Below are 452,388 nucleotides of genomic sequence, written 5' to 3' on the forward strand. Positions count from 1 at the left end.
CTCAAGCGGCTCGTGGCCGACCGGAGCACGCTGGTGCCCAAGGAGATCCGGCGCTACTTCCGCGACGTGGACGACCACCAGACGGCGGTGGCCGAGCGCGTCGCCGCCTACGACGAGGTGCTCAACACCCTGGTCGACGCCGCCCTGGCGAAGGTGACCGTGCAGCAGAACGGGGACATGCGCAAGATCGCTGCGTACGCCGCCATCATCACCGTGCCGACGATGATCGCCGGGATCTACGGGATGAACTTCGAGCACATGCCTGAGCTCGGCACCCAGTACGGGTACCCCGTGGTTCTCGTGGTCATGGTCGCGATCTGCGGGCTGCTCTGGCGGGGGTTCCGCCGCAACGGCTGGCTGTAGCGCTCAGGCCCAGGTGAACGGGGTTCCGTGCCCGCTGCCGTGGCCGAGCACGGCCACCTCGGGCGCGGCGGGCCACACCTGAAGCCGCAGCTCGAAGCGGAACCCGCCGCCGGTGCGCACGGGCTCCAGCACCAGCAGGGCCAGCGGCGCCTCGGCGGTGGCGGCCGCCGCTGCGCGGGCCAGCACGTCCCGACCGCGCCTGCGATCGGCGGGGGACACGTACTGCCACACCACGGAGTGCCACACCACGGTCAGCTCGCCGGGGTGCGGACGGGCGAGCTCACGGAGCAGGAAGTCCGGCCCCGAGAGCGGCTGCACCGCCACGGGCTCGGCGGCGGCAAGAGTCAGGGCCGCGCGCAGCCGCTCCCAGCGCGCGGTGTCGTCCGGCCACACGAACGAGCCCAGGTGCAGCCGGCCGTCGGCGGTGGACACGTCCACCGGGTGCACGTCGCAGCCGGCCCGGTGCACCACCCGCAGCGGGACGTCCAGGTCGGCCGGCGGGCGCCCGGTCCAGCCCGTGTCCAGCCGCAGCGCCGATCCGGGGTCACCCAGCACCTCGCCGTCCACGAGGTAGCCGATCCGGTCCGGTCGCAGGTTCAACCCCCCGCTGGCGCCCACCTCGAGCAGCCGCACGCCCGGCACGCCGGCGCGCTGCCCGGCCACCTGGAGCCCACCCCACAGCGGGGCGCTGCGGCCGACCTCGTTGGTCTGCACCGCCGTGGCCGCCAGCCGGGTCCGCACCTGCTCGGCGTGCTCGACGAGCACCTGCGCGGCGTCCGCCCACAGGCGCTCGGGCCGGGCCGATCCCCCGACGCTCGGGTAGTGCAGCGCGAGCCGGGGCGCCGCCCGTTCCAGCACCAGCCGGTGCAGCGCAGCGGCCAGGCGCAGGCCCGGCACCGACCCCGCGGTGGCGCCGAGCTCGTCGGCGAGCAGCCCTGCGCACACCCCGCCCGAGTCGAGGTCGGCCGCGGCCCCGGTCAGCAGGGCGTGGGTGAGCGGGCTCACCGGCAGGCAGCCGCTCGCCTGCTCGCGCAGCAGCCCGGCTAGGTGCGCCGTGCTCACACCCCCACCCCCTGTGAACGAAACCTCGCGCCCTGGATCCAGAAATCACACACGGGAGGCGGCTGGACGGCCGGGGTCCCGGGTGTCGATGCCGGCCTCGGTCCACGCCGTCCGCAGCGCGTCGGCCCCCCGCAGCCGCACCCAGGCGGCCTCGGTGCCGGTCAGCGGCACCACGTCGAGGAACTGCACGTCCTCGTAGGGATCGCCGAGCTCCAGCGGCGGCACCTCCTCGCTCGCCGCGAGCAGGACCGCGGTGAACGCGGAGCCCTCCCACAGGGGCGCGCCCAGGTCGACCAGCGCGTCCGCCTGCAGCACCAGACCTTCGACCGCGGGCGTGGCGGCCAGCACCGCGAGCGAGCGGAGCACCCCGTCGACACCGCCGCGCAGGGCGACCAGGAGCTCGGCACGCGGGCCGCGCACGGGATCGGCCACCAGCTCGTCCGGCTCTCCCATCGGGTGCCGCGCGCACCCGACGGTGCCGTAGCGGACCAGGCGCTCGGCGTCGGGACCGAAGCGCAGCACGTCCAGCGGCTGCACCCCGAGGAAGGTCACCGAGGCCGACACCGGCTCCGAGGGACCGAGCTCGAGGCGCAGGTGCGCCCGCACCGCTGCGACGACGTCCACGGCGTGCACGCCCCCCGGCTCAGTGCCGCTGCTCGCCGCCGACGGACAGGCGGGAGAGCAGGTCGCGGGCCTGCTCGGCGCTGCGCGGCTCGCACAGCACGTCGTAGCGGCCGGCCACCAGCTGCATGGTCGAGGAGAAGTCACGCTGGCCGCGGGTGGCGCCGTAGGTGAGCGCACCGGAGATGACGCCGAACACGATGCCGATCAGCAGCCCGGTCAGGATCGACGCGGCGAAGCTGTTGCCGCTGACGATGTTGAGCACGAGCCCCACGAACAGGCCCAGCCACGCCCCCGAGGCGGCACCGGCGGTGAGCACGCGGCTCCAGGTGAGACGGCCCGTCACGCGCTCGACCTGCATCAGGTCCACGCCGACGATGGTGACGTCCTGCACGGAGAACTCGCTGTCGGAGAGGTGGTCCACCGCCCGCTGGGCCTCGGCGTAGGTGGGGTAGGCGCCGATCGGCCACCCGGTCGGCGGCGTGGGCGTCGGGAGCCCCTTGCGCTGCCCTCCCATCCCGCTGGCCATGGGCGACGACATCGGGCTGCTCATCTCGGGTTCTCCTGTCCGTGGGGTGACCGTGCTATGCGGGTGTGGAGCTCACCAGGACAACGCCCCGGGCACGGAGATCGTGCCCGGGGCCGTGAGGTCGACGTGTGACGCGTGTCCGGTTCGCTCCGCTCAGCGGCGCGAGGCGTACTCCTTGAGCAGCCCGCGGCTGATGATCGTCTTCTGGATCTCGGACGTGCCCTCACCGATGAGCAGGAACGGGGCCTCGCGCATGAGGCGCTCGATCTCGTACTCCTTCGAGTAGCCGTAGCCGCCGTGGATGCGGAAGGCCTGCGTGGTCACCTCGGCGCAGTACTCGCTGGCGAGCAGCTTGGCCATGCCGGCCTCGACGTCGTTGCGCTTCCCGGAGTCCTTCAGCTTCGCTGCGTTGACCATCATCATGTGGCTGGCCTCGACCTTGGTGGCCATCTCGGCGAGCTGGAACGCGATGGCCTGGTGCTGGGCGATGGGCTTGCCGAAGGTGGTGCGCTGCTGGGCGTACTCGACGGCCAGCTCGAAGGCCCGGATGGAGATGCCGCACGCCCGGGCCGCGACGTTCACGCGGCCGACCTCGACCCCGTCCATCATCTGCGCGAAGCCCTTGCCGGGCTCCCCGCCGAGGATGTCCTCGGCCTCGGCGCGGTAGCCGTCGAACACCATCTCGGTGGTGTCCACGCCCTTGTAGCCCATCTTCTCGATCTTGCCGGGAATGGTGAGCCCGGGCTTGACCTCGCCGAAGCCCGAGGGCTTCTCGACGAGGAACGCCGTGAGGTTCTGGTGGGCCTTCTCGTGGCCGAGGTCGGTCTTGACCAGCGTCGCGACCAGGGTGGAGCTGCCACCGTTGGTCAGCCACATCTTCGCCCCGTCGATGGTGTAGCTGCCGTCGGCGTCCAGGGTCGCCTTCGTGCGGATGGCCGCGACGTCGGAGCCCAGGCCCGGCTCGGACATGGAGAACGCACCGCGCACCTCACCGGTGGCCATCCGGGGCAGGAAGCGCTCCTTCTGCTCCTGCGTCCCGTGCTGGATGAGCATGTACGCGACGATGAAGTGCGTGTTGATCACGCCGGAGACGCTCATCCAGCCGCGCGCGATCTCCTCGACCACCAGCACGTAGGTCAGCAGGCTCTCGCCGAGACCGCCGAACTCCTCGGGGATCATGAGCCCGAACAGGCCCATCTCCTTCATCCCGTCGACGATCTCCTGCGGGTAGGTGTCCGAGTGCTCCAGCTCCTGCGCACGCGGGATGATCTCCTTGTCCACGAAGGCGCGGACGGTGGACAGGATCTCGCGCTGGACCTCGGTCAGGTCAGCGGTCTGGGCGAGCCGGGCCATGGGGGCACTCCTTCGACGCGGGGACGCACGCCGGGGCAGGGAGCACCCGGCACTGGGTTACCGAGCAGTATGGGCGTTCCGGGCGGCGGCGGCGCTGTGAGATGGCGCTCGCCGCACCCACCGACGAGGACAGCGGGCCGCCGGCACCGATAGGTGCGGGCAGCCCGCTGTCGGGGGGTGCGGAGGGTCTAGCTGGTGGCCCTGGCCGCCGCCTTCTTCTCGCTCTTCGCGTCCCCGGTGCTCAGCGCGCCACCGGAGTTCTCCAGGTGGGCCCGGACGAACCAGTGGAACAGCTCCAGCTCGGCGGACTGCCCGATGAGCATGTCCTCGGTGATCGGGTCCAGCTCACCCGTCTTCGCGATGACGTCGCGCACGCTCGAGATGACGCCCTGGTAGACGACGTCCAGCGCGGCGAGGTGGGCGATCACGGTGTCGCGACCGATGGAGTAGTCCTCCCACTGGCGCTCGGCGACGATGGAGCCCGGGGTGCCCTTCGGGGAGCCGCCCAGCGTCGCGATGCGCTCGGCGACGGCATCGGCGAAGCCGCGCACGGCCTCCACCTGGGGGTCGATCATCTCGTGCACCGAGATGAAGTTGGGGCCCACCACGTTCCAGTGCGCGTGCTTGAGCGTGAGGTGCAGGTCGTTGTAGGCGTGCAGCCGGTCCTGCAGGAGCGCGGCGACCTCGCCGCCCTGCTCCGGGGTCATGCCGGGCACGGTGTACTTCGGGTTGGTAGCCATGGGCACGACGGTAGGACCATCTCCGCGGTGGTGCCGGACGAACGGTCGTCGACGCTGGACCCCGCGGCCCCACCCTGGTGGACTGCCCGCATGAGCAGCCCGTGCGGACAGCCCCCCTGGCCGCCGCAGCGCGGCGTCGTGCTGGCGAGTTCCGCAGGTCGCTCGTGACCGCGCCCGGGTCCCTGCGGTCCCAGCTCGACGCCGCCCTGCGCAAGTCGGCGGCGGTGTGGGTCCAGCCGGAGCACCACCCCAGCCGCCTGGTCTGGGCGCTGTGGCCCTCCCGCGGACCCCTGGCCGGCTCTCTCCTGGTCGCCACCGGAGGCACCGAGCAGGAGGTGCCGGGCCTGGTCGACGGCGCCACCGTCACCGTCGTGGTGGCGCGGCCGGGCACGCGCTCGCGGCTCGCCACGGTGACCACCACCGCGGTGGCCACCACCCCCGACGAGGCCACCCGGACCGCGCTGGCCGCCGCCCGCCGCAACGGGGCTCCGGGGTGGACCGCCGTGCTCGCCCTGGCCCTGGTCGACGGCTGAGACCGCCCTCCCACCACCTCCCGCTACCCTCGCCCGCGTGGCGGCAGCGAGCAGGGTCTACGTGTCCCGGCTGGCCGGGCTGCAGGTGCTGGGACCTGACGGCGAGTCCGTGGGCCGGGTGCGCGACGTGGTGCTCACCGTGCGCCTGCTCCGGCAGCAGCCGCGGGTGCTGGGCCTGGTGGTCGAGCTGGCCACCCGTCGCAGGATCTTCGTGCCCATGCTCCGGGTCACCGCCATCGAGCCCGGGGCGGTCACCCTCACCACCGGCAACGTCAGCCTCCGCCGGTTCACCCAGCGGGCCACGGAGGTCCTCGTGATGGCCCAGGTGCTCGACGCCCGGGTCACCGTCACCGACGCGGAGCACCCCGGGCCGGCCGCCGTCACCGACGTCGCGATCGAGGTGACCCGCAGCCGGGACTGGGTGCTGAGCCGGGTGGCCGTGCGCGCGCACCGGGCCCGGCTCAGCCGTCGCGGCGCGGTGGCCGTGGTGGGGTGGGACGCCGTGCAGGGCCTCACGCCCACCGACATGGCCCTGCCCGGGCAGGGCACCGCGCACCTCATCAGCCAGTTCGAGGGGATGCGCGCGGCCGACGTGGCGCAGGCCCTGCACGACCTGCCGCTCAAGCGCCGCCACGAGGTGGCCGAGGCGCTGGACGACGAGCGCCTGGCCGACGTGGTGCAGGAGCTCCCCCAGGACGACCAGACCGACCTGCTCATGCACCTGGAGCTCGAGCGCGCCGCGGACGTGCTCGAGGCCATGGACCCCGACGACGCGGCCGACCTGCTGGGCGAGCTCCCCGACACCGAGGCCGAGGCCCTGCTGGAGCTGATGGACCCCGAGGACTCCGCCCCGGTGCGCCGGCTGCTGGAGCACTCCCCCGACACCGCGGGCGGCATGATGACGCCCCAGCCGGTGGTGCTGACCCCCGCTGCCACGGTGGCCGAGGCGCTGGCCCGGGCGCGCAACGCGGACCTCACCCCCGCCCTGTCGAGCCTCGTGTTCGTGGTGCGCCCACCCACGGCCACCCCCAGCGGCCGTTACCTCGGCTGCGTGCACCTGCAGCGGCTGCTGCGCGAGCCCCCCTCCGAGCTGGTGGGCGGGGTGCTGGACGCCGGGCTGCCCAAGCTGGGTCCGGACGCCCCGCTGAGCGAGGTCACCCGCTACTTCGCCACCTACAACCTGGTGTGCGGACCCGTGGTCGACGAGCAGGGACACCTGCTCGGCGCCGTCACCGTGGACGACGTGCTCGACCACCTGCTGCCGGAGAACTGGCGCGCACCCGAGTCGCAGGAGGGCACCACCCGTGGCTGAGGGCGGCCGTCAGCGCCTGGACACCCCGCGCTCGACCCGGCGGCTGGTGCCGCAGCTGAACATGGACGTGGTCGGGCAGTACAGCGAGCGGGTCGCCCGGTTCCTGGGCACCGGCAGCTACCTCGCCATCCAGACCCTCATCGTCATCATCTGGATCCTGCTCAACGTGTTCGCGGTGGCGCTGCGCTGGGACCCCTACCCGTTCATCCTGCTCAACCTGGCCTTCTCCACCCAGGCCGCCTACGCCGCACCGCTGATCCTGCTGGCCCAGAACCGGCAGGAGAACCGGGACCGCGTGTCCCTGGAGGAGGACCGCTCGCGCGCGGAGCGGACCAAGGCCGACACAGAGTTCCTGGCCCGGGAGATCGCCGCCCTCCGGATCGCCATCGGCGAGGTCGCCACCCGCGACTACCTGCGTCGCGAGCTCGACGAGCTGCGCGGCCTGGTCGTCGAGCAGCGGATGGAGGCGGCCGACCGCGAGCACGACCGCGGCTGAGGCGCTACGGGCGCAGCAGCCGGTCCAGCGCGGCGTCGAGCTCCCCGAGGCCCTGCTGGCCGAGCGGCTCGACGAAGTGCTCGGTGACGCCGGCCAGGTGCGTGCGCGCCGCCACCCGGAGCCGCTCCTGCCCGTCGGGGGTGATGACGGCCTGCACCCCGCGCCCGTCCTCCGCGGCGGGCCGCCGCTGCACCAGCCCGCCCTGCTCCAGCCGCTCCACCAGACGGGTGACCCCCGAGCGCGAGAGCAGCACCGCCTCGGCCAGCTCGGTCATCCGCAGCGTGCCTCCCGGCGCCTCGGACAGCTGGACCAGCACGTCGTAGGAGGCCAGGGAGAGGTTCTCGGTGGCGAGCAGCTCCGCCTCGAGGGCACGGGTGATGCGGGCGTGGGCGACCAGGTACCGCCGCCACGTCCGCAGCTCGTCCTGCCCGGGGGTGGGGCGGGGGCGCTCGGTCGCAGGACGTGCGGGCATCTGAGGATCCTAGGGGCCGGGCCCGGCGGGCCGCGTTCGCCACCACGCCTACGATCGGGCCCGTGAGCACCCCGACGACGCTGCCCAGTCCTGACGCCATCCACGCCGCCCTGTCCCGGGTGGACGACCCGGAGATCCGCAAGCCGATCACCGAGCTGAAGATGGTCAAGAGCGTGGACGTGCAGCCCGACGGCAGCGTTGACGTCGCCATCTGGCTCACGGTGGCCGGGTGCCCGATGCGCACCGAGATCACCCAGCGGGTCAGCACCGCGGTGGCCGACGTGCCCGGGGTGGGGGCCGTGCGGGTGGTGCTGGACGTGATGGACGACGTCCAGCGCACCGAGCTCCGCAAGAGCCTGCGCGGGGACGCCGCCGAACCGGTCATCCCCTTCGCCCAGCCCGGCTCGCTGACCCGTGTCTACGCGGTGGCCTCCGGCAAGGGCGGGGTGGGCAAGTCCAGCGTCACGGTGAACCTGGCTGCCGCGATGGCCGCCAAGGGCCTCTCGGTGGGGGTGCTCGACGCGGACATCTACGGCCACTCCGTGCCCCGGATGATGGGCACCGACGCCCGGCCCACCCAGGTGGACAACATGATCATGCCGCCGCAGGCGCACGGGGTGAAGCTCATCTCCATCGCCCAGTTCACCCCGGGCAACGCCCCGGTGGTGTGGCGCGGACCGATGCTGCACCGTGCCCTGCAGCAGTTCCTGGCCGACGTGTTCTGGGGCGACCTCGACGTGCTCCTGCTCGACCTGCCGCCGGGCACCGGTGACGTCGCCATCTCCGTCGCGCAGCTCGTGCCGGGCGCGGAGATCCTGGTCGTCACCACCCCGCAGCAGGCCGCGGCCGAGGTCGCCGAGCGCGCCGGGGCCATCGCCCTGCAGACCCGCCAGCGCATCGTCGGCGTGGTGGAGAACATGAGCTGGATGGAGCTCCCCGACGGCACCCGGATGGAGATCTTCGGCTTCGGCGGCGGCCAGGTGGTGGCCGACAGCCTGACCAAGGCGGTGGGTGCGGACGTTCCCCTGCTGGGCCAGGTGCCGCTGGAGACGGCGGTCCGCGAGGGCGGGGACTCGGGTGTGCCGATCGTGCTCGCCGACCCCGGCTCCCCCGCCGCGGTGGCCCTGCGTGCGGTGGCCGACCGGCTCACCACCCGGGCCCGGGGCCTCGCCGGGATGTCGCTCAGCGTGAGCTCGGTGCGCAGCTCCTGACCCGTGCCGGGCCTGGCCCGGATCCGCTCAGGTCGCGTCGGGGTCGAACGGGGGGCGCTCGCCCTGGGCCAGGGGCTTCGGCGCCGTCCGCGGGTCCAGCGTGACGGGCTTGGTGAGAACGGGCCTGGCCGCTGCGGTCCCCGCCGTGGAGACGGACCCGGCCGTGGACGGTGCGTCGCCGAAGAAGGAGCTCTCGTCGCCGTCGAACAGGTGCTTGGTCAGCGCCGCCCTGGGGTTCAGCCCGCGCAGCTGCTGCAGGTCGGCCAGGGGCTTGCGGAGGTCGTCGAACTCGGGACCGAGCTCGTCCTTGAGCTGCTGGCGGGCGCCCGTGGCGTACTCGCGGACCTGCTTGACGGTCTTTCCGAGCCACGCGGCCGCACCGGGCAGCCGCTCGGGGCCGAGGATGAACAGCCCGGCGAAGAGCAGCACCACGATCTCGGCCCAGCCGATGTTCCCGAACACGTCCCGAGCGTACGTGCCGACCGTCGTACCGTCACCGGTGCGCGGTGGGCCCGGGTCAGTCCGACTGCAGCGTCACCTCGACGGCGACCGCGCGCCCGGCCCGCACCACCTGCAGGGTCACCGTCTGCCCGATCCGCTCGGCCATGACGGCCACCTGCAGCTCGTCGGCCGTCTTGACCGTGCGGTCGCCCACCCTGGTGATGACGTCACCCTCGACGAGGCCGGCCCTCGCGGCGGCGCTGCCGTCCTGCACGTTGGCCACCTCCGCCCCCACCACCGTGCCGTCGCTGACCGAGCGGGCGTTGACCCCCAGGTCGGGGTGCTTGACCTGGCCCGTGCGGATGAGCTCCTGCGCCACCAGGGCCACCTCGTCGACGGGGATGGCGAACCCCAGGCCGATGGAGCCGCCGGAGGCCGCGCCCGAGGTCCGGATGGCGGTGTTGATGGCCACCACCCGGCCCTGCAGGTCCACCAGCGGGCCACCGGAGTTGCCCGGGTTGATGGCGGCGTCGGTCTGCACGGCGTCGATCACGGCGTTGGTGTCCGTGCCGTCGCCGGAGAGCCGCACCGGGCGCTGCACGGCGCTGATGATGCCGGTGGTGACCGTGCCCGCCAGCCCCAGCGGGGAACCCACCGCGATCACCTGGTCGCCCACGGCGAGGTCGGCCGAGGTGCCCAGCTGCGCGACGGTGGGGTTGGTGACCGCGGCGCGGAGCACCGCCAGGTCGGTCTTGGTGTCGCGGCCGACGATCTGCGCGGCGGCTCGGGTGCCGTCGGAGAAGACCACCGACAAGGTCGTGCCCTGCGGGTCGTTGGCCGCCTGGGAGATGACGTGGTTGTTGGTGACGATGTAGCCGCTGCCGTCGATGACGACCCCGGAACCGGTTCCGCCGGAGGTGCCGCTGCGCGACTCCACGGAGACCACCGCGGGCAGCACGGCCGCCGCCACCGAGGCCACCCCGGCGGCGGTCGGCGCCGTCGCCCCCGCCGGCACCTGGGCCAGCGTGACCGAGGGATCGGTCAGCGCCCGGCTCGCCCGGTCGGCCTCGCGGACCACCACGCCGCCGAGCAGACCGACCACCAGCGCGAGCACCCCGAGGACGACCAGCGCGCGCGGACGGACGCGGCCGCCGAGCAGGACCTCCCGCACGCCCAGGCGCTCGGTGGGTGCCGGCGGAGCGCCGGTGACGTCCTCGGCGAGGGCGGGTGCCCCGAGCACGGCGGCCGCGGAGGGGTCGCGCCACGGGTCGCCGGCCGTGCGCAGCGGTGGTGCGGGTGTGGTGGACCGGGGATCGCGCTGCAGCGGCTCGGTGGCACCGGCCGGACGGCCGAACGCCTCGACGAGGACCGCGTCCGGAGGCGGCGCACGGTGCACCCGGGGGTCCGGGGCCTGGCGCGGCCCGAACGGTCCCGTGGTCCCGCCGGGGCGTCCGAAGACGGCGGCGTGCGCGGGGTCCACGGGAGGGCGGTGCACGGGCCGGGGCGTCAGCCGGGGCGCGGCGTCCGAGGAACGGTCGCTCATCGTGTGCGGTCCGGGCCCCTCGTCGGTGTCGCTGGCGCCGCAGCGGCGTCCGCGGTCAGACCTGCGCGCGTGCGCCGGCGGGAACAGCCTGCCCTGCGGCCGGTGAAGTCGCCGTCTGCGGGGGGCTCGAGACACCCACGACGACCGTGGCGGTGGTCGGCGGGGTGAGCCCCGGCAGCCTCGCGGTGTGCACGGGGGCGGCGCCGGTGCCGGCCACGGGCGCCTCGGTGGCCGACGGTGCGGCCACCAGCACGCCCACGGCGAGCGCGGAGACGGTGAGCACCACCAGGGGGAAGCCCCCGCGACGCTGGGCGGGACTCCCGGGCGCCGCCGGCGCGGTGGCCCCGAAGCGCTCGGGCCGCAGCACCGACACCCAGGCCCCGTCGGCGTCCAGCACCACGGCGCCGCGCACGGTGGCGCCGGGGTGGCGCACGGGGGGCGGCTGCACGTCGGGGATCTGCCGCAGCGCCCCGAGGAGTCCGGCGGGGGTGCACGGCGTCACGGCCGCACGGACCGCGGACCTGGCCTGCAGCTGGGCCTGCACGTCCCCGGTGCACTCGGTGCACAGCGCGAGGTGCGCGGCGGCGCGCTGGTGCGCCCCCATGCCGAGCTCACCGTCGACGTAGGCGACGAGCGCCTCCGTCCCGAGGTGGGCCGAGCCCAGGTGCGAGGAGCCCCGCTGCTCCGCGCTGCTCAGGGCGTGGCCCGCCGTACCCAGGGCCCGCCCGCCCGCACCGAGGGCGCGCGAGGTCCAGGACGACGGCCGCGGCTCGCGGTCTCCGTGCTGTCCGTCGGGGTGCACCCCGTGCCTCCTGTCGGTCCTGGTCGGTCGTCCTCGTCGGTGCCCCGACCGGCTCAGCCGGCGGCCACGGCGCTGGAGTCCATCTTGCCCTTGCTCTCCAGGGAGGCCCGGAGCGCCTGGCGGCCGCGGTGGATGCGGCTGCGCACGGTGCCGAGCTTCACCCCCAGGGTCGCCCCGATCTCCTCGTAGGACAAGCCCTCCACGTCGCAGAGCACCACGGCCGCGCGGAACTCCGGCGCCAGGGAGTCGAGCGCCTCCTGCAGGTCCGGGTCGAGGTTGGTCGCGGTGAAGGCCTGCTCGGGGCTCGGCTCGTCGCCGGGCACCCTGTCGTAGTCCTCGGGCAGCGGGTCCATCCTGACCCGGTTGCGCCGGCGCACCATGTCGAGGAACAGGTTGGTCGTGATGCGGTGCATCCAGCCCTCGAACGTGCCCGGCTGGTAGCTCGAGAGCGACCGGAAGACGCGGATGAAGGTCTCCTGCGTGAGGTCCTCGGCGTCCTGGGCGTTGCCCGAGAGCCGGTAGGCCAGGCGGTAGGTGCGATCGGCGTGCTGGCGCACGACCTCGTCCCAGGTGGGCATGGCCCAGTCCGCCCCGGTCGCGTCGAACACCGCGGTCCCGCTGAGCTCCTGCACCTCGTCCGGCACCGGCGTCCGGGACCCGGCGGGCGGCGGGACGGCCGCGTGCTCGGACGGAGCGACGGGGTGGCGTTCGACGGCGGTGCTCATCGGGCTGGTGCGGACCTCCTGGGTGGTGACCTCGGACCGTGCGGACCTCGGTGCTGGTTGCAACGACCGCTCGGGACCGGGTGTTCCGCGTGCGACCCCCGGGGTCCCTGGCGTCGTTGGTGCAGATCGTGACCGACCAGGGTGTGCGCGGGGTGAGAACGACCTGAGGATCGCCTGAGAACCGCCCAGCCGGGCACGAGACGTGCACCACCGCGCGCCTGGCCGGGGCGCACCGCAGCCCGGGCTAACCTCCGCGCGTGAGCCCCTCCCCGAGCACGCCGTCCTCCACCGCCGAGACCGTCCTCGAGCACGTGGAGAGCTCGGCCGCGGAGGACGACGTGCTGCGGGCCGCGCGCGAGCGCTCCGTCGACCTGGGGGTGGTCGCGGTCAGCCCCGCCGTGGGCGCTGCGCTCACCTTCCTGACCCGGGTCCTGGGCGCGCGCACGGTGGTGGAGATCGGCACCGGGGCCGGGGTCAGCGGGGTGTGGCTGCTCAGGGGGATGCGGGCCGACGGAGTGCTGACCACCATCGACACCGAGCCCGAGCACCAGCGCAGCGCCCGGCAGGCCTTCCTCGAGGCCGGGGTGGGGCCGGGGCGCTTCCGGCTCATCAACGGCCGCGCCCTCGAGGTGCTGCCCCGGCTGACCGACTCCGGCTACGACCTCGTGGTGGTCGACGCCGGGGCCACCGACCACCCGCGGTACCTGGCCGAGGCCGTGCGCCTGCTGCGCCCCGGGGGCGTCGTGGTGCTGCACGGGGCGCTGGCCGGCGGTCGGGTGGCGGACCCGGCCCAGCGCGACGCAGCGACCGTGGCGCTGCGGGAGGCCGCCCGGGTGGTCGCCGAGGACGAGCAGTGGGTGCCCGCGCTGCTGCCGCTGGGCGAGGGCCTGCTGGTGGCCACCCGCCTGGCCGACGCCTGACTCAGCCGACGCGCACACCCTTGCCGACGGCGACCACCCCTCCGGGGCTCAGGGTGTAGCGCTGCCGGTCGCGCTCGTGGTCCACACCGATGATCTCGCCGGGTCCGATGACGACGTTCTTGTCCAGGATCGCCCGGCGGACCACCGCACCCTTGCCCACGCGCACGCCGGGCATGAGCACGCTGCCCTCCACCGTCGCCCCGTCCTCGACGACGACGTCCGAGCTCAGCACGGAGTGCCGCACGGTGGCCGCGGAGATGATGCAGCCCTCCCCGACCATCGAGTCCTGCGCGAGCCCCCCCTGCACGAACTTGGCCGGCGGCAGCATCTCGAAGCTGCTTCGGATGGGCCAGAGCTGGTTGTAGAGGTTGAACACCGGGTGCACCGACACGAGGTCCATGTGGGCGTCGTAGAAGGCGTCGAGGGTCCCAACGTCGCGCCAGTACCCGCTGTCGCGCGCCGTCGCGCCGGGGACCACGTTGTCGGCGAAGTCGTAGACGTGGGCCTGCCCCGCGGCCACGAGCGCCGGGATGATGTCGCCGCCCATGTCGTGCGCGGAGTCGCCCACCTCCGAGTCGGCCCGGATCGCCTCGAGCAGGGCGTCGGTGGAGAACACGTAGTTGCCCATCGAGGCGAACGTGACGTCCGGGTCGTCCGCGGTGTGGGGCGGGTCCTTCGGCTTCTCGAGGAAGCGGGTGATCTTGCCGTCCGCGTCGGCGTCGATGCAGCCGAAGGCGTGGGCCTCGCTGCGGGGGACGCGGATGCCGGCGACGGTGACCCCCGCCCCGGAGGCGACGTGCTCGGCCACCATCTGCCGCGGGTCCATCCGGTAGACGTGGTCGGCCCCGAAGACGACGACGACGTCAGGACGCTCGTCGTGGATCAGGTTGAGCGACTGGAAGATCGCGTCGGCGGAGCCGGTGTACCAGCGCGGGCCGAGACGCTGCTGCGCCGGGACCGGGGTGATGTACTCCCCGGTCAGCCCCGACATCCGCCACGTCTGGGAGATGTGCCGGTCCAGCGAGTGCGACTTGTACTGGGTCAGCACGCAGATCCGCATGTAGCCGGCGTTGACGAGGTTGCTCAGGACGAAGTCGATGAGGCGGTAGGCCCCGCCGAAGGGAACGGCGGGCTTGGCCCGGTCCGCCGTCAGCGGGTACAGGCGCTTGCCCTCCCCGCCGGCGAGCACGATCCCGAGCACGTGCGGCTGGTTCCTCACCCTGCGAACCTATCGGCATCCGCGTGTCCTGGGCCACAGGAGGATCACGCGCTAGGTTCCGAGCCGTGCGAGTTGCGATGGTGACGCGGGAGTGGCCCCCGGAGGTCTACGGCGGAGCGGGTGTGCACGTGGCCGAGCTGGTGCCCCGGCTGCGGGCCCTGTGCGAGGTGGACGTGCACTGCACGGGCGGTCCGCGCACCGACGCGACCGTGCACGGGGTGGACCCCGCGCTGGCCGGGGCGAACCCCGCGCTGACCACGCTCTCGTCGGACCTCTCCATGGTCCAGGGGGTCGCCGGGGTCGACCTGGTGCACAGCCACACCTGGTACACCGGGATGGCCGGGCACCTCGCGGGCCTGCTGCACGGGGTCCCGCACGTGCTGACCGCGCACTCGCTGGAGCCGCGGCGGCCGTGGAAGGCCGAGCAGCTCGGCGGCGGGTACCGGGTCAGCTCGTGGGTGGAGAAGACCGCCGTGGAGGGTGCCAGCGCCGTCATCGCCGTCAGCGAGGGCATGGCCACCGACGTGCTCGCCTGCTACCCCGACCTGGACCCGGCGCGGCTGCACGTGGTGCGCAACGGCATCGACACCGCGCTCTACCACCCGACCACCTCCACCGACGTGCTCCGCCGGATCGGCGTGGACCCCGAGCGGCCGGTGGTGGTGTTCGTCGGGCGGATCACCCGGCAGAAGGGCGTGGGCCACCTCGTGGCCGCGGCGCACGGGTTCCACCCCGACGCCCAGCTCGTGCTCTGCGCGGGAGCACCGGACACCCCGGAGCTGGAGCAGGAGACCGCCCGGGCGGTGGCCGACCTGCAGGCCGCGCGCGAGGGCGTGTTCTGGGTCCGGGAGATGCTGCCGGTGGCCGACGTCCGCGAGCTGCTCGGTGCCGCCACGGTGTTCGTGTGCCCGTCGGTCTACGAGCCGCTGGGGATCGTGAACCTGGAGGCGATGGCCTGCGGCACGGCCGTGGTGGCCTCCGACGTGGGCGGCATCCCCGAGGTGGTGGACCACGGCCGCACGGGCCTGCTCGTGCACTACTCCCCCGAGGACGCCGGGGCCTTCGAGTCCGGGATCGCGGCCGCGGTCAACGAGGTGCTGGCCGACCCGGCGCGGGCGGCGGCCATGGGCGCGGCCGGGCGCGAGCGGGCCGTGGTCGAGTTCAGCTGGGAGCAGGTCGCGGGTCGGACGATGGACGTGTACCGGGCCGCGCTCGGCTGAGCCCTGGGAGGGGCCGGAGCGCGTCTCGCGCACTTTCCGCGGGGTGCGGCGCCGGCTTTGGCGGGTGCTTTGGCGCCAGCTTTGGCGAGTGCTTTGGCGCCAGCTTTGGCGCGTGCTTTGGCGCGTGCTTTGGCGTCAGCTTTGGCGCGTTGTGCGCGCACAACGCGCCAAGAACCGCCGCGGAACGACGTCGTGCGCGCACAACGCGCCGAGGGCCGGGCGCGGCGCCGGGTGGTCAGGGCGCCGGGTGGTACACCGACACCTGGACCGAGATCGTCACCGCCACCACCTCCGGCAGGGCCGCCACCTGGTCCGCACGCGCGGCCGTGCTGAGGTGCCACGCCGAGGGCCCCATGCCCACGAGCGCGGCGACGTCCGCGTGACGCAGCTGCATGGTCTGCTCCACAACGCCGTGCCGACCGCGCACGAAGGTCCCGGCCATGGCGTCGGCGAGGCGCTCGGGCTTGCGCTCGTCCACCCGCAGCAGGCCCAAGGTGTCCACGAGCTCACCCAGGTGCCGCGGCGTGGGCGTGAGCACCACGAGCGCGCCGTGCGGGGTCAGCACCCGGCGCAGCTCGGACGGCCCGCGCGGGGCGAAGACGGTCAGCGCCACGTCCACGCTCCCCTCGCGCACCGGCAGCTGCTGCCAGACGTCCGCCAGCACCGAGCCGATCCGGGGGTGTGCACCCGCGGCGCGGCGGGCCGCCGGCTTCGAGGCGTCGACGGCGATGCCGACCGCCCCGGGGGCCGCGTCGAGCCCGGCGGCCAGGTAGTGCCCCGTGCCGGCCCCCACGTCCAGCACGCACTCCACCGGACCCCGCTCACGCGTGCGGACCACCTCGGCCGCCACCGCCCCCACCAGGGCGTCGTAGTGCCCGGCGTCGAGGAAGAGCTGCCGGGCGGCCACCATCTCGGCGGAGTCGCCCGAGGCGGCCTGCCCTGAGCCGGGGAGCAGGCTGACGTAACCCTGGCGCGCGACGTCGAAGCCGTGCCCGCGCTCGCAGCCGAGCTCGCTGCCCTCGAGCTCCAGCGCGGAGCCGCAGTGCGGGCACGCCAGCCGGTCGACGACATCACTCAGCACGGGCGGTCACTCAGCACGGCTCCATTCTGCCGTCACACCCGGGCGGCCCACGTCGTGGCCAGCAGGGCCAGCGCGAGGAAGGCGCCCACCAGGACCGTCAGCCCGGTCCAGCCCGCTGCGGTGAACGCCGGGCCCGCGAGCCAGCCACCGGTGCTGGACCCGCCGTAGTAGGCCAGCAGGTAGAGCCCCGAGGCCTGCGCCCGGGCCCGCCCGCCCGCCCGGGCCGCCACCCAGCCGCTGGCCGTGGAGTGCGCCGCGAAGAAGCCCCCGGTGAGCAGCACCAGCCCTGGCAGCACGAGCCACAGGGTGCTGGTCGCCACGAGCGCGAGGCCGAGCGCCACCACTGCGATCGACGCCCCCAGGACGGCCGGTCGACCCCACCGACCGGTGAGCCGACCGGCCGCCGGGGAGCTGAACGAGCCGACCGCGTAGGCCACGAAGACCAGGGCCACCAGCGCGGGTGCCACCGAGAACGGGGCGGCGATGAGCCGGAAGCCCAGGAAGTTGTAGACGCCGACGAAGCAGCCCATTAACAGCGCCGCCACGGCGTACATCGCCCGCAGCGCCGGATCGGCCAGCGCGGCACGCACCCCGCCCAGCAGGGGTGCCAGCGCGAGCGGCTGGGCCACGAAGCGTCGCGACACCGGCAGCAGCCACGCGATGAGCGCGGTGCAGACCACCGCCAGCGACGCGTCGGCCAGCATCCCGAACCGCCAGCCCGCGAGGTCGGCCACCAGCCCGCTGAGCAGCCGACCGGTCATCCCACCCAGGCTGTTGCCCGCGATGTAGAGGCCCATCGCCCCGCCCAGGGCCCGGGCCGACATCTCCTCGCCGAGGTAGGCCATGGCCGTGGCGGGCAGCCCGGCCAGCGCGGCGCCCTGGACGGCGCGCAGCACCAGCAGCACCGTGAAGCTCGGCGACAGCGGGAGCAGCAGCCCGACGGCGGAGGCGACGACGAGCGAGGTGACCATGGTCCGCCGGCGCCCGAAGGATTCCGAGAGCGACGCCAGCGGCAGGACGGCCAGGGCCAGGGCGCCTGTACCCACGCTGACGGTGAGGCTGGCCTGCGACGGCGTGATCGTGAAGGCCTCGACGAGCTGCGGCAGCAGCGCCTGCGTGGCGTAGAGCAGGCTGAACGTGGCCATCCCCGCCGCGAAGAGGGCCGTGCTGACGCGGCGGAAGTCCCGGCCCCCCACCTCGACAGCCGGGGGCAGGCTGGTCACGGTCTGCGCGCCGGCGGCTGTGCTCACGAGACCCAACTCTCGCACCGCCCTGTTCATGCGTCCAATGTCGAACAGTGGCAGTCTTCATGCTTGTGGAGCATGAGCGCACGTCGCCCGTCATGCGCGCACCGGACGCCGGTGACGAGGCCGACAGCGCCGTCGCGCAGCTGGTGCCCGCACTGGCCCAGCTCGTGGCGCTGGTGGGCGCGGAGCACGTCACCCGGGCGGCCGCCTCGCTCGGTCTCGCCCAGCCCACCCTGAGCCGCTCGCTCGCCCGCTGGGAGGCCGGGCTCGGGTTCCCGCTCGTGGTGCGCACCGGGCACGGGGTGCACCCGACCCCCGCGGGCGCGCACGTCGCAGAGGCCGCGGCGGAGGCGCTCGCGGTGCTCACCCGCGCGGTCCGCGCCGGCCGGGAGCAGGCCGGTCTGCAGCACGGGCGGCTGCGGTTCGCCTTCCTGCACACCATGGGCCCGGACGTGGTGCCGAGGCTGCTCGAGGACTTCCTGCGGCACCACCCCGGGGTGCGGGTCGAGCTCCACCAGGACGCGCACGCCACGATGCTCGCCGCCCTGCGCCGCGGCGAGGTGGACCTGGTGCTCACCTCACCGGCCCCCGCCGACCGGACAGGACTGGCCGTGGACGTCCTGGACACCCAGCCGCTGGTGCTGACGCTGCCGCACGGGCACCGGCTCGCGGGCGCGGCACGGCTGCGGCTGTCCGAGGTGGGCGACGAGCCGTGGGTGGTGCTCCAGGCGCGCTACGGCATGCGGACCATCACCGACGGTCTGTGGGCGCAGGCGGGCATCACCCCCGAGGTGGCCTTCGAGGGGCAGGACGCCAGCACGCTGCGGGGGCTTGCCTCGGTGGGCCTCGGGGTGGCCGTCCTGCCGGCGGAACCGGGGGCGGTCGGGGTGGTCCAGGTGCCGCTGGACCCGCCCGCGCACCGGGAGATCGCGCTGGTCACGTCCACCGGCCGGGCGTCCAGCGCAGTGGTCTCGGCCTTCCGCGCGGTGGCCGTGGCCTTCTCCGGCCGGCTGCTCCCCCCGCAGGACGCGGGGTCAGGGCACGACGCAGGGTCAGGGCACGACACTGGGTCAGGGCGCGACACTGGGTCAGGGCGCGACACTGGGTCAGGGCGCGACACTGGGTCAGGGCGCGACGCAGGGCCCCGGCGGGGGAACTGACCGCCGGGGCCCTGCGTGGATCCTGCTGGAGCTAGCTGGTCACGCCCTTGAGCTCGTCGCCGAGGGCGGACGCCTCGTCCGGGGTGAGCTCGACGACCAGACGGCCGCCACCCTCGAGCGGGACGCGCATGACGATGCCGCGGCCCTCCTTGGTCGCCTCGAGGGGACCGTCTCCGGTCCGGGGCTTCATGGCCGCCATCGTGTGCTCTCCCTCCACAAGTGTGCTGGCCGGGTCCTGATCGGCCACCTCTGTCGACAGCGACGCCCCGACACCGCTGGGAGCGTCGGACCGTCACCGTTGGGGACCATTGTTCCCCATGGGAGGGCCCCCGCGGAACCGAGGTGCCCCCGGTGGGTTCAGCGGCCTGCGCGCCAGCACCCCGCGAGGTGGTCGTCGACCATGCCCGTGGCCTGCATGAGGGCGTGCGCGGTGGTCGGTCCCACGAACCGGAACCCTCGCCGCTTGAGGTCCGTGGCCATGGCCGTCGACTCGACCGTGATCGCCGGGACGTCGTCGGTGGTGGCGGGGCGGCGCCGTGGGCCCGTCGGGGCGAACGACCAGAGCAGGGCGTCGAGGTCCTCGAGGTCGGCCACCACCCGGGCGTTGCCGATCGCGGCGTCGATCTTGGCGGCGTTGCGGACGATGCCGGCGTCGGCCATCAGCCGCTGCACGTCGGCGGGTCCGAACGCCGCCACCGCCTCCACCTCGAACCCGGCGAAGGCGGCCCGGAAACCCTCCCGCTTGCGCAGCACCGTGATCCACGACAGCCCGGCCTGGAAGGCCTCGAGGCAGAGCCGCTCGAACAGGGCGTCCCGGCCGTGCAGCACCACGCCCCACTCGGTGTCGTGGTACGCGCGGTAGATCGGTGGACCGTCGCCCCAGGGGCACCGGGACCGCCCGTCGTCGCCGGTGAGGGCACCGCTCACGCCGCGCGCGCCTCGCAGTACCGGGCGAGCTTGCGCAGCGAGTAGCGGACCCCCAGGGCGAAGGGTGGCTTGGCCAGCGGCCACCCGAGCCGGCCCAGCGCCCCCAGCGGCAGCTCGAGCTCCTCGCGCCAGACGAAGGTGGCCGCGCGCGGTCCGTCGGGCAGCACCTCGAAGATGCCGTCACCCCGGACGACGCGCCCGGTGTGGCGGACCACGCAGCGTCGCGGCGGGTCCCACTCGGTGATGGTCATCGTGTCGAGGAAGCCCAGCGGGCGGACCCCGCTGTAGGCGGCGAGCTCGGAGCCGACGGACTCGCCGTCGCCGCGCGACACCCGCACGTGGGTGCCGAGCATCCACTCGCCCTGCGCGGGCCAGTCGACGACGGCGTCCCACAGCACCTGGGCGGGGGCGGCAACGGCCTGGCGGAGCTCGAGTGTCGGCATCAGGGGTTCTCGTCCTCGTGGTCGGGGTGCGGGGTGGCGGGCACGGGTGCGGGTTCGGGTTCGGGTTCGGGTTCGAGGCGGCTGCGGAGCTCGTCGATCTCGCCGGCGAGGCGGTCCAGGGCCCAGTCGACCTCGCTGGCCTTGTACCCGCGGACCACCTGCTGGAACTTGAGCTCGCGGACGTCGACGCCGCGCACGTCGCGCTCGGGCAGCACGGTGGCCGTCGTGCCGGCGGGCAGCGGCGCCATCTCCTCGCCGCGGCCGAACACCAGCGAGACGAGCATGAACAGCAGGCCACCCACGACGACCAGGACGACGACGTAGACGAGGAGCGTGGTCACGGGGCCGATGCTCCCACGAGCGCCCCACCACCACCGGCACCACTCACCGGCCCACGGTGCGCATAGCCGGACGGTCGTCCAGCGCCACCTCGTGCACCACCGGCGCCCACGCCGAGCCGGACGGGTGGAACTGGGTCAGCGGGCCGCCGTCGTCGGGCACTCCGCAGCGGCGCAGGGCGGTACCGAGGATCTGCCGGCTCATCACCCCCAGCTGCAGCAGCGAGCGGTTGCGGTGCTTGCGCACACCGAGGTTCACCTGGGCGATCGCCTGGAGCCCCAGGCGGGCGTGCGTGTCCAGCAGCAGCCCGATCTCCACGCCGTAGCCGGGGGCGAAGGGCACCGACTCGAGCAGCGCCCGCGTGGCGGCGTACTCCCCGCCCAGCGGCTGCACCACCCCGGCGAGCTCCGGGCGCAGGGCGGCCAGCAGCGGACGGGCCACCAGCTCGGTGACGCGTCCGCCCCCGGTCTCGCTCTGCTCGCCCTCGACCCGCAGCGGGCGCCGGTAGAAGCCCTTGACCAGGGCGGTACCCGGCACCGTGAGCAGCGGCCCGAGCAGAGCGGTGACGAACGCCGCCTCCACCTCCACCAGGTCGGAGTCGAGGAACACGAGCACGTCACCGGTGGTGGCGGCCAGCGAGCGCCACAGCACCTCACCCTTGCCGGGCACGGGGGCGAGCCCGGGCAGGGCCTGCTCGCGGGTGAGGACCCGGGCCCCCGCCTCCGCCGCGCGCTCCCGGGTGGCGTCGGTGGAGCCGGAGTCCAGCACCACCAGCTCGTCCACGACGGTGCCGAGCAGGGGCAGCACGGCGCTCACCACCCCGGCCACGGTCTCCTGCTCGTCGAGGGCGGGCAGCACCACGCTCACGGTGCGCCCGGCCTTGGCCGCGACGAGCTCCGCCACGGTCCAGGCCGGCTCCTGCCAGGTGTGGGTGTCGAACCAGGCCTGGTCCACCGGCTCAGGCCCGGGGTGCACAGGCGTCCAGCGCGGACCCCACGTCCCGGGTGAGCACGAGGTGGTCGAGCCCGCGGTCGGAGGCGAACCCGGTGCCGCGCAGACCCTCCAGCCACGCCAGCAGCCCGTCGTAGTGCCCGTCGGGGTCCAGCAGCACCACCGGCTTGGCGTGGATCCCGAGGTAGCCGGCGGTCCACGTCTCGAACAGCTCCTCGAGGGTGCCGAGACCGCCCGGCAGGGTCAGGAAGGCGTCGGAGCGCTGGTCCATCACGGCCTTGCGCTCGCGCATGGTGGCGGTGACCACCAGCTCGTCGGCCGCGGTGTCGGCCACCTCCCGGTCCACCAGCGCCTGGGGGATCACACCGGTGGTGTGCCCGCCACCGGCCCGGGTGGCCTCGGCCACGGCGCCCATCATGGACACGTGCCCGCCGCCGGAGACCAGGCCCCAGCCCCGGGCGGCGATTCCGGCGCCGACCTCGCCGGCGAGCGCGAGATGCTGTCCCGCAACCGGTCCCGACGCGCAGTAGACGCACACGCGGTGGCTCACGGCACGTCCAGCTGCGAGCGCTGGACGAGGTCGACGGCCTCGTCCACGTCGTCGGTGCAGTGCAGCAGGGCCAGGTCCGCCTCGCCCAGCTTGCCCTGCGCCAGCATCGTCGAGCGGAGCCAGTCGAGCAGGCCCTGCCAGTAGGCGGTGCCGAACAGCACGATGGGGAAGCTGGTGACCTTGCGGGTCTGCACCAGGGTCAGCGCCTCGAACAGCTCGTCCAGGGTGCCGAAGCCCCCGGGCAGGCAGACGAACGCGCGGCTGTACTTCACGAACATCGTCTTGCGGGCGAAGAAGTAGCGGAAGTTGATGCCCAGGTCGACGTAGGGGTTGAGGCCCTGCTCGAAGGGCAGCTCGATGCCGAGCCCGACCGACAGCCCACCGGCCTCCTTGGCCCCCCGGTTGGCCGCCTCCATCGCGCCCGGTCCCCCGCCGGTGATGACGGCGAACCCGGCCCGGACCAGGGCAGCGCCGATCTCCCGGCCCGCGGCGTAGTCCGGGTGCTCGACGGCCGTGCGGGCGGAGCCGAAGACGGTGACGGCGGGGGGCAGCTCGGCCAGCGCACCGAAGCCCTCGACGAACTCGCTCTGGATGCGCAGCACGCGCCAGGGGTCGGTGTGCACCCAGTCGGTGGGGCCGCGGCTGTCGAGCAGGCGCTGGTCGGTGGTGGTGTCCTCGTGCATGCGGGCGCCGCGCAGCACCACCGGTCCCCGGTGGCGGGCGGTCTCCTGGGGCTGGTCGTCCATGGCGCGCAGGGTATCCGGGCCGGTCGGGGTCAGGCTGGCCGGCCGCGCCGCGAGCTGACCCCCCTCCACCACCGCCAAGTGCGGGCTTGTGGTCGTCATCCACCCCGGAATGACAGCCAAGAGCCCGCACTTGGCGCTAAGGGGTCGTGAGGTAGCGGCGCAGCACGGCCTCGCACTCGACGATCTTCGCGACGACGACGTGCTCGTCGCGCGTGTGCGCCAGGTTCGGGTCCCCGGGGCCGTAGTTCAGCGCGGGGATGCCCAGCGCCGAGAACCGGGACACGTCGGTCCACCCGTACTTGGCCCGCACCGTCCCGCCGGCTGCCGTCACGAAGCCCTGCGCCGCAGCCGATCCCAGGCCCGGCAGCGCCCCCGGTGACATGTCGGTGAGCACCACGTCCGCGTCGAGGCCCGCGAGCACCTCCCGCACGTGCGCCTCCGCCTGGGCCGCGCTGCGGTCCGGGGCGAAGCGGAAGTTCACGTCCACCTCGCACACGTCCGGGACCACGTTGCCGGCCACCCCGCCGACGATCTTCACGGCGTTGAGGCCCTCCCGGTAGGTGCACCCGTCGATGACCACGTCCCGCGGGAGGTAGTCCTCGAGCACCCGCAGCACCGCGCCCGCACCGTGGATCGCGTTGCGCCCCAACCAGCTGCGCGCCGAGTGCGCCCGCACGCCGGAGGTGGTGACCCGCACCCGCATCGTGCCCTGGCAACCCGCCTCGACCAGGCCGTCGGTGGGTTCGCCGAGCACCGCGAGATCCGCCGCCAGCCAGTCGGGGAGCTCGCGCTCGATGCGGCCCAGCCCGTTGCGGGTGGCCTCGACCTCCTCGCAGTCGTAGAACACCAGCGTCACGTCGTGCACGGGATCGGCGACGCTCGCGGCCAGGTGCAGGAACACCGCGTCGGTGGACTTCATGTCCACGGTGCCGCAGCCGTGCAGCAGCGGGCCCTCGCGGCGGCTGGGCACGTTGTCCGCGATGGGCACCGTGTCCAGGTGCCCGGCCAGCAGCACCCGGGTGGGCCGGCCCAGGTTCGTCCGCGCCAGCACCGCGTTCCCGCTGCGCACCACCTCGAGGGCCGGGGCCTGGGCGCGCAGCGCTGCCTCCACGGCGTCGGCGAGCACCTCCTCGTCGCCGGAGACGCTCGGTGCGTCCACGAGGGCGGCGGTCAGGCTGACCACGTCGGCGGTGAGGTCGAGGGGCTTCATGGTCGTCGAGGCTAGCGCCGGTAGGTTCGACGACCATGAGCACAGGAGCGAGCGCCACCGGGATCGCCACCGTCACCGCCGACGGGACCGTCCTGGACGTGTGGTTCCCATCCCCCGCCCTCACCGACGAGGCCTCCACCGGTACCACCGAGCTCGGCCAGCCGCCGGCCGAGCTGGCCGCCCTGGTCGGGTCCGACGACGCCCGCGGGGTGCGGCGGGTGGCCGTGCGCACCGAGATCACCGACCTGGCCGACGCCCCGGTGGACGTGCACGACGTGTGGCTGCGCCTGCACCTGCTCTCCCACCGGCTGGTGGTCCCGCACGGGCTGAGCATGGACGGGGTGTTCGGGCTGCTCACCAACGTGGTGTGGACCAGTGCCGGACCCTGCGCGGTGGAGGGCTTCGAGCTCACCCGCGCAAGGCTGCTCGCCCGGGGCCCGCTCACCGTGCACGGGGTGGACAAGTTCCCCCGCATGGTCGACTACGTGGTGCCGGCCGGTGTGCGCATCGCCGATGCCTCCCGGGTGCGGATGGGCGCGCACCTGGCCGCCGGGACCACGGTCATGCACGAGGGCTTCGTCAACTTCAACGCCGGCACCCTCGGCACGTCGATGGTGGAGGGGCGCATCTCCGCGGGCGTCGTGGTCGACGACGGCTCCGACGTGGGCGGCGGCGCGTCCATCATGGGCACGCTCTCCGGTGGCGGCACCCAGACGATCAGCATCGGGAAGCGCTGCCTGCTGGGCGCGAACTCCGGCACCGGCATCTCCCTGGGCGACGACTGCGTGGTCGAGGCCGGGCTCTACGTCACCGCGGGCACCAAGGTGACCGGCCCGGACGGCTCCGTGGTGAAGGCGCGCGAGCTGTCCGGCCAGAACGGCCTGCTGCTGCGCCGCAGCTCCACCACCGGCGCGGTCGAGGTGCTGGCGCGCACCGGCAGCGGCGTCGCCCTCAACGAGGCCCTGCACGCGAACGACTGACCGGCTAGCGCACCCCGCGCAGCCGGTGCTGGACGCTGATCCGAGGCCCCACCGGACGGGCGGTCTTGGGGACGGCGTGCTCCCAGGTGCGCTGGCAGCTGCCGCCCATCACGACCAGGTCCCCGTGGCCGAGCTCGTGGCGCAGCACCGCCCCCCCGCCGCGCGGCCTCAGCAGCAGGGCCCGCGGAGCCCCCAGCGACAGGATGGCCACCGCCGTGTCGTGCGTGCTGCCGCGGCCGACGGTGTCCCCGTGCCAGGCCACGCTGTCGCGCCCGTCGCGGTAGAGGCACATCCCGACCGTCCGGAAGGGCTCGCCGAGCTCGGGCTCGTAGTGCTCGTCCAGGGCTCGGTGCACGTCGGCGAGCACCGGGTCCGGCGACGGGTCCCCCTCGTCGTAGAAGGACAGCAGCCGCGGGACGTCGACGACCCGGTCGTACATCTCGCGGCGCTCGGCCCGCCACGGCACCACCTCGCGCAGCCGCTCGAACAGGGCGTCCGCCCCGGAGACCCAGCCGCGCCGCAGATCCAGCCACGCCCCGTGGGCGAGCTCGGTCCGCACCACGCTCGAGCCCAGCGCGCCCGGACCCTCGCCCTCGAGCCCGTCCAGCAGCGATCCCTGGAACCCCGTCGTCATGTCCTCAGGGTATCGAACACGCGTTCGACCCACCCGGGCGCACGGCTCAGCCCTGGGCCCAGCCGTAGACGTGCTCGACCGGGAAGCTGACGACGAGGCGGCGCTCGGCCACCATCGCGGTGCGGAACTCGTCCCAGCTCGGGTGCTCGCCCTGCACGGACCGGTACAGCGCGACGAGCGACTCCACCGCGTGGTCGTGCGGGTCGGCGGCCACCGCGGTCAGCCGCGCGACACCCTCGGCCACGGCGTAGGAGGAGCCGTCCGGGGTGGAGACGTGGAGGCTCACCCGGGGGTCACGGCGCAGGTTGCGGGTCTTCGCCCGGCTGTCGGTGACCGAGATCGAGACGGTCGCGGTGTCGGCGTCCCAGCCGTGCACGATGTTCGACAGCTGCGCGCGCCCGTCGCGCTTGAGGGTGACGAGCACCCCGAGGGAGCGAGCACCGACGAGCTTCAGCAGGACGGGGTCCAGGGCCATGGCTGCGACGGTAGCGACCCCGCGGGGGCACCCCGGCGCGACACGGCGAAAGATGGACCGGTGGCCGACGCCGGGACCGACGGCGTCCTCGACCCCCGGCGCTGGCGGGCCCTGGGGGTCGCCATCACCGCGCTGTTCATGACGCTGCTCGACCTCAGCATCGTCAACGTCGCGCTGCCGTCGATCCGGGACGGCCTCGGCGCCGGCGTCTCCGAGGTCCAGTGGGTGGTCAGCGGCTACGCCCTGGCCTTCGGGATGGTGCCGATCATCGCCGGCCGCCTGGGCGACGACCGCGGGCGCCGGTTCATGCTCCTGCTGGGCATCGCGGGCTTCGTGCTGACGAGCCTCGTGGTGGGGCTGGCACCGACACCGGGGGTGCTCATCGCCGGACGGGTGCTGCAGGGCATCTCCGGCGGGCTGATAAACCCCCAGGTGTCCGGGCTCATCCAGCAGCTGTTCCCGCGCCAGGAGCGCGGCCGCGCCTTCGGGGTGCTCGGCGGCGCGGTCGGGGTCGCGACCGCGACCGGCCCGGTGCTGGGCGGGGCGATCATCGGCCTGGGCGGCGCGGACCTGGGGTGGCGGCTGACCTTCCTGGTCAACGTGCCGGTGGGGGTCGCCTCGTTCGTGCTGTGCCGGGCCTGGCTGCCGGGCGACCCGGTGCGCACCACCACGATCCGGCGACCGCTGGACCTCACCGGCGCCGGGCTGCTGGCGCTCGGCGTGCTCGCCCTGCTGTTCCCCGCGGTGCAGTACGACTCCAGCCGCGATCCGCGCCTGGCGTTCCTGCTGCTGCCCGCCGCCGCGGTGCTGGCCGCCTTCGTGCTCTGGGAGCGGGGCCCGGCCGCCCGCAGCGGCTACCCCCTCATCGACCTCGGGCTGTTCCGCATCCGCTCCTACGCCGACGGCCTCGGCGTGGCGCTGCTGTACTTCGCGGCCTTCACCGGCACGCCCCTGGTGCTCTCGCTGTTCCTGCAGGAGGGCCTCGGGTTCTCCGCGCTGCGCTCCGGGCTCACCGCCTCGAGCTTCGCCGTGGGCTCGGCCGTCTCGGCCCTGGTGGGCGGGCGGCTGGTCAACCGGTTCGGCGGGCGGCTGCTCGTGGGGGCGCTCGGGCTGTTCGTGGTGGGCGTGGCCGGGGCCGTCGCGGTGGTGCTCGTCCTGGCCGGGGAGGTGCCCGACGACCGGCTCGCGCTCCTGCTGACCGGTCCGCTGCTGGTGGCCGGGCTCGGTGGGGGCAGCGTCATCACCCCGAACCAGACGCTCTCGCTGTCGGAGGTGGACTCCGTCGGCGGGTCCACCGCGGGCGGAACGCTGCAGACGGCGCAGCGGGTGGGCTCCTCCCTCGGCACGGCCGTCATCAGCGCGGTGTTCTACGCGGGGGCGGCCGGCGTGGTGGCGACGGGCGGTGGGCAGGGGGACGCCGGGTACGGCCGGGCGTACGCGTCGAGCCTGCTGGTGGCCGTCGGGTTCTCCCTGGCTGCGCTGGGGCTGGCGCTGCGCTCGGTCCGCCGCAGGCCCACGGGCTGAGCCGGCTCAGGGCTGGACGAGGGAGAACCGCCGGGCCGTGAGCCCCATGACGACGGCGGCGACCAGGAGCACGAGCAGCGGAGCGGTGAAGCTGCCCGTCAGGTCGTGCAGCACCCCCATGAGCAGCGGTGCGACCGCGGCCCCCAGGTAACCCACCCCGAGCCCCACCGCCGTCACCCCGGACGCCTCGGCGGGGCTGCGGCTCTTCCAGGACACCAGGGTCAGCGCCATGGGGAAGCCCGCGCCCACCCCCATCGCGACCAGCACCACCCACGGCCACGGTCCGAGCACCCCGTCCGGCAGCACCAGGATGCCGACGGCCCCCACCAGCGACATGCCCACGGCCACCAGCGCCCAGGCCAGCCAGCGGTGGTGCCGCTCGGCCAGGGCCGGGAACACGAGGGCCGCCGGGATCTGGGCGAGGCTCAGCAGGCTCAGCAGGAGCGCGGCCCGGGACGTGCTGAGCCCGCGGTCCTGGTAGTACGGCGCGAGCCAGGTCAGCCAGCCGTAGAACTGCATGGAGCTCAGCACCATGTAGGCGGCGAAGACCCGGGCCAGCGGCGAGCGCCACGGCAGGGCGGTCGCGGTGCGCTCCGGCGGCGGCATCGTCCGGGCGGCCACGAGCAGCCACCCCGCCAGCGCCACCGCGGCGGGCACCGCGAGGGTGGCCAGGGCGTGCGAGGGCCCGCCGAGCGCGCCCGAGAGCGGCACCACGGCCGAGCTGGCGATCGTCGACCCGAGGAGCATGCTCACCACGTAGAGCCCGGTGACGAGCCCGGCCCGCTGCGCCAGGTGCTCCTTGACCAGCCCCGACAGGAACACCCCGGCCAGGCCGATCCCGGTGCCCACCCCGAGGCTGCCGACCACCAGCGCCGTCAGCGAGGGGACGTAGCGCAGAAGGCTGCCGGCCAGCAGGACCGCGACGGCGCCGGTCATCGCCCGCTCGCGGCCGTACCGCGCCGACAGCCGGACGGCGACGAACGAGCCGATGCCCATGGCCACCAGCGCGGTGGACTGCACGAGCCCGGCGACACCCGAGGAGATGCCGAGCTCGGTGCGCACCTGCTCGAGCACCGCCGGGTACGCGGCGAGCCCGGCGCGCAGGTTGAGCGAGATGAGCAGGACCCCGGCGAGCACCACCGCGGGCCGCACGTCGGGCCGGGCCGCCACCTGCGTCACGGGGTGAGCCGGTCGACCGCTGCGGAGATCCGCTCGTCGGTGGCCGTCAGCGCGATGCGGACGTGCCGTGCCCCGCCGGGACCGTAGAACTCACCCGGGGCCACCAGGATGCCGCGCTGGGAGAACCAGTCGACCGTGTCCCGGCCGGGCTCCCCGCGGGTGGCCCACAGGTAGAGACCTGCCTCGGAGTGGTCCACGCGGAACCCCGCGGCCCGTACCGCGGGCAGCAGGGCCGCCCGGCGGGCGGCGTAGCGTCCGCGCTGCGCGGCGGCGTGCTCGTCGTCGGTCAGGGCCGCGGTCATGGCCGACTGCACCGGCCGGGGCACGATCATCCCGGCGTGCTTGCGCACCTCGAGCAGCTCGGCGACGAGCGCGGGGTCCCCGGTCACGAACCCGGCGCGGTAGCCCGCCAGGCTGGACGTCTTGGACAGCGAGTGCACCGCCAGCAGGCCGGTGAGGTCGCCACCGTGCACGCGGGGGTCGAGCACCGACACCGGCTCGGCGTCCCAGGCCAGCCCGAGGTAGCACTCGTCGGAGACCACCACGGCGTCCCGCAGCCGCGCCCAGTCGACCACCTTGCGCAGGTGCTCGACGCCCAGCACCTGACCCGTCGGGTTGGACGGCGAGTTGACGTAGACCATCGCCGCGCGAGCCGGCCCGAGGGCGGTGAGCCCGTCTGCCCGGACCACCCGGCAGCCGGCGATCCGGGCGCCCACCTCGTAGGTGGGGTAGGCCAGCGCGGGCACCACGACGGTGTCCGCGGGGCCGAGCCCCAGCAGGGTGGGCAGCCAGGCGACCAGCTCCTTGGAGCCGATGGTCGGCAGCACCGCGTCCGGGTCCAGCGCACCCACGCCGTGGCGGCGGTCCAGCGCGGCGACGGCGGCCTCGCGCAGCGCCGCGGTGCCCCACGTGGTGGGGTAGCCGGGCCCGGCGGCGGTCGAGGCCAGCGCCTCCTGCAGCACCGGGGCCACGTCGTCGACCGGCGTGCCGACCGACAGGTCGACCAGCCCACCGGGGTGCGCGCGGGCGGCGGCGGCGGCACCGGCCAGGGAGTCCCACGGGAAGTCCGGGAGCTGGAGCCGGGTGCGGCCCGGCACTACTCGCCTTCGCCCTGCGGGGGCAGGCTCTTGATCGGCTCGGGGTCGAAGTCCGTCTTGCCGACCTTGGCCGCCCCGCCCGGGGAGCCGAGCTCGACGAAGAAGTCGGCGTTGGCCTTGGTGTAGCCGCTCCACTGCTCCGGCACGTCGTCCTCGTAGTAGATGGCCTCGACGGGACAGACCGGCTCGCAGGCGCCGCAGTCGACGCACTCGTCGGGGTGGATGTAGAGCATCCGCCCACCCTCGTAGATGCAGTCCACCGGGCACTCCTCGATGCACGCCTTGTCGAGGAGGTCCACGCACGGCTCGGCGATCGTGTAGGTCACGGGGGCTCCTGGTTCTGTTGCGTTCTGTTGCGGTTCTGCTGAGGGGGCGGGGCGGACCCATCCTGCCCGTCCCGGCCCCGTTCCACACCCGCGGGTGGTGTGGGCCTGCGCTCAGTGCAGGGTCTTGGGGGCATCCGGGGCGTGGGCGTGCGTGCGCATCCACTCCTCGCCCTGCCGGACGGCCTTCTTCAGGGCGGAGCGCTCGCTGAGGTAGTCCCCGGCGATGCCCACCACGGGCAGCTTGCCGACCATGCCGCTGACGAACCCGCCCTGCGGTCGCTTGTCCAGCTCGCCGAGGATGGAGCGCAGCACCCGGCCGTAGCGCCACAGCGCCCGGCCCGCGGTGACCACCGAGGAACGCCCCCGGCCCGGCTCGGCCCGCACGCCCTCGGCGTCGAGGGTCTGCTCGCTGCGCTCGGCCGTGCTCGCCACCAGCTCGCGGCTGACGGTCCGGCGGCTGAGCACCTGCGCGAGCATCCGCACCTGGTCGCCCTCGTCGGTGACGCCGTGCTCGCGCGCCACCGCGCACAGCACCATGGCCTGGCTGGCGGCGCCCAGGGTGTCCTGCACGGGGAAGCGGTCGGCCACGATCCCGCCGAGCCCGGGGATGGACACCAGCAGCGTGGTGAAGCGGCCGATGCGGTTGACCCACCAGTCGCTGCGGGCCCGCACGTCCATCCGCTCCCAGGCCGCCGTGCCCGGGTACTCGGTGTTGTGGAAGCCCTCGACGGCGGCGTGCACCGCCTTGTCCTTGAGCCGGACCACCACGTTGGCGGCCTCGTGCGGGACCTCGACGACGCGGGGCTCCCGGGTGCGCTGCTTCCAGCCGAACGGGTCGGTGCGGGTGAGCGCGTCGAGCACGGGCCCGCTGCCGCGGACGACCACCTTCAGGACGCTGACGACGTGGGCATCGGTGATGGCCTGGGCCACGGGGGTCCTCCTCTGGACGGTTGCGAGCGCGTCGTCCGCGGACGGCGAGTGCTCAGGTGGCGGGTGCTCAGGTGGCGGGTGCTCAGGCTGCGGGTGACGCGTGCACCGCAGGGATCCCGTAGGTCGTCGTCCTCTCACGCAGCGGTCGACCGATGCCGGCCGCGATCTCGGTGAGCTCGGCCACCGTCTTGGCCGAGCCGTGCTGGGAGCCCGCCATCCGGCTGATGGTCTCCTCCATGAGGGTGCCACCCAGGTCGTCGGCGCCGCCGGTGAGCATGGCCCGGGTCCCCTCGGTGCCCAGCTTCACCCACGAGGTCTGCACGTGGTCGATGCTGCCGTGCAGCAGCACCCGCGCCAGGGCGTGCACCGCGCGGTTGTCCCGCTGGCTGGGGCCCGGGCGGGCGGCACCCGCCAGGTACAGCGGCGAGGAGGTGTGCACGAAGGGCAGCGGCACGAACTCGGTGAACCCGCCGGTGCGGGACTGGATCTCGCGCAGCACCCTGAGGTGGGCGACCCAGTGCCGCGGGTGGTCCACGTGGCCGTACATCATCGTGGAGGAGGAGCGCAGCCCCACCTCGTGCGCGGTGGTGACCACCTCGATCCACGACGCGGTGGGCAGCTTGCCCTTGGTGAGCACCCAGCGGACCTCGTCGTCGAGGATCTCCGCGGCCGTGCCGGGGATGGTGTCCAGCCCTGCCGCGCGCAGCTCGGTGAGCCACTCGCGGATGCTGACCCCGCCGTGCGCGGCCCCGCTGACCACCTCCATGGGCGAGAAGGCGTGCACGTGCATGTCCGGCACCCGGGCCTTGACCGCCCGCACCAGGTCGGCGTACCCGGTGGCCGGGATGTCCGGGTCGATGCCGCCCTGCATGCAGACCTCGGTGGCGCCCAGCGCCCACGCCTGCTCCGCCCGGTCGGCCACCTCCGTCAGGCTCAGGGTGAAGGCGTCGGCATCCCCCTTGCGCTGGGCGAAGGCGCAGAAGCGGCAGCCGGTGTAGCAGATGTTGGTGAAGTTGATGTTCCGGTTGACGACGTAGGTGACCTCGTCGCCGTTGACGTCGCGACGCAGGTCGTCGGCCAGCGCGCACAGCGCCTCGAGCGCGGGACCCTCCGCCTCGGCCAGCGCGAGGTACTGCCGGTCGGACAGCCCCGCCGGGTCCACCGCCGCCGCCCGCAGCGCCTGCGCCACGTCCCCGCCGAGCACCGCGGGCGCCGACAGCGAGCGCACCTGCTCCCGGACGGACTCCCAGTCCCCGAACGCGCTGCCCAGGTCCGACCGGGTCTCGGTGTTCCGACCGTCGGTGTCGATCGCCGTGGCGAGGTCGGTGCGCCCCGAGGACACCCACTCGGCGTCCGGCTCCTGCCACGGCAGACCGACGGGCACCGCACCGGGCTCGGCCAGGCCGTCCTCCCGGGCCAGGGCCGCCACGTGTGCGGCGATCCGGGGGTCGATCCACGGCGATCCGGCGCGCACGTACTCCGGCTGCGCGGCGGTGCGCTCGGTGAGGGTGAACCCCGCCGCCGCGGTGACGGCCGCCAGGGCCTCGAGCTGCGGCCAGGGACGCTCGGGGTTGACGTGGTCCGGGGTCAGCGGGCTCACGCCGCCGAAGTCGTCCACGCCCGCGCCGAGCAGCAGCGCGCACTCCTGGAGGTCCACCAGGTTCGGCGGGGCCTGCACGCGCACCTGCGGGCCCAGCAGCAGCCGGGTCACGGCGATGGTGGCGCGGTAGTCGTCGAGGTCCGCGTCCGGGGCGGCGCGCATGGCGGTGCCGTCCTTGGCCCGGAAGTTCTGCACGATCACCTCCTGCACGTGCCCGAAGGCCTTGTGCACCCGGCGGATCGCGAGCACCGAGTCGACCCGCTCGGCCAGGGTCTCCCCGATGCCCACCAGGATCCCGGTGGTGAACGGGACGCTGAGGCGCCCGGCGTCGGTGAGGGTGCGCAGGCGCACGTCGGGGTGCTTGTCGGGGCTGCCGAAGTGGCACGCGCCGGGGGTCTCGTGCAGACGCAGGCTGGTGGTCTCCAGCATCATCCCCATGGACGGGGCCACCGGCTTGAGGCGGGTGATCTCCTCCCAGCTCATGACTCCCGGGTTGAGGTGCGGCAGCAGGCCGGTCTCCTCCAGCACCCGGATGCTCATCGCCCGCACGTAGGCCAGCGTGGAGTCGTACCCGCGGCTCTCCAGCCACTCCCGGGCCTGCGGCCAGCGCTCCTCGGGGCGGTCGCCCAGGGTGAACAGCGCCTCCTTGCAGCCCAGGGCGGCGCCGGCGCGGGCGATCTCCACGACCTCGTCCGGGTCGAGGAACATGCCGTGCCCGGCGGCGGCCAGCGGGCCGGGGGCGGTGACGAACGTGCAGTAGTGACAGCGGTCGCGGCACAGCCGGGTCAGCGGGATGAACACCTTGCGGGAGTAGGTGACCGTCCCGGGGCGACCGGCGGCGGCCAGCCCGGAGTCGCGCACCCGGGCGGCGGCCGCGCACAGGGCGTCGAGCTGCTCGCCGCGGGCGTGCAGCAGGGTCTCCGCCTCGGTCGCGTCGAGGGTCACCCCGTCGGCCGCGCGGCGCAGGGCCCGACGCAGCGCCGACTCCGACGGACGCAGCGCGACCGGGGTGGGCAGGACGGGATCGGGGAGATCGGTCACCGCGTCGATTGTGCCCGCTGCACGGCCGCGCGCCCCACGTGGCGCCCCAGCAGGAGCGCGGCGGGCACCACGCCGAGGACCAGCAGCACCAGCGCACGCCAGTCGTTGAGCAGCAGGACGTCACCCCCGGGGCCGGGGAACGTGAGCAGGAGCACGGTCAGCACCCAGGCCCCCAGCGGTGCGGCCGCCACCGTCGTCCGGGTGGTGCGCTCGCCCGCGGCCGCGACGAGCACGGGGTTGGTCACCGCAGCCGCGATCGCCCCCACCGGCACGGACAGGGTGCCCAGGTGCACGGGCAGGAACAGCACCTCCAGCACCGCCACGAGCACGGCCAGCGCCACGAGCGCCACCACCTCGACCACGGCCGGCAGCTGGACCTCCCGCCGGGCGTGGCTGGTGTGCTCGGGACCGGTCACAGGTCCACCCCGGCGAACAGGTCGTGCTCGCGGCCGTCGGGCCCGAGCTCGCCCGCGCGACCGTGGGCCAGCACGTAGTGCTCCTCGGCGAGCACCGGCTGCGCCACGTCGTTGGACAGGGCGAAGGCGTGCCCACCCGGGGCCACGGTCACCTGGGTGGCGTGCGCGGCGAGCGCGGCGAGCTTGGCGGCGAGCACCGGACGGACGTCGACGACGGCGTCCACCCGCTCGTCGGGCTCGCTGGGGAGCTCGCCGTCCGCCGGCAGCCGCCAGCCCGGCGGCAGCTCTCCCAGTGCGGCGAGGCCCTCGACCAGGGCAGTGCGCTCGACCACGGTCCAGTAGACCTTCGCGACCGACCACGGCTCGCCCGTGCCCGGGAAGGCCGCCGGATCGCCGGCGCGGGCCACGGCCGCGGTGGTCACCCGGTGCACGCGCACGTGGTCGGGGTGGCCGTAGCTGCCGGCGGGGTCGTAGGCGACCACGACGTGCGGGCGCAGCTCCCGCAGCACGGACACCATCGCCTGCTCGACCGCGTCGTCGCGGGCCTGGACGAAGCTGCGCGGGTGCAGGGCGGCCGGGGTGCCGGCCATGCCCGAGTCGCGCCAGCGCCCCGCTCCGCCGAGGAAGCGGGGCCCCCCGGTCACGCCCAGGTGCGCCAGGGCGGTGGCGAGCTCCGAGATGCGGTAGCCGCCGAGGGAGTTGCCCGCCCCGGCCACCAGCCCCGCCCAGCGCGACCCGATGACCTCGCCCTCCTCGCCCAGGGTGCACGTGAGCACCGTGACCTCGGCCCCGGCCGCGACGTGGACGGCGATGGTGCCGCCGGTGGTGATGGTCTCGTCGTCGGGGTGGGCGTGCACGAGCAGCAGGCGGGGACGCTCACTCACGAGCCGGCCTTCGTCCACGCGGCCGCGCCCGCGAGCGGACCGCCCAGCAGCGGCCCGGGCGGGTTGACCCCCACCACGTCGGAGCGCACCGCGAACAGCACCGAGTCCTGGTACAGCGGCAGGACGGCGCCCTGGTTCCACAGCAGCGGCTCGAGCCCGGCAGCCACGTCGGTGGCGCTGGCGGCCCCGGTCAGGGCCTGCCGCACCTGGGAGTCGATCTGCGGGTCGCAGAGCCCGGACACGTTGCCCGCGCGGACCGCCGGGGCGGGCGTGTCGGTGGACGCCGAGGTGGTGGGCTGCGAGGCACCGGTGGTGGGCTGCGGGGCGCCGGTGGTGGGCTGCGAGGCACCGGTGGTGGGCTGCGAGGCACCGGTGGTGGGCTGCGAGGCACCGGTGGTGGGGCAGGCGAACCGGGAGACCAGGGTCGTGGCGAGGTCGCCGCCGACCGCGGCCCGGCCGACCACCAGGTCCACCGTCCCCGACGGGAGCGCGGTGCCGTAGAGCGCGGCCGAGGGCAGCGGCGAGACGGTGGCGTCCACCCCGGCCACCGTGAGCTGGTCGGCGGCGGCCTGCGCCACGGCTGTGGCGACAGGGTCGGCCTTGTCCGCCCCGAGGACCAGCGAGAGGTCCGTCGCGCCCTGGCGGTAGTGGCCGCCGGAGAAGGTGTAGCCACCGGCGGCCAGCAGGCCGCGGGCCTGCGTCACGGTGAGGGGGGTGGGCTCGGTGGCCCGGTAGCCCGGCTGGGAGGGGGCCAGCACCTGGGCGCGAGCCCGGCCGACGGTGGGGTCGGTGGTGGCGTCGAGCCCGGTCCCGATGGTGGTGAGCACGTCCTGGTTCAGCAGGCCGAGCAGACCACGCCGAACCCCGGCGTCGGCCAGCCTCGGGTCCTGGGTGTCCACTGCTACCTGCATCACCGTCGGCTGGGCCACGTCGGTCGTGGAGAGCCCGGGGACCCCGCGCACCTGGCTGCGGGTGGCCACGTTCGCGCGGATCATGGCCACCTGCGCGTCGCCGGTGCGCAGCGACTCGCCCAGCTGCCCGGCCGTGCCGTCGCGCCGGAGCAGGATCTGGTCGAGCGCGGCGGGTGCGTCCCAGAACCGGTCGTTGCGCTGCAGCAGGACCTCACCGCGGTCGCGGTCGACCGAGGCCACCGAGAAGCGGGAGGCCGACAGGGTGAGTCTGTCGTCCAGCGCACCGCTGAACCCGCCCGGGGAGTCCTTGAGCAGGTGCGAGGGCAGCAGCCCGGTGAACAGCTGGCGCCACGCCGGGTACATCGAGGAGAAGGTCACGGTGACGGTCTTGCCGCCGCCGGAGGACTGCACGTCGTCCACGAGCCCGTAGCCGGCGGGGTCGACCACGCCGGGCTGGGTGGACATCTGCTGCCACAGGTAGCGGAAGTCCTCGGCCGCCACCGGGGCGCCGTCGGACCACTGCGCCTCGTCGCGCAGCACGTAGGTGACGGTGAACGGCGCGGTCGAGGTGACCTTCGCGGACGTGACCAGCGAGGTGTCCACGGTCCAGCCGGAGCTCGCCGACGACGGCCGGAACGCGCTGGGCAGGACCAGGTTCGCGACGGCGGTGCCCACCGGCGACTGGTCGGCCAGCAGGTGCGGGTTGAACCCGGTGCCGAGGTCGTCCACCGCCACCACGACCGAGGTGGTCGCGGGCGTGGTGGGCGCCGGGGTGGCGGTGGCCGTCTGCGTGGTGCTCACCACCGGAGCCGGGTTCGCGGTGCAGCCCGCGAGGACGGCCACGACCCCGAGGGCGACGAGAGCACCGGACCCGCGCACCCGCACCCCGATCCTCCGCCCTCGTCGCCAGGGCCCGTCCGGCCGCGTCCGGCGCCGGTTCACCCGGCACGTTATCCATCGTGCCACGGACGTCCCGGGCCCCGGACGCCCGACGACCCCGGTCGGTGACCGGGGTCGTCGGGTGGTGCTCAGGCCGCGATCAGCCGACGGCCTTGTCGCGGGCCTTGGCGCGGGACTTCTCCCGGCCGCGCTCGGTGGGGTCGAGCACGAGCTTGCGGACGCGGACGACGTCGGGGCCGACCTCGACGCACTCGTCGACGTTGCAGAACTCGAGCGCACCCTCCAGGCCCAGCACCTTCGGTCGCGCCAGGGTCTCCATCACGTCGGCCGAGGACTGCCGCATGTTGGTGAGCTTCTTCTCCCGGCACACGTTGATGTCGAGGTCCTCCGAGCGCGGGCTCTCGCCGACGACGTGCCCGGCGTAGGTGGCCGCACCCGGCTCGACGAAGAACGTGCCGCGGTCGGCCAGCTGGATCATGGCGAACGGGGTGATGGAGCCGACCCGGTCGGAGACCAGCGACCCGGAGTGCCGGCTGCGGATCTCGCCGGCCCAGGCGTCGTAGCCCGCCGAGTACGTGTTGGCGATGCCGGTGCCGCGGGTGTCGGTGAGGAACGTGGTGCGGAAGCCGATGAGCCCGCGCGCGGGGACGATGAACTCCATCCGCACCCAGCCGGTGCCGTGGTTGACCATCTCCTCCATGCGGCCCTTGCGGGCGGCCAGGAGCTGGGTCACCGCACCCAGGTGCTCCTCCGGGACGTCGATGGTGAGGTGCTCGTAGGGCTCGTGCACCTTCCCGTCGACCAGGCGGGTGACCACCTGGGGCTTGCCGACGGTGAGCTCGAAGCCCTCGCGGCGCATCTGCTCGACCAGGATGGCCAGGGCCAGCTCGCCGCGGCCCTGCACCTCCCAGGTGTCGGGGCGCTCGGTGGGCAGCACCCGGAGCGAGACGTTGCCGACGAGCTCGGCGTCCAGGCGGCTCTTGAGCAGCCGGGCGGTGAGCTTGGTGCCGCCGTTGCGGCCGGCCATCGGGGAGGTGTTGATGCCGACGGTGACCGAGATGGCGGGCTCGTCGACGGTGATCCGGGGCAGCGCGACGGGGGAGTCGACGTCGGCCAGGGTGTCGCCGATCATGATCTCCGGGATGCCGGCGATGGCCAGGATGTCGCCCGCCTCGCCGTACTCGGCAGGCACGCGCGCAACGCCCTCGGTGCGCAGCAGCTCGGTGATCTTGACCTTGGTGGTGGTGATCTCACCGGTGCCGTCGTCGTGCATCCAGGCGACCTGCTGGCCCTTGCGGAGCTCGCCGGCGTGGATGCGGACCAGCGCGAGGCGGCCCAGGAAGCTGGAGGCGTCGAGGTTGGTGACGTGGGCCTGCAGCGGGGAGTCGTGGTCGCCCTTGGGGGCCGGCACGTACTCCATGAGCAGGTCGAACAGCTCCTGGAGGTCCTCGGCGTCGGGCACCTCGCCGTCGGCGGGCTGCACGCGGCTGGCCTTGCCCGCGCGGGCGGAGGCGTAGATGACGGGCAGGTCCAGGGCGAGCTCGGCGGCGTGGGCGGCCTCGTTCTCCAGGTCGCTGGCCAGGTCGAGCAGCAGGTCGTGGACCTCCTCGACGACCTCGGTGATGCGCGCGTCCGGCCGGTCGGTCTTGTTCACGACCAGGATGACCGGCAGCGAGGACGCCAGGGCCTTGCGGAGCACGAAGCGGGTCTGCGGGAGCGGGCCCTCGGAGGCGTCGACGAGCAGGACGACGGCGTCGACCATGCTCAGCCCGCGCTCGACCTCACCACCGAAGTCGGCGTGGCCCGGGGTGTCGATGACGTTGATGACCACGTCGCCGTCGGGGGTGCTGCGCCGCACCGCCGTGTTCTTGGCGAGGATGGTGATGCCCTTCTCGCGCTCCAGGTCGCCGGAGTCCATCACCCGGTCGACGAGCTCGGCCCGCTCGGCGAAGGCGCCGGACTGGCGGAGCATGGCGTCGACCAGGGTGGTCTTGCCGTGGTCGACGTGCGCGACGATGGCGACGTTGCGGAACACGGTGCGGGCGGTCGTGGTGGGGGCACTCACTGGGACGGGTCTCCTGAGCTTCGCTGGTACCCGCGCGGGAGCGCTCCTCGTGGGAGAGTCCCGGGGTGCGGGGTCGGGTGACCGTTCCTGGGCGCGCCCCCGCGGACGCGCGGAAGCGTGCCGCACAGGTGCAGCGGCCACGAGAAGACTACCCGGCGCCGCCGCACGTCCGTGGTCGCGCGGGTGTCGACCTGCCCACACCCGGATACCTAGGTTAGGCTCACCTGCATGGGAAAGGCCAAGAAGAAGTGCTGCCGGGACACGCCACGGTGCTCGTCGTGCCCCGTGGTCCTGCTGCGGGTGGCCAAGCTCAAGGACGCCGGCGTCTCGGGCAAGAAGCTGAAGAAGGCCACGAAGCTGGCCCGCGCGGCCTGAGCCGTCAGGCCAGCCGCGCGGCCAGCTCGGCCGTCCAGGCCCGGTCGGCCGGGACGAGGTCCGCCGACACCAGCCCGTGGGCGTCCACCCAGCGCACCGCGGAGTGCTCCCGCAGCTGGGGCTCGCCCTCGACCAGCTCGGCCCAGCGCGCCCGCAGCACCCGCCCGCCCGGCAGCCCCACGTCGGCCCCGAGCTGCTCGTCCACCCGCACGGTGAGGCCGAGCTCCTCCTCCAGCTCGCGGGCCAGCGCGGCCACCGGGGTCTCCCCCTCGTCGACGCCACCGCCCGGCAGCTCCCACCGCCCCGCCAGCGCCACGGGCCAGGTGCGCCGGGCGAGCAGCAGGTGCCCCTGCCGCACCACGGCCCCGGCCACCACCTCGCGGGCGTCGCGCAGCCGCACGGCCTCGGCGGCCACCGCCTGCGTCCAGCGCTCCAGGGCGCCGACCACCCCGCGGCGGCCCAGCGGTGCCGCCCAGCGCAGCTCGGTGGTGAGCAGCACCCCCGCCCCGGTGGCCACGAGGGTGCTCGTGCAGCCCGTCAGCGGCCGCACCCCGCTCTGCCGCTGCGCGGCCATCCCGTCGAGCCCGGCGCGGGTGACGCGCAGGGCGAGCCCGCGCAGCCGCACCACGTCCTGGGCCTGCAGCAGACCCTCCGGGCGCGCCGGGACGTCGACGCCGTGGACCCGGCGCAGCACGTCCACCGAGCGCAGCGCCCCGGCCACGGAGGCCACGGGTGCGTCGACGAGAGCGGTGGCACGGTAGGCGGGCACGGGGACCAGTGTCCTCGCGCGCTCACCCGGCCAGCACGGCCACCCGCCGTGGCACCAGCCCCACCCGGACCTGCGCACCGGGCGCCGGCGGCTCGTCGGCCACCGCGTCGAGCTCGAGCGCACCCAGGCGCAGCCGCAGCCGGGACGAGCCGTCGGGCTGCGGGGTGGCGGCGAGGACGTCGGCAGCCACCCCGGCCGGCCGCAGCACCACCGACTCCGCCCGCAGGCCGAGCCGCGCGGGGCCGTCCGGGGCGTCCACCGCCACCGCGCCGAGCGCGCAGGTGGCCACCCCGGCCCGGACGTGGGCGTCGACCACGAGCCCGAAGCCGAGGAACGCCGCCACCCGCGCGTCGGCGGGGCGGCGCCACAGCTCGCGGGGCGGAGCAACCTGGCGCAGCACCCCGTCGTCCATCACGGCCACCCGCTGGGCCAGCGCGGCGGCCTCGGCGTGGTCGTGGGTGACCACGAGCGCGGGGGTGCCGGTGGCGCGGAGCACGGCGGCGAGGTCGACGGTGAGCCGGTCGCGCAGCTCGCGGTCCAAGGCCGAGAGCGGCTCGTCGAGCAGCAGCAGCCGGGGCCGCGGGGCCAGGGCCCGGGCCAGGGCCACCCGCTGGGCCTGCCCACCGGAGAGCTCGCCCGGGCGACGGGCCCCGAGCCCGGCCAGGCCGACCAGCTCCAGGAGCTCGGCCACCCGGTCCTGCCGTGCCCTGCGGTCCCAGCGCGCCATCCGGAGGCCGAAGGCCACGTTCGCGGCCACGTCGCGGTGCGGGAACAGCTGGCCGTCCTGGAAGACGAGCCCGAAGCCGCGGCGGTGGGTGGGCGTGCGCGCGAGGTCCGCCCCGTCGAGCAGCACGCGGCCCGACGTCAGCGGCTCGAGCCCGGCCACGGCTCGGAGCAGCGTCGACTTCCCGCAGCCGGACGGGCCGAGCAGGGCCACCACCTGCGCGTCCCCGCCGACCTCCAGGGACACCTCGTCCACCGCCGTGGTGGACCCGTACCGGACGGTGACCTGCTCCAGGCCCAGCACTAGAACTCCCCCAGCTCGCCGACGCGGACGCTCTCCACGACCGCGACGACGGCGGCGGTGGCCACCACCAGCACGGTGGCGGCGGCCAGCGCGGTGGCCGTGTTCTCCGCACCGGGCCGGGAGATGAGGGTGCCCACGAGCACCGGCAGCGTCGGCCGGTCCGGGCGGGCGAGGAACGTGGTCGCACCGAACTCCCCCAGGCTCACCACGTAGGCGAACCCGGTGGCCGCGGCGACGGCCCGCGCCACCAGCGGCAGGTCCACCTCGCGCCACACCCGCAGCGGCGAGGCCCCGAGCACGGCCGCCGCCTGGCGCAGCCGCTCGTCCACCGAGCGCAGCGCCGGCAGCAGGGTTCGGACCACGAGCGGGGTGGCCACCAGGGCCTGCGCGATCGGCACGAGCAGCGGGGAGGTGCGCAGGTCGCCGGGCAGCGAGCCCAGGGTGATGAGGAAGCCGAAGCCGACGGTCACCGCGCTCACCCCCAGCGGCAGCATGAGGGCTCCGTCGGCCAGCGAGCCCAGCCGGCCGTGGGCCCGGGCCAGCGCCACCGCGGCGAGCAGGCCCATCACCACCGAGATCACGGTGGCGTCGGTGGCCGTGCGCAGGGAGGTGCTCAGCGCGTCGAGCCCGGTGGCGCCGTTGCGGGAGACCCCGAGCCCGCGGTAGGCGTCCAGGCTCCAGCCGACCACGGAGAACGAGCGCAGCACGAGCACCAGCGGCGGCACCCCGAGCAGCCCGACGACGACCACCAGCGCCCCGACCACCCCGAACCAGGTGCGCCCGCGCGGGCGGCGGGCGGTGGAGGCCGTGGGCCGCAGCGAGAGCGCCGTCTCCCGGCGGCGCCGGGCCCGGGCGCCCACCGCCAGGGCGGCCAGCACCACCACGAGCTGCAGCAGGCTCAGCGCGGCGGCCGTGCGCAGGTCCAGGTAGTCCACGGTGCGGGTGTAGACCTCGGTCTCCAGGGTGCGGTAGCGGCTGCCACCGAGCACCAGCACCACACCGAAGCTGGTGGCGCAGAACAGGAACACCACCGACGCAGCCGAGGCCACGGCAGGGGCGAGCGCGGGCAGGGTCACCGAGGTGAAGGCGCGGAGCGGGGAGGCGCCCAGGCTGCGGGCGGCCTGCTCGGCGCGCGGGTCGAGGTGGCTCCACAGCCCGCCGACGGTCCGGGCGACCACGGCGGTGTTGAAGAAGGCGTGCGCGAGCAGGATCGCCCACACCGTCCCGTCCAGGTGCAACCACCCCAGCGGGCCGCCGTCCACGAGCAGCACCCGGAACGCGACCCCCACCACCACCGTCGGCAGCACGAACGGCACCGTCACCAGCACGCGCAGCAGGGTGCGCCCGGGCAGGTCCACCCGCGCCAGCAGCCAGGCCACGGGCATGCCGACGGCCAGGGTCAGCACCGTCGAGGCCGCGGCCTGGCCGAGGGTGAACGCGGCCAGGTGCAGCACGTCGGCCCGCCCCAGCACCCGCAGGGCCCCGACCGGGTCCCACCCGCCGGCGTCGTCGAGCAGCCCGCGACGCAGGATCGCCGCCACCGGCCAGGCGAAGAACACGGCGAGGAACACCATCGGCACCGCCCCCAGCAGGAGCGGCAGCCGGCGGCTCAGCACGGGCTGCTCACCCCTGGACGATCGTGCGCCACGTCTGCGTCCAGGCGTCCCGGTTGTCGGCGATCTGCTGCGGGTCCACCGAGAGCGGCGCGGTGGGCACGGGGGCGTAGGAGGCCCAGTCGGCGGGCAGCGGCGTCCCGGTCTGCACCGGGTAGACGTACATCTGGCCGGGCACGTCGGCCTGGACCTCGGCGCTGAGCAGGAAGTCCACCAGCGCCTTCGCCCCGGTGGGGTTCTTCGCCCCCGTCAGCACGCCGGCGTACTCGACCTGCCGGAAGCAGGTGTCCAGCAGGGCCTTGGTGGGCGGGGCGGCGCCGTCGACGCTCTCCGCGGGCGGCGAGGAGGCGTAGGAGACGACGATCGGCCTGGGACCGCCGCCGGAGGAGCCGGAGAAGTCCACGGTGTAGGCCTGGGTCCAGCCGTCGGCCACCGCGACACCGTTGCCCCGCAGCTTCGTCCAGTAGTCCTGCCACCCGTCGGGGCCGTACTCCGCCACGGTCGCGAGCAGGAAGGCCAGCCCGGGCGAGGAGGTGGCGGGGTTCTCCACCTCGGTGAGACCCGCGTACTCGGGCTTGGCCAGGTCGTCGAGGGTCACCGGCTCGGGCAGGCCCCGCGCCGCGAAGTAGCGGGTGTCGATGTTGACGCACACGTCGCTGACGTCGACGGCGGTCAGCGCGTCGCTGCCCGGCACGGCGTGCTGGTCGGCGCCACCCGAGGCCGCCGGCGAGGTGTACGGCGCGAACACCCCCGCCTCCAGCGCGCGGGAGGCGAAGCTGTTGTCCACCCCGTAGGCCACGTCGGCCACCGGCGCGTCCTTGGTCAGCACCAGCTGGTTGGTCAGCGCCCCGGCGTCGCCCCCGGTGCGCAGGTCCACGGCGATCCCGGTCTGCCGGGTGAAGTCCGCGAGCACCCCGTCGGACAGCGCGAAGGAGTCGTGGGTCAGCAGGGTCACGCGGCCGGGGCCCGACGACGCCTGCTGCCCACCCCCACCACCCAGCGAGCAGGCGCTGAGGCTGAGGGCCAGCAGCGCGGCCGTGGCGAGGATGGGTGTACGCACAGTGCTCTCCCGTTGGTCACGGGCAGGCGCGCAGGCACCAGACGTTCCTCCACCAGCATGACCCGGATCAGGTTCGACGGTCGGGGGCTGCGCGCCCACCCTCTCAGCCCCGCGCCGCCGGAGGGGCGGAGAAGGGCTCCCGTGTCTGTATCGGTGCGAACACTAGCCTGGTGCGATGACCACGCTGCTGACGACGACCGAGACCGCTGACGCCCTGGCCGGGCTCCCGGGCTGGGAGCTCGACGGCCCGAGCCTGGTGCGCACGGCCCAGGCGCCGAGCTTTCCCGCCGCGATCGCCCTGGTCACCCGGGTGGGCGAGGTGGCCGAGGGGATGGACCACCACCCCGACATCGACATCCGCTGGTGCACGCTGACCTTCCGCTGCGCCACCCACAGCGAGGGCGGCATCACCGCGCTGGACGTGCGCCTGGCCGCGGAGATCAGCGCGCTGCTGGCTGCGGGCTGAGCTCCCGGACCCGAGCGGCCGGCGGCGGAGCCGTCCGCCGCTCGGTGTCCCCGCGCACCATCAGCAGCAGGACGGCCCCCGCGAGCGCCGGGTAGACGGTCCCGGTCACCGCCAGCGCGAACGGGCGCGAGAAGTCCCAGATGCTGGGCTGCAGGGCGAGCATCAGGCTGATGACGTCCGCCGCGAGCACCACCAGCAGCACGGTGGCCAGCACGCGCGAGGCCAGCGTCCGGCCCAGCGGACCGTGCACCAGCCACAGCGCCACCGGGACGAACCACACCCAGTGGTGGCTCCAGGAGATGGGCGAGGCGAGCAGGCCGAGCAGCTGGACCACGAGGAGCTGGCCGAGCCGGTCGCTGCGGTCCAGGCGCCACCACGCCAGGGCGGCGATCGCGCCGGCGACCGCAACCGCGACGAGCCACGCGGGCCCCGTCCCCACGTCGTGACCGAGCAGGCGGCTCAGCGCCCCGCGCAGCGACTGGTTGATGGCCGAGCCCACCGGACCCACACGGCTCGCGTCGGTGCCCACGTCGAAGAAGTAGGTGCGGGCCTCGGACGGCACGAGGACGAAGCTGAGCACCACGGTGCCCGCGAAGGCCGCGGCGGAGAACACGGCGGCGCGGACGTTGCGCCGTCCCAGCAGGTACAGACCGGTGATGGCGGGGGTGAGCTTGACCCCGGCGAGCAGCCCCACGAGCCCGCCGGTGACCCACCACCGCTGGTTGGTCACCGCCAGCAGAACGCCGAGCACCAGGAACACGTTCACCTGGCCGAAGGTGAGGGTGGTCCGCACGGGCTCCAGCCACACGCCCACGGCCGTCCACACCAGGGCGAGGCGCTGCCAGCCCGGCGTGGAGCACTGCTCGCCCACCAGCATCCGCAGGCTCAGCCGGACCACTCCGTAGAGGGCCGCCATGGTGGCGAGCTGCCAGAGCACGGCGAGCACGGTGAACGACGGCACCCAGTGCAGCGGCACCATGAGCATCGCGGCGAACGGGGGGTAGGTGAACGGCAGCGGGAAGTCCGGCGTCAGGTCGGAGTAGGTGAACGTGTAGAGCCCGCCGCTGCCCAGGCTGGCCGCACCGTAGGAGTAGACCCGCAGGTCGACCAGGTCCAACCCGCTGGAGATGCCGAAGGTGGCGGCCATCCGGCCCAGCACCGAGACCAGCAGCAGCAGCGGGGCGCCGAGACGGACCGCACGCTCGGCGACCCCGAGCGGCACCGGCGCCACGACGGGACCGGTCATCAGTCCTGCATCCGGTTGAACTGGGCGAGCAGCTCGCCGAACCGGCGGGTGTCGGCGTCGTCCCAGCCGTCGAGCAGGCTCCCGAACCGTGCCCTGCGGGCGACGCGGGCCCGGGCGAGGCGGGCGGTGCCGTCCGCGGTCATCGAGATCTTGGCGGAGCGGCGGTCGGCGCTGTCCTCCACCCGCCCCACCAGGCCCAGACCCGTGAGCAGCGCGATCTGGCGGCTCGCGGTGGGCTTGCCGATGCCGTAGTAGCTGGCCAGGTCGGTCAACCGGACCTCGCCGACCTCGTCCACGCGGAGCAGCAGCGCGTACGCCGCGGGCTCCAGGCCCGGGTGGACCTCCTTGGCCATCTCCCCGGAGAACGAGCGTGCCCGGCGGAACAGCACAGCCATCTCGTGCTCCACGAGGTCGTGGGGCCGGTTCCCGGTCATCGTGCAAGCCTAGGTGCAGTGCTGGGGACGGGCTCCCGACAGCCCGCCCACCGTGGTCTCGAACACCCGGGGCACCGGGTCGGGCCGCCGGGCGCACACTGGTGCCGTGCTGCTCGCCGCCTCGTACACCGGCCCCCCTGAGCTGACGCCCGCCCGGGTGTTCACCGAGTGGACGGTGGACGTGCCGACCGTGCTGCTGGTGCTCCTGCTCGGGGGTGCGTACGCGCTGGGCGTGCGGCGGGTCCGGGAGTCCGGCGGGACGTGGCCGGTGAACCGGGTGGTGGCCTTCACGGCCGGGGTGGTGCTGCTGGGCCTGCTGGGGTGCTCGTTCCTGGGCGTCTACTCCGACGTCCTGTTCTGGGTGCGGGCGACGCAGAACATGGTCGCGCTGATGGTGGTGCCGCTGCTGCTGGCGCTGGGGGCGCCGCTGACGCTCGCGCTCGCCGCGGTCCCCGGGCCCTTGGCCGTGCGGCTGCGGGCCTGGGGCCGGGGGCGCGTGCTGCGGTTCCTGACGTTCCCGCTGGTCATGACCCTCGTGCTGGTGGGGCCGTTGATCGTGCTGTACCTGTCGCCGCTGTACGAGCAGTCGCTGCGGCACGCGGCGGTGGGGTTCGGGGCGCGGCTGGTGCTCGTCGGCGGAGGGTTCCTGTACTTCTGGACGCGGGTGCAGCTGGACCCGACCCCGCGCGGCGGCTCGCACGTGGTGTCGTTCGCGATCAGCCTCACCGAGGCCGTGGCCGACGGCGCGCTGGGCGTGACGCTGTGGCTGGGTCCTGCGGTCGCGCCGGCCTACTACCTGGCGCTGGCCCGACCGTGGGGGCCGAGTGCGTACATCGACCAGGCCGTCGGGGCCGGGGTGCTGTGGCTCGGCGGGGACGTCGCGGGGCTGCCGTTCCTGTTCGTGCTGTTCCTGCGGTGGATGCGCGACGACGAGCGCCAGGCCCGGGTGGTCGACGACGAGCTGGACCGCGAGGAGCTGGTGGCGGTGCTCCGCGCGCCGGTCGACGGCTCCGAGCCGGCCTCGACGCCGGGGCTGTGGTGGGAGACCGACGAGAACCTCGCGGAGCGCTTCCGGAAGCGGTGAGCCCGGCCGGGTCGTCACCGCCGTACCGGCAGGGCCAGCTCCCCGGCGGCCGTCGCGGACCGCCGCGCTCGTCAGTCCAGGGCGCGGCGGCGGAAGCCCCGTACTCCGGTGACGGTGAGCAGCACGCCGAAGGCGAGCAGGGCCAGCAGGCACACCCAGGCCGGGATGTGGGCGACGCCGGGCACCATCGTCCCGCGCACGCCCTCGCTGACGTAGGTGAGCGGGTTCATCGCGCACACCACCTGGAACCACCGCAGCTCGGTCAGCCCGCGCCAGGGGAACTGGGTGGAACCGGTGAACAGCAGCGGCGTCAGGACCAGCGCGAAGACGATGTTGATCTTCGACGCCGTGACGCTGGTGCCCAGGGTGAGCCCGCCCGCAGCACCCACCAGCGAGCCCAGCACGAGGAACAGCGCGACGGCGGGCACCCCCGCCCAGGTGATGGACACCGAGCCGAGCACCAGCAGGCCCAGCGGGAACATGATCACCGCCGCGATGAGCGCCCGCACCGTGGAGAACACCATCTTCTCGAGGGCCACCAGGGTGGTGGGCAGCGGGGCGAGCAGCCGGTCCTCGATCTCCTTGGTGAAGGAGAAGTCGATGACCAGCGGCAGCGCCGTGGTCTGCAGCGCCGTGAGGAACGCGGTGAACGCGATGATGCCGGGCAGCAGGACCTGGGCGTAGCCGCCCTGGGTGTAGCCGAGCTGGCCGAGCACCTTGCCGAAGACGAACAGCAGGAACAGCGGCTGCAGCACCACCTGGGCTAGGAAGCTGGGCAGCTCGCGACCGGTGACGAACACGTCGCGCCAGAGCAGCGCGAGGAAGGCACGACGGACGGGCGGGCGCGTGGCGGTGGTGGCGGTGGTCATCGGAGGTCCCGTCCGGTGAGGTGGATGAACACGTCCTGCAGGCTCGGCTCGCCCAGGTCCACGGCCCCGAGCCGCCCCCCGCGCGCGGCGAGCAGGGTGCTCACCGGGGCCACGGCCGCCGCGGGCTCCCCGTCCAGGGCCAGGCGCACCCGCACCTGCCCCGGTCCGGGGGCGTCCTGGTCCCCGGAGGCGCCCACGGGCTCCGCGCGCTGCACCCCCTCGAGCCCGGCCAGGGCGGCCACAACCCCCGCGCCGGTGTCGCGCTCGGTGTAGCTGGCGGTGAGGTCGAGGGTGCCGCGGCCCTGCAGGGTGCGGGTGAGCTCGGCGGGGGTGCCCAGCGCCAGCAGCTTCCCGTGGTCCACGATGCCCACCCGGTCGGAGAGCTGGGCGGCCTCCTCCATGTCGTGCGTGGTGAGCACCACCGTCACCCCGCTCTCGCGCAGCGAGCGGACCTGGTCCCAGACGAACAGCCGGGCCTGCGGGTCGAGCCCGGTGCTGGGCTCGTCGAGGAAGAGGACCTGGGGGGAGTGCATCAGCGCCCGGGCGATGAGCAGCCGCTGGGCGAGCCCACCGGAGTAGCTGTCCACCTTGTCCCCACCGCGGTCCCCGAGGCCCAGCTGCTCGAGCAGGGCGTCGGCCCGTGCAGCCCGCTCCTCCCGCGGCACCCCGTGGTACGCGGCGTGGAAGACGAGGTTCTGCCGGGCGGTCAGCGACCGGTCGAGGTTCGAGCGCTGCGGGACGACGCCGAGGCGCATGCGGGCCCCGGCCGGGTCGGCCGCCACGTCGACGCCCCCGGTGCGGGCGACCCCGGAGGTGGGCACCACACGGGTGGTGAGCACCCCGATGGTGGTGGTCTTGCCCGCGCCGTTGGGGCCGAGCAGGCCGAAGACCTCCCCCGGCGCCACGGCGAACGAGAGCCCGTCCACGGCGTTGACGGGCCGCTTGGGGTAGCGCTTGACCAGGTCCCGGACCTCGACGGCGGCGGTGCTCACGGTGGCTCTCCTCTTGTCGGTGCGACCGTAGCGCCGGGGTCCGACCGTCGTCGGCCAGACTGCACCGGTGACCACCCTGCGCCGCGCCCGCGTCGACGACGTCGCCGTGCTCGTCGCCCTGGTCGAGTCCGCCTACCGCGGTGACAGCAGCCGCGCCGGCTGGACCACCGAGGCGGACCTGCTGCACGGCCAGCGCACCGACGCCGACGAGGTGGGCCGGGTGGTCGCCGACCCCCGCGGACGGGTGCTCGTGCTGGAGGACGTCGACGGTGGTCTGCTCGCGTGCTGCCACCTGGAGCCGCGGGCGGGCGGCACCGCGTACTTCGGCATGTTCGCGGTGCGACCCGGGCGGCAGGGCGGCGGCGTCGGCTCCACGGTGCTGGCGGAGGCCGAGCGGGTGGCCGCCGAGGAGCTGGGGGCCACCACGCTGGAGATGACCGTCATCCGCCAGCGCACGGAGCTGGTGGCCTACTACGAGCGGCGCGGCTGGACGTGGACCGGGGACACCCGCCCGTTCCCCGCCGACGACGTCCGCTTCGGGGTGCCGCAGCGCGCGGACCTGGAGTTCGCGGTGCTGTCCAAGCCCCTGGTCTGACGCCTGACCTCGGGACGCCACCGGGGTGGGCGGTCGGACCGGCGCGGCGCCGGCCCGCTGACGGTGGCCCACCCGGGGGCGGTGCCTGCCGCTGCGGCCCGGTCAGGCGGTCTCGACGGGCAGCAGGCTGCGGAAGGCGCTGCCGTGGAACACGAGCGGGGCCACGTCGGGCGTGGTCTGCAGGCCGTGCACGCGCAGCAGCACCACGGCGTGGTCACCGGCGGGCACCTCCTGCTGCACCGAGCACTCCAGCCAGGCCGAGGCGCCGTCGAGGAGCACGGCCCCCTCGGCGGTGGTGTGCAGGGTGAGCCCCGCGAACCGGTCGCCGGTCTTGGAGGCCAGGCTGCGGGCGGCCGCCTCGTGGGACTCCCCCAGCACGCTGACCCCGATGCGCGGCCGGCCGGTGAGCCGGGGCCACGTGGCCGAGGTGTTCTGCACGCAGAACGCCACCAGCGGCGGGTCGAGGGAGACGGGGACGAACGTGCTGGCCGTGAGCCCCACCGGGCTGCCGTCGACCTCCGCGCACAGCGACACCACGCCCGTGGGGAACTGCGCGAAGGCGCTGCGCAGGGTCAACGGGTCCAGGGGCTCGGCCTCGGTGCTCACCGGCTCATCCTCCCCCACGGGCGGGGTCCGGCCCGCTCAGCGGCGACCGAACAGCCGTGCCTCGAAGCCCGGGACTCGACGGACGGGGACTCGACGGACGGGGACTCGGTGACCTCCGCCGTCGCGACCGGCACGGCCGTGAGGCTCTGCTCCGCACGCACGCGCCCCAGCGGTGCACCGATCGTGCGATCGCGCGACGATGGATGGATGACCGCACCCCACGTCTCCGCCGGCGGCACCGCCGCGCTCGGCACCACGGAGGTCCACCGCATGGGCTACGGCGCCATGCAGCTCGCCGGCCCGCACGTCTTCGGCCCGCCTGCGGACCGCGACGCCGCGGTGGCCGTGCTCCGACGGGCCGTGGAGCTCGGCGTGGACCACGTCGACACCAGCGACTTCTACGGCCCGCACGTCACCAACGAGGTGCTCCGTGAGGCCCTGCACCCCTTCGACGGGCTCACCCTGGTCACCAAGGTCGGGGCGCGGCGCGACGCCGACGGCGGCTGGCCGTCCGCCATGACCCGCGAGGAGCTCGTCACCGGCGTGCACGACAACCTGCACCACCTCGGCGTGGAGCAGCTCGGCGCGGTGAACCTGCGTCTGCCCGACAGCTGGACCGGCTCGCTGGAGGAGCCGTTCACGGTGCTGCGCGAGCTCCAGGAGCAGGGTCTCGTCGCCCAGCTCGGCGTGAGCAACGTCTCGGCCGCGCAGCTCGACGAGGCGCTGGCGCTGGGCCCGGTGGCGTGCGTGCAGAACTCGTACAACCTGGTGCTGCGCGAGCACGACGCCCTGGTCGACCACTGCGCCGAGCTCGGGGTCGCGTTCGTGCCGTTCTTCCCGCTGGGCGGTTTCAGCCCCCTGCAGCACGACGGGCTCACCGCCGTGGCCACCCGGCTGGACGCCACCCCGATGCAGGTGGCGCTGGCCTGGCTGCTGCAGCGGTCCCCGGCGATCCTGCTCATCCCGGGCACGTCGTCGGTGGCGCACCTGGAGGAGAACATCGCCGCGACGAGCCTCGTGCTGGGCCCGCAGGACGTGACCGAGCTCGACGACGTGACCGAGCTCGACGCCCTGGCCTGAGCAGCAGCGTGCCGGCGGCCGCGTGCGCGGCCGGCGGAGCCGAACACCATCACGGCGTGCTCGTCAGCCACGCCAACGACCGGTCCTTCGCGCCGCACACACTTCCCGGGAGCGGCTACCGTCGAGGTGTGACGACCTCCGAGACCCCGGCCGACATCCACTTCTACTTCGACCCGGTGTGCCCGTTCGCCTGGATGACGAGCAAGTGGGTGCGCCAGGTGCAGGCCCAGCGGGACTACACCGTGGACTGGCGGTTCATCTCGCTGCGGCTGCTCAACGCCCACCTCGACTACGACGCGCACTTCCCCGTCGGCTACGAGGACGGGCACACCGCGGGGCTGCGGCTGCTGCGGGTTGCCTCCGCGGTCCGCGAGCAGCACGGGCGCGAGGCCGTGGGCCGGTTCTACCAGGCGGTCAGCGGGAAGATCTTCGACCTGCCGCCGGAGCAGACCGAGGACGGCGCCGGTCGGGGCCGGCCGGAGTTCGTCCGGCCCGTCCTCGAGGCGCTGGGCCTGCCCGCCACGCTCGCGGACGCTCTCGAGGACACCGGTCGCGACGTGGAGATCCAGGCCGAGACCGACGAGGCGCTGAGCCTGACCGGCAAGGACGTGGGCACCCCCATCCTGCACTTCCAGCCGCCGACGGGTGTCGCGTTCTTCGGCCCCGTGATCAGCCGGCTGCCCAGCGACGCCGAGGCCGCGCAGCTGTGGGACCACGTCGTGGGGCTGGCGTCGTTCCCCGGGTTCGCCGAGCTCAAGCGCAGCCTGCGCGAGCTGCCGCAGCTGCGGGCGCTCGGGGTCTCCGAGGAGGAGGCGGGGACCACCGAGGACTGGCACGGGGGCAGCCGCCGGCAGGCCGCCGACCGCGGGTGACCCGGTCCGCTTGACCGGTGCTGTGACTGGGACCACCCTGCAGCCATGGACGTGCAGGTCACCGGAGGTCGTGTCCGCGGTACCGAGGACGGCGGGGTCGCCCGCTACCTGGGCCTGCCCTACGCGGCGGCGCCGTTCGGCGAGCAGCGGATGGCGCCGCCGGCACCGGTGACGCCGTGGGAGGGCGTGCGGGACGCGTCGGCCTTCGGCGCCACCGTGCCCAAGGGTGACTACCCGCCGCAGTACCAGCGGCTGCTCACCGAGCAGGTGATCGCGGGGCCCGAGTGCCTGAACCTCAACGTGTGGACGCCGAGCGGTGCCGCGGGTGACCTGCCCGTGCTGGTGTGGATCCACGGCGGCTCATTCATGAACGGCTCCGGCTCGGTGCTGGAGTACGACGGCTCCGCCTTCGCGCGCGACGGCGTGGTGTGCGTGACCATCAACTACCGGCTCGCGGCCGAGGGCTTCCTGTTCACGGAGCAGGACGCCGCGGCCGGAACCGCGAACCTGGGGCTGCAGGACCAGGTGGCCGCGCTGCGCTGGGTGCGGGACAACATCGCCGCCTTCGGGGGTGACCCGGCGCGGGTGACCGTGGCCGGGGAGTCGGCCGGCGCGATGAGCGTGACGACGCTGCTGGCGATGCCCTCGGCCCGGGGGCTGTTCACCCAGGCCGTCACGCAGTCCGGAGCGGCCGCCCACACCCTCACCCCCGAGCAGGGGCTCACGGTCACCCGGACGCTGGCCGCAGCCCTGGGGGTGGAGCCCACCCGGGAGGCTCTCGCGGCCGTGGAGATCCCCGCCCTGGTCGCGGCCGCCGCGGGCCTCGTCGTGGAGGTGCAGACCGCGCCCGACCCGCAGAAGTGGGGCTCGCTCGCCCTGAGCCTGCTGCCCTTCGCGCCGGTGGTCGACGGCACCGTGCTGCCGCAGCACCCGCTGGACGCCTTCGCCGCCGGGGCCGCCGCGGACGTCCGCGTCCTGGCCGGCTCCAACCGGGAGGAGGCCCGGCTGTTCCTGGTTGCGCCCGGGACGATCGGGTACGTCGACGAGCCGACCCTGGCCGGTGGTGCCGCGGCCTACGGGTTGCCGCCCGAGGGCCTCGAGGTCTACCGCCGCAACCGGCCGGACGCCTCACCGGGGGACGTGCTGGCCTCGGTGGTCACGGACTGGTTCTTCGCGGTGCCGGCCGTCCGGCACGCCGAGGCCCGGGAGACCGGGGGCGGCACGACGTGGGCCTACCGCTTCGACCGGCCGTCCCCGGCCGACAACCACGGCTTCGGCGCCTGCCACGCGGCGGAGATCGCCTTCGTGTTCGGCACCACCGGGCTAGAGCAGGCGCACGCGCTCGTCGGTGACGCGCCGTCGCAGGAGGTCGCCGACACCGTCCACGGGACCTGGGTCGCGTTCATCAGCACCGGCGACCCGGGCTGGGCGCCGTACACCGCGCTCACCCGGACCACCGGCGTCCTCACCGAGCGGGTCACCGTCGTCGACGACCCGGACGGTGACGAGCGGCGGACCTGGGACGGGATCCGGTAGGCCCCTCAAAACGTGACCCGAGGAACACACGGGACGCCCCGACCGTTGGACCCAGGGACAGCACCATGATCAACGAGAGGGGCACATCGCAGTGACCAGCACGTACCAGGTCGTCAACCCCGCCACCGGCGAGGCCGGCCAGTCCTACCCCGAGGCCACCGACGCCCAGATCCAGGACGTCCTCGCGCGCTCCGACGCTGCGTACACGTCCTGGCGCACGACGACCAAGCCCGAGCGCGCCGCGATCCTGAACAAGGTCGCCGACCTGTACTCCGAGCGCATGGACACCCTCGCGGAGATCATCGGGCGCGAGATGGGCAAGCGCACCGCCGAGGCCAAGGGCGAGATCCACCTGGTCATCAGCATCTACAAGTACTACGCGGACAACGCCGAGAAGCTGCTCGCCGACGAGGCGATCAACCCGGCCATGGGCGGCAACGCCATCGTCCGCAAGGAGGCCGTCGGGTCGCTGCTCGGCATCATGCCGTGGAACTTCCCGTACTACCAGGTCGCCCGGTTCGCGGCCCCGAACCTCATGATCGGCAACACGATCATCCTCAAGCACGCCCCGCAGTGCCCCGAGTCGGCCACCGCGATGGAGCAGCTGTTCCAGGACGCCGGCCTCCCCGCCGACGCCTACATCAACGTCTTCGCCACCAACGACCAGGCGGCCACGATGATCGCCGACCCGCGCCTGGTGGGCGTCTCGGTCACCGGCAGCGAGCGGGCCGGTGCGGCCGTCGCCGCCGAGGCCGGCAAGAACCTGAAGAAGGTCGTCCTCGAGCTGGGCGGTTCCGACGCGTTCATCGTGCTCGACGGCAACGACCTGGAGAACACGATCAAGGCCGCCGTCACCGGTCGCATGGGCAACGCGGGACAGGCCTGCAACGCCGCCAAGCGCTTCATCGTCCTCGAGGACGTCTACGACCAGTTCGTCGAGGGCTTCACCCAGGTCATGTCCTCGCTGAAGACGGGCGACCCGTTCGCCAAGGACACCGACTTCGGCCCGCTCTCCTCCGAGGCGGCGGCCAAGGGTCTGGCCGCGCAGGTCGACGACGCCGTCAGCAAGGGCGCCACCGTGCGCACCGGCGGCAAGCGCGTCGAGGGCAAGGGCGCGTTCTTCGAGGCGACCGTCCTCACCGACGTCACCCCGGACATGCGCGCGTACACCGAGGAGCTGTTCGGCCCGGCCGCGGTGATCTACAAGGTCGCCGACGCCGACGCCGCGGTCGAGATGGCCAACGCCTCCGCGTACGGCCTCGGTGGCGTGGTCTTCGGCTCCGACGCCGAGCAGACCGCCGACGTCGCCAACCGCCTCGACACCGGCATGGTGTGGATCAACAGCGCGCAGGGCAGCGCTGCGGACCTGCCGTTCGGTGGCACCAAGCGCTCCGGCGTCGGCCGCGAGCTCGGCACCCTCGGCATCGACGAGTTCGTGAACAAGAAGCTCATGTACACCCCCAAGGGCTGATCTCCCTCGGACGCACGACTGCCCCCGCAGCCCCTGCTGCGGGGGCAGTCGTGCGTCCGGTCGAGCACACGGGAGGCGGATCCGCCCGGTGAGCGGGGCCCACCGCCGTCCCCCACACTCGTGATCATGACCAGCACCGAGAACACCACGTCCTTCTCCGACCTGGGCCGCGACATGTGGTCCTACCTCACCGGCAAGGAGGCGGTCATCGACTACACGTTCGTCGACATGACCGTCGAGGTGCCCCGCTCCACCGGCGCCAGCACCGAGAGCGCCACCTGGAAGCTCAACGGCACCCTGCGCATCACCACCTCCGACAAGGACAACCGCGGCGCCACGAGTGCCTGATCCCCGCCTGGTGGTGGTCGCCGACCTGCACGTCGAGGTCAGCGACCACCGCGCCAGCACCACCGCCCACCTGTTCTCCGAGCAGGGCGACCTCGTGCTGGACGTCGGCGACCCGGCCGTCCTGCTGCGCGCCGTCCCCGGCCGCGGACGCAGCCGCGACCTGCCCGTGCAGGTCCCGCGCGAGCTGCTCACCGACCTGCCGGTCCACCTGCGCAGCCACGGCCGGGACCTGGGCCGGGTCTCCCTCGCCGCCTCGGGCCGCCTGCGGCTGCGCCCCACCCCGACCGGCGTGCTCGTCGCCGCGCGGACCGGGCTGACCTACGGCCGCACCCCGTACGCGCTGGGCGTCGTGCTGGTGCTCGCCCTGGCCGGCTGGCTGCGCCGCCAGCGCTAGCGTCCCGAGCCGGACCCCTCTACGGTCCCGCTCAGCCCAGCCACTCGCGCAGCAGCGCCGTCACCGCTCCGGGCTGCTCCAGCGAGCTCATGTGCCCGCAGTGCTCCAGCACCTCCAGCCGGGCACCGGGGATCTCGGCGGCCATGAGCTCGGAGCCCTCCAGCGGCGTGATCTGGTCCTCACGGCCGCACACCACCAGCGTGGGGCAGGCGATCGCGGACAGCGACGGGACGCTGTCGGGTCGGGCGATGATCGCGGCCTGCTGGCGCAGGAACACCGCCGGACCCACCCGCTGCGCCATGGCGGTGAACTCCTGCTCCAGCGCCGCGACGTGGTCGGGGTGCATGGTGAGCGGCACCAGCGCCGCCACCACGCCGTCGAACCCTCCCTCGCGCACCTGGTCGACGAAGCCACGCCGCCGTTGGGTCTGCTCCTCGGAGTCGGGGCGGGGCTGGGTGTCCACCAGCGCCAGCCGGGCCACCCGCTCCGGTGCCTGCCGCACGATCTCCAGCGCTACGTAGCCGCCCATGGAGAGCCCGGCGAGCGCGAACGGTCCCTCCACGGTGGACAGTGCGGCGGCCGCCAGGGCCTCGACGCTGTCGTGGGAACCCACGTCCGCCACCACGCAGGCGACCTCCGAGGACAGCGCGGCGACCTGGTGCCGCCAGAGCTCGGAGTCGCACAGCAGCCCGGGCACCAGCAGCAGGGTGGGTCGAGTTCGCGTCATGCGATCGAGCCTAGGGCTCGGGCCGGCGGGGCTACGGTCGCACTCGTGGCCGACCTGCTCCCCCCGCAGAGCACCCCGGGCGCCGACCTGCCCGTGCGAGAGGCGCTGCCTGGGCTGGTGGCCGCGCTGCGGGCCCGCGGCCGCGCCGTGCTCGTGGCCCCGCCCGGCTCGGGCAAGACCACGCTGGCCCCCCTGGCGCTGGCCGACGTCGCGGCGGGGACCGTGCTCGTGGCCGAGCCCCGCCGCCTCGCCACCCGGGCCGCGGCCGTCCGGCTCGCGCACCTCCTCGGCGAGCGCCCCGGGGGCCGGGTCGGCTACGCCATGCGCGGCGAGCGGCGCCCGGGCTCGCGCATCGAGGTGGTGACCACGGGGCTGCTGCTGGCCCGGCTGCAGCGCGACCCCGAGCTGCCCGGGGTGGGCGCGGTGGTGCTGGACGAGGTGCACGAGCGCCACCTCGACGCCGACCTCGCGCTCGCGTTCGCCGTGGACGTGCAGGCGACGCTGCGGCCGGACCTGCTGCTCGTGGCCACCTCCGCCACCCCGGACACCGAGCGCCTGGTGGCCGCACTGGACGACGCCCCCGTGGTGAGGGCCTCGGCGGTCACCTGGCCCCTGGAGGTGGTGTGGGCGCCGCCGGCGAGCCCGCTGCCGCTGCTGGTCGACGCACGGGTGGACCCCCGGCTGCTGCAGCACGTGGTGGAGGTGGTGCGCCGCGCGCTCGGGGAGGTCGAGGGCGACGTGCTGGTGTTCGTGCCCGGTGAGGCCGAGGTGCACGGGGTGGTGCGCCGCCTGTCGGGGTCGGGCGGTCGCGGGCTTGGCGTGGACGTGCTCCCGCTGTACGGGCGGCAGGCCGCGGCCGAGCAGGACCTGGCCCTGCGGATGGGGGCGCGGCGGCGGGTGGTGGTGACGACGTCGGTGGCCGAGAGCTCGCTGACCGTGCCCGGGGTGCGCACCGTGGTGGACGCCGGGCTCGCCCGTGCCCCGCGCACCGACCACCGCCGCGGGCTCGCGGCGCTGGTCACCGGGCGTGTGTCGCAGGCCTCGGCCACCCAGCGGGCCGGGCGGGCGGCGCGGGAGGGCCCGGGCCGGGCGTACCGCTGCTGGTCCGCCGCCGAGCACACCCACCTGGAGCCGTTCACGCCCCCCGAGATCGCGATCACCGACCTCGCCGGCTTCGCGCTGACCGTGGCCGCCTGGGGCGCACCCGGGGGTCGCGGCCTGGCCCTGCTCGACCCGCCCCCGGCGGCGGGGATGGACGCCGCCACCACCCTGCTGACCGGGCTGGGCGCGGTGGACGCCGCGGGGCGGGTGACCGCGCGGGGCACCGCGATGGCCGAGGTGGGGGTGCACCCGCGGCTGGCCCGGGCGGTGCTCGACGGGGCCCCGCGGGTGGGTTCGCAGCGGGCCCGCGAGGTCGTGGCGCTGCTCTCCGACGACGGCCTGGCCGGACGGGAGGACGACCTGGTGGCCCGCTACCGGGCCCTGCGGCGGGGTGAGGACCGGGCCGCGGCCGCCCGCTGGCGCGACGAGGTGGCCCGGCTGCGCCGCGGTGGCGGGGCCGAGCACCCGCGCACCGGGCTGTCCGACGAGGTGGCCGTCGGCCTGGTGGTGGCCCTGGCGCACCCGGACCGGCTGGCTCGTGCGCGCTCCGCCGGCTCGGTGGACCACCTGATGGCCGGCGGCACGGGCGCGGTGCTCGACGTCGGGTCGGCGCTGCGGGGTGCGGCGGGCGGGGACGTGCGGTGGCTCGCGGTGGCCGTCGCGGACCGACCGGTGGGGCGCGCCGACGCCCGGATCCGCTCGGCCGCACCGGTGGACGAGGCCGTGGCGCGGGAGGTCGGGCCGGTGCGGACGGTCGAGGAGGTGCTGTGGTCCGACGGCGCGCTGGTGACCCGCCGTCGCGAGCTGCTCGGGGCGATCGTGCTGCGCGAGACACCGCTGGCGCACCCCGATCCGGTGGCCGTGGTCGAGGCGGTGCGGTCGGGGGTGACCCGGTCGGGGCTGGGCGTGCTGCGCTGGACCCCGGCCGCCGAGCAGCTGCGTGCCCGGATGGCGTTCTGCCACCACCACCTGGGCCCGCCGTGGCCGGGGGTGTCCGACAGCGCGCTGCTCGCCGGGCTCGACGCCTGGCTCGGGCCGGATCTCGTCCGGGTCCGCCGCAGCGCCGACCTGGGTCGGATCGACCTGACGGCGGCCCTGCGCCGGCTGCTGCCCTGGCCCGCCGCCACCCGGTTCGACGCGCTCGCCCCGGAGAGGCTGCCCGTGCCCACGGGGTCCACCGCCGCGCTGACCTACTCCCCCGCCGACGCCCCGGCCGAGCCGCCGGTGCTGGCCCTGAAGGTCCAGGAGGCGTTCGGCTGGACAGGGTCACCGCGGCTGGCCGACGGGCGTGCGCCGGTGGTGCTGCACCTGCTCTCGCCCGCGGGCCGGCCCGTGGCGGTGACCTCGGACCTGGCGTCGTTCTGGGCGCAGGGCTACCCGCAGGTGCGCGCCGACCTGCGCGGGCGCTACCCCCGCCACCCGTGGCCGGAGGACCCCCTGACGGCCACCCCCACCCGTCGCGTCTCCCACCCCCGCCGCTGACGCCGGTCGGGAGGCCGGGTGGTGGCGCCCCGGTCGTGGGACCAGGGGCAGGGTCGACGATCACGCGCGGGCGGGGCGGCCGGGCCGGCTACGTCGTGGTCCGCGCGCCCTCCAGCTCCGCGCGCAGGGCACGGATCTCCGCAGCGAGCTCGGCCACGTCGCGCTGCGTGGCAACCTGGCCCTCCTGCTCCACCTCGCGCACCCGGTCGAGCAGCCAGGAGGCCAGCGCCGCGGTCACGATCCCCAGCAGGGCGATGCCTGCGAGCATCAGGCCGACCGCGACGGCGCGTCCGGTGCCGGTGACCGGGAAGCGGTCGCCGTAGCCGACGGTGGTCACGGTGGTGGCCGCCCACCACAGCGCATCACCGAAGCCGGTGATGTTCGCACCGTCCTGACCGCGCTCGGCCTCGAGGACGGCCAGCGCCGCGACGAACAGCACGAGCCCGGTGGCCGTGCTGACGTAGAGGGCGACACGACCGCGCAGCGAGCCGCCGGCGTAGCGGTTGAGCACCGTCAGCAGGGTGACCAGGCGCAGCAGCCGCAGCGGGCGCAGCAGCGGCAGCACCAGCACGGCCAGGTCCGGCAGGTGGCTCCTCACGAACGCCCGGCGCCGCTCGGCCAGGCCCAGTCGCACCAGGTAGTCCAAGCCGAACGCCACCCAGGTCACCACCGTCACCGCGTCGCACACCGCTCGCCCCGTGCCGCCCGTCCCCGGACGCAGGATCGGCCACGCGTAGGCCGCCAGGAAGGCGACGGCGGCCACGGTCAACGGCCACTCCACGCGGTGGGCCCACCGGTCCTCTCGAGTCCTCGTCACGGTACGAGGGTGCCAGGACGGTCGGCGAGGTCCCTCCGGGCGGGGCCTGCGCGGAGCCCACCGGACGCCGCCGTCTGCGACCATCGTGGGTGACCGCCGCGGACGGCAGCCCCGACTGCGACGGGTCCTGCGGAGCGTCCCTCAGGGCAAAGACTTCCTCAAGACGCTGCTAAGATCGTCCCTGGAGCGCCGGGAAGTCTGGTCGGCACGATCATCAGCCATGCCCACGTCAGCCTGCCGAGAGGCTCCTCTTGTCCACGTCATCCCTGTTCTCCCGCGGCTCCTGGCCGGAGGCCGAGCGCATCAGTCGGCTGCTCCGCCGGGAGACCGTGGGCGGCGCCCTGCTGCTGGCGGCCACCGTGGCCGCCCTGACCTGGGCGAACTCCCCGATCTCCGACTCCTACTTCACGCTGCGGGAGCTGACGTTCGGCCCCTCAGCGCTGCACCTGGACCTGTCCGTGTCGACCTGGGCCGGTGACGGGCTGCTGGCCATCTTCTTCTTCGTCGCCGGCCTCGAGCTCAAGCGGGAGTTCGTCGCCGGGGACCTGCGCGACCCGCGGCGGGCCGCCCTGCCCGTCGTGGCCGCCGCCGGCGGGATGATCGTTCCCGCCCTGGTCTTCACCCTGGTCAACCTCAACACCGGCGACGGCGCCCTGCAGGGCTGGGCCATCCCGACGGCGACGGACATCGCCTTCGCGCTCGCCGTTCTCGCCGTCATCAGCACCAACCTGCCCACGGCGCTGCGGACGTTCCTGCTGACCCTCGCCGTCGTCGACGACCTGTTCGCGATCACGATCATCGCGCTGTTCTTCACCGCCGAGCTCTCGGTGCTGCCCCTGCTGGCGGCCATGGTGCCGCTGGCACTGTTCGGCTTCCTGGTGCAGAAGCGCGTCCGCAGCTGGTGGCTGCTGCTGCCGCTGGCGTTCGCAACCTGGGCGCTGGTGCACGCCTCGGGGGTGCACGCCACCGTCGCGGGGGTGCTGCTCGCCTTCACCGTGCCCGTGATCCGCTCCCAGTCGGCCGGCGGCCCGGACGCCGGCCCCGGGCTCGCCGAGCACCTCGAGCACCGCATCCGACCGATCTCGGCCGGCATCGCGGTCCCCGTGTTCGCCTTCCTCGCCGCCGGGGTCGCCGTCGGCGGGCTCTCCGGGCTGTCCGAGGCCCTGCGCGACCCCGTCGCGCTCGGCATCGTCGGCGGCCTCGTGGTCGGCAAGACCGTCGGTGTCACCGGGGCTACGTGGCTCATGGCGCGGTTCACGCGGGTGAAGCTCGATCCCGACCTGCAGTGGGTCGACGTGTTCGGGCTCGCGATCCTCGCCGGCATCGGGTTCACCGTGTCCCTGCTCATCGGCGAGCTCGCCTACGGCACCGAGAGCCTGCGCGACGACCACGTCAAGGTCGGGGTGCTCGCCGGCTCCCTGCTCGCCGGCCTCCTCGCGACCATCGTGCTGCGGGCGCGCAACCGGCACTACCGCCGCATCTGCGCCGAGGAGCAGCGCGACGACGACCACGACGGCATCCCCGACGTCTACGAGGACCACCACTGACGGCCGACCAGCACCGAACGGCACGAACCGGTCATGATGGCCCGGTGACCCACCGCCACGACGCCCTGTCGACCTCGACCCGGCGGGCACACCCGTGAGCGCAGGGCTGTTCGGGCTGCTCGACGACGTGGCGGCGCTGGCCCGCCTGGCGGCCGCCTCGGTCGACGACGTGGGGGCCGCCGCGGCCAAGGCCTCGCTCAAGGCGGCCGGCGTGGTGGTGGACGACGCGGCGGTGACCCCGCAGTACGTGCGTGGGCTCGCCGCCGAGCGCGAGGTCCCCATCATCAAGAAGATCGCCAAGGGCTCGGTCCGCAACAAGCTGGTGTTCATCCTTCCGGTGGCCCTGCTGCTGAGCCAGTTCCTGCCCGGGGCGCTCACCCCGATCCTCATGCTCGGCGGGGCCTACCTCTGCTACGAGGGCGCCGAGAAGGTGTGGCACGCGCTGGGCCACGGCGAGCACGGCGGCGGCCAGGAGCGCACGAGGTCCGAGGACGAGGTGGTGTCCTCGGCGGTGCGCACCGACCTCATCCTGTCGGCCGAGATCATGGTCATCGCGCTCAACGAGGTCGCCGACCAGGGCTTCCTCGCCCGGCTGGTCATCCTGGTCCTCGTCGGGCTGCTCATCACGGTGCTGGTCTACGGCGCGGTCGCGCTCATCGTGAAGATGGACGACCTCGGTCTGGCCATGGTCGAGCGGTCCGGGGCGCAGAGCCGTTCCGGACGGTTCGGTGCCGGCCTGGTCACGGCCATGCCGAAGGTGCTCAGCGTGCTCTCGGTGGTCGGCACGGCGGCGATGCTGTGGGTCGGCGGGCACATCGAGCTGGTGGGGATGGACGAGCTGGGGCTGCGAGCCCCCTACGACCTGGTGCACCACCTCGAGGAGGCCGTCCGCGACGCGGTGCCCGGCATCGGCGGGGTGCTCGCGTGGCTGACCAACACCGCGTTCTCCGCACTGCTCGGGGCCGTGCTGGGCGCGGTGGTGCTCGCCGTCATGACCGCGGTGAAGAAGGTCCGGGCCCGCTGACCTGGCGACGGTGCCGCGGGACCGCACGCACCCGGGACGGGTCTTGCCCGCGGGGCCGACCGGTCCTACTGTGCGCGAGTCACCGACAGCCTGGGGGATGTTCTCGTGCCCGACTTCAGCAAGCACGACGAACAGCCGCAGCCGCCCTACGGCCAGCCCGCACCTCCTTCCTACGGGGCCCCAACGCCCACGTACGGCCAGCCGGCGCTCTACTACGGTGCGCCCGCCCTTTACCACGGCCCGCCGGCGTCACCACCGGCCGTGCAGCCGGGCTACCGGCAGGCCTACGGGTACCCCGTCCCGAGCGGCAACGGCCCGACCGGAAAGATCCGTGGAACGGGCGTGGCCGTCCTGCTGACGATCGTGACCTTCGGGATCTACCCGCTGTACTGGTACTACGTGGTGCACGACGAGATGAAGCGCCACACCGGCCAGGGCCTCGGCGGCGGGCTCGCGCTGCTCATCGCCTTCTTCATCGGCGTGGTGGTGCCCTTCATCACCGCGAACGAGGTGGGCGAGCTGTACACCCGTCGGGGGTGGAGGGCCCCGGTCAGCGGAGCCACCGGGCTCTGGTACTTCCCCGGCGCCTTCATCCTCGTCGGCCCGCTCGTGTGGTTCGTCAAGACCAACGGTGCGCTCAACGCCTACTGGCGGGCGCTCGGCGCAAGCTGAGCTGGATCGTGACCAGCAAGCCCGACGACGCGGCGCGTCGAGCGCGCCATGGCACTGCTGCGCCGCGGCGACCTCACCGTCACCGAGGTCTGCTTCGCCGTGGGCTGCTCCTCGCTGGGCACGTTCAGCACCCGGTTCACCGAGCTGGTCGGCGTGCCACCCAGCGTGTTCCGCCGCGAGGCCGCGGGCACCGCAGCACTGCCGTCGTGCGTGGTGAAGACCGTGGGGCGACCGGTCAGGAATCGAGAAGCACGCCCCGCACCGCCGCACCTAGCGTGAGCGCCATGGACCTCACCCTGCACTCGACCTTCCTGCCGCACAACGACGCCGAGGCCTCGCTGGCCTTCTACCGCGACACCCTGGGGCTGGAGGTGCGCGCCGACGTGGGCTGGGGTGGCCACCGCTGGATCACCGTCGGTCCCGCCGACCAGCCCAGCAGCGCGATCGTGCTGGAGCCGCCCGCGATGGACCCGGGCCTGACCGACGACGAGCGCCGCACCATCACCGAGCTCATGGCCAAGGGCAGCTACGCGCGGATCATCCTCGTCACCGCCGACCTCGACGCCACGTTCGAGAAGGTCCAGGCCTCCGGGGCCGAGGTGATCCAGGAGCCCACCGACCAGCCCTACGGCGTGCGCGACTGCGCCTTCCGCGACCCGGCCGGCAACCACGTCCGCATCAACCAGGCGGTCTGAGCCGGCTCAGCCGAGCCAGGGCGTGATCATCTCCGTCATGGCGTCGCCGAGCGCAGCCTGCAGCGTCGGCCCGTAGGTGATGCGGCCGACGCCCAGGCGGGCGAAGCGGGCGAGGTCGTGGCGCACCGGGTGCGCGGTGCAGTTCACCGGGACCGAGACCGCCGCTACCACGGCGGTGATGAGCTCGTCGTCGTGCTGGATGCGGACGGGGTACACGCTGCTCGCGCCCGCCTCGACCATCGCCTGCAGCCGCTCGATCGCCTCGTCGGCCACCGCAGCCGCGTTCTCGGCGTGCAGGAACAGGTCGGTGCGGCCGTTGATCCACAGCGGCACACCGTGGGTGTCGGCGGCGGCGCGCAGCCCGGCGACGTACTCGGCGTGCTCGGGCGTGGAGCGCACCCGGCCACCCTCGGAGTGCACCGTGTCCTCCAGGTTCAGCCCCACCCCGCCGACCTCCAACAACCCGGCCACCAAGTCAGCCGGGCTCTGGCCGTAGCCCGCCTCCAGGTCCACCGACACGGGCACGTCCACGGCGGCGATGATCGGGCGCACCGCGTCCAGCACCTCCTGGAACGTCTGCCCCTCGTGGTCCTCGGCGCCGCGGGAGTCGGCCAGCGGGTGACTGCCGATGGTGAGCGCGGTGAAGCCGGCCGCCACTGCCGTGCGCGCCGACCACACGTCCCACACCGTCGGCAGCACCAGCGGGTGACCGTCGGCGTGCAAGGTGGCCAGGGTGGTCGCGCGGGCGACAAGCGTGTCGGTGTTCATGACCTACACGGTAGGGCCGTGGCACCCGAGGGCGTTGACGAGGCGCTGGCCCGGATCGCCGCCGACAAGCCGCAAGACCGACCCCTGGGTGCGCACCCTGCAGAAGGACCTGCGCCGCCGGATGCTCGACGAGCTCGTCGCACGCGGGACCCGAGGCGGCCATCCGCACCCGGCTCGACGCGGCCGTGCTCCACGGGATGCAGCCCGACGAGGCCACTGCCGCGCTGGTGAGTCTCGTCCACGCGGCGCAGCTGCGCGGAGCAGCGTTCCCGGGGGCCGACCGCAAGCCCACTCGAGAAGCGGATGACCGAGATCGCCGAGGGCAGCTGGGGCAGCAGGGCCGTTCGCGACGCCGTCGCCCAGGTGTACGCCGCCACGTCCGTTGCGATGATCGCCACGACGGTGGTCGTCACCTCGAGCTGAGCGGGCAGAGGGTCGCCGGCACCGAGTCCCGGAACGCCGCAATACGGCATCTGTGCTCCTCGGCCGCTACCTGGCGGTCACGCGCACCCCCGAAACCCGCTCCCGCCCTGGTTCCGTCCATGGCCGGTCCCGCGCAGACTGTGACCCGTGACACTTCCCCGCCCCCAGTCACGTGATGAACGGAGGGAGGCGCTGCTGACCGACTGACCGAGCGCCTACCCGTACACCCCGATCACCCCAGGCCCGTTCAACGACGAGAGGGACCACCCATGAGCACTCCCACCACAAGCCGCACCGAGGCGATCGCCGCCGCGGCCGACGCCGTCGTCCAGCGGGTCGGGGCCGAGGTGCCCGGCGTCGTGGCCGGCGTCACCGACCGCGAGCAGAACCTCTACCTCGGTGCCGCGGGCTCCCGCGACCTCGGCACCGGCGAGCCGATGACCACCGATACCGTCATGGCCATCTTCTCCACCACCAAGGCCATCACCGGCACCACCGCGCTGCAGCTCGTGGAGCAGGGTGACCTCGACCTCGATGCCCCCGCCTCGGACTACGTCCCCGCCCTCGGGGACGTCCAGGTGCTCGACGGCTTCGACGACGCCGGCCAGCCCGTCCTGCGGGCCCCGCGCTCGGCCATCACCACCAAGCAGCTCCTGCTGCACACCGCCGGGTTCGGCTACGACTTCTTCAACACCCAGTACAACCGGCTGGCCACCGAGCACGGCCAGCCCTCCATCGTCAGCGCGACGCGGCGGGCGCTGCAGACGCCGCTGCTGTTCGACCCCGGCACCCAGTGGGAGTACGGGTCCAACATGGACTGGGCCGGGCAGGTCGTCGAGGCCATCACCGGCAAGCGCCTGGGCGAGGTGATGCAGGAGCGGGTGTTCGCACCGCTGGGCATGACCGACTCCGCGTTCACCCTCACCGACGCCACCCGCCCACGGCTGGCCACCATGCACCAGCGCGGCGAGGACGGAACCCTGGTGCCCACGGAGTTCCAGCTGCCCGAGCCGGAGATCCACATGGGCGGGCACGGCCTGCACTCCACCGTGGGTGACTACCTGCGCTTCCTGCGCATGTGGCTCAACGACGGGGCGTCGGACTCCGGCGAGGCGGTGCTCAAGCCGGAGACGGTGCGGATGGCCGAGGCCAACCACCTGGGCGACCTCAAGGTCAAGATGCTGCCCGGGGTCATCCCGAGCCTGTCCAACGACGCCGAGTTCTTCCCCGGCATGCCCAAGTCCTGGGCGTACACCTTCATGGTCAACGACGAGGACGCCCCCACCGGACGCCCCGCCGGCAGCCTCGCGTGGGCCGGGCTAGCCAACCTCTACTACTGGATCGACCGCCGCAACGGCATCGCCGGGTTCTGGGGCACCCAGATCCTCCCGTTCGCCGACGCGGCCTCGGTCACCGGCTACCTGGAGATGGAGACCGCCGTCTACGACGCACTGAACGGCTGAAGCACGCGACGGCGGGGACGGGTTCGCGCCTGTTCCTGCCGTCGGGGGGTGCTCAGCCGAGCCAGGGCGCGATCATTGCCACGCTCGCGGTGCGACGTCAGGTGTACGCGGCCGAGGTTCGCGCCAGTCCCGAGCTCGCGCGCCACTCCTCCGCCGCCGCCTCGACGGTGTACTCGAGCAAGTGGTTGTCCGCCATGGACTCGAGCGCTTCGCGAACCTGAGCCGGGGTGGCGTGGAAGAACTCCCGTCGGGCGTTCACGAGATTCACCCGTACCGCGGCGAAGTGGTGGTGCAACCGCAGCTCGAGGCCGACAGCATCCGGGCTGAAGATGAGGGCGTGCGTGTCGAACGTGAACGGCACCGAAGCGTCACCCAGCTCGCGAACCCGATCCATCGGGTCCTGGCGTCGGGTCATGCCGATCTTCACCATCCGCTCCCCGAAGGCCCCGACGTTGGAGATCACGTACACGTAGCCCATCCGCACGTGGGCGGCACGGCTGATCACCTGCTCGATGGCACCGTCGATCTCACCGAGCTTGGACCGCATCTCCTCTGCACCAGCGTGGTTGCCGGACGCTTCCATCCGGGCGAGCACGTTCTCGACGTGGTTTCGCTCCTTCTCCAACCGAGCCTTCTCGCGGTTGAACTCCCGCTGGGCGGCCTGCTCCTCGCGGAGTCGCTCCTTCGCCGCCCGGGTCGTCTCCTTCTCGGCCTCGACCTTGGCCAGGTAGTCGGCCATCACCTCGATCTCGTAGCTGCGCACGTGGTGGTACGCCGGCGAGATCGCGATGTTCATCGTCCCGCCGAGCCGCGCGATGGTGTTCGCCGCCTTCGTCAGCCGTTCCACCGACGCGGACCGGGAGTGCGGCTTCACCGTGCGGACGCAGTTGTCCGCCTCTGCGTTGTAGGCGCGCAGCAGCAGCTTGGAGAAGTCAGTCACCATCTTCCGGCCCTTCACCGCCGACCCATCGACCTGCCAGGTCTTGGGCGCGTCGACGGCCCGGCCCGCGGTGATCAGGTCCTTGCTCTCGCTCCTGATCCGGGCGAGCAGGTCCTTGTAGGCGACGGCGCTCTCCAGCGGGTGCGCGTAGTCGTAGATGCCTGCCTCCTGCAGCAGCGCGATCTCCTGCGTCTCGACGATCTCCCGACGCGCGGCGGCGAGCTCGTGACGGGCCTGGACCACCTGCTGCTGCAGCTCGGCGAGCTGGTGCTGCGCCACCCCGAGCTCATCGCGGACACCCTCCGCCGCGATCGCGAGCTCGACGGTGCCGAGCAGCCCTGCCGTGTCCAGTGCTGCACGGAGCTGGGCGTTCTCCTCCTCCAACGCCTTCTTGCCGGCGCCGAACAGTCCGCCCCCGGAACGCGCCGCCGGAGGGACGAGCACCGGCGCACCCGACGACCCGGGTGCGGCTGGAGCGTCCTCGACCCAGAACACCCATCCCGGTGGTGCCGCAGGCCAGCTCGGGAGCGGCGCCCACCGCTCCGGCGGCACCCAACCGTCAGGCGGTACCGGCCACCCGGGTGGAACCACGAACCGTCGTGCCACAACGCCCCCCTCGGACCACCGGCGTCAATGCCGTGCGGGCAGTGAACCATTCGCCGTCCAGGCCTGCGACGGGCACCAGGATTCGAGGGTGAGGGGGCTGTGGCAGTGGGGAGCGCGGGCGGACCTCACGAGTCCAGCGCGGCGATGAGCAGCTCACCGACCAGCCTCAGGTCGTCGAGCTCGACATCTCGGCCCTCGGGAACGGCCCGCGCGACCCGCAACGAGCGGGCGGCGCCATCGTCAAACCACCTCCGGGCGTGGAGCAGTGCGTCCGCACGCAGCTGATCACCGGCCCGCTCCAGCTGAGCGCGCGCTACCGGCCCGCACTCCCGGTCGAGCGTGAGACGGACGATGTCCAGCAGGTCGCTGCCCTCCTTCGCCCGGCCGCGGTTCATCACCGCCTGCAGCTTCATGGCGACGAGGGCACCGGGCTCGGCGACGGCGACCTGGAGAGGGTCCAGCCCCTCCGTGCTGACGACAACGGGCGAGGCGGAGGTGACCGCCCAGTCGTGGGCGAGGACGTGGAGGCGGTCGGTCGGGTCCTCGGGTAGACGCGCGAGGTCCGCGTCGGTGACCTGGAGGACGTCGACCTGGACCTCACCGAACGGCGTCGTGACCACCGCACCCGACGGACCACTGGGCGCGGCCCCCGCCGAGAGCAGCAGCTCGAGCTGCGCGACCTGCCCCGGGTGGCTCCGGTCCACCGTGTCCAGGTCGGTGGTGACCCGGTACGCGGTCGACAGCCGACACAGGACGGCCATCCCTCCGACCAGCACGACGGGCCGCCCGGTCTGCTCGACGATGACGGGGACTGCACTCACCAGTGCCGTCATCACGCTCCCGGTCAGCCGGACGATCGGGGGCTCACCAGACACGGCGCCACGGCTCCGGCGGTGTCCACCCATCGAGGATCTCGCGGCCCCGTCCCGGGTCCTGCGCAAGGTCCAGCGCTACGAACACCGGGTGCGCCAGCGGCCACGGCTGGCGGTTCACCCGCCGTGCGCACACCGCAGGAACGGGCGCGATCCGCACCCGCGCCGCCCGCGCGGCGGGCGACGCCGCAAGCCCCAGCAGCTGGGCCGCGCGACGCAACGTGCTCGCGTCAGGCACCAGGAAGTCGGCCGGGTGGTTGGCCCGCGCGGCGACCGGTGCCCCGTACGCGGCAGCAGCGACCGTGTCGGACAGGGCCCAGCCCACGGTCGACTCCGCGTCCTCGAGCCCGAGGTGCAGGACGCCGTCGTCCGCGGACGACGGGAGCTTGGCGACGTCGATGGACGGGGTCTGCCAGTGCTCCGCCAGCGCCCAGAACAGGTCTGGCGGCACCGACGCGCGATCGGCCGTCGTGAGTCCCTCCGACCGCAGCGCCGTCATCACTGCGGAGACCGAGCTCGGCGCCCTCGACAACGCCGCCGCCACGGCCCGCACCCCGGTGGGCTGGTCGGGCGAGGTCAGCAGGTGCGCTGCCACCTCGCGACCCACCTGCCCAGCGAAAGCGGACCGGACCGGGCTTGGTGGCGCCATGGGCGAGACATCGGTGTCGATGAACACACCCGGACCGACGATCCTGAGATGTCCGCGGAGGTCAAGCCATCCCCAGCCGGCGCCGCTCAGGAGCCTTCGCGCTTCGGCGGTGACACGGTCTGCGACGACCACACCGATTGCGCCACTGGCGAGAGTGCTCCCCCAGTGAGGCAGGCCTCTGACGACGGCCCTGTCGTCGGCCAGCGCCAACGCCTGCACCTCGACCTGCACCCGGGTGCCGCGGTCCAGCTCGAGCACGATGTCGGGCCTGCGCCCGTTGGCCATGGCCACCTCGGTGGCGGTACCGACGCAGAGACCGGTGAGCGCCTCGCGGAGCTGCTCCACGATGCCTCGATCTGCGGTCCCCTGCACGAGTCCATCATCGTAGCGGTTCGGTGTTCGGTCAATACCGAACACCGAAAGCTTAGCGAGAATCGCCCCGACGGCGGCGGGAGGTCAGCTGATGCGGGTGACGACGTGCGCGCCCTGCTGCAGGTGCTCCGCGGTGAGCGCGAGGCCGAGGCCGCGGGAAGCGCCGATGACGAGGACGGTGGGTGCGGTCACGGGTGGGTCTCCTCGATGGCGACCAGGGTTTCGGCGTTGGCGTGGGCGCCCTTCTCCCGGTCGGCCGGCTCGGGCAGCAGGTCCAGGAAGGCGGCGGTGCTTGCCGGATCGAGCCGGTGGAACGGGTGGTCGCCCGACGGCAGGATCCGGTCGACGGTCGTGAGCTCCAGGGTGTGGCGGCGCAGGCGCGGGGTGAGCATGCCGCTGGTGGTGATGTGCACGTCTTCCCGCAGCACCTGCGCCACACCGCGCTCCAGCCCGCGCGAGAGGCTGTCGGCCCGCTCGACGGCGTGCAGCAGCAGCTCGCCCCAGTGGCCGAGCACCAGCTGCAGGTCCGGGTGGCGGTCGACGGTGCCGCGCAGAATGAGCCGCAGCACCGCGGTGCCGGCCTCCACGTGCCAGCGCCACCCTTAGGTGGAGAGCCCCAGCTCGACGGCCGGCTCCAGCCCGCGGTGCGACGCGTCGCGCACAGCGGGCGGCGGGATCTGCGGATGCGGGAACACCGGGCGCCGCAGCCGGGCCGCCAGGTCGAGCGCGTCGTCGTTGGCGGGGTCGTCGAGCGGGCGGTCACCGCTGCGGCCGTAGGACATGATCCCGACGTAGCCGTCGCGGGTGGCGCTGCGCTCGAGCTCGGCCACCGCGGGTCGCGGGGTCGGACATGGGCAGCGTGGTCAGGGCCCGGAACCGGGTGGGTTGCGCGCGGACGACGGCGGCGGCACGGTCGTTGGCCTGGCGGCTGAGGGCGACGGCCTGTGCAGCGGGCAGGCCGTGGGTGCCGGGCGGGGCGAGAGAGAGCACTTGGACGTGGAGCGCGGCCTCGTCCCTGGCCGCTACCCGTCCGTCGCCGATGTCGAGCAGGCGCTCCGGGATGTCGCCGCGGTCGTTCAGGGAGACGCTCTCGTCGCGGACGCCGGCCGGCTGGGCGCGCAGGACGCGGTGGAACTCCGGGATCGTCCAGTACTCCTCGATGGCAACGGTGCGCGTGCGAGCTCCTTCCGCTGTACTGACTCCCACCGCGCAGCGGATCATCGAGGCCGCCCGGGTGGAGTTCGGCGACCGGGGCCTGGAGGCGACCACCATCCGAGCGATCGCGCAGCGCGCGGGCGTCGACCCCTCCCTGGTCATCCAGCACTACGGCTCCAAGGCCGACCTGTTCACCTCCGCCATCCAGCTCGACGAGGGCGCGGACCGCGACCGGCACCTGGACGACGTGCTCCACAAGTGCCTGGGCGAGCTGCCGCCGGAGACCCGCGCGCTGGTGCGGTCGATGCTCACCTCCCCCGGGGCCGCAGCGTCGATGAAGGCCTACCTCGACGAGCGGGTGGCCAACCTGGCGCGGGCAGACGACGGGCCGGACGCCGAGCTCCGCGCCGCCCTCACCGTGAGCAGCATCCTGGGCCTCACCATCGCCCGGCACTTCCTGGCCCTGGACGCGCTGACCGACATCTCCGAGCAGCAGGTGGAGACCGTCGCGCGTCCGTGGCTCACGCCCGGCGGCGGTACCAACGTTGACCGTCGTCACACAAGGCACTAAAAAGGCGTCACAGTCTTAGACTGAGAAACAAGTACTCGCGATTAACCGCGGAAATTGACCTAATAAGCAACTAGACCTTACGCGTCCGCGGTACGGTCAGAAGTGCCATCCAGCCACAGGCCCCTAAGCGGACTTCCTCACTACGGGCAATTCTAGCCCTTGAAGACCCCACCCAATAAAGAAAATTAGGTACGGGTCAACAACTGTCAATTTCTCTGGATTCGTGGCGAAATCTAGAGCCGAGTCGCCTGCGCCCTTACTTGAATCAGCAATTTTGACCATTCCACGACAAGCGCGCCTGATCTGGTCCAACGGCCGTCGGTTGGTCACAAACTCGTTCATTGAGTCGCTTATTTCCACCGGAGTCATCGAACGCTTCGGAGCAAGCCGACCGACTGCGAGAAGGAGGGCTGAACACATGTCTACGTACGCATCGCTCCCCGTAATTGCGATCTGTGTCCGTCGGCGCCTTTCAGTCGGACCAATCTTAAGACTTTCGATCAGGCTAGGCTTGATTGTCGCCGCGATCTTGCCAAAGAATGAACTCCACTCGGGCCTCCGCAGAATAAGCTCAGGGCCGTCTACCTGCTTCTCGATGCCGTTGTACTCACAAAGTTCACTGCACAACTCCTGCATTATAAGGGGACTGCCGAAGCTCTGCTCCACAAGTTTGGAGGCAAGCGCCCCTTCGGAGTCCTTAAGATTTAGAACCTCGAAGCCTTGGGTCGCGATTCTGAGTAACTCGAGATCGGACCATTCCTCAACCTGCAGACCTCGAACGCGACCCGTCAACTCTCCTTCCACCTGGAGAAGGTCCATAATGCGAGTGGGGATCGCAATCAAGATATAGCGCACACCATAGTAGATCTGATCTTTGATTTCGCGGGCAAGCAGTTGCCGGACGGACTCATCGGCATGATGGAAGTCGTCGATTACAACCGTGTAGCTACCACTGAAAAGTTCATCTCTTACGATTTCGGAAATTGACGAGGCCGAAACCCTTGTAGTCTGCGAAGACTTCGTCCACGACGATGAGCCACCCCCACCGCGCCGCCGATCGGAAAGCCCGCCGATCCAAGTCGGACATTGAAGTCAACTCCGCCTTGCTCTGTGCTAGTAGTCGCTACCTGACTACTGACAATGGCGCTCACTCTGTAGGCCAGCTTCTCCCAGAAAGCTTCCATGGAATCGAGAGACCCCCCAGCGAGGTGGATCCAGCGGTGCCCGTCCTCGTTCAGCACCTTCTCCACGAGAACCGATTTCCCGGACTTACTCGGACCGGAAATTGCAAGCACCTTATTTCCGGAACGCAGGTACCTTCGAACTTCCCGCTCCAAGCTCGCCTCGTCGCGCCGAACATACGTGACCGTGGGCGCACCGCCAGTGACGAAAATCTGCTCAAGCGCATAGTCCATTTATCAAGCATAGTCGGCATCACCTGCCACTTGTCGACTAGCCCGGGCTAACGGTGCTGCCGCTACACGTTGAAGCGGAACTCCACGACGTCGCCGTCGGCCATGACGTAGTCCTTGCCCTCCATGCGGACCTTGCCGGCCTTCTTGGCCTCGGCCATGGAACCGGCGGCGACGAGGTCGTCGAAGCCGACGATCTCGGCCTTGATGAAGCCGCGCTCGAAGTCGGTGTGGATGACGCCCGCGGCCTGGGGGGCGGTCGCGCCCTGGGGGATGGTCCAGGCGCGGGACTCCATCGGCCCCGCGGTGAGGTACGTCTGCAGGCCCAGGGTGTGGAACCCGGTGCGGGCCAGCGCGTTCAGGCCCGGCTCGGTCTGGCCGATGGACTCCAGCAGCTCCAGGGACGACTCCTCGTCGAGCTCCAGCAGCTCCTGCTCCACCTTGGCGTCGAGGAACACGCAGTCCGCGGGCGCCACGGCAGCGGTCAGCTCGGCCTTGCGGGCTTCGTCGGTCAGCACGGCCTCATCGGCGTTGAACACGTAGAGGAACGGCTTGGTGGTGAGCAGCGTCAGCTCGCGCAGCAGGGGCAGGTCCACCTCCTTGGGCGCGGAGATGAGGGTGCGGCTGTCGCTGAGCACGGCCTCGGCGGCCTTGGCGGCCTCCAGCACGGGCTTGCGGTCCTTGGCCGTGCGCGCCTCCTTCTCCAGGCGCGGCAGGGCCTTCTCCAGCGTCTGCAGGTCGGCGATGATGAGCTCGGTCTCGATGACGGAGATGTCGGCCATCGGGTCGACCTTGCCGTCCACGTGGATGACGTCGTCGTCGGCGAACACCCGCACCACCTGGCAGATCGCATCGGCCTCGCGGATGTTGGCCAGAAACTTGTTGCCCAGCCCCGCGCCCTCGCTGGCGCCCTTGACGATGCCGGCGATGTCGACGAAGGACACGGTGGCCGGCACCAGCTTCGCCGAGCCGTGGATCTTGGCCAGCTCCGCCAACCGGTCGTCCGGCAGCGCGACCATGCCGACGTTGGGCTCGATGGTGGCGAAGGGGTAGTTCGCCGCGAGGACGTCGTTGTTGGTCAGCGCGTTGAAAAGGGTGGACTTGCCGACGTTGGGCAGGCCGACGATGCCGAGGGTGAGGCTCACGGTCGGTGGAGTCTACGGACGTGCGCACTCAGTCCACCGCCACGCCGTAGCTGCGGGCCAGCCCGCTGACCTGACGGCGCGACCGCTCAGCCGCGCACCGCGCCGACCACGCTCGCCACCCCCAGGGCCAGCGGCACGAACCCCACCACCCCGGTGAGCACCAGCGCCCCCACCACGCGCACCCAGCCGCGGCCCACCGCGAGCCCACCGCACGCCAGGGCGATCGCCACCCCCCACAGCGCGGTCCCGCCCACGGCGCCGACCAGGAAGTCCCCACCCGGGGACTCCGCGCTGGTGGTCGGCGCCTGGCTGCTCAGCCCCCGGTTCAGCGACTCCACCAGGCTCGCGCCCGCGGTCAACCACGTCCACACGCTCAACCCCAGCGCCACCAGGGCACCCACGCAAAGCGCGACCCCACCGAGCTGACGGCCCGGGGTGGTCGGCGGGGCGGGCACGGGGACGAACACCGGCCACCCCGGACCGGACGGCGGCGGGAACGGGGGGTGCACCCGGTGATGATGACGGGCACAGCGCTGCCGCGGGAGCGGTTCGTCGGGATGCCGTCCCGACCTTCGCCACCGGAACGGAACGATCTCGTCACCCCGGGTGCCCGGATCGACGCACTCCGGCCCGTCCTCGCGTAAACTTCACAGAGGTCGAGAGGCGCTGCAACGGGCGAGAGCCCGCCACGCTCGACCGCGAGCACCACGAAGGGCGCCTCCGTGACACCCCGGAGGCCGCACGATGACCGAAGCCCAGCCCACGCCCGACGTCGCGCTCCGCCCGGACGCCACCGAGGCGCTCACCGCGCTGCTCACCGAGCGCGTGCTGGTCTTCGACGGCGCCATGGGCACCATGATCCAGCGGCACGGCTACAGCGAGGCCGAGTACCGCGGCGAGCGCTTCGCGGAGTGGCCGAGCGACCTGCAGGGCAACAACGACCTGCTCACGCTCACCCAGCCCGGGGCCATCAGCGCCATCCACCGCGCCTACCTCGACGCGGGCGCGGACCTCATCGGCACCAACACCTTCAACGCGCAGGTCATCTCCATGGCCGACTACGGCATGGAGTCCCTCGCCTACGAGCTCAACCACACCTCCGCCCGGCTGGCCCGCGAGCAGGCCGACCTCGTCACGGCGCTGGACCCGACGCGTCCCCGCTACGTCGCCGGCTCGCTCGGGCCCACCAACCGCACCGCGTCCATCTCCCCGGACGTCAACGACCCCGGCGCCCGCAACGTCAGCTACGAGAGCCTGGTCGAGGCCTACCTGCAGCAGGCCAACGGCCTCGTCGACGGCGGGGCGGACCTGCTGCTGGTCGAGACCATCTTCGACACCCTCAACGCCAAGGCCGCGATCTTCGCGCTGGAGACCCTGTTCGAGGAGCGCGGGCGCCGCTGGCCGGTGATGCTCTCGGGCACCATCACCGACGCCTCCGGGCGCACCCTCTCCGGCCAGGTCACCGAGGCGTTCTGGAACTCCGTGCGCCACGCCCGGCCGCTGCTGGTGGGGCTGAACTGCGCCCTGGGCGCGGCCGACATGCGGCCCTACCTCGCCGAGATGGCGCGCATCGCCGACTGCTTCGTCTCCTGCTACCCCAACGCCGGGCTGCCCAACGCCTTCGGCGAGTACGACGAGGCCCCCGAGCAGACCGCGGACATCGTCCGCGAGTTCGCCGAGAGCGGGCTGCTCAACCTGCTGGGCGGCTGCTGCGGCACCACCCCGGACCACATCACCCGGATGGCGGCCGTCGTCGACGGGGTGACCCCGCGCGTGCGCCCCACCCTCGACCCGGCGTGCCGGCTCTCGGGCCTCGAGCCGCTGACCATCGTGCCCGCGAGCCTGTTCGTCAACGTCGGCGAGCGCACCAACATCACCGGCTCGGCCCGCTTCCGCAACCTGATCAAGGACGGCGACTACGGCACCGCCCTGAGCGTGGCCCGCCAGCAGGTGGAGAGCGGCGCGCAGGTCATCGACATCAACATGGACGAGGGGATGATCGACGGCGTCGCGGCCATGGACCGCTTCGTCAAGCTCGTGGCCAGCGAGCCGGACATCAGCCGTGTCCCGCTCATGATCGACTCCTCCAAGTTCGAGGTGATCGAGGCTGGGCTGCGCTGCGTGCAGGGCAAGCCGATCGTCAACTCCATCTCCATGAAGGAGGGCGTCGAGAAGTTCAAGCAGCAGGCGACCCTGTGCCGCAAGTACGGCGCGGCCATCGTCGTCATGGCCTTCGACGAGGACGGCCAGGCCGACAACCTCGAGCGCCGCAAGACCATCTGCCGCCGCGCCTACGACATCCTGGTCGACGAGGTGGGCTTCCCCGCCGAGGACATCATCTTCGACCCCAACGTCTTCGCCGTGGCCACGGGCATCGAGGAGCACGTCAACTACGGCGTCGACTTCATCGAGGCCACCCGCTGGATCACGGCGAACCTGCCCGGCGCCATGGTCTCCGGCGGCGTCAGCAACGTGAGCTTCTCCTTCCGCGGCAACAACGCCGTGCGCGAGGCCATCCACTCGGTGTTCCTGTTCCACGCCATCGAGGCCGGCATGACCATGGGCATCGTCAACGCCGGCGCCCTGGTCGTCTACGACGGCATCGACGCCCGGCTGCGCGACCGCATCGAGGACGTCATCCTCAACCGCCGCACCGACGCGGCCGAGCGGCTGCTGGAGATCGCCACCGAGTTCGCCGGCGACGGCATGAAGCACCAGGCCGCCAACGACGAGTGGCGCGAGCTGCCCGTGGACGAGCGCATCACCCACGCGCTGGTCAAGGGCATCGACTCCTACGCCGAGACCGACACCGAGGAGCTGCGCGCGCTCATCGAGAGCCGTGGCGGCCAGCCCATCGAGGTCATCGAGGGCCCGCTGATGGCCGGCATGAACGTCGTCGGCGACCTGTTCGGCGCGGGGAAGATGTTCCTGCCGCAGGTGGTCAAGTCCGCCCGGGTGATGAAGAAGGCCGTCGCCTACCTCATCCCCTACATCGAGGCGGGCAAGTCGCCCGAGGACGCCGGGCGCTCCAACGGCACCGTCGTCATGGCCACGGTCAAGGGCGACGTGCACGACATCGGCAAGAACATCGTCGGGGTCGTGCTGCAGTGCAACAACTACGACGTGATCGACCTCGGCGTCATGGTCCCGGCGCAGAAGATCATCGACGCGGTCAAGGAGCACAACGCCGACGTGGTGGGGCTCTCCGGGCTCATCACCCCCTCGCTGGACGAGATGGTGAGCTTCGCCGCCGAGATGGAGCGCCAGGGCCTGGAGATCCCGCTGATGATCGGCGGCGCCACCACCTCCCGCGCGCACACCGCGGTCAAGGTGGACAAGAAGTACCACGGGCCGGTCATCTGGGTGAAGGACGCCTCGCGCTCGGTCCCGGTGGTCGCCGCGCTGCTCTCGGACGACCAGCGGCCCAAGCTCATGGCCGACGTCAAGGAGGACTACGACTCCCTGCGCGAGCGCTACGCCGCCCGCAACGAGGCCAAGGCGATCCTGCCGCTGGACAAGGCCCGGGCCAACCGCACCCCCATCAGCTGGACCGGCTACGCCCCGCCCAAGCCGAACGTGCTGGGCCAGCAGGTGTTCGCGGACTACCCGCTGGCCGAGCTGCGCGACTACATCGACTGGCAGCCGTTCTTCAACGCCTGGGAGCTCAAGGGCCGCTTCCCCGACATCCTCAACAACCCGGCCTCCGGGGAGACCGCCCGCGCGCTCTACGACGACGCGCAGCGGATGCTCGACCAGGCCATCGAGCACAAGTGGCTCACCGCCGCGGGCGTGATGGGGCTGTTCCCCGCGGCCGCGGTCGGGGACGACATCGAGGTCTACTCCGACGAGTCCCGCACCCAGGTGCTGCAGGTGCTGCACCAGGTGCGCCAGCAGACCGAGCACCGCGAGGGCGTCCCGCACCGCAGCCTCGCCGACTTCGTGGCGCCCCAGGAGACGGGTCTGCCGGACTACGTGGGCGCGTTCGCCGTCACCGCCGGGCTCGGCAGCACCGCCAAGGTCATGGAGTTCAAGGCGGCCAACGACGACTACAGCGCGATCCTGCTGGAGAGCCTGGCCGACCGGCTCGCCGAGGCCTTCGCCGAGCGGCTGCACGAGCGGGTGCGCACCGAGATCTGGGGCTACTCCCCGGACGAGGACCTGGACAACGAGAGCCTGCTGAAAGAGCAGTACGACGGCATCCGCCCCGCCCCCGGCTACCCCGCGTGCCCGGAGCACACCGAGAAGCAGACCATCTGGGACCTGCTCGACGTGCAGGCCACCACGGGCATCGAGCTCACCGAGAGCATGGCCATGTGGCCCGGTGCGGCGGTCAGCGGGCTGTACTTCTCGCACCCGCAGTCGCAGTACTTCGTGCTCGGGCGCATCGGCCGCGACCAGGTGACGGAGTACGCCGCGCGCAAGGGCTGGACCGTGGCCGAGGCCGAGCGCTGGCTCTCGCCGAACCTGGGGTACCGCACCGACGACGAGTGAGCACGCTCGGGGCTCCCAGGCGCCCGGCCGACGGCCACGTGGAACCTCGTGGTCGCTCTGGGCGCCCGGCCGGGGCCACGTGGAACCTTCTGGCCGCCACGCGCGGGCACGGGCGGCGCGGGGCGGGCTCCGGGCCACGTGGAACCTCGTGGTCGCGGGCTGAGCGCGCTCGGGGCTCCCGGCCGCCCGGCCGACGGCCACGAGGAACCTCGTGGTCGCGGCGCGGGGCCGGCTCGGGGCCACGTGGAACCTCGTGGTCGCGGGGCGGGGCGGGCTCGGGGCCACGTGGAACCTTCTGGCCGCCCCGCGCGTGGCCGCCACGCGCGGGGCGGGCTCGGGGCGGCGGCGGGGCCACGAGCGCCCGTGGCCTGGCGCAGCGATCCGCCCCCTGCGGGCCTACCGTCGCGGGGTGAGCGACGACGACGTGTTCGGCCCCTACCGGGGGGGCACCTACACCCGCGCCTACCTCACCATGTTCTGGCTGCTGGGGGCGGCGGCGATCGCCCTGGAGCTGTGGGCGCACGGGCGCTGGGGTGCGATCGTCGTCCTCGTGGTCGTGGCCGGCATGGGGGCGACGGTGCTGGTGGGCACCGCGCAGAGCGTGCTGAGCCCCGAGGGTCTGCGGCTGGTGCTGCTGCGGCGCTGGGTGCCGTGGACCGAGGTCACGGAGGTGCTCGCCCCCGAGCCCGGGGACGCCGAGCTGCGGCTGCGCCTGACCGACGGCACCGTGCTCACGGCCAAGGGCGTCCCCCCGTCGGTGGGCCCGGCCCTGCGGGCGGTCCTGGACCGCTGGTAGTCCCCGGGGGCCGTATCGTCGCCCGGCGTGCCTCGCCTGAGTCCCGGACCCGCGTTCGCCGGACTGCTGCTGACCTTCACCATCGTCATGATCGGTACGACCGTGCCGACCCCGATGTACGCGCTGTACGCCGCGGAGCTCGGGTTCTCCGGGGTGGTGAGCACCGTGATCTTCGCGGTGTACGCCGTGGGGGTGCTGGCCGCACTGCTGTTGCTGGGCCGCTGGTCGGACACCCTCGGTCGGCGGCCGCTGCTGCTGGCCGGGATCGGCTGCGCGCTGGTGAGCTCGGTGGTGTTCGTCACGGCCGGACCGGTGGCGCAGCTGCTCGTCGGCCGGTTCTTCTCCGGGGTGTCCGCGGGCATCTTCGCCGGCACCGCCACCGCCGCGGTGCTCGAGGCGGCGCCGGAGCGCTGGCGGGCCCGGGCCCCGTTCCTCGCCACGGGCGTCAACACGGGCGGGCTCGGGCTCGGGCCGCTGCTGGCCGGTCTCGCCGTGCAGTACCTGCCCGCACCCCTGCACCTCAGCTTCGCGGTGTACCTGGTGCTGCTCTTCGCGGTGGGCCTGGTGGTGCTCGCCGTGCCGGAGACGGTGGACGTGGCGCCGGGTGCGCGCCCGCCGAAGGTCCAGCGCCTGGGGGTGCCGCTCGAGGTCCGGGCGCTGTTCGTCTCCGCGGCGACGGCGGGCTTCGCGGGTTTCGCCGTGCTGGGGCTGTTCACGGCGGTGGGCCCGCGGATCGTCACCGAGATCCTGGGCGTGGACAACCGCGCGGTGGTCGGGCTGGTGCCGTTCCTGCTGCTGGGCTCCTCGACGGTGGCCCAGGTCGCGCTGCGGTCCCTGCCGCGCACGGTGGCCCTGGACGTCGGGTGCGTGGCGCTGACCCTCGGCATCCTGCTGGTCACCGTCTCGCTGTGGCAGGCCTCGTTCCCCGCGCTGGTGGCCGGCGCGGTGGTCGCCGGGGCCGGCCAGGGGATGAGCTTCTCCAGCGGCCTCGCCGCCATCACCGCGAAGGTCGGCGCCGCGCACCGGGCCGAGGTGACGTCGACGTTCTTCGTGGTGCTCTACGTGGCCATCTCGTTACCCGTGGTGGGTGAGGGGGTGGCCGCCCAGGTGTGGGGGTTGCGGACCGCGGGAATGGTGTTCACCCTGGCCGTCGCTGCGCTGGCGCTGGCCGCGCTGGCCGCCCTGGTGCGCCACCAGCGCGCCCCCCAACCGGCCTGAGCCGTCGGGCGGTGCCTCAGCCGACCGCGAAGCGCCCGGTCGCCAGGAACAGCACCGCGTCGGCGAGCAGCAGCCCACCGGCCACCAGCAGCACCGCCGTCACCACCCTGTGCAGCACCGGGGACACCCGCGCCCAGCCCCGCCGGAACCAGGTCACCGCACCGTCGTGCACCCCGGCCACCACGGCCACCAGCAGCACCACGAGCGGCAGCTGGCTCGTCAGCGACCACATGACGTGCGCGAGCACCACCTCGACCACGGCCTGGCCTCGCCCGGCCAGCACCACCATGGCGGCGAAGGTCGGATCCGCCAGGGAGAGCGAGGCGTAGGCCAGGCCCAGGCCGAGCACGGGCACCAGCCCGGACCGTCCGGCGCGCGCTGGGCCGGCCACCGCCGGTCGCCGTCGCCACCCCGCCCAGCCGAGCAGCGACGCGCCGAGGAGCACCTCCACCAGTGCACCGAGCCCACCGCGCGGCAGCAGCCCGAGCAGGTCCAGCGAGCGCAGGCGCAAGCCCACGGTGAGCGAGAGCGTCGCCCCCATCGCGGCCGAGCCGCCGAGCACCACGAGGCCGTAGACGAGCACCGTCCGCCGACGCGCCCCGGCCGCCAGCGTCGCGGCCCCCACCAGCGCACCGGCCGGATCCATCCCCGCCAGCCCGAGGCCCAGCGCGGCGAGCAGGAGCGCGGTCACGGGACGCGCAGCACCGACACCGCCCAGTCCGCTCCTGCGCGCCACGGCCGCAGGTCCCAGGTGGCGAACCGGCTCTCCGGCTGCAGGCCCACGGCCACGGCGTCGCGGTCCAGCTCGTCCACCGTGTACGCCCGGTCGGTGGCGAAGCCCGTGACGACGAGGCCACCCGGGCGCACGTGGGCGTGCAGCCGCTGCAGGACCGTGCGCTCGGTGCCCGGGGTGACGAAGACGAGCACGTTGCCGGCCACGACCGCGGCGTCGAACCGCTCGGGGCCCAGGTCCAGCTCGACGAGGTCGGCGTGCAGCACGGTGAGCCCCTCGAGCACCGGGGCCGCGGCCACGAGCACCGGATCGGCGTCCACGGCGGTCACGGTGTGCCCGCGGCGCACGAGCTCGGCCCCCACGCGGGCGGTGCCGCACCCCGCGTCGAGCACGTGGGAGGCGGGGGCGAGCAGGGCGTCGACCACCCGGGCCTCCCCGTGCATGTCCGCCCCCTCGGCGGCCAGCTCCGCGAACCGCTGCACGTAGTCGCGGCTGTCATGCTCGGACCGCTCGTCCTGCCACCGGGTGCGCGCCACGGTGGCGACCGTAGCCCTCAGTTGATGCAGTCGGGTTGGGGCGGGGGCGTGGCGTCAGTGGTGGTGGCCGCCGGTGCGCTGGAAGGGGCCGTGGTGGCGGCCCGCGCGGTGGTGGTGGGCGCGGCCCCGGGCACCTCGACCCCGTCGGAGCCGAGCACCAGCGTCACCCCCGTGACCGTGCTCGAGACGGCCACGGCCGCACCGGGGACCGCCGCGGCCAGGGTCTTGGCCTGCGCCTCCATGCCGGCCGGGTACTGGATGGTGGTCACCGGCGCGGCGTCGACCGTCGTGGGCCCGCCGAGGGCGAAGCCGAGAGCGGTGAGGGCCTTGCCGTTGCGGCCGGCGAGCCCGCTGGTGGTGGTGCCGTTGGCCACCGTGACCGTCACCGTCGCGGGGGCGACCGTTCCCGCGGTCTCGTAGGCGGTCGGCTGTCCGATGACCTGGGCGATGAACCCTGGGATGGCCGCGAAGTCGACCTGCACGATGGAGACCCGCTCACCCCGGTAGGAGATCGTCGGCGTGCCCAGGGTGGGGATGGTCACGAAGGTGATGTTGCCGGCGCTGAGGTCCTGCACCTGGGTGGCCAGCCTCAGCAGGTCGAGTCCCGTGTCGACGGTCAGCGAGGAGCTGACCGCGGTGACCAGCCGGCTCAGGGCTGCGGGATTGAGCAGGGTGCCCGCCGAGGCGACCTCGCTGAAGGCGTGCGCGAGGAAGTACTGCTGGCGCACGATCCGGTCGAGATCGCCGCGCGGCAGACCGTGGCGCTGGCGGACGAACGCGAGGGCCTGCTTGCCCTGGATCACCGACTGACCGGCGGGCAGGTCGATGCCCGAGTAGCCGGAGCCGTAGGCGTCGGAGTCGGTGGAGGCGTTCTGGGCGGCGTTGAGGCACACCGGGACCCCGCCGATGGCGTTGCTGATCCGGTAGAAGGCCAGCAGCGACACCGCGACGTAGTGGTCGATGCTCAGACCGGTGAGGCCCTCGATGGTGGAGATGAGCAGCTTGGCGCCCCCGGCGTTGCCGCCCCCGTCGCTGGCGCCGTCGGAGTAGGCGGAGTTCAGCTTGCCCTTGCCGAAGCCCGCGATGTCCACCCAGGAGTCGCGCGGCAGCGAGATGATCGTGGCCTTGGAGCCGTTGGCGGGCACGTGCAGAACCATCATCGTGTCGGTGTTGGTGCTGCCGCCGTCCTGCTGGGTGCTGAGCTCGGCCAGCTCGGCCGGGGTGGCCCCGGAGCGGTCGTCGTTGCCGACGATGAGGATGTTCTGGTCCGCACCGTCGACGTTGACGGCGGTGGACCCCGCGGTGCCACCGAGGCCCAGGGCGTCGAGCCGGGTGACGCCGTTGTCCAGGCTGCGGTTGGTCGCCCACGCGTACCCCGTGCCGACGACCACCAGCACGGACAGCGTCACGGCCAGGAGCCGGGTCACGCTGACCAGTGCCCGGCGGGCGCCGCCGCCGGGCCGGGGAGGGCCGGGAGCCGTCCGCGCGCCGGCGGCTGCGTGACGCGCCCGGCGCGCCACCTGCGGGTTCGGGTGCACGCGGCGCGGGGTGGGGGTGGGCTCGGCTGGTTCGGTCACGGTGCCGCCAGTCTGCCTGCCCGCGCCTGAGGGTGTCCTGAGACCGGCTCAGGAGTAGCTGTTGGCCGCGCTCGCGGCGAGGCTGATGAGAACCACGATCACGACGACGTAGAGCACGACGATCCCGATCAAGATGCCCATCGCGATCTTGCCCATCCGCTTGGCCTGCGCCGAGGCCGCCTGCGCACCCGCCAGGTCGCCCATCGCCCACAGCCGCACCACGTTCGACGACGCGGTGAAGGCGGTGAAGGCCAGCGGCCAGAAGAACAGCGTGGCCGCGACCGCCCACCCGGCGTTCGTCGGGGGGATCGGTGGCGGTCCGTAGCCGCCACCGCCCTGCGGGGCCTGCCCGTAGGACGGAGCCGGCGCCTGACCGTAGGACGGCTGCTCGCCGTACCCGCCCTGCGTGCCCTGCTTGCTCCAGTCGACCGGTCCGCCCACGACGCACTCCCCCTGCTCCGCCCCGGACCGCACGCCGGGGACGGCGGAAGGATAGCCAGCCCGGACCCACCACGGTGGTGTCCGATTCCCGCCAGCCCGGCCCGGGTCCGCCTGGCAGGCTCACCGGTGTGACCACGGCCCTCGACCACGACAGCTGCTACCGCGCCGTCGCCTCCCGCGACGCCCGGTTCGACGGCTGCTTCGTGACCGCCGTGCGCACCACGGGCATCTACTGCCGCCCGAGCTGCCCGGCCATCACCCCCCGGCCCGGCAACGTCAGCTTCCTGCCCACCGCCGCGGCCGCCCAGCACGCCGGCTACCGGGCGTGCCGCCGCTGCCTGCCCGACGCCGCGCCCGGCTCGCCGGAGTGGGACCTGCGCGGCGACCTGGCGGCCCGGGCCGTCCGCCTCATCGCCGACGGCGTGGTGGAGCGCTCCGGGGTGGCTGGGCTCGCGGCCGACCTCGGCTACTCCGAGCGCCAGCTCAACCGGGTGCTCACCGAGCAGCTCGGGGCCGGCCCGCTCGCCCTGGCCCGCGCGCACCGCGCGCACACCGCGCGGCTGCTGCTGCAGACCACCGCGCTGCCCGTGGCCGACGTCGCCTTCGCAGCCGGGTTCGCCAGCGTCCGGCAGTTCAACGACACCGTGCGCGAGGTGTTCGCGGTGACCCCGAGCGTGCTGCGCGCCGAGGTCGCCCGCCCGCGGGGGGACGGCGCGCCACCGGTGGCCGGGGTGATCCGGCTGCGGCTGCCGTTCCGGGTGCCGATGGACGCCGGGTGGACGGAGTGGTTCCTGGCCGGGCACGCCCTGGGCGGTGCGGAGAGCTGGTGCGACGGCGAGTACGCCCGCACCCTGGCCCTGCCGCACGGCTCGGGGGTGGCCCGGGTGCGGCTGGAGCCCACCCACGTGGCCCTGCAGCTGCGCCTGGCCGACCTGCGCGACCTCGGCGCGGCCGTCACCCGCGTGCGGCGGCTGCTCGACCTCGACGCGGACCCGGTGGCCGTCGACGCCGCCCTGACCGCCGACCCGGCGCTGGCCCCGAGCGTCGCCGCCACCCCGGGCATCCGGGTGCTGGGCAGCGTCGACGGCGCGGAGGTGCTGCTGCGCACCGTGCTCGGCCAGCAGGTGTCCCTGGCCGCGGCCCGCACGGCCGGAACACGCCTGGTGGCGGCCCTGGGCCCCCCGCTCGCCGCGCCGGACGGTGCGCTGACGCACCTGTTCCCAGCGGCGGAGGTGGTGGCGCAGCGCGGGCACGAGGTGCTCACCGGGCCCGCCCGGCGGGTGGCCACGGTGATCCGGGTGGCCACGGCCCTGGCCGACGGATCGCTGGCCCTGCACCCCGGGCGCGACGGCACCGAGCTGCGCGCCGAGCTGCTGGCCCTGCCCGGCATCGGTCCCTGGACGGCCGACTACGTGCTGATGCGCGTGCTCGGCGATCCCGACGTGCTGCTGGGCACCGACCTGGTGCTGAGGCAGGGCGTCGCGCGCCTCGGGCTGCCCCGCGGGGCACGCGAGCTGGCCGCGCACGCGACCCGGTGGAGCCCCTGGCGCTCCTACGCGGGGATGCACCTGTGGAAGACGGAGCTCGACGCACGGGCCCGGACGAAGGAGACGACGTGAGCGCGACCTGGTCGACGACCGACACGCAGGCGGGGCCGTTCAGCGCGGTCCTCGACGACGACGGCGCGGTGCTGGCCTCGGGCTGGACGGCTGAGCTGGACGCGCTGCTGCCCCAGGTCCACCCCTCCCTGCGCCCGGCGGAGGTGGCGTGGTCCGGCGACCTCGGGGCCGTCACCACCGCCGTGCGCCGCTACCACCGCGGCGAGCTCGGGGTGATCGACGCCGTGGTGGTGCGGCAGCGCTCCGGGGTGTTCCTCGACCACGCCTGGGAGGTGCTGCGCACCGTGCCCGCGGGCGAGCCGGTGACCTACACCGAGTACGCGGCGCTGGCCGGCCGCCCGGCGGCGGTGCGGGCCGCGGCCAGCGCGTGCGCCCGCAACGCGGCGGCGCTGTTCGTGCCGTGCCACCGGGTGCTGCGGGTGGGCGGGGCGCTGGGCGGGTTCCGCTGGGGCACCGACACCAAGCGCTGGCTGCTCGACCACGAGTCCGCCGAGCTGCTGCTGCCGCAGGCCTGAGCGGCCGACCGCCGGCTCTCACCCCTCACGACATCGCCCCTCACGACATCGCCCCTCACGACATCGCCCCCGCGCGATGCGGTCCAGGGGCGGAGGTCAGGGGCGGGCGGGACCGCAGCGCTGCTGGGGGTCGAGCCGGGTCAGCACCTTGGTCCCGATCGCGGCGAGCTGACGGACCTCGGTCGGGGTGAGCGCGTCGAACACGAGCGTCCGCACGCGGTCGACGTGGCGGGGCGCGGCACCGACGATGGCCGCCATCCCGTCGTCGGTGAGCACGGCGATGGTGGTGCGACCGTCCCGCGGGGACGGCCGACGCTCGATCCAGCCCCGCTTCTCGAGCTTGGCGACGACGTGCGAGAGCCGGGACAGCGACGAGCTCGCCCGCGTCGCCAGCTCGCTCATGGTCAGCGTGCGGTCCCCGGACTCCGAGAGCATGGCCAGGACCAGGTAGTCGAAGTGGGTGACCCCCGTGTCGCGCTGCAGCTGGGCGTCCAGCGCGGTCGGCAGGAGCAGGGTCACGCCGATCAGCGAGAGCCAGGCCGCACGCTCGTCGTCGTCCAGCCACCGGGTGTCGTCCACGAGTCCCAGCGTAGCCGAACAGTTGACATCTCAACTGACGGGCGTATCGTCGATGTTGAAGCATCAACTGAAGGAGCACCCGTGTCCGCACCCACCAGCACCACCACGATGCCGTCGCTGTACATCGGGCACGGGGCACCGCCGCTGCTGGACGACGCGCTGTGGACCTCGCAGCTCTCCGCGTGGGCCCGGGACGTGCCACGCCCGACGGCGGTGCTCATCGTGTCCGCGCACTGGGAGTCGGCGCCGGTGAGCCTGTCCGCCACGGCCGCGGCCACCCCGCTGGTCTACGACTTCGGCGGGTTCGCGCAGCGCTACCACGAGATGACCTACCGCACCCCGGACGCGAGCGCGCTGGCCCGCAGGGTCGCTGCGGCGATGCCGCGCCACGAGCCCGTGCACCAGCACCCCTCGCGCGGGCTCGACCACGGCGCCTGGGTGCCGCTGACGGTGATGTACCCCGAGGCCGACATCCCCGTGCTGCAGCTGTCGTTGCCGACGCACGACCCGGTCCGGCTGATGGAGCTGGGGCGTCGGCTGCGCCCGCTGCGGGAGGAGGGCGTGCTCGTCATCGGCTCGGGGTTCCTCACCCACGGACTGCCCTTCCTGCGGGACTTCCGGGTGGACGCGCCGGCCCCGGGCTGGTCCACCGACTTCGACGCGTGGGCCTCGGAGGCACTGGCCCGCGGCGACGTCGACGAGCTGGCCGGCTACGCCAGCAGGGCCCCCGGCCTGCCCTACGCACACCCCACCGTCGAGCACCTCTCGCCGCTGTTCGTCACCCTCGGCACCGCCGCCGCGCCGGACGCGGCCCCGGACCAGCGCATCGACGGGTTCTGGATGGGCCTGTCCAAGCGGTCGTTCCAGGTCGCCTGAGCCGGGGTCAGCCGCTGGTGCTGGCCTCAAGGCGGCTGCCCGTGCGGGTCGAGCGCACGTGCAGCCGGTTGGGGATGCGCTGGCGCAGCTCGTCGACGTGGCTGACCAGCCCCACCACCCGGCCCCCGGCCCGGAGCTCGTCGAGCACGGCCATCACCTCCTCCAACGTCGACGGGTCGAGGGTGCCGAAGCCCTCGTCGATGAACAGCGTGTCCAGCTGCACGCCGCCGGCCTCGGCCGCCACCACGTCGGCCAGGCCCAGGGCGAGGCTCAGCGAGGCCACGAACGACTCCCCGCCCGACAGCGTCTTGGTCGAGCGCACCACGCCCGTGTGGTCGTCCAGCACGTCCAGGCCCAGCCCTCCCCGCCTGCCGTGCGACCCCGCCGCGTCGGAGTGCACGAACTCGTAACGCCCGCCCGACATGCGGGCCAGCCGTGCGCTCGCGGCCACCGCGACCTCCTCCAGCCGGGCGGCGAGCACGTAGGAGTGCAGCGACACCTTGCGGCTGTTCTGCCCGCGCCCGGCCACCACGTCGGCCAGGGCCGCCACCCGGGCGGCCTCCGCCAGCAGCGGCGCGAGCACCGCCAGCCGCTCACGAAGCCGGCCGGTCACCTCCACCACCTGGCCGTGGCGCTGGCGGGCGGTGGCGGCCGCTCCCTGGGCCGCTCCCCGAGCGAGCTCCGCCTCGGTGGCCACGACCTGCGCCGCCGCCAGCTCGTCGCGCACGGCGGCGGCGTCGAGCTCGCCGAGCGCCCGGACGTCGGGACCCTCCAGGACGGCCCGGGCCCGGACCTCGGCCTCCCGGGCCCGGTCCAGCCCCTGCTGCAGCTCAGCGGCCCGCGCAGGCTCGAGCACCGCGGCCACCGCCTGCGGCACGCCGGAGAACCCTTCCTCCTCCGCCATCCGCAGCGCCCGCACCGCACGCTCCCGGGCGACGCCCCGGCTCTGGTCGGCGGCGGCCCGGGCCGAGACGAGCTTGGCGCCGGTGACGGCGAGCCCGTCGAGGCGGGCCAGGCGCGCACCCACGTCCGGGTCGCTGCCGCGCGCGAGCGCCAGCCGCTCCCGTGCCGCGGCCGCCCGCTCGACCAGCGCCCGGACCTCGGCCGCCACCGCGGCCAGCTCCTTGCCGTCGACCAGCTCCTGCTGGGCCAGTCCGTCCGCGGCGAGCTCGAGGGCACGACTGCGCTCCTGGGCGACCGGCAGGGTGGCGGCGAGCCGGAGCGCGGTGGACCTGGCCCCGTCCGCGGCCGCCAGCACCCGACGGGCCTCCAGCAGGTCCAGCCCGCCGCCCTGCGCCCGCGCGGCGTCGAGCTCCCGCAGCGCCTGGGTTCGGCGCTCCGCGGCCGCGTGCACGGCCTGGGCACCCGCCTGCTCCTGCTCGTGGGCGCGCTGCTCGTCCTCCTGGCGGACGACGTCCACCGCCGGACGGGCGGGGCGTGGGTGGGTGTGGGAGCCGCAGACCACGCACGCCTGGCCGTCGTCGAGGTTGCCCGCCAGCTCGGCGGCCATGCCCAGCAGGCGGCGCTCGCGCAGGTCCAGCCAGTGCTCACGGCTCGCCTGGTGCCCCGCGACCGCGACCGTGTGCGCCCGCTCGGCCTCGGCGTCCGCGCGCTCCAGGGGCAGCACCCGCTCGGCGGCTGCCGCCGCGGCGCGGGCGCGGTCCCACGCCTGCTCCAGCTCACCCAGCGCGTCCTGCGCGCGCTGGGCCCGGCTCAGCGCCGACTCGGCCACCTCACGCTCCACGGGCAGCTCGCGGCGGCGCTCCTCGACCTGCGCGAGCCGCCCGCGCAGCGCGGTCGAGCGGGCCTCGAGCTCGAGCACGTGGGCCTCGTCGGCCGTGGTGGCGCCGGCGAGGTCGACGAGCTCGGCGAGGCGACCGACCTCCGCCCGCCACCCGGCGCAGGCCGCCTCGAGGTCGGGGCCGGGAGGCAGGTCGAACAGGGTGGAGGGCGCACCCTCGCCGCCGACGTCGAACAACCAGGGACTCTCCGGCTCACGACCCCCGGTGCGCTCGAGCACCTCGGCACCGTCCGGGTCGTCGCCGAGTGCGGCGGCCAGCACGGACGCCTCGTGCTCGGCACGGTCGGCCGACACCTGGGCCGTGGCCGCGTCGCGCGCCGCCGCGGCCACCCCGGCGGCACGGCCGGCGGCCCGCAGCGACACCGCCGTCGCCTCCCGCTCGACGCTGTGCTCGGCCAGGTTCGCCAGCTGGCCCAGGGCCTCGTCGCGGCGCAGCACCTGCTGGGCGCGCACCCGGGCGACGTCGAGGGCACCCGTCGCGGTGCCGGCGAGCAGCTGGGCCCGCGCCACCCCGGCCTCGGAGCGGTCCTGCTCCGCCGCGGCCATCCCCAGCAGGGACTCCGCCCACGCCGTCACCTCACCGTCCGCAGCGGCGACCTCCTCGACCCCGGCGGCAGTGCCCAGCCGTCCCAGCAGGACGTCCACCTCGTGGCTGCCCTCCTCCACCGCGGCCGAGCTGCGGCGGCGGCGCTCGGCCAGCCACGCCTCGGCCCCGCCGAAGCGAGCGGTGTCGAACAGCCTGGCCAGCAGGACCGCGCGCTCGTCAGTGCCCGAGCGGAGGAAGCGCGCGAACTCGCCCTGCGGGAGCAGCACCACCTGGAAGAACTGGTCGGCGCTCATCCCCAGCAGCCGCTCGACCTCCCTGGCCACCTCGTCGATGCGGGTGACGCCCTCGCGGCCCGGATCGTCCAGCCACACCAGGGAGGCCCGGGCGTTCTCCGTGGTCGTCCCGCCGCCGCGCTTCTTCGCCCGCAGGTGCTCGGGGCTGCGGTCCAGCCGCAGGCGGCGCCCCCCCACGCTCAGCTCGAGCTCGACGCGGGGAGTCGCGCCGTCGGGTGCGTGGTCGCTGAGCAGCCGCCGCCCGTCCACGTCCTGGCGGGCGCCGGGCAGCTTGCCGAACAGGGCGAAGGCCACGGCGTCGAGCACGGTGGTCTTGCCGGCCCCGGTGGGCCCGTGCAGCAGGAACAGCCCGTCCGCACCGAGCGCGTCGAAGTCGACCTCCTCGGTGCCGGCGAACGGGCCGAACGCGGTGACCCGCAGTGCGTGCAGCCTCATCGACGGTCCGCGGCGTGCTCCGCCGCGCGCAGGCCCTCGGTGACGAGCTCGGACTCCCACGCCTGCGGTGCGCCGCGCACGTCGGTGAGGAACGAGTCCACGACCTGCGCGTCGCTGCGACCGCGCACCTTCTCGGCGTAGCGCAGGGCTCCGGCGGAACCCGGGCGCTGCCACTCCAGGTGCACGGCGTGCGGGAAGCGGACCTGCAACCTGCGCATCGCGTCCAGCGGCCGGACCGGATCCGTCAGCACGGCCGAGACGTAGTGGTCCTCCGCGGCGGTGTGCGCCGGGTCGGCGAGCAGGCCCGGCAGGGGCCCGGTGAGCTGGCTGAGCCCGCGGACCACCGGCAGGTCGACCCGCTGCACCTGCTCGAGACCGTGCGGGCCGAGGTCCACGAGCCACACCGCCTTGCGGTGGCTGCGCTCCCCGAAGGAGTACGGCAGCGGGCTGCCCGAGTAGCGGACGCGCTCGCTGAGCACCTGCGGGGAGTGCAGGTGCCCCAGCGCCACGTAGTCGACGCCGTCGAACACCCCCGCCGGAACGGTCTCGACCCCGCCCACGGAGATGGTCCGCTCGCTGCCGGTGGCCTCACCGCCGACGACGAAGGCGTGCGCGAGCACCACGCTGCGCACCCCGGGCCGAGCGGCGAGGTCGGCCCGCACCCGGTCCATGGCCACCCCGAGCACGTCGGCGTGGCTGCGCGCCCCCGGCTCGCCCAGCGCGTGGCGGGCGGTGTCCGGCTCCAGGAACGGCAGGCCGTACACCGCGACCTCCCCGTGGGTGTCGGAGAGCAGGACGGGCACGTCGAGCTCGGCGGTGCGGGTGCGCAGGTGCAGCCCGCCCGCGGCGGCGAAGGAGGCGGCCGCGCCGAGGCGGGTGGCGGAGTCGTGGTTGCCGGGGGTGGCGACGATGACGGCCCCGGCCGCCCTGATCTGCTCGAGCGCACGGGTGCAGACCTCCACGGAGCCCGCGTTGGGGACCGCGCGGTCGTAGACGTCCCCCGCGACGAGCACCACGTCCACCCCGTGGGCGGCCACCAGCCCGGCCAGCTGCTCCAGGGCGCGCGCCTGGTCGTCGAGCAGGTCCGTCCCGTGGAACGTCCGCCCGACGTGCCAGTCGGAGGTGTGCAGCAGCCGCATGGACCGAACGTAGGCGAGGAGCCCGACAGTTCCCGCGCGGCGCGCACCGCACCCGGAACTGTCGGACCTCCGCGGCACCCTGGGACCCATGGACCCCCTCACCGCGCTCGGCCTGCTCGTGGCGCTGCTCCTCGGCGTCGTCCTGGGCTGGTACGTCCACGCCGCCCGCACCGGCGAGCGCCTGGCCAGGGCCGAGGCCGAGCTGGCGGCGGGCCGGGCCAACGAGGCCACCGTGCGGCGCTCGCTGGAGCTGCTCACCGAGGACTCGGCGCGGCGCTCCTCGGGCGCGGTCGGTGAGCAGGTGGCCGGGGTGGTCGGGCCGCTGCGGGAGGCGGTCGGCCGCCTCGCCGAGCACGTCGAGCGGGTGGAGCGCACCCGGGTGGACGCCTACGCGGGGCTGCGCGAGCAGGTGGCCGGCATGCACCGCACCTCCGAGCACCTCACCGCCCAGACCAGCCAGCTCGTCACCGCGCTGCGGGCGCCCCAGGTCCGCGGCCGCTGGGGCGAGCTGCAGCTCGAGCGGGTCGTCGAGCTCGCCGGCATGGTCGAGCACTGCGACTTCGACACCCAGGTCACCGGGACCGTGGACGGCGCCGACGGGCCGGTGGCGGTCCGGCCGGACATGGTGGTCCGCCTGGCGGGTGGACGGCAGGTGGTGGTGGACGCCAAGGTGCCCTTCGCCGCCTACCTGCAGGCGGTGGAGGCCGGGGACGAGGCCGAGCACCGGGCCCACCTGGTCCGCCACGCCCGGGCCCTGCGCGCGCACGTCGACGCCCTCGCCGCCAAGGCCTACTGGCGGGCGTTCGAGCCCAGCCCCGAGTTCGTGGTGCTGTTCGTCCCCGGCGACCCGTTCCTCGAGGCCGCCCTGGTCGCCGACCCGGAGCTGCTGGAGCACGCCTTCGCCCGCAACGTCGTCATCGCCACCCCCACCACCCTCATCGCGCTGCTGCGCACGGTGGCGCACTCCTGGCGGCAGGAGTCGCTGTCCCGGGAAGCCGCCGCCATCCACGCGCTCGGCCGTGAGCTGCACGCCCGCCTGTCCACCGTCGGCACCCACCTCGACCGGCTCGGCAGCCAGCTCGGGCGCACCGTCGAGTCCTTCAACGCCACCGTCAGCTCGATGGAGAGCCGGGTGCTCGTCACCGCGCGCCGGCTCAGCGAGATGCAGATCGGTGACGGCGAGGCGCCGCAGGTGCAGCAGGTCGACCACACGCCCCGCAGGGTCCAGGCGGCCGACCTGCTGCCCCGCTGAGCGGTGGCCGGTTCGTCCCGGCCGCCCGAACCCGGGGCCAGCAACGCCCGGGCCGCGCCGCGTGGTCGGGGTCGCCCGGCCAGGTCGACGGCTACTCTCGGCTGCGTGACGATCTCCGGCCAGCCCCACGACGGGGTCCCCCTGGACGAGCGCTCGGTGGTCGCCGCCCGGCGGGGCATCCCGTGGTGGGCCGCCGTGCTGCTGGCCTTCGCCGCCACCGGCCTCGGCATCGCCATCGACCTCGGGCGGGGGGACACGCTGACGCGGGTGTTCCTCGCCTTCTACGCGGTGGGGTGCGTGGTCGCCGTGCTGGCCGTCATGCGTCGCGGCATCTTCGCGGCCATGGTGCAGCCACCGCTCATCCTCGCCATCGCGGTCCCCGTGGTGGTCAAGCTCCTCGGCAGCGGGTCCACCGGCGGCCTGCGCAACGAGGTCATCACCCTGGCGCTGCCCCTGGTCAACGGCTTCCCGACCATGGCCGTGACCACCGCGGTCACCGTCGGCCTGGGCATCGTCCGGCTCGTGGTCACCCGGAACCCCGGATCGGCGCGGACGCACCGCCGCCCGTCCGCCGCCGGGGACGCCGACGACCAGGTGACCACCAGGCCCTCCCGGTCCGCGGCCGGGCGCTCGCAGCGCAGCCCCCGCTAGCTAGCCCGTCACCGAGCGGTGCGGGGTGCCCTCAGCTCGTGGGGCAGGGCGAACACCAGGGTCTCGTTGGCGGTGGTGACGGGCTGGACCTCCCCGTAGCCGCGCTCGGCGAGCCACTCGAGCACCCCGCGCACGAGCAGCTCCGGCACCGACGCACCCGAGGTCACCCCCACGGTGCGCACCCCCTGCAGCCACGCCTCGTCGATCTCCCCGGCGTGGTCCACGAGGTGGCTCGCGCGTGCGCCGGCACCGAGGGCCACCTCGACCAGGCGCACCGAGTTCGAGGAGTTGCGCGAGCCCACCACGACGACGAGGTCGCACTCCGGCGCCATGGCCTTCACCGCGACCTGGCGGTTCTGCGTGGCGTAGCAGATGTCGTCGCTGGGCGGGTCCTGCAGGCTGGGGAAGCGCTCCCGCAGCCGCTGCACGGTCTGCATCGTCTCGTCGACGCTGAGAGTGGTCTGCGAGAGCCAGATCACCTTGTTCTCGTCGCGCACGGTCACCCGGTCCACCGACTCCGGCCCGTCGACGAGCTGGACGTGGTCCGGCGCCTCGCCCGCAGTGCCCTCCACCTCCTCGTGACCCTCGTGGCCGATGAGCAGGATGTCGAAGTCGTCCCGGGCGAACCGCTTGGCCTCCTGGTGCACCTTGGTCACCAGCGGGCACGTCGCGTCGATGCTGTGCAGGCCCCGCTCGTCGGCCGAGGCCCGCACCGCCGGCGACACGCCGTGCGCGGAGAACACCACGATCGAGCCCTCGGGCACCTCGTCGGTCTCGTCGACGAAGACCACGCCCGCCTCGCGCAGCGTCTGCACCACGTGCTTGTTGTGGACGATCTCCTTGCGGACGTAGATCGGCGCCCCGTGCTGCGCGAGCGCCTGCTCCACGGTCTCCACCGCACGGTCCACGCCGGCGCAGTAGCCACGGGGCTCGGCCAGCAGGACCCGCTTGGACGTGCCGTCGTCGCGTCGTCCGACCATCCCGAGGCTCACATCGACAGACATGTCCCCAGGGTACGGCGGCAGCGCCCACGGGGCCGTCGCGTCGCTCCTGTCGGGGTTGTGAGGCAGGCTGGGGCCATGCCTCGCCTGCCTCTCGTCGTCCGGGTCGCCGCCGGTCTCGCCGCCACCGCGGTGGACGAGGTGCGCAGCCTGCCCTCCACCGTGGTCTCGCTGCCCGTCACCGCCGTCAGCCAGGTGCTGCAGAGCTACATGCGCACCCAGCAGCAGGTCACGGCGCTGGCCATCCGCGGCGACGAGCTCCTCAGCTTCCTCACCCCGGGCCAGGAGCAGCCGGAGTGGGCGACCTTCGACGAGGACGACCACCCGCCGGTGGCCACCCCGCCCGCGGGCCGCCCGAGCAGCGCGGGTCGCTTCGCGCTGTACTCCCAGGTCCCCGAGGACGTGGAGACCTCCGCCACAGCCAACCGCAGGACCGCGACGAGGGGGGTGGGCCCGGCGGGCAGAGCCACCCCGAACACCGCCCGGCGCAAGGCCGAGAAGGCCGCCGAGGTGCCGCGCGCCCCGCTGCCGGGCTACGACGCGATGACCCTGGCCCAGCTCCGCGCCCGCCTGCGCACGCTCTCGCTCACCGAGCTGGAGGACCTGCTGCTGCACGAGCGGGCCGCCCAGGCCCGGGCCCCGTTCCTCACGATGCTGTCCAACCGGATCGCCACGGTCCGCTCGCAGTGAGCGCACCCACCCGGTGACCACCCCCAGCACCGCGGAGCAGCCGTGGCCCGTGCGCACCGTCTCGCTCAAGGTGCAGCAGTGGATCTCCCGGCTGGGTGACGTCTGGGTGGAGGGTCAGCTCACCCAGGTCAACGCCCGCCCCGGCACGGCCACCGCGTTCCTCGTGCTGCGGGACCCGGCCGCCGACATCTCGCTCACCCTCACCTGCTCCCCGCGCCTGCTGACCGGCAGCCCGGTCCCGCTGACCGAGGGCAGCCGCGTCGTGGTGCACGGCAGCCCCACGTTCTTCGCCGGTCGGGGCACCTTCTCGCTCAAGGTGGACGCGATCCGCCCCGTCGGGATCGGCGAGCTCCTCGCCCGCCTCGAGCGCCTGCGCCAGCTGCTGGACGCCGAGGGCCTGTTCGACCCGCGAATGAAGCGGCCGCTGCCCTTCCTGCCCCGCACCGTGGGGCTCGTCACCGGCCGGGCCTCGGCGGCCGAGCGCGACGTGCTCAGCGTGGCAGCCCAGCGCTGGCCCGCCGTCCGCTTCGCAGTCCGCAACACCGCCGTGCAGGGGCCCACCGCCGTGCCGCAGATCCTCACCGCCCTGGCCGAGCTGGACGCCGACCCGCACGTCGACGTCATCGTCATCGCCCGTGGTGGCGGCAGCGTGGAGGACCTGCTGCCCTTCTCCGACGAGACGCTGTGCCGCGCGGTGGCCCGCTGCACCACCCCGGTGGTCAGCGCCATCGGCCACGAGCCGGACAACCCGCTGCTCGACCACGTCGCCGACGTCCGCGCCGCCACCCCCACCGACGCCGCCAAGCGGGTGGTGCCCGACGCCGTGGCGGAGACGGCCGGCGTCCGCGAGCTCCGGGCCCGCAGCCGGGCGGCCCTGGTGGCCTGGGTGCACCGCGAGGAGCGGGGGCTGGCCCAGCTGCGCAGCCGCCCCGTGCTCGCGGACCCGCTGCGCGCCCTCGACGCCCGTGCCGATGAGGTCCAGCGGCTGCGGACCACCGCGCGGCGCGACGTCCGGCGCCACCTCGACACCGCCGACACCGCGACCGCGCACCTGCGGGCCCGGCTGAGGACGCTCGGACCGGCCGCCACCCTGGCCCGGGGCTACGCGGTGGTGCAGCGGGTGGACGGCACCGGCGCGCACGTGCTGCGCTCCACGGCCGACGCCCCACCCGGCACCACGCTCCGCGTCCGGGTCGCCGACGGCGCGGTCCACGCGACCACCACGCTGACCACCGACCCACCGCCGACCCCCGCGGACGGCGCCCAGCAGCAGGAGGACCGATGACCGAGACCGCGGTGGCCGAGCTGGGCTACGAGCAGTGCCGCGACGAGCTCGTGGAGGTGGTGCGGGCGCTCGAGCAGGGCGGGCTCGACCTCGACGCCTCGCTCGCGCTGTGGGAGCGCGGAGAGGCCCTGGCCGCCCGGTGCGAGCAGCACCTGGCGGGGGCGAGGACACGGGTGGAGACGGCCCTGGCCGAGGCGGACGGCGCCGTCGGCTGAGGGCCTACCCCACCAGCGGCGGCTGGGCGAGCACCGCCGTGGCCAGCTGCGCGAACTCCGCGTCGGACCCGCTGCCGGTGATGAGCAGCCGAACGGGGCCCAGGTCGCTCACCCACGCCGACTCCGAGCCCTTCTTCGCGTAGACGTCCCAGGTGGCGCCCCCCACCACCATGGACCCGGACGCGCTGCTCCCGTCGAGGGTGTCGACCTCCTCCGGAACGAGCTGCTGCACCGTCGCGCTGCTCTGCGCCAGCTTCAGGTAGCTGCCACCCGAGGTGATGTACCCCACGCGCACCACCGTCCCTCCGGCCGTGCCGCCGATCTTCGCGTTCGAGCTGGAGTTGGCCACCCACCCGTCCGGCATCGCGGGCTCCCGGATCGGGTAGGACTCCGCGGCGGCGTCGTCGATGTAGATCTGGGCCGAGTCCACCGTGGGCGGAGGCGCTGCGGTGGGGCCGCCGGGGCTGAACGAGCACCCTCGGGCGAGGCCCGCGAGGGCCAGGCTGATGAGCACCAGCGGCACGATCGAGAGGATCAGGTCGTGCGAGTTCTGCAGGTGGCGGGGCTTGTCGGCGGGCACGACCCCATCCTCCCACCGTCCTGACGTGCCCCGCAGGGCTGCGCCGCCCCGGTCCCCGGGGCCGTCGTCTGCCAGGATCACCCTGGAGCAGCACGTCCACCCGCTCCTCCCCACCACCAGGAGGCCCCGATGTCGGCGACCATCACCCCGAGACGCCGCGAGGCGCCCGACCGCAACCTCGCCATGGAGCTGGTCCGGGTGACCGAGGCCGGGGCCATGGCCGCCGGGCAGTGGGTGGGCCGCGGTGACAAGAACGGTGGTGACGGCGCGGCCGTGGACGCCATGCGCAAGCTGGTCAGCTCGGTCTCGATGCGGGGTGTGGTGGTGATCGGCGAGGGCGAGAAGGACGAGGCGCCCATGCTCTACAACGGCGAGGAGGTCGGTGACGGCACCGGACCGGACTGCGACGTGGCCGTGGACCCCGTCGACGGCACCACGCTGATGGCCAAGGGCATGCCCAACGCGATCGCCGTGCTGGCCGTGGCCGAGCGGGGGGCGATGTTCGACCCGTCGGCGGTGTTCTACATGGAGAAGATCGCGGTCGGGCCGGAGGCGGCGGACGTCATCGACCTCACCGCGCCGGTCGGGGAGAACCTGCGCCGCGTCGCGAAGGCCAAGGGTGGGCACGTCTCCGAGGTCACCGTGTGCGTGCTGGACCGGCCCCGCCACGACGGGCTGATCCGGGAGATCCGCGAGGCCGGCGCCCGCATCCAGACCATCTCCGACGGCGACGTGGCCGGGGCGATCGCGGCCGCGCGCCCCGACTCCGGCGTGGACATCCTGCTCGGCACCGGCGGCACCCCCGAGGGCATCATCGCCGCGGCCGCCATGCGCTGCATGGGCGGTGCCATCCAGGGTCGCCTGGCCCCCAAGGACGACGCCGAGCGGCGCAAGGCCCTGGACGCGGGGCACGACCTGGACCGGGTGCTCACCACGGACGACCTGGTGGGCGGGGACAACGTGTTCTTCTGCGCCACGGGGATCACCGACGGCGACCTGCTGCGCGGGGTCCGCTACCGCGGCGGCGGCTGCACCACGCAGTCCCTGGTGATGCGCAGCAAGTCTGGCACCGTGCGGATGATCGACGCCTCGCACCGGATGGAGAAGCTCCGCGAGTACTCCACGATCGACTTCGAGGGCGGCGACGACTGACGCCGGGGGCCGCCCTGCGCCGCTGCCCGCGCGCCGCCGCGGGGGGGCTCAGCCCGGGTCGGCGGGAACCAGGTCCCCCGCCTGGGCGGCGTGCAGCTGTGCGTACCACCCGCCCACGGCCAGCAGCTCGTCGTGGGTGCCCCGCTCCACCACCCGCCCGGCGTCCACCACCACGATGACGTCGGCCGAGCGGATGGTCGAGAGCCGGTGGGCGATCGCGATCGTCGTGCGCCCGGCCATCAGCGGTTCCAGCGCGGCCTGCACCAGCCGCTCGCTGACGGTGTCCAGCGCGCTGGTCGCCTCGTCCAGCACCAGCACCCGCGGGTCCTTCAGCAGCACCCGGGCGATGGCGATGCGCTGCTTCTCCCCACCGGAGAGCCGGTAGCCGCGCTCCCCCACCACCGTGTCGTAGCCGTGCTCGAGCTCGGTGATCCGCTCGTGCACGTTGGCCGCCCGCGTCGCGGCCTCCAGCTCGGCGTCGGTGGCGCCCGGGCGGGCGTAGAGCAGGTTGTCCCGCACGGAGGCGTGCAGCAGGTACGTCTCCTGGGTGACCATCCCGATCGCGCCCGACAGCGTCGCCAGCGGCACGTCGCGGACGTCGACCCCGTCCAGGCGGACCGTCCCCGAGCCCACGTCGTACAGCCGCGGCACCAGGTAGCTGATGGTGGTCTTGCCCGCGCCGCTCGCGCCCACCACGGCGACGAGCTGTCCGGGTCGCACGTGCAGGTCCAGCCCGCGCAGCGCCCACCGCCGCGGCCGGGTCGCCCCGGGTGCGGGCTCCTCCTCGTAGCTGAACCACACGTCCTGCAGCTCGACCTCGCCCCGGACGTCCGCGACCTCCAGCGCCACCGGCTCCGCGGCCTCCACCACGTCGGCCCGCAGGTCCAGGTAGCCGAACACCCGCGCGAACAGGGCGACGCTGGAGGAGAGGTCCGTCGAGGTCTGCAGCAGCTGGCTGATCGGGCCGAACAGCCGCGCCTGCAACGTGGTGAACGCCACCACGGTGCCGGCGGTGAGCCCGGAGCCGCCGAGGAACGACACCCGCCCGGAGAGCTGCAGGCCGGCCACCAGGTACACCAGCACCGGCGTGACGGCGAAGAACGTGTTCACCACCGCGAAGAACGCCCGACCGACGATCTGCTGGCGCACCTGCAGCCCGGCCAGGCGCTCGTTCTGGGTGTCGTAGCGCTGCGCGTCACGGTCCTCGCGGCCGAAGGTCTTGCTCAGCAGCACCCCGGACACCGAGAGCGACTCCTGGGTGATGGCGCTCATCTCCGCCAGGGCCGCCTGGGTCTGCGCGGTGAGCGCGCGCCGCACGCGGCCCACCCGGCCGGTCAGCCACACGAACAGCGGCAGCAGGGCCAGGCTCAGCACCGTCAGCGGCCAGGAGAGCACGAGCATCGCGACCAGGGTGGACACGAGCACCACCAGGTTGCCCAGCACCGAGCTGGCCGTCGTCGTGATGACCGACTGGAGCCCGCCCACGTCGTTCTGCAGGCGGCTCTGGATCTCCCCGGTGCGGGTGGCGGTGAAGAAGCGCAGCGACAGCGTCTGCAGGTGGCCGAACAGCCGCGCCCGCAGGTCCCGCATCACCTGCTGGCCGACCTTGTTCGTCAGGTAGCTCTGGCCCACCCCCAGCACCGAGCTCACCAGCGGCACCACGACCATCACCCCGCACAGCCACGCCAGCAGGCCCAGCCGCGGCCCGCCGGCCACGAACAGCGCGCGGTCGAAGACGGCCTTCACCAGCAGCGGGTTCACCACGCCGAGGCCCGAGGTCACCGCGATCAGCCCGCCGAGCCCGGCCACGGCGCGGCGGTAGGGGTGGAACAGCACGGCCACCCGGCGCAGCAGCCCGCGGTCAGCCGTTGCCTCGCGGTAGGCCGCTGCCGCCTCGCCGAACGACGCCCCGCGACCGCCCTTGAGCGTGGCCGGCCGGGTGGGGCGTGCAGGGGTGCTCACCGCGCCCGTCCTACTCCGCCGACGAGTGCCCCGGGAACAGGTGTGCGTCCGGGTCGAGCGCCACGGCGATGTTGTTGACCGCGGTGGCGGCCTCACCGAAGCCCGTGGCGATGAGGTTCACCTTGCCCGGGTAGGTGCAGATGTCGCCCGCCGCGTAGACCCGGTCGCGGGCCGTGCGCATCGTGGAGTCGACGGTGATCTGGCGGTGGTCGATGTCCAGGCCCCACTCGGTGATCGGACCGAGGTCCGCGGTGAACCCCAGCGCAGCGACCACGGCCTGCGCCGGCAGCGTCCGCGTGGCCCCGTCCACCAGCACGTCGAGCCCGACGAGGTGGCCGTCGGTGTCGGAGATGAAGTCGGCCACCTGGGCGTCGGTGACGAGCTCCACGCCGAGGGCCTTCACCGCGTCCACCGTGCCCGCGTGCGCACGGAACTTGGCCCGGCGGTGCACGAGGGTGACGCTGCGCGCGACCGGGTGCAGGGCCAGCGCCCAGTCGAAGGCGGAGTCGCCGCCGCCGACCACGACCACGTCCTGGTCGGCGTGGACGTCCATGCTGGGGATGAAGTGCACCAGGCCCCGCCCGGCCCAGCCCGCCCCCGTCGGCAGCGGTCGGGGCGTGAACGTGCCCAGTCCACCGGTGACGAGCACCGCACGCGTCACCACCGTGCCGCCGTCGGCCAGGCCCACCTCGAAGCCGTCGTCGGTGTCCGTGAGGGTCGCGGCCTGCTCGCCGAGCAGGTAGGTGGGCTCGTACCGGGCGGCCTGGGCGACGAGGCCGGTGACGAGCTCGCGCCCCCGGACGGCGGGGAACCCGGCCACGTCGTAGATCAGCTTCTCGGGGTACATGGCGGTCACCTGGCCCCCGGCCTCGGGCAGCGTGTCCACCACGGCCGTCGAGAGCCCGCGGAAGCCCGCGTAGAAGCTCGCGTAGAGGCCGGTGGGGCCCGCGCCCACCACCAGCAGGTCGCACGTCGTCCGGCTCAAACCAGGCTCCTCGCTGCACGACGGTGTGGGGACCACAGTAGGCACCCCGGGGGGCACGTGCAGCAGGTGCACCCTCGGTGGCAAGGTCTGCGGGCATGACGGTGGACCCCAAGGACGTGGCAGCTGACGAGTTCCGGATCGAGCACGACACGATGGGCGAGGTGCGGGTGCCCGCAGCCGCGCTCTGGCGGGCGCAGACCCAGCGCGCGGTGGAGAACTTCCCCATCAGCGGTCGAGGGCTGGACCGGGCGCAGATCCGGGCGCTGGGCCTGCTCAAGGCGGCGTGCGCGCGGGTGAACGCCCAGCTCGGGGTGATCACCGACGAGCAGGCGGCCGCGATCGCCGCGGCGGCGGACTCCATCGCGGCCGGCGAGCACGACGACCAGTTCCCCATCGACGTCTTCCAGACCGGCTCCGGCACCAGCTCGAACATGAACGCCAACGAGGTCATCGCGACGCTGGCCGGTCGCGCCGGGGTGGACGTGCACCCCAACGACCACGTCAACGCCTCGCAGAGCTCCAACGACACCTTCCCCACGGCCACCCACCTCGCCGCCACCGAGGCCGCCGCCACCGAGCTCGTGCCCGCCCTGGAGCACCTGCACGCCTCGCTGGCCGCCAAGGCGCGCGAGTGGGCCACGGTCGTGAAGTCCGGTCGCACCCATCTCATGGACGCGGTGCCGGTGACCCTGGGCCAGGAGTTCGGTGGCTACGCCCGCCAGGTCGAGGCCGGGGTCGAGCGGGTCCAGGCCACGCTGCCGCGCCTGGGCGAGCTCGCCATCGGCGGCACCGCCGTGGGCACGGGCCTCAACGCGCCCGAGGGCTTCGGCAGCGCCGTGGTGCAGGCCCTGCGCGAGGCCACCGGGCTCAGCGTCCTCCGCGAGGCCGTGGACCACATGGAGGCCCAGGCCAGCCGCGACGCCCTGGTCGAGGCGTCCGGCGCCCTGCGCACCATCGCCGTCTCGCTGACCAAGATCTGCAACGACCTGCGGTGGATGGGATCGGGACCGCGCACGGGCCTCGGCGAGCTCCGCCTGCCCGACCTGCAGCCCGGTTCCTCGATCATGCCCGGCAAGGTCAACCCGGTGATCCCGGAGGCCACCCTGCAGGTGTGCTCGCAGGTGATCGGCAACGACGCCGCGATCGCGTGGGCGGGCGCGTCGGGCAGCTTCGAGCTCAACGTGCAGATCCCCGTCATGGCGCGCAACCTGCTGGAGTCGATCCGGCTGCTCGCCAACGCCTCCCGGCTGCTCGCGGACCGCTGCATCGACGGCACCGAGGCCGAGGTGGAGCACTGCCGCGAGCTCGCCGAGTCCTCGCCGTCCATCGTCACCCCGCTGAACTCGGCCATCGGCTACGAGGAGGCCGCCTCGGTGGCCAAGCAGGCCCTCAAGGAGCGCAAGACCATCCGCCAGGTGGTCGTGGAGCGCGGGCTGGTGCCGGACAAGCTCAGCGAGGCCGAGCTCGACCGCCGCCTCGACGTGCTCGCCATGGCGCACGTGCGGGAGTGATCCAGGCGCTGGTGGCCGCGGCCGCCGGCTGGTGGTTGGCGGGGCTCGGGTGGACGGTGCAGGCCACCGCCTACCCGGGCTTCGCCGACGTCCCCGCCGACCGGTGGGCCGCCCACCACGCCGCGCACTCGCGCCGCATCGTGTGGGCGGTCGGGCCGGCGTGGGTGGTCCAGGGCGGAGCGACGGCGTGGTGGCTGCTCACCTCGTTCGGCGTGCTGAGCGTGGTGCACGCGGTGGCCGCGCTCGGCGGCGTGCTGCTGACGGTGGCGTGGGCGGTGCCCGTGCACTCCCGGCTCGGGGACGGGTTCACCGCGGACCTGGGCGCCGCGCTGCTGCGGGCGAACGCGTGGCGGTCGGTCGTGTTCACCGCAGCGGCGGTGCTGGCCTCCGCTGGTGCCGCCTGACCCACCCCGCTCCGCCGACCCCGGGTGCGCTGCGTCACAATCTGGACATGACGTCCCTCGCGCCCGACGCCCGCCTCATCAACGACCGCCTCGCGCACTGGGCTGCGACGACGCCCGACGGTGAGGCGCTGACCTACCTCGACCGCACCTGGACGTGGGCGCAGTGGGACGAGCGGGTGCACCGGGCGGCCGGCGCCCTGCGTGGTGCCGGGATCGGGCGCGGCGACATCGTCGCCTTCCTCGACAAGAACCACCCCGCCTGCCTGGAGCTGACCTACGCCTGCGGGCTCATCGGGGCGGCCCTCGCGATCGTCAACTGGCGCTCGGCCGGCGACGAGGTCCAGTACGCGGTCAACGACTGCGGGGCCCGGATCCTCGTGGTGGGCACCGAGCTCGTGCCCGTCGTGGCGGCGGTCCGCGACCGGTTGGGCACCGTCGAGCGGGTTGTCGAGGTGACCCCGGGGGGCGGCGGGGACGACGAGTACGAGGCCTGGATCGCCGCGGCGCAGCCGGTCGGGCCGGACCCGGAGGTGACGCCCGAGGACGTCGTGCTGGTCATGTACTCCTCCGGCACCACCGGCCGACCCAAGGGCGTGATGCTCAGCCAGGCCAACATGGTCGCCCACACGGTGCACTCGCAGGACGGCTGGGAGATCGAGGCCGGGGACAAGATCATGGTCGCCATGCCGCTGTTCCACGTCGGCGGGTCGTCGTGGTTCCAGGTCGGACCGCACGACGGGGTCCCCTCGGTGCTGACCCGTGACCCGGACGGGGCGTCCCTGGCCGGGGCGATCCTGGCCGGGGCCAACCGCACCTTCCTCGTGCCGGCGGTGCTCGCCCAGGTGCTGCAGTCCGGGGCGGACGCGATCGGCGTGTTCGGGCGGCTGAAGACCTACTGCTACGGCGCCGCGCCCATGCCGGCCCCGCTGCTGCGCGCGGCGATGCAGGCGTGGCCCGACACGGAGTTCCTGCAGGTCTACGGGCTCACCGAGGTCGGCGGGGTCGCGACCCACCTGCTGCCGGCGGACCACCACGACCCCGAGCACCCCGAGCGCGTGCTGTCGGCCGGCCAGCCGCTGCCGCACGTGGAGCTGCGGATCGTGGACCCCGCCACGCTCACCGACGTCAGCGACGACGAGCACGGCGAGATCTGGATGCGCACCCCGCAGCTGATGAAGGGCTACCTGGGCAAGCCCGAGGCGACCGCGCAGGCGATCACCACCGACGGCTGGTTCCGCACCGGCGACGTGGGCCGCCTCGACGCCCACGGCTACCTCTACGTGGAGGACCGGCTCAAGGACATGATCATCTCGGGCGGGGAGAACATCTACTCCCCCGAGGTCGAGCGGGTGCTGGCCGAGCACCCCGCGGTGGCCGAGGTCGCGGTCATCGGCATCCCCGACGACACCTGGGGCGAGTCGGTCAAGGCCGTCGTCTCGCTCCAGCCCGGGAGCACCGCCACCGAGGCCGAGCTCATCGCCTGGTGCCGGGAGAGCCTGGCGAAGTTCAAGTGCCCGCGCACCATCGACATCGTCGAGGCGCTGCCCCGCAACCCGACCGGCAAGATCCTCAAGCGCGACCTGCGGGCTCCGCACTGGGCGGCCCGCGACCGCGCGGTCTGATCCCCTGCCGGCCGGGGCGGGGGCTCAGGGCATCCCGGGGCCGAACTCCTCCAGCATCTCGGTGACCAGGGCCGCGATGGGTGAGCGCTCGCTGCGCGTGAGGGTGATGTGCGCGAACAGCGGGTGGCCCTTGAGCTTCTCGATGACCGCCGCCACCCCGTCGTGCCGGCCCACCCGGAGGTTGTCCCGCTGGGCCACGTCGTGGGTGAGCACCACCCGCGAGCCGGTGCCCAGCCGGGAGAGCACGGTGAGCAGCACGTTGCGCTCCAGGCTCTGCGCCTCGTCGACGATGACGAACGAGTCGTGCAGCGAGCGGCCACGGATGTGGGTCAGGGGCAGCACCTCGAGCATCCCCCGGGCCAGCACCTCCTCGATGGTGCCCGGGTCCGCCATCCCCTCCAGGGTGTCGAACACGGCCTGGCCCCAGGGACCCATCTTCTCGGCCTCGGAGCCGGGCAGGTAGCCCAGGTCCTGGCCACCCACGGCGTAGAGCGGCCGGAACACCACCACCTTGCGGTGCGACCGGCGCTCCAGCACCGACTCCAGGCCCGCACACAGCGCGAGCGCCGACTTCCCCGTGCCCGCCCGGCCGCCGAGGGAGACGATCCCGATGCTCTCGTCGAGCAGCAGGTCCAGCGCGATCCGCTGCTCGGCCGAGCGCCCGTGCAGCCCGAAGGCCTCGCGCTCCCCGCGCACCAGCACCACCTGCTTGTCCGCGCCCACCCGCCCCAGGGCGCTCTGCGTGCCCGCCAGCAGCCGGACCCCGGTGTGGCACGGCAGGTCCCGAGCCTCGTCCAGGTCGATCCGCCCGCTCTCGAACAGCGCGTCCACGTCGGCCTGGCGCACGGCCAGCTCGGCCATCCCGGTCCAGCCGGAGTTCACGACGTCCTGGGCCCGGTACTCGTCGGCCGGCAGGCCCACCGCACCCGCCTTGACCCGCAGCGGGGTGTCCTTGGTGACGAGGACGACATCGCGCCCCTCGGCCGCCAGGTTCAGCGAGCACGCGAGGATCCGGGCGTCGTTGGTGTCGGTCCGGAAGCCCGAGGGCAGCACCGACGGGTCGGTGTGGTTGAGCTCGACGTGCAGGGAGCCCCCGACGTCGGTGACGGTGATGGGCTGGTCGAGACGACCGTGGGTCAGGCGCAGGTCGTCGAGCAGGCGCAGCGACTCCCGGGCGAACCAGCCGAGCTCGGGGTGGTGGCGCTTGCCCTCCAGCTCGGAGATGACCACCAGGGGCAGCACGACGTCGTGCTCGGCGAAGCGGGTGATGGCCCACGGGTCCGAGAGCAGGACGGAGGTGTCCAGGACGTAGGTCTTGACCGGGTGGTGGGGCGGGCGAGGGTGGTTGCCGGACGTGCCGGCGGTGGAGGGGGCGGACGCAGTGCGGACAGCGGTCACGTGTCTCCTACGCACCCGCGGCGCCCGCGGTTGCGGATCAGCTGGGCCGGTCCGTCCCCCGGTCCCCGTCAGCGACGGGAACGGGAGCCGGGCGCCGGCCCCCTCGTGATCTTCACGACTGAGAACCTCCCGGACGGGTGGCTTCCCCACCACCCGACGAGCCGGACGCTACGCCCGGGTTCGGACCGTGCGGCGCGACACGCCCGTGCCCCCGGAGCACGGATCCCGACCGCCACCCGCCGTCCACCCGCGGGTCCCCGGCCGGCCATGTCGACGCCACCGTCGTTCTCGCACACCGATCGCGAGGCAGGGCGCCACAGCGCAGCGAGGGTCGTTCGGTGTGTCAGAACGGCGGGGACGGGCGCGGGGAGGCGAGCGGCGGGCGAACGGCGGCGCGGGCGGCAGCCGTTCAGGCGGCAGGCGCGGCGGGCGGCAGCCGTTCAGGCGGTGAGCTCGGCGCGGATAGAGGACGGCACCAGGGGCTCGTCGAGCAGACGGCGGTAGCGCTCGCCCATCGGCTCGTCGGCCGGGCGCGCCTCGAGCCAGGCGTGCAGCAGCCGGTAGCCCTCGACGTAGGTGGTGGTGTACGCCCGCCACAGGGGGTCGGAGAGGAACCGCAGCATCTGCCGCGCGCGCGGCGCGGGCACCAGCAGCCACCGCTGCAGGAACGCCACCACCGCGTCGGGGTCCGCGCCCTGGTCGTGGAGCATGAGCGCCGCGTCCTGGCGCACCCCCACCAGCGCCGCCGAGGCGACCTCGAGCCGCTCGGCCCGCGCCCCGTCGAAGCGCAGGCCCAGGTCGGCGAAGATCTCCTCCGCCCACACCCCCCAGCCCGGCCCCACCACGGCGGCCAGCCCGAGGTCCGCGAGCCCCTCGGCCATCAGGCACTGCGGGGTGTTGACCAGGAACAGGCTCTGCTCGAGCTGCCCGGCGGCCACGATCCCGGCCTCCTTCCGGCAGTGCTCGGTGTGGTGGCCGGGGTAGGACTCGTGGGCCACCAGGTGCGGCAGCGAGCTCATCCGCTGGGTGAGGTCGGAGTTGATCGCGACCTTGCTGTGGTTGCCGCCCAGGTAGTAGTTGAAGCCCGACCACGGCTTGTCGCCGACCACCTCGTAGGTCACGGTCTCGTCCTCGGGCAGCGCGAACTGGGTGCGCACCCGGTCGCGCAGCGCGCTGGAGAAGGCGTGCACGGCCACCTCGAGGCGCTCCGGCGGCACCTCCTCCAGGGCCCGGACGGCGTTCAGCCGCGCGGCCAGCGGGCCGTCGCCGGGAAGCTCGTCGCCCATGGCGCGGTGCGCGGCCCGGTAGGAGTCCTCGTCGCCGGTGGAGATCCGCACGTCGAAGTACGCGTCCACCTCGTCCACGAAGCTGATCCCCTGCCCGGCCATCTTCTGCCCGCTGCACTCCAGCGCCCGCAGGTGCACCCCGAGGAACCGCTCCCGCTCGGCCGCCAGCCCAGCGCCGGGCAGCTCCGTCCGCAGGGTCGCGGCCCGGGCGGCCAGGGCGGCCGGCTCCGGCACGGGCTCGTTCTCGGTCTGCCGCCGCAGCGCCGGGTCGCCGGTGTAGGCGTCCACGAACCCCGGCTCGAGCCGGTCGAAGCGCAGGCCCAGCAGGAGGTACTCGCGCACCAGCGTCGTCTCGTCCACGAAGGGTCACGGTAGTGGTGGGAGATCGACGCCGTCGCCCGGCCACCTCGACTGGCACCATCGTGGGCGTGACGCCGCCCACGCCGCCCTGGTGGTCCACCGCCGTCGTCTACCAGGTCTATCCGCGCAGCTTCGCCGACTCCGACGGTGACGGGATCGGCGACCTCCGCGGCGTGCTCAGCCACCTGGACCACCTGGCGGCCCTCGGCGTCGACGTGGTGTGGCTGTCGCCGATCTACCGCAGCCCGCAGGACGACAACGGCTACGACATCAGCGACTACCGCGACGTCGACCCCGTCTTCGGCACCCTGGCCGACCTCGACGAGCTCCTCGCCACCCTGCACGCGCGCGGGATGCGGCTCGTGATGGACCTGGTGGTCAACCACACCTCCGACGAGCACCCCTGGTTCGTGGAGTCCCGCTCCTCGACGACCAACCCCAAGCGTGACTGGTACGTCTGGCGGGGCGGTCGCGACGGCGGGGAGCGGCCGCCGAACAACTGGGGCGCCGCGTTCTCCGGGCCGGCCTGGGACCGCGACACGACCACGGGGCAGTGGTACCTGCACCTGTTCTCGCCGAAGCAGCCGGACCTGAACTGGGAGAACCCGGAGGTCCGTGCGGCCGTGCACGAGATGGTCGCCTGGTGGCTGGACCGCGGGGTGGACGGCTTCCGGATGGACGTCGTCAACTTCGTGTCCAAGGTGGACGGGCTGCCCGACGGGGTGGTGGCGCCCGGCGCGCTGTTCGGCGACGGCGCACCGCACTTCCAGAACGGGCCCCGGCTGCACGAGTTCCTGCACGAGCTGCACGAGCGGGTCTTCGCCGGACGCCCGCAGGCCGTGCTCACCGTGGGCGAGATGCCCGGGGTGACCGTCGAGCAGGCCCGGCTGCTCACGGACCCCGCCCGGGCCGAGGTGGACATGGTGTTCCAGTTCGAGCACGTGGGTCTCGACCACGGCCGCGACAAGTGGGACCCGCGGCCGCTGGAGCTGCGCGAGCTCAAGGCCAACCTCGCCCGCTGGCAGACCGGTCTGGCCGACGTGGGCTGGAACTCGCTGTACTGGTCCAACCACGACCAGCCGCGCGCGGTGAGCCGCTTCGGCGACGACTCCCCCGCCCACCGGGTGGCCTCGGCGATGGCCCTGGGCACCGTGCTGCACCTGCACCGCGGCACGCCCTACGTCTACCAGGGCGAGGAGCTGGGCATGACCAACGCGGTCTTCGCCTCCCTGGCCGAGCACCGGGACCTGGAGTCGCTCAACCACCACCGCGAGGCGGTGGGGGCGGGCGCGGACCCCGACGTCGTGCTCGCGGCCCTGGCGCCGGCCAGCCGGGACAACGCCCGCACGCCGGTGCAGTGGACCCCGGGGACGAGCGCCGGGTTCAGCACCGGCGCACCGTGGATCGGGGTGCACCCGAACCACGTGGACGTCAACGCCGAGGCGGCGCGGGCCGATCCCGGGTCGGTGTTCCACCACTACCGGCGCCTGGTCGAGCTGCGGCACACCGATCCGGTGGTCACCGACGGGGTGTTCGCGCTGCTGCTGGCCGAGCACGAGCAGGTGTGGGCCTTCACCCGGACGACACCGACGGCGCAGCTGCTGGTGGTCGCGAACGTCTCCAGCGCACCGGTGACGCTGGACGGGGCGGAGCTCGCCGAGCTGGGGGGCCTCGGCGGCGAGGTGGTGCTCTCCAGCGGCCCCGCCGGGGACCGACCCGCGCAGCTGGGCGCGTGGGAGGCCCGGGTGCTGCGTCGTCGAGCCGCCGCCCGGGACCCGTCGTCGACCCGCGGGCGGTCGACGACCAGACTGGGACGGTGACCACCCCACCCGTGACCACCGCACCCGCCGGACCGCTGGACGGGGTCCGCGTCATCGACCTCTCCTCGGTGGTGATGGGACCTTTCGCGTGCCAGATCCTCGGCGACATGGGCGCGGACGTCATCAAGGTGGAGTCGCCGGCCGGGGACTCCACCCGTCGCACCATCCCGCAGCGCAACCCCGGGATGGGGGTGCTGGGGCTGAACGTCAACCGCAACAAGCGCTCCGTCGTGCTCGATCTCAAGACGCCGCAGGGCCACACCGACCTGATCGCGCTGCTGCGCACCGCGGACGTCATGATCACCAACATGCGTCCCGGTGCCCTCGCCCGGCTCGGGCTGGACCCGGCGTCGGTGGCCGAGATCAACCCGCGCCTGGTGCACTGCACGGCGCAGGGCTTCCGCAGCGACTCCGCGATGGCCGACCGCGCCGCCTACGACGAGATCGTGCAGTCCGCGTCCGGGCTCACCGACCTCATGCGTCGCGCCACCGGGACACCCACCTACGTCCCCACGATCATGGCGGACAAGGTGTGCGCCATGACCATCGCGTACTCCGTGCTGGGTGCGCTGGTGCACCAGCGGGCCACCGGGCAGGGCCAGCACGTGGAGGTGCCGATGACCGACACCCTGCTCGCGTTCACCATGGTCGAGCACCTCGCCGGGGACACGTACTCCCCGCCGCTGGGGTCGGCCGGGTACACCCGCGCGCTGGCCCGCAACCACGCCGCCGTGCGCACGGCGGACGGCTGGGCCTGCCTGCTGCCCTACAACGAGCGCGACATCGCGGTGTTCTTCACCGCCGCGGGGCGCCCCGACCTCGCGGCGGACGAGCGCTTCCTCAGCCCGGCCCAGCGGGCCCTGCACTGGGACGAGCTCTACGCCGCGATCGCCGAGGTCGCACCGACGCGCACCACCGCCGAGTGGGAGGTGCTGTGCACCGAGCACAGCGTCCCCATGTCCCGCGTGCTGGACGTGACGACGGCGGTGGACGACCCTTACGTGCAGGAGGGGCACCTGCTCGACGTGCACACCCACCCCACCGAGGGGGAGTACCGGGTGATCGCGAGCCCGGTGCGGTTCTCCGCCACGCCCACCGCCCTTCGTCGGCACGCCCCGACGCTGGGTCAGGACACCGACGAGGTGCTGGCCGAGCTGCGGTAGCGCTCAGCTGCCGAAGCGGCGGTGGCGCACCGCGTAGTCGCGCAGCGCACGGAGGAAGTCCACCCGCCGGAAGTCCGGCCAGTGCGCCTCGGTGAACCAGAACTCCGAGTGCGCGCTCTGCCAGAGCAGGAAGCCCGACAGGCGCTGCTCGCCCGAGGTGCGGATGAGCAGGTCCGGGTCCGGCTGGCCCGAGGTGTAGAGGTGCTCGGCGATGCTGTCCACGGTCACGGCGTCGGCCAGCTCGTGCGGTCCGACGCCGGCGTTCTCGGCGATGAGCGACCGCACGGCGTCGACGATCTCCTGCCGGCCGCCGTAGCCCACGGCCACGTTCACCTGTGCGCCCGGCCGGCCCCCGGTGCGCGCCGCCGCCTCCTTGAGACGGGTGGCCGTGGCCTGCGGCAGCGCGTCCAGCGAGCCGACGATCCGCAGCTGCCAGTTGGCGCTCGGCCCGCTGAGCTCGTCGACGACGTTGGTGATGATCTCCAGCAGCGGGTCGAGCTCGGCCGCCGCACGCCGGAGGTTGTCGGTCGAGAGCAGGTACAGGGTGACCACCTCCACGCCGGCGTCGTCGCACCAGCGCAGCAGGTCGGCGATCTTCTCCGCGCCCACCCGGTGGCCGTGGTTGACGTCGGCGAACCCGGCCTCGCGGGCCCAGCGACGGTTCCCGTCGACGATGACGCCGACGTGGCGCGGGTGCTGCATGTGCTCCAGCTGCCGGAGCAGGCGGCGCTCGTAGACGCCGTACAGGACCCGGGGCGTGTTCACGACGGGCAACGCTACGCCGCCGTCGCGGCCCGGGGCAGGGGCAACGGGACCGTCCGCGCAGCCGTCGCGGCTGCCACACTGGCCCCTGGCGCGGACCGAACCTCCGTACCGTCGAGGAGGTGACCACCATGACCACCCTGACGCCGGCACCCTCGGCGCTCAAGCCGCGCGCCCGGGGCTGGATCCACTTCTGGTCGTTCCTCGCCTCGACGGTCACCGGAACCGTGCTCGTCGTCCTCGCCGCGTCCACCGTCTCCGGTCGGGCCGCGGTCGGTACCGCCGTCTACGCCGTCACCGTCTCGGCCCTGTTCGGCACCAGCGCCCTGTACCACCGGCGCACCTGGCACAGCCCCCGGGTGCGCACGTGGATGAAGCGCGCCGACCACTCGATGATCTTCGTGTTCATCGCGGGGAGCTACACGCCGTTCGCGCTGCTCGCCATGCCGGAGCACACCGGCGACGTGGTGCTGGCCGTGGTGTGGGTGGGGGCGCTGCTGGGGGTGGCGCTGAAGATGGCCTGGCCGGAGGCGCCGCGCTGGCTGGGGGTGCCGCTGTACCTGGCGCTGGGCTGGGTGGCGGTGTTCGTGCTGCCGGACCTGCTGCACCGGGCCGGTGTCGCCGCGCTCGTGCTGCTGCTGGTGGGCGGGCTGTTCTACTCGCTCGGCGGGCTGGCCTACGGCATCAAGCGACCCAACCCGTGGCCGTCGACCTTCGGCTTCCACGAGGTGTTCCACCTGGCCACCGTGCTGGCCGCCCTGTGCCACTACGTGGCGATCTGGCTGACGATCTACGCCGTCTGACCCCCCGCCCCACCACCGGTGTCCGTCACGACAGGTCGGGCCCCTTGCCCCGGACCTCCTCGACGGTCCTCATCGCCTGGCGCAGCTCGCCCAGCCACTCCTCGGCGTGCTCACCGACCAGCCGCACGGCCCACGCCAGGGCGTCGGAGCGCGAGCGGGCCACCCCGGCGTCGACGAGCGTGTCGAGCACCTGGCGCTCGGGCTGGCGCAGCCGCGTCATCACCGGCACCGAGATCGTGGTGAACAGCTCCTCGCTGCCACCGAGCCGGGCGCCCCAGGCCACCTTGCGGCCGTAGCGGTGCTCCGCCTGCTGCGCGATCTCGATCCGCACCTCGCGGGTCTCCTCGCGGAAGCGGCTGATGCGGCCGGACTCCGCTGCCGAGCGGGCCGCGGGGTCGTCCCCGTCGAGCTCCAGCGGGCCGAGATCACCCACCACGAGGATCTCCTCCCGGTCGGTGCTCACCTCCGGCGCTCCCGTGAACCAGCCGTCGGGCAGCCGCCCGGCGAACCAGGCCGCAGCGTCGTCCGTGCTCGGGAGGTCCGCCTGCGGCGGGCCCCCTCGCCGGCCGGGTCCCCCTCGACCGCCCGGGCCGCGTCCCTCTCCCCGGCCACCGCGGCCGACGCCACCGGGGCCGAAACCTTCGCCTGAACGTCCGCCACCGGGGCGGAACCTGTGTCCGTGGTGCATCGTGGTCTCCTTCGTCGCGTATGCTGTGATTACAGCATTACACGTATTACAACGAAGACCAAGGACTGTTGTTCCCAGTCGACTCAGCACGAGCCCGGGCGTCGGTCCAGCGGCACCTCGTGGCCGCCAGGCTTCAGGGTGTCCGACGCCGCGCGCGGAGCAGCTCGACCGCCACCGGGACGAGCGAGAGGGCCACGATGAGGACCAGGATGACCTCGACGTGGTCCCGGACCAGCGCCACCCCGCCGAGCAGGTTGCCCAGGGTGACCACGCCCGCTCCCCACACGATGCCGCCGACCACGTTGTAGGTGGTGAAGCGCCGGTGGCTCATGGCCGACACCCCGGCCAGCACGGGGACGAAGGTGCGCAGCACCGGGATGAACCTCGCCAGCAGCACCGTCCGTGAGCCGTGCTTCTCGAAGAACTCGTGGGCCTGGGTCACGTAGCGCTGCTTGAACAGCCGGGAGTCCGGGCGGGAGTACAGCGCCGGGCCGGTACGTCGACCGATGAGGTAGCCCACCTGGTCGCCGACGATCGCAGCCACCGGGACCAGCAGGAGCAGGACCCACAGCGGGGCGAACGGGTCGGGCTGGGCGGTGAACAGCCCGGCGGTGAACAGCAGCGAGTCGCCGGGCAGGAAGAACCCGACCAGCAGTCCCGTCTCGGCGAACACCGCCCCGAGGACCCCGGCGAGGCCGAAGCTCGACAGCAGCGTGGCGGGGTCCAGGAAGGACGGCCCGAGTGCGAGGGTGGACGGATCGGACAGCGCTGCAGTCATCGACACGGTGGACACGGTGCCCGGCGAGCGCTGTGGGGTCGCTGAGAGCACGCGGTGTCCCGACCGCCGGCGCCTGCCGCACGAGGCCGCCCCGGCACGCTCACCGGGTGGTCGTGCGGCCCCGGACGCGGCCGTGTGCGCGCACCGCGCCGAGCCGCTCGGCGCGCAGCCGCGTCACCGACTCCACCTCCAGCGGCTCGAGCGCCTCACCCACCGCGGACTCCAGGAGCCAGTCCGCCAGCGCCGGGTTGCGGGCCAGCACGGGCCCGTGCAGGTAGGTGGCCACGATGCTGCCCTGCACGGCACCCTCCACCGGCTCGCCCGCCCCGTTGCCCACGCCGCTGAGCACGGTCGCCAGCGGGCGGGCGGCCGATCCCAGGACGCTGGACCCGCGGTGGTTCTCGAAGCCCGACAGCAGGTCCGCGCTCCAGCCGCCCACCGGCCGGCCGGTGACCTCGCCGATCGCCCGCGCCGCGCGCGGTGCGGTGGTCAGGTCGAGCAGCCCCAGGCCCGCGTGGTCCTGCCCGGTGTGGGTGCGCACCTCGTGGCCGAGGATCTGCAGCCCCGCGCACACCGCCAGCACCGGGCGCCCCGCGGCCACGGCTCGCCGCAGCCCCCGGTCACCGGCGAGCATGTCCGCAGCGGTCCGGCCGGCCCCGTCCTCGGCCCCCCCGAGCACGTAGACGTCGCAGTGCTCCGGCACCGGCTCACCCACCTCCACGGCCACCAGCCGGGCGCGCAGGCCCCGCCACTGCAGGCGGCGCTGCAGCACGAGGGCGTTGCCGGCGTCGCCGTAGGTCCCCAGCAGCGACGGGTAGACCACCGCCACCGTCAGCTCCCGGTCACCGCGCACGGTCGAGGCCCCGCACCAGGTCCCGGAAGGCGGTGTAGTTGGCCAGCACGTCCACCGTGGGCTCGGTCAGACCCGCCAGCGCGGCCCACGGGTCGTGGACCACCCGGTGCGGGACCCCGGCGTGACCCAGGCGCACGGCCACGTCGCTGGCCCGCTCGCCCGCCACGGTGACCCGCCGGCCGGCCAGCTGCTCGAAGGGCACGTCCCAGACCCAGGACAGGTCGCGTCCGTCGGCCTCGCGGCCGTTGACCACGAGGACGAGCTCGGAGGTCCCGCCCGCGAGCACCCCGAGCATCTCCGTCGCCCCCGCCGGGTTCTTGACCAGCAGCAGCCGCACGTCGTGACCCCGGTGCCGCACCTGGCGGTAGCGGCCGGAGACCTGCACCACCGCGGCCACCGCGGTGGTGGACCGGCCCAGGGACACCCCGAACGCGTCCGCGACCGCGAGCGCCACGGTGGCGTTCGCCCGGTTGAACAGCCCCGGCAGTGCCACCACCAGCGGACCGTGAGCACCACCGGGACCGGTGAAGCCGCTCTCGTCGAAGCGCCAGTCCGGCACCGGCCGGCGCAACCCACAGCCGCACCACCAGTCTCCGTCCGACCTGGTGAGCACCTGGGCGCACCGGGGGCAGACCACCGTGTCGTGCTCCCAGGAGCTGCCCGTGGCCACCCACACCACCCGGGCTCCGTCGGGCACGGCGGCCACCACGGCCGGGTCGTCGGGGTTGGCCACCACCAGGCAGCCCGGCCGGCGGACGAGGGCGGTGCGCAGGGTCGTGATCAGGTGCGCCACCTCCCCCACCCGGTCGAGCTGGTCACGGGTGAGGTTGAGCAGGACCAGGACGGCGGGGTCGACGGAGTCCAGCACCTGCGGCACGTGCAGCTCGTCGACCTCCAGGACCGCGTGCGGGGCCTGGCGGTCCCGGGTCAGCGCCGCCACCAGGCCGTCCAGCATGTTCGAGCCACCGGTGTTGGACGCCACCCGGCCCGCCGTACCGAGGGCAGCCGCGATCAGCGCCGCCGTCGTCGTCTTGCCGTTGGTCCCCGTCACGACGACGACCCCGCGGCCCGCGGTCAGCCTCGTCAGCAGGTGCGGGTCCAGCGCGAGCGACACCCTGCCCCCGATGATGGACCCGGCGCCCATGCCACTGGCCCGGGACACCGCCGCGGTCAGGTTCCCGGCCGCCACCGCAGCCCGGGCCCGCAGACCCAGGGGCAGCGGTCGTGCGGGGTCGACCCCGCTGCTTCCGGCGTCCACGAGCGTGTCCACCACCACTTTCCCTCCCCGGTCTGTCGCGTTCTGAGCATACGGTGGCCCCACCCTGCTGTGAGGGCGCTGAGGCGCGCGCGGATGAGACGCGGGGCACACGGACCCGGCGCGGGGAACGGGCACCGGACGGTGACCCGCGGGGCTCCCGCGGAGGACCGCGTCACCCTCGCGCCGGTGGGCGCACGGCAGCGGGCGGTCCGCCGGGGCGGGATGCGCGAGCCGGACGGCGCCCGCTCCCAGGGCAGCGTGGCAGGGCGGGGCGGGGCCCCCGCTGAGGACGGCGCCGGGACCGATCGACGGCGGAGCCCGGGCCACAGCCCTGCCGGCGGGTCTCAGCGACCGCACAGGAGGCGGGCGGCATCGTCGCTCCCACGGCCGCGGATCCCGACCCGCGACCCGCGAGAAGGAGTCCTTCGTGACGATCAGGCTCCACCCGGCGACGTGGGGAGTCCGCGTGCGGTCCACGATGGCCGCGGTCGTCGTGGTCACCGTCGCGTTCGCGGTGGCGTCGCTGGCCCTGCTCTGGGTCCTGCGGGCCTCCTTGGAGTCCTCCACCGACGCCGCCTCGCAGTCCCGTGCCGCCGACATCGTGGCGCAGCTGCGCACCGACGCCCCGGCCGAGCTCGACCGGACGCTGCTCGCCACCACCGGGCGCACCTCGGTCGTCCAGGTCCTCGACGCCGGCGGGGCGGTGCTGGTCGCGTCGGAGGGCGCCCCGTCCGAGGCGCTCGCACCGGCGCTGCCCACCGGTGCCACCACCAGGGTCACGGAGGTCCGGGGCGCCCGCGAGAGCGCGGACTACCGCGTGGTCACCGAGGCCGCGGCCGGCCCCACCGGGACGTTCACGGTGGTGGTCGCCGCCGAGCAGGACCCCGTCTCCGAGACGCTGAGCACCGTGGCGGCGCTGCTCGCGCTCGGCGTGCCGGTCGTCGTCGTGGTCGTCGGTGCGGCGACGTACCTGCTGGTGGGCCGCTCGCTGCGCCCGGTCGAGCGGATGCGGGGCACCGTCAGCGCGATCACCACCGCCGACCTGTCCGACCGGCTCGCGGTGCCCGCCACCCACGACGAGATCGCGCGCCTGGCCGTCACCCTGAACTCGATGCTGGGCCGGATCGAGGACGGGCACACCGCGCAGCGGCGCTTCGTCGGCGACGCCTCCCACGAGCTGCGCAGCCCGCTGTCCACCCTCACCGCGGCGCTCGAGCTCGGTGCCGAGCGGCCGGGCTTCCTCGACGTCGAGCTGGTGCGTGACCGGCTGCTGCCGGAGGCCCAGCGGATGCAGCACCTCGTCGACGACCTGTTGCTGCTGGCCAGGGCCGACGAGCGGGGGCTGGCCCTGCGGGTGGTCGACGTCGACCTGGACGACATCCTCGACGCCGAGGTGATCCGGGTGCGCGCGGGTACGACGATCGGCGCGGTGTCGCGCGTGCACCCCACCCAGGTCCGGGGTGACGCGGTCCAGCTGGTCCGCACGGTGCGCAACCTCGTCGACAACGCGGTGCGGCACGCCGTGCGCACGATCGTCCTGGGATGCACGACCGACGGCGCCCACGCCGTCATCACCGTCTCCGACGACGGCCCCGGGATCCCCGCCGTGGACCGCACGCGGGTCCTGGAACGGTTCGTCCGCCTCGACACCGACCGGGCCCGGTCCGCGGGCGGCTCAGGTCTGGGTCTGGCCATCGTCGCGGAGATCGTCGCCGCGCACGGCGGCACCGTCGTGGTCGGGGAGTCCGACGACGGCGGGGCACGGGTGACCGTGCGACTGCCCCTGGCCGGTCCCGCTCATCCGCCCGTCGCGGAGAAGCGGTAGCCCACCCCGCGCACCGTCTCGATCGAGGTGGTGCCGAACGGTGCGTCGATCTTGCGGCGGAGGTACCCCACGTACACCTCGACCACGTTGTCGTCGCCCTCGTAGTGCTCGTCCCACACGCCGCGCAGGATCTCGGCCTTGGTCACGACCAGCCCCTTCTGGCGCAGCAGGAACTCCAGCACGCCGTACTCGCGCGGGGTCAGCGAGAGCTCCACGTCACCGCGGGTGACGCAGCGGCGCAACGGGTCCATGCTCAGCGATCCGGCGGTGAGGATCACCGGTCGTGCCGGTGCCCCCCGGCGCTGCAGGGCGCGCAGCCGCGCCACCAGGACCGGGAAGCTGACCGGCTTCGTGAGGTAGTCGTCGGCCCCGAGGTCGAAGGCGTCGGTCTGGTCGTAGTCGCCGTCCTTGGCGGTCAGCATCAGCACCGGGGTCCACACCTCGCGCACGCGCAGGTTCTTGAGCACGTCGTAGCCGTTCATCAGCGGCAGCATGATGTCCAGCACGATGACGTCGAAGGCGCGCTCGGTTCCCCGCCACAGGCCCTCGGCGCCGTCGACGGCAACCTCCACCACGAAGCCCTCCGCGACCAGCCCGCGCCGCAGGGTCTCCGCGAGGTGTTGCTCGTCCTCCACCAGCAGCACTCTCATGGCACCTCCTCGTTGGTGGGGACCAGCCTGCTCAGCTCTCGCTGTGAGCCCGCTGAACCCGGACGCTCGCGCGCCCCGGTGAGGAACCCGGGCACCACGGTGGTGGGGCGACCGGCGCCACCCACCGGGTCCTCAGCGGAGGCTCAGCGGGGTCGGCCCACGCTCGTGCGCAGCCCGACCCGTGCTCGACGAGAGGACCCGCCATGTCGTCCACCACCCCCACCGTCACGCCCCCGGTGCTCGACGAGCCCGCGGTGCGGGCCTCCGACGCGGACCGCCACCGGGTCGAGCGGATCCTGCAGGAGGCGCTCGGCGCCGGGATGCTCACCCTCGAGGAGGTCGAGGAGCGCCTCGCCGGGGCACACGCCGCCCGCTTCCGGCACGACCTGCCGCCGCTGGTCCGGGACCTGCCCGTGGACGAGCTCGCGCCCGGCGACCCTTCGGTGGCGGGGTGGCTCCCGCGGCTGCTCGCGCTGGTGGTGCACGTGCTCGGCGCGGTCCGAGCCGCGGTGCTCACCGCCACGGTCCGCCAGCGGGTGCTCGGTGGGCTGGTCGTCCTCGCTGCGGTCGTCGTCGCGGTCGTGGCGCTGTCCGCCGGGCTGGAGATGGCCTTCTCCCCCGAGGACGGCGAGCACCTGACGGGGGGCTGAACCGGCACGGACCCCTGCCGTCGGCGCGGCCGGGGCGGTGCGTGCGGCCCGAGCGCACCGGTGCGCGCCTGCAGGCCGGCCCGGCAGCGCGCACCATGGTCGGGTGATCCCCGCGCTGACCGCCATCCCCGAGCAGGCCCGGTCGGCCTTCCGCGCCCGGGTCTCCGGCGATCCCACCGGTGCGCCGGACTGGGTGCGCGACATCGCCCTGGTCGGCGGGGGCGAGGGGTGGTTCGACCCGGACGGCGTGGTCTGGCGGGTGCACGGGGACCTCTCGACCCTGGTGGGCGGGGTGGCCGCGCTCACCGGCCAGGCCGCGCACCCGCTGGCCGTGCTCGGCGTCCAGCGGCACTCCGCCTACCGCGAGGACCCCTGGGCACGGCTCGCCGGCACCGCACGCTGGCTCGTGGTGAGCACCTTCGGCTCCGCCGAGCTCGCCGAGCGGGAGTCCGCCCGGGTGCGGGGCCTGCACCGCAAGGTCAGGGGCACCCACCCGGACGGGCGCGCCTACGCCGCGGGCGACCCCGAGCTGCTGCGCTGGGTGCACCTGGCCTTCACCGACGCCTTCCTCGCCGCGCAGCTCGCCGTGGGCCGGGACATGGCCCGCTTCGGCCCCCGGTGGCCGGACGCCTACGTGGCGGACTGGGCCCGCAGCGCCCGGGCGCTCGGCGCGACCGACCTGCCCACCAGCCAGGCCGAGCTGGCCGAGGCGATCGCCGCCTGCGCCCCCGTGCTGGAGCCGGTGCCCGACGAGCTGCGCGCGTTCCTGTCCGCGCCACCCGGGCTGAGCCGGCCCGAGGCTCTGTTCTACGACGGGCTCGCCGGCGGGGCAGCGCTGCTGGTCTCCCCGACCATCGCCCCGCTGGCCGACGTCCGCGGCCGCGGCGGTCACGGGGTGCGCGAGCGCGCCCGGCTCGGGCTCACCCGCACCCAGCTCCGGGTGTTCCAGGTGGCCCTCGGTCCCCGCAGCCCGTCCGAGGACGCGGCGCGGTGGCGCCTGGGGCGGGGCCCGGCGCCGAGCTGGGTGGCCTGACAGCAGGCGCACAGGGGGGTCCCAGCCTCGTCCCAGACCGCGGGACCACGGTCGCGTCATGACCTCGCCGGCGACCGCCCACCGGCTCGACCCGAGCCTGTGACCCGCACCCTGCGGCGCACAGCCCGTTCCCAGGAAACCCCCAGCCACGGCACAGAGGTCGGTGGCACCATCGTCGGCGTGACCGCAGCGACCGCTCCCGAGGCCCGCGTGCTCGTGGTGGACGACGAGCCCAACATCGTCGAGCTGCTCTCGACCAGCCTGCGCTTCGTCGGCTTCGACGTGGCCACCGCGGCGGACGGGGTGCAGGCCCTGGACGTGGCGCGCAGCTTCCGCCCCGACCTGCTCGTGCTCGACGTGATGATGCCGGGCATGGACGGGTTCGGGCTGCTGCGGCGGCTGCGCGACGACGGGGTGCGCTCACCGGTGCTGTTCCTCACCGCCCGCGACTCGGTGCAGGACAAGATCACCGGGCTGACCCTCGGCGCCGACGACTACGTGACCAAGCCGTTCAGCCTCGAGGAGGTGGTGGCGCGGATCCGGTCGGTGCTGCGCCGCAGCGGAGCCCTGCACGAGCTGCCCAGCTCCTCCCGGATGACCTTCGCCGACATCGAGCTCGACGACGACACCCACGAGGCGTGGAAGGCCGGCGAGCCGGTCAGCCTCTCGCCCACCGAGTTCACCCTGCTCCGCTACCTCATGGTCAACGCCGGCACGGTGCTCTCCAAGCCGCGCATCCTCGACCACGTGTGGAACTACGACTTCGGTGGCGAGGTCAACGTCGTCGAGAGCTACGTCTCCTACCTGCGCCGCAAGATCGACACGACCGAGCCCCGCCTGCTGCACACCCTGCGCGGCGTGGGGTACGTGCTGCGCCTGCCCCGGACGTGAGCACACCGGTCACCCCCGCAGCCACCCCGTCCGTGGCGCCGGCCCCCACCCCCCCGGGAGGCCGGCGCCGCTCCCTGCCGCTGCGGGTCACGCTGGTCCTCGCCCTGGTGGCGCTGGTGGCCCTGGGCCTGCTCGCCTCCGGGTTCGCCGCTACCACCCAGCTCTCCGGGTTCCTGCGCGACCGCACCGACAGCCAGCTCGTGCAGGCCAGCCGCATCCCGCCCAGCCGCCTGGGCGAGCAGGGCGGTGGTCTCCCGCCCAGCCGCTACTACGTGGGCTACACGCTGGCCGGTGCCACCCAGGTCACCAGCTACTCCGACACCAGCGACTTCGGGCGGGCGCAGCCGGTGCTCCCGGCCCCCGCCGCCGACCGAGCGGGCGCAGACCCGCACCCGTACACCGTGACGGCCGCGGACGGCAGCCCGTGGCGCGCCATCTCCGTCTCGGGCTACGTCACCTCCACCGGCGCGGCGGCCGTGCTCACCACCGCCATCAGCCTGACCGACGACCGCGCCGCCATCGCCCGCCTGACCGAGCTGCTGCTCGTCATCGGGGCCGTGGTGCTGGTGCTGCTCGGGGGGCTGACCTACCTGGTGGTGCGGCGCAGCCTGCGACCGCTGACCGAGGTGGAGGCCACGGCCGCCGCGATCGCCGCCGGCGACCTCGACCGGCGGGTGCCCGAGGGTGGCCCGGGCACCGAGGTCGGCCGCCTCTCGCTCGCCCTGAACGGCATGCTCACCCAGATCCAGACCGCGTTCGACGCCAGCGCCGAGTCCACCCGCCGGGCCACGGCCTCCGAGCACAAGATGCGCCGCTTCGTGGGTGACGCCAGCCACGAGCTGCGCACCCCGCTGACCACCATCCGCGGGTTCGCCGAGCTCTACCGGCAGGGTGCCGCCGCGGACCCGGCCGCCGTCGCGCGGATCATGGGACGCATCGAGGGTGAGAGCCGGCGGATGGGCCTGCTGGTGGAGGACCTGCTGCTGCTGGCCCGCCTGGACGCCCAGCGCCCCCTGGAGCGCGATCCCGTCGACCTGCTCACCCTGGCCAGCGACGCCGTGCACGACGCCCGTGCGGTCGCCCCGGGCCGCACGGTGCGCCTGGAGGTGCTCGACGGGCCCGGGGTCCCGGAGGTGCTCGGCGACGAGGGGAGGCTGCGCCAGGTGCTGGGCAACCTCGTCACGAACGCGCTGAGCCACACCCCCACCGGAGCCGTGGTGACCGTCCGGGTGGGCACCCTCGACTCCCCCGCCGGCCCCGCCGAGGCCGTGCTCGAGGTGGCCGACACCGGTCCGGGCCTCGACCCCGAGGACGCCGAGCGGGTGTTCGAGCGGTTCTACCGCGCGGACACCTCGCGCGCCCGGGCCAGCGGGGGCACGGGTCTGGGGTTGTCCATCGTCGCGGCGCTGGTCGCGGCGCACGGGGGAACGGTGTGCGTGACGAGCGTCCCCGGCGCCGGAGCCACGTTCACCGTGCGGCTGCCGCAGGTGTCCACCGGTGCAGCGGCACGGGGTGAGCCCGCACACAGGTAGGTTCCGGGGCGTGTTCTACAGCCTGCTCAAGCACGTCTTCCCCGGTCCGTTGATGCGGCTGTGGAGCCGACCGGTGGTCACCGGGCTCGAGCACGTGCCCGCGACCGGTGGGGTGGTGCTCGCCGGGAACCACCTCTCGGTGTCCGACTCCTTCGTCGTCCCCCTCGTGATCAAGCGCCCCGTGAACTTCCTGGGCAAGCACGAGTACGTCACCGGCACGGGCTTCCGCGGGCGCACCAAGGCGTGGTTCTTCACCAGCATCGGCATGATCCCGGTGGACCGGGGGGCCGCCTCGGCCGCCTCGGCCTCGGTGGACGTGGTCATCGCCATCGTCCGCAGCGGCATGGCGTTCGGGATCTACCCGGAGGGCACCCGCTCCCCGGACGGACGGCTGTACAAGGGCCGCACGGGGGTGGCCAAGGTGGCGCTGGAGACCGGTGCGCCCGTGGTGCCGGTAGCAGTGATCGGCACCGACAAGCTCAACCCCCCGGGCACCACCTTCTGGCGGCCGCACCGCATCGAGATCCGCTTCGGCGCGCCCATGGAGTTCTCCCGCTACGACGGGATGTCCGGCGACCGGTGGGCCGAGCGGGCGATCGTGGACCAGATCATGACCGCCATCGCCGACCTGTCCGACCAGGAGTACGTGGACGTCTACGCCTCCTCGGTCAAGGACCGCGCCGAGGAGGCGTGAGCCGCTAGCCGTCGGAGCGGGTCCCGTCCTCGCCCGCCCGCCCGAGCGGGCGGGACGTGGCGCTGCCCCGGGGCACGGGCTCGTCGAAGCTCTCCGGCATCTTCCTGACGTGCCGGTTCATCGAGCGGATGAGCAGGACCAGCGCGACGAGGAGCAGGAGGATGACGACGAGCCCGATCGGCGCGGACTTGCCGAACTCCGCGCCCGTCCCGTTCCCGCCCGTGGTCGACTGACCGAGCACCGTGGTCGCGAGGTGCGCCCCGACGAGCATCACTGCTGCACCAGCTCCCGCACACCGGCGAACAAGTCGTCCTCGGGCACGTAGGTGTCCACCAGCGAGCGGGCGAGCTCGTACTCCTCGGTGGGCCACAGCTTCTGCTGCAGCTCCATCGGCACCGCGAAGAAGCGTCCCGTGGGGTCGATCTGGGTGGCGTGCGCCTTGAGGGCCTCGTCCCGCACCGGGAAGAACTCCGCGCAGGGCACCTGGGTGGTGACCCGCTCCATGACGTCGGGCCGCGCGGGATCCCAGCCGGCCAGCCACTCGGCGAACGGCGACTCCAGACCGGCATCGGTCATGGCCTGGTCGAAGCGCTCCAGGCGTGCCTTGCTGAAGCCGTGCGAGTAGTACAGCTTCAGCGGGGTCCAGGGCTCTCCGGCCTCCGGGAAGCGGTCCGGGTCCCCGGCGGCCTCGAACGCCGCGACGGACACCTCGTGGCACCGGATGTGGTCCGGGTGCGGGTAGCCGCCGTTCTCGTCGTAGGTCGTCACCACGTGCGGCCGGAACTCGCGGACCAGGCGCACGAGCTTCTCGGTGGCCTCCTCCAGCGGCGCCAGCGCGAAGCACCCCTCGGGCAGCGGCGGCGTCGGGTCACCCTCGGGCAGGCCGGAGTCCACGTAGCCGAGCCAGCGGTGCTGCACACCCAGGATCGCGGCCGCCCGGGCCATCTCCTCGCGGCGCACCTCGTGGATGCGGGCGTGCACGCCGGGGGTGTCCATGGCCGGGTTCAGGATGTCGCCCCGCTCGCCGCCGGTCAGGCTGACCACCATGACCTCGTTGCCCTCGGCCACGTAGCGCGCGGTGCTCGCCGCGCCCTTGCTCGACTCGTCGTCGGGGTGCGCGTGCACCGCCATCAACCTCAGTCCGCTCACTGCCGTCCTCACCGCTCCGTCGTCCCTGCTCCGTCGTAACCTCGTGCTGCGACGTCCGGTCCCCCGCCAGAACGTCGCGCGCCACCACGATGATCCCACCCTCTGCTGCTCCGCACCGCCGCAGCACCCCAGCCACCACCCAGGAGCCCCGCCGTGACCGCACCGCTGCCCCCCGGCCGCTACTCGCGCAACGCGGGGCGCGAGGCCGCACCCGCCACCGGGCAGAGCACCCGCCGACGCACCGTGGCGATCTCGGTGGCGGGAGGTCTGTTCGGCCTCGGGGTGGCGTGGGTGGGCTACCAGAACCTGTCGGCCGCCCCCGTCAGCGGGGACCAGCTCGCGTTCACCCTCGTCGACGACTCCACCGTCAGCATCCGCTTCGACGTCACCCGGGACGACCCCTCGCAGCCGGCGGTGTGCATCCTCCGCGCGCGGTCCCTCGACGGGAGCGAGACCGGCCGCCGCGAGGTCTACATCCCGCCGAGCACCGAGGGCGTGATGACGGTGACGTCGACCGTGCGCACGTCGAAGCCTCCCGTGGCCAGCGACGTCTACGGCTGCGGACTCACCGTCCCCGCCTACCTCGTTCCCTAGCCTTCACCACCCCTGACCTGCGACGACGCACGTTCAACGGACCCCGCGTGGTACCTTTGGTCTTCTGCGCGGCGCCGGTTCGGGGCCGTGTTTTCGTCGTCTGACGCAGCACCCGCCCCGACCAGCACGCAGGTCGGGGCGACCACGGCGGACGGGCCTCCTGGCCCGCCCAGCGGCGACGACCGACACGAGGAGTGACGATCACCATGACCGACACGCAGGTGACCTGGCTGACCCAGGAGTCGCACGACCGGCTCAAGTCGGAGCTCGACGGTCTCATCACGAACCGCGTGGCCATCGCCGCGGAGATCAACGACCGGCGCGAGGAGGGCGACCTCAAGGAGAACGGCGGCTACCACGCCGCCCGTGAGGAGCAGGGCCAGCAGGAGCGGCGCATCCGCCAGCTGCAGGAGCTCCTGAACAACGCCAAGGTCGGCGAGTCGCCCACCCGCTCCGGCGTGGCGCTGCCCGGCTCCGTCGTCAAGGTCTACTACGACGGTGACGAGAGCGACGGCGAGACGTTCCTCATCGCCACCCGCGAGGAGGGCAGCCACGGCGACCTCGAGGTGTACTCGCCGAGCTCCCCGCTGGGCAAGGCGCTGCTGGACGCCAAGGTCGGCGAGACCCGCGAGTACACGCTGCCCAACGGCGGCAGCATGAAGGTCACGCTCACCAGCGCGGAGCCCTACCGCCCCTGACCACGCTCCCCCGCCGAGCCCGTCCCGTGACCGTGACGGGGCGGGCCCCCGGCGTGCCGAGCCGCGGACTCAGGCGCCGACGGGCTCCTCCGCCACCACGTACCCCGAACGACGCAGGGCACCCACCACGACGCTGCAGTGCTCCGCGCCCCGGGTCTCCACCGTGATCGCGATCTCCACCTCGCCCAGCGCCAGCGTGCCGGTGAGCCTGGAGTGCGCCACGTCGATGACGTTCGCCCCGGTCCCGCTCACGGTCGTCAGCACCCCCACCAGCGAGCCCGGCCGGTCGGGCACCGTGACCCGCAGGGCCAGGAAGCGGCGTGCGGCCGTCAGCCCGTGCTGGACCACGTGCACGAGCAGCAGCGGGTCCACGTTGCCGCCGCTGACCACCGCGCACACCGGGCCCTCCAGGTCCCCGAGCACGCCGTCCAGCAGCGCGGCCACGGCGGCTGCCCCGGCCGGTTCGACCACCATCTTCGCCCGCTCCAGGCACAGCACGAGGGCCCGGGACAGCGCGTCCTCGCTGACGGTGACCACCTCGTCCACCAGCTGGGAGACGTGGGCGTAGGTGACCGGCCCCGGCGCCCCCACGGCGATGCCGTCCGCCATGGTGGACATGCTGGACAGCCGCACCGGGTGACCGGCGGCGAGCGAGCCCGGCCAGGCCGCGGCCTGCTCGGCCTGCACGGCTACCACCCGCACCCCGGGCTTGAGCGCCTTCACCGCGGCGGCCACCCCGGCGACCAGCCCCCCGCCCCCGGTGCACACGAGCACGGTGCCCACGTCCGGGAGCTGCTCGACGATCTCCAGGCCCACCGTGCCCTGCCCGGCCACCACGTCCAGGTGGTCGAAGGGGTGGATGAACACCGCCCCGGTGCGCTCGGCGAACTCCACGGCCTCGGCCAGGGCGTCCTCGAGCACCTCGCCGACCAGGTGCACCTGCGCCCCGTACGCCTTGGTGGCCGCGAGCTTGGGCAGCGGCGCGCCGGTGGGCATGAACACCGTGGACCGGGCCCCCAGGAGGTCCGCGGCCAGTGCCACCCCCTGGGCGTGGTTTCCCGCGCTGGCGGCCACCACACCCCGGGCGCGCTCGGCGTCGGTGAGCCCGTGGATGCGGGTGTAGGCGCCGCGGATCTTGAACGACCCGGTGCGCTGGAGGTTCTCGCACTTCAGGTGCACGGGCACCCCCGTGCGATCGCTGAGCACGCGCGAGGCCACCACGGGGGTCTTCCGGACGACCGGCTCGAGCAGGGTGGCGGCCGCGCGGATCTGGTCGAGGCTCACGAGGTCCATGGCCGCTGATCCTGCCAGCCACCACCGCCCCGTCTGCGCCCTCCGGTCCACGCCGGTACCGTGGTCGTGAGGTCGACGTGAAGCCGAGGAGGTGGTGGTCGTGCGGGACGGACGGGACCGCTCCGCCACCTGGCACTCGCCCGCCGCGCTGCTGGCCGTGGCCGCCGTCGTCGTGGGCATGCTCGCTGCCGCCGTGGCGACCGTGGCCGGGGCGGGGTGCGCCGACCCCGGCCGGCTCGTCACCCGGGCCGACGGCGTCGTGGTGCTCGAGGGCGGCTGCGTCTCGGCCGGAGACCTGGTGGTGCCCGGAGCCCCCCTGGCCACCCTCGACGGCCGTGCACCCGTCGGCGTGCGCCCCTGAGGCTCCGGTCGGCTCAGCGGGCCAGTGCCTGCTCCAGGTCGGACACCAGGTCTGCACCGTCCTCGATGCCGACGGAGAGCCGGACCAGGTCCTGCGGCACCTCCAGCATCGAGCCCACCGTCGAGGCGTGCGTCATGGCGGCAGGGAGCTCGATCAACGACTCCACCCCGCCCAGGCTCTCGGCCAGGGTGAAGATCTCTGTGGCCGCGCACAGCTTCTCGGCCGCCTCGCGACCACCCGCCATGCGCAGCGACACCATGCCGCCGAAGCGCCTCATCTGCCGTGCGGCCACGGCGTGCCCGGGGTGCTCGGCCAGGCCCGGGTAGAGCACGCTCGCCACGGCGGGGTTGCGCAGCAGCGCCTCGACCACGAGCTCGGCGTTGGTGCTGTGCTGCTCCATCCGCAGCGCCAGCGTCTTGGCCCCGCGCAGGGTCAGCCACGCGTCGAACGGGCCGGGCACGCCCCCTGCACCGTTCTGCAGGAAGGCCAGGGCGTCGCGCAGCTCGCCGTCGTCGGTGACGAGCGCGCCGCCGACCACGTCGGAGTGGCCACCGACGTACTTGGTGGTCGAGTGCAGCACCACGTCCGCCCCCAGCGCCAGGGGGTTCTGCAGGTAGGGGGAGGCAAAGGTGTTGTCCACCACGAGCTTCGCGCCACCGGCGTGCGCGACCTCGGCGATGGCCGTGATGTCGGCGATGTTCAGCAGCGGGTTCGTGGGGGTCTCCACCCACACCAGCCTCGTGTTCGGCTGGAGGGCGGCCCGGACGGCGGCCACGTCGGACAGCGGGACCGGGGTGTGGGTGATGCCCCACTGGGAGAACACCTTGTCGATCAGCCGGAACGTGCCGCCGTAGGCGTCGTCGGGGATGACGAGGTGGTCACCGGGGCGCAGGGTGGCGCGGATCAGCGCGTCCGTGGCCGCCATGCCCGAGGAGAACGCCAGGCCGTGCGCCCCGCCCTCCAGCGCGGCCAGGCACTCCTGCAGGGCGGTCCGCGTGGGGTTGCCGGTGCGGGAGTACTCGTAGCCCCCGCGCAGGCCGCCCACACCGTCCTGGGCGTAGGTGGAGGTGGCGTGGATCGGGACGATGACCGAACCGGTGGTGGGGTCGGGCGCCTGCCCGGCGTGGATGGCGCGGGTGGCGAAGCCCGGGGTGCGGGCGGGGTCGCGGGAGTCAGGCATGGGTCGAGCCTAGGCACCCCGGGACGGTGCGCCGAGCCAGGGTCCGGGGGTCAGCGACCGACGACGACCACGAGCAGCAGGAGCAGGAGGACGAGCCCGAGGATCCCGAGGGGCAGGACCACCATCAGCAGCAGCCCCTTGGTGCCCTGCGGCACGTGACCGATGGACCCGGACATGAAGATGATGGCCGGCGTGCGGTAGAAGACCGGCACCTCCTGACCGGGCTGCACCACCACGTCCAACGACGCCTGGGCGATCGGGAACAGGTACCGGGTGAGCACGTCCACCCGGTGCTGCCCGGCGGGGACGTCGATCGCGACGCGGCCCCAGGTGCGGCCACGCTCCTGGCCGTCCACCGTCACCAGGGGGCCGAACAGGTAGAGGACGAAGGCCAGCGGGAAGAAGCTCGTGTCCACCACCAGGCGCCCCCAGCCCGGCTGCACGGGAGCCCACTGCTGGCCCTGGTAGGGCTGCTGGTGGCCCACCGGGGCCTGCGCGGGCCGACCCCAGCCCGGCTGCGGGGGCGGCCCGTAGCCCAGGGGTGCCTGGTTCCACGCCTGCGGCGCCGGCCAGGGACCCTGGGGTGCCTGGCCGTGGCCGGACCGGGTGGGCGGGCCGTGGCCGGGCCGGGGTGCCTGGCCGTGGCCCTGGGGCGCCTGCGGAAGGGCGGGTCGGGCCTTCTCCCACTGCGGGTCCGGAGCGGTCCGACCGGCCGGGGCCGCCCACGCCGGCGGTGGCGCGGGCTGCTGCTGGGGCTGCGCTCCCCACACCGACGGCCCCGGCGGGGTGGTGCCCCGTGGGACGACCTGGGTGCGGTCGGCGGCTCCCGGTTCGGCCGCGGGGCCCGACGTGGTCGACCGGGAGACCACCTGGGTGGCCTCCGAGGACGCAACCTGACGACCGTCGACGTCGCGGTACCCGAAGTTGAGCGCGCCGGACCCGGACCCGGGCTCGGCTGGACGCTGGTCGTCGGGCTGGTCGGTCACGGGCTCACCTCGGTCTGGACGATCCGGGCGGTCCGGGCGGAGGGGGTCCCCCGCGGGGCGACGCTAGCCGAGTCGGCCGCTGCCCGGGGCGAGGAGCGCACCGAGCCCGCGGTGACGGCGGGCCCGGGCAGGAACACCCCCGGGCCCGGAGGCCACCCGCGCGTCAGACGCCGCTGAGGAACCCGAGCAGGTCGTGCCGGGTGAGCACGCCCACGGGCTTTCCGTCGTCGACGACCATGACGGCGTCGATGGTTCCGAGCGCCTCGGTGGCGGCGGAGACGGGCTCACCGGCCCCGAGCAGCGGCAGGGGCGGGCTCATGTGCTGGGCCACCGGGTCGGCCAGGTGGGCGCGGCCGGCGAACACCGCGTCGAGGAGGTCGCGCTCGCTGACGCTGCCGGCCACCTCGCCGGCCATCACCGGCGGCTCGGCACCGACGACGGGCATCTGCGACACCCCGTACTCGCGGAGGATCTCGATGGCGTCGCGCACCGTCTCGCCGGGGTGGGTGTGCACCAGGTCGGGCAGCTCACCGGACTTGCCGCGCAGCACGTCGCCCACGCGGGTCTGCACCTCGTGGCCGTCCAGCGGGGAGCGCAGGAAGCCGTAGGAGCTCATCCAGTCGTCGTTGAAGATCTTGGACAGGTAGCCGCGGCCACCGTCGGGCAGCAGCACCACCACGAGCGCGTCGTCGGGCAGGGTCGCCGCCACGCGCAGCGCGCCCACCGTGGCCATCCCGCAGGAGCCGCCCACGAGAAGGCCCTCCTCCCGGGCCAGGCGGCGGGTCATGTTGAACGCGTCCGCGTCGGAGACGGCCTCGATGCCGTCGGGGATGGACGGGTCGTACGCGGTGGGCCAGAAGTCCTCGCCGACGCCCTCCACGAGGTACGGCCGTCCGGTCCCGCCCGAGTACACCGAACCCTCGGGGTCCACGCCGATGACCTGGACCTTGCCGCCGGAGACCTCCTTGAGGTAGCGGCCGGTCCCGGTGATGGTGCCGCCGGTGCCCACGCCGCAGATGAAGTGGGTGATCTTCCCGTCGGTGTCGGCCCAGATCTCCGGACCGGTGGTCTCGTAGTGGCTGGCGGGCCCGTTGACGTTCGCGTACTGGTTGGGCTTCCACGCACCCTCGGTCTCACGGACGAGACGGTCGGAGGTGGAGTAGTAGCTGTCGGGGTGGTCCGGCGGCACGGACGTGGGACACACGACGACCTCGGCCCCGTAGGCGCGCAACACGTTGCGCTTGTCCTCGCTGACCTTGTCCGGGCACACGAAGATGCAGTGGTAGCCGCGCCGCTGGGCCACCAGGGCCAGCCCGACACCGGTGTTGCCCGAGGTGGGCTCGACGATCGTCCCGCCGGGGCGGAGCTCCCCGCTGGCCTCGGCGGCGTCGACCATCTTCACCGCGATGCGGTCCTTCACGCTGCCACCGGGGTTCAGGTACTCGACCTTGGCGGCGACGGTGGCACCGATCCCGGCGGTGACGGAGTGCAGCCGTACCAGGGGGGTGTTCCCGACGAGGTCGACGATGTGCTCAGCGATGCGCATGACCCCATCGTCTCAGGCCCGCTCGCGGACTGCGGCCGCCGCCCGGGTGAGGACTAGCGTCGCGGGCGCAGGACGGCGGTGGACGAGGTGGAGCGGAGGTCGGCTGCGGTGGTGCGGGCGCGGACCTGGTCGATCGCCGCTGCTGTGGGCGCGGGCTCGGCGGGCACGGCGGTGGGCGCCGGCTACAAGCTGCTCGTCGAGCAGTCCAAGACCGCGCGCGCCGTCATCGGACCGCCGAACCGCCTGCCCCCGAAGGCAGACGGGGTCTACTCCCCCGACGGCGGCGCTCCCCGTCCGCCGCACGACCCGCGCGGGCCCGACGAGCTGTTCCTGGTGCTGCTGGGCGACTCCTCGGCGGCGGGACTGGGCTGCGAGACCGCGGAGGAGGTGCCGGGCGTGCTGCTGGCGCGTGGGCTCGCCGAGGAGACCGAGCGGCCTGTGCGCCTGGTCACCCACGCCGCGGTCGGGGCCAACTCCCGGGTCCTGGACGCCCAGGTGGACCGGTGCCTCGAGGCCTCGGGCGGCACGGCCCCGGACGCGGCCGTGATCATCGTCGGCGCCAACGACGTCACCGCCAAGCTGTCCCCCTCCTCCTCGGCCCTGCGGCTCGGGCTCGTGGTCGAGCGGCTGCGGCTGCTCGGCGCCGCCGTCGTGGTAGGCACCTGCCCCGACCTCGGCGCCATCCGGCCGATCCCGCAGCCGCTGCGCAGCGTCGCCCGGACCTGGAGCCTGCAGCTGGCGCGCGAGCAGCGGGCCGCCGTGCTCGCCGCCGGTGGCCACCCGGTGGCCGTGGCCGACCTGCTCAGCCCGGAGTTCCTCACCCGGCCGGACGCGCTGTTCTCGCCGGACCGCTTCCACCCCTCGGCCGCCGGCTACGAGGCGGCCGCGGCCCTGCTGCTGCCCGCGCTGTGCTCGGAGCTCGGGGTGTGGGGCGGCGGGCCGCTGCCCGAGCCGCCGCGCCGCTCCGCCACCGCGGATGCCCGTCGACCCACCGCCCGGGTGACGGCCGCGCTGAACGAGCACCTGTACCGGCGGGCCCGAGACGGCGGCTCCGCGGCAGCGCGGCGCCTCCGGCTCGGAGGCGGGAGCACCGGCCCGTAACCTCGTGGTTGGCTCGGTGCCGAGCCAACCACCGCAACGAAGGAGTACCGCGATGCCCGAGGCCGTCATCGTCTCGACCGCCCGCTCGCCCATCGGTCGTGCGTTCAAGGGATCGCTCGCGAGCATTCGGCCCGACGACCTCGCGGCGCAGATGATCGCCGCCGCCCTGGCCAAGGTGCCCGAGCTGGACCCGAACACCATCAACGACCTCATGCTGGGCTGCGGGCTGCCCGGTGGGAAGCAGGGCTTCAACATGGCGCGCGTCATCGCCGTGCAGCTCGGCTACGACGCCGTGCCCGGCACCACGGTCACCCGCTACTGCTCCTCGTCGCTGCAGACCACCCGCATGGCCCTGCACGCCATCAAGGCCGGCGAGGGCGACGTGTTCATCTCCGCCGGCGTCGAGAGCGTCTCCAGCTTCGCCAGCGGCAACTCCGACTCCCTGCCGGACACCCGCAACCCGCTCTTCGCCGAGGCCGAGGCGCGCACGGCCACCGCCGCGCAGGGTGGGGTCACCTGGCACGACCCGCGCGCGGACGGCCTCATCCCGGACGCCTACATCTCCATGGGCGAGACCGCGGAGAACGTGGCCCAGGTCACCGGCATCACCCGCGAGGAGATGGACCGCTGGGGCGTTCGCAGCCAGAACCGCGCGGAGGAGGCCATCAAGGCAGGCTTCTTCGAGCGCGAGATCACCCCGGTCACCCTCGCCGACGGCACCGTGGTCAGCACCGACGACGGCCCCCGTGCCGGCACCACCTACGAGGCCGTCAGCAAGCTCAAGCCCGTGTTCCGCCCGGACGGCCTCATCACCGCCGGCAACGCGTGCCCGCTCAACGACGGTGCCGCCGCGCTGGTCATCATGAGCGACACCAAGGCCGCCGAGCTCGGCCTCACCCCGCTGGCCCGCGTCGTCTCCACCGGCGTCTCGGGGCTGTCACCGGAGATCATGGGCCTGGGACCGATCGAGGCCTCGAAGCGCGCTCTCGCCCTGGCCGGCATGAGCATCTCCGACATCGACCTCGTGGAGATCAACGAGGCCTTCGCGGTGCAGGTCATCGGCTCGGCCCGCGAGCTCGGCATCGACGAGGACAAGCTCAACGTCTCCGGCGGCGCGATCGCGGTGGGCCACCCGTTCGGCATGACGGGCGCGCGGATCACCACGACCCTGCTGAACAACCTGTCCACCCACGACGGCACGTTCGGGCTGGAGACGATGTGCGTCGGTGGCGGCCAGGGCATGGCGATGGTGCTCGAGCGCCTGAGCTGATCCCCACCCGCTCCGAGGGCCCGGTCGCCGTGTGCGACCGGGCCCTCGTGCGTGCGGGCGGGGGCGCCCCTCGCTCGAGGGGCGGGGAGACGCGCGACGGCCCCGCAGCGCGTGCTGCGGGGCCGTCGGGGTCGGGCGGAGATTCAGCCGCGGTTGAAGTAGCTCAGCAGCCGCAGGATCTCGACGTACAGCCACACAAGGGTGACGGTCAGGCCGAGTGCGACGCCCCAGGCCGCCTTCTCCGGCGCGCCCGCGCGGATCAGCTTGTCGGCCTGGTCGAAGTCGAGCAGGAGGTTGAACGCGGCCAGCGCGATGATGACGAGGCTGAAGATGATGGCGAGCGGTCCACCGTCACGCAGGCCCAGGCCACCGTCGACGAAGAATCCGGCGATGATGTTGGCGACCACCAGCACGACCACGCCGATGAGGCCGGCCATGACCATCTTGGTCAGCCGCGGGGTGACGCGGACCGCACCCGTCTTGTAGACCACGAGCATGCCGACGAAGACGCCGACGGTGCCGATGACCGCCTGCGGCACGATCGTGCCGACGGTGGTGGCCTCGAGGACGTAGGAGATCGCCCCGACGAACAGGCCCTCGGCCACGCCGTAGGACAGCACGATCGCGGGGTTCATCTTGCGACCCAGGGTGGCCACCAGCACCAGGACGAAGCCGACGATCCCGCCGACGAGCAGGAACGGCAGCGCGAGGGAGTTGTTCTGGCTGATCAGGAAGGCGGAGATCCCGGCAGTGACGACGAGCGCGCCCAGCGTGGAGGCCGTCTTGGTGACCACGTCGTCCACGGTCATCGTGCGGCCCGTGGTGTAGGGCTGCGGCTGCCCGTAGGGCTGCTGACCGTAGCCCTGGGGGGCGCTCTGCTGACCGGTCTGGCCGGGGCCGAAGGAGGCGTAGCCGCCCTGCGCGGGCAGGTTGCGGAACACCGGGTTGCTGCTGGTGCGCACCGTTGTGGTCCCTTCTCGTGCTGAGGGCGGAGGATCTCCGCTACTTCGTACAACGCATCTACGAGGCCCGGGGTTCCCACCCGGACGATCCGGACACTACCGGCACGACGCGGATCTCCACCGTGCCCCCGGTGGGACTCGAACCCACGCTGGGACCCTTTTAAGGGGCCTGCCTCTGCCGGCTGGGCTACGGGGGCCCGCGTCGGCGGACCCTACCGAGCCCGTCCGTCAGCTGGCTGCGGCCCGGTCGAACTCGGCCTTGGGGTCGTTGATCTGCGCCAGGGCCACGACGTCGCGGCGGAACACCAGGGCCATGATCCAGCCGACGAGGATGAGCGCCTTGCGGTTCGTGGTGGGCATCCTCGACAGGTGGTATGCCCGGTGCATCCCCCAGGCGGGGAGACCCTTGAGCTTCACCCCGTACACGTCGGCCACCCCGCGGTAGAGGCCGAGGCTGGCGACCGATCCCGCGTACTTGTGCTTGTAGTCGCTGGCCTCCTTGCCCCGCACCGCCGCCACCACGTTGTCCGCGAGCACCTTGGCCTGGCGCACCGCGTGCTGCGCCGACGGGCTGCAGGTGGCGGCCGGCTCCTCGTCGATCTTGGTGAGGTCGGGCACCGCGGCGCAGTCGCCCCCGCTGAACGCCCCGGAGACGCCGACCACCTGCAGCTGGGCGGTGCAGCGCAGCCGGCCCCGCTCGTCCAGCGGCAGGTCGGTGTTGGCCAGCATGGGGTTCGCCTTGACACCGGCGGTCCACACGATGGTGTCGGTGGAGAACTCCGTGCCGTCGGAGAGCTGGACGTGCCCGCCGACCATGGTGTCCACCCGCGTCTCCAGGTAGACCTGGATCCCCCGCTCGGCGAGCCGCGCGATGGTGTAGACGCCCATCTTCGGGCTCACCTCGGGCATGACCCGGTTGCTGGCCTCCACGAGGACCCAGCGCATGTCCTCGGGCGAGACGCCCTTGTAGTAGCGGGTGGCGAAGCGGGACATGTCCTCGAGCTCGGCGAGCGCCTCGATGCCGGCGTAGCCACCGCCCACCACGAGGAAGGTGAGCATCCGCTTGCGGCGCTCGGCGTCCTGGGTGACCGAGGCCGCGTCCATCCGGCTCAGCACGTGGTTGCGCAGGTAGATGGCCTCGCCGACGGTCTTGAACGCGATGCCCTGCTCGGGCAGGCCCGGGATGGGCAGCGTCCGGGCGATGGACCCCGGCGACATGACGATGATGTCGTAGGACAGTACCTCGGTGGAGCCGTCGGAGTTGGAGACCCACGCCCGCTTGGTCGCGTGCTCCACCTTGTCGACCCGACCGGTCAGCACCGTGCACTTCTTCAGCACCCGCCGCAGCGGCACCACGACGTGGCGCGGCTCGATGGAGCCGGCCGCTGCCTCGGGCAGGAAGGGCTGGTAGGTCATGTGGGGCTGCGGATCGACGACCGTGATCTGCGCCTCCTTGCCCCGCAGCTTCTTCTGCAGGCGCAAGGCGGTGTACATGCCGACGTAGCCACCGCCGACGACCAGGATGCGGGTGGGACCGCTCTGCGTGCTCACGCGGTGATCCTCCCACCAACTGCACCGATCACGAAGGCGGGGTGGCGCCGTCACCCGGTGGGTGCCCCGTGGTGGCGACCAGACGGGCCGCGACCAGCACGTCGGTGACCATGGCCGGGGTGAGGCGGCCGGTGAAGGTGTTCTGCTGGCTGACGTGGTAGCAGCCCAGGACGGTCAGCGGCGGGCCGCCGTCGGTGTGGTGGAGGACCACCCGCGCACCGTGGCCGAAGCGCGGGCGCGGCACCGGCACCACCCATCCGGCCCGGGCGGCCACCGGCAGGAACGCCTGCCAGCCGAAGCCCCCGAGCACCACCACGGCACGGACGGTGGGGCGCAGCAGCTCGAGCTCGCGGAGCAGGAAGGGCGAGCAGGCGTCGCGCTCGGCCGGGGTGGGCCGGTTGGCCGGTGGCGCGCAGTGCACGGGCGCGACCATCCGGGTGCCGATCAGCTCCAGCCCGTCGTCCGCGCGGGTGCTCGTGGGCTGGTTGGCCAGCCCGGCGGCGTGCATCGCGGCCACCAGGACGTCGCCGGAGCGGTCGCCGGTGAACATCCGCCCCGTCCGGTTCGCCCCGTGCGCAGCCGGCGCCAGACCCACCACCAGCACCGACGCGTCGGCCGGCCCGAAGCTGGGAACGGCGCGGCCCCAGTAGGTCTCGTCCCGGAACGCGGCTCGCCGGGTGGCGGCGACCTCCTCGCGCCAGGCCACCAGGCGGGGGCAGCGCCGGCACGCGACGACGTCGTGGTCCACCTGCGCGATCGAGTCCGGCACCTGGCCACGGTATGCCCCGTCCCGTCGGGGGCCGCCGCTAGCCTGCGACCATGGCCGACGACGAGAAGGACACCCCGCCCACCGGCACGAGCCGGGACACCGCCCCGGACCCGACGGACCAGCTGGTCACCACGCAGCACACCGTGCCGGTCGGCGGGCGGGAGCTCGCGTACACGGCGACCACGGGCCGGGTGGTCCTGCGCGAGGAGGTCACCGAGGACGGGCGGGCCAAGGGGCACGAGGCCAAGGCCGAGGTGTTCCTCACCTCCTACGTGCTCGACGACGCGGACCCGGCGACCCGACCGGTGGTGTTCGCGTTCAACGGCGGACCCGGCTCGGCCAGCGTGTGGCTGCACCTGGGGCTGCTGGGCCCGCGGCGCGTCGTCTCCGGGGACGCCGGAGCGCTGCTCGGACCGCCGTACGCGCTGGTCGACAACCCGGAGACGGTGCTGGCGCACGCGGACCTCGTGTTCATCGACCCGGTCTCCACGGGCTACTCCCGCGCGGTCGCCGGGGGCAGGGCGGGCGACTTCCACGGCTTCCGGCGCGACCTGGAGAGCGTCGGCGAGGTGATCCGGCTCTGGACCTCGCGGCACGGGCGCTGGGTGTCGCCGAAGTTCCTCGCCGGGGAGAGCTACGGCACCCTCCGCGCCGCGGGGCTGGCCGAGCACCTGCAGTCGCGGTACGGCATGTACCTCAACGGGATCGTCCTCATCTCGTCGGTGCTGGACATGGCGACCATCCGGTTCACCGAGGGAAACGACCTGCCGCACGCGCTGTTCCTGCCCACCTACGCCGCCATCGCCCACCACCACGGCAAGCACCCGGGGCGGCCGCTGGAGGAGGTCCTCGTGGAGGCCGAGGAGCTCGCCGACCGCGACTACCCGTGGGCACTGGCCCGCGGCTCCCGGCTCACCCCGCAGGAGCGCGCCGACATGGTCACGCGCATCGCCGGCCTGACCGGGCTGAGCGAGGACTACGTCGACCGGGCGGACCTGCGCATCGAGCACATCCGCTTCTTCACCGAGCTGCTGCGCACGCAGCGCCGCACGGTGGGGCGCCTGGACGGCCGCTTCAGCGGGTGGGAGGCCGACGCCGCCGGGGAGCACTTCACGGCCGACCCGTCGATGGACGCGATCATGGGGCCCTACACCGCCGCGCTGAACCACTACGTCCGCACCGAGCTCGGCTACGACAGCGACCTGCCCTACGAGATGCTGTCCGGCACCGTGAACAAGGAGTGGTCCTACTCGGAGTTCGAGGGGCGCGGTGTCAGCGTGGTGCACGCGCTGGCGGCCGCCATGCGGGCCAACCCGCACCTGCGGGTGCACGTGGCCTCCGGCTACCACGACGGCGCCACGCCCTACTCGGCCACGCAGCACACCCTGGCCCACCTGCCGATCCCCGCCGAGCTGCGGTCGAACATCGAGGTCAAGCACTACGAGGCCGGGCACATGATGTACGTGCACGAGCCGTCCCGGGTGCAGCAGTCCGCGGACATCGCGGCCTTCCTCACCCGCTGAGCCGGGCCGGGGGTCACCCCAGCGACAGCGCGATCCCGTCGAGGATGTCGTGCTCGCTGACCACGAGCTCGGTGAGCCCGGCGCGGGCGCGGACCTCGGCGGCCAGCACGTCGCAGACCAGGGCGCCGCCACCGATCACGTCCACCCGCCCGGGGTGCACCGGACCCAGCGCCGCCCGCTGCGCCCGGGTCATCGCCACCAGGTCGGCGCACACCCCGTGCAGCCGGTCCAGTCCCACCCGGGACAGGTGGATCCGCTCGGAGTCGTACGCCTGGAGGCCGGCGGCCACGGCGGCGAGCGTGGTGAAGGTGCCCGCCACCCCGACCCACGTCCGGGCCCGCTCCACCGGCACGGCGGCGAAGGCGGCCGCCAGCACCTCGTTCGCCACGCCCCGGGCCTCGGCCACCTCCTGCGCCGACGGCGGGTCGCCGTGCAGGCAGCGCTCGGTCAGCCGCACGCACCCGACGTCCACCGAGCGCGCCGCGGCCACCCCACCCGCGTCCCCCAGCACGAGCTCGGTGGATCCCCCGCCCAGGTCGACGACCAGGAACGGGCCCTGCTCCGGGTCGAGCTCACCCACCGCGCCGGCGAAGCTCAGCCGCGCCTCCTCGTCACCGGTGACGACCTCGGCGTCCACCCCGAGCACCGAGCGCACCATCCCGAAGAAGTCCTCGCGGTTCTCGGCGTCCCGGGTGGCCGAGGTGGCCACCATCCGCACCCGGTCGGCACCCGCCCGCGCGATCACCGCCGCGTAGTCGACCAGGGCCACCCGGGTCCGCTCGACGGCGTCGGGGGCCAGCCGACCGGTGGCGTCCACGCCCTGCCCCAGCCGCACCACCCGCATCTCGCGGTGCACGTCACGGAGCCGACCGTCCACGTCCACGTCGGCGACGAGCAGGCGGATCGAGTTGGTGCCGCAGTCGACGGCGGCGACGCGTGCCATGGTGCTCCCGGGGTCCGGCCGGGGGTGTCCCGGCGTCGCGACGACCGTAGCGCCGCGCCCGAGGACCGCTCGGTCCTGGATCAGTCCTCGGGCGCGGCGTCCGCGCGCACGCACGGTCCCGACCGCCACCACGACCCGATCCTCGCCAGGGCCTCGTCCCCCAGCGGGTTCACCCCGGGCCCCTTGGCCAGCGAGTGCGCGAGGAGCACGTGCAGGCACTTCACCCGGTCCGGCATGCCGCCCGCCGTGACCCCGGTGCCGAGGGACTCGATGGCGTCGCGCTCGGCCAGGTAGCTCTCGTGCGCCGACCGGTAGCCCTCGGCGAGCTCGGGGTCGGTGCCCAGGCGCTCGGTCATCTCCCGCATCACGCCGTCGGCCTCCTGGGTGCTGGCCGCCGCCGTCAGCCGCGGGCAGGTCAGGTAGTACAGCGTGGGGAAGGGCGTTCCGTCGGGCAGCCGCGGAGCGGTCTCGACGACCGTGGGGTTGCCGCAGGGACACCGGTGCGCCACCGAGCGAACGCCGCGCAGCGGTCGGCCGAGCTGGCGCGCCATGGCGTCGAGGTCGGCCTCGGCCACCGGCTCGGGGTTGTCCCCGCTCACCCGCCGCCTCCCGAGACGCTGGCCCACAGCTCGGAGTACCACGGCGCCGTGGCGGTCGACGCCTGCTGCTGGGCGCCGGTCGACGGGTCGACGCCGTCGGGCAGCTGCACCCGGTACGGGGTCTCCCCCGGCCGCACGTACCCGAGCCGACCCCGCGCCTGGGCCTCCACGTAGGCCGGGTCGCCGAGCTGGTCCTTCTGACCCTGCAGCCGAGCCACCTCGCCGGTGAGCTGGGCCTGGGTGGCCGCCGTGCTGGCGAGCTCCTGGCGCTGGGACACGTACGTGCGCAGGGGCACGGCCAGCGCCAGCGCCAGCGCGCAGACGACGACGGCGAGCACGGCCGCCCGCCGGGTGCCCAGGCTCACCGAGAGCCGCAGCAGCCGCCGTCCCCGCCCGGCGGCCCGGTCCGGGCCACCAGCCGGCGTCCGGGTTCTCGAGGCCCGACCAGGGGGGCGGCTGGTGCCCTTCCCCCCGGCGGACCCCGCACCCCGGGTCGAGGCGCGCCCGGTGGGGCGCTGCGATCCCGCCACGTCAGCCCTCGGCGCGGAAGCGCGGGAAGGCCAGGTCCCCGGCGTAGCGGGCGGCGTCGCCGAGGTTCTCCTCGATGCGTAGGAGCTGGTTGTACTTGGCCACGCGCTCGCTGCGCGCCGGCGCCCCGGTCTTGATCTGGCCGCAGCTGGTGGCCACCGCGAGGTCGGCGATGGTGGTGTCCTCGGTCTCGCCCGAGCGGTGGCTCATCATGCAGGTGTAGCCGCTGGTCTGGGCCAGGCTGACCGCGTCCAGGGTCTCGCTGAGCGTGCCGATCTGGTTGACCTTCACCAGCAGCGAGTTCGCGGCCCGGCGCTGGATGCCCTCCTCGAGACGTTCGGGGTTGGTCACGAAGAGGTCGTCGCCGACCACCTGCACCCGTCCGCCGATCTGCTCGGTCAGGGCGACCCAGCCGTCCCAGTCGTCCTCGCTGAGCGGGTCCTCGATGGACACGAGGGCGTAGGAGTCGAGGAGCTCGGCGTAGAAGGCCGTCATCTGCTCGGCCGTGCGGGTGGAACCCTCGAACGCGTACCCGGTGCCCTCGGTGTGGAACTCGGTGGCCGCCACGTCCAGGGCGAGCGCGACGTCCCGACCCAGGGTCAGCCCCGCCTTCTCCACGGCCACGGCGATGAGGTCGAGCGCCTCCCTGGTGCCGGCCACGGCAGGGGCGAAGCCACCTTCGTCACCCAGCCCGGTGGACAGGCCCTTCTCCTTGAGCACGGCCTTCAGTGCGTGGTAGACCTCCGCACCCCAGCGCAGCCCCTCCTTGAAGGTGGGCGCGCCGAGGGGGGCGACCATGAACTCCTGCACGTCGACGCCGCTGTCGGCGTGCGCTCCACCGTTGAGGATGTTCATCATCGGCACGGGCAGCACGTGCGCGTTGGGCCCACCCACGTAGCGGAACAGCTCCAGGCCGGAGGACTCGGCGGCCGCCCGGGCCACCGCAAGGGACACCCCGAGCAGCGCGTTCGCACCCAGGCGGGACTTGTCCGGGGTGCCGTCAAGGTCCACGAGCTTCTGGTCGACGATGCGCTGCTCGACCGCCTCCAGCCCGACGAGCTCCGGGCCGATCTCGTCCAGCACGGCCTGCACGGCCTTCTCCACGCCCTTGCCGCCGTAGCGGGCACCGCCGTCGCGCAGCTCCACGGCCTCGTGCACCCCGGTCGACGCACCGGAGGGAACCGCGGCGCGGGCCAGGGTGCCGTCGTCGAGGGCGACCTCGACCTCGACCGTCGGATTCCCGCGGGAGTCCAGGATCTCGCGGGCTCCGACCTGTTCGATGACGGCCACGGGTGTGTCTCCTCGCTCTGGCTGCTGCTGGCGCGCCGATGCTATCGGCCCCGGCACGCCCGACGGGCCGGGGCGCGCGGGCGCGCGGGCTCCAGCCGCTCAGCTGACCCCCGCGCTCTGCCGCGCGTAGCGGTCGGCCCCGTCGAACACGTCCTGCAGGTACTGCGCCGAGTTGTTGTAGCTCAGGACCGCCCGTGACCAGCCGTCACCGGTCGCCAGGTCCTTGCCGTCGGCACAGAGGTAGCGGCCCGCGGCGAGCGCGGCGTCGTCGATGTCCTGCGGGTCGGCCGTCCCGTTGCCGTCACCGTCGGAGCCCCACCTCGCCCAGGTCGACGGGATGAACTGGAACGGACCCACCGCACGGTCCCACCTGGTGTCGCCGTCCAGCACGCCCCCGTCGGTGTCCGCGATCGCGCGCACGTTCGGCCCGCCGTCGAGGGGGATCCCGATGATGGGAGGGGTGGACCGGCCGTCGGCGCCGAGCGAGCGACCCTGGTAGGTGCCGTGCCTGCTCTCGATGTTGGCCAGGCCCGCCAGCGTCGCCCAGGAGAGGTGGCACTGGGGCTGCACGGAGGCGACGGTGGCCTGCGCGGAGGCGTACGCCTCGAGCGCACGCTCGGGGATCCCGGTGATCTGGGCGACGCGAGCCGCCCACGCCGCGTAGGGGGAGCCCGGGGTGGCGTCGGCGACCGGCTGCGAGGGGACGGCGGCTCCCACCTGCTGGGGTGGCAGCCCCGAGGCGGCCGGGAGCACCGCGGTGAGCTGGTCGGCGGAGGTCACCGCGTCCAGCGCCACGCTGCCGTCCACCGCCACCGGGGGCAGCGCGGCGGCGACGGAGGTGTCGTCGGTCGTCGTCGTCGCCGCGCGCACCCCGACGACCCCTCCCGCCAGGGCGCCCACGGCGACGAGGGCGACGGCCGCACGCACCAGGTACTCACGGCCTCTCACAGCGTGCTCAACGTCTCACCGGTCGCGGAGGTACGCATCCCGATCACGCCGACCGCCCGGCGGCGTAGGACGCGGAACGCTCGAGGACCTCCCGCACGTAGGAGCTCGACCGGTTGTAGGTCAGCACCGCCCGGTTCCAGCCGCCGGCGGCGGTGAGGTCCCCACCGCTGGCGCAGAGGTAGCGGGCCGCCGCCAGCGCGGCGTCGTCGAGGTCGTCGGGGTCGGCCACCCCGTCGCCGTCCGCGTCGACCCCCCACTGCTCCCAGGTGCCGGGGATGAACTGCATCGGGCCCATCGCCCGGTCGAACGTGGTGTCGCCGTCCAGCGCCCCCCCGTCGGTGTCCCGGATCTCGGCGACCCCGGGACGGCCGTCCAGCGCGGCACCCCGGATGGGCGGCTGCGCCCGGTTGTCCCGGTCGAGCCGGGAACCGCCGAACCTGCCGTGGCCGGTCTCCACGCTGCCGATCCCGGCCAGGGTGGTCCACCCGATCCCGCAGCCGGGGGCGGAGCGGGCCACCGACGCCGCGGCCCAGCCGTAGGCCTCCAGGGCCGAGGCGGGGACGTCGAGCACCGCGGCCCGGTCGCGGGCCCAGGCGGCGAGCTGGTCGGCCCCACGGCCGGGGGCGTCGAGGTCCAGCGCGGGGAGCGCGGCACCGGTGGCCGGGGGCGCGACGGCCGGCGGGACGGCGGGGACGACCGCGGGAAGGGCGCACGCCGACACCAGCGCAGCGAGCGCGGCGAGCACGAGGGGGCGAGCACGGTGCACCACCCCATGGTCCACGAGTCCGCCGCGGCTGGTCGGCGCCCCCGACGCGGTGTGGTTTTTCTAGGCAGGGCTTACCTCGTTCTGGCGAGCCTGCGCGGACAGTCGTGGAGGACCTGTGCTCACCAGCTGGCGCGACGAGCTCGTGGCCCTGCTGCAGGAGTGGACGCTCGCGGCCGAGCGGATGACGGCCGGGCAGGAGGCCGTCGACGGCGGGGCGACCGGCGGAGGCCGGTACTCCCCACCCGAGGACACCGGCGAGGCGCTCGACCCGACTGCGGCCTCGCTGACGCCGACCATCGGCGTCGGCCCGGGCAGTTCACCCCGCCGGGGTGGACCGGTTCAGGATCGCGGACCGGCGGCCCGCCGAGCCGCCGCTGTTCCCGCTCGACGACCTCGACCCCAACCGCAGCGGTGGCCACCTCTGCGTGCAGGCGTGCGCCGACGACCCCCGGGTGGCCGTGCACGCCATCCGCGACCTCGCCCGCATCGGCACCGGGGTGGTCAGCGTGCGGTGGTCCGAGCGCGGGTTCGGCCGCACCTCGTCGACCTCCACCGCGCAGGTGACGCCCCGCGCCATGGTCGGCGTCAAGGACGGGACGGCGAACCTCGAGGCCGAGGACCCCGCCGCACTGGACACCCACCTCTGGGTGCAGCCCGACGACGGCGCGGCCTGGATGGCGAATGGTCAGTACCTGGTTTCTCGGCGCATCCGGATGCACGTCGCGAGCTGGGACCGCACCCCGCTCGGCGAGCAGGAGCAGGTCATCGGCCGCACGAAGCCGGTCGGCGCCCTGCTGGGCCAGGTGGCCGGTGGACCCGGTGGATCTTGGGCTCGTGAGGCTCGTGAGGCTCGTGAGGCTCGTGAGGCTCGTGAGGCTCGTGAGGCTCGTGAGGCTCGTGGGGCTCTGCCTGCCTGCCCGCCCGGCCTGTCCGACGGCGACTGGTGGGGCTCGACCCTGTTCACCTGAGCCCTCCGCTCCTCGTTCGCGCTCCCTCCCCGGCGTTGTGCGCGCACAACGTCGTTCCCGTGCCGTTCTTGGCGCGTTGTGCGCGCACAACGCGCCAGTCGGCGCTTCCACAGCCTGTGGACAACTCCGGTTCGGCCGCCGTCGCCGCGCACGGGACGCCGGAGACTCCCGACCATGCCGCGCCGCGCCCCGTTGCCCGCCCTGCCCGAGCTGTTCGTCGGTTCGGCCGCCACCGCGGTAGGGGACCTCACCCCCGGCCAGCTGCGAGGCCCCCGACTGCGACGAGTGGTGCACGACGTCTACGCGCCGAGCTCGTTGACCATCACGCACGAGGTGCGGTGTCGGGCGGTCGCGATGGTCAGTGACTCCAGCACCGTCATCACCGGACGCTCGGCGGCGACCGTGCACGGCGTCGACCTCGCCCGTGCCGGCGATCCGGTCGAGCTGCTGAGCACCGACAGGTCACGGCGGCTTCGACGCCCCGGGCTGCAGGTCCGCGCGACCATCCACCCCGTCGAGTCCGTGCCGTGGCGGGGTGTGCGCCTGGCGACTCCCCGGCAGGCGGCGCTCGACATCGCGAGGCGCGGCGACGTGCCGTGGTCGGTGGGCGAGGTCGACCGGATGGTGCGGGCCGGACTGCTGTCGCGCACCGTGCTCCAGTCGTACCTGCTCGGCCGCCACGACCACGGGATCGGCGCCGCCCGCGAGGTCGTCGAGCTGCTCGACCCGCGCAGCGAGTCCGTCCCCGAGTCCGTGGTCCGCGTGCTCCTCGCGCAGGAGGGGCTGAACCCGGTCCCCCAGCACGTGGTCCGCGACGTGCGAGGGGTCGTCGGAGCGGTGGACCTGGCGTTCCCCGACCAGAAGGTGGTCGTCGAGTACGACGGGAAGTGGCACGGCTCACCCTTCCGTGTCGGCCGGGACCGCGAACGGCTGCAGCGCCTCGAGGCGGCCGGCTGGGTGGTGGTGTTCGTGACCGCCGAGGACCTCGGGCGCCCCGATCAGATCTGCGGACGGGTCCGTGCCGCGCTCGCCCGCCGCTGAAACCGCGTTGTGCGTGCACAACGTCGCAAGATCGCCCGCCGAACGACGTTGTGCACGCACAACGCTGGGAGGGAAGGGGCTGGGAGGGAAGGGGCTGGGAGGGGCCGGGAGGGGGGACCGACGTGGCGTCAGCCGGGCCAGTGGGTGGACCACTCCACGCCCGTGAGCCGGGACGGGTCCAGCCCGGCGCCCCGGGCCGACTGCTCGGCCACCCGGACGTCGGCCGCGAAGGCCAGGGCCGCCTCGCGCAACGTGTCCTCGGCGTCCCCGTCGAGGCCCCGCAGCGGTCCCGGCACGAGCTCGTCCGGCAGGCCTGCCCTGCCCGCACGGGAGACGAGCTTCGCGGCCAGCGCCAGGGCCGGCTGCGCCAGGGCCACCCCGTCGACCGCCGAGGCCCGCTTCTTCTCCACCGCCTTGAGCTCGTCCCACCGCAGCTCCTGCGCGACCGCGCCCGCCACCACCTCGGACCCGGCGAACACGTGCGGGTGGCGGTGCACCAGCTTCGCCACGAGCCCGGTGGCCACGTCGTCGACCGTGAAGTCCTCGGCGACGCGCGCGTGGAACAGCACCTGGAGCAGCACGTCACCCAGCTCCTCCACGACGTCCTCGCGCACCCCCGAGGCGAGTGCGTCCAGCAGCTCGTAGCACTCCTCCACGAGGTAGCGGCGCAGGCTCTCGTGGGTCTGCTCCGCGTCCCACGGGCAGCCGCCGGGCGAGCGGAGCCGGTCCATCACCGCCACGGCGTCGAGCAGGGCGATCCCGGGGGGCGGGGACGCCGCCACCACGTCCTCACCGGCCGCGGTGCGGCGCAGCACCTCCGGGTGCGCGGCGTCCGAGCTCACCAGCACCCCACCGGTGGCCACCACCTCCAGGCCCAGTCCCTCCACCGCCACGTCCGCCGTGACCTGCACCGGCCCTCTCAGCAGCGCCAGCGCCGCCACCGGCACCACCCCGGGCCAGCGCGGGTCGAGCAGCACAACCGTCACCGGCGGCTCAGCCCGCGGGGGCGACGACCACCGAGGCGGTGACGTCGGTGTCCCCGATGACCCGCCCGGCGGTGGGGTCCCACACGCCGTAGCGCGGGTTGATGGTGATCTGCGGGGCACCGGCCAGCTCGGGCAGCAGGGTGAGCCCCAGGCTGAGCGTCTGACCGATCGAGGCCTGGGCTGCGGACACGGCGCCGGACGTGGTGGGTGCCGCCGCGTCGGTGGACCGGGAGACGATGCGGGCGGCGTACCACTGCGGGGCCTTCGACTGCTGGCTGCTGAGCTCGAAGGCCACCGCGCCGCCCTGCGCGGTCCCGAACACCGGGGTGGCCGCCAGGGTGGCCGCCTCGCCCGGGGTGAGCGCGAGGTCCCGCTGGCCCTGCTGACCGGCGGAGACGGCCTTGGCCACCACACCCGTGGCCGCCTCGTCTCCGGTCGCCATCTGCTCGGCCTTGGCCTGGGCGTCGGCGCGGTCGGTGGCCTGCACCAGGTCGACGGTGACGGCCAGGCTGTCCCACGCCTGCTTGCCCAGCTGCGCGAGCACGAGCTGGTCGTGGACCAGGGAGCCCAGCGTGTCCGGGGTCAGGTAGGCCTGCGCGGGCTGGGTCAGCAGCGTCGGGGCGTCGAGCCCAGCGAGCTGGGAGGACACCGCACCCTCGTCGACCTGGAAGCCGGTGCGGGCCACCGCGGTGTCCACCAGGCGGTGGAGCACGTCCTGGCTGAGCACCTGCTGGGTGATGGCGGGAACCTGGGTGCGGACGTCGGTGGTCGTCGGGGTGGCCGCAGCGGTGCCGGAGGCGGCCGTCGGGGCCGCGCCGTCACCGGAGCGGTAGGCCAGGACGTCGTCGACCTGCCCCTGCAGCTCGTCGACCGTGACGCGCGCGTCACCGACGTACGCGGCCGTGCCGGGCTGGGTGTCACCGCAGGCGGCGGTGAGCAGGGCCACCGCGGCCACCAGGGCGCCGGCACGGACTCGTCGGGCTGCACGGTGTCTCACGTCTCACACCTTCTCATGCACCCGCGCGGTCACGGCGGAGACGTCCACGCTGCCCTTCGGCGTACCGGCGAGCTGGAGCAGCAGGTCGGCGACGAACTGCAGCAGGTCCACGTCACGCAGCCGGCCGGAACCGATGCCTCCGCCGCCCGCCCGCGGCAGCGGCAGCGCCACCACCTTGGACGTCGGTTTCCACTGCGCACCCGGGTGCAGCCGCTTGAGCCGCAGCTGCTGGGAGTCGAGCAGGTCCAGCGGGCCGACCTTGAGCTGCGTGCCCGCGGTGGTGACCTCGGTGACCCCGTGCTCCCGGCACAGCAGCCGCAGCCGGGCCACGGCCATGAGGTTGTCCACCGGCTCGGGCGGCGCTCCGTAGCGGTCGACCAGCTCGGCGAGGACCGCGGAGAGTCCCTCGACGTCCGTCGCGGCCGCGGTCTTGCGGTAGGCCTCCAGCCGCAGCCGGTCGCTGGTGACGTAGTCGGGGGGGATGTGCGCGTCCACCGGCAGGTCCACCCGCACCTCCTTGACCTCCTCCTGCAGCGGCACGCCCCGGCCGTCGGCGATGGCCCGGAACGCCTCCACCGCCTCGCCGACCAGACGGATGTAGAGGTCGAAGCCGACCCCGGCCACGTGACCGGACTGCTCGGCGCCGAGCACGTTGCCCGCGCCCCGGATCTCCAGGTCCTTCATGGCCACGGCCATGCCGGCGCCCAGGTCGGAGTTCGCCGCGATGGTGGAGAGCCGGTCGTAGGCGGTCTCGGTGAGCGGCTTCTCCGGCGGGTAGAGGAAGTAGGCGTAGCCGCGCTCCCGGCTGCGCCCGACGCGCCCGCGCAGCTGGTGGAGCTGGCTCAGGCCCAGGGAGTCCGCCCGCTCGATGAGCAGCGTGTTGGCGTTGGAGATGTCCAGGCCGGTCTCGATGATCGTGGTGCACACGAGCACGTCGAACTCGCGCTCCCAGAAGCCCTGCACCGTCTTCTCCAGCAGCTCCTCGTGCATCTGCCCGTGGGCCACGGCCACCCGCGCCTCGGGCACGAGCTCGCGGATCTTGGCCGCGGCCCGGTCGATGCTGGAGACCCGGTTGTGCACGTAGAACACCTGGCCGTCGCGCAACAGCTCGCGGCGCAGGGCCGCAGCCACCTGCTTGTCGTCGTAGGCGCCGACGTAGGTCAGGATCGGGTGGCGCTCCTCGGGCGGGGTGAGGATCGTCGACATCTCCCGGATGCCCGCCAGGCTCATCTCCAGCGTCCGCGGGATGGGGGTGGCGCTCATGGTGAGCACGTCCACCGCGGTGCGCATCGCCTTGATGTGCTCCTTGTGCTCCACGCCGAAGCGCTGCTCCTCGTCCACCACCACCAGGCCGAGGTCCTTCCAGCGCACGCCGGTCTGCAGCAGGCGGTGGGTGCCGATGACGATGTCGACGGTGCCGTCGGCCAGGCCCTCCATGACGCCGGCGACCTCCGACGGGTCGGTGAAGCGGCTCAGGCCCTTGATGACGACGGGGAAGCCGGACATGCGCTCGGTGAAGGTCTGCAGGTGCTGCTGGCTCAGCAGCGTCGTCGGCGCGAGCACCGCCACCTGCTTGCCGTCCTGCACGGCCTTGAACGCCGCGCGCACCGCGATCTCGGTCTTGCCGTAGCCCACGTCGCCGCAGATCACGCGGTCCATCGGGACGGCCTTCTCCATGTCGGCCTTGACGTCGTTGATGGCGGTGAGCTGGTCGACGGTCTCGGTGAACGGGAACGCGTCCTCGAGCTCGCGCTGCCAGGGGCTGTCCGGGGCGAAGGCGTGCCCGGGGGCGGCCTGGCGCGCCGCGTAGAGCTGCACGAGCTCCCCGGCGATCTCGCGAACGGCCTTGCGCGCCTTGCGCTTGGTGTTCTGCCAGTCCGATCCCCCGAGCTTGCTCAGCGAGGGCATCTCGCCGCCGACGTAGCGGGAGAGCTGGTCCAGGCTCTCCATGGGCACGAACAGCCGGTCACCGGGGTGGCCGCGCTTGCCGGCCGCGTACTCGATGACGAGGTACTCCCGCCGGGCCCCGCCCACGGTGCGCTCGACCATCTCCACGAACTTGCCGATGCCGTGCTGGTCGTGGACCACCATGTCCCCGGCGGTCAGGGCCAGCGGGTCCACCTGGTTGCGGCGCTTGGCGGGCAGCCGGCGACCGTCGGCCGTGGACGCCGCGCGGTTGCCGGTCAGGTCGGTCTCGGTGATGACCACGAGGCGTGCGCCGGGTGCCACGAGCCCGTCGACGAGGCAGCCCTGCAGCACGGTGACGCGGCCGGCGGCCGGACGCGCCCCGGGCTCGCCGTGCACCGCGGGCACCTCGGCCTCGGCCATCCGCTCCAGCACCCGGGTGGCGGTGCCGGCGCCGGCCACGACGACCACGGCGGTGCCTCCGCCCGCGGCATGGGCGCGCAGGGACGCGAAGGTCGCGGCCACCTCGTCCTCGGCGCCCCGGGCGGAGGTGACGGCGGTGAGGTCGAGGCTGAGCACACCCTCCTCGCGCCCGCGGCCGGAGACCAGCGGGCTCAGCGACCACCACGGGACACCCGCGGCCTCGGTGGCGCTGCGCACCTGGCTCAGGCTCCGGTAGGCCGAGGCCCCGAGGTTCAGTCCCTTCGGGTCCAGCGGGGCCGCCCCGCCCACCGACGCGGCCGTCCAGCTCGCCTCCAGGAACTCCTGGCCGGTGCGCACCAGGTCGGTGGCGCGGGTGCGCACCTTCTCCGGGTCGCAGACCAGCACGTGCGCGCCGGCGGGCAGCACCTCGGAGAGCAGCTGCAGCTCCCCGCCCCGCAGCACGGGCAGCAGGGCCTCCATGCCCTCCACGGGGATGCCCGAGGCGAGCTTGTCCAGCATCTCCACCAGTGCGGCGTCCTCGCGGTGCGCCTCGGCCAGGGTGGCGGCCTTCTCCCGCACGTCGGCGGTGAGCAGCAGCTCGCGACAGCCGGGTGCGATGAGCTCGTCGGTGCTGAGCTCGGCGATGGAGCGCTGGTCGCCCACCGAGAACGGTCGCAGCTCGCTGACCTCGTCGCCCCACAGCTCCACCCGCACGGGGTGGTCGGCCGTCGGGGGGAAGACGTCGAGGATGCCGCCGCGGACCGCGAACTCCCCGCGCTTGCCCACCATGTCCACGCGCGCGTAGGCCAGCTCCACGAGCCGCTCGACGAGCTCGTCCAGCGGCTGCTCGGTGCCCACGCGCAGCCGCACGGGCTCGACGTCGCCCAGGCCCGGGGCCATCGGCTGCACCAGGGAGCGGACGGTGGTGACGACGACGCGCAGCTCGCCCTGCAGGTCGGGGTGGGCCAGGCGGCGCAGCACCTCCAGCCGGCGCCCGACCGTGTCCGCCCGGGGGCTGAGCCGCTCGTGGGGCAGCGTCTCCCAGGACGGGAAGACCGCCACCCGGTCCGCGCCGAGCATCTCCGCGGCAGCCGCCCCCAGGTCGTCGGCCTCCCGGCCGGTGGCGGTGACGACCAGGACCGGGGCCGTGGCGGCGAGGGCGGCCACGACGAAGGGACGCGAGGACGTCGGGCCCTCGATCTCCAGGTGGGCGGCACCGGCGGCCTCGACCACGGCCTGCAGGGCGGGATCTGCGACGGCCGCGAGGAGGAGGCCGGCGAGGGCAGGAGCGGGGGTGGTCACGAGGGGCTCCAGACAGGGGTGAGCGGGCACGCAGACAGACCGCTGCCCGGGACAACGGGTGCGGCCGTGGGCGTCATCCTAGGTCGGGCTCCCGACGCTCGCGCGGGCGTGCGGGCCCACCCGAGGAGCGAGGAGGACCCGTGGGCGTCCGGTCCCGCACCGTGCCCCTGGCCGTGGCCGTGGTGGTGCTGCTCACCGGGCTGGGCGTGCACGCCCTCGCCGTGCCCGGCGCCGACAAGCTCGGCGACGGGCTCTACGCCGCGCTCGTGGTGGCGCTGGTGTGGCTGCCGCGGCCCCCTCCGCGCCGGCGTGGGTCTCGCCGGCATGGGCCTCGCTTGGTGCTGGGGCGTGGAGCTGCTGCAGCCGCTGGACCTGCTCGACCCCCACGCCGTGGGGGTCGCGGTCACGGTCACCGCCGTGGTGGCCGCGCGCCGGTGAGCGAGGTCCGGTGGACCCTCCCGAATCGGACGGTGGTCCCACACCGGACGAGGCATGCTCGGTCGATGCGACGAGCACGACGAGCCACTCCCCTGCTGGCCGCGGCCCTGGCCCTGGCCGCGTGCAGCAGCAGCCCGTCCGCCCGGGGTGCCAGCGACGTCCCCACCGTCAGCGCGGCCACCTCGGGCGCCACCTCCGGCACCGCGGCCCCCGCGCTGGACGTGCAGACGGTGGTCGGCGGCCTGCAGAACCCGTGGGACCTCGGCTTCCTCCCCGACGGCGGCGTGCTCGTGACGGAGCGCCCCGGCCGGGTGCAGCTGCTCCGCGACGGAGCGGCCACCCAGGTGTCGATGGACCTCGGCGACGTCTTCGCCCGGGGCGAGAGCGGGCTGATGGGCCTGCTGGTGCACCCCGACTTCGCGACCACCCGCCAGTTCTCCACCTGCCAGTCGCACACCGAGGGTGGGCAGCCGGTGGACGTGCGGGTGGTCACCTGGACCCTCGCGGCCGACGGGACCACGGCCACCGGCCCCACCCCGCTGCTCACCGGGCTGCCGCTGAACCCCTCCGGGCGGCACTCCGGCTGCCGCATCGGCCTGGACCCCGCCGGCAACCTCATGGTGTCCACCGGCGACACCGCGGACCCCTCGGCGCCCCAGGACCTCAGCAGCCTGGGCGGCAAGACGCTGCGCGCGGACCTCGCCACGGGCGCACCCCTGCCCGGCGCCCCGTTCCCGCAGTCGCCGTACGTCTGGAGCTACGGCCACCGCAACCTGCAGGGCATCGCCGTGCGGCCGGGCACCGACCAGGTGTTCACCGCCGAGCACGGCCCCGACGTGGACGACGAGGTGAACCTCGACGTCGCCGGGGGCAACTACGGCTGGGACCCGGGCCAGGGCGGCACCGTCACCAGCTACGACGAGAGCGTTCCGATGACCGACACCACGCGCTTCCCCGACGCCGTGCCCGCGGTGTGGAGCTCGGGCGACCCCACGGTGGCGGTGTCCGGCGCGGGCTTCGTCAGCGGTCCGCAGTGGGGTGCGCTGGACGGGTCCTTCGTGGTGGCCGCGCTCAAGGGCCAGCAGCTCCTCGCGATGCAGCTCGACACGGCCGGGGCGCTGACCGGCGTGGTGGTGCCCCCCGAGCTCGACGGCACCCACGGGCGGCTGCGCTCGGTGCACCAGGGGCCGGACGGCGCGCTGTGGCTCACCACGGACAACGGTGACGACGACGCCGTGCTGCGGGTGGTTCCGCGGACCTGACCCCGGGCACGGCCACTCGTTGGGCGACGACCGCTGCACGCTCGCCCGGATCACCTGGAACCTGGCCGTGGCGACGGGCCCGGAGCGGGTGAGCCCGGACGCGCGTGCGGCCGGGACTCCCGTGGTGGGCGCCCCCGGTCGTCGTCACGGCTCGTCGTCCCGCGGGCGCCGGGCGGGGTGGAGGGCCGCCGGCGCTCAGCGACCGTGGGGTCGCAGCAGGCGCGGGGCGGGGTCGAGGTTCGACAGGCCGTTCCAGCACAGGTTCACCAGGTGTGCGGCCACCTCCTCCTTGGCGGGCTGGCGCTCGTCGAGCCACCACTGCGCGGTCAGGGCGACCATGCCGACCAGGGACTGGGCGTAGAGGTTGGCGAACAGGCTGTCGAACCCGCGCGCGGTGAACTCCTCCGCCATGATGTGCTCGACCTGGTTGGCGGCCTCGTTGAGCAGGCTGGAGAACGTGCCCGAGCTGGTGGCCACCGGGGAGTCCCGCACCAGGATCCTGAACCCGTCGGTGGAGTCCTCGACGTAGGTGAGCAGCGCGACGGCGACCTGCTCGAGCCGGATGCGCGGGTGCCCGGCCGACAGGGCGGAGGTGATGCGGTGCAGCAGCTCGTGCATCTCCCGGTCCACGACGACGGCGTAGAGACCCTCCTTGCCGCCGAAGTGCTCGTAGACCGCCGGCTTGCTCACCGCGGCCCGGACCGCGATCTCCTCGATGGAGGTGGCCTCGAAACCCTTCTCGGCGAACAGCGCCCGGCCGACGTCGATGAGCTGCTCGCGGCGCTGGGTGCCCGTCATCCGGGTTCGGACGGGCAGGCGGGCAGGTCTCTCGGTCATGCAGTCCCCCCTGGAGCCCGGTCGCACCCGAGCCTAGCCACGTCCACGGCGCACCCGCCGGGCACCCGCCGGGCGCGCGTCGTGGCAGGATCGTCGGCGCGCGATCCGCCGTGGTGTAAGGGCAGCACCTCGGTCTTTGGTTCCGATGGTCCAGGTTCGAATCCTGGCGGCGGAGCGCCACGTGGTCACCGCGGCGGAGCGCCACGTGGTCACCGCGGCGGAGCGCCACGTGGTCACCGCGGCGGAGCCCGGCGGCGGAGTGCTGCGGGTCGGTCGGGTGGCGTCCGCGGGCGCCGTAGGATCACGTACTGCCCCACGCCCAGCCCCACGACGCCGCCCGAGGGAGATGCGTGTCCCCGCAGCCACCGCCCGGCTCCGCTCCCACCGCCGTCATCGTCCTCGCGGCCGGCGCCGGCACCCGGATGCGCTCGGCCACCCCCAAGGTCCTGCACGGACTGGGCGGGCGGACGCTGCTGGCCCACGCGCTGCACGCCGCGACCAGCACGGGTGCGCACCACGTCGTCGTCGTCCTCGGTCACGCGCGCACGCTCGTGGCGGCCGAGGTGGAGAGCTCCGCGGCGGCACTGGGCGTCCGGCTCACCGTGGCCGTCCAGGTGGAGCAGCGCGGTACCGGGGACGCGGTGGCCGCCGGGCTCGCGGCGCTGCCCGCGGACGCGGTGGGCACGGTGCTGGTGACCTCGGGCGACGTCCCCCTGCTGGGCGCGGCGACCCTGGCCGGCCTGCACGCCGAGCACGCTGCGCGCGGGTCGGGGGTGACGGTGCTCACCACCGTGCTGACGGACCCCACCGGCTACGGGCGCGTGCTCCGGTCGCCGGACGGCTCGGTGGACGCCATCGTCGAGCACGCCGACGCGGACGCCCAGCAGCGGGCTGTCCCGGAGGTCAACTCCGGGGTGTACGCCTTTGACCTGGACGTGCTCCGCGTCGCGCTCGGCCAGCTGGACACCGACAACGCGCAGGGCGAGCTCTACCTGCCGGACGTGCTCGGGCTCGCCCGCCGTGCGGGACACGGGGTGGGGGCCCTCGCGGTGGCCGACTCCTGGCTGGTGGCCGGGGTCAACGACAGGGTGCAGCTCGCCGAGCTCGGGGCCGAGCTCAACCGTCGGGTGCTCGAGCGCTGGATGCGGGCCGGGGTCACCGTGGTCGACCCGGCCACCACCTGGGTGGACGTGGACGTGGAGCTCGCGCCGGACGTGGAGCTGCTGCCCGGGGTGCAGCTGCACGGGCGCACCACCGTCGCCACCGGTGCCCGCGTGGGCCCGGACACCACGCTCACCGACGTCCGGGTGGGCGCCGGGGCCGTGGTCGTGCGCACCCACGGTGCCCAGGCCGTGGTCGGGCAGGGCGCGGTGGTGGGGCCCTTCGCCTACCTGCGGCCGGGCACCGACCTCGCGGCCGACGTCAAGATCGGCACGTTCGTGGAGACCAAGAACGCGCGCATCGGCGCCGGGTCCAAGGTTCCGCACCTGACCTACGTCGGTGACGCCACCATCGGTGAGCACTCCAACATCGGGGCCTCGAGCGTGTTCGTGAACTACGACGGGGTGCGCAAGAACCGCACCGAGATCGGTTCCCACGTCCGCACCGGCTCGGACACCATGTTCATCGCCCCCGTCCGCATCGGTGACGGCGCCTACACCGGTGCCGGGACCGTCGTCCGTCACGACGTCCCCCCGGGTGCGCTGGCCGTCTCCGGCGGTGCCCAGCGCACCATCGAGGGCTGGGTGGCCGCCAAGCGCCCCGGCACGCCCGCCGCCGAGGCGGCTGCGGCCGCGCAGGAGTCCGCTCGCCCAGACCTCCCCGACCCCGCTGACGACGAGAAGAACGGTGACGCCCTGTGAGCTCCATGTCCGCGACCCCGAAGAAGAAGCTCATGCTCTTCGCCGGTCGGGCGCACCCCGAGCTGGCCACCGAGGTCGCGGAGCAGCTCGGCGTCTCCATCACCCCGCAGTCGGCCCGCGACTTCGCCAACGGTGAGATCTTCGTGCGGTTCGAGGAGTCGGTGCGCGGCTGCGACGCCTTCGTGCTGCAGAGCCACACCGCACCGATCAACACCTGGATCATGGAGCAGCTGATCATGGTGGACGCGCTGAAGCGGGCCTCCGCCAAGCGGATCACGGTGATCATGCCGTTCTACCCCTACGCCCGGCAGGACAAGAAGCACATGGGCCGCGAGCCCATCTCCGCCCGGCTCATCGCGGACATGTTCAAGACCGCGGGTGCGGACCGGATCATGACCGTCGACCTGCACACCGCCCAGATCCAGGGCTTCTTCGACGGTCCGGTGGACCACCTGCTGGCCCACAACCAGCTCTGCGAGCACGTGAGCCGCAAGTACGGGACCGACAACGTCACCGTGGTCTCCCCCGACTCCGGGCGCGTGCGGGTCGCGGAGAAGTGGGCCGACACCCTGGGCGGCGCGCCGATCGCGTTCGTGCACAAGACCCGCGACCCCCGCGTGCCCAACCAGGTGAAGAGCAACCGGGTGGTCGGCGACGTGGCGGGCCGCACCTGCATCCTGATCGACGACATGATCGACACCGGCGGGACCATCGCGGGTGCGGTGCAGGTGCTGCGGGACGCGGGAGCGACGGACGTGGTCATCGCGGCCACCCACGGCGTGCTCTCCGACCCCGCCCCCCAGCGCCTGGCCGAGTCCGGAGCCCGCGAGGTGGTGCTCACCAACACCCTGCCCATCCCGCAGGAGAAGCGCTTCCCGACCCTGACCGTGCTCTCCATCGCCCCGCTCCTGGCCCAGGCCATCCGCGCGGTGTTCGAGGACGACTCGGTGACCAGCCTGTTCAACGGCAGCGCGTAGCGACCGGGTCGTCCTCGACCGGGTGGACCGGTGCTGCAGCACCGCGGTACGATCCACCAGTTGTCTCGGCGAGGGTGATCCGCGGTCTCACGGCCGCGGGTCGTCGTGATCGACGTGGCCGCGGTAGAGCTCGTGCCGCGCCGTGTCCGCTCCGGCGCCCCCGCTCCCGCTCCGGGACCCTGATCGCACCCGCACCTGCGCCACCCACGTCTGAGGAGATCCCCCGTGCCCGGCACCAACACCGCTGTCCGCCTCGCTGCCACGCAGCGCACCGAGTTCGGCAAGGGCGCTGCCCGCCGCACCCGTCGTGACGGCAACGTCCCCGCCGTGCTCTACGGCCACGGCACCGACCCGGTCCACCTGTCCCTGCCGTCGCTGGACTTCGCCCGCGTGCTGCGCGACAACGGCACCAACGCGGTCGTGACGATCGCCGTCGGCAGCGACGAGCACCTGGCGCTGGTCAAGACCGTCGTCGTGCACCCCATCCGCAACTACATCGAGCACTGCGACCTGCTGGTCATCCGTCGCGGCGAGAAGGTCACCGTCGAGATCAACGTGGTGCTCGTCGGCGAGGCCGCCCCGGGCACGCTGGTGACGCAGGAGTCCAACACGCTCGAGGTCGAGGCCGACGTGATGAGCATCCCCGACGAGCTCGAGGTGTCCGTCGAGGGCGCCACCGTGGGCACGCAGATCCTCGCCGGCGAGGTCACCCTGCCCGACGGTGCGACCCTGGGCTCCGACCCGGAGTCCCTGGTGGTCAACGTGGTCGCGGCCCCCACCGCCGAGGACCTCGAGGCCGAGCTCGACACCGAGGGTGCCGGCGTCGTCCAGGAGCCCTCCGACGCGGAGGTCGCCGAGGCGCAGACCGAGGCCATCGCCGACGGCGGGGACACGTCCTCCGACGACTGACCCACCCCTCACGTCCACCGGCGGCGCACCACCCCACGCGGGCGGTGCGCCGCTCGTGCGTGGGGACGACCCGGCCGCGCTCCGCGCTGCCCGCACCAACCCGGCCGCGCTCCGCGCTGCCCGCACCAACCCGGCCGCGCTCCGCGCTGCCCGCACCGACGAGAGCAGGAGCACCCCGTGGACGCGTCAGAGCAACCCGGTTCCGGCACCGGCGTGGTGGTCGGCCTGGGCAACCCGGGGCCGGCCTACGAGCGCACCCGGCACAACGTGGGCTTCGCCGTGGCCGACGAGCTGGCTCGGCGGGTGCAGGCCCGGTTCGGGGTGCACAAGCGCAGCGGGGCCGACGTGGCCGAGGGGCGCCTGGCCGGGCGCAAGGTGGTGCTGGCCAAGCCCCGGTCCTTCATGAACGTCTCCGGAGGACCCGTAGCCGGGGTGGTGCAGTTCTTCTCCGTCACCGTGGACGACCTGCTCGTGGTGCACGACGACCTCGACCTCGACCTGGGCCTGGTGCGGCTCAAGCGGGGCGGGGGCGAGGGCGGGCACAACGGGTTGCGGTCGATCACGAAGTCGCTGGGGAGCAAGGAGTACCTGCGGGTGCGGGTGGGCATCGGGCGCCCGCCGGGACGGATGGACCCGGCCGACTTCGTTCTCAAGCCGTTCACGAGGGCGGAGGCCGTCGAGGTGGACATCGTGGTGCAGGAGGCCGCGGACGCGGTGGAGCTGCTGCTGGCGCGCAGCCTCGTCGACGCCCAGAACCAGGTCCACCCCCGGCCGTAGCGGCGGCCGATCCGCGCGGGGGCGATCCGCGCGGGGGCCGGCGTCCCGCCCCCCGCGGTCAGGCCTCGGTGGGCTCGGCGACCAGGTCGGCGGAGGACGAGCGACGCAGCTTGCCCGACGGGGTCTTGGGCAGGGTCCCCGGCGCGAGCACGCTCACGGTGCGCGGCCGCACGCCCACGGCGCTGACCACGGCGGCCGTCACCTCCTTGCGGATCCGCGCGACCTCGACCGGGTCCCCGGCCCTGGCGCTCTCCAGGGCCACGCCGAAGGTCTCCCGGCGGTCGCCGGCCTCGATGCGCACGGCCACCACGTTGCCCGCCCGCACCCCGTCGACCTCGCCGGCCGCCCGCTCGATGTCGGTGGGGTAGATGTTGCGCCCGCCCATGATGATGACGTCCTTGACCCGCCCGCACACCACCACGTGGCCCGCCTCGGTGAGGTAGCCCTCGTCCCCGGTGTCCAGCCAGCCCTCGGCGTCCTGGGTGGCCAGCGGGCCGTCCACGGTGATGTAGCCGGGGGTGGCCGGGGCTCCGCGCAGCTGGATGACGCCGACGCCGCGGACGTCCAGCACCGTCCCCTCTCCGTCGACCACACGGGCCTCGAGCCCGTGCAGCAGCGGGCCCAGGGTCGGGAAGGCACGGGCGCGGGCGGCGTCGGCGGGGACGACCACGGCGCGGCGGTCCTTCTCGAGGGCGTCAGCGTCGATGTGGTCCACGGTGAGTCCCGCACCCAGCTCGGCGAACGAGACGGCCAGCGTGACCTCGGCCATGCCGTAGGCGCAGACCACGCACCCGGGGTCGAGCCCGAAGCGTGCGCCCGCGTCGGTGAAGGCGGCCACCGCCACGGGGTCGATGGGCTCGGCGCCGTTGAGCGCGAAGCGCAGCGTCGACAGGTCGAGCGAGCCCTCCTCCGCCCGCGCGAGCCGCTTGCCGGCCACGGCGTAGGCGAAGTTCGGTGCCGCGGTCAGGGTGCCGCCGTAACGGCTGACGAGCTCCATCCACAGCAGCGGGCTGGCGAGGAAGTCCAGCGGCGTCACCGTCACCAGCTCGATTCCCAGCGTCATGGGCAGGGTGAGGAAGCCGACCATCCCCATGTCGTGGAACAGCGGCAACCAGCTGACGGCCACGTCGCTCACCGGGTCGAGCGCCCCGGCCAGTCGCATGCCCTCGATGTTCGCGCCCAGGTTGGCGTGGGTGATGCGCACGGCCTTGGGGTGCCCGGTGGATCCGGAGGTGAGCTGCAGCAGAGCCGTCTCCGCCTCGCCCACCTCGAGCGGCTCGGTGTCCGCGCCGTCGTCGAGCTCCGCCATCTCCAGCACCGTGACGCCGTTCTCCACGAGCACCGGCTTCACCGGCTCGAACGGGGAGCCCAGCAGCACCACCTTGGCCTCGACCATCCCGAGCACCGTCATCGTCTCGTGCGCCCACACGCCGAGATCGGTGCGCGGGGTGGGCTGGTGCAGCATGGTGACGCTGGCACCCCGCATCCAGGCGCCCTGGATGGCCGGCGCGATGTCCACGGGGCTGCCCGCGAGCACCGTCACCGCGTCGCCGGGGCCGATCCCGGCCGCGGCGAGCGAGCCGGCGATCCGCCGGGCGTGTGCGTGCACCTCCGCCCAGGTGTGCCGCACCGGGGTGCCGGGCTCACCGGTCACCATCCCCTTGGTGGACGTCGCGGCGGTGCGGTACAGGTTCTGGGTGAATGTGCTCACGAACGAGCACCCTATGCGGTGGGGTGGCCGGACCTGCGGCGGTATCTTGGGCGTTCGCCCCCGCCGGTAGATGGACACAGGAGAGGATCGCGGTGACCCAGCCGTCCGTCACGACCGACCGAGCCACCGCCCCCGTGCGCGCCGAGGTGGCCCGGCGGCGCACGTTCGCCGTGATCAGCCACCCCGACGCGGGCAAGTCGACGCTCACCGAGGCGCTCGCGCTGCACGCGCGCGTCATCAACGAGGCCGGAGCCATCCACGGCAAGGCCGGGCGCAAGTCCACCGTCAGCGACTGGATGGAGATGGAGAAGGCCCGCGGGATCTCCGTCAGCTCCACCGCGCTGCAGTTCGCCTACCACTCGGGTGCGTCCGTGGACGGCCGCCCCGGGATCGACGCCGTGGTCAACCTCGTCGACACCCCGGGTCACTCCGACTTCTCCGAGGACACCTACCGGGTCCTCACCGCGGTGGACGCCGCGGTCATGCTCATCGACGCCGCCAAGGGCCTCGAGCCGCAGACGCTGAAGCTGTTCCAGGTGTGCCGCCACCGCGGCATCCCGGTCATCACCGTCGTCAACAAGTGGGACCGGCCGGGGCAGGCGCCGCTGGAGCTCATGGACGAGATCTCCACCCGCATCGGCCTTGAGCCCACGCCCGTCTACTGGCCGGTGGGCATCGCCGGGGACTTCCGCGGGCTGCTCGACCGCCGCACCGGGGACTACGTGCGCTTCACCCGCACCGCGGGCGGCTCGACCATCGCCCCCCAGGAGCACCTCAGCGCCGCCCGGGCCGCCGAGCGCGAGGGCGACGCCTGGACCACCGCCGTCGAGGAGAGCGAGCTGCTCAGCGCGACCGGCGCCGACCACGACGAGGAGCTGTTCCTGGCCGGGCAGACCTCCCCGGTGCTCTTCGGCTCCGCGGTGCTGAACTTCGGGGTCAGCCAGCTGCTGGACCTGCTGATCGACCTCGCGCCCCCGCCGCGGGCCCGGTTGGACGTCGACGAGCAGCCGCGCGAGGTGACCGACCCGTTCAGCGCCGTGGTGTTCAAGGTGCAGGCCGGGCTCGACTCCGCCCACCGCGACCGTCTCGCCTACATGCGGGTGGTCAGCGGGGTCTTCGAGCGCGGCATGGTCGTGACGAACGCGGCCACCGGCAAGCCGTTCACCACCAAGTACGCGCAGTCGGTGTTCGGCCGCGACCGCTCCACCGTGGACACCGCCTACCCCGGCGACGTGGTGGGTCTGGTCAACGCCCTGTCGCTCACCGTCGGCGACACGCTGTACTCCGACAAGCCCGTGCAGTTCCCGCCCATCCCCCAGTTCGCGCCGGAGCACTTCCGGGTGCTGCGCGGCTCGGTGGGCGGCAAGGCCAAGCAGTTCCGCCGCGCGGTGGAGCAGATGGACTCCGAGGGCGTGGTGCAGGTGCTGCGCAACGAGGTCCGCGGCGAGTCCGCCCCCGTGCTGGCCGCCGTGGGGCCCATGCAGTTCGAGGTGGTGGCCGCCAGGATGAAGAGCGAGTTCGACGTGGACGCGCAGATGGAGCCGCTGCCCTACGCGCTGGCCCGCCGCACCGACGCCGAGTCGGCGGCCGAGCTCGACCGGCAGCGCGGCATCGAGGTGTTCACCCGCGGCGACGGCGTGCTGCTGGCGCTGGTCAGCGACCGCTGGCGGCTGCAGTACATCCAGAAGGAGTTGCCGAGGCTCACCCTCGAGCCCCTGGTCGCCGCCGCCGACTAGGGCGGCCCGGCCCCCCCGACCACGTGGTTCCACGTGGCCACCGGCGCGGCCCGAGAGGGTCCACAAGGTTCCACGTGGCCACCGGCGCGGCCCGGTCCGGCGGCCGGCAGCCGAGGCAGACCGGGCGGGGGTCAAGAGGCGGCTTCGAACAGCTCCAACCACCGGTGCTCGGCTGCCTCCTTGTCCGACTGCACCGCCTTGAGCTCCTGGCCCAGGGTCTGCAGCCTCGACGGGTCGGTCGCGGCCTCGCCCAGCGCGGTGTGCAGCGACTTCTCCCGCTCGTCCAGCTTGGCGATGGCGCGCTCCACCTTGCTCAGCTCCTTGCGGGCCGCGCGCTGCTCCGCCGCACTGGTGGGCGCGGAGGTCAGCGAGCCCGAGCCGGATCCGGCGGGGCTGTCGGCGAGGTCCACGGCCCTGCGCTCCAGGTACTCCTCGATGCCGCGGGGCAGGTTGGTCAGCTTCCCGTCGCCGAACAGCGCCCACACGGAGTCGGTCACCCGCTCGATGAGGTACCGGTCGTGGCTGATGACCACGAGCGTGCCGGGCCAGGAGTCGAGCAGGTCCTCCAGCTGCTGGAGCGTGTCGATGTCCAGGTCGTTGGTCGGCTCGTCGAGCAGCAGCACGTTGGGCTCGGCCATCAGCACGCGCGTCAGCTGCAGCCGGCGCCGCTCGCCGCCGGAGAGGTCGCGCACGGGGGTCCGCTGCCGGGCCGGGGCGAACCCGAGCCGCTCGGCGAGCTGGCCGGCGGAGAGCTCGCGGTCGCCCAGGGTGACCACGCGGGCCACCTCCTCGACGGCCTCCAGCACGGTCATGCCGGGCTTGAGGTCGTCGAGCTCCTGGCGCAGCCAGCCCAGCCGCACCGTGAGGCCCTCGATGCGCGTGCCCCGGCTGGCCTCACGCTCGCCGGCCAGGGTGCGCAGCAGCGTCGTCTTGCCGGAGCCGTTGACCCCGACGAGGCCCACCCGCTCCCCCGGACCGAGGCGCCAGGTCAGGTCGGTGACGAGGTCGCGGCCGTCCGGGGTGGACAGCTCCACGTCCTCCAGCTCGAGGACCACCTTGCCCAGGCGTCGCGCGGCGAACGAGGCCAGGGCGACGGTGTCGCGCGGGGGCGGCACGTCGGCGATCAGGGCCTCGGCGCTCTCGATGCGGTACTTGGGCTTGGACGTGCGCGCCGGCGGTCCGCGCCGCAGCCAGGCGAGCTCCTTGCGGGCGAGGTTGCGCCGGCGCATCTCGGCCGCGTCGGTCTGGCGGCCGCGCTCGGCCCGGGCGAAGACCCAGTCGGCGTAGCCGCCCTCGTAGCTGTCGACCTGGCCGTTGTGGACCTCCCACGTGCGGGTGGCCACCGTGTCGAGGAACCACCGGTCGTGGGTGACGACGACCAGGGCGCTGCGCCGGGCCACGAGGTGCTCCGCGAGCCACTGCACACCCTCGACGTCCAGGTGGTTGGTGGGCTCGTCCAGCACCACGAGATCGAGGTCCTGGACCAGGGCCGCCGCCAGGGCCACCCGTCGGCGCTCGCCCCCGGAGAGGTCGTCCACCCGGGCGTCCAGGCCCAGGGCGTCGACCCCGATGCCGTGCAGCACGCTGCGGATGCGCGGGTCACCGGCCCACTCGTGCTCGGCCACCCCGAGCGGGGCCAGGACGACCTCGCCGACGGTGGATCCCGGCGGCAGCACGCCGCGCTGGGTGACCACGGCCATCCGCAGCCCGCCCGTGCGGCTGACCCGGCCGGCGTCGGCGGGCTCCACGCCCGCGAGCACCTCGAGCAGCGTGGTCTTGCCACCACCGTTGAGGCCGACGACGCCGATGCGCTCGCCGGACTCCACGCCGAGGGACACCCCGTCCAGCAGCGGCTTCACCCCGAAGGACTTGCTGACGTCCTCGAGGTTGATGAGGTTCACGGGCAGGGCCATCAGCTGGTCGTCTCCACTCCGCCGGGGACCACGCGGGCCCCGGGTGTCGGTCCGCTGGCCACCCGGACGGTGCGGCACACCCCGGCGCCCGCGAGCTCGGCGCCCACGCGCACGGCGGCGTCGGCGTCGGCGCACAGGAAGGCGCAGGTGGGTCCCGAGCCGGAGACGATCCCGGCCAGGGCCCCGGCGGTGGTGCCGGCCCGAAGGGTGCGGCGCAGCGCGGGCCGCAGCGAGAGCGCCGCAGCCTGCAGGTCGTTGGCGAGCAGGGGCGCCAGGGCGATGGGATCGCCCGCGGTGAGGGCGTGCATGAGGGGCTGGACGTCGCCCACCCGCGGTGGGTCGCCGCCGGCGCGCAGGCGGTCGAGCTCGCCGTACACCGCGGGGGTGCTCAGCCCCTCCGGGGCGAGGGCGAGGACCCAGTGGAAGGTGTTGCGGGCCAGCACGGGCAGCAGCTGCTCGCCACGGCCGGTGCCCATGGCGGTTCCCCCGTGCAGCGCGAATGGCACGTCGCTGCCGAGCCTCGCCGCCAGCACGCCGAGCTCGTCGCGGCTCAGCTCCAGGCGCCACAGCGCGCAGAGGGCGACGAGGGTGGCCGCGGCGTCGGCCGATCCACCGGCCATCCCCCCGGCCACGGGGATGCCCTTGGCCAGGCTGATGGCTACGGCGGCCTCGCGACCGGTCTCGGCGGCGAGCAGCTCGGCGGCCTGCCAGACGAGGTTGCGGTGGTCGAGCGGCACGCTGGAGGCACCCTCGCCCCGCACCGTGACGGCCAGGGTGTCGGCCGGGGCGACCACCACGTCGTCGGTGAGCGACAGGGCCTGGAAGACGGTGACCAGCTCGTGGAAGCCGTCGGGCCGCACGTCGCCCACGGCCAGGTGCAGGTTCACCTTCGCGGGAGCCCGCACGGTGACGGGAGGCGGGACGACGGCGAGCACGGGATCCAAGACTAGTCGCGCACGGACGACGGCTCGACCGCCGTGCGGTCGACGGCCGCCAGCGCCACGAACGAGCTCACCCCGAGCTGCTCACCCCGGGTGCCCGGGTCGATCCCCGCCGCCCGCAGCCGGCGCTCGGCCTCCACGGGCGAGCCGGCCCACGTGGCGAGCGCGGCGCGCAGGGTCTTGCGGCGCTGGGCGAAGGCGGCGTCGACGACGGCGAAGACCGCACGCCGGGTGGCCTCGTCGGTCGGCCACGGCGCTGCGGCGTGCCGGTCGAGACGGACGAGGCCGGAGTCCACCCCCGGCACCGGCCAGAACACCCCGCGGCCCACCGAGCCCGCCCGGCGGACGGTGCCGTGGAAGGCCGCCTTCACGCTGGGCACCCCGTACGTCCGTGAGCCGGGCGGCGCGGCGAGCCGGTCCGCCACCTCGGCCTGCACCATGACCAGCGCGGTGCGCAGCGAGGGCAGCTCGGCGAACAGGGTCAGCAGGACCGGCACCGCGACGTTGTAGGGCAGGTTCGCCACCAGCGCCGTGGGGGCGGCGGGCAGGTCGGCCGCACGGACCTGCAGGGCGTCGCGCTCGAGCACGGTGAGCTTGTGCGCGAGGTCCGGCGCCCGCTCGGCGACGGTCCGGGGCAGCCGTCCGGCGAGCACCGGATCGATCTCGACCGCCACGACCGACCGGGCCGGTCCGAGCAGCGCCAGGGTCAGCGAACCCAGCCCCGGGCCGACCTCGAGCACCACGTCGTCGGACCCCACCCCGGCGGAGGTCACGATCCGCCGCACGGTGTTGGCGTCGTGCACGAAGTTCTGGCCGAGCGTCTTGGTGGGACGAACCCCCAGCTCGGTGGCCAGGGTGCGCACCTCCACCGGACCGAGCAGGGCGGCCGGGGCGGGCTGCCGGGCCGGCCCGTTGGCCTGGACCGGCTCCGGAACCTCGTTCAGCGCAGACCCACCGTGCGGGAGCAGGAGGGCCACGGGGACCAGCCGCGCGCGGCCTGCACCCGGCTGGCGATGTCGATCTGCTGCTCGCGGGTGGCCTGGTTCGGCAGCGGGGCGTACGCACCGCCGCCGTTGCTGAGCCACGTGCCCTGGTCGAACTGCACGCCCCCGTAGAAGCCGTTGCCGGTGTTGATGGCCCAGTTCCCGCCGGACTCGCACTGGGCCAGCCTGTCGAAGTCGCTGGCGTTGGCCACGGACGGAGCGGCCGCGCCGGTGTTGCTCGTCCCGGCGGCGGCCGGGGCGGCGGCCGGGGCGGCTGCGGGGGCCGGCTTGGTGCCGACCTTGGTGACGGCGGGCTGCGGGGGCGTGGTGACCGTGACGGCGAGCTGCTCACGGCCGCTCTCGACACCGTTGGTGGTGGTCACCCGGTAGGTCACGGTCTGCGCCCCGGCCACGCCCGGGGTCTGCACGGCCGTCTCGCCCCGGGCGAGGGTCGGGTCGTCGACCTTCTGCTCCGGCGGGGCGATGGGCTGCTCCTCGGCGACGTCGGCGGTACGGATGCGGGTGATGCTCAGCCGCATCATCGCCGTGACCGGGGTGGCGGCGTCGGCGCTGGCGGTGTCGGACTGCGCGAGGGCGAGGCCGCGGTCGGCGAGCAGGTCGCCCACGGTCGCGGCCGGGGTCCGCACGCCGGTGATGGTGCCACCGTCGTTGATGCTGACGAAGCGGAGGTTCTGCACCTCCAGGGCCATGCCGTCCAGGGGGAGCCGCTGCGAGCGGGACGCGGAGACGGTGGAGTCGTTGCCGTCCAGGTCGAGCTGGTGCATCGCCTCCTCGACGGTCAGCGCGGTGGTCCACACCTGGCGCTGCTGGCCGTCCACGGTCAGCGTGAGCGGGCGCGCCCGACGCAGGACGATCGTGTCGCCGTCGGAGATCGGCGCGCCGGCCGAGGGGGCCAGGGTGTCGTGCTGGCCCACGCTCAGCCCGGCCGCGCCCAGCGCACCCGTCACGTCCGACGACATGGTGCTCAGCGCCACGGACTCGCCGTCGACCTCCACCGTCACCTGCTTCTCCATCGCGATCGCGGTGCCAGCTCCGGCGACCAGGGTCACCAGGAGAGCGACGATCGTGGCCCTGAGGACCGTTCCCCTCGAGAGGTGGGCGCCGACGGAGGTGGCGCGGGACAGCAGCAGACGAGAACGGGTCACGGGGGTCCTGGCTCTGGCAGTGCCCGGGCAGGGGACGGAGCGTCGCTGTCACCGCGCGGGGGCGCGGGCAGGGTTCAGCGCAGAGGCGCGGAACCACGAGATGACGCACCCGGGACTTCCCCATCCCGGCTGACGGATCACGGCACGGTAACGGCCGGGCGTCCGTGGAGGCAAGCGGCGGCACCCACCGCGAGAGCCTGGTCACCGTCCGCACCCCTCGCCCGACCGGGACGTCAGAGGCCGTAGACCCGCTCCGCGGTGGCCGTCGTTGCGGCCGCGAGCTCGGCCGGGTCCTGCCCGCGGAGCACGGCGAGGGCCCGAGCGGTCAGTGGCAGCAGGTAGGACTCGTTGGGCCGCCCCCGGTGCGGGTGCGGGGTGAGGAACGGCGCGTCGGTCTCCACCAGGAGCTGCTCGAGGGGCACCTGCAGCGCAGCCTCCTGCAGGTCACGGGCGTTGCGGAAGCTCACGGTGCCCGAGAAGCTCAGCACGTAGCCGGCGTCGACGCACTCGCGGGCCATGGCGGCGTCGCCGGAGAAGCAGTGGAACACCACCGTCTCCGGCGGGCCCTCCTCGCGCAGCACCCGGAGCACGTCGGCGTGGGCGTCGCGGTCGTGGATCATCACCGGCTTCCCCACCCGCTTGGCGAGGTCGAGGTGCCACCGGAAGGCCGCCTCCTGCGTGCCGACGTCCGCGCAGCCCTCGAGCCTGCCGGGCCAGTGGTGGTCCAGGCCGGTCTCCCCCACCGCGACCGTGCGCGGGTGGCGGGCCAGGGCCTCGAGCTCGGTGCGGGCCGCCTCGTCCAGGGTGTTCGCCCGGGTGGGGTGCAGCGCGGTGGCGGCCCACACCCTGGGGTCCGCCTCGGCCGCCGTGACCACCCAGCGCGCGCTCGCGAGGTCGTCGGCCACCGTGACCACCCGGCCGACGCCGACGGCCGCGGCCCGGTCCACGATCGCTCTCACCGAGGCGGCGTCCACGGCACCGCACGCGTCGAGGTGGGTGTGCGCGTCGACGAGCGGTCCCAGCGGCTCGGGGGCCGGCGGTGGTGCGCCCCGGTCGCTCACGCGTCGCTCCCGCTCACGCGTCCGCGGCGGTGATCGGCGCCCAGCTCGGGCCGGTCTCGCCCAGGGACGGCTCGAGCTTGGGGAACAGCGGGGTGGGCTTGTGCAGCACCGTCCCGGCCGCGATCGGGGTGCGACCCCAGCGGGCCTGCTCCGCCGCGTAGTCACCGGTGATGATCGGGTAGCTCTTGCCGCGCGCCGGCAGGCCCACCCCGGTCAGCAGGTCGGTGAGCGGGCTCGTGAGGTCGTCGGTGACCTCGCGGACCTCGGGCTGCGCGGCCCAGGTCCCGGTGCCGCCGAGGACGGTGTGCACCTGCTGGGCGGCGTGCGGCAGGAACGGGGTGAGCAGCGCGTTGGCGTCGCTGACCACCTGGAGCGCCGTGTGCAGGACGGTCGCCTGGCGGTCGACGTCGGTCTTGGCGAGCTTCCACGGTTCGGTGTCGGACAGGTAGCGGTTGGCCAGGGTCACCACGCGCATCGCCTCGCCGGCGGCCTGCTTGAAGCGGCTGCGCTGCAGGTGCGCCCCGACGGTGTCGAAGGCGGCCTCCGCGGCGCGCAGCAGCTCGACGTCGACGGCCTCCAGGGTGCCCGGCGTGGGGATCACACCGAAGCCCTTGTGCGCCATGGCTACCGAGCGGTTGACCAGGTTGCCCCACTCGTTGGCCAGCTCGAAGTTCGTGCGCCGGACGAACTCCTCCCAGGTGAAGTCCGTGTCCTGGCTCTCCGGGCCTGCGACCGCGATGAAGTACCGCAGCGCGTCGGCGCCGTACTCGCGGAGGAAGTCCCCGACGTAGATGACGGTGCCCCGGCTGGTGGAGAACTTCGCCCCGCTCATGGTGAGGAACTCGCTGCTGACCACCTCGGTCGGCAGGTTCAGCACACCCAGCAGGCCGGGCGTCCCGCCGTGCACGCCGGACCCGTTGTGCCCCAGGAGCTCGGCCGGCCAGATCTGAGCGTGGAAGGTGATGTTGTCCTTGCCCATGAAGTAGTAGCTCAGCGCCTGCGGGTCGCACCACCACTCGCGCCACGCCTCCGGATCGCCGGAGCGGTGCGCCCACTCGATGCTCGCGGACAGGTACCCGATGACGGCGTCGAACCAGACGTAGAGCTTCTTGTCCGGGCGGTCGGCCCACCCCTCGAGCGGGATGGGCACACCCCAGTCGATGTCCCGGCTCATCGCGCGCGGACGCAGGTCCGCGATGAGGTTGAGGCTGAACTTGAGCACGTTGGGCCGCCAGTCGGTGCGGCCCCTCAGCCAGTCGCCCAGGGCGTCGGCCAGCGCGGGCAGGTCGAGGAAGAAGTGCTCGGTCTCCACGAACACTGGGGTCTCACCGTTGATCTTGCTGCGGGGACGGATGAGGTCGGCCGGGTCGAGCTGGTTGCCGCAGTTGTCGCACTGGTCGCCGCGCGCGGGGTCGTAGCCGCAGATGGGGCAGGTCCCCTCGACGTAGCGGTCGGGCAGGGTGCGGCCGGTCGAGGGGCTGATCGCGCCGGTGGTGGTCCTCGGGACCAGGTAGCCGTTGCGGTGCAGCGCGCGGAACAGCTCCTGCACCACCGCGTAGTGGTTGCGGGTGGTGGTGCGCGTGAACAGGTCGTAGCTGAGCCCGAGTGACGCGAGGTCGTCGACGATGACGCGGTTGTAGCGGTCGGCCAGCTCGGAGACACCCACTCCCTCCTTGTCCGCCTGGACCAGGAGGGGCGTGCCGTGCTCGTCGGTGCCGCTGACCATGAGCACCCGGTTCCCGGCCATCCGCTGGTAGCGGGAGAACACGTCGGAGGGGACACCGAAGCCGGAGACGTGGCCGATGTGACGGGGGCCGTTGGCGTACGGCCAGGCGACGGCGGTGAGCACGGAGGACATGCACTCCAGCCTATGGCCCCACCCTCGTGCGCCTCCCGGCTGCCGTCCGGGCCCGACCGAGGACGGCGACAGCACGGCTCGGCTCCCACGCCGCGACGTGCCAGTCCAGGACGAGCGCGGCCCAGCCCGCGAGCACGAGGTCGGCGCACAGCTGGTCGTCCCGACGGCGCTGCCACGGCAGCCGGTCCCCGACCAGGACGGCGAGCCGCTCAGCCGGGAACACGAGCGGCGCGACCACACCCGGTGCGACCTCGTGGTGCAGGTGCCACCCGCTGACCCCGGCCCGCCGCAGGACCCCGGCCAGCCGCTCGACGGGGAACCAGACCTGGCCCGGGTGCGGGCCGTCAGCGAGCAGCCGGAGCTGCTGGACCCCGGTGCTGCCCCGGCGGTCCCGGCCCGCCTGCGCCAGCTGCAGCGGGGTCAGGATCCCCGCCCGCCAGCACCGGTCCAGCAGAGCGCTCGCCTCGGCCACCGGCACCGTGGCCAGGCAGTCCAGGGCGGTGCGCCGCCGGGTGGTGACCCTCATCCCGTGCACGTCGGTGACGTCGTCGTCCGCCAGGGCGCGCCGCCGGACGAGCGCGCCGGGCACCGCGGGCGTCCGGCTCGCGGTGGTGGTCAGCTCGACGACCGCGGGGACCCGCACCCCCAGGCCCCACACCCCGGCTGCACTCGTGTGGGAGACCACCGATGCCGGGCCGGCCACCAGCAGGGCCGCCCAGAGAAGCCCGGCGTGGCCGAGCACGGTGGTCGAGGCCGCGAGGACACGGCCGTGCACCACCACCCAACTGCCGCGCTGGAGCCGGTGCGCGACCCCGCTGCGGCTGAAGCCTGCTCCGTGGGCCTGGGCCCGGCTGAAGACACCCCCCTGGGCACGGGCGGTCTGGGCCAGCTCATGCTCGGCGTCCACGGTCGTCACTCCGTGAGCCTCCTGGTCGCCGGGCGCCGCGTGCGCTGCTCCTGCTACCCCTGTGGACAGCTTGACGGCCTGTGGACAGCTCCCGCTCTCCCGAGACAGCGGGAGCCCTGTCGTCGGCCGGGGCCTGGGGACAGCCGACCCGGGGCGGCTTCCTCCTGGAGAGGGTGATCTGGACGCCGTTCCGAGATCCGGGCACCTGCCGCGAGCCTGACGTGCAGATCGCGCCCCGATCACGGCAGCACCACCCCGGCTCAGCGTCCGCACCGGCTCAGCACCACCCCGGCTCAGCGTCCGCACCGGGGTGATGACCTCCTGAGCGCTCTGAGATCGGGGCGCCAGACGCCCGCCCCATGTGCACGACGCTCCCCGACCGCCCCCACCTGACCTGCTGTGACGGCGGTCGGGGAAGAAGTCGATGACCGGATCGGGGCGCTCGGCGCACGCCAGGCGGGTGCATCCCGCCCCGATCTCAGAGCACGCTGGACAGCTGGACGCCACGAGCGGCGCGGCGGGACGAGGGCGGGGACGGGTCGGGGCGGGACGGGGCGGGACGGGGACGAGGACGGGGGCGGGGACGGGTCGGGGCAGGCACGGCGGGACGGGGATGGGGACGGGGACGGGTCGGGGCGGGGCGGGCGCGGCGGGACGATGGCGGGGACGGGACGAGGGCGGGCGCGGGAGCGGTGCGGGGTGGGATCCTGGGCTCGTGCGGGTGGAGCGGCTCGGAGCAGGTGGAGCAGCGGCGGACGTCCTGCTCGGGCTGCACGAGCGGGCCCGTCGTCTGCGCCTCCCCCCTCCCGCCGCGCTGACGGGGCGCTGGTTCGGCTCCGCCGCGGTGCTCGCGCCCAGTCTCGACGCACGTGCGGTCGATTCGATCCCCGAGGTCGCGACCTCGCCCGGTCCGGACGGCGCGGTGGGCGGCGGTTGGATCGGCTACCGGGGCTACCCCGACGGAGCGGGTGTGCTGCCCCCGGCGGCCGGCGGCTGGACCTCGAGCGTGCTGCGGCTGGACGTCGACGGGTGCTGGTGGTTCGAGAGCCTGCAGGACGGCGGCTGCCCCGCGGACCTCGCGTCCGCGGTGCGCACCGGCGGGCGCGCCCGGCCGTGGGAGGTGCAGTGGCGCACCCCGGACGAGGCCCAGCACCACGGAGCCGTCGAGCAGTGCCTCGCCGCGATCACCGACGGCGAGGTCTACCAGGCCTGCGTGTGCACCCGCTTCGTCGGCCGGCTCAGCGGCGATCCGGTCCAGCTGTTCACCGACGGCGTCCGCTCGACCGGCCCGGCCCGAGCCGCGTTCGTGGCGGGCTCGTGGGGCGCGGTGGCCTCGCTGTCCCCAGAGCTGTTCCTCGCCCGTCACGGCCGCGCGGTGCGCTCGAGCCCGATCAAGGGAACCCTGCCGATCGGGCAGGACCCGGCCCTGCTGCGGTCCTCGGCCAAGGACGTGGCCGAGAACGTGATGATCGTCGACCTCGTGCGCAACGACCTCGGGCGGGTGTGCGTGCCCGGATCCATCACCGTGCCCGAGCTGCTGGCGGTGCAGCCCGCCCCCGCCGTGTGGCACCTGGTGTCGACGGTGACCGGCCTGCTGCGGGTGGGCACCTCCGACGCCGAGCTGGTGGAGGCGCTGTTCCCGCCGGCATCGGTCACCGGCACCCCGAAGCTGCGGGCCCGGACCCTGCTCGCCGGGTGGGAGGCCCAGCCGCGAGGGGCGTACTGCGGGGCGGTGGGGATGGTCTCGCCGTGGGCCGGCCTCGAGCTCAACGTGGCCATCCGGACCGTCGAGGTCGATCCCGAGGGGCGGGTGGAGCTGGGCGTGGGGGGCGGCATCACCTCCGACTCGGACCCGACCGCCGAGTGGCGGGAGTGCCTGGCCAAGGCTTCGGCGGTGACCGGGCTGCGCAGCTCGGCGGCGGCGGGACCCGCCTACCCGCGGGCGGCGAGCACGGCCTCGTAGAGCTCGTTGCGGGAGCTGCCGGCCGCGGTGGCCACCTGCCCGCAGGCGTCCTTCAGGCGCACACCCGTGGCGACGAGCTCTCGCACCCGGGCGACGAGCACCTCGGCCCCGGGGGGCGCCTGGGGCTCGGCACCGGCCAGCACCACGGTGATCTCGCCGCGGAGACCGTCGGCCGCCCAGGCCGCGAGCTCGGCCAGGGTGCCGCGGCGCACCTCCTCGTAGGTCTTGGTCAGCTCACGGCACACCGCCGCCCGGCGCTCACCGCCCAGGACGGCCACCGCGTCGTCGAGGCAGGCCGCGATGCGGTGCGGGGCCTCGAAGAAGACGCAGGCCCGGCTCTCGTGCCGCAGCTGGGCCAACCAGGTCCGGCGCGCACCCGACTTGCGCGGCGGGAACCCGTCGAAGCAGAAGCGCTCGCAGGGGATGCCGCTCAGCGCCAGCGCCGTGGTCACGGCGGACGGCCCGGGCAGGCACGTCACGGCCAGGCCGGCGTCCACGCACGCGACCACGAGCCGGTACCCGGGGTCGCTCACCGAGGGCATGCCCGCGTCAGTCACCAGCAGCACCGTCGCCCCGGCCGCCACGTCCGCGACCAGGCCGGGGGCCCGCGCCACCTCCACCGCGTCGTAGAAGCTGACGACCCGACCGGTGATGGTCACCCCCAGCGAGCTGGCCAGCTGCTTGGTCCGCCGGGTGTCCTCGGCCGCGACGACATCGGCGGTGGCGAGGGCGGCGCGCAGACGGGCCGAGGCGTCCTCCACCTGGCCGAGCGGGGTGGCCGCCAGGACGAGGCGTCCCGAGCCCTCCGGATCCGACGCGCTGTTCACCCGGGTCAGCCTACGATCGCCGCGTGGCCCTGCTGACCCCCGACGCACCGGTGCGCGTCAGCACTCCCGCCGTCGCGAGTCCCGCTCCCTCCGCGCCGCACTGGGACGGGCCGCCGACCGACCGGCTCCGGGGCTGGGTCGTGACCGGTGTCATCACCCTCCTGGCCGCGATCACCCGCTTCGCCCAGCTCGCCGTGCCGACCGACGGTGGCACCCCGGTCTTCGACGAGAAGCACTACGTCCCGCAGGCCGCGCAGGACCTCGCCAACGGTGGGCTGGAGGACAACCCCGCCTACGAGCTGGTGGTCCACCCGCCCGTCGGCAAGCAGATCATGGCGCTGGGCCAAGCCGTCTTCGGCTACGACGGGTTCGGCTGGCGGTTCCCGTCGGCGGTGCTCGGAGTGCTGATCGTGGCGATGCTGGTCCGCATCGTCCGGCGGATGACGCGCTCGACCCTCGTCGGCGGCATCGCCGGGGTGCTCGCACTGTGCGACGGGGTGCTCTTCGTCCAGTCGCGGCTGGGCATGCTGGACATCTTCCTGGCCTTCTTCGCGGTCGCGGCACTGGGCTGCCTGGTGGTCGACCGCGACCAGGTCCGGGCCCGGATGGCCGTCGTGGTCGCGGAGGGCCGTGTGCACACCACCGCGCTGGGCCCGCGGATGGGCGTGCGGTGGTGGCGGTTCGGGGCCGGGGTCATGCTCGGGCTCGCGTGTGGCACCAAGTGGTCGGGGGTCTACTTCCTGGCCGCGTTCGGGCTGCTCAGCGTCGGTCTCGACCTGGCTGCCCGACGCAGCGCGGGTGTGCGGAGGCCGTGGCTGGGCACCCTGCGCCGCGACGTGGGGCCTGCGCTGTGGGCGCTCGTGGTCATCCCGGTCCTGCTGTACCTCGGCACCTTCTGGGCGTGGTTCGCGAGCGAGACGGGCGTCGACCGCTGGGCCGTCGGGCAGCAGGTCGGGCGCGAGGGGACCTGGTCGTTCATCCCCGGGCCGCTGCGCTCGCTCTGGTACTACAGCGCCCACGTGCTGAGCTTCCACGAGAGCCTGGTGACCCCGGCGACCCCGCACCCCTACGAGTCGAAGCCGTGGACGTGGCCGATGGGGCTGCGGCCGATGCTCTACTACTACGTCGACGCGGACACCGTGAAGGGGTGTGGCCAGGGTCGCTGCGTCAGCGCCGTGATGCTGGTGGGCACCCCCGCCATGTGGTGGCTGGCCTTCCCGGTGCTCGGCTGGGCGATCTGGCGGGCGGTCTTCCACCGCGACTGGCGCTACACCGTCGTGCTGGTGGCCTACGGCGCCGCGTTCCTGCCCTGGTTCACCAACCTCGACCGGCAGATGTACTTCTTCTACGCCACGGTGATGGCCCCGTTCCTCGTCATGGGGATAGCCCTGGTGCTCGGTGACGTGCTCGGACGGGCCAGAGCCGGGGTGGAGCGCCGCACCACCGGTCTGCTCGTCGTCTGCCTGTACCTGGGGCTGGTGGTGGCCAACTTCGCCTGGCTGTGGCCGATCCTCACGGGCGCACCGATCACCGAGGCGCACTGGCAGTCCGAGCTCTGGCTGCCCTCCTGGCGCTGAGCCCCGCTCTCAGCGCAGCTCGGGGAAGTCGTCGTCGCGGTACTCGGTGGCGGGCAGTGCGGCCGGGTCGGCGTGCAGCTCGTCCTCGCGCCCGCGCAGCTCTACCCGCCGGATCTTGCCGCTGATCGTCTTGGGCAGGTCCATGAACTCCAGGCGTCGGATCCGCTTGTAGGGGGCCAGGTTCTCCCGGGCGTGCTGCAGCACGGCCAGCGCGGTCTCCCGGTTCGGCTCGTGCCCGGCGGCCAGCACCACGTAGGCCTTGGGCACCGCCAGGCGCAGCGGGTCCGGCGAGGGCACCACCGCGGCCTCGGCCACCGCGGGGTGCTCGATGAGCACGCTCTCCAGCTCGAACGGCGAGATCCGGTAGTCGCTGGCCTTGAACACGTCGTCCGCGCGGCCCACGTAGGTGATATAGCCGTCGGCATCGCGCGAACCCACGTCCCCGGTGCGGTAGTACCCGTCGCGCATGACGACGGCCGTCTTCTCCGCGTCCCCGTGGTAGCCGACCATCAGCCCGACCGGGCGCGGGTCCAGCGACAGGCTGATCTCGCCCTCCTGCGTCGGTTCCCCGCTGACCGGGTCGAGCAGCACCACGTCGAACCCGGGCAGCGGACGGCCCATGGAACCCTCCTTGAGCGGCTGTCCGGGTGTGTTCGCGATCTGCACCGAGGACTCCGTCTGGCCGAACCCGTCGCGGATGGTGAGCCCCCAGGCCGCACGAACCTGGGCGATGACCTCGGGGTTCAGCGGCTCGCCGGCCCCGACCAGCTCGCGCAGCGGTACCTGCACCCGGCCGAGGTCAGCCTGGATGAGCATCCGCCACACCGTCGGTGGCGCGCAGAACGTCGTCGCTCCGCACCGGACGATCTCGTCGACGAGGCGGTCGGCGTCGAAGCGGGCGTAGTTGACGATGAGCACGCAGGCCTCGGCGATCCACGGCGCGAAGACGTTGCTCCACGCGTGCTTGGCCCAGCCGGGCGAGGCGACGTTGAGGTGCACGTCGCCGGGCTGCAGGCCGATCCAGTACATCGTGGACAGGTGGCCCACCGGGTAGCTGGTGTGGGTGTGCTCCACGAGCTTGGGCTTGGCCGTGGTGCCGGAGGTGAAGTACAGCAGCAGGGTGTCCTCGCCCCGGGTGACGCCGTCCACGGTGAAGTCGGTGGAGGCGGACGCGCTGTCGCCGTGGCGCAGCCACCCCTCGACAGGCTCGCCGACCGCGATCCGGGTGTAGGACCCCGGCACGTCGTCGAACTTGACGGCGTCCTCGCTGCGCACCACCACGTGCCTCGCACCGCCGCGCTCCACCCGGTCGCGGAGGTCGGCCGGGCCCATCATCGTGGTGGTGGGGATGAGCACGGCGCCGAGCTTCATCACCGCGAGGATGGTGTCCCACAGCTCCACCTGGTTGGCGAGCATGAGGATGACCCGGTCGCCGCGGCCGACGCCCTGGCTGCGCAGCCACACCGCCACCCGGTTGCTGCGCTCGCTCATGTCGGCGTAGGTGTACTTGGCCTCGGAGCCGTCCTCCTCGACGATCCACAGGGCCAGTCGAGCGCCGCGCTCGGGGTCCGCCCCCACGGCGTCGATGTGCTCCAGCGCCCAGTTGAACTCCGCCAGCCGGGGCCAGGTGAACCCGGCCTGCGCCGCGTCGAGGTCGGTGCGGTTGGCCTGCAGGGCGTCGCGGGTGGCCAGGTACTCGCGGTAGGCGGGGCTCGGGGCAGCAGCGGTGGTCACGGTGTGGGTCCTCGTCCGTCGGTGGTCAGCGCCCGGAGCCCGGGAGCGGTGCAGGTGCGCAGGAACGCGCTGGTGGACAGGTCCGGCAGGTCGACCCCGACCTCGGGGGCGATGCGGTAGGGCTTCGTGGCGAGCACGCCGCCGAGGGTGCGCCGCAGCCGGGAGACCTCGGCGCGCACGGCCACCAGGTGGGCGCGGTCGCCGTGCAGGGCGGTGCTCAGCGCTGCGGCGTCCAGTCCGTCAGGTCCGGCCAGGCACAGCAGCAGGAGCAGCTCGGCGTGCCGCGTGGTCAGCGGGTGCCGCCAGGTGGTGGCCCCGTGCACCACCGCCTCCGGCCGCACGCCGAGCTCCAGGCGCAGCCGCAGCGGCGCCGGGCTGGCCCCGCCGCGCAGCAACCAGCCCCCGTCCAGCGGCTCGGGGACGCACAGCCCCACCCCGGGCACGGCCAGCGGCCGTCCGGCGGCGGGCACCGCCACGCGCTCCCGGGTGGACAGCCCGCTGACCCCGGCCACCCAGCCGTGCTCGTCGACGACCATGGCGGGTCCAGCCACCGACGCGAGCACCGGGGCCGCGACCGAGCGGAGCCGGTCCAGCCGTGTCTCGTGCTGGCGCCAGAGGGTGGCCTCGGCCAGGCGGACGGCCGTGCACACCAGCGCGATGGTCGTGGGGTGGACGGTCAGCGCGGGGCCGGAGAGGTCGACCACGCCGAGCAGCTCCCCGGTGCGCGGGTCGTGCACCGGGCACGCGGTGCACGTCCAGCCGTGGTGGGTGGGGGCGTAGTGCTCGGCGGAGAACAGCTGCACGGGGGTGCCCTCGACGAGCGCCGTGCCGATGGCGTTGGTGCCGACCGTGCGCTCCGACCAGTCCGCACCCTCGGCGAAGCCCAGCACGTCCGCACCCCGCAGCACCGAGGACGAGCCCTCGCGCCACAGCAGCAGCCCCTCGGCGTCGGTCACGACCATGATCAGCCGGGCCTCCTCGGCGATCGAGGCCAGGCTCGTGCGGAGCTCGTCGACCACCGTGCGCAGGGCGCTGCGGCGGCGGCGGCGCTCCACCTCGGCCGCGGCCACCGGTTCGACCGTGCCGCAGCGCGCGGGGTCAAGGCCGCTCGCCCGCACCCGGTTCCAGGAGCGGGCGACCAGCTCGCGCGGGCGCACCGGCGGGACCGAGCCCGCGAGCACCGCGCCGTGCACGGCCGCGAGCAGGCGTGCGTGCCGGCTCAGGTCCGTGCCCGCGGCGACCGCCGAGTGACCCTGCGCCATTCCACCGCTCCTCGCCGTCGAGATGATCGACTGTAGCGGGCTCGCTGTGACCGCGGACACGGCGTTGCACCCGGGCGACGCCGGCGGGGAACGACCGACGCGGGGACCGGCCGGGGTGCCCAGCACGACGGCCGGGCAGTCCCCGGGTGGCTGCGAAGATGCTCCGGTGACCACGCCGCTGTTCGACGTCGCCGACCCCGCCTTCCTCGCCGACCCGTACCCGGCGTTCGCCGCCGCGAGGGCGACCGGCGAGCTCCAGTGGCACGACGGCTTCCGGCAGAAGGTGGCGCTCAGCCACGCCGCCTGCTCGGCCGTGCTCCGGGACAAGGGCATGGGCCGGCTGTGGAGCGACCGCGAGCCGGCCGAGGAGTTCCCCGCGTTCAACCTGCTGCACCGGAACTCGCTGCTGGAGTCCGAGCCGCCCACCCACACGCGGCTGCGGCGGCTGGTGGCCGGGGCGTTCGGCCGCGGGCACGTGGAGCGGCTGCGACCGGTGGTGCAGGCGCTGGCCCAGCGGCTGGTCGACGAGCTGGCCGAGCCGCTGCGCGACGGTGCGGAGGCCGACCTGCTGGAGACCGTGGCCGCCCCGCTGCCGGTGGAGGTCATCGCGGAGCTGCTCGGGGTTCCGGCGCCGGTGCGGCCGGCGCTGCGCGGGTGGTCCAACGCGATCGTGCGGCTGTACGAGCCCGACCCGCCCCTGGCACAGCAGGTCGCGGCCGAGCGGGCAGCGGCGGACTTCGTCACGGCCATGCGCGAGCTGGTCGCCGCTCGGCGCACCGAGCCCGGGGACGACCTGGTCAGCGACATGATCGCCGCCCAGGCCGACGGCGACGGGCGGCTGTCGGACGACGAGCTCGTGGCCACCTGCGCGCTGCTGCTCATGGCCGGGCACGAGGCCACGGTGAACGGGGTGGGCAACGGGGTGCTGGCCCTGCTGCAGCACCCCGACCAGTGGGCGCGGATCGTGGCCGGGGCGGACCTGGCGCGGGCCGCGGAGGAGCTGCTGCGCTACGACTCCCCGCTGCAGCTGTTCGAGCGCACCGCCACCCGGGACGTGGTGGTCGCGGGGGTGGCGGTGGCGCGGGGCGAGACCGTGGCGGCGCTGCTGGGGGCGGCCGGCCGCGACCCCGCGGTGTTCTCCGACCCGGACGCGCTCGACGTGGGCCGCTCCCCGAACCCGCACCTCGGCTTCGGCGTGGGGCTGCACTACTGCCTGGGTGCCCCGCTGGCCCGGATCGAGCTGCAGGCAGTGCTGGGCGCGCTCGCCGTGCGGCTGCCGGGGATGGAGCTGGCGCAGCTCCCGCAGCGGCGCCCGGAGTTCGTGATCCGGGGGCTGCAGGAGCTGCGCCTGCGCCTGTGAACGATTTCTCGCCTCCTGGGTCGAGAAATCACGCCCGGTGGTGCACCTCCTGCAGGCCGAACACGGGCGTCGGGATGCCCTCGGCCCGGGCCTTGAGCTGCAGGGCCAGGTAGAGCGAGTAGTGCCGCGACTGGTGCAGGTTGCCGCCGTGCATCCAGAGGTGCTCGACCTGGGTGGGCTTCCACATGTTGCGCTGCTCGCCCTCCCACGGCCCGGGGTCCTTGGTCGTCTCCGAGCCCAGACCCCACACCTTGCCGAGCCGGTCGGCCGTCTCCTCGTCGATGAGGTCCGCGGCCCAGCCGTTCATGGAGCCGTAGCCGGTGGCGTAGACGACGAGGTCCGCCGGCAGCTCGGTGCCGTCGGCCAGCACCACCGACGACTCCGTCAGGTGGTCGACCTGGCCGTGCGCCAGGTGCACGCTGCCGTCCGCGACGAGCTCCGCGCTGCCGACGTCGATGTAGTAGCCCGAGCCGCGGCGCAGGTACTTCATGAACAGCCCGCTGCCGTCGTCGCCCCAGTCGTGGTCGAAGCCCGCGGCCTCGAGCCGGTCGTAGAAGTCCTGGTCGCGCTCCCGGATCGCGTCGTACACCGGGATCTGGAACTCGTGCATGATCCGGTACGGGTGCGAGGCGAACGTGAGGTCCGCCTTCTCCGTGGTCATCCCCGCCTCCAGCGCGCGCTCGGAGTACAGGTCGCCCAGGCCGAGGTCCATCAGCGAGGCCGACTTCACGATGTGGGTGCTGGAGCGCTGCACCATGGTGACGTCGACGCCCTTCTCCCACAGCGCCCCGCAGATGTCGAAGGCGCTGTTGTTGGAGCCGATGACCACGGCGCGCTTGCCCGCGTAGCCGTCCGGGCCGGGGTGCGCGCTCGAGTGGTGCTGGTCGCCGGCGAAGACGTCGCGGCCGGGGTAGTCCGGCACGAGCGGCTTGCCCGACATGCCGGTGGCGAGCACCAGGTGGGTCGGGCGCAGCACCACGGCCTTTCCGTCGCGCTCGACCTCGACGACCCAGGTCTGGGTGGCCTCGTCGTAGCGCGCGCTGGTCGCCCGGGTCGAGCTCCAGTAGTTCAACTCCATGATCTTGGTGTAGCTCTCGAGCCAGTCGGCGATCTTGTCCTTGGGCGAGAACACCGGCCAGGTGCGGGGGAAGTCGAGGTAGGGTAGGTGGTCGTACCAGACCGGGTCGTGCAGGCAGAGGCTCTTGTAGCGGCTGCGCCACTGGTCCCCGGGGTTCGGGTGCTTGTCGATGACGATGGTGGGCACGTCGAGGTGGCGCAGCCGGGCCGCGAGGGCGATCCCGCCCTGCCCGCCGCCGACGACCAGCACGTACGGCTGGGTGGTGTACCCGAGCTCGGCCGCCTCCTGCTCGCGCTTCTCCGCCCAGCTCAGCCGGTCGCGGTCGGCCCCGTGCTCGGCCCCCATCGGCCGCTCGGTGCCCTTGCGCTCCTCGTGGCCCTTCAGCTCGTACAGCGTGGTGAGCAGGGTCCACGCACGCTGTTCGCCGTCCTCCTCCTTCAGGCGCAGCAGGCCCTTGCCCCGGCCCACGGCGGTCTCGAAGCCGATCCAGGCGGTGGTGACGCCGCCGTCCTCGGCCGCGGGCTCCAGGGTGCGGAAGCCGGTGGCCGCGGTGTCGGCCGCCCGGGCGGAGACCAGGTCGGCCACCTGCTCGCGGCCCTCGACGGTCTTCAGGTTCCAGGTGAAGGCCACCAGGTCTCGCCAGTAGCAGTCGGTGGTGAACAGCGCGGTGACCTCACCCGCGGCCAGACCGGCCTCGAAGGCGCCGAGCCACTGGTCCACCCGGGCCTGGGCGGGATCGGCGGCCACGTCGGCGGGGCGGTCGAGGGTCTGGCTCATGGTGCCTCCTGGGGGTGCCACTGTGCTCCCGGTCACAGTGCGCCCGCTGGTGGCCCTCGCGCCAGGGTTGCAGCCGGTTGCAGCGCGCCGGGACGTCAGCGCCGCTGGGCCCGGCGCACCGCGCCGCCGACGGTGAGCCCGATGCAGATGAGCAGCACGAGCCCGGAGACCAGCCCCGTGGCCACCCACGTCGCGGCCGAGCGCACGACGGCCCCGACGTGGCCGCCGGGCCGATCCCCACCTGTGTGACGGCGGTGCCCGGCCCCGTGGCGTCCAGGGTGTGGCTGCCCCCGACCGTGACGGTCGACGAGTGCACGGCGACGGCGTCGAGCGTGCTGGTGCCGACGATGGTCGCGGCACCCGGCTCGCGCAGGTCGACGGCACCGGCCGGCCCGATCAGGACCACGTCCGGACCGGTGCACGGCACCGCGCGCAGCCCGCCTGGTGTGTCCGCCCCACCCGTCGTCGAGCGCGCACCGGTCCCGCCGGTGACCAGGCCCTGGCCCAGCGCCAGCACGAGGTGCTCCCCCGGCTCGGGCGAGTCGGTGGTCCGGCCCGGCACGTCGACCTCGGCGACGAGCTGACCGCGGACGTCGAGGGCGTTCGACACCGCGCCGACGGTGCCGCGCACGCCCAGCACGAGGGGGACGGCGAGTCCGACCACCGCCAGCACGGCCAGCACGATCCCGGTGACGAGCATGCGGATCGGCCGTCGGCCCGCGGGCGGTGGGGCGGGTAGCCGTACGTCCTGGGGAGCAGCCTGGAGGATCGGCTGCGCGGGTGTGCAGGAAACCTCGCCGCCTGGCTCCAGAAATCACGCACGGGGCAGAATGCCCACCCATGGTCACCATCGGAACGCCGCTGTCGGAGAACGCCACCCGGGTGATGCTGCTGGGCTCCGGCGAGCTGGCCAAGGAGGTGCTGATCGCGCTGCAGCGCCTGGGCGTCGAGACCATCGCCGTGGACCGCTACGCCGACGCACCCGGGCACCAGGTCGCCCACCACGCCCGCACGATCACCATGAGCGACCCGGCCGCCCTCCGCGCCCTGATCGAGGCCGAGAAGCCCGACGTGGTGGTCCCCGAGATTGAGGCCATCGCCACCCCGACCCTGGTGGAGCTGGAGGCCGAAGGTGTCCGCGTGGTGCCCACCGCCCGGGCGGCCCGGCTCACCATGGACCGCGAGGGGATCCGTCGCCTGGCCGCGGAGACCCTGGGGCTGCCGACGAGTGGCTACGAGTTCTGCGACTCCCTCGACGAGCTGCGCGACGCCGCGGGTCGGATCGGCTTCCCGTGCGTGGTGAAGCCGGTGGTGTCGAGCTCGGGCAAGGGCCAGTCCACGCTGCGCAGCGACGAGGACGTGGAGACCGCGTGGAGCTACGCCATGGCCGGCGGCCGCGTGACCGGCACCCGGGTCATCGTCGAGGGCTTCGTCGACTTCGACTACGAGATCACGCTGCTGACCGTGCGCGCCGCCGACGGCACCCACTTCTGCGAGCCCATCGGGCACCGCCAGGAGCGCGGCGACTACGTGGAGAGCTGGCAGCCCCAGCGGATGAGCGACGCCGCCCTGGAGCGCGCCCAGCACATCGCCCGCACCGTCACCGACGACCTCGGCGGCCGCGGCATCTTCGGGGTGGAGCTGTTCGTGCGGGGCGACGACGTCTGGTTCAGCGAGGTCAGCCCGCGACCGCACGACACCGGCCTGGTCACGATCAGCACCCAGCACCAGAACGAGTTCGAGCTGCACGCCCGCGCGCTGTTGGGCCTGCCGGTGGACACCTCGCTGCACAGTCCCGGGGCGTCCGCGGTCATCTACGGCGGGGTCGAGGCCACCGGGATCGTGTTCGACGGGGTCGACGAGGCCCTGGCGCTGCCCGGGGTGGACCTGCGGCTGTTCGGCAAGCCGGAGAGCTTCACCCGGCGGCGGATGGGCGTGGCCCTGGCCCGCGCTGCCGACACCGACTCCGCCCGCTCCACGGCCACCCGGGCCGCCGCGCTCGTGCGTCCGCGGGCCGTCTGAGTGGACGTCCTGGGCACCCCCTCCGGCGACCTCGAGCTCACCCGCCGGCCCGACGACCCCCGGCTGCGGGCCTTCGACGCCGCCGACGCCCTCCTGCTGGAGCACCTGCGCGAGGTGGACCTGACCGGGACGGTCGTGGTCCTCAACGACCGCTGGGGGGCGCTGACCACCGCGCTCGCGCCGCACGGGGTGGTCTCGGTGTCCGACTCCTGGGTGGCCCGGGAGTCGACGTGGCACAACCTCGCCCGGGCCGGGCGCGAGGCCGAGCTGCGCTCCGTCGTCGAGGAGCTCCCCGAGCGCGTCGACGTGCTGGTCTTCCGCGTCCCGCGCACCCTGGCCCTGCTGGAGCACGAGCTGGACCTGCTGGCCCCGCGGCTGCACGACGGATCGGTGGTGGTGGGCGCCGGGATGACCAAGGAGGTGCACACCTCGACGCTGGCCACCTGCGAGCAGCTCGTCGGGCCCACCCGCACCTCGCTGGCCACCCGCAAGGCGCGGCTGATCCACGTCACCGTCGACGCCGGCCTGCAGCGACCGCCGAACCCGTGGCCGCGCAGCCGGGTGCTGCCCGCGGACGCGCCGGCCGGCCTCGGCGGGGCGACGGTGGTGCACCACGCCGGGGTGTTCTCCGCCGACCACCTGGACATCGGCACCCGCTTCCTGCTCGAGCACCTGCCCCGCAGCGACGGCCGGGTGGTCGACCTCGGCTGCGGGGACGGCGTGCTCGGGGTGGCCGCCGGGCTGGCGTCACCGCAGGCGCAGGTGGTGCTGACCGATGCGTCGTTCCTGGCCGTGGAGTCGGCGCGGACCACCTGGCGCGGGGTGCACGGCGACCGGCCCGTGGAGACGATGGTCGGCGACGGGCTCACCCGGGCGGTCGGACCGGTGGACCTCGTGCTGTGCAACCCGCCGTTCCACGTGGGCCACGCGGTGAGCGACACGACGGCGTGGCGGATGTTCGACCAGGCGCGGCACGCACTGGTGCCCGGGGGCGAGCTGTGGGTGGTGGGCAACCGGCACCTCGGCCACCACGCGCGGCTGGGCCGGCTGTTCGGCGGGTGCGACGTGGTGGCCAGCAACGCAAAGTTCGTGGTGCTGCGGGCCGTGGCGCGCTGAGCCCCTCCCCCGGCGTTGTGCGCGCACACGGTCGTTCCGGGGCCGTTCTTGGGGCGTTGTGCGCGCACAACGCCCCAGGAGGGGGCTGCACGATGCGATCGGGACCTGTCGCGGCGCGGCCGAGCCAGGCGGGTGGTCAGGACGCGCCGGGGTCGCCGACCTTCGCGTTGAGCGCGCTGGCGAACAGGTTCCAGGCCAGGTATGGCACGAGCAGCCCGGCGGCCACGGGGTCGGTCTGCCGCAGCGCGGCGATCTCGGCCGTCACCGCGACGTCCAGCGCGGCGATGATCGCCAGGGACGCCCGCTTGTCCTGCACGCCGAAGAAGGTGATCGGCCACGCCCCGTTGAGCGCCAGCTGCGCCAGGTGCAGCGCCTGCACCCGCGGCGCCGTCCGGCCGGTCAGCCGCCAGCCCGCCACCCCGATCCCCACGTAGAGCATCGACCACACCGGGCCGAACACGCTCGCGGGCGGGGCCCAGCCGGGCTTGCGCAGCCGGGCGTAGGTCTGCGGGGCCCTGCGGGAACCCAGACCCCCGAGCCCGGCGGCCGCGACCACGGGGGCGACAGCGGTGACGAGTCGTCGTGCGTCCATGCCCCGGTTCTACCCGAGGCAGCCGGCGAGGGCGATCAGGGGCCCCGCTCCGCACGAGCAGCTAGGGCGTTGCGGTGACCGCCCGGGCCAGTCGGCGCACGATCTCGGTGAGCCGCTCGGGGCTGGTGGCCAGGTTGAGGCGCAGGTGCCCGCTCAGCCCGGGGTGGTAGTGGTGCCCGGGTGAGAGGCGCACCTTCCCCCGCTCCAGGGCCACCGCGGCGGGGTCGTCGTGGCCGTAGGGGCGCAGGTCCAGCCAGGCCAGGTACGTCGCCTCCAGCGGCCGCATCCGGGCCTCGGGGAGGTGGGTGGCCAGCAGCTCGCCCAGCAGCGCTCGTTGGTCGCCGAGGCGCACCCGGAGCGCGGCGAGCCACGCGTCGCCGTGGTCGTAGGCGGCCACCGAGGCGGCCACCCCCAGGCTCGACCAGGAGTCGTTGCGCGCCATGGGAACCGATCGCAACCGCTCGGCGAGTGACGGGTCGGCGGTGACGAGCTGAGCACACTTGAGCCCGGCGATGTTGAACGCCTTCGACGCCGCCACCACCGCGACGGTGTGACCGGCCGTGCCCTCGACCGCGAGGTAGGGCACGTGCTCGGCCCCGGGCAGGACCAGGGGCGCGTGGATCTCGTCGGAGACCACCAGCGCGCCGTGGCGCAGCACGACGTCGCGCACACCCTCGAGCTCGGCGCGGGTGAAGGCGCGGCCCCAGGGGTTGTGCGGCTGGGTCAGCAGCAGGGACCGGGCACCGTTCGCGAAGTGCCGCTCGAGGAGGTCGAGATCGAGCTCGGCCCGCGCGGCGTCGGGGTCGACGACCAGGTCGAGGCGCTCCCGGCCGGTGATCGCGGCGATGTCGAGCTGCGGGGCGTAGCCGGGCACCGGCATCACCATCGGACCCCGCGCACCCACGGCGTCCAGGGCGAGCCGCACCCCCGCGGTGACGTCGACGACCGGGAGCACCTGCTCGGGGTCCACGACGTGGCCGAACTGGCGCTCGGCGAAACCGGCGTAGGCCCGGCCGAGCGGCCCGCCGACCCCGAGCCGGGGGTAGCCGGTGAGGCCGGCGGCCACCGCCTCGGTCAGCGCCCGCGTGATCGGGGGGGCCAGCGCGTAGTCCATCTCGGCCACCCAGGCGGGCAGCACGTCGGTCGCGACCTCGCCCCACTTGCAGAGCAGCGCGGCGCGCGCCTCGTCGTCGGTCAGGTCCCGGATCACCGTCCCACGGTAGCGGGGGACGATGCCGGTGGGAGTCAGGGTGGCGGCGGGACCCGCTCGACCAGCGAGGTCCGGACGACCACCCGCAGCGCCTCCACGATGGAGTCCAGCGGCAGGCTCACGGGGTCACCTCCGCGCCCGGCCACCTGCTCGGCGGACCAGGGGACGTGCACGAAGCCGCCGCGCACCCCGGGTCGCTCGGTGGCCAGCAGGTGCATCAGCCGGTAGAAGACGTGGTTGCAGACGAAGTGCCCGGCGGTGGAGCTCGCGGCGGCCGTGATCCCCGCAGCGTCCAGCGCGGCCACGATCGCGCCCACCGGCAGGGTCGAGAAGTACCCGACCGGGCCGTCCTCCACGATCGGTGCCTCGGTGGGCCGCTGGCCCGCGTTGTCGTCGGCCCGCGCGTGGTCGAGGTTGACCGCCACCCGCTCCGGGGTGACCCCCGCGCGGCCGCCGGCCTGGCCGACGCAGATCACGAGCTCGGGGTCGTGGGTCCGGACCGCGTCGAGCAGGACCTCCCACGCCCGGCCGTAGACCACCGGGAGAACAGCGGTGGTCACCGTCGCCCCCTCGACCACGCCCAGCCCCGCCACGGCCTGCGCGGACGGGTTCACCGTCTCACCGCCGAACGGCTCGAACGCCGTCACGAGCACACGTGTCACGCCAGGGCCACCCGTCCGGCCACCGCGCGGACGGCCCGCTCGTCGCTCGCCCCGACGCACCCGTGCAGGCGTTGGCGCACCACGTCGAGGTCCATCCCCGACCCGAGACACACGATCGCGCTGCCCCGTGCACCGGCGGGCACACCGGGGGTGATCCCCACCTGCCGGCCCACCACCTGCAGGGTGAACCGCTCCCCGCCACCCAGGTCCACGAACCCCTTGGCCCGGAACAACCCCGGTGGCCGGTCGTCGAACAGCTCCAGCAGGGCGCGACCGTCCAGCGGCTGGTCGGTCACCAGCTCGACGCTCTCGTAGGCGGCGTGCAGGTGCCGGTCGTGGTCGGGCTCGCCGAGCACGAGCTGGCGTCCCGGCCGGTCCCGGGCGGCGGCGAGCACCTCCGGGTCGAGCAGCAGCCGGGGGTCGAGCGCGCCGAGCGGGGCGTGCACCAGCGGTGCGGTGGGGTTCGCAGCACGGCAGAGCTCCTCGGCCGCACGGGCGTCGGCCAGGTCGGTCTTGGTGAGCGCCACGAGGTCGGCCGCGGCGACGTGCTCGAGGACCTCCGGGTGGCGACGGGCGGTGTCGACGAGCTCGGCGGCGTCCACCACCAGGACCAGCCCGCCGAAGGACGCTCCCGGTGCGCTCGCCACCCGGGGGACGAGCGCCGCGGGCTCCGCCACCCCGCTGGCCTCGACGAGGACCACGTCCAGCGCGGCCCCGACGGAGGTGAGCCGACCGAGGACGTCATCGAGCTCGTCGTCACCGAGCACGCAGCACACGCACCCGTTCTGCAGGGCCACGGCGTCGGCGGAGAAGCTGGAGACGAGCAGCGCGTCCACGTTCACGGCGCCGAAGTCGTTGACCACCACGCCGATCCGGACCCCCGTGCTCGTCCGGAGCAGGTGGTTGAGGACGGTGGTCTTGCCGGCCCCGAGGAACCCGGCGAGCACGACGACGGGAACACGACGCTCAGCCACCCCGCCACCGTAGGCGGCGCTCACCCCCGGCCGTGACCGGGCAGGGACCGGGACGCTGCGGGACGAACCCGAACCGCTCGTGGCCCGACCGCTCCGCCACCACCGCGATCCCGGCGACCGACGACCTCGCGAGTGCGGTGAGCGCCGCGAGCGCCGTCGCCGGTCCCTCGGTGTGCGACCCCGATCACGCTGTGGCGCAGGAAGACAGCGAACTGTGCGCGGTACGACGACAGCCCGCCGTCCGGGTGGACAGCGGGCTGGTCTGCGACGACCGGGGTGGAGCTGAGGGGATTCGAACCCCTGGCCTCCTCGATGCGAACGAGGCGCGCTACCAACTGCGCCACAGCCCCCGGTGGGGCGGTACGACGATAGCAGCCCGCAACCCCCGGGCCGTGCACGCCCCTACTGGCCGGAGGCCCTCGGCAGCTCCATCTCGGCCGGGGCCAGCGGCGGCTCGAGCTCGTCGAACGCCGGGTCCTCGTCGTCGATCTCCAGGACCACCGCACCGGGCCGGCGAAGCCGCCGTGGCACACCCCCGAGCTGCTCGGCGTGCTCGGAGTCGACCTCGATGCCCAGGCGCGCCCGGCCCATCCGGTGCAGGCGGCGCTCGCGGACGTCCTCCTCGATCCGGGTCTGCCGACGCAGGAACGCCAGGTAGCCCACCAGTGCGAGATCGGCGAGCAGGTGCGGCCACCACAGCTGGCCCACACCCACGAGCGCGCCCAGCAGGGTCACCACGACGACCGCCAGCAGGGTCAGCGAGACGCGCTGCCGGAACGCGTAGCGCGCCCGGCGGGCGACGGCGTCGGCGCGGGGGTCGAAACCGCCCCGGCCGGTCCGGTGGACGTTCTCCGCCCCGGAGTGGCCCTCGGACTCGTCCAGCGGCGCGTCCTCCGTCCCGAGGTGCTCCGCCACCGCCTCGACGTCGTCCTGGTGCGCGTGCTGCTCGTCCACGATCTCCTCCTCCAGCTCGAGCTCGTCCTGCGCCACCCAGCCCGGGTCGCTGGGGTGGCCGGCCGCCGGGCCGGGGCGGGCCGCGAGAGCCACCCCGCTGTCCCCGCGGTGCAGCACCCGGCTGGCCAGCGCGGCATCGGCGGTGCGCCGCACCTGCTGGCGGTGCCGGGCGAGCATGGGGACCAGCACCACGAGCCAGGCTCCGACGAGCACGACGACGATCACCGAGTCCTGCACGACCACACCACCTCCCCCGGCGCAGCCGCAGCCGCGAGACCGATCACCACCTGCGCCACGCTAGCCACACCAGCACCACGTCCCCGGCAGGCGCGCCGGTCAGGTCCAGGCGGCGCGCCCCGAGGCGACGAGGGCCGCTGAGCAGCTCCCGGGGACCTCCTCGGCCGTCAGGGCCACCAGCAGGTGGTCGCGCCACTGCCCGTCCACGTCGAGGTAGCGCCGCAGCAGCCCTTCCTCCCGGAACCCGGCGCGGGCCAGCACCGCGCGGCTCGGCAGGTTCTCGGGGCGGACGGTGGCCTCCACCCGGTGCAGCCGGCCCGCGCCGAAGCAGTGGTCGACGCCCAGCGCGACGGCGGCCGTGGCCACCCCGCCCCCGGTGGACGGGGTGGCCACCCAGTACCCGATCCAGGCCGACCGGAGCGCACCACGCACCACGTTGCCGATGGTCAGCTGCCCCGCGAAGCGCCCGTCCACCTCGATGACGAACGGCAGCAGCGCACCACGACGGGCCGCCGTGCGCAGCGACGAGCAGACCCCGGGCCACGAGGTGGTGTGGTGGCGGGCCGCCCAGGACCCCGAGCCGGTGGGCTCCCAGGGCCGCAGCTGCTCCTCGTCGCGGGTCCTCGCGGTGCTCCACGCCCCGCCGTCGCGCAGCCGCACCGGCCGCAGGCCCACCACTCCGGCCGGCACCCGCAGCGGACCGGGCCGCGCGGGCCAGCCCGGGTGGCGGGACTCCGGACGGTCGGCCCAGCTGCTCACGGGCGGGCTAGCCGCGCTGCGCGAGGAAGACGACCTGGACCTCGTCGCCCGTGCGCACCTCGGTGACGTCCTCGGCCACGAGCACGAGGCAGTTGGCGTCGGCGAGGGTCGCGAGCAGGTGCGAGGAGGACCCCGGCGCACCACCGAGGGCCTGCACCAGGTACTCGTCGGTCTTCTCGTCGCGCATGAGCTGCCCGCGCAGGTACCCGCGGCGACCGGCGATGGAGGTGACGGGGCCGACGGTGCGGGCGGTGACGACGCGCCGGCGCGGGTTGCGCTTGCCCAGCGCCACGCGCACCAGCGGCCGGACCATCACCTCGAACACCACCAGGGCGCTGACCGGGTTCGCGGGAAGCAGGAAGGTGGGCACCATGTCCGCGCCGAGCCGGCCGAAGCCCTGCACCGACCCGGGGTGCATCGCCACCCGGTCCACGGTGACCTCACCGAGATCGGCGAGCACCTCGCGGACCTGCTCCGACGCCGCACCGCCCACGGCCCCGGAGATGACGACGATCTCGCTGCGCAGCAGCTGACCCTCGACCACCTCGCGCAGCCTGCGGGGGTCCCCGGCCGCGATCCCCACCCGGTTCACGGTGGCCCCGGCGTCCCGGGCGGCCGCCGAGAGCGCGTAGGAGTTCACGTCGTAGACCTGCCCGGACCCGGGGGTGCGGTCGATGTCCACGAGCTCGCCACCGACGGAGATCACCGACATCCGGGGACGGGGGTTGACCAGCACCTTGTCCCGGCCGACGGCTGCCAGCAGGCCCACCTGGGCGGCCCCGATCACGGTGCCGGAGCGCACCGCGACGTCACCGGGCTGGACGTCGTCCCCGGTGTGCCGGACGAAGTCGCCCGAGCGCACGGCCCGGTTCACGGTGATCCGGGCGGCGTGCCCGTCGGTCCAGGACAGCGGCAGCACCGCGTCGGCCAGGGTGGGCAGCGGCGCCCCCGTGTCCACCCGGACGGCCTGTCGGGGCTGCAGCCGCACCGGCTGGCGGGACCCGGCGAGGACCTCGCCGACCACGGGCAGCACGACCGGGCCCGGGGCGGGGTCCCCGGAGGCCGTCGCCAGTGCCCCGGCCGGGGTCCGCGGGACCTGCACGTCCACCGCTCGCACTGCGTAGCCGTCGATCGCGGCCTGGTCGAAGCCCGGCAGGGGGCGCTCGGTGACGACCTCCTCCGCGCACAGCAGGCCCTGGGCCTCGGAGATGGCGACCCGGACGGGCTGCGGCACCACCGCAGCCTCCAGCACGCGGGCCAGCTGCTCGTCGACGGACCTCACGAGCGGTCCAGCCGCTCGCCGAGCCAGCCCTGCAGGGACGGCCCGTAGGCGGCGTCGCGCAGGGCGAAGTCGACGACGGCTCGGACGTAGCCGCCGGGGTTGCCGATGTCGTGGCGCGCGCCGCGGTGCACCACCACGTGCACGGGGTGGCCCTCGTCGATCAGCAGCGCGATGGCATCGGTCAGCTGCAGCTCGCCGCCCGCACCCGGGGTGGTCCGGCGCAGCGCGTCGAACACCGCCCGGTCCAGCAGGTACCGCCCGGCGGCCGCCAGGCTCGAGGGGGCCTCGTCGGGCGTGGGCTTCTCCACCATGCCGACCACCCGGAACACGTCCCGGTCCCCACCGTCCCCCTCGACGGCGAACACCCCGTAGGCGGACACCTCCTCGCGGGGGACCTCGAAGGCGCACAGGACGGTTCCGCCGTGCTCGGACCGGACGGCGGCCATCCGCTCGAGCACGCCGGGCTCGCCGTCCTCGGTCAGGACCAGGTCGTCGGGCAGCAGGACGGCCACGACGGTCTCGTCGTCGTCGAGCGTGCCCTCGGCGCACCCGACCGCGTGCCCGAGGCCCAGCGGCTCGTCCTGCAGCACGGCGCGCACCTCGCCGAGCAGGGCCGGCGCACGGCGCACCTTGGCCAGCAGCTCGTCCTTGCCCCGCCCGGCCAGGGTGGCCTCCAGCTCGGGATCGGGCTGGAAGTGCGCAGCCACGGCCTCCTTGCCCGCGGAGATGACGACGACCATGCGGCTGGCCCCGGCCGCGGCCGCCTCGGTGGCCACCATCTCGATGCCCGGGGTGTCGACCAGCGGCAGCAGCTCCTTGGCCACCGACCGGGTGGCCGGCAGGAAGCGCGTGCCGAGCCCGGCGGCCGGGACGATCGCCGTGCGGAAGCCGGGTCCCGGCTGCGACGTGGGGGCAGGGGACGGCGATGTCATGGGGGCCACACTATCCAGGACGAGACGGGCGGGCGGAGCGGTGAGGGACGTGGGGCGGTCGAAGCAGCAGTGGCGCAGGGAGCTGGTCGCGGCGCGTCGGGCCCTGCCCGCACCCGTGCGCGCGGCGGAGGCGGTGGCGCTGGCCGCGCACGTCCGTGGTCTGGCGGGCCCCGGGGACGTGGTGTGCGCGCACGTGCCGGTGGGCTCCGAGCCGGGCTCGCTCGAGCTGCTGGAGGCGCTGGTGCGGACCGGGGCGCGGGTGCTGCTGCCGCTGGTGCAGACGGCCGCGCCGCTGCGGTGGGCGGAGCACACCCGCACCGAGGACCTGGTGGCGGCGCGCTTCGGGCTGCGCGAGCCGGTCGGACCCGGGCTCGAGCCGGGGACGATCGCTGAGGCCGACGTGGTGCTGGTGCCGGCGCTGGCGGTGGACCGGGCGGGCGCACGGCTGGGCAAGGGCCAGGGCCACTACGACCGCAGCCTCCCCCTGGCGAGGCCCGGCGCCCGGCTCGTCGCGGTGGTCAGGGACCAGGAGGTGGTGGACGAGCTTCCCTCGGAGCCCCACGACGTGGCGCTGGGATGGGCGCTGACCCCGGTGCGCGGGCTGCAGCCGCTGCGGGGCTGAGCCTGCCGGCGGTCTGTTTGCACCGGGCCGGACCCTGGCGCACGATGGACGCTGGCACTCCGCACGAAAGAGTGCCAGCCCACCTTCTGCACCCCTTCCCGCCCCGGCCCCGGCCCCGGCGGACTTTCCGGAGGATCCACGTGCCCACCTACTCCTACGCCTGCACCGAGTGCGGACACCGCTTCGAGGCCGTGCAGGCCTTCAGCGAGAGCTCCCTCACGGTCTGCCCGGTGTGCTCCGGCAAGCTCCGCAAGGTGTTCAGCTCGGTGGGGATCGTGTTCAAGGGCAGCGGCTTCTACCGCACCGACAGTCGCGCCGGGGCCGTGCCCAAGGGTGAGTCGAAGGGTGAGTCGAAGGGTGAGAAGGGCTCGGAGAGCAAGGGTTCCGAAGGCTCGGGGTCAGAGAGCAAGGGCTCGGACAAGGCCGCCCCGGCGAAGGCGGCGTCCTCCGGTGCCAAGGCCGGCGCGACCGTCGGGACCCCCAGCTCGAGCGCACCCAGCAAGGGCGCCTGACCCGCGCCGTCCACAGGCCCCCGAGCTGTCCACAGGCGGTGTCCGGGCCGGGCCCGCCGTGCATCGCGGGCCCTAGCGTCCGACCTCGAGCGCCCCGGAGCCCCCGGGGTCGGGCGAGGGGGACCACCAGTGAGCAGGACACGGACCGGATCACGGCGACGGCGTGCAGGACGCCTGTCCCCGCTGCTGCACGAGCGGCTGACGACGGCGGCACGCCCGGGCTGGACGCGGACGGTGCACGCCCGTCGGGCGGTGGCCGCCGTGCTGGTCCTGCTCGCGGGGGTGCTGGCCCTGCGGGGCGACCCGGCCGCAGCCAGCACCGAGGTCGTGGTGGCCGCGCGGGACCTGGCGCCGGGACAGGTGATCACCGACGACGACCTCCGGACGGTGTCCGTGGGCGCGCGGACCGTACCCGAGGGCGCGGTCACCGCGGTCGACGCCGTGGCCGGGCGCACCTCGGCGGGAGCGGTGCGGGCCGGGGAGACGCTGACCGACGTGCGGGTGGTCGGCCCCTCGCTCGCGGCGCTGGCCACCGGGCGCTCGGGGGCCACGTCGGTGCCCGTGCGGCTGAGCGACCCCGACGTGGCGGACCTGCTGCGGCCGGGCGACGAGGTGGACGTGCTGGTGCTCGGCCGCAGCGCCGGGGACGTGCGCGTGCTGGCCGCGGGTGCGGTGGTGCTGGCCGTCCAGCCCGCCCACGAGCGTCGTTCCGGCGACGGGCGGCTGGTCGTGCTGGGGGTGGGCGCGGACCAGGCCGCGACCGTGGCCACGGCTTCCCTCGAGTCGGCGGTGACCGTTACATTCCGCTGACACCTGACCGGGTGACGGATCCTCCGGCCCGGCGTCCACGTTGGGGAGAGACGATGCTCAAGGGATTCAAGGACTTCCTGCTCCGCGGGAGCGTGGTGGACCTCGCGGTCGCCGTCGTCGTCGGCACCGCGTTCACGGCGATCGTGACCGCCTTCACGGCGTTCATCATCACGCCGCTGATCTCGGTGATCGGCGGGACCAACCCGGCGGGGCTGTCCTTCAAGATCATCAGCGACAACGAGGCCACGCGGATCGACATCGGCGGGCTGATCGGGGCGATCATCAACTTCGCCATCATCGCTGCGGTCGTCTACTTCGTCGTCGTGCTGCCCGTGAACGCGCTCAAGGCCCGTCGCCAGGCCGGCGTCGAGGCGGGCCCGGCCGAGCCGACCGACGTCGAGCTGCTCATCGAGATCCGCGACCTGCTGGCGGGCCGGACCAGGACTGTCTGACCCCTGCTGTCCCGAGTGCCCCCGTCCGGCAGGACGGGGGCACTCGTGCGTCGCGGTCAGCCGTGGTGCGGGGGGACGTCCCGGCGGAGCTCGTCGTCCCGCCCCTGCGCCGATCCGGTGTCCTCGCCCCGCTCGTCGCTGGTGGTCTCCGGGAGCACGTCGCCGAACACCCGGTCGAGCCGCTCACGTCGCTGCGGGGGCGTCTCGGCCGAACCGGGCCCGCTCACGCCTCGTCGAGGCCGGAGAGCTCCTCGATGACGTAGGTGACGAGCGGGGTGAGCGTGGCCATGCCGTCGCGGACCGCCGCGCGGGAGGAGGCCAGGTTCACCACGAGGGTGCTGCCCGAGACCCCGCACAGGCCACGGGACAGGCCCGCGTCCACGGCACCGGCGGCGAGCCCGGAGGACCGCAGCGCCTCGGCCACCCCGGGCACCACACGGTCCAGAACACCGGAGGTCGCGTCCGGGGTGACGTCGCGCGGGGAGACCCCGGTGCCACCGACCGTGACCACCAGGTCGACCCCGCCGATGACCGCGGTGTTCAGCGCGTTGCGGATCTCCACCGGGTCGGCCGCGACGGCCACCGTCGCGTCGACGTGGAACCCCGCCTCCCCGAGCAGCTCCGCGACGAGCGGGCCGTTCGACTCGTGCGTGCTCAGCTGCGCGGAGCGGTCGTCCACGATCACCACGAGGGCGCGACCGAGCTGCGGCGGGGAGAGGTCCATGACGGCCACCCTAAGGGCCGCGGTGTCCGGCTCGACCACGTGCGGGGACGGGTCGGGCCCCACCACGGTCAGGGTCACCGCACCGCGGGTGGGGAACCCCGTGTTCACTTCGACCCCACGGTCTGGCTGCCGAGCGTGGCCTGCACCGTCTTGCCGGAGCCGCCGGAGACCACCGTCAGCGTCACCGTGTCGCCCGGGGCGTGCGACCGGATGGCCGCGACGAGCGCGTCGCTGCTGTCGATCACCCTGTCGTCGACCTTGGTGATCGTGTCGCCGCTGGACAGGCCCGCCTTCGCGGCCGCACCGTTGGCGGAGACGTCTCCGACCACCGCGCCACGGGTACCCGAGGTGGCGTTCTGGGCGGTGACCCCGAGCACGGCCTGGGTGGCGTGGCCGGAGTCGATCAGCTCCTGGGCGATCCGCTTGGCCTGGTCGATGGGAATGGCGAAGCCCAGTCCGATGGACCCGGACTGGCTGCCCTGGGCGGCACCGAGGGAGGCGATGGCGGAGTTGATGCCGACGAGCTCACCGTTCATGTTCACCAGGGCCCCGCCGGAGTTGCCGGGGTTGATCGCCGCGTCGGTCTGGATGGCGTCGATGACGGAGGCCTGGCTGGTGGCGCTGCTCTGGCCAGACGCGCTCACGGGCCGGTTCAGCGCGCTGACGATGCCGGAGGTGACGGTGCCGGCGAGGCCGAGCGGCGAGCCGATGGCCACCACGTCCTGACCGACGGCCAGCGATCCCGAGCTGCCGATCGTGATGGGGGTGAGCCCGGTCTTGTCGACCTTGATGACGGCCAGGTCGGCGGAGGGGTCGCGACCCAGGATCGTCGCGGTGGCGGTGCTGCCGTCCTGGAACGCGACGGTGATGGCGCCCGAGCGCGCACCGGCCGCCGACTCCACCACGTGGTTGTTGGTCAGGATCTGCCCGTCCGAGCTGAGGATGATCCCCGAACCCTCACCACCGGACTGGCCGACGAGCACCTGGATCTGCACGACGCTCGGCAGGACCTTGGCCGCGACCTGCTCGACCGTGCCGCCCGTGCTGGAGGTCGGCTGGGTGTTCACCGGCTGGGAGAGCGCGCTGACCACGCCGGTGGAGCCGTTGCCGTCGAGCAGGGTGGCGACCCCGCCGCCGACGCCGCCCGCGACCAGGGCGAGCACGACCGCACCGACGAGGAGCTTGCCCCGCCGCGCCTTCGGGGCCGGGGTCGACGAGCCGGGGCCCGCGTCGTGGGAGCCCGTCCCGTAGGAGCCGGCGCCGTACGCGCCGGAGCCGTAGGGGCTCTGGCCGTAGGCGCTCTGGCCGTAGGGGCTCTGGCCGTAGGGGCTCGGGGCGCTGGGGCTCGGGGAGTACGGAGCCTGCGCCCCGGATCCGCCGGACCCGGCGCCGTAGGGACTGCTCGACCCCTGCGCGCGGTCCCAGCCGCCGGTGGCGGGGCCCGGTGCGCCCTGCGGGGTGCCGGACGGGCGGGACCAGCCGCCCTGCGCCGGGTCCTGGCCCTGCGCCCCCTGGCCGGAGGACGCCGACCACCACGGGCTCTGCTGCGCGTCGGGGCCCTGGGAGCTGCCCCCCTGCTGCCCGCCGCCAGCGGACCACCCGGACTGCTCGCCCGAGCCGGAGCCCTGCTGCCCGGCGTGCGGTGCACCCGACCAGCCGGACTGTGCGGCGAGGGGGCCCGTGTCGGGATCCTGGCCCGCCGACCCGCCCGATCCGGGGGGGGTGGCGCCACCGTCGTGGCCGGGGTACCGATCGCTGCCATCGCTCATGGGGACCACTCTGTCGCGCCGGGCTGTGATTCGCCTGAGATGAGCCTGTACGTCCCCCGTGAGTGCGGCCCCCCCTCAGGCCGGGGCTCCCGGGAACCGCAGCCGCAGCAGCGCACCCCCGCGGTCGGACTCCTCGGCCCGCACGGCTCCCCCGTGCTTCACCACCACCTGGGCGACGATGGCCAGCCCCAGCCCGGAACCCGGCATCGAGCGCGAGGACGTCGCACGGTAGAAGCGCTCGAAGACCAGCGCCCGGTCCGCGGCCGCGATGCCCGCGCCCGCATCGGCCACCGTGAGCTCGACGTTGGCCCCGTCCACCTGGTGCAGCCGCACCTGCACCTCCTCGCCCGCGGGGCTCCACTTGGCCGCGTTGTCGAGCACGTTCAGCACGGCGCGCTCGAGCCCCGCGGCCTCGCCGACCAGCGTCCACGGCTCCAGCTCGGCGGTGAACTCGACCTCCGTGCGGCGGCGACGGGCCCGCTCCAGCGCCCGCTCCACCACGTCGCGGAGGTCCACCGGCTCCCGGACCTCGGACGCGGCGGGGGCGTCCTCCCTCGCCAGCTCCACGAGGTCGCCCACCAGGGTGGACATCTCCCCGATCTGCGCCTCCACGTCGGCCAGCAGCTCGGCCCGGTCGGTGGCCTCGAGCTCACGGGCCCCGGGGCGCTGGGTCGCGGCCAGCAGCTCCATGTTCGTCCGCAGCGAGGTCAGCGGGGTCCGCAGCTCGTGCCCGGCGTCGGCCACCAGGCGGCGCTGGCGCTCCCGGGACTCGCCCACCGAGCGCAGCATCCGGTTGAAGCTCTGGGTCAGCCGGGCCAGCTCGTCGTCACCGGTCACCGGTATCGGCGTGAGGTCCTCGGTCGCCGCCACCCGCTCGGCCGCCGCGGTCAGCCGCGCGACCGGTCGCAGCCCGGCCCGACCCACGGCCGCCCCCGCCACCACCGCGAGCAGCACCCCGCCGGCACCCACGATGAGCAGCACCACCCCCAGCCGCTTGAGCACCTGGCGGGTGGGCACCAGCGACTGCGCCAGCACGACGGTGGTGCCGTCCCCGGTGCGCTGGGCCAGCACCCGGAAGTCGTCCACGGTGCGCAGCGAGCGGGTGGTGGTGCCGTCGACCACGTGGTTCTCCGGGTCACCGATGGGCGGTGCCTGCCCCGGCACGGCGAACGTGGTGCCGGAGATGACCACCGCGATGCGCAGCTCGTTGGAGAACAGCGAGGACAGCCCGAGCACGACGTCGCGGTCGCTGCCCTGCAGGAGCTGCGAGTTGGCCACGAGCAGGTTCGAGCGTCCCTGCAGCTGGGTGTCGACGTCGTCGTAGAGCGCGTTCTGCACGACCAGGTAGGCGGCGGCGGCGAGGACGGCGACGGCGACCCCCACCACGGCTGCCGCCATGACGGTGACCCGCCCGCGCAGCGAAACGCTGCTGGTGATGGCGGTGGGGGGGCGCATCACGTCCGGCAGGGCCTGCGCCGGGAACGGATCGGTGGGCGGCTCGGTGCCGCGCACCGGCGACGGTGCGGCGGAGTGGGAGCGGAACACTCAGGGCGCCGTCTCGCGCAGCACGTACCCCACCCCGCGGACGGTGTGGATGAGCCGGATCTCGCCCTCGGCCTCGGTCTTGCGGCGCAGGTACCCGATGTACACCTCGAGCGCGTTGCCGGAGGTGGGGAAGTCGTAGCCCCAGACGTCCTCGAGGATGCGGCTGCGGGTCAGCACCCGCCGGGGGTTGGCCAGCAGCATCTCCAGCAGGGAGAACTCCGTGCGGGTCAGGCTGATGGACCGGTCGTCCCGGGAGACCTCGCGGGTCACCGGGTCCATCCGCAGGCCGGCGAACTCCAGCACGGCCGAGTCGGGCGAGTCCGCAGGGGTGGCGCGACGCAGCAGCGCGCGCAGCCGGGCCAGCAGCTCCTCCAGCGCGAAGGGCTTGGGCAGGTAGTCGTCCGCGCCCGCGTCCAGACCCGCCACGCGCTCGGAGACGGTGTCCCGCGCGGTGAGGACCAGGACCGGCAGGTCGTCACCGGCCCCCCGCAGGCGACGGCACACCTCCAGCCCGTCCACCCTCGGCATCATCACGTCGAGCACGAGGGCGTCGGGCCGCTCCTCGGCGACGGCCGCCAGCGCCTCCACCCCGTCCGCGGCGAGGTCGACGGTGTACCCGTGGAAGGACAGCGAGCGGCGCAGGGACTCACGGACCGCCCGGTCGTCGTCCACCACGAGGATGCGCATGCGACCAGTGTGGACGCGTGGTCTGAGAGGTTCCTGAGCAGGTCCCCCCAGCGACGGGCTCAGCGCGCCAGCGGGGCGTTCCAGCCGCGGCGCAGGGCCACCCCCCGCAGCCCTGTCGCCAGCAGCGCGCCGAACACCGACGCCACCCCGGGCCGCAGCCCGGCGGCCGTGCCCGCCACCACCACGACGGACCCGGCCAGCGCGGCGAGGGCGTAGATCTCCATCCGCAGCACCGTGGGGATCTCGCGCAGCAGGACGTCCCGCAGCACCCCGCCCCCGATGGCCGTGGTCATGCCGATGATGCAGGCGGCCAGGGCCGAACCCCCCGCAGCGAGGGCGGTGGTCGCGCCACCGGTGGCGAACAGGCCCATGCCCGCGGCGTCGAGCACCAGCACCGAGCGCCGGAGCCGGGCGACCCCGGGGTTGAAGCGGAACACCAGCAGCGAGGTGACCAGCGCCGCGGCGAGGTAGCGGCCGTCGGTCAGCGCGGTGGGCGGGGTGATGCCGAGCAGGAGGTCGCGCAGCACCCCGCCGCCCAGTGCCGTGGTGGCCCCCAGGACGCAGACACCGAAGATGTCCAGCCGCGCCCGCACCGCGGCCAGCGCGCCCGAGGCGGCGAACGCGGTGACGCCCACGAGCTCGAGAACCAGGAGCAGCACCGGTCAACCCTAGGGCCGGGTGGCCCCGCCGAGGAGCTCCCGGGCGTGGGCGGGAGAGGCCGGTGAGTGTGGGACGATAGAGATCAGTGCCGTTGACAGGAGGATCGACAGATGGCGAAGCGTGAGCAGCGGGACAGCCGCAGCAGCCGGGACAAGGACCGTCCGGAGAAGAAGAAGCGGAACATGCTCAAGACCGCGGGGGTGGAGACCGTGGACTGGAAGGACGTGAACCTGCTCCGCTCGTTCCTGTCCGACCGCGGCAAGATCCGCAGCCGTCGCATCACGGGTCTCACCCCGAAGCAGCAGAGCCAGGTGGCCCAGGCCATCAAGTCCGCTCGCGAGATGGCCCTGCTCCCGTACTCGGGAGCCGGCAAGCGCTGAGACGCACCCCGCAGGAGAACAGCCCCGGTCCGCTGGACCGGGGCTGTTCTGCGCCGTGCGCCGCTCGCGCGGTGGCGGCCGTCAGCTGGTCAGCGCGACGTACTTGACCTCGAGGTACTCGTTGATCCCCTCGTCGCCGCCCTCGCGGCCGAACCCGGAGGCCTTGATCCCTCCGAAGGGGGCCGCCACGTCGCTCACCACCCCCCGGTTGACGCCGACGATCCCCGCCTCGAGCGCCTCGGCCACGCGGAAGGCCCGGTCGAGGTCGCGGGTGTAGAAGTACGCGGCCAGGCCGTACTCGGTGGTGTTCGCCGCGTCGATGCCCTCCTGCTCCGTGCTGAACCCGCAGATGGGCGCCACCGGGCCGAACACCTCCTCGACGAGGATCCGCGCGTCGGCGGGCACGTCACCGAGCACGGTCGGGGTGAAGAACGTGCCGGTGCGCTCGGGCGCCGAGCCGCCGCAGAGCACGGTGGCGCCCTTGGCCACGGCGTCGTCCACCAGCTCCTGGCAGGTGTCCACCTGCGCCTGGTTGATGAGCGGGCCGACGTCGGTGCCGTCCTCGGAGCCCCGGCCCAGCGACAGCGCCGTCATCCGCTCGGTGAGCTTGCGGGTGAACTCCTCGCGCACGCCCTCCTGCACGTGGAAGCGGTTGGCCGCGGTGCACGCCTCGCCGCCGTTGCGCATCTTCGCGAGCATCGCGCCCTCCACGGCCGCGTCGACGTCAGCGTCGTCGAACACCACGAACGGCGCGTTGCCGCCAAGCTCCATCGAGGTGCGCAGCAGGCGCTGCGCGGACTTCGCCACCAGCTTCTGGCCCACCCCGGTCGAGCCGGTGAAGGTGAGCTTGCGCAGCCGGGGGTCGCTGATGACCGGTTCCGTCACGTCGTTGGACGAGGACGTGGTGAGCACGCTGAGCACGCCCGCCGGCAGGCCCGCCTCGGCGAAGATCCCGGCCAGGGCGAGCATCGTCAGCGGGGTCTGGCCGGCCGGCTTGACGATCATCGTGCAGCCGGCGGCGAAGGCCGGGCCGATCTTGCGGGTGCCCATGGCCAGCGGGAAGTTCCACGGGGTGATGGCCAGGCAGGGGCCCACCGGCTGCTTCATGGTGAGGATGCGCCCGGTGCCACCGGGCGAGGGCGTGAACCGTCCGTTGACGCGGACGGCCTCCTCGGCGAACCAGCGCAGGAACTCCGAGCCGTAGGTGATCTCGCCCCTGCTCTCGGCCAGCGCCTTGCCCATCTCCAAGGTCATCAGCAGGGCCAGGTCGTCGGCCCGGTCGACCACGCGCTGCCAGGCCCCGCGGAGGATCTCCCCGCGCTGCCGGGGTGGGGTCGCGGCCCAGCCGGCCTGCGCACCGGCTGCGGCATCCATGGCCTTGCGGGCGTCCTCGGGGGTCGCGTCGGCCACCTCGACGAGGGTCTCCCCGGTGGAGGGATCGGTGACGGCGAACGTGCCGCCGCCCGTGGCGTCGACCTGCTCACCCCCGATCCAGAGCTTGACGGGGACGGACGCGATCACGTCCTGCTCGTGCTGGGTGAGGGTGGACACTGCGGCTCCTTGTCGACGACGGCGGGTGCGCTCCCAGCGTGGACCCCGCGAGGGCACCGACGCCAGACGGGCGGCCGCACCCCACCGTCCCGTCCCGTCCGACGCGTCCGCGGACCAGCCTGGGCAGGGCTCAGAGGACCTGGGTGCCGTACATCTCACCGAGCGGGTCCGCGATGAGCTCGAGGCGGGTGCCGTCGGGGTCACGGAGGTACAGGCTGACCTCGCTGTGCTCGACGAGCTCCACCCCGGCGTCGAGCAGCTTCGTCCGCAGGTGGCCCCACCGCTGCGGCTCCACGCTGATGGCCACGTGGTGCAGCCCGCCCAGGACCTCTGCGTACGGACCCACGTCGAGGCCCGGGAAGTCGAAGAACGCGAGGAGGTTGCCGTTGCCGATGTCGAAGAAGAAGTGGGTCGAACCGGGGTAGTCACGGTTCTCGACCACCTCGGTCAGGGGGAGCTCCAGCAGGCCCTGGTAGAAGCGCACGGTCTGCTCGACGTCGCTGCTGATGAGGGCGGTGTGGTGCAGCCCGCGGGCGGCGGACGCCGGACGGTCGGCTGCGTCGCGGAGGTAGGTGGTGCGGATCCGTTCGCGGGCCTGCTCGTGCACGTCGGTGGTCATGACGGTCTTCCTCTCGCTGGGGTTCGGGGTCTCGGGGTCCAGCCTGGAGTGCATCTCCCGGACCAGCACCTCGGCGGGCTCGGTGGTGGTGCGCACGAGGACCTCCCTCTGGACGCAGCCGGGCACCGTGACCCGTACGCGGACGTCGGTGGCCAGCATCGGGACGATCACCGTCACGGGCGCACCGGGAGGCTCGGTCGTCAACGGCACGACCACCTTCAGCACTCCCGCGATCACGTCCGGCTCAACGGTGACCTACACCGGGCGCGATGTCGTCAGCGACGGGTCAGGACTCGGTGGCGAGGCGTGCGCCGAAGGCGAGCAGGACCACCCCGGTGGTGCGGTCCATCCGTCGCCGGGTGCGCTCGTCCGACAGCCAGGTGCTGATCCGTCCGACGAGCAGCAGCACCACCGCGAAGTACACCGCGGTCTCGACGACGAACACCGCGCCCAGCAGCAGCGACGTGGTGCCCACGGAGTACCCGGCCGGTACGAAACCGGGCAGGAAGGTCACGAAGAAGACGCCCACCTTGGGGTTCAGCACGTCGGTGGTGAACCCGGCCCCGAACCCGGAGCCGGGAAGGCCCCGGCGGGTGGGACGGTCCTCCGGCACCGGTGCACCCCGGGTGCGCAGGCTCTGCACCCCGAGCCAGACCAGGTACACAGCACCGACGATGCGCAGCACGGTGTAGGCCGTCTCGCTGGCCCGCAGCAGCGCGGAGAGACCGAGTGCTGCCGCCGCGACCCAGACCAGCAGCCCGCACAGCACCCCGGCCGCGGTGAGCCCGGCCCGGGCCCGTCCGTGCCGCACCACCGCGCGCAGCACCACGAGGCTGTCCGGCCCGGGCAGCAGCACGATGAGAGCCGCGGCCAGCGAGAAGGCGAGCAGGGAGCTGAGCACGGGCCCATCCTGCTGGACGGGTCAAGGGGCGTGGTGCCGGGCCAGCGCCGCGAAGCCCTCGTCCAGGCTGACCCGCGGCGTCCAGCCCAGCGCGGTGCGCGTGCGCCGCTGGTCGAACCAGTGCGCGGTGGCCAGCTGCTCGGCCAGGAACCGGGTCAGCGGCGGGGTGTCGCGCCGGTCGAGCACCGACCAGACGCCCTCGACCACGGCCCCGGCGACCAGCGCCAGCCGCAGCGGCACGTGCCGGGTGGGAGCGGGCACCCCGGCCGCCTCGCACAGCCGGCGCAGCACCTCCCCCACGGGCCGTGGCTCGCCGTTGCTGACCACGAGCGCCTCACCGTGCACGTCCGCGTCCACGGCGGCCACCAGCGCGTCCACGGCGTTGTCCACGTAGGTGGTGTCGATGAGGGCCGCCCCGGTGGCGATGACGGGCAGCCGCCCGGTCCGCGCGCGCTCGATGATCCGGCCGACGAGCTGGGTGTCGCCGGGACCCCAGACCAGGTGCGGCCGGACGCTGACCACGGCCAGGTCGGGGGAGTCCGCGGCCAGGGCCACCCGCTCGGCCAGCGCCTTGGACCGTGCGTAGGAGCCCCGGGCGCGCTCCGGGTCCGCCGGGCCCGCGCCCTCGCCGACCAACGAGCGCCCGGCGTGCGCCACCGAGGGCGAGCTGACGTTGACCAGGCGCCGCACCGTCGCGCCCCGGGCGGCCTCGACCACCACCCGGGTGCCGTCCACGTTGGCGCGGGCGTACTCCGTCCACGGGCCCACCACGTCGACCTTGGCGGCCAGGTGCACCACGGCCTCGCACCCGGCGACGGCCCGGGCCACCACCGGCGCGTCGGCCACGTCGCCGAGCACCTGGCGGGTGTCCACGGTGGACGGTCGTCGCTGCAGCACGGTCACGTCGTCGCCGCGCTCCAGCAAGGCCTGCGCCACCCCGCGCCCGAGCATCCCGGACGCGCCGGTGACGAGGACCTTCACGCGCGGCCGCCGGCCAGCACTCCCGACGCCCACTGCGCCACGGCCACCCGGTCCACCTTGGAGTTGTGCCGGATGTCCACGGGCAGGTCCTTGCGGACGAGCACCGCGGACACCGGCACGCCGGCCACCCCGCGGACGGCCTCGGTCAGCGCGGCCGAGGCCAGCACCTCCCCGGTGCCGGTCACCACGACCACCACCTGCTGGGTGCCCACCGGACCGACGCCCACCACCGCGGCCGACGAGCCGAGGGTCTCCACCCGCTGCTCGACGCCCACCGGGGTGACCACGCCGTCGACGGTGGTCAGCACGTGCACGGTGCGGCCCTGCACCCACAGCCGGCCGTCCTCGTCGAGGTGCCCGACGTCGCCGGTGCGGTGCCAGCCGGGGTTGCGCGAGGCCGCCCGCTCGGTCATCCACAGCGCGTCGTAGCGGTCCTTGACGTGCTCGGCGCGCACGCAGATCTCGCCGGTCACGCCCGCGTCGGTGGTGAGCTCCCCGTCGGCCAGGCCCAGCGGGGACAGCGGGCTCAGGGCCACCTCGACCCCGGGCAGGGGCCGTCCCACGCACACGCCCTCGCCGGCGCCCGCGGCCTCGATCTCCGCGAGCGTCACGTCGGTGACCGGCAGGACCTCGGTCATCCCGTACGGGGTGTGCATCGAGGCCATCGGCATGGTCGCGGCCAGCTCGCGCAGCAGTGCGGCCGGCACCGGGGCGCCCGCGGACATCAGCAGCCGCACCGTGCCGAGCGCCCCGAGGCCGGCCGCGTCCAGACCGTCCACCGTGGACAGCACGTTGCGCAGCGCGGCGGGTGAGGCGAAGACGACGGTGGCGTCCACGGCGGCCGCGGCATCGGCCAGCGCAGCCGCGGTGAGCGTCCCGGGCCTGGTCACGTCCACGTCCGGCACCGCGGAGGCGATCCCCAGCGCGGGGCCGAAGATGGCGAACGGGGCGAAGGCCGCGACGAAGCGGTCGCCGCTGGTCAGGCCGTAGGTCGAGCGGACCAGCTCCACCTGGGCGCGGGCCTGGCGGTGCCGGTAGAGCACGCCCTTGGCCGGTCCGGTGGCACCGGAGGTGAACAGCACCGCTGCCTCCATGTCGGCGCTCACCTCGGGCAGCGGACCCTTCGGCCCGGCCATCAGCGTGCCGAAGCTGCGCACCGGGAACCGGGTGCCCGGCACGCGCATGGCCTTGGCCGCCACGATCCCCTGGGTCGCCCCGATGACGTGGTCGACCCGCGCCGAGCGCAGCGCCCCGCCCATCCCGCGCAGGCCCAGGCCCTTGTCGGCCACGACGATGACGCCACCGGCCCGCCACACCGCGTACACGGCGACGGTGAGGTCGATCGACGGCGGGACGAGCAGCGCCACCCGGTCACCCGGCTGCACTCCCCCGGCCACGAGCGCGCCGGCGAGGTCGGTGACCTTGCCGTGCAGCTGCGCCCAGCTGATCGACGCTCCCCCCACCTCGACCACCGCGGGGGTGTCGTCGTGGCTGTGGGCGTCGAGCTGGGCCCAGAGCTGGGGACGGTCCTGGGTGGCCGCCACCTCGCGCGCGGGCTCGTCCAGCGAGGCGACGAAGTCCACCACGGCCTCGGCGTACTCGGGGGCGTCCTCGGGCAGCAGGTGCGACGCACGGGGGTAGCGGTGGGTGCGGGCCTGCGGCAGCCGGTCCCGGATGTCGCGCAGGTGCTCCTCGAGGAACACCGGGTCCCGCGGGCCCCACAGCAGCAGGGCGGGCACGTCCAGGGTGCGCATGCCCTCGTTGAGCTCGTCCAGGGCCGGGCGGGAGGGGTGGCCGGCGGCGAAGGGGATGTCGGCGACGAAACCGCCGACGGCTGCACGCCGGGCCGGGGTGCCGTAGGGCTCGGCGAACGCGTCGCGGACCTCCTTGTCCAGCAGCGGCCAGGTCAGGCTGGTGGTGCCGCGGACGAAGGTCGGGGTCCGCACGCAGGCGTTCTCGCCGATGAGCGGCACGTGCGCGGCCCGGATGAGCACCGGGCCCTTGCCGGTGGGCGGCTGGCTCACCGCGGTGTTGGTGAGCACGATGCCGCGGAGCTGGTCGCGGTGCCGGTGCGCCCAGCCCATCGAGAGGATGCCGCCCCAGTCGTGCGCCACGGTGACGACCGGCCCCGTGACGCCCAGGGCGTCGGTGAGCCGTCCGAGGTCATCGACCCGCTGCGCGAGGGTGCGGGCGGAGTCGAGCCGCTCGCTGTGGCCCATGCCGAGGTGGTCCGGCGCCACCACGCGCCAGCCTGCCGGGGCCGCGGCGAGCAACCCGCGCCACAGGTAGCTCCAGGTCGGGTTGCCGTGCACGCACAGCAGCGTCCCGACCGGGTCGGTGACACCGTTGTCGAGGACGTGGAAGGTGCGCTCGACACCGTCGGCGTCGGTGACGGGGACCAGCCGGGACCACGCCGGGTCGAGCCCGGGCAGTCCCGCGGGGGGCAGGTCGGCCGGGGCGGCGGTGTAGGTGATCACCAGACGATCTCCACCAGCGAGGCGTTGAGTCCGGAGCCGATGCCCATGAGCAGCACCCGGTCCCCGTCCTGCAGGGAGTCGATCTCGCGGGCCAGGGTGAAGGGGATCGACGCGGGACCGATGTTGCCGCGCGTCGGGAAGGTCAGGGGCACCAAGGCCTCGTCGATGCCCAGGGCCTTGCAGATCTCCCGGGTGTGCACCACCGACACCTGGTGGATGACGTAGCGGTCCATGCCGCCGGCCCAGTCCCACTCCTGCGCGGACTCGGCCCACAGGTCCGTGCTCAGCGCGATCCCGGCCGTCATCAGGCCCGTGCTGTCCGTGCGCATGTCGTCCATGTCGCCGACGCAGAGCTCGTGGTGCTCGGTGCCCGCACGGGTGACGCCGCCGAGGAAGCGGTGGCCCTCGGGGTGGGCGTCGGCCCGGCCCAGCACCATGGCGGCGGCACCGGAGCCCAGGGTCATCGACGCGAACTGCGCGAAGACGTGCCTGGCGTCGGAGTCGCCGGCGTTGAGGCGGTCGATGGTCGCCTCCTGGATGCCCCGCGCGTCCTCGCCGTTGACGACGAGGGCGTACTCGACCTGTCCGCTCTCGATCATCGCGGCGGCCAGCTGCATGCCGTTGACGAAGCCGAGGCAGGCGTTGGTGACGTCGAAGTTCTGGCAGCTCGAGGGCAGGCCCAGCGCGTGGTGCACACCCACCGCGGTGGACGGCTCCAGGTGCGCGCGGCTGACCGAGGTGTTCACCATGAGCCCGACCCGCTTCGGGTCAACACCGGCCTCCGCCAGGGCCTTGGCCCCGGCCATCGCGGCACCGTCGGCGAACGTGGTGCCCGGGCTCCACCAGCGTCGCTCCTCGATCCCGGCCAGGCGCTGCATCATCCCGGGGCGCAGGCCCACGCGGGCGTAGGTGCCGGCCAGGCGCGTATCGATCTCCGCGGAGGTCACCACCTGGGGCGCGTCGATGCCGCAGACGCTGAGGATCGTGGTGTTGCTGAAACGGTGTGTGGCGTTGCCGGTCATCGGGTCCCTTCGGCCGCTGCGAGGGTGCGGCGCTGCACGGAAGATTCGAGTGTGCACGCGTACTCGCAGCAACAGGAACTCCCAGCGTGAGGGGGGTCACACGCGTGCCGGGCCGGGGTTGGGTCGAGCCGGGTCCTGCGCCCGGCAGCACCGCTCCCGCGCAGCGCGGTCCGGCCGCCCCTCGGGGGCGTCGCGCCCGCGCGGCGCACCCCGGGCGACCCGCACTACCGTCGAGGACGTGGACCCGACGCTGACCGAGGACGACATCGCCTACTCCGGGGTCGCGGGGCGGCGCGAGCTGCTGCGCACCGGCCGCGCCAGCGCCGTGGAGCTGCTGGAGGCGAGCCTGCACCGCATCGCCCGGCTGGACCCCGAGCTGGGCGCCTTCCGTCGGCTGCTGCCCACCGCCCGCGCCGAGGCCGAGGCCGCGGACGCAGCCCTCGCCCGGGGTGACGACCGGCCGCTGCTGGGCGTGCCGGTGGCGGTGAAGGACTCCGTCGCCGTGGCCGGGCACCCCGCGTCGATGGGCACCCGCAGCCCGCAGCCCCCCGCGACGGTGGACTCCGAGGTCGTGCGGCGCCTGCGCGCGGCCGGAGCGGTGGTGGTGGGCACCACCAACCTGCCCGAGCTGGCGCTGTGGCCGTTCACCGAGTCCGCATCGTTCGGCCAGACGCGCAACCCCTGGTCGCACTCGCACACCCCCGGCGGCTCGTCCGGCGGATCGGCCGCGGCGGTGGCCTCGGGCATGGTGGCGGCCGCGCACGCCTCCGACGGCGGTGGCTCGATCCGGGTGCCGGCCGCCTGCTGCGCGCTGGTCGGGCTCAAGCCCGGCGTCGGCCTCGTCAGCCTCGCTCCGGACACCGAGCACTGGCACGGCCTGTCCTCGGCGGGCTGCCTGACCCGCACCGTGGCCGACACCGCGACGGTGCTGTCGGTGCTGGCCGGTGCCGACCTCGCGGTGAGCGACCCCGGCCGGCTGCGCGTGGCCTGGTCGACCGCCGCCGTGGTTCCCCAGTCGGTGCACCCCGACGTGCTCGCCGCCCTGCGGTCCACGGTGGAGGCGCTCGGCGAGCTCGGCCACGACGTGGTCGAGGCCGATCCGTCGTTCGCCGGGGTGCAGGAGTCCTTCCTCGTGCGCTACGCCCGTGGCGTGGCCGACGACCTCGCCCGGTTGGTCGACCCGTCGGTCACCGAGCGGCGCACCCGAGTGGTGGCCGCCGTCGGGCGCCGGGTGCCCCGGCCCCTGCTGGCCCGCGCGCGCCGCCTCGGGCGGGAGGCCGCGCAGCGGCTGGCCGTGCTGCCCGGCGGTGCGGACGTCCTGGCCACCCCGGTGATGGCCGCGCCCCCGGCGGAGGTGGGCTCCCTGACCGGTCTGCGCACCATCGCCCTGGCCGCCCGCCGGGTGCCGTTCACCCCGGTGTGGAACGTGACCGGTCAGCCCGCGCTCAGCGTGCCCGCCGGGTGGACCGCCGGCGGGCTGCCACTGGCCGTGCAGCTCGTCGGGGCCCCCGGGTCGGAGGCGCTGCTGCTCTCGGTGGCCGCACAGCTCGAGAAGTCCTCGGGCTGGCCGGACCGTCGGCCGCCGCTCGGGTGATCGCGGCGAGCCTGCTCGGTGGGGCACCATCACGGGCATGGCCCTCGCACGCTCGATCCTCGTGCTCACCACCGGCGGCACCATCGCCAGCCGGGACGACGGCACCGGGGCGAAGGTGGCCACGACCGAGGGCCGCGAGCTGCTGGAGGGCTCCGAGATCGCACCCGACCTGGACGTGCGCGTGCGGGAGGTGCTCAGCACCGACAGCTCGGCGCTGACCCTGGCCGACCTCGACACCATCCGGGCCGCCGTCCTCGACGCCCTCACCGAGGACGTCGTCGGCGTGGTGCTCACCCACGGCACGGACACGCTGGAGGAGACGGCCCTGCTGCTGGACCTCTGCCACGACGACCCCCGGCCGGTGGTGCTCACCGGGGCGGTGCGCAGCGCGGACGACGTGCAGCCCGACGGTCCGCGCAACCTGCGGGACGCCCTGGCCGTGGCCGCCTCGCCCACCGCGCGCGGGCTGGGGGTGCTCGTGGTCCTGGGGGGTTCCGCCCACGCGGCCCGGGGCACCCGGAAGCTGCACACCACCGCGCTGACGCCGTTCCACGACCCGCGCTGGGGTGCGGTGGGGCTGGTCACCGGCGCGGGCCTCGACGTGGTGCGGACCCCCGAGCGCCCGGCCGCCCTGGCGCCGGCACCGCTGGGCCGCGTGCGCGTCGACGTCGTCGCGCTGTACCCGGGCGTCGACGCCACCGCGCTCGACGCGCACGTGGCCGCCGGGGCGCGCGGACTGGTCCTGGAGACCACCGGTTCGGGCAACACCCACCCCGAGGTGGTGACCGCCGTGGCTCGACACGTGCGCGCCGGGATCACCGTGCTGGTGTCCACCCGGGTGCACGCCGGGGAGGTGGCTGCGGTCTACGGCGGGGGCGGCGGCGGGAGGGACCTCCTCGACGCCGGAGCCGTCCTCGTGCCGTGGCTGCGCCCGGGACAGGCCCGGATCCAGCTGCTCGCCCTGCTCTCCGCCGGGGCGACCGAGGACCAGGTGCGCGGCGCGAGCTGGTGAGGCCCGGCGGGAGGCGCACCCCTGTCACCGCGGCCCCGACCTGCCAGGATCGCCGGGTGCACGACTTCTGCGTGATCGGCGGCGGCATCGTCGGCCTGGCCACGGCCCTGGCCCTGCTCGAGGCGCGGCCGGGGTCCACGGTCGTGGTGTGCGAGAAGGAGGACGGCCTCGCGCGGCACCAGAGCGGGCACAGCTCCGGGGTGGTGCACTCCGGCATCTACTACGAGCCGGGCTCGCTCAAGGCCCGGCTGTGCCGCGAGGGTGCTGCCGCCACCAAGGCCTTCGCCCGGGAGCACGGCGTGCCCGTGCGCGAGCTCGGCAAGCTGCTCGTGGCCACCGGTGCCGCCGACGCCGCCCGGCTGGAGGCCCTGGTGGACCGGGCCGCGCGCAACGACGTCGTGGCGCACCGGGTGAGCCGCACCGAGCTGGCCGAGCTGGAGCCGAACGTCGCCGGGGTGGCCGCCCTGCACGTGCCCGTCACCGCCAGCATCGACTACGTGGCCCTCTGCGCCGCGATGGAGCAGGTGGTGACCGCGGCCGGTGGCGAGGTGCGCACCGGTGTCGCGGTGACCGCGATCGAGGAGAGGGCGGGCGTGGTCCGGGTCAGCACCGCCGGCGAGGACCTGGTGGCTCGGCGCGTGGTGGCCTGCGCCGGGCTGCAGGCCGACCGGGTGGCGCGGATGGCCGGGGTGCAGGACGACGTGCGCATCGTGCCGTTCCGCGGCGAGTACTTCCGGCTGCCCGACCACCGCGCGGGCGTGGTGCGCCACCTCGTCTACCCCGTGCCGGACCCGGAGCTGCCGTTCCTCGGGGTGCACCTGACCCCGATGGTGGACGGTCGCACCACGGTCGGGCCGAACGCCGTGCTGGGGCTCTCCCGGGAGGGCTACCGCAAGGGCTCGGTGCAGCTGCGCGACCTCCGCGAGATCGCCGGCTTCCCGGGGTTCTGGCACCTGGCCCGGGCCAACGTCCGCACCGGGGCGCGGGAGGTGGCGGCCTCGGTGTCGAAGCGGCGCTACCTGGCGCTCGCCCGCCGGTACTGCCCCTCGCTCGAGCTGTCCGACCTGCTGCCCGAGGAGGCCGGCATCCGCGCCCAGGCCGTGAGCCGGCGCGGGGAGCTGCTGCACGACTTCCTGTTCCGCCGCACCGCCCGCACCCTGCACGTGCTCAACGCGCCCTCGCCCGCAGCCACCTCGGCCCTGCCCATCGGCCGCGAGGTGGCGCGGCGGGCGCTGGACTGAGCCGAGCCGTGCGGTGACCTACCCGGTGCCCTCGTCGGAGTAGATGGCCCGCAGCCAGATCGTCACGAGCAGGTCGGTGACGGCCGCGGGGTCCACCGCGGGCTGCTGCCCCGACAGCGAGCGGTGCACCACCTGCTCGTTCATCGAGACCAGCGCGGTCGCGAGGTCGCGCGCCGCCAGGCCGTCCCGCGCAGCACCGCGCGCGCGCTCCGACTCGATGGCCGCCGCCGTCTCCTCCACCCAGACACCCATGACACCGGTCCACAGCGCCCGCACCTCGGCGCTGCCCGCCGCGGCCTCGGCCACGGCCAGGGTGACCGCACGGTGCGCGGTGAACGTGGCCAGGAACGACTCGACCCCCAGGCGCCAGCGCGCGGCCGCGTCGAGCGGCCCCTGGGGCTCGCGTGCGCGGTCGCGCTCCTGGCGGCCCTGGCGCACCACCCGGTCCAGCAGGGAGAGCAGCACCGCCTCCTTGGAGGCGAAGTAGAAGTAGAAGGTGGGCCGGGAGATGCCGGCGCCGCGGGCCAGGTCGTCGACGGAGATCTCGCCCAGCGCACGCTCCTCGAGCAGCGTCTCGAGCGTGGCGAGAATGGCCTGCTCGCGCTCCTCACCGCTGACGCGCCGCGTGCGACGACCGTGCGACGGCGCGGCGGCAGCAGGAGGGGTGGCGGTGCTCACGGGGACGAACCCTACGGTAGTCGACAAGCTCGACAGGGCGTTGACCAAATGGACTGACCGTCGATAACCTGGCGCCCATGACCTCGACCTCCCCCGCCGACGGTGCCGGACCCGACCACGTCGACGTGCTCGTCGTCGGCGCGGGCCTCTCCGGCATCGGCGTCGCCCAGCACCTGCAGCGCCGGCGACCGCACAGCACCTACGCCATCGTGGAGTCCCGTGACCGGCTCGGGGGCACCTGGGACCTGTTCCGCTACCCGGGCGTGCGGTCGGACTCCGACATGCACACCCTGGGCTACCGGCTGCGGCCCTGGAAGGACGCCCGCGCCATCGCCGACGGACCCGCGATCCTGGCCTACGTGCAGGACACCGCCCGCGAGGAGGGCATCGACCGCCACATCCGGTTCGGCGTCCGCGTGGTGCGCGCGGAGTTCTCCACCGCCGACGCCCGCTGGAGCGTCGACCTGCACCACGGGGCCACCGGCGAGACGTCGACCATGACCTGCGGATTCCTGTTCTCCTGCAGCGGGTACTACGACTACGACCAGGGCTTCACGCCGGACTTCGCGGGCGTGGCGGACTTCGGCGGCACCGTGGTCCACCCGCAGCAGTGGCCCGCCGAGCTCGACACCACCGGCAAGAAGGTCGTCGTCATCGGCAGCGGGGCCACCGCCGTCACGCTCGTCCCGGCACTGGCCGAGAGCGCCGAGCACGTCACCATGCTGCAGCGCTCCCCCACCTACGTCGTCTCCCTGCCGCGCACGGACAAGGTGGCCGAGCGCGCACGGAGGTGGCTGCCCGCCCGGGCGGCGCACACCGTGGTGTTCTGGAAGAACGTGGCCAAGACCTCCGCCATCTACGCCCTGAGCCGCACCCGGCCCGACCTCATGCGCAAGGTCTTCCGCAAGGGTGTCCTGAGCGAGCTCCCCGAGGGCTACGACGTGGACACCCACTTCAACCCGCGCTACGACCCCTGGGACCAGCGGCTGTGCGTGGTGCCCAACGGTGACCTGTTCCGGGCCATCAGCGACGGGCGTGCGTCGGTGGTGACCGACCACGTCGACACGTTCACCCCCACCGGGATCCGGCTGCGCTCGGGGACCGAGCTGGTGGCCGACGTCGTCGTCACCGCCACCGGGCTCAACCTGCTGGCCTTCGGCGGCATGAGCTTCGTGGTCGACGGCGAGGAGGTCGACGTGCGCCGATCCATGGCCTACCGCTCCATGATGCTCACCGGCCTGCCGAACTTCGCCTTCGCGCTGGGCTACACCAACGCCTCCTGGACGCTCAAGGTCGACATCACCGCGGACTACATCTGCAGGCTGCTGGACCACATGGACGCCGCCCACACCCCCGTCGCCGTGCCGCAGCGCGACGCGTCGGTGGGCGAGGAGCCGTTCCTCGACTTCGCCGCCGGGTACGTCCAGCGCTCCGTCAGCGCCTTCCCGCACCAGGGCGACACCGCCCCGTGGAAGGTGTCCATGAGCTACCCGCGCGACCTGGTGGCGCTGCGCCGCGCGTCGGTCACGGAGGGCATGAGCTTCCCCGCGACCGCGACGGTGGGTGCACGGTGAGCCTGCCGACGACCATGCGCGCCCAGCGGCTGGACACCGCCACGCACGAGCTCACCGTCACCGACGTTCCGGTTCCCCGTCCGGGCCCGGGCGAGGTGCTCGTGGAGGTCGCCTACTGCGGCATCTGCCACTCGGACCTGAGCCTCATCGACGGCGTCTTCCCCGCGAGCCTGCCCGTCATCACCCAGGGCCACGAGGCGTCGGGCACCATCGCCGCGCTCGGTCCGGGCGTGCACGGCTGGGCGGTGGGCGACCGGGTGGTCCCTGCCGCCGGCCGGCCCGACGGCACCTGCGTCATGTGCCTGTCCGCCCGGTTCGAGGAGTGCCTGGACCTGCAGCTCATGGCCTTCGCCTACGACGGGGCGTGGGCGGAGTACACCGTGGCCCAGGCCATGGGGCTGACCCGCGTGCCGGACAACGTCCCGCTGCAGCAGGCGGCCCTGCTCGCCGACGCGGTGGCCACCCCCTACGGCGCGGTGGTGAACACCGGGGCCGTCCGCATCGGCGAGGCCGTCGGCGTGTGGGGCCTCGGCGGGGTGGGCACCCACGTCGTGCAGCTCGCGGAGCTCGTCGGGGCCGCTCCCATCATCGCGCTCGACGTGATCCCGGAGACCCGGCAGCGCGCGCTCGACCTGGGCGCAGACCTCGCCCTGGACTCCCGCGACCCGGACGTGGTCGCGCAGATCCGTTCCGCCACGGCAGGTCTCGGGCTGGACGCGGCCTTCGACGTGGTGGGCATCCCCGCCACCTTCACCCAGGCCCAGCGCAGCCTGCGCATCGGGGGGCGGGTGGTGCAGGTGGGCATGAGCGGGGCCGACCTCAACCTCGGCAGCTCGATGATGCTGGGGCTGAGCCGCATCCAGGTGCGTGGGCACCTCGGCTACCGCAACGCCGACATCGGCACGCTGGCCAAGCTCGTCTCGCTGGGGCGCCTCGACCTGTCCCGCTCGGTCAGCGAGATCGTCAGCCTGGAGGACGTCGGCGAGGGTATCCGCACGCTGCGCGAGCACGAGGGCAACCCCGTGCGCATCCTCGTGCAGCCCGGCGCCGGCGGGTAGCTGCTCGGCGCTCACCCGAGCAGACCGTCCACCTGGCCGGTCCACCCGTCGAGGACCGCACCGGGATCGGCGCCGAGGACCCGGTCGAGCACCGTGCCCTGGACGTCGGGGAAGTCCGGGTCCACCCTGAGGTCCCCGTTGCCGAGGTCGGTGAGGCTCGGCTGCGCCCCGTGGAAGCCACCCGTGACCCCGCTGCCGCGAAGGAACACCGAGCTGGCGGTGCCGTCGCTGGCGTTGGAGTTGGCAGCCACCCGGCGCCCGAACTCCGAGTACACGAGCACCACCGCCTGCCTGCCCCGTGCACCCAGGATGGCGCCGCCGAGGGCCGCCGGCGCCTTCCCGAGACCGACTCTCACGGTCTCCTCACGGTCGTGCGAACCGGGTGCCGTCTAGACCCCGAGGCGCCCACGCAGCTGGCCGAGCTTGCCCTTCGCCCCGTCCACCAGCGTCCGGCCCGCAGACTGCGGGGTGAACGCGCGGGCCGCCGCGGTGAGCTCGGCCTGCTCGTCGGGGGTGAGGTCGAGGTCCACCGCGGCCACGTTCTGCTCGAGCTGCTCCACGCTGGACGCCCCGGGGATCACGACCACCGGCGGCAGCCCCAGCAGCCACGCGAGAGCGACCTGCGAGGGGGTCGCGTCGTGCGCCCCGGCGACGTCGCGCAGCAGCCGCAGCACCGGCTCGATGCGCCGCAGGTTCTCCTCGCCGAACAGCGGGTTCGCCGCCCGCACCCCGCCCGGGGTGTGCCCCACGCCGTAGCGGCCGCCGAGCAGTCCCTGCGCCAGCGGGCTGTAGGCCATCACCATGCGGTGGGTGTCGCGAGCGAAGGGGACGATGTCGTCCAGGGCGCTCGACTGCGCGAGGTTCAGCTGGACCTGGTTGCTCACCACGGGGCGGCCCAGCTCGGCGTCGGCCCGCTGCCAGCGCTGCAGGCTGTAGTTGGAGACGCCCACGGCACCGATGCGCCCGGAGTCCAGCAGCTCACGCATGCCCGGCATGATCACCGAGTCGCCGACGACAGGGTTGGGCTGGTGCACCTGGTACAGCGGGATGGTGCTCAGCCGCAGGCGGCCGGCCGAGCCCTCCGCGCGCTTGCGGACGATCGCCGGGAACGGCGCCACCGGGAAGATCTTGCTGGCGACGACGACCTCGGAGCGCTGCTCGCCCAGGGCGTCGGCCAGGATCCGCTCGCTCTTGCCGAACCCGTAGACCTCGGCGGTGTCGAACAGCGTGACGCCGAGCTCCAGTGCGCGCCGGACGATCGCGCGCGCGCCGTCGGAGGCGTACGCGTCGCCGTAGCCCCACTCGCGGGAACCGAACTGCCACGTGCCCAGCCCGATGCGGCTGACCGGGCCCAGACCGTCGACCTCGAGGTGCTTCATGGTCCCCAGTGTGCCCGTCCGGGCGGGGGACGGGCTCCGGCTCAGCCGGCGCCGCGCGGGGGAGCCGGTGCAGCACCACGTCGCGCAGCACGCCGGTGTCGATCTCGGCCGTCAGGTACGTGCGGGCTGGCGGCGGCCGTCGGTGGGCGATCCGGGGTTGATCAGGCGCAGGCGGCGGCCGTCGGGGCGCAGGCGGCGGCCGTCGGGGCGGGTCGCAGCCATCCGAGCGTCCCGACCGGCCGCAGGGCCCGTCTCGTGCACCACGGCCAGTCGCACAACCCGTCGAGCTCTGCCCGCGCCACCTCCGGCAACCGGGTGCGGAGCTCGAGCCCGTCGTTGTTGCCGTGCACGCCGAGCAGCCTCGCGGAGCGGACCTCGAGCTCGTCCAGCAGCTCCGGCACGACCCAGTCCCCGGCGTGGACCACGACGTCAGCCCTGCTCGACCTCGGCCGCCGCGGGTGATCGCCGTTCGGGAACCCTCACGTGGACCAGGGCCACCTCAGCGTGCCCGAACAGCGATCACCCGGTTGGTGCGGCGGCCGCGACCCCGCCTCTCGTGCGCGCCGAGCGGCCCGGCGGCCTTGCTCCGACCACCGGGCCCCAGCTGTGCTGGAAACCTCGCCTCCAGGGTCCAGAAATCACGCACGGGTGCGCAGCACCAGCTCACCGTCCTCGACGTCCACGTGCACGGTGTCCCCGGAGTGCACGGCGTCGTCGATCAGCAGGTCGGCCACCTTGTCGTCCAGCTCGCGGGCGACGGTGCGCCGTAGCGGCCGGGCGCCCAGCTCGGGCTGGTGGCCGCGCTCGGCGAGCCAGTCCACGGCCGCCTCGCCCACCTGCAGCCCCACCCCGAGCTCGGCCAGCCGCACCCGGGACGCGTCCAGCACCAGCCCGGTGATCTCGCGGAGCTGCGCGGCCTCCAGCGGCGCGAAGACGACGGTCTCGTCGATCCGGTTGAGGAACTCCGGCCGGAAGTGCTCCTGCAGGCGCCGCAGCACCTTCTCCCGCACCACCGAGCCGTCGGCGCGCTGGCCGTCGGTGGCGAAGCCGATGGTCGAGGCACGGGTGGACAGCAGCTCCGAGCCGAGGTTGCTCGTCATGATGAGGACGGTGTTCGAGAAGTCCACCGTGCGACCGTGGCCGTCGGTGAGCCGTCCGTCGTCCAGCAGCTGGAGCAGGGTGTGGAACACCTCGGGGTGCGCCTTCTCCACCTCGTCCAGCAGCAGCACGGAGTACGGGCGGCGGCGGACGGCCTCGGTGAGCTGGCCGGACTCCTCGTAGCCGACGTACCCGGGGGGAGACCCGACCAGGCGGCTCACGGTGTGCCGCTCGCCGTACTCGCTCATGTCCAGCCGCACCATGGCCTGCTCGTCGCCGAACAGGCTGTGGGCCAGGGCCTTGGCCAGCTCGGTCTTGCCCACGCCCGTCGGGCCCAGGAACAGGAAGCTGCCCACGGGGCGGGAGTGGTCGCCCAGTCCGGAACGGCTGCGGCGCACGGCACGGGCCAGCGCGTGGACGGCGACGTCCTGCCCCACCACCCGCTGGTGCAGCTCGGCCTCCAGGTCGCGCAGCCGCGCCTTGTCGGCAGTGGTCATCTGCCGTGCGGGCACCCCGGTCGACCGGGACACCACGTCGGCGATGTCGTCCACCGTCACCTCGGGCGTCACGTCGTGCGCCACGGCTGCGATCTCGTCGCGCAGCGCGGAGGCCCGCTCGTAGTCCTCCTCGGCGATGGCGGTGTCCTTGAGCCCGGCCAGGCGCACGAGGAGCTCGCCGGTGTCGCGGGCGCCGGCGCCGCGCAGCTGCACGCGGGCACCGGCCTGGTCGAGCAGGTCGATCGCCTTGTCCGGCAGCCGCCGGTCAGTGACGTAGCGGTCGGACAGGGTGACGGCGGCGACCAGCGCGTCGTCGGCGTAGGTGACCCCGTGGTGCTCGGCGTAGCGGGTCTGCAGGCCGCGCAGGATCTCCACGGCGTCGGGCACGGACGGCTCGTCCACCCGCACCGGCTGGAAGCGCCGCTCCAGGGCCGGGTCCTTCTCGATCCGCCGGTACTCGTCCAGGGTGGTCGCACCGATGAGGTGCAGCTCGCCGCGGGCCAGCTTCGGCTTGAGGATGTTGCCGGCGTCCATCGCGCCCTCGCCCGCACCCGCGCCCACCACGGTGTGCACCTCGTCGAGGAACAGCAGCAGCTCGTCGGAGTGCGCCCCGACCTCGTCGAGGACCTTCGTCATCCGCTCCTCGAAGTCCCCGCGGTGCTTGGTGCCGGCGAGCATCGCGGTCAGGTCGAGCTGCACCAGGCGCTTGCCCCGCAGCACGGCAGGGACGTCACCGTCGGCGATGCGCTGGGCCAGGCCCTCGGCGACGGCGGTCTTGCCGACCCCGGCCTCACCCACCAGCACGGGGTTGTTCTTGGTCCGGCGCACCAGGACCTCCACGACCTGCTCGATCTCCGACGCGCGGCCGACGACGGGATCGATCTTCCCCTCGCGGGCCCGGGCGGTGAGGTCGGTGCCGAACCGGTCCAGGGTCGGGGTGCCGCTCGTCCCCGTCCCGGCCTGCGGGTCGGCCGCCGTGCGCTGCAGCGACTCGGCGGTGACCCCGTGGGCCGCGAGCAGCCGACCGGCGGAGGTGATGGGGCTGGCCGTGAGCGCCAGGAGCAGGTGCTCGGGCGCGATGTAGGTGGACCCCAGCGCCCGGGCCACCCGGTAGGCGTCGGCCAGCGCGGACTGCGCGGCGTCGGTCATCGACGAGGCGGCCGCACCCACGGCGGTACCCTCCTGCGCGGTAGGCAGCTGCTGGGCGACGGCCTCGCGCACCGCGTCCGGGTCGGCCCCGGTGCGCTGCAGCAGGATCAGGGTCGGGTCCTCCCCGGCCAGGGCCCACAGCAGGTGCAGGGCGTCGAGCTCGGGGTGGCCCTGGGCCGAGGCGTGAGCGGCGGCGGTGGCCATCACACGCTGGGTCTGCCGCGTGGTCACCGAGGCGAGGTCGATGCGGCGGGCACCGGACGTGGTGCCCTGCTGGGCGTCCTGGGGCGGGTAGATGGGCACGGGGACCTCCTGGTGGCGACGTGCCGGCACACACTTGAGCCGACTCGACTCAGATAACGTGCGTCTACCACGCTATGTTCCCGCGGAACCCTCGGCGCTCCACCTCACCCTGGAACCCCGGGGGCGACCGGTCCCGTCCCGTGTCCGCCCAGGGCGGACACCGTCCGTCATTCGTGCTGCTGCACCCATCACCACGGCCTACCGTCGACCCATGACGACTCCCGCACAGTCCTCCCCGCACGGCCTCGTGGTGGTCGGCGGCGGCCCGGCCGCCCGCGCGGCCGCCCTCGCCTTCCGCGAGGCCGGTGGCTCCGGCAGCGTGGTGGTCCTCTCCGACGACACGGCCGCGCCCTACGACCGTCCGCCCCTGAGCAAGGACTTCCTGCGGGGCGACGCCGACGCGGGCTCGCTCTCCCTGGGCGACGAGTACGCCGAGAAGGACATCACCCTCGTCCTCGGCGCCGAGGTGGCCGAGCTCGACACGGCCGCGCACACAGTCCGCACCTCCGCGGGCGAGACGTACGCCTACTCCGCCTGCGTCCTGGCCACCGGCGCCGCACCGGTCACGCTGCCGGTCCCCGGGGGCGACGACCAGCGGGTGCTGTCGCTGCGCAGCCTCGGTGAGGGCACGGCCCTGCGCGACGCGGCCGCCGCGGCGAGCTCGGTGGTGGTCATCGGCTCGGGCTTCATCGGCTGCGAGGCCGCCGCGTCGCTGGCCGGCATGGGCAAGACCGTCACCCAGGTCTCCGACGAGACCCTCCCCCAGGTCCACCGGCTCGGCGAGGACGTCGGCCGGACGCTGGCCGGCTGGCTCACCGACGCGGGCGTCACCCTCGTCGGCGGTGTCTCGGTCACCGGGGTCGAGGACGGTCGCCGGGTGCTGCTGGAGGGCCACGACGCCGTCGAGGCCGACCTGGTGCTGGCCGCGGTGGGGGCGCACCCGCTGGGCGAGCTGGCCGACACCGCGGGCCTGGACGTGCACGGCGGACGGGTGGTGGCCGACGAGCACCTGGCCACCAGCGCCGCGGGCGTGTGGGTCGCCGGTGACGTCGCCTACGCCCGCAACGCCACCGCGGGGCGCCACCTGGTCGTCGAGCACTGGGACGACGCCGAGGCCATGGGCGCCATCGCCGGCACCAACGCCGCGGGCGGCGACGCCACGTGGGACAAGGTGCCCGGCTTCTGGTCGGAGATCGGGAGCCAGTTCCTGCAGTACTCCGCCTGGGGCGACGGCTGGGACACCGCGCGGTTCGTCGACCACGGCGAAGGTGCGTTCACCGTCTGGTACGGCCAGGACGGCACCACGGTCGGCGTGCTCACCTGCGGAGCCGACGACGACGACGAGAAGGGTCGCGAGCTCATCAGCGCCGGCGCGCCGCTGCCCGCCTGATCGGCCGGGGCGGCGGCGCTCGGCTGCAGCCCCTACTCGCAGCCGATGCCGTCACCGTCCCGGTCGAGCCTGCTCGAGTACCCCGGCTGACCGCGGCGCACGGGTGCAGCGCCCGCGGCCCGGGCCTCCGTGCAGCTCTTGTAGTAGACGCCGCCCGGGGCCGCGGCCGGGGGAGCGACGGGTGCGGCCGCCGGGGTCGTGCGCACCGGAGCGGCCTGGGTGGTCGGGGCGGGCGCCGGCGCGCGGGTCGTCGTGGCCGACCGCTGCGCCGCGACGGCCCGGGCGTCGGCCTCACGCGCGGCCTGCTGGTGCGCCGCGCCCTCACCGAGGGCGACAGCGTCGGTGACCACCGCCTCGTCGGCACAGCCCGACAGGACCCCCGCGACGGCCACCCGCTCGGCGTCGGTGACCCACAGCCCGTACCTCGCCTTCACGCTGACCTGGCGCGCCACGTAGGCGCAGCGGAAGGCCCTGCTCGGCGGGAGCCAGGTGGCCGCGTCGCCGTCACCCTTCGCGGCGTTCGTGGGGCCGTCGGTGGCCAGCAGGTTCAACGGGTCGTTGGCGAACGCGGTGCGGGTGGTGAGGTCCCAGCCCTGCGCGCCCTTCTGCCACGCGTCCGAGAGGGCCACGACGTGGTCGACCTGCACGGCCTCGCTGGTGCCCTCGCCCCGGACGAAGGCGATGGTCGTCGCCGTGTACGGGTCGGCCAGGGTGCCGCTGAGCACCAGGCAACCCTGCGTGCCCGGCTTGACCGTGGCCGCGGTGAGGTCGCGGGCCAGCACGTCGTTGCGGGTGTCGCAGCCGTTGCGGTCCACGTCGGCCCAGGCCTGGCCGAACACGTCACGGTCGTAGCCGGTCCTCGGCGCACGCCCCTTCACCTCCAGGGTGCCCAGCGCGGCCAGGGCGGAGCCGTCCGACGCCCCGGCCACGAGCGCGACCACCGGGTCCACGGGGGTGGTCGGTGCGGCCGTGCTGGTCGGGGTGGCTGACGGCGACGGTGCGGTCAGTGCGGCAGCCGGCACCGGCTCCGGGGTGGGCAGGAGATTCCCACCGACCACCAGCAGCACCAGCCCGGCCGCCAGCACCCCGCCCCCGAGCCTGCGCGAGGCCAGCAGCGCCCACCCCGACCGGCCGACGAGCACCGACCCGAGGCCGAGCACCAACAAGGTCAGCCCCAGCGCGACGAGCGCACCACCGGCGCCCGAGGTGAGCGCGCCGACGAGCGCCAGGAGCGCGCCGAGCCCGCCCACCACGGCGAGCGTGACCATCCCGGTGGTGCTGCGCGGGGCGTGCCCCGGACGGAGCGGGTCCAGCGTCGACGGGTCCAGCGGTCGGTACGGGTCGAACGGCGCGGACATGCGGTGGCCCCCCGGCGGTCGTCATGTTCCGGGGCGGTGGCCGCGCGGAGCTACCCGTGTGTCGCTCAGGGTTCTCACAGCGTTACGGAGGACTCTCGTGGTGCGGGACGTCGAGTTGTGGAGGACGGTGCACGGAGAGACGAAGGAGGGCGGCGGTGCCACGGGAGCTGACGGCGGTGCTGCTCGCGGTCGTCGCGTCGCTGTTCATCGCCACCGGGATCGTCGTGCGGCAGCACTCCACCCGACACGTGCACGAGGACGACGCGGTCGGCACGGGGATGGCCACAGCCCTGGTGTGCCAGCCGCTGTGGTGGGCCGGAACGGCGGCAGCGGTGGGCGGGTTCGTGTTCCAGGCGCTCGCGCTCGGCCGTGGTTCGCTGCTGCTGGTGCAGCCGGTGCTGGTGTCGTCCCTGCTGTTCGCGCTGCCGCTGAGCGCACGGCTGGTGCACCGTCGCGTGACCGGTCGCGAGTGGACGTGGGCGCTGCTGCTCAGCGCGGCCATCGCGGTGTTCGTGCTCGTCGGCAACCCCAAGCCCGGACGGCCCCGCCCACCGGGCCCGTCCTGGACCGTGGCGGCGGTGGCGGTCCTCGTGGTGCTGGTCGCGTGCCTGCTGGGCGTGCGGCGCTCGCAGGGAAGGGTTCGCGCGGTCCGCCTCGCCATCGCGGTGGCCGTGCTGTTCGGCGTGGTCGCGGTGCTCACCACCATCTGCGTGCACCGCCTCGAGCGCGGGGGGCTCGGGGCGCTGCTCACCGTGCCCGCGCCGTACGCGCTGGTGGTGGTCGCGCTGCTGGCCACGGTGCTGCAGCAGTCGGCGTTCCACGCGGGCGCGCTGCAGACGTCGGTACCCACGATGATCGTGCTCGAGCCGATGGTGGCCGTCACCCTGGGCGTCGCGGTGCTGGGCGACCACCTCTCGGTGGGTGGGCCGGGGGTGGCCCTGCTCGTGCTGGCCGTGCTGGTGATGGTCGGCAGCACCGTGGCGCTGGCGGTGGAGGCCGTGAGCCACGAGAAGGTGCCCGAGCTCGCGCGCGTCTGAGCACGCCCGCGCAGCACACCGCCGCTCAGGACACCGCCGCTCAGGACACCGTGTCCACGAACCGGGTGAGCACGTCCAGGAACACCGCCGGCTGCTCGGAGTGCACCCAGTGCCCGGCGCCCTTGATGCGCACGAGCCGGGTCTGCGGGAACAGCGCGTCCATCCGCGGGCGGTCCTCGGCGCGCACGTAGCTCGAGTCGGCGCCGGCGATCCACAGCACCGGCCCGTCGAAGACCGCGCCGGGCGCCGGCTCCGGGAAGTGCACCAGCCCGTCCAACCCGTCGCGCAGCACGTCCAGGTTCAGCCGCCACCGCCAGCGCTCCCCGTCGCGGACCAGGCTCTGCAGGAGGAACCCCCGCACGCCCGCCTCGGGCACGGCCTCGGTGAGCGCGGCGTCGGCCTCCCCCCGGGTGCGCAGCGCGTCGACGTCGATCGCCTGCATCGCCGCGATGTAGCGGGCGAACGGGGAGCCGGGGCGCTCGGCCGGGTAGTCCACGGGGGCGATGTCGACCACGACCAGCGCGCGCAGCAGGTCGGGGCGGCGCAGCGCCACGGTCATGGCCGTCTTGCCGCCCATGGAGTGCCCCACCAGCACCACCTGCTCGGCGAACCCCGCCAGCAGCTCGGCGATCCCGTCGGCCATCGCCCCGTAGTCCTGGGTCGGTGTCCACCCCGAGCGTCCGTGGTTGGGCAGGTCGACGGTGGTCACGCGGTGCCCGGTGGCCGCGAGCCGGCTCGCGATGGTGGCGAAGTTCTTGCCCTGGCCGAAGAGCCCGTGCAGCAGGACGACGTGCGGTCCGACGTCTCCGACCGTGCGCGTGGCGAGGGTGGTCACCCGTCCATCCCACCACTGCCGGTGCGGGAGGATGGACGGCGTGGACGAGCACGAGTTCTGGGAGATCGTGGACGAGACGCGCGCCGAGGCCCGCGGCAACCTCGACGCGCACGTGGAGTCGCTGCACGCGCGCCTGTCCGGGCTGGACGTGGACGAGGTGGTCGAGTTCGACCGGCTGCTCGTCGAGGCCAACCACGCGCTGTACTCGTGGACCCTGTGGGGAGCGGCGGACCTGCTGTTCGGCAGCTGCGGCGACGACGCGTTCACCGACGCGCGCTCCTGGGTGGTGAGCCTGGGCAGCAGCACGTACCGCGAGGCGCTGGCCGACCCCGAGGCGCTGGCCGACATCGACGTCGACGTGGACCCGGACGACCTCACCGTGGCCGAGCGCTGGGCGGGGGTGCCGGCCGAGGTCTACGCCGGGCACACCGGGCGCCACCTCGAGGAGGTCTACCCGGACCGGGTGGCCATCTCCCTGCCCGACGGCGAGCCGGTGGGCACCCAGCTCAGCGACGAGCCCGAGGTGCTGGCGGAGCACTTCCCCCGCCTGGCGGAGCGGTTCGGGTAGGTGAGCGCCCGCGCCGTGGTGCGCCACGGCCAGCCGCTACGCTGCTCCACCGGGCGCTCGCGCCCCGCGCCTCTATAGCTCAGGGGATAGAGCATCGGTTTCCTAAACCGTGTGTCGCAGGTTCGAATCCTGCTAGGGGCACCCTATTTATGCCGCTGACAGGCAAATCTCGGACCGTCGCCGCGGCCCGTCCAGCTCAGGCCGTCGCCACAGTGCGAGCACTTCCGTCCCGGACACTGGCTCAGGTGTCCACGCCACCTCGCGACGCCGCTCGGGTTCCAGGGTCGAACGGGAGGGCTCACGCCGATACCTGGGTCCGTCGCCCGTACGACGCCCATCCATAACGTCCCCGGCCTGTCGTGGCGAGGCGGCCGATCCGGGAAGGCGGTCCTGAGCGATGGGTGACCGTGCCGGTCCCGGACGCCACTCGTCGGTGCTCACTCGAAGGGCCCGGGCGACGCACGCCCGAACCGGGGCATCGAGCTCGTTCCACCAGGGTTCCACCCGCCCCGACCGAGCTGATCACCCCGGTGCGAGCACGGTGCCGTGGTGCCGGTGACGGGCTGTTCCACGTCGACGTCACCCGGCCAGGACGAGCACCTCCATGGCAGCACCGTCGGCAGTCACGTCCTCGTCAACCACAGCCGTGAACAGGTGCACGACACCGGCGGGCTCAGACCAGGAGTGCAAGCAGCTCCGCGACGCGCCGGCCACTCCATCTCGTTCACCGTGCGCACTAGTAATTGTCTCCTGCGCGGTCCTTGCGTCACACCCTTGACGGTTCTACTGTGCGGGTTTCAGCCCACGCGAGACCTCACACGAGATCAGCCCCGAGCTGCCACGGCCGTCTTCTTCACGACAAGCGGCCACGGCGTTCGCAACGGATCAAGTACTGGTGCGCACGACGAGGAGACGACAATGGCGCCACGATACTTCAGTCACGTTGACCTGACGCGGTACCGCCGCTTGGCTATACCCCTTCTCACGGGACTACTCGTGGCCGCTACAGCCCTCAGCGTGCAGGTGGCGTCCTCCGCGACCGCTGAAACCGTCCGCGTTCAGCAAGGCCCCGGTGACAAAATTACCTTGTGCCACGCCACCGCCTCGAAGTCGAACCCCTACAGGACGATAAAGGTAGACGCGGCCGGTGCGTATGACGGCCACTACCGCCAGCACGCCAAAGACATCATCCCAGCATTCACCTACAAGGGCCACGACTACCCCGCAGTAGGAAACCAAGACATCCTCGCGGCCGGCTGCAAGGTCAAGCCGGCCACCACGACCCCGACCACCACCACGACACCGACCACCACCACGACACCGACCACCACCACGACACCGACCACCACCACGACACCGACCACCACCACGACACCGACCACCACCACGACACCGACCACCACGACAAAGGCGGCCACCACCACCACCACCACCACCACCACCACCAAGGCGGCCACACCGACCACCACCACCCGACCCACGGCAGTGCTGGTTCCCCCGGTGCCCGGTGGGCAAGCGGGCGCGATCGTTCCGAACGCGGCCACCCGTGGCAGCGTGACCAACAACCAGGCCAGCTCCGGGCCGATCCCCGGCAGTGTGGACGCCGGCCAGGCAGCAGTCTCGGCGTGGAAGGTGCCGCTCGGGGTGGCGCTGGCAGTGCTCGGTGCCGCTGGGTTGCTGACGATGTCCCTGCGCAGGCGCCACCTGCGGTGACGTAGTGGTCCTCAGGCAGGTGGCCACCGGGCTCAGCGCGCTGCTGATCGCCTCCGGCACGGCACTGATCGCCGACCACGAGCTCGGCACCACCCAGTCCGCCATCGTGCTGGGTGGTGCCGCGCTACCCGCCGAGGTAGCAGCGACGGAGGCCCTACCGGTCTCGGCGGCGCCTGCACCGACGTCGACGTCCGTTCCCGATCGGTCAGGTACACCGGTCGAGCTGGTCATTCCATTCGCCAGCAGCAACCATCCAGACGGCGTCTCTGCTGAGATCACCGCGAATCCGCTCAACCCGAGTGGGTCGCTGTTCGTACCACCTGACCCGCGTGTGCTCAGCTGGGCCAGCGAGGACGCCGCCCCGGGCTCGGGCAGAGGCACCGTCATCATCACCGGGCACATCAACTACGTCATCGATGGAAAGCTCGTACGAGGCGCGCTCAGCGACGTGGCTGAGTACGGCGTGAACAACATTGGCGAGACCTTCACCGTGGTTCTCGCCGATCAACGCCGACTCACTTACCAGATCAGCGCAGCAGCCGAGTACAACAAGGACGAGCTCGCTGCGCGACCGGAGCTGAGAAGGTCTCTCTACGACCAGGACAGCGACTTCGGGCAGCCGGGCGCCGCACGTTCGGATCGATTGCTGCTCGTGTCGTGCGGTGGTGCGTTCGACAACGCCACGGGCAACTACGAGGACAACGTCTTCTTGTACGCGTTGCCCGTCGGATAGCTGTGCTCGCCACGCCGAAGGGTCGAGGCGTGCTGGCGTGACGTGGCCCCGGACGACGACGCGGCCCTGGCCGTCGGGCTCCGGGCGGAGCCACCAGCAGCGCGGTGGCTCCGCCCGGCCGGTTCGCCCGGCCGGTCAGCCCGGGCGCCGCCGTCAGCCGAGCGCGGCCGTGCGTTCCAGGATCGCGTCCAGGTCGAGCCCGGTGGGCAGGGTCCCGTAGGCCCGGCCCCAGTCCCGGTCCAGCCGGGTCGCGCAGAAGGCATCCGCGACCGCGGCGGGCGCGTGCCGCACCAGCAGCGAGCCCTGGAAGACCAGCGCGAGCTGCTCGACCACGCGGCGGGCGCGGTGCTCCAGGTCGTCGACCGAGGTCAGCTCCTTCTTCAGCCGGTCCAGGGCAGCGTCGAACCGGGCGTCGGCCCCCTCGGCCCGCTCCACCTCGCCCAGGTAGGCGTCCAGGGTGTGCGGCTCCCGGGCGACGGCCCGCAGCGCGTCGAGCGCCGCCACGTTGCCCGAGCCCTCCCATATCGAGAGCAGGGGCATCTCGCGGTAGAGGCGTGGCATGTCGGAGTCCTCGATGTAGCCGTTGCCGCCGAGGCACTCGAGCGCCTCGCCGGCGACGGCCGGGGCCTGCTTGCACACGTGGTACTTGGTCACGGCCAGGGCGATGCGCCGCAGCGCCGCCTCGCCCTCGTCGCCGCCGATCGCGCGGTCGTTGGCCCCGGCGAGCCGCATCATCGCCGTGGTGGCGGCCTCGGACTCCACGGCCAGGTCGGCCAGCACGTTGCGCATGAGCGGGGCGTCGACCAGCTTCGCCCCGAAGGCCGACCGGTGCCGCGCGTGGTGGGTGGCCTGCAGGACGGCGGTCCGCATGCCGGACGAGGCGCCGATCACGCAGTCCAGGCGGGTCATGTTCACCATCTCCACGATGGTGCGCACCCCCCGGCCCTCCTCCCCCACGAGCCAGCCGACGGCACCGTCGTACTCGATCTCCGCCGACGCGTTCGAGCGGTTGCCGAGCTTGTCCTTCAGCCGCACCAGCCGCACCGCGTTCCGCGCGCCCCCCGCCAGCACCCGCGGCACCAGGAAGCAGGACAGCCCGCCCGGCGCCTGCGCGAGGGTGAGGAACACGTCCGAGACCGGGGCGCTGGTGAACCACTTGTGCCCGACGAGGCTGTGGCTGCCGTCGGCCTGCGGGGTGGCCGTGGTGGTGTTGGCGCGCACGTCGGAGCCGCCCTGCTTCTCCGTCATCGACATCCCCGCGACCAGGCCGCGCTTGGTGGCCGGGTCCCGCAGGCCGGGGTCGTACTCGCGGTTGGTGAGCAGCGGCTCCAGCTGGGCGGAGAGTGCCGCGTTCGCCCGCAGGGCCGGGACCACGGCGTACGTCATCGAGATGGGGCACGTGTGGCCGGCGTCGACGTTCCACGCCGCGAACTTCGCGGCGCGGGCGACGTGGGCCCCCGGGCGGGGGTCGGCCCACGCCGCCCCGTGCAGCCCGTGGGCGACGGCCGTGGTCATCAGCTGGTGGTAGGCCGCGTCGTACTCGACGTCGTCGGTGCGGTTGCCGTAACGGTCGTGGGTGTGCAGCACGGGCCTCGAGCGCTCGGCGACCCGTCCGAGCTGCTGGGCGTGCTCGGTGCCCGCGAGGCGACCGAGCTCCTCGAGCTCCGGCAGCGCCCACCCCGCACCCTCCCGCACGAGCCCCTCGCGCAGCGCCGCGTGGTCGCTGGTGTCGTGGCCGACGAGCGGCGGGACCTGGTTGAGGACGTCGTGGGTGGCCATGGCCGGACGTTACGACCCGACGCACACGTGCGTCAACAGATGTAATGCCGTCCCGCGGGTCGCCACTGTGGCAGGGTGCCGCCGTGCCCGAGTGGAAGCCCCTATCGGCCCGCTCGACCGTGCTCAGCCTGGTGCTCGGGGCGCACCCGGAGGGACTGAGCGCCCGGCAGCTCACCCGGACCGCGCTCGGTCTCGGCGTGTCTGCCGCCACCACGCGCGTGGCGCTCACCCGGGCGGTCGCGGCGGGTGACCTGCGACGCGCGGACGGCATCTACCAGCTGGGGTCGCGCCTGCTGGAGCGCGGCCGACGTCAGGAGGAGCACACCGCCGAGCTGCCCTGGGACGGGTCCTGGGAGATGGCCGTGGTGGTCGGTGCGGGTGGGTCCGGTGGCGAGCGGCTGGCCCGGCGGGCCGCGCTGGCCGCGCGCCGGCTGGCCGAGCAGAGGGAGGGCGTGTGGCTGCGGCCGGCGAACCTGGGACCTCGGCCACCCGCTCCCGACGACAGGGCCGTCCAGACCTTCCGGGCGGTGCCCGACGGTGATCCCGTGGTGCTGGCCGCCACGCTGTGGGACCTCCCCGGCTGGGCCGCCGTCACGGGCGCAGCGGTCGACGCCCTGGCCGGCACGCCGGAGCCCGCGACCCGGCTGGCCGTCGCCGCCCACCTGGTCCGGCACCTCGCCACCGACCCCCTGCTCCCCGCCGAGCTGTGCCCCCCGGACTGGCCCGCCGACGCGGCCCGCGCCGTGTACCGCGACTACCAGCGGGAGGTGCTGGCGCAGGTGCACGGGGCGGGCTGAGGTCACCGACGTCGCGCACCGGCCCCAAGCACCGGCTACCGTCACCTCGAGTCCCCGGCCCCCGGACGACGTTCGACGGACGTCCTGGTCCGCCACGCGACGAGGTCGGGAGGACACGTGCGACCAGACGAGCTGCTCGTCCGGCGGGTGGCCCGCGCCGCCCTGGACGTCGCCACCGAGCTCCAGGTGGCGGGCAGCGTCGTCCGGCGTCGCGCCGACTGGCCGGGCAGCGTCGAGGACTGGACCACCGCCTCCGCCGCCGCGGAGGACCGGCTGCAGCGCCCGGTCGCCTCGGGACTGAGCCGGGCCACGGACACCGTGTGGGCCACGCTCCTGGACTGGCCGCGCAGCACCGAGGAGCTCGTGGCGGCCGCCCGGCGGAACCAGGAGCTCACGGCCCGGGTGCGGGGCGTGCCGTCGGTCCCCGAACGGGGTTCTGGCACGGTGGCGGGGTGGACGAGGACCTGAGCTCGGTGCTGACGGCCGTGGGTCCACGGCTGCGCGCCGTGCGCCACCAGCGCGGGACCACCCTCGCCGACCTCGCCACGGCCACGGGCATCTCGGTGAGCACCTTGTCCCGGCTGGAGTCCGGGCAGCGGCGCCCCAACCTCGAGCTCCTGCTCCCGCTCGCCCGCGCCCACGGGGTGGCCCTGGACGACCTGGTGGGTGCACCGGCAACGGGGGATCCCCGCGTGCACCTGCGCCCGGTGACCCGGTTCGGCATGACGGTGCTGCCGCTGACCCAGCGCCCGGGCGGCGTGCAGGCCTACAAGATGGTGCTCCCGGTGGACGGCCGGCCCGGCGAGCCGGACCTGCAGTCCCACGAGGGCCACGAGTGGCTCTACGTCCTGGACGGAGCACTGCGCCTGGTCCTGGGTGAGCAGGACCTGCTGCTGACGGCGGGCGAGGCGGCGGAGTTCGACACCCGCACCCCGCACTGGTTCACCGGCTCGGGCGGGCGGCCGACCGAGTTCCTGGCCCTGTTCGGCCGCCAGGGCGAGCGCGCCCACCTGCGGGTCCGACCGAGGGCCGATCCCGACGCAGCCTGGTAGCGGGTCGACGGTGCCCTGCCCCGTGACGAGGGGGCGGGCTACGCCGTGGCGACGGGACGGTCCGGGTCCGAGGACCACTGCGACCACGAGCCGACGTACAGCGCGGCGTCGATCCCGGCGACCGCCAGCGCGGCCACCTCGTGGGCGGCGGTCACCCCCGAGCCGCAGTAGACCCCGACGTCCGCGCGGTCGGCCCCGAGGCCCGCGAACCGGGCCCGCAGCTCGTCGGTGGGGCGGATCTCTCCTGCGACGGTGAGGTTCTCGGCCGTCGGGGCGCTCAGCGCGCCGGGGACGTGGCCGGCCCGGGGGTCGATCGGCTCGGTCTCCCCGCGGTAGCGCTCCCCGGCGCGGGCGTCCAGCAGCACCCCGGTCACGGCCAGCGCCGCGGCGCCGTCGGCGTCCAGCACGGGCAGGTGCCCCGGGCTCAGCTCCACGTCGCCGGGCTCGGGCACCACGTCACCGGCCTCGACCGGCCCGCCGGCCCGCACCCACGCCCCGAGCCCGCCGTCGAGCAGGTGCACGTCGGTCACCCCCGCCCAGCGCAGCAGCCACCACGCCCGCGCGGCGGCCATCGATCCGGAGTCGTCGTAGGCGACCACCCTCGACCCCGCCCGGACGCCCCACCGGCGAGCGGCGGCCTGCAGGTCGGCGATCTCGGGCAGCGGGTGGCGTCCCGCCGCCGGCCCGGGCTCCCCCGCGAGCTCGTGGTGCAGGTCGACGAACACCGCACCCGGCAGGTGCCCGGCCGCGTGGTGCTCGCGACCGTGCGGGTCACCCAGCACCCAGCGCACGTCCAGCAGCACCACGGGCTCCCCCGCCTCGACCCGGGTCCGGAGATCGGTGGCGGTGACGAGGACGTCGGTGCGCGAGGACATGGGAGAACCTTCCCAGCCGGGGCGCCGCGGCGTCGACCAGCGGTGTCCACCACGATGGGTGCGGGGCACCGCCGCCCCCGCGCCGCCGAGGAGGAACCACCGTGGACTTCGCACTGTCAGCCAAGGCCGAGGACGTCTGCGGCCGCACGTGGGACTTCATGCGCGAGTGCGTGTTTCCCGCGGAACCGGTGTGGGACGCCTGGCGCGCGGCGCGCGGGCACGACGACCACGGCACCCCGCCGGTGCTGGAGGAGCTCAAGGTCGAGGCGCGCAGGCGCGGGCTGTGGAACCTGTTCCACCACGAGCTCTCCGGGCTCTCCAACCTGGAGTACGCCGCCGTCGCCGAGATCACCGGCTGGTCGCCCGTCATCGCCCCCGAGGCCCTGAACTGCCAGGCCCCGGACACGGGCAACATGGAGACGCTGATGCTGTTCGGCACCGACGAGCAGAAGGCACGCTGGCTCACCCCGCTGCAGGAGGGCACCCTGCGCTCGGCGTTCGCGATGACCGAGCCCGAGGTGGCCAGCTCGGACGCCCGCAACATCCAGACGTCGATCGTGCGCGACGGCGACGACTACGTCATCAACGGTCGCAAGTGGTGGATCACCGGCACGGCCGACGAGCGGTGCGGGATCTTCATCGTCATGGGCAAGACCGACCCGGACGCCCCCGGGGCCCGCCAGCAGTCGATGGTGCTGGTGCCTCGGGACGCCCCGGGCCTGGAGATCGTGCGCAACCTGCCGATCTTCGGCTACCAGGACCAGCACGGGCACTCCGAGCTGACGTTCACCGACGTGCGCGTGCCGGTGACCAACCTGCTGGCGCAGGAGGGTGACGGGTTCCGGATCGCCCAGGCGCGGCTGGGCCCGGGCCGGGTGCACCACGCCATGCGGGCGATCGGGATGGCCGAGCGGGCGCTGGCGCTGATGGTGGCGCGCTCCAAGGACCGGGTGGCCTTCGGCAAGCCGCTGGCCGAGCAGGGCGTGGTGCAGGCGCTGGTGGCCGACTCCCGCGTGGAGATCGACCAGGTGCGGCTGTACGTGCAGAAGACGGCGTGGCTGATCGACGCCCACGGGGCGAACGGGGCGCGCAGCGAGATCGCGGGCATCAAGGTCGCCGCACCCAAGGTGGCGTGCGCGGTGATCGACCGGGCCATCGAGGTGTTCGGCGGCATGGGCGTCAGCGACGACACGCCCCTGGCCTACTTCTCCGCCTGGGCCCGGGTGCTGCGCATCGTGGACGGTCCGGACGCGGTGCACCGTCGCTCGATCGCCCGCGAGGAGATGGGCCGGGAGCGGCCCTACGTCGGCTGAGCGGCCTCAGGCCGGCGGTGCGAACAGCTCCAGCGCGGTGCCGTCGGGATCGGTGAAGGACACCCCGCTGCCGTAGTGGGCGTCGACGATCCCGCCGTGGGCGACACCGAGCTCGTCGAGCCGGGCGGCCCAGGCCTCGAGCTCCGCCCGGTCGGTGCAGCCGAAGGCCAGGTGGTCCAGTCCGGCTCGGCGGGCGTCGAAACCGCCGGTGACGGCACCGCCCGGGTGGGTGTGCAGGCCGAAGAGCTGGCCCGACGGCAGCGCGAAGACCGTGTGGTGGAAGCCCCCGGTGGTCTCGTCCTCGTCGAGCACGGGCTCTGAGCCGAACAGCGCGGTGTACCAGGCGGTGCTGGCGGCGAGGTCGGTGACGGTCACGGCGGCGTGGGACAGCGGGGGGAACGCGGGCACGGGAGCTCCTTCGTCGGGGGGTCCCCCCTGTCTACCCAGCCCAGCGGTGCGCGTCACCTGGTCGACCGGACAGGTCCGCCCCGCCCCGTCGTCGGGCCGCGGCCCGCCGCCCAGCCCACCGCCGCGTGCAGCGCCGCAGCCGCGCCGTCGGACGCCGCGTCCGCCACCACCAGGTGGGCCAGCGCCAGCAGCGGCGCCGGTGAGCCCGCCATGGCCACGGCGGTACCGGCCGCAGCCAGCATCGTCAGGTCGTTCATGCCGTCCCCGACCGCGAGCACGTCCGCCGCGGCCACCCCCAGCCCGGTCGCGACGGCAGCCACCGCCACCCCCTTGCCCACCCCGGGGGCGGTCACGTTGACGAAGAGCTCACCGGGGAACATCGGCGACGTCGACGCCTCCGCGGCCAGCCCCAGGGCCGCCGCACCGGTCAGCACGTGGTCCAGCTCGTCGTCCTCGTGCACCGTCACCGTCGCCTTGAGCACCTCGTCGACGTCCAGGTCGAGCTCGTCGACGAGCCCGTCGGGCGGGCCGCTGACGATCTCCCAGGCGCGGTGCGCGGCCGGGCGGCGGTCGGTGACGAGGAACCGCGTGCCGGTGTAGAGCTCGCCGTACAGGTCGCGCTGGGCGAGCAGCGCGGCGAGGTCGGAGGCCGCCCCGCTCGGCAGCGGCCAGCTGTGCAGCGCGCGCCCCTCGTGCACCACCTGGGCCCCGTTGTGGACCACCGCGGGCACGGTCAGGCGGAGCTGGGCCTGCAGCGCGCGCAGCCCCTGGGGCAGCCGCCCCGTCGCGATCCCCACGTGCAGCCCGGCCCGTCGGGCCGCCGCCACGGCCGCGGCGACGGGCGGGGATGCGGTGGTGCCGCTGGCCACCAGGGTGCCGTCGACGTCGCAGACCACGTACCGGGGGACCCGGGCGGTCCAGTCGTCGAAGCGTGGTCCACGGGTGACACCGGTCGGCAGGGAGGCAGGCACGGGTGTGATCCCACCACCGGGTTCAACGCGCGGCGAGGGCCGGGGCACGAGACCCTGGGTCCATGAGAGTCCTGGTCGCCGGCGCATCCGGCTTCGTCGGTCGACGGCTGTGTCCCGCCCTGGAGGACGCCGGGCACGAGGTGCGGGCGATGACCCGCAAGCCCGGGACGTACACGGGCACGGGTACGGCGGTGCGCGGTGACGTGCACGAGGAGGACACCCTCGACGCCGCGCTGGAGGGCTGCGAGGCCGCGTACTACCTGGTGCACTCCCTGGACGACCCGAACTTCGAGAAGCGCGACGCCGACGCCGCGCGCACCTTCGCCCGCGCTGCCAAGGACGCCGGCGTGCAGCGGATCGTCTACCTCGGCGGCCTGGGCGACGACGCCGACGACCTGTCGGCCCACCTGCGCAGCCGCCGCGAGGTGGAGGACCTGCTGGGCTCCGCGGGCGTCCCCGTCACCACGCTGCGGGCCGGGATCATCGTCGGCCACGGCGGGATCTCCTGGGAGATGACCCGCCAGCTCGTCGAGCACCTGCCCGCCATGATCACCCCGCGCTGGGTGCGGACCCGGACGCAGCCGATCGCCGTGGCCGACGTCGTGCGCTACCTCGTCGGCGTGCTCGAGGTGCCGGAGGCCGCGGACCGCGCCTTCGACATCGGCGGGCCGGACGTGCTGCAGTACGTGGAGATGATGCGCCGGGTCGCGACCATCGAGGGACGCACGATGCTCGTGGTCCCGGTGCCGCTGCTGACCCCGCAGCTCTCCTCGCGCTGGCTCTCCTTCGTCACCGACGTGGACGTGCAGACCGGGCGCTCGCTCATCGACTCCATGAGCAACGAGGTGGTGGTGCGCGACGACAGCATCCGCGCCCTGGTGCCCTTCGAGCCGATGGACTACGACGACGCCGTGCTCGCCGCCCTCGGCGAGCGGGCGAAGGCGGCCCGGGCGTGAAGCCGTTCGACCGCGGGCGGGCCCGGCTGCTGGCCACGGTCCCGTCGTGGCTGGTGGAGAAGGTGCCGCGCGACCACCGGGAGAGTGACGCGGCCTTTCACCACCGGCGTCGGGTGGTGGCCGGGGTGTCCGTGCTGGGGGCCGGGCTGCTCGGCCGGTCGCTGTCCACCAGGCCCGGGTCGAGGACGTTCTACGCGCTCACCTCCGCGGTGGCCGGGACCTGGGTGGCCGGCGGGCTCGCCTCGGGCCCGCTGCACCTGGGGTGGATGCAGCGGCCGAACCACCAGCTGAGCCGGCCGGTGGCGCTGCCGGTGCTCACCGGTGCGGCCGCGTTCGGCGTGTTCTACGGGTGCGCGCTGGTCGCGCGCGAGGTGCCCGTGCTCAACCGGGCCATCGCCTCGATCCTGCAGTACGCCCGCGCGGGCTCGCCCCGGCTGGTGCTGGCCACGACACTGGCCAACGGGGCGGCCGAGGAGGTGTTCTTCCGGGGGGCGCTCTACGCGGCCGTGGGCGTGGACCGGCCGGTGCTGAAGTCCACCGCGGTCTACGCGCTGGCCACGACCGCGACCCGAAACCCGGCCCTGGTGCTGGCGGCCACCGTGATGGGCGCCCTGTTCGGCGTGCAGCGGCAGGTCACCGGCGGCATCCAGGCGCCCCTGCTGACCCACCTGACGTGGTCCACCCTGATGCTGCGGTACCTGCCGCCGCTGTTCGCCGATCCCACCGACGCAGGCCCCACCGCCGCCGGCTGACCCGCCGCTCAGCGCCAAGTGCGGGCTTCTAGCGGTCATTGAGCGCGGAATGGCAGCCACAAGCCCGCACTTGGCGGGTCTTGGGGGGGCGTCAGCCGTCGGCGGTGCTCCGGCGCAGCACCAGCAGCAGCACCACCAGGGCGAGGGCCTCCCCGCCGAGCATCACCGAGCCCATCGCCAGGCTGTCGTTGCCCAGCAGCCCCACCACGGGCGAGACGAGCGCCCCGAAGCCGAACTGCACCGCCCCGAGCAGCGCGGCAGCGGTTCCGGCCGCCTCCCCGTGCCGGGACAGCGCCAGCGCCGGAGCGTTCGGCAGCACCAGCCCCACCGTGCCCAGCAGCAGCCACAGCGGCACGAGCAGCCCCGGCAGCCCGCCGGACCCGGTGGCCGCGACCACGACGAGCACCACCCCGACCACCACGCCACCGACGAGCGCACCCACCGTGATCTGCTCCGGCGTGCGGCGGTCCAGCAGTCGCACGTTGAGCTGCGAGGCCCCGATCAGCGCCACCGCCCCCGCGGCGAACACGAAGGCGAACTGCTGCTCGTCCAGGGCGTACTCCTCCTGGAAGACGAACGAGCTCCCGGCCACGTAGGCGAACAGCGCGGACATCGCGAGCCCGGCGACCCCGACCAGCGCCACGAACTGGCGGTCCCGCAGCAGCGCCGCGTAGGTGCGCAGGGCCGGAGCGAGACCACCGCTGCGCCGGGCCGCGGGCGGCAGGGTCTCCGGCAGCAGCACAGCCCCCACGACGAGCAGCGCCACGCCGACCACCGCCAGCGCACCGAACACCCCGCGCCAGGACACCGTGGTCAGCAGGATCCCGCCCAGGGTGGGGGCCAGCACCGGAGCCACCCCCATCACGAGCATGAGCCGGGAGAGCACGGTGGCTGCGGCCCGGCCGTGGAACAGGTCGCGCACCACGGCCATGGCCACGACCGCGGCGGCCGCGGCGCCGGCACCCTGCAGCACCCGGAGCCCCCCGAGCACGGCCACGTCCGGCGCGGCGATGCAGGCCAGCGAGGCCAGCACGTGCAGCGCCGTCCCCACGAGCAGCGGACGCTTGCGCCCGAGGACGTCCGACAGCGGACCGATGACGAGCTGGCCGACGGCGAGCCCGAACAGCGTCCCGGTGAGGGTGAGCTGCGCCGTGGCCGAGGACGTGCCGAGATCGGCTGCGATGGTCGGCAGCGCCGGCAGGTACATGTCGATGGTCAGCGGGCCCAGGGCCACCAGCGAGCCGAGCACGAGGACCCAGCGCAGCAGGGCGCGACCCTCCGGCTGGACGGCGACGGCAGCGGTGGGTCGGAGCGGGGTGGTGACGGGGACGATCGTCGACTCGGCGGTCACGGCTCTCCTGGATCGGGAGGGCCCGACGGCGGTGTCGGGGCCTGCGGCGTACCCAGGCGCTAGCGCGCGCCGCGTCCGTCCTGTTCCCGGACGCTCAGCTCGAGTAGTCGCGGAAGGTCATCACGAAGCCGACCAGGGCCGCGGGAACCGACACGACGTAGACCACGACCCGCAGCCACGCCGGGCCGTCGACGGTGGCCACGGTCGAGCCGACCATCGCGGCGACGATGAGCAGCACGCCGTAGAACGGGGTGCGCATCGGGTGATCACCGCGGGCCACGCCCCGAGTGTGCACGTCCGCCCGGACCCGCTGGGCGCGACGAGCACCGCCCTGGTCCACTGGACGGGTGCGCACACTGGTGACGGGCTCGACGGGGTACGTGGGTTCGCGGCTGGTGGCGGCGCTGCTGGGGGCGGGTCACGAGGTGCTGGCCACGGCGAGGCGTCCGGAACGGCTGACCGACTTCGACTTCGCCGGCTCCGCCACCTGCACGGACCTGGACGTGGACGACGCCGCGTCGTGCGCCCGCGCGCTGTCCGAGCACGGTCGGGTGGACGTGGCCTACTACCTGGTGCACGCCATCGGCGAGGACGGCTACGCCCGCACCGACGCCGACCGGGCCCGCAGGTTCGCCGGCGCCGCCCGCGCCGCGGGGGTCGGCCGCGTGGTCTACCTCGGCGGTCTGGTGCCCCCGGGCGAGGAGCTCTCCGAGCACCTGCGCAGCCGGGCCGAGGTGGGGGAGGTTCTCACCGAGCACGGTCCGGACCTGGTGTGGCTGCGCGCCGCGGTGGTGCTGGGGGCGGGCTCGGCGTCCTACGAGATCACCCGGTACATGGGCGACTGGCTGCCGGTGGTGCCGCTGCCCCCGTGGATGGACACCCTGGTCCAGCCCGTGGCCGTCGACGACGTGCTCCGCTACCTCCTGGCCGCCGTGGATCTGCCCCCCGGCTCCTACGACCTCGGCGGACCCGAGCGGCTGCCCTACGCGGAGCTGGTGCGCCGCTACGTCCGCACCGCCGGGCTGCGCCGGGTGATGCTGCCCACCCCGCCGGTGCCCACGCGGCTCGCGTCCTGGGTGGTGGCCCGGCTGACCCCGCTGCCGCCGGACATGGTGGCCGACCTGGTGCTCAGCCTCACCAACACCATGGTCGCCGACACCGGGGCGATCACCACGCTCGTGCCCGGGGAGCTCACCGGGATCGACGACGCCCTGGCCCGGGCCCGGGTGGGCTCGCACGCGCCGCGCAACCGGCTGCCCGGGGTGTGCGCGGCGCCCGACCCGCTGCAGCTGTGCCGCACGGACGCGCCCTGGTCCCACCGCCGCTGACCCGGTCCGCGGCCCGAGGTGCTCCGCGGGCGATGTCGCGCGGGGCTCAGGTGCGCAGCAGGGGGATGTCCAGCTCGGCCGGGGTGAGCGCCCCGTGGTGACCGACCAGCGCCGCCTCCCGCGGGTGCTTGGTCGCCGAGACCACGGCCAGGTCGTCCAGGGCGATCGCCAGCACGTCCCCGATCCGGGAGCGTGCCGCGGCCGTGACGCTCGGGCCGAACAGTCCCGCCCCCACCGCGTCGTCGCCGGTGCCCACCCACGCACGGGCGCCCAGCACACCCCGCCAGGTGTCGACCACGTCCCGGTCCGCCCCGCCCCGCACCCGCAGGTGCCGCACCCTGGGCTCGCCGGCCACGGCCAGCACCCCGTCGAGCAGACCGGGCGTCGTGTCGAGGTCCACCTTCGACTCCTCGGCGACCCGGACCATCCCGTGGTCGGCGGTGACGAGCAGGGTGGCCTCGGGAGGCAGGATCTCCGCCAGCCGCCGGGCCAGTCCGTCGACCAGGCGCAGCTGCTCGCACCAGGCCTCGCTGCCGGGACCGCGCACGTGGCCCACGGTGTCGAGCTCGCTGGTGTAGCAGTAGACGAGGCTGCGGTCGCCCCGGCGCACGGCCTCGCCCGCCTGGGCCAGGACGTCCCCGCCGCCCACCGCACCGGGGAACTCCGCCCCGCGCAGGACGGCCCGGGTGAGCCCGCTGCCGAGGAAGGCCGCGGGGGCGCACTGGGTCACGGCGATGCCGTCGGCCGCCGCCCGCTCGAAGATGGTGGTCGCGGGCTGCACGTCCTCGGGCGGCAGCTCGCGGCGCAGGTCGCGACCCGCCACGGACACGCCGTCCGGATCCCGCCCGCCCACCGTCGACCAGGCCAGCCAGCCCACCACCGCGTCGGCCTCGGGCAGCCAGGAGGTGTAGCCGGGCAGTCCGTGCTGGCCGGGGGTCAGGCCGGTCCCCCAGGAGGAGATGGAGGTGACCGTGGTGGTCGGGAAGCACGCGGTGAGCGGGGCCCCCGCCAGCGACGAGAGGAACGGGGCCAGCTCGGAGTGCTCGCGGAGCTGCTCGGACCCCATGCCGTCCACCAGCAGCACCACGACCCGGCGGAGATCGTGCAGCCCGAGGCCGGCACGCTCCCCCGGCACGCCGAGCCCGGCGAGCACGGCGGGCCCGAGATCGGCCAGGCTGTGCGAGCCGTACGCGGGGCACGGCAGGTCCAGCGGACGGGGAGTCACCGTCGTCACCCTGCCGGGACCTGCGGCCGCGCGCCAGGGGGCCCCGTCACCGCCACGCGAACACCGGCTGCTCGAGGTGTGCCACCCGGGTGGACCGCCCGTGCAGCGCCACCTCGCAGAACTGGTGGACGACGGCCGCGGTGGGGGCGTGCAGCATGCCGCCGAGCAGCGGCAGCTGGATCACCGGCGACTCCGACTCCGGGATGGTGAGCATCCGCGGCGGGACGTCGAGGTCGGCGACGGGCACCACGTGCACCCCGGCCACCTCGGCCTCCTGGGCGGCGAACACCCCGTCGGTCACCCCGCCCCACACCACCACCGGGCTCATCACGTACCCCGAGCGGGTGGGGTAGTCGTCGAGCAGCCCGAGCACCGACTCCGGCCCCAGCCGCACCCCGGTCTCCTCCTCGAGCTCGCGCAGCGCGGCCTGCGGCGCGGTCTCCCCCGGCTCGCGCCGCCCGCCCGGCAGCGCCCACTGTCCGGCGTGCGCCCGCATCCGGGGAGCGCGGCGGGTGATGAGCACGCTGGGTACGTCCGCGGCGATCAGGACGCACACGGCCACGCTGGCGGGACGCCGCCCGTCCAGCTCGACGGGCACGGGGCGGAACGCGGCGAGGTGCTCGGCCATCGTGCTGCGCATCGCTGCGCCGGGAACGGTCACCACCCCATCCTGCGCCTCGGCTCAGCCCCGGGCGGGCTGCTTCACGTTCTGCAGCCGCACCTGCCCGCGGGCCAGGGTGCGGCCCTGGTCGTCGGTCACGGTCACCAGCCACAGCTGCTGCACCCGTCCCTGCTGCAGCGGCTGCGCCACGACCTCGGCCCGCCCGCCCGTGGTGGCCCGCAGGAAGTCGGTGCTGTTGTTCACGCCCACCGCGAACTGGCCGTTCTCCGCCACGGCCAGGCTCGCACCGATGCTGGCCGCCGACTCCACCGCGGTCGTGTAGATCCCGCCGTGGACCACGCCCCACGGGGTGTGGTGCTCCGGGCCCAGGTCGAGGTGCCCGGTCACCCGGGTGCCGCTGACCTCGTCGAGCCGCAGGCCCGCCGCGGCCAGGAACGGGCTGGCGGCGTCGAGGGAGAGATCGGGCAGCGCGGGGTGGGTCACAGGTCCTCCTGGGGTCGGCCGCTGAGCGAGTACGAGTATCGGACCGACCCTAGCCCCTAGGCCGCAGGGCATACCTGCCCCGTCAAGGTGTGGCCCCGGGGCTGATGCCGGGCCGCCGGCGCCCTCCTAGCGTCGTGGGGGCAGGAGTTCCGGGAACGGCACGCGAGGAGCAGCAGATGATCGAGGTTGAGAACCTCAGCAAGCGCTACGGCGACAAGCTGGCGGTGGACGGGCTGGACTTCACCGTCCAGCCGGGCATCGTCACCGGCTTCCTGGGGCCCAACGGCGCCGGCAAGTCGACCACCATGCGGATGATCGCCGGGCTCGACGAGCCCACCAGCGGGCGCGTCCGGCTCAACGGGCAGGACTACCGCGCCAGCGCCGCCCCCATGGCCGAGCTGGGCATCCTGCTCGAGGCCCAGGCCGTGCACACCGGGCGCTCGGCCCGCAACCACCTCCTCGCCCTGGCCCAGACCAACGGCATCGGCGCCCGCCGGGTGGACGAGGTGCTGGACATGGTCGGCCTGCGCGAGGTCGGCGCCAAGCGGGTGGGTGGCTTCTCCCTCGGCATGGGCCAGCGGCTCGGTGTCGCCTCCGCCCTGCTCGGCGACCCGCGGGTCGTGGTGCTCGACGAGCCGGTCAACGGGCTCGACCCGGAGGGCGTGCTGTGGATCCGCACCCTGCTGCGGGCGCTGGCCGACGAGGGCCGCACCGTGTTCGTGTCGTCGCACCTCATGAGCGAGATGGCCCAGACCGCCGCGCGGCTCGTCGTCGTCGGCCGCGGCCGGCTCATCGCCGACACCACGGTGGACGAGTTCGTCGCCCGGGCGTCCGGGGGCGCGGTCACCGTGCGCACCCCCGAGGCCGCGACGCTCCGCGAGCTGTTGCTCGGACCGGACGTCACCGTCACCAGCGAGGTCTCCGACGTCCTGCTGGTGCACGGCCTCACCGCCGAGCAGATCGGCACTGCGGCGTGGCAGGCCCACCTGCCCGTCTTCGAGCTCTCCGCGCAGCAGGCCTCCCTGGAGGAGGCGTTCATGCAGCTCACCCAGGACGCGGTCGAGTACCGCTCCAGCGACGAGAAGAAGGTGGCGGCATGAGCAACGGGACGATCACCAGCCCCCCGACCGGAACCGCCGCGCGCACCGCCGGCTCGCTCAAGGTCACCCAGACCCGGGTGCTGCGCTCGGAGTGGACGAAGTTCCGCTCGCTGCGCTCCACCATCATCACCCTGCTGGTCGCCGTGGTGCTCACCATCGGGCTCGGGGCACTGTTCTCCGCCGTCACCGCCAGCCAGTTCGGCAAGTTCCGCCCCGCGGAGCAGGCGAGCTTCAACGCCGTCGCCACGAGCCTGGGGGGCATCACGTTCTCCCAGCTCGCCGTGGGCGTGCTCGGGGTCCTGCTGGTGACCGGCGAGTACAGCACCGGGATGATCCGGGCCTCGCTGACTGCGGTGCCGCGCCGGCTGCCCGTGCTGTGGGCCAAGCTCGCCGTGTTCGCCGCCGTGGTCCTCGTGGTCTCGCTCGTCGCGAGCTTCGTCTCGTTCTACCTGGGGCAGAGCCTGCTCAGCAGCAAGGGCCTCGACGCCTCGATCTCCGACCCGGGCTCCCTGCGCTCGGTCATCGGGTCCGCCCTGTACGTCACCGTGGCCGGGATGATCGGGGTCGCGCTGGGCACCCTGCTGCGCAACACCGCCGCCGGCATCTCCACCTTCGTCGGGCTGTTCTTCGTGGTGCCGCCGTTGACGATGCTGCTGCCGTCCTCGTGGACCTCGAGCTTCGTGCAGTACCTGCCCTCCAACGCGGGAGGTGCGCTGTTCGGCGACGTGCGGGGCGTCGCGAACCCGCTGTCACCGTGGACCGGTTTCGCCGTGCTCTGCGTGTGGGCCGTGGTGCTCGTCGGGGGCGCGGCGTACCGGATGCGCAAGGCCGACGCCTGACCGGTGAGACTGCACCCGTGAGCCCGGTCGTCGAGCACCCACCTGCGCACCTGCTGCGCCGGTGGGTGCTCGACGTCTCGGTGACCCTGGCGGTGGGGGCGCTCTCGCTGCCGCCGCTGTTCCGCGACGGACGAGCTCCCTCCACGGCCGCCCTGGTGCTGCTGGTGGTGCTCACCGTGCCGGTGGTGCTGCGGCGCCGGTACCCGGTGGCCGTGTTCGGGGTGACGCTGGTCGCCACCGTCGTCGGGACCGTCGCGGTGGACCAGCAGCTCGCGGGCCTGGCCGTCCTCGTCGCGCTGTACACCGTAGCCGCGCAACGGCCCCGGCGCGCCGCGCTGACGTGCGCCGCGCTGCTCGAAGCGGCAGCCGTCGTCGCTGCGCTGACCCCGTCCGAGCTCGACTGGTGGTTCGCGCTGCTGACGCTGTCCGGGCTGGTGGCCGCCGCGCTGGGACTGGGCCTGTTCACGGCCACCCGCCGCGCCTACCTCGCCGAGCTCCGCGACCGCGCCACCCGGCTCGAGCGTGAGCGCGACCAGCAGGGCGAGCTGGCGGCGGCCGCCGAGCGCAGCCGCATCGCCCGGGAGATCCACGACATCGTGGCCCACCACCTCACGGTCATCGTGGCGCTCAGCGACGGGGCCGTGGCCGCCTCGGCCGCCTCGCCCGCCCGGGCCGCCGAGGTCATGCGCACCGTCTCGGCCACCGGGCGCGAGGCGCTGACCGACACCCGGCGCCTGCTCGGAGTGCTCCGGGACGACAGCGCGGCCGCCGAAGACGGGGCCCAGGACACCGGCCACCGCCCGCACCGGCCCGCCCCCGACCTGCACGAGCTCGACGCCCTGGTCCATCGGGTCCGCGAGGCCGGGCTGCCCGTGGTGCACGAGGTGCAGGGCTCCGCCGGCCCCCTTGCCCCCGGCCTGCAGCTCACCGCCTACCGGGTGGTGCAGGAGGCGCTGACCAACTCCCTCAAGCACGCGGGCGCCGGGGCCAGCGCCACCGTGCGGCTGCGGCACACCCCGGACGAGCTGGCCGTGGAGGTCAGCGACGACGGGGCCGGCCGGCGGGGCGCACCGGTCGGGTCGGGCCGCGGGCTGGTGGGCATGCGGGAGCGGGTGGCCGCCTTCGGCGGCGAGGTGGAGGCCGGACCGCGCCCCGGGGGAGGGTGGGTGGTCACGGCACGGCTGCGGCCCGACGGTGCAGCGGTCCACCCGGTGGAGGTCGCGCGGTGATCCGGGTGCTGCTGGTCGACGACCAGTCCCTGCTGCGGCTCGGCTTCCGGCTGATCCTGGAGGCCGAGGGCGACATCGAGGTGGTGGGCGAGGCCGCCGACGGCGCGACCGGCGTGGCCATGACCGCCGCGACGAGCCCGGACGTGGTGCTCATGGACGTCCGGATGCCCGGCATGGACGGGATCGAGGCGACGGGCGCGATCGTGGCCGCGGGCGGGTCCGCCCGGGTGCTCATCCTCACCACGTTCGACGTGGACCAGTACGTGCACGACGGGCTGCGGGCCGGGGCCAGCGGGTTCCTGCTCAAGGACGTGCCCGCGGGCGACCTGGTGGCCGCGATCCGCACCGTGGCGGCCGGGGAGTCGGTGCTGGCGCCCACGGCCACCCGCCGCCTGATCGAGGCGCTGGTGCCGCTGCTGCCCTCCCCCGGGGCGTCCGACCGGGCCACCGCGCTGATGGAGGTGCTCACCGGGCGCGAGCGGGAGGTGTTCGGGCTGCTCGCCGCCGGGCGCTCCAACCGAGAGATCGCCGAGGCCCTGCACCTGTCCGAGGGCACGGTCAAGATCCACGTGGGGCGCGTGCTGGCCAAGCTCGAGCTGCGCGACCGGGTGCAGGCGGTGGTGCTGGGCTACGAGTCCGGCGTCGTCGCCCCCGGTTCCTGAGTGCGCCCTCGGGAACGGCAGGGCGCCGCGGTGTCGGTCCTCCCGGGTGAACCGACGGGGGCCGGCCGGGTTCGGTGCGTTGCGCGGTTCACGATGGATGATGTCCTGATGGACGGCACCCGCATCGACCGAGAGGTGCGGTCGTTGAGCGAGCTGGCCATCGGGGTGTTGAGCCTGGATGGTCGCTGGGTCCGGGTCGACGACCGGTTGTCGAGTGCCCTGGGCCGACCGCGGGAGTGGTTGTTGACCAACCCGGCGACCGCGGTGGTGCAGCCCGGGGACCGGGCCACGGCCGAGGCCGAGCTGGGCATGGTCCTGACGGGGGTGGCGGGGGACCGCAGCTGGGAGGCCAGGTGGGTCACCGCCGAGGGGTCGGTGCGTCGGGGCATGGTGACGGTGGCCCTGGTGCGCGACGGACAGGGTGTGCCGTCGCACGCGGTGGTGGTGCTGGCGGACGTGGATCGACGCGTCCGCGTCGTGACCGAGCTCGTCAACGCCGCCTCCCGGGACGACCTGACCGGCCTGCTCAACCGCGCCGGGGGCTACGCCGGGGTGCGGTCGTGGCTCGAGCAGCACCGGGCGGTGGGAGTGGTGTTCTGCGACCTCGACCGGTTCAAGGTGATCAACGACGCGCTGGGTCACCAGGTGGGCGACGAGGTGTTGGCGGCGGTGGCGGGGCGCCTGGCGGGTGCGGCGCCGCCCGGGGCGCTGGTGGCCCGGGTGGGTGGCGACGAGTTCCTCGTCGCGGTGCGCGACTGTGCCGACGACGGAGTGCTTCTCGCGGCCGCGACGCGGTTGTGCGAGGTGTTCACCGATCCGGTCAGCTGCGCCGGTCACCTGCTCGCGGTGGGGGTCTCGGCCGGCGCAGTGCTGGCGGCTCCCGGTGCGGACGTAGTCATGGCGGTGCGCGACGCCGATGTCGCGATGTACGTCGCCAAGCGCGGGCGGGGTGCTCGTGTCGTCCTCTACACCGACGCCATGGGGGCGGGGGCGCGACGGCGCCTGCAGGTGGAGACCGCGCTCCGGCAAGCGCTGGCGGCCCACCGCATCACGGTCGTCTACCAGCCGATGGTCCACCTGGACACCGGCCGCTGGGACGGTCTGGAGGTCCTCGCACGGTGGACCGACCCCGACCTCGGGGTGGTCAACCCGGGCGAGTTCATCGCGATCGCCAAGGATCTCGGGCTGATCCGCCAGCTCGCCCAGCAGGTCGTCCGCCTGGCCTTCACCGACCTCGCCGCCTGGTACGAGGCGGGCTGGGCCGATGGTCTTCGCTGTGGGTTGAACATCAGCGCGGGTGACCTCGCCGATGCCAGCCTGGTGAGCTGGATCGCGGACGTGGCCGAGCAGCACGGCATCAGCCCGTCCGTGCTCGCCCTAGAGGTCACCGACAACCCTGCTCCGAGCCGGGGAGGACGCGGTCGTCGTCCTGGAAGATCTCGCCGCGCTGGGTTCACGGGTCACCCCGGACGACTTCGGCACCGGGTACTCCCGTCTCGGCCATCTGCGGGAGCTCCCCGTGCGCGGCATCAAGATCGACCAGTCCCTCGTCAGCGGACCCCGCACACCGGGACCACGAGCATCCCTCCCGCCGACGGGGGCCCCGGACTCGCCGACGCCGCCCTGGTCACTGCGGTGGTCTCGCTGGCCAACGACCTCGACCTCCGCCTCCTGATCGAAGGTATCGAGACCCGGGCCCAGCACCACCAGGCCCGGGTCGCGGGCTGCCGGCTCGGGCAGGGCTACCTCTACGCCCGGCCCATGACTGGTCCTGACGTCGCCGAGCACCTGCTCGCCAGCGCCCCCACCTGCCGTGCGCCTCCCCCGGGACCAGCACGGGACCCCTGTGGGGTGACGCCACGGCCCACGACGTGACGGGGGCCGGTGTCCGAGCTCTTCCGCCTGACCCCGTGACGCCCCCGCCACCTCCCGGTGCGCCCTGGCGACGAGGCGGGCCCCGAGTGCGAGGTGCTCGCCGCGTGTGCCGCACGGATCACCTGGGGCCCCGGGGCGGTCAGCAGTCCGACAGCCCCCTGGACCCTGCAACCAGGCCTCTGCCCCAGGCTCCGCCTGGCGACGGCCGTCCCGAGCCTGCTCGATCGATCCTGGTGCCCCTCGGAGCCCGGCTCACGGTGGTGAGGTCTGGTCTGCCCGGGCGGCTGGGCCCCGCAACGTGGCGCTCCGCTGGCTCGTGTTTCGGTGCTGAGTGGTGCCGCCTGCTGTGATGGTCCGATGAGCTCGGACGAGTACCCACTGATCGACGCCAAGGACCATGGGGCGGTGTCGCTGTTCGAGCCGGAGAACCTGCTGCGGGAAGCGCGCCGTCAGCGGGACCTCCCCACCGCAGCAGTGCCCAGAGCATGTCTGCTGGATCCCGATGGTGACATCGTCCGCCATCTCGCAGCGGGGCCAGGTCGTCGCCATGCGGGGTGGGCCTGCTACCACACGGAGATGTGGGTGACCGATCTCGACGGTGTGGAGATCGGGGTGGTGGGCATGGCGGTGGGCGCACCCTTCGCGGTCCTGGTCGCTGAGCAACTGGCCGCGTCCGGCGCCGAGCTGGTCATCAGCATCACGTCCGCCGGTCAGATCGCCTCCCTTCCGACGGTTCCGTGCTTCGTGCTTCTCGAGCGTGCGCTGCGCGACGAGGGCACCAGTGCCCACTACCTCCCGCCGGCCCGGTGGAGCAACCTCGATGCCGGGCTCCTGACGCGGCTGGCCGGGGCCTTCGACCACCTCCCCGGACCCGTGCTGACCGGTGCCTCCTGGACGACCGATGCCCCCTACCGGGAGACCCGGTCCGCGATCGACGCCGCCGAACGCGCCGGAACAGTCTGCGTGGAGATGGAGGCGGCCGGGCTCTACGCCTACGCCGCCGCGCGCCGTCACCCGGTGGTGTGCCTGGCCCACGTCACCAACACCATGGCCACCGACGGCGACGACTTCGAGAAAGGCCTCGACAACGGGGTGCACGACGCCCTCGCCGTGGCCCGAGCCGTCGTCCTTGCCGTCGTGGTCCCGTGACCAGCGTGCCGTCATCGTCGTCACCGTCATGCAGGCACCGACCCCCGCCAGGCGGGCGGTGGTCGCGGTCTGGTCAGCAGGTCAGGCATCGTCCGATGGGGCCCTCGCGAGCCTCCGGGCCAGGTTGTCGACTCCGGCGACGACGACCTCCGGTGCGGCGGGGTTCGGCGGGTGCACATCCAGGGACGCCAACACCTCCAGAACCTGCTCCACGGCGGCGCGGTACCTGCGCCGCGCGTGGTGGACGATGGTGCTGCGAACAACGTCCGTCGCGATGGTCGCCGACGTGGCACGTCCGGTTCAGCCTCTGAGGGCGCGGCGCACTCGGCGCCCGAACACCTCCACGGCCACGCTGATGGCGAGCGAGGCGGCGAGCAGGGTCGTGATGACGGGGAAGCGGAAGGCGGCGAGGTTCTCCTGGAACAACCGGCCCAGCCCGGCGGCGCCGACGACGCCGACGACGGCGGTGTCGCGCACACAGATCTCGAAGCGGTACAGGGTGTACGTGACGAGCTGGTGTGACGACGGCGGCACCGTCGCCACCAGGGAGGACAGCCCACCTGCGATGCCGGAGCGGCGCAGCGCGTCCCGCGGCTGGACGTCGACGCTCTCCCACGCCTCGGCGACGAGGCGGCCGAGGATCCCGCCGGTGTAGAGCCCGAGGGCGAGCGCGCCGGGCAGCACGCCCGGGAACAGGGCCAGCAGTGCCACGACCGCCCAGATGGTCGGGGGTATCGAGCGCAGCACCAGCAGCACCGCGCGGGCGAACCACCAGAGCGCGGCCGGCAGCACGCCTCGGTTCCCGTGCGCTCTGGAGCGCGACGCCCAGGGACCGACCAGCAGGGTGATGCCGACGGCGACGACCATGGCGAGCACCGCCATCGCCAGGGTGTCGGCCACCGCGCCGAGCAGCGCCGACCATCCCCCACGGGGCAGCTTCGGCGGCCACAGGTCGCCGAGCAGGCGGGTGGTCAGCAGGTGTGTCCGGGGGGTGAACAGCCCGGACACCGAGACACCGGAGGCGAACCACGCCAGCACCGTCGCCGGGAGCACGGCGCGCGCCGACCACCGGGCCCACCGGGACCCGCCCGGCGCCCGGACGGCCGTGCCGGCCTGGGTGCCCCCCGACCAGTCCGAGCAGCTGACCAGGGCCAGGTCGGAACGAAGCCGGCTGCTCCACAGGTCCACGACCGCGGAGAGCAGGACCACCGCCCCGACCAGGGTCCACACCTCGCCCCACAGGCGGGCGGACAGGCTCACCACCAGCTCCTGGCCCAGCCCGCCGACCCCCACGATGCCGAGCAGCACCGTGGAGCGGATCGAGCACTCCAGGCGGTAGAACGAGTAGGAGATCAGCAGCGGGCCCGCGCCGGGGATGAGCCCGTAGGCCACGGCCGGCAGTCCCCGCACCCCGGCGCTGCGCAGCGCGCGCATCGGTCCGGGCGGCACCCCGTCGAGGGTCTCGCCGAAGACCTGCGCGGTCTGCGCCCCGAACGGCAGGGCGATCGCGAGGACCGCCACCAGTGGGTCCAGGCCCAGCACGCTGAGCAGCAGCAGGGCCCAGATCAGCTCGTGGACCGAGCGCACGGCGACCAGCAGCCCCCGCAGCACGAGTCGGACCGCGCGCACCGCCGCACCCGGCGCCGGTCCCCACACGGCGTCGCTGAGCACGAGCCCACCGACGCCGCCGACGATCAAGGCACCGGCGGCGCCGAGAACCGCGTAGGCGATGGTGATGCCGGTGGCCCGCAGCACCACCTTCAGGAAGTCGCCGCCCAGCGCCGGGTGCGCCACGGTGGCCAGCAGGTCTCCGAGCGGACCCAGCCCGCCCTGGTTGACCAGCGCCTCCCCCGCCGGGGCGGCCCGCTGCAACGCCCACAGGACAGGGACGACGACCACGAGCAGTGCGACCATCCGACGCAGCACCACCGCACGCCCCGAGGTCACCCGTCGGGTGCGGGGAACGCTGGGCAGTCCGCCCGAGGTCGGTCCGCGACCGCGCTGCGGGGACCGTGGTGCCGGGACCGGTTGCGGTGCTTGCAGCACCGGGCCGTGCGGCTCGCTCATGACAGCGCGTACAGCTTGTCGAGGAGCTCCTGGCCGAGCTCGTGGGCTGCCACGTCGAAGACCAGCTGCCCCTCGCGCAGGCCCAGCGCCCGGGTGCAGTGCGCGCGAGCCAGGGCTGGCTGGTGCAGGGTAACCAGCAGGGTCGCCGCGACGTCGACGTCCCGGATGCGACCCCCGAGCAGCTCGAGGACCTCGGCGGCACGGGTCGGGTCGAGGCTGGCGACGGGCTCGTCGGCGAGGACGAGGTCGGGCTGCTGGGCCAGCATGCGGGCGATGGCCACGCGTTGGCGTTCGCCACCGGAGAGCCGTTCGGTCCGCTCGTGCAACGCCCACCCCAGCCCGACCTGCCCCAGTGCGTCGCGGACGAGGTCGTCGGGGCGGGGCCACACCATCGACACCAGGGCCCGCGGGGTGCTCCAGCTACCGAGGCGCCCAGCGTTCACGTTGTGCAGCACACGGACCTGCTCGACGAGGTCGAGGCGCTGGCTGACAGTGCCCACGCGCCTCTGCACCCGCCGCAGTGCCCGGTCGGACAGCGCCGCCACGTCGTCCCCGAAGATCTCCACTGTGCCCTCGGTCGCGGCCACGGTCCCGTTCAGCATGCCGAGCAGGGTGGACTTGCCCGCCCCGCTGGAACCCAGGATCGCTACCCGCTCCCCCGCGCGCACCGTGAGGTCCAACGGTGCCAGCGCCAGGTGGGTGCCGAACCGCCGACCGGCGCCCCGCAACCGCACGACGGTGTCGGTGCTCACCCCAGCAGACCCTGGGCCTTCGCCACCGCCTCGATCTGGTCGTAGTTCGAGCTCTCGGTCGCGATGAACTTCGTGGCCCCGAACAGGTCCAGGACCTTCTTGTCGTCCGCGTTGGCCGTGTCCAGACCGAACAGCAGGTCGGTGACCTTCTGCTGGGTGCCGGCGCCGAAGGTCGTGTCCAGGTCCGGGCGGGCGAGCCAGTGGTAGTCGTGGTACCCCGGTGTGCGCCACAGGACCTTGACCGAGGACAGGTCGACCTTGCCCGCGGCGAGGGTCTTCTTCCAGACCTGCTCGTTGACCGCACCCACCTCGAAGCTGCCCGTGCGGACCGCCTCGATGGTCGCGTCGTGCGACCCGGAGAAACCCGGGGTGCCCTTCAGGGCGCTCTCGGCCAGCCCTGCCTGCTCCAGGAAGTACTGGGGCATCAGCCGGCCCGACGTCGAGGTCTCGCTGCCGAAGGTCAGGGTGTGCCCGGCGAGGGCGCTGAGCCCGCCCACGTCGGTGAACGGGGCGATCCCCGCCGAGCTGTTGGCGATGAACAGGGAGTGGAAGTCCGCGTCGATGTCGCGCTGGGCGATCGCAGGGGAGCCCGGCACCCGGGACCGGGCCTGCACCCCGGTGAGCCCCCCCATCCAGGCGAGGTGGATGTCGCCGATCTCGAAGGCCCGGACCACGGCGGTGTAGTCGGTGAGGGGCTTGTAGTCCACGGTCAGACCGGTGGCCTGCCCGAACCGGGTGGCGACCATCGGGTACAGCCGGTTGAGCAGCTCGGGGCTCTGGTCGGGGATCGCGGAGATCCCCAGGCTGGGCGGGGCACCACCGGCCCCACCGGACCCCGCGGCAGCGCCCCCGCCGCAGGCGGTCAGGGCCACCGCCCCACCGGCGGCGAGCAGGAACGAACGTCGGGTCACCGAGCTCACAGCAGTCCTCCAGGGGCAGGAACGGGGCACGATTGGCCGGCGCTCAGGCGCATCGGAACACCTCGCGCCCGCTGGCGGCTGCGGCGCCCTGGACCTCGAGGATGTCGCGGGCGACACCGAAGACCTCGCTCAGGGGAAGGGGTGCATCGGCGATGCGCATGTGGGGGTCGGTCACGGCGACGGGGTGCCACCACGCACCGTCGTTGGTGATGGTGGGCTCCGGCTCCAAGTTGTCCAGCGAGACGTGCATGCCCTGGTCGGCGAAGCCCTCCTGCGCCACCGGTCGGATCACCCGGTCCTCGGCCACGATGCCCACGCCGTCGAGCAGCCGGTGCAGAGCGGCCACCGCCGGGGGGTCCTCGTCCATCATGGTCGCGGCGATGCGGACCCGGAAGCCGAGCTCCTTGGCCAACGAGATCCCGGTCATGGCCCGCCCCCAGGACCCCGCCCCTCGCTGGGCGTCGTGGCCTTCCGCGGTCGCGGAGTCGAGGCTGACCTGGAGCACGACGGAGCGGTCCAGTCCCTCGAGGAGCTCGCGGCGGCGGCCCCGGCCGAACACCATCGCGTTGGTGAGGATGGTGCGGGTCAGCCCCTGCCCCGCGCCGACCAGCTCGTCCAGCTGGGGGTGCATGAAGGGTTCCCCGCCGGTGAGGAACAGCTCGCGGCCGCCCTGCTCGGCGAACTCCGCGAACACCGCGCGGGCCAGGCCGGGGTCGAGGCGGCGGGCATCAGCCTTGGGCGAGGACTCCGCGCAGCAGTACAGGCACGCCAGGTTGCAGTCGAAGTTGGTGTAGGCCCACAGCCTCGTGCCCAGCGGTGTCTTGTCGCCCACGCTGAACACGGTGCCCGAGGCCGACGGGTCACCGGTGGCGTCCCCGGCCCCCTTCTTGCGGACGGCGAACCACCACGGCCCCGTGGCGGTCTCCGAGGTCTCCGACGCGACGGTGTGCCCCACGAGGTCCGCCCACGCAGGCAGGTCGGTCACGACGCTGCCCTCCGCGCTGCGCACGGCCAGCAGGTCACCCGCCTCGAGGCGGCGCATGGCCCGGGTGATGAGCAGCAACAAGCCGCTCCCACAGTCCATGTCCCCGCCATCGACCACCGCCGACACCGGGCCCAGGGGAGTGGCAGTCGTGCTCGCAGCAGTTGTCGGTGACGTCACGGTGGTGACGGTAACCCGTCCACACGGCACCGCCGTCCGAACGGTCGCGCCGAGCGGAAACGATCTGGTGACGACCGGCGTCACCACCGCTGCCAGGCCGTAGCGTGGGCACCACCATGAACTCCACCCCGACGCGACCCGTTGACGCAGCGCAGCGCAGCGCCTTCTGGCAGGACGTGCACACCGACCACGACGTCGACGGGGTGTCCTGGTGGCAGTCGGTCCCCGAGCTCTCGCTGTCACTGGTCGACGCGACAGGAGTGGGGGTCGATCGGCCGATCATCGACGTCGGGGCGGGGTGGTCCACGCTGGTCGACCACCTCCTCGAGCTGGGCTACACCGACCTGACCGCCATCGACCTGTCCACCACGGCCCTGCAGGTGGTTCGCGACCGGCTCGGCCCCGCAGGCGAGGCGGTGGTGCTCCAGATGGCCGACGTGCTCGACCTGCACCCCGCCCGCCGCTACGCCCTCTGGCACGACCGGGCCGTCTACCACTTCCTCACCGAGCCCGACGAGCGCGAGGACTACCTGGCCTCCCTCGAGCGATGCCTCGAGCCCGGTGGGCACCTCGTCGTCGCCACCTTCGGCCCTGACGGACCCACGACCTGCAGCGGACTACCCATCGTCCGGTACACCCACGCCGAGCTGGCCGCGCAGTTCCCCACCTACGAGCTGCTCGGCACCGCCGGCGACGAGCACCACACCCCGTGGGGCGCCACCCAGCAGTTCACCGCCGTGCACCTACGCCGACCCACATGAGCCCGGCCAGAGCCACCACCACAGGCAACGTGCCGAACCGCCGCGGCCACCAGGTCCGAACTGGTCCCAACAGCAGGACCCTGACCGCGCCACCCGAGCAACTAACCCGAACGAGGTAGGACCATGGTCGAGACCACCCGCACCACCGAGGACACCGCGGCCGGTGCATCAACCTTTCGGCTCATGGGCCGCGCCTTCGTCGTCCTGCGCATCTTCACCGGCCTGGTGTTCCTCAGCAACGGGCTGGCCAAGGTCACCGGGGTCCAAGACGTCGACCTGGGCTTCTTCTCCTTCACCCTCATCAACCTCGGCGGGGCCAAGGGCCTGGCCGGCGGCGCCGCGGACAGCACCTACATCGCCCCGCTCAAAGCCTTCTACAACGACGTCGTGCTCCCCAACTGGGGCTTCTTCGGGGTCTTCCTGACCATCGCCGAGCTCGCCGTCGGCCTCGGCCTCATCTTCGGTGTCGCAACCCGCCTGGCCGCGGTCGGCGGCCTCCTGCTCATCGCCCCCATCTGGGTCATGAAGTGGCACACCGGGCTGTACCTGTGGGAGTACCCCGCCGAGGACCTGCTGCCCCTCGCCCTGCTCGCCACCATCCCCGCCGGACGCATCGCCGGCCTCGACGCACGCCTCGCCCCCCGCTTCCACCACCGCTGGCCTTTCTGATAGTCGCCAGCCTCCTGCAGAGCGTGACCGGGGCCGCTTGGACGTCATCCGCGTCGCTCGTGCTGCTGACCTGGGCCCGACGTCGAAGCGGGTCGCGGTGGACCTTGCAATCGGCGACTCGTGCTGACGAGCAGGTTGCTCGCAGCGGACCGGAAGAGGGCGCGAAGGCGGATCCGCCCCGGCGGAGCTGGCGTCATGAGCGCACTGCGGCCGTCAGGGTCGTCAGCTCACCGGAATGAGGTCCGGCCGCTGAGTTCTGGACGGCTGTGCTCGGCCACGCCGATCCCGCCGTTGCTTCGTGGGACGCCTCCTGCCGGTCAACCGCGAGGGCTCGACCGGGGTTGCCACGCCTGGATGGCTCGGGCCCGGTCGCCGACCCCGCCGCAGAAGTGACAGCAGCCCGGTTCGCCCCCGAGCCGGCGGTACGGGCCCTGGCCGAGGCCGCGCGCGGCGGCCTGTTCCTGGAGCTCGGCGCCCTGCGTGCTCAGTGGTTGAGGGCGGTGCCCAGGACGGTCGGGGCGACGGGGGGCACGTTCGGCCAGGCCATCGAGGAGTGGACTGCGCTGACGTCGAACCCGGCCGCTGCGAAGGCGACCCTGGTGTCGCGGCGGATCGAGCATCCCCCGGCGGCGCGTCCCCAGACCGGCTCGAGCAGCTGCTGGAGGCGGCCGACCCAGTGCCCCGGCGGGGCGGCGACGTGCTCCAGCAGGAGCAGCCGACCGCCGGGCACCAGCACACGCCGAAGCTCCGCCAGCGCCCTGGGCGGCTGCGCCACCGAGCAGAGCACGCAGGCGCAGAGAACCGCGTCGACCGAGCCGTCAGCGAGCGGCAGGGCGTGGGCATCGGCCGAGAGCAGCGTCACCGGCACCGGGCAGGCAGCCACCCGCCCGCGGGCGAGGGCGCGCATCGAGGGGTCGGGCTCGACGGCGACCACCGACATCACGGTGGCGGGCAGGTGGGCCAGGTCGTGGCCGGGTCCGAGGCCCAGGATCAGCAGCCGACCGCGCGCGTCGGCCAGGACCGACGCGCGCAGCTCGCCGTACCCGCTGCGTTCCCCGGCTGCGGCGACGAGCCGGTAGACCTGCACGAAGACCGGGTGGGCGTGCTCACGCTCACGGCTCATGAGACCGAGCATCGTCCTCGGCACCGGGATCGGTCTCATCGTCACCGGCCCGGGCCACAGCGAACCCCTGCTCACCCTGCACAAGGCCAGCTTCATCGCCTGGGTCGCGTTGATGACCATCCACGTCCTCGGCCACCTCGGGCACGCTGCCACCGCCTCGTGGCACGACCTTCGACCCGCACCGGGCGACGCCGCCGCGAAGCACCGCGCCATCCGCGCCGGAGTCCTCGTGGTCGCACTGCTCGCGGGGGTCGCCGCCGCCACCGCCCTCATGCCCCCAGCCACCGCGTGGACCACCCCCCGCCCCACCGTCCAGGTCCACCGGTGAGACCCGCAGACGCCCAGCCACCCCGACCACCGTGCGCCGTACCCCCTGGGTTGTGGTGCTCGACCGCCACCAGAACAAGACCTCGACGTCGGGGTCTGCTGCGCGCCGGCGTCGTCGACCTACCGGTGGCGCGCGGGGCGTCGCTCAGCAGCAGCCGCTGTTGCCGGCTGCGGCGCCACAGCAGCCACCACCGGTGGCCGGGTCGGCCTCGGTGCTCGTGGCGGCCTCGGTGCTCGTGGCGGGATCGGTGCTCGTGGTGGGGTCGGTGCCCACGGTGGGGCCGGTGCTCGTGGTGGGGTCGGTGCCCACGGTGGGGCCGTCGGTCAGGACGGTGTCGACCTCGTCCGGTTGCCCGCCGTGACCGGTGGCTGACGCCGTGTCCTGGGTGGCGCAGCAGCAGTTGGTGGTCTCGGAGAGTGCGAGGTTGTTCGGGGTGGACTGCTCGGTCGTCGTCATGACGCTCCTTAGCTAGATGAATGTCGATCGATACCGACTGTGACCCCTTCAGTCGACATATGTCAAGCCCTGAGTCGACATATGTCTACCTACGTGGCAGGGTGTCGAGGTGCCCAAAGCCCTGCCGATGCTGGACACCACGGCAGCGCTGTGCTGCTCGCCAATGGCCGCGGCGCCGCTCGACGAGGCCGACGCGCTCGGCATCGCACTGCGCCTCAAGGCGCTCGCCGACCCGGTGCGGGTGCGGCTGATGTCGCTGATCTACGCCCGCGCCCAGGACGGGATCTGCACCTGCGACCTGGCCCCGGCGGTGGGGGTCAGCGAGGCGACCGTGAGCCACCACCTCAAACAGCTCCGCGAGGCCGGGCTGATCGAGGGCACCCGCAAGGGCACCAACAACTACTACCGCCCGCGCCCTGAGTCCCTGGCCGCGCTGTGCCAGATCCTCAACCCCCGCTGCTCCTGCTGACACCACCTCCACATCACCACCCGGGACACCCCTGACCCGGCCCCGACCGGGATCGCAGCAGATCGGCGGGGTCGCGGGTGGCGTGGTGCAGCTCCACCGTCGGACGTCGCCCCCGCCGCACGGGGCCCCGACGGAGGCTGCGGGCTAGGACTGGCGAGCGGCGCGGGCCCGGGCGGCCTCGTCCTTGGCCCACAGCGCGTCGTCGAGCGCGCGCAGCGCCAGGATGTGCTTCTCGGCCTCGTCCTCGGTGTAGAACCACCGCGACACCTCGGCCTCGTCCGTGCCGACCAGGGTGCTGACCCGGTACACGCCGGACCAGCGGCCGTCGTGCTCCACGATCTCCGTCGTCACCCAGAAGGTCCCGTAGTCGGTGGGCCGGGACTGGGGCACGTAGTCACTCACACCCTCCATCTTGACCCAGGCCGCGCACCCGCCGCGCGCCACCCCGTCAGCCGAACACCGGCGGGCGGCGCTCGAGGAACGCGCGCACCCCCTCACGGCCGTCCGCGCTGGCCGCGCAGGCCGCGATGGAGGCGGCCTCGGCGGGCAGGTGCTCGCCCAGCGTCCGGCCGTCGGAGTCGCGCAGCAGCGCCTTGATCGCGGCGTGCGAGCCCCGCGGCCCGGCGGCCAGCGCGACGGCGACCGCGAGCGCTGTGGACCGCACCTCGTCGTCGGGCACCAGGCGGGTGAGCATCCCCCAGGCGTGCGCCTGCTCCCCCTCGACCACGGTGTCGGTCAGCAGCACGTCGCGCGCCCGCGCCACGCCGATCAGCCGCGGCAGGCTCCACGACATCCCGCCGTCGGGGGAGAACCCGATGCCGGGGTAGGCCGGGCGGAACCGGGTGCCGGGTCCGCCCACGATGACGTCGGCCGCCAGCGCCGTGCTCATCCCGGCGCCGGCCGCCCACCCGGTGACGGCCGCGACCACGGGCACGTCCGTGGCCACCAGCGCGAGCAGGAACCGGTGGAACGAGGTGGCCAGGTCACCGACGAGCTGCTGGGGGTCGGTGGCCGAGCCGAAGGCGCTCACGTCGCCCCCGGTGCAGAAGCTGGCCCCGCCCCCGTGCAGCAGGACCGCGCCGATGCCGGACGTGTCGCCCGCCAGGGTGGCCGCCACCTCGGCGAGGACGGGCCCGTCGAGGGAGCCGGCCCGGCCGGGCACCGAGATGGCGCAGTGCAGCACACCGTCGTCCAGGATCAGGGAACTGTCGCTCATGAGGCTCCTCAGCTTCGTCGCGGCCGCACGTGCGGACCGTGTCGTTCCGGCTTTGCGGCGGTGTGTGACCTGCTGCACAGTGCACTACATGAGCATCCTGGGCACGCGGGTCGTGCGCACCGAGGACCCCAAGTTCCTCACCACGGGCGGTACCTACACCGACGACCTGGTCGAGCCCGCGCTCGTCGGAGCGCTGCACCTCACCCTGGTGCGCTCCCCGGCCGCGCACGGCCGCATCGTCTCCGTCGACGTGTCCGACGCCCTGGCGGCACCCGGGGTGGTCGCGGTGGTCACCGCCGCCGACCTCACCGAGCTGGCGCCCATCCCGTCCGGGCTGCCGATGTTCAACCCGGAGATGCTGCGCCCGTGGCTCGCCTCGGAGGTGGTGCGCTTCGTCGGCGAGCCCATCGCCGCCGTCCTCACCGAGCAGCGCTACCAGGGCGAGGACGCCGCCGAGCTGGTGGCCGTGGACATCGAGAGCCTGCCCGCCGTCATCTCGCTGTCCGACGCCGCCTCCGACACGACGGTGCTGTTCCCCGCAGCCGGCACCAACACCGTGTGCACCTTCGGCGAGCCCACCCCGGCCGACTTCTTCGACGGCTGCGAGGTGGTGGTCACCCAGGACACCGTCAACCAGCGCGTGGCCCCGGTCCCGCTGGAGACCCGCGCCGCCTCGGCCGTGTGGGGCGAGGACGGCCGGGTGACCCTGTGGTGCTCCAACCAGGGCGCCCAGCAGGTCAAGGCGCAGGTCTCGGGCTGGCTCGGGATCGACCCGGAGACGGTGCACGTGAAGACCCCGGACGTCGGTGGCGGCTTCGGCGCGAAGATCGGGGCGGACCCGGAGTTCGCCCTGGTCGCGTGGCTGGCCCGGCACACCGGCCGGGCCGTGCGGTGGGCGGAGAGCCGCTCGGAGAACCTCACCGGACTGGTGCACGGCCGGGGCCAGGACCAGAAGGTCACCATCGGCGGGAGCCGGGACGGGAAGGTCACCGCCTACGCGCTGGAGATCCTGCAGGACGCCGGCGCCTACCCCCGCTCCGGCGCCGTGCTGCCCACCCTGACCATGCTCATGGCGCCGGGGGTGTACGCCATCGACGCCGTGCACGCCAGCGCCCGCAGCGTGGTCACCAACGCCACCTCCACCGCTGCCTACCGTGGCGCCGGCCGACCCGAGGCCACGGCCGCCATCGAGCGGGCCATGGACGTCTTCGCCGCCGAGATCGGCATGGACGCCACCGAGGTCCGCCGGATCAACCTGCTGGCCCCCTTCGACGCCCCGCACGCCAACGGGACCGGAGCCACCTACGACTCCGGCAACTACGTCGGCGCGCTGGACACCCTGCTCGCCGGCGCCGACTACGCCGCCCTGCGCAGCGAGCAGGCCGCCCGTCGCGACCGGGAGGACGTCCGCCAGCTCGGCATCGGGGTGAGCGTGTACGTCGAGATCACCGGCGCAGCCCCCAGCGGCACCGGGGAGGAGGCGCAGGTGGAGGTGCACGCCGACGGCACCGCCACCGTGCTCACGGGCACCTCTCCGCACGGGCAGGGCCACGGGACCGCCTGGGCGATGCTCGCCAGCGACCGGCTCGGCATCCCGATGGACAAGATCACGGTGATCCACGGTGACACCGACCTGGTGCCCTCGGGCGGCGGGACGATGGCCTCCCGCAGCCTGCAGCAGGGCGGCGCGGCGGTGCACCAGGCGGCCGGCGAGCTCGTCGAGCTGGCCCGCAAGCGCGCCGCCGAGGTGCTCGAGGCCAACCCCGACGACATCGTGGTCGACGCGGCGTTCGGTGGCCTCAAGGTCGCCGGGACCGACGTCGGCGTCACCTACGCCGACCTCGCCGCCGAGGACGCCTTGCTGGTGCGGACCACCTTCACGGCCAACGCCCCGACCTTCCCCTTCGGCGCCCACCTGGCCGTGGTGGAGGTCGACACCGGCACCGGCAAGGCCGTCCTGCAGCGCGTGGTCACCGTCGACGACGCCGGCCGGGTGCTCAACCCGCTGCTCGCGGAGGGCCAGCGGCACGGCGGGATCGCCCAGGGTGCCGCGCAGGCGCTGTTCGAGGAGGTCCTCTACGACGCCGACGGCAACCCGCTGACCTCCACCCTGGCCGACTACCCCATCCCGTCGGCGGCCGAGCTGCCCAGCTTCGAGCTGCTGGACATGGCCACCGAGACCCCGATGAACCCGTTGGGGGCCAAGGGGATCGGCGAGTCCGGCACGGTCGGCTCCACCCCCGCCATCCAGAGCGCGGTGATCGACGCCGTGTCCCACCTGGGTGTGCGCCACATCGACATGCCCACCACCCCGGAGAAGGTCTGGCTCGCCCTGCAGGCCGCCGCCGGCACAGCCGCTCGTGAAGGAGCCCACGCCTGATGGACGTCACCATGACCGTGAACGGGGTGGAGTCCACCCGCGACGTGGAGGCCCGCACCCTGCTGGTGCACCACCTCCGCGAGAACCTCGACCTGCGGGCGGCCAACGTCGGCTGCGACACGTCCTCCTGCGGGGCCTGCACCGTGCTGCTCGACGGCGAGGCCGTGAAGAGCTGCACCGTGCTCGCGGCCCAGGCCGCCGGCTCCGAGGTCACCACCGTGGAGGGTCTCGCCGCCGCCGACGGCACGATGCACCCCGTGCAGGCCGCGTTCCGCGCCGAGCACGGCCTGCAGTGCGGGTTCTGCACACCCGGCATGGTGATGGCCACGGTCAGCCTGCTGCGGGACAACCCCTCCCCCACCGAGCGCCAGGTGCGGGAGGGGCTGGAGGGCAACCTCTGCCGCTGCACCGGCTACCACAACATCGTCCGCGCGGCCCTGGCCGCTGCCGAGACCCAGAAGCCGGTGTCCGCGTGATCCCCGCCGGCTTCGACTACGTCCGCGCCGAGAGCGCGGAGCACGCCCTGGCCCTGCTGGCCGAGCACGGCGACGAGGCCAAGCTCCTCGCCGGCGGGCACTCCCTGCTGCCGCTGATGAAGCTGCGCCTGGCCGTGCCCGGGGTGCTGGTGGACATCGCCCACATCGACGAGCTCCGCTACATCCGCGTCGAGGGGGACGAGGTGGCCATCGGGGCGCTCACCCGCGACCGTGAGCTCGAGCGCTCCGAGCTGCTGCAGTCCGAGGTGCCGCTGCTCGCCCACGTCGCCGCGCAGGTGGGCGACCCCCAGGTCCGCGCCCGCGGCACCCTGGGTGGTTCGCTGGTGCACGGCGACTCCGCCTCCGACCTGCCCACGGCCGTCCTCGCCCTCGGCGGGAGCCTCGTGATCCAGGGACCCGCGGGCACCCGGACCGTCGCGGCCGGGGACTTCTTCCAGGGCTTCTTCACCACCGCCGTCGGCGAGGACGAGCTGCTCACCGAGATCCGGCTGCCCCGAACCGGCGGGCTCGGCTGGGCGTACGAGAAGTTCACCCGCCGCGCCAACGACTGGCCGATCGTCTCCGCCGCCGTCGTCGACGGGCGGGTGGCGCTGGCGAACTCCGGGCCCACGGTGCTGCGCGCGGCCGCGACCGAGGCGGCCCTGGCCTCCGGGGCGTCGAACGCCGACGCCGCCGCCGTCGCCGACGAGGGCACCAGCCCGTCGGCCGACATGCACGGCGGCGTCGAGTACCGCCGCCACCTCACCCGCACCCTCGTGGGCCGCGCCCTGGACACCGCGAGCGCGTAGGGCTGCGGCCGCACGGCGCACCCCGCTAGCGTCGGACCCGTGCCCGACCGCCCGCGCGACCCCGCCGGACGGCCGCTCAACGCCCGACCGCGCGACGAGCTCGGTCGGCCGCTGCCGCTCGGGTCGGTCGGCGTGCCCCGCATCGACGAGTCGGTCGTGCTCGCCCCCGGCGACGCGCTCGAGCAGGCTCAGCGGTTGCTCGACAGCGGACGGCCGTTCCACGCGCACGAGGTACTGGAGGGCGCCTGGAAGCAGGCCCCGGACGCCGAGCGCGAGCTCTGGCAGGGCCTCGCCCAGCTCGCCGTCGGCCTCACGCACCTGCTGCGCGGCAACACCTCCGGCGCGCGCACCGTCCTGGTGCGTGGTCGCGACCACGTGCAGCGCCACGCTGCGGACCCGCCGCACGGCATCGACGCCGACGGGCTCGTCCGCTGGGCCGACGAGGTGCTCGCCGGACGACACACCCACCCGCCCCGGCTGCGCTGAACCGCCCGCGCGCCGCCAGGATGGGTCCATGACCACACCTGCCCCGCCGCGCCGGGCCGACCCGCTCCGCTGGGGGATCCTCGGCACCGGCGACATCGCCTCGTCCTTCGTCACCGACCTGGCCCGGCTGGACGACCACGTGGTCGCCTCGGTGGGCTCGCGCAGCGCCACCGCGGCCGACGCCTTCGGGGAGCGGCACGGCCTCCCCCGGCGGCACGGTTCCTACGCCGCGCTGGTCGAGGACGACGGGGTCGACGTGGTCTACGTCGCCACCCCGCACCCGTTCCACCGGGAGAACGCGCTGCTCGCGATCGCTGCCGGCAAGCACGTGCTCGTGGAGAAGCCGTTCGCGCTCAACGCCACCCAGGGGCGGGAGGTGTTCGCCGCGGCGCGGGCCCGGGGGGTGTTCGTCATGGAGGCCATGTGGACCCGCTTCCTGCCGTGGGTGGTCGACCTGCTCGACCTGGTCGTCGCCGGCACCCTGGGCGAGCTCACCGCGGTCAGCGCCGAGTTCGGGGTGCTCTTCGCGCCCGACCCGTCGTCACGGCTGATGGCCCCCGAGCTCGGCGGTGGCTCGCTGCTCGACCTCGGGGTGTACCCCCTGTCCTTCGCGTGCCTGCTGCTCGGGGCCCCCGAGACGCTGACCGCGGTGAGCGTGCCGACGGCCACGGGCGTGGACGCCCACACCTCCGTGCTGATGACGCACGCCGGCGGCACGCAGGCCCTGGTGTCGAGCTCGATGATCGCCGCGCACGCCAACCGGGCCACGGTGGTGGGCACCCAGGGGCGCGTCGAGGTGGACCCGCCGTTCTTCACCGCGGGCGGGTTCGACCTCACCGTGGGCGGGACCACGAGCCGCCGCGAGCACCCCGACGACGGGACGGGCCTGCGCCACCAGGCCGTGGAGGTGGCCCGCTGCGTGCGGACCGGGCTGACCGAGAGCCCCCACCGGACGCACGCCGACACCCTCGTGGTGCTGGACGCCATGGACGACGTCCGCCGGCAGATCGGGCTGCTCTACCCGGGCGAGTGACACCCCGTCCGGGCGACCCGAACGGTCACCCTCCCCCACCGTCAACCGTCCACCTGGGACGGCCGTGACGGGGATGAAACGGACAGTGGTACACCAATTCCCGCGATCAGGTCACGGATGGGTCTCGACTGGCCGAGGGGTCCCCCACGGTGGGGACGGGAGGGGTCGCCCGGGGCTACAACTGACCGTCCGCGTGTACCAGATCACAGAGTGGTGGTCCCATGTCCTCCGCAGTTGCCACGCCGCCGACCCCCCGGCGCGCACCCTCCCCGATGTCCCGCCTGTGGGACCGCGAGCTCGAGCACTACCCCCCCGACCGCGCCCGGTACACCAGCCTGGCCATCGTCGTGCTCACCACCGTCGTCCTCTACTACCAGCTCTACCTGGCCGGCGCCGTGGCGACCCAGATCATCTCCGGCTTCGGGATGTCGTTCGTCTACTACGTGAACATCAGCGTGGTCGGCTACATCTTCGGCGCGGCGGCCTCGGTGGCCGCCGGCCTGGCCGACCGGTACGGACGCGCGAACATCGTCACGGTGGGGCTGCTCATCACGGGCCTGCTCTGCCTGTTCGGCATCCCCGCGGCCAGCACCAAGCTCGAGTTCGCGATCGTCTTCATCGCCATCGGCTTCGTCGAGGGCATCATCCTCGTGGCCACGCCCGCCCTGGTCCGCGACTTCAGCCCGCAGCTCGGGCGCGCCTCGGCCATGGGCTTCTGGACCCTCGGTCCGGTGCTCGGCAGCCTGGTCGTCAGCATCGTGGTGACCAACACCGTCGACCGGCTGGGTTCCTGGCAGGACCAGTACGTCATCTGCGGCATCGTCGGCATCGTCGTGTTCATCATCGCGCTGGTGGGGCTGCGCGAGCTCTCCCCGGGGCTGCGCGACCAGCTCATGGTCAGCGAGCGCGACCGGGTGCTCGTCGAGGCCCGCGCGAAGGGCCTGGACACCGAGGCCATCACCTCGCACGGCTTCCGGCAGGTGCTCAAGCTCGACGTCATCGGCTCCGCCTTCGCCATCAGCGTGTTCCTCATCATCTACTACGTGGCCGTGGGCTTCTTCCCCATCTACTTCGAGACCGTGTTCGGCTTCTCGTCCTCGCAGGCGAACTCCCTGGGCAACTGGCTGTGGAGCTTCGACGCCGGGGCGCTGCTCATCGTCGGCTGGCTCTCCGACAAGCTCCGGGTCCGCAAGCCGTTCATGATCGTCGGCGCGGTGGGCTCGATCATCTTCACCCTGCTCTTCGCGTCCAAGGCCACCCAGCCCGACACCAGCTACACCACGTTCGTCGTGCTGCTGTCGCTGCTCGCGGTGTTCCTGGGTGTCGCGTACGCGCCGTGGATGGCGAGCTTCACCGAGACCGTCGAGCGGCACAACCCCGCGCTCATCGCCTCCGGCCTCGCGGTGTGGGGCCTCGTGATCCGCATCGTCATCGCGGTGTCGGTCTTCTTCGTCCCCCTCGTCGTGCACTCGGTCACCCCGCTCGTGGAGAAGGGGCCGCAGGTCTCCGCGCTCGCCGCGAAGTACGCCCCCGAGCTGGCCACCGCGGCCAAGCTCAGCCCGGCCACCGCAGCCGGTCTCGCGGCGACGCCCACCAACCCGACCGTGCAGGCCACGGCGGTCAGCGAGCTCTCCGGCCAGAGCGTGACCGACGTGGTCAAGGTGATCACCCTCGGTGCGCAGTACTCCGACCAGCTCGCCACGGCCGCGACGCTCGACGTGGCGACCCAGACGGCGCTGCTGACCAACCCCACCGACCAGGCCAGCCAGGCCAAGGCGGTCGGGGAGATCGCCAAGGGCCTCGGGATCGACCCCGGGGCGGCGATCGCCAAGCTGCAGGCGCTCGCGACCGTCCCGCCCGCCGACCTGGTCTTCCTCGCCACCTCGGCCGCACCGGTCCAGGCGGCGGCGGCGGACCTCACCGCGCTCGGGGCCGTCCCCTCGTCCGACCTCGCGTACCTGCAGGCCAACGGGGCCGAGGTGCAGCAGGCCGCCGCCGACTCGCCGACCCAGTGGAAGCACTACTTCTGGATCGGTGCGCTCGGCCAGCTGGTGTTCATCCCGCTGGTGTTCGTCATGGCCGGCTTCTGGGACCCCCGCAAGGCCCGCCGTGAGCAGGAGGCCCACGAGGTCTGGCTGACCGAGGAGCTCGCCAAGCTCGACAGGCTCGAGAAGGTCTGACGTCCGGACCCGCTGCAGCACGACGACGGCCCGGTACCCGCAGGGGTGCCGGGCCGTCGCCGCACCCGGACCGCACGCTCCCGCAGGTCCGGCCCTAGGTTCACGGCGTGCACGAGCTGACCGTCCGACCACGCCGCGCCGCGGACCTCCCCGCCCTGGTCGAGGTCCTCCGTGCGGTGCACACCCAGGACGGCTACCCCACGGTGTGGCCGCTCGACCCGGCCGCCTGGCTCGACCCGCCCGGGCTGCTCCGGGCGTGGGTGGCCGAGGCGTCGGGCGTGGTGGTGGCGCACGGCGCGCTCAAGGACGACGTCGATGGTGTGCGCTGGGTGTCGCGGCTGTTCACCGACCCGGCCGTCCGGGGGTCCGGCGCCGCCGGCGCGCTGCTCGACGTCGCGGTTGCCGCGAACGGTCCCGGGCTGCTGCTCGACGTGGTCGACGACGCGTCCGGCGCGATCGGCTTCTACGAGCGCCGTGGGTGGCGGCTGCTGGAGCGGCGGGCGGCCACGTGGCGCGACGCCCGGGGTGGGAGCCCCCTCGTGCGGGTGTACACCGCCCCCGTCAGTGGGCGGGGTTCAGGGCGGCCATGACGAGGTCGTCGTGCCAGGTGCCGTCCCACCGGAGCGCGTCGCGGCGGCGACCCTCGAGGACGAACCCGGCCTTCTCGTAGGCCCGCTGGGCCCGGGGGTTGAACGCGAAGACCGACAGCTCGACCCGGTGCAGGCCCAGCTCGCCGAAGGCGTGCTCGAGCACGAGCCGGGTGACCTCGGTGCCGTACCCGCGGCCCCAGTGCTCCGGCAGCAGCCACACCCGGTACCCGGCGCTGAAGCTGTCGAGGTCGATCTCGTTCAGCACGGCCTCGCCCACGAACTCCCCGTCCGTCGCGCGGTGCACGGACCAGTCGAGGCGGTCGGGCTGCTCGGCCCGGGTGCGCAGCCAGCGCTCGACCTCGGCGCGGGCGAACGTGACGTGGGTGCCCGTCAGGCGGCCGATCTCGGGGTCCGCCAGGCCGACGAGGTAGGGCTCGAGGACATCGGCGGTGAGCGGCCGCAGCTCCACCTGTGAACGATTTCTCGCCTCCTGGGTCGAGAAATCACGCACGGGCGAGCGCAGCTCGTACGTCGGCCACGAGCAGGTCGGGGACCTCGAGGGCGGCGAAGTGCCCGCCCCGGTCGTGCTCGGTCCAGCCGACGATGTTCTCCGTCTGCTCCGCGAAGCGCCGCACCGGCAGGAACAGGTCGTGCGGGAACACCGAGACCGAGGTGGGGACGGTGCCCACCCCGTGCGGGCCGCCACCGTGGACGGTCTCCCAGTACAGCTGGGCCGACGATCCGGCGGTGCCCGTCAGCCAGTAGAGCATCACGTTGGTGAGCAGGTCGTCGGCCTCGATGGTCGACGCCGGATCGGTCCAGTCGTGGAACTTCTCCGCCACCCACGCCAGCTGCCCGACGGGCGAGTCGTGCAGCGCGTAGGACAGCGTGACCGGTCGGGTGCTCTGCTGGCGGTGGTAGCCGGAGAGCTCGCGCTCGAAGCGCCGGTTGTGGGCGTTGCGGCGTCGCTCCTCCGTGCTGAGGTCGACACCGGCCGGTGGACGGGTGACGAGCATGTTCACGTGCACCCCGAGGACGTGCTCGGGATCGACCCGGCCGACCGCGCGCGAGACGTGGCTGCCCCAGTCGCCACCCTGCGCGCCGTAGCGGTCGTACCCCAGCCGCGCCATCAGCTCGGCGAGCGCGCGGGCCATCCGGTCCACGCCCCAGCCCGGCTCCACCAGGGGTGAGGAGAACCCGTACCCGGGCAGGGAGGGCGCGACGACGTGGAAGGCGTCGGCCGGGTCCCCGCCGTGCTCCCGGGGATCGGTGAGCGGTCCGAGGACACCGAGCAGCTCGACGACCGAGCCCGGCCACCCGTGCGTGAGCAGCAGCGGGGTGGCCCCCGGCTCCGGGGAGCGCACGTGCAGGGCGTGGACGCGCTGCCCGTCGATGGTCGTGGTGACCTGCGGGACCCGGTTCAGCCGCGCCTGCTGCGCCCGCCAGTCGTAGCCGTGACGCCAGTGCTCGACCAGGGTGCGCAGCTCGGTGGCCGGCATCCCGCGCTCCCAGCCGACACCGGGCAGCTCGGCGGGCCATCGGGTCCGGTCGAGCCGCGCGTGCAGGTCGTCGAGCTGCGCCTGCGGGACGTCGACGGTGAACGGGTGGACGGCGCGGTCGTCGGTCACGTCCTCGACGCTAGTGCCCGTCCCCCCGGTCGGGTCAGCCGCGCAGCCCCGCCCGAGCCACGGAGAGACCGGTCCGCACCCCCAGCCGGCCGTCACCGAGGCCCAGCTCCACCACGTCGTCGAACACCCGCTGGCTGCCCCGCGCGGCTGTGATCCCGGCGTCCACCACCCACGGCCACCGGCTCAGCCGGGCGAGGGCGTCGGTGTGGCGCAGGTGCACCCCCAGGGCTCGGCGCAGCGCCCGCCGGTAGGACCGACCCGGGTCGACCCCACCGGCCGCGGCGGCCCCGGCCAGCGCACCGGAGAGCACGGCGTAGAAGATCCCCTCCCCCGTCACCGGGTTGATGAGCCCCGCGGCGTCCCCGACCAGCAGCACCCGGCCGTCGGGGGTGCGCACCCGGCCGGTCGAGAGCGGCAGGCGGTGCGCCCGCAGCTGGGTGGGTTCGGCGTCGGGCAGCAGCTCGTGCAGCCGGGTCAGCAGGTGCTCCCGGGTGGGTGGTGTCCCGGTGAGCACCTCGCCGTAGCCGACGTTCGCACGGCCGTCACCGATCGGGAACGCCCACGCGTACGCCGGCCAGTGCTGCGCGGTGAGGCTCAGCAGCTGCTCACCGTCGGGCCACGGGCCGCTCGGGGCGTAGCCGCGGATCGCCAGCGCCACGGTCCCCGGCCGCGGGGGCGGGGCGACCGCCCGACGGACCACCGACTCCGCTCCGTCCGCGGCGACCAGGACGTCCCCGACGAGGCCGTCCACGTCCACCCCGTCCGCGGTCACCGTGACCTCGCGCGCCCGGTGGTGCACGGGCTGCGCCCCGGCAGCGATCGCCGCGTCCCGCAGCCGGGCGTCGAGCACGGCACGCGGCACCACCCACCCCGGGCGCCCGGTCGCCCGTCGCGCCACGGCCCCACCGGGTGCGGTCAGCCGCAGGGTGCGCACCGGTGCGCTGCCGCCGGTCAGCGCGTCGACGTCCACCCCGAGCACGGACAGCACGTCCAGGGCCTGCGGAGCCACGCCGTCCCCGCACACCTTGTCCCGGGGGAACTCCGCCTTGTCGATCAGCAGCACCTGAGCCCCGGCGCGGCGGGCGGCGAGCGCGGCGGCGGACCCGGCCGGCCCCGCGCCCACCACCAGCACCCTCGTGGCAGCGCTCACCCCGCCAGCCGGTCCACCACGCGGCCGAACACCCACGGAGCCGCGGCGGCCGCGGGGACGACGCCCCGGGCCAGGACCGAGCGCCGGGCGGCCAGCAGCCCCCCGGTGAGCACCCGGTAGGGCCGTGACACCCGGCGCCACTCGCGCTCGTAGCGCTGCGGGTCCCCGGCCACCAGGCACTGCACGAGCACCCGTGACGACCCCACGGCCACCGCGATCCCCTCGCCCGTCAGCGCGTCCACGTAGCCGGCGGCGTCGCCCACCAGCAGCACCCGACCGGCGACCCGGCGGCGGACGTCCTGGCGCAGCGGTCCGGCCCCGCGCACCGCCGACGCGGGCTCCGCGCCGTCGATCCGCTCGCGCAGCGCGGGGAACGCGGCGAGCTGGTCGTCGTAGGAGCCACGGGTCGAGGTCAGCACGGCCACGCCGACCGTGTCCGGGCCGACCGGCGTCACGTACGCCTCGCCCACCCCTCCCCAGGTGACCTCCACGGTGTCGGTCCACGGGGCGAGGGCGTAGTGCCGGCGCAGGCCCCAGCGCGGCTGCGACGACGGTCGGGCCAGCCCCAGCGCAGCGCGGACGGGCGAGTGCAGCCCGTCGGCGGCCACCAGCCAGCGCGCGCGGAGCCCCCCGGCGACGACGTGGTCGGGGTGCTGGACGACCTCCTCCGCCGCGCCCTCGAGCACCTCCACCCCGGCTGCGAGCACCGCCCGGTGCAGGTGCGCGTGCAGCGAGGTGCGGCGGACCCCGCGGCCCGGGCCGGACCGGAAGCGGGTGACCGCCACCGTCTGCCCCTGCCGGTAGGTGATGCCCGCGATGTCGGCGCCCGGCGGGTCCACCCCGAGCTCGCGCAGCCCCCGCAGAGCCGCGGGCATCAGCCCCTCGCCGCAGGCCTTGTCCCCGTCGCCGGCCCGCTTGTCCAGCACGGTGACGCGGAGTCCGGCCCGTGCGGCGTGCAGCGCGGTCACCAGGCCGGCGGGCCCGCCACCGACCACCAGGACGTCACGCACCGGCGCCCACCACGCTGTCCAGCGCCCGCGCCTCGGTCCGGATCCGCACCGTGAGCAGCGCAGCGTTGGCCGCGGTGAACACGACCGCCGTCAGCCACGCCGAGTGCGCCAGCGGCAGCGCGAGACCCTCCACGACCACGGCCACGTAGTTGGGGTGGCGCAGGAAGCGGTACGGCCCCCCACCGACGAGCGGCAGCCCGGGGACGATGACCACCCGGGTGTTCCACTGCGGGCCCAGGGTGCGGATGCACCACCAGCGCAGTCCCTGCGCGGCCAGGACCAGCACCACCATCGGCCAGCCCAGCGCGGGGACGAACGGCCGGTCCAGGGCGAGCACCTCCACGATGCAGCCGACCAGCAGCGCCGTGTGCAGGACCACCATCACCGGGTAGTGGCCGAAGCCGGTCTCCACCCCACCCCGCTCCAGCGCCCAGGCGAGGTTCCGCTTGGCCACCACCAGCTCGAACAGCCGCTCGAGCCCCACCGCGAGCACGAGCACGACGTAGGCGGTCACCACTGGACGAGGACCAGCTCGGAGCAGAAGCCGGGGCCCATGGCCATCACAACGCCCCAGTCGCCGGGGTCCGCCGGGCGTTGATCCAGGGTGTCGCGCAGCACGTGCAGCACCGAGGACGAGGACAGGTTCCCGATGTCGCGCAACGAGTCCCACGTGAGCGCGAGCTCGTACCGGTCCACTCCCAGCACCTCCTGGATGGCCTCGATGACCTTGGGCCCCCCGGGGTGGCTGACCCACCGCGCCACGTCGGAGACGTCGAGGTCGTGGTCCTTCAGCAGCCCGCGCACGTCGTCGCCGAGGTAGGTGCGCACCAGCTCCGGCACCTCCGCCCCCAGCACGATCGTCAGCCCCGAGGTGCCGATGTCCCAGCCCATCGCACGGGAGGTGTCGGGGTAGAGGTGCGAGCGGGTGTCCACCACGCGCGGACCGACCGCCTCGCGGGCGGACCCCGCCGCCACCACCGCCGCCGCCCCGTCGCCGAACAGGCCGGAGGCGATCATGTTCGCCACCGACGGGTCCTGGCGCTGCAGGGTCAGCGAGCACAGCTCCACGCTGACGAGCACGGCCACCTCGTCCGGGGCACCGCGCAGGTAGTCGTGCAGCCGGCTGATCCCCGCAGCCCCCGCCACGCACCCCAGACCGAACAGCGGCACCCGCTTCACGTCGGGCCGCATGCCCAGCCGGGCGGCGATCCTGGCGTCCAGCGAGGGCACCGCCAGCCCGGTCACGGTGGTGGAGACGAGCAGGTCGACGTCGCTGACCCCGAGCCCGGCCTCGGCCAGCGCCCCCGACACCGCCCGGGCCCCGAGGTCCACGGCCACCTCGAGGAACGCGTCGTTGGCGGCGGTGAAGCTGGTGAGCTCCCGGTACTGCTCCAGCGGGATCGCGAGGTGCCGGGTGGCCACCCCCGCGTTCGCGTGCAGGCGCTGGGCCACCCGGCGGGAGCGGTCGTCGGGCAGGCACAGCTCACCGAACAGCGCCGTCAGCTCCGCCTGCGGGTAGTGGTGCTCGGGCAGGACACCGTGCACCGCGGCGAGGGTCGTCACCCGGCTGACGCTACGTGCGCCGCGTTACCTTCACCCGATGGTGCGTGCGCTGGCGGGGTCGTGCCACCCCGGACCGACCGTGGCGGTGACCCTCGTCGGGGTGCTGCTGGGTGCCGGAGCGGGGCTGGGCGCGGTTCCGCTGGCCCTGCTCGGGGCGGCCGTGCTGAGCGGGCAGCTCTCCGTCGGCTGGTCCAACGACGCGGTGGACGCCGAGCGCGACGCGGGGGTGGGACGGACGGACAAGCCGGCGGCGGCCGGGCGGGTGGGGCGGGTGGTGCTGTGGCGCGCAGCGGTGCTCGCGGCCGCGGCCACGGTGGTGCTGTCGGTGGCCCTGGGGGTCTCGGCCGGGGTCGCGCTGCTCCTGCTGCCGGTGGCGGGATGGGCCTACAACCTGGGCCTGAAGGGCACCTGGTTCTCCGGCGCGGCCTACGCGGTGGGCTTCGCCGGGCTCCCCGCCGGGGTCTTCCTGGCGGCGGGACCGGTCGTGCCGGTGTGGGCGCCGGTCGCGGGGGCCCTGCTGGGCCTCGGTGCGCACGTGGCGAACGTGCTGCCCGACCTGGCCGACGACGAGGCCACCGGCGTGCGCGGGCTGCCCCACCGGATCGGGGTCCGAGCCTCGGCCGTGCTGCTGGCGGTGTCCCTCGGCGCGGCGTCGGTGCTCGCCGCGCTGGGTCCACCCGGCGACCCCGGGGTGCCGCGGCTGGTCGGTGCGGCGGTGGCGGTGGTCACAGCCGTGGTGCTCGCGGTCGCGGTGGCGCGCAGGCCGGACAGCCGTGCCGCGTTCCCCGCCGTGCTGGTGCTCGCCGTGCTCACCGTGGTGCTGGTGGTCGTCGGGGCCTGAACCGACCGAGCGCGCGACCAGGGAGCCCGGTCAGGCGCGGTGGTGCGCCGGGGTGCCCGGACCGAGGTGCTCGCTGTGCCGGAGGGCGTCGGCGACGAGCTGGGTGACGTGCTCGTTGGCCACCTGGTAGAGCACCTGGGTGCCGTGGCGCCGGGTGGTGACCAGCCGCGCCATCCGGAGCTTGGCCAGGTGCTGGGAGACCGCGCCGTTGCGCTTGCCCACGGCCTCGGCCAGCTCGTTGACCGAGAGCTCGCCGGCGGCGAGGGCCCGGAGCAGCTGCACGCGGGTCACGTCGGCCAGCAGCCGGAACACCTCGACGGCCAGGGCGACCTGCTCGTCGTCCGGCGACACTTGCATTGAATCCACGTCCATGCGTAGATAGTTGCACACGTGGACGTTTCCACGACAGCACCCCCCAACCGACCACACCCCGAGGAGCACCCGTGACCACCCCCCTGCACACCGAGCACGAGCACACCCACGACGACGGCACCGCCCACGAGCACCCGCACGGCGAGGGTCACCACGAGGCGGGCACGGTGGAGCACCACGCCCACGAGCACGGCCACCCCGAGGACACCGAGCACGCCGACCACCAGCACCCGCACGCCCACGAGCACGGTGCGGAGCACCACGCCCACTGAGCACCGTCAGCACCACGGCGGCCCCGGGACCCTGTTGCGGGGTCCCGGGGCCGTCGGTGTCGACCTCAGGGCAGGAGCACGATCTTGCCGTGGGTGTGGTTCCCCTGGATCGAGCGGTGCGCCGCGGCGGACTCCGCCAGCGGGAAGGTGCCGGCCACGGTCACCTCGAGCTGCCCCTCCTCGACCAGCGCGACGAGCTCGAGGCGCGCCGCGTCCCGGATCGCGGTGCCCGGGTCGGCGCCCGGCCCCCCACCGAGGGCCTTGATCCCGTCCCCCGCCGCGCGGGCGAACGCCGCGATGGTGGCGATGCGGCTGCGGTCGGCCACCAGCTCCAGCGAGGCGTCGACGGCCTCGTCGCTGCCCACGCAGTCCAGCGCGACGGTCACGTCCTCGCTCAGCTCGCGCACCCGCTCCACCAGGCCTTCGCCGTACTCGACCGGGGTGACGCCGTAGCGCTGCAGGGCCGCGTGGTTGCCGACGCCGGCGGTGCCGATGACGTGGGCTCCCCGGGCCTTGGCGATCTGCACGAGCAGCAGCCCGACCCCGCCCGCGGCGCCGTGCACCAGCACGGTGTCGCCGTGGCCCACGCCCGTGGCTTCGAGCATGTGCACGGCGGTGGTGCCGGCCAGCATGATCCCGGCGGCCTCCTCGAAGCTCAGCACCGCGGGCTTGGGCACGATCTCCGTGCCCTCGACCAGCAGCTGGGCGGCGTAGGCCCCCTGCGCGCGGTAGACGATGACCTCGTCGCCCACCTGCACCGGACCCCCGGGGCCCTCGGCGCCCTCGCCCACCGCGCGGACCACCCCGGCGGCCTCGAAGCCCAGCCGCATCGGGAGCTGGGAGGGGTTCTCGCCGTACATGCCGCCGTAGAGCTTGTGGTCCACGGGGTTCACACCCGCGGCGCGCACGTCGACCAGCACCTGGCCCGGACCGGGCTCCCCCAGCTGCTCGTCTCGAACTTCCAGGACCTCGGGGCCGCCGAAGGCGGTCGCCACCACGTAGGACGTCATGCCCGGTCCAACCAGGGCGGACGTGGCGGTGTTCCGCCGTCGCCACGACCACCCCCGCTGCGGTGCGCGGGTCTGCCGCCCCCCGGTCCCCCGGTCTCCAGCCCTGGGGCGCCGGACCACCTCGTGTCCAGCGCTCTGAGATCGGGGCGCGAACCGGAGCCCCAGCGTGCACGGCGCTCCCGGATCCCGGTTCCACGATCGGGATGGACAACGGGATCGGGGAGCCTGACGCACGCCGCAGGCCCACGTGGCGCCCCGGTCCCAGGGTCCGCAGCAGGTCCGCCGCACCCCGCTCGGCCCACACGCGCACCCGCTCGGCCCACACGCGCACCCGCTCGTGCACCCCGCCCGCCCCTTGGGCACCCGTGGTCTCCACGACCACCCCCGCTGCGGGACCGGGCGCAGGGCGGGGACCGGGCGCAGGGCGGGGACCGGGCGCGGACCAGGCGCGGACCGGGCGGGGACCAGGCGCGGACCGGGCGGGGACCGGGTGAGACCTCAGCGCCAGGTGCGGCCGTAGTCGTGGTCCACGGTCGGCCGGGCCCGGCGGTGGCGTCGTCGCACCCGCACGCACGCCGTGGACGTGCCCGTGGCGACCGCGGCGAGCACCACCACGAGCAGCGCGGTCACCGGCGCAGCCGACGCGTCACGCCACGACCTTGCCGGGGTTGAGGATCCCGTGCGGGTCCAGGGCCCTCTTCACCGCGCGGTGCATGGCCACCACCTCCGGCCCCAGCTCCTGGGCCAGACCTGCCATCTTCAGCAGCCCCACCCCGTGCTCCCCGGTGACGGTGCCCCCGAGGTCGAGGGCGTCGGCGATGATCTGGTCGAAGGCCAGCTGGGCCCGCGCGCGCGCCGCGTCGTCGCCCGGGGTGGTGATGATGAGCGGGTGCAGGTTGCCGTCGCCGGCGTGCGCGATGTTCGCGATGCGGGTGTCGTGGACCAGGGACGTGGCCTCGATCCGCCGGAGCATCTCGGGCAGCGCGGCCACGGGCACGCACACGTCCTCGGTGAGCAGCGGGCCCAGCCGCTCCAGGGCCGGGTAGGCCAGCCGCCGGGCCTCGAACAGCGCGTCGGCCTCGGCCTGGTCGGTGGACTGCGCGGCCCAGGTCGCCCCGGCCGCGGTGAAGCAGGCCAGCATCTGCGCGGCCTCGGCGTCCCCGGCCGCCCCCGGTGCGTCGCTGCGTCCCAGCAGCACCACCTCGGCGTCCATGCTCAGGCCCAGGTTCTTCCAGTCGTCCACGGCCTTGAGGCAGTGCTTGTCCAGCAGCTCCAGCGCCGACGGCCGGACCCCCGCGGCGGCGATCGCGGCCACGGCCCGTCCCGCGTCGACCGCCGAGGAGAAGTAGCCGGCGACGGTGGCCTCGGGGGACCGGGCCGGGCGCAGCCGGACGGTGACCTCCGTGACCACGCCCAGCGTGCCCTCGGCCCCGACCACCAGGTGGGTCAGGTCGTAGCCCGCCACGCCCTTGGCCGTCCGGCGCCCGAGCCGCACCACCTCGCCGAGGCCGTTCACGACCTCCAGGGCCAGCACGTAGTCCCCGGTCACGCCGTACTTCACGCAGCACAGGCCGCCGGCGTTGGTGGAGACGTTGCCGCCGATGGTCGACCACGGGGAGCTCGCCGGGTCCGGCGGGTACCAGAGCCCTTCCTGCGCGCACCGGGCGCGCAGCGCGTCGTTGACCACGCCCGGCTGCACGACGGCGAGGTGCTCGGCGGCGTTCACCTCGAGCACGGCGTCCATGGCCTCCAGCGAGAGCACGATGCACCCGTCGAGGGCGTTGGCACCGCCGGAGAGCCCGGTGCCGGCCCCGCGGGGCACCAGCGGCACGGCGTTGGCGAGGCACCAGCGGACCACGGCCTGCACCTCGGCGGTGCTCCGCGCCCGGACCACCGCCAGCGGCGCACCCGCCGGGGCCCACTCCGCCTCGTCGTGCACGTAGCGACCCGTGGTGTCGGCGTCGGTGAGGACACGACCCTCGGGCAGCGCGTCGACGAGGTCGTCGAGCGGGGCACGCACCTCGAGCAAGGACATGCCCCCGACCCTAGGCCGCGGGAAGCGCGGCGTCAGGGTCGAGGGCGGGTGGAGCTGGGGTGTCCGACCTAGCCGGCGGCGGCGGCCTTGAGCTTGCTGCCTGCGGTGACCTTGGCGGTCTTGGCGGCCGGGATGTGCAGGGCCTCACCGGTGGCCGGGTTGCGACCGTCGCGGGCGGCGCGGGCACCCTGCTCGAAGGTGAGGAAGCCGGGCAGGGTGAGCTTCTCGTCGCCCTTGGCCACCACGTCGAACGCGATGTCCTGGAACGCGGCGAGAACCTTGTCGGCGTCGGTCTGCGAGACACCGGCCTTGTCGGCGATGCTGCTGACGAGGTCCTTGCGGTTCATGTGTTCCTCCTGCTCCTGGGCCGCCGGCGGCGGCTGTTCCGGCACCACCGTAGGGGCGGGAGGGCCGTGGACGCGAAGAAGGCGCCCAGGACACGCCCCCGGGGGTTCGGCCGTCGCTAGCGGTTGCGGCGCCGGGAGGAGCCCAGGACGGCGGCCGCGGCCCGGGCGATCTCGGTGCCGAAGGGGTTGTCGTGGACCATGTACGTCCACGTGGCGGTCGGCCGGCTGAGCCCCTCCAGCTCGAGGTCCACCCCCGCGTCGGTGATGGTGGCCGTGGTGAGCGTCTCGGCCGAGAGCACCCCCACCTGCTCGCTGAGCTCGGTGAACGCCGGGATCATCGCCCGGTGGAACTCGTCGAGCGGGTTCTGCCTGCTCAGCGCACGCAGGTGGATGCTCTCGCGCAGGTCCGCGAGGAAGGCCAGGTGCTCGGCCCACTGCCGGTCGAGGTGGTGCAGCGTGATGGTGCGCGCCACCTCCTCGAGCACGGTCCCGTCGAGCTCCTGCGCCAGCTCGGCCCACCGGTCGGGGCAGGCGACCTCGAGGTCGCGGGCGGCCCGGTCGGTGCGCAGCACGTCGTCGCGGCGGGTGTCGAGGATGGCCCGCTGGGTCTCGATGAGCTGGTTGTAGCGCCAGGTGTTGCGGTGCACCTCCTCGAGCGCGGCCTCGGCGACCTTCTGGGCGTGCTCGACGATGCGGGCCGCGCGCGGGGTGGTGAGCTTGCCGTCGGTGGCCTGGCTCGGCACGGGCTCGGCGTCGGGGGTGTTCGTGGTGACGAGGTCGTCGCGGACGCTGGTGAAGAACACCGTGCGCCCGGGGTCGCCCTGCCTGCCGGCCCGCCCGCGCAGCTGGTCGTCGAGCCGGCTGCTGGTGTGCTTGCCGCTGCCGATGACGCACAGCCCGCCCGCCTCGACCACGGCGTCGCGGTCGGTCTCGGCGGAGCCACCCAGCCGGATGTCGGTGCCCCGCCCGGCCATCTGCGTGCTCACCACCACCGCACCCGGGGCCCCGGCCTCGGCGACGATCCCGGCCTCCTCGGCGTCGTTCTTGGCGTTGAGCACGACGCAGTCGACCCCCGCGGCGGTCAGCGCGGCGGCGAGCCGCTCGGACTCGGCCACGTCCAGGGTGCCCACCAGCACGGGCTGCCCGGCCTCGTGCGTGGCCTGCACGTGCGCGACGAGGGCGTCCTCCTTGTTCTCCGGGGTGTCGTAGACGCGGTCGGGCTCGTCGCTGCGCACGGTGGGGGCGTTCGGCGGGACGGTGGCCACCTCGAGACGGAAGTGGGTGCGCAGCTGCTCGGCCGCGGCCGTCGCCGTGCCCGTCATCCCGCACAGGGTGGGGTAGCGACCGAGCAGGCCCTGCACGGTGATGGTGTCGAGCACCTCGCCGGACTCGCTCAGCGCCAGCCCCTCCTTGCTCTCCACCGCCGACTGCAGCCCGTCCGGCCAGCGCTGCAGGTGGGCCACCCGTCCGCGCGAGGCGTTGATCAGCGCCACCTTGCCGTCACGCACCAGGTAGTGGACGTCGCGCTGCAGCAGCACGTGGGCGTGCAGGGCGACGTTGACCTGGGTGAGCAGCCCCAGGTTCTCCGCGGCGTAGAGGTCGATGCCGCCGAGCGCGCTCTCCACGGCCCGCGCGCCGGCGTCGGTGAGGTGCACGTTGCGCTCGTCGGCGTCGCTGCGGTGGTGCGCGTGCGGGCGCAGCGCCCGGACGATCTTGTTGATCAGCGGGGAGGGCCCCGTGCCGGACACCGAGCCCGCGATGACCAGCGGCACCAGCGCCTCGTCGACCATGACGGAGTCGGCCTCGTCGACCAGGGCCACCTGCGGCTCCGGTGACACGAGCTCGTCGACGGAGGTGGCGAGGCGGTCGCGCAGGACGTCGAAGCCGATCTCGCTGACCGAGCCGTAGGTGACGTCCGCGGCGTACGCGGCCCGGCGCTCGTCGGGGCTGGACGTGGCCTCCACGGATCCGACGGTCACGCCGAGCCGGGTGTAGAGCGGGCCCATCCACTCGGCATCACGGTGGGCCAGGTAGTCGTTGACGGAGATGACGTGCACGTGTCGTCCGTCGAGGGCGAAGGCGGCCGCGGCGATCGCACCGGAGAGCGTCTTGCCCTCGCCGGTGGCCATCTCCACGACGTTGCCGGCCATCAGGCGCAGCGCGCCCAGGAGCTGGACGTCGAACGGGCGCAACGAGATCGACCGGTCAGCCGCCTCGCGGGCCAGGGCCAGGAAGTCGGTGAGCACGTCGTCGGAGGGGAAGGGACGGGCCCCGGCGTCCGGTGTCTCGTCGGCGTCCCGGCGCAGGGCGGCGAGCTCGGCGGTGAGCTCGTCCTCGCCGAGCGCAGCCGCCCACTCCGCCCGGGACCCGGCCTTGGTGACGACGGCGTCCGAGCGCGCCACGTCCTTCTCGGGGCCCCCCCGCACCCAGCGGCGCAGGGTCCCGGTGATCCGGCTCACGGCGCTGTCCTCACCCGGGCGACGGTAGTCCAGCGCCGGGGACGTGGTCGCGCGCGGGCTGGGTGACCGGGGTCGGTGGTGGGACAGTGCCCGCATGACCGTGCACGTCGCGTCGCTGCTGGAGCTGGACCTGCCCGACGGCGGGGTGTGCGCGCTCACCGGCGCAGGCATCAGCGTGGCGGCCGGGCTCGGCACCTTCCGGGGGCCGGACGGGTCGTGGACGATCGATCCCGAGCTCGAGAAGGCGATGCACGCCGACCACCTGCCCGGCAACGTCGACCTCATGTGGGCGTTCTGGGGCGGGATGCGCGAGCGGGCCGCCGCCGTGGGGCCCACCCCCGCGCACCACGCGCTCGCCCTCGCCGGCGCACGGGTGCTGACGCAGAACGTGGACGGGCTGCACGTCGACGCCGGGTCGGAGCGGGTGGTCGAGCTGCACGGTTCCGGGGGCCGGGCCCGCTGCCTGGCGTGGTGCGGGTGGGCGGGGGTCGCGGTCGACGCGCGGGCCCTGGCGGACCCCGACGGGCGCCCGCACTGCCCCGGCTGCGCCGGGCTGGCCCGACCGGACGTGGTGCTGTTCGGCGAGCCGGTGGACGCCGGTGACCTCCGGGCCGCCGCCGGGGCCGTGACCGCTGCGGCGCTGTTCCTCTCGGTCGGCACGTCCGGACGGGTGGCACCCGCGTCGTGGCTCGGGCCGATGGCTCGGGCCGCGGGTGCGTTCTGCGTGACCGTCGACCCGAACCCCCTCGACGACCTGGGGCCGTTCCACGCCCAGGTGGTGGGCGACGCGCAGGACGTGCTCGCGGAGTGGGCCGGCGCCCGCGGCTGAGGGCGGGTGGGTGGTTGCGGCCGACCGTCAGTGATCGCCGTTCGGGCACGCTCACGTGTACCTGGACCACGTGAGCGTGCCCGAACGACGATCACCCGCCGTGGTGGTACCGGCGCGCCCGCACACAGCCCGGCCCGCCCGGCCCACCCCGTGCACCGGGCCCGCCCCCACGAGGAGGACGGGCCCGGCTGTGGAGCAGGCACGGACGACGGTGGACCGCAGCCGGGTCGACCGTCGTGGCGGCAGTGGCTAGTCGGCCATCGTCGCGATGTCGATGACGAAGCGGTAGCGCACGTCGGAGGCGACCACGCGGTCCCACGCACCGGTGATGTCCTCGGCGCCGATCGTCTCGACCTGCGCACCGATGCCGTGCTTCGCGCAGAAGTCGAGCATCTCCTGGGTCTCGGGGATGCCGCCGATCATGGAGCCGGCCCAGATCTTGCCCCCGCCGAGCAGCGCGAAGGCCGGGACCTCGAGCGGCTCGGACGGTGCGCCGACGCTGACGAGCGCCCCGCGCACCTTGAGCAGCGACAGGTACTTCTCCATCGGGATCTGCGCGGAGACCGTGTTCACGATGAGGTCGAAGCTGCCCGCGAGCGACTCGAAGGTCGCGTCGTCGCTGGTGGCGTAGTAGTGGTCGGCACCGAACTTCGTGCCGTCCTCCTGCTTGGACAGCGACTGGGAGAGCACGGTGACCTCGGCGCCCATGGCGTGCGCGATCTGCACGCCCATGTGACCCAGGCCGCCCATGCCGACGATGGCGACCTTCTTGCCCGGGCCGGCACCCCAGTGGTTCAGCGGGGAGTACAGGGTGATGCCGGCGCAGAGCAGCGGTGCGGCGGCGTCGAGCTCGATGCCCTCGGGGATGCCCAGGACGTAGTTCTCGTCGACGACGATCTTCTCGGAGTAGCCACCGTCGGTGGGCTTGCCGTCGAGCGTGCCGCCGTACGTGCCGACCATGCCCTCGAGGCAGAACTGCTCCTCGCCGGCCGTGCAGTTCTCGCAGGTGCCGCAGGAGGACACCATGCAGCCCACGCCCACCCGGTCGCCGACCTCGTACTTCGTCACGCCGCTGCCGACCTCGGAGACGATGCCCGCGATCTCGTGACCCGGGACCAGCGGGTAGCTGGCCTGGCCCCACTCGTCACGGCCGGTGTGGATGTCGGAGTGGCAGATGCCGGCGAACTTGATGTCGATGAGCACGTCCTCGGGGTTGAGGTCGCGGCGCTCGATCGTGGTCCTGGCGAACGGCTCCTTGGGCCCGGGGGTGGCGTAGGCGTTCACGGTCGTGGTCACGTGGGGGTGCTCCAATCGGGGTGGGGGGCAGGGCGCCGGCACACGGCTCCGGGTGCGCACACCTGCATGGAACGGGTCCCATGGTGCCCGGACGCCACCCGCAGGCGCACGGTCAGCCGGCCGGGAGTGAGAAGTCCCCGGGGCGGAATAGGCCCGCAGGCTCCGTCGGCGTCGGACGTCGCGCCGAGGTCAGCGTGGCTGCTGCACCCCGTCCGCGGCGAGGGTGCGGGTGCCGCAGGTGACCTCCTGCGCGGTGAGCACGGCCGGGTCGGCCGGCCCACGCCCGCGGACGTCCACGCTGTCGCTGGGGCCGTTGGTCGCGCGGGTGCCGTCCAGCTCCACCGCCGTGCGGTCCACCGAGACGGCCGTGCTCCTGGTGGGGTCGAGGTTGAGCTTCAGCCCCACGAGACCTCGTCCGGACGCGCCCGCCACGGTGGAGCAGCCGACCCCGGTGCCGTAGCTGCCGAAGCCGAGGTCGAACGTGTACTGGCCGCCCTGCGCGTTGGTGGCCGGGGTGAGGTGGCAGCCGTCGACCACGAACAGGTTGGCCTGGCGCCCGTCGCTGGCCAGGGCCACGATCTCGCCGGCCCCGGTGGCGTCGGCGACGAGCACGCTCTTCGCGATCGGGCTGCCCGAGGCGAAGCGGGCGCCGAAGGTCGACCCCGACGCGGTGGTGATCCCCAGCAGCACCCGGCCGTCGGCGTCGGTCTGGATCCACTGGGTGTCGGGCCGGCCGTCCCCGTCCACGTCGATGGTCGGGCTGCTGACCGCACCGGCCGGCACGCCCGTGCCGTCCGGGGTGCAGCCCTGCGACGGCGAGCGCGTGGCGCCGCCACCCGGCGTGCCGGTCTCCTCGCCCGTCGAGCTCGCGGCCGCTGCCGTGCTCGGGGCCGGGGCGGCGACGGTTCTGCTGGCGGGGGTGACGGTCGGGACGACGGGAGCACCGTCGCCGCCACCGCCCGAGCACCCCGCCAGCAGCAGGGTCCCGGCGGCTCCCAGGACCAGCACGCCCGTCCGGGTCTTCCTCGTCGTCTGCACGTCGAACCTCCGCCGCTCGCGGGCCGCGCCGTCCGCGCCCTCACCTCCTGGACGCCCCGGCACCGTTGTGGGTTGGGACGTTCTCGGCGGAGCGGGCTCAGGAGTGGATCGAGCCGCGGCTGCCGCCGCCGACGGCCACCGCGTCCGCCCCGCACAGCTCGGCGACCACCGTGGCCAGGGCCGCTCGGACCGCCCCGTCGCCGGTGGTGGCCAGGCCGATGCCCCGGCTCGCCCCGGTGACGAGCGCACGGCGGCCGTCCGGTGGAGGAGCGGGGCCGGCTCCTGGCGGCCACCGGTGCGCACACCTCTGCGAGGATGTCGTCATGACCCTCTCCCCGCTGCAGGTGCCCGCCCCGGCCAGGACCGCGCTGTGATCATCACCGGACTTATCGTCGTCGGGCTGACGATCCTCGTGGTCGTGGTGATGATCGCGTCGCTGTTCGTGCTGTCGCTGCGCGACTGAGCCCCGCACGAGCACGCGGGTGAGCACGCCACCGGTGCCCGCGTGGCGGCGGGAGACCCCCGGGGAGAACCGGCTCGCCGCGGCGGGCGCAGTGCTGGTGGCCGTCGTGCTGCAGCTGCTCGTGGCGCAGCAGTTCAGCCTCGTCGAGCCACGCTGGCTGCTGCCGGCCCTCGAGCTGGTGCTGCTCGGCGTCCTGCTCGTGCTCAACCCGCGCCGGCTCACCCGGCACGTCGTGCTGGCCCGGCGCCTCAACGTGCTGCTCGTGGCGCTGATCTCGCTGGACAACGGGGCGAGCGCGGTGCTGCTGGACGCCGGGATCGTCAACGGCACCGTCGGTGACTCGGCCGGCGCGCTGCTCGCCTCCGCCCTGGCGATCTACCTCACCAACGTCATCGCCTTCGCGACCTGGTACTGGGAGATCGACCGGGGCGGACCTTTCGCGCGCGCCGCGGGTGAGGACCCCTACCCGGACTTCCTGTTCGCCCAGATGACGCAGCCGCACCTGGCCGCCGCGGACTGGGAGCCGACGTTCGTCGACTACCTGTACCTGAGCCTGACCAACGCGACCGCGTTCTCCCCCACCGACACCCTGCCCCTGACCCGCGGCGTCAAGCTCCTCATGGCCCTGCAGAGCCTGGTCGCGCTGACCACCACGGCGCTCGTGGTGGCCCGGGCGGTCAACGTCCTCTGACCGGCGGCGCGTCGCCCGCAGCCGCGGGCACCCGGTCGACGCGGCTCGTTGGGCAGGGGGCACCGTCCGCTCCTACCGTCGGGTGTGCCCCTCGCTTCAGCAGCGAGGCGGGGGGCCCGCACCCACGCACGTCTCAGCCTGCCGCGGGCGGGCCGATGACGAGCCGGGCGGGTCCCACCCGGAGCACACCGGTGCCGAGCGGCTCGCACCGCAGCCCGCCCCGGCCACGCAGCGCCCGGTGCGCGCCGGGCGCCAGCAGGACGTCCATCCAGGCGCACGGGTTCGCGGCGCGGCGTGCGAGCAGCCGCACGACGCCGTCCCCGCAGTCGATGCTCACCTCGCGACCACGGAGCGAGCCCACGTCCACCCCGCGCAGCACCACGTTGCGCCGGGCCAGCGCCGGGTCGAACCGGGGCACCCCGAGCTCGTCGGCCACGGCCTCCAGGTCCTCGACGCCGATGAGCGTGACCGCGGCGTCCCGGTGGGCGGGACGGCCGGCGTAGCGGTCACCGACGATGCCGCGGCCCGCCTCCACCCGCACCGTCGCGCGCCGCTCGGGCGGGGCGCCGGCGGGCCGGGCCGCGATCCCGTCCCGGGGACGACCCTGGCAGCGGTGCGCGGCCGAGACCACCAGCGCCACGACCTCGACCGGCAGGGAGCTCGGCGCCGGCTGGAGGACTCCCACCCGGCCATCATCCCCGCCCGGGACGCAGCGACGGTCGTCGTCGGTCGGCGCTCCGTTCCGCTGAGCCCCGCGCGGGGTAGGTTGGCGCCACTGCCCGCCGGCCGGTCGGCGGGCGTGGTCGGTGCTCACCACGTGTCGGCCCACGGCCCGAGACGGAGGGCGAGTGCCCGCGCCCGAACCGCTGAGGGAGCTCTTCATGGCCGCACTGACCGGCGAGGAGCCCGCGTCGCCCGCGCAGCTGTGCCGGGCCTCGGTCAGCTCCCTGCCCGTCGAGCGGGCGGCGCTCCTGATGACGTCGGAGCGCGGGGGGCTCGAGCTGGCGGCCGCCACCGACCGCCTGGCCGCCACGATCGCCGACGCCGAGCTGACCACCGGCGAGGGTCCGTCGCCACAGGCCCTGGCCCAGCGCGCGCCGGTGCTCGTGGGCGACCTCGCCGTCGTCCCGCCCACCCGCTGGCCCGCCTTCGCCGGGGCCCTCGGCCCGCTGCTCGTGGGCGGCATCTTCAGCGTCCCCCTCCAGCTCGGCGCCATCCACCTCGGCGTCCTGGAGCTGCACCGGGCCCGGGTCGGAGCCCTGGTCGAGCCCGACCTCGGCGCCGCGCTCACCGTGGCCGAGGCGGTGGCCACCGTGCTGCTGCTGACCGGTGGGGCACAGGACCCGGACACGCTCGGGGAGGTGTGGCCCGAGGACGCGGGCAGCAGCCAGGTGGTGCACCAGGCCACCGGCATGGTCGTCGCCCAGCTCGACGTCTCCGCCGACGAGGCCTACGTGCGGCTGCGCGCCCACGCCTTCGCGCACGACGTCACCCTGGCGGAGGTGGCCCGGGCCGTGGTGGAGCGGACCCTGCGCTTCGACGAGCCCTTCACCACGACGACGAACGGATCCACCCGATGACCGCGAACCGTGAGGGCCGCCTCGTCGACGCCTTCGTCCGTGCCGCCGACACCCTCGTCGCCGACTACGACGTGGTCGGCCTGCTCCAGCAGCTCGTCGACGACTGCGTGGACCTGCTCGAGGTGGGTGCCGCGGGCCTGCTGCTCGGCGACCAGCGCGGGCAGCTGCGGCTCGTCGCCTCAACCTCCGACGACCTGCGCCTGCTCGAGCTGTTCCAGCTCCAGGTGGACCAGGGCCCGTGCGTCGAGGCGTTCACCACCGGTGCCGCCGTGCACGTCCCGGACCTCTCCGCGGCCAGCAGCCCGTGGCCGGAGTTCACCCCACAGGCCCTGGGACGCGGGTTCCGCTCGGTGCACGCGGTGCCGCTCCGGCTGCGCACCCAGGTCATCGGCGCACTCGGCCTGTTCGACCCGCGGATCGACGCCCTGGGCACCGACGACCTCCGGGTGGCCCAGGCCCTGGCCGACGTGGCGACCATCGGGGTCCTGCACCAGCGCGTCATCACCAGCACCGAGGCCCTCAACGAGCAGCTGCAGACGGCGCTGAACACCCGGGTGGTCATCGAGCAGGCCAAGGGCGTGCTGGCCGAGCGCGGGGGCCTGGACATGGGCGAGGCGTTCACCCGGCTGCGGGGCTACGCACGCAGGCACCAGAGCCGGCTCAGCGACGTCGCCCGCGGCGTCATCGACGGCTCGCTCGACAGCCGGGCCGTGCTGGGCGACCGGGACGCCTGAGCGTTCCGTGGACGGCCCCACCGTCCACGTCGTCGTGGCGTCGAGCACGGCGGCCGTCGAGGTCTCGCACCTGCTCGACGAGGTGCTCGGCCGGCGTCGAGATCACCGCCACCTGTCGCACCTGCGGTGGTCCGCACGGGCGCCCGGAGCTCGTGGGAGCACCCGGGCTGGCCCTGAGCCTGAGCCCGTCCGCGCTGGGCGTGCGGGTGCCGCAGCCGACCCGTCGTGCGCCGGCGCCCGGCACACCGCACGCTGGGGCTCCACGAGCGAGGGAGAGACCATGGGTGAGCAGGACTCGGCGCACCAGAGGCTGACCGCCGAACCCGGTGAGCGGTCGGAGCCCGAGCTGGAGGAGGCGTTCGACCGGCTGGTCGGGCAGGGCCACGAGCGGCTGGTGCGGCCCCTGCTGCCCCTGGTGGCCACGGGCCTGGTCGGCGGGATCGACGTGGGCGTCGGCGTGCTCATGTACCTCGTCGTCGAGCACGAGACCGGTAATGCCCTGCTCGGCGCGCTGGCCTTCACGATCGGGTTCGTGGCCCTGCTGATGGCGGGCAGCGAGCTGTTCACCGAGAACTTCCTCGTCCCGGTCGCGGCCGTGGTGGCCCGCGACGGGACGGTGGCGCAGCTGGCCCGGCTGTGGGTGGTGAGCCTGGCCGCGAACCTGGTGGCCGGGCTCGGGATGGCCGCGATGATCATCACGGCGATCCCGTCAGTGCAGGACACGGCGATCGCCTCCGGCGCGTACTACGCCCAGCTCGGCATCAACGTCCGCTCGTTCCTGCTGGCCGTGCTCGCGGGTGCGGTCATCACGCTGCTCACCCGCATGCAGAACGCCACCGACAGCCTGGGCGTGAAGATCGTCCCGGCGATCCTGCTGTCGTTCGTGCTCGTCGGGGCCCAGCTGTTCCACTCCGTGCTCGACTCGATCCTCATGTTCGCGGGACTGCTCACCGGGCGGGCGCCCTACGGCTGGGCCGACTGGGCCGGCGCACTGGGCTGGTCGGCGACCGGCAACGTGGTGGGCGGGCTGGTCCTGGTCACCGGTGTCCGGCTGCTGCGGGTGCAGCACCGCGTGGTCGAGGAGCGCCGGCAGGGCTGATCGGTTCCTGACCCCGGCCGCGGGCGGACCACCCGGGCCGCGCGCCGGGGTCTAGCGTTCCGGTGCGTGGGCGTGCCGCGGGGAGCGTTCGGCCCGGCGGTCCTGGTGGGCCGGCCGTGACGGGCCGCGTCGTCGTGGTGGTGGGCTCGCTGAACGTCGATCTCACGGTGCGGGTGCCCCGCTTCCCCGCGCCGGGCGAGACCCTGGCCGGCTCCGACCTGGTGACCGCCTCGGGCGGCAAGAGCGCCAACCAGGCCGTCGCGGCGTCCGTCCTCGGGGCCGAGGTGGTGCTGGTCGGCGCGGTGGGCGACGACGACCACGGGTCGTTCCTGCTCGATCGGGTCGGCGGCGCCGGCGTCGACGTCGCCGGGGTGGTGGCCGACGGCGAGCACGCCACCGGGACGGCGATGATCGTGGTCGACGCCGGTGGGGAGAACACCATCATCATCTCCGCCGGGGCCAACGGTGCGCTCGCCCCGGGGTGCGTCCCGCGGGCGGGCCTGCGGTCGGCAGACGTGCTGTGCCTGTGCTTGGAGGTGCCCGTCGCCGTCGTGCTGGCCGCGGCCCGGGCTGCGCACGCGGTGGGCGCGCAGGTGCTGCTGAACCTCTCGCCGACCGTCGACGTGCCCGACGAGCTCCTGCGGCTGAGCGACGTCCTGCTGGTCAACGCAGGCGAGGCGGCGCAGCTGGTGGGCCCGGGCAGCTGGACGCAGACGCGGGACCGGCTGGCCGGACGTGGGGTGCACGCGGCCGTGGTGACCCTGGGCGGGGCCGGCTCGGTGGTGCTGGAGGGTGCGGTGACGGAGGTGGCGGCCGAGCCCGTCGAGGTGGTGGACACCACGGGCTGCGGAGACGCGTTCACCGGTGCGGTGGCCTGCCGGCTGGTGGCCGGGGACCTCCTCGTCGACGCCGCACGCTTCGCCTCCCGCGCGAGCGCGCTCGCCGCGACCGCCGCGGGGGCCCAGTCGTCCTACCCGGCGCTGCGCGCGCTGCGCCGGTAGCCGGGGCGTCCCGCGGCCCCGGGACCACGAGGGGCGTGCTACCCGCGGGTCGGCAGGGGCGGCTGCGCGCAGCGGGGGCGACCGCGGCGCGGCGGAGCGGGTCGAGGGTGGCGAGGGGGTGCACGAGCGGGTCCACCGGGGTCTGGTCAGTCGCGGGAGTGCTTCTTGTGCGCGGCCTGCCGGCTGACGCCGAGCTCGGTGGCGATCTCCGCCCAGGACCAGCCCTGCGTGCGGGCGTTGCGGACCTGGGCCAGCTCCAGCTCGCGAGACATCCACCCGAGCGGTGCAGAACGGGACGATTACCGCATCGTCGCAGGTCACGGGGTGGACATGCTCAGCAAGTCCACAGGTTGCACGAGCTCGCGGCGGGCTATCGTCCACTCGTGATCGGTGAGCTGAGCCCCATGCACTGGATGGTCGTGATCGGCGTCTTCATGGTGCTGTTCGGGGCCAAGCGACTACCGGAGGCCGCCCGAGGGCTCGGACGCTCGATGCGGATCCTCAAGGCCGAGCTCGGCGCGGACGACGCCACGCCGACGAGCACCGAGACGGTGGCCGGTGCTCCCGTCCCGCTGACCTACACCGCCCCGACCGTCGTGGGCCCGTCCGCGGTCACCCCCGCGCCGCCGGTCGCCACCGCCGCCGCCGACTGACCCGTCCGGCCACGACGCACCGCACGGCGGTCCTGTAGACCGGTCGCATGGCGACCACGCGCAGCTCCACGTCCCGGCACCTCGAGGTCGAGCGCACCTACGAGGTGCCCACCGGCGCGGTGGTCCCGCCGCTGCTCGACGTCCAGGGCGTCGCGTCGGTGGCCGCACCCGTGGTGCACCACCTCGATGCGGTCTACCACGACACCGCGGGCCTGCGCCTGGCCGCGCGGCGGATCACCCTGCGCCGCAGGACCGGGGGCGACGACGCCGGCTGGACCGTCAAGCTGCCCTCCACCGGCGACGCCCGCACGGAGCTCCAGCAGCCGCTGGGCCGGAACACCCGGACGGTGCCTCCTGCGGTGCTCGAGCTCGTCCGGGTGCACGTGCGCGACGAGCCCCTCGGCCCGGTCGCCAGGGTCCGCAACCACCGCACCGTGCACCGGCTGCTCGACGCCGACGGTCGCGTGCTCGCCGAGGTGTGCGACGACGACGTGACGGCCGAGGCCCTGGGGGAGAGCGGCGGGATGGCGCGCTGGCGCGAGTGGGAGGTGGAGCTGGTCGGGGGCGACACCGAGCTGCTCGACGCCGTGGCGGAGGTCCTCGCCACCGCAGGCGCCACGCTCTCGACCAGCCCCTCGAAGCTGGTGCGGGCCCTGGGGTTCCGCATCCCGAACCCGCAGCCCGCAGCTCGGCCGGTGCACCGCCGATCCTCCGCGGGGGACGCCGTGACGGCCGCGCTCCGTGCCCAGGTGCACGCGCTGTGGTCGTGGGAGCCGGCAGTCCGGGCCGACGACACCGACGCCGTCCACCAGGCGCGGGTCACCGTCCGGACCCTGCGCTCGCTGCTGGTCACCTACCGTCCCGTGCTCGAGCGCTCGACCACCGATCCGGTGCGCGATGAGCTGCGGTGGTTCGGCGGGGTGCTCGGAGCGGCGCGCGACGCCGAGGTGGCCCGAGCGACCTGCGCAGCGCTGCTCGACGACGAGCCGAGCGGTCTGGTGCTGGGTCCCGTCCCCGCGCGGATCGCCGACACCCTGGACGCGGCCCACGCCCGGGCCCACGCCGCGGTGGTGGACGCGCTGGACGGCGCGCGGTGGTTCCGCCTGCTGGACGCCCTGGACGCGCTGCTGGCCGACGCTGGCCCGGCCCGGGCCTCGACGGGCCGGGCCGGGCAGGTGCTGCCGCAGTGCGTGCACCACGACTGGGTCCGCCTGCGGCGCAGCGTCTCCGCGCTGGACGGGGCCGCCAGCCCGGCGGAGCGGGCCGCGCTGCTGCACGAGGTGCGCAAGGCAGCCAAGCGGCTGCGCCACGGGGCGGAGTCGGCGGCCGTGGTCGTCGGGCGGCCGGCCCGGCGCACGGCCCGCCGCGCCCGGGACGTGCAGCGGGTGCTCGGCACCGCCCAGGACGCGATCCTGGCCCGCCAGGTGCTGCGCGACACCGCGGCCGCGGCCGACGCAGCGGGAGAGCCGACGTTCACCTACGGGCGCCTGGACGCCCGGGTCGAGGCCGGCGCCTCCCACGTCGAGGAGGACTTCGCCGTGGCCTGGGCCGCGCTGGACCGGGCGAAGGTCCGTGGCTGGCTGCGGGCCTGAGCTCGACCGGGGGCCGGCGCTCAGATCGCCGCGCTCCACCAGTCCGTGGGCTCGGGCAGCGCCGCCGCGTCCACCCGCTGACCCGGCTGCGGCACCACGACCCGCACCCCGGCGGTGCCGGCGGCGGCCAGCAGTCGCTGCACGGGCTCGGCCCACGCGTGGAAGGCCAGGTTGAACGTCGCCCAGTGGATGGGCAGGAGCAGCCCCCCGCCGAGGTCCTGCGCGTTGAGGTCCTGCTGCGCGCGGACGGCCTCCTCCGGATCCATGTGGACGTCGGGCCACTGCGCGCCGTAGGCCCCCACGGGCAGCAGGCTCAGGTCGAACGGGCCGTGCCGGAGCCCGATGCGCTCGAAGGCCGGCGTGTACCCGGTGTCTCCCCCGAAGAACACCCGGTGCCGCGGACCGGCGACCACCCAGGACGACCACAGGGTGGGGTTGTTGCCGATCCCGCGCCCGGAGAAGTGCCGCGCCTCGGTGCACGTCAGCGTCAGCCCGGCCACCGTGTGCACGCCGTCCCAGTCCAGCTCGACGATCCGGCTCTCGGGCACGCCCCAGCGCCGCAGGTGGGCTCCGATGCCCAGCGGCACCACGAACGGTGCGGTCTGCGTGCGCAGCAGCGTGCGGACCGTGGGCAGGTCGAGGTGGTCGTAGTGGTCGTGGCTGATGAGCACGGCGTCCACCGGCGGCAGCCCCTCCAGCGGGCCGGGCACCGGGTGCAGCCGCTTGGGGCCGACCACGCGGGAGGGCGAGACCCGCTCGCCCCACACCGGGTCCACGAGCACCCGCGCACCGTCCACCTCGAGCAGGGCGCTGGCGTGGCCGAACCAGGTGACCGCCAGCTCGGCCGCTGCCCCGGCCGGCTGCGGGGCGGTGAGCGGGACGGGGTGGGTGGGGCGGCCGTGGCTCCGGTGGGTGAGCGCCTCCCGCAGCAGGCTGCCGCTCTGGCCGGCGGTGACCATGCTCGACGGCACGGTGTTGTGGAAGTCGCCGTCACGGAAGCGGGGCGAGGCGGCCACGTAGGGGCGGATGGTGCGCCGCGAGGCCCCCATCGACGTCGGCACCCCCCAGGCGGCGCGGACGATCCAGGCGAGCGGTGCTGCGGCGGCCAGCAGGGTGGCGGCGCGGGCGAGAGGCTTCACCGCACCCAGGGTAGGACGGGGCGCCGGACCACCGGTGCGGCGCGTGCGGGAGGTCGGGCCGCTCAGGCCACCTCGTCACCGGGGACCACCAGGTCCGCCCTGGTCAGGCCCGGATCGAGCCCTTCCACCGGGGCTCGGCGAGGGCTAGTGTGCGGCTTGTGTCCGACTGCACCGTCGGGCAGGTCCCCAGGAGCTCCTCATGCGCTCGCTCACCCTCGCCGCCCTCCGGCACCGCACTCCCGGCCACCGCACTCCCAGCCACCGCACTCCGGGCCACCGCACCCGCTCCGCCGCCGACCAACGACTGCTGGACGTGGCGCTGGCGATGTCCCGCCAGGGCATCCGCCCGGCGCCGGTCCGCCGGGGCTGAGCCCGGGGCTCACCCCAGCCGCGCCTTCTGCACCTTGCCCATGGCGTTGCGCGGCAGGCTGTCCACCACCCGCACCTCCCTCGGCCGCTTGTGCACCGAGAGCGTCCCGGCCACGAGCTGCGCCAGGGCCTGTGGGTCCAGACCGTTGCCGACGACGTAGGCCACGATGCGCTGGCCGAGGTCGTCGTCGGCCACCCCGATCACGGCCGCCTCGGTGACGTCGGGGTGCGTGAGCAGCGCGGCCTCCACCTCACCGGCCCCCACCCGGTACCCGCCGGTCTTGATGAGGTCGGTCGAGGCACGACCGACGATGCGGTGCGCGCCCTCCCGGTCGATCGTCGCGACGTCGCCGGTGCGGAACCACCCGTCGGCGCTCCAGGCGGCGGCGGTGGCCTCCGGGCGGTGCAGGTAGCCGTCGAACAGCGTGGGCCCGACCACCTGGAGCTCGCCGATGCTCTCCCCGTCGTGCGCCACGGGACCACCGTCCTCGGTCACCAGCCGGGTGCGCACCCCGGCGACGGGCGTGCCGACCAACCCCGCGCGGCGCTCGCCGTCGGCCCGGGTGCTCACGGTGATCAGCGTCTCGCTCATGCCGTACCGCTCGACGGGCGCGTGGCCGGTGAGCTGCGCGAGCACGGCGAACACGGGCGCGGGCAGCGCGGCGGAGCCGGAGACGAGCAGCCGCGCACCGTGCAGCGCCCGGGCCGCCGCGGGGTCGCGGGCCACCCGGCTCCACACGGTCGGCACCCCGAAGTAGAGCGAGCCCCCGGCGGCGGCGTAGGCCTGGGGGGTGGGCCGGACGGTGTGCACCAGGGGTGAGCCGACGCGCAGCGCCCCCAGCACCCCGAGGACCAGCCCGTGCACGTGGAACAGCGGCAACCCGTGCACGAGGACGTCCTCCGGGGTCCAGGCCCAGGCGTCGGCCAGCGCGTCGAGCCCGTGCGCCACCGCCGAGCGGGACAGCAGCACGCCCTTGGGCGGGCCCGTGGTCCCGGACGTGTAGAGGATCAGCGCGGTGGCCGCCGGGTCCGGCTCGTCCGGGGTGGCACCCCGGGCGGCGAGGTCCACGGCGCGGGCGTCGAGCGTCACGTCCTCCGGCCGCGGGCCCCACCACTGCTGCGCGCCGGAGTCGGCCAGGCAGTGGGCCCGCTCGCCCGGACCGGAGTCGGCGGGCACCGGCACCACGGGGACCCCGGCGAGCAGGCAGCCGACCACGGCCACCACGGTCTCCAGGCTCGCGTCGGCGTGCACGGCCACCGCCTGCGCACCCGCCACCTGCTCGGCGACCGCCGACGCCGCGCCCAGGAGCTCGTGGCGGGCGATGGACCGGGGGCCCACCCGCACGGCGTCGGGCTGGTCGGCGTCGGCGTGCAGCGCGGTGAGCAGCATGGGGTCATGGTGGCAGGGCCCGTCCCGGGCGCAACCCCGGCCGGGTCTCAAGCGCCCGAGGGTGCGCCCGGTCCGGCTCCGGCGGCCTCAGCCGTCCAGCGCGGCGTCGAACCCCGCCTGCACCGCCGCCAGCGACACCGGGGACAGCGCCGCCTCGGACGGTGGCAGCACCCACGCCCACGCCCCGTCGAACCCGACGGTCACCGCGGCCGTGCCCTGCACCAGCACCGGCAGCGCCACCACCCAGTGCCGGTGGCGCTCGACCGTGGCCCGACCGTGCCAGAACCGCTCGCCCTTGTACGCGCCGGGCAGCTTCCGGGCCCGCGCGGACTCGACGAAGCCCGGCACGCACCAGTCCACGGCCCCGGCGAGCTCGGCCACGCTCACAGGTCGATCAGCACCTTCCCCGTCACGCCGTCCTGCACCGCGGTGTGCGCGTCCGCCGTGCGCTCGAGCGGGAAGCGGTGCAGCGGCAGGCCGGTCGCCCCGCCCACCTCGAGCACCCCTGCGGCGACCGCGGCCTGGACGTCCTCGACCGCCTCGGCCAGCGCCCGTCCACCCACCGTGTAGAGCAGCACGAACTGGAAGCGGGTGTTGAGCACCATGTGCGGGCGCACGTCGAAGGTCATCTCGTCGCCGCCGTTGTTGGCGTAGATCGCGATCACGGCCCGGTTGGCCGTCACGGCGGCGTTCAGCGCGGCGTTCTGCGCGGGGGCGACCTCGACCACCAGGTGCACCCCGTCCGGCACGACCGCGCGGATCTCGGCCACGGCGTCGGAGTGCTTGTAGTCGACCACGTGGTGGGCGCCCGCCGCGGTGGCCAGCGCCGCCTTCTCGGGACCGCTCACGGTGGTGACCACCGTCGCGCCGGCCCACCGCGCGAGCTGGATGGCGGCGTGGCCCACGGCGCCGGCCCCCCCGGCCACGAGCACCGTCCGGCCCTCCAGCGCGCCGGGTCGCAGCCGGGTGGGTCCGTCCTCGGCCACGGTCAGCGCCCGGTGCGCGGTCATCGCCGGGACCCCCAGCGAGGCCCCCACGTCGAAGCTCGCGGAGTCCGCCAGCGGCACGACCCGCTCGGCGGGCAGCACGGTGAGCTCCTGGGCGGTGCCGGTGGGCCGCTGGTGCTGGGCCAGGTACAGCCACACCCGCTGCCCCACCTCGAGCCCGACCACGCCCTCACCGACCGCGTCCACCACGCCTGCGCCGTCCTGGTTGGGCACCACCTCGGCGAAGGCCATGGGCTGCCCGTTGCCGGAGCGGGTCTTCCAGTCCGTCGGGTTGACCCCGCTGACCACCACCCGCACGCGCACCTCACCGGGCCCGGGGGTGCCGGCCTCGCGGTCGACGAGCTGCAGGACCGACGGGTCCCCGGTTCGGGTGTAGCTGATCGCCTTCATGACCGGCACAACCACCGGACCCCGGCAGCGTGTTCCGCAGACGGTGCCGTGCGGCCCCACTGTCCCCTCAGCAGTGGGGTCGCACAGCGCGACGCGGCACCCGTCGGGACGGAGGCTGCAGCGCCCCGCACCGACAGGAACCGGTCACCTCTTCTTCGCCGCTGGAGCCCGCCGGGTGACAGGAGGTGCCGCACCTGCACACCGCAGTTCCGCACGCGCACAGCCGAGGACCCCGGGGACGCAGGATCAGGCGCGGAAGCTCCGCGGCGTGGTCCCGGTGTGCTGGCGGAACGCGCGGGAGAACTGCGAGTGGTCGAGGAACCCGCAGCGCTGCGCGACGACGGACACCGGCTGCGCCGCCCACAGCGGGTCGGAGAGCAGCTCCACCGCCCGCTCGAGCCGGGCCGTGCGGATCTGGACGGCCACGGTGGGCCCGCCCGCGAACAGCTGGTGCAACCGTCGCACCGACACCCCCACCGCCTCGGCCACCACGGTCGTCGTGAGGTGCGGGTCGTGGAAGCGGGCCCGGACCAGCTCGCGCACCTGCTGGCGCCGGACCTCGACCGTGCCCAGGTGCTCGGTCTGGTGCCCGACCAGGGTCCGCAGCACGAGCTCAGCCACCCCGGAGAGGTAGCTCGTCATGCCCACCGGGTCGAGCCGGCCCGCCGAGTGGCGCGCCGTCTCCGCCGCTCCGAGCACCAGCACACGCAGCATCCCGTCCACCGGGTGCGGGACGAACATCGACGACCTCAGCGCGGCCATCGGGACCGAGAGCCGCGCGGCCTCGACGGAGAGCAGGACCATGGGCACGCGCTCGGTGTGCGTCTGCACCGCGGGCTCGTCGTCGGACTGCACGGTGAGGGTGCGCCCGGTGAGGACCTGGCGCCCCTGGCGCGACTCCAGCAGGATCTTGCCGCCCTCGTGCAACATGATCTGCACGGTGTCGCCGCTGCGCTGGCGGGCCGCGGCGGGGGTGATCTCCGACCGGACCGGGTCCAGCACGCCGCGGGCGATCTTGGCGGGCCCGGCGTCCACGCGCAGGAAGTCCGCGTGGAAGTCCGACCGCTTGCCCCGGTTCACGGGGCCGGCGGGGCTGAGCCGCACGGGGTAGAGCGAGGAGCTCATGGACTCCTGCCAGTACGCGTAGCGGTCGGCGACCGGCACCGTCGACGTGCTGACGCGGCGAACCGCCACCTCGTCGCCCACGTGCACCACCTCGTCCGCTCGGTCGAGGGACATCATCCCCCGCCCGCACCCGCCGCGGCCAGGTTCGTCATCACCGGGCCGGGTTGGGGTCGGTGCTGCTCGACCACGACCTCGGCCCCGGCGGGGCGTGGCAGCACCGGTGGCCGAGCCTCACCCTCGCCACCGCCAACCCCGTGCACGACCTTCCGGGCATGCCGCTGGAGGCCTCCACCGCCCAGGTCCGCGCCTCGGAGGTGGTGCCCGGCTACTTCGGCCGCTACGAGGAGCACTTCGGGCTGGACGTCCAGCGGCCGGTGCACACCTCTGCCGTGCGCGAGGGGCGCGGTGGTCGGCTGGACGTGGAGACGAGCGAGGGCACCTGGCACGCCCGGGCGGTGCTCAGCGCCACCGGCACCTGGGAGCGACCGTTCCGCCCGCACTACCCGGGCCGCTTCGACGGGGAGCAGCTGCACGCCGCGGACTTCCGCAGCGCCGTGCCGTTCCGCGGCCGCCACGTCGTGGTGGTGGGCGGCGGGATCTCCGCGGTGCAGCTGCTCGCCGAGATCAGCCGCGTCGCGGCCACGACGTGGGTCACCCGGCGGGAGCCGGTCTGGGCCGACGGTGCGTTCCGCCCGGAGGACGGGCGTGCGGCGGTCGCCCGGGTCGAGGCCCGGGTCCGGGCGGGTCTGCCCCCGGGGAGCGTGGTGAGCGTGACGGGGCTGCTGCTCACCCCGGAGCTGCGCGCCGCACGGGAGCCGGGGGTGCTGGTGCGGCGGGAGATGTTCACCCGGCTCGTGCCCAAGGGCGTGGAGTGGGCGGACGGCGAGGTGCAGCGGGCGCAGGTGGTCCTGTGGTGCACCGGTTTCCGCTCGTCGCTGGACCACCTGACCCCGCTGCACCTGCGCTCCCCCGGCGGCGGGATCACGATGGACGGCGCGCTGGCGACCCGGGTCGCGGCCGAGCCCCGGCTGCACCTGCTGGGCTACGGCCCCTCGGCCAGCACGATCGGGGCGAACCGGGCCGGACGGGCGGCCGTCCGTGAGGTGCGCGAGCTGCTGGGTTGACCACGACGGCCCCGGCAGCGAGCGCTGCCGGGGCCGTGCGGGTGGTGCTCAGGTCACTCGAAGTTCGCCTCGGCCGGGTCGGGGCCGACACGGCTGCCGTCGTCGAGCGTGGCGATGGAGGCCATCTCGTCCCCGGTCAGCTCGAAGTCGAGCACGTCGATGTTGGCCTTGATCCGCGAGGGCGTCGCCGACTTGGGGATGACGACGTTGCCGAGCTGCAGGTGCCAGCGGATGACCACCTGGGCCGGGGTCTTGCCGTGGGCCGCGCCGATCGCCGCCAGCTCGGGCTTGTCCAGCACCGACCCGCCCTGGCCACCGAGCGGGCTCCACGCCTGGGTGCGGATGTCGTGGTCGGCGTGGAAGGCCCGGAGCTCGGACTGCGAGAACCGGGGGTGCAGCTCGATCTGGTTGAGCACGGGCTTCACCGTCGTCTCCTCGAGCAGGCGCTCGAGGAACGGGACCGTGAAGTTGGAGACGCCGATCGAGGTGACCCGACCGTCGGCCTGCAGCTTCTCGAAGGCCTTCCACGTGTTCACCCACTCGTCCTTGGCCGGGACGGGCCAGTGGATGAGGTACAGGTCGAGCTTCTCCAGCCCCAGCCTGCCCAAGCTGGCGTCGAAGGCCGTCAGCGTCGAGTCGTAGCCCTGGTCGGCGTTCCACAGCTTGGTGGTCACGTACAGCTCGCCGCGGTCGATGCCGGAGTCGGCGATCGCCTTGCCGACGCCCGCCTCGTTGCCGTACGCCTTGGCGGTGTCGATGTGCCGGTAGCCGGCCGCAAGAGCGGCGGAGACAGCCTTGTAGGTCCCGTCCTCCGGCACCTGGAAGACCCCGTAGCCGAGCTGCGGGATGGTGGTGCCGTCGTTCAGGGGCGTGTTGGGAACCGAGGTCATGCCTGCTCCAACCGTTCGCACCGCGAACGTGTTCCCGGTGCGGGTCCCCTCAGCCCGGCGGGTGCACCAGGCGGGCGAGCAGCCGGACGGCGTCCCCGGCGGGATCGGTCGTCAACCCCGTGTGCACCGGCCCGGGCTGCACCACGGTGCTGCGAGGTGCGGTGAGCCAGCGGAACCGGCCGCCGCGCGGCTCCCGGCCCGCGGCGCCGTGGCCCAGGCACACGGCCACGACCGCGGCCAGGGCGTGCTCCACGGCCTCGGCGTCCGCACCGGGGTCCAGCGCGTGCAGGCGGGCCCGGTCGAGGGACACCACGGCCGAGAGGTGCTCCAGGGCGTGGCAGTGCAGCACCACTCCGGCGTTGAGGCACTCGCCGCGCTCGACCCGCGGCACCACCCGCAGCAGCGCGTACTCGTATGCGTGCAGGGCAGGGGCGGGCACGACAGGGGCGGGCACGGCAGGGGCGGGCAGGGCGGTCACTGCGCGGGACCCAGCCAACCCGGGCGGGCGCGGCCGACGACCGGCGCGGTGCGCTCGGCCGGGACGGCAGCCACGGCCTCGGCCACCCCCGGCAGCCAGGTGCCGCGGGCCGCCACCCGCTCGCCGAGCAGCCGGACGTAGGACGCGCGCACCTCGGCCGGTCCGGTGAACCCGGGCTCGTCGGCGAGCCAGCGCTCCGGCACCTGCGCGACGACCTCCGTGAGCAGCTCCGGGGTCACCCGGGGAGCGAGGGCGGCCTCGGCGGCGGCGAGCTCGGGGTCCCGGCCGAGCAGAAGGTGGTCGCGGGCGTCGTAGGGACGGGTCGGGAACCCCTGCGCCCCGGGCCAGTGGTGGTGGAAGGTCAGGGTGGCCCCGTGGTCGATCAGCCACGGCCCCCGGTGCCACAGCAGCATGTTCGGGTTGCGCCACGAGCGGTCGACGTTGCCGACCAGCGCGTCGAGGAACAGCACCCGCCCCGCGGTCCCCGGGTCCACCCAGGCGGCGTCGAGGTCGAGCGAGCCGGGCAGGAAGTCCATGCCGAGGTTGAGCCCGGGGCTCGCGCGCAGCAGGTCCTGCACCTCCTCGTCGGGCTCGCCCGGGGCGAGGGCCGGATCCACGTCCACGGTGACCAGGCGCGGCACGGGCAGTCCGAGCGCCCGGGCGAGCTCGCCGGTGACGACCTCGGCGACGAGGGTCTTGCGCCCCTGACCGGCGCCGTGGAACTTCACCACGTAGGTGCCCAGGTCGTCGGCCTCCACGAGCCCGGGCAGCGAACCGCCCTCCCGGAGCGGGGTGACGTAGCGGGTGGCCCGCACGTGGCTCAGCACGGGGGCGACCCTACGACGGGCATCCCCCTCGCCCGGTGCGGACCTGCGGTCCGAGACGTATGCTTGCCGGCAGGTAACTACTTCGGCGTGGGAGGTGACGTGGACACCGACGAGGTGGCGCGTCTCCGCATCGCCCTGGCCCGGACGGCGCGCTGGCTCGAGCGGCAGTCCACCGCCGGGGAGCTCAGCCGCACCCAGCTCTCGGTCCTGGGCACCGTCGTCCGGCTGGGCCCCCTGGGCCTGGGTCGCCTCGCCGAGATCGAGGGCGTGCACCCCACCATGCTGTCGCGCATCGTCGCCAAGCTCGACGACGCCGGCCTGCTGCACCGCACGCCCGACCCCGCCGACCGCCGGGCCGCGCACGTCGAGGTGACCGACCCCGGGCTCGAGCTCCACCTGCGCATGCGCGCCGAGCGCACCCGCCTGCTGGTCGACCGACTGGCCGATCTCAGCCCCGAGCACCGTGACCGCCTCCTGGCCGCCCTGCCCGCGATCGAAGCGCTGGCCGGGCCAGCCGGAGGGACCTTCCCCACGTGAGCGTCGCAACCCAGGCGAGAGCACTCCGCAGCGAGACGTTCGCGTCGCTGCGCAACCCCAACTACCGGCTCTACGTGTCGGGTCAGGCCGTCTCGCTGGTCGGCACCTGGATGCAGACCGTGGCCCAGTCGTGGCTCGTGCTCACCCTCACCGGCTCGGGCACCGCGCTCGGGCTGGTCGTGGCGCTGCAGACCCTGCCCGTGCTGCTGCTGGGACCCTACGGCGGCGTCGTCGCGGACCGGATCGACAAGCGCAGGCTCATGATCGGCCTGCAGTCGATGATGGGTGTGCTCGCCCTCGTGCTGGGGCTGCTCACCACCACCGGGACCGTGCAGCTCTGGCAGGTCTACGTGCTCGCGTTCCTGCTCGGGCTGAACAACTGCTTCGAGAACCCGGCTCGGCAGTCGTTCGTGCTGGAGATGGTCGGCCCGACCGACCTGCGCAACGCGGTGAGCCTGAACTCCGTGCTGGTCAACGCCGCCCGCGCCGTCGGCCCCGCGATCGCCGGCATCATCATCGCCACCGGCGGGACCGGGGTGTGCTTCCTGCTGAACGCGGTGAGCTTCGCGGCGGTGGTGTTCACGCTCTCCCGCCTCGACGTCTCCGCGCTGAACCCGTCGACGCCTGCGCCGCGAGGTAGGGGCCAGCTCCGTGAAGGCCTCTCCTACGTGCGCCACACCCCCGCGCTGGGGGTGCCGCTGCTCATGATGGCGCTGGTCGGCTGCCTCACCTACGAGTTCCAGGTGGTGCTGCCCGTCATGGCCGACCAGACCTTCCACGGCGGCTCGCAGACCTACGGCTTCATGACCGGGGCGATGGGGGTCGGGGCCGTCGTGGGCGGGCTCTACGTGGCGGCGCGGGGTCGCACCGGCATCCGCACGCTCGTGGTCACCGCGGCGATGTTCGGGTTGGTCGTGCTGCTCGCGGCGGCGGCCCCCGTGCTGTGGGTGGAGCTCGTCGCGCTGGCCCTCGTCGGCGCCGTGAGCGTCGGGTTCCTCTCCACCGGCAACAGCACCCTGCAGCTCACCGCGGCCCCGCACATGCGCGGCCGGGTGATGGCGCTGTGGGCGGTGGCCTTCCTCGGGTCCACCCCCATCGGCGGACCGATCGCCGGGGCCGTGAGCGAGGCCTTCGGTGCTCGGGTGGGCCTGGGGATGGGCGCGGTGGCCTGCCTGGTCGCCGCCGCCATCGGCCTGCTGGTGCTGCGCAACGCCGCGCGCCCGGAGGTCGACCGCCCGCTGGCCGACCCGGCTGCCCAGCCCGCCACCACCTGAGCGGCCCGACGCGCAGCCCGCGGGCGCGATGTCGTCGTTGACCGCGCGGGGCCCCGGGCGGACGATCACCGTCATGACCGTCCGGCACGGCTCGCTCGCCGGGCACTCCTACCGCTACGCCGACCTCGCCACGCTCCTGGCCCGCGCCACGCCGCTGCGCTCCGGCGACGTGCTGGCCGGGATCGCCGCCGGATCAGCCGCCGAACGTGTTGCGGCCCAGCAGGTCCTGGCCGACCTGCCGCTGGCGGTGTTCCTGGAGGAGCTGCTGGTCCCGTACGAGAGCGACGAGGTCACCCGGCTCATCGTCGACGGCCACGACCGCGACGCGTTCACCCCGATCGCCGCCCTGACCGTGGGTGCGCTGCGCGACCACCTGCTGGACCCCACCACCGACACCACCGCTCTCGCCCCCGGCCTCACCCCGGAGATGGTGGCCGCGGTCAGCAAGCTCATGCGCGTCTCGGACCTGGTGGCCGTGGCGCGGCGCACGCCCGTCGTCACCGCCCTGCGCTCGACGATCGGGCTGCCCGGCACCCTGGCAACCCGGCTGCAACCCAACCACCCCACCGACGACCCGCTGGGGGTCACCGCGAGCATCGTCGACGGGCTGCTGCACGGCTGCGGCGACGCGGTCATCGGCATCAACCCGGCGACCGACTCCCCGAACCAGGCGCTCGCGCTGCTGCAGCTCGTGGACGAGGTGCGCGAGCGCTACGACATCCCCACCCAGAGCTGCGTGCTCGCCCACGTCACCACGACGATCGAGCTGCTCGAGCGTGGCGCCCCCGTCGACCTCGTCTTCCAGTCCGTGGCCGGCACCGAGGCGGCGAACGACGGGTTCGGGGTGACCCTGGAGCTGCTGCGCCAGGCGCACGAGGGTGCGCTCGCACTCGGCCGGGGCACCGTGGGCACCAACGTCCTGTACTTCGAGACCGGACAGGGCAGCGCGCTCTCGGCCGACGCGCACCGGGGCACGAACGGCACCCCGGTCGACCAGCAGACCTTGGAGGCGCGGGCCTACGCGGTGTGCCGGGCGTTCGACCCGCTGCTGGTGAACACCGTGGTCGGGTTCATCGGGCCGGAGTACCTCTACGACGGCAAGCAGATCACCCGCGCCGGCCTGGAGGACCACTTCTGCGGCAAGCTCCTGGGCCTGCCGATGGGCGTCGACGTCTGCTACACCAACCACGCCGAGGCCGATTCCGACGACACCGACGTGCTGCTCACGATGCTGGGGGTGGCCGGGTGCGGCTTCGTCATCGCGGTGCCCGGCGGTGACGACGTGATGCTGCACTACCAGTCGCTGAGCTGGCAGGACGCGCTCTACGCCCGGGAGGTGCTGGGGCTGCGGCCCGCGCCGGAGTTCGCCCGCTGGCTCGAGCGGATGGACCTGCTGACGCCGGACGGGCGCGTGCGCGAGCTGGGGTCCTCGGCGACCCTCGCGCTGGTGGCGGGCTCGCTGTGAGACCCGCGTGGGTGGTGCTCGTGACGGGACCACGCCGATGACCGACGCGCTGGACGCCCTGCGCGCCGCCACCCGGGCGCGGGTCGCACTGGGCCGGGCCGGGGACTCGCTGCCCACCGCGCGCCTGCTGGAGCTGCGCGCCGCCCACGCGGCCGCCCGGGACGCGGTGCACCACCCGCTGGACCCCGCGCTGCTGGACCTTCCGCAGGCGCTGCGGGTGCACTCCGCGGCCGCCGACCGGGCCGAGTACCTGCAGCGGCCGGACCTGGGGCGGGTGCTGGCACCGGGCACGGAGCTGCCGCGCGGCGAGCACGACGTCGCCTTCGTCGTCGCCGACGGGCTGTCGCCGCTGGCCGTGCACACCCACGCGGTGCCGGTGCTCCGAGCGGTGCTCGCGCGCCTGGAGGGATGGGACGTGGCGCCCGTGGTGGTCGCGGAGCAGGCGCGGGTGGCCCTGGGCGACGAGGTGGCCGTGGCCCTGGGGGCGCGCATGGTGGTGGTGCTCGTCGGTGAGCGTCCGGGGATGAGCTCGACGGACAGCCTGGGGCTGTACCTGACCTTCGCCCCGCGGACCGGCACCCCGGACTCGGCGCGCAACTGCCTCTCCAACGTCCGGCCGCCGCACGGCACCGGGTACGAGGCCGCCGCGACCACGCTGGTGATGCTGATGACCGAGGCCCGGCGGCGCGGGCTGTCCGGCGTGGCGCTGAAGGCTGACGCAGCCCTGCCCCCCGGCCCCTGACCCCGCCCGCCCGCGCCAAGTGCGGGCTTCTGGCGGTCATCCACCCCCGGATGACGACCAAGAGCCCGCACTTGGCGAGATGCTGGGGAGGGGAGATCAGCGGGTCATGCCGTGCGGGTCGATGACGTACTTCTGCGCCGCACCCTTGTCGAAGTCGGCGTAGCCCTTCGGCGCCTCGTCCAGCGAGATCACGGTGGCGTTGACCGCCTTCGCGATCTGCACCTTGTCGGCCAGGATCGCCTTCATCAGGCCCAGGTTGTACTTCATCACCGGGGTCTGGCCCGTGGTGAAGGACAGCGACTTCGCCCACCCCGTGCCCAGGCTGAGCGAGAGCGCCCCGACCTTGGCCGCCTCGTCGACGCCGCCGGGGTCGCCGGTGACGTAGAGCCCCGGGATGCCGATCGCGCCGCCGGCCGCCGTCACGTCCATGAGCGAGTTGAGCACCGTCGCCGGGGCCTCGGTGGCCGCACCGTCACCGTGACCGCGGGCCTCGAAGCCGACCGCGTCCACCGCCGAGTCCACCTCGGGCATCCCGAGCAGCTGCTCGATCTGGTCCTGCGGCGAGCCCTTGCTGACGTCGACGGTCTCGCACCCGAAGCTGCGGGCCTGGGCGAGACGCTCCTCGTTCAGGTCGGCCACGATCACGACGGACGCGCCGAGCAGCTGGGCGCCCACCGCGGCGGCGAGCCCCACCGGCCCGGCGCCGGCGATGTACACGGTGGAACCGGGCTTGACCCCCGCGGTGACCGCACCGTGGAAGCCGGTCGGGAAGATGTCCGACAGCATGGTGAGGTCGAGGATCTTCTCCATGGCCTGGTCCTTGTCCGGGAACCGCAGCAGGTTCCAGTCGGCGTAGGGCACGGTGACGTACTCCGCCTGCCCGCCGACCCAGCCGCCCATGTCGACGTAGCCGTAGGCCGCGCCGGGTCGCGCCGGGTTGACGTTGAGGCAGATCCCGGTCTTGCCCTCCTTGCAGTTGCGACAGCGCCCGCAGGCGATGTTGAACGGCACCGAGCAGATGTCGCCGACCTTGATGAACTCCACGTCGGAGCCGGCCTCGACGACCTCGCCGAGGATCTCGTGGCCCAGCACCAGGTTCGGCGGCGCGGTGGTGCGACCGCGGACCATGTGCTGGTCGCTGCCGCAGATGTTGGTGGTGACGACCTTGAGGATGACGCCGTGGTTGAGCTTGCGGCCGACGTTGGCCGGGTTGACGCCCGGGCCGTCCTGCAGCTCCAGCTTCGGGTAGTCGATGGTCTGCACCTCGACCTTGCCCGCCTCGATGTAGGCGACGCCTCTGTTGCCTGCCATGTGAAACCTCCTGGTCGTGGTTCGGCGCGGGTGTCCCCGCCCCGACGGGTGCCCGCACACGCACCTGTGCACCCGGGATCCACTGTGCCCGTGATGGTGACTCCCGTCACCCCCCGGTTGTCGCAGCCTCCGACGACCGAGGACCACCGCCGCCAGGCGGTCGACCAGCACCCGGCCGGACCCGGCAGGGCCGCCCAGTCCGGGTGGGGTGCGTAGCCTCGTCGCATGCGGGTCCAGGCTGAGTTCACGACAGAGCCCTTCCACGGCGAGTCGGACCCGCCCCGCCACGCGACGAGCGCGCTGGCCGTGCTCCAGACCGCCGGTCTGGAGACCGACTTCGGCCCGCTGGGCACCGCGGTGGCCGGGGACTCGGAGGTGGTCGTGCCGGCCCTCGCCGACGTGGTCCGGGTGGCGCTGGCCGAGGGTGCGACGCGGATCACGCTGGTCGTCGAGCGGGCGGAGCCCGAGCGTGCCTGAGCCCCACCCCGATCCGCACCCCGTCATCGTCGCGATCACGCCGCTGGTCGAGCGCATCGGCGCCACCCTCGTCCCGGCCGGAGCGCTCGGTCCCGACGACGTCGCGCTGCAGTGGGACGGCGAGGTCGTCGGGGGCGTCCGGCTGTCCGGGGCGGAGCGCGCCGGTGAGCTGGCGGACCTGCTCGAGAACCTGACCGCCGAGATGGGGGCACCGCTGCACACGCTCGACCGCGCCAGGCGGCAGCGAGCGGTCCGGCTGCTCGACGAGCGCGGCGCCTTCCAGTACCGCAAGTCGGTGGAGACAGTCGCCGAAGCCCTCGGGGTCACCCGGTTCACGATCTACAACTACCTCAACCGGGACCGCACAGCCTGAGCGCGCAACGTCCGCGGGGCATTTTTCAACAAAGTGTTGACGTGAGCCCCGCCACAGTTCTACCTTGACCCGACATGCGGAACGCAGTTCCGCAGGGCGGAGGTAGAGATGACGACACCCGGGCTGACCTGGCTCAACTCCGCGGGCGAGGGCGCCGAGACCGCCCTGCTCGCGTGCTGCGACGTCCCCCGGTGGGCCACGGCCGTGCTCGACGGCAGCCCGTACGCCGACGTCGCCGAGCTGCTCGACGCCGGGGACCGCGCCTCCCGCACCCTCACGGCGTCGGAGGTGGACCGCGCGCTGGCCGCCCACCCCCGCATCGGGGACCGCGTCGCCGGATCCGACGCCTCGGCGACCTTCTCCCGACGCGAGCAGGCCGCGGCATCGACCGACGACGCCGGCGACGCGGCCCTGCACGAGGCCAACCGTGCCTACGAGGAGCACTTCGGGAGGGTGTTCCTGATCTGCGCCTCCGGGTTGAGCGCCGCTGACGTGGTCGCCGCCGCCCGGTCGCGGCTGGACAACGACGAGGAGACCGAGCGGGCCGTCGTCGCCGACGAGCTGCGGCGGATCTCACGACTGCGCCTGCAGAGCCTGGCCAACAGCGTGCCCTCCACCACCGTCTCCTCCACCACCGGAGAGGTTCCCTCGTGAGCGGCCCCGGTCTCGTCACCACCCACGTCCTCGACGCGGCCCTGGGTCGACCCGCCGCCGGCGTGCCCGTCCGGCTCGAGTCCACCGACGGCACCGTCGGCACCAGCACCACCGACGTCGACGGCCGTGCCCGCGACCTCGCCCCGGACGTGCTGGCACCGGGCACCTACCGACTGTTCTTCGACACGGCGGCCTACCACGCGGCCAGCGGTCAGCCCAGCTTCTACCCCGAGGTGTGCGTGACCTTCACGATCTCCGACCCGGAGCAGCACCTGCACGTGCCGCTCCTGCTGAGCCCGTTCGCCTACTCCACCTACCGAGGGAGCTGAGAGATGTCCATCGTCCTGGGATCCAACCAGTACGGCAAGTCCGAGAACCGGGTGTTCCGCGTCTACCGCGACACCGCCCGCCACGAGATCCGCGACCTGAACGTCTCCAGCGCCCTGCGGGGCAGGTTCGACGACGCGCACGTGACCGGCGACCAGAGCGCCGTGCTGCCCACCGACACCCAGAAGAACACGATCTTCGCGTTCGCCAAGCAGCACGGGGTCGGCGCGATCGAGGACTTCGCGCTGGCCCTGGCCGACCACTTCATCAACCAGACCCCGGCCGCCGAGGGGGCCCGGGTCGAGGTCGAGGAGTACCACTGGGACCGCATCCAGGTCGACGGCACAGGCCACGACCACTCGTTCGTCCGCGGCGGCAGCGGGACCCGCAACACGGTTGTCAACGTCGATGGCAGCGGGTCGGACCGTCGGGCGCACGTCGTGTCGGGGATCTCCGACCTGACCATCGCCAAGACCACCGGTTCGGAGTTCCAGGGGTTCCTCACCGACGAGTACACGACCCTGCCCGAGACCGACGACCGCATCCTCGCGACCGCGCTCGTCGCCCGCTGGCGCTACGACGGCACCGACATCGCGTGGGACAAGAGCTTCGACGACATCAAGGCCACCCTGCTGCAGCGGTTCGCCGAGATCCACAGCCACGCCCTGCAGGAGTCGCTCTACGGCATGGGCGCAACCGTCCTGGAGCAGCACCCGGAGGTGGCGGAGATCCGGTTCTCCGCCCCCAACAAGCACCACTTCCTGGTCGACCTCTCACCGTTCGGCACCGAGAACCCCGGCGAGGTGTTCATCGCCGCCGACCGCCCCTACGGCCTCATCGAGACCACCGTCACCCGGGACGACGCCACCGACCCCGGCTCGGCCTGGCACGCCGTGCCCGGCTTCTGCTGAGAAAGGACGCGACCACCATGAAGCTCCGACGCAACGCCACCGCCAGGTCCACCGCCGCCGAGGCCGAGGTCCGCACCGGCCGTCCCGAGGACGAGAAGATGCCGTTCCTGCAGCTCGTGCTGTACGGGCTGCAGCACATCCTCACCATGTACGGCGGCGTCATCGCACCACCGCTGATCGTCGGCACCGCCGCCAAGCTCTCCCCCACCGACATCGCCCTGCTCGTCACCGCCGGGCTGTTCGTCAGTGGTCTGGCCACGCTGCTGCAGACCCTGGGCATCGGGCGCTTCGGCGCGCGGCTGCCGATCGTGCAGGGCATCTCCTTCGCCAGCGTCTCCACCATGGTCGCCATCGCCAGCACCGACGGACTACGGCCGGTGTTCGGCGCGATCATCGTGGCCGGGGTGATCGGGCTCGTGCTCTCCTCCTTCTTCGCGCAGCTGGTCCGCCTGTTCCCCGCGGTCGTGACCGGCACGATCATCACCGTCATCGGGCTCTCCCTGATGCCGGTGGCCTTCACCTGGGCGATGGGTGGCGCGGGAAGCAAGAGCCTCGGCTCCATGTCCAACATCGGCCTCGCCGGCCTGACGCTGCTGATCATCCTGGTGATCAGCCGCCTCTTCCAGGGCGCGATCTCCCGGCTGTCGATCCTCATCGGGATCGTGGCCGGCACCGCGGTCGCCGCGCTGCTCGGCAAGGCGAACTTCTCGAACATCGGCAGCGGCAACATCGTCGCCGTGCCCCCGGTGCTGCACTTCGGGTCCCCCACGTTCCAGATCGGCGCGATCGTGTCGATGACCATCGTGATCCTGGTGATCATGACCGAGACCACCGCAGACATCATCGCCATCGGTGAGATCGTGGAGACCAAGGTCGACGCCCGGCGGGTGGCGGACGGTCTGCGGGCAGACATGGCCTCGACGGCGATCTCCCCGCTGCTGGGCTCCTTCCCCTGCAGCGCGTTCGCCCAGAACGTCGGACTGGTCGCTCTGACCAGGATCAAGAGCCGGTACGTGGTCGCCATGGGCGGTGCGATCCTGGTCCTGCTCGGCCTGCTGCCCGTCGTCGGGCGGGTCGTCGCTGCCATCCCGTTCCCCGTCCTCGGTGGCGCCGGCATCGTGCTGTTCGGCACGGTCGCGGCGAGCGGCATCAGGACGCTGTCCAAGGTGGACTTCTCCGACAACCTCAACCTGGTCATCGTGGCGACCGCGATCGGTCTGGGCGTCATCCCGATCGCCGCACCGAAGTTCTGGGACGCCTTCCCCAAGGGCGTGGCCGTGGTCATGGACTCCGGGATCAGCGCCGCCGCAGTCACCGCGGTGCTGCTCAACCTGCTGTTCAACGAGATCCAGGCGGGCAACCGGCCGGGCGCCTCCGTCTTCGCCGCGGTGCCCGACGAGCGGGGCTCGCTGCCCGTCGACCCGCCGGACGAGGGGCGCTCAGCCCAGCCGACGGCTGCGGCGAAGGAGACCACGACATGAGCCACACGCTGCGCTACGAGGTCAACTGCTCGATCCTGTTCACCGAGCTCCCGCTGCTGGAGCGGCCCGCCGCGGCCCGTGGCGCGGGGTTCGACGCCATCGAGCTGTGGTGGCCCTTCGCCACCGCGGTGCCCACCGACGCCGAGGCGGACGCCCTGGTCCGGGCGGTCACCGACGCGGGGGTGGCGCTGGTCGGGCTGAACTTCTTCGCCGGCGACATGCCGGGCGGTGACCGGGGGCTCATGTCGTGGCCCGGACGCGAGCTCGAGGTCCGCGAGAACATCGCGGCCACCCTCGAGCTCGGAGCCCGCCTCGGCTGCCGCACCTACAACGCGCTGTACGGCAACCGGATCGAGGGTGTCGCACCGCAGGAGCAGGACGAGCTCGCCACGGCGAACCTGACGCTCGCGGCGAGCTCGGCCGCGGCGTCCGGCGGGTCCACCGTCCTGGTCGAGCCGGTCAGTGGCGCCCCGCGCTACCCCCTGCTCACCGCCGCCGACGCGCTGCGCGTGATCGACCGGGTCGGCGCGGACAACCTCGCCCTGCTCGCCGACCTCTACCACCTGGCGGTCAACGGCGACGACGTCGACGCCGTCATCGCGGAGCACGTGGACCGCATCGCGCACGTGCAGGTCGCCGACAGCCCCGGTCGGGGCGAGCCCGGCTCGGGCCACCTCGAGCTGGACCGGCAGCTCGGCGACCTGCAGGCCGCGGGCTACGCCGGCTGGGTCGGGCTCGAGTACAAGCCGACCGGGTCCACCGAGGACAGCTTCGCCTTCCTCGACCACGAACGACGCGCCTCGCACGCCACGCAGGCCCGAACCCCGTCCGAGCAGAGCAGGAGCACCGGAGCATGACCACCATCGCCTTCCTCGGGCTCGGCATCATGGGCAGCCCCATGGCCGTCCACCTCGCGGAGGCCGGTCACACCGTGGCCGGGTACAACCGCACCCCCGACAAGACCGCACCGCTGGTCGCGGCGGGGGGGCGCGCCGCGACGTCGGTGGCCGACGCGGTGCACGGTGCCGACGTCGTCGCGATCATGGTTCCGGACTCCCCCGACGTGCGGGCCGTGCTCACCGATCCCGGCGGCGTGCTCGACAGCGCCGCCCCGGGGACACTGGTGACCGACTTCTCGAGCATCCGGCCCGACGTCACCGTGGAGCTCGCCGGCCTCGCCCGCGAGCAGGGTCTGCGCTACCTCGACGCACCCGTCTCCGGCGGGGAGGCCGGGGCGAAGGCGGCGACGCTGTCCATCATGGTCGGCGGTGACGGCGCGGACGTGGCGTCGGCCCGCCCGCTGCTGGAGACCCTCGGGCGCACCGTCGTGCACGTCGGACCCAGCGGTTCCGGCCAGACGGTGAAGGCCGCGAACCAGCTCGTCGTGGCGGGAAACATCGCCCTGCTCGCAGAGGCGCTGCTGTTCCTGGAGGCCCACGGGGTGGACACCACGGCTGCGCTGGAGGTCCTCGGCGGCGGCCTCGCCGGCTCGGCCGTGCTCGTGCAGAAGGGCGAGAAGATGCGCACCCGCTCCTTCGACCCCGGCTTCCGCATCGCGCTGCACCACAAGGACCTCGGGATCGTCGTCGACGCGGCCCGCGCCGCGGGCGTCGTCACGCCCGTCGCGGCCCTCGTCGCCCAGCTCATGGCCTCCGCCGTGGCCGCCGGCGACGGCGGGCTGGACCACTCGGCCCTGCTGCGCACGCTCGAGCGCCTCTCCGGCCGCTGAGCGAACCCCCACCCCCACCTCTCCCGAACCCCAGACAGGACACCACCATGACCCGCATGACTGCGGCCCGCGCGGCCGTCGAGATCCTCCGGCGGGAGGGCGTCACCCACCTGTTCGGCCTGCCCGGGGCCGCGATCAACCCGTTCTACGCCGCGATGCGGGAGTCCGGTGAGCTCACCCACGTCCTCGCCCGTCACGTCGAGGGCGCCTCCCACATGGCCGAGGGCTACACCCGGGCCGTCGCCGGCAACATCGGCGTGTGCATCGGGACCTCCGGGCCGGCCGGCACGGACATGATCACCGGGCTGTACTCCGCCTCGGCCGACTCCATCCCGATCCTGTGCATCACCGGCCAGGCCCCGGTGGCCAAGCTGCACAAGGAGGACTTCCAGGCGGTCGACATCACCGCGATCGCCGGCCCCGTGACCAAGTGGGCGTGCACCGTCATGGAGGCCGGACAGGTCCCCGGCGCGTTCCAGAAGGCGTTCGCCATCATGCGGTCGGGACGGCCCGGCCCGGTGCTGCTCGACCTGCCGATCGACGTCCAGATGACCGAGATCGAGTTCGACCCGGAGACCTACGAGCCTCTTCCCATCGCCGTTCCGCGCGCCACCCGGGCGCAGGCGACGAAGGCCCTGGCCATGATGGCCGCCGCGGAGCGCCCGCTCATCGTGGCCGGCGGAGGCATCGTCAACGCCGACGCCGCCGAGCTGCTCGTCGAGCTCGCCGAGCTCACCGGGGTCCCCGTCATCCCGACCCTCATGGGCTGGGGCACCATCCCCGACGACCACCCGCTCATGGCGGGCATGGTCGGCCTGCAGACCTCGCACCGCTACGGCAACGCGACCATGCTCGAGTCCGACTTCGTCCTCGGGATCGGCAACCGGTGGGCCAACCGCCACACCGGGGGGATCGACACCTACACGGCGGGGAGGACCTTCGTCCACGTCGACATCGAGCCCACCCAGATCGGTCGGGTCTTCGCCCCCGACCTCGGCATCGTCTCCGACGCCGGCGCGGCGCTGGAGATGTTCCTGACCGTCGCCCGGGAGCAGCACGCGGAGGGGACGCTGCCCGACCGGACGGACTGGGCGGGGTCCTGCCGCACGCGCAAGCAGACCCTGCAGCGCCGCACCAGCTTCAACACCGTGCCGATCAAGCCCCAACGGGTCTTCCAGGACATGAACAAGGTCTTCGGCCCCGACACCCGCTACGTCAGCACGATCGGGCTCTCCCAGATCCAGGCCGCCCAGCTGCTGCACGTCTACAAGCCTCGGCACTGGATCAACGCCGGTCAGGCCGGGCCGCTGGGCTGGACCATCCCGGCCACGCTCGGGGTGGCCACCGCAGACCCGGACGCCACCGTGGTGGCGCTCTCGGGCGACTACGACTTCCAGTTCATGATCGAGGAGCTCGCGGTCGGTGCCCAGTTCAAGATCCCCTACGTCCACGTGGTGGTGAACAACGCCTACCTGGGTCTGATCCGCCAGTCCCAGCGCGGCTTCAACATGGACTACTGCGTCCAGCTCGCCTTCGACAACGTCAACTCCCCCGAGCTGGAGGGTTACGGCGTCGACCACGTCAAGGTCGCGGAGGGCCTGGGCTGCAAGGCGCTGCGGGTGTTCGACCCCGGGGAGATCGTCCCCGCGCTGGAGGAGGCGCAGAAGCTGATGGTGGAGCACCGGGTGCCCGTGATCGTCGAGATCATCCTCGAGCGGATCACGAACGTGTCCATGGGCACCCAGATCGACGGCATCGTCGAGTTCGAGGAGCTCGCCCTGGCCGGGGTGGACGCCCCCACGGCCATCTCCATGTTGGACTGAGCACGTGGTCCACGTCCTCGTCGCCTCCGACAAGTTCAAGGGCTCGCTGACCGCGGCCCAGGTCGGCGAGGCCCTCACCGCCGGGATCCGCCGCGTCCGTCCGGACGTGACGGTGACCGTCGCCCCCGTGGCCGACGGCGGGGACGGCACCCTCGCCGCCGCCCTGGCGGCCGGGTACGACGAGGTCGTGGTCACCGCCGCCGGGCCGACCGGGCGGGCGCGGTCCACCCGCTTCGCCCGCTCGGGCGAGCTCGCGGTCGTCGAGCTCGCCGAGGTCTGCGGCCTGGACCTGCTCCGGGGCGCCCCGCTCGCCCCGATGACGGCCACCAGCCGCGGGGTGGGCGAGGTGCTCGCCGAGGCGGTCGCGCAGGGCTGCCGTCGCGTGGTGCTCGGCATCGGGGGCAGTGCGAGCACCGACGGCGGCGCGGGGATGCTCGCGGCCCTCGGGGCCCGGCTGCTCGACGCCCGGGGCACCGCCCTGGCCGACGGCGGTGCCGCCCTGGCGGGGCTGCACACCCTGCAGGTGGACCGGCTGACGGAGGGCCTGGCCGGGATCGAGGTGACGGTCGCCTGCGACGTGACGAACCCGCTGCTCGGACCGTCGGGCGCCGCCGCGACCTACGGGCCCCAGAAGGGTGCGGACGCGGGGCAGGTGCGCACCCTGGACTCCGCGCTGGCCCACTGGGCGGACGTGGTGGCCACCACGACGGGAACCGACGCGCGCACCTCACCCGGTGCGGGTGCGGCGGGCGGCGTGGGGTTCGCAGCCCTCGCGCTGCTCGGGGCGAGCATGCGCCCCGGCATCGAGGTGGTGCTCGAGCTGGTCGGGTTCGACGCGGCGCTGCGCGGGACCGACCTGGTCATCACCGGCGAGGGCTCGCTCGACGAGCAGACGCTGCACGGCAAGGCTCCCATCGGGGTCGCCCGGGTCGCGGGCGCCGCCGGGATCCCCGTCGTCGCGGTCTGCGGTCGCTCCGTGCTCACCGATGCGGCGCTGCGGGCCGCCGGGATCACCCGCACCTACCGCCTCACCGACCTCGAGCCGGACGTCGACCGCTGCATCGCCGGCGCGGGTCCGCTGCTGGAGGTGCTCGGCGAGCGGATCGCCGCCGACGAGCTCCCGTCCTGACACCCCGTCCCGCGCACCCTGAGGAGAACGCCCCGTGAGCCACGCCGACGACCTGGTCATCCGAGCGGCCCGGGTGGTCCTGCCGGAGGGGGAGCGTGCCGCGGCGGTCGTCGTCCGCGACGGTGTCGTCACCGCGGTGCTCGCCGTCGACGCGGAGATCGATGCCGCCGAGGAGGTCGTGCTGGGCCCGGACGAGGTGCTGCTGCCGGGCCTGGTCGACGCCCACGTCCACGTCAACGAGCCGGGCCGGAGCGAGTGGGAGGGCTTCGCGAGCGCGACCCGCGCGGCCGCCGCCGGCGGGGTCACCACCATCGTGGACATGCCGCTGAACAGCATCCCCCCGACGACCGACGTCGCCGCGCTGGAGGTCAAGCGGGCCAGCGCCGCCCCGTCCGCGTTCGTCGACGTGGGCTTCTGGGGCGGGGCCGTCCCGGGCAACGTCGACGCGCTGGCCCCGCTGCACGAGGCGGGCGTGTTCGGGTTCAAGTGCTTCCTGCTCAGCTCCGGGGTGCCGGAGTTCCCGCCGCTGGACGCCGCGCAGCTCGAGCTCGCGCTCACGGAGGTGGCCCGCTTCGACGGGCTGGTCATCGTGCACGCCGAGGACGCCCACGTGATCGGGGCGGCCCCGGACGCCACAGGTACCCACTACACCGACTTCCTGGCCTCGCGGCCGCGGCGTGCGGAGGACCTCGCCATCGGGCAGGTCATCGAGGCGGCCCGCCGCACGGGGTGCCGGGTCCACGTGCTGCACCTCTCCAGCGCCGACGCGCTGCCCCTGATCGCAGCCGCCCGGGCCGACGGGGTGCGCCTGAGCGTCGAGACCTGCCCGCACTACCTGTGCCTGACCGCCGAGGACGTCCCCGACGGCGCCACCCAGTACAAGTGCTGCCCCCCGATCCGGGAGGCCGGCAACCGCGAGGCGCTCTGGGCGGGCCTGGCCGAGGGGCTCATCGACACCATCGTCTCCGACCACTCCCCCTCCACGATCGACCTGAAGTGCCTCGACACCGGTGACTTCGGTGCGGCCTGGGGCGGGATCTCGTCGCTGCAGCTTGGCCTGCCCGTCGTCTGGACCCAGGCCCGGCAGCGCGGGCTCACCCTGTCCGACGTGGTCCGCTGGATGTCGGCGGGACCCGCCGCGCAGACCGGGCTCACCGACCGCGGGGCGATCGCGGTGGGCCGGCGGGCCGACTTCTGCGTCCTCGCCCCCGAGGCGACCTTCGTGGTCGACGCCGCCGCCCTGCAGCACCGCAACGCGGTGACCCCGTACTCGGGTCAGCGGCTGCACGGCGTCGTGCGCAGCACCTGGCTGGCCGGGGCGAGGGTGTCCCTCGACGGGCCACCCCGGGGCCGGTTGGTGACCCGACCCGTCCGCAGCTCCCGGTGACCGGCGAGGGTCCCGGCCGCACCGAGGCACCGGTGGCCGTCGTCACCGGGGCCGGTTCCGGCATCGGCCGGGCGGTCACGCGCAGGCTGCTGACGGCCGGGTTCCGGGTCGCGCTGGTCGGACGCACCCGCAGCGCGCTGGAGGCCACCGCGGCGCCGGCGGTCACCGCACCCGGGGGCACCGCCCTCGTGCTGCCCGCGGACGTGACCGTCGACGCCGAGGTCGCCGCGCTCGTCGCCACGGTGGAGCGCACCTGGGGCCGGCTGGACCTGCTCGTCAACAACGCGGGCACCTTCGGGCCGGTCGGCGCGGTCGACGAGATCGACCCCGCCGAGTTCCGGGCGACGGTGGAGGTGAACCTCACCGGCGCCTTCCTGTGCACCCACCACGCGGTGCGGGTCATGAAGCGGCAGCGCCCCCGGGGTGGACGGATCATCAACAACGGCTCGATCTCGGCGCACGTGCCCCGGCCGCGCAGCGTGGCCTACGCCGCCAGCAAGCACGCGATGACCGGGCTGACCCGGGCGACCGCGCTCGACGGCCGGGCCCACGACATCACGTGCGGCCAGCTCGACATCGGCAACGCCCGCACCGAGATGACGACGGGGTTCACCGCCGAGCCCACCTTCGACGTGGCCCACGTCGCCGACGCGGTGCTCGCGGTGGCGCGGCTGCCGCTGGGCGTCTCCGTCCCGACGATGACCATCGTCGCGACCGGCATGCCCTACGGCGGCCGCGGCTAGACGTCCCGGCTAGGACGCCGTCGGAGCCTCGTCGTGGAGCTGCGCGCGGTGCGCCTCGGGCAGCGCGTCCCACCAGGTCCGCCGGACCGCGCGGCGGGACTCCTCGTCGAGGTCGCCCCACAGCCGCAGCCGCGACAGACCGCCGTCGGGGTAGACGTCCAGGCGCAGGTGGGTCGCCGCCACCGCACCGGGCAGCGCGAGGTGGTGGCGGGTGTCCGGCTGCACCGCGGTGCGGACCAGCAGCTCGCACCAGGACGCGGGGTCGGCCGGATCGGCGGTGCGCGCGTCGACGGTGCTCAGCCGCACCCAGCCGGCTGCGTTGCCGACGTAGTAGCTGGTGTCCACCTCGACACGACGGGGCACACCCGCGACGCCCAGGGCGAACACCGCGTGGTCGTTGCCCTCCCCGCGGCGGCGCGCGTTCTCCCAGCCCTCCCCCATGTTGCGGGCCCGGCCGGGCGCGATGATGTTCGCGGGCGAGGCGTAGAACGCGTCGGAGCACTCCTCGAGCCGTCCACCCCCCTCGGCGGCGAGCAGGTCCACCGTCCCGGTCAGCAGCCGGGGATCGGGGACGACGACACCGTGCACCCGCAGCCGGGCGACACCCCCGTCGGGGTAGATGGCCAGGCGGACGTGGGTGAAGCGGTGCGGGTCCGCGACGGGGTAGACGTTGGCGGTGTCGCCCCGGGCGGGGGACTTGGCGACCACGGTCACCCACGTGGCACGCAGCAGCTCCTCCGGGTCCGGGTACCCCTCGACGGAGGTGGCCTGCACCGCGACGTGGGGCGGGTAGTTCCCGCGGAAGAAGGCGGTGTCGACGACGACGCCGTGGATGATGCCCGGGGCTCCGAGGCGGACCACGGCCCAGTCGTGCGCCTCGGGATCGCGCACGGCGGAGCGCCGGCGACGGGTCTCCCAGCCGTCGTAGACCTTGCCCTTGTGACCGAACTCCGAGGGGTCGAACACCGGCGCCTCGGGGCGGATCAGGTTCTCCCGCTGCGCGAACAGCTCGTCGTTGGCCGCGGTGACGGAGCCACCGAGGGCCCGCGAGGCGAGGTCGGTCAGCGTGGTGACGTCGACCGTGCTCACGAGGCGTCCACGTCGGCGGGAACGTCGAGACCACGGTAGCGGCGCCAGCTGCCGTGCTCGGAGATGTCGGTGAGCTCCTCGCCCATCGAGGTGCGCAACCCGGGTCGCAGCCCGACCGCGAGCACCGAGCGACCGTCGGTCAGCTCGACGACGGTGAGCTCGAGCTCGGCAGGCTCCTCGGGCAGGAAGTCCGTGCGGATCTGGTCCATGGGCACGTCGTAGAGCTCGCCCTCGATGCCCACCCCGCCGCCGTCGACGAGCTCGAGGGCGGGGAACTCGTCACGGACCGAGAAGAAGCGGTAGCTCGGGGCCGTGGTCACCGACCCCAGGAAGGGGTGCGCAGAGACGTTGTGGTGCAGCGCCCCGCCCCGCATCGCACCGCCGTTGCAGAAGAGCTCGGCCACTGTTCCCGCCTTCCCTCGACCCGACGTCGGTCATCAGGTCCTGCGGCCAGGGTCGCCAGTTTTCAACATTTTGTCAACACTTCTTGAGCGGACCGGACTACCGGGACCGTCCCCGGTGTTGTGCCCAGCATGAAGCTCAGCGTCCTGGACGTCTGCCCGATCCCCACCGGCTCCACCCCGGGCGACGCCCTCCGCAACACCCTCGACCTCGCCCGGCACGCCGAGCGGCTCGGCTTCCACCGCTACTGGCTCGCCGAGCACCACTCCATGCCGGGCATCGCGAGCTCCGCGCCGTCGATCATGATCGGGCAGGTCGCGGCGGTCACCGAGCGTCTGCGCGTCGGGTCCGGCGGGGTGATGCTGCCCAACCACGCGCCGCTGGTGGTCGCCGAGCAGTTCGGCACCCTCGACGCGCTCTACCCCGGGCGCATCGACCTGGGCCTGGGTCGGGCGCCGGGCACCGACCAGGTCACCGCGCACGCCCTGCGCCGCTCGGCCACCCAGCTCAGCGAGGACGACTTCCCGCAGCAGCTGGCCCAGCTGCGCGCCTTCTTCGACGACGGCTACCCCGCCGACCACCCGTACGCCGCGATCACCGCGGTGCCCGGGCTCGGCGCGACGGTCGCCGTCTGGCTGCTGGGTTCCTCGACGTACTCCGCCCAGCTCGCCGGCCTGCTCGGGCTGCCCTACGCGCACGCCCACCACTTCGCCTCCGGCTCCACCGACGCGGCGGTCGCCGCCTACCGGGCCTCGTTCCGCCCCGGTGTGCTCGACGAGCCGTACCTGGTGGTGACGGCGTCGGTGGTGGCCGCCGACGACGACGAGCGCGCCCGGTGGATCGCCGCCCCCATGGCCCTGGCCATGGCGCGGCTGCGCGCGGGCAACCCGGGCACCTTCCCCACCCCGGAGGAAGCGGCGGCCAACCCGCTCAGCCCGTCCCAGCGGGCCAGCCTCGGCGGGATGACCGCCAGCGCCGTCGTCGGCGGGCCGGAGACCGTCGGAGCCGGGCTGCGCGCGCTGGGCGAGAGCACCGGCGCCGACGAGCTGATGGTGTCGACCATGGTGCACAGCCACGCCGACCGGCTGCGCAGCTACGAGATCGTGGCCGCCCGGCTCGGCGCTCAGCAGGTGGGTGCAGCCGTCCCCGCCTGACCTCAGACGCCCCAGTCCGCCAGCACGGCGTCGGTGTCCTCGCCGGGCACCCGCGCCCCGGTGGTCAGCGTCGCGGGGGTCCGGGAGAAGCGCGGCGCAGGCACCGGCTGCACCACCCCGTCGGCCTCGACGAAGGTGCCCCGGGCGACGTTGTGCGGGTGCTGCACGGCCTCGGCCATGCTCAGCACCGGCACCACGCACGCGTCGGTGTCGATGAAGACGGCGGCCCACTCGTCCCGGGTGCGGCCGGCGAATATCTCGGTAAAGCGGGCCCGCAGCTCCGGCCAGCCCCGCAGGTCGTGCTGGTGCGGCAGCCCGGCGTCGGCGAGCCCGAGTCCCTCGAGCAGCTGCGCGTAGAACTGCGGCTCCAGCGCGCCCACGGCCACGTGCTCACCGTCGGAGCAGGTGTAGGTGTCGTAGAACGGGGCGGCCCCGTCGAGCAGGTTCGACTGCCGGGTGTCGTTCCACACGCCCGCGCCGCGGTAGGCCCACTGCATCTGGGCGAGCACCGGCGTGCCGTCGACGATCGCGGCGTCCACCACCTGGCCCAGCCCCGAGCCCTGCCGCTCGTGCAGCGCCGCCATGATCCCCAGCACCAGGAACATCGAGCCCCCGCCGAAGTCGCCCACCAGGTTCAGCGGGACCGCAGGCTTCTCGGCCGGTCCGATGGTGTGCAGCATGCCGGTCAGGGCGAGGTAGCCGATGTCATGGCCCGCACGCTGGGCCAGCGGCCCGTCCTGGCCCCAGCCGGTCATCCGCGCGTAGACCAGACCGGGGTTGCGGGCCTGGCAGTCCTGCGGCCCGATGCCCAGGCGCTCGGTGACCCCCGGGCGCAGGCCCTCGATGAGCACGTCCGCCCTCTCGGCCAGGGACAGCACGAGCTCGCGGCCCTCGTCGCTCTTGAGGTCGGCGGTGACGGAGCGGCGGCCGCGCAGCGTCTGGTCCTGGCCGCGGGGGACCAGCTCGAGGCCCCCGCCGCCGGGCCGGTCCACCCGCACCACGTCGGCGCCCAGGTCGGCCAGCAGCATCGCCGCGTGCGGTCCCGGGCCCAGCCCGGCGAGCTCGAGCACCTTCAGTCCAGCGAGCGGTCCGGGCACGGCGGTTTCCTCCTGGGGCTGGACGACGGCGTCGGGTGTTGTCTACCGCACGCCCGAGGTGACCGGTAAAGTGGTCACGTGACCGAGAGGATGAGCGCCAGCACGGCGAAGGCCACGCTGCTGTCCGTGCTCGACCGGGTGGCGGGCGGGGACGAGGTCGAGATCACCAAGCACGGTCGGGTCGTCGCGAGGCTCGTCCCCGCCAACTCACCGCACGCGCTGCGTGGCCTGCTCTCCGGCGTCGCCAGCACCGTCGGTACCGATGACGACGTGTTCTCCACCGGTGGCACCTGGGACACGGGGAACGTCCCGACGTGAGCGCGGTGGTGCTCGACACCCACGTCCTGCACTGGTGGTCCGCCGAGCCCGAGCGGCTCAGCGCGCGGGCCGCACGTGCCGTGGAGGCGGCCGACGAGCTCGTGGTCGCCGGGATCACCTGGTACGAGCTCGCCTGGCTGGCCCGGCACGACCGCATCCGCCTCGCCGTCCCGCTCACCGCCTGGCTCGACCGGCTCGCCACCGAGGTCCGCACCGTCGGGATCACCCCGGCTGTCGCGGTCGCGGCGACCGCGCTGCCGGCGTCGTTCCCCGGGGACCCGGCCGACCGTCTCATCTACGCCACGGCCGTGGAGCACGGCTGGGACCTGGTCACCAAGGATCGACGGTTGCACGAGCACGTCCACCCCCGGCCGGTCACGGTCTGGTAGCGGACGGGAGCCTCACTCCACCAGGGTCGCGCGCAGCTGGGCGAGCTCGTCGTCGGTCAGCCCGTGGGCCTGCAGCCACGCGACCGTCCCGCCCTGGGTGTCCAGGTGCGCGAGCAGACCTTCCATCGTCTCCGGCAGCGCCGTGAGCACCCAGTCCGGCACGGTGCCCAGCTCCCGGGTGGTGGCCGAGGCGGACAGCTGCGCGCGCACCAGGGGCATGTTCGCCTCGGTCGCGGTGTAGTCGGCCACGATCTGCGCGCGCTCGACCCCGAGCGCGTCCAGCAGCACGGCGACGACCACCCCGGTGCGGTCCTTGCCCGCTGCGCAGTGCACCACCGCGGGCACGGCCTCGGTCCGGCCGAGCAGGCGCACCACCTCGACCACGACGTCCGCGCTGGTCTCCAGGTAGGTGACGTAGTGCGCGAGCAGGCTGCCGGTCTCGATGTCCTCGGCCTGGTCCAGGCGCACCGAGCGGGCGCCCACCACCGGCAGGTTCCGGTAGCCGACCGTGGTCCCGGCGAGCGCCCCCCGTCCGTCCCGCTCGGCCTCGGCCTCGCCCCGGAGGTCGACCACCGTCCGCAGGCCCGCACCGAGCAGCGTCCTCGCGTCGCCGTCGGTGAGGTCGGCGAGGCTGGCCGACCGCAGGACCTTCCCCGCGCGCACCCGACGACCCTCCACCGTGGACAGCCCGCCGAGGTCGCGCACGTTCACGGCCCCGTCGAGCCGCACGTCGCGCGAGGTCATCAGCCCATCCTCGGCTGGCCGTTGGACGCACTCAGCCCACCATCGACGGGCAGCACCACCCCGGTGACGAACGCGGCGTCCGGGCCGGCCAGGAACGCGATCACGGCCGCCACCTCCGCCGGCCGGGCGGGCCGTCCCATCGGGATGCGCTCGGCGAGGCGGTGCAGCTTCTCCGCGTCGCCCACCAGGCCCTGCGCCATCGGCGTGTCGGTGAGGCTGGGCGCGACCACCGTGGCCCCCTCCTCGACGAAGCGGTGCACGGTGGCCGCCCCGATCCCGGAGCCTCCCCCGGTGTCGAGGACGACGGTGTCGGCGAAGCGCTGGGTCATGACCCCAGGGTGCCGGGCGCAGCTCCCCCGCGCCGGGCGGGGCCGGGGATCACGGCACGAGGACGGTGATGCCCGGCTCGCGGCCGACGTCGGCCAGGGCCTGCGCGGCGTCGTCGAGACCGGCGCGGCGGGTCACGAGCCGCTCCAGGCCGAGCGACGGCAGCGCCGCCAGCAGCCCGGGGTAGGCGTGGGCCGGGGCCCCGTGGCTGCCCAGCACGTCGAGCTCCCGAGCCACGACGACGTCCACCGGGAGCACCGCCCCGCCCGGCAGCAGCCCCACCTGGACGTGCCGACCGCGCACCCCGAGGCAGCGGATCGACGCCGCCGCGCTCACCGCGAGCCCGGCGCAGTCCAGCGAGACGTGCGCGCCGTGCAGGTCGTCGGCGGTGGGCAGGGCCTGCGCGGCCCCCACCTGCTCTGCGAGCGTGCGTGCACCGGCCGACGGGTCGACGGCGATCACGTGCGCTCCGGCCCCGGCCGCCACCGCCACGGCCGCGAGGCCCAGCCCCCCGCAGCCGTGCACCACCACGGTCTCCCCGGCGCGCACCCGCCCGCGGTGGTGCACCGCGCGCCAGGCCGTGGCCACGCGGCAGCCGAGCAGCGCCCCCACGTCGAAGCCGACCTCCTCGGGCAGCTCCACCAGGTTCACCTCGGCGTGCCGCAGCCCCACGAGCTCGGCGTAGGAGCCGTCGTGGGTGAAGCCCGGCTGCTCCTGGCGCTCGCACACCTGCTGCTCACCCGCGCGGCAGGCGGGGCAGGTCCCGCACGCGCAGACGAACGGGGTGGTCACGCGGCGGCCCACCCAGCGCGGGTCGACCCGGGCACCGACCGCCACCACCGTGCCCGCGAGCTCGTGGCCCGGGACGAGGGGCAGCACCACCCCGGCGTCGTGGCCCCGCCAGGCGTGCCAGTCGCTGCGGCACACCCCGGTCGCGGCCACGGCCACCACCGCACCGTCGGGGGCCGGGGTGGGGTCGGCGACGGTCTCCACCCCGGGCTGCTCCCCGAACGCCCGGACCACGAGTGCCTTCACCGCCTCAGCCTCCCCCAGGACCCGACTGTGAAGGAAACCTCGCGTCCTGGGTGCAGAAATCACGCACAGGTGCGGAGCGCCTCCACCAGGTCGTCGAGGCCGAGCGAGCCCAGCGAGAGGGCCGCCATGTGCCAGCTCTTGAGGTCGAACGCCGCGCCCTGCTCGGCCTGCGCCGCCTCCCGGCCCTGCAGCCACGCCCGCTCGCCGAGCTTGTAGCTGATGGCCTGTCCGGGCATCCCGAGGTAGCGGATGAGCTCGGAGTCCAGGAAGCCGGCGTCGCGTCCGCAGTGCAGCCCGAAGAACTCCCGGGCGAGCTCGGGGGTCCAGGTCTCACCCTCGTGGAACCCGGCGCCGGCGGGGATCTCCAGGGCGCAGTGCATCCCGATGTCGATGATCACCCGCACGGCCCGCATCTGCTGGGCGTCGAGGTAGCCGATCCGCTCGCCCGGGGTGCGCAGGTAGCCCAGCTCGTCCATCAGCCGTTCGGCGTACAGCGCCCAGCCCTCCACGTTCGCGCCCACCGAGCCGATCGAGGTCTGGTACTTGCTCAGCTGCGGGGCCACCAGCGTCCACTGCGCCAGCTGCAGGTGGTGGCCGGGAACACCCTCGTGGTACCAGGTGCTGGTGAGGTCCCAGAGCGGGAACCGGGTGCGGCCCATGGCGGGCAGCCACGTGCGGCCGGGGCGGGAGAAGTCCAGCGACGGTCGCGTGTAGTACGGCGCAGCCGCTCCACCGGCGGGAGCGATCATGGCCTCGACCACCTTCACCTGGTCGGCGAGGTCGAAGTGCGTTCCGTCCAGCTCGGCGATGGCCGTGTCCATCACCTGCTGCAGCCACGCGCGGACGGCCTCCTCGCCGTCGACCGCCTCGCCGTCGGTGCTCAGCCAGGCCATGGCCTCGGCGGGGGTGGCCCCGGGGCGCACCTTGTCGGCCTCGGCGCACAGCTCGGCGTCGAGGCGGTGGAGCTCGGTCCACGCCCAGGAGTAGGCCTCGTCGAGGTCCACCTCCGACCCGGTCCACTGCCGGGCGGCCCGGGCGTAGCGGTCGCGACCACAGGTGTCGGGCTCGGTCACCGCGGCCGGGGCGTAGGTGACCTCCAGGAACTCGCGCAGCTCCCGGCACGCGGCGTCGGCCGCCTGCGCGGCGGCGTCCAGCTCGGCGCGCATCGTGGCCGGCCCGTCCGCGACCACGCTCGCGAAGTAGCCACCGTCGAGCCACTCGGTGAGCTGGACGACGGCGGTGCGCACCTGGCGGGCGCCGGCCAGGATCCCGTCGCCCAGACCCACCCGCAGCGTCTCGGTGTACCCGGCGTAGGCGGTCGGCACTGCGGCCACCCGCGCCGCGACGTCGGCCCACTCCGCGTCGGTGGTGCGCGGCATCATCGCGAACACGGTGCGCACCTCGTGCATGGGGGAGAACAGGTTCCGGATCGCACGCAGGTCCTCGCCGTGCTCGATCTGGGTGAGCTCGGAGCCCAGCCGCTCGCGCAGCAGGGTGGCGCAGCGGGCCTCGGCGGGGTCGGTCAGCACGGCGGTGGGCACGGCGGCGAGCTCGGCCAGGGTGGCGCGCAGCAGGTCCGCCTGCGCGGCGGTGCCGGCCGGGGAGTAGTCGTCGAGCTCGTCCTGCCGGTAGGGCAGCCCCAGCCCCGTCGCCGTGATCGGGCTCAGGTGCGCGAGCGCGTCGAGGTGGGCATCAGCGATCCGGCGGGGGGTGGGGGGCATGCCGCGATCGTTGCACAGGCTAATCACCGGCGCGTGGGTGCTGGAGGCCCCCGGTGCTCCCACGCTGGAGATCACCGAGACCGCGCTGATGGAGGATCACGACGCCGCGCGGGCGACGCCGGCTGCGCTCCGGCGGCTCGGGCTCGCCGCAGCAGGGCTCGCGGCGTGGTCCGTCGGTCGCACCTCCCGATAGCCTGGCCCCACCATGAGCGCCACCCTGCACGCCGTCGACCTCGCCGCCGGGCACGGCGACCGCACCCTGTTCGCCGGGCTCGACGTCATCGTGGCCCCGGGCGACGTCGTGGGCCTGGTGGGCGCCAACGGGGCCGGCAAGTCCACCCTGCTGCGCCTGCTGGCCGGGGTCGACGTCCCGGAGGACGGCCGCGTCGGCCTGAGCCCGCCGGACGCCACGGTCGGGCTGCTGCCACAGGAGCCCGAGCGCCGCGACGGCGAGACCGTGCTCGCCTTCCTCGGTCGGCGCACCGGGGTCGCCGAGGCCGAGGCCACCATGGACGCCGCCGCGGAGGCCCTGGCCGACGCGGCCGAGGACGCCTACACCCCCGCCCTGGAGCGCTGGCTGGCCCTCGGTGGGGCCGATCTCGCCGAGCGGGCCCCCCAGGTGGCCGCGGACGTCGGGCTCGGGGTGGACCTCGACGCGCAGATGACCTCGCTCTCCGGTGGTCAGGCCGCACGCGCGGGCCTCGCCTCGCTGCTGCTGTCCCGCTACGACGTGCTGCTGCTCGACGAGCCCACCAACGACCTCGACCTCGACGGGCTGGCACGGCTGGAGCGGTTCGTGGCCGAGCTGCAGACCCCGGCCGTGGTGGTCAGCCACGACCGGGAGTTCCTGGCGCGCACCGTGACCCGCGTGGTCGAGCTCGACCTCGCCCAGCAGCAGGTGGGGGTCTACGACGGCGGGTACGACGCCTACCTGCGCGAGCGCGAGGTGGCTCGCCAGCACGCGCGCGAGGCCTACGACGACTACGCCGACACCGTGGGCGGGCTCGAGGCCCGGGCCCGGATGCAGCGTGGCTGGATGCGGGCCGGGGTCGGCAAGAGCAAGAAGGCGGCGAACGACCCGGACAAGATGAGCCGGAAGTTCCAGCAGGACGCGAGCGAGAAGCAGGCGGCCAAGGCCCGGCAGACCGAGCGGCGGATCGAGCGGCTGGAGGTGGTGGACGAGCCGCGCAAGGAGTGGCAGCTGCAGATGGAGATCGCGCCCGCCCCGCGCGGCGGCTCCGTGGTGGCCTCGCTGGACGCGGCCGTGCTGGCGCGCGGATCCTTCACCTTCGGTCCCGTCAGCGCGCAGGTGGACGTGGGCGACCGGGTGGTCGTCACCGGGGCCAACGGTTCCGGCAAGTCCACCCTGCTCGGGCTGCTGCTGGGGCGGCTGAGCCCGGACTCCGGCCGCGCCTCGCTGGGCGCCGGGGTGGAGCTGGGCGAGGTCGACCAGGCGCGGGGGCTGTTCCTCGGCGAGCAGAGCCTCGCCCGGGCGTTCGGCGAGGCCGTGCCGGACTGGCCGGACGCCGACGTCCGCACCCTGCTGGCCAAGTACGGCCTGCGCGGCGCACACGTGGGGCGCTCCGCGGCCTCGCTGTCGCCCGGCGAGCGCACCCGGGCCGCGCTGGCCCTGCTGCAGGCCCGCGGGGTGAACCTGCTGGTGCTCGACGAGCCCACCAACCACCTCGACCTGCCCGCCATCGAGCAGCTGGAGCAGGCGCTGGAGAGCTACACCGGAACGCTGCTGCTGGTCACCCACGACCGCCGGATGCTCGACGTGGTGCGCACCACGCGGCGCTGGGTGCTGGACGCGGGACGGCTGCGCGAGGACTGACGCCGCTAGCCCGTCACCGCGGTCGCCGCGATCCTGGCGGCCTGCTGGATGTAGTCGATGCCCGCACCCTCGGTGGCCGCGTGCGAGACGAGCACCGCCAGCAGCACCGGGTGCCCGTGGACGGTGACGACCCCCACGCTGGCCACCACCCAGAGCCCGTCGTCGCTGTCGATGGGCAGCCACCCGTTCTTGACCGCGGGCGCGCTGCCGGGGTCGGCGGCGGCACTGACCCCCCAGTCCTGGTCGGGCACCACCGACCGCATCAGGTCCAGGGCGTACGCCCGGTTCTCGGCCGAGAGCACCGAGGTGGGGTCGGTGAGCAGGTTCAGCAGCGCCACCTGGTCGGCCGCCCCGGTGGTGGTGAACCCGAAGTAGCCGCCCGCGCCGATGGTCGTGGCGGCGAGCCCGAGCCGGTCGTTCACCGCGACCAGGGCACTCGTGCCCCCCAGCTCGTCGAACAGCGCGATGGCGGCGTCGTTGTCGCTCTCGGTGATCATCGCCCTCGCCAACGACCTGTCCTGGGCGGTCAGCTGATCGCCGTCGTCCTGGTTGCGGATCATCGTCGCCACCAGGATCTCCAGCTTGACCACGCTGGCCGTGCTCATCCCGGTCGAGGCGCCGTACTGGAACGAGGCGCCGGTGACGGTGTCCCTCGCGGCCACGGAGACGCCCGCAGCGGGATCGATGCCTGCGGCGGCACCGAGCTGGTCGAGCGCGGTGCGGGCGCCGACGGGGTCGGGCACCGTCGGGGCCGCGGACGGGGTGGGGTCGGTGGTCGTGACGGGCACTCCCGACGAGGCGCCCGCCGTCGGCGCCCCCTGCCGGTCGACGAGGGAGAGGGTCGCACCGCCGACGAAGGTCGCCGCGACGACGACGAGCACCACGGCACCCACGCGGCGGCGCAGCATCCTCGCGCTGGACACGGCCGCCCGATCCGCCGGGCGGCCGGAGACCCCGCGCCTGCGCCCGGGGCGCCGGTGCGCCGGGGCGGTCAGGAACCCGCTCCCGCCGCGCGCGCCCCGAGCCGACGGGGCAGCGCGGCGGTCGCCGGCGGCACGACGTCGGACGTCCGGGGGTGGAGCCGAGTGCGGACGGACACGGCAGGCACCTCCTCGGACCGGGACGGTCGAGGGAACCTCGACCACCCTCGAGTATGACCGAGGACGGGACCGGCGGCGGCGACCAGGACCCCGGGGACCCGGTGGGCAGGTGAACACCAGGTTTCGCCGAGTGGTCGGACGTGACCTATCGTTCGCCCGACGTGCGACCCACGTCGCGTTCCGCCTGGCCGTTCACCCACGACCCGCCCGCCGAGCACACCCTGCCCGATCCGGACGGACCACCGCACGGCCTGTTGTCCCGGACGCCCACGGCCCGACGACGTGCCCGGCGCCCTGCTCACCCTGACCGTCGTTCGCGGCGGCCACTGCTGCGGAAGAAGAACCACCGTGACCACGCTCCCCGCCCCCCAGGGCCTCTACGACCCCGCCCACGAGCACGACTCGTGCGGCGTGGCCTTCGTCGTCGACATGCACGGCCGGGCCAGCCGCGACATCGTCGAGAAGGGCATCACCGCCCTGGTGAACCTGGAGCACCGCGGCGCGTCGGGGGCCGAGGTCAACAGCGGTGACGGAGCGGGCATCCTGCTGCAGGTTCCCGACGAGTTCCTGCGCGCGGTCGTCGACTTCGAGCTGCCCGCAGCCGGGTCCTACGCCACGGGCATCGCGTTCCTGCCCCAGGGCGCGGCGCAGGCCACCGACGCGGTGTCGCGCGTCGAGGAGCTCGTGCGCAGCGAGGGCCTGCGGGTCCTGGGCTGGCGCGAGGTGCCCACCGACGACGCCTCGCTGGGCGCGCTGGCCCGGGACGCCATGCCGACCTTCCGCCAGGTCTTCCTCGCGGGCGACGGTCTGGCGGGGATGGACCTCGAGCGTCGCGCGTTCGCCGTCCGCAAGCGGGTCGAGCGCGAGCTCGGCCACGACGGAGCCGGGCAGGGCGGGCCGTCCCGGCAGGGCAACCCCGCCGAGACGGTGTACTTCCCCAGCCTGTCCACGCGCACCCTGGTCTACAAGGGCATGCTCACCACTCCGCAGCTGCGCGAGTTCTACCCCGACCTGTCGGACTCCCGCCTCGTCAGCGCGCTGGCGCTGGTCCACTCGCGCTTCTCCACCAACACCTTCCCCTCCTGGCCGCTGGCCCACCCCTACCGGCTGGTGGCCCACAACGGCGAGATCAACACCGTCAACGGCAACGAGAACTGGATGCGGGCCCGCGAGGCGCTGCTGGCCACCGACGCGTTCGGCGACCCGGCCCAGCTCGAGCGGTTGTTCCCCGTGTGCACCCCGGGCGGCAGCGACACCGCGCGCTTCGACGAGGTGCTCGAGCTGCTGCACCTGGGCGGGCGCAGCCTGCCGCACGCCGTGCTGATGATGATCCCCGAGGCCTGGGAGCGCCACGAGAGCATGGACCCGGCCCGCCGGGCGTTCTACCAGTACCACGCCTCGCTGATGGAGCCCTGGGACGGCCCGGCCTCGGTGGCCTTCACCGACGGCACCGTCATCGGCGCCGTGCTCGACCGCAACGGCCTGCGCCCCAGCCGCATCTGGGTCACCTCCGACGGCCTGGTCGTGATGGCCTCGGAGGTGGGCGTGCTCGACATCGACCCCACCACCGTGGTGCGCAAGATCCGGCTGCGCCCGGGTCGGATGTTCCTGGTCGACACCGCGCAGGGCCGCATCGTCGGCGACGACGAGCTGAAGGCCGAGCTGGCCGCGGAGCACCCGTACCAGGAGTGGCTCGACGCGGGGCTCATCCACGTGGAGGACCTGCCCGCCCGGCCGCACGTGCGGCACAGCCACACCTCGGTGCTGCGCCGCCAGCTCGTGTTCGGCTACACCTCCGAGGAGCTCGACACCCTGCTCGCCGTGATGGCCCGCAACGGGGCCGAGGCCATCGGCTCCATGGGCACCGACACCCCCATCGCCGTGCTCTCCGCGCGCACGAGGCTGCTGTTCGACTACTTCTCCCAGCTGTTCGCGCAGGTGACCAACCCTCCGCTGGACGCCATCCGCGAGGAGCTCGTCACCAGCCTGGGCAGCACCATCGGCCCCGAGGGCGACCTGCTGGACCCGCGGCCCGCCTCCTGCCGGCACATCGTGCTGCCCGAGCCGATCATCGACAACGACGAGCTGGCCAAGCTCATCCACGCCAACGACGACGGCGACCTGCCCGGCTTCCGCTCGGTGGTCGTCTCCGGGCTGTACCCGGTGGCCGAGGGCGGCGCGGGCCTGCGTACCGCGCTGGCCGACATCCGCACCCGGGTGTCGGCCGCCATCGCCGGCGGCGCGAGCATCGTGGTGCTGTCCGACCGCGACTCCTCCGCGACCATGGCCCCCATCCCCTCCCTGCTGCTCACCGCCTCGGTGCACCACCACCTGGTCCGCGAGCGCACCCGCACCCAGGTCGGGCTCATCGTGGAGTCCGGCGACGCCCGCGAGGTGCACCACATGGCGGTGCTGATCGGCTACGGCGCCGCCGCCATCAACCCCTACATGGCCTTCGAGACCCTCGAGGACATGGCCGACCGCGGTCAGCTGCCCGGCGTCCTGCTGACCGACGCCATCGCCAACTACGTCAAGGCCGCCGGCAAGGGGGTGCTCAAGGTGATGTCGAAGATGGGCATCTCCACCCTCGCCTCCTACACCGGGGCCCAGGTCTTCGAGGCCATCGGGCTGAGCCACGAGCTCGTCGACGAGCACTTCACCGGCACCACGAGCCGCCTCGGCGGCATCGGCATCGACCAGCTGGCCGACGACGTGGCCGCCCGGCACGCCGCGGCGTACCCCGAGCGCCCGGAGCTGCGGGCGCACCGCGAGCTCGAGGTGGGCGGGGAGTACTCCTGGCGCCGCGAGGGCGAGTACCACCTGTTCAACCCCGACACGGTGTTCAAGCTCCAGCACTCCACCCGCACCGGGCAGTACGAGGTGTTCAAGGAGTACACCAAGCTCGTCGACGACTCCTCGGTCCGGCTCGCGTCGCTGCGCGGGCTGTTCGAGCTCACCCACCACCGCCGGGCCGTGCCGCTGGAGGAGGTGGAGAGCGTCGAGGACATCGTGCGCCGGTTCTCCACCGGAGCCATGAGCTACGGGTCCATCTCCGCCGAGGCGCACGAGAACCTCGCCGTGGCCATGAACCGCCTGGGCGCCAAGTCCAACACCGGGGAGGGGGGCGAGGACGCCGAGCGCTGGGTGCCCGACGCCAACGGGGACTCCCGCCGCAGCGCCATCAAGCAGGTGGCCTCGGGCCGCTTCGGCGTCACCAGCGAGTACCTGACCAACGCCGACGACATCCAGATCAAGATGGCCCAGGGCGCGAAGCCCGGCGAGGGCGGCCAGCTGCCCGCGCACAAGGTGTACCCGTGGATCGCGAAGACCCGGTACTCCACCCCCGGGGTGGGTCTGATCTCGCCGCCGCCGCACCACGACATCTACTCCATCGAGGACCTGGCCCAGCTGATCCACGACCTGAAGAACGCGAACCCCTCGGCGCGGGTGCACGTCAAGCTCGTCTCCGAGATCGGCGTGGGCACGGTGGCCACCGGGGTCAGCAAGGCGCACGCGGACGTGGTGCTCATCTCCGGCCACGACGGCGGCACCGGCGCCACGCCGCTGACCTCGCTCAAGCACGCCGGGGCCCCGTGGGAGCTGGGTCTGGCCGAGACGCAGCAGACCCTGCTGCTCAACGGCCTGCGCGACCGGATCGTGGTGCAGGTGGACGGCCAGCTCAAGACCGGCCGCGACGTGGTGGTGGCCGCCCTGCTCGGCGCGGAGGAGTTCGGCTTCGCCACCGCCCCGCTGGTCGTCTCGGGCTGCATCATGATGCGGGTGTGCCACCTGGACACCTGCCCGGTGGGCATCGCCACCCAGAACCCCGTGCTGCGCGCGAAGTTCCCCGGCAAGCCGGAGTTCGTGGAGAACTTCTTCCGGTTCATCGCCCAGGAGGTGCGCGAGCTGCTCGCCGAGCTCGGCTTCCGCAGCATCCTCGAGGCCGTCGGCCACGCCGAGGTGATCGACGCGAGCAAGGCCGTCGAGCACTACCGCAAGGCCTCGACCCTGGACCTGGGCCCGATCCTGCACCAGCCCGAGTCGGCGTTCATGAACCAGGACCTGCACTGCACGTCGGGCCAGGACCACGGCCTGGACAAGGCGCTGGACGTGACCCTCATCGAGCAGTCCCGGGCAGCCATCGCCTACGGCACCCCCGTCGTCATCACCTGCGACATCCAGAACGTGAACCGGACCGTGGGCACGATGCTCGGCCACGAGGTCACCAAGGCCCACGGCGGGGCCGGGCTCCCGGACGACACCATCGACATCACCCTCACCGGCTCGGCCGGCAACAGCCTCGGGGCGTTCCTGCCGAGGGGGATCACCCTGCGGCTGCACGGCGACGCCAACGACTTCGTGGGCAAGGGCCTCTCGGGCGGCCACGTCGTCCTGCGCCCGCCGCTGCAGACCGCCGAGGGATTCGTGGCCGAGGAGAACACCATCGGCGGCAACGTCTTCCTCTACGGCGCCACCTCGGGCGAGCTGTTCGTCCGCGGCCTGGTGGGTGAGCGGTTCGCCGTGCGCAACTCCGGGGCCACCGCGGTCGTGGAGGGTGTGGGCGACCACGGCTGCGAGTACATGACCGGCGGTACCGTGCTGGTGCTCGGGCCCACCGGGCGCAACTTCGGGGCCGGCATGAGCGGGGGCGTCGCCTACGTCTGGGATCCCGAGGGCACCTTCCCGGCCGACCTCAACGGCGAGATGGTGGACCTGGAGACCCTGGACGCCGACGACGAGCGGCTGGTGCACGAGCTGCTCACGCGGCACCGGGACGCGACCGACTCGGCCGTCGCCCACCGGCTGCTGGCCGACTGGCACGCGAGCAGGGACCACGTCGTCAAGGTGATGCCGCGCGACTACAAGCGGGTGCTCCTGGCGATCGACACGGCGGAGAAGGACGGTACGGACGTGGACGAGGCCATCATGGCGGCAGCTCATGGGTGACGCGCGCGCGTTCCTGACCCACGGGCGAGAGCTGCCCGTCCGGCGGGCCGTGGACGAGCGCGTGCAGGACTGGAACGAGGTGTACCAGCCCTTCGACGCCGACGCGCTGCGCACCCAGGCAAGCCGTTGCATGGACTGTGGGATCCCGTTCTGCCACAACGGCTGCCCGCTGGGCAACCTCATCCCCGAGTGGAACGACCTGGTCCACAAGGACGAGTGGGAGCGTGCCGTCGACCGGCTGCACGCCACCAACAACTTCCCGGAGTTCACCGGGCGGCTGTGCCCCGCGCCGTGCGAGGCCGCGTGCGTCCTCGGCATCAACTCCGACGCGGTGACCATCAAGCAGGTGGAGGTCGAGATCATCGACCGGGCGTGGGCCGAGGGGTGGGTCAAGCCCGTGCGCCCGACGCTGACCACGGCGCGCACGGTGGCCGTGGTCGGCTCCGGGCCGGCCGGGCTCGCCGCGGCCCAGCAGCTCACCCGCGCCGGGCACACCGTCACCGTGCTCGAGCGCGCCGACCGCATCGGCGGGCTGCTGCGCTACGGCATCCCCGAGTTCAAGATGGAGAAGCGACACATCACCCGTCGCCTCGAGCAGATGGCCGACGAGGGCACGATCTTCCGCACCGGCGTCGACGTCGGCGGGACGGGCGAGGACGCGATGAGCGTCGACGAGCTGCGCGAGCAGTTCGACGCCGTGGTGCTCGCCGGCGGGGCGACCGCCTGGCGCGACCTCGACGTGCCCGGCCGCGAGCTCGACGGCATCCACCAGGCCATGGAGTTCCTGCCCCCGTCCAACCGGGTGCAGGAGGGCGATCTCGACGAGAGCCCGATCTCGGCGGCCGGCAAGCACGTCATCATCATCGGCGGTGGGGACACCGGGGCCGACTGCCTGGGCACCTCCACCCGCCAGGGCGCGGCGAGCGTGCACCAGTTCGAGATCATGGCCCGCCCACCGGAGGAGCGGGCGAGCTCCACCCCGTGGCCGACCTACCCCCTGCAGTACCGGGTGTCCTCCGCGCACGAGGAGGGTGGTGAGCGGGTGTTCAGCGTGAACACCGCTGCGTTCCTCGGCGAGGGCGGGCAGGTCACGGCACTGCGCGGGCACGAGGTGGAGATGGTCGAGGGCCGCTTCACCGAGGTGGCCGGCACGGAGTTCGAGCTGCCGGCCGACCTGGTCCTGCTGGCCATGGGTTTCGTGGGCCCGGAGCGGGGCACGCTGGTCGAGCAGCTGGGCGTGGAGCTCACCGAGCGCGGCACCGTCGGCCGCGACGCCGGGTGGGCCACCAACGTCGAGGGCGTGTTCGTGGCCGGGGACATGGGCCGCGGCCAGAGCCTCATCGTGTGGGCCATCGCGGAGGGCCGCTCCTGCGCGGCCGCCGTGGACGCGTTCCTGCAGGGCTCCACCTCCCTGCCCTCCCCCGTCACCCCGACCACCGCGCCGCAGCGGTAGGGACCCGCCTCCCCCGGACAGAACCTCGCGCCCGCCTCCCCGCGAGTGAACACCTGTTCGCTAAGGTCTCGGCAACCGACCCGAGGAGACGCTCGTGCGCCACTGCCGTCGCACCACCACCGTGCTCACCGCCCTGGCCGTGGCCGCAGGCACGCTCGGGGCGGGAACCTCCGTCGCGGCCACCGCCCCGGCACCGGCCCCGTCGTTCTACGACACGCCCAGCACCATCACCGGCGCCCCCGGCGACGTGATCCGCGCAGAGCCGTCCTCGTTCTACCTGGACCCGCTGCGGGTGCTGCCCGCCCCGGCCGCCGCCGAGCGGGTCATGTACGTCTCCACCGACCGGACGGGCACGAAGATCGCCGTCACCGGTACCGTCCTCACCCCCCGTGCCCCCTGGACCGGCCCGGGCGAGCGACCTGTCGTCGCCTACGCCGTGGGCACCCAGGGTCTGGGCGACCAGTGCGCGCCCTCGCGGCAGCTCGACGCCGGCACGGAGTACGAGGGCACCTTCATCACCGGGCTGCTCGCCCGCGGCTACGGCATCACCATCACCGACTACCAGGGCCTGGGCACCGCCGGGGTGCACACGTACACCAGCCGCGAGGTCACCGGGCGCGCCGTGCTGGACTCCGTTCGAGCCGCCCAGCGGCTGCCGGCCGCAAACCTGCCCGACCACGGTCCCGTGGCGCTGAGCGGGTACTCCCAGGGGGGAGGCGCGACCGCCGCGGCCGCCGAGATCGCTCCCACGTACTCCCCGGAGCTGGACCTGCGCGGGGTCGTCGCCGGTGCGGTGCCGGCCGACCTCGGGGCCGTCGCGAGGAACCTGGACGGCTCGCTGTACTTCAGCTTCCTCGGATACTCCCTCGCCGGGCTGTCCGCCAGCTACGGCGTCCAGCTGGACGGGTACCTCAACGCGCGGGGCCGCCGGGTGGTCGCTGCGCTGGAGCAGCAGTGCACCACCGACTCGATCGCCGCGTTCCCGTTCGTGCGGTCCTCGAGCCTGACCTCCGACGGCCGCAGTGCCACCCAGCTGCTGGCGACCGCGCCGTTCCGCGGCATCGTCGCCGACCAGCGCATCGGCACCCGGCCGCCGGCGGTGCCCGTGCTGGTGACGCACAGCCTGCTCGACGACGTCATCCCCTACGCCGTGGGGCGCAACCTGGCCACGCAGTGGTGCGGCGAAGGCGCATCGGTGCAGATGGCGACGAACCTGGCCCCGACGCACGTGGGGGGCGCCCTCGGCTCCTACCCCGCGTCGTTCGCCTTCCTCGAGGCGCGATTCGCGGGCGTGCCCGCGGCGCGCGGCTGCACGGGGCTGTAGCAGGGCCGGTGGCGCCGGTCGGGATCGGTGCGGTGGGAGACTGAGCCCATGAGCACACCGACCTCCGACCTGCCCACCACCTCCCGCGAGGTCCACCTCGCCTCGCGCCCCTCGGGGTGGCCCACCCCGGAGAACTTCACCGTCGCCGAGGCGGCCGTGCCCGAGCTGGGGCCCGACCAGGTCCTCGTGCGCAACGTCGTCATGAGCGTCGACCCGTACATGCGCGGCCGGATGGACGACCGACCGTCCTACGTCCCGCCGTTCCAGGTCGGCGCGCCGCTGGACGGCGGCGCCGTCGGCGAGGTCGTCGCCTCCACCAGCGACACCGTCCCGGTGGGCGCGCACGTGCTGCACGGTCTCGGCTGGCGCGAGCTCGCGGTGCTGCCCGCCGCGCGCGTCACCGTCATCGACACCACCCTCGCCCCGGCCGGGGCCTACCTGGGCGTGCTGGGCATGCCCGGGCTCACCGCCTACGCCGGCCTGCTCGAGGTGGCCGGGATGACGGCCGGGGACACGGTGTTCGTCTCGGGTGCGGCCGGTGCCGTGGGCTCGCTGGTGGGGCAGATCGCGAAGCTGAAGGGGGCCGCGCGCGTGGTCGGCTCGGCCGGTTCGGCGGAGAAGGTGCGCCACCTCGTCGACGACCTGGGCTTCGACGCGGCCTTCAACTACAAGGACGGCGACGTCCGCGGCCAGCTGCGCACCGCAGCCCCCGACGGCATCGACGTGTACTTCGACAACGTCGGCGGCGAGCACCTCGAGGCCGCGATCTCGGCGCTGAACAACCGGGGTCGGGTCGCGATCTGCGGGATGATCTCGCAGTACAACGCGGACGCGCCCACCCCCGGCCCGCGCAACATGGCCATGATCATCGGCAAGCGGCTGACCCTGCGCGGCTTCATCGTCAGCGACTTCAACGCGCTGCAGCCGACGTTCGTCCGGGAGATGGGCGGCTGGCTCGCCGACGGCTCCGTGCGCACCCAGGAGACCGTGGTCGACGGCGGGGTCGACGCCGCCGGGCAGGCCTTCGTGGACCTCATGCGCGGCGCGAACACCGGCAAGATGCTCGTGCGGTTCTGAGCCTGGACCTCGAGCCGCTGGTCGAGCTCGTCCGCCGGGTCACCGACCGGCTCCTCGCCGTGACCCCGCTGTCGTGGTGGACGGTCGGGTACGCGGTCCTGGCCGTCCTGGTCGTCGTGGCCGTGCGCGGCCCGCTCGTCCGGCGCACGGGCTGGCGCCCGGCGTGGACGGTGGTGAGCCTGCTCGCGCTCGCCGCCGTCCTCGCCGTGACGCTGGCCCCGAGCAGGGACTTCCCGCGGCCCCTCGGGGTGGGTTCGTGCCTGCGCGGGGCCGCCGGCCAGGTCAGGAACGGCTCGGCGTTCGCGCTGGGCGGTGCCCAGGCGGAGCTGAACCTGGTGCTGCTCGTGCCGCTGGGGACCGCTCTCGTCCTCGCCACGCGGCGGGTGCGGGTGCCGCTGGCGGTGGTCCTGGCGCTGCCGGCGCTCGTCGAGCTCACCCAGACCCAGGTCCCCGGTCGGCTGTGCAGCGGCAACGACTACGTCGTCAACGTCACCGGGGGCCTCGGCGGGGTGGCGCTGGGTGCTGCGCTGGTCGCGCTCACCCGAGCGGTCGGCCGCCTCCGGGCGTGAGCAGCCGGGTGGTCTCCGACCGTGGACGCAGGGATGACGGACGCCGAGATGGCCACGCGACGCCCGCACGACCGAGGACGGGGTGGCCGCGGCTGCTCGACGGCCAGCACCGCCGCCAGCAGCGCTTCGCCGAACGGACGGCCCACCGGCGGCCGGGCTGGCGCACCACCGCCACCGCCCCCCGCGTCGGGGGAGAGCGGGACGGAACGACAGGAGGGGACGCGATGAGCACGCACGGACTGCAGGTCCAGGGGATCTCCAAGCGGTACGGGGACACGGTCGCCCTGGCGGACATGAGCTTCGAGGTGCACCCTGGCGAGCTGTTCGGCTTCGTCGGCAGCAACGGGGCGGGCAAGACCACCACCATGCGCATCGCGCTCGGGGTGCTCGAGGCCGACGAGGGCCAGGTGCTGCTGGGCGGGCGGCCGGTGGACCTCGACGTCCGCCGCCGCATCGGCTACATGCCTGAGGAACGCGGGCTCTACCCCAAGATGAAGGTGGGCGCTCAGCTCGCCTACATCGCCCAGCTGCACGGGCTCTCGCGCGCCGAGGCCGCCGACGCCGTGCACCGCTGGACCACGCGGCTGGACATCGCGCACAGGGTGGACGACACGGTCAGCGCGCTGAGCCTGGGCAACCAGCAACGGGTGCAGCTGGCCGCGGCCCTGGTGCACGACCCCGAGGTGCTGGTGCTCGACGAGCCCTTCTCCGGGCTGGACCCGGTGGCCGTGGACGTGATGAGCCACGTGCTGGTGGAGAAGTGCGAGGCAGGTGTGCCCGTCATCTTCTCCAGCCACCAGCTCGAGCTCGTGGAGCGGCTGTGCCACCGCGTGGGGATCGTGCGCGCGGGCCACATGCAGGCCGTGGGCACCGTGGACGAGCTGCGCGACCGCGGCACAACCCAGCTCGAGGTGCACGCCCCCGGGGCCGCACCGGGCTGGGCCGACGGGCTGCCCGGGGTGCGCACGGTGGGCGTCCGGGACGGACGCACCGTGCTCGAGCTGCTGCCGGGTGCCGACGACCAGGCCGTGCTCGCCGCCGCCCTGCGCACCGGGCCCGTGCACTCCTTCGCGGTGCGCCAGTCGTCCCTGACCGAGCTCTTCCGAGAGGTGGTGGCCGCATGAGCACCCCGAGCACGACCCGTCCCCCGACCGGCGCCCGTCCCCCCGTCAGCGCCGTGCGGGCCGTCCACCTCATCGCCGGCCGCGAGGTCCGCACCCGGTTGCGCACCAAGGCCTTCCTCATCAGCAACGCCGTGATCCTCGTGGTCATCGCCGCGGCGATCATCCTGGTCTCGGTGTTCACCGGCGGCTCCGACGCCCAGAAGGTCGGCCTCGTGGGCGGTGCGAGCTCGCTCTCGTCCTCGGTCACCGCTGCTGCCGGAGCCCTGGGCACCCCCGTGGAGGTCTCCGATGTCGCCGACGAGCAGGCCGCGCGCGCCGCCGTCTCCGCCGGGGGCCTCGACGTGGCGCTGGTCGCCGGGGCGGACGGTGGCGTCACCGCGATCACCGAGGACGACGTCGGCGCCGGGCTGCGCACCGTGCTCGACGCCGCCGTGGCCCAGCGGGCGCGGGACACCGCGCTCACCGCGGCAGGCGTGGACCCAGCGCAGCTGAGGGCGGCCACCGCCGGGGCCGTGGTCACCGTGGACGCGATCTCCCCCAAGCCCCCGGTGGACGGCCAGCGGCTGGCCCTGGCCTACGCCGCGGTGGCCCTGCTCTACGTCCAGCTGCTGGCCAACGGGATCGCGGTGGCCACCGGCGTGGTCGAGGAGAAGACCAGCCGGGTGGTCGAGCTGCTGCTGTCGACGGTCAAGCCGCTGCACCTGCTCGTCGGCAAGGTCCTCGGCATCGGGCTGGTGGGGCTCGTCCAGCTCGCCGCCTACGGCGTGGTGGCGCTCACGGCGGCCCTGGGCACGGGACTGCTCACCGTCACCGGCACGGCCGTGGTGGTGTTCGTCAGCACCCTGGCCTGGTTCGTCCTCGGCTTCGCGTTCTTCGCGGTGCTCTACGCCGCGGCCGGGGCGATGGTGTCGCGCCAGGAGGAGATCGGCTCGACGACCACCCCGCTCACCATCCTCGTGGTGGCCATGTTCTTCGTCGCGCAGTCCACCGTGCAGAACCCCACGGGCACGATCAGCTCGGTCATGTCGTGGATCCCCCCGTTCTCGGCGATCCTCATGCCGCTGCGCATCGCGGCCGGGGTGGCGAGCCCGCTGCAGGTGGTGGGGACGGTGCTGCTGATGGTCGCCGTGACCTCGGCCCTCGCGGTCGGGGCCTCGGCGATCTACCGCCGGTCGATCCTGCTCTCGGGCGCCCGGGTCGGCTGGAGGCAGGCCATCGGCCGCTCCTGAGGCCCGGCTCGGGCGGCGGGACCCAGCCGGCGTGGCCTCGGCCGTTCAGCCGTCCTTGAGCGCGGCGTAGCGGTCCAGTGCGACGAGCCGCTCGTGCTTGTGGTCCACGAGCGGCTCGACGTACCCGGGTGGCACCCCGCCGGGCAGCGTGTGCACGGCCTTGCCCGCCACCCCGCGCAGCTCGGGCACCCAGCGGCGCACGTAGTCGCCCTGCGGGTCGAACTTCTCCCCCTGCGTCGTCGGGTTGAACACCCGGAAGTACGGCGACGCGTCGGTGCCCGAGCCCGCCGTCCACTGCCAGCCGTGCTGGTTGGACGACAGGTCCCCGTCGACGAGGTGGCGCATGAAGTGCCGTGCACCCCACGTCCAGCTCAGGTGCAGGTCCTTGGTCAGGAAGCTGGCCACGATCATCCGCACCCGGTTGTGCACCCAGCCCTGCGCGAGCAGCTGGCGCATCCCGGCGTCGACGATCGGGAAGCCCGTGCGACCGGTCGCCCACGCATCGAACGCCTGTCGGGCGGCCGCCCCGTCGTCGTAGCGGATCTTGTCGAAGCGACGGTCGTAGTGCTCGCGCGCGGTGTCCGGGCGGCGGTGCAGGACGTCGGCGTAGAAGTCGCGCCAGGCCAGCTCGGTGGTGAACGTGGTGGCCCCGGACCCGGTGCGGCCCTTCAGGTCCGCGAGCATCGTGCGCGGGTGGACGCAGCCGTACTTGAGGTAGGGCGACATGCGGCTGGTGGCGTCGTGGTCGGGGCGGTTGCGCTCGTCGTCGTAGGCCGTGACGTCGGACTGCAGGAACTCCGCCCAGCGGGCCGACGCCGCGGCCTCCCCCGCCGCCGGCAGCTCCACCTCGCCCAGCGCCACGTCCTCAGGGATCCTCACCCGTCGCGGTCCACCGTCCTTCTCGCCCGGGTCGATCCAGCGGACCGTGCCCGCGCCCGTGTCCGCCGGGGCACGCCAGCCGTGCTCGGCCCACGCCCGGCGGAAGGGGGTGAACACCCGGTACGGGTCGCCGTCGTCCTTGGTGACGCGACCCGGGGCCACCGCGTACGGGCTGCCGGTGCGCACCAGCTCGACCTCGCCCAGGGCCTGCTCGACGGCGGTGTCGCGGCGGGTGCCGTACGGGGCGAAGTCGGCCGAGACGTGCACGCTGGAGGCCCCCACCGCCGCCGCCACCCGGGGAAGCACGTCCACCGGGTCGCCGCGCACCACCAGCAGCCGTCCGTCCAGGGCCGCGTCGAGCTCGCGCAGGCAGCGGAACAGGAACGTGGTGCGCGGTGCCCCGGCCGGGCCCAGCAGCGCGTCGTCCAGCACGAACAGGGCCAGCGAGCGCTCGGCCCTGACCGCTGCCTCGGTGAGGGTGGGCAGGTCGCCCAGGCGCAGGTCGCGCCGGAACCAGATGACCGCTGCCTCGTCCACTCCTGCTCCTGACACGGACTGTGACGCTAGAGGCGCACGGGACTAGGTGCACGACGGGCCCGGTTGTCCCTGGTGAAACCCGAGGGAAGGACACCACCGTGCCGCTGTTCCGCTTCGACGTCGTCGAGGGTCGCACCGACGACCAGATCACCGCCCTGCTCGACGCCGCCTACGCCGCCCAGGTCGAGGCGCTGGAGACCGTGGACGGCGACCGCTACCAGGTGGTGCACGCCCACCCCGCCGCGCACCTGCGCATCGAGGACACGGGGCTGGGGATCACCCGTACCGACGCCTTCGTGCTCGTCCAGGTCACGACGAGCCCGCGCAGCCAGGAGCAGAAGACGAGGCTCTACGAGCTGCTGGTGGGCAACCTCGAGCGTGACGCCGGCATCGCCCCGACCGACGTCATGGTGTCGATCGTGGAGAACACCAAGGGCGACTGGTCCTTCGGGCACGGCCGCGCGCAGTATCTCACGGGCGAGCTCTAGCCGCAGATCGGTGCTCCTGCCGCGGGCAGCAGGACGTCCGAGAGCCGCTCAGCGCTGGGCGAGGTCGACGTAGGACCGCTCCGTGGCACCGGTGTAGATCTGGCGCGGGCGGCCGATCTTCGTCTGCGGGTCGGAGATCATCTCCCGCCAGTGCGCGATCCACCCGGGCAGGCGGCCCATGGCGAACAGCACCGTGAACATCCGCGTCGGGAAGCCCATCGCCCGGTAGATCAGCCCGGTGTAGAAGTCGACGTTCGGGTAGAGCCTGCGCTCGACGAAGTAGTCGTCGGTCAGCGCGGCCTGCTCGAGGGCGAGGGCGATGTCCAGCAGCTCGTCGTCACCGCCGAGCTTGGCCAGCACGTCGCGGGCCGCCTGCGCCACGATGGCCGCCCGCGGGTCGTAGCTCTTGTAGACCCGGTGGCCGAAGCCCATCAGCTTGACCCCGGGCTCCTTGTTCTTCACCCGCTCCACGAACGCGGCCACGTCCCCGCCGTCGCGCCGGATGCCCTCGAGCATCTCCAGCACGCTCTGGTTCGCCCCGCCGTGCAGCGGCCCGAACAGCGCGTTGATCCCGGCCGACACGCTCGCGAACAGGTTGGCGTTGGAGCTGCCGACCATGCGCACGGTGGACGTGGAGCAGTTCTGCTCGTGGTCGGCGTGCAGGATCAGCAGCATGTCCAGGGTCTTGACCAGCTCGGGGTCCGCCTCGTAGGGCTCGGCCGGGAACCCGAACGTCATGCGCAGGAAGTTCTCCGTCAGCGACAGCGAGTTGTCCGGGTACAGGAACGGCTGCCCGACGGACTTCTTGTACGCGTAGGCGGCGATGGTGGGCAGCTTCGCGAGCAGCCGCACGGTGGACAGCTCGACCTGGTCGTCGTCGAAGGGGTCCAGCGAGTCCTGGTAGAAGGTGCTCAGGGCGCTGACCGCGGAGCTCAGCACGGGCATGGGGTGGGCGTCGCGGGGGAAGCCGTCGAAGAAGCGCTTCAGGTCCTCGTGCAGCAGCGTGTGCCGGCGGATGCGGTCGGTGAACTCGTCGAGCTCGCCGGCCGAGGGCAGCTCGCCGTGGATCAGCAGGTGGCTCACCTCGAGGAAGCTGGACTTCTCGGCGAGCTGCTCGATGGGGTATCCGCGGTAGCGCAGGATGCCGGCGTCACCGTCGATGTAGGTGATGGCCGAGCTGCACGAGGCGGTGTTGACGAAGCCGGAGTCGAGCGTGGTCAGGCCCGTGTCGGCGAGCAGCTTCCCCAGCTGGACGCCGTCGTTGCCCTCGGTCGCCCGGGCGATGCTCATGGTGTGCTCGCCGCCGGGATAGCTCAGGGTGGCGCTGGTCTCGTCGGACCTGGTCTCGTCGGACACTGTGGGTCCCTCTCCGGCTCAGCCGGTCCGGGCCGCGCCGCGGGGGTCCCCCGCCGACCACGAGCCCCGACGGCACGTCAACGACCACACCCACGCTAGCCGTCCGCCCGGCCCGGCGGCGGACAAGACCTCAGGCCAGCTCGGCCGCCCACGGCGGGTCGGCGCCCGGGCGGGAGACCGTGATCCCCGCGGCCGCGGCGGCGAAGGTGAGCGCCCGGGTCCAGGCGGCGCCGTCGAGCGCGCGCACGGCCTCGCGGTCGAGGGCGTCCTCGCGGGCCAGCCACCCCAGCAGCGCGCCGTGCACGGTGTCGCCGGCGCCGATGGTGTCGGCCACGGTGACGCGCGCGCCGGGCACCCGGACCTGTCCGGCCGCGGTGTGCACCACGAGCCCGTCCCCGCCGTGGGTGAGCACCACGGCCGTGCACCCGGCCGCGAGCCACTCCTGCGGCGTGCCCCCCAGCCACGCGGCGTCGTCGTCGCTGAGCTTGAGCACGTCCACCGAGGGCAGCCAGGTGCGCAACCGCGCCCGGTAGGCGTCGGCGTCCTCGACGAGGGCCGCGCGGATGTTCGGGTCGAGCACCGTCAGCCGGCCCGCGGCGTGCTCGCGGTGCAGCACGGCTTCATACACCGACGCCCCGGGCTCGAGCACCAACCCGAGGGTGCCCAGGCTGAGCGCGGCCACGTCGTCGGGCAGCGGTCCGGGGTCGGTGACCAGGCGGTCGGCGGTGCCCTGGACGTAGAAGGTGTAACCCGCCGAGCCGCCGGGCTGCAGCGCCACCACGGCCAGCGTCGTGGGCTCGGCCCCGCGCTGCAGCAGGTCCAGCTCGACCCCGGCCGCCTCCAGGTGCGCCACGGTGGCGTCGCCGAAGCCGTCGGTGGAGACGCGCGAGCAGAACGCGGTGGGGACACCGAGCCGACCGAGGGTGACGGCGACGGTGAGCGGTCCACCGCCCAGGCGCGGGGCCAGCGGGGCCAGCGGCTCGCTGCTCACCGGCACCAGGTCGACCAGGGCCTCGCCGCCCACCACGACCCTCACGACGGGAGCACCCCGCTGATGCCCCACTGCGCGGTCCAGCTCGCGCCCGCCTCGAGCACCACCAGGTCGTCCCCGCTGGCCAGCGCGTCCGGCGGGCAGCTCATCGGCTCCACGGCCAGCGCGCGCCCGCGTCCGGGATAGGCCTTGTCGTTGCGGGGGTCGGCGGTGAACACCTGCACCCACCCGAGCTCGGCCGAGGTCCACAGGCAGGCGCTGGTGCCGTCCGGGGCCCGCAGCCAGCAGCGGGCGCGGCCGTCCCCCTCCCGGGCCAGACCGGTGAACGGGGTGTCGAACCACAGCCCGTCCAGGCCCCGGGGCTCGCGCAGGTCCTCCTCGGGGGTGACGTCGCGGACGGGGCCCTCGGGCAGGTTGCGCTGCCGCTCGACGGGCTGCACCCGGGAGGCCGGGACCTGCAGCGTGCAATCGTCCATCGGGGCGTCCCCGGCCCGCAGGAACGTGTGGATCCCGAGGCCGAACGGCGCGCGGCCGGTGCCGGTGTTGGTCACCCTGTGGGTCGCGGTCAGTCCGTCGGGGCCCACCTCGTGGCGCACGACGTGGCGCAGCGGGAACGGCCAGCCCGGCTCGCCCCCGACCTCGACCGCCTGCTCGACGAAGGCCTCGCCGGCGTCCACGAGCTCCCAGTCCCGCGCGCGGACGAGGCCGTGGCTGGCGTTGTGCAGCTCGGGCTCGCTGAGCTCGAGCTGGTGGGCAGCGCCGTCGAAGGTGAAGCGGCCGTCGCGGGTGCGGTTGGGCCAGGGGAACAGGACCAGTCCCGCCGCGAGCGGGGGCTTCGTGCCCGGCGCCCAGGTCTCGGTCAGGGCGACCCCGCCGCGACGCAGCACCCGGAGCCCGGCCCCCGTGGCGCTGACGACGGCGTGGTACCCGGCGGCCGCGATCTCGTGCTCGCTCATGGAGATCATCATGCGGCACGGGGTGGTGCCGGTTCAGCAGCCCCAGGTCCGGTCGTAGCGGCACGCGGCTCCCCTCCCCGCGGGGGCGGGGGGCGCCGCGGGGGGGCTGAGCACGGGTGGACAGGGGGCGCGCGGGCGGGCTCAGTCCTGCACCCCGGAGGCCTGGCGGGCCCGGTAGGCGGCCACGGCCCCCCGGTTTCCGCAGGCCACGCTGCAGAAGCGCCGCGAGCGGTTGCGCGACAGGTCGAGGACCACGCCCGAGCAGGTCTCGTCGGCGCACACCCCCAGCCGGGACATCTCGTCGGCCCGGACCACGTCGACCATGGCCATCGCGGTCTCCACGACCACGCGGGCGGCCAGCGGCGCGTCGGTCGACACGGCGTGCAGGTGCCAGTCGAAGCGGTCGTGGCGCACCAGCTGCGGCAGGGCCCGGGCCTGCTCGAGGAGCCGGTTGCTGAGCTCGGCAGCGCGGTCGCGGTCGCTGGTCAGCAGCTCGTGCAGCACGGGCCGCAGGGTGCGCACGGACTCCAGCTCGGCGAGGTCACCGTCGTGGCGTCCGGTGAAGCCGTGCTCGTCGAACCACACGTCGAGCTCGGCCACCGTGCTCAGCGTGTCCGGCTCCAGCGCGCTGTTGGCCAGGAACACGGCTGACTGCAGCGACACCTCGGTGTCATGAGTGAAGACCATGTTGACACCTTACATCGGGCCCCGCTACCGTCACGACCCATGACCAGTCTTGCCCATGACACCGTGGCCGCCGCGCCCCGCTCCCGGCTGGCCGGCGGGCTCGGCCTCGCCGTCGTCTCCGCCGCGTCCTTCGGCGCGTCGGGCGCCCTGGCCCGGGGGTTGCTGGACACGGGGTGGAGCGCCGGTGCGGCCGTCGGCGTCCGGGTGGGCATCGCGGCGCTGGTGGTCGCCCCGTTCGGCGCGCTCGCCCTGCACGGCCGGTGGCACCTGCTGCGGCGCAACGCCGGGCTCGTCGTCCTCTACGGCCTCCTCGCCGTGGCCGGGGCCCAGTTCTGCTACTTCTCGGCCGTCTCCACGATGCAGGTGGGCCCGGCGCTGCTCATCGAGTACACGGCGCCGGCCGCGGTGGTGCTGTGGCTCTGGCTGCGCCAGGGGCAGCGCCCCGGGCCGGTGACGCTGGTCGGCGCGGCACTGGCCGCCGCGGGCCTGGTGCTGGTGCTCGACCTGCTCTCGGACACCGAGCTGAGCACCGCGGGCGTGCTGTGGGCCCTGGCCGCGATGGTGGGGGCGTCGGCGTACTTCCTCATCTCCGCCGACGAGAGCAACGGGCTGCCGCCGCTCGCCCTGGCCGGCGGCGGGCTGGTGGTGGGAGCGGTGGTGCTCGGTGGGCTCGGGCTGGTGGGCCTGCTGCCGATGACGGCCTCCACCCGCCCCACCACCTACGGCGGCACGAGCGTGCCGTGGTGGGTGCCGCTGCTCGCGCTCGGCGTGGTCACCGCCGCGCTGGCGTACACCACCGGCATCGCGGCCGGTCGACGCCTCGGCTCCCGGCTCGCGTCGTTCGTCGCGCTGCTCGAGGTGCTCGCGGGGGTGGGCTTCGCCTGGCTGCTGCTCGACGAGCTCCCGCGGCCGGTGCAGCTGGCCGGTGGGGTGCTCATCCTGGCCGGGGTGGTGGCCGTCAAGCTGGGCGAGCGCACCGTGGTGCGGGTGGAGCCGACCCCCGCCTGAAGACCGGGCCCGCCGGGGGTCAACCGCCCGCGCGCGACACCACCCGGTAGCGGACGAACGCGGGCATGGCCAGGGCGGCGACGACGACCCCGACGACCACGAGCACCCCGCCCCCCGCCGCGGCCGCCGTCGTGCCCACCAGCGCGGCGGACGCCCCGTGCGTGACGTCGCCCAGGCGGGGCCCTCCGGCGACCACCACGGTGAACACGCCCTGCAGCCGCCCGCGGACGTCGTCGTTGGCGGCCTGCAGCAGGATCGTCGAGCGGTACACCGCCGACACCGTGTCGGCCGCGCCGCCCACCGCGAGGAACGCCACCGCGAGCCACAGCACCCCGGCCCCGGCGGCCAGGCCGAAGCCGACCATGCACAGCCCCCAGACGGCGATCGCGACGACGACGGCCACCCCCTGGCGCGCCACCCCGGGCAGTCGTCCGGAGAACACGCCGCCGGCCAGCGCGCCGATCCCGATGCCCGCGAACAGCAGCCCGAGCACGGTGCCGCCGTCCTCCGGCGCCCCGAAGCTCTGCACCGCCATCTCCGGGAACAGCGCCCGGGGCATGCCCGCGACCATGGCGATGACGTCGACGACGAACGAGGCGAGCAGCACCGTGTGACCGGCCAGGTAGCGGAACCCGTCCAGCACCTCCCGCAGGCCGGCCTTGCGCCCGAGCACCGTCGGGGGCAGGGCCGGCAGCCGCAGCACCGCGTGCAGCGTGGCCAGCAGGAGCACGGTGTCCACCAGGTAGAGGGTCGACAGGCTGGTGAAGCCGAGCGCGACCCCGGCCAGCACGGGCCCCACGATGGCGCCGAGCTGGAACACGCTCATGTTCAGCGCGTTCGCCGCGGCGACCTGGTCGAAGGGCAGCAGCCGCGGGATGATCGCGCTGCGGGTGGGCTGGTTGATGCCGAAGAAGGCCGTCTGCACCGCCAGCAGCACCAGCACCAGCCACACGTTGTCCACCCCCGCGACGGCCTGCGCCCAGAACGCCAGCGAGGTCACCCCGATGCCGACCGTGCTGACGAGCAGCAGCGTGCGGCGGTCGACCGCGTCGGCCAGCGCACCGCCCCACAGCCCGAACACGATGAGCGGCACCAGGGCGAAGACGCCCGTCAGGCCGACGTAGGCGGAGGAGCGGGTCAGGGAGTACACCTGCAGCGGCACCGCGACCACGGTGAGCTGCGCCCCGATGACGGTGACGATCCCGGCCACCCAGAGCCGGCGGTAGGCCGGCGTCTGCAGGGGGGTGGTGTCGGCCAGCAGGGAGCGCAGGTGCCTCATGGTTGCCGTCGGGCGCGGAGCCCGCTCATGGTTGCCGTCGGGCGCGGAGCCCGCTCATGGTTGCAGGCGTTCGAGCACCCACTCGCGCGTCGCCGGGTTCAGGCGGAAGCGGAGCCGGTCGTGCATCCGGTTGTCCCGGCCCTGCCAGAACTCCACCGACTGCGGACGGATGCGGGTGCCACCCCAGTGCGCCGGCACCGGGATCAGCTCCACGTCGGCGTAGCGGCGGGTGACGAGGTCGAGGGCGTCGTCCAGCGCCTGGCGGGAGGACACGGTGGAGGACTGCGCCGAGGCCCACGCGCCGAGCTGGCTGCCCCGCGGACGGCCGGCCCAGTAGGCGGCGGTCTCCTCCGTCGACGTCCGCTCGGTGGCCCCGCGCACGTGCACCTGCCGCTGCATCGCCACCCACGGGAAGGTGGCGCTGGCGTAGCGGGTGTCGCGCAGGTCGTGCGCCTTGGCCGAGGTGTGGTTGGAGTAGAAGACGATCCCGCGGGCGTCGAGGCCCTTGCAGAGCACCGTCCGGCTGGACGCGCGGCCGGCGGTGTCGGAGGTGGCCAGCACCATCGCGTTCGGCTCGACCGTGCCGGCGGCGGTGGCCTCGGTGAGCCAGCGCGCCAGCTGCTCGTGCCAGGTGGCAGCGACCGTCGACTCGTCCAGGTGGCCCGCCCGGTAGGCCACCCGCATGGACGCGAGGTCCGGGGCTCGCTGGGCGTCCTCGCCTGTCCCCTGCTGCGTTCCGGCCACGCCAGGAGGCTACCCGCGAGCGGCCGTGGTGCTCGCGGGGCGGCCGGCCACGTTGCACAGGCGTGCACGCCCGGTGCAGGCTGACCCCGAACGTGCAGCGCAGCACGGGTGACGACGACCTCCACCCCTCGCGGCTGCGCGCGCACGACCAGCGCGGAGACACCCGTGCTGCGCGCCGACGAGGAGGACCTGAGCACCGTGGCACCAGTAGAGGTACCGGCCGACTTCGTGTCGGGTCTGGAGGGCGTCCTCGCCTTCACCACCGAGATCGCCGAGCCCGACAAGGACGGCGGCGCCCTGCGCTACCGCGGGGTGAACATCGAGGACCTCGTGGGCAACGGGGTGACCTTCGGCAACGTGTGGGCCCTGCTCGTCGACGGGAAGTTCGGCCCCGGCCTGCCGCCGGCGGAGCCGTTCCCCCTGCCCATCCACACCGGTGACGTCCGGGTGGACGTGCAGGCCGGGCTGGCCATGCTCGCCCCGATCTGGGGCTACCAGCCGCTGCTGGACATCGACGACGCCACGGCGCGCGAGCAGCTCGCCCGTGCCTCGGTGATGGCGCTGTCCTACGTCGCGCAGTCGGCCCGTGGCATCCACCAGCCCGCCGTGCCGCAGAGGCGCATCGACGAGTGCACCTCGATCACCGAGCGCTTCATGACGCGCTGGCAGGGCGACCCCGACCCCCGCCACGTCGAGGCGATCGACGCCTACTGGGTCTCCGCCGCCGAGCACGGCATGAACGCCTCCACCTTCACCGCCCGGGTCATCGCCTCCACGGGGGCCGACGTCGCGGCGGCCATGTCCGGTGCGATCGGCGCGATGAGCGGTCCGCTGCACGGCGGGGCCCCGGCCCGGGTGCTGCCGATGATCACCGAGACCGAGTCCTCCGGCGATCCCGCCGGGCTGGTCAAGGGGATCCTCGACCGCAAGGAGAAGCTCATGGGCTTCGGGCACCGGGTGTACCGGGCCGAGGACCCGCGCGCCCGCGTGCTCCGCGCGAAGTGCAAGGAGCTGGACGCACCGCGCTACGAGGCGGCCGCCGCCCTCGAGCAGGCCGCGCTGACCGAGCTCCGCACCCGCCGTCCGGACCACCCCATCGAGACGAACGTGGAGTTCTGGGCCGCCGTGATCCTGGACTTCGCCGAGGTCCCGGCGCACATGATGCCGGCCATGTTCACCTCCGGGCGCACGGCCGGCTGGGCCGCGCACATCATGGAGCAGAAGCGCCTGGGCAAGCTGGTCCGCCCGGCCGCCCTGTACGTGGGCCCGGACCCGCGCAAGGCCGAGGACGTCGAGGGCTGGGCGGACATCACCCACGCCTGAGCGGTCCCCGCGCCGATCCGGCACCGCCCCCGAGTCCCGCCGCTGACCCCTGGTCGGGCGGACCCGGGGGCGGCTCCGTGCGCGGACCAGGCAGGATGGGGGCCGTGACAACTCCCGCGATCACCATCCCGGCCGAGCTCCTGCCCGTCGACGGCCGCTTCGGCTGCGGCCCGTCGAAGGTGCGACCCGAACAGCTGCAGGCCGTGCTCGACGGCGGGCGCACGGTCATGGGCACCAGCCACCGGCAGAAGCCCGTCAAGGACGTGGTGGGCCGGGTGCGCTCCGGGCTGCGCAGCCTGTTCGCGCTGCCGGACGGCTACGAGGTGGTGCTCGGCAACGGTGGCTCGACGGTGTTCTGGGACGCCGCGGCGCTGGGGCTGGTGCGCGAGCGCTCCCTGCACCTCACCAACGGCGAGTTCAGCTCCAAGTTCGCCTCCGTCACGAAGGGCGCGCCGTTCCTGGCCGACCCCGTCGTCGTGAAGGCCGAGCCGGGTTCCGCACCCGCGCCGGTCTCCGACGACTCCGTCGACCTGATCGGGTGGGCGCACAACGAGACCTCCACCGGCGTGATGATCCCGGTGCAGCGGCCCGCGGGCTCGGACGGCAAGCTCATCGCCATCGACGCCACCTCCGGTGCGGGCGGGCTGCCCCTGGACGCGAGCGACGCCGACGTCTACTACTTCGCCCCGCAGAAGTGCTTCGCCTCCGACGGCGGGCTGTGGGTCGCGCTGATGAGCCCGGCCGCGCTGGAGCGGGTGGCCGAGATCGGGGCCACCGACCGCTGGATCCCCGAGTCGCTCTCGCTGACCACCGCGCTGGACAACTCGACCAAGGACCAGACCTACAACACCCCGGCCGTCGCCACGCTCATCATGTTCGCCGAGCAGCTGGAGTGGATGAACGGCCAGGGCGGCCTGGACTGGTGCACGAGCCGGACCGCGGACTCCTCCTCGCGGCTGTACGACTGGGCGCAGAGGTCGGAGTTCGCGACCCCGTTCGTGGTCGAGCCGGCCCAGCGCAGCCTGGTGGTCGGCACCATCGACCTCGACGACGCGGTGGACGCCGCGGCCGTGGCGAAGGTGCTGCGCGCCAACGGGGTCGTGGACACCGAGCCGTACCGCAAGCTCGGCCGCAACCAGCTGCGGGTCGGGATGTTCCCGGCGATCGAGCCGGACGACGTCACCGCGCTCACCGCGTGCATCGACCACGTGGTCGCCGCCCTCTCCTGAGTCCGCCCGTTCCCGAACCGCCAAGTGCGGGCTTCTGGTCATCATTCGGCCCCTGGTAACGCCAGAAGCCCGCACTTGGCGTCTGGGTGCCGCAGCGTGTCCGTCCCCCCACGGCTCACAGGTGAATTACAGTGGTGTCGTTCGGTACGCGAGGGTCACTGGGAGGTCACCGTGCGGGCACTTCGAGTCATCGGTCTCGACGCCGACGGGCGCTCCGTGGTCTGCGAGGACGTCGAGCGCGGCCAGCAGTACCGGCTGCCTGCCGACGAGCAGCTGCGGGCCGCCGCCCGGGGTGACCTGACCCGCCTGGGGCAGATCGAGATCGAGCTGGAGGCGCAGCTGCGCCCCAAGGACATCCAGGCCCGCATCCGGGCCGGCGCCACGGTCGAGCAGGTGGCCGCCGCGGCCGGCATCCCCGCCCAGCGCGTCGAGCGCTACGCCCACCCCGTGCTCCTCGAGCGCTCCCGAGCGGCCGAGATCGCCCAGGGCGGGCACCCGCTGCGCGCGGACGGCCCCGCGCTGGAGACGCTGCTCCAGGTGGTCACCCAGGCGTTCGCCGTGCGGGGGCAGGACCTCGACCACGCCCGCTGGGACGCCTGGCGCGGCGAGGACGGCCGCTGGGTGGTGCAGCTGCTGTGGCGCACCGGGCGCAGCGACAACCGCGCGCACTGGCGCTTCCAGCCCGGTGCCCACGGTGGCACCATCACCGCCCTGGACGACCACGCCACCGAGCTCGTCGACCCCGACCCCACGCGACCGCTGCGCACCGTCGCGCCCGTGACCCAGCTGACGGCCGCACCCGAGCAGGCGGAGCTGGTCGTCGAGGCCGAGCCGGCCCCCGAACCCGTCGCCGAACCCGTCGCCGAGGCCGAGGTCGAGGTCCCCCTCGACGAGCCCGCCGACGCGCAGCCCGCCCACGAGCCCGCCGCCGCGCAGGGCCCGCAGCACCGCACGCCCAAGGGTCGCCCGAGCATGCCGTCCTGGGAGGACGTGCTGCTCGGGGTGCGCAGCCAGCGCGGCTGACCCCACCGCTGCGCCGGGGGCGAAAACCGGCTGCTCTCGTCGGGGCGAGAAGTTAGCCTGAGCAACAGCATGAGCACCGTCGACTCCCCCACCCCGCGCTCCACCCTGGCCTCCCTGCGGCGCCTGGGTCCCTACGTGCGCCAGGTGCGCCGCCCGATGGCCTGGTCCGCCCTGGCTGCGCTGGGTGCCTCCGGCGCCGGACTGGTCATCCCGCTCGTCACCCAGCGCGTGGTCGACTCGATCACCCGGGGCGGCGGGCTGCGCGCGCTCGTGCCGCTGCTGGCCCTGGCCCTGGTCGTCGGGCTCGCCGAGGCCGGGCTGATCCTGGTGCGGCGCCGGGTGATCGCCCGGCCCACGGCGACGCTCGAGAAGACCATGCGCGATGACCTCTACGCGCACCTGCAGCGGCTGCCCGTCGCTTTCCACGACCGCTGGCAGGGCGGGCAGCTGCTCTCCCGCGCGGTCTCCGACCTCACCACGATCAGGCTGTTCCTCGCCTTCGGCGCGATCTTCATGGTCGTCAACGCCCTCACCGTGCTGCTCGGCGCGGTGGTGCTCGTGGTGCTGTGGCCGCCGTTCGGTCTCGTCGCCGTGGGTCTCGTGGTGCCGATGGTGTTCCTGTCCAGCCTGTTCGAGGGCCGCTACAAGACCGTCGCCCGGCTCTCGCAGGACCAGGTGGGTGACCTCGCCACCCGGGTCGAGGAGTCGGTCCTGGGGGTGCGGGTGATCAAGGCGTTCGGCCGGGGCCCCGGCTTCACCGCCCGCTTCGCCGCCGAGTCGGCCGCCCTGCGCCGCACCGAGATCACCAAGGTCAAGATCCTGGCCGTGCTGTGGGCCGCCATCATCGCGCTGCCGGAGATCGCGATCGGCGCCACGCTGCTGATCGGGGGCATCGGGGTCGGCCAGGGCCACCTCAGCCTCGGTGCGCTCGTCGCCGCCGTCACCACGGTCGTCTACCTGCAGTGGCCGATCGACTCGCTCGGGTGGCTGCTCGCGGAGGCCAACAAGACCGCCTCGGCGTCCGACCGCTACTGGGAGGTGCGCGACGCCGCCAGCACCATCACCGAGCCGACCCGGCCGAGGCCGCTGCCCACCCCCGTGCGGGGGGCGCTGAGCCTGCGGGACGTCCACTTCACCTACCCGGACGCCACCGAGCCCGTGCTGCGCGGCATCGACCTCGAGATCGCGCCCGGGGAGACGGTCGCGCTGGTGGGGCTCACCGGCAGCGGCAAGACCACGCTCACCACCCTGGTTCCCCGGCTGTTCGACGTCACCGGCGGAGCCGTCCTGCTCGACGGCGTGGACGTCCGCGAGCTGTCCACCAGCGTCCTGCGCGCCCACGTGGCCACCGCGTTCGAGGATCCGGTGCTGTTCTCGGCCAGCGTGCGCGAGAACGTGGCGCTCGGTCCGGGCGAGGTCACCGACGCCCAGGTCCGCGAGGCCCTCGAGGTCGCGCACTGCTGGGAGTTCGTCCAGGAGCTGCCGTGGGGCGTGGACACCCGCATCGGCGAGCAGGGGCTGAGCCTGTCCGGCGGCCAGCGCCAGCGCCTCGCCCTGGCCCGGGCCGTGCTGGGCCGACCGGACGTGCTGGTGCTCGACGACCCGCTCTCCGCGCTGGACGTGCACACCGAGGCCGAGGTCGAGCGGGCGCTGCAGCAGGTGCTCGCCGGCGTCACCTCCCTCGTCGTCGCCCACCGCCCCTCCACCGTCGCGCTGGCCGACCGGGTGGCGCTGCTCCAGGACGGCCGCATCACCGCCGTGGGCACGCACAGCGAGCTGCTGGCCACCTCCGCCGCCTACCGGCACGTCATCGCCAGCGACACCTCCGAGCTGAGCCGCACGTGAGCACCGCACCCGCACAGTCCTGGCGCGGCGTCGCCACCGAGGACACCGACACCGACGACCTCACCGTCTCGACCTCGCTGGCGCTGGCCGCGCGGTCCCGAGCGCTGCTGGGCTCCCTGGTTCGCCCGCACCGGCACTGGGCCTGGGTCGCTCTCGTGCTGGCCGTCGCCGAGAGCGTGGCCGCGCTCGCCGGACCGCTGCTCATCGCGGCCGCCATCGACACCGGTGTGCCCGCCGCGCTGCAGGGTCGGACCGGTCCCGTGGTGTGGATCGCCATCGCCTACACCGCCGCGGGCGTCGCCTCGGCCGGGCTGCGGGCGGCGTTCCTGCTCATCGCCGGGCGGGTGGGCCAGGACATCCTGCTCGACCTGCGCACCCGTGTGTTCCGGCACGTGCAGCGGCTCTCGGTCAGCTTCCACGAGCGCTACACCTCGGGCCGGGTGATCTCCCGGCTGACCAGCGACCTGGACTCGCTCTCGGAGCTGCTGCAGCAAGGCCTCGACGAGCTGCTGTTCTCCCTGCTGTCCATCGTCACCGTGACCGTGGTGCTGCTCTACCTCGACCTGCCGCTGGCCGTGGTGGTGCTGGTGGGGTTCGGTCCCCTGCTGGCGCTGACCCGCTGGTACCGCCGACGCTCCGCGGCCAGCTACCGGACCAACCGCACCGCCATCGCCGAGGTCGTGGTCGCGTTCGTGGAGAGCATGAACGGCATCCGTGCCGTGCAGGCCTACCGCCGCGAGCGCCGCAACACCGAGATCATGGACGAGGTGGGTGGTCGGTACCGCGACTCCAACGCCCGCGCGGCCGGGCTGCTCGCCACGTACGCCTCCACCCTGCGCGCAGTGGGCAACGTGACCCTGGTGGTGGTGCTCGGCTACGGCGCGCACCGGGTGTCGGGCGGTGCCCTGCAGATCGGGGTGCTCACCGCCTTCGTGCTCTACCTGCGCCGGCTGTACGGGCCGCTCGACCAGCTCGCGATGTTCCTCAACTCCTACCAGTCCGCCTCGGCCGCGCTCGAGAAGCTCTCGGGGCTGCTGCAGGAGCCGCTGGCGGTGGAGGAGCCGGCCGAGCCGGTGGCGCTGTCCGCGCACGCGGCGGGCGCCGTGCACTTCAACGGCGTGGAGTTCGCCTACTCATCGGCTCCGGAGCGGACGGTGCTGCACCACCTCGACCTCGCCGTCCCGGCCGGTCAGGTGGTGGCCGTGGTGGGGGCGACCGGGGCGGGGAAGTCGACGGTGGCCAAGCTGCTGGCCCGCTTCTACGACCCGACCGCCGGCGCCATCACCCTGGACGGGGTGGACCTGCGAGCGCTCTCGGAGGCCGACCTGCGGCGGTCGGTGGTGCTGGTGACCCAGGAGTCGTTCCTGTTCGGCGGGTCCGTGCTCGACAACATCGCGCTCGGTCGGCCCGGCGCCACCCGGGACGAGGTGGAGGCCGCCGCCCGGGCGGTGGGCGCGTGGGCGTTCATCGAGGCGCTGCCCGACGGCATCGACACCGACGTCCGCAAGCGCGGCGGGCGGCTCTCGGCCGGGCAGCGCCAGCTGGTGGCGTTCGCGCGGGCGTTCCTGGCCGATCCGGCGGTGCTGCTGCTCGACGAGGCCACCTCGAGCATGGACGTCCCGAGCGAGCGAACGGTGCAGGCCGCGCTGGAGACGGTGCTGCAGGCCCGGACGGCGGTGATCATCGCCCACCGGCTCTCGACGGTGCTCATCGCGGACCGGGTGCTCGTGGTCGACGGTGGCCGCGTGGTCGAGGACGGCAGCCCGGCCGAGCTCGTGGCGGCCGGCGGTGCGTTCGCCGAGCTGCACGCCCAGTGGGAGCACTCCCTGGCCTGAGCGACCCCCGTCCGCCGCGGGGCCACCGCCGGGTTCCGACGGCCCCGGCCACGTGGAACCTCGTGGTCGCCGCACCCGCGGGTTCCGGGCCACGTGGAACCTCGTGGTCGCCGCACCCGCGGGTTCCGGGCCACGTGGAAACTTGTGGTCGCGGTCAGGCGGCCAGTGCGCCCCGAACACGGGCAACCAGCTCGCGGTGCGGACGGTGCAGGTCGGCCCTCGTCACGAACACCACCACCCATCCCGCCTGCCGCAGCCTCTCCAGGCGCTGCCGGTCGCGCACCAGCCAGCCCTGGTCCCCGTGGTGTGCACCCTCGTACTCCACCGCGACCCTCTCGGCCACGAAGGCCAGGTCGACTCGGGCCACCAGTCCTCGTGCATCCCGGACCTCGTGCTGCGGTGTCGGGTCGAGGCCGGCGAGCACCAGGACGACCCGCGTCCACGACTCGGGCCGTGACTCGGCTCGACCGTCGGCCAGCGCCACCGCCTCACGGGCCAGCACCACGCCCCGGTCCGAACGACCAGCCAGCTCGCGCTCGAGCACCTCGCGGTGGACGAGACCACGGTGGAGCGCGATGTCGAGCTGCGGGACGACGTCGAGGGCCGATCGTCCGAGCACGAGGTCGACCGCCGCCCGCAGCGGGGTGGCGATCGGTCCGCCCGCACGGGCCTCGACCTCGTGGGCGGCCACGAGCCGTCGCCGGACCTCGACGTCGCGCCCGAGCTCGAAGCGTCGATCCAGGGGGACGACGACGTGGACAGGATCCCAGGGTTCGCAGAGCGCGGCTCCGTGCACGGTGAGCGCGGATGCACCGGTGACCACCGCGTCGCTGGGCGCGACGAGAGCCACGGCCCGGCAGCGGAGCTCGTGCGTGACCGCCGTGCCAGCGGCGCAGTAGACCCCTCGGACGAGCCTGCGCACCCGCGGCCCGCGCAGCACTCGTCGGCTGAGCAGGCCGGACTGCACGGCGGACGTACCGAGGAACAGCTCGGGGAGAGATCCGGTGGTGGGGTGCACGACCCCAGCCTGGCGCGGCCTCCGTCCCGCTGACATCGATCCGGGGGCACCTGTGGATGACGCGCACGTTGTCCACAACGTCCACAAGGCTCCACGTGGCCGGATGCGCGGCCTGATCCCGTCCACGAGGTTCCACGTGGCGGGGGCGGCCCGGCGGCGGGGCGGCGGGCGGCCCGGCGGCGGGGCGCGGGGCGGCGGGGGCGGCGGCCGGGGCGGGAGCAGGTGGCTCAGGTGAGGGCGGTGAGCAGGAGCCAGAACCAGGCCGCGACCGTGCCCGCGGCAGCGCCCAGGGCCACCCACCGCCACACCGGCCGGTCACGGGCGAGCCACGCCGACGGCGCCAGGCCGCCCACCACGAGGATGTTCGCCACCAGGGCCAGCACCCCGCTCAGCACGGCCACGCCCCGGGTCAGCACCAGCAGCGCGACCAGCACCACCGCTGCGCTCGCCGCGGCCAGCACCGACCCCGTCCCCCACGGCGTCGGCTCGGGCGGGTGCACCACCCGCACGCTCGACCCGTCCACCACGTGCACGGCCTCGCCCCGCTCGGCCGCCAGCCCGCGCGCCAGCTGCCCGGCCCGGCGGACCACGATCGCCCGCGCCTGGCCCGGCTCACCCCCCACGGCCCTGCTGACGATCTCCCAGTCGTGCAGCTCGGGGCTCACGGCGCCGAGGCCCTCCACCCCGGCGCCGACCCGCAGGACGACCGTCACCGCACGCGCTCGTAGAAGGCCATCGCCGCCGCGGTGGAGACGTTGAGCGAGTCGGTGCCCGGGGCCATCGGGATGCGTGCCCGCACGTCGCAGGCCCGCATGGCGTGCTCGGTCAGCCCCGGCCCCTCCGCCCCGACCAGCAGGGCCACCTTCTCACCGGTCATCGCGCTCGCCAGGGTCACCGCCCCCGGCTCCGGGGTCAGCGCGATGGTCTGGAAGCCGGCGGTGCGGAGCACGTCGAGGCCCCGGGGCCAGTTGGGGACGTCGGCGAACGGCACGCGCAGCACGTGTCCCATGCTCACCCGGACAGCCCGGCGGTACAACGGGTCGGCGCAGCGGGAGCCGAAGAGCACCCCGTCGACGCCCAGCCCGGCGGCGTTGCGGAACATGGACCCGAGGTTCTCCGGGTCGTTCACGCCCTCCAGCACAGCCACCGTGCGCGCACCCTGCAGCACCGCCCCGAGGTCCGTCGCCGGGGCCCGGTCGGCCGAGGCGAGCACCCCGCGGTTGAGGTGGAAGCCCACCACGTCGTGCATCACCTGCTCGCTGAGCAGGTAGAACGGCGCGTCGACGCTCGCGAGGTCCTCGGTGAGGGTCTCCATCCGTCGCTCGGTGCCCAGCAGGGCACGCAGCGGGAAGCGGGAGGCGAGCAGCCGCTGCACCACGAGGATGCCCTCGGCGATGACGAGCCCGCGCCCCTCGGGGAGGTCGGGTCGGCGGTCCGAGGAGTTGAGGTCGCGGAAGTCGTCCACGCGGGGATCGGCCGGGTCGTCGACCTCGATGATGTGCACCACCGGACCATCATCCCAGCGGGTGTGGCACCGTTCTGCCATGGGCGCCGACGTCGACCGCACCGAGTTCTCCCGCGAGGACCGGGCCCGCTTCCGGGCCAAGGTGCAGACCTGCACGGCTGTGCTGGCACGGATGCTGGCCGAGGGCGGCTTCTCCACCTCGGACCCGCAGATCGGCCTGGAGGTGGAGCTCAACCTGGTCGACGCCGACATGCAGCCGGCCCGGGCCAACGCCGAGGTGCTGCTCGCGATCGCGGACCCCGACTTCCAGACCGAGCTGGGCCAGTTCAACATCGAGATCAACGTCGCGCCGCGACCGCTGGCCGGGTCGCAGACCCTGGAGCTCGAGGCGGCCCTGCGCAGCTCGCTGGACGACGCCGACGCCAAGGCGCGCGAGAGCGGGCACCACATCGTCATGATCGGCATGCTGCCCACGCTGACCCGGGAGCACTTCCAGAGCCAGTGGATGTCGGTGAGCCCGCGCTACGACCTGCTCAACCAGCAGATCTTCGCCGCCCGCGGGGAGGACCTGGAGCTCGACATCACCGGGGTGCTCATGCCGGGTGCCGAGCGGCCCGAGCGGCTCGTGGTCACCTCCGACTCGATCCTGCCCGAGGCGGCGTGCACGTCGGTCCAGCTGCACCTGCAGGTGGAGCCGGAGGCGTTCGCGGCGCACTGGAACGCCGCGCAGTGCCTGACCGGCGTGCAGGCGGCGCTGGCCGGCAACTCCCCGTTCCTGGCCGGCAGCGCGCTGTGGCACGAGAGCCGCATCCCGGTGTTCGAGCAGGCCACCGACACCCGCCCGCTGGAGCTGAAGAACCAGGGGGTGCGCCCCCGCGTGTGGTTCGGCGAGCGGTGGATCACCTCCATCTTCGACCTGTTCGAGGAGAACTCGCGGTACTTCCCCGCGCTGCTGCCCGTGTGCTCGGAGGAGGACCCGCTGGAGGCGCTGGAGGCGGGCCGCACCCCGGAGCTCAGCGAGCTCAAGATGCACAACGGCACCGTCTACCGCTGGAACCGACCGATCTACGACACGGTGGACGGCACCCCGCACCTGCGGGTGGAGAACCGCGTGCTGCCGGCCGGGCCCACGGTGCTCGACACCCTGGCGAACGCCGCGTTCTACTACGGGGCGCTGCGTTCGCTGGTCGCCGCCGACCGTCCCGTGTGGACGCAGATGAGCTTCGACGCGGCCGAGGAGAACCTGCACTCCGCGGCGCGGGACGGCTTCGACGCGCAGCTCTACTGGCCCGAGGTGGGGTGGGTGCGCCCCGACGAGCTGGTGCTGCGCCGGCTGCTGCCGATGGCGCACGAGGGCCTGCGCAGCTCCGGGGTGTCCGACGAGGCCCGGGAGCGCTACCTCGGGGTGATCGAGGGCCGCTGCCTGGCCCGGCGCACGGGCTCGGTGTGGCAGCGGGAGACCGTGGCCACGCTGGAGGCCCAGGGCGCCGACCGGCCCGCCGCGCTCACGGAGATGCTGCGGCGCTACACCGAGCTGATGCACGGCAACACCCCGGTGCACACCTGGGCCGTGAACGACCACGGGTGACGACGGCGCCGGTCTGGCACCCTGACCGATCGTGAGCACTCTCGAGGTCCGCACCGGGACAGCCGCCGACCTCCCGGGGATCCACCTCGCCGGTGCGCGCGCGTTCGGTGACGAGGCCGGGCCCGAGCGGATCGCCGAGATCGACAGGCTCATCCCGCCCGCGCGCTACGTGCTGGGCCTCGACGCGGGGACCGTGGTCGGCGTCACGGCGGTGATGCCGCTGCGGATGACCGTCCCCGGGCGGGCCCAGGTGCGCGCGGCCGGCATCGCCGACGTCTCGGTGGCCGCCACCCACCGCCGGCGGGGGATCCTGCGACAGATCCTCTCCGCCCAGCACCACGGCCTCGTCGAGGAGGGGTTCGCGCTGGCTGCGCTCACGGCCAGCGAGGGCACCATCTACGGCCGCTTCGGCTACGGCCCGGCCACGGTGTACCAGCGCGTGGAGATCGACCGGCAGCACGCGGCGTTCCGGCCCGGCGCACCCGATCCGGGCGGGGTGCGGCAGACGACGGCCGAGCAGGCGCGGGGCCTGCTCCCGGCGGTGCACGCACGGTGGCAGAGCCGCACCCCGGGCGCCCTGCACCGCAGCGGGGCCTGGTGGGACTGGCAGCTCTCCGACCGGCCCGCCGAGCGCCGCGGGGCGAGCGCGCTGCAGTTCCTGGTCCATCCCGACGGGTACGCGACCTTCCGCCGCGCCGAAGGCCCACGCGGTCGTCAGGCCCGCGTCGTGGAGCTGGTGGCCGCCACCGAGGACGCCCACGCCGCGCTGTGGCGGGTGCTGCTCGGGCTCGACCTGGTGCCCACCGTGGTGGCCGAGCTCTCCCCCGACGACCCGCTGCCGTTCCTGCTCACCGACACCCGGGCGGCCCGGGTCACCGGCGCCCGGGACGGCGTGTGGGTGCGCCTGCTCGACGTGGGGGCCGCCCTGGCCCAGCGCCGCTACGCCACCGAGCTGGACGTGGTGATCGACGTCGCCGACGGGTTCCTCGGCCGGGGTGGGCGGTTCCGGCTCCGCGGCGGACCCGAGGGCGCGGAGTGCACCCGCACCGACGCCTCGGCCGACGTGCACACCGACGTGTCGACGCTGGGCTCGCTGCACCTGGGTGGGCACCGGGTGCGCACGCTGCACCGGGCCGGCCTGGTCGGCGTGCACGACCCTGCCGTGCTCGACCGGCTGGACCTGGCCCTGGTCACCGACCGGGCGCCCGTGCACGGGACCGACTTCTGAGCGCGGTGCTGGCCGCGGGCTGCGGGCTCGGCGGGGTGCTCGCCGGGCCGCTGCTGGACGCGCTGGCCCGGGCGGTGCCGCTGGAGCAGCCCGTGCTGCCGCTGCGGCGGCCGGGGCGGCTGACCGCGGTGGTCTCGCTGGTGACCGGGGTGCTGGCCGCGCTGGTGGCGCTGGCCTTCGACGGCTCGTGGCTGCTGCCGGCCCAGCTGTGGCTGCTGGGGCTTGCCGTGGTGCTGACGGTGACCGACCTGCAGCACAAGCGCCTGCCCAACGCTCTCCTGCTGCCCGGGGGCGCGGTGCTGGCGGTGCTGCTGGTGGCCGGGGCGCTGCTGGACGGGCGACCCGCTGGCCTGCTCGGGTCCGCCGTCACCGCCGGAGCGCTGTTCGCGCTGTTCCTGCTGGCGGCCGTCGTCTCGCCGTCCGGGATGGGCATGGGCGACGTGAAGCTCGCGGGCGTGCTCGGCCTGGCCCTGGGGCTGGCCGGGACGGCGGCCACCCTGCTGGCCGTCCTGGTGGCGTTCGCGCTGCACGCCGTGGTGTCGGTGGTGCTGCTGGCCACCCGCCGGGCCGGGCGGCGGACGGCCCTGCCCTTCGGGCCGGCCCTGCTCGTCGGTGCCGCGGTGGCCCTGGGGTGGCTCTCCCCGCTCGCCGCCTGACGCCAGCACGGCGCCGGCACCCGGCGCTGGACGGCTCAGCGGACGGGGACCGACTGCTCGACGGCGGCCGCGACCACCGCCGGGGTCACCACCAGCACGGGCAGGCGCACCCCGGGCTCGCGGTCCAGGCGGAGCCGGAGCCCCTCGTGGCGGACCAGGTACAGCGCGCACCCCAGCCCGGTGAGCAGCGCGACCACCCCGCCGACCACCACCGGGGCCCGGCCGCCGTAGGTGTTCGCGAGCCACCCCAGCACGGGTCCCCCCACCGGGGTGCCGCCGAGGAAGCACAGCATGTAGATCCCCATCACCCGCCCCCGCATGTCCGCGGGGACCGCGAGCTGCACCGTCGACATGGCCGAGGTGGTGAACACCAGCGACGCGACCCCCGCCGGGACCAGCACCACGCCGACGAGCATGTAGGTCGGCATGAGCCCGGCCGCGATCTCGAACACCCCGAACGCTGCCGCCCCGCCCAGCAGCCGCCGGGTCCGTGGGCGCCCCGTGCGGCGCGCGGCCAGGGTGGCCCCGGTGAGGGTGCCCACGGCGAGCAGGGTCAGCAGCAGCCCGTAGGAACCCGAGCCGCGGCCGAAGGTGTTGCGGGCCAGGATCGCAAGCGTGATGGGGAAGTTGAGGCTGAACGTGGCCACGAGGAACACCGCGACGAGCAGGATCCGCAGGTCGGGCCGCCCCCGCACGTAGGCCAGGCCCGCCCGCAGCTGGCCCGCCGTCCGCGGCGCGGGCACCGAGCGGACCAGCTCGTCGGGACGCATGGCGAGCAGCCCGGCCAGCACGGCGGCGAACGTGCCGACGTTGACCAGGAACACCCAGCCGGTGCCCACCACGGTGATCATCACCCCGGCGACGGCGGGGCCCACGATCCGCGCGAGGTTGAAGGTCAGCGAGTTCAGGCCGACGGCGTTGGTGAGGTGCGCCGGCCCCACCATCTCCACGACGAACGACTGGCGCACCGGCGCGTCGACCGCGGACACGCAGCCCAGGGCCAGCGCGACGGCGTAGACGTGCCAGAGCTGCACGAGCCCGCCCACGTCCAGCAGGCCGAGCACGAGGGCGCACACGGCCATCAGCGCCTGGGTCAGCAGGATCAGGCGGCGCTTGTCGTAGCGGTCGGCGAGGACTCCGCCCCACATCGAGAACACCAGCGTCGGGCCGAACTGCAGCGCGGAGACCAGGCCGAGGGCCACGGCGTCACCACCGGTGAGGGTGAGCACGAGCCAGTCCTGCGCGACCCGCTGCATCCAAGTGCCCACGAGCGAGACGACCTGGCCGGAGGCCCAGAGCCGGTAGTTGCGGGTGTGCAGCGAGGCGAACATCGACGCGCGGGCGGGCGCGGCGGAGCGGGGTGCGGGCGTCGTCACACCGGGGTGCTGGAGGACGGGGTGCTGGAGGACGGGGTGCTGGAGGACGGGGTGCTGGAGGACGGGGCGCTGGAGGATCCGGTGCCGTTCGTGGTCGGTCGACGCAGGACCGTGTCCCGGCCCACGACCATCCGGTCGATGATGGCGGTGGCCGCCCGCAGCGTCTCCCGCTCGGACGGGTCGAGCTCGGCGAGCTTGCCGTCCATCCACACCTCGCGCGCGTGCACCTCGTCGGTGATGAACTGCGCTCCGGCCGCGGACATGGACACGATCACCTGGCGGCCGTCGGTGGGGTGCGGCACCCGCTCGATGAAGCCCAGCTGCTCGAGCCCGGCGATGATCCGCGTCATCGACGGCGGCTGGACGCGCTCGCGCGCGGCGAGGGTGCCCGGCGTCATCGGCCCGTACATGTCCAGGGTGGACAGGGCCGAGACCTGGGTGAGGCTGACGCGCGTGTCACCGCGCTGCCCCCGCAGGCGCCGGTTCAGACGGACGACGGCCAGCCGCAGGTCGCTCGCGAGGTGGTCGTCGGACATGGTGGTTACTCTATCTCACCACTTTCGGGTGCTGGAAGGTTTGATGACCGCTGTACCCAGGTCGTGACCTGCGTGGGCGAAGGTCAGGACAACGCCTCGGTCACAGGACCCACGGCGAAGTACACGACGAACAGCAGCGCGACCACCCAGAGCAGCGGGTGCGTCCGGCGGGCGTCGCCCCGGGCGGCCCGCAGCACCACCCAGGTGATGAAGCCGACGCCGATGCCGTTGGCGATGGAGTACGTGAAGGGCATGACGACGATGGTGAGGAAGGCGGGCAGCGCCACCGAGAAGTCGCTGAAGTCGATCTCCCGGACCTGGCCGACCATGAGCGCACCGACGACCACCAGCGCCGGGGCGGCGGCCTCGATCGGCACCACCGAGTACAGCGGTGTGAGGAACATGGCCGCCAGGAACAGCACGCCCGTGACGACGTTGGCCAGGCCCGTCCGAGCCCCCTCGGCGATGCCCGAGGCCGACTCGATGAAGACGGTGTTCGAGGACGACGAGGCCGCCCCGCCCATCACCGCGCCCGCCCCCTCGACGACCAGCGCGCGGCCGATCCCGGGCAGGTTGCCGTCCTCGTCGACGAGCCCGGCCTCCTTTCCGAGGCCGGTCATGGTGCCCATGGCGTCGAAGAAGTTGGCCAGCACCAGCGTGAACACCAGCAGCGTCGCCGAGAGCGCACCGATCCGGGCGAACGCACCGAGGCTGAACTCCCCCACCAGGTGCAGGTCCGGCAGGCTCGCGAGGGTGTCGGGGACCGACGGCACCGAGAGGCTCCACCCCTTGGGGTTCGTGCCCGCCGAGGGCCCGACGTGGATGATCGCCTGGACGACGCCCGCGAGCACGGTGGTGACCACGATCCCGATGAGCAGCCCGCCCCGGACCTTGCGCACCACGAGCACCGCCATGAGCAGCAGCCCGAAGCAGAACACCGCGGTGGGCCACGAGGCGATGGAGCCCCCGATGCCCAGGCCCACGGGCACGGTGGTGGCGGCCGCGTCGGGCAGCCGACGGACGAACCCGGCGTCGACCAGGCCGATGAAGGCGATGAAGAGCCCGATGCCCGCGGCGATCGCCGCCTTGAGCTCGGTGGGCACGGCGGTGAACACCGCGGTGCGAAGCCCGGTGGCGGCGAGCACGACGATGACGAGACCCTCCACCACCACCAGGCCCATCGCCTCGGGCCAGGTCACCTGCGGGGCGATCGTCACGGCCACGAGGGTGTTGATGCCCAGGCCGGTGGCGATGGCGAAGGGGTAGTTGGCGATGATCCCGAACAGCACGCTCATCACCCCGGCGACCAGCGCCGTCACCGCAGCGACCTGGGCGACGGGCAGGATCGCGCCGGTGACGTCGGTCTTCGCGGCCGCGTCGTCGGGCGAGCTCGAGCCGAGCACCAGCGGGTTCAGCACCACGATGTAGGACATGGTGACGAAGGTGACGAGCCCGCCGCGCAGCTCTCGCGACATCGTCGACCCGCGCTCGGAGACGTGGAAGTAGCGGTCGAGCAGGGTGCGCGACCCCGTTGCGGTGGCCATGCTGGCTCCTCCCGGGGCTGCGCCCCTCGTGCGTGATTGCTGGACCCGGGCGGCGAGGTTTCCTTCACACAAGGAGGGCACCACGGACGGTGCAGCGTAGCCAGCGGCGGGCGGCGCTACCCTGCGGCGGTGACCGAGCCCACCGTCCCGTCCCCCGACCAGGGGCCGCCCAGGGTGCCGGCGCTGCCGTCCGCGCTGGCCGACCCGCGCCCGGTGATGGCCGTGGGCACGGCGCTGTGGGCGGTGGTGCTCGTGGTGGTGGCCGTGCGGTCGCTGCTGGGCACCGACGGGCTGGGCACCACGGTCGCGACGTGCGCCGTGGGGGTGGCCCTGGGTGCGATCGGCTACGGGATCTTCTTCTGGCAGCGCCGCACGGTGCACGGCGGCAGCGGGCGGGGCCAGCAGGGCATCAGCTGACCGGCGCCCGCACCCGGAGCCGCAGGAGCACCGCTGCGACCAGGCACACCGTCGCCCACGTGCCCCCGACGAGCCAGCCGCCGAGCACGTCGGTCACCCAGTGCACGCCGAGGTAGACCCGCGACACCCCCACGCCGAGCACGAGCAGCGCGGCCACCGAGGCGGCCGGCAGCCGCACCCACCGCCGCGCTGAGCACCGCCACACCAGCGACACCAGGGTGAGCGCGAGGACGATCGTGCCCAGGGCGTGGCCGGAGGGGAACGAGAGCGTCCCCTCGACGGCCAGCCGGGTGGTCTCGGGTGGGCGCTGCCGGCCCACCGCCGCCTTGCCCACCGCCACCAGCGTCCCCGCGCCGACCTGGGCGAGCGCGACCTGCCCCGCGCTGACCCACCGCCGCGCGAGCAGCAGGCCGACCACCACGACGATCGTGGTCGTGGCCACCACCGCCGTGTCGCCGAGGGTGGTGACGGCGGCGAAGAACGTGCTCCACGCCGGCGTCCGGTGCTCGACGACCCAGCCGAGGGTCGGCCGGTCGAGCCCGGCGACCCCACCGCCGTCGAGCACGTCGTCCAGCACGAGCGCGCCGAGCAGGGTCAGCAGCAGCACCAGCAGCCCGCCGACGGCCAGCACCCGCCAGGCGGCTGAACCCCGCAACGCCCACGCCGAGCCCCCGCGCCCCAGGGCCCTGCGCACCAGGGCCCCGCGCCCCAGGGCCCCGCGCCCCAGGGCCCTGCGCACCAGGGCCCTGCGCACCAGGTTCACCGACGGACCCCCACCACGTGCAGCAGCGCGGGCAGCAGACCGGCGGGCCCGGCGTGCACCGCGGAGCCGTCCACCCACCAGTCCACCGTCCGGACACCACCGTCGAGCTCGACCTGCAGCTCGGCGTGGCGCTGCGGTCCGCCCCCGGGCACGGCCACCCCCAGCTGGGCGCAGGCCAGCACCACCGCGGGCTCCGCGGCCCAGGCCACGGTCGTTCCGGTCCCGACCACGCGGGCGTGCGGCTCGTCAGAGGTGAGCCCGAGGTCGAGCAGCTCGGCCAGCGCGTCGGCCCCCGCCCCGAGCGCCCCCAGCACCAGCCGCGCGGGCGGGAGCACCTGGGCCCGCCAGGGCTCGTCGACCACGAGAGCGGTCGCGGCGTCCACGACGCTGCCGTCGACGGCGCGGACCCGCTCGGGAACGTCCAGGTCCTCGACGTCGAGGGCGTCGCGGGTGAGGGCGTCGGCCAGCGCCGCGTGGGTGCCGGCGACGACCGCCGCCACCGGGTGCCGGGTGGGATCGGCGAGCCGCTCGAGCAGCAGCTCCGCCAGCGCGGGGTCGGACACGTCCTCACCCGCCAGCAGGGCCGGGTCCACCGCGGCACCCGGCAGGGGGTCGAGCAGCCCCTCGAAGGTGGTGGCCGTCGGCGCGCGCCAGTGCCCCAGCGGCGACGAGGACACCACGGCGTGCCGGCGCAGCCACCACGCGGTGTGCCCGCCGGGCTCCCGCACCGCGGCCAGGGTCGACGGCTCGGCGTGCAGCAGGGCCAGCGCCTGCGGCCACGCGGCCGGGTCGACGAGCTCGAGGTCGCGGACGGCGTGCACCCGGTGCGGGGCCGGGCTCGTCGCCCGCCACCACGCGTCCTCGTCGTCGAGGTCGTGGTCGGGCCCGCCCGCGTCCTCGTCGACCACGACGGTGAACCCCCAGCCGACGCCGGCCGCCCGGAGCACGTCCGCCCCGTGCCGGGCGACGACGTCGGCGGACACGGTCGCGAAGGGGGCGCCGGCGGCGAGCAGCGCGGCCAGCGGCGCCCCCGGCAGCAGGAGCTCGTCGGCCGCGCGGAGCTCGGGGTCCACCCCGTCGTCGGGCAGCAGCAGGCCCCCGAGCCACGGTTGCTCCCCCGGCCGCTCGCCCGCGGTGGCGACCAGGGCGAGCACCGCATCGGCGAGCTCACCGGCAGCGACCACGTCGGCACCGTCGAGGACGGCCACCGCGTCGGCGAGCAGCGGGTCGGCCAGCAGCTCGGCGGCACCCAGCTCCCGCGCACCCAGCCGGGCCAGCAGCGGGTGCGCGGCCCCGGGGTGCACCACGCGAAGCCCCGGCACCACGGCGTCCGCGGCGTCGACCAGCACCGCCGTCCGGGGACCCAGCACCGTCCGGCCGTCCACCAGCGGCACCGGGAGGCCCGCGAGCTCGGCCAGGGCGGCGCGGTCGTGCACCAGCGGATCGAGGGCGGCGTAGAGGTCGCGCCACCACGCGGGGTCGCGGGCGAGCCCGGCCACGGCGTCGGCCACCGCGGCGAGGCCGACCCCGGCGACCCCGACGGCCGCGAGCGCCGCAGCGTGCTCCGGCTCGGAGAACACGGGCACCAGCAGGCCCGGCAGCACCTCGGCGAGCAGCCACGCGAGCGCGGGGCTCGCCGGGTCCAGCACCACGGCCTCGCGCGGGCGCACGTCCGGCCCCGCCACCCCGGGCAGCCACGGGCGCTCCGCCAGCGCGGCGAGCACCTGGATCCGCAGCGCCTCGTCAACCTCGCTGCGCGGGAACCCCGGCCGTGGCACCAGCCGGGTCCGCTGCTCCGGGCCGAGCGCGGCCACCAGCAGCGGGTAGCCGTCCGCCAGCCCGTCCAGCGATGCCCCGGGCAGCAGCCGGCGGCGGTCCGGGGCGAGATCGACGTCCGCGACGAGCACGGCGGGCAGGGAGAGCTCCTCGTCGGTCCGGGTCGGCGCCCTGAGCACGTCGCCGGCGCTCGGCACCACCTCACCGTGGACGAGCTCGACGAGCCACCGGGCCCGGCCGTCGGTGCGCTGCCACCAGGTGCGGCCGTCCACCTGCAGCTCGACCAGCCCGGGGACCAGCGCGCGCTCGGTCCGCTCGAACCTCCGGTCGCCCACCGTGATCGCGCCCAGCCCCGACAGCTCGAGCAGCAGCTCCGACGCCCGTCCGGCGAGGACGGCGAGCAGGCCCTCGCCGTCCACCCCGACCCGCAGCGGGAGGACCACCTCGGTGTCGGTCCCGGCGGGGGGCAGCTCGTCGTCGTCCCAGACCAGGCGCAGCACGGGCACCGGCCCGTCCACGCCGAGCTCGGCGCGCGTGCGGTCGGCCGAGAAGGCCACCGACCCGGTCCGGGAGAGCACCCGCGGGGCGTCGGTGAGGGAGAGCACGGCGGTGAACCCCACCCCGAAGCGGCCGACCCCGTCGGTCTTGCCCGAGGCCCGCAGCGCCGAGAGGGCGTGCACACCCCGGGTGTCCAGCCCGGCCCCGGTGTTGGCCACGCGCAGCGCACCGTCGACGAGGCGGACGGTCAGCTCCCCGAGCACACCGGCCCGGCTCGCGGCGTCGGCGGCGTTCTGCGCGAGCTCGGTGAGCACCCGGTCCCGGTACCCGCCGTGGACCAGGTCGGTCTCGGTGGCGGTGTCCTCGCGCAGCCGGGTGGGCGAGGATCGCCAGGTCTGCAGCGTGGACGCCCGCAGCGCCGCGGTCCCGAACACGTCGGCGCCCGTGACGTCGGCGCCGGCCCCGTCAGCACCGGAAGGACCCTCGCCGGCCACGCCGGGCGTGCTCACTCCGCGCGGCTGGGCTCGTCCGGCTCGATCGGGGTGGCGGGGTCCAGCGGTGCCCCGGGCTCGGCCGGGGTGGGGGTGCCCTGCGGGCTGATCTCCGCCGGTGCCGGGTCGGGCTGGACCTCGGGCGATCCCGACGGGACCACCTCCGGGGCCTGCGCGGGGATCGGCTCGCCCGGCACGGTCTCGGTCGCCGGCACCTCGGCCCGCACGACCGCGACGATGTCCAGCAGGTCGTCGTCGTGGGAGAGCTCGGAGACGGGCGTGGCGGCCAGCTCGGCGACCACCGTGTCCGAGTGCGCCCCGCAGCCGTGCTCGGCGTGCACCACCCGGCCGTCGGCGGACATCTCGTTGCCGCACACCCCGAAGGCCGCGCGCAGCGAGCCGCCCAGCGGGAGGTAGAAGCCGCACGTGCCGCAGTGCTGCTCGGCCGCCACCGCGACCGGCGCCCCGGGGCCGCCGTCACCGGAGAACCAGCGGTCGGCGGCGTCGAGGCGACCCTCACGGCTCATCACCTGGCGGCGGCCGAGGCCCACCTGCAGGGCGACCTCCTCGACGGCCGGGTCGTCGCTGGCGAGGTAGCCCGGGACCAGGCGCGGGTCGTCGGCCGGCGGGGGGAGCAGGTCGCCGGGACCGAGGTCGCCGGCGCGCACGCGCTCCTCCCAGGGCAGCCAGCCGGGCGAGACCAGCGCGTCGGCCCCCGGCAGCAGCACGACCTCGCTCACCGTGGCCCGCTCGTCCTCCGGGCAGGCGGCCACCACCACCGACCACTCCCACCCGTGGTAGCCGGCGAGCTCGGCGGCGAAGCGGTGGGTGGCCGAGTCCCCGTCCTCGTCGCGCACGCCCAGGTGCGCCCCGACCGCGCCCTCGCCCAGGTCTACGGCCGCGGCACGGGCCAGGTCGACGGCTCCGGCCAGGACGGGACGAACGACGGTCTCAGCGACGGGAAGGGTGCTCACCGCGCTGATTGTGCCGCATCCCAGGACAGCTGCGGCGCGGCGGACGGGCACACTGGGTCCGTGCGGACCGCCCGGGTGCTCGTCACCAGCCTCGTGCTGGTGGGTCTGTCCGCCTGCGGGAGCCAGGACCCGGCCGCCGTGCTCACGGCCTCCTCGTCCGACCCGGGCATCGAGCAGCTCCGGGTGGAGGTCGTCAGCACCTCAGTGCACGACGCCACGGCCTTCACCCAGGGCCTGGAGGTGGACGACGGGCAGCTCTACGAGGGCACCGGCCTGGAGGGGCGCTCCTCGGTCCGGCGCACCGACCTCGCCACCGGGACGGTGCAGGCCCGCCAGGAGCTCGCGCCGGACGTCTTCGGCGAGGGCGTGACCCTGGCCGGCGACCGGCTCTGGCAGCTCACCTGGAAGAACGGGGCGGCCATCGCGCGGGACCCGCAGACCCTGGCCGAGACGGGCCGGGCGGCGTACGACGGCGAGGGCTGGGGCCTGTGCGCGCAGCCCGACCGGCTCGTCATGAGCAACGGCAGCGCCACCCTGACCTTCCGGGACCGCACCACCTTCGCCGTGCTGGGCACCGTGGACGTCACCGCGGCCGGCACCCCGCTGACCGAGATCAACGAGCTGGAGTGCACGCCGGACGGGCAGGTGTGGGCCAACGTGTGGAAGACCGACCAGATCGTGCGCATCGACCCCGGCGCCGGACACGTGACCGCCGTGGTCGACGCCACCGGCCTGCTCACCCCCGAGCAGGCCGGCTCCGCGGACGTCCTCAACGGCATCGCCGCGCTGCCGGGCACCGACGAGTTCCTCGTCACCGGAAAGCTGTGGCCGACGGTGTTCACCGTCCGGTTCGTCCCCGCGTGACGCGTCCGCCCGGCCGTGGTGCGGGCCACCGAGACCCATCTGCGGCAGGATCGTTCCCCGTGGACACCCCCGAGCAGCGGCCAGGCGCACCGCGCCCCGGGCCCGTCCGCACGGGGGCGCAGGGGGCGCAGGCCGGACGGGGCAGTGGCGTGCCGTTTGCGCTGCCGCACGTCCCCGCCGCCGACGCCTCGCCGGAGACGGTCCAGCTGCCCGCCCACGAGCAGCCCACGCGCATCCTGCGCAGCCAGCCGGAGCCCGGTGGCGCCCCCCCGGGCCGCGCGGTGCTGCCGCCTCTCGGCCCGCCCCCGGTGCCGGTGGAGCCGTCCGGCCGCCGCCCCGAGCTGCCGCGCAAGATCACGGTGACCAGGGTCGCCGCCATGCGCAGCCGCCAGATCACCCGCAACGGCATCGAGTCCTTCCACCGGGCGGCCTCCGCCGACGGGGCGGACAAGTCGGGCCTGACCCGTCTGACCTACGCCGTGATGGCCAACTACGCCGCGGACGCAGCCCTGGCCGTGGCGCTGGCGAACACCCTGTTCTTCGCCGCAGCCACCGCGGAGAGCCGGTCCAACGTCGCGCTGTACCTGCTCATCACGGTCGCCCCGTTCGCCGTGATCGCCCCCGTCATCGGGCCGCTGCTGGACCGGGTGCAGCGCGGGCGGCGGTGGGCGCTGGCGGGCTCCTTCGCGGTGCGGGCCGTCCTCGCCGTGGTCATGGCCCTGAACTTCGACACCTGGCTGCTCTACCCGTGCGCGCTGGGGATCCTGGTGCTGAGCAAGTCGTTCGGAGTGCTCAAGGCGGCCGTCACCCCCAGGGTGCTGCCCACCGGGCTGAACCTCGTGCGGACGAACTCGCGCCTGACGGTGTTCGGGCTGGTGGCCAGCGGGGTCGTCGGCACCCTGGCCTCCGGCGTGACCCTGCTGGCGGGCTCGGCCGGGGCGCTGCTGTTCACCGCGCTGGTCATGCTGGCCGGGGGATGGCTGTGCCTGCGCATCCCGTCCTGGGTGGAGGTGACCGAGGGTGAGGTGCCCACCACGCTGCTGTACACGCAGTCCGCGGACCAGCCGGCGACCAGGCGGCGGCAGTCGCTGGGACGCACCGTCCTGACGGGGCTGTGGGGCAACGGCACCATCCGCCTGGTCACCGGCTTCCTCACCCTGTTCGCCGCGTTCGTGGTCAAGGCCCACACCGAGTCGGCGCCGCTGGAGCAGGTGGCCATGCTGGGGCTCGTGGGGGCTGGTGCAGGGCTCGGCAGCTTCGTCGGCAACGCCGCGGGTGCCCGGCTGCAGATGGGCCGTCCGGACGCGGTGGTGCTGCGGTGCGTGGGCGCCGGGCTGGCGGTCTCGGTGGTCGCGGCGCTGCTGCCCGGCATCGCCACCGCGGCGCTCGCCGCCCTGGTCGCGTCCGCGGCCAGCGGGCTCGCCAAGGTCTCTCTCGACGCCACCCTGCAGCGCGACCTCCCGGAGGCCTCCCGCGCCTCGGCGTTCGGCCGGTCCGAGACGGTGCTGCAGGTGTCGTGGGTGTTCGGCGGCGCGCTCGGGGTGCTCCTGCCGCCGATCTACTGGGTCGGGTTCACCGTGGTCTCGGTGCTCGCCGCCGCGGGGCTGGCCCAGTCCATCATCACCAGCCGTGGCGGCTCGCTGCTGCCGGGCCTGGGTGGGGTGCGCCCGCGGCGGCCCGCGCCCAGCCGCCCCCGGGTGCGCTGAGGCGGAGCTGAACCGGGGGCGGCCAGGGGAGCCGAACCGATGGCGACCAGGCGGAGGGCCGGGCGGGTGGAGCCCTACCCTGGTCCGGTGACCCGACCTCGCCTGCGCCGCGCCACCTCGCTCGTCGGAGCGGCCGTGCTCGCCGTGACCCTGTCCGCCTGCGCAACGCAGGGACCACCCGAGGTCACCTTCTACTCCGACCGGACCACCGTGGTCACGGGTCCGCAGGTGCTCTGCTCGCTGGACTTCACCACCTGCACCCAGGGCGAGGCCGCCCAGCTCGACGTGCCGCCGGGTGACGTCCTGCAGGTCTCGCTGCCCTCGGAGATCTTCAACGCGCCGTGGCGGATGCTCACCGCGTACACCGATGCGCAGGGTGGCCAGCAGGTCCGGGACGACTACTACCGTCCCGGCGCGCGCCTCGCCGTGACCGTCGACCTCGGCGACCCTGCGAGCGTGCTCCAGTTCGTGGAGATCCAGCTGCCCTCGGGCGCCACCAACGCCGACGGGACCCCCGTCGCCCGGGGCAGCTGGTCGGTGCAGAACTCCTACGACCCGCACTCCGGCTGAGCCACCTGCCTAGCTGTCGAGCTCGCGGGCCACGGCACGAACCACCTCGGAGATGCGCTGGGACACCTTGCGATCCGGGTACTTCCCGAGCCGGAGGTCCTTCTGCACGGTGGCCTCGAGCAGCGTGATCATGTCCTCGACCATGCCGTGCAGCTCGTCGGGGGTGTGCTTGTGGTGGCCGCCCTGGCCGGTGCGCCCGCGCGGGGCGGAGGCGGCGATCGACGGCGGCGACTCGAGCACCGTCAGGCTCAGCGCCTGCGGTCCGCGCTTGCCCGCGGCCATGCCGAACTCGACCTTCTGGCCCGCCTTGAGCCCCTCGACGCCCGCGGGCAGCGCGGAGGACCGCACGTAGACGTCCTCGCCCTGCTCCTGGGAGAGGAAGCCGAAGCCCTTCTCCACGTCGTACCACTTCACCTTGCCGGTAGGCACGCTGCTCACCCGTCCATCGTCTGTTCGCGTCCATCCCGTGGCGCACCTCGTGCGGCACGACGAACGCGCCCGGCTCGTCGGCCCGGCGCGCACCGACCAGAGTAGCCACCGCCGTGACCACCGGCACGCAGGTCTCGGGCGGGTCCGCCCGTGACCTGCGGACTAGCGTGGTCGCCGTGCCCGACACCCCGCCCCCGGCCCGCCCGACGGCCGCCCCGCGCAGCACCCTCGTCCGTGCCGGTCTCGGGCTGGTCGTCGCCGGGATCGCGGTCGTCGTGGCCGTGTACGTCTACGCCGCGGTCAGCTCGTCGGAGCCGCCCCTGGTGCTGTACCTGATGAGCCTGCTGCTGCCGCTCGGGATGGTCGTGGCCGCCGTCGGGGTCGCGCGGGACTACCGACGCCCCCGCTGATCGGTCAGCCCAGCCCGAGCAGCCCGGTGGACACCTCCCGCATCTCCACCTTGCGGACCTTGCCGGTGACGGTCATCGGGAACTCGTCCACCACGTGCACGTAGCGCGGCACCTTGTAGTGGGCGAGCTTGCCGGCGCAGAACTCCCGCAGCGCCTGCGCGGTCAGCTCGACGGCCCCCTCGCGCAGCTGCACCCACGCCATCAGCTCCTCACCGAACTTCGCGTCCGGCACCCCGATGACCTGGGCGTCGAGGATGTCGGGGTGGGTGTAGAGGAACTCCTCGACCTCGCGGGGGTAGACGTTCTCCCCGCCCCGGATCACCAGGTCCTTGATGCGCCCGGTGATGGAGACGTAGCCGTCGGCGTCCATCGTGGCGAGGTCGCCGGTGTGCATCCACCGCTCGGCGTCCAGGGCCTCGGCCGTCTTCTCCGGCTGGTTCCAGTAGCCCAGCATCACGCTGTAGCCGCGGGTGCAGAGCTCGCCCACCTCGCCCCGGGGCACGGTGTCGCCGGTGACGGGGTCGACCACCTTCACCTCCAGGTGCGGGCCCACCCGCCCGACCGTGGCCACGCGGCGCTGCAGGGAGTCGTCGGAACGGGTCTGCAGGCTGACCGGGGAGGTCTCGGTCATCCCGTAGGCGATGCTCACCTCGTCCATCCCCATCGTGTCCATGACGGTGCGCATGACCTGCTCGGGGCACGGCGACCCGGCCATGATCCCGGTGCGCAGGCTCGAGAGGTCGTAGTCGTCGAAGCCCGGCAGCGCGAGCTCGGCGATGAACATCGTGGGCACGCCGTACAGGCTCGTGCACCGCTGCGACTGCACGGCCTCGAGCGTGGCCGCGGGGTCGAAGCCGGGCGCGGGGATGACCATCGCGGAGCCGTGGGTGGTGCAGGCGAGGTTCCCCATCACCATGCCGAAGCAGTGGTAGAAGGGCACCGGGATGCACACCCTGTCGGCGCAGGTGTAGCCGCAGAGCTCGCCGACGAAGTAGCCGTTGTTGAGGATGTTCGAGTGGCTCAGGGTGGCGCCCTTGGGGAACCCCGTGGTGCCGGAGGTGTACTGCAGGTTCACCGGGTCGTGGGCGTCGAGCCCGCTCGCAACGGCGGCGACGGCCTCGTCGTCGCGCTCACCCTCGGCCAGCGCCGCCCAGCGGTCACCACCGATGATGACGACGTCGGTCAGCGCCTCGCACCGGGGCGCGACCTCGGCGATCATCGCGGCGTAGTCGGAGGTCTTGAACGCCGACGCGGCCACGACCATCCGTATGCCGGCCTGGTTGAGCACGAACTCGAGCTCGTGCACCCGGTAGGCGGGATTCACGGTGACGAGGATGACGCCGATCTCCGCGGTGGCGTACTGGGTCAGCGTCCACTCGGGACAGTTGGGTGCCCAGATGCCGACCCGGTCGCCGGGACGCAGACCCGCCCGCAGCAGCCCCGCCGCGAGCCGACGCACGTCGGCGTGCAGCTCGTCGTAGGTCCACCGTCGGCCCGAGGTGACGTCGACCATGGCGTCCAGCGAGCCGTGCGCCGCGACCGTGGCGGCCAGGTTCGCGCCGATGGTCGTGGTGAGCAGCGCGGGCTCGGACGGCCCCTGGTCGTGGGAGAGCGGCGCGGTCACGGTTCCTCCTGAGGGCACGGGCACCACCTGCGCCCTTGATCACATAGTGCTCACGCCGGCCCGCGCCCGCCACCTCCGGGCGCTGCGGTCGCCGGAGCGGGGTCGAGGTCAGGACCTGAAGCGGGCCTCGGCCGCGCGGATCTCCGGCAGCCCGATCGCGTCCAGGAAGCCGTCGAAGGGCTCCAGGCCGGGTCCGTCGGTGGAGCCCGTGGTGCGCAGCCGTTCCAGCACCCCGCGCATCGCGGCGGTGGCGGCCATCAGGGTGCTCACCGGGAAGATCACCAGGCGGTAGCCGAGCTCCTCCACGCGCTCCAGCGGCACCGGCGCGGTGCGGCCCCCTTCCACCCAGTTGAACAGCAGCGGGGTGCCGTCGAGCTCGGCGGCCACCAGCTCCACGTCGGCGGCGGTGCGCGGGGCCTCGACGAACAGCACGTCCGCCCCGGCGTCGCGGAAGGCCTTGGCCCGCTCGACCGCCGCGGCCGTGCCCTGGGTCTCGGCGACGTCGGTGCGGGCGATGACCACGAGGTCGGGATCCTGGCGGGCGGCCACCGCAGCAGAGATCTTCGCCACCATGTCCGCGGTGGGAACCACCTCCTTGCCGCTCATGTGGCCGCAGCGCTTGGGCGCCACCTGGTCCTCGAGCTGGATCGCCGCCACGCCCGCCTGCTCGTACTCGCGCACGGTGCGGATGACGTTGACGGGGTTGCCGTAGCCGGTGTCGGCGTCGGCGATGAGCGGCACGTCCACCGCCTGCACCATGCGCCGGGCGTTGTCCACCATCTCCGTCTGGGTCAGCAGCCCCACGTCGGGGCGGCCGAGCAGCGTGGCCGAGGTGCCGAACCCGGTCATGTAGACGGCGTCGAAGCCGGCCTGCTCGACGAGCCGGGCGGAGAGGCCGTCGTAGGCCCCGGGGGCCCGCAGCGCCCCCGGTCCGGCGAGCAGCTCGCGCAGGCGGGCACGGGGGTTGGGGCGGGTTCCGAGCAGGTCAGCCACGGGGGTCCTCTCCACGCAGGTGGGTGAGCGCGTCCAGCAGGGACACGACGTCGGCGTACTTGGCGTCCAGGTCGTGCAGGTTGGCCTCGTGCAGGGCGGCCGTGCGGTCGCCGCAGGCCTCGCGCACCACCAGCGGGGCGAACCCGTGCTGCACGGCGTCGGTGGCGCTGGCCCGCACGCACCCGGACGTGGAGAACCCTGCCACCACGACGGTGTCGACCCGCAGCGAGGTGAGGGTGGCGGCCAGGGACGTGCCGAAGAAGGCCGACGCGTGCTGCTTGACCAGGACGGGCTCGTCCGGCCGGGCCTCGAGCTCGGGCGGGACGCCGCCGAGCCCGCCCGGGGCGCCGGCCGCGAACACGGCCAGCGCCGGGACCTTGCGGCCGAAGTGCCCGGCGTCGGCCATCCCCGCGGTGTACCCGACCCGCGTGTGCACCACGGGGATGCACGCACCCCGGGCGGCCTCCAGCAGCTGGGCGCAGGCCGCCACCACGGGCGGCCCGGTGGCCCCCAGGTCCAGCGGGCTCCCCGGGGTGACGTACGCGTTCACCACGTCCACCAGCAGCAGGGCCGGGGCCCGGCCCCAGCCGAGCCGTGCGCCGAAGGGACCGCTCACGTCCGCACCGCTCACGTCCAGACCGGCCGCTTCGGCGCGGGCAGCCCCGTCTCCTCCTCGCAGCGGGCCAGGATCTCCTCGAGCTCGGGCCCGCGGTCGAACACCGGCAGCTCGCCCCGGCCGTCGCGCAGCCGGTCGCGCAGGCTCGCGGTCGCGGCGTCGTCCACCGCGCCGTCGTCGGCCAGCACCACCCCGAACCGCTGCGCCCCGGCCGCGCTGACCAGCCCGCGGCGCACCTCCAGGGCCACCAGCTCCGGCTCCCGCTCGAGCGGGTCGCCCCAGCCCCCGCCGCCCCAGGTGATGAAGTGCAGCAGGTCACCGGCCGCCACGGCGACCCCGTCGCACTTGCTCGGCAGGACCACGGTGGCGCCGTCGGCCCGCTCCAGGACCTTGCGCCCGCGGGCCCCGGGGGTACCGCCGTTGACGCCCCAGGGGTAGGTGAGCCAGCGGTCGTCGTGGATGGTGATGGTGCCCGCCTCCAGGAAGCGGTAGGCCACGTCGACGCCGTTGCCCCCGCGGTGCAGGCCGGCGCCGCCGGTGTCGGGGATGGTCTCCCACGCCTCGATCCGCAGCGGGTAGTAGCTCTCCAGGAACTCGCACGGGATGTTGGTGAAGCTGGGCCACAGCGAGTGCCCGTCCGGTCCGTCACCGAGCGGGCGTCCCGGGATGCCGCCGAAGCCGATGGAGTACAGCTGGAACCACTCGCCCGCCCGGTCACCCCCGCTGTAGCGCCCGGAGTACATGAAGTGCGGCGAGGAGGAGAACCCGGCCGCGTTCAGCAGCGCGGGGTTGGTCTGGCCGAGCAGTCCGCCGAACAGGTCGAAGACCCGGCCGATGCCGTGGTTGCGGGCGTTCAGCGCGGCGGGGTGCTCGGGCTTCCAGAAGGAGCGCTCCGGGATGGTCACCTCGACGAGGGGGTAGAAGCCGTCGTTCCACAGGATCTGCGGGTCGGCCACGGTGATCATGTAGATGCCGAAGAACATCCGGATGAGGTTCTCGTTGATGTAGTAGTTGATCGGCCCCACCGCCTGGGGTGAGGACCCGGTGAAGTCCAGGTGCACCACGTCGCCGGTGCGGGTGAGCGAGAGCACCAGCTCGTAGGGGCCGAAGCCCACGCCGTCGTCGCAGATGTAGTCGGTGAAGCTGAGGGTGCGTCCCTCCTCGAACACCATGTGCAGCAACGCTTTCATGGCGTGGTAGTTGCGGTCGAGGAGGTTGTCCAGCGCGCTGAGGTAGGTCTCGGTGCCGAAGCGGGTGCACATCTCCTGCACCCGGCGCCCCGCGGTGCGGCAGGCGGCGACGAGGCCGTTGAGGTCGGCGCGGTTCCAGTCCGGCACCCGCACCTGGTTGAGGATGATGCGCAGCGCGTCGTCGTTGAGCTGGCCGGCCCGGTAGAGCTTGAAGGGCGGGATGACCACGCCCTCCTCGTAGATCGTGGTCGCGTCGGTGGGCATGGACGACGGGGTCTTGCCACCCACGTCGGACATGTGCCCGAACATCGAGCTCCAGCCCACCAGGTGGCCCTCGTGGAAGATCGGGACGACGACGAGCCAGTCGTTGGCGTGGCTGATCGCCGCCCCGCACGCGTAGGGGTCCGAGGTCAGCAGCACGTCGCCCTCGCCGATCTCCCCGGCGAAGCCCGCCAGGAAGTCGGGGATGGAGAGCCCGAACTGGCCGACGACCATCTTCCCGGCCGGGTCGGCGATGAGCGGGAACTCGTCGTGCTGCTCCCGGATGCCGGGGCTCAGCGCGGTGCGGAAGAGCACCTCGTCCATCTCCTGACGGGCGTTGCGCAGCCCGTTCTCGATGAGGTCCAGGGTCACCGGGTCCACGGGCACCGTGCCCAGGGTGGTGGTGGCGGTCTGCGCGATCGTGGCCATGTCTCAGCCCTCCTGGGCGGTGGCGTCGGTGGGCGTGATCAGCAGGCTGCCCGAGGCGTGGGTGAGCGCCTGGTGGCCGGGCAGGACGAGGGTGGTGGAGTCCATCTCGGTGATGACGGCGGGCCCGGTGACGACGTCGCCGGCCCGCAGCAGCGCGCGGTCGTAGATCCCGGCATCGGCGAAGGCCCCGTCCACGTAGACCGGGCTGGTGGTGGTGCGCGCGGCCGAGGGGTCCCCGTCACCGTCGGGCAGCACGGTCGGCTGCACGTGCGGGCGCGGGCCGGAGACGGTGGCCCGGGCGTTGACCAGCTCGTGGTCGGCGGGCACCAGGAAGCTGAACAGCCGCTGGTGGGCGTCGTCGAAGGCCGCGGCGACCCGCTCCAGGGCGGTGTCGGGGTGCTCCAGCCAGGCCGGGTCCACGGTCACCGGGATGTCGAAGCCCTGGCCGAAGAAGCGGACGTCGACCTCCAGCCGCACCTCCTGCTCGGCCTCACCGATCCCCTGGTCGGCGATGCGCGCGGCCGTCGCCGCCCGCAGCTCGCCGAGGATGCGCACCAGCTCGGCGCCGTCGAGGTCGGCGAAGCGGCGCAGGCAGGTGCGGGCGGACTCGTCGCGGACCGAGGTGGTGGCGTCGCCCAGGGCGCACAGCACGCCGGGTGATGGAGGCACCACCACGGGCCAGGCCCCGGTGAGCCTGCCCAGCGCGTTCGCGTGCAGCGGGCCGGCCCCACCGAAGGCGGTGAGTGCGAAGTCCCGGGGGTCGAAGCCCTGCTGGACGCTGACCAGGCGCAGCCCGCCCAGCATGTTCTCGTTGACGATGTCGATGATCCCGGCCGCGGCGGCCTCGGCCGAGGGCAGCCCGACGGCGTCGGCCACCGCCTGCACCGCGCGCCGGGAGGCCTCGACGTCCAGGGTGATCTCGCCACCGGCCAGCGTTGCGGGCAGGTAGCCCAGCACGATGTTGGCGTCGGTGACCGTCGCCTCGGTGCCGCCCTTGCCGTAGGCAGCCGGTCCAGGGACGGCCCCGGCGGACTGCGGACCCACGCGCAGCGCCTTGGTCAGCTCGGGCACGTGGGCGATGGACCCGCCGCCCGCACCGACGGTGCGCACGTCCACCGAGGACGCCCGGACGGTGAGGTCGCCGACCTTGGTCTCCCGGCCGATGCGCGGCACCAGGTCCTGGACGAGGGCGACGTCGGTGGACGTGCCGCCCATGTCGAAGGTCAGCAGGTCCCGGACCCCGCACTGCTGGGCCACCCACACCGCGCCGGTCACCCCGCCCGCGGGACCCGAGAGCAGCAGGGTCACCGGGTCGGCGACGGCCACCTCGGCGGCGGAGAGCCCACCGTCGCTGCGCAGCACCGCGAGCTCACCGGCCACCCCGCTGGCCTTCAGCTGCTCGCTGAGGGTGCGGACGTAGCGCGCGACCTGCGGCTGGACGTAGCCGTTGGCCACGGTGGTGACGGTGCGCTCGTACTCGCGCATCTCCGGCAGCACCTGGCTGCTCAGCGAGACCGGCACCCCGGGCAGCTCCTCGGCGGCCAGCGCTGCCACCCGGCGCTCGTGGGTGTCGTCGGCGAAGGAGTTGATCAGCGAGACGGCCAGCGCCTCCACCCCTCGATCCCGCAGCGTGCGCAGGGCCGCCCGGACGGCCTCCTCGTCCAGCGGGTGCACCTCGGTGCCGTCGCTGGCCATCCGGCCGGGCACCTCCACGGTGTTCTCCAGCGCGGCCAGCGGCTCCGGCTTGGGCCAGATGATCCAGCCCGCGAGCCCGCCGGGGACGAACGAGCGGGCGATCTGCAGCACCTGCCGGAAGCCCTGGGTGGTGACGAGGCCGACCACCGCACCCTTGCCCTCCAGGATCGCGTTGGTCGCCACCGTGGTGCCGTGCAGCACCGAGCCGATGTCCGCCCGGTCCACGCCGGCCTTCGCGCACACCAGGTCGATGCCGTGCAGCACCCCGGTGGACTGGTCCTCGGGGGTGGAGGCCGTCTTGGCCCGCCAGGTGTCCCCGGAGTCCGAGTCCACCAGGAGCACGTCGGTGAACGTGCCCCCCACGTCGACGCCGAGTCGGTAGGTCACGGGCGGTCCTCCTGTGCTGGGTGGGGGTGGTCGGAGCTCTCGAGGTTCTCGGGGTGGACGAGGAAGGTGCGGGCGGCGAGCACGTGGCTGCGCATGACCGACTCGGCCCACTCGCCGTCACCGTGGGCCAGGGCGTCGCACAGCTCGCGGTGGTGGTGCTGGCTGCGGGCGAGGGCGTGGTCGGAGTACTGGTGGAAGGTCCGCATGACCAGGGGCACGTGCACCACGCCGGCGACCATCGCGGTGAGTCTCGAGCTGGCCGAGACCCGGAGCAGCTCGGCGTGGAAGGCGCTGTTGTGGGTGGTGAGGGCGTCGAGGTCGCGGGGACGGCCAGGGGCGATGGCCCGCTCCATGCGGGTGCACAGCCTCCGCAGCCCGGCCACGTCCTCCGCGGTCGCCCGGGCGGCGGCGCGGCGGGCGCCGAGGCCCTCCAGCAGTGCACGCAGCTCGAAGGTCTCCTGGAGGTCGTCGGTGGTCCAGCCGCTGACCCGGGCCCCACGGTGCGGCAGGTGCTCGACGAGGCCCTCCGTGCCCAGGCGCTGCAGGGCCTCGCGGACCGGGGTGCGGCTGACCCCGAGCTCCTCGGCCAGGGTGTCCTCCGGCAGCCGGGAGCCGGCGGGGCGGACACCGCCGAGGATGCCGGCACGCAGGGCGGCGTAGGCGCGATCTGTGGCGGTCATCACTCTCCCTCCGGTTGGAAGACGATGTTGTATGCAATCCGGGGGCTTGTCCAGGATCTTCTGGAGGATCCGGGTTTTGATCTCGTGAACTGCACACAATCGATCGCGCCGCGAGATCGTCCGACCGATGGCCGGGGCCTCGTCCGCTCCGGGTCACGCTCGCCCACGGGGCCGTCGCAACGAGCGAGGGGGTCCCGCATCCTGCTCGACTAGGCGCCCGCTGGAACCGCCCCACGGTGAGCACCCCGGCCCCGGGAGATGGGCCCACGACGTGACCCGGCGCCCGCAGCCGGCCCGCACGGACCCGGCGGGGCGGCCGGGCTCGCAGCGGTCGGGACCGGGCCCCCGTTCCGTCGGGCGCGTACCCCTGCAATGGTGTGTCGTGCCCAGCCCACGCCAAGACGACCAGCACGCCCGGTGGACCTCGGTGGCGACGGCGGCGCACCCGACGGCCGCGGCCCGGCCGGGCGGGGCAAACCCGTGATGGGCCTGGCCGCGCTGCGCAACCGGATCACCCTCCTGCGGGAGACGGTGGCGACCGAGCTGTGGCCGCTGCCCACGGTGGGGCTCGTCGTGTCCGCGCTGCTCGGGTTCTGGCTGCCGGTCCTCGACGACCGCGTCGACCACAACCTGCCCGCCGGGGTGACCCTGTACCTGTTCGGGGGCGGCCCGGACGCCGCGCGCTCCGTGCTCAGCGCCGTCGCCGGCTCGTTGATCACGGTGACGTCGCTGACGTTCTCGCTGACCGTGGTCACCCTGCAGCTCGCCAGCAGCCAGTTCTCCCCCCGCCTGCTGCGCACCTTCTCCCGCGACCGCTTCGTGCACGTCACCCTGGCCCTGTTCCTGGGGACCTTCACCTACAGCCTGGTGGTGCTGCGCACCGTGCGCACCGCCAACGGCGACCAGCAGATCGCCGTCGTCCCCCAGGTCTCGGTCACCGTGGCCCTCTTCCTCGCCCTGGCCAGCGTGCTCGGCCTGGTCCTGTTCCTCGCGCACCTCGCCCGCCAGATCAGGGTGGAGACCATCCTCGCCAACGTGCACGAGGAAGCCACCGAGACCCTGCACCGGGTCCTGGAGGTCCGCGAGGACGGCCGACCCAGCACGGAGGTGCCCCCCGCCGCGCCCCGGACCGCCGTGCCGATCATCGCCACCCGGTCGGGGTTCCTGGTCAGCGTCGACGAGGACGCGCTGCTCGCCGCCGCCCACGACGTCGGTGCGCTCCTCCGGGTGGACTGCCCGCCCGGGGGGTCCCTGGTCGCCGGCACCCCCCTGGGCACGGCCTGGTCCGCCGACGGTGCACCGCTGTCCGAGGAGGTCCGCGACCGGCTGTTCCCACGGGTCCTCGACGCCATCTACGCGGGCCCGGAGCGCACCGCCGCCCAGGACGTCGGCCTGGGGGTGCGACAGCTGACCGACGTCGCCAACAAGGCCCTGTCCCCCGGCATCAACGACCCCACCACCGCGGTGCACGCCCTGGGTCACCTCTCCGCGCTCATGTGCGAATCCCTCGGCCACCAGCTCGGGCCCAAGCTGCTGCGCGACGAGGCGGGCCTCGTCCGGGTGGTGCTGAACCGCCTCGACTTCGGCGAGCTCCTCGACGGCGCCATCGCCCAGCCCCGTCGCTACGGCGCCGCCGCCCCTGCTGTCCTCGTCCGCATCGCCGCGCTGCTCCGCGAGGTCGCCTGGATGACCCGCGACGACGACGACAAGGACGCGGTCCGCGACCAGGTCCGGCGGATGCGGGACACCATCGACGAGCAGTCCCTCGGCACCACCGAGGTCCGCGCGCTCCACGCTGCGCTGCACCGGGCGGAGACCGCCCTCGAGGGAACGTGGTGACGATCGCCGGCCGCCACCTGGCGCTCCGTCGCGCGGTCGCGGTGCCCAGGCGCCCGGGGTGACCCGGTGAGCACCGCGACGCTCACCCTGCTCGCCGTGGTGGTGGCCGTCGCCGCCTTCGTCCAGGGCACCAGCGGGATGGGCTTCGCCCTCATCGCCGCCCCCGTCATGGGGATCGTGCAGCCCGGCCTGCTGCCCGTCGTGGTCCTCGCCCTCATGGTCCCGCTGAACCTCTACGTCGCCCACCGCGAGCGCGAGGCCATCGACTGGCGCGGGGCCGGCTGGATCAGCACCGGGCGGCTGGTCGGCACCGCGGGTGGGTTCGCCGTCCTGGTCGCGGTCCCCACCAGCCGCCTCGACCTGCTCATCGGCGCGTCCACCGTGCTCGCCGTGCTCGCCAGCCTCGCCGTCCCCTCCTTCGCCCCGGGACACCCGGCCCAGGTGATCGCCGGAGCAGTCACCGGGGTCACCGAGACTGCGACCGGGGTCGGCGGCCCACCCCTGGTCCTGCTCCACCAGCACCGCCCGGCACCGGTCCTGCGCTCGACGGTCGCGCTGTGCTTCCTGGTCGGTGAGGTCATCTCCCTGCTCGTGCTCCTCGCCACCGGCACGATTGACGCGGAGCAGGTCCGGGCCACTGTCGTGCTGCTGCCCGCCCTCGGCCTCGGGGCCCTCGCCAGCCATCTCGTCCACCACCGGGTGGGCGGCCCGCGCCTGCGCACCGGGGTGCTGCTGTTCGCGCTGGTCTCGGGGATCGCCCTGCTCCTCAAGGCCTGAGGCGGCCTCAGCCGCTCGTGGCGTGTACCCGGCCGAGCAGGTCTGCCCGCCGGCGGACCCACCCGTGCCGGGCTCGTCGTCCCCGCTGCACCCCGACCGCGCCCGACACCCTCATCGACAGCCAGCGGCGTGCCGCGGTACCTGGTCGGGCGGCGGTGGGTCGGCGTGGTCGCGTTGCTGGCCGGACAGCGGCGACGGGAGCTCCCCTACGCCGTGCTGTGCGCGCGGATGAAGTCGTAGACCTCCACCATGACGCGCTCGCGGTCCACGTCCAGGGTCACCTCGTGCGAGGAGTCGGGCAGAGCCAGCAGGCGCTTGTCGGTCGACCCGATGTTCTCCAGGACGAACGGGCCGTTGGCCTTGTCGACCACCTGGTCGGCGTCGCCGTAGATGAGCAGTGTGGGGACGCTGACGTCGCTCAGCCCTCGCCGGACCTCGCTCATCAGCCCCATACCGCGCTCGAGTGCGCCCAGCGGCATCTCCAGGTAGGCGATACCGCCCACGCCGACATCCTCGGTGAGCACACCCACCGTCGCCCATGGCGCCGGCACCACGGCGGGACGGTCCGGGTCGTTGACGAGGGGCTCGAGGGCCTCCATCGCCTGAACCGGCGCCGCCATCACCACCACCCCAGCGAGGTCCGGGTGTCGGCGAGCCAGCTCCAGGGTGAGTGTCCCGCCCATGGAGATACCGGCCACGAAAACGGTCGAGCAGCGCCCCCGCAGCTCGTCCAGCGCCCGCTCGGCGGCCCCCAGCCAGTCCTCCGGCCCGGTCCGGTCGAGGTCGGCAACCGTGGTTCCGTGTCCCGGCATCCGCGGCACCGACACACCCAGCCCACGCCGGGCCAGGTAGTCCGCGAGCGGCCGCACGTTCTGCGGGGTGCCTGTGAAGCCGTGCACCAACAGACAACCAACGTCGTTGCCCTCGAACCAGTACGCACCCGCACCCGGCATGACCGTCATCGGCTTCTCCTCGTCAGCCCGTGGAATGTTCGTCAGTGTCACCCGTTGCCGGTCTGCTGCACAGACCCCTGTCGCCCCCACCAACAGTGCGCGCGCCGAGGACCCAGCTCACGTCCCCACGCACCCGACCTGGCGGTCCTTCTCACCCACCGCCGCCCCGTTGCTGCCCTGGCCGGCGCTCACCAGTGGAGTCCTCGTCGGGTGGCCAGCGTCAGGCGCGCACAGAGCAGGAGGGTCAGGGCAGTGAACACGGCGAGGGGGACCTCGATGGTGGTGGCTTCGGCCGTGACCGCGGTGACGTAGGGAGCGGCGAAGCCGAGGTAGGCGCTGCCCAGGAAGACGGCGTTCAGGGCGCCGCGGCGCCCGGGTTGGGCCAGGCGGGCGGTGAGGGTGAGACCGCTGGCGAGGGCGAGCCCGCCGCCGGCGCCCAGCATCAGGGCGGCGACCAGCAGGACCGGTGCTGAGCCGCTGGCGGCGCCGACGGTGGTCAGGGCGTAGCCGGCGGCGCCGAGCCCGGCCGCTACGGGGGCGGTGCGCCGGGCGAGGCGTTGCTGCAGGGGGGCGGCAAGTGCGCCTGCACCGAGGGTGAGCCCGGCCAGCACCCCGAGGAACAGCACGGGCGGGGCGCTGGTCCGGACCAGCAGGGGCACCGCGGCAATGACCACCGCGGGGAACGCGTACACGCAGACTGCCAGCGGCGCGAGGACGGTGAGCACCGTGGTGCGGTCACCGGGTCTCAGCAGCGGTCCGGTGGTGCGGGGGCCCACGGTGGGGGTGACGGTCTCGGGCAGGGTGAGGGCAGCGGCGAGGCCCGCGACGACCAGGGCGATGTGGACCAGGTACGGCAACGTCGTGGGGGCGGCCACGTACTGGGCGAGCAGGCCCGACATCAGCGGGCCGAGGGAGAACCCGGCGGTCATCGCGACCGCGGCGCGGCGGCCTCCGGTGAAGGGGTTGGTGGACAGCTCGGTGACCCAGGCGGTGCCGACCCCGAACACGGCGCCGCTGACCGCGCCCTGCAGGAACCTGCCGGTGAACAGCACGAGGAGCGAGCTGTCGGCTGCGATGAGGAGCAGGGAGGTGAGGCCGCTGAGCACGACCAGCGGCAGGACGATCCTGCGTCGGCCGAACCGGTCGGAGGCCGGGCCGGCCAGGAACAGCGCCGGTACCAGGCCGGCGGCATAGACCCCGAACACGGCGGTCAGCACGTCGGGGGACAAGCCCAGGGTGTCGCGGTAGATCAGCAGCAGCGGGGTCGGGACGTTCGTCCCCGCGGCCACCGCGAACAAGGCGAACGCGGCCCGTCGCCATGTCCGCCCGTCAACAGTCCTTGGCGAACGGTGACGCGCAACGGGACGAGGGTTGGGCACCTCGGGTGGGTCGGTCACCCCACCACCTCTCCTGCCACACCCGGACAACCCCACACCCGGACAACCCCACTGCCTCGACCCCCCCATCCCTCGGTGTGGGGCACGTCAGTCGAAGGTGCGGCTCTCGGCTCTGAGGCGTTCCAGGGTCGGGGCGTCGTGGCCGTAGACCATGGTGGCGTCGTAGCGGTGCTGGAGCTGCTTCATCCAGCGGTGGCTGCGGTACCAGTCGGCGGAGTCCCGCTGCAGCCAGCCCTGGGTCAGCCCGTCCTGCTCGAAGAGGTCGGCAACGTGGTACAGGTCGCTGGTGAGCATGAAGTGCCCCGAGTTCTGGGTCTCCACCTGCATGGTGAGCAGCCCGGGAGTGTGTCCGGGCATGTGCCGCACCGTGATGCCGTCGAACAGCTCGGTCTCGTCACGGTGGATCGGCTGCCAGTTCAGCTGCCAGTTGAGGTCGTTGGGCAGGTAGGCGCCGATGTCCTCCTTGGTGGCCACCGCGTAGTAGTGCTCCTTGATCTCCAGCTCGTGGGCGTAGATCGGCACGTCGGTGCCGGCGAACTTCTCCAGCCCACCGGCGTGGTCGAGGTGCATGTGGCCCATGACGACGGCCTTGATGTCGGCGATGCCGTACCCGGCGGCGGCGAGGGCGTTGTCCAGGTGGTGCTCCTCCTCGTACACGTTCACCGGGAACGCCTCCCACGCCGGGGCCGGCCAGCTCTCCCTGGCGTTCTCCGAGCACCCGGTGTCGAAGAGGATCGGTCCCACGGTGGGGTGCTCGATCACCGTCGCCACGACCGCGATCCGGCGGCGCTCGTAGGACGGGGTGGGGTCGGACTGCACCGCGGCGTTGCAGCCGCGGATGAAGAACCCGTCGTCGGTGTCGATCCGACCCAGATCCAGCAGGGAGACCTTCGACTTCAGCGTCATCGCTCATCCTCTCCAGTCGGCCAGCAAGGCCGCCAGCTCACGGTTCACACCAGTGGTGCGTGCGTCGTGGCGCCGGTGCCAGCCCTGCGGAGGTGCGCACCGTCGACACCATTTCGGTGGAACCGTGATGGTGCACCGGTCTGGTCATCGTGCACAGTGCGGCGAGCATGCCGATGGTCGGCCGTGCGTCACCGGTGACGGGGCCCGGTGTGGTGGCCGGCCCGCACGGGAATCCTCCTCACGCGGCCCCTCCGACCGTCGCCTGCGCACACCACCGGACGCGAGATAAAGGACCGTGGTGCTACCGGTCAGCCGGCGGGATGCTGTCCGACCCGTCCCGGTGACCGGCGACCGTTCCGAGGTCCTCCCGCTCCTCACCCCCGGGCTCGCGGTGGCGGTGGCCGCCCGCGTCGGCGCCGACATCGGTGCGTGCCCCCTCGGGCACGTCTGGGTCGAGGTCGTCAGCAGCGCGGAGCCGGTCACGCTGCTCGTCACGCTTGACCGAGGCACGCTCGCCACGCTCGTCGGCCTGCACCTGCAGCTTGTCCGCCTCCGCGGCCTTGCGGTCAGACTCAGCGCGAGCCTGCCGCGCGGCCGCCTCCTGCTCGGCGGCCTCTGCCTCGTGGGTACGCACCACCCTCTCCTCCTCGGCCGCACGGCTCCTCATGTCCGCAGCCTCGGAACGGTCTTGCTCACGTCTGCGCTCGCCGTTCTTCCGCACCACCAACGCCCCCACGGCCAGCACGACCAAGACCACGACGACGACCACGACAATGACCGCAACACTCATGACGACCTCCTGTTTTCACCACCCAACCACGAGCCAGGGCCCACGCCAATGACCCGGCCCCGGCTGGCGGATCCGTCCGCTTCCGCCGCCGTGGTGGAGTGCACACGGAAGACACTGCAGCCGTGGAGCCTCGTGAGCGGTTGGCGAGCGAGCTGGTGACTTCGGTCCCCGAAGACCCTGCCACCGAGCTCGAGGCCGCGTTCCCCGCGCGCGACTCTCTGGTGGAGGTCACGCCCGGGTTCCGCACGACCGGGAGCGGGATCTGCGGGTCACCTGGACACCGCTAGGTTCTGCAGCCCGCTGTCAGGGCTCCTAGGGTTCGGGTCATGGATGAGTCCCTGCTCCAGCGCACCGTCTCGATGGCCCTGCAGAACGTGGAGGACGGTGGCAAGCCGTTCGCCTGCATCGTCGTCGACGCCCAGTCCGGGGAGGTGCTGGCCGAGGCGACCAACCAGGTGGCGCAGGCCGGTGACCCCACCGCCCACGCGGAGATCGTCGCCATCCGGGAGCTGGCCGCAGCCGGACGCAGCGACCTGAGCGGGTGCACCGTCTACGTCACGGCGTACCCGTGCCCGATGTGCCTGGGAGCCCTGTACTACGCAGCACCCGAGCAGGTGTTCTTCGCCGCCACCCGCGAGCAGGAGAACGAGCACTACGAGGACGGCAACCGCTACATGAGCTTGTCCAGCTTCTACGACGAGTACACGAAGCCGCCGGAGCGGCGCTCGCTGCCCGCCACCCAGGGTCCCACCGACGACCCGACCGCCCCGTTCCGGGCCTGGACCACCGCCCACCCCGCATAGCCGCCCAGCCGGATCAGGACGACCACACCACCCCGGCTGTACGGCCGTCGGTCACCGGGTCGACGGCCCGAGGGTGCTGGGTGGCACAGGGCCGCTCGTCGAACATGTCTTCAGACTTCCGGTGGGGGGGGTTGACCCACCGGAACCGGACCCCCGTCAGGTGTCTGTCCGCCGGTCCGGTGGAGGCGGGTACTCGATCCCGTGTCGCGCAGAGATCTCGATCAGGCGGGGGATGTCGGGCTGGCGGGGTTCTGGCATCTCGAGCGTGGTGGTGGGCGTGCCCACCTCCGCCACGAAGCCGTCGAACCCCGCGGGCGTCGTGATGGTGAGGATCGTGCAGGGCCCGTCAGCGCTGACGACGAAGCCGTGCAGAACGTCGCGGGGCAGCCACAGGAACGCGCCCTGCTCCGCGGCGATCTTCTGCTCGCCGATCTGCGCCTCGATCCGCCCGCTGAGGAGATAAGAACGCCTCGTCCTCGTTGTGGTGGACGTGCGGCGGCGGGGCAAACCCTGCCGGCAACCGCATCTCGACAACACCGAGTGCGTTGCCGGTCGCGGATCCACTCGCCTTGACGATGGACAGCGTGCTCAGAAAGTCGTAAGCCTCACCTTCGTCGACGGCGAGGTGGTAGCCGCTCGCGAGCGATGTCATCAGAGCCCCGTTTCCTGCACGCCGCGCCGGAGGATTGGTGACGACAGACGGAATTCCTGTCCCGGGCGCTTGTCTACAGCCCTGTTCCGCCCGCGGCACCGGGCTCCTAACTGGATGTTGACGTCCTAACGCCTGTAGGTGGACACTCTCGCCATGAGTGCCGAACCCGTACGGGTGGACCGTCGTCACCTCCGCCGGCTGGAGACGATCGAGCAGATCGTCGACGTCGCGGTCGAGGTGATGGCCGAGTTCGGTGTCGGTGGTCTTTCCCTCGCCGAGGTCGCCCGGCGGATGGGGATGCGCTCGCCCTCGCTGTACGGGTACTTCGACTCCAAGCACGCGGTGTACGACGCGGTGTTCGCTCGGGGGTGGCGGTCGATCCTCACCACCATGACCCCGGTCTCGGCGGGGGTGCACGAGGCCGACGACCTGCCCGCCTACCTCCTCGTCTACGGACGGCGCTTCGTGGGGTGGATGCTCGAGCACCCGGTGCAGGCGCAGCTGATGTGCTGGCGCCCGGTCCCCGGGTACGAGCCATCCCCGGCCGCGTACGCGCCGGCGGTGGAGATGCTGGCCCTGGCGCGCACCGTGTTCGCGACCCTGCGTGAGCGGGCCCTGTTCCGAGCTGACACCGACGTCGACCGGCTGCTGCGCACCTGGACTGTGCTGACCTCCGGTGTCATGACCCAGCAGCTGGCCAACGCCCCCGGAGCGACGTTCGACGACGGGGTGTTCACCGCGACCCTGCCTGACCTCGTCTCCATGTTCCTGGCCCAGTTCGGCACCACCCCCACCCACCAGAGGTAGCCATGAATGACACCAAGGTCGACCAGATCGCGGATCGCATCTACCGCATCTCCACCTGCGTCCCGGACATCGCACCGGGAGGCTTCACCTTCAACCAGTTCCTCGTCGACGCGCAGGAGCCGTTGCTCTACCACACCGGCATGCGTCAGATGTTCCCCGTGGTTCGCGCCGCGGTCGAGCAGGTCCTCCCGGTGGAGAGCCTGCGCTGGATCGCCTTCGCCCACGTCGAGGCCGACGAGTGCGGGGCAGTCAACGAGTTCCTCGCCGCGGCACCCCACGCGCAGGTCGCCCACGGGGCGATGGGGGTGATGCTCTCCCTCAACGACATGTTGGACCGCCCACCCAGGGCCCTCGCCGACGGGGATGTCCTCGACCTCGGCGACGCCGGGCTGCGCCGCACCGTGCTGGAGGTCGCCACCCCCCACGTTCCGCACAACTGGGAGTCCCACGTGTTCTTCGAGCAGGTCACCGGCACCCTGTTCTGCGGTGACCTGTGCTCCCAGCTCGGCGACGGCGACCCCGTCACCGACCACGACCTCCTCGAGGCCGCGATCACCGCCGAGGAGACGTTCTGGCAGACCTCGATGGGCCCGGCCGTCCCCGCCGCCTACCGTCGCCTCGCCGACCTCAACCCCACCACCCTCGCCGTGATGCACGGATCCTCCTACAACGGTGACTGCCCCCGACTGCTGCGCGAGCTCGCCGACATCTACGAGACCCGCTTCGGCTGCCGGACTGCCCCGGCCCAGGCGCTTCCCGGCCACGACACACCCATCGGAGCCGGACGATGACCACCACCCTCACCGCACCCCGCGCACCCACCCTCCCACGGCCCATCGCCATGCGACTGGCCGAGACCGAGTACGACCGCACCCTCACCCAGCTCCGCACCCTCCAGCCGGCAGACTGGACCACGGCCACCGACTGCCCAGCATGGGACGTGCACGCCGTCGTCAGCCACGTCGTGGGCATGGCCGAGATGTCGGCGTCGATCCCGGAGCAGGTCAGACAGATGCGGGCCGCCAGCAAGGCCGGCGGTGAGTTCATCGATGCCCTCACCGCCCTGCAGGTCGCCAAGCACGCCCACGACACCCCCGCGCAGCTGGTCGCACGCTTCGCGGTCGTCGGACCCAGAGCGGCCAAGGGACGTCGGCGCACCCCCAGCGTCGTCCGCCACCGCACCATGCCGGTACCGCAGCACGTCGGGACCACCACCGAGCAGTGGACCCTGGGCTACCTCGTCGACATCATCCTCACCCGCGACCTGTGGATGCACCGCGTCGACATCGCCCGGGCCACCGGACGCGACGTCCAGCTCACCGCCGAGCACGACGGTGAGCTCGTTGCCGACATCGTCACCGAGTGGGCCGGCCGCCACGGTCGACCCTGCACCCTCCAGCTGACCGGACCCGCAGGTGGGCAGTGGACCTTCGGCACCGGCGGCACCGACATCACCGAGGACGCCGTCACCTTCTGCCGTGGCCTCTCCGGCCGCGGCGAACCCGCCTACGACACCGCCGTCCCCTTCTGACCCACCCCGATCCTCGCTGTCCGACGGTCGTCGTTGACCGTGGAGATCACGGTGCGGCTCGGACCCGAGACGATCTCACCGATGGAGGTGAGCCTGGTCAGGATCGGTGAGGCTGCTGCCTGGTCGTCACTCCCGCGACGGTTGACGGCCCGCCAGCCCCTCAGTGTGCGTGAACCCCGCGCCGGAAGCGCTTGTCGGTGAACATGGCGCCGTCGGCGGCGGCGAGGGTCTCCTCGAAGCTCGACCCCACCTGGAACACCGCGGTGCCCACGCTGGCCCCGACCTGGTGGCCCCCGCGGTCGCCGGCCACGGGCTCGGCGCAGGCCCGGCGCAGCCGGTCGGCGAGCGCCTCCAGCGCCCCGGGGCCCACTCCCTCGGACAGCGGGACGACCACCGCGAACTCGTCGCCGCCCATCCGGGCCACCAGGTCCTCCGCCCGCGCACAGGCCCGCATCCGCGCCGCCAGCACCCGTAGCACGTCGTCACCGGCCCGGTGACCGGAGGTGTCGTTGACCGCCTTGAACCCGTCGAGGTCCACCACGACCACCCCGACGCCCCCACCACCGGCAACAGCCACCGCACCCCGCTCCATGAGCAGGGCCCGGTTCGCGAGCCCGGTCAGCGGATCGTGCTGGGCGGCGTGGGTCATCTCGTCACGGCTGCGCTCGAGGGCGGCGGTCATCCTGGCGTGCTCGATCGCGATCGCCGCGTGCTCGGCGAACAGCTCGAGCAGCGCGCACTGCTCACGGGACGGGCGCCGACCGTCACGGGGCACGTCGACGCTCAGCGCGCCCAGGAACTCGCCCGTCGGCGCCACCAGCGGCGCGAACAGCGCGTCCATCGGGTGCCACGCGTCGGGCTCCTCCGACACGAGGATGTCCGGCACCCACGACAACAGGGTGTCCTCGTCCGGCGACCACGCCCGGTGGTCGGAGAAGCGGAGTGCACCCCACTTGTCGGACCCTGCCAGGATCTGCAGCCACTTCCCACCGGGCTCGGACGTTCCCAGCAGGGCTGCCCGCGCGTCGTCCGAACCCTCGACGGACACGACCTCGAGATCACCCGACGGGCGACGCAGGTTGATCACCACCAGCGAGAAGACGGTGGCCTCCAGGACGCCCCGGGCCACCGCATCCAGCGTCTCGGTGAGATCCAGGCTGGCGTGCACCCGCTGGGTCACCTGCTGCAGCACCCGCAGCGCGACGACCTCCTCCGGCACCACGTGCTCCCTGGGCGCGCCGACCCGGGGGGCGGAGCCCGCGACGACACCAGCGAAGCTGCTGATCAGCCCGCCGATCCGTGCGCGCAACCCCGACACACGGCGACCCTATGCCGCACACGAGCGCACCGTGCGGACGACCAGCGGCCCTCGGCACCCACCGAGGTGACCGACGACGGGCCGGGCAGGTCCGTCACGGCCACGGCACCGGGCGCGCGACCGGCGACGGGCGCGATCCTGCTGCCGGTGCCCTCCCGCGGCGGGCAGCGTCCTGCTGGGGCCCGGACGGGCTCGGCCGAGCCCTGCCGGGCGAGCGCGATGACGGCCGTCACGATCGCGGAGTCGTGCGGGTCGTGACCCAGCCCGGAGACGAGTTCGCGGTCGATCTCCAGGGTGGTGACCGGGAGCCGCTTCAGGTAGTTCAGGGACGAGTAGCCGGTGCCGAAGTCGTCGATGCTGATCTGGACGCCGGTGGCGCGGAGGGCGCGCATGCCCGCCACGCTGCGCTGCACGTCGTGCATGACCACCGTCTGGTTGATCTCCAGCGCCAGCGAGGCGGCGGGGGAGCCGCTGGTGTGCAGGGCTGCGGCCACCACCTGCGGGAGGTCCTGCTCGTCGAGCTGCCGGGCGGAGACGTTCACCGACAGCCCCGGTGGTGTCCGCGGGCCCGCGGCGGTGACCCATCCGGCGGCCTCCTGCAGCGCCGTCCGCAGGACGTGCTCGCCGAGCGCGACGATGAGGCCGGTCTCCTCGGCGTCGGGGATGAACTCGCCGGGACCGAGCAGGCCCCGTTCCGGGTGCTGCCAGCGCACCAGCGCCTCGAACCCCAGCAGCGCGCCTGGTGCTGCAGGGCCCGCTACATCCCGCTTGCGCTCGCCGATGTCGCGGGCTCCGGGACAGGCGCACGGCCCGCCACCGCCCACCTATCCTGGGCGACGTGCACCACCTGACCGACGACCTCGCCGAGAGCCGGGTGCTCGACGCCGGACGGGTGTGCGACGCCGTGGCCCGCATCAGGGGCGGCGCCGTGGACGTCGCGCGGTGGGCCCAGCGGGCCGCGCTGCTGGGCGACGAGCACCGGCTGAAGCTGTGCCTCGCCCTGCACTGCTCGCGGGAGATCTGCGTGACCGACCTGGCCGCGGCCGCCCAGATGAGCGAGAGCGCCACCAGCCACGCCCTGCGGCTGCTGCGGGCCGAGGGTGCGGTGGCCGTGCGCCGGGACGGCCGGCTGGCCCTGTACCGCCTGGTCGACGACGAGCTCGACGCGCTGCTGCACGCCATGGGCGCGACATCCGAGCACACCCCGCACGCCCCGCACCACTGACGGGTCGAGCTCAGCCGAACGGGGTGGCCGTGCGTCCCACCAGGTCGGCCACCGAGTCCAGCACCAGCGTAGGCCGGTAGGGGAAGCGCTCCACCGACTCGGCCGTGGAGATCCCGGTCAGCACCAGGATCGTCTGCAGGCCGGCCTCGAGCCCGCTGAGCACGTCGGTGTCCATCCGGTCGCCGATCATGAGCGTGGACTCCGAGTGCGCCCCGATCTTGCGCAGCGCCGAGCGCATCATGAGCGCGTTCGGCTTGCCCACGTAGTACGGCTGCTGCCCGGTGGCGGCGGAGATCAGGGCGGCCACGGCCCCGGTGGCGGGCAGCGAGCCGTCCCGCGAGGGGCCCGTCGTGTCAGGGTTGGTGGCGATGAACCGGGCCCCGCGCTCCACCAGCCGGATGGCCGTGGTGATGGCCGTGAACGAGTAGGTGCGCGTCTCGCCGAGCACCACGTAGTCGGGCTCGCGGTCGGTGAGCACGTAGCCCACGTCGTGCAGCGCCGTCGTCAGGCCGGACTCCCCCACCACGTAGGCCGAGCCGCCGGGGCGCTGGGTGTGCAGGAACGCGGCCGTGGCCAGCGCGGAGGTCCAGATGGCCTCCTCCGGCACGTCGAGCCCGGTCGCGGCGAGCCGGGCGCAGAGGTCTCGCGGGGTGCGGATGGAGTTGTTGGTCAGCACCACGAACGGTGTGCCGGTGCTCTGCAGCTCGGCCAGGAAATCGTCCGCCCCGGGGACGAGGTGGTCCTCGTGCACCAGGACGCCGTCCATGTCCATCAGGTAGGTCCAGCGGGCGGGGGTCTGCTCCGGTGCGCTCACGGCACCGATCATCCCCGGGTGGACCGGTGCGCGTCATCCCCGGGACGGGGACGAACCCGACCTCGGGGTGACGTCGCGCGGAGTGACGTCGCGCAGGGTGACGTCGCGCGGGGCTGCGGTGCCGACGGCCGCCCGTGCTGCTGCGCACCGGATCCACACCGGCCGACACGAGTCGCTACGGTCGGGGCGTGCCTGACATCACGACGCTCATCCTGGAGGACCACGCCTGGTTCCGGTGGCAGTTCCACGCCCTGGACGCGCTGCAGGCCGCCGACGCGGTGGACGCGGAGGCGGTGCGGGCCCTGTGGGAGCCGCTCTCCGCGCGGTTGGACCTGCACGCCATCGCGGAGGAGAAGATCTTCTACCCGCAGCTGCTCGCCGTGGGCGAGGACCCCGAGGCGGAGACGCTGGACGCCATCGGCGACCACAACGACATCCGCAACGGCCTGCACGACGCGAACCGCCACCCGGTGGCCTCCGACGACTGGTGGACCGCGGTGATGGCCGCCCGCGAGGCCAACGACGAGCACATGGGCGAGGAGGAGCACGAGGGCCTGCGCGACTTCCGCCTGCGCGCCCCCGACGCCCTGCGCGAGCGGCTCGGTGCGGAGTTCGCGGCCTTCCTCGACACCCACACCACCACCCGCGGCGTGGACACCTCGGACAAGGACCCCGAGGGCTACGTCCGGGACGTCGAGCGGGAGCTCGCTCTGTCCGGCTCGGAGCGGGAGCTCGACCACCCCGCGAGCGGGGCCACCGGCGGCGGTTCGTCGCTGGGCATCGGAAGCCTGAAGGGACGCTGACCCGTGACGAACGCCGACGACCACCTGCTGAGGAAGCACGCGCCCATCCCCACCCGGGCGTGGAAGGAGATCGACGACGAGGCCCGCGACCGGCTCACCCCGCTGCTGGCCGCGCGCACGGTCGTCGACTGGGTCGGTGAGGGCGGCTGGCGCCGTGACTCCGCCGGTCTCGGCCGCACCAGCGCGATCACGGCCCTGCCCGCCGGGATCACCCACGCCGAGGCCACCGCCCCCGGCGTGGAGCTGCGCCAGCGCCGCGTGCAGCCGCTGGTCGAGGTGCGGGTCCCGTTCACGGTGAGCCGCCGCGAGATCGACGACGTCCAGCGCGGCGCTCTCGACGCCGATCTCGACGACGTCGAGCGGGCCGCCTCGGCCATCGCCGAGATCGAGAACCGAGCGGTGTTCCACGGCTGGGAGGCCGCCGGCATCACGGGCATCACCGGGGCCGCCGCCGCACCCGCCACCGAGCTGGGCACGGACTGCGCCGCCTACCCCGCGACCGTGGCCCGCGCGGTGGACAACCTGCGCCGCCGCGGGATCGAGGGTCCCTACGCGCTGGCCATCGGTCCCGAGGGCTACACCCGCATCGTCGAGACCACCGAGCACGGCGGCTTCCCGCTGCTGGAGCACCTCACCCGCATCCTCGGCGGGCCGGTGGTCTGGGCCCCGGGCGTGGACGGTGCGGTGGTGCTGAGCCAGCGCGGCGGGGACTTCCTGCTCGACGTGGGCCAGGACCTCTCCGTCGGCTACTCCCACCACGACGCGGACGTCGTGCACCTGTACCTGGAGGAGAGCTTCACCTTCCGGGTGGTCGGCGACGACGCCGCGGTCGTCCTCGGCTGAGCGCGGCCTCGGCCGGGCTGGACGGGCTGGACGGGCACCGTGGTCCTGGGGCCGCCCGACGACGGTGCCGGCGGTGACCGGCGTCCTCGTACGCCGTTCCCGGTGCGGCACCCACGGCTGCCCTCGACCCTCAGCCCGGGTGCACCACCACTTCGGCCGCCTTCACCGCGAACCACGCTCGCGCCCCGGGGACCAGCTCGAGCTCGGCCGCCGCACCGACGGTGACGTCGGCCATCAGTCCGGCCCCGTCGCCGGACTCCACCGCACGCACCCGCACCTGCTCCCCGCGGGGCTCCACCGAGGCCACCACCACCTCGACGGCGTTGCGGGGGCTGCCGTCGGGCCGCGACGGGTGCACGGCCACCGCGGACGGGCTGAACACGGCCACGGCCCGCTCCCCCGCCACGCACGCGGGGTCGACCGTCCCCGACACGAGCACGCCGTCCGTCGTCCGCAGACCGTGCTCCACCGCCGTCCCGGCCACCAGGTTGAGCCCGGCCACCCGCGCGGCGAACGCGCTGCGGGGGCGGGAGAGGACGTCGCGGGTGGGGCCGGACTCCACCACCCGACCGGACTCCAGCACCACCACCCGGTCGGCCAGCACCAGGGCGTCCAGCACGTCGTGGGTGACGAGCAGCGCAGAGCGCCCCTGCGTGCGCAGCACCGTCCGCAGCAGCTGGCGCAGGGCCGGGGCCGCGGCGACGTCGAGGGCCTCCATCGGCTCGTCGAGCAGCAGCAGCCGCGGCTCGGCGGCCAGCGCGCGGGCCACCGCCACCCGCTGGGCCTGCCCACCCGAGAGCTCGGAGGGCTTCCGGGCCCCGAGCCCGTCGGCGCCCACCGCGTCGAGCCACCGCACCGCCTCGGCCCGGGCCGCACCCCTGCCGCGGCCCCTGGCCCTCGGCCCGAAGGCGACGTTGTCGGCCGCCGACAGGTGCGGGAACAGCAGCGCCTGCTGGGCGAGCAGCACCACGCCCCGGCGGTGCGGCGGCACGTGGGTGCCCGCGTCGGTGTCGAGCAGCACGTCCTCGTCGAGGGTGATGCGACCGGCGTCGGGCTGCAGCAGCCCCGCCACCAGCGACAGCAGCGTCGACTTGCCCGAGCCGTTGGGTCCGAGCAGCGCGACCACCTCGCCCGGCGCCACGTGCAGCTCCACGTCGAGGTCGCGCTGGGCCAGGGCGGCCCGCAGGTGCAGCCCGCTCACCGCGCGGCCTCCCGACCGCGCGCCAGGACCACGACGACCACGGCCACCACCACCAGCACGAGCGAGAGGGCCACGGCCGCGTCGGGATCGGTCTCTCGCTGCAGGTAGATCTCCAGCGGCAAGGTTCGGGTGACCCCCTGGTAGCTGCCCGCGAAGGTCAGGGTCGCGCCGAACTCGCCCAGGGCCCGGGCGAAGGCCAGCACGGCGCCGGAGAACAGGCCCGGCAGCACCATGGGCAGGGTCACCCGCCACAGCACCGTGGACGGCCGGGCCCCGAGGGTGGCGGCCACCGCCTCGTAGCGCTGTCCGGCCGTGCGCACCGCCCCCTCCAGGCTCACCACCAGGAACGGCAGCGAGACGAAGGTCTGCGCCAGCACCACGGCCGTCGTGGAGAACGCGACCTGGATGCCGAGCGCGTCCAGGTGCTGGCCGAGCAGCCCGCGCCGGCCGAAGGTGTAGAGCAGCGCGATGCCGCCCACCACGGGCGGCAGCACCAGCGGCAGCAGCACCAGCGAGCGCAGCAGCCGCTGCCCGCGGAACGTCGTGCGGGCGAGCACGAGCGCCATGGGTACCCCCATGAGCACGCACAGCACCGTGGAGGTCGCCGAGGTGCGCAGGCTCAGCTCGAGCGCCGCGCGCGAGGACTCGGAGGTGACGAGGGAGAGGAAGCTGCCCCACTGGACCCGCCCGACCATCGCGGACAGCGGGAGGAGCACGAGCAGGGCCCCCGCCGCGGCCGGGACGAACAGCCACCGCGGCAGCGCCGAGTACGCAGCCGCTCGGCGGCGCGGGCGGGTGCGACGCAGGATCAGGGCGCTCCGAAGCCTGCGGCGGTCAGGACCTCCTGCCCCTCCGGGCCGGCGACGAAGGCCGCGAAGGCGGCCGCGGTCCCGGGCGACGCGGCGGACTTCAGCGCGACGATCGGGTAGGTGTTGACGGCGTTGGCGGACTCGGGGAACTCGACCCCGGTGACCTTGTCGCCCGCGGTGGTGACGTCGGTGACGTAGACCAGGCCCGCGTCGGCCTCGCCCGAGACGACCTTGCCGAGGACGTCGGTGACCGACTGCTCCTCGCTGACCGGGGTGATGGCGGTGCCGGTCGTGTCCTCGACCTTCTTCGCCGCGGCACCGCAGGGCACCTGGGGTGCGCACACGACGACCTGGACCCCGGGCTTCGCGAGGTCGGCGAAGGAGGTGATGCCGGCCGGGTTGCCCGGGGGGGTCGCGATCTCCAGGACGTTGGTCGCGAACCTGACCGGATCGCCCCGGTTGTCTCCCGCGGTGGTCACCTTGGTCATGTTGGTGGTGTCGGCGGCGGCGAAGACGTCGCCCGGCGCACCCTGCGCGATCTGGGTGACCAGGTCGGAGGACCCGGCGAAGCTGAACGTGACCTTCACCCCGGGGTTCGCGGACTCGAACCGGGCGCCGATCTCGGTGAAGGTGGACGTGAGCGAGGCGGCCGCGAGGACGGTGATGTCCCCGTCGAGGGCTGACGAGCCGGACGACGACGCTCCCGCGGTGGTCGCCGCCGCGGACGAGGAGTCGCCGCTGGAGCCGCAGCCGGCCAGCACGAGCGCGGCGGCGGCGGCCGCGGCGACGAGCGCCAGGGTCCGGGTCCGGGTCGGCGTCACGAGCTTCTTCCAGGGGTCTCGACGACCACGGTGGTCGCCTTGACCACGGCCACGGCGACGACGCCGGGCTCCAGCCCGAGCTCGCGGACGGCCTCGCTGCTCATGAGCGAGACCACCCGGTGCCCACCGCACTGCATCTCCACCTGCGCCATGACCTCGTCGGCGACGACCCGGGTGACGAGGCCGACGAAGCGGTTGCGGGCCGAGCGACCGATACCGGAGGGGTCCTGGGTGGCGGCCGCGTGGCTGCGGGCGAACTCCGCCAGCGACGCACCGTCGACCACCTTGCGCCCGGCGTCGTCGAGCGAGGACGCGATTCCGCCTGCATCGACCCACCGGCGGACCGTGTCGTCGCTGACGCCGAGAAGGTCGGCGGCCTCGCGTATCCGGAATGTCGGCACCTGCGGGACTCTAGGTCCGCAGCTGCCCCGACAACAACCCACTCTTTTCGCACCTGCGGAACTCCCGGTCGTTCTGCCGTTGGCCGGAACCGCACCCAGGTGGTGTGGATCACGGCTCACCTGGCAAGGTCGGAGCATGGACTTCGCCCCCTCGACCCGCGCCGCCGAGCTCACCGCGACGATGCGCACGTTCCTCGACGAGCACGTGCTGCCCGCCGAGGACGAGTACGAGCGCTTCCGGGCCGAGCGGCGGGGCACCGCCGCGGAGCACGACCTGCCGCCCGTGGTGCACCGGCTGAAGGACACCGCCCGCGGCCTCGGCTTGTGGAACCTGTTCCTCCCGTCGGTCTCGGGCCTGACCAACGTCGACTACGCCCAGGTCGCGGAGATCACCGGCTGGTCGCCGAACATGGCCCCCGAGGCGCTGAACTGCGGGGCACCGGACACCGGGAACATGGAGACGCTGCACCTGTTCGGGACCGAGGCCCAGAAGGAGCAGTGGCTCACCCCCCTGCTGGAGGGCGAGATCCGGTCCGCGTTCGCCATGACCGAGCCGCAGGTCGCCTCCTCCGACGCCACGAACATCGAGACGTCGATCGTCCGTGACGGCGACGACTACGTCATCAACGGCCGCAAGTGGTGGATCTCCGGCACGGCGGACCCGCGCTGCGCGATCTTCATCGTGATGGGCAAGACCGACCCGGACGGGCCGCGGCACACCCAGCAGTCCATGGTGCTGGTCCCGCGGGACACCCCGGGCCTCGAGGTGGTGCGGCACCTGCCCGTCTTCGGCTACCAGGACCAGCACGGGCACTCCGAGCTCCGGTTCACCGACGTCCGCGTCCCGGTGACGAACCTGCTCGGCGAGGAGGGTGGCGGCTTCGCCATCGCCCAGGCCCGCCTCGGCCCCGGGCGCATCCACCACTGCATGCGCCTGATCGGGATGGCCGAGCGCGCCATCGACCTCATGGTCCGCCGGGCCACCGAGCGCGTCGCCTTCGGCAAGCCGCTGTCCGAGCAGGGGGTGGTGCGCGAGCAGATCGCCGAGAGCCGCATCGAGGTGGAGCAGGCTCGCCTGCTCGTGCTCAAGACGGCCTGGCTGATCGACCAGCACGGCGCCCGCGGAGCTGCCACCGAGATCGCCGCGATCAAGGTCATCGCGCCCCGGATGGCGTGCCGGATCATCGACCGGGCCATCCAGGTGCACGGTGGCGCCGGGGTCAGCGACGACACTCCGCTCGCGGGCTTCTACGCCTCCGCCCGCACGCTGCGCCTGGCCGACGGCCCCGACGAGGTGCACCTGCGGACCGTCGCTCGCCAGGAGCTCGGTCGCCACGGCGAGGTGGCCGCGCGCACCCGGCCGGCCACCGCCTGACCCCTCCGCCCACCACGCACGACGCCCGTAAGGTTGACGACATGACGACCGTTGCACTAGGGATCCCGTTCCCGAGCACCGCGCCGGGTCGCGACCCCGCACGTCCGCAGACGTCCCGGCTCGTCGACTCCCACGGCCGCACCGCCACGGACCTGAGGATCTCCCTGACGGACAAGTGCAACCTCCGCTGCACCTACTGCATGCCGGCCGAGGGGCTGGACTGGATGGCCGACACCGATCTGCTCACGCGCGAGGAGATCGGTCGCCTCGTGGCCATCGCGGTGACCACCATGGGCGTCGAGGAGGTCCGGTTCACCGGGGGCGAGCCGCTGCTGCGTCGCGACCTCGCCGAGATCCTTGCCGACGCCGCGGCGCTCACCCCGCGCCCGGAGCTCTCGCTGACCACCAACGGCCTGGGGCTCAAGCGCAAGGCGGCTGCGCTCAAGGCCGCCGGACTCGACCGGGTCAACGTCTCCCTGGACACCGTGGACCGCGAGCGCTTCGCGAAGATCACCCGTCGCGACCGGCTGCAGGACGTCCTCGACGGGATGGCGGCCGCGCAGGCCGCGGGCCTCGCCCCGGTCAAGGTGAACGCGGTGCTGCAGCGCGGGCTGAACGACGACGAGGCACCGGGGCTGCTCCAGCTCTGCCTCGACAACGGCTACGAGCTCCGCATCATCGAGCAGATGCCGCTGGACGCACAGCACGGCTGGAGCCGCGACACCATGGTCACCGCGGAGGAGATCCTCGAGTCGCTGTCGACCCGCTTCACCCTCACGCCCGCGACCGAGCCCCGGGGCGCGGCTCCGGCCGAGCGCTGGCTGGTCGACGGCGGTCCCGCCACGGTGGGCGTCATCGCCTCGGTCACGCGTCCGTTCTGCGGGGACTGCGACCGCACCCGCCTCACCGCCGACGGCCAGATCCGCAACTGCCTGTTCGCCAACGGCGAGACCGACCTGCGAGCGCTGCTGCGCGGCGGGGCGGACGACCGCGAGATCGCCGAGCGCTGGCAGGACGCCATGTGGGGCAAGCTGCCCGGGCACGGCATCAACGACCCGAGCTTCCTGCAGCCCACCCGGCCGATGAGCGCGATCGGGGGCTGATCGTGGCCCCGAACCCCGCGGGCAGCACCACCGACCTGCTGACGGTCACGGTGCGGCACTTCGCGGCCGCGCGCTCCGCGGCCGGTGCGGACGTCGAGGAGCGGTCCCTGCCCGTGGGCGCCACCGTGGCCGACCTCGTTCTTGCACTCGGGGAGGGCCGTCCCGAGCTCGCCCGGGTGCTGCTGCGCTGCTCGTTCCTGCACGACGAGGTGGCCGTCCGCGACCGGGAAGACCTCCTGCGCCCGGGTTCCGTGCTCGACGTGCTGCCCCCCTTCGCGGGTGGCTAGGAGCGCCTGGGCACACGTGGCCCACACGCCGTTTTCGTGATCTGGGTCACACCCCACGGCATCCAGCTGCTGTTCACCTCGCGGTCCCGCAGGCCCGTGACCTGCACAGACACCCAGATCGCCAGGGGTCTCCCGCGCGTTACCGAGCCGTGACCTGTTTGCACGACCGACCTGACACGACCGGGGTGGGTACGTACGGTCGGGCCCGGCCGAACCACAGGCCGCACACCGGCCCGCTGCGCCAAACCCTGCCCCGCGGGAACCCACCGGTGCCCCGACGAGAACCACCAGGGGCAGGGACGGGGGACCCACGTCCGGATCGTCGGACGACCGGCCGAGCACGCGCTCGGCCTCGGGGTGAAGCCGCACAACCGTGCGGCCGGGCGACCTCTCAGCCCGAACCCGACAGCTGACCTCGCAGGCGCACGGAGAGGAACCACCCAGCATGAGCACCACTCACGGCCGTCACCGCAAGCCCGGCACGACCCGTCGCCACCTCGGCCGGGCCGCCATCGCGGGCATCGCCCTCGGCGCCCCCCTGATCCTCGCGGCCGCCCCGGCCCAGGCCGCGTCCACCGGCCAATGGGACGCCGTCGCGCAGTGCGAGAGCACCGGCAACTGGTCGATCAACACCGGTAACGGCTACTACGGCGGGCTGCAGTTCTCCCAGTCCACCTGGGCGGCCTTCGGCGGCACCCAGTACGCCTCGCGCGCGGACCTCGCGTCCAAGGCGCAGCAGATCGCCGTGGCCGAGCGCACCCTGGCCAGCCAGGGCAAGGGTGCCTGGCCCGTGTGCGGCAAGGGCCTCGGCGCGGCGAACACGTCCTCCGCCCCCGCGGTGTCGGCGGCTCCCGCCGAGGCAGCCCCGAAGGCCAAGCCGGCCCCCAAGGCCCAGCCGGCGCCGAAGCAGCAGGCGGCCCCGAAGCAGCAGGCCGCTCCGAAGGTCGCCGAGGCGCCCACCACGGCCACCTCCGGCACGGCGAACGTCGTCTCGCCCCCCAAGGCGGGTGCGGACTACACCGTCGTCGCCGGCGACACGCTCTCCAAGATCGCCCAGGTGCACGGCGTGCAGGGCGGCTACCAGGCCCTGTTCCAGAAGAACACGGACGTCGTCGAGAACGTCGACCTGATCTTCCCGGGTGAGACGCTCACCCTCTGATCCGCGGCTCCACCTCGACGGCCCCGGCACCCCCGTGCCGGGGTCGTCGTGCGTCCGGGTCAGGCCGAGCCCACCCACTCCTGGGTGCCGTCCGCGAACTGCTGGCGCTTCCACACCGGGATGCGGGCCTTCACCTCGTCCACGAGCAGCGCGCACGTCTCGAACGCGGCCGCGCGGTGGTCGGCCGACACGGCGCAGGCGAGCGCGACGTCCCCGATGGCGAGCGGCCCCACCCGGTGGCTGACCGCCAGCGCCCGGACCCCCTGCACCCGAGCGGCGACCTCCGCCGCCACCTCGGCCACCAGCGCGGCGGCGCTGGGGTGCGCGGAGTAGTCGAGCGCGTCCACGCCCCTGCCGTCGTCGTGGTCGCGCACCACGCCCGCGAAGCTCACCGTCGCCCCGGCGGCGGGATCGGCCACCAGCGCCTCGTGCTCGGCCACGCTGAGCACGTCCGTGGTCACCGTCGCCCGGGCCACCCGCGGGGTTCCAGGCTCCTGGGGGCTCACCGGTGGTCACCCCCCTGCAGCTGGTCGAGCGCGTGGGCGAGCACCGGGTCCAGCACCGCCAGCCCGTCCTTCACCCCGCCCGTCGATCCCGGCAGGTTCACCACCAGCGTCCGACCCGCCACCCCGGCCACCCCGCGCGACAGGATCGACGTGGGCACCCGGTCCCCGCCCGAGGCCCGCACCGCGTCCGCGATGCCCGGCACCTCGTAGTCCAGCAGCGGCAGCGTCACCTGCGGGGTGGCGTCGGTGGGGCTGATGCCGGTGCCGCCCGTGGTGAGCACGAGATCCACCTCGGCCCGGATCGCCGTCCGCAGTGCCTCCGCGACGGGCTGCCCGTCGCCGACCACGACGGGCTCGTCCACGGCGTGCCCGCGCTCGCGCAGCCACGCCACGATCACCGGGCCGGTCCTGTCCTCGTACACCCCCGCCGAGGCACGGTTCGACGCCACGACCACCACTGCTCTACCCACGCGCCCACTCCCCGCTCTTGCCCCCGGACTTGGTCAGCACCCGGACCCCGTCCATCACGGCCGCCGGGTCCACGGCCTTCACCATGTCGTGCAGGGTGAGCCCCGCGACGGCCACGGCGGTCAGCGCCTCCATCTCGACGCCCGTGCGCCCGGTGGTGCGGACGGTGGCCGTCACGTCCACCGTCGACTCCCCCAGCACCAGGTCCAGCGTCACGCCCGTGACGGCCAGCGGGTGGCACATCGGCACCAGGTCCGGCGTGCGCTTGGCGGCCATGATCCCGGCGATCCGCGCGGTCGACAGCGCATCACCCTTGGGCAGCCCGTCGCTGCTGATGAGCGCGACCACCTCGGCCGTGGTGCGGAAGGTGCCGGTGGCGGTGGCGGTGCGGGAGGTGACGTCCTTGTCGGTGACGTCGACCATCCTCGCGGCGCCGGTGGCGTCGGTGTGACTCAGGCTCTGGCTCACCCACCGACCCTAGCCGCAGCCGTGACAGGGGCGTCGGCGGTCAGGCGTCGGCCGCCTCGTCCGCCTCCGCCGCGGCCTGGGTCACCGAGAGGTGCTGCTCGGCCGCCTGCCGCACGGCCGCGGCCACCGCGGGGGCCACGGCGGTGTCGAAGACGCTGGGGATGATGAAGCTGGCGTTGGGCTCGGCCACGACGTCCGCGATCGCCGCGGAGGCCGCCACCATCATCCCGTCGGTGATGTCCCGGGCGCCGGCGTCGAGCAGGCCCCGGAAGATGCCCGGGAAGGCGAGCACGTTGTTGATCTGGTTCGGGTAGTCGCTGCGCCCGGTGGCGACGATGGCCGCGTGCTTCTGCGCCTCGGCGGGGTCCACCTCCGGATCCGGGTTGGCCAGGGCGAAGACGATGGCGTCCGCAGCCATGGTGGCCACCTCGTCGGCCCCGAACAGACCCGGGGCGCTGACCCCGATGAAGACGTCCGCCCCGACCAGCGCGTCGGCGATGGTGCCCTGCTGGCCGTCGGCGTTGGTGTGCTCGGCGATCCACGCCAGGTTGGTGTCCATCCCCTGCCGCGAGGGGTGCACGATGCCGGCCACGTCCACCGCCGTGACGTGCGCGGGCGCCAGCGGCAGCATCAGCCGGATGATCGCGCTGCCCGCTGCGCCCACCCCGCAGACGACCACCCGGACGTCGTTCATGTCCTTGCCGACCACCCGGAGGGCGTTGCGCAGCGCCGCGAGGACCACGACCGCGGTGCCGTGCTGGTCGTCGTGGAAGACGGGGATGTCGAGCATCTCGCGCAGCCGGGCCTCGATCTCGAAGCAGCGCGGGGCGGCGATGTCCTCGAGGTTGATGCCGCCGTAGACCGGCGCGAGAAGCTGCACGGTGCGGATGATCTCCTCGGTGTCCTGGGTGTCCAGGCACACCGGCCACGCGTCGACGTTGGCGAACTTCTTGAACAGGGCGGCCTTGCCCTCCATGACGGGCAGCGCCGCGGCCGGGCCGATGTTGCCCAGACCCAGCACGGCCGAGCCGTCGGTGACCACGGCGACGGTGTTGCGCTTGATGGTCAGGCGGCGGGCGTCCTCGGGGTTGGCCGCGATGGCCTGGCAGACGCGGGCCACCCCTGGGGTGTAGGCGCGGGAGAGGTCGTCACGGGTGCGCAGCGCGACCTTGGAGGTCACCTCGATCTTGCCGCCGAGGTGGATGAGGAAGGTGCGGTCGGACACCTTGCGGACCTTCACGCCGTCCAGGGTGTCGAGGTGGTCGGTGATCTCCTTGGCGTGAGCCTCGGACGTGGCGTTCGCCGAGATGTCGACGACGATGGTGCTGGCGTGGCTCTCGGTGACGTCGAACGCGGTCACCACCCCGCCGCGGGTGCCGACCGCGCTGACGAGGTCGCCGGCGGCGCTGGCCGTGGCCGGCGCCTCCACCCGGACGGTGATCGAGTAACCGGGACCGGGAACGGGCATGGCGGACCTCTCCATCGGCGACAGTGCTCGTGGACCCTATCGCCGTCGGCCAGGACCGATCAGCGGTTGATGACCGTCACGGGGTGCACGTAAGGCACGGAATCCAGCGGGAACTCCAGGTCACCGAACGGGGACAGTCCCCCGGCGACCGGCGAGGCCAGCTCCGTGACGGGGTGCTCACCGTCGGCCAGCTGCGGCCACGTCGGATCGACCCACTGCTTCTTCTTGCCGCCCTCTGCCTTGGCCATGGGCACAGTGTGCCCGACGGGTGCCCTCCCGCGCACGGGTGTGCCGGTCACTAGGTTGGGGGGCGATGCCCGCACCCGAGAGCCTGGCCGCAGCGCTCGCCCGTCAGCCCGATCCCGTCCTCGTCGAGCTGCTGGCGCTGCGCCCCGACCTGGCCGTCCCGCCCCCGGCCGACTCCGGCGTCCTCGCGACCCGGGCCGGGCTGCGCGCCTCGGTCTCCCGCGCGGCCGACGAGCTGGACGCCTTCGTGCTCACCGTGCTCGAGGCCCTCGTGCTCGCCGGCGCCGACGCCGAGGCCGTGGACCCCGCGGACGTCGCGGAGCTCCTCGGCCACGACGTGGGACCCGCCCGGACCGAGCAGGGTCTCGACGCCCTGCGGCGGCGGGCGCTGCTGTGGGGGCCGGACGAGCACGTGGCCGGGGTCCGCGTGGTGCCCGCGGCCCGCGAGGTGCTGCCCCGGACCCTGGGCCGGGTGGGACGGCCCTCGCCGCAGCTGCTGGGTGCCGACGTCGAGGCGCTCGTGGCGGGGCTCGACGAGACCAGGACGGGGCTGCTGGCGACGCTGGCCCAGGGCTCCCCGCTCGGCCGCACCCGCGACGCCGCCCCCGGCACGCCCGCCGACCGGCCGGTGCAGCAGCTCCTGGCGGCCGGGCTGCTGCTGCCGGTGGACCACCAGACCGTCGAGCTGCCCAGCCAGGTCAGTGCGGTGATCCGGGGCCGCAACCCCCTGGGGAGCGTGGACACCGCCGAGCCCGCCCCCGCCGTGCAGCCGCGCCAGCAGGACGAGGTGGACTCCGCCGCCGCGGGTGAGGCCCTCGAGCTGCTCCGGCACGCCGTCGACCTGCTCACCGCCCTGGGCGAGCACCCCGCTCCGGTGCTGAAGTCCGGCGGCATCGGGGTGCGCGAGGTGCGGCGGCTGGCCAAGGCGGCCCAGCTCGACGAGGCCCGCACCTCCCTGGTGCTCGAGCTGCTGGTCGGCGCCGGGCTCGTCACCTCCGACGAGGCCGTGGATCCCTCGTGGACCCCGACCACCGCGGTGGACGCGTGGCTGCCCGGCGAGCCCGCCCTGCGGTGGTTCGAGCTGGCCCGGGCCTGGCTCGAGCTGCCGCGGCTGCCCGGGCTGGTGGGCCGGCGGGACGAGCGGGACAAGCCGTTGGCCGCGCTGAGCGACGAGCTGCGCCGTCCGTCGGCGCCGCGCGACCGGCGCCGGGTGCTGATGGTGCTCGGCGACCGCCCGCTCCGCGGGGGCAGGGCCGCCGCGCTCGAGCCGGCCGACGTGGAGGCGGTGCTGGCCTGGCGGGTGCCGCGCTGGGGCGGGCGGGGTCGGGCGGACCTCGTCGGGTGGATGCTGGCGGAGGCCACCGCGCTGGGCATCCTCGGCCGCGGGGCGCTGAGCCGCCCGGGGCGGGCGCTGCTCGAGGCGCCCGCCACCGCGACGGGGGCGATGGCGGCGGCCCTGCCCGAGCCGGTGGACCACGTCCTGGTGCAGGCCGACCTGACCGTGGTCGCCCCCGGCCCGCTGCAGCCCGAGCTGGAGCGCGAGATCGCGCTGGTGGCCGACGTCGAGTCCGCGGGAGCAGCCACCGTGTACCGGGTGTCACCGGGAAGCGTGCGCCGGGCCCTGGACGCCGGGCGCAGCGCCGCCGAGCTGCACGCCCTGTTCGCCGGGCGCTCGCGCACCCCGGTGCCGCAGTCGCTGACCTACCTGCTCGACGACGTGGCCCGGCGGCACGGGCGCCTCCGCGCGGGAACGGCTGCGGCCTTCCTCCGCTGCGACGACGAGGCCCTGCTCACGGAGGTGCTGTCCTCGCCCGTGGCCGCGGAGCTGGGACTGCGCCGGCTCGCCCCCACCGTGGCCGTGAGCCCCGCCCCGCTCGCCGAGCTGCTCGTCGCGCTGCGCGGGGCCGGCTTCTCCCCGGCCGGGGAGGACTCCGCGGGCGACGTGGTCGACCTGCGGCCGGGCGGGGCACGGGTGGCCCTGCGGCGCGCGCGACGAACCCCGGCCGGGCCCTCGGCCGCCAGCGCGGAGCAGCGCGAGGCCGTCGTGCGGGGACTGCGCGCCGGTGACCGGGCGGCGAGCACCACCACCGCTGCCCGCCTGGTCTCCGACGGCACCCGGGCCAGCGGGGTCGCCACCATGGGCGTGCTGCAACAGGCGGCGCGCGCCCGGCGCAGCGTGTGGATCGGCTACGTCGACGCCCAGGGCGTGGCCAGCCAGCGGGTGGTGGACCCGGTGTCGGTCGGGGGCGGGGTGCTGGAGGCGTTCGACTCCGCGGCCGGCGAGATGCGCCGCTTCGCGCTGCACCGCATCACGAGCGTCGCCCTCACCGAGGACTGAGGCTCAGCTGGCGGTCACCCTCGTCAGGCACACGACGAAGCTGCGCTCGGCGTAGGGGATGCCGCCCTTGTCGCAGTCCTGCTCGTCCGAGGTGCCTCGCAGGATCGGCCCGACCCTCTCCACGTCCGTCCCGGGGACGGTGCAGTCGGCCCTCGCCGGGTTGCCCGCCCCCAGCTCGAAGCACTGGCCCTCCGTCCAGTCGACGTCCATGCAGAGCGCCCCCAGCTCGTCGGACCCGAACCGGGACGTCTCGTAGTAGACGTAGTCGGAGTCCGCCGTGCACCCGTCGGAGGTGGCCGCCGTGGCGGTCACCTTGTAGCTGGAGCCGCGGCTGCCGCAGTCCACCGTCGTCAGGTCCGGTGAGGACGACGAGCCGGAGACGGCCACGCAGCCACCGACGGCGACGTCCACGCTGAGCTGCCCGCTCCCGCTCCCGGCGGTCGACGGCGGGGCGGTGGTGGTGCGCGCCGGCGCGGACGTCCCGCCCGCCCCGCTCGACGGGGGCACCGCGGTGCTCGTGGGTGCCGCGACGCTCGGGCCGTCCGAACCGCGGGTCGAGGCGAAGACCAGTCCCCCCGCCACCAGCAGCACCGCCACCAGCGCGCCGACGATGACGAGCGGGTTGTTCCTCCGAGGCGGCGGGGGCGGGGCCGCACCCCAGGCGGGCTGCCCGTACGGCGAGCGGTCCTGGGCCGGCGGACCCCACGGCTGCCCCGGGGACGGCTGCTGCCCCCACGGCTGCCCCGGGGACGGCTGCGGGCCGCGGTGGGGCGTGCCCCACGGGTCCTGCCCCGGACCGTAGGGGTTCTGCGGCGGAGTCGTCATGGCGTCCCTCTTCGGTGGATCGGAAGCCGAAGGGTAGGCGTCGGCGCCCCGCTCCGCGGGCGGTTCGGGTGATCGTGACCCCGACCGTCGTCCCACGGCAACGGCGGGTGCCCCCTGGCCTCCTTCGCGCCCGGTGTCGCAGGCCACCCGGGGCAGCCCACCGTCCGCGCTGCGGGAGAGGATGATGGAAGGTCGCCCCCCGCCCGGAGCACCACGGAGGAGACCACGCGTGACCGACGGACCCCTGATCGTCCAGTCCGACAAGACCCTGCTGCTCGAGGTCGACCACGCCCAGGCCGGTGAGGCCCGCCAGGCCGTCGCCCCGTTCGCCGAGCTCGAGCGAGCCCCCGAGCACATCCACACCTACCGGATCACCCCGCTCGCGCTGTGGAACGCCCGCGCCGCAGGTCACGACGCGGAGCAGGTCGTCGACGCGCTGGTCCGGTTCTCCCGCTACGCGGTGCCGCAGCCGCTGCTGGTCGACATCGTCGACACCATGGGCCGCTACGGCCGCCTGCAGCTGGTGAAGAGCCCGGTGCACGGCCTGGTGCTCATCAGCCTCGACCGCGCCGTGCTCGAGGAGATCCTGCGGCACAAGAAGATCGCCCCGATGCTCGGCGCCCGGGTGGACGAGGACACCATCGTCGTGCACCCCTCCGAGCGTGGGCACCTCAAGCAGGTCCTGCTCAAGGTCGGCTGGCCCGCGGAGGACCTCGCGGGCTACGTGGACGGCGAGGCGCACGAGATCTCCCTGGACACCGAGGCGCACGACGGCTCGCCCGCCTGGGAGCTGCGCGACTACCAGCAGATGGCGGCGGACTCGTTCTGGGCGGGCGGGTCCGGCGTGGTGGTGCTGCCCTGCGGCGCGGGCAAGACGATGGTCGGGGCCGCTGCGATGGCCCGGGCCAAGGCGACCACCCTGATCCTGGTGACGACCACCGTCGCCGGGCGGCAGTGGAAGCGCGAGCTCATCGCCCGCACCTCGCTCACCGAGGAGGAGATCGGCGAGTACTCCGGGGAGCGCAAGGAGATCCGTCCGGTCACCATCGCGACGTACCAGGTGATCACCCGCAAGACCAAGGGCGAGTACCGCCACCTCGAGCTGTTCGACTCCCGCGACTGGGGCCTGGTGATCTACGACGAGGTCCACCTGCTGCCGGCCCCGGTGTTCCGGATGACGGCGGACCTGCAGAGCCGGCGGCGCCTGGGGCTCACCGCCACCCTGGTGCGCGAGGACGGCCGCGAGGGCGACGTGTTCAGCCTCATCGGGCCCAAGCGCTACGACGCCCCGTGGAAGGACATCGAGGCCCAGGGCTGGATCGCCCCGGCGGACTGCGTCGAGGTGCGGGTGACCCTCACCGACGCCGAGCGCCTGGCCTACGCCACGGCCGAGCCGGAGGAGCGCTACAAGCTGTGCTCCACCGCGCGCACCAAGATGCCGGTGGTCAAGGCGATCCTGGAGAAGCACAAGGGTGCGCCGACCCTGGTCATCGGGGCCTACCTCGACCAGCTGGGCGAGCTCGGGGAGGCCTTGGACGCCCCGATCATCCAGGGCTCCACGACCAACAAGGAGCGCGAGAAGCTGTTCGACGCGTTCCGCCGGGGGGAGATCAGGGTGCTCGTGGTCTCCAAGGTCGCGAACTTCTCGATCGACCTGCCCGAGGCCTCCGTGGCGGTGCAGGTCAGCGGCACGTTCGGCTCGCGCCAGGAGGAGGCGCAGCGGCTCGGACGGCTGCTGCGGCCCAAGCACGACGGCGGACAGGCGCACTTCTACTCCGTGGTCGCGCGGGACACGCTGGACGCCGACTACGCCGCGCACCGGCAGCGCTTCCTGGCCGAGCAGGGCTACGCCTACCGGATCACCGACGCCGACGACATCCTCGGCCCGCCGATCCCCGGCACCACTCCCTGACCCGTGCGCCGAAACGCCAAGTGCGGGCTTCTGGTCGTCATTCCGGGCGGAATGGGAGCCAAAAGCCCGCACTTGGCGGGGAAGAGCGGAAGAGCTACGAGCGGGTGATCAGCCAGACGACGAGCCCGCCGAGCACGGCTCCGACCGCGACCGGCGCGACCCGCTTGGCCACCGCCGTCCCGGCTCCGGACTCGAGCAGGTCGATTGCGTCCGGCGTGGGCGGGTAGTCCACCTTCGGCCGGGGCCGTGGGGTGGGCGAGGGGCTCGGCTTCGGGGTGACTGCCACCGGGACCTCCGTGGCCTGGGGCGCGGACCCCGTCACCACCCCGTTGGACTCCGGTGCCGAGCTGTCCGGCACCGCGCTGTCCGGCACCGCGCTGTCCGGCACCGACGAGTCCGCCGCAGACACGGCCTCGACGGGTGTGTCCGCGGCGTCCTCGGCCTCGATGGCGTCGGCCTCCGCACCCAGGCGCTGGCCCAGGCAGTCGGCGAACTGGCCGATGATCTTGCCGGCCACCTCGGTGATGATGCCGCGACCGAGCTGCGCCGGCTTGCCCGTGATGGACAGGTCGGTCGCCACCACCACGGTGGTCGACGTGGGCGTGGTCTCGGCCAGCGTCATGGTGACGGTGGCGTTGGCCTGGCCGTTGCCGCGCGAGTCCTTGCCGTTGGCCTTGATCACGGCCTTCCGCGCGGACTCGTCGGTGTCGACGTAGACACCGGTCCCCTTGTAGAGCATGGCGATGGGACCGAGCTTGACCTTGACGGTGCCCATGAACGACGTCGCGTCGGACTCGGTGAGCTTGGCTCCGGGGAAGCAGGGTGCCACCCGGTCGGGTTCGAGGAAGGCGTCCCACACGTCCGCGATGGGGGCTTCGACGACGAAGGTGTTCTCCAGGTCCATCAGGCGACCGTACCGGCGGCCGTCGCCAGGGCCCGACGGGTCAGGACGCCCGCGAGGTGCGTCCGGTACTCGGCGTCCGCGCCGATGTCGCTGCCGGGGCTGGTGCCCTCGGCGGCGTGCTCGGCGGCGGCCCGGAAGGACTCCGGGGTGGCCGGCTGCCCCACGAGGGCGGCCTCCACGCCGTGGGCGCGGACCGGGGTGGACGCCATGTTCGTCAGCGCCACCTTGGCCTCGGTCACGGTCCCACCGTCGATCTTGAGCGCGGCCGCGACGGCCACGATCGACCACGCCTGGGCCACCCGGTTGAACTTCTCGTACTGCGCACCCCACCCGGTGTGCTTGGGGATGCGGATCTGGGTGAGCAGCTCCCCGGGCTCCACCGCGGTGGTGAAGTAGTCCTGGAAGAAGTCCGCCACGGCCACGGTGCGGGTGGCACCGCCCGGCGAGGCGATGACCATGGTGGCGTCCAGCGCGAGCACCGGTGCCCCGAGGTCACCCGCGGGGTCGGCGTGGGACAGCGCCCCGCCGAGGGTCCCGCGGTGACGGATGGAGGGGTCCGCCACGGTGGCGGCCGTCAGCGCCAGGAGCGCGGCGTGCTCGACCACCTCCGGGCTGTTGAGGACGTCGTGGTGGGTGGTCATGGCCCCGATGACGAGCTCGTCGCCCTCGACGGTGATGCCCTTGAGCTCAGCCACCCGGCTGAGGTCCACCACCACGGTCGGCGCCGCGAGGCGCAGCCGCAGCACCGGGAGCAGGCTCTGCCCGCCACCGAGGATCTTGGCGTCCTCACCGCCGTCGGCGAGGGCCTGGAGGGCCTCCGCCACGGTGGTGGGGGCCACGTAGTCGAAGTGTGCGGGGATCATGCCTGGCCTCCTGCGGGAGTGGACTGGTCGACGTTCCCGGAGGAGTCGGTGGAGCCGAGGCCGCCACCGGCCTCGGCGGTGTTCTGACCGGCGGGACCACCGGCGGCGAGCTGCCCGCGGCCCTGCTGGATGGCCCGCCACACGCGCTGCGGGGAGCACGGCATCTCGACGTCGACGACGCCGAACTGGCGGACGGCGTCGATCACCGAGTTCACGACGGCCGGGGTGGAGGCGATGCAGCCGGCCTCGCCCACGCCCTTGACGCCCAGCGGGTTGCTGGTGGCCGGGGTGGTCGTCTGGTCGACGTTGAAGTGCGGCAGGTCCACCGCCGACGGCACGAGGTAGTCCGCGAGGGTGCCGGTGAGCAGCGTGCCGGACTCGTCGTAGACGCCCTCCTCGTACAGGGCCTGCGCGATGCCCTGGGCGAGGCCACCGTGGATCTGGCCCTCCACAATCAGGGGGTTGATCACCACGCCCACGTCGTCGACGCAGGTGTAGTTGATGATCTCGACGAAGCCGGTCTCGGTGTCGACCTCCACGGCGCACAGGTGCGTGCCGTGCGGGTAGTTGAAGTTCTCCGGGTCGAACGTGGCCTGGGAGTCCAGGCTCGGCTCGACGCCGTCGGGCAGGTTGTGCGCGGCGAACACGGCCAGCGAGATGTCGCCGATGGCCACCCCCGCGTCGGTGCCCTTGACGCTGAAGCGGCCGCCGGTGAACTCCAGGTCGTCGACGGAGCACTCGAGCAGGTGCGCCGCGATGGGCTTGGCCTTCTCGATGACCTTGTCGGCGGCCTGGACGATCGCGATGCCGCCGACCACCAGCGAGCGGGAGCCGTAGGTGTCCAGGCCCTTCGGCGACACCTGGGTGTCACCGTGCAGCACCTCGACGTCCTCGAACGCCACGCCGAGCTTGTCGGCGACGATCTGGCTGAACGCCGTCTCGTGGCCCTGCCCGTGCGGGGTGACGCCGGTGACGACCTCGACCTTGCCGGTGGGCAGCATGCGGATCGCCGCGTGCTCCCAGCCGCCGGCGCCGTAGTTCAGCGAGCCCAGCACCCGGGACGGGGCGAGACCGCACATCTCGGTGAACGTCGAGATGCCGATGCCGATCTGCTTGACGTCACCGTTCTCGCGGCGGCGGGCCTGCTCGGCACGGAGACCGTCGTAGTCGAACAGCGCCATGGCCTTCTCGGTGGCCGCCTCGTAGTTGCCCGAGTCGTAGGTCAGGCCGGCGACCGTGGTGAACGGGAACTCCTCGTGGGTGATCCAGTTCTTCTTGCGCAGCTCCATCGGCTCCATGCCGAGCTCCACCGCGAGCTCGTCCATGATCCGCTCGATGCCGAACGTGGCCTCCGGGCGGCCGGCGCCGCGGTAGGCGTCGGTCCAGGTCTTCGTGGTGAAGACGTTCGTGCACGCGAAGTGGTACGCCGGGATCTTGTAGATCGCGTTGAACATGAAGGCCCCAAGCACGGGCACGCCGGGCGTGACCAGGCCGAGGTAGGCGCCCATGTCGGCCATCAGCTCCACCTTGAGGCCGGTGAGCTTGCCGTCGCGGGTGGCGGTGATGGTGATGTCCTGGATCTGGTCGCGGCCGTGGTGGCCGGCGAGCAGGGACTCCGAGCGGGACTCGGTGATCTTGACGGGCTTGCCGAGGCGCTGGGCGAGCACCACCGAGAGGAGCTCCTCGGGGGTGAACTGCAGCTTGCCGCCGAATCCACCGCCCACGTCCGGGGCGATGACGCGGATCTTGTGCTCGGGCATGCCCAGGGTCATGGCGAGCATGGTGCGGACGATGTGCGGCACCTGGGTGGCCGACCACAGGGTGAGCTGCTCGCCGGTGGGGTCGCAGACGACCGAGCGCGGTTCCATGAAGGCGGGGATGAGGCGCTGCTGGCGGAAGCGGCGGGTGACCGTCACCTCCGCGGCGTCGAGCGCGGCCTGGATCGGCTCACCCGTGCCGGCCTCGCCGGAGTCGAAGATCCACAGGGCGTTGCGGTTGGTGCCCAGCTCGGGGTGGACCAGGTCCGCGCCCTCGGCGAGGGCGGCCTCCATGTCGAGCACGGCGGGCAGCTCGTCGTAGTCGATCTCGATGCCGTCGAGGGCGTCGGTGGCCTCAGCAGCGCTGCGGGCGACGACGATCGCGACGATCTCGCCGGAGAAGTGCACGGTGTCGACGGCGATGGACGGGTGCGCGGGGGCCTTCATGTCCGGGGTGATGGCCCAGGCGCAGGGCAGGCTGCCCTGCTCGTCCTTGAGGTCGGCCCCGGTCAGCACGGTGATGACGCCCGGGCGGGTCTTCGCCTCGGTGGTGTCGATCGCCGTGATGGTCGCGTGGGCGAAGGGGCTGCGCAGCATGGCCACGTGGACCATGCCGGGCAGGGTGATGTTGTCGGTCCACCGGGTGCGCCCGGTGATCAGGCGCGCATCCTCCTTGCGGAGCCGGGCCTTGCCGATCTCGCTGGTGGACGTGGTCGTGTCGATCGTTGCGGTCATGGTCACTCACCTGCCACGGGTGCGGGGGTGCTGGCGTGCGCACCCGGGGCCATCGCCTTCGCGGCGGCCTGGACGGACTTGACGATGTTCTGGTACCCGGTGCAGCGGCAGAGGTTGCCCTCGAGGCCGTGCCGCACCTCCGACTCGGTCGGGTCCGGGTTCTCCCCGAGCAGGTCGATCGCGGCCATGATCATCCCGGGTGTGCAGAAGCCGCACTGGAGACCGTGGTTCTCGTGGAACGCCTGCTGGACCGGGTGCAGGACCCCGTCGCGGGCGAGGCCCTCGACCGTGGTGATGTCCGAGCCGTCGGCCTGGACCGCGAGCACGGAGCAGGACTTCACGCTCTGCCCGTCGAGCGCGATCGTGCAGGCACCGCAGTTGCTGGTGTCGCAGCCGACCACGGTGCCGACCTTGCCGAGGCGCTCGCGGAGGTGGTGCACGAGAAGAGTTCGGGGTTCGACCTCGTCGGTGTAGCTCACACCGTCGACGGTCATGCTGACGCGCGTCATCGAGCCTCCTGGAAGAGAAGTCCGGTCCGCAGGGGCTCCCGCGTGACCGACGTCACACACCGAGGCTAGAGCACTCCCCGACCGTGTGACCCAGCACACTAGGAGCGGGGACGTTGCAACCCGGTTGCACGCGTGTGCAGCGGCAGCCCGGGGGCCGGCGGCCGGTCCAGGCCGAGCCGCACCGAGGCGCGGTCGGCCTCCGGCGACCCCGCGGGCAGGGCGGCCAGCAGGGCCTGCCACAGCCCCGCGTCGTCGCGGCCCTGCGGGGTGGCCAGCCAGTCGAGCAGGAGCCCGGTGTCCTGCGGCGGGCGCAGCAGCGCGGAGCGCACGTCCGCGCGGAGCTCCTCGCGCACGGCCACCACCCCGGGGGCGTCCGAGCTCGGGAGCACCGGCCCCCGGCAGGCGCGGACGGCACCGGACCGGTCGCCCCGGGCGAGCAGCCCGCGCACCTCCGCGACCTCCGTGCGCAGCGGCGAGGTGAGCCGGTAGGGCCGTGAGCCCAGCAGGTCGGGGCCGACCACCCGCCGCAGCCGGGAGACCTCGGCGCGCACGGTCACGGTGTCCAGGTCCCGCTCGGCGAGCTGCACCGCGAGCTCCTCGGCGCCCATCCCCTCGGGCCGCTCGGCCAGCAGCAGCAGGATCTCGGCGTGCCGCATCGACAGCGGGGTGGTTCCCGCCGGGCCGTGCAGCCGGGGGCGGTCGCGGCCGAGCAGGGTCAGCCGCAGCGGCGACCCCGCGGCGGGCCCCCGGCCGTCCAGGGCGCGCAGCAGCAGCTCGGACTCCGCGGCCGCCGCCGTCGCCCGCACGAGGGTGAGGATCTCGGGAGCGGCCACCCGGTCACCGCCCGTCACGTCGATGACACCGAGCAGCTCGCCGGTGCGCGGGTCGTGCACCGGGGCCGCGGAGCAGCTCCAGGGCTGCACGGTGCGCGAGTAGTGCTCGGCCCCGAAGATCTGCACGCTGTGGTCGAGGGCGATCGCCGTGCCCGGGGCGTTGGTGCCGGCGACGGCCTCGCTCCAGTCCGCCCCCTCCACGAAGCGCATGGGCGCGGCCCGTCGACGCAGGTCCGGGTCGCCCTCCACCCACAGCATGCGGCCCCGGGCGTCGGTGATGGCCACGAGCAGCCCGGTGTCGACGGCGTCCTCCACGAGCAGCCGCCGGACGACGGGCACGACCGCCGCCAGCGGGTGGTGCTCGCGCAGGGTGCGGAGCTCGTCGTCGTCCATCACGGGGCCCGAACCGGTGGCATCCGGGTCCACCCCGCGGTGTCGGCTGCGCAACCAGGACTCGAGCACCACGGGTCGCACCGCGGTGAGGGTGTCCCCCGGGGTGGACGAGCTGAGGAAGCTCTCGTAGGCCGTGTGCACCCGCCGGGTGAGCAGGGCAACGTCCTCGCCGGGGCGCCAGGCCAGCCAGGGGCTGCTCACGGCACCGGCACGGAGTCAGGGCGCCGGACGACGGGGCGCTGCGGTGTCGGGCGCCGGACGACGGGGCGCTGCGGTGTCGGGCGCTGCGACCGCGTCATCGGGCTCCTCCTGGCTGTTCTGCGACCACTGTATCCCGGGTCACCACGGCCGGCCCGGGCCTCGGCAGGACCCTCAGCCCCGCAGGTGCGGGCGCAGCGCGGCCGTGCTCCGGTGCCGCCACGCGCCGACCCACAGCCCGGTGCCGTAGGCCAGGTCGTCGGCCCGCTTCAGCAGCGTGTGCCGCACCGGGTCGAGCCCCGCCTGCCCCCGGGCGTGCACGAACCAGTCCGCGAGACCCTCGACCACCCCGAGCGCGAGGATCGTCCGTCGGGAACGGGGCGAGAGCACGGCCAGCGCGGCGCTCAGCGGCCACCAGTGCCGCCACGCCGCCGAGGCCAGCTGCCACCCCGCGCCGAGGAGGCCCTGCGGCGCGAGACCGACCGCGGTGCGCACCGGGTGCTCGAGCTGGGGCAGGGCGCGGGAGAGCCGCACGGTGGCGGTGGCGCTCACGACGGCAGCGCCCACGAGTCCCGGGCGGGTGGCGGTGAGGGCGAGCCCGCACGCGAGCGCGGTCCACGGGGCGAGGGCGACGGGCGGGACCAGCCCGGGGTGCCGCCAGGCCAGGGCCGCGGCCCCGGTGCCGTAGAAGGCCTTGCGCCCCAGCCAGCTGCGCACGTCCGTGCGGTGGGCGTGCCCGACGGTGGAGGTGGGCTCGTAGCGCAGCCGCCAGCCCTCGGCGTGCAGCCGCCAGCACAGGTCCACGTCCTCGGCCACGGGCATGCTCTCGTCGAAGCCCGGCCACGAGGGCAGCGCCGCCAGCGCCGCACGTCGCACCAGCAGCGCCGCCGACGGCACGTAGGCCACCCGGCTGCGCGGCACCACGGGGGCCTCGCGCCGCCCGAGGTCCAGCGAGGACCGCACCGCCTCGTACCGGCCCACCGAGCCGCGGCCGACCTCCGCACCGGCGACGATCCGCGGGGCCACGAGGGCGACGGCCGGATCCCCCAGGTGCGCGAGCAGCGGCTGCAGCCAACCGGGCGCGGGAACCACGTCGGAGTCGAGGAAGGCGACGTAGGGGGTGCTGGCCTCGGCGAGCCCGGTGTTGCGAGCGGCGGCCGGACCGCGGCTGCGCGCGTGCCGCAGCACGCGCACGCCGTCCGGTACCCGCACCGGGGTGCGCGAGCCGTCGTCCACCACGACCACGGCCCCCACCCCGTGGACGCCCGCCAGCAGCGCGGCGAGCCCGGTGGGGTTGTCGCGCACGGGGACCACCACGGTGACCTCGGCCGCGGTGGGGCCGGTGGCGGGACGCGGGTGCGCCACACCGGCGTCGAGCAGGGTCCGGGCCAGGCCCGCGGTGCGCCGGTCGGCCACCCGCAACCGGGGTCCGGCGAGCAGCTCGCGGGCCACCGGCGCGAGCCGCAGCAGCCGCGGCGGGGAGCCCCCCAGAAGCACGGCACCCCGGTCGAGCCGTCGGGTGGTGCGGTCGATCTCCACCGCGAAGCCGACGGGCAGTCGCGCGGTCACCGCAGCCGTCCGTCGCCGGCGGGCGCCCAGGTGTCCACGGCGGCACCGAGGCGGGCCCCGAGCACGGCCAGGAGGTCGGCCCCCTCGGCCGCGCTGGCTCCCGCGGGGTCACCCAGCACGCCGTTGCGGCTCACCGCCCGGGTGCCGCCGGCCCGCAGCACGTCCATGAGCTCCCCGACGGGTGCGGTGGCCCCGGCCTCGGCCCGGTCCAGCGCCACGACGGCGGGGTCGAGGTGCAGCAGGAGCGAGGTCTCGGTGCGCCCGGCGTGGGCGTCGCCCGGGTGGGTCGCGGTGGCGGGGAACGCGCACGGCACCCAGGCGGCGTCGCGTCCCTCGTGCCGCAGCAGCGTCACCGCGCGCACCAGGGTCGGGCCGTTCCCGCCGTGGCCGTTGACCAGCAGCAGCCGGCCGGCCCACCGGCACGCCGAGCGACCGAGCTCGACCAGCAGCAGGTGCAGCGCGTCCGAGCCGATGCTGGTGGTGCCGGCGAAGCCCTCGTGCTCGCCGCTGGAGCCGTAGGCCACCGCCGGTCCGAGGAGTGCGCCGGGGGTGCGTCCCACGAGGTGGCGCGCCGCGGCGGTGGCGATCCGGGTGTCGGTGTCCAGCGGCAGGTGCGGGCCGTGCTGCTCGACCGAGCCCACGGGGACGACCAGCAGCGGGTGCGCGGGCACCGTCGGCCACGTCAGATCACCGAGCCCCGTCACCCGTCCTCCCTCCGCCGCAGGGTGGCACCGTATCCCCCGGTGGCCGTGGTGGGATCGGTGCCGTGACCGCCTCCACCCGCTCCAGCCGCGCCCGCGCCGCCCACACCTGGTCCGCGCTGCAGCCCGTGCTGGGGGCCGCTGCGGTGGAGCGCCTCGGGGCCGACGGCGCAGCGGTGTTCCTGGCGCGCGCCCAGCTGCACCTGCTGGACCTGGTGGAGCCCCTGGTGCTCGTGCACGGCGCCGCCGCCGAGGGCCTCGCCGCCCGCGTGCTCGCCCTGGCCCTCGAGGCCACCGCGGCGCGGCCGGCGGACCTGCGCACCCTCGACCACCGCCGGGAGATCGACCCCGGCTGGTTCCAGCGCGCCCGGGTGCAGGGCTACGTCGCCTACACCGACCGGTTCGCCGGCACCCTCGCCGGGCTGCCGGCGCACCTGGACCACCTGGACGAGCTCGGGGTCACCTACCTGCACCTCATGCCGCTGCTGCGCCCGCGGGACGGCGAGAACGACGGCGGGTACGCGGTGGCCGACTTCCGTGACGTGGACCCCCGCGTCGGCACGGTGGCGGACCTGGCCGAGGTGGCGCGGGTGCTGCGCGAGCGCGGGATCAGCCTCTGCATCGACCTGGTGCTCAACCACACCGCGCGGGAGCACGCCTGGGCGCAGGGGTGGCTCGCCGGGGACCCGGCCTACGCCGACTTCTACACCGCGCACCCCGACCGCACCGCCCCCGACGCGTGGGACGCGGTGACCCCCTCGGTGTTCCCCGTCCGGGCCCCTGGCAGCTTCACCTGGGTCCCGGAGGCACTGGGCGGGGCGGGCGGCTGGGTGTGGACGACCTTCTGGCCGTACCAGTGGGACCTGCGGTGGTCGAACCCCGAGGTCCTGCTGGCCGTGCTCGGCGAGGTGCTGTGGTTGGCGAACCTCGGGGTCGAGGTGTTCCGGATGGACGCCGTGCCGTTCCTCTGGAAGCGGCTCGGGAGCGGTCGGGGCGGTCAGAACGAGCCCGAGGCGCACGCCCTGCTGCAGGCCCTGCACGCGGCGGTGAAGGTGGCGGCCCCGGCGGTGGTGTTCAAGGCGGAGGCGATCGTGGCCCCGGACGACCTGGTGGCCTACCTCGGCGCTCACTCCGTCGACGGGCGGGCCGTGTACCGGCCGGAGTGCGAGCTGGCCTACCACAACCAGCTCATGGTGCTGCTGTGGAGCAGCCTGGCCACGGGCGACGCGCTGCTGGCGAGGGCGGCGCTGGCTCGGATGCAGCCGATCCCGCCGCAGGCGTCCTGGGTGACCTACAGCCGCTGCCACGACGACATCGGCTGGGCGGTCAGCGACGTCGACGCCGCCGCCGTGGGCCTCGACGGGCCGAGCCACCGGCGCTTCCTCAACGACTTCTTCGCCGGCCGCTTCCCCGGCTCGTTCGCCCGGGGCGCGCTGTTCCAGGAGGACCGCGCGACCGGCGACGCACGGGTCTCCGGCACCGCGGCCGCCCTGTGCGGGGTGTGGTCGGCGCAGAGCTCCGACGAGCTCGACCGCGCCGTGCGGCGGATGGTGCTGCTCAGCGCCGTCACGCACGGCTGGGGCGGGGTGCCGCTGCTGTACATGGGCGACGAGCTGGCCCTCGACAACGACACGACCTACCTGGACGACCCGGCGCTCGCCGACGACAACCGGTGGATGCACCGGCCCCACATGGACTGGGGTGCCGCCGCCGGCCGTCACGACGAGGCGACCGTGGGCGGGCGGGTGTTCGGGTGGACCCGGCGCATCATCGAGGCCCGGGGCTCGGTGGTGGCGCTGCGTGCCGGCGCCGGCTCGGAGGTGCTCGAGCTCGACGACACCCGGGTGCTGGGGTGGGTGCGCCACCACCCCCGGGGCGGACCGTTCGTGGGCCTGGTCAACTGGGGCTCCACCTCCGCGGGGGTGGAGCTGTCGGCCCTGCACGGGCTGGGGGTGGCCGACGTGGTGCTCGCCAGCGACACCCTCGAGGTGACCGAGGGGCGGCTCCAGCTGCCGGCCCTGGGCTTCGCCTGGCTGGCCCGGGAGTAGGCCACCACGTCCAGGAGCCTGCGCGGCATCCCTCGCACCACGCACGCGGCAGGGCCGCGACCACGGAGGTCACGGCCCTGCGGCGGTCGCTGGAGCAACCAGCGCGAGCGGTCCTAGATGAAGCCGTTGTCGGAGAGCCAGGTCTTGGCCACCTGCTCCGGCCGCATGAGGTCCACCGAGACCTGCTTGTTCATCTCGTTCATCGCGTCCTGGGTCAGCGCCGCGGAGATCGGGTTGAAGATCGTGTCGAGCGCGGGGCCGTACTGGTCGTAGATCGCCTTGGTGAACACCGGGCTCGGGTTGTACAGCGGGAAGAATCCCATGTCGTCCTTGAGCACGGTCAGGTCGAGCCCCACGACGCGGCCGTCGCTGGTGAAGACCTCACCGAAGTTGCACGGGTCCTGCTTGGCCGCCTGGGTGTAGACCAGCGCGGTGTCCAGGACGGTCACCTGGTCCTTGGGGAAGGTGAAGCCGTAGGCGGCCTCCAGGCCCGGCAGACCGTCGTTGCGCGTGGAGAACTCGTTCTCCACGCACAGCGAGGCCTGGCTGGGGTTGTTCTTGATCAGCGCAGACAGGTCGGACAGCGTGGTGGGGTTGCCCAGCTGGCCGGCCGCGGAGGACGGGTAGGCCAGGGCGTAGGTGTTGTTGAACTCGGCCGGCTTCAGCCACACCAGGTTGTTGTCCTTGAGGTCCTTGTCGGCCACCGCCTGGTACTGCTTCTGGCGGTCCGGGATCGGGTCGGTGTTGCCGAAGAAGCTGATCCAGGCGGTGCCGTTGTACTCCCAGTAGGTGTCGATGCTGCCCGAGGTCAGCGCCTTGCGAGCCACGTTGGTGCCACCGAGGTTGATCTGGTCGGTGACGTCGGCGCCGGCGTTCTGCAGCGCCAGCTTGGTGATGTTGCCCAGCACCAGCTGCTCGTCGAAGTCCTTGGACCCGACGGTGATGCTCGCTCCGGCCAGGGTGCCGGCCGTCGCGCCGCCGCCACTGCTGCTGGAGCTCCCACCGCACGCCGTGAGGGTCAGGGCGAGCCCCATGCCGAGGCTCACCGCGGTCAACAACTGCTTCTTCATGATGGTCCTCTCGTTGGAACGTTCGGATCGTCTGGTCTGGTCTGCGCACCACGGACCGCCGCACCCGGGCGGTGTGTCGAGCGCGAAGGGTCCGGGAGGACCCTCGAGGGAGACAGGGCTCAGAGGCCCTTGGGGGCGAGCAGCCGCCCGGCCGCCTTGCCCAGGTAGTCCACGAGCAGCGCCAGCGAGGACACCATGATCACTCCCGCGTAGAGCACCGGGCTGCGGTTGAGCTGGATGCCGTTGAAGATGATGTAGCCCAGTCCGCCGCCGGCGAAGAAGGTGGCCAGGGTGGCGGTGCCCACGTTGAGGATCAGGGCCGTGCGGATCCCCGCGATCATCACCGGGATGGCGAGCGGCAGCTCCACCCTGAACAGCACGTGGACCGCCGACATGCCCATCCCGCGGGAGGCCTTGATCAGGCTCCGGTCCACCTGCTGCAGACCCACCATCGTGTTGCGCACGATGGGCAGCGCCGAGTAGGCGACGAGGCCGATGACCACCGGCCAGAACCCCACCGTCCACAGCACGACCACGATGGCGAGCAGCCCGTAGGACGGCACACCCTGGCCGATGTTGGCCACGCCGAGGATGCCGGGCACGGCCCGTCGGGCGAACGGCCTGGTCGCGATGACGCCCAGGGGGATGGCGAGCAGGATGACGACGATGGTCGACACCACGGTCAGCTGGAGGTGCTCGACGACGCTGTCGCGCAGCTGGGAGTAGTTGAGGGTCCGCTGCTCGATGCTGTCCAGCTCCCGGGAGGAGATCACCAGGTAGGTGGCGACCCAGACCGTGACGAGGAAGGCGGGCATCCCGAACCAGAACAGCAGCGTGCTTCGTCGCTGTCCCCGCACGTCGGGCGCGACGTCGGAGCGGGGGTCGGCGGTGGTGAGCGTGGCCATCAGGACTCGTCCTGCGTGTGCTTGGCCGCCATGTAGAACTCCGACTGCTCCTCCCGCAGCGAGCGCACCGCAGTCATGATCGTCTCCATGTCGACCACACCCTGGTAGGCCCCCGAGCCGTCGACGACGATGGCGACGCCTCCGTTCGAGGTGACCAGCTCGTTCAGCGCGTCGGACAGCGTGGCGTGCGCCTCGACCAGGGCGGTCGCCCGCAGGCCGATGGTGGGCCTGATGCCGTCCACCCGGCGCAGGTCGGGCGCAGTGACCCACCGAGCAGGTCGACGCTGGGCGTCCAGCAGCAGCATCGCCGACCAGTCCGAGGCCACCAGCCGGGCCAGCAGGTCCGCGGGGGGCTCGCTCAGCAGGCCGGTCGGGTTGTCGTCGGTCATGGCCACGTCGCGGATGCGGGTGAGGTTGAGCCGCTTCAGCGAGGCACCCGCGCCGATGAAGTCCGAGACGTAGTCGTCGGCGGGGTTGCTCAGGATCTCGGCCGGGGTGTCGAACTGGGCGATGTGCGACTGGTCGCGCAGCACCACGATCCGGTCGCCCATCTTGATGGCCTCGTCGATGTCGTGGGTGACGAAGATGATGGTCTTCTGGATGGTCTGCTGCAGCCGCAGGAACTCGTTCTGCAGCCGCTCGCGGGTGATCGGGTCGATGGCGCCGAACGGCTCGTCCATCAGCATCACCGGCGGGTCGGCGGCCATCGCGCGGGCCACCCCGACCCGCTGGCGCTGACCACCGGAGAGCTCCTTGGGGTAGCGGCCGCGGTAGGCCGCCGGATCCATGCCCACCAGCGACAGCAGCTCGTCCACCCGGTCGGCGAGCTTGGCCTTCTTCCAGCCGAGCATCGTGGGGACGGTCCCGATGTTCTGCGCGATGGTGCGGTGCGGGAACAGCCCGGTCTCCTGGATGACGTAGCCGATGCGTCGCCGGAGCTCGTCGGCGTTGCCCCTGGTGACGTCCTCGCCCTCCAGGATGATCCGGCCGGAGGTCGGTTCGATGAGCCGGTTGACCAGCTCCATCGACGTGGTCTTGCCGCACCCGGACGGGCCGACCAGCACCACGATCTCGCCGCGTGGCACCGCCAGGCTGAGGCGGTCGACGGCTGGGACGGTCTGGCCGGGGAAGGTCTTGGTGAGCTCCTGGAGCTCGATCATCGTCTCGGGTGCGGCGACGGGGCCGCCGCGGGCGAGATCGGTCGTGGGCGCTTCGGTGGCAGTCATCGGAGACCTCGCGAGGTGGTGAGTCGGGTGACGATCACGAACACGGCGTCGAACAGCAGGGCCAGCACGACGACGGCCAAGGTGCCGCCGATGACGAGGTTGTCCGCCCCGGTGGCTCCCAGCGATCGGATGCCGCGGAAGATCTCGTTGCCGAGGCCCGGCCCGCCGACCAGCACGGCGATCGCGGCGATGCCGATGACGATCTGGGTGGCGACCCTGATGCCGGTGATGATCACCGGCCAGGCCAGCGGGAGCTCGACCTGCACCAGGCGTCGCAGAGATCCGACGCCCATGCCGCGGGAGGCCTTGACGATCGAGGGGTCGACCGAACCAAGACCCGCGATCGTGTTGCTGACCACCGGCAGCAGGGCGTACAGGGTGAGCCCGGCGATGGCAGGGGGCGAGCCGAGCCCGAAGATCGGGACGAACACCGCCAGCAGGGCCAGCGACGGGATGGTGAGGAACACCGAGACGGTGGAGACGATGGGCGGGCGCAGGGCGGTGCTGCGGTGCGCGAGCACGCCCAGCGGCACACCCACGGCCGTGGCGATCAGCATGGAGACCACCACGAGCTTGATGTGCTCGAGGGACAGCGTGAACAGGTTCTCGTAGTTGTTCGAGAGGTAGTCGAAAAAATTCACAGAGCTCCTGGGGTCGGGGACAGGGGGGCACAGCCTTCCGACCGGACGGGCCCCACCAGGGCAGGTCCCGCGCGGCTCGGGGCGCGCCGCTGGAGCAGCGCAACAACTTTCCGGCCCTCACGGCACCACGTGCCGCCGGAGGCGTCAAACCGTCGTCGACGGCGCTCCGCGGGCTCCGGCCGGGGATGTCGATCGTCCGCGCAGTCCTCGTCCGGTCCGCCCGGGTCACTCCCCGCGGGCCGGGTTGTTGCGCGCAGCAACGTTTTTCGTCGCCCGCCGGCGGACGGGGACGACCCCGGAACGCGTTCGGGCCCGGTGCGCGCGCACGTCAGGACACGACGTGCTCATGCGCCGCACACCTTGTCCGAAACGTTACCCAATCGCCGAGACGATCTTCCCGTCCGCACCCGCACGGGCCCCGAGCGTGCGGAGGAATCCCGCCGGCACCACCACGTCGGAGCGGGAGGTCTCCGTCGCCGACGCGTGACCCAGGCCCAGGACGGCCGAGCTGATCCCCCGGCGCAGGAGGTCCAGCACGTCCTCCACCCCCGCCTGACCGTTCGCGGCCAGGCCCCACAGGGGGGCGCGGCCGATCATCGCCGCCCTCGCCCCCAGGGAGAGCGCCTTGACCACGTCGGACCCCCGGCGGATGCCCCCGTCGGTGACCACCTCCACCTCGTGGCCCACCGCAGCGGCCACGGCCGGCAGCGCGCGGACCGCGCCCGGGGTGCCGTCGAGGTTGTTCCCGCCGTGGTTGGACACCGAGATCGCCGTGACGCCCGCATCCACCGCCCGGTGTGCGTCGTCCACCCGCATCACGCCCTTGAGCATGAACGGCCCGCCCCACTGCCGGCGCAGCCAGGCCACGTCCTCCCAGGTGGGCAGCGGGGTCTGCTCCCACTCGGCGTACGCCCCGAAGAACTGGTGGGCGCCCGAGCCGTCGGGATGCAGCAGGTTCGGGGTGCGCAGGGCCGGGAGCGTGCCGCTGCGGACGTACCGGGCCAGCCAGCGCGGCCGTCGCAGGCACTGCGGACCGAAGCGCAGCGCGGTGCGCAGGTCCACCCGCTGCGGGATCACCGGCGACCCCCAGTCCCGTCCCTGGGAGAACGACCAGTCCAGGGTGAGGATCACCCCCACCGCGCCGGCCGCCCGGGCCCGCTCCAGGCCGGCGGCCAGCTGGTCCCGCGAGCCGATCCAGTGCACCTGGGCCAGGGTGCTCGGGTTGGCGGCGCACACGTCCTCGACGGACCGGGACGCGAAGCAGGACAGCGCCATCGTGATGCCGTGGGCGGCCGCCGCCCGAGCGACGGCGACCTCGCCCTCGGGGTGCACCGCCTGCACCCCGGTCGGGGAGATCATCACCGGCATGGACAACGGCTGACCCATCACGGTCGTCGACAGGTCCCCCGAGCGGGACGGGCCGGTGACGTGCGGAGCCAGACCCAGCTCGCGGTAGGCGGCGGTGTTGTCCGCGGCGGTGGCGCCGCGCTCGGAGCCGGCGACCAGCGCCCCGTACACCGAGCGTGGCAGCCGGCGCCGGGCCTGCTGCTGCGCCTGCGCGACGCTGGAGAACCGACCGCCGCTCAGCCCGCGTCCCGCACGGCCTCGACGACGCGCACGGAGTTCTTCGTCCCGAGCACGCGCGGGAAGCCCGGGGGGATCACCACGTCGCTCGGCGACAGGTCGCGCACCGAGCGCTGCCCGAGCCCCAGCACCGCGGAGTCGATGCCGCTGCGCAGGATGTCCAGCACGTTCTCCACGCCGGCCTGGCCGTTGGCCGACAGACCCCACAGGTAGGCCCGGCCGATCATCGTGGCCTTCGCGCCCAGCGAGAGCGCCTTGACCACGTCGGACCCCCGGCGGATGCCCCCGTCGGTGACGATCTCCACCTCGTGCCCGACGGCCTCGGCGATCGCGGGCAGCGCCCGGATGGGGGCCGGGGTGCCGTCGAGGTTGTTGCCGCCGTGGTTGGAGACGGAGATGGCGGTGACCCCGGCGTCCACCGCGCGGTGCGCGTCGTCGACCCGCATGACGCCCTTCAGCATGAACGGTCCGCCCCACTGCTCGCGCAGCCAGGCGACGTCCTCCCACGTCGGCAGCGGGGTGCCCATCCACTCGCCGTAGGCACCGAAGAACGTGGGGGCGGTGCCCCCGGGCGGGGTGAGGTTGGGCGTCGAGAGGTCCGGCAGCTTGCCGGTGCTCGCGAAGTCCCACAACCACTTCGGGCGCAGCGCGACCTCGGGACCGAACTTGACGGCCGCCTTCAGGTCGACCTTCTCCGGGATCGGCGGGCTGCCCCAGTCGCGGCCCTGGGAGAACGACCAGTCCAGGGTCATGATCAGCCCGACCGCGCCGGCCGCCCGCGCCCGTTCCATGCGCTGGACGAGCACGTCCCGGGTGCCCACCCAGTACATCTGGAAAAAGGTCTGGTTGCTGACGGCGCAGACCTCCTCGATGGACTTGGAGGCGAAGCTGGACAGGCCCATGGTGATCCCGCGGGCGGCCGCGGCCCGGGCCACGGCGACCTCACCCTCGGGGTGCACGGCCTGCACGCCCGTCGGGGAGATCATCACGGGCATGCTCAGCGGCTGGCCCATGATCGTGGTCGACAGGTCGCGCTCGCCGTGCAGCCCGGCGACGTGCGGGGCGAAACCCAGCTCGCCGTAGGCCGCGGTGTTGTCGTCGACCGTGATCCCCCGCTCGGAGCCGGCCACCAGCGCCATGTAGACGCTCCTGGGCAGGCGCTTCCTGGCCCGGCGCTGCGCCTCGGCCACGGTCTCGAACCACGGGTTGCCCGCGAAGCCCAGCAGAGCCATCAGAGCACCGCCCCGGCCAGCGGGCTCTCGTCGCACATGCTCACCGGACGGGACACCGGCATCGCCGGGATCCCCAGCGTCGTGGACTGCCCGCGCACCGGTCCGCCGTGCGAGTGGTCCCCGGTCGGCTTGGGGTTGCTCGTGGTGTCCACCGCCGCCAGGGCCAGCTCGCCGTAGCCCTGCACGCACTCGGGGTCCGGTCCGTCCAGGGGCAGGCCGGTGAAGAACTTGGCCGCCATGCACCCGCCCCGGCAGGAGTCGAAGTGCTGGCACTTGGTGCACGCGCCGCCGGTCTGCGGGCTGCGCAGCTCGGTGAACAGCTCCGAGTTCTGCCACACCTCCCGGAAGCCACCGGGGTTGAGCAGGTTCCCGGCCAGGAACGCGTCGTGGATGGCGAACGGGCAGGCGTACACGTCGCCGACCGGGTCGATCAGGCACACCACACGCCCTGCCCCGCACAGGTTCAGCCCGGGCAGGGCGTCCCCGAAGGCGGCGAGGTGGAAGAAGGAGTCCCCGGTCAGGACGCCCTCGCCGTGGGCCACGAGCCAGTCGTAGAGCTCGCGCTGCTGGGGCATGGTCGGGTGCAGCTCGTTCCACACGTCCGCCCCGCGGCCCGCCGGGCGCAGCCGGGTCAGCCGCAGGGTGGCGCCGAAGCGGTCGGCCAGCGCCTTGAACTCGTCGAGCTGGCTGATGTTGTAGCGGGTGCAGACCACCGAGATCTTGGCGTCCCGGAAGCCGGCGTCGGCCAGGTTCTGCAGGGCGCGGCAGGCCATGTCGAAGCTGCCGGCGCCACGGACGGCGTCGTTGACCTCGGCCGTCGCACCGTCCAGGGAGATCTGCACGTCCACGTAGTCGGAGCCGGCCAGGCGCTGGGCGACCTCGGGGGTGATCTTCACGCCGTTGGTGGAGAACTTCACGCCGACCTGGTGGGCGGTGGCGTAGTCGACCAGCTCCCAGAAGTCGCTGCGCACGGTCGGCTCGCCACCGCCGATGTTGACGTAGAACACCTGCATCCGCTGCAGCTCGTCGATGACGGCCTTGGCCTGGGAGGTGCTCAGCTCACGGGGGTCACGGCGCCCGGAGGCCGACAGGCAGTGCACGCACGCGAGGTTGCAGGCGTAGGTGAGCTCCCAGGTGAGGCAGATCGGCGCGTCGAGACCGAGCTCGAACTGGTCGATCAGCTTGGGGACCCGGGTGGGTTCGAGCACGGCGGTCATGCGGAGACCTCTCTGGGAATGATCATGTCGGAGCCCGCGAGCGTGGCCAGGGCCTTCTCGTAGGCGGCCAGCGAGCCCTCCGTGACGCCGGCGGCCAGGCAGGCCGATCGCGCGTCGGGGTGCTCGGGCAGCGCCTGCACGATCGCGACCACGGTGCGGTTCTTCAGGAACGACAGGCGACGGGTGCCGAAGTGGTAGAGCAGCGCACCGAACGGCTCCGGTCGCACGGCCACCTTGGGGTGCACCTGCCAGGCCCTGTCGAGAACCCCGTGCGAGCCCGGCACGGGCGCGCTCGTCTCCACCACCTCGGCGGTCGTCATGTCAGTAGACGCCGCACATGCCGTCGATGGAGACCTCCTCGACGAGGGTCTCCTCGACGAGCGCCTCCTCGGCGGCGGCAGGGGTGATGTTCTCGGCCATGGGAGGCTCCTTCGTCGTGGTGACCGTGGTCACGCGGGTGTGACTGGGACCATAATGGCACCGGGTGCCGCAGGGGAAGGGTCGAGAGGTCGCACACGTGGAACCGTCGTCAGGACCGTCCCTTCGGGCAGGTCGCCGCCCCGCCACCACCCGGGCGCAGATCAGCCACGTGGGACTCGAGCTGTTCGCGCGGCAGGGCTTCGACGCGACCGGCGTGGAGGAGGTCGCGGCCGCGGCCGGCATCTCCCGACGGACGTTGTTCCGCTACTTCGCGTCCAAGTCCGACGTGCCCTGGGGGGACTTCGACACCGAGCTGGACCGCATGCGCGGCTTCCTGGCCGCGCTCCCCCCGTCGACCCCGCTCGCCGAGGGCCTGTGCCTGGCCCTGGTGGACTTCAACACCTTCCCGCCGCAGGAGGCCCCGTGGCACCGCCAGCGGATGGCGCTGCTGTTCGGCGTGCCGGCACTGCAGGCGCACTCGACGCTGAAGTACGCGGGCTGGCGGGCGGTGGTGGCCCAGCACGTCGCCGAGCGCACCGGCGGCGCCCCGGGGGACCACGGCCCGCGCACGGTGGCCTGGCTGCTGCTCGGGGTGGCCCTGGCCGCGTACGAGCAGTGGCTCGCCGACGACGACGCGGACCTGCTGCAGCTGCTCAGCGACGGGGGCACCCTGATCAGCGCGGGGATCACGCAGGCGCGCTGGGTAGGATCACCGCTCGATGAGCACCCCTGAGCAGGACCCGCAGCAGACCTTCGCCGACCTCGGCATCGACGAGCGGGTGCTCCGCGCGCTGAACGACGTGGGCTACGAGAGCCCGTCGCCCATCCAGGCGGCCACCATCCCGCCGCTGCTGGCCGGCCGGCACGTGGTGGGGCTGGCCCAGACCGGCACCGGCAAGACCGCCGCGTTCGCCGTCCCGGTGCTCTCCCGGATCGACGTCACCCAGCGGACCACCCAGGCCCTGGTGCTCGCGCCCACCCGCGAGCTCGCGATCCAGGTGGCCGAGGCCTTCGTCAAGTACGCCAAGCACCTGCCCGGGCTGCACGTGCTGCCCATCTACGGCGGCCAGGCCTACGGCGGGCAGCTCGCGGGCCTGCGCCGGGGCGCGCACGTCGTGGTCGGGACCCCGGGCCGGGTCATCGACCACCTCTCCAAGGGCACCCTCGACCTGACCCAGCTGCGCTTCCTGGTGCTCGACGAGGCCGACGAGATGCTGAACATGGGCTTCGCCGAGGACGTCGAGACCATCCTGGCCGACACCCCGGCCGACAAGCAGGTGGCGCTGTTCTCGGCCACCATGCCCAACCAGATCCGGCGCATCTCCAAGAAGTACCTGACCGACGCCGCCGAGATCACCATCACCAGCAAGACGATGACGGCTGCGGCCACCCGGCAGCGCTACCTCCAGGTCTCCTACCCCCGCAAGCTCGACGCGCTGACCCGCATCCTCGAGGTCGAGGACTTCGACGCGATGATTATCTTCGTCCGGACGAAGCAGGTCACCGAGGACCTCGCGGAGAAGCTGCGCGCCCGCGGGTTCAACGCCGCCGCCATCAACGGCGACGTCGCCCAGACCCAGCGCGAGCGCACCATCGGCCAGCTGAAGTCCGGGGCGATCGACATCCTGGTCGCGACCGACGTCGCCGCCCGCGGGCTCGACGTGGAGCGGATCAGCCACGTCGTGAACTTCGACATCCCCACCGACTCCGAGTCCTACGTGCACCGCATCGGCCGCACCGGGCGGGCCGGGCGCGAGGGCGACGCCGTGCTCTTCGTGACCCCCCGCGAGCGTCACCTGCTCTCCTCGATCGAGCGCGCCACCCGCCAGCCCATCACCGAGATGCAGCTGCCGACGGTGGACGACGTCAACACCCAGCGCGTGGCCAAGTTCGCCGACTCCATCACCGCGAACCTGGCCTCCGACCAGCTGCCTCTGTTCCGCCGGCTCATCGACGACTACGTCCGCGAGCACGACGTGCCCGAGGGCGACGTGGCGGCCGCGCTGGCCGTGCTCAACCAGGACGGGCCCCTGCTGCTCAAGCCCGAGCCGCCCGCCCCGCCGCGCCGCGAGCGCACCGAGCGCCCGGCCGGCGACCGCCCCGACCGTCCCGTGCGCGAGCGGGTCGAGCGGACCGGCCGCAAGGAGCCCACGGGCCCCATGGCCACCTACCGGATCAGCGTCGGGCGCCGGCACAAGGTGCAGCCGGGTGCGATCGTCGGGGCCATCGCCAACGAGGGCGGCCTGGGGCGCGGGGACTTCGGGCACATCGACATCCAGGCCGACCACAGCCTCGTCGAGCTGCCCGCCGACCTCTCCGCGGACACCCTCGGCAAGCTGGCCCGCACCCGCATCTCCGGCAAGCTCATCGAGCTCACCAAGCAGGACGGCCCGTCGCCGAACCGCACGGCTCGCCCCCGCGACTGAGCGACCCTCCGGTCGGCGCGCCGGCGCGCGGTCGGCGCACACCGCGGGCGCGATGTCGTCGTAAGACCCGGCCCGGCCCGGCCCGGCCCGGCCCGACGCGCGGGCGCGACGTCGTCCCGGGGCCGCGGGCTGCCCCTCCCCACCCGGGCAGGTGCGGTCCCCCCCACCGGCGACGATCACCGCGCCGCCCGTACGGGATGTGCCCGCAGCCCTCCCGTGATCGCGCGCACCCCTCCTAGCGTCGGGGCAGTCCCCGCCACCGACGCCGAGAGGATCCACCCGTGAAGGTCGACGACCTGCTCAAGCCGTTCCCCATCAAGGAGTTCCACCCGTTCCCCCGCGCCATGATGGGCCCGGGCGCGCACGAGATGATCGGCCCCGAGGCGCTCAAGCTGGGCTTCAGGAAGACCCTGGTGATGACCTCGGGCCTGCGGGGCACGGACACGGTGCACAACATCGTCGAGTCCATGCGCTACCACGGCCTCGAGGTCGAGGTCTACGACCAGGTGGAGTCCAACCCCAAGGACTACAACGTCATGGACGCGGTGGCCCAGTACACCGAGACCAAGTGCGACAGCATGGTCTCCATCGGCGGCGGCTCCAGCCACGACGCCTGCAAGGGCGCCCGCATCGCCATCGCCCACGACGGCCGCAACGTCAACGAGTTCGAGGGTTTCAACAAGAGCGAGAACCCGAAGAACCCGCCGCACATCGCCGTCTCCACCACCGCGGGCACCGGCTCGGAGACCTCCTGGGCCTACGTCATCACCGACACCACGACCGACCCGGACAACCCGCACAAGTACGTGGCCTTCGACGACGCCTCCGTCACCAGCCTGGCCATCGACGATCCGGTCCTCTACTACTCCTGCCCGCCGGACTTCACCGCCCAGTGCGGGTTCGACGTGCTGGCCCACGCGAGCGAGCCCTACGTCTCCCGGCTCAACTTCCAGCCCTCGTTGGGCAACGCGCTGCACGCCATCAAGCTGACGACCGAGAACCTTCGCGCGGCGACCTGGAACGGCGAGGACCTGCCCGGCCGCGAGGGGATGATGTACGCGCAGTACATCGCCGCGCAGGCGTTCAACTCCGGCGGCCTCGGCATCATCCACTCCATCAGCCACGCCATCAGCGCGTTCTACGACACCCACCACGGCCTCAACAACGCCGTCGCGCTGCCCCGGGTGTGGGCGTTCAACATGACCGCCGACTACGGCAAGTTCGCCGACATCGCCGTGGCCATGGGCATCGACACGCACGGCATGAGCGACGAGCGGGCGAGCCACGCGGCCCTCGACGCCGCGATCCAGCTGCTGCGCGACGTGGGCATCGCGGAGAAGTTCACCGACGTCACCAAGGACACGTACTCCAAGAACCGACTGGGCACCGGACCGACGAAGTACTACGAGGGCCAGAGCGTCATCAAGGGCGACGACGCGGACATCGACCGCATCACGAACCACGTCCTCGGCGACGCCTGCACCCCGGGCAACCTCAAGCTCTGCACCTTCGAGACCGTCCGCCCGGTGGTCGCGCACTGCATGAACGGCGACCTGGACGACCTGATCGGCTGATCGTCCCCCTTCTCCCTCCCACCCCTCCCACTCCTGCTCCGCCACGTGGAACCCTGCGGCCCTCGCTGACTCGACCGCGGCGACCGCAGGGTTCCACGTGGCCGTGGGAGACCCCAGGAAAGGCTCCCGTGACCCTCGCCCAGCCCGACTTCGCCAGCGTCGACGACGTCGTGACCCGGTTCGCCGAGCACGGGTACATCGCCGACCACACCCTCGCCACCACGGTGTTCCTGCAGACGAGGCTGGACAAGCCCGTCCTGCTGGAGGGCCCCGCCGGCGTCGGCAAGACCGAGCTGGCCAAGACCCTCGCCGAGGTCACCGGCCGCCGGCTGCTGCGGCTGCAGTGCTACGAGGGCCAGGACGAGACCAAGGCGCTCTACGAGTGGGACTACGGCAAGCAGCTGCTCTACACCCAGGTGCTCAAGGAGAAGATCGGCCAGCTGGTGGCCGACGCGGACAGCCTGGGTGAGGCGGTGGACCGCATCGCCGCCCAGGAGAGCGTCTTCTTCTCCGAGCGCTTCCTCGCCCCGCGCCCTTTGCTCGAGGCCATCCGCAGCGAGCAGCCGGTGGTGCTGCTGGTGGACGAGGTCGACCGCGCGGACGAGGCGCTGGAGGCGGTGCTGCTGGAGCTGCTGGGCGAGAACCAGGTGTCGGTGCCCGAGCTCGGCACCTTCACCGCCACCACCGCGCCCTACGTGGTGCTGACCTCCAACAACACCCGCGACCTCTCGGCCGCCCTCAAGCGACGCTGCCTGCACATGTTCCTGGACTACCCCTCCGCCGAGCGCGAGCTGGAGATCGTCCGCACCAAGGAGACCGGGCTGACCGACGCCCTGGCCACCCAGCTGGTGGACGTCGTCCGCGGACTCCGCGAGCTGGAGCTGCGCAAGAGCCCGTCGATCTCCGAGACCATCGACTGGGCCCGCACCCTGGCCGTGCTCGGAGCCACCGAGCTCACCGCGAAGGCGTTGTCGGACACCGTGAACGTGGTGGTGAAGTACGAGAAGGACGTGCGCAGGGCCATCGAGGCGCTGCCGCGGCTGGTCGACCCCAACGCGACCCTCGACGAGGGCCCTCGCGGGCACGGGCACGGGCACGGCGGTCACGACGAGCACCCCTCCCCCAGCGCGGCGAGCGTGCCCCGCGACCCGGACGACGCCGAGGACTCCGGGCCCCGCGGCAAGGACGTCCGGGCCGGCAAGGACGCACCCGGGCGCCACGACGACGGCTACTACGGAGCTGTCTCGTCACCCACCCCAGCCGGCCCGGCGACCACCCCCCCGGGCACCCCGGCCGCGGTGCGGCCCAGCCAGGGCAGCCGCAGCTTCGCGAACGGGTTCGGGAAGAAGAAGGCCGTCGACGCACCGCGCGGTCGGCGCTGACGTGGAGCAGAGCCTGCACCGGTTCGTCCGGCTGCTGCGCCTGCGCGGGGTGCGGATCTCGGTGCCGGAGATGCTCGACGCCATGGACGCCGCCGCCGTCCCGGGCATCCTGGCGGACAAGGCGGTGCTGCGCGAGGCGCTGCGGGTCAGCCTGGTCAAGGACCGGGAGGACGACCCGGTGTTCACCGAGGTCTTCGACAAGTACTTCGCCCTGGTGCGCGTGCAGCCCGAGGAGACCGGCCACGGTCACGGGCACGGCCACGACGACCTCTCCGACGACGGCGTCCTGGACAAGTTCACCCTCAGCGAGGAGCCCGGTCAGCTGCCCGAGCAGGGCCACGAGCACGGCAAGCCCGCCGACATCCGGGAGTACTTCGACCCTGACGACCTGGCGGCGCAGTACAACCTGCACCAGGAGGCCAACAAGATCGACCTGGCCGCGATGACCGACGAGATCGTGTTCAGCAAGGACGCCGAGGCCGTCATGGGCGAGGGCAACCGCGTCCAGATCGAGACCGACCACCTCCGCGGCGCGAGCGCCCCCGGCTCCATCTCCACCCAGACCGGTACCAAGGTGGACACCGACCTCTCCATCGCCGAGACCGACGCCCTGTTCGGCTGGCTCGACCAGGGGACGGACGAGAACACCCCGGGGCAGGACCTCACCGACGACGCCGCGGCCCTGCGGCGGCGGCTGGCCGGGGTCCTCGCAAACCTGCCGGCGGCGCTGAAGAAGCACCTGGAGAGCCTGTTGGCCCTGGAGGACCGCATCGTCGAGGGCAAGGAGGTCGAGGCCGAGCACGTCGCCAGGGTCGACTCCGTCGGTGAGCACGAGCGTGCCGAGCTGGAGGAGAGCCTGCGCCGGCTGACCCAGAGCCTGCACGGCGCGCTGACCCACCGTCGGAAGGCCGGGGCCCGCGGCCGGGTGGACTCCGGGCGCACCATGCGCCGCAACATGCGCTTCGACGGCGTGCCGTTCCGGCCGGTGACCGTGCAGCGGACCGAGGACAAGCCGCGCCTGGTCCTGCTGACCGACGTCAGCCTCTCGGTCCGGGCCACCGCCCGGTTCACCCTGCACCTGGTGCACGGCCTGCAAGACCTGGTGAGCCAGGTCCGCACCTTCGTCTTCGTCTCCGAGCTCGCGGAGGTGACCGACCTGTTCGCCGACCACTCCGTGGAGCACGCGCTGGGGCTGGTGTTCGGCGGGGAGGTGCTGGACGTGGACGGCAACTCCGACCACGGGGCGGCGTTCGGCCAGTTCCTCGAGGAGCACGGCAACGCCGTCAACCGCCGCACCACGGTGCTGGTGCTCGCCGACGGCCGCAGCAACGGGCTCGACCCCAACCTCGAGGCGTTCGCGGAGATCAGCCGCCGGGCCAAGGAGACCATCTGGCTGACCCCCGAGCCGCGCTACTCCTGGGGTCTGGGCAGCTGCGACCTCCCGCTGTACGCCGAGCACTGCCAGCGGGTGCGCGTGGTCCGCGACCTGACCGGGCTCACCACGACGGCCGAGGCGCTGGCCACCGAGCAGGTGGGACGGTGACGCTCGCGCTCGCACCCCTGGACGTCCTCGCGCCCGGGCGGTCCGGGTCCTGGGCCCACGACGGGGTGGTCGTGGTGCGGGCGCCCGGGGCGGGCCTGCGGGCCACCCGTGGTGCACGGCTGGTCGTGACCCACGGCCTCACCGCGGACGAGCTCGACGAGTCGCTCGTCGCCCGGGTGGGAGGGCTGGTCCGCGGAGCCCGTGAGTTCGAGCTGGTTCTCACCGGGCTCGTCCGGTCCACGGTGGACGACCCCCTGCAGGCGTGGACGACGTACTACCGAAACTCCCTGGCCGCCCTCGGCGACGGGTCCGCGGCCTTCGCGCCCGTGCACGACCGGGCCGCAGGGCTGGTGCGGGGGGCGAGCGTGCTCGACCTCGGCTCGTGCTTCGGGTTCTTCCCCCTGCGCCTGGCCGCGGCCGGGCTGACCGTGACGGCCAGCGACCTCTGCGCCGGGACCGTGCGCCTGCTGGCTGCGGTGGCGCCGCAGCTCGGGGTGGAGCTCGGGACGCTCGTGTGCGACGCCGCCGCGGTACCCCGACCGGACGGCTGCGCCGACACCGTGACCGTGCTGCACGTGCTGGAGCACCTGGACCCCGAGCACGGGGAAGCGGTGCTGGCCGAGGCCGTCCGGCTGGCCCGGCGCAGGGTGGTGGTGGCGGTACCCCTCGAGGACACCGCCACCACCTGCCACGGCCACGTGCGGACCTTCACCCTGGACGGCCTGGCGGCGCTCGCGGACGCCCTGCCCGGCCGGACCCGCGTCAGCGAGCACCACGGCGGCTGGCTGGTGCTCGACGTCGGCTGAGCGGCGTGTCGGCTGCGGGGCCTCAGGGCGACCGTGGCGGTCACTTGCCCAGGGCTGCGCACTCCGGGGTGTTGGTGAGAGCGGAGTCGAGCTCGGCCGGGGTGCTGGCCTCGAGCTCGGTGAACGCACCCTGGAACGGGTCGGACATGGTGCTGAGGCCACCGGTGAGGGCCTGCAGCGCGCTCGGGTCGGTCAGGTCCACCGCCGACGCCTGGTCGGCGAGACCCTGGAAGGTCTGGCCGGCGGCGGTGAAGGCCGCCGCGGCCTTGGGCACGAAGTCCTCGGCCCCGTCCACCGGGGGGGCGTCGAGCGTCGAGATGGCCGTGGCGGTGTCGGTGAACGCGCTCGCGAACGTGCTGTAGATCCCGACGATGTAGGCCTTGGCACCGTCGGGGGTGGACATGTCCGCCGCCGAGGGGTCGCCGATGGTCGAGGTGGCGTCGGAGATGGGCTTGGCTGCGGAGCAGAAGCTCGCCGCCCAGGCCGTCAGGTCGCCACTGGCGCTCGCGGACGAGCTCGAGGACTCCGGGGACGACGACGCGCCGGCGGAGGTGCTCGACGCCGAGGCCGGCGCCGCGGTCGCGGTGCCCTTCTCGGAGGAGGTGCAGCCGCCGAGCAGGAGCGAGACCGCGGCGACGGCGAGGACGGCGGCGGTGGCGTCACGACGCACGAGAGGTCCCCCCTGGACGTGTGGCCCGGACCACGCGTCCGAGGGTGCACGGGTGAGATTAGTCAACCGCAGGCAGTGCCGAGCCCGGGAGCGGTCACGGTCCGGCCACGGTTCAGATCAAGCCACTCTTGCTCGCCGCGTACACGGCCTCCGCACGCCGGGAGACCGAGAGCTTGCGCATGATGTTGCTGACGTGGAACTTCACCGTCGTCGCGGAGATGTACAGCCGCCCGCCGATGTCCTTGTTGGACAGACCGTTGGCCAGCAGCCGGAGCACGTCCAGCTCGCGGTCGGTGAGCCGTTCGTGCTGCACGCTGCGCCCGTTGAGGGATCGGACCACCGCAGCAGCGCTTCGGGCGTCGAACGCGCTCTCACCCAGCGACACGGCCCGGATGGCTCGCACGAGCTCGGTGGTGTCCACGTCCTTGACCACGTAGCCCCGGGCCCCGGCGTGCACGGCCTGCACGACGAGGTGCTCGTCGAGGAAGGTGGTGAGCACGAGCAGCCCCAGGCCGGGATGTTCCCGGGAGAGCACGGTGCACAGCTCGAGGCCCTCGTGGTCCGAGCGCGCGGAGAGCTTGAGGTCCAGCAGCACGACGTCCGGCGCCACGCTCGCGACCACCGCCACCGCCTCGGCGAACGAGGACGCCTCCCCCACCACCGTCAGGTCCGGCTCCCGCTCCAGCACCGAGCGAAGTCCCTCGCGGAGGATCGCGTGGTCGTCGACCAGGACGATCCGTGAGACCGCGACCGCCGTGCTCACGCCCGCGCCGCCTGGTCCAGCGGCACGCGGGCGGCCACGCGCACCCCGCCGAGCCGGGCCCGGCGCACCTCGAGCGTGCCACCGAGCTCACGCGCCCGGGCCTGCATGTTCGCCAGACCCCGGTGCCGACCGTCGAGGTCGCTGGCGGCGGCCAGCCGCAGGACGGTGCGCAGCCGCGCCGGGTCGCCGTCCCCGTCGTCGGCCACCGAGAGCACCACGTCCCCCGGGTGGAAGGCCAGCCGCACCACGGCGCGCGAGGCGTGGCCGTGCACCGCCGTGTTGAACAGCGCCTCGCCCGCGATCCGCAGCAGGGCGTGCTCGACGCCCGACGGCAGCTCGCACGGGTTCCCCTCCACGCGCAGCAGCACCTGGAGCTCGTCGGGCATGTGCACCGTGCAGAGCTGCTCCAGCATCTCCGGCAGCGAGGACCGACCGGCGTCGTCACCGTGGTTGAGCGCGTAGATGGCCGAGCGCAGCTGCTCGACCGCGCGCCGGGTGAGGTCCTTGGCCACTCCCAGTCGCTCGACGAGCCGCTCGTCGACACCCCTGCCGTCCCGGGCGAGCTCGCTGCGGCACACCTCGACCTGCATGCCCGCCGAGAGCACGCACTGGGTGACGCTGTCGTGCAGCTCGCGGGCGATGCGGTGCCGCTCGGAGTCGAGGACCTCCCGCCGGTGGGCCACCCCGAGCTGGCGCTGGGTCGCCTCGAGCTCGGCGTTGCGCACGGCGAGGTCGCCCGCGTGCTGGCGGGACTGCTCGTAGGCACGCTCGGAGCTGACCAGCAGGGAGCGGCTGCGCTGGTACAGCGCGGAGTTCTGCAGGGCCACGGCCGTCTGGCTGGCCAGGATCCGGAGCACCGAGAGGTCGGTGCCGTCGATCGCACGACGCTCCGGCGTCCACGCCACGAAGGCCCCCACCACCCCACCGTCGAGCTCCACCGGCACGTGCACGTGGTGGGTGGGGCCGGGGCCGTCGCCGTGTCCGTGGTCGTGCTCCACGAGCAGCCCGGCCCGGGTGCCGTCCAGGTGCACCCGCACGAGCTCGGGGAGCGTGGCGGAGACGGGGCGGGCCTCCCCACCCGGCCCGAGCACGAGCTCGCGGGGGTCCGCGTCCGGCAGCGCACCGTCGGCCAGGGCGAACAGCACCCAGTCCGCGGACAGGTGCTCCGCGGCGGCCTCGACCACCGAGCGAACCAGCGTCTCCGGCCCCTCGACCGTGCGGACCAGGGCGTGGGAGATCGTGTCCAGGGCGTGCACCACGCGCTCCAGACGCTCGGCCGCCCCGCGGTACTGCGGGTAGTAGGTCCCCTTGCCCGAACGAACCCCGGTGAGGCTCTCCAGGTCCGGGCGCTGGGCCCGGCGGGGGTGCGCGAAGGTGGGGTCGGCCGCCATCGCTACAGCGCCGCCCGGAACATCGTCATGACCTGCTCCACCGAGGCGGTGCGGGGGTTCGTCGACATGCACGCGTCACCCAGGGTGAGGCTGGCCAGCCGGGGCAGGTCGGCCTCGGTGACCCCGAGCTGGGCGAGCCCGGCGGGCACCCCCACCCGCCGGGCCAGCACGGCCACGGCGTCGGCCACGGCCTCCCCCGCCTCGGGTGCCGGCCCGCGCGCCTCGGGCAGGCCCAGCGAGGCTGCGATGGCGAGGAAGGGCGTCGGGTCGCCCAGGGCGTTGAAGCGGATGACGTGCGGGAGCAGGACCCCGTTCACCACGCCGTGCGGCAGGTCCAGCATGCCGCCGACCTGGTGGCTCATCGCGTGGGTCGCGCCGAGGATGGCGTTGGTGAAGGCCAGGCCGGCCTCGAGGCTCGCCTGCGCCATGAGGCTGCGGTGCCCGGTGTGCGCGGGATCGTCGATGGTGTGCACGAGGTTCTGCTCGACCAGGCCGATGGCCCGCAGGGCGTGGTGGTCGGTGAGCGGGTTGTGGGCCAGGGAGACGAAGGCCTCGATGCCGTGGGTGAGCGCGTCGAGCCCGGTCGCCGCGTTGAGCCACTCCGGCATCGTGGTGAGCAGCCGGGGGTCGATGACCGTGACGTCCGGGACGAGCACCCGCCCGATGATGGTGATCTTGGTGTGCCGCTGGGTGTCGGTGACGATGCAGAACTGGGAGACGTCCGCCCCCGTGCCCGAGGTGGACGGAACCACGACCAGGGGAGGGATGGGCAGGGTCACGAGGTCCACGCCCTCGTAGTCCAGGATGTGGCCGCCGTTCGAGGCCAGCACCGCGACGCCCTTGGCCGCATCGATGACGGAGCCGCCACCCAGTCCCACCAGCACGTCGCAGCCCGCGGCCGCGTAGGTCTCGTACCCCGCCGCGATCTCGTGGTCCTTCGGGTTCGGGGTCAACCCGCTCCACACCACCGGCTGCAGCGCGGCGTCGCGCAGGTGCCCGAGCAGCTCGTCCACCCAGCCGGACTCGACGAGACCCGGATCGGTCACCAGCATCGGCCGGTGCCCACCCAGGCGCCGGGCGGCGTGTGCGGCCTCGACGAGCGAACCCGGCCCGAACACGATCTCCGGCGCGTGGAACTTGGCGATGCGCGGGGGCCGGCCGTCCGACGCCGCCCGCCCGTGCGGGGCTTCGACCGTGGGGGGCGACGGGGTGGGCAGCTGGGTCACGACCACGTCGTCCCCTCCTCTCGGCGCGGCGCCGTGGAGGGCGGTGCCCTGAACCTCAGTGGCGGTGTGTGACCCAGGTTACACACGCTCGACCACAGCCTCTCCCGTCCGCGCACCACCTCGCCGGGGTGCGTCCTGACCGCGACGCTACCCAGCGGCGCTCGGCGGACCACCGTCACCAGGGAGGGGGTGCACCTGCCCGTTCGGGCAGGTCAGCCCGTGTGGTGGATGCTGCCCTCGAGCTCGGTGAGCCGCTTGCCCCCGCCGCCCCAGCGTCCCGCGATGATCTCCGCAGCGATGGACACGGCCGTCTCCTCGGGCGTGCGTGCTCCCAGGTCCAGCCCGATGGGGCTGTACAGCCGCGCGAGCTGGGCGTCGGTCATCCCCCGCTCGCGCAGCTGGGACTCGCGGTCGTCGTGGGTGCGGCGGCTGCCCATCGCGCCCACGTAGGCCGGGCGGGCGTCCCAGCCGTCGTCGCCCAGCGCGAGCTCCAGCAGCGGCACGTCGAACTTGGCGTCGTGGGTGAGCACGCAGAGCACGGTGCGCTCGTCCAGGCGCCCCGCGTCCCGCTCGGCCAGCAGGTACTGGTGCGGCCAGGCCACCACGACCTCGTCGGCGGCCGGGAAGCGCTTGGGCGTGGCGAAGACGGCCCGCGCGTCGCAGACGGTCACGTGGTAGCCGAGGAAGTGGCCCATCCGGGCGGCCGCGGCCGCGAAGTCGATGGCGCCGAAGACGAGCATGCGGGCGGGCGGGGCGTAGGAGGCCACGAACACCTCCATGCCGTCGCCGAGTCGCTCGCCGTCCGCGCCGTAGCGCAGGGTGCCGTTGCGCCCCGCGGCCAGCAGCCCGCGGGCGTCGTCGGTGACGGCGGCGTCGGCGCGCACCGAGCCCAGGGTGCCGCTGGCCCGCTGGCCGTCCGCCCCGTCGGTGAACAGCACCCGTCGCTGGCCCACCCGGGCCGGGTCCGGGTGCACCGTGGTGGTGGCCACGGCCACCGGACGGCCGGTCGCGATGGCCTCGGCCACCTCACCGAGCTCCGGGAAGGTCTGGGGGTCGAGCTTCTCCACGAACACGTCGAGGATGCCGCCACAGGTCAGGCCCACGGCGAAGGCGTCGTCGTCGGAGACGCCGTAGCGCTGCAGCACCGGCACCCCGTCCGCGACGACCTGCTGGGCCAGCTCGTACACCGCGCCCTCGACGCAGCCACCGCTGACGCTGCCGACCACCGCGCCGTCGCCGCCGAGCAGCATCGAGGCCCCCGGCTGGCGCGGGGAGGACTTCCACGTCCCCACGACGGTGGCCAGGGCCACGGGCCGGCCCTCCTTCCACCAGTGCAGCGTCTCCGACAGGACCTCACGCATCTGCCACCACCTCCACGAGCTCCTCGAGCGCCACGAGCGAGTGCCCCGACAGCAACCGGTGCAGCGCGGGCAGCGCCGCGACGATGCCGGACTGGACCGGGGCGTAGCCCGCACGACCGGCGTGCGGGTTGGACCAGACGACGGCTCGCGCCAGCCGCGAGAGCCGTGCGACCTGCTCGCCGAGCAGCCGGGCGTCCCCGCGCTCCCAGCCGTCGGAGAACACCACGACCACCGCGCCCCGGGCCAGTCCGCGCTGCCCCCAGCGGTCGAGGAAGACCTTGAGGGTCTCCCCCAGCCGGGTGCCCCCGGCGTAGTCGGGGACGGCCGCGGCGACCGCGCGCAGGGCCACGTCCGGGTCGCGGTGGCGCATCGCCCGGGTCAGCCGCGTCAGCCGGGTCCCCAGGGTGAACGTCTCCACGGTGGCCGGGGCGGCGCAGGTGAGCACGTGGGCGAAGCGCAGCAGCGAGTCGGCGTAGGGCGACATGGAGCCGGAGACGTCGATGAGCAGCACCAGCCGTCGCGGTCGCTGCGCCCGTCGGTGGTGCACGGGTCGGACGAGCTCGCCACCGGCCCTCAGCATGGTGCGCACGGTGGCGCGCGGGTCGACCGGACCGCGGGCGGACCTGCGACGACGGACGGCACGGCGGGTGGCGGGGCGGTAGCGCAGGCCGGCGAGCAGCGCCCGCACGTGCTCGCGCTCGACGGGGCTCAGCTCGCTGAAGTCCTTGTGCCGCAGCACCTCGTTCGCACTCGCAGCAGTGGTGAGCTCCTCGGGCGGGCGGTCGTCGGCCTGGGCCTTGGGCGCGGAGCCGGTGAGCGAGGCCTTCAGGCTCGGGGTGGGGATCTCGGTGGGCGCCGGACCCTGCTGGCGCTTGGTGGTGCCCGAGTACCAGGCGGAGAACGCGGCGTCGTAGCGCGGCAGGTCGTCAGCCTGGCTGCACAGGGTCAACCGACCCGCCCAGTACGTCGACGCCGGACCTGCGGGCTCGTCGGGGGCCCCCAGCTCGGCCAGCGCGGCGAGGAAGGCGCGGCCCCGGGAGGGATCGGCGGGCACGCCGGCGGCCCGCAGCACCCGGACGAAGCCCAGGTGTGCGCGCAGCAGCTCGGTGCTCCCGTCCACCGCCGGGGTGGTCACCGGAAGAGGATCCCGTCCAGCCCCAGCTGCACGATCTTGTCGCCGTCCTCCCGGTACTTCAGCACCGCACCCATCGTGGCGGCGGCCGACTCGACGTCGAGCTCGGTGCGTCCCAGGGCGTGCAGCGCCTGCGCCCAGTCCAGGGTCTCGGCCACCCCGGGCGGCTTGAGCAGGTCCAGGCTCCGCAGGGCCCGGGTGGCCTTGGCGACCTGCCGCGCCAGGGTCTCGCTCACCTGGGGCAGCCGCTCGCGCACGATGGCCACCTCCCGCTCGAGGTCGGGGTGGTCGACCCAGTGGTAGAGGCAGCGGCGCTTGAGGGCGTCGTGCACCTCGCGCGTGCGGTTGGAGGTCAGCACCACCAGCGGGGGGACGTCCGCCGCGATCTCCCCGAGCTCGGGGATGCTCACCCGGTTCTCGGAGAGCACCTGGAGCAGGAACGCCTCGAACTCGTCGTCGGCACGGTCGATCTCGTCGACCAGCAGCACGCAGGGAGCCAGCCGCAGGGCCTGCAGCAGGGGCCGGGCGAGCAGGAAGCGCTCCGAGTACAGCTCGCCCTCCGCAGCGTCCACCCCTCCGGTCGCAGCCCCGCGGCTCTCCATCGCGCGCAGGTGCAGCAGCTGGCGCGGGAAGTCCCAGTCGTAGAGGGCCTGGCTGGCGTCGATGCCCTCGTGGCACTGCAGCCGCACCATCGGCAGCCCGAGCGCCTCGGACAGCGCGGTGGCCAGCGCGGTCTTGCCGGTGCCGGGCTCGCCCTCGCAGAACAGCGGGCGCGCCATCGCCATCGCGAGGTAGGCGGCGGTGGCCACGCCCTCGTCGGGCAGGTAGCCCACCGAGCGCAGCGCGGTCGCCATGTCGGCGGGGGAGGTGATGTCCACGCCGCGAGACTAGGCGGGGTGTGAGGGGGCCCACCACGCGGAGGTGGCGGGCCGCGCGTGCCGGGGCCGTCAACGGCTCAGCCGGCGCGGGCCGCGGTGCGGACGATCCCGTCCACCAGGGTCGGCCACACCCAGCGGGCGAGGTCGTGGCCCATGCCCTTCACCTCGACGAGCTCCGCCCCGGGCACGGCCGCGGCGGTGGCCCGGCCGCCCGAGGGCTGGATCACCCGGTCGCGCAGCCCGTGCAGCACCAGCGTCGGGCACCGCACCGCCCGCAGGTCCGCCGTCCGGTCGCGCTCCGCCACGCACGCCGCCAGCTGACGGCCTCCGCCGGAGCCGTCCGTGGTGTCCCGTGCCGTCGCCCGCCGCAGCGTCGCCCGCACGTCCTCGTCGTCGACGGCGGTGCGGCCGACCGAGCCGATCCGGGTGAACGAGCGCACCAGCCCCTCCACCGGGTCCGCGGCCGGCGGACGCAGGAACTCCGGCACCATCCGCCAGGCCACCTTCCCGCTCCGGCCGTCCCCGGGGCGGCCCATCACCGACGTCAGCGACCGGGTCAGCCCGGGGTGGCGGATCGCGACCTCCTGCGCCACGAGCGCCCCGAGCGAGACCCCGACCACGTGCGCGCCCCGCGGGTCGAGGTGCGCGACCAGGCCCGCCGCGTCGTCGGCCATGTCGGCCAGGGTGTAGACCGGTCGGGCGCGACGACGGACGAAGCCCCAGGCGCTGATCCCCGGTCCCGCCAGCTGCGTCGACCCGCCGACGTCGCGGTTGTCGAAGCGGACCACGTGGAACCCGGCGTCCACCAGGTCGGCGCAGAGGTCGTCGCGCCACCACTCCATGCTCAGCCCGAGACCCATGACGAGCAGGACGGTCGGGGCGGCGGGATCGCCCAGGGACTCGAAAGCCAGGTCGACCCCACCCACCCGAGCGCGCTGCACGTCCACGAGCGGGCTTCGGCGAGCCGGCCCGGATCGGTTCACCCCGACGATCACCGGCGCGATCTGGCACGGTCAGGTCCGTACGTGCCGATCCGTCCCCTCGCGCAAGGAGCCACCGTGCCCATCGCCGGCATCACCGACTACCACCACGTCCGCATCACCGTCACCGACTTCGCGGTGTCCAAGGCGTTCTACGACGAGGTCTTCGGCTTCGACGTCGCCGTCGCGGTGCCCGAGGACGCCGACCAGGCCACCAAGGACGCCCTGTGGTGGGTCTTCGGCGGCTGCGTCTACTCCTTCCCCGGTGGCCTGCTGGGGCTGCGGCCGATGGCGGCCGCCGGAGACACCTTCGACTCCGACCGGGTGGGCCTGGACCACCTGAGCTTCGCGGTGGCTGACAGGGCGGCGCTCGATGCTGCGGCCGGCACCCTGGACGGGCTCGGCGTGGCCCACGACGGCGTCAAGGAGCTCACCGACGCCGGCATCGCGATCCTGGAGTTCCGCGATCCAGACGGCGTGGCGCTGGAGCTCACGGCCGCGCTGTGACCCTCGAGCACCACCGGGTCCCCACGGCCGGCGCCACCATCTCCGCGGTGAGCGCCGGCTCGGGTCCACCGGTCCTCCTGCTGCACGGCTACCCGCAGAGCCGCGCCATGTGGGACGGCGTGCTGGGCGAGCTCGCCGCGGAGCACACGGTGGTCGCCGCCGACCTGCGCGGCTACGGCGACTCCACGCGGCCGGCCACCGCCCCCGGCACCGACCACGCCGAGCACTCCTTCCGGGCCATGGCCGCCGACCAGGTGCAGGTGATGGCCGCGCTGGGCCACGAGCGGTTCACCGTGATCGGGCACGACCGCGGCGCCCGCACGGCCCACCGGATGGCGCTGGACCACCCCGACGTCGTGCAGCGGCTCGCGGTGCTGGACGTGCTGCCCACCCGGCACGTGCTGGCCACCGTCGACCGCACCGTGGCCCAGGCGTACTACCACTGGTTCTTCCTCACCCAGCCGGAGCCGCTGCCCGAGACGCTCATCGGTGCGGACCCGCTGGCCTTCCTGCGGCTGACCCTCGGTGGGGCGCTGGCCGGGGGTTCGGGGGTGTTCAGCCCCGAGGCGATGGCCGAGTACGAGCGGTGCTTCCAGCTGCCGGGGGCGGTGCACTCGGTGTGTGAGGACTACCGGGCCGCGGCCAGCATCGACCAGGTGCACGACGAGGCCGACGCAGGGCGGTTGCTCGGCCAGCCGCTGCTGGCGCTGTGGGGCACCCGGGGACTGGTCGGTCGCTCCGACGTGCTCGACGTGTGGCGCGGCTACGCCGCGGACGTGACCGGGGCGAGCGTGGACGCCGGTCACTTCCTGGTCGAGGAGCGGCCGGTCGAGACCCTGGCCCTGCTGCAGGAGTGGCTGGGCTCGACCTCCTGACCCCGTGCGGCGCGCCACCCTCGCACCGGGGCCTGCCCAGCACGCAGGTCGCCCGCGGTCAGGGTGGGGGCGGGCGTCCTAGCTCGGGTCAGGGGCCGTCGGGCTCGGGGGCCCCGGGCTCGGGGGTGTCGATGTCGGGGGTGTCGATGTCGGGGGTGTCGATGTCGGGGGTGTCGATGTCGGGGGTGTCGATGTCGACGCCCGTGGCGAGGTCCCCGCACTCCACCGCCAGCACGTCCGTCCTCCCGCGCAGGAAGTCCCGCGCCCCGTGGTCGCCCGTGGCCGCCGCCAGCACGCCCGCCCAGTGCTCGCGCCCGAGCAGCACCGGGTGCCCGCCCCGCCCGCCGAACACCGCCCGCGCGAGCGGTGCGCCGGTGCCCAGCACCCGCGCCACCACGTCGGCGCCCACGTCCGGGGTGTCCACCAGGTGCAGCACGGCCCGGTCGGCGTCGCCCGCCCGGGCCGCCCGCAGACCCGCCCGCAGCGACGCGCTCATCCCGTCGGCCCAGTCGTGGGCCACCACCACGCGCACGCCCGCGGGCACCAGCGGGCGCACGCGCTCCGCCCGGGCCCCGAGCACCACCAGCACCTCGGCGCACCCACCGTCGGCCAGGGCGGTCACGGCCGTGGCCACCCATCCCGGGACGAGCGCCTTGGGGTGGCCGTAGCGCGTGCCCGCCCCGGCGGCCAGCAGCACCCCGATCGCGTCCACGCCGACGATCCTGCACGACGAACGGGGCGGCCGTCCGGATGGACGACCGCCCCGCTGCCGAGCGCAGGTGCTAGCTCACTTCAGTGCGGGCGGCGTGTAGCCGCCAGCGGTCGGACCCTCGTAGAGGCCGTCGCTGACCTGCTTGAGCCCACCGGGCACGGTGGCGTCGGGCCGGAAGATGTACGCCTTGGTGCTGGGTGCGGCGCCGGGCTTGGAGTAGTCCAGCGGGGCGACCACTCCGGTCTCGACGTTGCTCAGCGAACGGAAGGCCGTGTTCATGCCGTCCCGGGTGAGGTCCTTGTTGTCGCAGGCCTTCTTGAGCACCGTCGTGAAGGCGGTCGCCGCGCCGTAGCCCCAGGTGAGGCCCCCGTCGAGCTGGGAGTCGGGGTACTTCGCCTTGTAGTCGGCCACGAACTTCGCGGTGCCGGGGTCGGTGCCGTTGGGCTGCTGCCAGGAGGCCACGCCGTAGAACAGCTTCTCCAGGGCGGGAGCGGCCGCCGTCTTCAGCAGGCCCGGCGAGAAGTTCGGGTTGTTCGCGATGATCGGGACGTTGAGGCCGATGCCTGCGTCCACGGCCGCCACCGACGCCGCGGAGGTGGGCGACACGGTGAGCGCGATCGCGGTGACGCCCTGGTTCTTCAGGTCCGTCACCTGGGCGGTGAGGTCGGTGTCGGTCGGCTTGACCTTCTTCTCGACGATCGTCAGCCCGTTCTTCTCGGCCGCGTACGTGCTGCCCAGCAGACCGTTCGCCCCGTACTCACCCTCGAAGTAGATGTGGCCGATCTTGTCGCCCTTCTTGATCACCTTCTTCTCGAGCAGGTAGTCGATGCCGTTGATCATCTCGTAGTCGTAGGTGGAACCCACGATCATGATCTGCTTGTTGGACAGGAGCGTCGCCGCCCAGGCGGACGGGATGGCGATCGGCTTGTCCGAGGTGTACTGGTCGAGCAGCGCCGCGTTGATGGGCGAGCCCAGCACCTGGGGGAAACCGAGCACCTGGTCCTTCATCTGCTGGTAGAGCGTCACGGCGTTCTGCACGTTGTACCCGTGGTCCTTGGTGACCACCTCGATCTTGCGGTTGCAAACACCGCCCGCGGTGTTGAGCTGGTCGAAGTACAGCTGCTCGGCCTGGGTGATGCTCTTGCCGAGGGCCGCGAACACTCCCGAGAGATCGGTGAGCTGACCGACGGTGATCGTGTCCGCGGTGACACCGGTGCCGGTCTTCACCTCTCCCGAGGCGCCCCCGCCACCGCCGGAGGAGGAATCAGCGGCCTTGGTGCTGCATGCGGTAGCCGTCAACGCGATCGCCAACACGGCGACGGCCGCGCGGCCTCGTGCTCTGAACATGTGTTCCTCCACTGTGCGGGGCCCGTGCCGGATGGCCCGGGGCAGGATCGATGGGGCTCAGGGGGTTGGTCAGGGGTTGATCAGGGACTGCTGGCCGGAACGTCGGGCGCAGCGGAGGCCGGGGCCGGGGCGGCGGGCGGAGGTGCGGGACGCCCGCGTCGGCCCACGGCCTCCGCGATGCGCCGGCCGATGGCGGCCAACCCACCCGCCTCGAAGATCAGGAAGCCGACGATGGCGATGCCGTAGACGTAGCGGGCGAAGCTGCCTGCGTCCACACCGCCGGACCCGGGTGCGGCCAGGAACGGCACGCTCGACCCGTACTGGCTCAGGACCTGCGGGAGCGCCACGACCAGCACCGCCCCGAGGGCCGCACCGCCGACGGTTCCCAGGCCCCCGATGATGATCATGGCCAGGAACTGGATCGACAGGTCGACACCGAACGTGTCGGGCACGATGCGCGAGAACGTCAGTCCGAACAGGACACCGGCCAGCCCGGCGTACATCGAGGACAGGACGAACGCGGAGGCCTTGTAGCGCCGGACGTCGACCCCCATGACCGCGGCGGCGATCTCGTTGTCGCGAACCATCTGCATGGCCCAGCCCGGACGCCCGCGAAGAAGGTTCTTGGCGAAGACGTAGGACAGCACGACCAGGACGAGGCCGAGGTACCACAGCCGCTCGAACCGGCCGAACGGCACGTTCAGGATGTAGAGCTGGGGCTCGGTCGCGTCGAACACGAAGCCGAACAGGTTGAAGGTCGGAACGCTGCGTCCGTTGAACCCGCCCGTGAAGCTCTCGGCGTTGAACAGCACGTGCTGGCCGACGAAGACCAGCGCGAGCGACGCGATGCCGAGGTAGATGCCGCGCAGGCGGCTCGAGACGGGGCTGAACAACAACCCGAGCGCGCCGGTCAGGAGGACGGCGAGGACGGCGGCGACCACGGTCGGCAGCGCGAGCCCCGACGCTCCGCTGCCCCCCGCGATCTTCGGGGCCGTACCGGCGAAGAAGGCGTAGCCGTACGCGCCGACCGCGAGGAAGAAGGCGTGCGCCAGGGACAGCTGACCGGTGTTGCCGGTGAGCAGGTTCAGCCCGATGGCGCCGATGATCGCCGACATGCAGAACAGGCCGGTCTGCAGCAGCGAGCTGGTCAGGTACAGGGGCAGCACCGCCACCACGAGCACCACGAGCACCCGCAGCAGGGTGGGCACCGTCGGCCGGCGACGGCGCGCGGGCGAGGACGCCCTGCTCCCTCCTGAGCCGGCGCGAGCGTCCGCCGCGACCTCGACGTCGCTAGACACGGGCGATGTCCTTGGTCCCGAAGAGCCCGGACGGGCGCCAGAGCAGCACTGCGATCATCACGATGTACGGCATGACGGAGCCGAACCCACCGCCGAGGAAGGGCAGCTTGTCCTCGTAGCCCGAGGTCATCGTCTCCGCGAGACCCACCACGATGCCGCCGACCAGAGCACCCGTGGTGGAGTCGAGCCCGCCGAGGATGGCGGCCGGGAAGGCCCGGAACGCGATCAACCCGGTGGTGTTGGTGAGTCCGGGGGTGGGGAACGACACGAGGAAGACCGCGGCCACGGCGGCGAGGACGCCGGCGATCACCCAGGACATCGTCGAGACCCGGCCGAGCCGGATGCCCATCAGGGCGGCTGCCTCGCTGTCCTCGGCGGCCGCCCGGGTGGCGACCCCCCAGCTGGTGTACTTCGACGCTGCGAAGAACGCGGCCAGCAGCACGATCGCGACGACGATGGCCGCGACACGGGACTGCGGAACGGTGAACCCCGCGATCTTGTAGAGGTTGCTTCCCCACGGCGCGTCCGTGCTGAGCACCTGGGACCCGATCCGCCGGGTGAGCTCGGTCAACAGGATGATGTCGACGCCGATGGTGAGGATGGCCAGCGAGTTGGCGTCACGTCCACGGAGCTTCCGGACGAGGACCACCTCGATGATCAGGGCCGCCACGGCCGCAGCACCGATGCCGAAGACCAGGGCCAGCGCGAAGCCGAACCGCTGGCTGTTCACGGCGACGACGTACCCGCCCAGCAGCAGGAGCGAGCCGTGGGCGAAGTTCACCACCTCGGTCGCCCGGTAGATCACGACGAAACCGAGCGCGATGAGGGCGTAGATGAAGCCGAGCGAGACTCCCTGGATCAACAGCTCGACGAACTTGGTCATGAAGTGGCCTCCGTGGTGTCGCGGTGGTCTAGCGTGTCCGGGTTGTCCGCGTTGTCGTCACTGGTGCCGAGGTAGGCCCGGATCACCTCCGGGTCGTTCTGCACCTCCGCAGGGGATCCGTCGGCGATGAGCCGGCCGAAGTCCAGCACCGTGACACGGTCGGAGATCGTCATGACGAGACCCATGTCGTGCTCCACCAGCAGCACCGAGATGCCCAGGGTGTCCCGCACGCTGGCGATGGCCGTGGCCATCTGGGCCGACTCGTCAGCGTTCATCCCGGCCACCGGCTCGTCCAGCAGCAGGATGTTCGGCTCCATCGCCAGCGCCCGACCCATCTCCACCCGCTTCTGGTCGCCGTAGGACAGCAGCCCGGCGGGTTGGCGCAGCACCTCGTGCAGCCCCAGGAAGTCCGCGATCTCCTCGATCCGCGTGGCGTGGCGGGCCCGCTCCTTCGTCGCGGTGCGGAAAGCGGTGCCGGTGGACAGGAAGCCCGCCCTGGTGAGGTGGTGACGGCCCAGCATGAGGTTCTCGTGCACCGTCTGCGTCTTGGATAGCGCGATGTTCTGGAACGCACGTCCCACACCGAGGTTCGCGATCCGGTGCGGCCGCAACCCCGTGATGGTGCGCTCCCCGAGAGCGACGCTGCCCTCGGTGGCTGAGTAGACCCCGGAGATGACGTTGAAGCAGGTCGACTTCCCGGCCCCGTTCGGGCCGATCACGGCGTGGACGGAGCCGGGCTCGACGGTGAAGGAGACGTTGTTCAGCGCCGTCACCCCGGCGAACCGCACGGTGAGGCCCTGCACGCGCAGCGCCGGGACGGCCCGCTCGGTCGCGGCGGCAGTGTCGTTCACGAGACCCACCGGCTCAGCCCACGCGGCGCGGAGCCGGGTACGGGAGACCCCGGTCGGCCATCCATCCCGGTGGCATCGGGCGAGGACTCCCCGAGGTAGAGGTGCCGAACAGCGTCGGTCCCCGCCAGCTCGTCGGCCGAACCCGACAGCGAGACCCGGCCGAGGTCGAGCACGTAGGCCAGGTCGGCCACGTCGAGAGCCATCGTGGCGTTCTGCTCCACCAGGAGCACCGAGACGCCACGGGAGTTGATGTCGCTGATCACCCGGCCGATCTGACCGATGATGCGGGGCGCAAGACCGAGGGACGGCTCGTCCATCAGCAGGACCTCGGGCTCGGCCATCAGCGCACGCCCGATGG

The 452,388-nt window shown here is 73.8% G+C and carries 435 protein-coding genes, 4 tRNA genes, 6 pseudogenes and 1 riboswitch (2 of these 446 only partly in view); of the genes and pseudogenes, 192 read left to right on the plus strand and 253 right to left on the minus strand.

Annotated features, from left to right (window positions below):
- Positions 1–363, plus strand: partial view of a magnesium/cobalt transporter CorA gene (gene corA / locus RHODO2019_RS12225; RefSeq protein WP_265382055.1) — the 3' end only. The gene continues 717 nt to the left of window position 1, outside the view; the window shows 363 of its 1,080 coding nt (coding positions 718–1,080); its start codon lies off the left edge, out of view; its stop codon occupies positions 361–363.
- 3 nt (positions 364–366) lie between these two features.
- Here corA and RHODO2019_RS12230 read toward each other — a convergent pair whose 3' ends face one another.
- From RHODO2019_RS12230 to RHODO2019_RS12250, 5 genes are all read right to left on the minus strand, one after another.
- Entirely contained in the window at positions 367–1,425 is a 1,059-nt protein-coding gene (locus tag RHODO2019_RS12230; RefSeq protein WP_265382056.1) for a DUF2332 domain-containing protein, read from the minus strand.
- Positions 1,426–1,470: 45 nt separating this feature from the next.
- A complete protein-coding gene (locus tag RHODO2019_RS12235; RefSeq protein ID WP_435532116.1) occupies positions 1,471–2,049 on the minus strand; it encodes a suppressor of fused domain protein in 579 nt (192 codons plus the stop codon).
- Between the two features lie 19 nt (positions 2,050–2,068).
- Positions 2,069–2,587: a YflT domain-containing protein gene (locus tag RHODO2019_RS12240; RefSeq protein WP_265384752.1), complete on the minus strand. Its 519-nt coding sequence runs from the start codon at positions 2,585–2,587 to the stop codon at positions 2,069–2,071.
- Between the two features lie 141 nt (positions 2,588–2,728).
- A complete protein-coding gene (locus RHODO2019_RS12245) occupies positions 2,729–3,928 on the minus strand; it encodes an acyl-CoA dehydrogenase family protein (RefSeq protein WP_265382058.1) in 1,200 nt (399 codons plus the stop codon).
- Positions 3,929–4,116: 188 nt separating this feature from the next.
- The gene (locus RHODO2019_RS12250) at positions 4,117–4,668 is read right to left on the minus strand and encodes a Dps family protein (protein ID WP_265382059.1); all 552 of its coding nucleotides are present in this window, start codon (positions 4,666–4,668) and stop codon (positions 4,117–4,119) included.
- A 164-nt stretch (positions 4,669–4,832) separates the two neighbouring features.
- Here RHODO2019_RS12250 and RHODO2019_RS12255 point away from each other — a divergent pair, with 164 nt between their 5' ends.
- From RHODO2019_RS12255 to RHODO2019_RS12265, 3 genes are read left to right on the plus strand one after another with little or no spacing between them, the layout of a single operon-like run.
- Positions 4,833–5,201: a hypothetical protein gene (locus RHODO2019_RS12255; RefSeq protein ID WP_265382060.1), complete on the plus strand. Its 369-nt coding sequence runs from the start codon at positions 4,833–4,835 to the stop codon at positions 5,199–5,201.
- Positions 5,202–5,238: 37 nt separating this feature from the next.
- Complete coding sequence (locus tag RHODO2019_RS12260) at positions 5,239–6,513, plus strand: magnesium transporter MgtE N-terminal domain-containing protein (RefSeq protein WP_265382061.1); 1,275 nt, start codon at positions 5,239–5,241, stop codon at positions 6,511–6,513.
- The gene (locus tag RHODO2019_RS12265) at positions 6,506–7,009 is read left to right on the plus strand and encodes a DUF1003 domain-containing protein (protein ID WP_265382062.1); all 504 of its coding nucleotides are present in this window, start codon (positions 6,506–6,508) and stop codon (positions 7,007–7,009) included. The genes RHODO2019_RS12260 and RHODO2019_RS12265 overlap by 8 nt, the downstream gene beginning before the upstream one ends.
- A gap of 4 nt (positions 7,010–7,013) precedes the next feature.
- Here RHODO2019_RS12265 and RHODO2019_RS12270 read toward each other — a convergent pair whose 3' ends face one another.
- Entirely contained in the window at positions 7,014–7,481 is a 468-nt protein-coding gene (locus RHODO2019_RS12270) for a MarR family winged helix-turn-helix transcriptional regulator (RefSeq protein WP_265382063.1), read from the minus strand.
- A 62-nt stretch (positions 7,482–7,543) separates the two neighbouring features.
- On the opposite strand from RHODO2019_RS12270, the gene RHODO2019_RS12275 reads away from it, so the two are divergent.
- Positions 7,544–8,692: an Mrp/NBP35 family ATP-binding protein gene (locus RHODO2019_RS12275; protein WP_265382064.1), complete on the plus strand. Its 1,149-nt coding sequence runs from the start codon at positions 7,544–7,546 to the stop codon at positions 8,690–8,692.
- A 27-nt stretch (positions 8,693–8,719) separates the two neighbouring features.
- Here RHODO2019_RS12275 and tatB read toward each other — a convergent pair whose 3' ends face one another.
- Genes tatB through sigE form a run of 4 tightly spaced genes read right to left on the minus strand, consistent with a single transcriptional unit; the run spans position 8,720 to position 12,203 of the window.
- On the minus strand, positions 8,720–9,154 hold the full coding sequence (gene tatB, locus RHODO2019_RS12280) for a Sec-independent protein translocase protein TatB (protein ID WP_265382065.1): 435 nt from the start codon (positions 9,152–9,154) through the stop codon (positions 8,720–8,722).
- A gap of 55 nt (positions 9,155–9,209) precedes the next feature.
- Positions 9,210–10,676 carry a S1C family serine protease gene (locus tag RHODO2019_RS12285; RefSeq protein ID WP_265382066.1) on the minus strand — a complete coding sequence of 489 codons (1,467 nt, stop codon included), beginning with the start codon at positions 10,674–10,676 and terminating at the stop codon, positions 9,210–9,212.
- A gap of 55 nt (positions 10,677–10,731) precedes the next feature.
- Positions 10,732–11,478 carry an anti-sigma factor family protein gene (locus RHODO2019_RS19225; protein ID WP_290428871.1) on the minus strand — a complete coding sequence of 249 codons (747 nt, stop codon included), beginning with the start codon at positions 11,476–11,478 and terminating at the stop codon, positions 10,732–10,734.
- Between the two features lie 53 nt (positions 11,479–11,531).
- The gene (sigE, locus tag RHODO2019_RS12295; RefSeq protein WP_265382067.1) at positions 11,532–12,203 is read right to left on the minus strand and encodes an RNA polymerase sigma factor SigE; all 672 of its coding nucleotides are present in this window, start codon (positions 12,201–12,203) and stop codon (positions 11,532–11,534) included.
- A 257-nt stretch (positions 12,204–12,460) separates the two neighbouring features.
- Between sigE and RHODO2019_RS12300 the strand changes: the two genes are divergently transcribed.
- Positions 12,461–13,123 (plus strand): O-methyltransferase, encoded by a 663-nt coding sequence (locus tag RHODO2019_RS12300; protein ID WP_265382068.1) that lies wholly within the window; start codon positions 12,461–12,463, stop codon positions 13,121–13,123.
- 1 nt (position 13,124) lies between these two features.
- Here RHODO2019_RS12300 and glgC read toward each other — a convergent pair whose 3' ends face one another.
- Positions 13,125–14,342 (minus strand): glucose-1-phosphate adenylyltransferase, encoded by a 1,218-nt coding sequence (gene glgC, locus RHODO2019_RS12305; protein WP_265382069.1) that lies wholly within the window; start codon positions 14,340–14,342, stop codon positions 13,125–13,127.
- A gap of 65 nt (positions 14,343–14,407) precedes the next feature.
- Here glgC and glgA point away from each other — a divergent pair, with 65 nt between their 5' ends.
- Positions 14,408–15,562: a glycogen synthase gene (gene glgA, locus RHODO2019_RS12310; protein ID WP_265382070.1), complete on the plus strand. Its 1,155-nt coding sequence runs from the start codon at positions 14,408–14,410 to the stop codon at positions 15,560–15,562.
- A gap of 235 nt (positions 15,563–15,797) precedes the next feature.
- On the opposite strand, the gene RHODO2019_RS12315 is transcribed toward glgA, so the two are convergent.
- Both RHODO2019_RS12315 and RHODO2019_RS12320 read right to left on the minus strand, forming a co-directional pair.
- Positions 15,798–16,643, minus strand: coding sequence for a putative RNA methyltransferase (locus RHODO2019_RS12315; protein WP_265382071.1), 846 nt, complete (start codon positions 16,641–16,643; stop codon positions 15,798–15,800).
- 32 nt (positions 16,644–16,675) lie between these two features.
- Entirely contained in the window at positions 16,676–17,893 is a 1,218-nt protein-coding gene (locus RHODO2019_RS12320) for an MFS transporter (protein WP_265382072.1), read from the minus strand.
- A 92-nt stretch (positions 17,894–17,985) separates the two neighbouring features.
- Here RHODO2019_RS12320 and RHODO2019_RS12325 point away from each other — a divergent pair, with 92 nt between their 5' ends.
- Positions 17,986–19,050 (plus strand): LysR family transcriptional regulator, encoded by a 1,065-nt coding sequence (locus RHODO2019_RS12325; protein WP_265382073.1) that lies wholly within the window; start codon positions 17,986–17,988, stop codon positions 19,048–19,050.
- A 31-nt stretch (positions 19,051–19,081) separates the two neighbouring features.
- On the opposite strand, the gene RHODO2019_RS12330 is transcribed toward RHODO2019_RS12325, so the two are convergent.
- From RHODO2019_RS12330 to dapE, 8 genes are all read right to left on the minus strand, one after another.
- Positions 19,082–19,249, minus strand: a complete 168-nt coding sequence (locus tag RHODO2019_RS12330; RefSeq protein ID WP_127782270.1) for a DUF3117 domain-containing protein — start codon at positions 19,247–19,249, stop codon at positions 19,082–19,084.
- A gap of 158 nt (positions 19,250–19,407) precedes the next feature.
- Complete coding sequence (locus RHODO2019_RS12335; RefSeq protein WP_265382074.1) at positions 19,408–19,977, minus strand: DNA-3-methyladenine glycosylase I; 570 nt, start codon at positions 19,975–19,977, stop codon at positions 19,408–19,410.
- Entirely contained in the window at positions 19,974–20,420 is a 447-nt protein-coding gene (locus RHODO2019_RS12340; protein ID WP_265382075.1) for an SRPBCC family protein, read from the minus strand. The genes RHODO2019_RS12335 and RHODO2019_RS12340 overlap by 4 nt, the downstream gene beginning before the upstream one ends.
- Positions 20,420–20,761 (minus strand): DivIVA domain-containing protein, encoded by a 342-nt coding sequence (locus tag RHODO2019_RS12345; RefSeq protein ID WP_265382076.1) that lies wholly within the window; start codon positions 20,759–20,761, stop codon positions 20,420–20,422. The genes RHODO2019_RS12340 and RHODO2019_RS12345 overlap by 1 nt, the downstream gene beginning before the upstream one ends.
- Before the next feature lie 43 nt (positions 20,762–20,804).
- Positions 20,805–21,713 (minus strand): glucosyl-3-phosphoglycerate synthase, encoded by a 909-nt coding sequence (locus RHODO2019_RS12350; RefSeq protein ID WP_265382077.1) that lies wholly within the window; start codon positions 21,711–21,713, stop codon positions 20,805–20,807.
- Positions 21,714–21,717: 4 nt separating this feature from the next.
- A complete protein-coding gene (locus RHODO2019_RS12355; protein ID WP_265382078.1) occupies positions 21,718–22,260 on the minus strand; it encodes an LOG family protein in 543 nt (180 codons plus the stop codon).
- Positions 22,257–23,006, minus strand: coding sequence for an LOG family protein (locus RHODO2019_RS12360; protein WP_265382079.1), 750 nt, complete (start codon positions 23,004–23,006; stop codon positions 22,257–22,259). The genes RHODO2019_RS12355 and RHODO2019_RS12360 overlap by 4 nt, the downstream gene beginning before the upstream one ends.
- 136 nt (positions 23,007–23,142) lie before the next feature.
- Entirely contained in the window at positions 23,143–24,216 is a 1,074-nt protein-coding gene (gene dapE / locus RHODO2019_RS12365; RefSeq protein WP_265382080.1) for a succinyl-diaminopimelate desuccinylase, read from the minus strand.
- 35 nt (positions 24,217–24,251) lie between these two features.
- Here dapE and dapD point away from each other — a divergent pair, with 35 nt between their 5' ends.
- Positions 24,252–25,196 carry a 2,3,4,5-tetrahydropyridine-2,6-dicarboxylate N-succinyltransferase gene (gene dapD / locus RHODO2019_RS12370; protein ID WP_265382081.1) on the plus strand — a complete coding sequence of 315 codons (945 nt, stop codon included), beginning with the start codon at positions 24,252–24,254 and terminating at the stop codon, positions 25,194–25,196.
- A 4-nt stretch (positions 25,197–25,200) separates the two neighbouring features.
- Here dapD and RHODO2019_RS12375 read toward each other — a convergent pair whose 3' ends face one another.
- A complete protein-coding gene (locus RHODO2019_RS12375) occupies positions 25,201–25,830 on the minus strand; it encodes an alpha-ketoglutarate-dependent dioxygenase AlkB (RefSeq protein ID WP_265382082.1) in 630 nt (209 codons plus the stop codon).
- A gap of 46 nt (positions 25,831–25,876) precedes the next feature.
- A complete protein-coding gene (locus RHODO2019_RS12380) occupies positions 25,877–26,305 on the minus strand; it encodes a PPOX class F420-dependent oxidoreductase (RefSeq protein WP_265382083.1) in 429 nt (142 codons plus the stop codon).
- A 60-nt stretch (positions 26,306–26,365) separates the two neighbouring features.
- Between RHODO2019_RS12380 and RHODO2019_RS12385 the strand changes: the two genes are divergently transcribed.
- A complete protein-coding gene (locus RHODO2019_RS12385; protein WP_265382084.1) occupies positions 26,366–27,829 on the plus strand; it encodes an MFS transporter in 1,464 nt (487 codons plus the stop codon).
- Between the two features lie 6 nt (positions 27,830–27,835).
- Here RHODO2019_RS12385 and RHODO2019_RS12390 read toward each other — a convergent pair whose 3' ends face one another.
- The 9 genes from RHODO2019_RS12390 to typA all read right to left on the minus strand — a co-directional run bounded on the left by RHODO2019_RS12390 (position 27,836) and on the right by typA (position 39,178).
- A complete protein-coding gene (locus tag RHODO2019_RS12390) occupies positions 27,836–29,008 on the minus strand; it encodes an MFS transporter (RefSeq protein WP_265382085.1) in 1,173 nt (390 codons plus the stop codon).
- Positions 29,005–30,105 (minus strand): succinyldiaminopimelate transaminase, encoded by a 1,101-nt coding sequence (dapC, locus tag RHODO2019_RS12395; protein ID WP_265382086.1) that lies wholly within the window; start codon positions 30,103–30,105, stop codon positions 29,005–29,007. Before dapC ends, RHODO2019_RS12390 begins: the two co-directional genes overlap by 4 nt.
- On the minus strand, positions 30,105–30,431 hold the full coding sequence (gene fdxA / locus RHODO2019_RS12400) for a ferredoxin (RefSeq protein ID WP_265382087.1): 327 nt from the start codon (positions 30,429–30,431) through the stop codon (positions 30,105–30,107). Before fdxA ends, dapC begins: the two co-directional genes overlap by 1 nt.
- A gap of 111 nt (positions 30,432–30,542) precedes the next feature.
- Positions 30,543–31,361, minus strand: a complete 819-nt coding sequence (locus RHODO2019_RS12405; protein ID WP_265382088.1) for a hypothetical protein — start codon at positions 31,359–31,361, stop codon at positions 30,543–30,545.
- An 82-nt stretch (positions 31,362–31,443) separates the two neighbouring features.
- Positions 31,444–34,002, minus strand: a complete 2,559-nt coding sequence (locus RHODO2019_RS12410) for a bifunctional FO biosynthesis protein CofGH (protein WP_265382089.1) — start codon at positions 34,000–34,002, stop codon at positions 31,444–31,446.
- Complete coding sequence (locus RHODO2019_RS12415; protein ID WP_265382090.1) at positions 33,999–34,418, minus strand: hypothetical protein; 420 nt, start codon at positions 34,416–34,418, stop codon at positions 33,999–34,001. The genes RHODO2019_RS12410 and RHODO2019_RS12415 overlap by 4 nt, the downstream gene beginning before the upstream one ends.
- A complete protein-coding gene (gene mshB, locus RHODO2019_RS12420) occupies positions 34,415–35,302 on the minus strand; it encodes an N-acetyl-1-D-myo-inositol-2-amino-2-deoxy-alpha-D-glucopyranoside deacetylase (protein WP_265382091.1) in 888 nt (295 codons plus the stop codon). Before mshB ends, RHODO2019_RS12415 begins: the two co-directional genes overlap by 4 nt.
- Positions 35,299–37,098, minus strand: coding sequence for an ABC transporter family substrate-binding protein (locus RHODO2019_RS12425; RefSeq protein WP_265382092.1), 1,800 nt, complete (start codon positions 37,096–37,098; stop codon positions 35,299–35,301). Before RHODO2019_RS12425 ends, mshB begins: the two co-directional genes overlap by 4 nt.
- Positions 37,099–37,252: 154 nt before the next feature.
- A complete protein-coding gene (gene typA / locus RHODO2019_RS12430) occupies positions 37,253–39,178 on the minus strand; it encodes a translational GTPase TypA (protein WP_265382093.1) in 1,926 nt (641 codons plus the stop codon).
- A 228-nt stretch (positions 39,179–39,406) separates the two neighbouring features.
- Here typA and RHODO2019_RS12435 point away from each other — a divergent pair, with 228 nt between their 5' ends.
- Positions 39,407–39,553 carry a hypothetical protein gene (locus tag RHODO2019_RS12435; RefSeq protein ID WP_265382094.1) on the plus strand — a complete coding sequence of 49 codons (147 nt, stop codon included), beginning with the start codon at positions 39,407–39,409 and terminating at the stop codon, positions 39,551–39,553.
- Positions 39,554–39,557: 4 nt separating this feature from the next.
- Here RHODO2019_RS12435 and RHODO2019_RS19355 read toward each other — a convergent pair whose 3' ends face one another.
- The 4 genes from RHODO2019_RS19355 to RHODO2019_RS12455 are packed head-to-tail and all read right to left on the minus strand — an operon-like array spanning position 39,558 to position 44,022.
- Positions 39,558–40,322, minus strand: a complete 765-nt coding sequence (locus tag RHODO2019_RS19355) for a (deoxy)nucleoside triphosphate pyrophosphohydrolase (RefSeq protein WP_354005532.1) — start codon at positions 40,320–40,322, stop codon at positions 39,558–39,560.
- A 22-nt stretch (positions 40,323–40,344) separates the two neighbouring features.
- Positions 40,345–41,349, minus strand: coding sequence for an ABC transporter ATP-binding protein (locus tag RHODO2019_RS12445; RefSeq protein WP_265382095.1), 1,005 nt, complete (start codon positions 41,347–41,349; stop codon positions 40,345–40,347).
- Positions 41,349–42,965: an ABC transporter permease gene (locus RHODO2019_RS12450; RefSeq protein ID WP_354005533.1), complete on the minus strand. Its 1,617-nt coding sequence runs from the start codon at positions 42,963–42,965 to the stop codon at positions 41,349–41,351. Before RHODO2019_RS12450 ends, RHODO2019_RS12445 begins: the two co-directional genes overlap by 1 nt.
- Before the next feature lie 7 nt (positions 42,966–42,972).
- A complete protein-coding gene (locus tag RHODO2019_RS12455; RefSeq protein ID WP_265382096.1) occupies positions 42,973–44,022 on the minus strand; it encodes a thiamine ABC transporter substrate-binding protein in 1,050 nt (349 codons plus the stop codon).
- A 175-nt stretch (positions 44,023–44,197) separates the two neighbouring features.
- Between RHODO2019_RS12455 and RHODO2019_RS12460 the strand changes: the two genes are divergently transcribed.
- Positions 44,198–44,488: a 4a-hydroxytetrahydrobiopterin dehydratase gene (locus RHODO2019_RS12460; RefSeq protein ID WP_265382097.1), complete on the plus strand. Its 291-nt coding sequence runs from the start codon at positions 44,198–44,200 to the stop codon at positions 44,486–44,488.
- Here RHODO2019_RS12460 and RHODO2019_RS12465 read toward each other — a convergent pair.
- Positions 44,463–45,734 (minus strand): mannosyltransferase, encoded by a 1,272-nt coding sequence (locus RHODO2019_RS12465; protein ID WP_265382098.1) that lies wholly within the window; start codon positions 45,732–45,734, stop codon positions 44,463–44,465. The two genes, RHODO2019_RS12460 and RHODO2019_RS12465, sit on opposite strands and share 26 nt — an antisense overlap.
- Entirely contained in the window at positions 45,734–46,168 is a 435-nt protein-coding gene (locus tag RHODO2019_RS12470; RefSeq protein ID WP_265382099.1) for a MarR family winged helix-turn-helix transcriptional regulator, read from the minus strand. Before RHODO2019_RS12470 ends, RHODO2019_RS12465 begins: the two co-directional genes overlap by 1 nt.
- Positions 46,169–46,274: 106 nt before the next feature.
- On the opposite strand from RHODO2019_RS12470, the gene RHODO2019_RS12475 reads away from it, so the two are divergent.
- Complete coding sequence (locus tag RHODO2019_RS12475) at positions 46,275–47,252, plus strand: cytochrome c oxidase assembly protein (RefSeq protein ID WP_265382100.1); 978 nt, start codon at positions 46,275–46,277, stop codon at positions 47,250–47,252.
- Positions 47,253–47,323: 71 nt separating this feature from the next.
- Here RHODO2019_RS12475 and RHODO2019_RS12480 read toward each other — a convergent pair whose 3' ends face one another.
- Both RHODO2019_RS12480 and RHODO2019_RS12485 read right to left on the minus strand, forming a co-directional pair.
- Positions 47,324–48,121, minus strand: coding sequence for an ABC transporter permease (locus RHODO2019_RS12480; RefSeq protein ID WP_265382101.1), 798 nt, complete (start codon positions 48,119–48,121; stop codon positions 47,324–47,326).
- Complete coding sequence (locus RHODO2019_RS12485; RefSeq protein ID WP_265382102.1) at positions 48,118–49,113, minus strand: ABC transporter ATP-binding protein; 996 nt, start codon at positions 49,111–49,113, stop codon at positions 48,118–48,120. The genes RHODO2019_RS12480 and RHODO2019_RS12485 overlap by 4 nt, the downstream gene beginning before the upstream one ends.
- Positions 49,114–49,180: 67 nt before the next feature.
- Between RHODO2019_RS12485 and RHODO2019_RS12490 the strand changes: the two genes are divergently transcribed.
- Positions 49,181–49,708, plus strand: coding sequence for a GNAT family N-acetyltransferase (locus RHODO2019_RS12490; protein WP_265382103.1), 528 nt, complete (start codon positions 49,181–49,183; stop codon positions 49,706–49,708).
- A gap of 102 nt (positions 49,709–49,810) precedes the next feature.
- Here RHODO2019_RS12490 and RHODO2019_RS12495 read toward each other — a convergent pair whose 3' ends face one another.
- Positions 49,811–50,314, minus strand: a complete 504-nt coding sequence (locus RHODO2019_RS12495; protein WP_265382104.1) for a flavin reductase family protein — start codon at positions 50,312–50,314, stop codon at positions 49,811–49,813.
- 207 nt (positions 50,315–50,521) lie between these two features.
- Here RHODO2019_RS12495 and RHODO2019_RS12500 point away from each other — a divergent pair, with 207 nt between their 5' ends.
- The 6 genes from RHODO2019_RS12500 to RHODO2019_RS12525 all read left to right on the plus strand — a co-directional run bounded on the left by RHODO2019_RS12500 (position 50,522) and on the right by RHODO2019_RS12525 (position 56,015).
- Positions 50,522–51,394 carry an oxidoreductase gene (locus RHODO2019_RS12500; RefSeq protein ID WP_265382105.1) on the plus strand — a complete coding sequence of 291 codons (873 nt, stop codon included), beginning with the start codon at positions 50,522–50,524 and terminating at the stop codon, positions 51,392–51,394.
- A 194-nt stretch (positions 51,395–51,588) separates the two neighbouring features.
- Positions 51,589–52,266 carry a mycothiol-dependent nitroreductase Rv2466c family protein gene (locus RHODO2019_RS12505; protein WP_265384755.1) on the plus strand — a complete coding sequence of 226 codons (678 nt, stop codon included), beginning with the start codon at positions 51,589–51,591 and terminating at the stop codon, positions 52,264–52,266.
- 45 nt (positions 52,267–52,311) lie between these two features.
- A complete protein-coding gene (locus tag RHODO2019_RS12510; protein ID WP_265382106.1) occupies positions 52,312–53,802 on the plus strand; it encodes a carboxylesterase/lipase family protein in 1,491 nt (496 codons plus the stop codon).
- 91 nt (positions 53,803–53,893) lie between these two features.
- On the plus strand, positions 53,894–55,273 hold the full coding sequence (locus RHODO2019_RS12515; protein WP_265382107.1) for an NAD-dependent succinate-semialdehyde dehydrogenase: 1,380 nt from the start codon (positions 53,894–53,896) through the stop codon (positions 55,271–55,273).
- A gap of 126 nt (positions 55,274–55,399) precedes the next feature.
- Positions 55,400–55,621 (plus strand): hypothetical protein, encoded by a 222-nt coding sequence (locus RHODO2019_RS12520; RefSeq protein WP_265382108.1) that lies wholly within the window; start codon positions 55,400–55,402, stop codon positions 55,619–55,621.
- A complete protein-coding gene (locus RHODO2019_RS12525) occupies positions 55,614–56,015 on the plus strand; it encodes a hypothetical protein (protein WP_265382109.1) in 402 nt (133 codons plus the stop codon). The genes RHODO2019_RS12520 and RHODO2019_RS12525 overlap by 8 nt, the downstream gene beginning before the upstream one ends.
- Positions 56,016–56,046: 31 nt before the next feature.
- On the opposite strand, the gene RHODO2019_RS12530 is transcribed toward RHODO2019_RS12525, so the two are convergent.
- Entirely contained in the window at positions 56,047–56,742 is a 696-nt protein-coding gene (locus RHODO2019_RS12530) for an alpha/beta fold hydrolase (RefSeq protein WP_265382110.1), read from the minus strand.
- A 45-nt stretch (positions 56,743–56,787) separates the two neighbouring features.
- On the opposite strand from RHODO2019_RS12530, the gene hrpB reads away from it, so the two are divergent.
- Positions 56,788–59,325 carry an ATP-dependent helicase HrpB gene (gene hrpB, locus RHODO2019_RS12535; RefSeq protein WP_265382111.1) on the plus strand — a complete coding sequence of 846 codons (2,538 nt, stop codon included), beginning with the start codon at positions 56,788–56,790 and terminating at the stop codon, positions 59,323–59,325.
- A gap of 88 nt (positions 59,326–59,413) precedes the next feature.
- Here the strand turns inward: hrpB and RHODO2019_RS12540 are convergent, their stop codons facing one another.
- The gene (locus tag RHODO2019_RS12540) at positions 59,414–60,142 is read right to left on the minus strand and encodes a potassium channel family protein (RefSeq protein ID WP_265382112.1); all 729 of its coding nucleotides are present in this window, start codon (positions 60,140–60,142) and stop codon (positions 59,414–59,416) included.
- 251 nt (positions 60,143–60,393) lie between these two features.
- On the opposite strand from RHODO2019_RS12540, the gene nhaA reads away from it, so the two are divergent.
- From nhaA to RHODO2019_RS12565, 5 genes and pseudogenes are all read left to right on the plus strand, one after another.
- Positions 60,394–61,689, plus strand: coding sequence for a Na+/H+ antiporter NhaA (nhaA, locus tag RHODO2019_RS12545; protein ID WP_265382113.1), 1,296 nt, complete (start codon positions 60,394–60,396; stop codon positions 61,687–61,689).
- A gap of 94 nt (positions 61,690–61,783) precedes the next feature.
- Positions 61,784–62,713 (plus strand): DUF808 domain-containing protein, encoded by a 930-nt coding sequence (locus RHODO2019_RS12550; RefSeq protein ID WP_265382114.1) that lies wholly within the window; start codon positions 61,784–61,786, stop codon positions 62,711–62,713.
- A gap of 105 nt (positions 62,714–62,818) precedes the next feature.
- Complete coding sequence (locus tag RHODO2019_RS12555; RefSeq protein WP_265382115.1) at positions 62,819–63,385, plus strand: DUF4234 domain-containing protein; 567 nt, start codon at positions 62,819–62,821, stop codon at positions 63,383–63,385.
- A gap of 27 nt (positions 63,386–63,412) precedes the next feature.
- Positions 63,413–63,664: pseudogene (locus RHODO2019_RS12560) on the plus strand (helix-turn-helix domain-containing protein); the annotation flags it as partial.
- A 5-nt stretch (positions 63,665–63,669) separates the two neighbouring features.
- On the plus strand, positions 63,670–64,080 hold the full coding sequence (locus RHODO2019_RS12565) for a VOC family protein (RefSeq protein ID WP_265382116.1): 411 nt from the start codon (positions 63,670–63,672) through the stop codon (positions 64,078–64,080).
- A gap of 6 nt (positions 64,081–64,086) precedes the next feature.
- On the opposite strand, the gene RHODO2019_RS12570 is transcribed toward RHODO2019_RS12565, so the two are convergent.
- Entirely contained in the window at positions 64,087–64,848 is a 762-nt protein-coding gene (locus RHODO2019_RS12570; protein WP_265382117.1) for an isocitrate lyase/PEP mutase family protein, read from the minus strand.
- Between the two features lie 692 nt (positions 64,849–65,540).
- Between RHODO2019_RS12570 and acmB the strand changes: the two genes are divergently transcribed.
- Positions 65,541–66,734, plus strand: a complete 1,194-nt coding sequence (gene acmB, locus RHODO2019_RS12575) for a methyl acetate hydrolase AcmB (RefSeq protein WP_265382118.1) — start codon at positions 65,541–65,543, stop codon at positions 66,732–66,734.
- A gap of 97 nt (positions 66,735–66,831) precedes the next feature.
- Here the strand turns inward: acmB and RHODO2019_RS12580 are convergent, their stop codons facing one another.
- From RHODO2019_RS12580 to RHODO2019_RS12600, 5 genes are all read right to left on the minus strand, one after another.
- Positions 66,832–68,118, minus strand: coding sequence for an SNIPE associated domain-containing protein (locus tag RHODO2019_RS12580; RefSeq protein WP_265382119.1), 1,287 nt, complete (start codon positions 68,116–68,118; stop codon positions 66,832–66,834).
- Positions 68,119–68,405: 287 nt separating this feature from the next.
- A complete protein-coding gene (locus RHODO2019_RS12585; protein WP_265382120.1) occupies positions 68,406–69,101 on the minus strand; it encodes a prevent-host-death protein in 696 nt (231 codons plus the stop codon).
- A 43-nt stretch (positions 69,102–69,144) separates the two neighbouring features.
- The gene (locus tag RHODO2019_RS12590) at positions 69,145–70,146 is read right to left on the minus strand and encodes a transcriptional regulator (protein WP_265382121.1); all 1,002 of its coding nucleotides are present in this window, start codon (positions 70,144–70,146) and stop codon (positions 69,145–69,147) included.
- Positions 70,147–70,361: 215 nt separating this feature from the next.
- Complete coding sequence (locus tag RHODO2019_RS12595; RefSeq protein WP_265382122.1) at positions 70,362–70,760, minus strand: amidohydrolase family protein; 399 nt, start codon at positions 70,758–70,760, stop codon at positions 70,362–70,364.
- Positions 70,761–70,775: 15 nt separating this feature from the next.
- Positions 70,776–71,003 (minus strand): amidohydrolase family protein, encoded by a 228-nt coding sequence (locus tag RHODO2019_RS12600; protein WP_265382123.1) that lies wholly within the window; start codon positions 71,001–71,003, stop codon positions 70,776–70,778.
- Positions 71,004–71,347: 344 nt separating this feature from the next.
- Here RHODO2019_RS12600 and RHODO2019_RS12605 point away from each other — a divergent pair, with 344 nt between their 5' ends.
- Entirely contained in the window at positions 71,348–71,899 is a 552-nt protein-coding gene (locus tag RHODO2019_RS12605) for a TetR/AcrR family transcriptional regulator (protein ID WP_265382124.1), read from the plus strand.
- Positions 71,900–72,022: 123 nt separating this feature from the next.
- Here RHODO2019_RS12605 and RHODO2019_RS12610 read toward each other — a convergent pair whose 3' ends face one another.
- The 3 genes from RHODO2019_RS12610 to RHODO2019_RS12620 all read right to left on the minus strand — a co-directional run bounded on the left by RHODO2019_RS12610 (position 72,023) and on the right by RHODO2019_RS12620 (position 74,965).
- Positions 72,023–72,718 carry a hypothetical protein gene (locus RHODO2019_RS12610; RefSeq protein ID WP_265382125.1) on the minus strand — a complete coding sequence of 232 codons (696 nt, stop codon included), beginning with the start codon at positions 72,716–72,718 and terminating at the stop codon, positions 72,023–72,025.
- A gap of 658 nt (positions 72,719–73,376) precedes the next feature.
- Entirely contained in the window at positions 73,377–74,456 is a 1,080-nt protein-coding gene (gene ychF, locus RHODO2019_RS12615; protein ID WP_265382126.1) for a redox-regulated ATPase YchF, read from the minus strand.
- A gap of 86 nt (positions 74,457–74,542) precedes the next feature.
- A complete protein-coding gene (locus tag RHODO2019_RS12620; protein WP_265382127.1) occupies positions 74,543–74,965 on the minus strand; it encodes a hypothetical protein in 423 nt (140 codons plus the stop codon).
- 235 nt (positions 74,966–75,200) lie between these two features.
- Between RHODO2019_RS12620 and metH the strand changes: the two genes are divergently transcribed.
- The 3 genes from metH to RHODO2019_RS12635 all read left to right on the plus strand — a co-directional run bounded on the left by metH (position 75,201) and on the right by RHODO2019_RS12635 (position 80,961).
- Positions 75,201–78,947 (plus strand): methionine synthase, encoded by a 3,747-nt coding sequence (gene metH / locus RHODO2019_RS12625; RefSeq protein WP_265382128.1) that lies wholly within the window; start codon positions 75,201–75,203, stop codon positions 78,945–78,947.
- A gap of 409 nt (positions 78,948–79,356) precedes the next feature.
- Entirely contained in the window at positions 79,357–79,743 is a 387-nt protein-coding gene (locus tag RHODO2019_RS12630; protein ID WP_265382129.1) for a hypothetical protein, read from the plus strand.
- 27 nt (positions 79,744–79,770) lie between these two features.
- On the plus strand, positions 79,771–80,961 hold the full coding sequence (locus tag RHODO2019_RS12635; RefSeq protein WP_265382130.1) for an MFS transporter: 1,191 nt from the start codon (positions 79,771–79,773) through the stop codon (positions 80,959–80,961).
- 16 nt (positions 80,962–80,977) lie between these two features.
- On the opposite strand, the gene RHODO2019_RS12640 is transcribed toward RHODO2019_RS12635, so the two are convergent.
- From RHODO2019_RS12640 to RHODO2019_RS12655, 4 genes are read right to left on the minus strand one after another with little or no spacing between them, the layout of a single operon-like run.
- Positions 80,978–81,652 (minus strand): hypothetical protein, encoded by a 675-nt coding sequence (locus RHODO2019_RS12640; RefSeq protein WP_265382131.1) that lies wholly within the window; start codon positions 81,650–81,652, stop codon positions 80,978–80,980.
- On the minus strand, positions 81,649–82,230 hold the full coding sequence (locus tag RHODO2019_RS12645) for a class I SAM-dependent methyltransferase (protein WP_265382132.1): 582 nt from the start codon (positions 82,228–82,230) through the stop codon (positions 81,649–81,651). Before RHODO2019_RS12645 ends, RHODO2019_RS12640 begins: the two co-directional genes overlap by 4 nt.
- Positions 82,231–82,247: 17 nt before the next feature.
- Positions 82,248–83,807 carry an LCP family protein gene (locus tag RHODO2019_RS12650; RefSeq protein ID WP_265382133.1) on the minus strand — a complete coding sequence of 520 codons (1,560 nt, stop codon included), beginning with the start codon at positions 83,805–83,807 and terminating at the stop codon, positions 82,248–82,250.
- A gap of 48 nt (positions 83,808–83,855) precedes the next feature.
- The gene (locus tag RHODO2019_RS12655) at positions 83,856–84,248 is read right to left on the minus strand and encodes a CD225/dispanin family protein (RefSeq protein WP_265382134.1); all 393 of its coding nucleotides are present in this window, start codon (positions 84,246–84,248) and stop codon (positions 83,856–83,858) included.
- A 128-nt stretch (positions 84,249–84,376) separates the two neighbouring features.
- Between RHODO2019_RS12655 and RHODO2019_RS12660 the strand changes: the two genes are divergently transcribed.
- Positions 84,377–85,867 carry an AlkA N-terminal domain-containing protein gene (locus tag RHODO2019_RS12660; protein WP_265382135.1) on the plus strand — a complete coding sequence of 497 codons (1,491 nt, stop codon included), beginning with the start codon at positions 84,377–84,379 and terminating at the stop codon, positions 85,865–85,867.
- A complete protein-coding gene (locus tag RHODO2019_RS12665; protein WP_265382136.1) occupies positions 85,864–86,382 on the plus strand; it encodes a methylated-DNA--[protein]-cysteine S-methyltransferase in 519 nt (172 codons plus the stop codon). The genes RHODO2019_RS12660 and RHODO2019_RS12665 overlap by 4 nt, the downstream gene beginning before the upstream one ends.
- A gap of 96 nt (positions 86,383–86,478) precedes the next feature.
- Here RHODO2019_RS12665 and RHODO2019_RS12670 read toward each other — a convergent pair whose 3' ends face one another.
- Complete coding sequence (locus RHODO2019_RS12670) at positions 86,479–86,961, minus strand: MarR family winged helix-turn-helix transcriptional regulator (RefSeq protein WP_265382137.1); 483 nt, start codon at positions 86,959–86,961, stop codon at positions 86,479–86,481.
- 108 nt (positions 86,962–87,069) lie between these two features.
- Between RHODO2019_RS12670 and RHODO2019_RS12675 the strand changes: the two genes are divergently transcribed.
- Positions 87,070–87,837 (plus strand): dioxygenase family protein, encoded by a 768-nt coding sequence (locus RHODO2019_RS12675; protein WP_265384756.1) that lies wholly within the window; start codon positions 87,070–87,072, stop codon positions 87,835–87,837.
- A 7-nt stretch (positions 87,838–87,844) separates the two neighbouring features.
- Here the strand turns inward: RHODO2019_RS12675 and RHODO2019_RS12680 are convergent, their stop codons facing one another.
- Both RHODO2019_RS12680 and RHODO2019_RS12685 read right to left on the minus strand, forming a co-directional pair.
- Positions 87,845–90,913: an AAA family ATPase gene (locus tag RHODO2019_RS12680; protein WP_265382138.1), complete on the minus strand. Its 3,069-nt coding sequence runs from the start codon at positions 90,911–90,913 to the stop codon at positions 87,845–87,847.
- The gene (locus RHODO2019_RS12685) at positions 90,910–92,052 is read right to left on the minus strand and encodes an exonuclease SbcCD subunit D (protein WP_265382139.1); all 1,143 of its coding nucleotides are present in this window, start codon (positions 92,050–92,052) and stop codon (positions 90,910–90,912) included. The genes RHODO2019_RS12680 and RHODO2019_RS12685 overlap by 4 nt, the downstream gene beginning before the upstream one ends.
- A gap of 88 nt (positions 92,053–92,140) precedes the next feature.
- Here RHODO2019_RS12685 and RHODO2019_RS12690 point away from each other — a divergent pair, with 88 nt between their 5' ends.
- Positions 92,141–93,304, plus strand: a complete 1,164-nt coding sequence (locus RHODO2019_RS12690; RefSeq protein ID WP_265382140.1) for a DNA recombination protein RmuC — start codon at positions 92,141–92,143, stop codon at positions 93,302–93,304.
- A 105-nt stretch (positions 93,305–93,409) separates the two neighbouring features.
- A complete protein-coding gene (locus RHODO2019_RS12695) occupies positions 93,410–93,955 on the plus strand; it encodes a DUF6542 domain-containing protein (RefSeq protein ID WP_265382141.1) in 546 nt (181 codons plus the stop codon).
- Positions 93,956–93,963: 8 nt separating this feature from the next.
- Here the strand turns inward: RHODO2019_RS12695 and RHODO2019_RS12700 are convergent, their stop codons facing one another.
- Positions 93,964–94,959, minus strand: coding sequence for a 4-hydroxy-3-methylbut-2-enyl diphosphate reductase (locus RHODO2019_RS12700; RefSeq protein WP_265382142.1), 996 nt, complete (start codon positions 94,957–94,959; stop codon positions 93,964–93,966).
- A gap of 75 nt (positions 94,960–95,034) precedes the next feature.
- On the opposite strand from RHODO2019_RS12700, the gene RHODO2019_RS12705 reads away from it, so the two are divergent.
- From RHODO2019_RS12705 to RHODO2019_RS12715, 3 genes are read left to right on the plus strand one after another with little or no spacing between them, the layout of a single operon-like run.
- Positions 95,035–95,646, plus strand: a complete 612-nt coding sequence (locus tag RHODO2019_RS12705; RefSeq protein ID WP_265382143.1) for a lipid droplet-associated protein — start codon at positions 95,035–95,037, stop codon at positions 95,644–95,646.
- A 13-nt stretch (positions 95,647–95,659) separates the two neighbouring features.
- Positions 95,660–96,931: an exodeoxyribonuclease VII large subunit gene (gene xseA, locus RHODO2019_RS12710; RefSeq protein ID WP_265382144.1), complete on the plus strand. Its 1,272-nt coding sequence runs from the start codon at positions 95,660–95,662 to the stop codon at positions 96,929–96,931.
- On the plus strand, positions 96,928–97,146 hold the full coding sequence (locus tag RHODO2019_RS12715; RefSeq protein ID WP_265382145.1) for an exodeoxyribonuclease VII small subunit: 219 nt from the start codon (positions 96,928–96,930) through the stop codon (positions 97,144–97,146). Before xseA ends, RHODO2019_RS12715 begins: the two co-directional genes overlap by 4 nt.
- A gap of 4 nt (positions 97,147–97,150) precedes the next feature.
- Here RHODO2019_RS12715 and RHODO2019_RS12720 read toward each other — a convergent pair whose 3' ends face one another.
- Positions 97,151–97,726, minus strand: coding sequence for a DUF4245 domain-containing protein (locus tag RHODO2019_RS12720; RefSeq protein ID WP_265382146.1), 576 nt, complete (start codon positions 97,724–97,726; stop codon positions 97,151–97,153).
- A 129-nt stretch (positions 97,727–97,855) separates the two neighbouring features.
- Between RHODO2019_RS12720 and glpX the strand changes: the two genes are divergently transcribed.
- Positions 97,856–98,878, plus strand: coding sequence for a class II fructose-bisphosphatase (gene glpX, locus RHODO2019_RS12725; protein WP_265382147.1), 1,023 nt, complete (start codon positions 97,856–97,858; stop codon positions 98,876–98,878).
- A gap of 48 nt (positions 98,879–98,926) precedes the next feature.
- Here glpX and RHODO2019_RS12730 read toward each other — a convergent pair whose 3' ends face one another.
- Together RHODO2019_RS12730 and RHODO2019_RS12735 are read right to left on the minus strand one after the other, a co-directional pair.
- Positions 98,927–100,840: an ABC transporter ATP-binding protein gene (locus tag RHODO2019_RS12730; RefSeq protein ID WP_265382148.1), complete on the minus strand. Its 1,914-nt coding sequence runs from the start codon at positions 100,838–100,840 to the stop codon at positions 98,927–98,929.
- A gap of 10 nt (positions 100,841–100,850) precedes the next feature.
- Positions 100,851–101,825: an NAD(P)/FAD-dependent oxidoreductase gene (locus RHODO2019_RS12735; RefSeq protein WP_265382149.1), complete on the minus strand. Its 975-nt coding sequence runs from the start codon at positions 101,823–101,825 to the stop codon at positions 100,851–100,853.
- Between the two features lie 95 nt (positions 101,826–101,920).
- Here RHODO2019_RS12735 and RHODO2019_RS12740 point away from each other — a divergent pair, with 95 nt between their 5' ends.
- From RHODO2019_RS12740 to RHODO2019_RS12750, 3 genes are read left to right on the plus strand one after another with little or no spacing between them, the layout of a single operon-like run.
- The gene (locus tag RHODO2019_RS12740) at positions 101,921–103,336 is read left to right on the plus strand and encodes a class II fumarate hydratase (protein WP_265382150.1); all 1,416 of its coding nucleotides are present in this window, start codon (positions 101,921–101,923) and stop codon (positions 103,334–103,336) included.
- Positions 103,333–103,740 (plus strand): hypothetical protein, encoded by a 408-nt coding sequence (locus RHODO2019_RS12745; RefSeq protein WP_265382151.1) that lies wholly within the window; start codon positions 103,333–103,335, stop codon positions 103,738–103,740. Before RHODO2019_RS12740 ends, RHODO2019_RS12745 begins: the two co-directional genes overlap by 4 nt.
- 47 nt (positions 103,741–103,787) lie before the next feature.
- On the plus strand, positions 103,788–105,362 hold the full coding sequence (locus tag RHODO2019_RS12750; RefSeq protein WP_265382152.1) for a long-chain-fatty-acid--CoA ligase: 1,575 nt from the start codon (positions 103,788–103,790) through the stop codon (positions 105,360–105,362).
- A 24-nt stretch (positions 105,363–105,386) separates the two neighbouring features.
- Here the strand turns inward: RHODO2019_RS12750 and phoH2 are convergent, their stop codons facing one another.
- Positions 105,387–106,760 (minus strand): RNA 5'-3' helicase PhoH2, encoded by a 1,374-nt coding sequence (gene phoH2, locus RHODO2019_RS12755; RefSeq protein ID WP_435532117.1) that lies wholly within the window; start codon positions 106,758–106,760, stop codon positions 105,387–105,389.
- A gap of 440 nt (positions 106,761–107,200) precedes the next feature.
- Complete coding sequence (locus RHODO2019_RS12760) at positions 107,201–108,406, minus strand: DUF885 domain-containing protein (protein ID WP_265382153.1); 1,206 nt, start codon at positions 108,404–108,406, stop codon at positions 107,201–107,203.
- Between the two features lie 68 nt (positions 108,407–108,474).
- Here RHODO2019_RS12760 and RHODO2019_RS12765 point away from each other — a divergent pair, with 68 nt between their 5' ends.
- Together RHODO2019_RS12765 and RHODO2019_RS12770 are read left to right on the plus strand one after the other, a co-directional pair.
- Positions 108,475–110,226: a glycoside hydrolase family 13 protein gene (locus RHODO2019_RS12765; RefSeq protein WP_265382154.1), complete on the plus strand. Its 1,752-nt coding sequence runs from the start codon at positions 108,475–108,477 to the stop codon at positions 110,224–110,226.
- Positions 110,223–111,389, plus strand: a complete 1,167-nt coding sequence (locus RHODO2019_RS12770) for a CaiB/BaiF CoA transferase family protein (protein ID WP_265382155.1) — start codon at positions 110,223–110,225, stop codon at positions 111,387–111,389. Before RHODO2019_RS12765 ends, RHODO2019_RS12770 begins: the two co-directional genes overlap by 4 nt.
- A 3-nt stretch (positions 111,390–111,392) precedes the next feature.
- On the opposite strand, the gene RHODO2019_RS12775 is transcribed toward RHODO2019_RS12770, so the two are convergent.
- Positions 111,393–112,154, minus strand: coding sequence for an isoprenyl transferase (locus tag RHODO2019_RS12775; RefSeq protein WP_265382156.1), 762 nt, complete (start codon positions 112,152–112,154; stop codon positions 111,393–111,395).
- A gap of 128 nt (positions 112,155–112,282) precedes the next feature.
- On the opposite strand from RHODO2019_RS12775, the gene trhA reads away from it, so the two are divergent.
- Positions 112,283–112,954 (plus strand): PAQR family membrane homeostasis protein TrhA, encoded by a 672-nt coding sequence (gene trhA, locus RHODO2019_RS12780; RefSeq protein ID WP_265384758.1) that lies wholly within the window; start codon positions 112,283–112,285, stop codon positions 112,952–112,954.
- Positions 112,955–112,979: 25 nt separating this feature from the next.
- On the opposite strand, the pseudogene abmR reads toward trhA, so the two are convergent.
- The 4 genes and pseudogenes from abmR to RHODO2019_RS12800 form a co-directional block, all read right to left on the minus strand.
- Positions 112,980–113,549: pseudogene (gene abmR / locus RHODO2019_RS12785) on the minus strand (ATP-binding transcription factor AbmR); the annotation flags it as partial.
- Between the two features lie 226 nt (positions 113,550–113,775).
- Complete coding sequence (locus RHODO2019_RS12790; protein WP_265384759.1) at positions 113,776–114,420, minus strand: DedA family protein; 645 nt, start codon at positions 114,418–114,420, stop codon at positions 113,776–113,778.
- Between the two features lie 100 nt (positions 114,421–114,520).
- Entirely contained in the window at positions 114,521–115,273 is a 753-nt protein-coding gene (locus RHODO2019_RS12795) for a type 1 glutamine amidotransferase (protein WP_265382157.1), read from the minus strand.
- A complete protein-coding gene (locus RHODO2019_RS12800; protein WP_265384760.1) occupies positions 115,263–116,486 on the minus strand; it encodes a Mur ligase family protein in 1,224 nt (407 codons plus the stop codon). Before RHODO2019_RS12800 ends, RHODO2019_RS12795 begins: the two co-directional genes overlap by 11 nt.
- A 472-nt stretch (positions 116,487–116,958) precedes the next feature.
- Between RHODO2019_RS12800 and RHODO2019_RS12805 the strand changes: the two genes are divergently transcribed.
- Positions 116,959–118,356, plus strand: a complete 1,398-nt coding sequence (locus RHODO2019_RS12805; RefSeq protein WP_354005536.1) for a sensor histidine kinase — start codon at positions 116,959–116,961, stop codon at positions 118,354–118,356.
- Here RHODO2019_RS12805 and RHODO2019_RS12810 read toward each other — a convergent pair.
- Positions 118,329–119,006 carry a response regulator transcription factor gene (locus RHODO2019_RS12810; RefSeq protein WP_265382158.1) on the minus strand — a complete coding sequence of 226 codons (678 nt, stop codon included), beginning with the start codon at positions 119,004–119,006 and terminating at the stop codon, positions 118,329–118,331. The two genes, RHODO2019_RS12805 and RHODO2019_RS12810, sit on opposite strands and share 28 nt — an antisense overlap.
- 203 nt (positions 119,007–119,209) lie before the next feature.
- Here RHODO2019_RS12810 and RHODO2019_RS12815 point away from each other — a divergent pair, with 203 nt between their 5' ends.
- The 5 genes from RHODO2019_RS12815 to RHODO2019_RS12835 all read left to right on the plus strand — a co-directional run bounded on the left by RHODO2019_RS12815 (position 119,210) and on the right by RHODO2019_RS12835 (position 123,806).
- Positions 119,210–119,656 carry a DUF1707 SHOCT-like domain-containing protein gene (locus RHODO2019_RS12815; protein ID WP_265382159.1) on the plus strand — a complete coding sequence of 149 codons (447 nt, stop codon included), beginning with the start codon at positions 119,210–119,212 and terminating at the stop codon, positions 119,654–119,656.
- Positions 119,657–119,759: 103 nt separating this feature from the next.
- Complete coding sequence (locus RHODO2019_RS12820; protein WP_265382160.1) at positions 119,760–120,689, plus strand: oxygenase MpaB family protein; 930 nt, start codon at positions 119,760–119,762, stop codon at positions 120,687–120,689.
- A gap of 171 nt (positions 120,690–120,860) precedes the next feature.
- On the plus strand, positions 120,861–121,580 hold the full coding sequence (locus tag RHODO2019_RS12825) for a response regulator transcription factor (RefSeq protein ID WP_265384762.1): 720 nt from the start codon (positions 120,861–120,863) through the stop codon (positions 121,578–121,580).
- A gap of 32 nt (positions 121,581–121,612) precedes the next feature.
- Positions 121,613–123,112, plus strand: coding sequence for a sensor histidine kinase (locus tag RHODO2019_RS12830; RefSeq protein ID WP_265384763.1), 1,500 nt, complete (start codon positions 121,613–121,615; stop codon positions 123,110–123,112).
- 10 nt (positions 123,113–123,122) lie between these two features.
- Positions 123,123–123,806, plus strand: coding sequence for a lysophospholipid acyltransferase family protein (locus RHODO2019_RS12835; protein ID WP_265382161.1), 684 nt, complete (start codon positions 123,123–123,125; stop codon positions 123,804–123,806).
- 4 nt (positions 123,807–123,810) lie between these two features.
- On the opposite strand, the gene RHODO2019_RS12840 is transcribed toward RHODO2019_RS12835, so the two are convergent.
- Both RHODO2019_RS12840 and mca read right to left on the minus strand, forming a co-directional pair.
- On the minus strand, positions 123,811–124,077 hold the full coding sequence (locus RHODO2019_RS12840) for a hypothetical protein (RefSeq protein ID WP_265384764.1): 267 nt from the start codon (positions 124,075–124,077) through the stop codon (positions 123,811–123,813).
- Positions 124,077–124,955, minus strand: coding sequence for a mycothiol conjugate amidase Mca (gene mca / locus RHODO2019_RS12845; RefSeq protein WP_265382162.1), 879 nt, complete (start codon positions 124,953–124,955; stop codon positions 124,077–124,079). Before mca ends, RHODO2019_RS12840 begins: the two co-directional genes overlap by 1 nt.
- Before the next feature lie 153 nt (positions 124,956–125,108).
- Between mca and RHODO2019_RS12850 the strand changes: the two genes are divergently transcribed.
- Both RHODO2019_RS12850 and greA read left to right on the plus strand, forming a co-directional pair.
- The gene (locus RHODO2019_RS12850; RefSeq protein ID WP_265382163.1) at positions 125,109–125,549 is read left to right on the plus strand and encodes a DUF4307 domain-containing protein; all 441 of its coding nucleotides are present in this window, start codon (positions 125,109–125,111) and stop codon (positions 125,547–125,549) included.
- Positions 125,550–125,755: 206 nt separating this feature from the next.
- The gene (gene greA / locus RHODO2019_RS12855) at positions 125,756–126,247 is read left to right on the plus strand and encodes a transcription elongation factor GreA (protein ID WP_265382164.1); all 492 of its coding nucleotides are present in this window, start codon (positions 125,756–125,758) and stop codon (positions 126,245–126,247) included.
- 69 nt (positions 126,248–126,316) lie between these two features.
- Here the strand turns inward: greA and ilvA are convergent, their stop codons facing one another.
- Positions 126,317–127,540, minus strand: a complete 1,224-nt coding sequence (ilvA, locus tag RHODO2019_RS12860; protein WP_265382165.1) for a threonine ammonia-lyase — start codon at positions 127,538–127,540, stop codon at positions 126,317–126,319.
- Positions 127,541–127,640: 100 nt separating this feature from the next.
- Between ilvA and RHODO2019_RS12865 the strand changes: the two genes are divergently transcribed.
- Positions 127,641–127,901, plus strand: coding sequence for a hypothetical protein (locus RHODO2019_RS12865; protein ID WP_265382166.1), 261 nt, complete (start codon positions 127,641–127,643; stop codon positions 127,899–127,901).
- Positions 127,902–127,914: 13 nt separating this feature from the next.
- Here the strand turns inward: RHODO2019_RS12865 and RHODO2019_RS12870 are convergent, their stop codons facing one another.
- From RHODO2019_RS12870 to RHODO2019_RS12880, 3 genes are all read right to left on the minus strand, one after another.
- Complete coding sequence (locus tag RHODO2019_RS12870; protein ID WP_265382167.1) at positions 127,915–129,081, minus strand: cystathionine gamma-synthase; 1,167 nt, start codon at positions 129,079–129,081, stop codon at positions 127,915–127,917.
- A gap of 50 nt (positions 129,082–129,131) precedes the next feature.
- Positions 129,132–130,067 (minus strand): hypothetical protein, encoded by a 936-nt coding sequence (locus RHODO2019_RS12875; RefSeq protein WP_265382168.1) that lies wholly within the window; start codon positions 130,065–130,067, stop codon positions 129,132–129,134.
- Between the two features lie 163 nt (positions 130,068–130,230).
- On the minus strand, positions 130,231–131,613 hold the full coding sequence (locus RHODO2019_RS12880) for a cystathionine beta-synthase (RefSeq protein WP_265382169.1): 1,383 nt from the start codon (positions 131,611–131,613) through the stop codon (positions 130,231–130,233).
- 78 nt (positions 131,614–131,691) lie between these two features.
- Here RHODO2019_RS12880 and RHODO2019_RS12885 point away from each other — a divergent pair, with 78 nt between their 5' ends.
- Positions 131,692–132,714: an SGNH/GDSL hydrolase family protein gene (locus RHODO2019_RS12885; protein WP_265382170.1), complete on the plus strand. Its 1,023-nt coding sequence runs from the start codon at positions 131,692–131,694 to the stop codon at positions 132,712–132,714.
- 52 nt (positions 132,715–132,766) lie between these two features.
- A complete protein-coding gene (locus RHODO2019_RS12890) occupies positions 132,767–133,984 on the plus strand; it encodes an acetyl-CoA C-acetyltransferase (RefSeq protein ID WP_265382171.1) in 1,218 nt (405 codons plus the stop codon).
- A 143-nt stretch (positions 133,985–134,127) separates the two neighbouring features.
- Here RHODO2019_RS12890 and RHODO2019_RS12895 read toward each other — a convergent pair whose 3' ends face one another.
- The 4 genes from RHODO2019_RS12895 to RHODO2019_RS12910 form a co-directional block, all read right to left on the minus strand.
- The gene (locus RHODO2019_RS12895; RefSeq protein ID WP_265382172.1) at positions 134,128–134,946 is read right to left on the minus strand and encodes a Bax inhibitor-1/YccA family protein; all 819 of its coding nucleotides are present in this window, start codon (positions 134,944–134,946) and stop codon (positions 134,128–134,130) included.
- A 123-nt stretch (positions 134,947–135,069) separates the two neighbouring features.
- Positions 135,070–135,143 (minus strand) — tRNA-Leu (locus RHODO2019_RS12900).
- Between the two features lie 31 nt (positions 135,144–135,174).
- Positions 135,175–136,497: an NAD(P)/FAD-dependent oxidoreductase gene (locus tag RHODO2019_RS12905; protein ID WP_265382173.1), complete on the minus strand. Its 1,323-nt coding sequence runs from the start codon at positions 136,495–136,497 to the stop codon at positions 135,175–135,177.
- A 28-nt stretch (positions 136,498–136,525) separates the two neighbouring features.
- The gene (locus RHODO2019_RS12910) at positions 136,526–137,266 is read right to left on the minus strand and encodes a uracil-DNA glycosylase (protein ID WP_265382174.1); all 741 of its coding nucleotides are present in this window, start codon (positions 137,264–137,266) and stop codon (positions 136,526–136,528) included.
- A 50-nt stretch (positions 137,267–137,316) separates the two neighbouring features.
- Here RHODO2019_RS12910 and RHODO2019_RS12915 point away from each other — a divergent pair, with 50 nt between their 5' ends.
- Positions 137,317–138,789, plus strand: a complete 1,473-nt coding sequence (locus RHODO2019_RS12915; RefSeq protein WP_265382175.1) for a S10 family peptidase — start codon at positions 137,317–137,319, stop codon at positions 138,787–138,789.
- Positions 138,790–138,802: 13 nt separating this feature from the next.
- On the opposite strand, the gene RHODO2019_RS12920 is transcribed toward RHODO2019_RS12915, so the two are convergent.
- The 6 genes from RHODO2019_RS12920 to RHODO2019_RS12945 form a co-directional block, all read right to left on the minus strand.
- Positions 138,803–139,732: a Ppx/GppA phosphatase family protein gene (locus RHODO2019_RS12920; protein ID WP_265382176.1), complete on the minus strand. Its 930-nt coding sequence runs from the start codon at positions 139,730–139,732 to the stop codon at positions 138,803–138,805.
- Between the two features lie 80 nt (positions 139,733–139,812).
- Entirely contained in the window at positions 139,813–140,283 is a 471-nt protein-coding gene (locus RHODO2019_RS12925) for a DUF501 domain-containing protein (RefSeq protein ID WP_265384765.1), read from the minus strand.
- Positions 140,284–140,327: 44 nt separating this feature from the next.
- On the minus strand, positions 140,328–140,696 hold the full coding sequence (locus tag RHODO2019_RS12930; RefSeq protein ID WP_265382177.1) for a septum formation initiator family protein: 369 nt from the start codon (positions 140,694–140,696) through the stop codon (positions 140,328–140,330).
- Positions 140,697–140,862: 166 nt separating this feature from the next.
- Positions 140,863–142,149: a phosphopyruvate hydratase gene (eno, locus tag RHODO2019_RS12935; RefSeq protein ID WP_265382178.1), complete on the minus strand. Its 1,287-nt coding sequence runs from the start codon at positions 142,147–142,149 to the stop codon at positions 140,863–140,865.
- A gap of 99 nt (positions 142,150–142,248) precedes the next feature.
- A complete protein-coding gene (locus tag RHODO2019_RS12940) occupies positions 142,249–143,097 on the minus strand; it encodes a lytic transglycosylase domain-containing protein (RefSeq protein ID WP_265382179.1) in 849 nt (282 codons plus the stop codon).
- A 43-nt stretch (positions 143,098–143,140) separates the two neighbouring features.
- The gene (locus tag RHODO2019_RS12945) at positions 143,141–143,863 is read right to left on the minus strand and encodes a lytic murein transglycosylase (RefSeq protein WP_435532118.1); all 723 of its coding nucleotides are present in this window, start codon (positions 143,861–143,863) and stop codon (positions 143,141–143,143) included.
- A gap of 130 nt (positions 143,864–143,993) precedes the next feature.
- Between RHODO2019_RS12945 and RHODO2019_RS12950 the strand changes: the two are divergent.
- Positions 143,994–144,666: pseudogene (locus tag RHODO2019_RS12950) on the plus strand (Dyp-type peroxidase); the annotation flags it as partial.
- 339 nt (positions 144,667–145,005) lie between these two features.
- Entirely contained in the window at positions 145,006–145,872 is an 867-nt protein-coding gene (locus RHODO2019_RS12955; RefSeq protein WP_265382180.1) for an endonuclease domain-containing protein, read from the plus strand.
- A gap of 128 nt (positions 145,873–146,000) precedes the next feature.
- On the opposite strand, the gene RHODO2019_RS12960 is transcribed toward RHODO2019_RS12955, so the two are convergent.
- From RHODO2019_RS12960 to mfd, 3 genes are read right to left on the minus strand one after another with little or no spacing between them, the layout of a single operon-like run.
- A complete protein-coding gene (locus RHODO2019_RS12960) occupies positions 146,001–146,858 on the minus strand; it encodes a nucleoside triphosphate pyrophosphohydrolase (RefSeq protein WP_265382181.1) in 858 nt (285 codons plus the stop codon).
- 7 nt (positions 146,859–146,865) lie between these two features.
- The gene (locus tag RHODO2019_RS12965) at positions 146,866–147,855 is read right to left on the minus strand and encodes a hypothetical protein (protein ID WP_265382182.1); all 990 of its coding nucleotides are present in this window, start codon (positions 147,853–147,855) and stop codon (positions 146,866–146,868) included.
- Between the two features lie 3 nt (positions 147,856–147,858).
- On the minus strand, positions 147,859–151,485 hold the full coding sequence (gene mfd / locus RHODO2019_RS12970) for a transcription-repair coupling factor (protein ID WP_265382183.1): 3,627 nt from the start codon (positions 151,483–151,485) through the stop codon (positions 147,859–147,861).
- 503 nt (positions 151,486–151,988) lie between these two features.
- On the opposite strand from mfd, the gene RHODO2019_RS12975 reads away from it, so the two are divergent.
- A complete protein-coding gene (locus RHODO2019_RS12975; RefSeq protein ID WP_265382184.1) occupies positions 151,989–153,185 on the plus strand; it encodes a PQQ-dependent sugar dehydrogenase in 1,197 nt (398 codons plus the stop codon).
- A gap of 195 nt (positions 153,186–153,380) precedes the next feature.
- On the opposite strand, the gene RHODO2019_RS12980 is transcribed toward RHODO2019_RS12975, so the two are convergent.
- Positions 153,381–154,022 (minus strand): TetR/AcrR family transcriptional regulator, encoded by a 642-nt coding sequence (locus tag RHODO2019_RS12980; protein WP_265382185.1) that lies wholly within the window; start codon positions 154,020–154,022, stop codon positions 153,381–153,383.
- A 104-nt stretch (positions 154,023–154,126) separates the two neighbouring features.
- Between RHODO2019_RS12980 and RHODO2019_RS12985 the strand changes: the two genes are divergently transcribed.
- From RHODO2019_RS12985 to pth, 5 genes are all read left to right on the plus strand, one after another.
- Positions 154,127–154,197, plus strand: a tRNA-Gln gene (locus RHODO2019_RS12985).
- 247 nt (positions 154,198–154,444) lie between these two features.
- Complete coding sequence (glmU, locus tag RHODO2019_RS12990; RefSeq protein ID WP_265384767.1) at positions 154,445–155,884, plus strand: bifunctional UDP-N-acetylglucosamine diphosphorylase/glucosamine-1-phosphate N-acetyltransferase GlmU; 1,440 nt, start codon at positions 154,445–154,447, stop codon at positions 155,882–155,884.
- Positions 155,885–155,889: 5 nt separating this feature from the next.
- Complete coding sequence (locus tag RHODO2019_RS12995) at positions 155,890–156,861, plus strand: ribose-phosphate diphosphokinase (protein ID WP_265384768.1); 972 nt, start codon at positions 155,890–155,892, stop codon at positions 156,859–156,861.
- A 225-nt stretch (positions 156,862–157,086) separates the two neighbouring features.
- Positions 157,087–157,770: a 50S ribosomal protein L25/general stress protein Ctc gene (locus RHODO2019_RS13000; protein WP_265382186.1), complete on the plus strand. Its 684-nt coding sequence runs from the start codon at positions 157,087–157,089 to the stop codon at positions 157,768–157,770.
- 177 nt (positions 157,771–157,947) lie between these two features.
- On the plus strand, positions 157,948–158,547 hold the full coding sequence (gene pth / locus RHODO2019_RS13005) for an aminoacyl-tRNA hydrolase (protein WP_265382187.1): 600 nt from the start codon (positions 157,948–157,950) through the stop codon (positions 158,545–158,547).
- Between the two features lie 58 nt (positions 158,548–158,605).
- Here the strand turns inward: pth and RHODO2019_RS13010 are convergent, their stop codons facing one another.
- Positions 158,606–160,258: a fatty acyl-AMP ligase gene (locus RHODO2019_RS13010; RefSeq protein ID WP_265382188.1), complete on the minus strand. Its 1,653-nt coding sequence runs from the start codon at positions 160,256–160,258 to the stop codon at positions 158,606–158,608.
- Between RHODO2019_RS13010 and RHODO2019_RS13015 the strand changes: the two genes are divergently transcribed.
- Entirely contained in the window at positions 160,249–161,994 is a 1,746-nt protein-coding gene (locus tag RHODO2019_RS13015; RefSeq protein WP_435532119.1) for a peptide chain release factor 3, read from the plus strand. The two genes, RHODO2019_RS13010 and RHODO2019_RS13015, sit on opposite strands and share 10 nt — an antisense overlap.
- A 131-nt stretch (positions 161,995–162,125) precedes the next feature.
- On the opposite strand, the gene RHODO2019_RS13020 is transcribed toward RHODO2019_RS13015, so the two are convergent.
- From RHODO2019_RS13020 to RHODO2019_RS13050, 7 genes are all read right to left on the minus strand, one after another.
- Entirely contained in the window at positions 162,126–163,907 is a 1,782-nt protein-coding gene (locus RHODO2019_RS13020; RefSeq protein WP_265382190.1) for an ABC-F family ATP-binding cassette domain-containing protein, read from the minus strand.
- Entirely contained in the window at positions 163,907–164,842 is a 936-nt protein-coding gene (locus tag RHODO2019_RS13025; RefSeq protein ID WP_265382191.1) for a 4-(cytidine 5'-diphospho)-2-C-methyl-D-erythritol kinase, read from the minus strand. Before RHODO2019_RS13025 ends, RHODO2019_RS13020 begins: the two co-directional genes overlap by 1 nt.
- Before the next feature lie 11 nt (positions 164,843–164,853).
- Positions 164,854–165,792: a 16S rRNA (adenine(1518)-N(6)/adenine(1519)-N(6))-dimethyltransferase RsmA gene (rsmA, locus tag RHODO2019_RS13030; protein WP_265384769.1), complete on the minus strand. Its 939-nt coding sequence runs from the start codon at positions 165,790–165,792 to the stop codon at positions 164,854–164,856.
- Positions 165,789–166,997 (minus strand): resuscitation-promoting factor, encoded by a 1,209-nt coding sequence (locus RHODO2019_RS13035; protein ID WP_435532120.1) that lies wholly within the window; start codon positions 166,995–166,997, stop codon positions 165,789–165,791. Before RHODO2019_RS13035 ends, rsmA begins: the two co-directional genes overlap by 4 nt.
- A 233-nt stretch (positions 166,998–167,230) precedes the next feature.
- Positions 167,231–168,058, minus strand: coding sequence for a TatD family hydrolase (locus tag RHODO2019_RS13040; protein ID WP_265382192.1), 828 nt, complete (start codon positions 168,056–168,058; stop codon positions 167,231–167,233).
- Positions 168,059–168,071: 13 nt separating this feature from the next.
- Positions 168,072–169,916, minus strand: coding sequence for a methionine--tRNA ligase (gene metG / locus RHODO2019_RS13045; RefSeq protein ID WP_265382193.1), 1,845 nt, complete (start codon positions 169,914–169,916; stop codon positions 168,072–168,074).
- Positions 169,917–169,926: 10 nt separating this feature from the next.
- Positions 169,927–170,832, minus strand: coding sequence for a hypothetical protein (locus tag RHODO2019_RS13050; RefSeq protein WP_265382194.1), 906 nt, complete (start codon positions 170,830–170,832; stop codon positions 169,927–169,929).
- A gap of 706 nt (positions 170,833–171,538) precedes the next feature.
- Between RHODO2019_RS13050 and RHODO2019_RS13055 the strand changes: the two genes are divergently transcribed.
- On the plus strand, positions 171,539–172,786 hold the full coding sequence (locus RHODO2019_RS13055) for an aminodeoxychorismate synthase component I (RefSeq protein WP_265382195.1): 1,248 nt from the start codon (positions 171,539–171,541) through the stop codon (positions 172,784–172,786).
- On the opposite strand, the gene rsmI is transcribed toward RHODO2019_RS13055, so the two are convergent.
- Positions 172,756–173,613 (minus strand): 16S rRNA (cytidine(1402)-2'-O)-methyltransferase, encoded by an 858-nt coding sequence (rsmI, locus tag RHODO2019_RS13060; RefSeq protein ID WP_265382196.1) that lies wholly within the window; start codon positions 173,611–173,613, stop codon positions 172,756–172,758. The genes RHODO2019_RS13055 and rsmI overlap by 31 nt on opposite strands.
- Before the next feature lie 23 nt (positions 173,614–173,636).
- On the opposite strand from rsmI, the gene RHODO2019_RS13065 reads away from it, so the two are divergent.
- On the plus strand, positions 173,637–175,190 hold the full coding sequence (locus tag RHODO2019_RS13065; protein WP_265382197.1) for a dolichyl-phosphate-mannose--protein mannosyltransferase: 1,554 nt from the start codon (positions 173,637–173,639) through the stop codon (positions 175,188–175,190).
- A gap of 9 nt (positions 175,191–175,199) precedes the next feature.
- Here RHODO2019_RS13065 and RHODO2019_RS13070 read toward each other — a convergent pair whose 3' ends face one another.
- Together RHODO2019_RS13070 and RHODO2019_RS13075 are read right to left on the minus strand one after the other, a co-directional pair.
- Positions 175,200–176,924 carry an AMP-binding protein gene (locus RHODO2019_RS13070; RefSeq protein WP_290428872.1) on the minus strand — a complete coding sequence of 575 codons (1,725 nt, stop codon included), beginning with the start codon at positions 176,922–176,924 and terminating at the stop codon, positions 175,200–175,202.
- Positions 176,921–178,186, minus strand: coding sequence for a GAF domain-containing protein (locus RHODO2019_RS13075; RefSeq protein WP_265382198.1), 1,266 nt, complete (start codon positions 178,184–178,186; stop codon positions 176,921–176,923). Before RHODO2019_RS13075 ends, RHODO2019_RS13070 begins: the two co-directional genes overlap by 4 nt.
- 166 nt (positions 178,187–178,352) lie before the next feature.
- Between RHODO2019_RS13075 and RHODO2019_RS13080 the strand changes: the two genes are divergently transcribed.
- Positions 178,353–179,546 carry a cytochrome P450 gene (locus RHODO2019_RS13080; protein ID WP_265382199.1) on the plus strand — a complete coding sequence of 398 codons (1,194 nt, stop codon included), beginning with the start codon at positions 178,353–178,355 and terminating at the stop codon, positions 179,544–179,546.
- 28 nt (positions 179,547–179,574) lie between these two features.
- Here RHODO2019_RS13080 and RHODO2019_RS13085 read toward each other — a convergent pair whose 3' ends face one another.
- Positions 179,575–181,401, minus strand: coding sequence for a flavin-containing monooxygenase (locus RHODO2019_RS13085; protein WP_265382200.1), 1,827 nt, complete (start codon positions 181,399–181,401; stop codon positions 179,575–179,577).
- 280 nt (positions 181,402–181,681) lie between these two features.
- On the opposite strand from RHODO2019_RS13085, the gene RHODO2019_RS13090 reads away from it, so the two are divergent.
- From RHODO2019_RS13090 to RHODO2019_RS13100, 3 genes are all read left to right on the plus strand, one after another.
- Positions 181,682–182,140, plus strand: coding sequence for a hypothetical protein (locus RHODO2019_RS13090; RefSeq protein WP_265382201.1), 459 nt, complete (start codon positions 181,682–181,684; stop codon positions 182,138–182,140).
- Positions 182,141–182,241: 101 nt separating this feature from the next.
- Positions 182,242–183,423, plus strand: coding sequence for a formate-dependent phosphoribosylglycinamide formyltransferase (purT, locus tag RHODO2019_RS13095; RefSeq protein ID WP_265382202.1), 1,182 nt, complete (start codon positions 182,242–182,244; stop codon positions 183,421–183,423).
- Positions 183,424–184,539, plus strand: coding sequence for a methyltransferase (locus RHODO2019_RS13100; RefSeq protein WP_265382203.1), 1,116 nt, complete (start codon positions 183,424–183,426; stop codon positions 184,537–184,539).
- Between the two features lie 136 nt (positions 184,540–184,675).
- Here the strand turns inward: RHODO2019_RS13100 and RHODO2019_RS13105 are convergent, their stop codons facing one another.
- The 9 genes from RHODO2019_RS13105 to RHODO2019_RS13145 form a co-directional block, all read right to left on the minus strand.
- Complete coding sequence (locus RHODO2019_RS13105; RefSeq protein ID WP_265382204.1) at positions 184,676–185,131, minus strand: TspO/MBR family protein; 456 nt, start codon at positions 185,129–185,131, stop codon at positions 184,676–184,678.
- 61 nt (positions 185,132–185,192) lie between these two features.
- Positions 185,193–186,341, minus strand: a complete 1,149-nt coding sequence (locus RHODO2019_RS13110) for a MalY/PatB family protein (protein WP_265382205.1) — start codon at positions 186,339–186,341, stop codon at positions 185,193–185,195.
- Positions 186,342–186,376: 35 nt separating this feature from the next.
- The gene (gene pcp / locus RHODO2019_RS13115; RefSeq protein WP_265382206.1) at positions 186,377–187,003 is read right to left on the minus strand and encodes a pyroglutamyl-peptidase I; all 627 of its coding nucleotides are present in this window, start codon (positions 187,001–187,003) and stop codon (positions 186,377–186,379) included.
- On the minus strand, positions 187,000–187,977 hold the full coding sequence (locus RHODO2019_RS13120; RefSeq protein WP_265382207.1) for a CobW family GTP-binding protein: 978 nt from the start codon (positions 187,975–187,977) through the stop codon (positions 187,000–187,002). Before RHODO2019_RS13120 ends, pcp begins: the two co-directional genes overlap by 4 nt.
- A gap of 277 nt (positions 187,978–188,254) precedes the next feature.
- A tRNA-Ala gene (locus RHODO2019_RS13125) sits at positions 188,255–188,327 on the minus strand.
- Positions 188,328–188,379: 52 nt separating this feature from the next.
- Complete coding sequence (sepX, locus tag RHODO2019_RS13130; protein WP_265382208.1) at positions 188,380–189,168, minus strand: divisome protein SepX/GlpR; 789 nt, start codon at positions 189,166–189,168, stop codon at positions 188,380–188,382.
- A gap of 99 nt (positions 189,169–189,267) precedes the next feature.
- Positions 189,268–189,927: a GNAT family N-acetyltransferase gene (locus RHODO2019_RS13135; protein WP_265382209.1), complete on the minus strand. Its 660-nt coding sequence runs from the start codon at positions 189,925–189,927 to the stop codon at positions 189,268–189,270.
- A 7-nt stretch (positions 189,928–189,934) separates the two neighbouring features.
- Positions 189,935–191,209, minus strand: a complete 1,275-nt coding sequence (glp, locus tag RHODO2019_RS13140) for a molybdotransferase-like divisome protein Glp (RefSeq protein ID WP_265382210.1) — start codon at positions 191,207–191,209, stop codon at positions 189,935–189,937.
- A complete protein-coding gene (locus RHODO2019_RS13145; protein WP_265382211.1) occupies positions 191,206–192,141 on the minus strand; it encodes a UTP--glucose-1-phosphate uridylyltransferase in 936 nt (311 codons plus the stop codon). The genes glp and RHODO2019_RS13145 overlap by 4 nt, the downstream gene beginning before the upstream one ends.
- A 49-nt stretch (positions 192,142–192,190) precedes the next feature.
- Here RHODO2019_RS13145 and RHODO2019_RS13150 point away from each other — a divergent pair, with 49 nt between their 5' ends.
- The 4 genes from RHODO2019_RS13150 (at position 192,191) to mscL (ending at position 194,537) form a co-directional block, all read left to right on the plus strand.
- Positions 192,191–192,763 carry a 5-formyltetrahydrofolate cyclo-ligase gene (locus RHODO2019_RS13150; protein WP_265382212.1) on the plus strand — a complete coding sequence of 191 codons (573 nt, stop codon included), beginning with the start codon at positions 192,191–192,193 and terminating at the stop codon, positions 192,761–192,763.
- A gap of 140 nt (positions 192,764–192,903) precedes the next feature.
- On the plus strand, positions 192,904–193,275 hold the full coding sequence (locus tag RHODO2019_RS13155; protein WP_265382213.1) for an FmdB family zinc ribbon protein: 372 nt from the start codon (positions 192,904–192,906) through the stop codon (positions 193,273–193,275).
- A 234-nt stretch (positions 193,276–193,509) separates the two neighbouring features.
- Positions 193,510–194,085 carry an SAF domain-containing protein gene (locus RHODO2019_RS13160; RefSeq protein WP_354005538.1) on the plus strand — a complete coding sequence of 192 codons (576 nt, stop codon included), beginning with the start codon at positions 193,510–193,512 and terminating at the stop codon, positions 194,083–194,085.
- Between the two features lie 53 nt (positions 194,086–194,138).
- Positions 194,139–194,537: a large conductance mechanosensitive channel protein MscL gene (gene mscL / locus RHODO2019_RS13165; RefSeq protein WP_265382214.1), complete on the plus strand. Its 399-nt coding sequence runs from the start codon at positions 194,139–194,141 to the stop codon at positions 194,535–194,537.
- A gap of 56 nt (positions 194,538–194,593) precedes the next feature.
- On the opposite strand, the gene RHODO2019_RS13170 is transcribed toward mscL, so the two are convergent.
- From RHODO2019_RS13170 to RHODO2019_RS13195, 6 genes are all read right to left on the minus strand, one after another.
- Positions 194,594–194,764 carry a hypothetical protein gene (locus RHODO2019_RS13170; protein ID WP_265382215.1) on the minus strand — a complete coding sequence of 57 codons (171 nt, stop codon included), beginning with the start codon at positions 194,762–194,764 and terminating at the stop codon, positions 194,594–194,596.
- Complete coding sequence (locus tag RHODO2019_RS13175) at positions 194,761–195,261, minus strand: MogA/MoaB family molybdenum cofactor biosynthesis protein (RefSeq protein WP_265382216.1); 501 nt, start codon at positions 195,259–195,261, stop codon at positions 194,761–194,763. The genes RHODO2019_RS13170 and RHODO2019_RS13175 overlap by 4 nt, the downstream gene beginning before the upstream one ends.
- A 104-nt stretch (positions 195,262–195,365) precedes the next feature.
- Positions 195,366–197,030 (minus strand): trypsin-like peptidase domain-containing protein, encoded by a 1,665-nt coding sequence (locus RHODO2019_RS13180; protein ID WP_265382217.1) that lies wholly within the window; start codon positions 197,028–197,030, stop codon positions 195,366–195,368.
- A gap of 75 nt (positions 197,031–197,105) precedes the next feature.
- Entirely contained in the window at positions 197,106–198,485 is a 1,380-nt protein-coding gene (locus tag RHODO2019_RS13185; protein ID WP_265384773.1) for a sensor histidine kinase, read from the minus strand.
- A gap of 90 nt (positions 198,486–198,575) precedes the next feature.
- Positions 198,576–199,262, minus strand: a complete 687-nt coding sequence (locus RHODO2019_RS13190) for a response regulator transcription factor (RefSeq protein WP_265382218.1) — start codon at positions 199,260–199,262, stop codon at positions 198,576–198,578.
- A 59-nt stretch (positions 199,263–199,321) separates the two neighbouring features.
- Positions 199,322–199,921, minus strand: coding sequence for a trimeric intracellular cation channel family protein (locus RHODO2019_RS13195; protein ID WP_265382219.1), 600 nt, complete (start codon positions 199,919–199,921; stop codon positions 199,322–199,324).
- 183 nt (positions 199,922–200,104) lie between these two features.
- Here RHODO2019_RS13195 and rpsR point away from each other — a divergent pair, with 183 nt between their 5' ends.
- Complete coding sequence (rpsR, locus tag RHODO2019_RS13200; RefSeq protein ID WP_435532223.1) at positions 200,105–200,302, plus strand: 30S ribosomal protein S18; 198 nt, start codon at positions 200,105–200,107, stop codon at positions 200,300–200,302.
- A gap of 81 nt (positions 200,303–200,383) precedes the next feature.
- Here rpsR and RHODO2019_RS13205 read toward each other — a convergent pair whose 3' ends face one another.
- From RHODO2019_RS13205 to RHODO2019_RS13230, 6 genes are all read right to left on the minus strand, one after another.
- Positions 200,384–201,853, minus strand: a complete 1,470-nt coding sequence (locus RHODO2019_RS13205; protein WP_265382221.1) for an NAD-dependent succinate-semialdehyde dehydrogenase — start codon at positions 201,851–201,853, stop codon at positions 200,384–200,386.
- A gap of 130 nt (positions 201,854–201,983) precedes the next feature.
- Positions 201,984–202,472, minus strand: coding sequence for a VOC family protein (locus RHODO2019_RS13210; protein WP_265384774.1), 489 nt, complete (start codon positions 202,470–202,472; stop codon positions 201,984–201,986).
- Between the two features lie 286 nt (positions 202,473–202,758).
- On the minus strand, positions 202,759–203,373 hold the full coding sequence (locus RHODO2019_RS13215; protein WP_265382222.1) for a LysE family translocator: 615 nt from the start codon (positions 203,371–203,373) through the stop codon (positions 202,759–202,761).
- 21 nt (positions 203,374–203,394) lie between these two features.
- Positions 203,395–204,354, minus strand: a complete 960-nt coding sequence (locus RHODO2019_RS13220; protein ID WP_265382223.1) for an NAD-dependent epimerase/dehydratase family protein — start codon at positions 204,352–204,354, stop codon at positions 203,395–203,397.
- Positions 204,351–206,831: an alpha/beta fold hydrolase gene (locus RHODO2019_RS13225; RefSeq protein WP_265382224.1), complete on the minus strand. Its 2,481-nt coding sequence runs from the start codon at positions 206,829–206,831 to the stop codon at positions 204,351–204,353. Before RHODO2019_RS13225 ends, RHODO2019_RS13220 begins: the two co-directional genes overlap by 4 nt.
- Positions 206,828–207,853 (minus strand): 3-oxoacyl-ACP synthase III, encoded by a 1,026-nt coding sequence (locus RHODO2019_RS13230; protein WP_265382225.1) that lies wholly within the window; start codon positions 207,851–207,853, stop codon positions 206,828–206,830. The genes RHODO2019_RS13225 and RHODO2019_RS13230 overlap by 4 nt, the downstream gene beginning before the upstream one ends.
- Positions 207,854–208,091: 238 nt before the next feature.
- Here RHODO2019_RS13230 and RHODO2019_RS13235 point away from each other — a divergent pair, with 238 nt between their 5' ends.
- The 3 genes from RHODO2019_RS13235 to lhgO are packed head-to-tail and all read left to right on the plus strand — an operon-like array spanning position 208,092 to position 211,700.
- A complete protein-coding gene (locus tag RHODO2019_RS13235) occupies positions 208,092–209,447 on the plus strand; it encodes an amidase family protein (RefSeq protein WP_265382226.1) in 1,356 nt (451 codons plus the stop codon).
- A 37-nt stretch (positions 209,448–209,484) separates the two neighbouring features.
- The gene (locus RHODO2019_RS13240) at positions 209,485–210,459 is read left to right on the plus strand and encodes an asparaginase (protein WP_265382227.1); all 975 of its coding nucleotides are present in this window, start codon (positions 209,485–209,487) and stop codon (positions 210,457–210,459) included.
- A gap of 56 nt (positions 210,460–210,515) precedes the next feature.
- Positions 210,516–211,700 carry an L-2-hydroxyglutarate oxidase gene (lhgO, locus tag RHODO2019_RS13245; RefSeq protein WP_265382228.1) on the plus strand — a complete coding sequence of 395 codons (1,185 nt, stop codon included), beginning with the start codon at positions 210,516–210,518 and terminating at the stop codon, positions 211,698–211,700.
- An 18-nt stretch (positions 211,701–211,718) separates the two neighbouring features.
- Here the strand turns inward: lhgO and RHODO2019_RS13250 are convergent, their stop codons facing one another.
- The gene (locus RHODO2019_RS13250; RefSeq protein ID WP_265382229.1) at positions 211,719–212,378 is read right to left on the minus strand and encodes a TetR/AcrR family transcriptional regulator; all 660 of its coding nucleotides are present in this window, start codon (positions 212,376–212,378) and stop codon (positions 211,719–211,721) included.
- A gap of 77 nt (positions 212,379–212,455) precedes the next feature.
- On the opposite strand from RHODO2019_RS13250, the gene RHODO2019_RS13255 reads away from it, so the two are divergent.
- Complete coding sequence (locus tag RHODO2019_RS13255) at positions 212,456–213,952, plus strand: flavin-containing monooxygenase (RefSeq protein ID WP_265382230.1); 1,497 nt, start codon at positions 212,456–212,458, stop codon at positions 213,950–213,952.
- A gap of 2 nt (positions 213,953–213,954) precedes the next feature.
- The gene (locus RHODO2019_RS13260; RefSeq protein WP_265384775.1) at positions 213,955–215,010 is read left to right on the plus strand and encodes a zinc-binding dehydrogenase; all 1,056 of its coding nucleotides are present in this window, start codon (positions 213,955–213,957) and stop codon (positions 215,008–215,010) included.
- Between the two features lie 11 nt (positions 215,011–215,021).
- Here RHODO2019_RS13260 and RHODO2019_RS13265 read toward each other — a convergent pair whose 3' ends face one another.
- The 4 genes and pseudogenes from RHODO2019_RS13265 to RHODO2019_RS13280 all read right to left on the minus strand — a co-directional run bounded on the left by RHODO2019_RS13265 (position 215,022) and on the right by RHODO2019_RS13280 (position 219,337).
- Positions 215,022–215,366: a DUF1501 domain-containing protein gene (locus RHODO2019_RS13265; RefSeq protein ID WP_265382231.1), complete on the minus strand. Its 345-nt coding sequence runs from the start codon at positions 215,364–215,366 to the stop codon at positions 215,022–215,024.
- A gap of 33 nt (positions 215,367–215,399) precedes the next feature.
- Entirely contained in the window at positions 215,400–216,389 is a 990-nt protein-coding gene (locus RHODO2019_RS13270; RefSeq protein WP_265382232.1) for an aldo/keto reductase, read from the minus strand.
- A 55-nt stretch (positions 216,390–216,444) separates the two neighbouring features.
- Positions 216,445–216,823, minus strand: a pseudogene (locus tag RHODO2019_RS13275) (metallophosphoesterase family protein); the annotation flags it as partial.
- Positions 216,824–217,027: 204 nt separating this feature from the next.
- Entirely contained in the window at positions 217,028–219,337 is a 2,310-nt protein-coding gene (locus RHODO2019_RS13280) for an ATP-dependent Clp protease ATP-binding subunit (protein ID WP_265384776.1), read from the minus strand.
- Between the two features lie 310 nt (positions 219,338–219,647).
- On the opposite strand from RHODO2019_RS13280, the gene RHODO2019_RS13285 reads away from it, so the two are divergent.
- Positions 219,648–220,826 carry an NAD(P)/FAD-dependent oxidoreductase gene (locus RHODO2019_RS13285; protein WP_265382233.1) on the plus strand — a complete coding sequence of 393 codons (1,179 nt, stop codon included), beginning with the start codon at positions 219,648–219,650 and terminating at the stop codon, positions 220,824–220,826.
- Between the two features lie 32 nt (positions 220,827–220,858).
- Here the strand turns inward: RHODO2019_RS13285 and RHODO2019_RS13290 are convergent, their stop codons facing one another.
- Entirely contained in the window at positions 220,859–222,184 is a 1,326-nt protein-coding gene (locus tag RHODO2019_RS13290; RefSeq protein ID WP_265382234.1) for a GmrSD restriction endonuclease domain-containing protein, read from the minus strand.
- Between the two features lie 155 nt (positions 222,185–222,339).
- Between RHODO2019_RS13290 and RHODO2019_RS13295 the strand changes: the two genes are divergently transcribed.
- On the plus strand, positions 222,340–223,221 hold the full coding sequence (locus tag RHODO2019_RS13295; protein ID WP_265382235.1) for a DMT family transporter: 882 nt from the start codon (positions 222,340–222,342) through the stop codon (positions 223,219–223,221).
- Between the two features lie 40 nt (positions 223,222–223,261).
- On the opposite strand, the gene RHODO2019_RS13300 is transcribed toward RHODO2019_RS13295, so the two are convergent.
- Complete coding sequence (locus RHODO2019_RS13300; protein ID WP_265382236.1) at positions 223,262–224,056, minus strand: alpha/beta fold hydrolase; 795 nt, start codon at positions 224,054–224,056, stop codon at positions 223,262–223,264.
- Positions 224,057–224,096: 40 nt separating this feature from the next.
- On the opposite strand from RHODO2019_RS13300, the gene RHODO2019_RS13305 reads away from it, so the two are divergent.
- From RHODO2019_RS13305 to RHODO2019_RS13320, 4 genes are all read left to right on the plus strand, one after another.
- Entirely contained in the window at positions 224,097–224,624 is a 528-nt protein-coding gene (locus RHODO2019_RS13305) for a DUF4240 domain-containing protein (protein ID WP_265382237.1), read from the plus strand.
- Positions 224,625–224,692: 68 nt separating this feature from the next.
- Positions 224,693–224,765 (plus strand) — tRNA-Arg (locus RHODO2019_RS13310).
- A gap of 876 nt (positions 224,766–225,641) precedes the next feature.
- Positions 225,642–226,337 (plus strand): hypothetical protein, encoded by a 696-nt coding sequence (locus tag RHODO2019_RS13315; protein WP_265382238.1) that lies wholly within the window; start codon positions 225,642–225,644, stop codon positions 226,335–226,337.
- Positions 226,338–226,356: 19 nt separating this feature from the next.
- Positions 226,357–227,070: a class F sortase gene (locus RHODO2019_RS13320; protein WP_265382239.1), complete on the plus strand. Its 714-nt coding sequence runs from the start codon at positions 226,357–226,359 to the stop codon at positions 227,068–227,070.
- Between the two features lie 153 nt (positions 227,071–227,223).
- Here the strand turns inward: RHODO2019_RS13320 and RHODO2019_RS13325 are convergent, their stop codons facing one another.
- Positions 227,224–228,849: an acyl-CoA dehydrogenase family protein gene (locus RHODO2019_RS13325; protein ID WP_265382240.1), complete on the minus strand. Its 1,626-nt coding sequence runs from the start codon at positions 228,847–228,849 to the stop codon at positions 227,224–227,226.
- 83 nt (positions 228,850–228,932) lie between these two features.
- On the opposite strand from RHODO2019_RS13325, the gene RHODO2019_RS13330 reads away from it, so the two are divergent.
- From RHODO2019_RS13330 to RHODO2019_RS13340, 3 genes are all read left to right on the plus strand, one after another.
- Complete coding sequence (locus RHODO2019_RS13330) at positions 228,933–229,646, plus strand: PaaX family transcriptional regulator C-terminal domain-containing protein (RefSeq protein ID WP_265382241.1); 714 nt, start codon at positions 228,933–228,935, stop codon at positions 229,644–229,646.
- A 117-nt stretch (positions 229,647–229,763) separates the two neighbouring features.
- Positions 229,764–230,114 carry a hypothetical protein gene (locus RHODO2019_RS13335; RefSeq protein ID WP_265382242.1) on the plus strand — a complete coding sequence of 117 codons (351 nt, stop codon included), beginning with the start codon at positions 229,764–229,766 and terminating at the stop codon, positions 230,112–230,114.
- Complete coding sequence (locus RHODO2019_RS13340) at positions 230,099–230,698, plus strand: helix-turn-helix domain-containing protein (protein WP_265382243.1); 600 nt, start codon at positions 230,099–230,101, stop codon at positions 230,696–230,698. Before RHODO2019_RS13335 ends, RHODO2019_RS13340 begins: the two co-directional genes overlap by 16 nt.
- A 38-nt stretch (positions 230,699–230,736) precedes the next feature.
- Here RHODO2019_RS13340 and RHODO2019_RS13345 read toward each other — a convergent pair whose 3' ends face one another.
- Positions 230,737–231,573 carry a sulfurtransferase gene (locus RHODO2019_RS13345; protein ID WP_265382244.1) on the minus strand — a complete coding sequence of 279 codons (837 nt, stop codon included), beginning with the start codon at positions 231,571–231,573 and terminating at the stop codon, positions 230,737–230,739.
- Between the two features lie 101 nt (positions 231,574–231,674).
- On the opposite strand from RHODO2019_RS13345, the gene RHODO2019_RS13350 reads away from it, so the two are divergent.
- The gene (locus tag RHODO2019_RS13350) at positions 231,675–232,886 is read left to right on the plus strand and encodes an acyl-CoA dehydrogenase family protein (RefSeq protein ID WP_265382245.1); all 1,212 of its coding nucleotides are present in this window, start codon (positions 231,675–231,677) and stop codon (positions 232,884–232,886) included.
- Positions 232,887–232,892: 6 nt separating this feature from the next.
- Here RHODO2019_RS13350 and RHODO2019_RS13355 read toward each other — a convergent pair whose 3' ends face one another.
- Both RHODO2019_RS13355 and RHODO2019_RS13360 read right to left on the minus strand, forming a co-directional pair.
- A complete protein-coding gene (locus RHODO2019_RS13355) occupies positions 232,893–233,294 on the minus strand; it encodes a VOC family protein (RefSeq protein WP_265382246.1) in 402 nt (133 codons plus the stop codon).
- Between the two features lie 53 nt (positions 233,295–233,347).
- Entirely contained in the window at positions 233,348–234,265 is a 918-nt protein-coding gene (locus tag RHODO2019_RS13360; RefSeq protein WP_265382247.1) for an HAD family hydrolase, read from the minus strand.
- 62 nt (positions 234,266–234,327) lie between these two features.
- Between RHODO2019_RS13360 and RHODO2019_RS13365 the strand changes: the two genes are divergently transcribed.
- Both RHODO2019_RS13365 and RHODO2019_RS13370 read left to right on the plus strand, forming a co-directional pair.
- Complete coding sequence (locus RHODO2019_RS13365) at positions 234,328–235,221, plus strand: NAD(P)H-binding protein (protein ID WP_265382248.1); 894 nt, start codon at positions 234,328–234,330, stop codon at positions 235,219–235,221.
- On the plus strand, positions 235,218–235,973 hold the full coding sequence (locus tag RHODO2019_RS13370) for a CPBP family intramembrane glutamic endopeptidase (protein ID WP_265382249.1): 756 nt from the start codon (positions 235,218–235,220) through the stop codon (positions 235,971–235,973). Before RHODO2019_RS13365 ends, RHODO2019_RS13370 begins: the two co-directional genes overlap by 4 nt.
- Before the next feature lie 91 nt (positions 235,974–236,064).
- Here RHODO2019_RS13370 and RHODO2019_RS13375 read toward each other — a convergent pair whose 3' ends face one another.
- Positions 236,065–237,324, minus strand: a complete 1,260-nt coding sequence (locus RHODO2019_RS13375; protein WP_435532121.1) for a multidrug effflux MFS transporter — start codon at positions 237,322–237,324, stop codon at positions 236,065–236,067.
- A gap of 94 nt (positions 237,325–237,418) precedes the next feature.
- A complete protein-coding gene (locus RHODO2019_RS13380) occupies positions 237,419–237,604 on the minus strand; it encodes a hypothetical protein (protein ID WP_265382250.1) in 186 nt (61 codons plus the stop codon).
- A 67-nt stretch (positions 237,605–237,671) separates the two neighbouring features.
- Between RHODO2019_RS13380 and RHODO2019_RS13385 the strand changes: the two genes are divergently transcribed.
- Complete coding sequence (locus RHODO2019_RS13385; RefSeq protein ID WP_265382251.1) at positions 237,672–238,652, plus strand: NAD(P)H-binding protein; 981 nt, start codon at positions 237,672–237,674, stop codon at positions 238,650–238,652.
- 46 nt (positions 238,653–238,698) lie between these two features.
- On the opposite strand, the gene RHODO2019_RS13390 is transcribed toward RHODO2019_RS13385, so the two are convergent.
- From RHODO2019_RS13390 to RHODO2019_RS13400, 3 genes are read right to left on the minus strand one after another with little or no spacing between them, the layout of a single operon-like run.
- Entirely contained in the window at positions 238,699–239,877 is a 1,179-nt protein-coding gene (locus RHODO2019_RS13390; protein ID WP_265382252.1) for an alkaline phosphatase family protein, read from the minus strand.
- 46 nt (positions 239,878–239,923) lie between these two features.
- Positions 239,924–240,538, minus strand: a complete 615-nt coding sequence (locus tag RHODO2019_RS13395) for an NUDIX hydrolase (protein ID WP_354005539.1) — start codon at positions 240,536–240,538, stop codon at positions 239,924–239,926.
- Positions 240,539–240,559: 21 nt separating this feature from the next.
- On the minus strand, positions 240,560–240,967 hold the full coding sequence (locus RHODO2019_RS13400) for a PaaI family thioesterase (RefSeq protein ID WP_265384779.1): 408 nt from the start codon (positions 240,965–240,967) through the stop codon (positions 240,560–240,562).
- A 191-nt stretch (positions 240,968–241,158) separates the two neighbouring features.
- On the opposite strand from RHODO2019_RS13400, the gene RHODO2019_RS13405 reads away from it, so the two are divergent.
- From RHODO2019_RS13405 to RHODO2019_RS13430, 6 genes are all read left to right on the plus strand, one after another.
- Positions 241,159–242,082: an ABC transporter ATP-binding protein gene (locus RHODO2019_RS13405; protein WP_265382253.1), complete on the plus strand. Its 924-nt coding sequence runs from the start codon at positions 241,159–241,161 to the stop codon at positions 242,080–242,082.
- On the plus strand, positions 242,079–242,921 hold the full coding sequence (locus RHODO2019_RS13410; protein WP_265382254.1) for an ABC transporter permease subunit: 843 nt from the start codon (positions 242,079–242,081) through the stop codon (positions 242,919–242,921). The genes RHODO2019_RS13405 and RHODO2019_RS13410 overlap by 4 nt, the downstream gene beginning before the upstream one ends.
- Before the next feature lie 17 nt (positions 242,922–242,938).
- Positions 242,939–244,150 carry a sensor histidine kinase gene (locus tag RHODO2019_RS13415; protein WP_265382255.1) on the plus strand — a complete coding sequence of 404 codons (1,212 nt, stop codon included), beginning with the start codon at positions 242,939–242,941 and terminating at the stop codon, positions 244,148–244,150.
- A complete protein-coding gene (locus RHODO2019_RS13420) occupies positions 244,147–244,812 on the plus strand; it encodes a response regulator (protein ID WP_265382256.1) in 666 nt (221 codons plus the stop codon). The genes RHODO2019_RS13415 and RHODO2019_RS13420 overlap by 4 nt, the downstream gene beginning before the upstream one ends.
- Positions 244,813–244,905: 93 nt before the next feature.
- The gene (locus RHODO2019_RS19425; RefSeq protein WP_265382257.1) at positions 244,906–246,687 is read left to right on the plus strand and encodes a putative bifunctional diguanylate cyclase/phosphodiesterase; all 1,782 of its coding nucleotides are present in this window, start codon (positions 244,906–244,908) and stop codon (positions 246,685–246,687) included.
- Positions 246,688–247,044: 357 nt separating this feature from the next.
- A complete protein-coding gene (locus RHODO2019_RS13430) occupies positions 247,045–247,836 on the plus strand; it encodes a nucleoside phosphorylase (protein WP_265382258.1) in 792 nt (263 codons plus the stop codon).
- Positions 247,837–248,136: 300 nt separating this feature from the next.
- On the opposite strand, the gene RHODO2019_RS13435 is transcribed toward RHODO2019_RS13430, so the two are convergent.
- From RHODO2019_RS13435 to RHODO2019_RS13450, 4 genes are all read right to left on the minus strand, one after another.
- Entirely contained in the window at positions 248,137–249,750 is a 1,614-nt protein-coding gene (locus RHODO2019_RS13435; RefSeq protein ID WP_265382259.1) for a PhnE/PtxC family ABC transporter permease, read from the minus strand.
- 149 nt (positions 249,751–249,899) lie between these two features.
- Complete coding sequence (locus RHODO2019_RS13440; protein ID WP_265382260.1) at positions 249,900–250,655, minus strand: phosphonate ABC transporter ATP-binding protein; 756 nt, start codon at positions 250,653–250,655, stop codon at positions 249,900–249,902.
- On the minus strand, positions 250,652–251,566 hold the full coding sequence (locus RHODO2019_RS13445; RefSeq protein WP_265382261.1) for a putative selenate ABC transporter substrate-binding protein: 915 nt from the start codon (positions 251,564–251,566) through the stop codon (positions 250,652–250,654). The genes RHODO2019_RS13440 and RHODO2019_RS13445 overlap by 4 nt, the downstream gene beginning before the upstream one ends.
- 52 nt (positions 251,567–251,618) lie before the next feature.
- The gene (locus RHODO2019_RS13450) at positions 251,619–252,737 is read right to left on the minus strand and encodes a radical SAM protein (RefSeq protein WP_265382262.1); all 1,119 of its coding nucleotides are present in this window, start codon (positions 252,735–252,737) and stop codon (positions 251,619–251,621) included.
- Positions 252,738–252,853: 116 nt separating this feature from the next.
- On the opposite strand from RHODO2019_RS13450, the gene RHODO2019_RS13455 reads away from it, so the two are divergent.
- Entirely contained in the window at positions 252,854–253,498 is a 645-nt protein-coding gene (locus RHODO2019_RS13455) for a class I SAM-dependent methyltransferase (protein ID WP_265382263.1), read from the plus strand.
- 123 nt (positions 253,499–253,621) lie between these two features.
- Entirely contained in the window at positions 253,622–254,167 is a 546-nt protein-coding gene (locus RHODO2019_RS13460) for a DoxX family protein (protein ID WP_265382264.1), read from the plus strand.
- Positions 254,168–254,651: 484 nt separating this feature from the next.
- Here the strand turns inward: RHODO2019_RS13460 and RHODO2019_RS13465 are convergent, their stop codons facing one another.
- Positions 254,652–255,290, minus strand: coding sequence for a class I SAM-dependent methyltransferase (locus RHODO2019_RS13465; protein WP_265382265.1), 639 nt, complete (start codon positions 255,288–255,290; stop codon positions 254,652–254,654).
- On the opposite strand from RHODO2019_RS13465, the gene RHODO2019_RS13470 reads away from it, so the two are divergent.
- The gene (locus tag RHODO2019_RS13470; protein ID WP_265382266.1) at positions 255,289–255,618 is read left to right on the plus strand and encodes a hypothetical protein; all 330 of its coding nucleotides are present in this window, start codon (positions 255,289–255,291) and stop codon (positions 255,616–255,618) included. The genes RHODO2019_RS13465 and RHODO2019_RS13470 overlap by 2 nt on opposite strands.
- A 144-nt stretch (positions 255,619–255,762) precedes the next feature.
- Here RHODO2019_RS13470 and RHODO2019_RS13475 read toward each other — a convergent pair whose 3' ends face one another.
- Entirely contained in the window at positions 255,763–256,074 is a 312-nt protein-coding gene (locus RHODO2019_RS13475) for a hypothetical protein (RefSeq protein WP_265382267.1), read from the minus strand.
- A gap of 109 nt (positions 256,075–256,183) precedes the next feature.
- On the opposite strand from RHODO2019_RS13475, the gene RHODO2019_RS13480 reads away from it, so the two are divergent.
- The gene (locus RHODO2019_RS13480) at positions 256,184–256,543 is read left to right on the plus strand and encodes an Rv2640c family ArsR-like transcriptional regulator (protein WP_265382268.1); all 360 of its coding nucleotides are present in this window, start codon (positions 256,184–256,186) and stop codon (positions 256,541–256,543) included.
- Positions 256,544–256,687: 144 nt separating this feature from the next.
- On the opposite strand, the gene RHODO2019_RS13485 is transcribed toward RHODO2019_RS13480, so the two are convergent.
- Both RHODO2019_RS13485 and RHODO2019_RS13490 read right to left on the minus strand, forming a co-directional pair.
- On the minus strand, positions 256,688–256,945 hold the full coding sequence (locus RHODO2019_RS13485) for a hypothetical protein (protein ID WP_265382269.1): 258 nt from the start codon (positions 256,943–256,945) through the stop codon (positions 256,688–256,690).
- 46 nt (positions 256,946–256,991) lie between these two features.
- Positions 256,992–257,771, minus strand: a complete 780-nt coding sequence (locus RHODO2019_RS13490; RefSeq protein ID WP_435532224.1) for an enoyl-CoA hydratase/isomerase family protein — start codon at positions 257,769–257,771, stop codon at positions 256,992–256,994.
- Positions 257,772–257,847: 76 nt separating this feature from the next.
- On the opposite strand from RHODO2019_RS13490, the gene RHODO2019_RS13495 reads away from it, so the two are divergent.
- The 7 genes from RHODO2019_RS13495 to RHODO2019_RS13525 all read left to right on the plus strand — a co-directional run bounded on the left by RHODO2019_RS13495 (position 257,848) and on the right by RHODO2019_RS13525 (position 265,713).
- Positions 257,848–260,139 (plus strand): xanthine dehydrogenase family protein molybdopterin-binding subunit, encoded by a 2,292-nt coding sequence (locus RHODO2019_RS13495; protein ID WP_265382271.1) that lies wholly within the window; start codon positions 257,848–257,850, stop codon positions 260,137–260,139.
- Positions 260,139–260,615, plus strand: a complete 477-nt coding sequence (locus tag RHODO2019_RS13500; protein WP_265382272.1) for a (2Fe-2S)-binding protein — start codon at positions 260,139–260,141, stop codon at positions 260,613–260,615. The genes RHODO2019_RS13495 and RHODO2019_RS13500 overlap by 1 nt, the downstream gene beginning before the upstream one ends.
- Entirely contained in the window at positions 260,612–261,424 is an 813-nt protein-coding gene (locus RHODO2019_RS13505; RefSeq protein WP_265382273.1) for an FAD binding domain-containing protein, read from the plus strand. The genes RHODO2019_RS13500 and RHODO2019_RS13505 overlap by 4 nt, the downstream gene beginning before the upstream one ends.
- 39 nt (positions 261,425–261,463) lie before the next feature.
- Complete coding sequence (locus RHODO2019_RS13510) at positions 261,464–261,910, plus strand: DUF309 domain-containing protein (protein ID WP_265382274.1); 447 nt, start codon at positions 261,464–261,466, stop codon at positions 261,908–261,910.
- Positions 261,911–261,938: 28 nt separating this feature from the next.
- Positions 261,939–262,943 (plus strand): Gfo/Idh/MocA family protein, encoded by a 1,005-nt coding sequence (locus RHODO2019_RS13515; protein WP_265382275.1) that lies wholly within the window; start codon positions 261,939–261,941, stop codon positions 262,941–262,943.
- Between the two features lie 272 nt (positions 262,944–263,215).
- Positions 263,216–265,123 carry an MFS transporter gene (locus RHODO2019_RS13520; RefSeq protein WP_265382276.1) on the plus strand — a complete coding sequence of 636 codons (1,908 nt, stop codon included), beginning with the start codon at positions 263,216–263,218 and terminating at the stop codon, positions 265,121–265,123.
- A 107-nt stretch (positions 265,124–265,230) separates the two neighbouring features.
- Entirely contained in the window at positions 265,231–265,713 is a 483-nt protein-coding gene (locus RHODO2019_RS13525; RefSeq protein WP_265382277.1) for a GNAT family N-acetyltransferase, read from the plus strand.
- Here the strand turns inward: RHODO2019_RS13525 and RHODO2019_RS13530 are convergent.
- The 6 genes from RHODO2019_RS13530 to RHODO2019_RS13555 are packed head-to-tail and all read right to left on the minus strand — an operon-like array spanning position 265,685 to position 271,064.
- Positions 265,685–266,224, minus strand: coding sequence for a GNAT family N-acetyltransferase (locus RHODO2019_RS13530; RefSeq protein WP_265382278.1), 540 nt, complete (start codon positions 266,222–266,224; stop codon positions 265,685–265,687). The two genes, RHODO2019_RS13525 and RHODO2019_RS13530, sit on opposite strands and share 29 nt — an antisense overlap.
- Positions 266,217–267,341, minus strand: coding sequence for an epoxide hydrolase family protein (locus tag RHODO2019_RS13535; protein ID WP_265382279.1), 1,125 nt, complete (start codon positions 267,339–267,341; stop codon positions 266,217–266,219). Before RHODO2019_RS13535 ends, RHODO2019_RS13530 begins: the two co-directional genes overlap by 8 nt.
- 34 nt (positions 267,342–267,375) lie before the next feature.
- On the minus strand, positions 267,376–268,491 hold the full coding sequence (locus RHODO2019_RS13540; protein ID WP_265382280.1) for an NAD(P)/FAD-dependent oxidoreductase: 1,116 nt from the start codon (positions 268,489–268,491) through the stop codon (positions 267,376–267,378).
- Positions 268,488–269,501, minus strand: a complete 1,014-nt coding sequence (locus tag RHODO2019_RS13545; protein ID WP_265382281.1) for an NAD(P)/FAD-dependent oxidoreductase — start codon at positions 269,499–269,501, stop codon at positions 268,488–268,490. Before RHODO2019_RS13545 ends, RHODO2019_RS13540 begins: the two co-directional genes overlap by 4 nt.
- On the minus strand, positions 269,494–270,015 hold the full coding sequence (locus tag RHODO2019_RS13550) for an isoprenylcysteine carboxyl methyltransferase family protein (protein WP_265382282.1): 522 nt from the start codon (positions 270,013–270,015) through the stop codon (positions 269,494–269,496). Before RHODO2019_RS13550 ends, RHODO2019_RS13545 begins: the two co-directional genes overlap by 8 nt.
- A complete protein-coding gene (locus RHODO2019_RS13555) occupies positions 270,012–271,064 on the minus strand; it encodes a type III polyketide synthase (RefSeq protein ID WP_265382283.1) in 1,053 nt (350 codons plus the stop codon). The genes RHODO2019_RS13550 and RHODO2019_RS13555 overlap by 4 nt, the downstream gene beginning before the upstream one ends.
- 37 nt (positions 271,065–271,101) lie before the next feature.
- Between RHODO2019_RS13555 and RHODO2019_RS13560 the strand changes: the two genes are divergently transcribed.
- Positions 271,102–271,905, plus strand: a complete 804-nt coding sequence (locus tag RHODO2019_RS13560) for a UbiA family prenyltransferase (protein WP_265382284.1) — start codon at positions 271,102–271,104, stop codon at positions 271,903–271,905.
- Between the two features lie 30 nt (positions 271,906–271,935).
- On the opposite strand, the gene RHODO2019_RS13565 is transcribed toward RHODO2019_RS13560, so the two are convergent.
- Positions 271,936–272,262: an ArsR/SmtB family transcription factor gene (locus RHODO2019_RS13565; RefSeq protein WP_290428903.1), complete on the minus strand. Its 327-nt coding sequence runs from the start codon at positions 272,260–272,262 to the stop codon at positions 271,936–271,938.
- Positions 272,263–272,348: 86 nt separating this feature from the next.
- On the opposite strand from RHODO2019_RS13565, the gene RHODO2019_RS13570 reads away from it, so the two are divergent.
- Positions 272,349–272,549 (plus strand): zinc transporter Slc39a7, encoded by a 201-nt coding sequence (locus RHODO2019_RS13570; protein WP_265382286.1) that lies wholly within the window; start codon positions 272,349–272,351, stop codon positions 272,547–272,549.
- A gap of 65 nt (positions 272,550–272,614) precedes the next feature.
- Here the strand turns inward: RHODO2019_RS13570 and RHODO2019_RS13575 are convergent, their stop codons facing one another.
- From RHODO2019_RS13575 to secA2, 5 genes are all read right to left on the minus strand, one after another.
- On the minus strand, positions 272,615–273,559 hold the full coding sequence (locus RHODO2019_RS13575) for a quinone oxidoreductase family protein (protein ID WP_265382287.1): 945 nt from the start codon (positions 273,557–273,559) through the stop codon (positions 272,615–272,617).
- Positions 273,560–274,057: 498 nt separating this feature from the next.
- Positions 274,058–274,189 carry a hypothetical protein gene (locus tag RHODO2019_RS13580; RefSeq protein WP_265382288.1) on the minus strand — a complete coding sequence of 44 codons (132 nt, stop codon included), beginning with the start codon at positions 274,187–274,189 and terminating at the stop codon, positions 274,058–274,060.
- Between the two features lie 16 nt (positions 274,190–274,205).
- Positions 274,206–275,594, minus strand: coding sequence for an FAD-binding oxidoreductase (locus RHODO2019_RS13585; RefSeq protein WP_265382289.1), 1,389 nt, complete (start codon positions 275,592–275,594; stop codon positions 274,206–274,208).
- A gap of 68 nt (positions 275,595–275,662) precedes the next feature.
- Positions 275,663–275,941 carry an HU family DNA-binding protein gene (locus RHODO2019_RS13590; RefSeq protein WP_265382290.1) on the minus strand — a complete coding sequence of 93 codons (279 nt, stop codon included), beginning with the start codon at positions 275,939–275,941 and terminating at the stop codon, positions 275,663–275,665.
- A gap of 116 nt (positions 275,942–276,057) precedes the next feature.
- Complete coding sequence (gene secA2 / locus RHODO2019_RS13595) at positions 276,058–278,496, minus strand: accessory Sec system translocase SecA2 (protein ID WP_435532122.1); 2,439 nt, start codon at positions 278,494–278,496, stop codon at positions 276,058–276,060.
- Between secA2 and RHODO2019_RS13600 the strand changes: the two genes are divergently transcribed.
- Positions 278,495–279,229 (plus strand): SIR2 family NAD-dependent protein deacylase, encoded by a 735-nt coding sequence (locus RHODO2019_RS13600; RefSeq protein WP_265382292.1) that lies wholly within the window; start codon positions 278,495–278,497, stop codon positions 279,227–279,229. The two genes, secA2 and RHODO2019_RS13600, sit on opposite strands and share 2 nt — an antisense overlap.
- Positions 279,230–279,478: 249 nt before the next feature.
- Here the strand turns inward: RHODO2019_RS13600 and RHODO2019_RS13605 are convergent, their stop codons facing one another.
- The 3 genes from RHODO2019_RS13605 to RHODO2019_RS13615 all read right to left on the minus strand — a co-directional run bounded on the left by RHODO2019_RS13605 (position 279,479) and on the right by RHODO2019_RS13615 (position 281,888).
- Positions 279,479–280,525 carry an NAD(P)-dependent alcohol dehydrogenase gene (locus RHODO2019_RS13605; RefSeq protein WP_290428873.1) on the minus strand — a complete coding sequence of 349 codons (1,047 nt, stop codon included), beginning with the start codon at positions 280,523–280,525 and terminating at the stop codon, positions 279,479–279,481.
- Between the two features lie 189 nt (positions 280,526–280,714).
- Positions 280,715–281,563: a hypothetical protein gene (locus RHODO2019_RS13610; RefSeq protein WP_265382293.1), complete on the minus strand. Its 849-nt coding sequence runs from the start codon at positions 281,561–281,563 to the stop codon at positions 280,715–280,717.
- A 97-nt stretch (positions 281,564–281,660) separates the two neighbouring features.
- Complete coding sequence (locus tag RHODO2019_RS13615) at positions 281,661–281,888, minus strand: hypothetical protein (RefSeq protein WP_265382294.1); 228 nt, start codon at positions 281,886–281,888, stop codon at positions 281,661–281,663.
- 157 nt (positions 281,889–282,045) lie between these two features.
- Here RHODO2019_RS13615 and RHODO2019_RS13620 point away from each other — a divergent pair, with 157 nt between their 5' ends.
- Entirely contained in the window at positions 282,046–282,717 is a 672-nt protein-coding gene (locus tag RHODO2019_RS13620) for a hypothetical protein (protein ID WP_265382295.1), read from the plus strand.
- Positions 282,718–282,850: 133 nt separating this feature from the next.
- Here the strand turns inward: RHODO2019_RS13620 and RHODO2019_RS13625 are convergent, their stop codons facing one another.
- On the minus strand, positions 282,851–283,402 hold the full coding sequence (locus tag RHODO2019_RS13625) for an MOSC domain-containing protein (protein ID WP_265382296.1): 552 nt from the start codon (positions 283,400–283,402) through the stop codon (positions 282,851–282,853).
- 196 nt (positions 283,403–283,598) lie between these two features.
- Here RHODO2019_RS13625 and RHODO2019_RS13630 point away from each other — a divergent pair, with 196 nt between their 5' ends.
- From RHODO2019_RS13630 to RHODO2019_RS13645, 4 genes are all read left to right on the plus strand, one after another.
- The gene (locus RHODO2019_RS13630) at positions 283,599–284,297 is read left to right on the plus strand and encodes a GAF and ANTAR domain-containing protein (RefSeq protein WP_265382297.1); all 699 of its coding nucleotides are present in this window, start codon (positions 283,599–283,601) and stop codon (positions 284,295–284,297) included.
- Positions 284,294–285,031, plus strand: coding sequence for a GAF and ANTAR domain-containing protein (locus RHODO2019_RS13635; RefSeq protein WP_265382298.1), 738 nt, complete (start codon positions 284,294–284,296; stop codon positions 285,029–285,031). The genes RHODO2019_RS13630 and RHODO2019_RS13635 overlap by 4 nt, the downstream gene beginning before the upstream one ends.
- 280 nt (positions 285,032–285,311) lie before the next feature.
- On the plus strand, positions 285,312–286,130 hold the full coding sequence (locus RHODO2019_RS13640; RefSeq protein ID WP_265382299.1) for a formate/nitrite transporter family protein: 819 nt from the start codon (positions 285,312–285,314) through the stop codon (positions 286,128–286,130).
- Between the two features lie 116 nt (positions 286,131–286,246).
- Positions 286,247–287,131, plus strand: coding sequence for a ribokinase (locus RHODO2019_RS13645; RefSeq protein WP_265382300.1), 885 nt, complete (start codon positions 286,247–286,249; stop codon positions 287,129–287,131).
- 146 nt (positions 287,132–287,277) lie between these two features.
- Here RHODO2019_RS13645 and RHODO2019_RS13650 read toward each other — a convergent pair whose 3' ends face one another.
- Positions 287,278–287,403, minus strand: a complete 126-nt coding sequence (locus RHODO2019_RS13650; protein ID WP_435532123.1) for a hypothetical protein — start codon at positions 287,401–287,403, stop codon at positions 287,278–287,280.
- A gap of 111 nt (positions 287,404–287,514) precedes the next feature.
- Between RHODO2019_RS13650 and tatA the strand changes: the two genes are divergently transcribed.
- Both tatA and RHODO2019_RS13660 read left to right on the plus strand, forming a co-directional pair.
- Entirely contained in the window at positions 287,515–287,784 is a 270-nt protein-coding gene (tatA, locus tag RHODO2019_RS13655) for a Sec-independent protein translocase subunit TatA (RefSeq protein ID WP_354005540.1), read from the plus strand.
- 47 nt (positions 287,785–287,831) lie between these two features.
- Positions 287,832–289,376, plus strand: a complete 1,545-nt coding sequence (locus RHODO2019_RS13660) for a CYTH and CHAD domain-containing protein (protein WP_265382301.1) — start codon at positions 287,832–287,834, stop codon at positions 289,374–289,376.
- Positions 289,377–289,396: 20 nt separating this feature from the next.
- On the opposite strand, the gene RHODO2019_RS13665 is transcribed toward RHODO2019_RS13660, so the two are convergent.
- Positions 289,397–290,515, minus strand: coding sequence for an MBL fold metallo-hydrolase (locus RHODO2019_RS13665; RefSeq protein WP_435532124.1), 1,119 nt, complete (start codon positions 290,513–290,515; stop codon positions 289,397–289,399).
- A 199-nt stretch (positions 290,516–290,714) separates the two neighbouring features.
- Between RHODO2019_RS13665 and RHODO2019_RS13670 the strand changes: the two genes are divergently transcribed.
- On the plus strand, positions 290,715–290,885 hold the full coding sequence (locus RHODO2019_RS13670; protein ID WP_265382302.1) for a hypothetical protein: 171 nt from the start codon (positions 290,715–290,717) through the stop codon (positions 290,883–290,885).
- A 9-nt stretch (positions 290,886–290,894) separates the two neighbouring features.
- Here the strand turns inward: RHODO2019_RS13670 and RHODO2019_RS13675 are convergent, their stop codons facing one another.
- The 4 genes from RHODO2019_RS13675 to RHODO2019_RS13690 all read right to left on the minus strand — a co-directional run bounded on the left by RHODO2019_RS13675 (position 290,895) and on the right by RHODO2019_RS13690 (position 294,913).
- Positions 290,895–292,274: an acyl-CoA synthetase gene (locus tag RHODO2019_RS13675; RefSeq protein WP_265382303.1), complete on the minus strand. Its 1,380-nt coding sequence runs from the start codon at positions 292,272–292,274 to the stop codon at positions 290,895–290,897.
- Positions 292,275–292,361: 87 nt separating this feature from the next.
- Positions 292,362–292,661 (minus strand): hypothetical protein, encoded by a 300-nt coding sequence (locus RHODO2019_RS13680; RefSeq protein ID WP_265382304.1) that lies wholly within the window; start codon positions 292,659–292,661, stop codon positions 292,362–292,364.
- Positions 292,658–293,671 (minus strand): NADPH:quinone reductase, encoded by a 1,014-nt coding sequence (locus tag RHODO2019_RS13685; protein ID WP_265382305.1) that lies wholly within the window; start codon positions 293,669–293,671, stop codon positions 292,658–292,660. Before RHODO2019_RS13685 ends, RHODO2019_RS13680 begins: the two co-directional genes overlap by 4 nt.
- Positions 293,672–293,917: 246 nt before the next feature.
- Positions 293,918–294,913 carry a helix-turn-helix transcriptional regulator gene (locus RHODO2019_RS13690; protein WP_265382306.1) on the minus strand — a complete coding sequence of 332 codons (996 nt, stop codon included), beginning with the start codon at positions 294,911–294,913 and terminating at the stop codon, positions 293,918–293,920.
- A gap of 47 nt (positions 294,914–294,960) precedes the next feature.
- Here RHODO2019_RS13690 and RHODO2019_RS13695 point away from each other — a divergent pair, with 47 nt between their 5' ends.
- A complete protein-coding gene (locus tag RHODO2019_RS13695; RefSeq protein ID WP_265382307.1) occupies positions 294,961–295,920 on the plus strand; it encodes an NAD(P)-binding domain-containing protein in 960 nt (319 codons plus the stop codon).
- Between the two features lie 53 nt (positions 295,921–295,973).
- Here RHODO2019_RS13695 and RHODO2019_RS13700 read toward each other — a convergent pair whose 3' ends face one another.
- Genes RHODO2019_RS13700 through RHODO2019_RS13710 form a run of 3 tightly spaced genes read right to left on the minus strand, consistent with a single transcriptional unit; the run spans position 295,974 to position 298,115 of the window.
- Positions 295,974–296,810, minus strand: coding sequence for an aldo/keto reductase (locus RHODO2019_RS13700; RefSeq protein WP_265382308.1), 837 nt, complete (start codon positions 296,808–296,810; stop codon positions 295,974–295,976).
- Positions 296,811–296,859: 49 nt separating this feature from the next.
- Complete coding sequence (locus RHODO2019_RS13705) at positions 296,860–297,288, minus strand: DUF3037 domain-containing protein (protein WP_265382309.1); 429 nt, start codon at positions 297,286–297,288, stop codon at positions 296,860–296,862.
- Positions 297,285–298,115, minus strand: a complete 831-nt coding sequence (locus RHODO2019_RS13710) for a HipA family kinase (RefSeq protein ID WP_265382310.1) — start codon at positions 298,113–298,115, stop codon at positions 297,285–297,287. The genes RHODO2019_RS13705 and RHODO2019_RS13710 overlap by 4 nt, the downstream gene beginning before the upstream one ends.
- 99 nt (positions 298,116–298,214) lie before the next feature.
- Here RHODO2019_RS13710 and RHODO2019_RS13715 point away from each other — a divergent pair, with 99 nt between their 5' ends.
- The 4 genes from RHODO2019_RS13715 (at position 298,215) to eutC (ending at position 302,133) form a co-directional block, all read left to right on the plus strand.
- Positions 298,215–298,652: a MarR family winged helix-turn-helix transcriptional regulator gene (locus RHODO2019_RS13715; protein WP_265382311.1), complete on the plus strand. Its 438-nt coding sequence runs from the start codon at positions 298,215–298,217 to the stop codon at positions 298,650–298,652.
- Positions 298,649–299,926, plus strand: coding sequence for an MFS transporter (locus RHODO2019_RS13720; RefSeq protein ID WP_265382312.1), 1,278 nt, complete (start codon positions 298,649–298,651; stop codon positions 299,924–299,926). Before RHODO2019_RS13715 ends, RHODO2019_RS13720 begins: the two co-directional genes overlap by 4 nt.
- Before the next feature lie 73 nt (positions 299,927–299,999).
- Complete coding sequence (locus RHODO2019_RS13725) at positions 300,000–301,391, plus strand: ethanolamine ammonia-lyase subunit EutB (RefSeq protein ID WP_265382313.1); 1,392 nt, start codon at positions 300,000–300,002, stop codon at positions 301,389–301,391.
- A gap of 37 nt (positions 301,392–301,428) precedes the next feature.
- Positions 301,429–302,133: an ethanolamine ammonia-lyase subunit EutC gene (gene eutC / locus RHODO2019_RS13730; RefSeq protein WP_265382314.1), complete on the plus strand. Its 705-nt coding sequence runs from the start codon at positions 301,429–301,431 to the stop codon at positions 302,131–302,133.
- 96 nt (positions 302,134–302,229) lie between these two features.
- Here the strand turns inward: eutC and fdhA are convergent, their stop codons facing one another.
- A complete protein-coding gene (fdhA, locus tag RHODO2019_RS13735) occupies positions 302,230–303,444 on the minus strand; it encodes a formaldehyde dehydrogenase, glutathione-independent (RefSeq protein WP_265382315.1) in 1,215 nt (404 codons plus the stop codon).
- A 225-nt stretch (positions 303,445–303,669) separates the two neighbouring features.
- Between fdhA and RHODO2019_RS13740 the strand changes: the two genes are divergently transcribed.
- The 12 genes from RHODO2019_RS13740 (at position 303,670) to RHODO2019_RS13795 (ending at position 314,478) form a co-directional block, all read left to right on the plus strand.
- Positions 303,670–303,921, plus strand: coding sequence for a thiamine-binding protein (locus tag RHODO2019_RS13740; protein WP_265382316.1), 252 nt, complete (start codon positions 303,670–303,672; stop codon positions 303,919–303,921).
- On the plus strand, positions 303,914–304,294 hold the full coding sequence (locus RHODO2019_RS13745) for a helix-turn-helix domain-containing protein (RefSeq protein ID WP_265382317.1): 381 nt from the start codon (positions 303,914–303,916) through the stop codon (positions 304,292–304,294). Before RHODO2019_RS13740 ends, RHODO2019_RS13745 begins: the two co-directional genes overlap by 8 nt.
- A 108-nt stretch (positions 304,295–304,402) precedes the next feature.
- The gene (gene uraD, locus RHODO2019_RS13750) at positions 304,403–304,948 is read left to right on the plus strand and encodes a 2-oxo-4-hydroxy-4-carboxy-5-ureidoimidazoline decarboxylase (RefSeq protein ID WP_265382318.1); all 546 of its coding nucleotides are present in this window, start codon (positions 304,403–304,405) and stop codon (positions 304,946–304,948) included.
- Positions 304,945–305,277 carry a hydroxyisourate hydrolase gene (uraH, locus tag RHODO2019_RS13755; RefSeq protein ID WP_265382319.1) on the plus strand — a complete coding sequence of 111 codons (333 nt, stop codon included), beginning with the start codon at positions 304,945–304,947 and terminating at the stop codon, positions 305,275–305,277. The genes uraD and uraH overlap by 4 nt, the downstream gene beginning before the upstream one ends.
- 3 nt (positions 305,278–305,280) lie before the next feature.
- Positions 305,281–306,186: a factor-independent urate hydroxylase gene (pucL, locus tag RHODO2019_RS13760; protein ID WP_265382320.1), complete on the plus strand. Its 906-nt coding sequence runs from the start codon at positions 305,281–305,283 to the stop codon at positions 306,184–306,186.
- Positions 306,187–306,203: 17 nt separating this feature from the next.
- Entirely contained in the window at positions 306,204–307,667 is a 1,464-nt protein-coding gene (locus RHODO2019_RS13765; protein WP_265382321.1) for a nucleobase:cation symporter-2 family protein, read from the plus strand.
- On the plus strand, positions 307,664–308,524 hold the full coding sequence (locus tag RHODO2019_RS13770; RefSeq protein ID WP_265382322.1) for a hydroxypyruvate isomerase family protein: 861 nt from the start codon (positions 307,664–307,666) through the stop codon (positions 308,522–308,524). The genes RHODO2019_RS13765 and RHODO2019_RS13770 overlap by 4 nt, the downstream gene beginning before the upstream one ends.
- Positions 308,521–309,396: a 2-hydroxy-3-oxopropionate reductase gene (locus RHODO2019_RS13775; RefSeq protein WP_265382323.1), complete on the plus strand. Its 876-nt coding sequence runs from the start codon at positions 308,521–308,523 to the stop codon at positions 309,394–309,396. The genes RHODO2019_RS13770 and RHODO2019_RS13775 overlap by 4 nt, the downstream gene beginning before the upstream one ends.
- Positions 309,397–309,443: 47 nt before the next feature.
- Complete coding sequence (gene gcl / locus RHODO2019_RS13780; RefSeq protein ID WP_265382324.1) at positions 309,444–311,219, plus strand: glyoxylate carboligase; 1,776 nt, start codon at positions 309,444–309,446, stop codon at positions 311,217–311,219.
- A gap of 4 nt (positions 311,220–311,223) precedes the next feature.
- A complete protein-coding gene (locus RHODO2019_RS13785; RefSeq protein WP_265382325.1) occupies positions 311,224–312,348 on the plus strand; it encodes a glycerate kinase in 1,125 nt (374 codons plus the stop codon).
- A gap of 34 nt (positions 312,349–312,382) precedes the next feature.
- Positions 312,383–313,735: an allantoinase AllB gene (gene allB / locus RHODO2019_RS13790; RefSeq protein ID WP_265382326.1), complete on the plus strand. Its 1,353-nt coding sequence runs from the start codon at positions 312,383–312,385 to the stop codon at positions 313,733–313,735.
- Positions 313,732–314,478, plus strand: a complete 747-nt coding sequence (locus RHODO2019_RS13795) for an SDR family oxidoreductase (RefSeq protein ID WP_265382327.1) — start codon at positions 313,732–313,734, stop codon at positions 314,476–314,478. The genes allB and RHODO2019_RS13795 overlap by 4 nt, the downstream gene beginning before the upstream one ends.
- A gap of 9 nt (positions 314,479–314,487) precedes the next feature.
- Here the strand turns inward: RHODO2019_RS13795 and alc are convergent, their stop codons facing one another.
- Both alc and RHODO2019_RS13805 read right to left on the minus strand, forming a co-directional pair.
- Entirely contained in the window at positions 314,488–315,567 is a 1,080-nt protein-coding gene (gene alc, locus RHODO2019_RS13800) for an allantoicase (RefSeq protein WP_265382328.1), read from the minus strand.
- Positions 315,564–315,971, minus strand: a complete 408-nt coding sequence (locus RHODO2019_RS13805) for an allophanate hydrolase-related protein (protein WP_265382329.1) — start codon at positions 315,969–315,971, stop codon at positions 315,564–315,566. Before RHODO2019_RS13805 ends, alc begins: the two co-directional genes overlap by 4 nt.
- Before the next feature lie 129 nt (positions 315,972–316,100).
- On the opposite strand from RHODO2019_RS13805, the gene RHODO2019_RS13810 reads away from it, so the two are divergent.
- Complete coding sequence (locus RHODO2019_RS13810; RefSeq protein ID WP_265382330.1) at positions 316,101–317,123, plus strand: LLM class flavin-dependent oxidoreductase; 1,023 nt, start codon at positions 316,101–316,103, stop codon at positions 317,121–317,123.
- Between the two features lie 2 nt (positions 317,124–317,125).
- Here the strand turns inward: RHODO2019_RS13810 and RHODO2019_RS13815 are convergent, their stop codons facing one another.
- Entirely contained in the window at positions 317,126–318,220 is a 1,095-nt protein-coding gene (locus RHODO2019_RS13815) for a CaiB/BaiF CoA transferase family protein (RefSeq protein ID WP_265382331.1), read from the minus strand.
- 90 nt (positions 318,221–318,310) lie between these two features.
- Here RHODO2019_RS13815 and RHODO2019_RS13820 point away from each other — a divergent pair, with 90 nt between their 5' ends.
- Together RHODO2019_RS13820 and RHODO2019_RS13825 are read left to right on the plus strand one after the other, a co-directional pair.
- Positions 318,311–318,538 carry a type II toxin-antitoxin system Phd/YefM family antitoxin gene (locus RHODO2019_RS13820; RefSeq protein WP_354005603.1) on the plus strand — a complete coding sequence of 76 codons (228 nt, stop codon included), beginning with the start codon at positions 318,311–318,313 and terminating at the stop codon, positions 318,536–318,538.
- Positions 318,535–318,927, plus strand: coding sequence for a type II toxin-antitoxin system VapC family toxin (locus RHODO2019_RS13825; RefSeq protein ID WP_265382333.1), 393 nt, complete (start codon positions 318,535–318,537; stop codon positions 318,925–318,927). Before RHODO2019_RS13820 ends, RHODO2019_RS13825 begins: the two co-directional genes overlap by 4 nt.
- 12 nt (positions 318,928–318,939) lie before the next feature.
- On the opposite strand, the gene RHODO2019_RS13830 is transcribed toward RHODO2019_RS13825, so the two are convergent.
- Genes RHODO2019_RS13830 through RHODO2019_RS13845 form a run of 4 tightly spaced genes read right to left on the minus strand, consistent with a single transcriptional unit; the run spans position 318,940 to position 322,754 of the window.
- Positions 318,940–319,671: a tyrosine-protein phosphatase gene (locus tag RHODO2019_RS13830; protein WP_265382334.1), complete on the minus strand. Its 732-nt coding sequence runs from the start codon at positions 319,669–319,671 to the stop codon at positions 318,940–318,942.
- A complete protein-coding gene (locus RHODO2019_RS13835; protein WP_265382335.1) occupies positions 319,671–320,000 on the minus strand; it encodes an SDR family oxidoreductase in 330 nt (109 codons plus the stop codon). The genes RHODO2019_RS13830 and RHODO2019_RS13835 overlap by 1 nt, the downstream gene beginning before the upstream one ends.
- A 49-nt stretch (positions 320,001–320,049) precedes the next feature.
- Positions 320,050–321,033, minus strand: coding sequence for an alcohol dehydrogenase catalytic domain-containing protein (locus RHODO2019_RS13840; RefSeq protein ID WP_265382336.1), 984 nt, complete (start codon positions 321,031–321,033; stop codon positions 320,050–320,052).
- 59 nt (positions 321,034–321,092) lie between these two features.
- Positions 321,093–322,754 (minus strand): DUF885 domain-containing protein, encoded by a 1,662-nt coding sequence (locus RHODO2019_RS13845; protein ID WP_265382337.1) that lies wholly within the window; start codon positions 322,752–322,754, stop codon positions 321,093–321,095.
- 37 nt (positions 322,755–322,791) lie between these two features.
- Here RHODO2019_RS13845 and RHODO2019_RS13850 point away from each other — a divergent pair, with 37 nt between their 5' ends.
- Both RHODO2019_RS13850 and RHODO2019_RS13855 read left to right on the plus strand, forming a co-directional pair.
- Positions 322,792–322,947: a hypothetical protein gene (locus tag RHODO2019_RS13850; RefSeq protein ID WP_265382338.1), complete on the plus strand. Its 156-nt coding sequence runs from the start codon at positions 322,792–322,794 to the stop codon at positions 322,945–322,947.
- 12 nt (positions 322,948–322,959) lie between these two features.
- The gene (locus RHODO2019_RS13855) at positions 322,960–324,588 is read left to right on the plus strand and encodes an ABC-F family ATP-binding cassette domain-containing protein (RefSeq protein ID WP_265382339.1); all 1,629 of its coding nucleotides are present in this window, start codon (positions 322,960–322,962) and stop codon (positions 324,586–324,588) included.
- 5 nt (positions 324,589–324,593) lie between these two features.
- On the opposite strand, the gene RHODO2019_RS13860 is transcribed toward RHODO2019_RS13855, so the two are convergent.
- Positions 324,594–325,511, minus strand: coding sequence for a serine hydrolase (locus RHODO2019_RS13860; RefSeq protein WP_265382340.1), 918 nt, complete (start codon positions 325,509–325,511; stop codon positions 324,594–324,596).
- Between the two features lie 525 nt (positions 325,512–326,036).
- Here RHODO2019_RS13860 and gltB point away from each other — a divergent pair.
- From gltB to RHODO2019_RS13895, 7 genes are all read left to right on the plus strand, one after another.
- Entirely contained in the window at positions 326,037–330,635 is a 4,599-nt protein-coding gene (gene gltB / locus RHODO2019_RS13865; protein WP_265382341.1) for a glutamate synthase large subunit, read from the plus strand.
- Positions 330,628–332,088, plus strand: coding sequence for a glutamate synthase subunit beta (locus RHODO2019_RS13870; RefSeq protein WP_265382342.1), 1,461 nt, complete (start codon positions 330,628–330,630; stop codon positions 332,086–332,088). The genes gltB and RHODO2019_RS13870 overlap by 8 nt, the downstream gene beginning before the upstream one ends.
- Positions 332,089–332,182: 94 nt before the next feature.
- Positions 332,183–333,412, plus strand: coding sequence for a lipase family protein (locus tag RHODO2019_RS13875; protein WP_265382343.1), 1,230 nt, complete (start codon positions 332,183–332,185; stop codon positions 333,410–333,412).
- A 48-nt stretch (positions 333,413–333,460) separates the two neighbouring features.
- On the plus strand, positions 333,461–334,489 hold the full coding sequence (locus RHODO2019_RS13880; RefSeq protein WP_265382344.1) for an NADP-dependent oxidoreductase: 1,029 nt from the start codon (positions 333,461–333,463) through the stop codon (positions 334,487–334,489).
- Between the two features lie 59 nt (positions 334,490–334,548).
- Entirely contained in the window at positions 334,549–335,058 is a 510-nt protein-coding gene (locus RHODO2019_RS13885) for a VanZ family protein (RefSeq protein WP_265382345.1), read from the plus strand.
- A gap of 224 nt (positions 335,059–335,282) precedes the next feature.
- A complete protein-coding gene (locus RHODO2019_RS13890; protein ID WP_265382346.1) occupies positions 335,283–336,182 on the plus strand; it encodes an ABC transporter ATP-binding protein in 900 nt (299 codons plus the stop codon).
- Entirely contained in the window at positions 336,179–337,411 is a 1,233-nt protein-coding gene (locus RHODO2019_RS13895) for an ABC transporter permease (RefSeq protein WP_265382347.1), read from the plus strand. The genes RHODO2019_RS13890 and RHODO2019_RS13895 overlap by 4 nt, the downstream gene beginning before the upstream one ends.
- A 45-nt stretch (positions 337,412–337,456) precedes the next feature.
- Here RHODO2019_RS13895 and RHODO2019_RS13900 read toward each other — a convergent pair whose 3' ends face one another.
- Positions 337,457–338,827, minus strand: coding sequence for a cryptochrome/photolyase family protein (locus RHODO2019_RS13900; protein WP_265382348.1), 1,371 nt, complete (start codon positions 338,825–338,827; stop codon positions 337,457–337,459).
- A 98-nt stretch (positions 338,828–338,925) separates the two neighbouring features.
- On the opposite strand from RHODO2019_RS13900, the gene RHODO2019_RS13905 reads away from it, so the two are divergent.
- Positions 338,926–339,315, plus strand: a complete 390-nt coding sequence (locus RHODO2019_RS13905) for a tautomerase family protein (protein WP_265382349.1) — start codon at positions 338,926–338,928, stop codon at positions 339,313–339,315.
- 48 nt (positions 339,316–339,363) lie between these two features.
- Here the strand turns inward: RHODO2019_RS13905 and RHODO2019_RS13910 are convergent, their stop codons facing one another.
- From RHODO2019_RS13910 to RHODO2019_RS13925, 4 genes are all read right to left on the minus strand, one after another.
- Positions 339,364–340,605: a citrate synthase gene (locus RHODO2019_RS13910; RefSeq protein ID WP_265384783.1), complete on the minus strand. Its 1,242-nt coding sequence runs from the start codon at positions 340,603–340,605 to the stop codon at positions 339,364–339,366.
- A gap of 196 nt (positions 340,606–340,801) precedes the next feature.
- Positions 340,802–341,707 carry a carbohydrate kinase family protein gene (locus tag RHODO2019_RS13915; protein ID WP_265382350.1) on the minus strand — a complete coding sequence of 302 codons (906 nt, stop codon included), beginning with the start codon at positions 341,705–341,707 and terminating at the stop codon, positions 340,802–340,804.
- The gene (locus RHODO2019_RS13920; RefSeq protein ID WP_265384784.1) at positions 341,704–342,627 is read right to left on the minus strand and encodes an aldose 1-epimerase family protein; all 924 of its coding nucleotides are present in this window, start codon (positions 342,625–342,627) and stop codon (positions 341,704–341,706) included. Before RHODO2019_RS13920 ends, RHODO2019_RS13915 begins: the two co-directional genes overlap by 4 nt.
- 132 nt (positions 342,628–342,759) lie before the next feature.
- Positions 342,760–343,305 (minus strand): CGNR zinc finger domain-containing protein, encoded by a 546-nt coding sequence (locus RHODO2019_RS13925; protein ID WP_265382351.1) that lies wholly within the window; start codon positions 343,303–343,305, stop codon positions 342,760–342,762.
- A 39-nt stretch (positions 343,306–343,344) separates the two neighbouring features.
- Between RHODO2019_RS13925 and RHODO2019_RS13930 the strand changes: the two genes are divergently transcribed.
- Positions 343,345–344,313, plus strand: a complete 969-nt coding sequence (locus RHODO2019_RS13930) for an EamA family transporter (RefSeq protein WP_265382352.1) — start codon at positions 343,345–343,347, stop codon at positions 344,311–344,313.
- A 19-nt stretch (positions 344,314–344,332) separates the two neighbouring features.
- Here RHODO2019_RS13930 and RHODO2019_RS13935 read toward each other — a convergent pair whose 3' ends face one another.
- A complete protein-coding gene (locus RHODO2019_RS13935; RefSeq protein ID WP_265382353.1) occupies positions 344,333–345,592 on the minus strand; it encodes an MFS transporter in 1,260 nt (419 codons plus the stop codon).
- A 54-nt stretch (positions 345,593–345,646) separates the two neighbouring features.
- Entirely contained in the window at positions 345,647–346,276 is a 630-nt protein-coding gene (gene pdxH, locus RHODO2019_RS13940; protein WP_354005604.1) for a pyridoxamine 5'-phosphate oxidase, read from the minus strand.
- A 258-nt stretch (positions 346,277–346,534) separates the two neighbouring features.
- On the opposite strand from pdxH, the gene RHODO2019_RS13945 reads away from it, so the two are divergent.
- The 5 genes from RHODO2019_RS13945 (at position 346,535) to RHODO2019_RS13965 (ending at position 353,591) form a co-directional block, all read left to right on the plus strand.
- Complete coding sequence (locus RHODO2019_RS13945) at positions 346,535–347,659, plus strand: citrate synthase 2 (protein ID WP_265384785.1); 1,125 nt, start codon at positions 346,535–346,537, stop codon at positions 347,657–347,659.
- A gap of 104 nt (positions 347,660–347,763) precedes the next feature.
- A complete protein-coding gene (gene serC, locus RHODO2019_RS13950) occupies positions 347,764–348,888 on the plus strand; it encodes a phosphoserine transaminase (RefSeq protein WP_435532125.1) in 1,125 nt (374 codons plus the stop codon).
- Positions 348,889–349,059: 171 nt separating this feature from the next.
- The gene (sepH, locus tag RHODO2019_RS13955; protein ID WP_265382356.1) at positions 349,060–349,911 is read left to right on the plus strand and encodes a septation protein SepH; all 852 of its coding nucleotides are present in this window, start codon (positions 349,060–349,062) and stop codon (positions 349,909–349,911) included.
- Positions 349,912–349,980: 69 nt separating this feature from the next.
- On the plus strand, positions 349,981–351,756 hold the full coding sequence (locus tag RHODO2019_RS13960) for an ABC transporter ATP-binding protein (protein ID WP_265382357.1): 1,776 nt from the start codon (positions 349,981–349,983) through the stop codon (positions 351,754–351,756).
- Entirely contained in the window at positions 351,753–353,591 is a 1,839-nt protein-coding gene (locus tag RHODO2019_RS13965; protein ID WP_265382358.1) for an ABC transporter ATP-binding protein, read from the plus strand. Before RHODO2019_RS13960 ends, RHODO2019_RS13965 begins: the two co-directional genes overlap by 4 nt.
- Positions 353,592–353,745: 154 nt before the next feature.
- Here RHODO2019_RS13965 and RHODO2019_RS13970 read toward each other — a convergent pair whose 3' ends face one another.
- The 3 genes from RHODO2019_RS13970 to RHODO2019_RS13980 form a co-directional block, all read right to left on the minus strand.
- Positions 353,746–354,609, minus strand: coding sequence for a hypothetical protein (locus tag RHODO2019_RS13970; RefSeq protein WP_265382359.1), 864 nt, complete (start codon positions 354,607–354,609; stop codon positions 353,746–353,748).
- A 227-nt stretch (positions 354,610–354,836) separates the two neighbouring features.
- The gene (locus RHODO2019_RS13975; protein WP_265382360.1) at positions 354,837–355,322 is read right to left on the minus strand and encodes a DUF2537 domain-containing protein; all 486 of its coding nucleotides are present in this window, start codon (positions 355,320–355,322) and stop codon (positions 354,837–354,839) included.
- Positions 355,319–356,116 carry a TrmH family RNA methyltransferase gene (locus RHODO2019_RS13980; RefSeq protein WP_265382361.1) on the minus strand — a complete coding sequence of 266 codons (798 nt, stop codon included), beginning with the start codon at positions 356,114–356,116 and terminating at the stop codon, positions 355,319–355,321. The genes RHODO2019_RS13975 and RHODO2019_RS13980 overlap by 4 nt, the downstream gene beginning before the upstream one ends.
- 37 nt (positions 356,117–356,153) lie before the next feature.
- Here RHODO2019_RS13980 and RHODO2019_RS13985 point away from each other — a divergent pair, with 37 nt between their 5' ends.
- Genes RHODO2019_RS13985 through RHODO2019_RS13995 form a run of 3 tightly spaced genes read left to right on the plus strand, consistent with a single transcriptional unit; the run spans position 356,154 to position 359,546 of the window.
- On the plus strand, positions 356,154–357,662 hold the full coding sequence (locus RHODO2019_RS13985; RefSeq protein ID WP_265382362.1) for a glutamate-cysteine ligase family protein: 1,509 nt from the start codon (positions 356,154–356,156) through the stop codon (positions 357,660–357,662).
- Positions 357,663–357,693: 31 nt separating this feature from the next.
- Positions 357,694–358,890, plus strand: coding sequence for a GNAT family N-acetyltransferase (locus RHODO2019_RS13990; protein WP_265382363.1), 1,197 nt, complete (start codon positions 357,694–357,696; stop codon positions 358,888–358,890).
- 5 nt (positions 358,891–358,895) lie between these two features.
- Positions 358,896–359,546: a prepilin peptidase gene (locus tag RHODO2019_RS13995; RefSeq protein ID WP_265382364.1), complete on the plus strand. Its 651-nt coding sequence runs from the start codon at positions 358,896–358,898 to the stop codon at positions 359,544–359,546.
- Between the two features lie 35 nt (positions 359,547–359,581).
- Here the strand turns inward: RHODO2019_RS13995 and RHODO2019_RS14000 are convergent, their stop codons facing one another.
- The 3 genes and pseudogenes from RHODO2019_RS14000 to RHODO2019_RS14010 all read right to left on the minus strand — a co-directional run bounded on the left by RHODO2019_RS14000 (position 359,582) and on the right by RHODO2019_RS14010 (position 363,002).
- A complete protein-coding gene (locus tag RHODO2019_RS14000; protein WP_265384786.1) occupies positions 359,582–360,877 on the minus strand; it encodes an MFS transporter in 1,296 nt (431 codons plus the stop codon).
- A 170-nt stretch (positions 360,878–361,047) separates the two neighbouring features.
- Positions 361,048–361,458: pseudogene (locus RHODO2019_RS14005) on the minus strand (MarR family winged helix-turn-helix transcriptional regulator); the annotation flags it as partial.
- A gap of 83 nt (positions 361,459–361,541) precedes the next feature.
- On the minus strand, positions 361,542–363,002 hold the full coding sequence (locus tag RHODO2019_RS14010; RefSeq protein ID WP_265382366.1) for an NCS2 family permease: 1,461 nt from the start codon (positions 363,000–363,002) through the stop codon (positions 361,542–361,544).
- A gap of 129 nt (positions 363,003–363,131) precedes the next feature.
- On the opposite strand from RHODO2019_RS14010, the gene RHODO2019_RS14015 reads away from it, so the two are divergent.
- Positions 363,132–363,419 carry a DUF2530 domain-containing protein gene (locus RHODO2019_RS14015; RefSeq protein WP_265382367.1) on the plus strand — a complete coding sequence of 96 codons (288 nt, stop codon included), beginning with the start codon at positions 363,132–363,134 and terminating at the stop codon, positions 363,417–363,419.
- Here RHODO2019_RS14015 and RHODO2019_RS14020 read toward each other — a convergent pair.
- From RHODO2019_RS14020 to RHODO2019_RS14030, 3 genes are all read right to left on the minus strand, one after another.
- Positions 363,412–364,182 carry a phosphatase PAP2 family protein gene (locus RHODO2019_RS14020; RefSeq protein WP_265382368.1) on the minus strand — a complete coding sequence of 257 codons (771 nt, stop codon included), beginning with the start codon at positions 364,180–364,182 and terminating at the stop codon, positions 363,412–363,414. The genes RHODO2019_RS14015 and RHODO2019_RS14020 overlap by 8 nt on opposite strands.
- Entirely contained in the window at positions 364,179–366,872 is a 2,694-nt protein-coding gene (locus tag RHODO2019_RS14025; protein WP_435532225.1) for a sacsin N-terminal ATP-binding-like domain-containing protein, read from the minus strand. The genes RHODO2019_RS14020 and RHODO2019_RS14025 overlap by 4 nt, the downstream gene beginning before the upstream one ends.
- 89 nt (positions 366,873–366,961) lie before the next feature.
- Positions 366,962–367,921 (minus strand): DUF3027 domain-containing protein, encoded by a 960-nt coding sequence (locus tag RHODO2019_RS14030; protein ID WP_265382370.1) that lies wholly within the window; start codon positions 367,919–367,921, stop codon positions 366,962–366,964.
- A gap of 60 nt (positions 367,922–367,981) precedes the next feature.
- Here RHODO2019_RS14030 and RHODO2019_RS14035 point away from each other — a divergent pair, with 60 nt between their 5' ends.
- The 3 genes from RHODO2019_RS14035 (at position 367,982) to RHODO2019_RS14045 (ending at position 371,061) form a co-directional block, all read left to right on the plus strand.
- Positions 367,982–368,785 carry a glutaminyl-peptide cyclotransferase gene (locus RHODO2019_RS14035; protein WP_265382371.1) on the plus strand — a complete coding sequence of 268 codons (804 nt, stop codon included), beginning with the start codon at positions 367,982–367,984 and terminating at the stop codon, positions 368,783–368,785.
- 206 nt (positions 368,786–368,991) lie between these two features.
- Positions 368,992–370,491, plus strand: a complete 1,500-nt coding sequence (locus tag RHODO2019_RS14040) for an MFS transporter (RefSeq protein WP_435532226.1) — start codon at positions 368,992–368,994, stop codon at positions 370,489–370,491.
- Between the two features lie 87 nt (positions 370,492–370,578).
- A complete protein-coding gene (locus RHODO2019_RS14045) occupies positions 370,579–371,061 on the plus strand; it encodes a DUF2771 family protein (protein WP_265382373.1) in 483 nt (160 codons plus the stop codon).
- A 9-nt stretch (positions 371,062–371,070) separates the two neighbouring features.
- Here the strand turns inward: RHODO2019_RS14045 and RHODO2019_RS14050 are convergent, their stop codons facing one another.
- Positions 371,071–371,490, minus strand: a complete 420-nt coding sequence (locus RHODO2019_RS14050) for a cold-shock protein (protein WP_265384787.1) — start codon at positions 371,488–371,490, stop codon at positions 371,071–371,073.
- 113 nt (positions 371,491–371,603) lie between these two features.
- Between RHODO2019_RS14050 and RHODO2019_RS14055 the strand changes: the two genes are divergently transcribed.
- Positions 371,604–371,900 carry a hypothetical protein gene (locus tag RHODO2019_RS14055; RefSeq protein WP_265382374.1) on the plus strand — a complete coding sequence of 99 codons (297 nt, stop codon included), beginning with the start codon at positions 371,604–371,606 and terminating at the stop codon, positions 371,898–371,900.
- A 4-nt stretch (positions 371,901–371,904) separates the two neighbouring features.
- Here the strand turns inward: RHODO2019_RS14055 and RHODO2019_RS14060 are convergent, their stop codons facing one another.
- The 6 genes from RHODO2019_RS14060 to RHODO2019_RS14085 form a co-directional block, all read right to left on the minus strand.
- Positions 371,905–373,524, minus strand: coding sequence for an AMP-binding protein (locus tag RHODO2019_RS14060; RefSeq protein WP_265382375.1), 1,620 nt, complete (start codon positions 373,522–373,524; stop codon positions 371,905–371,907).
- Positions 373,525–373,632: 108 nt separating this feature from the next.
- Positions 373,633–374,517, minus strand: coding sequence for an isocitrate lyase/PEP mutase family protein (locus RHODO2019_RS14065; RefSeq protein WP_265382376.1), 885 nt, complete (start codon positions 374,515–374,517; stop codon positions 373,633–373,635).
- Entirely contained in the window at positions 374,510–375,133 is a 624-nt protein-coding gene (locus RHODO2019_RS14070; protein WP_290428874.1) for an isochorismatase family protein, read from the minus strand. The genes RHODO2019_RS14065 and RHODO2019_RS14070 overlap by 8 nt, the downstream gene beginning before the upstream one ends.
- An 11-nt stretch (positions 375,134–375,144) precedes the next feature.
- A complete protein-coding gene (locus tag RHODO2019_RS14075) occupies positions 375,145–377,013 on the minus strand; it encodes a hydantoinase B/oxoprolinase family protein (RefSeq protein WP_265382377.1) in 1,869 nt (622 codons plus the stop codon).
- Between the two features lie 3 nt (positions 377,014–377,016).
- Positions 377,017–379,095, minus strand: a complete 2,079-nt coding sequence (locus RHODO2019_RS14080) for a hydantoinase/oxoprolinase family protein (protein WP_265382378.1) — start codon at positions 379,093–379,095, stop codon at positions 377,017–377,019.
- The gene (locus RHODO2019_RS14085; protein WP_265382379.1) at positions 379,092–379,775 is read right to left on the minus strand and encodes a GntR family transcriptional regulator; all 684 of its coding nucleotides are present in this window, start codon (positions 379,773–379,775) and stop codon (positions 379,092–379,094) included. Before RHODO2019_RS14085 ends, RHODO2019_RS14080 begins: the two co-directional genes overlap by 4 nt.
- 417 nt (positions 379,776–380,192) lie before the next feature.
- Here RHODO2019_RS14085 and RHODO2019_RS14090 point away from each other — a divergent pair, with 417 nt between their 5' ends.
- Both RHODO2019_RS14090 and RHODO2019_RS14095 read left to right on the plus strand, forming a co-directional pair.
- Complete coding sequence (locus tag RHODO2019_RS14090; protein ID WP_265382380.1) at positions 380,193–381,614, plus strand: DUF2254 domain-containing protein; 1,422 nt, start codon at positions 380,193–380,195, stop codon at positions 381,612–381,614.
- A gap of 66 nt (positions 381,615–381,680) precedes the next feature.
- A complete protein-coding gene (locus RHODO2019_RS14095) occupies positions 381,681–382,391 on the plus strand; it encodes a sulfite exporter TauE/SafE family protein (protein WP_265382381.1) in 711 nt (236 codons plus the stop codon).
- Positions 382,392–382,597: 206 nt separating this feature from the next.
- Here the strand turns inward: RHODO2019_RS14095 and RHODO2019_RS14100 are convergent, their stop codons facing one another.
- From RHODO2019_RS14100 to RHODO2019_RS14115, 4 genes are all read right to left on the minus strand, one after another.
- Entirely contained in the window at positions 382,598–383,353 is a 756-nt protein-coding gene (locus RHODO2019_RS14100) for an alpha/beta hydrolase (RefSeq protein WP_265382382.1), read from the minus strand.
- 179 nt (positions 383,354–383,532) lie between these two features.
- On the minus strand, positions 383,533–384,633 hold the full coding sequence (locus RHODO2019_RS14105; protein ID WP_265382383.1) for an MFS transporter: 1,101 nt from the start codon (positions 384,631–384,633) through the stop codon (positions 383,533–383,535).
- A 195-nt stretch (positions 384,634–384,828) separates the two neighbouring features.
- Positions 384,829–385,647, minus strand: coding sequence for an N-acyl homoserine lactonase family protein (locus RHODO2019_RS14110; RefSeq protein WP_265382384.1), 819 nt, complete (start codon positions 385,645–385,647; stop codon positions 384,829–384,831).
- Between the two features lie 301 nt (positions 385,648–385,948).
- A complete protein-coding gene (locus tag RHODO2019_RS14115) occupies positions 385,949–386,416 on the minus strand; it encodes a hypothetical protein (protein WP_265382385.1) in 468 nt (155 codons plus the stop codon).
- Between the two features lie 347 nt (positions 386,417–386,763).
- On the opposite strand from RHODO2019_RS14115, the gene RHODO2019_RS14120 reads away from it, so the two are divergent.
- Complete coding sequence (locus tag RHODO2019_RS14120; RefSeq protein WP_265382386.1) at positions 386,764–387,240, plus strand: nucleoside deaminase; 477 nt, start codon at positions 386,764–386,766, stop codon at positions 387,238–387,240.
- A 156-nt stretch (positions 387,241–387,396) separates the two neighbouring features.
- Here the strand turns inward: RHODO2019_RS14120 and RHODO2019_RS14125 are convergent, their stop codons facing one another.
- Positions 387,397–387,747, minus strand: a complete 351-nt coding sequence (locus RHODO2019_RS14125; protein WP_265382387.1) for a cupin domain-containing protein — start codon at positions 387,745–387,747, stop codon at positions 387,397–387,399.
- 298 nt (positions 387,748–388,045) lie between these two features.
- On the opposite strand from RHODO2019_RS14125, the gene RHODO2019_RS14130 reads away from it, so the two are divergent.
- From RHODO2019_RS14130 to RHODO2019_RS14140, 3 genes are read left to right on the plus strand one after another with little or no spacing between them, the layout of a single operon-like run.
- Positions 388,046–388,699, plus strand: a complete 654-nt coding sequence (locus RHODO2019_RS14130) for a TetR/AcrR family transcriptional regulator (RefSeq protein ID WP_265382388.1) — start codon at positions 388,046–388,048, stop codon at positions 388,697–388,699.
- A gap of 2 nt (positions 388,700–388,701) precedes the next feature.
- On the plus strand, positions 388,702–389,490 hold the full coding sequence (locus tag RHODO2019_RS14135; RefSeq protein ID WP_265382389.1) for an oxygen-binding di-iron domain-containing protein: 789 nt from the start codon (positions 388,702–388,704) through the stop codon (positions 389,488–389,490).
- Positions 389,487–390,230, plus strand: a complete 744-nt coding sequence (locus tag RHODO2019_RS14140) for a maleylpyruvate isomerase family mycothiol-dependent enzyme (protein ID WP_265382390.1) — start codon at positions 389,487–389,489, stop codon at positions 390,228–390,230. Before RHODO2019_RS14135 ends, RHODO2019_RS14140 begins: the two co-directional genes overlap by 4 nt.
- 160 nt (positions 390,231–390,390) lie before the next feature.
- Here RHODO2019_RS14140 and RHODO2019_RS14145 read toward each other — a convergent pair whose 3' ends face one another.
- Positions 390,391–391,548 carry a sensor domain-containing diguanylate cyclase gene (locus tag RHODO2019_RS14145; RefSeq protein WP_265382391.1) on the minus strand — a complete coding sequence of 386 codons (1,158 nt, stop codon included), beginning with the start codon at positions 391,546–391,548 and terminating at the stop codon, positions 390,391–390,393.
- Positions 391,515–392,372: an EAL domain-containing protein gene (locus RHODO2019_RS14150; protein WP_265382392.1), complete on the minus strand. Its 858-nt coding sequence runs from the start codon at positions 392,370–392,372 to the stop codon at positions 391,515–391,517. The genes RHODO2019_RS14145 and RHODO2019_RS14150 overlap by 34 nt, the downstream gene beginning before the upstream one ends.
- Before the next feature lie 14 nt (positions 392,373–392,386).
- On the opposite strand from RHODO2019_RS14150, the gene RHODO2019_RS14155 reads away from it, so the two are divergent.
- Complete coding sequence (locus RHODO2019_RS14155) at positions 392,387–392,773, plus strand: ArsR/SmtB family transcription factor (RefSeq protein WP_265382393.1); 387 nt, start codon at positions 392,387–392,389, stop codon at positions 392,771–392,773.
- A 10-nt stretch (positions 392,774–392,783) separates the two neighbouring features.
- Here the strand turns inward: RHODO2019_RS14155 and RHODO2019_RS14160 are convergent, their stop codons facing one another.
- On the minus strand, positions 392,784–393,599 hold the full coding sequence (locus RHODO2019_RS14160) for an HAD-IIA family hydrolase (protein WP_265382394.1): 816 nt from the start codon (positions 393,597–393,599) through the stop codon (positions 392,784–392,786).
- 176 nt (positions 393,600–393,775) lie between these two features.
- On the opposite strand from RHODO2019_RS14160, the gene RHODO2019_RS14165 reads away from it, so the two are divergent.
- Positions 393,776–394,390, plus strand: coding sequence for a hemerythrin domain-containing protein (locus RHODO2019_RS14165; RefSeq protein WP_265382395.1), 615 nt, complete (start codon positions 393,776–393,778; stop codon positions 394,388–394,390).
- A gap of 3 nt (positions 394,391–394,393) precedes the next feature.
- Positions 394,394–395,233: a family 1 encapsulin nanocompartment shell protein gene (locus tag RHODO2019_RS14170; RefSeq protein WP_265382396.1), complete on the plus strand. Its 840-nt coding sequence runs from the start codon at positions 394,394–394,396 to the stop codon at positions 395,231–395,233.
- Positions 395,234–395,363: 130 nt separating this feature from the next.
- Here the strand turns inward: RHODO2019_RS14170 and RHODO2019_RS14175 are convergent, their stop codons facing one another.
- Genes RHODO2019_RS14175 through RHODO2019_RS14190 form a run of 4 tightly spaced genes read right to left on the minus strand, consistent with a single transcriptional unit; the run spans position 395,364 to position 398,465 of the window.
- Positions 395,364–396,434, minus strand: coding sequence for a sulfate/molybdate ABC transporter ATP-binding protein (locus RHODO2019_RS14175; RefSeq protein ID WP_265382397.1), 1,071 nt, complete (start codon positions 396,432–396,434; stop codon positions 395,364–395,366).
- Positions 396,431–397,240 carry an ABC transporter permease gene (locus RHODO2019_RS14180; RefSeq protein ID WP_354005605.1) on the minus strand — a complete coding sequence of 270 codons (810 nt, stop codon included), beginning with the start codon at positions 397,238–397,240 and terminating at the stop codon, positions 396,431–396,433. The genes RHODO2019_RS14175 and RHODO2019_RS14180 overlap by 4 nt, the downstream gene beginning before the upstream one ends.
- Before the next feature lie 2 nt (positions 397,241–397,242).
- The gene (gene modA / locus RHODO2019_RS14185; RefSeq protein WP_265382399.1) at positions 397,243–398,064 is read right to left on the minus strand and encodes a molybdate ABC transporter substrate-binding protein; all 822 of its coding nucleotides are present in this window, start codon (positions 398,062–398,064) and stop codon (positions 397,243–397,245) included.
- Positions 398,061–398,465 (minus strand): TOBE domain-containing protein, encoded by a 405-nt coding sequence (locus tag RHODO2019_RS14190; protein WP_265382400.1) that lies wholly within the window; start codon positions 398,463–398,465, stop codon positions 398,061–398,063. The genes modA and RHODO2019_RS14190 overlap by 4 nt, the downstream gene beginning before the upstream one ends.
- 136 nt (positions 398,466–398,601) lie before the next feature.
- Here RHODO2019_RS14190 and RHODO2019_RS14195 point away from each other — a divergent pair, with 136 nt between their 5' ends.
- The 4 genes from RHODO2019_RS14195 (at position 398,602) to RHODO2019_RS14210 (ending at position 402,389) form a co-directional block, all read left to right on the plus strand.
- Positions 398,602–399,840: an acyl-CoA dehydrogenase family protein gene (locus RHODO2019_RS14195; RefSeq protein WP_265382401.1), complete on the plus strand. Its 1,239-nt coding sequence runs from the start codon at positions 398,602–398,604 to the stop codon at positions 399,838–399,840.
- Positions 399,841–399,881: 41 nt separating this feature from the next.
- Positions 399,882–400,943, plus strand: a complete 1,062-nt coding sequence (gene moaA / locus RHODO2019_RS14200) for a GTP 3',8-cyclase MoaA (RefSeq protein WP_265382402.1) — start codon at positions 399,882–399,884, stop codon at positions 400,941–400,943.
- Positions 400,944–400,945: 2 nt separating this feature from the next.
- Positions 400,946–401,230 (plus strand): MoaD/ThiS family protein, encoded by a 285-nt coding sequence (locus RHODO2019_RS14205; RefSeq protein ID WP_265382403.1) that lies wholly within the window; start codon positions 400,946–400,948, stop codon positions 401,228–401,230.
- A gap of 300 nt (positions 401,231–401,530) precedes the next feature.
- Positions 401,531–401,648: riboswitch (cyclic di-AMP (ydaO/yuaA leader) on the plus strand.
- Between the two features lie 27 nt (positions 401,649–401,675).
- Positions 401,676–402,389: a transglycosylase family protein gene (locus RHODO2019_RS14210; protein ID WP_265382404.1), complete on the plus strand. Its 714-nt coding sequence runs from the start codon at positions 401,676–401,678 to the stop codon at positions 402,387–402,389.
- A gap of 59 nt (positions 402,390–402,448) precedes the next feature.
- Here the strand turns inward: RHODO2019_RS14210 and RHODO2019_RS14215 are convergent, their stop codons facing one another.
- From RHODO2019_RS14215 to RHODO2019_RS14235, 5 genes are all read right to left on the minus strand, one after another.
- Positions 402,449–402,865 (minus strand): molybdenum cofactor biosynthesis protein MoaE, encoded by a 417-nt coding sequence (locus tag RHODO2019_RS14215; protein ID WP_435532227.1) that lies wholly within the window; start codon positions 402,863–402,865, stop codon positions 402,449–402,451.
- A 26-nt stretch (positions 402,866–402,891) separates the two neighbouring features.
- Positions 402,892–403,365 (minus strand): MogA/MoaB family molybdenum cofactor biosynthesis protein, encoded by a 474-nt coding sequence (locus tag RHODO2019_RS14220; protein ID WP_265382406.1) that lies wholly within the window; start codon positions 403,363–403,365, stop codon positions 402,892–402,894.
- On the minus strand, positions 403,358–403,786 hold the full coding sequence (gene moaC / locus RHODO2019_RS14225) for a cyclic pyranopterin monophosphate synthase MoaC (RefSeq protein WP_265384789.1): 429 nt from the start codon (positions 403,784–403,786) through the stop codon (positions 403,358–403,360). Before moaC ends, RHODO2019_RS14220 begins: the two co-directional genes overlap by 8 nt.
- An 85-nt stretch (positions 403,787–403,871) precedes the next feature.
- Entirely contained in the window at positions 403,872–405,299 is a 1,428-nt protein-coding gene (locus RHODO2019_RS14230; protein WP_265382407.1) for an NAD-dependent malic enzyme, read from the minus strand.
- Positions 405,300–405,358: 59 nt separating this feature from the next.
- Positions 405,359–405,547, minus strand: coding sequence for a hypothetical protein (locus RHODO2019_RS14235; protein ID WP_265382408.1), 189 nt, complete (start codon positions 405,545–405,547; stop codon positions 405,359–405,361).
- 65 nt (positions 405,548–405,612) lie between these two features.
- On the opposite strand from RHODO2019_RS14235, the gene RHODO2019_RS14240 reads away from it, so the two are divergent.
- Positions 405,613–407,883: a helicase-associated domain-containing protein gene (locus RHODO2019_RS14240; RefSeq protein ID WP_265382409.1), complete on the plus strand. Its 2,271-nt coding sequence runs from the start codon at positions 405,613–405,615 to the stop codon at positions 407,881–407,883.
- A 3-nt stretch (positions 407,884–407,886) separates the two neighbouring features.
- Here RHODO2019_RS14240 and lppU read toward each other — a convergent pair whose 3' ends face one another.
- A complete protein-coding gene (gene lppU / locus RHODO2019_RS14245; protein ID WP_265382410.1) occupies positions 407,887–408,708 on the minus strand; it encodes an LppU family putative lipoprotein in 822 nt (273 codons plus the stop codon).
- Positions 408,709–408,937: 229 nt separating this feature from the next.
- Here lppU and RHODO2019_RS14250 point away from each other — a divergent pair, with 229 nt between their 5' ends.
- Complete coding sequence (locus RHODO2019_RS14250) at positions 408,938–410,620, plus strand: DNA repair helicase XPB (protein WP_265382411.1); 1,683 nt, start codon at positions 408,938–408,940, stop codon at positions 410,618–410,620.
- 94 nt (positions 410,621–410,714) lie between these two features.
- Here RHODO2019_RS14250 and RHODO2019_RS14255 read toward each other — a convergent pair whose 3' ends face one another.
- The 7 genes from RHODO2019_RS14255 to mftE form a co-directional block, all read right to left on the minus strand.
- Positions 410,715–411,524, minus strand: a complete 810-nt coding sequence (locus RHODO2019_RS14255) for an SRPBCC family protein (protein WP_265382412.1) — start codon at positions 411,522–411,524, stop codon at positions 410,715–410,717.
- Positions 411,524–412,387, minus strand: a complete 864-nt coding sequence (locus tag RHODO2019_RS14260; RefSeq protein ID WP_265382413.1) for an FAD binding domain-containing protein — start codon at positions 412,385–412,387, stop codon at positions 411,524–411,526. The genes RHODO2019_RS14255 and RHODO2019_RS14260 overlap by 1 nt, the downstream gene beginning before the upstream one ends.
- Positions 412,384–414,879, minus strand: a complete 2,496-nt coding sequence (locus tag RHODO2019_RS14265) for a xanthine dehydrogenase family protein molybdopterin-binding subunit (RefSeq protein ID WP_265382414.1) — start codon at positions 414,877–414,879, stop codon at positions 412,384–412,386. Before RHODO2019_RS14265 ends, RHODO2019_RS14260 begins: the two co-directional genes overlap by 4 nt.
- 2 nt (positions 414,880–414,881) lie before the next feature.
- Positions 414,882–415,388 carry a (2Fe-2S)-binding protein gene (locus RHODO2019_RS14270; RefSeq protein WP_265382415.1) on the minus strand — a complete coding sequence of 169 codons (507 nt, stop codon included), beginning with the start codon at positions 415,386–415,388 and terminating at the stop codon, positions 414,882–414,884.
- A gap of 98 nt (positions 415,389–415,486) precedes the next feature.
- Positions 415,487–416,815 carry a GAF domain-containing protein gene (locus RHODO2019_RS14275; protein WP_265382416.1) on the minus strand — a complete coding sequence of 443 codons (1,329 nt, stop codon included), beginning with the start codon at positions 416,813–416,815 and terminating at the stop codon, positions 415,487–415,489.
- A gap of 171 nt (positions 416,816–416,986) precedes the next feature.
- Entirely contained in the window at positions 416,987–418,381 is a 1,395-nt protein-coding gene (mftF, locus tag RHODO2019_RS14280) for a mycofactocin biosynthesis glycosyltransferase MftF (protein ID WP_265382417.1), read from the minus strand.
- Entirely contained in the window at positions 418,378–419,085 is a 708-nt protein-coding gene (gene mftE / locus RHODO2019_RS14285) for a mycofactocin biosynthesis peptidyl-dipeptidase MftE (protein WP_265382418.1), read from the minus strand. The genes mftF and mftE overlap by 4 nt, the downstream gene beginning before the upstream one ends.
- 62 nt (positions 419,086–419,147) lie before the next feature.
- Between mftE and RHODO2019_RS14290 the strand changes: the two genes are divergently transcribed.
- Positions 419,148–421,130: an alpha-amylase family glycosyl hydrolase gene (locus RHODO2019_RS14290; RefSeq protein ID WP_265382419.1), complete on the plus strand. Its 1,983-nt coding sequence runs from the start codon at positions 419,148–419,150 to the stop codon at positions 421,128–421,130.
- A gap of 113 nt (positions 421,131–421,243) precedes the next feature.
- Here RHODO2019_RS14290 and RHODO2019_RS14295 read toward each other — a convergent pair whose 3' ends face one another.
- The 9 genes from RHODO2019_RS14295 to mftA form a co-directional block, all read right to left on the minus strand.
- Entirely contained in the window at positions 421,244–422,200 is a 957-nt protein-coding gene (locus RHODO2019_RS14295; protein WP_265382420.1) for a glycine betaine ABC transporter substrate-binding protein, read from the minus strand.
- Between the two features lie 119 nt (positions 422,201–422,319).
- A complete protein-coding gene (locus RHODO2019_RS14300) occupies positions 422,320–423,105 on the minus strand; it encodes an ABC transporter permease (RefSeq protein WP_265382421.1) in 786 nt (261 codons plus the stop codon).
- Positions 423,105–424,265: an ABC transporter ATP-binding protein gene (locus tag RHODO2019_RS14305; protein ID WP_265384790.1), complete on the minus strand. Its 1,161-nt coding sequence runs from the start codon at positions 424,263–424,265 to the stop codon at positions 423,105–423,107. The genes RHODO2019_RS14300 and RHODO2019_RS14305 overlap by 1 nt, the downstream gene beginning before the upstream one ends.
- A gap of 62 nt (positions 424,266–424,327) precedes the next feature.
- Entirely contained in the window at positions 424,328–424,972 is a 645-nt protein-coding gene (locus RHODO2019_RS14310; protein ID WP_265382422.1) for an ABC transporter permease, read from the minus strand.
- A 372-nt stretch (positions 424,973–425,344) separates the two neighbouring features.
- Positions 425,345–426,559: a pre-mycofactocin synthase MftD gene (gene mftD, locus RHODO2019_RS14315; protein WP_265384791.1), complete on the minus strand. Its 1,215-nt coding sequence runs from the start codon at positions 426,557–426,559 to the stop codon at positions 425,345–425,347.
- Entirely contained in the window at positions 426,556–427,788 is a 1,233-nt protein-coding gene (gene mftD, locus RHODO2019_RS14320; RefSeq protein WP_265382423.1) for a pre-mycofactocin synthase MftD, read from the minus strand. Before mftD (RHODO2019_RS14320) ends, mftD (RHODO2019_RS14315) begins: the two co-directional genes overlap by 4 nt.
- Positions 427,788–429,005 carry a mycofactocin radical SAM maturase gene (gene mftC / locus RHODO2019_RS14325; RefSeq protein WP_265382424.1) on the minus strand — a complete coding sequence of 406 codons (1,218 nt, stop codon included), beginning with the start codon at positions 429,003–429,005 and terminating at the stop codon, positions 427,788–427,790. The genes mftD (RHODO2019_RS14320) and mftC overlap by 1 nt, the downstream gene beginning before the upstream one ends.
- Positions 429,002–429,325, minus strand: coding sequence for a mycofactocin biosynthesis chaperone MftB (gene mftB / locus RHODO2019_RS14330; protein ID WP_265382425.1), 324 nt, complete (start codon positions 429,323–429,325; stop codon positions 429,002–429,004). The genes mftC and mftB overlap by 4 nt, the downstream gene beginning before the upstream one ends.
- A gap of 1 nt (position 429,326) precedes the next feature.
- Positions 429,327–429,425 (minus strand): mycofactocin precursor MftA, encoded by a 99-nt coding sequence (gene mftA / locus RHODO2019_RS14335; protein WP_265382426.1) that lies wholly within the window; start codon positions 429,423–429,425, stop codon positions 429,327–429,329.
- A gap of 169 nt (positions 429,426–429,594) precedes the next feature.
- Between mftA and mftR the strand changes: the two genes are divergently transcribed.
- The 6 genes from mftR (at position 429,595) to mftM (ending at position 437,156) form a co-directional block, all read left to right on the plus strand.
- Positions 429,595–430,158 carry a mycofactocin system transcriptional regulator MftR gene (gene mftR / locus RHODO2019_RS14340; protein ID WP_265382427.1) on the plus strand — a complete coding sequence of 188 codons (564 nt, stop codon included), beginning with the start codon at positions 429,595–429,597 and terminating at the stop codon, positions 430,156–430,158.
- Complete coding sequence (locus tag RHODO2019_RS14345) at positions 430,145–431,851, plus strand: DEAD/DEAH box helicase (protein WP_265382428.1); 1,707 nt, start codon at positions 430,145–430,147, stop codon at positions 431,849–431,851. Before mftR ends, RHODO2019_RS14345 begins: the two co-directional genes overlap by 14 nt.
- Positions 431,852–432,132: 281 nt before the next feature.
- Positions 432,133–433,425 (plus strand): NDMA-dependent methanol dehydrogenase, encoded by a 1,293-nt coding sequence (mdo, locus tag RHODO2019_RS14350; RefSeq protein WP_265382429.1) that lies wholly within the window; start codon positions 432,133–432,135, stop codon positions 433,423–433,425.
- 128 nt (positions 433,426–433,553) lie between these two features.
- Positions 433,554–434,807 (plus strand): AAA family ATPase, encoded by a 1,254-nt coding sequence (locus RHODO2019_RS14355; RefSeq protein WP_265382430.1) that lies wholly within the window; start codon positions 433,554–433,556, stop codon positions 434,805–434,807.
- A 1-nt stretch (position 434,808) separates the two neighbouring features.
- Positions 434,809–436,350 (plus strand): VWA domain-containing protein, encoded by a 1,542-nt coding sequence (locus RHODO2019_RS14360; RefSeq protein WP_265382431.1) that lies wholly within the window; start codon positions 434,809–434,811, stop codon positions 436,348–436,350.
- Complete coding sequence (gene mftM / locus RHODO2019_RS14365) at positions 436,347–437,156, plus strand: mycofactocin oligosaccharide methyltransferase MftM (protein ID WP_435532126.1); 810 nt, start codon at positions 436,347–436,349, stop codon at positions 437,154–437,156. The genes RHODO2019_RS14360 and mftM overlap by 4 nt, the downstream gene beginning before the upstream one ends.
- Positions 437,157–437,196: 40 nt before the next feature.
- Here mftM and RHODO2019_RS14370 read toward each other — a convergent pair whose 3' ends face one another.
- The 8 genes from RHODO2019_RS14370 to RHODO2019_RS14405 form a co-directional block, all read right to left on the minus strand.
- Entirely contained in the window at positions 437,197–437,826 is a 630-nt protein-coding gene (locus RHODO2019_RS14370; protein ID WP_265382432.1) for a hypothetical protein, read from the minus strand.
- A gap of 112 nt (positions 437,827–437,938) precedes the next feature.
- Positions 437,939–438,589 carry a MadR family response regulator transcription factor gene (locus RHODO2019_RS14375; protein WP_265382433.1) on the minus strand — a complete coding sequence of 217 codons (651 nt, stop codon included), beginning with the start codon at positions 438,587–438,589 and terminating at the stop codon, positions 437,939–437,941.
- Positions 438,586–439,980 (minus strand): MadS family sensor histidine kinase, encoded by a 1,395-nt coding sequence (locus RHODO2019_RS14380; protein WP_290428875.1) that lies wholly within the window; start codon positions 439,978–439,980, stop codon positions 438,586–438,588. The genes RHODO2019_RS14375 and RHODO2019_RS14380 overlap by 4 nt, the downstream gene beginning before the upstream one ends.
- A gap of 2 nt (positions 439,981–439,982) precedes the next feature.
- Complete coding sequence (locus RHODO2019_RS14385) at positions 439,983–441,125, minus strand: iron-containing alcohol dehydrogenase (RefSeq protein WP_265384794.1); 1,143 nt, start codon at positions 441,123–441,125, stop codon at positions 439,983–439,985.
- 293 nt (positions 441,126–441,418) lie between these two features.
- Complete coding sequence (locus RHODO2019_RS14390) at positions 441,419–442,567, minus strand: XdhC family protein (RefSeq protein WP_265382434.1); 1,149 nt, start codon at positions 442,565–442,567, stop codon at positions 441,419–441,421.
- The gene (locus tag RHODO2019_RS14395; RefSeq protein ID WP_265382435.1) at positions 442,560–443,702 is read right to left on the minus strand and encodes a vWA domain-containing protein; all 1,143 of its coding nucleotides are present in this window, start codon (positions 443,700–443,702) and stop codon (positions 442,560–442,562) included. Before RHODO2019_RS14395 ends, RHODO2019_RS14390 begins: the two co-directional genes overlap by 8 nt.
- Positions 443,699–444,553 (minus strand): AAA family ATPase, encoded by an 855-nt coding sequence (locus RHODO2019_RS14400; RefSeq protein ID WP_265384795.1) that lies wholly within the window; start codon positions 444,551–444,553, stop codon positions 443,699–443,701. Before RHODO2019_RS14400 ends, RHODO2019_RS14395 begins: the two co-directional genes overlap by 4 nt.
- Before the next feature lie 101 nt (positions 444,554–444,654).
- On the minus strand, positions 444,655–445,518 hold the full coding sequence (locus tag RHODO2019_RS14405; protein WP_265382436.1) for an alpha/beta fold hydrolase: 864 nt from the start codon (positions 445,516–445,518) through the stop codon (positions 444,655–444,657).
- A gap of 117 nt (positions 445,519–445,635) precedes the next feature.
- Here RHODO2019_RS14405 and RHODO2019_RS14410 point away from each other — a divergent pair, with 117 nt between their 5' ends.
- The gene (locus tag RHODO2019_RS14410; RefSeq protein WP_265382437.1) at positions 445,636–446,064 is read left to right on the plus strand and encodes a VOC family protein; all 429 of its coding nucleotides are present in this window, start codon (positions 445,636–445,638) and stop codon (positions 446,062–446,064) included.
- Positions 446,061–446,939: an alpha/beta fold hydrolase gene (locus RHODO2019_RS14415; RefSeq protein WP_265382438.1), complete on the plus strand. Its 879-nt coding sequence runs from the start codon at positions 446,061–446,063 to the stop codon at positions 446,937–446,939. The genes RHODO2019_RS14410 and RHODO2019_RS14415 overlap by 4 nt, the downstream gene beginning before the upstream one ends.
- A 181-nt stretch (positions 446,940–447,120) precedes the next feature.
- On the opposite strand, the pseudogene RHODO2019_RS14420 reads toward RHODO2019_RS14415, so the two are convergent.
- The 6 genes and pseudogenes from RHODO2019_RS14420 to RHODO2019_RS14445 form a co-directional block, all read right to left on the minus strand.
- Positions 447,121–447,660, minus strand: a pseudogene (locus RHODO2019_RS14420) (nucleotidyltransferase family protein); the annotation flags it as partial.
- Between the two features lie 66 nt (positions 447,661–447,726).
- Entirely contained in the window at positions 447,727–448,998 is a 1,272-nt protein-coding gene (locus RHODO2019_RS14425; protein ID WP_265382439.1) for an ABC transporter substrate-binding protein, read from the minus strand.
- An 80-nt stretch (positions 448,999–449,078) separates the two neighbouring features.
- Positions 449,079–450,296, minus strand: coding sequence for a branched-chain amino acid ABC transporter permease (locus RHODO2019_RS14430; RefSeq protein ID WP_265382440.1), 1,218 nt, complete (start codon positions 450,294–450,296; stop codon positions 449,079–449,081).
- Positions 450,289–451,179, minus strand: a complete 891-nt coding sequence (locus tag RHODO2019_RS14435; RefSeq protein ID WP_265382441.1) for a branched-chain amino acid ABC transporter permease — start codon at positions 451,177–451,179, stop codon at positions 450,289–450,291. The genes RHODO2019_RS14430 and RHODO2019_RS14435 overlap by 8 nt, the downstream gene beginning before the upstream one ends.
- Entirely contained in the window at positions 451,176–452,030 is an 855-nt protein-coding gene (locus RHODO2019_RS14440) for an ABC transporter ATP-binding protein (RefSeq protein WP_265382442.1), read from the minus strand. The genes RHODO2019_RS14435 and RHODO2019_RS14440 overlap by 4 nt, the downstream gene beginning before the upstream one ends.
- Positions 452,027–452,388 carry the final stretch of an ABC transporter ATP-binding protein gene (locus tag RHODO2019_RS14445; protein WP_265382443.1) on the minus strand. It continues 448 nt past the right edge of the window, so the window shows 362 of its 810 coding nt (coding positions 449–810); the start codon falls outside the window, past its right edge; the stop codon is at positions 452,027–452,029. Before RHODO2019_RS14445 ends, RHODO2019_RS14440 begins: the two co-directional genes overlap by 4 nt.

The organism is Rhodococcus antarcticus (genome assembly GCF_026153295.1).
In the GTDB taxonomy this organism is placed as follows: Bacteria; Actinomycetota; Actinomycetes; order Mycobacteriales; family Mycobacteriaceae; genus Rhodococcus_D; species Rhodococcus_D antarcticus.

What these genes read in the sequence shown, in the direction of transcription:
- RHODO2019_RS13890 (WP_265382346.1), top strand. Translation starts at nt 335,283, where the DNA reads ATGAGCACGCACGGACTGCAGGTCCAGGGGATCTCCAAGCGGTACGGG.
- pdxH (WP_354005604.1), bottom strand. Translation starts at nt 346,276, where the DNA reads ATGCGGGTGGCCTACCGGGCGGGCCACCTGGACGAGTCGACGGTCGCT.
- RHODO2019_RS14300 (WP_265382421.1), bottom strand. Translation starts at nt 423,105, where the DNA reads ATGGCCACGCTCACCACCGCCGACCCCCGCTCCGACGTCGCGCCCGAC.
- RHODO2019_RS12480 (WP_265382101.1), bottom strand. Translation starts at nt 48,121, where the DNA reads ATGACCACCGCCACCACCGCCACGCGCCCGCCCGTCCGTCGTGCCTTC.
- RHODO2019_RS14130 (WP_265382388.1), top strand. Translation starts at nt 388,046, where the DNA reads ATGAGTGCCGAACCCGTACGGGTGGACCGTCGTCACCTCCGCCGGCTG.
- dapE (WP_265382080.1), bottom strand. Translation starts at nt 24,216, where the DNA reads ATGAAGCCCCTCGACCTCACCGCCGACGTGGTCAGCCTGACCGCCGCC.
- RHODO2019_RS13500 (WP_265382272.1), top strand. Translation starts at nt 260,139, where the DNA reads ATGGACGTCACCATGACCGTGAACGGGGTGGAGTCCACCCGCGACGTG.
- RHODO2019_RS12325 (WP_265382073.1), top strand. Translation starts at nt 17,986, where the DNA reads ATGCGCGCACCGGACGCCGGTGACGAGGCCGACAGCGCCGTCGCGCAG.
- RHODO2019_RS12435 (WP_265382094.1), top strand. Translation starts at nt 39,407, where the DNA reads ATGGGAAAGGCCAAGAAGAAGTGCTGCCGGGACACGCCACGGTGCTCG.
- RHODO2019_RS13470 (WP_265382266.1), top strand. Translation starts at nt 255,289, where the DNA reads ATGAGACCGAGCATCGTCCTCGGCACCGGGATCGGTCTCATCGTCACC.
- RHODO2019_RS12245 (WP_265382058.1), bottom strand. Translation starts at nt 3,928, where the DNA reads ATGGCCCGGCTCGCCCAGACCGCTGACCTGACCGAGGTCCAGCGCGAG.
- RHODO2019_RS13435 (WP_265382259.1), bottom strand. Translation starts at nt 249,750, where the DNA reads ATGGTCGCACTGCTCGTGGTCGTCGTCCCTGTCCTGTGGGCGTTGCAG.
- RHODO2019_RS12685 (WP_265382139.1), bottom strand. Translation starts at nt 92,052, where the DNA reads ATGCGGCTGCTGCACACCTCCGACTGGCACGTCGGGCGGACGTTCCAC.
- RHODO2019_RS14135 (WP_265382389.1), top strand. Translation starts at nt 388,702, where the DNA reads ATGAATGACACCAAGGTCGACCAGATCGCGGATCGCATCTACCGCATC.
- acmB (WP_265382118.1), top strand. Translation starts at nt 65,541, where the DNA reads ATGAGCACTCCCACCACAAGCCGCACCGAGGCGATCGCCGCCGCGGCC.
- RHODO2019_RS19425 (WP_265382257.1), top strand. Translation starts at nt 244,906, where the DNA reads ATGGATGATGTCCTGATGGACGGCACCCGCATCGACCGAGAGGTGCGG.
- RHODO2019_RS12510 (WP_265382106.1), top strand. Translation starts at nt 52,312, where the DNA reads ATGGACGTGCAGGTCACCGGAGGTCGTGTCCGCGGTACCGAGGACGGC.
- RHODO2019_RS13290 (WP_265382234.1), bottom strand. Translation starts at nt 222,184, where the DNA reads ATGTCCGCGCCGTTCGACCCGTACCGACCGCTGGACCCGTCGACGCTG.
- RHODO2019_RS13635 (WP_265382298.1), top strand. Translation starts at nt 284,294, where the DNA reads ATGACCGCGAACCGTGAGGGCCGCCTCGTCGACGCCTTCGTCCGTGCC.
- RHODO2019_RS13075 (WP_265382198.1), bottom strand. Translation starts at nt 178,186, where the DNA reads ATGGCGCAGGGTCACTCGGCGGTCGCCGCGGGCACGGACCTGAGCCGG.
- RHODO2019_RS14295 (WP_265382420.1), bottom strand. Translation starts at nt 422,200, where the DNA reads ATGAAGAAGCAGTTGTTGACCGCGGTGAGCCTCGGCATGGGGCTCGCC.
- RHODO2019_RS13405 (WP_265382253.1), top strand. Translation starts at nt 241,159, where the DNA reads ATGATCGAGGTTGAGAACCTCAGCAAGCGCTACGGCGACAAGCTGGCG.
- metH (WP_265382128.1), top strand. Translation starts at nt 75,201, where the DNA reads ATGACCGAAGCCCAGCCCACGCCCGACGTCGCGCTCCGCCCGGACGCC.
- RHODO2019_RS12250 (WP_265382059.1), bottom strand. Translation starts at nt 4,668, where the DNA reads ATGGCTACCAACCCGAAGTACACCGTGCCCGGCATGACCCCGGAGCAG.
- RHODO2019_RS12465 (WP_265382098.1), bottom strand. Translation starts at nt 45,734, where the DNA reads ATGACCGGTCCCGTCGTGGCGCCGGTGCCGCTCGGGGTCGCCGAGCGT.
- RHODO2019_RS13650 (WP_435532123.1), bottom strand. Translation starts at nt 287,403, where the DNA reads ATGTCTCGCGAGCTGGAGCTGGCCCAGGTCCGCAACGCCCGCACGCAG.
- RHODO2019_RS13085 (WP_265382200.1), bottom strand. Translation starts at nt 181,401, where the DNA reads ATGAGCCAGACCCTCGACCGCCCCGCCGACGTGGCCGCCGATCCCGCC.
- RHODO2019_RS14230 (WP_265382407.1), bottom strand. Translation starts at nt 405,299, where the DNA reads ATGCCCGTTCCCGGTCCCGGTTACTCGATCACCGTCCGGGTGGAGGCG.
- RHODO2019_RS12790 (WP_265384759.1), bottom strand. Translation starts at nt 114,420, where the DNA reads ATGACTGCAGCGCTGTCCGATCCGTCCACCCTCGCACTCGGGCCGTCC.
- RHODO2019_RS13675 (WP_265382303.1), bottom strand. Translation starts at nt 292,274, where the DNA reads ATGCTGCTCACCGCGCTGCACGCCGACGCCGACCAGCCCGACGCCGTG.
- RHODO2019_RS13560 (WP_265382284.1), top strand. Translation starts at nt 271,102, where the DNA reads ATGGTGCGTGCGCTGGCGGGGTCGTGCCACCCCGGACCGACCGTGGCG.
- RHODO2019_RS14140 (WP_265382390.1), top strand. Translation starts at nt 389,487, where the DNA reads ATGACCACCACCCTCACCGCACCCCGCGCACCCACCCTCCCACGGCCC.
- glmU (WP_265384767.1), top strand. Translation starts at nt 154,445, where the DNA reads ATGCGCTCGGCCACCCCCAAGGTCCTGCACGGACTGGGCGGGCGGACG.
- RHODO2019_RS12880 (WP_265382169.1), bottom strand. Translation starts at nt 131,613, where the DNA reads ATGCGCATCGCTGAGCACATCGTCGACCTCGTCGGGAACACCCCCCTG.
- RHODO2019_RS14435 (WP_265382441.1), bottom strand. Translation starts at nt 451,179, where the DNA reads ATGACCAAGTTCGTCGAGCTGTTGATCCAGGGAGTCTCGCTCGGCTTC.
- pucL (WP_265382320.1), top strand. Translation starts at nt 305,281, where the DNA reads ATGTCCATCGTCCTGGGATCCAACCAGTACGGCAAGTCCGAGAACCGG.
- RHODO2019_RS12690 (WP_265382140.1), top strand. Translation starts at nt 92,141, where the DNA reads ATGGACCCCCTCACCGCGCTCGGCCTGCTCGTGGCGCTGCTCCTCGGC.
- RHODO2019_RS14390 (WP_265382434.1), bottom strand. Translation starts at nt 442,567, where the DNA reads ATGCGTGAGGTCCTGTCGGAGACGCTGCACTGGTGGAAGGAGGGCCGG.
- RHODO2019_RS13960 (WP_265382357.1), top strand. Translation starts at nt 349,981, where the DNA reads ATGAGCACCGTCGACTCCCCCACCCCGCGCTCCACCCTGGCCTCCCTG.
- RHODO2019_RS13725 (WP_265382313.1), top strand. Translation starts at nt 300,000, where the DNA reads ATGACCGTCCGGCACGGCTCGCTCGCCGGGCACTCCTACCGCTACGCC.
- RHODO2019_RS13175 (WP_265382216.1), bottom strand. Translation starts at nt 195,261, where the DNA reads ATGGACCTCTCCCCGCCGCAGCTCGGTCGCGCCCTCGTGGTGATCGTG.
- RHODO2019_RS12890 (WP_265382171.1), top strand. Translation starts at nt 132,767, where the DNA reads ATGCCCGAGGCCGTCATCGTCTCGACCGCCCGCTCGCCCATCGGTCGT.
- trhA (WP_265384758.1), top strand. Translation starts at nt 112,283, where the DNA reads ATGACCACCCTGACGCCGGCACCCTCGGCGCTCAAGCCGCGCGCCCGG.
- RHODO2019_RS12240 (WP_265384752.1), bottom strand. Translation starts at nt 2,587, where the DNA reads ATGTCGTCGCCCATGGCCAGCGGGATGGGAGGGCAGCGCAAGGGGCTC.
- RHODO2019_RS13020 (WP_265382190.1), bottom strand. Translation starts at nt 163,907, where the DNA reads ATGGCCCTGCCCGTGAACCTCATCAACCTCGAGGACGTCAGCAAGTCC.
- RHODO2019_RS13700 (WP_265382308.1), bottom strand. Translation starts at nt 296,810, where the DNA reads ATGACCTCGGTTCCCAACACGCCCCTGAACGACGGCACCACCATCCCG.
- RHODO2019_RS13985 (WP_265382362.1), top strand. Translation starts at nt 356,154, where the DNA reads ATGGGCGCCGACGTCGACCGCACCGAGTTCTCCCGCGAGGACCGGGCC.
- RHODO2019_RS14000 (WP_265384786.1), bottom strand. Translation starts at nt 360,877, where the DNA reads ATGTTCGCCTCGCTGCACACCCGCAACTACCGGCTCTGGGCCTCCGGC.
- RHODO2019_RS14260 (WP_265382413.1), bottom strand. Translation starts at nt 412,387, where the DNA reads ATGATCCCCGCACACTTCGACTACGTGGCCCCCACCACCGTGGCGGAG.
- RHODO2019_RS13820 (WP_354005603.1), top strand. Translation starts at nt 318,311, where the DNA reads ATGAGCGCCAGCACGGCGAAGGCCACGCTGCTGTCCGTGCTCGACCGG.
- RHODO2019_RS13455 (WP_265382263.1), top strand. Translation starts at nt 252,854, where the DNA reads ATGAACTCCACCCCGACGCGACCCGTTGACGCAGCGCAGCGCAGCGCC.
- RHODO2019_RS12380 (WP_265382083.1), bottom strand. Translation starts at nt 26,305, where the DNA reads ATGGCCCTGGACCCCGTCCTGCTGAAGCTCGTCGGTGCTCGCTCCCTC.
- RHODO2019_RS13855 (WP_265382339.1), top strand. Translation starts at nt 322,960, where the DNA reads ATGAGCGCCACCCTGCACGCCGTCGACCTCGCCGCCGGGCACGGCGAC.
- RHODO2019_RS13475 (WP_265382267.1), bottom strand. Translation starts at nt 256,074, where the DNA reads ATGACGACGACCGAGCAGTCCACCCCGAACAACCTCGCACTCTCCGAG.
- RHODO2019_RS13590 (WP_265382290.1), bottom strand. Translation starts at nt 275,941, where the DNA reads ATGAACCGCAAGGACCTCGTCAGCAGCATCGCCGACAAGGCCGGTGTC.
- RHODO2019_RS13230 (WP_265382225.1), bottom strand. Translation starts at nt 207,853, where the DNA reads ATGACCGGCAACGCCACACACCGTTTCAGCAACACCACGATCCTCAGC.
- RHODO2019_RS13285 (WP_265382233.1), top strand. Translation starts at nt 219,648, where the DNA reads ATGACGACTCCCGCACAGTCCTCCCCGCACGGCCTCGTGGTGGTCGGC.
- RHODO2019_RS13670 (WP_265382302.1), top strand. Translation starts at nt 290,715, where the DNA reads ATGCGCTCGCTCACCCTCGCCGCCCTCCGGCACCGCACTCCCGGCCAC.
- RHODO2019_RS13325 (WP_265382240.1), bottom strand. Translation starts at nt 228,849, where the DNA reads ATGGCCACCCACGACGTCCTCAACCAGGTCCCGCCGCTCGTCGGCCAC.
- RHODO2019_RS12375 (WP_265382082.1), bottom strand. Translation starts at nt 25,830, where the DNA reads ATGACGACGGGGTTCCAGGGATCGCTGCTGGACGGGCTCGAGGGCGAG.
- RHODO2019_RS12870 (WP_265382167.1), bottom strand. Translation starts at nt 129,081, where the DNA reads ATGCCTGACTCCCGCGACCCCGCCCGCACCCCGGGCTTCGCCACCCGC.
- RHODO2019_RS13575 (WP_265382287.1), bottom strand. Translation starts at nt 273,559, where the DNA reads ATGACGTCCTACGTGGTGGCGACCGCCTTCGGCGGCCCCGAGGTCCTG.
- metG (WP_265382193.1), bottom strand. Translation starts at nt 169,916, where the DNA reads ATGTCCTCCGTGCTCACCGCCGTCGCCTGGCCGTACGCCAACGGCCCC.
- RHODO2019_RS13210 (WP_265384774.1), bottom strand. Translation starts at nt 202,472, where the DNA reads ATGACCACCGACGTGCACGAGCAGGCCCGCGAACGGATCCGCACCACC.
- ilvA (WP_265382165.1), bottom strand. Translation starts at nt 127,540, where the DNA reads ATGGACCTCGTGAGCCTCGACCAGATCCGCGCGGCCGCCACCCTGCTC.
- RHODO2019_RS13830 (WP_265382334.1), bottom strand. Translation starts at nt 319,671, where the DNA reads ATGACCTCGCGCGACGTGCGGCTCGACGGGGCCGTGAACGTGCGCGAC.
- RHODO2019_RS13410 (WP_265382254.1), top strand. Translation starts at nt 242,079, where the DNA reads ATGAGCAACGGGACGATCACCAGCCCCCCGACCGGAACCGCCGCGCGC.
- RHODO2019_RS13365 (WP_265382248.1), top strand. Translation starts at nt 234,328, where the DNA reads ATGAGAGTCCTGGTCGCCGGCGCATCCGGCTTCGTCGGTCGACGGCTG.
- rpsR (WP_435532223.1), top strand. Translation starts at nt 200,105, where the DNA reads ATGCTCAAGACCGCGGGGGTGGAGACCGTGGACTGGAAGGACGTGAAC.
- RHODO2019_RS13600 (WP_265382292.1), top strand. Translation starts at nt 278,495, where the DNA reads ATGACCGTGCACGTCGCGTCGCTGCTGGAGCTGGACCTGCCCGACGGC.
- RHODO2019_RS14380 (WP_290428875.1), bottom strand. Translation starts at nt 439,980, where the DNA reads ATGGCGGCCGACCCCACCTTCGCGCACCCCCGCCGGGCCCAGCGCCCG.
- dapD (WP_265382081.1), top strand. Translation starts at nt 24,252, where the DNA reads ATGAGCACAGGAGCGAGCGCCACCGGGATCGCCACCGTCACCGCCGAC.
- RHODO2019_RS12565 (WP_265382116.1), top strand. Translation starts at nt 63,670, where the DNA reads ATGGACCTCACCCTGCACTCGACCTTCCTGCCGCACAACGACGCCGAG.
- RHODO2019_RS13465 (WP_265382265.1), bottom strand. Translation starts at nt 255,290, where the DNA reads ATGAGCCGTGAGCGTGAGCACGCCCACCCGGTCTTCGTGCAGGTCTAC.
- RHODO2019_RS14305 (WP_265384790.1), bottom strand. Translation starts at nt 424,265, where the DNA reads ATGATCGAGCTCCAGGAGCTCACCAAGACCTTCCCCGGCCAGACCGTC.
- RHODO2019_RS12840 (WP_265384764.1), bottom strand. Translation starts at nt 124,077, where the DNA reads ATGCTCGTCGGGGCGCACCTCGCGACCACGGTGCTCGGTCAGTCGACC.
- RHODO2019_RS13765 (WP_265382321.1), top strand. Translation starts at nt 306,204, where the DNA reads ATGAAGCTCCGACGCAACGCCACCGCCAGGTCCACCGCCGCCGAGGCC.
- RHODO2019_RS12505 (WP_265384755.1), top strand. Translation starts at nt 51,589, where the DNA reads ATGACGAGCAAGTGGGTGCGCCAGGTGCAGGCCCAGCGGGACTACACC.
- RHODO2019_RS12750 (WP_265382152.1), top strand. Translation starts at nt 103,788, where the DNA reads ATGACGTCCCTCGCGCCCGACGCCCGCCTCATCAACGACCGCCTCGCG.
- RHODO2019_RS13180 (WP_265382217.1), bottom strand. Translation starts at nt 197,030, where the DNA reads ATGAGCGATGGCAGCGATCGGTACCCCGGCCACGACGGTGGCGCCACC.
- RHODO2019_RS12700 (WP_265382142.1), bottom strand. Translation starts at nt 94,959, where the DNA reads ATGTCTGTCGATGTGAGCCTCGGGATGGTCGGACGACGCGACGACGGC.
- RHODO2019_RS13495 (WP_265382271.1), top strand. Translation starts at nt 257,848, where the DNA reads ATGAGCATCCTGGGCACGCGGGTCGTGCGCACCGAGGACCCCAAGTTC.
- RHODO2019_RS12925 (WP_265384765.1), bottom strand. Translation starts at nt 140,283, where the DNA reads ATGGCGCGCCAGCTCGGCCGACCGCTGCGCGGCGTTCGCTCGGTGGCG.
- eutC (WP_265382314.1), top strand. Translation starts at nt 301,429, where the DNA reads ATGACCGACGCGCTGGACGCCCTGCGCGCCGCCACCCGGGCGCGGGTC.
- purT (WP_265382202.1), top strand. Translation starts at nt 182,242, where the DNA reads ATGGTCACCATCGGAACGCCGCTGTCGGAGAACGCCACCCGGGTGATG.
- glpX (WP_265382147.1), top strand. Translation starts at nt 97,856, where the DNA reads ATGTCGGCGACCATCACCCCGAGACGCCGCGAGGCGCCCGACCGCAAC.
- RHODO2019_RS13835 (WP_265382335.1), bottom strand. Translation starts at nt 320,000, where the DNA reads ATGACCCAGCGCTTCGCCGACACCGTCGTCCTCGACACCGGGGGAGGC.
- RHODO2019_RS13685 (WP_265382305.1), bottom strand. Translation starts at nt 293,671, where the DNA reads ATGAAGGCGATCAGCTACACCCGAACCGGGGACCCGTCGGTCCTGCAG.
- RHODO2019_RS12715 (WP_265382145.1), top strand. Translation starts at nt 96,928, where the DNA reads ATGACCGAGACCGCGGTGGCCGAGCTGGGCTACGAGCAGTGCCGCGAC.
- RHODO2019_RS13565 (WP_290428903.1), bottom strand. Translation starts at nt 272,262, where the DNA reads ATGCAAGTGTCGCCGGACGACGAGCAGGTCGCCCTGGCCGTCGAGGTG.
- RHODO2019_RS12705 (WP_265382143.1), top strand. Translation starts at nt 95,035, where the DNA reads ATGCCTCGCCTGCCTCTCGTCGTCCGGGTCGCCGCCGGTCTCGCCGCC.
- RHODO2019_RS13870 (WP_265382342.1), top strand. Translation starts at nt 330,628, where the DNA reads ATGGGTGACGCGCGCGCGTTCCTGACCCACGGGCGAGAGCTGCCCGTC.
- RHODO2019_RS12570 (WP_265382117.1), bottom strand. Translation starts at nt 64,848, where the DNA reads ATGAACACCGACACGCTTGTCGCCCGCGCGACCACCCTGGCCACCTTG.
- RHODO2019_RS14210 (WP_265382404.1), top strand. Translation starts at nt 401,676, where the DNA reads ATGAGCACCACTCACGGCCGTCACCGCAAGCCCGGCACGACCCGTCGC.
- RHODO2019_RS12680 (WP_265382138.1), bottom strand. Translation starts at nt 90,913, where the DNA reads ATGAGGCTGCACGCACTGCGGGTCACCGCGTTCGGCCCGTTCGCCGGC.
- RHODO2019_RS14085 (WP_265382379.1), bottom strand. Translation starts at nt 379,775, where the DNA reads ATGACCGCCACAGATCGCGCCTACGCCGCCCTGCGTGCCGGCATCCTC.
- RHODO2019_RS12995 (WP_265384768.1), top strand. Translation starts at nt 155,890, where the DNA reads ATGTCCGCGACCCCGAAGAAGAAGCTCATGCTCTTCGCCGGTCGGGCG.
- RHODO2019_RS13810 (WP_265382330.1), top strand. Translation starts at nt 316,101, where the DNA reads ATGAAGCTCAGCGTCCTGGACGTCTGCCCGATCCCCACCGGCTCCACC.
- RHODO2019_RS13690 (WP_265382306.1), bottom strand. Translation starts at nt 294,913, where the DNA reads ATGATGTCCCTCGACCGAGCGGACGAGGTGGTGCACGTGGGCGACGAG.
- RHODO2019_RS14255 (WP_265382412.1), bottom strand. Translation starts at nt 411,524, where the DNA reads ATGGACCTGGAGAACACCTTCGTCGTCGAAGCCCCCATCGCGGACGTG.
- RHODO2019_RS13630 (WP_265382297.1), top strand. Translation starts at nt 283,599, where the DNA reads ATGGCCGCACTGACCGGCGAGGAGCCCGCGTCGCCCGCGCAGCTGTGC.
- RHODO2019_RS13185 (WP_265384773.1), bottom strand. Translation starts at nt 198,485, where the DNA reads ATGCGCCCCCCCACCGCCATCACCAGCAGCGTTTCGCTGCGCGGGCGG.
- RHODO2019_RS13920 (WP_265384784.1), bottom strand. Translation starts at nt 342,627, where the DNA reads ATGATCTCCATGAGCGAGCACGAGATCGCGGCCGCCGGGTACCACGCC.
- RHODO2019_RS14010 (WP_265382366.1), bottom strand. Translation starts at nt 363,002, where the DNA reads ATGGCCACCGCAACGGGGTCGCGCACCCTGCTCGACCGCTACTTCCAC.
- RHODO2019_RS13640 (WP_265382299.1), top strand. Translation starts at nt 285,312, where the DNA reads ATGGGTGAGCAGGACTCGGCGCACCAGAGGCTGACCGCCGAACCCGGT.
- fdhA (WP_265382315.1), bottom strand. Translation starts at nt 303,444, where the DNA reads ATGGCAGGCAACAGAGGCGTCGCCTACATCGAGGCGGGCAAGGTCGAG.
- RHODO2019_RS12285 (WP_265382066.1), bottom strand. Translation starts at nt 10,676, where the DNA reads ATGAGCGACCGTTCCTCGGACGCCGCGCCCCGGCTGACGCCCCGGCCC.
- RHODO2019_RS13190 (WP_265382218.1), bottom strand. Translation starts at nt 199,262, where the DNA reads ATGCGCATCCTCGTGGTGGACGACGACCGGGCGGTCCGTGAGTCCCTG.
- RHODO2019_RS13910 (WP_265384783.1), bottom strand. Translation starts at nt 340,605, where the DNA reads ATGAGCATCGCCCGGGCGACCGAGGGCAACGACGGCGTCCAGCTGGGG.
- RHODO2019_RS13015 (WP_435532119.1), top strand. Translation starts at nt 160,249, where the DNA reads ATGTGCTCACGAACGAGCACCCTATGCGGTGGGGTGGCCGGACCTGCG.
- RHODO2019_RS13255 (WP_265382230.1), top strand. Translation starts at nt 212,456, where the DNA reads ATGACCTCGACCTCCCCCGCCGACGGTGCCGGACCCGACCACGTCGAC.
- RHODO2019_RS12955 (WP_265382180.1), top strand. Translation starts at nt 145,006, where the DNA reads ATGCCGCGCCGCGCCCCGTTGCCCGCCCTGCCCGAGCTGTTCGTCGGT.
- moaC (WP_265384789.1), bottom strand. Translation starts at nt 403,786, where the DNA reads ATGGTCGACGTCACCGACAAGGACGTCACCTCCCGCACCGCCACCGCC.
- RHODO2019_RS12810 (WP_265382158.1), bottom strand. Translation starts at nt 119,006, where the DNA reads ATGAGAGTGCTGCTGGTGGAGGACGAGCAACACCTCGCGGAGACCCTG.
- RHODO2019_RS14265 (WP_265382414.1), bottom strand. Translation starts at nt 414,879, where the DNA reads ATGACCGCAACGATCGACACGACCACGTCCACCAGCGAGATCGGCAAG.
- RHODO2019_RS13520 (WP_265382276.1), top strand. Translation starts at nt 263,216, where the DNA reads ATGTCCCGCCTGTGGGACCGCGAGCTCGAGCACTACCCCCCCGACCGC.
- RHODO2019_RS14400 (WP_265384795.1), bottom strand. Translation starts at nt 444,553, where the DNA reads ATGGCGACCGCGCTGCGCTCGGTGGGCTACCTGCCCGACGAGGGCGTG.
- RHODO2019_RS14075 (WP_265382377.1), bottom strand. Translation starts at nt 377,013, where the DNA reads ATGGCCACGATCGCGCAGACCGCCACCACCACCCTGGGCACGGTGCCC.
- uraD (WP_265382318.1), top strand. Translation starts at nt 304,403, where the DNA reads ATGACGACACCCGGGCTGACCTGGCTCAACTCCGCGGGCGAGGGCGCC.
- greA (WP_265382164.1), top strand. Translation starts at nt 125,756, where the DNA reads ATGACCGACACGCAGGTGACCTGGCTGACCCAGGAGTCGCACGACCGG.
- RHODO2019_RS13270 (WP_265382232.1), bottom strand. Translation starts at nt 216,389, where the DNA reads ATGAAGCACCTCGAGGTCGACGGTCTGGGCCCGGTCAGCCGCATCGGG.
- RHODO2019_RS12460 (WP_265382097.1), top strand. Translation starts at nt 44,198, where the DNA reads ATGACCACGCTGCTGACGACGACCGAGACCGCTGACGCCCTGGCCGGG.
- gcl (WP_265382324.1), top strand. Translation starts at nt 309,444, where the DNA reads ATGACCCGCATGACTGCGGCCCGCGCGGCCGTCGAGATCCTCCGGCGG.
- RHODO2019_RS12340 (WP_265382075.1), bottom strand. Translation starts at nt 20,420, where the DNA reads ATGCCGACACTCGAGCTCCGCCAGGCCGTTGCCGCCCCCGCCCAGGTG.
- RHODO2019_RS13615 (WP_265382294.1), bottom strand. Translation starts at nt 281,888, where the DNA reads ATGACGACATCCTCGCAGAGGTGTGCGCACCGGTGGCCGCCAGGAGCC.
- sigE (WP_265382067.1), bottom strand. Translation starts at nt 12,203, where the DNA reads ATGAGCACCGCCGTCGAACGCCACCCCGTCGCTCCGTCCGAGCACGCG.
- RHODO2019_RS13930 (WP_265382352.1), top strand. Translation starts at nt 343,345, where the DNA reads ATGACCAGTCTTGCCCATGACACCGTGGCCGCCGCGCCCCGCTCCCGG.
- RHODO2019_RS13880 (WP_265382344.1), top strand. Translation starts at nt 333,461, where the DNA reads ATGAGCACACCGACCTCCGACCTGCCCACCACCTCCCGCGAGGTCCAC.
- lppU (WP_265382410.1), bottom strand. Translation starts at nt 408,708, where the DNA reads ATGACGACTCCGCCGCAGAACCCCTACGGTCCGGGGCAGGACCCGTGG.
- RHODO2019_RS13660 (WP_265382301.1), top strand. Translation starts at nt 287,832, where the DNA reads ATGGCGACCACGCGCAGCTCCACGTCCCGGCACCTCGAGGTCGAGCGC.
- RHODO2019_RS12920 (WP_265382176.1), bottom strand. Translation starts at nt 139,732, where the DNA reads ATGGCACGCGTCGCCGCCGTCGACTGCGGCACCAACTCGATCCGCCTG.
- RHODO2019_RS14160 (WP_265382394.1), bottom strand. Translation starts at nt 393,599, where the DNA reads ATGATCGGTGCCGTGAGCGCACCGGAGCAGACCCCCGCCCGCTGGACC.
- RHODO2019_RS12520 (WP_265382108.1), top strand. Translation starts at nt 55,400, where the DNA reads ATGACCAGCACCGAGAACACCACGTCCTTCTCCGACCTGGGCCGCGAC.
- RHODO2019_RS12330 (WP_127782270.1), bottom strand. Translation starts at nt 19,249, where the DNA reads ATGGCGGCCATGAAGCCCCGGACCGGAGACGGTCCCCTCGAGGCGACC.
- RHODO2019_RS12675 (WP_265384756.1), top strand. Translation starts at nt 87,070, where the DNA reads ATGCCGTCGCTGTACATCGGGCACGGGGCACCGCCGCTGCTGGACGAC.
- RHODO2019_RS12500 (WP_265382105.1), top strand. Translation starts at nt 50,522, where the DNA reads ATGACCGCACCCCACGTCTCCGCCGGCGGCACCGCCGCGCTCGGCACC.
- RHODO2019_RS12360 (WP_265382079.1), bottom strand. Translation starts at nt 23,006, where the DNA reads ATGGACGACCAGCCCCAGGAGACCGCCCGCCACCGGGGACCGGTGGTG.
- RHODO2019_RS12270 (WP_265382063.1), bottom strand. Translation starts at nt 7,481, where the DNA reads ATGCCCGCACGTCCTGCGACCGAGCGCCCCCGCCCCACCCCCGGGCAG.
- mftC (WP_265382424.1), bottom strand. Translation starts at nt 429,005, where the DNA reads ATGACCGCCGTGCTCGAACCCACCCGGGTCCCCAAGCTGATCGACCAG.
- RHODO2019_RS13935 (WP_265382353.1), bottom strand. Translation starts at nt 345,592, where the DNA reads ATGAGGCACCTGCGCTCCCTGCTGGCCGACACCACCCCCCTGCAGACG.
- mftD (WP_265382423.1), bottom strand. Translation starts at nt 427,788, where the DNA reads ATGGCTCTGCTGGGCTTCGCGGGCAACCCGTGGTTCGAGACCGTGGCC.
- RHODO2019_RS13145 (WP_265382211.1), bottom strand. Translation starts at nt 192,141, where the DNA reads ATGACATCGCCGTCCCCTGCCCCCACGTCGCAGCCGGGACCCGGCTTC.
- RHODO2019_RS14425 (WP_265382439.1), bottom strand. Translation starts at nt 448,998, where the DNA reads ATGTTCAGAGCACGAGGCCGCGCGGCCGTCGCCGTGTTGGCGATCGCG.
- RHODO2019_RS13770 (WP_265382322.1), top strand. Translation starts at nt 307,664, where the DNA reads ATGAGCCACACGCTGCGCTACGAGGTCAACTGCTCGATCCTGTTCACC.
- RHODO2019_RS13775 (WP_265382323.1), top strand. Translation starts at nt 308,521, where the DNA reads ATGACCACCATCGCCTTCCTCGGGCTCGGCATCATGGGCAGCCCCATG.
- RHODO2019_RS13895 (WP_265382347.1), top strand. Translation starts at nt 336,179, where the DNA reads ATGAGCACCCCGAGCACGACCCGTCCCCCGACCGGCGCCCGTCCCCCC.
- RHODO2019_RS13345 (WP_265382244.1), bottom strand. Translation starts at nt 231,573, where the DNA reads ATGTCCTCGCGCACCGACGTCCTCGTCACCGCCACCGATCTCCGGACC.
- RHODO2019_RS12975 (WP_265382184.1), top strand. Translation starts at nt 151,989, where the DNA reads ATGCGACGAGCACGACGAGCCACTCCCCTGCTGGCCGCGGCCCTGGCC.
- RHODO2019_RS13740 (WP_265382316.1), top strand. Translation starts at nt 303,670, where the DNA reads ATGCGGGTCCAGGCTGAGTTCACGACAGAGCCCTTCCACGGCGAGTCG.
- RHODO2019_RS14100 (WP_265382382.1), bottom strand. Translation starts at nt 383,353, where the DNA reads ATGACGGTCATGCCGGGTGCGGGTGCGTACTGGTTCGAGGGCAACGAC.
- RHODO2019_RS13585 (WP_265382289.1), bottom strand. Translation starts at nt 275,594, where the DNA reads ATGTCCTTGCTCGAGGTGCGTGCCCCGCTCGACGACCTCGTCGACGCG.
- RHODO2019_RS13105 (WP_265382204.1), bottom strand. Translation starts at nt 185,131, where the DNA reads ATGGACGCACGACGACTCGTCACCGCTGTCGCCCCCGTGGTCGCGGCC.
- RHODO2019_RS12815 (WP_265382159.1), top strand. Translation starts at nt 119,210, where the DNA reads ATGTCGTCCACCACCCCCACCGTCACGCCCCCGGTGCTCGACGAGCCC.
- RHODO2019_RS14240 (WP_265382409.1), top strand. Translation starts at nt 405,613, where the DNA reads ATGCCCGCACCCGAGAGCCTGGCCGCAGCGCTCGCCCGTCAGCCCGAT.
- RHODO2019_RS13925 (WP_265382351.1), bottom strand. Translation starts at nt 343,305, where the DNA reads ATGGTCTTCACTCATGACACCGAGGTGTCGCTGCAGTCAGCCGTGTTC.
- mftB (WP_265382425.1), bottom strand. Translation starts at nt 429,325, where the DNA reads ATGACGACCGCCGAGGTGGTGGAGACGAGCGCGCCCGTGCCGGGCTCG.
- moaA (WP_265382402.1), top strand. Translation starts at nt 399,882, where the DNA reads ATGACGACCGTTGCACTAGGGATCCCGTTCCCGAGCACCGCGCCGGGT.
- mftA (WP_265382426.1), bottom strand. Translation starts at nt 429,425, where the DNA reads ATGGCCGAGAACATCACCCCTGCCGCCGCCGAGGAGGCGCTCGTCGAG.
- RHODO2019_RS12740 (WP_265382150.1), top strand. Translation starts at nt 101,921, where the DNA reads ATGACGGTGGACCCCAAGGACGTGGCAGCTGACGAGTTCCGGATCGAG.
- RHODO2019_RS14120 (WP_265382386.1), top strand. Translation starts at nt 386,764, where the DNA reads ATGGATGAGTCCCTGCTCCAGCGCACCGTCTCGATGGCCCTGCAGAAC.
- RHODO2019_RS14110 (WP_265382384.1), bottom strand. Translation starts at nt 385,647, where the DNA reads ATGACGCTGAAGTCGAAGGTCTCCCTGCTGGATCTGGGTCGGATCGAC.
- RHODO2019_RS13460 (WP_265382264.1), top strand. Translation starts at nt 253,622, where the DNA reads ATGGTCGAGACCACCCGCACCACCGAGGACACCGCGGCCGGTGCATCA.
- RHODO2019_RS14195 (WP_265382401.1), top strand. Translation starts at nt 398,602, where the DNA reads ATGGACTTCGCCCCCTCGACCCGCGCCGCCGAGCTCACCGCGACGATG.
- RHODO2019_RS14270 (WP_265382415.1), bottom strand. Translation starts at nt 415,388, where the DNA reads ATGACGCGCGTCAGCATGACCGTCGACGGTGTGAGCTACACCGACGAG.
- RHODO2019_RS13515 (WP_265382275.1), top strand. Translation starts at nt 261,939, where the DNA reads ATGACCACACCTGCCCCGCCGCGCCGGGCCGACCCGCTCCGCTGGGGG.
- mscL (WP_265382214.1), top strand. Translation starts at nt 194,139, where the DNA reads ATGCTCAAGGGATTCAAGGACTTCCTGCTCCGCGGGAGCGTGGTGGAC.
- RHODO2019_RS12980 (WP_265382185.1), bottom strand. Translation starts at nt 154,022, where the DNA reads ATGACCGAGAGACCTGCCCGCCTGCCCGTCCGAACCCGGATGACGGGC.
- RHODO2019_RS14235 (WP_265382408.1), bottom strand. Translation starts at nt 405,547, where the DNA reads ATGGCCAAGGCAGAGGGCGGCAAGAAGAAGCAGTGGGTCGATCCGACG.
- RHODO2019_RS13430 (WP_265382258.1), top strand. Translation starts at nt 247,045, where the DNA reads ATGAGCTCGGACGAGTACCCACTGATCGACGCCAAGGACCATGGGGCG.
- RHODO2019_RS12915 (WP_265382175.1), top strand. Translation starts at nt 137,317, where the DNA reads ATGGCCGACGACGAGAAGGACACCCCGCCCACCGGCACGAGCCGGGAC.
- RHODO2019_RS12610 (WP_265382125.1), bottom strand. Translation starts at nt 72,718, where the DNA reads ATGGACCTTCTCCAGGTGGAAGGAGAGTTGACGGGTCGCGTTCGAGGT.
- RHODO2019_RS12530 (WP_265382110.1), bottom strand. Translation starts at nt 56,742, where the DNA reads ATGACGCGAACTCGACCCACCCTGCTGCTGGTGCCCGGGCTGCTGTGC.
- RHODO2019_RS12470 (WP_265382099.1), bottom strand. Translation starts at nt 46,168, where the DNA reads ATGACCGGGAACCGGCCCCACGACCTCGTGGAGCACGAGATGGCTGTG.
- secA2 (WP_435532122.1), bottom strand. Translation starts at nt 278,496, where the DNA reads ATGCGGGCACTGTCCCACCACCGACCCCGGTCACCCAGCCCGCGCGCG.
- RHODO2019_RS14345 (WP_265382428.1), top strand. Translation starts at nt 430,145, where the DNA reads ATGAGCACCCCTGAGCAGGACCCGCAGCAGACCTTCGCCGACCTCGGC.
- RHODO2019_RS13280 (WP_265384776.1), bottom strand. Translation starts at nt 219,337, where the DNA reads ATGGCCACCGCCGCCGCTCACGCCTCGGCCCAGGGCCACCCCGAGCTC.
- RHODO2019_RS13845 (WP_265382337.1), bottom strand. Translation starts at nt 322,754, where the DNA reads ATGCCCCCCACCCCCCGCCGGATCGCTGATGCCCACCTCGACGCGCTC.
- RHODO2019_RS13240 (WP_265382227.1), top strand. Translation starts at nt 209,485, where the DNA reads ATGGCCCTCGCACGCTCGATCCTCGTGCTCACCACCGGCGGCACCATC.